The organism is Enterobacter sp. CPE_E1241 (assembly GCF_045618265.1).
In the GTDB taxonomy this organism is placed as follows: Bacteria; Pseudomonadota; Gammaproteobacteria; order Enterobacterales; family Enterobacteriaceae; genus Enterobacter; species Enterobacter adelaidei.
Window position 1 is genome coordinate 627,178 of sequence record NZ_JBIWYV010000001.1, and the last position, 456,976, is coordinate 1,084,153.

Annotated in this window: 421 protein-coding genes, 9 tRNA genes, 3 rRNA genes, 8 pseudogenes, 1 riboswitch and 1 other annotated feature (2 of these 443 running past the window's edge); of the genes and pseudogenes, 254 read left to right on the top strand and 187 right to left on the bottom strand. The window is 53.6% G+C overall.

What is annotated here, in order from left to right; all coding sequences use genetic code 11:
- The 3 genes in view from argF (ACJ9Y9_RS02995) to arcA (ACJ9Y9_RS03005) are tightly spaced (at most 25 nt apart) and all read right to left on the bottom strand, a layout consistent with a single transcriptional unit that may run on beyond the window.
- Positions 1-804 carry the 5' portion of an ornithine carbamoyltransferase gene (argF, locus tag ACJ9Y9_RS02995; protein WP_028016505.1) on the bottom strand. The gene continues 201 nt to the left of window position 1, outside the view, so only the first 804 of its 1,005 coding nucleotides appear in the window; its start codon is at positions 802-804; its stop codon lies off the left edge, out of view.
- Positions 805-829: 25 nt separating this feature from the next.
- Complete coding sequence (gene arcC, locus ACJ9Y9_RS03000; RefSeq protein ID WP_028016506.1) at positions 830-1,741, bottom strand: carbamate kinase; 912 nt, start codon at positions 1,739-1,741, stop codon at positions 830-832.
- A 10-nt stretch (positions 1,742-1,751) separates the two neighbouring features.
- On the bottom strand, positions 1,752-2,972 hold the full coding sequence (arcA, locus tag ACJ9Y9_RS03005; RefSeq protein WP_008501384.1) for an arginine deiminase: 1,221 nt from the start codon (positions 2,970-2,972) through the stop codon (positions 1,752-1,754).
- A gap of 675 nt (positions 2,973-3,647) precedes the next feature.
- Here arcA (ACJ9Y9_RS03005) and ACJ9Y9_RS03010 point away from each other — a divergent pair.
- Positions 3,648-4,100 carry a YhcH/YjgK/YiaL family protein gene (locus ACJ9Y9_RS03010; RefSeq protein WP_407226056.1) on the top strand — a complete coding sequence of 151 codons (453 nt, stop codon included), beginning with the start codon at positions 3,648-3,650 and terminating at the stop codon, positions 4,098-4,100.
- A gap of 95 nt (positions 4,101-4,195) precedes the next feature.
- Here the strand turns inward: ACJ9Y9_RS03010 and ACJ9Y9_RS03015 are convergent, their stop codons facing one another.
- From ACJ9Y9_RS03015 to argL, 4 genes are all read right to left on the bottom strand, one after another.
- Entirely contained in the window at positions 4,196-4,648 is a 453-nt protein-coding gene (locus tag ACJ9Y9_RS03015; protein ID WP_028016508.1) for a DUF3828 domain-containing protein, read from the bottom strand.
- Between the two features lies 1 nt (position 4,649).
- The gene (locus tag ACJ9Y9_RS03020) at positions 4,650-5,012 is read right to left on the bottom strand and encodes a hypothetical protein (RefSeq protein WP_028016509.1); all 363 of its coding nucleotides are present in this window, start codon (positions 5,010-5,012) and stop codon (positions 4,650-4,652) included.
- Between the two features lie 260 nt (positions 5,013-5,272).
- On the bottom strand, positions 5,273-6,277 hold the full coding sequence (argF, locus tag ACJ9Y9_RS03025; RefSeq protein WP_028016510.1) for an ornithine carbamoyltransferase: 1,005 nt from the start codon (positions 6,275-6,277) through the stop codon (positions 5,273-5,275).
- The gene (argL, locus tag ACJ9Y9_RS03030) at positions 6,247-6,342 is read right to left on the bottom strand and encodes a putative translational regulatory protein ArgL (protein ID WP_214598919.1); all 96 of its coding nucleotides are present in this window, start codon (positions 6,340-6,342) and stop codon (positions 6,247-6,249) included. Before argL ends, argF (ACJ9Y9_RS03025) begins: the two co-directional genes overlap by 31 nt.
- A 99-nt stretch (positions 6,343-6,441) precedes the next feature.
- Between argL and rraB the strand changes: the two genes are divergently transcribed.
- The 5 genes from rraB to ACJ9Y9_RS03055 all read left to right on the top strand — a co-directional run bounded on the left by rraB (position 6,442) and on the right by ACJ9Y9_RS03055 (position 10,624).
- On the top strand, positions 6,442-6,867 hold the full coding sequence (rraB, locus tag ACJ9Y9_RS03035; protein WP_025759886.1) for a ribonuclease E inhibitor RraB: 426 nt from the start codon (positions 6,442-6,444) through the stop codon (positions 6,865-6,867).
- 45 nt (positions 6,868-6,912) lie between these two features.
- The gene (gene miaE, locus ACJ9Y9_RS03040) at positions 6,913-7,671 is read left to right on the top strand and encodes a tRNA isopentenyl-2-thiomethyl-A-37 hydroxylase MiaE (RefSeq protein ID WP_028016511.1); all 759 of its coding nucleotides are present in this window, start codon (positions 6,913-6,915) and stop codon (positions 7,669-7,671) included.
- Positions 7,672-7,701: 30 nt separating this feature from the next.
- Positions 7,702-8,433, top strand: a complete 732-nt coding sequence (locus ACJ9Y9_RS03045; RefSeq protein WP_028016512.1) for a hypothetical protein — start codon at positions 7,702-7,704, stop codon at positions 8,431-8,433.
- 106 nt (positions 8,434-8,539) lie between these two features.
- Positions 8,540-8,624 (top strand) — tRNA-Leu (locus ACJ9Y9_RS03050).
- 89 nt (positions 8,625-8,713) lie between these two features.
- Positions 8,714-10,624 carry a tyrosine-type recombinase/integrase gene (locus ACJ9Y9_RS03055; RefSeq protein ID WP_407226057.1) on the top strand — a complete coding sequence of 637 codons (1,911 nt, stop codon included), beginning with the start codon at positions 8,714-8,716 and terminating at the stop codon, positions 10,622-10,624.
- Between the two features lie 134 nt (positions 10,625-10,758).
- Here the strand turns inward: ACJ9Y9_RS03055 and ACJ9Y9_RS03060 are convergent, their stop codons facing one another.
- The 4 genes from ACJ9Y9_RS03060 to ACJ9Y9_RS03075 form a co-directional block, all read right to left on the bottom strand.
- The gene (locus ACJ9Y9_RS03060) at positions 10,759-11,091 is read right to left on the bottom strand and encodes an NIPSNAP family protein (RefSeq protein ID WP_063625295.1); all 333 of its coding nucleotides are present in this window, start codon (positions 11,089-11,091) and stop codon (positions 10,759-10,761) included.
- Between the two features lie 527 nt (positions 11,092-11,618).
- On the bottom strand, positions 11,619-12,545 hold the full coding sequence (locus ACJ9Y9_RS03065) for a hypothetical protein (protein WP_407226058.1): 927 nt from the start codon (positions 12,543-12,545) through the stop codon (positions 11,619-11,621).
- A 350-nt stretch (positions 12,546-12,895) separates the two neighbouring features.
- Positions 12,896-13,378, bottom strand: coding sequence for a ribbon-helix-helix domain-containing protein (locus ACJ9Y9_RS03070; protein ID WP_335254908.1), 483 nt, complete (start codon positions 13,376-13,378; stop codon positions 12,896-12,898).
- A gap of 220 nt (positions 13,379-13,598) precedes the next feature.
- The gene (locus tag ACJ9Y9_RS03075; protein WP_407226059.1) at positions 13,599-14,141 is read right to left on the bottom strand and encodes a recombinase family protein; all 543 of its coding nucleotides are present in this window, start codon (positions 14,139-14,141) and stop codon (positions 13,599-13,601) included.
- Positions 14,142-14,462: 321 nt separating this feature from the next.
- Here ACJ9Y9_RS03075 and ACJ9Y9_RS03080 point away from each other — a divergent pair, with 321 nt between their 5' ends.
- Both ACJ9Y9_RS03080 and ACJ9Y9_RS03085 read left to right on the top strand, forming a co-directional pair.
- On the top strand, positions 14,463-14,639 hold the full coding sequence (locus ACJ9Y9_RS03080) for a hypothetical protein (RefSeq protein ID WP_407226060.1): 177 nt from the start codon (positions 14,463-14,465) through the stop codon (positions 14,637-14,639).
- Between the two features lie 213 nt (positions 14,640-14,852).
- A pseudogene (locus tag ACJ9Y9_RS03085) lies at positions 14,853-14,986 on the top strand (hypothetical protein); the annotation flags it as partial.
- 14 nt (positions 14,987-15,000) lie between these two features.
- Here the strand turns inward: ACJ9Y9_RS03085 and ACJ9Y9_RS03090 are convergent.
- Positions 15,001-15,630: a hypothetical protein gene (locus ACJ9Y9_RS03090; RefSeq protein WP_407226061.1), complete on the bottom strand. Its 630-nt coding sequence runs from the start codon at positions 15,628-15,630 to the stop codon at positions 15,001-15,003.
- A gap of 34 nt (positions 15,631-15,664) precedes the next feature.
- A complete protein-coding gene (locus tag ACJ9Y9_RS03095; RefSeq protein ID WP_407226062.1) occupies positions 15,665-16,162 on the bottom strand; it encodes a hypothetical protein in 498 nt (165 codons plus the stop codon).
- A 240-nt stretch (positions 16,163-16,402) separates the two neighbouring features.
- Here ACJ9Y9_RS03095 and ACJ9Y9_RS03100 point away from each other — a divergent pair, with 240 nt between their 5' ends.
- Together ACJ9Y9_RS03100 and ACJ9Y9_RS03105 are read left to right on the top strand one after the other, a co-directional pair.
- Positions 16,403-16,867 (top strand): helix-turn-helix domain-containing protein, encoded by a 465-nt coding sequence (locus ACJ9Y9_RS03100; RefSeq protein WP_407226063.1) that lies wholly within the window; start codon positions 16,403-16,405, stop codon positions 16,865-16,867.
- 168 nt (positions 16,868-17,035) lie between these two features.
- On the top strand, positions 17,036-17,797 hold the full coding sequence (locus tag ACJ9Y9_RS03105; protein ID WP_407226064.1) for a hypothetical protein: 762 nt from the start codon (positions 17,036-17,038) through the stop codon (positions 17,795-17,797).
- A gap of 371 nt (positions 17,798-18,168) precedes the next feature.
- Here ACJ9Y9_RS03105 and ACJ9Y9_RS03110 read toward each other — a convergent pair whose 3' ends face one another.
- From ACJ9Y9_RS03110 to ACJ9Y9_RS03120, 3 genes are all read right to left on the bottom strand, one after another.
- Positions 18,169-19,050 carry a DNA adenine methylase gene (locus tag ACJ9Y9_RS03110; protein ID WP_028016513.1) on the bottom strand — a complete coding sequence of 294 codons (882 nt, stop codon included), beginning with the start codon at positions 19,048-19,050 and terminating at the stop codon, positions 18,169-18,171.
- On the bottom strand, positions 19,050-20,561 hold the full coding sequence (locus ACJ9Y9_RS03115; protein ID WP_032666758.1) for a ParB/Srx family N-terminal domain-containing protein: 1,512 nt from the start codon (positions 20,559-20,561) through the stop codon (positions 19,050-19,052). The genes ACJ9Y9_RS03110 and ACJ9Y9_RS03115 overlap by 1 nt, the downstream gene beginning before the upstream one ends.
- An 88-nt stretch (positions 20,562-20,649) precedes the next feature.
- Positions 20,650-21,528 (bottom strand): phosphorothioated DNA-binding restriction endonuclease, encoded by an 879-nt coding sequence (locus ACJ9Y9_RS03120; protein ID WP_028016515.1) that lies wholly within the window; start codon positions 21,526-21,528, stop codon positions 20,650-20,652.
- A 300-nt stretch (positions 21,529-21,828) separates the two neighbouring features.
- On the opposite strand from ACJ9Y9_RS03120, the gene ACJ9Y9_RS03125 reads away from it, so the two are divergent.
- Entirely contained in the window at positions 21,829-22,302 is a 474-nt protein-coding gene (locus ACJ9Y9_RS03125; protein WP_080282756.1) for a SymE family type I addiction module toxin, read from the top strand.
- 73 nt (positions 22,303-22,375) lie between these two features.
- Here ACJ9Y9_RS03125 and ACJ9Y9_RS03130 read toward each other — a convergent pair whose 3' ends face one another.
- From ACJ9Y9_RS03130 to trpS, 10 genes are all read right to left on the bottom strand, one after another.
- Positions 22,376-22,636: a hypothetical protein gene (locus tag ACJ9Y9_RS03130; RefSeq protein ID WP_229255527.1), complete on the bottom strand. Its 261-nt coding sequence runs from the start codon at positions 22,634-22,636 to the stop codon at positions 22,376-22,378.
- A complete protein-coding gene (locus tag ACJ9Y9_RS03135) occupies positions 22,582-22,839 on the bottom strand; it encodes a DUF6392 family protein (protein WP_229255524.1) in 258 nt (85 codons plus the stop codon). Before ACJ9Y9_RS03135 ends, ACJ9Y9_RS03130 begins: the two co-directional genes overlap by 55 nt.
- A gap of 155 nt (positions 22,840-22,994) precedes the next feature.
- A complete protein-coding gene (locus tag ACJ9Y9_RS03140) occupies positions 22,995-23,246 on the bottom strand; it encodes a hypothetical protein (protein WP_028016517.1) in 252 nt (83 codons plus the stop codon).
- Between the two features lie 18 nt (positions 23,247-23,264).
- Positions 23,265-23,516 (bottom strand): bacteriocin immunity protein, encoded by a 252-nt coding sequence (locus ACJ9Y9_RS03145; RefSeq protein ID WP_072032682.1) that lies wholly within the window; start codon positions 23,514-23,516, stop codon positions 23,265-23,267.
- Positions 23,517-23,571: 55 nt separating this feature from the next.
- Positions 23,572-23,820, bottom strand: a complete 249-nt coding sequence (locus ACJ9Y9_RS03150; RefSeq protein WP_028016519.1) for a bacteriocin immunity protein — start codon at positions 23,818-23,820, stop codon at positions 23,572-23,574.
- Position 23,821: 1 nt separating this feature from the next.
- A complete protein-coding gene (locus ACJ9Y9_RS03155; RefSeq protein WP_323686928.1) occupies positions 23,822-24,100 on the bottom strand; it encodes an HNH endonuclease in 279 nt (92 codons plus the stop codon).
- Positions 24,060-24,317, bottom strand: coding sequence for a colicin E3-like toxin immunity protein (locus ACJ9Y9_RS03160; protein WP_028016520.1), 258 nt, complete (start codon positions 24,315-24,317; stop codon positions 24,060-24,062). The genes ACJ9Y9_RS03155 and ACJ9Y9_RS03160 overlap by 41 nt, the downstream gene beginning before the upstream one ends.
- An 8-nt stretch (positions 24,318-24,325) precedes the next feature.
- Positions 24,326-25,900 (bottom strand): S-type pyocin domain-containing protein, encoded by a 1,575-nt coding sequence (locus ACJ9Y9_RS03165; RefSeq protein ID WP_028016521.1) that lies wholly within the window; start codon positions 25,898-25,900, stop codon positions 24,326-24,328.
- A 3-nt stretch (positions 25,901-25,903) separates the two neighbouring features.
- A complete protein-coding gene (locus ACJ9Y9_RS03170) occupies positions 25,904-26,386 on the bottom strand; it encodes a hypothetical protein (protein ID WP_028016522.1) in 483 nt (160 codons plus the stop codon).
- Between the two features lie 251 nt (positions 26,387-26,637).
- A complete protein-coding gene (gene trpS / locus ACJ9Y9_RS03175; RefSeq protein ID WP_028016523.1) occupies positions 26,638-27,639 on the bottom strand; it encodes a tryptophan--tRNA ligase in 1,002 nt (333 codons plus the stop codon).
- A gap of 199 nt (positions 27,640-27,838) precedes the next feature.
- Between trpS and fosA the strand changes: the two are divergent.
- Positions 27,839-28,263: pseudogene (fosA, locus tag ACJ9Y9_RS03180) on the top strand (FosA/FosA2 family fosfomycin resistance glutathione transferase).
- Here fosA and ACJ9Y9_RS03185 read toward each other — a convergent pair.
- A complete protein-coding gene (locus tag ACJ9Y9_RS03185; RefSeq protein ID WP_028016525.1) occupies positions 28,249-29,256 on the bottom strand; it encodes a LacI family DNA-binding transcriptional regulator in 1,008 nt (335 codons plus the stop codon). The pseudogene fosA and the gene ACJ9Y9_RS03185 overlap by 15 nt on opposite strands.
- Before the next feature lie 185 nt (positions 29,257-29,441).
- Between ACJ9Y9_RS03185 and ACJ9Y9_RS03190 the strand changes: the two genes are divergently transcribed.
- From ACJ9Y9_RS03190 to ACJ9Y9_RS03205, 4 genes are all read left to right on the top strand, one after another.
- Entirely contained in the window at positions 29,442-30,530 is a 1,089-nt protein-coding gene (locus ACJ9Y9_RS03190; RefSeq protein WP_407226065.1) for a cellulase family glycosylhydrolase, read from the top strand.
- 44 nt (positions 30,531-30,574) lie between these two features.
- Complete coding sequence (locus ACJ9Y9_RS03195) at positions 30,575-31,969, top strand: MFS transporter (protein WP_028016527.1); 1,395 nt, start codon at positions 30,575-30,577, stop codon at positions 31,967-31,969.
- Positions 31,970-32,159: 190 nt separating this feature from the next.
- Positions 32,160-32,762, top strand: coding sequence for an ATP-dependent Clp protease proteolytic subunit (locus ACJ9Y9_RS03200; RefSeq protein WP_028016528.1), 603 nt, complete (start codon positions 32,160-32,162; stop codon positions 32,760-32,762).
- A gap of 135 nt (positions 32,763-32,897) precedes the next feature.
- The gene (locus ACJ9Y9_RS03205) at positions 32,898-34,019 is read left to right on the top strand and encodes a cupin domain-containing protein (RefSeq protein WP_028016529.1); all 1,122 of its coding nucleotides are present in this window, start codon (positions 32,898-32,900) and stop codon (positions 34,017-34,019) included.
- 61 nt (positions 34,020-34,080) lie between these two features.
- Here ACJ9Y9_RS03205 and ACJ9Y9_RS03210 read toward each other — a convergent pair whose 3' ends face one another.
- Complete coding sequence (locus ACJ9Y9_RS03210; protein ID WP_028016530.1) at positions 34,081-35,499, bottom strand: PLP-dependent aminotransferase family protein; 1,419 nt, start codon at positions 35,497-35,499, stop codon at positions 34,081-34,083.
- Positions 35,500-35,675: 176 nt separating this feature from the next.
- Between ACJ9Y9_RS03210 and ACJ9Y9_RS03215 the strand changes: the two genes are divergently transcribed.
- Entirely contained in the window at positions 35,676-35,837 is a 162-nt protein-coding gene (locus ACJ9Y9_RS03215) for a DUF1127 domain-containing protein (RefSeq protein WP_032666760.1), read from the top strand.
- Positions 35,838-35,923: 86 nt separating this feature from the next.
- On the opposite strand, the gene ACJ9Y9_RS03220 is transcribed toward ACJ9Y9_RS03215, so the two are convergent.
- Positions 35,924-37,312: a PLP-dependent aminotransferase family protein gene (locus tag ACJ9Y9_RS03220; RefSeq protein ID WP_028016531.1), complete on the bottom strand. Its 1,389-nt coding sequence runs from the start codon at positions 37,310-37,312 to the stop codon at positions 35,924-35,926.
- Between the two features lie 101 nt (positions 37,313-37,413).
- Here ACJ9Y9_RS03220 and ACJ9Y9_RS03225 point away from each other — a divergent pair, with 101 nt between their 5' ends.
- Entirely contained in the window at positions 37,414-37,893 is a 480-nt protein-coding gene (locus ACJ9Y9_RS03225) for a carboxymuconolactone decarboxylase family protein (protein WP_008501331.1), read from the top strand.
- On the opposite strand, the gene ACJ9Y9_RS03230 is transcribed toward ACJ9Y9_RS03225, so the two are convergent.
- Positions 37,880-38,782 (bottom strand): LysR family transcriptional regulator, encoded by a 903-nt coding sequence (locus ACJ9Y9_RS03230; protein WP_028016532.1) that lies wholly within the window; start codon positions 38,780-38,782, stop codon positions 37,880-37,882. The genes ACJ9Y9_RS03225 and ACJ9Y9_RS03230 overlap by 14 nt on opposite strands.
- A 100-nt stretch (positions 38,783-38,882) precedes the next feature.
- Here ACJ9Y9_RS03230 and ACJ9Y9_RS03235 point away from each other — a divergent pair, with 100 nt between their 5' ends.
- The 7 genes from ACJ9Y9_RS03235 (at position 38,883) to ACJ9Y9_RS03265 (ending at position 44,846) form a co-directional block, all read left to right on the top strand.
- Entirely contained in the window at positions 38,883-40,298 is a 1,416-nt protein-coding gene (locus ACJ9Y9_RS03235) for an aldehyde dehydrogenase family protein (protein ID WP_028016533.1), read from the top strand.
- A 75-nt stretch (positions 40,299-40,373) separates the two neighbouring features.
- On the top strand, positions 40,374-40,697 hold the full coding sequence (locus tag ACJ9Y9_RS03240; RefSeq protein ID WP_028016534.1) for an antibiotic biosynthesis monooxygenase: 324 nt from the start codon (positions 40,374-40,376) through the stop codon (positions 40,695-40,697).
- Positions 40,690-41,088 carry a hypothetical protein gene (locus ACJ9Y9_RS03245; protein WP_028016535.1) on the top strand — a complete coding sequence of 133 codons (399 nt, stop codon included), beginning with the start codon at positions 40,690-40,692 and terminating at the stop codon, positions 41,086-41,088. Before ACJ9Y9_RS03240 ends, ACJ9Y9_RS03245 begins: the two co-directional genes overlap by 8 nt.
- The gene (locus ACJ9Y9_RS03250) at positions 41,060-41,755 is read left to right on the top strand and encodes a helix-turn-helix transcriptional regulator (protein WP_028016536.1); all 696 of its coding nucleotides are present in this window, start codon (positions 41,060-41,062) and stop codon (positions 41,753-41,755) included. Before ACJ9Y9_RS03245 ends, ACJ9Y9_RS03250 begins: the two co-directional genes overlap by 29 nt.
- A 490-nt stretch (positions 41,756-42,245) precedes the next feature.
- Positions 42,246-42,716: a MarR family winged helix-turn-helix transcriptional regulator gene (locus ACJ9Y9_RS03255; protein ID WP_028016537.1), complete on the top strand. Its 471-nt coding sequence runs from the start codon at positions 42,246-42,248 to the stop codon at positions 42,714-42,716.
- Positions 42,713-43,780, top strand: a complete 1,068-nt coding sequence (locus tag ACJ9Y9_RS03260; RefSeq protein ID WP_028016538.1) for an HlyD family secretion protein — start codon at positions 42,713-42,715, stop codon at positions 43,778-43,780. The genes ACJ9Y9_RS03255 and ACJ9Y9_RS03260 overlap by 4 nt, the downstream gene beginning before the upstream one ends.
- Positions 43,770-44,846, top strand: a complete 1,077-nt coding sequence (locus ACJ9Y9_RS03265) for a DUF2955 domain-containing protein (RefSeq protein ID WP_028016539.1) — start codon at positions 43,770-43,772, stop codon at positions 44,844-44,846. Before ACJ9Y9_RS03260 ends, ACJ9Y9_RS03265 begins: the two co-directional genes overlap by 11 nt.
- Here ACJ9Y9_RS03265 and ACJ9Y9_RS03270 read toward each other — a convergent pair.
- Positions 44,843-46,114 (bottom strand): DUF445 domain-containing protein, encoded by a 1,272-nt coding sequence (locus tag ACJ9Y9_RS03270; RefSeq protein WP_028016540.1) that lies wholly within the window; start codon positions 46,112-46,114, stop codon positions 44,843-44,845. The genes ACJ9Y9_RS03265 and ACJ9Y9_RS03270 overlap by 4 nt on opposite strands.
- Positions 46,115-46,351: 237 nt before the next feature.
- Between ACJ9Y9_RS03270 and ACJ9Y9_RS03275 the strand changes: the two genes are divergently transcribed.
- From ACJ9Y9_RS03275 to tssD, 3 genes are read left to right on the top strand one after another with little or no spacing between them, the layout of a single operon-like run.
- On the top strand, positions 46,352-46,714 hold the full coding sequence (locus ACJ9Y9_RS03275) for a tlde1 domain-containing protein (protein WP_028016541.1): 363 nt from the start codon (positions 46,352-46,354) through the stop codon (positions 46,712-46,714).
- Positions 46,711-47,226: a hypothetical protein gene (locus ACJ9Y9_RS03280; RefSeq protein WP_229255525.1), complete on the top strand. Its 516-nt coding sequence runs from the start codon at positions 46,711-46,713 to the stop codon at positions 47,224-47,226. Before ACJ9Y9_RS03275 ends, ACJ9Y9_RS03280 begins: the two co-directional genes overlap by 4 nt.
- Complete coding sequence (gene tssD / locus ACJ9Y9_RS03285) at positions 47,227-47,718, top strand: type VI secretion system tube protein TssD (RefSeq protein ID WP_028016543.1); 492 nt, start codon at positions 47,227-47,229, stop codon at positions 47,716-47,718.
- Positions 47,719-47,739: 21 nt separating this feature from the next.
- Here the strand turns inward: tssD and ACJ9Y9_RS03290 are convergent, their stop codons facing one another.
- Positions 47,740-48,366: a LysE family translocator gene (locus ACJ9Y9_RS03290; RefSeq protein WP_028016544.1), complete on the bottom strand. Its 627-nt coding sequence runs from the start codon at positions 48,364-48,366 to the stop codon at positions 47,740-47,742.
- 48 nt (positions 48,367-48,414) lie between these two features.
- Positions 48,415-49,158 carry an AraC family transcriptional regulator gene (locus ACJ9Y9_RS03295; protein WP_028016545.1) on the bottom strand — a complete coding sequence of 248 codons (744 nt, stop codon included), beginning with the start codon at positions 49,156-49,158 and terminating at the stop codon, positions 48,415-48,417.
- Positions 49,159-49,309: 151 nt separating this feature from the next.
- Here ACJ9Y9_RS03295 and ACJ9Y9_RS03300 point away from each other — a divergent pair, with 151 nt between their 5' ends.
- Entirely contained in the window at positions 49,310-50,680 is a 1,371-nt protein-coding gene (locus ACJ9Y9_RS03300) for an NAD-dependent succinate-semialdehyde dehydrogenase (protein WP_028016546.1), read from the top strand.
- A 50-nt stretch (positions 50,681-50,730) separates the two neighbouring features.
- Here the strand turns inward: ACJ9Y9_RS03300 and ACJ9Y9_RS03305 are convergent, their stop codons facing one another.
- On the bottom strand, positions 50,731-51,276 hold the full coding sequence (locus ACJ9Y9_RS03305; protein WP_028016547.1) for a YfaZ family outer membrane protein: 546 nt from the start codon (positions 51,274-51,276) through the stop codon (positions 50,731-50,733).
- Positions 51,277-51,686: 410 nt separating this feature from the next.
- On the opposite strand from ACJ9Y9_RS03305, the gene ACJ9Y9_RS03310 reads away from it, so the two are divergent.
- Positions 51,687-53,045 carry an esterase-like activity of phytase family protein gene (locus tag ACJ9Y9_RS03310; protein ID WP_028016548.1) on the top strand — a complete coding sequence of 453 codons (1,359 nt, stop codon included), beginning with the start codon at positions 51,687-51,689 and terminating at the stop codon, positions 53,043-53,045.
- A gap of 435 nt (positions 53,046-53,480) precedes the next feature.
- On the opposite strand, the gene yjiA is transcribed toward ACJ9Y9_RS03310, so the two are convergent.
- The 14 genes from yjiA to hpaG all read right to left on the bottom strand — a co-directional run bounded on the left by yjiA (position 53,481) and on the right by hpaG (position 68,382).
- Positions 53,481-54,434 carry a GTPase gene (gene yjiA / locus ACJ9Y9_RS03315; RefSeq protein ID WP_028016549.1) on the bottom strand — a complete coding sequence of 318 codons (954 nt, stop codon included), beginning with the start codon at positions 54,432-54,434 and terminating at the stop codon, positions 53,481-53,483.
- 10 nt (positions 54,435-54,444) lie between these two features.
- Positions 54,445-54,648 carry a YbdD/YjiX family protein gene (locus ACJ9Y9_RS03320; protein WP_028016550.1) on the bottom strand — a complete coding sequence of 68 codons (204 nt, stop codon included), beginning with the start codon at positions 54,646-54,648 and terminating at the stop codon, positions 54,445-54,447.
- Between the two features lie 54 nt (positions 54,649-54,702).
- Positions 54,703-56,856 carry a carbon starvation CstA family protein gene (locus tag ACJ9Y9_RS03325; RefSeq protein WP_028016551.1) on the bottom strand — a complete coding sequence of 718 codons (2,154 nt, stop codon included), beginning with the start codon at positions 56,854-56,856 and terminating at the stop codon, positions 54,703-54,705.
- Positions 56,857-57,046: 190 nt separating this feature from the next.
- Positions 57,047-57,964: a YafY family protein gene (locus tag ACJ9Y9_RS03330; protein ID WP_028016552.1), complete on the bottom strand. Its 918-nt coding sequence runs from the start codon at positions 57,962-57,964 to the stop codon at positions 57,047-57,049.
- 179 nt (positions 57,965-58,143) lie between these two features.
- Positions 58,144-58,653, bottom strand: coding sequence for a 4-hydroxyphenylacetate 3-monooxygenase reductase subunit (locus ACJ9Y9_RS03335; RefSeq protein ID WP_028016553.1), 510 nt, complete (start codon positions 58,651-58,653; stop codon positions 58,144-58,146).
- A 17-nt stretch (positions 58,654-58,670) separates the two neighbouring features.
- On the bottom strand, positions 58,671-60,233 hold the full coding sequence (gene hpaB, locus ACJ9Y9_RS03340; RefSeq protein WP_028015397.1) for a 4-hydroxyphenylacetate 3-monooxygenase, oxygenase component: 1,563 nt from the start codon (positions 60,231-60,233) through the stop codon (positions 58,671-58,673).
- 177 nt (positions 60,234-60,410) lie between these two features.
- Complete coding sequence (gene hpaA / locus ACJ9Y9_RS03345; RefSeq protein ID WP_028016554.1) at positions 60,411-61,343, bottom strand: 4-hydroxyphenylacetate catabolism regulatory protein HpaA; 933 nt, start codon at positions 61,341-61,343, stop codon at positions 60,411-60,413.
- Complete coding sequence (gene hpaX, locus ACJ9Y9_RS03350) at positions 61,315-62,661, bottom strand: 4-hydroxyphenylacetate permease (protein ID WP_231079132.1); 1,347 nt, start codon at positions 62,659-62,661, stop codon at positions 61,315-61,317. The genes hpaA and hpaX overlap by 29 nt, the downstream gene beginning before the upstream one ends.
- Positions 62,662-62,682: 21 nt before the next feature.
- Complete coding sequence (hpaI, locus tag ACJ9Y9_RS03355; RefSeq protein WP_028016556.1) at positions 62,683-63,480, bottom strand: 4-hydroxy-2-oxoheptanedioate aldolase; 798 nt, start codon at positions 63,478-63,480, stop codon at positions 62,683-62,685.
- Between the two features lie 9 nt (positions 63,481-63,489).
- The gene (gene hpaH, locus ACJ9Y9_RS03360; protein WP_028016557.1) at positions 63,490-64,293 is read right to left on the bottom strand and encodes a 2-oxo-hept-4-ene-1,7-dioate hydratase; all 804 of its coding nucleotides are present in this window, start codon (positions 64,291-64,293) and stop codon (positions 63,490-63,492) included.
- A gap of 105 nt (positions 64,294-64,398) precedes the next feature.
- Positions 64,399-64,779, bottom strand: coding sequence for a 5-carboxymethyl-2-hydroxymuconate Delta-isomerase (locus tag ACJ9Y9_RS03365; RefSeq protein ID WP_028016558.1), 381 nt, complete (start codon positions 64,777-64,779; stop codon positions 64,399-64,401).
- 9 nt (positions 64,780-64,788) lie between these two features.
- Positions 64,789-65,640: a 3,4-dihydroxyphenylacetate 2,3-dioxygenase gene (hpaD, locus tag ACJ9Y9_RS03370; RefSeq protein ID WP_028016559.1), complete on the bottom strand. Its 852-nt coding sequence runs from the start codon at positions 65,638-65,640 to the stop codon at positions 64,789-64,791.
- Between the two features lies 1 nt (position 65,641).
- Positions 65,642-67,108 (bottom strand): 5-carboxymethyl-2-hydroxymuconate semialdehyde dehydrogenase, encoded by a 1,467-nt coding sequence (gene hpaE / locus ACJ9Y9_RS03375; RefSeq protein WP_028016560.1) that lies wholly within the window; start codon positions 67,106-67,108, stop codon positions 65,642-65,644.
- Positions 67,105-68,382, bottom strand: a complete 1,278-nt coding sequence (hpaG, locus tag ACJ9Y9_RS03380) for a 4-hydroxyphenylacetate degradation bifunctional isomerase/decarboxylase (protein WP_231079130.1) — start codon at positions 68,380-68,382, stop codon at positions 67,105-67,107. Before hpaG ends, hpaE begins: the two co-directional genes overlap by 4 nt.
- A 270-nt stretch (positions 68,383-68,652) precedes the next feature.
- On the opposite strand from hpaG, the gene hpaR reads away from it, so the two are divergent.
- Positions 68,653-69,096, top strand: a complete 444-nt coding sequence (hpaR, locus tag ACJ9Y9_RS03385; protein WP_028016562.1) for a homoprotocatechuate degradation operon regulator HpaR — start codon at positions 68,653-68,655, stop codon at positions 69,094-69,096.
- A gap of 1 nt (position 69,097) precedes the next feature.
- Here the strand turns inward: hpaR and ACJ9Y9_RS03390 are convergent, their stop codons facing one another.
- From ACJ9Y9_RS03390 to ACJ9Y9_RS03405, 4 genes are read right to left on the bottom strand one after another with little or no spacing between them, the layout of a single operon-like run.
- Positions 69,098-70,354 carry an FAD/NAD(P)-binding oxidoreductase gene (locus ACJ9Y9_RS03390; RefSeq protein ID WP_028016563.1) on the bottom strand — a complete coding sequence of 419 codons (1,257 nt, stop codon included), beginning with the start codon at positions 70,352-70,354 and terminating at the stop codon, positions 69,098-69,100.
- Positions 70,341-70,595: a (2Fe-2S)-binding protein gene (locus tag ACJ9Y9_RS03395; RefSeq protein ID WP_028016564.1), complete on the bottom strand. Its 255-nt coding sequence runs from the start codon at positions 70,593-70,595 to the stop codon at positions 70,341-70,343. The genes ACJ9Y9_RS03390 and ACJ9Y9_RS03395 overlap by 14 nt, the downstream gene beginning before the upstream one ends.
- Positions 70,592-71,695 (bottom strand): FAD-binding oxidoreductase, encoded by a 1,104-nt coding sequence (locus ACJ9Y9_RS03400; RefSeq protein WP_028016565.1) that lies wholly within the window; start codon positions 71,693-71,695, stop codon positions 70,592-70,594. The genes ACJ9Y9_RS03395 and ACJ9Y9_RS03400 overlap by 4 nt, the downstream gene beginning before the upstream one ends.
- On the bottom strand, positions 71,692-72,633 hold the full coding sequence (locus ACJ9Y9_RS03405) for a 4-hydroxyproline epimerase (protein ID WP_028016566.1): 942 nt from the start codon (positions 72,631-72,633) through the stop codon (positions 71,692-71,694). The genes ACJ9Y9_RS03400 and ACJ9Y9_RS03405 overlap by 4 nt, the downstream gene beginning before the upstream one ends.
- Before the next feature lie 307 nt (positions 72,634-72,940).
- Between ACJ9Y9_RS03405 and ACJ9Y9_RS03410 the strand changes: the two genes are divergently transcribed.
- The 6 genes from ACJ9Y9_RS03410 (at position 72,941) to tsr (ending at position 80,854) form a co-directional block, all read left to right on the top strand.
- Entirely contained in the window at positions 72,941-73,756 is an 816-nt protein-coding gene (locus tag ACJ9Y9_RS03410) for an AraC family transcriptional regulator (protein ID WP_050482908.1), read from the top strand.
- Between the two features lie 138 nt (positions 73,757-73,894).
- A complete protein-coding gene (locus tag ACJ9Y9_RS03415; RefSeq protein WP_028016568.1) occupies positions 73,895-74,815 on the top strand; it encodes a dihydrodipicolinate synthase family protein in 921 nt (306 codons plus the stop codon).
- A gap of 14 nt (positions 74,816-74,829) precedes the next feature.
- Entirely contained in the window at positions 74,830-76,437 is a 1,608-nt protein-coding gene (locus tag ACJ9Y9_RS03420; protein WP_028016569.1) for an aldehyde dehydrogenase (NADP(+)), read from the top strand.
- An 11-nt stretch (positions 76,438-76,448) separates the two neighbouring features.
- Positions 76,449-78,050 (top strand): APC family permease, encoded by a 1,602-nt coding sequence (locus ACJ9Y9_RS03425; RefSeq protein WP_028016570.1) that lies wholly within the window; start codon positions 76,449-76,451, stop codon positions 78,048-78,050.
- Between the two features lie 11 nt (positions 78,051-78,061).
- Positions 78,062-79,081 (top strand): Ldh family oxidoreductase, encoded by a 1,020-nt coding sequence (locus ACJ9Y9_RS03430; RefSeq protein WP_028016571.1) that lies wholly within the window; start codon positions 78,062-78,064, stop codon positions 79,079-79,081.
- 108 nt (positions 79,082-79,189) lie between these two features.
- A complete protein-coding gene (gene tsr / locus ACJ9Y9_RS03435; RefSeq protein ID WP_028016572.1) occupies positions 79,190-80,854 on the top strand; it encodes a methyl-accepting chemotaxis protein in 1,665 nt (554 codons plus the stop codon).
- On the opposite strand, the gene ACJ9Y9_RS03440 is transcribed toward tsr, so the two are convergent.
- The 10 genes from ACJ9Y9_RS03440 to ACJ9Y9_RS03485 all read right to left on the bottom strand — a co-directional run bounded on the left by ACJ9Y9_RS03440 (position 80,851) and on the right by ACJ9Y9_RS03485 (position 88,883).
- Positions 80,851-81,372: a GNAT family N-acetyltransferase gene (locus tag ACJ9Y9_RS03440; protein ID WP_028016573.1), complete on the bottom strand. Its 522-nt coding sequence runs from the start codon at positions 81,370-81,372 to the stop codon at positions 80,851-80,853. The genes tsr and ACJ9Y9_RS03440 overlap by 4 nt on opposite strands.
- Positions 81,372-83,663 carry a phosphatidylglycerol--membrane-oligosaccharide glycerophosphotransferase gene (gene opgB, locus ACJ9Y9_RS03445; RefSeq protein WP_028016574.1) on the bottom strand — a complete coding sequence of 764 codons (2,292 nt, stop codon included), beginning with the start codon at positions 83,661-83,663 and terminating at the stop codon, positions 81,372-81,374. The genes ACJ9Y9_RS03440 and opgB overlap by 1 nt, the downstream gene beginning before the upstream one ends.
- Before the next feature lie 269 nt (positions 83,664-83,932).
- The gene (locus ACJ9Y9_RS03450; RefSeq protein ID WP_028016575.1) at positions 83,933-84,415 is read right to left on the bottom strand and encodes a DUF2501 domain-containing protein; all 483 of its coding nucleotides are present in this window, start codon (positions 84,413-84,415) and stop codon (positions 83,933-83,935) included.
- An 84-nt stretch (positions 84,416-84,499) separates the two neighbouring features.
- Entirely contained in the window at positions 84,500-85,237 is a 738-nt protein-coding gene (gene dnaC / locus ACJ9Y9_RS03455) for a DNA replication protein DnaC (RefSeq protein ID WP_023334409.1), read from the bottom strand.
- Positions 85,234-85,779: a primosomal protein DnaT gene (gene dnaT / locus ACJ9Y9_RS03460; protein WP_028016576.1), complete on the bottom strand. Its 546-nt coding sequence runs from the start codon at positions 85,777-85,779 to the stop codon at positions 85,234-85,236. The genes dnaC and dnaT overlap by 4 nt, the downstream gene beginning before the upstream one ends.
- A gap of 147 nt (positions 85,780-85,926) precedes the next feature.
- Entirely contained in the window at positions 85,927-86,355 is a 429-nt protein-coding gene (locus tag ACJ9Y9_RS03465; RefSeq protein ID WP_013095463.1) for an organic hydroperoxide resistance protein, read from the bottom strand.
- Positions 86,356-86,439: 84 nt separating this feature from the next.
- Positions 86,440-86,892 (bottom strand): MarR family winged helix-turn-helix transcriptional regulator, encoded by a 453-nt coding sequence (locus tag ACJ9Y9_RS03470; RefSeq protein ID WP_028016577.1) that lies wholly within the window; start codon positions 86,890-86,892, stop codon positions 86,440-86,442.
- A 41-nt stretch (positions 86,893-86,933) separates the two neighbouring features.
- Positions 86,934-87,575 carry a TetR family transcriptional regulator gene (locus ACJ9Y9_RS03475; RefSeq protein WP_028016578.1) on the bottom strand — a complete coding sequence of 214 codons (642 nt, stop codon included), beginning with the start codon at positions 87,573-87,575 and terminating at the stop codon, positions 86,934-86,936.
- 67 nt (positions 87,576-87,642) lie between these two features.
- Positions 87,643-88,116: a threonine/serine exporter gene (locus tag ACJ9Y9_RS03480; RefSeq protein WP_028016579.1), complete on the bottom strand. Its 474-nt coding sequence runs from the start codon at positions 88,114-88,116 to the stop codon at positions 87,643-87,645.
- Positions 88,107-88,883 carry a threonine/serine exporter ThrE family protein gene (locus tag ACJ9Y9_RS03485; RefSeq protein WP_028016580.1) on the bottom strand — a complete coding sequence of 259 codons (777 nt, stop codon included), beginning with the start codon at positions 88,881-88,883 and terminating at the stop codon, positions 88,107-88,109. Before ACJ9Y9_RS03485 ends, ACJ9Y9_RS03480 begins: the two co-directional genes overlap by 10 nt.
- A gap of 413 nt (positions 88,884-89,296) precedes the next feature.
- Between ACJ9Y9_RS03485 and ACJ9Y9_RS03490 the strand changes: the two genes are divergently transcribed.
- Together ACJ9Y9_RS03490 and bglJ are read left to right on the top strand one after the other, a co-directional pair.
- A complete protein-coding gene (locus tag ACJ9Y9_RS03490; RefSeq protein ID WP_028016581.1) occupies positions 89,297-90,028 on the top strand; it encodes a LuxR C-terminal-related transcriptional regulator in 732 nt (243 codons plus the stop codon).
- Entirely contained in the window at positions 90,025-90,660 is a 636-nt protein-coding gene (gene bglJ / locus ACJ9Y9_RS03495) for a DNA-binding transcriptional activator BglJ (protein WP_028016582.1), read from the top strand. Before ACJ9Y9_RS03490 ends, bglJ begins: the two co-directional genes overlap by 4 nt.
- A gap of 36 nt (positions 90,661-90,696) precedes the next feature.
- Here the strand turns inward: bglJ and ACJ9Y9_RS03500 are convergent, their stop codons facing one another.
- Positions 90,697-91,155, bottom strand: coding sequence for a YbaK/EbsC family protein (locus ACJ9Y9_RS03500; protein ID WP_008502085.1), 459 nt, complete (start codon positions 91,153-91,155; stop codon positions 90,697-90,699).
- 328 nt (positions 91,156-91,483) lie between these two features.
- Between ACJ9Y9_RS03500 and ACJ9Y9_RS03505 the strand changes: the two genes are divergently transcribed.
- Positions 91,484-92,830, top strand: a complete 1,347-nt coding sequence (locus tag ACJ9Y9_RS03505; RefSeq protein WP_028016583.1) for a PTS sugar transporter subunit IIC — start codon at positions 91,484-91,486, stop codon at positions 92,828-92,830.
- 96 nt (positions 92,831-92,926) lie between these two features.
- Here the strand turns inward: ACJ9Y9_RS03505 and fhuF are convergent, their stop codons facing one another.
- Together fhuF and ACJ9Y9_RS03515 are read right to left on the bottom strand one after the other, a co-directional pair.
- Positions 92,927-93,715, bottom strand: a complete 789-nt coding sequence (fhuF, locus tag ACJ9Y9_RS03510; RefSeq protein ID WP_028016584.1) for a siderophore-iron reductase FhuF — start codon at positions 93,713-93,715, stop codon at positions 92,927-92,929.
- A gap of 94 nt (positions 93,716-93,809) precedes the next feature.
- A complete protein-coding gene (locus ACJ9Y9_RS03515; RefSeq protein ID WP_028016585.1) occupies positions 93,810-94,874 on the bottom strand; it encodes a GGDEF domain-containing protein in 1,065 nt (354 codons plus the stop codon).
- A 215-nt stretch (positions 94,875-95,089) separates the two neighbouring features.
- Between ACJ9Y9_RS03515 and ACJ9Y9_RS03520 the strand changes: the two genes are divergently transcribed.
- Positions 95,090-95,359, top strand: a complete 270-nt coding sequence (locus tag ACJ9Y9_RS03520; protein WP_195757725.1) for a DUF1435 domain-containing protein — start codon at positions 95,090-95,092, stop codon at positions 95,357-95,359.
- Positions 95,360-95,398: 39 nt separating this feature from the next.
- Here ACJ9Y9_RS03520 and ACJ9Y9_RS03525 read toward each other — a convergent pair.
- The 4 genes from ACJ9Y9_RS03525 to rsmC form a co-directional block, all read right to left on the bottom strand.
- Positions 95,399-95,485, bottom strand: a tRNA-Leu gene (locus ACJ9Y9_RS03525).
- Positions 95,486-95,518: 33 nt separating this feature from the next.
- A tRNA-Leu gene (locus ACJ9Y9_RS03530) sits at positions 95,519-95,604 on the bottom strand.
- Positions 95,605-95,632: 28 nt separating this feature from the next.
- Positions 95,633-95,719: transfer RNA gene (locus ACJ9Y9_RS03535), tRNA-Leu, on the bottom strand.
- A gap of 172 nt (positions 95,720-95,891) precedes the next feature.
- Positions 95,892-96,920: a 16S rRNA (guanine(1207)-N(2))-methyltransferase RsmC gene (gene rsmC, locus ACJ9Y9_RS03540; RefSeq protein WP_028016587.1), complete on the bottom strand. Its 1,029-nt coding sequence runs from the start codon at positions 96,918-96,920 to the stop codon at positions 95,892-95,894.
- A 102-nt stretch (positions 96,921-97,022) separates the two neighbouring features.
- Here rsmC and ACJ9Y9_RS03545 point away from each other — a divergent pair, with 102 nt between their 5' ends.
- The 8 genes from ACJ9Y9_RS03545 (at position 97,023) to ACJ9Y9_RS03580 (ending at position 103,384) form a co-directional block, all read left to right on the top strand.
- Positions 97,023-97,436, top strand: a complete 414-nt coding sequence (locus ACJ9Y9_RS03545; RefSeq protein ID WP_028016588.1) for a DNA polymerase III subunit psi — start codon at positions 97,023-97,025, stop codon at positions 97,434-97,436.
- Positions 97,405-97,848 carry a ribosomal protein S18-alanine N-acetyltransferase gene (gene rimI / locus ACJ9Y9_RS03550; RefSeq protein WP_023334424.1) on the top strand — a complete coding sequence of 148 codons (444 nt, stop codon included), beginning with the start codon at positions 97,405-97,407 and terminating at the stop codon, positions 97,846-97,848. Before ACJ9Y9_RS03545 ends, rimI begins: the two co-directional genes overlap by 32 nt.
- Before the next feature lie 19 nt (positions 97,849-97,867).
- Positions 97,868-98,545 (top strand): pyrimidine 5'-nucleotidase, encoded by a 678-nt coding sequence (yjjG, locus tag ACJ9Y9_RS03555; RefSeq protein WP_028016589.1) that lies wholly within the window; start codon positions 97,868-97,870, stop codon positions 98,543-98,545.
- A 92-nt stretch (positions 98,546-98,637) separates the two neighbouring features.
- Positions 98,638-100,227, top strand: coding sequence for a peptide chain release factor 3 (prfC, locus tag ACJ9Y9_RS03560; RefSeq protein WP_028016590.1), 1,590 nt, complete (start codon positions 98,638-98,640; stop codon positions 100,225-100,227).
- 299 nt (positions 100,228-100,526) lie between these two features.
- Positions 100,527-101,144: a molecular chaperone OsmY gene (osmY, locus tag ACJ9Y9_RS03565; RefSeq protein WP_028016591.1), complete on the top strand. Its 618-nt coding sequence runs from the start codon at positions 100,527-100,529 to the stop codon at positions 101,142-101,144.
- 127 nt (positions 101,145-101,271) lie between these two features.
- Positions 101,272-101,433 carry a DUF1328 domain-containing protein gene (locus tag ACJ9Y9_RS03570; RefSeq protein ID WP_032666762.1) on the top strand — a complete coding sequence of 54 codons (162 nt, stop codon included), beginning with the start codon at positions 101,272-101,274 and terminating at the stop codon, positions 101,431-101,433.
- A gap of 119 nt (positions 101,434-101,552) precedes the next feature.
- Complete coding sequence (locus tag ACJ9Y9_RS03575) at positions 101,553-102,605, top strand: patatin family protein (protein ID WP_032666763.1); 1,053 nt, start codon at positions 101,553-101,555, stop codon at positions 102,603-102,605.
- Positions 102,602-103,384 (top strand): TatD family hydrolase, encoded by a 783-nt coding sequence (locus tag ACJ9Y9_RS03580; protein ID WP_028016593.1) that lies wholly within the window; start codon positions 102,602-102,604, stop codon positions 103,382-103,384. The genes ACJ9Y9_RS03575 and ACJ9Y9_RS03580 overlap by 4 nt, the downstream gene beginning before the upstream one ends.
- Here ACJ9Y9_RS03580 and ACJ9Y9_RS03585 read toward each other — a convergent pair.
- Positions 103,379-104,239: a YjjW family glycine radical enzyme activase gene (locus ACJ9Y9_RS03585; RefSeq protein WP_028016594.1), complete on the bottom strand. Its 861-nt coding sequence runs from the start codon at positions 104,237-104,239 to the stop codon at positions 103,379-103,381. The two genes, ACJ9Y9_RS03580 and ACJ9Y9_RS03585, sit on opposite strands and share 6 nt — an antisense overlap.
- A complete protein-coding gene (locus ACJ9Y9_RS03590) occupies positions 104,214-105,761 on the bottom strand; it encodes a YjjI family glycine radical enzyme (RefSeq protein WP_028016595.1) in 1,548 nt (515 codons plus the stop codon). The genes ACJ9Y9_RS03585 and ACJ9Y9_RS03590 overlap by 26 nt, the downstream gene beginning before the upstream one ends.
- Before the next feature lie 262 nt (positions 105,762-106,023).
- On the opposite strand from ACJ9Y9_RS03590, the gene deoC reads away from it, so the two are divergent.
- The 4 genes from deoC to deoD all read left to right on the top strand — a co-directional run bounded on the left by deoC (position 106,024) and on the right by deoD (position 110,267).
- Positions 106,024-106,803, top strand: coding sequence for a deoxyribose-phosphate aldolase (deoC, locus tag ACJ9Y9_RS03595; protein WP_032666764.1), 780 nt, complete (start codon positions 106,024-106,026; stop codon positions 106,801-106,803).
- A gap of 54 nt (positions 106,804-106,857) precedes the next feature.
- Positions 106,858-108,180 (top strand): thymidine phosphorylase, encoded by a 1,323-nt coding sequence (gene deoA, locus ACJ9Y9_RS03600; RefSeq protein ID WP_231079127.1) that lies wholly within the window; start codon positions 106,858-106,860, stop codon positions 108,178-108,180.
- 52 nt (positions 108,181-108,232) lie between these two features.
- Positions 108,233-109,456, top strand: a complete 1,224-nt coding sequence (gene deoB, locus ACJ9Y9_RS03605) for a phosphopentomutase (protein WP_028016598.1) — start codon at positions 108,233-108,235, stop codon at positions 109,454-109,456.
- Between the two features lie 88 nt (positions 109,457-109,544).
- The gene (gene deoD / locus ACJ9Y9_RS03610; protein ID WP_028016599.1) at positions 109,545-110,267 is read left to right on the top strand and encodes a purine-nucleoside phosphorylase; all 723 of its coding nucleotides are present in this window, start codon (positions 109,545-109,547) and stop codon (positions 110,265-110,267) included.
- Positions 110,268-110,316: 49 nt separating this feature from the next.
- On the opposite strand, the gene lplA is transcribed toward deoD, so the two are convergent.
- On the bottom strand, positions 110,317-111,333 hold the full coding sequence (lplA, locus tag ACJ9Y9_RS03615; protein ID WP_028016600.1) for a lipoate--protein ligase LplA: 1,017 nt from the start codon (positions 111,331-111,333) through the stop codon (positions 110,317-110,319).
- Positions 111,334-111,372: 39 nt separating this feature from the next.
- Entirely contained in the window at positions 111,373-112,017 is a 645-nt protein-coding gene (locus ACJ9Y9_RS03620) for a YtjB family periplasmic protein (RefSeq protein WP_028016601.1), read from the bottom strand.
- Between the two features lie 117 nt (positions 112,018-112,134).
- Between ACJ9Y9_RS03620 and serB the strand changes: the two genes are divergently transcribed.
- From serB to nadR, 3 genes are read left to right on the top strand one after another with little or no spacing between them, the layout of a single operon-like run.
- Entirely contained in the window at positions 112,135-113,103 is a 969-nt protein-coding gene (serB, locus tag ACJ9Y9_RS03625) for a phosphoserine phosphatase (protein ID WP_407226066.1), read from the top strand.
- 11 nt (positions 113,104-113,114) lie between these two features.
- Complete coding sequence (gene radA, locus ACJ9Y9_RS03630) at positions 113,115-114,500, top strand: DNA repair protein RadA (protein ID WP_014068810.1); 1,386 nt, start codon at positions 113,115-113,117, stop codon at positions 114,498-114,500.
- 35 nt (positions 114,501-114,535) lie between these two features.
- A complete protein-coding gene (nadR, locus tag ACJ9Y9_RS03635) occupies positions 114,536-115,768 on the top strand; it encodes a multifunctional transcriptional regulator/nicotinamide-nucleotide adenylyltransferase/ribosylnicotinamide kinase NadR (protein ID WP_028016603.1) in 1,233 nt (410 codons plus the stop codon).
- 54 nt (positions 115,769-115,822) lie between these two features.
- Here nadR and ACJ9Y9_RS03640 read toward each other — a convergent pair whose 3' ends face one another.
- Complete coding sequence (locus tag ACJ9Y9_RS03640; RefSeq protein ID WP_028016604.1) at positions 115,823-116,824, bottom strand: zinc-binding alcohol dehydrogenase family protein; 1,002 nt, start codon at positions 116,822-116,824, stop codon at positions 115,823-115,825.
- Between the two features lie 108 nt (positions 116,825-116,932).
- Here ACJ9Y9_RS03640 and ACJ9Y9_RS03645 point away from each other — a divergent pair, with 108 nt between their 5' ends.
- Positions 116,933-117,832 carry a LysR family transcriptional regulator gene (locus tag ACJ9Y9_RS03645; RefSeq protein ID WP_028016605.1) on the top strand — a complete coding sequence of 300 codons (900 nt, stop codon included), beginning with the start codon at positions 116,933-116,935 and terminating at the stop codon, positions 117,830-117,832.
- A gap of 42 nt (positions 117,833-117,874) precedes the next feature.
- Here ACJ9Y9_RS03645 and ettA read toward each other — a convergent pair whose 3' ends face one another.
- Entirely contained in the window at positions 117,875-119,542 is a 1,668-nt protein-coding gene (gene ettA, locus ACJ9Y9_RS03650; protein ID WP_028016606.1) for an energy-dependent translational throttle protein EttA, read from the bottom strand.
- A gap of 226 nt (positions 119,543-119,768) precedes the next feature.
- Here ettA and sltY point away from each other — a divergent pair, with 226 nt between their 5' ends.
- Complete coding sequence (sltY, locus tag ACJ9Y9_RS03655) at positions 119,769-121,706, top strand: murein transglycosylase (RefSeq protein WP_028016607.1); 1,938 nt, start codon at positions 119,769-119,771, stop codon at positions 121,704-121,706.
- 55 nt (positions 121,707-121,761) lie between these two features.
- Positions 121,762-122,091 (top strand): trp operon repressor, encoded by a 330-nt coding sequence (trpR, locus tag ACJ9Y9_RS03660; RefSeq protein ID WP_028016608.1) that lies wholly within the window; start codon positions 121,762-121,764, stop codon positions 122,089-122,091.
- Here trpR and yjjX read toward each other — a convergent pair.
- Positions 122,082-122,597 (bottom strand): inosine/xanthosine triphosphatase, encoded by a 516-nt coding sequence (yjjX, locus tag ACJ9Y9_RS03665; protein WP_028016609.1) that lies wholly within the window; start codon positions 122,595-122,597, stop codon positions 122,082-122,084. The two genes, trpR and yjjX, sit on opposite strands and share 10 nt — an antisense overlap.
- 50 nt (positions 122,598-122,647) lie before the next feature.
- Between yjjX and gpmB the strand changes: the two genes are divergently transcribed.
- Positions 122,648-123,295, top strand: coding sequence for a 2,3-diphosphoglycerate-dependent phosphoglycerate mutase GpmB (gene gpmB, locus ACJ9Y9_RS03670; protein WP_028016610.1), 648 nt, complete (start codon positions 122,648-122,650; stop codon positions 123,293-123,295).
- Here gpmB and robA read toward each other — a convergent pair.
- A complete protein-coding gene (robA, locus tag ACJ9Y9_RS03675; protein WP_028016611.1) occupies positions 123,292-124,161 on the bottom strand; it encodes an MDR efflux pump AcrAB transcriptional activator RobA in 870 nt (289 codons plus the stop codon). The genes gpmB and robA overlap by 4 nt on opposite strands.
- A 211-nt stretch (positions 124,162-124,372) precedes the next feature.
- Between robA and creA the strand changes: the two genes are divergently transcribed.
- From creA to creD, 4 genes are read left to right on the top strand one after another with little or no spacing between them, the layout of a single operon-like run.
- The gene (gene creA / locus ACJ9Y9_RS03680; protein WP_028016612.1) at positions 124,373-124,843 is read left to right on the top strand and encodes a protein CreA; all 471 of its coding nucleotides are present in this window, start codon (positions 124,373-124,375) and stop codon (positions 124,841-124,843) included.
- A gap of 14 nt (positions 124,844-124,857) precedes the next feature.
- Positions 124,858-125,547, top strand: coding sequence for a two-component system response regulator CreB (gene creB, locus ACJ9Y9_RS03685; protein WP_028016613.1), 690 nt, complete (start codon positions 124,858-124,860; stop codon positions 125,545-125,547).
- Positions 125,547-126,971: a two-component system sensor histidine kinase CreC gene (creC, locus tag ACJ9Y9_RS03690; protein ID WP_028016614.1), complete on the top strand. Its 1,425-nt coding sequence runs from the start codon at positions 125,547-125,549 to the stop codon at positions 126,969-126,971. Before creB ends, creC begins: the two co-directional genes overlap by 1 nt.
- Positions 126,972-127,027: 56 nt before the next feature.
- A complete protein-coding gene (gene creD, locus ACJ9Y9_RS03695; protein WP_028016615.1) occupies positions 127,028-128,380 on the top strand; it encodes a cell envelope integrity protein CreD in 1,353 nt (450 codons plus the stop codon).
- Positions 128,381-128,425: 45 nt separating this feature from the next.
- Here creD and arcA (ACJ9Y9_RS03700) read toward each other — a convergent pair whose 3' ends face one another.
- A complete protein-coding gene (gene arcA / locus ACJ9Y9_RS03700; protein WP_003856501.1) occupies positions 128,426-129,142 on the bottom strand; it encodes a two-component system response regulator ArcA in 717 nt (238 codons plus the stop codon).
- Between the two features lie 95 nt (positions 129,143-129,237).
- On the opposite strand from arcA (ACJ9Y9_RS03700), the gene yjjY reads away from it, so the two are divergent.
- The 7 genes from yjjY (at position 129,238) to ACJ9Y9_RS03735 (ending at position 136,094) form a co-directional block, all read left to right on the top strand.
- On the top strand, positions 129,238-129,378 hold the full coding sequence (gene yjjY / locus ACJ9Y9_RS03705) for a protein YjjY (RefSeq protein WP_085928893.1): 141 nt from the start codon (positions 129,238-129,240) through the stop codon (positions 129,376-129,378).
- A 399-nt stretch (positions 129,379-129,777) separates the two neighbouring features.
- Positions 129,778-130,464 carry a tRNA/rRNA methyltransferase gene (locus tag ACJ9Y9_RS03710; protein WP_028016616.1) on the top strand — a complete coding sequence of 229 codons (687 nt, stop codon included), beginning with the start codon at positions 129,778-129,780 and terminating at the stop codon, positions 130,462-130,464.
- A gap of 211 nt (positions 130,465-130,675) precedes the next feature.
- Positions 130,676-130,744, top strand: a complete 69-nt coding sequence (gene thrL / locus ACJ9Y9_RS03715) for a thr operon leader peptide (RefSeq protein ID WP_015572623.1) — start codon at positions 130,676-130,678, stop codon at positions 130,742-130,744.
- Positions 130,683-130,800: a sequence feature (Thr leader region), on the top strand. It overlaps the preceding gene by 62 nt.
- Before the next feature lie 24 nt (positions 130,801-130,824).
- Positions 130,825-133,287 (top strand): bifunctional aspartate kinase/homoserine dehydrogenase I, encoded by a 2,463-nt coding sequence (thrA, locus tag ACJ9Y9_RS03720; protein ID WP_028016617.1) that lies wholly within the window; start codon positions 130,825-130,827, stop codon positions 133,285-133,287.
- A gap of 1 nt (position 133,288) precedes the next feature.
- On the top strand, positions 133,289-134,218 hold the full coding sequence (gene thrB, locus ACJ9Y9_RS03725) for a homoserine kinase (RefSeq protein ID WP_028016618.1): 930 nt from the start codon (positions 133,289-133,291) through the stop codon (positions 134,216-134,218).
- A gap of 3 nt (positions 134,219-134,221) precedes the next feature.
- A complete protein-coding gene (gene thrC, locus ACJ9Y9_RS03730; RefSeq protein ID WP_028016619.1) occupies positions 134,222-135,508 on the top strand; it encodes a threonine synthase in 1,287 nt (428 codons plus the stop codon).
- Positions 135,509-135,800: 292 nt separating this feature from the next.
- On the top strand, positions 135,801-136,094 hold the full coding sequence (locus ACJ9Y9_RS03735) for a DUF2502 domain-containing protein (RefSeq protein WP_028016620.1): 294 nt from the start codon (positions 135,801-135,803) through the stop codon (positions 136,092-136,094).
- A 31-nt stretch (positions 136,095-136,125) separates the two neighbouring features.
- Here ACJ9Y9_RS03735 and yaaA read toward each other — a convergent pair whose 3' ends face one another.
- Both yaaA and ACJ9Y9_RS03745 read right to left on the bottom strand, forming a co-directional pair.
- Complete coding sequence (gene yaaA, locus ACJ9Y9_RS03740; protein WP_028016621.1) at positions 136,126-136,899, bottom strand: peroxide stress protein YaaA; 774 nt, start codon at positions 136,897-136,899, stop codon at positions 136,126-136,128.
- Between the two features lie 66 nt (positions 136,900-136,965).
- A complete protein-coding gene (locus ACJ9Y9_RS03745) occupies positions 136,966-138,396 on the bottom strand; it encodes an alanine/glycine:cation symporter family protein (RefSeq protein WP_407226067.1) in 1,431 nt (476 codons plus the stop codon).
- Positions 138,397-138,658: 262 nt separating this feature from the next.
- Here ACJ9Y9_RS03745 and tal point away from each other — a divergent pair, with 262 nt between their 5' ends.
- The 3 genes from tal (at position 138,659) to ACJ9Y9_RS03760 (ending at position 141,756) form a co-directional block, all read left to right on the top strand.
- Positions 138,659-139,612 (top strand): transaldolase, encoded by a 954-nt coding sequence (gene tal / locus ACJ9Y9_RS03750; RefSeq protein ID WP_028016623.1) that lies wholly within the window; start codon positions 138,659-138,661, stop codon positions 139,610-139,612.
- Between the two features lie 111 nt (positions 139,613-139,723).
- Positions 139,724-140,311, top strand: a complete 588-nt coding sequence (mog, locus tag ACJ9Y9_RS03755) for a molybdopterin adenylyltransferase (protein ID WP_028016624.1) — start codon at positions 139,724-139,726, stop codon at positions 140,309-140,311.
- 122 nt (positions 140,312-140,433) lie between these two features.
- Positions 140,434-141,756 carry an MFS transporter gene (locus ACJ9Y9_RS03760; protein WP_028016625.1) on the top strand — a complete coding sequence of 441 codons (1,323 nt, stop codon included), beginning with the start codon at positions 140,434-140,436 and terminating at the stop codon, positions 141,754-141,756.
- Here the strand turns inward: ACJ9Y9_RS03760 and satP are convergent.
- The gene (gene satP / locus ACJ9Y9_RS03765; protein ID WP_028016626.1) at positions 141,733-142,299 is read right to left on the bottom strand and encodes an acetate uptake transporter; all 567 of its coding nucleotides are present in this window, start codon (positions 142,297-142,299) and stop codon (positions 141,733-141,735) included. The two genes, ACJ9Y9_RS03760 and satP, sit on opposite strands and share 24 nt — an antisense overlap.
- A gap of 296 nt (positions 142,300-142,595) precedes the next feature.
- Between satP and dnaK the strand changes: the two genes are divergently transcribed.
- The 4 genes from dnaK to nhaR all read left to right on the top strand — a co-directional run bounded on the left by dnaK (position 142,596) and on the right by nhaR (position 148,045).
- A complete protein-coding gene (gene dnaK, locus ACJ9Y9_RS03770) occupies positions 142,596-144,506 on the top strand; it encodes a molecular chaperone DnaK (RefSeq protein WP_028016627.1) in 1,911 nt (636 codons plus the stop codon).
- Positions 144,507-144,593: 87 nt separating this feature from the next.
- On the top strand, positions 144,594-145,739 hold the full coding sequence (dnaJ, locus tag ACJ9Y9_RS03775; protein WP_028016628.1) for a molecular chaperone DnaJ: 1,146 nt from the start codon (positions 144,594-144,596) through the stop codon (positions 145,737-145,739).
- 172 nt (positions 145,740-145,911) lie between these two features.
- Positions 145,912-147,087, top strand: coding sequence for a Na+/H+ antiporter NhaA (nhaA, locus tag ACJ9Y9_RS03780; RefSeq protein WP_028016629.1), 1,176 nt, complete (start codon positions 145,912-145,914; stop codon positions 147,085-147,087).
- 58 nt (positions 147,088-147,145) lie between these two features.
- Positions 147,146-148,045, top strand: a complete 900-nt coding sequence (nhaR, locus tag ACJ9Y9_RS03785) for a transcriptional activator NhaR (RefSeq protein WP_028016630.1) — start codon at positions 147,146-147,148, stop codon at positions 148,043-148,045.
- A 57-nt stretch (positions 148,046-148,102) separates the two neighbouring features.
- On the opposite strand, the gene rpsT is transcribed toward nhaR, so the two are convergent.
- On the bottom strand, positions 148,103-148,366 hold the full coding sequence (rpsT, locus tag ACJ9Y9_RS03790) for a 30S ribosomal protein S20 (RefSeq protein WP_003856458.1): 264 nt from the start codon (positions 148,364-148,366) through the stop codon (positions 148,103-148,105).
- Between the two features lie 101 nt (positions 148,367-148,467).
- On the opposite strand from rpsT, the pseudogene ACJ9Y9_RS03795 reads away from it, so the two are divergent.
- The 8 genes and pseudogenes from ACJ9Y9_RS03795 to ACJ9Y9_RS03830 all read left to right on the top strand — a co-directional run bounded on the left by ACJ9Y9_RS03795 (position 148,468) and on the right by ACJ9Y9_RS03830 (position 155,910).
- Positions 148,468-148,686: pseudogene (locus tag ACJ9Y9_RS03795) on the top strand (DUF2575 domain-containing protein).
- Between the two features lie 7 nt (positions 148,687-148,693).
- Complete coding sequence (ribF, locus tag ACJ9Y9_RS03800) at positions 148,694-149,620, top strand: bifunctional riboflavin kinase/FAD synthetase (RefSeq protein WP_028016631.1); 927 nt, start codon at positions 148,694-148,696, stop codon at positions 149,618-149,620.
- A gap of 45 nt (positions 149,621-149,665) precedes the next feature.
- On the top strand, positions 149,666-152,482 hold the full coding sequence (gene ileS, locus ACJ9Y9_RS03805) for an isoleucine--tRNA ligase (RefSeq protein ID WP_028016632.1): 2,817 nt from the start codon (positions 149,666-149,668) through the stop codon (positions 152,480-152,482).
- On the top strand, positions 152,482-152,982 hold the full coding sequence (lspA, locus tag ACJ9Y9_RS03810) for a signal peptidase II (protein WP_028016633.1): 501 nt from the start codon (positions 152,482-152,484) through the stop codon (positions 152,980-152,982). The genes ileS and lspA overlap by 1 nt, the downstream gene beginning before the upstream one ends.
- A 52-nt stretch (positions 152,983-153,034) precedes the next feature.
- Positions 153,035-153,484 (top strand): FKBP-type peptidyl-prolyl cis-trans isomerase, encoded by a 450-nt coding sequence (gene fkpB / locus ACJ9Y9_RS03815; RefSeq protein ID WP_013095528.1) that lies wholly within the window; start codon positions 153,035-153,037, stop codon positions 153,482-153,484.
- A gap of 1 nt (position 153,485) precedes the next feature.
- On the top strand, positions 153,486-154,436 hold the full coding sequence (gene ispH / locus ACJ9Y9_RS03820; RefSeq protein WP_028016634.1) for a 4-hydroxy-3-methylbut-2-enyl diphosphate reductase: 951 nt from the start codon (positions 153,486-153,488) through the stop codon (positions 154,434-154,436).
- Between the two features lie 156 nt (positions 154,437-154,592).
- Positions 154,593-155,147, top strand: a complete 555-nt coding sequence (locus ACJ9Y9_RS03825) for a glucose-6-phosphate isomerase family protein (protein ID WP_028016635.1) — start codon at positions 154,593-154,595, stop codon at positions 155,145-155,147.
- The gene (locus ACJ9Y9_RS03830; protein ID WP_028016636.1) at positions 155,140-155,910 is read left to right on the top strand and encodes a glucose-6-phosphate isomerase family protein; all 771 of its coding nucleotides are present in this window, start codon (positions 155,140-155,142) and stop codon (positions 155,908-155,910) included. Before ACJ9Y9_RS03825 ends, ACJ9Y9_RS03830 begins: the two co-directional genes overlap by 8 nt.
- A gap of 28 nt (positions 155,911-155,938) precedes the next feature.
- Here ACJ9Y9_RS03830 and ACJ9Y9_RS03835 read toward each other — a convergent pair whose 3' ends face one another.
- The 5 genes from ACJ9Y9_RS03835 to ACJ9Y9_RS03855 are packed head-to-tail and all read right to left on the bottom strand — an operon-like array spanning position 155,939 to position 160,243.
- Positions 155,939-156,757 (bottom strand): PTS system mannose/fructose/sorbose family transporter subunit IID, encoded by an 819-nt coding sequence (locus ACJ9Y9_RS03835; RefSeq protein ID WP_028016637.1) that lies wholly within the window; start codon positions 156,755-156,757, stop codon positions 155,939-155,941.
- Positions 156,757-157,554, bottom strand: coding sequence for a PTS sugar transporter subunit IIC (locus tag ACJ9Y9_RS03840; protein ID WP_315959236.1), 798 nt, complete (start codon positions 157,552-157,554; stop codon positions 156,757-156,759). Before ACJ9Y9_RS03840 ends, ACJ9Y9_RS03835 begins: the two co-directional genes overlap by 1 nt.
- Positions 157,555-157,564: 10 nt before the next feature.
- Entirely contained in the window at positions 157,565-158,059 is a 495-nt protein-coding gene (locus tag ACJ9Y9_RS03845) for a PTS sugar transporter subunit IIB (protein WP_028016639.1), read from the bottom strand.
- 10 nt (positions 158,060-158,069) lie between these two features.
- Entirely contained in the window at positions 158,070-158,498 is a 429-nt protein-coding gene (locus ACJ9Y9_RS03850; protein ID WP_028016640.1) for a PTS sugar transporter subunit IIA, read from the bottom strand.
- Between the two features lie 2 nt (positions 158,499-158,500).
- Positions 158,501-160,243, bottom strand: coding sequence for a class I mannose-6-phosphate isomerase (locus tag ACJ9Y9_RS03855; protein ID WP_028016641.1), 1,743 nt, complete (start codon positions 160,241-160,243; stop codon positions 158,501-158,503).
- Positions 160,244-160,430: 187 nt separating this feature from the next.
- On the opposite strand from ACJ9Y9_RS03855, the gene ACJ9Y9_RS03860 reads away from it, so the two are divergent.
- The 8 genes from ACJ9Y9_RS03860 to folA all read left to right on the top strand — a co-directional run bounded on the left by ACJ9Y9_RS03860 (position 160,431) and on the right by folA (position 170,698).
- Positions 160,431-161,438, top strand: a complete 1,008-nt coding sequence (locus ACJ9Y9_RS03860) for a LacI family DNA-binding transcriptional regulator (protein ID WP_028016642.1) — start codon at positions 160,431-160,433, stop codon at positions 161,436-161,438.
- A gap of 133 nt (positions 161,439-161,571) precedes the next feature.
- Positions 161,572-162,393: a 4-hydroxy-tetrahydrodipicolinate reductase gene (gene dapB, locus ACJ9Y9_RS03865; protein ID WP_028016643.1), complete on the top strand. Its 822-nt coding sequence runs from the start codon at positions 161,572-161,574 to the stop codon at positions 162,391-162,393.
- Between the two features lie 454 nt (positions 162,394-162,847).
- Positions 162,848-163,996, top strand: coding sequence for a glutamine-hydrolyzing carbamoyl-phosphate synthase small subunit (carA, locus tag ACJ9Y9_RS03870; RefSeq protein ID WP_028016644.1), 1,149 nt, complete (start codon positions 162,848-162,850; stop codon positions 163,994-163,996).
- 18 nt (positions 163,997-164,014) lie between these two features.
- Positions 164,015-167,239 carry a carbamoyl-phosphate synthase large subunit gene (carB, locus tag ACJ9Y9_RS03875; RefSeq protein WP_028016645.1) on the top strand — a complete coding sequence of 1,075 codons (3,225 nt, stop codon included), beginning with the start codon at positions 164,015-164,017 and terminating at the stop codon, positions 167,237-167,239.
- A gap of 139 nt (positions 167,240-167,378) precedes the next feature.
- On the top strand, positions 167,379-167,612 hold the full coding sequence (locus ACJ9Y9_RS03880) for a YgdI/YgdR family lipoprotein (RefSeq protein WP_023310357.1): 234 nt from the start codon (positions 167,379-167,381) through the stop codon (positions 167,610-167,612).
- 103 nt (positions 167,613-167,715) lie between these two features.
- Positions 167,716-168,246, top strand: a complete 531-nt coding sequence (kefF, locus tag ACJ9Y9_RS03885) for a glutathione-regulated potassium-efflux system oxidoreductase KefF (protein WP_028016646.1) — start codon at positions 167,716-167,718, stop codon at positions 168,244-168,246.
- Positions 168,239-170,104, top strand: coding sequence for a glutathione-regulated potassium-efflux system protein KefC (kefC, locus tag ACJ9Y9_RS03890; protein ID WP_028016647.1), 1,866 nt, complete (start codon positions 168,239-168,241; stop codon positions 170,102-170,104). The genes kefF and kefC overlap by 8 nt, the downstream gene beginning before the upstream one ends.
- Before the next feature lie 114 nt (positions 170,105-170,218).
- The gene (gene folA / locus ACJ9Y9_RS03895; RefSeq protein WP_008502023.1) at positions 170,219-170,698 is read left to right on the top strand and encodes a type 3 dihydrofolate reductase; all 480 of its coding nucleotides are present in this window, start codon (positions 170,219-170,221) and stop codon (positions 170,696-170,698) included.
- A gap of 38 nt (positions 170,699-170,736) precedes the next feature.
- Here the strand turns inward: folA and apaH are convergent, their stop codons facing one another.
- Genes apaH through lptD form a run of 6 tightly spaced genes read right to left on the bottom strand, consistent with a single transcriptional unit; the run spans position 170,737 to position 177,466 of the window.
- Positions 170,737-171,585 carry a bis(5'-nucleosyl)-tetraphosphatase (symmetrical) ApaH gene (gene apaH / locus ACJ9Y9_RS03900; protein ID WP_028016648.1) on the bottom strand — a complete coding sequence of 283 codons (849 nt, stop codon included), beginning with the start codon at positions 171,583-171,585 and terminating at the stop codon, positions 170,737-170,739.
- Between the two features lie 4 nt (positions 171,586-171,589).
- Positions 171,590-171,967, bottom strand: coding sequence for a Co2+/Mg2+ efflux protein ApaG (gene apaG / locus ACJ9Y9_RS03905; RefSeq protein WP_028016649.1), 378 nt, complete (start codon positions 171,965-171,967; stop codon positions 171,590-171,592).
- Between the two features lie 3 nt (positions 171,968-171,970).
- Positions 171,971-172,792 carry a 16S rRNA (adenine(1518)-N(6)/adenine(1519)-N(6))-dimethyltransferase RsmA gene (rsmA, locus tag ACJ9Y9_RS03910; protein WP_013095540.1) on the bottom strand — a complete coding sequence of 274 codons (822 nt, stop codon included), beginning with the start codon at positions 172,790-172,792 and terminating at the stop codon, positions 171,971-171,973.
- On the bottom strand, positions 172,789-173,775 hold the full coding sequence (gene pdxA / locus ACJ9Y9_RS03915) for a 4-hydroxythreonine-4-phosphate dehydrogenase PdxA (protein ID WP_028016650.1): 987 nt from the start codon (positions 173,773-173,775) through the stop codon (positions 172,789-172,791). Before pdxA ends, rsmA begins: the two co-directional genes overlap by 4 nt.
- Entirely contained in the window at positions 173,775-175,061 is a 1,287-nt protein-coding gene (surA, locus tag ACJ9Y9_RS03920; RefSeq protein ID WP_028016651.1) for a peptidylprolyl isomerase SurA, read from the bottom strand. Before surA ends, pdxA begins: the two co-directional genes overlap by 1 nt.
- 53 nt (positions 175,062-175,114) lie before the next feature.
- On the bottom strand, positions 175,115-177,466 hold the full coding sequence (lptD, locus tag ACJ9Y9_RS03925; protein ID WP_028016652.1) for an LPS assembly protein LptD: 2,352 nt from the start codon (positions 177,464-177,466) through the stop codon (positions 175,115-175,117).
- Positions 177,467-177,704: 238 nt separating this feature from the next.
- Between lptD and djlA the strand changes: the two genes are divergently transcribed.
- Positions 177,705-178,520, top strand: coding sequence for a co-chaperone DjlA (gene djlA, locus ACJ9Y9_RS03930; RefSeq protein WP_028016653.1), 816 nt, complete (start codon positions 177,705-177,707; stop codon positions 178,518-178,520).
- 27 nt (positions 178,521-178,547) lie between these two features.
- Here djlA and rluA read toward each other — a convergent pair whose 3' ends face one another.
- The 6 genes from rluA to araB all read right to left on the bottom strand — a co-directional run bounded on the left by rluA (position 178,548) and on the right by araB (position 188,656).
- Complete coding sequence (gene rluA, locus ACJ9Y9_RS03935; protein WP_028016654.1) at positions 178,548-179,207, bottom strand: bifunctional tRNA pseudouridine(32) synthase/23S rRNA pseudouridine(746) synthase RluA; 660 nt, start codon at positions 179,205-179,207, stop codon at positions 178,548-178,550.
- Positions 179,208-179,219: 12 nt separating this feature from the next.
- Positions 179,220-182,126, bottom strand: a complete 2,907-nt coding sequence (gene rapA, locus ACJ9Y9_RS03940; protein ID WP_028016655.1) for an RNA polymerase-associated protein RapA — start codon at positions 182,124-182,126, stop codon at positions 179,220-179,222.
- Between the two features lie 127 nt (positions 182,127-182,253).
- Positions 182,254-184,641, bottom strand: a complete 2,388-nt coding sequence (gene polB, locus ACJ9Y9_RS03945) for a DNA polymerase II (RefSeq protein ID WP_050482909.1) — start codon at positions 184,639-184,641, stop codon at positions 182,254-182,256.
- A 44-nt stretch (positions 184,642-184,685) separates the two neighbouring features.
- Positions 184,686-185,381: an L-ribulose-5-phosphate 4-epimerase gene (araD, locus tag ACJ9Y9_RS03950; RefSeq protein WP_028016657.1), complete on the bottom strand. Its 696-nt coding sequence runs from the start codon at positions 185,379-185,381 to the stop codon at positions 184,686-184,688.
- 52 nt (positions 185,382-185,433) lie between these two features.
- Positions 185,434-186,936 (bottom strand): L-arabinose isomerase, encoded by a 1,503-nt coding sequence (gene araA / locus ACJ9Y9_RS03955; RefSeq protein ID WP_028016658.1) that lies wholly within the window; start codon positions 186,934-186,936, stop codon positions 185,434-185,436.
- 10 nt (positions 186,937-186,946) lie between these two features.
- A complete protein-coding gene (gene araB, locus ACJ9Y9_RS03960) occupies positions 186,947-188,656 on the bottom strand; it encodes a ribulokinase (protein ID WP_028016659.1) in 1,710 nt (569 codons plus the stop codon).
- Positions 188,657-188,993: 337 nt separating this feature from the next.
- Here araB and araC point away from each other — a divergent pair, with 337 nt between their 5' ends.
- Complete coding sequence (gene araC / locus ACJ9Y9_RS03965) at positions 188,994-189,839, top strand: arabinose operon transcriptional regulator AraC (RefSeq protein WP_028016660.1); 846 nt, start codon at positions 188,994-188,996, stop codon at positions 189,837-189,839.
- A 128-nt stretch (positions 189,840-189,967) separates the two neighbouring features.
- On the top strand, positions 189,968-190,735 hold the full coding sequence (locus ACJ9Y9_RS03970) for a DedA family protein (RefSeq protein ID WP_028016661.1): 768 nt from the start codon (positions 189,968-189,970) through the stop codon (positions 190,733-190,735).
- Here the strand turns inward: ACJ9Y9_RS03970 and thiQ are convergent.
- The 4 genes from thiQ to sgrR all read right to left on the bottom strand — a co-directional run bounded on the left by thiQ (position 190,732) and on the right by sgrR (position 195,804).
- Positions 190,732-191,427, bottom strand: a complete 696-nt coding sequence (thiQ, locus tag ACJ9Y9_RS03975) for a thiamine ABC transporter ATP-binding protein ThiQ (protein ID WP_028016662.1) — start codon at positions 191,425-191,427, stop codon at positions 190,732-190,734. The genes ACJ9Y9_RS03970 and thiQ overlap by 4 nt on opposite strands.
- Complete coding sequence (gene thiP / locus ACJ9Y9_RS03980; protein ID WP_028016663.1) at positions 191,411-193,021, bottom strand: thiamine/thiamine pyrophosphate ABC transporter permease ThiP; 1,611 nt, start codon at positions 193,019-193,021, stop codon at positions 191,411-191,413. The genes thiQ and thiP overlap by 17 nt, the downstream gene beginning before the upstream one ends.
- Positions 192,997-193,980, bottom strand: a complete 984-nt coding sequence (gene thiB / locus ACJ9Y9_RS03985; protein WP_028016664.1) for a thiamine ABC transporter substrate binding subunit — start codon at positions 193,978-193,980, stop codon at positions 192,997-192,999. Before thiB ends, thiP begins: the two co-directional genes overlap by 25 nt.
- Positions 193,981-194,011: 31 nt before the next feature.
- Positions 194,012-194,112: riboswitch (TPP riboswitch) on the bottom strand.
- A 36-nt stretch (positions 194,113-194,148) separates the two neighbouring features.
- Positions 194,149-195,804, bottom strand: coding sequence for an HTH-type transcriptional regulator SgrR (gene sgrR, locus ACJ9Y9_RS03990; RefSeq protein ID WP_028016665.1), 1,656 nt, complete (start codon positions 195,802-195,804; stop codon positions 194,149-194,151).
- Between the two features lie 88 nt (positions 195,805-195,892).
- On the opposite strand from sgrR, the gene sgrT reads away from it, so the two are divergent.
- Both sgrT and ACJ9Y9_RS04000 read left to right on the top strand, forming a co-directional pair.
- Entirely contained in the window at positions 195,893-196,045 is a 153-nt protein-coding gene (gene sgrT, locus ACJ9Y9_RS03995) for a glucose uptake inhibitor SgrT (RefSeq protein ID WP_032666766.1), read from the top strand.
- A gap of 120 nt (positions 196,046-196,165) precedes the next feature.
- Positions 196,166-197,344, top strand: coding sequence for a sugar efflux transporter (locus ACJ9Y9_RS04000; RefSeq protein ID WP_028016666.1), 1,179 nt, complete (start codon positions 196,166-196,168; stop codon positions 197,342-197,344).
- Between the two features lie 46 nt (positions 197,345-197,390).
- Here the strand turns inward: ACJ9Y9_RS04000 and ACJ9Y9_RS04005 are convergent, their stop codons facing one another.
- From ACJ9Y9_RS04005 to leuL, 7 genes are all read right to left on the bottom strand, one after another.
- The gene (locus ACJ9Y9_RS04005) at positions 197,391-197,972 is read right to left on the bottom strand and encodes a cytochrome b/b6 domain-containing protein (protein ID WP_028016667.1); all 582 of its coding nucleotides are present in this window, start codon (positions 197,970-197,972) and stop codon (positions 197,391-197,393) included.
- Positions 197,973-198,083: 111 nt separating this feature from the next.
- Complete coding sequence (locus ACJ9Y9_RS04010) at positions 198,084-198,974, bottom strand: cation diffusion facilitator family transporter (protein ID WP_028016668.1); 891 nt, start codon at positions 198,972-198,974, stop codon at positions 198,084-198,086.
- 164 nt (positions 198,975-199,138) lie between these two features.
- Positions 199,139-199,744 (bottom strand): 3-isopropylmalate dehydratase small subunit, encoded by a 606-nt coding sequence (leuD, locus tag ACJ9Y9_RS04015; protein ID WP_028016669.1) that lies wholly within the window; start codon positions 199,742-199,744, stop codon positions 199,139-199,141.
- A gap of 10 nt (positions 199,745-199,754) precedes the next feature.
- Positions 199,755-201,155, bottom strand: coding sequence for a 3-isopropylmalate dehydratase large subunit (gene leuC / locus ACJ9Y9_RS04020; RefSeq protein WP_028016670.1), 1,401 nt, complete (start codon positions 201,153-201,155; stop codon positions 199,755-199,757).
- Between the two features lie 2 nt (positions 201,156-201,157).
- Positions 201,158-202,249 (bottom strand): 3-isopropylmalate dehydrogenase, encoded by a 1,092-nt coding sequence (gene leuB, locus ACJ9Y9_RS04025; protein ID WP_028016671.1) that lies wholly within the window; start codon positions 202,247-202,249, stop codon positions 201,158-201,160.
- Entirely contained in the window at positions 202,249-203,820 is a 1,572-nt protein-coding gene (leuA, locus tag ACJ9Y9_RS04030; RefSeq protein ID WP_028016672.1) for a 2-isopropylmalate synthase, read from the bottom strand. Before leuA ends, leuB begins: the two co-directional genes overlap by 1 nt.
- Before the next feature lie 91 nt (positions 203,821-203,911).
- Complete coding sequence (leuL, locus tag ACJ9Y9_RS04035) at positions 203,912-203,998, bottom strand: leu operon leader peptide (RefSeq protein WP_071530973.1); 87 nt, start codon at positions 203,996-203,998, stop codon at positions 203,912-203,914.
- Between the two features lie 594 nt (positions 203,999-204,592).
- Between leuL and leuO the strand changes: the two genes are divergently transcribed.
- The 23 genes from leuO (at position 204,593) to mutT (ending at position 231,788) form a co-directional block, all read left to right on the top strand.
- A complete protein-coding gene (leuO, locus tag ACJ9Y9_RS04040) occupies positions 204,593-205,555 on the top strand; it encodes a transcriptional regulator LeuO (protein WP_276321488.1) in 963 nt (320 codons plus the stop codon).
- Positions 205,556-205,934: 379 nt separating this feature from the next.
- On the top strand, positions 205,935-207,659 hold the full coding sequence (gene ilvI / locus ACJ9Y9_RS04045) for an acetolactate synthase 3 large subunit (RefSeq protein WP_028016674.1): 1,725 nt from the start codon (positions 205,935-205,937) through the stop codon (positions 207,657-207,659).
- A 1-nt stretch (position 207,660) separates the two neighbouring features.
- Positions 207,661-208,152 carry an acetolactate synthase small subunit gene (ilvN, locus tag ACJ9Y9_RS04050; RefSeq protein WP_028016675.1) on the top strand — a complete coding sequence of 164 codons (492 nt, stop codon included), beginning with the start codon at positions 207,661-207,663 and terminating at the stop codon, positions 208,150-208,152.
- Positions 208,153-208,331: 179 nt separating this feature from the next.
- Positions 208,332-209,339: a catabolite repressor/activator gene (cra, locus tag ACJ9Y9_RS04055; protein ID WP_028016676.1), complete on the top strand. Its 1,008-nt coding sequence runs from the start codon at positions 208,332-208,334 to the stop codon at positions 209,337-209,339.
- A gap of 599 nt (positions 209,340-209,938) precedes the next feature.
- Positions 209,939-210,397 (top strand): division/cell wall cluster transcriptional repressor MraZ, encoded by a 459-nt coding sequence (mraZ, locus tag ACJ9Y9_RS04060; protein WP_021240528.1) that lies wholly within the window; start codon positions 209,939-209,941, stop codon positions 210,395-210,397.
- Between the two features lie 2 nt (positions 210,398-210,399).
- Entirely contained in the window at positions 210,400-211,341 is a 942-nt protein-coding gene (rsmH, locus tag ACJ9Y9_RS04065) for a 16S rRNA (cytosine(1402)-N(4))-methyltransferase RsmH (protein WP_028016677.1), read from the top strand.
- The gene (ftsL, locus tag ACJ9Y9_RS04070) at positions 211,338-211,703 is read left to right on the top strand and encodes a cell division protein FtsL (RefSeq protein ID WP_014830643.1); all 366 of its coding nucleotides are present in this window, start codon (positions 211,338-211,340) and stop codon (positions 211,701-211,703) included. Before rsmH ends, ftsL begins: the two co-directional genes overlap by 4 nt.
- Positions 211,704-211,718: 15 nt before the next feature.
- The gene (locus tag ACJ9Y9_RS04075) at positions 211,719-213,485 is read left to right on the top strand and encodes a peptidoglycan glycosyltransferase FtsI (protein WP_028016678.1); all 1,767 of its coding nucleotides are present in this window, start codon (positions 211,719-211,721) and stop codon (positions 213,483-213,485) included.
- A complete protein-coding gene (gene murE, locus ACJ9Y9_RS04080) occupies positions 213,472-214,959 on the top strand; it encodes a UDP-N-acetylmuramoyl-L-alanyl-D-glutamate--2,6-diaminopimelate ligase (RefSeq protein WP_028016679.1) in 1,488 nt (495 codons plus the stop codon). Before ACJ9Y9_RS04075 ends, murE begins: the two co-directional genes overlap by 14 nt.
- Positions 214,956-216,314 carry a UDP-N-acetylmuramoyl-tripeptide--D-alanyl-D-alanine ligase gene (murF, locus tag ACJ9Y9_RS04085; protein WP_407226068.1) on the top strand — a complete coding sequence of 453 codons (1,359 nt, stop codon included), beginning with the start codon at positions 214,956-214,958 and terminating at the stop codon, positions 216,312-216,314. The genes murE and murF overlap by 4 nt, the downstream gene beginning before the upstream one ends.
- Positions 216,308-217,390 (top strand): phospho-N-acetylmuramoyl-pentapeptide-transferase, encoded by a 1,083-nt coding sequence (gene mraY / locus ACJ9Y9_RS04090; protein WP_028016681.1) that lies wholly within the window; start codon positions 216,308-216,310, stop codon positions 217,388-217,390. The genes murF and mraY overlap by 7 nt, the downstream gene beginning before the upstream one ends.
- A 2-nt stretch (positions 217,391-217,392) precedes the next feature.
- Complete coding sequence (gene murD / locus ACJ9Y9_RS04095) at positions 217,393-218,709, top strand: UDP-N-acetylmuramoyl-L-alanine--D-glutamate ligase (RefSeq protein ID WP_028016682.1); 1,317 nt, start codon at positions 217,393-217,395, stop codon at positions 218,707-218,709.
- On the top strand, positions 218,709-219,953 hold the full coding sequence (ftsW, locus tag ACJ9Y9_RS04100) for a cell division protein FtsW (RefSeq protein WP_028016683.1): 1,245 nt from the start codon (positions 218,709-218,711) through the stop codon (positions 219,951-219,953). The genes murD and ftsW overlap by 1 nt, the downstream gene beginning before the upstream one ends.
- Positions 219,950-221,014, top strand: a complete 1,065-nt coding sequence (murG, locus tag ACJ9Y9_RS04105) for an undecaprenyldiphospho-muramoylpentapeptide beta-N-acetylglucosaminyltransferase (protein WP_028016684.1) — start codon at positions 219,950-219,952, stop codon at positions 221,012-221,014. Before ftsW ends, murG begins: the two co-directional genes overlap by 4 nt.
- Before the next feature lie 57 nt (positions 221,015-221,071).
- Entirely contained in the window at positions 221,072-222,547 is a 1,476-nt protein-coding gene (gene murC / locus ACJ9Y9_RS04110; RefSeq protein WP_028016685.1) for a UDP-N-acetylmuramate--L-alanine ligase, read from the top strand.
- Complete coding sequence (locus ACJ9Y9_RS04115) at positions 222,540-223,460, top strand: D-alanine--D-alanine ligase (protein ID WP_028016686.1); 921 nt, start codon at positions 222,540-222,542, stop codon at positions 223,458-223,460. The genes murC and ACJ9Y9_RS04115 overlap by 8 nt, the downstream gene beginning before the upstream one ends.
- Position 223,461: 1 nt before the next feature.
- Positions 223,462-224,304, top strand: a complete 843-nt coding sequence (gene ftsQ, locus ACJ9Y9_RS04120) for a cell division protein FtsQ (RefSeq protein ID WP_008501979.1) — start codon at positions 223,462-223,464, stop codon at positions 224,302-224,304.
- Entirely contained in the window at positions 224,301-225,557 is a 1,257-nt protein-coding gene (ftsA, locus tag ACJ9Y9_RS04125; protein WP_006173845.1) for a cell division protein FtsA, read from the top strand. Before ftsQ ends, ftsA begins: the two co-directional genes overlap by 4 nt.
- Before the next feature lie 63 nt (positions 225,558-225,620).
- Positions 225,621-226,772, top strand: a complete 1,152-nt coding sequence (gene ftsZ / locus ACJ9Y9_RS04130; protein WP_008501978.1) for a cell division protein FtsZ — start codon at positions 225,621-225,623, stop codon at positions 226,770-226,772.
- A gap of 101 nt (positions 226,773-226,873) precedes the next feature.
- Positions 226,874-227,791, top strand: coding sequence for a UDP-3-O-acyl-N-acetylglucosamine deacetylase (gene lpxC, locus ACJ9Y9_RS04135; protein ID WP_028016687.1), 918 nt, complete (start codon positions 226,874-226,876; stop codon positions 227,789-227,791).
- A gap of 279 nt (positions 227,792-228,070) precedes the next feature.
- Complete coding sequence (secM, locus tag ACJ9Y9_RS04140; protein WP_075204721.1) at positions 228,071-228,574, top strand: secA translation cis-regulator SecM; 504 nt, start codon at positions 228,071-228,073, stop codon at positions 228,572-228,574.
- A gap of 58 nt (positions 228,575-228,632) precedes the next feature.
- The gene (gene secA, locus ACJ9Y9_RS04145) at positions 228,633-231,338 is read left to right on the top strand and encodes a preprotein translocase subunit SecA (RefSeq protein ID WP_028016689.1); all 2,706 of its coding nucleotides are present in this window, start codon (positions 228,633-228,635) and stop codon (positions 231,336-231,338) included.
- Between the two features lie 57 nt (positions 231,339-231,395).
- Positions 231,396-231,788, top strand: a complete 393-nt coding sequence (gene mutT, locus ACJ9Y9_RS04150) for an 8-oxo-dGTP diphosphatase MutT (RefSeq protein ID WP_028016690.1) — start codon at positions 231,396-231,398, stop codon at positions 231,786-231,788.
- A gap of 34 nt (positions 231,789-231,822) precedes the next feature.
- On the opposite strand, the gene yacG is transcribed toward mutT, so the two are convergent.
- From yacG to coaE, 3 genes are read right to left on the bottom strand one after another with little or no spacing between them, the layout of a single operon-like run.
- Complete coding sequence (yacG, locus tag ACJ9Y9_RS04155; protein WP_028016691.1) at positions 231,823-232,017, bottom strand: DNA gyrase inhibitor YacG; 195 nt, start codon at positions 232,015-232,017, stop codon at positions 231,823-231,825.
- Positions 232,018-232,026: 9 nt separating this feature from the next.
- A complete protein-coding gene (gene zapD / locus ACJ9Y9_RS04160) occupies positions 232,027-232,770 on the bottom strand; it encodes a cell division protein ZapD (protein WP_028016692.1) in 744 nt (247 codons plus the stop codon).
- Positions 232,770-233,390 carry a dephospho-CoA kinase gene (coaE, locus tag ACJ9Y9_RS04165; protein WP_028016693.1) on the bottom strand — a complete coding sequence of 207 codons (621 nt, stop codon included), beginning with the start codon at positions 233,388-233,390 and terminating at the stop codon, positions 232,770-232,772. Before coaE ends, zapD begins: the two co-directional genes overlap by 1 nt.
- 228 nt (positions 233,391-233,618) lie before the next feature.
- On the opposite strand from coaE, the gene ACJ9Y9_RS04170 reads away from it, so the two are divergent.
- The gene (locus ACJ9Y9_RS04170) at positions 233,619-234,662 is read left to right on the top strand and encodes a GMP reductase (RefSeq protein WP_028016694.1); all 1,044 of its coding nucleotides are present in this window, start codon (positions 233,619-233,621) and stop codon (positions 234,660-234,662) included.
- Between the two features lie 33 nt (positions 234,663-234,695).
- Here ACJ9Y9_RS04170 and hofC read toward each other — a convergent pair whose 3' ends face one another.
- From hofC to nadC, 4 genes are all read right to left on the bottom strand, one after another.
- Complete coding sequence (hofC, locus tag ACJ9Y9_RS04175) at positions 234,696-235,880, bottom strand: protein transport protein HofC (RefSeq protein ID WP_028016695.1); 1,185 nt, start codon at positions 235,878-235,880, stop codon at positions 234,696-234,698.
- Positions 235,870-237,252 carry a type II secretion system protein GspE gene (gene gspE, locus ACJ9Y9_RS04180; RefSeq protein ID WP_028016696.1) on the bottom strand — a complete coding sequence of 461 codons (1,383 nt, stop codon included), beginning with the start codon at positions 237,250-237,252 and terminating at the stop codon, positions 235,870-235,872. The genes hofC and gspE overlap by 11 nt, the downstream gene beginning before the upstream one ends.
- 10 nt (positions 237,253-237,262) lie before the next feature.
- Positions 237,263-237,700 carry a prepilin peptidase-dependent pilin gene (gene ppdD / locus ACJ9Y9_RS04185; RefSeq protein WP_028016697.1) on the bottom strand — a complete coding sequence of 146 codons (438 nt, stop codon included), beginning with the start codon at positions 237,698-237,700 and terminating at the stop codon, positions 237,263-237,265.
- Positions 237,701-237,874: 174 nt separating this feature from the next.
- Positions 237,875-238,768: a carboxylating nicotinate-nucleotide diphosphorylase gene (nadC, locus tag ACJ9Y9_RS04190; RefSeq protein ID WP_407226069.1), complete on the bottom strand. Its 894-nt coding sequence runs from the start codon at positions 238,766-238,768 to the stop codon at positions 237,875-237,877.
- Between the two features lie 87 nt (positions 238,769-238,855).
- Between nadC and ampD the strand changes: the two genes are divergently transcribed.
- Together ampD and ampE are read left to right on the top strand one after the other, a co-directional pair.
- Positions 238,856-239,407, top strand: a complete 552-nt coding sequence (gene ampD, locus ACJ9Y9_RS04195; RefSeq protein ID WP_028016699.1) for a 1,6-anhydro-N-acetylmuramyl-L-alanine amidase AmpD — start codon at positions 238,856-238,858, stop codon at positions 239,405-239,407.
- Positions 239,408-239,416: 9 nt separating this feature from the next.
- Positions 239,417-240,271, top strand: a complete 855-nt coding sequence (gene ampE, locus ACJ9Y9_RS04200; protein ID WP_028016700.1) for a beta-lactamase regulator AmpE — start codon at positions 239,417-239,419, stop codon at positions 240,269-240,271.
- A gap of 18 nt (positions 240,272-240,289) precedes the next feature.
- Here the strand turns inward: ampE and ACJ9Y9_RS04205 are convergent, their stop codons facing one another.
- From ACJ9Y9_RS04205 to aroP, 3 genes are all read right to left on the bottom strand, one after another.
- Complete coding sequence (locus tag ACJ9Y9_RS04205) at positions 240,290-241,240, bottom strand: family 43 glycosylhydrolase (RefSeq protein WP_028016701.1); 951 nt, start codon at positions 241,238-241,240, stop codon at positions 240,290-240,292.
- Positions 241,241-241,250: 10 nt separating this feature from the next.
- The gene (locus ACJ9Y9_RS04210; RefSeq protein ID WP_028016702.1) at positions 241,251-242,648 is read right to left on the bottom strand and encodes a glycoside-pentoside-hexuronide (GPH):cation symporter; all 1,398 of its coding nucleotides are present in this window, start codon (positions 242,646-242,648) and stop codon (positions 241,251-241,253) included.
- Positions 242,649-242,815: 167 nt separating this feature from the next.
- On the bottom strand, positions 242,816-244,186 hold the full coding sequence (aroP, locus tag ACJ9Y9_RS04215) for an aromatic amino acid transporter AroP (RefSeq protein WP_028016703.1): 1,371 nt from the start codon (positions 244,184-244,186) through the stop codon (positions 242,816-242,818).
- 537 nt (positions 244,187-244,723) lie between these two features.
- On the opposite strand from aroP, the gene pdhR reads away from it, so the two are divergent.
- The 5 genes from pdhR (at position 244,724) to traT (ending at position 252,712) form a co-directional block, all read left to right on the top strand.
- On the top strand, positions 244,724-245,488 hold the full coding sequence (gene pdhR / locus ACJ9Y9_RS04220) for a pyruvate dehydrogenase complex transcriptional repressor PdhR (protein WP_008501960.1): 765 nt from the start codon (positions 244,724-244,726) through the stop codon (positions 245,486-245,488).
- 123 nt (positions 245,489-245,611) lie between these two features.
- The gene (aceE, locus tag ACJ9Y9_RS04225; RefSeq protein WP_028016704.1) at positions 245,612-248,275 is read left to right on the top strand and encodes a pyruvate dehydrogenase (acetyl-transferring), homodimeric type; all 2,664 of its coding nucleotides are present in this window, start codon (positions 245,612-245,614) and stop codon (positions 248,273-248,275) included.
- 14 nt (positions 248,276-248,289) lie between these two features.
- Complete coding sequence (gene aceF, locus ACJ9Y9_RS04230; RefSeq protein WP_028016705.1) at positions 248,290-250,185, top strand: pyruvate dehydrogenase complex dihydrolipoyllysine-residue acetyltransferase; 1,896 nt, start codon at positions 248,290-248,292, stop codon at positions 250,183-250,185.
- 175 nt (positions 250,186-250,360) lie between these two features.
- Positions 250,361-251,785, top strand: a complete 1,425-nt coding sequence (gene lpdA / locus ACJ9Y9_RS04235; RefSeq protein ID WP_023332094.1) for a dihydrolipoyl dehydrogenase — start codon at positions 250,361-250,363, stop codon at positions 251,783-251,785.
- Between the two features lie 195 nt (positions 251,786-251,980).
- The gene (gene traT / locus ACJ9Y9_RS04240) at positions 251,981-252,712 is read left to right on the top strand and encodes a conjugal transfer complement resistance protein TraT (RefSeq protein WP_028016706.1); all 732 of its coding nucleotides are present in this window, start codon (positions 251,981-251,983) and stop codon (positions 252,710-252,712) included.
- A 70-nt stretch (positions 252,713-252,782) separates the two neighbouring features.
- On the opposite strand, the gene ACJ9Y9_RS04245 is transcribed toward traT, so the two are convergent.
- Both ACJ9Y9_RS04245 and ACJ9Y9_RS04250 read right to left on the bottom strand, forming a co-directional pair.
- Entirely contained in the window at positions 252,783-253,574 is a 792-nt protein-coding gene (locus ACJ9Y9_RS04245; protein ID WP_028016707.1) for a DUF2950 family protein, read from the bottom strand.
- A 10-nt stretch (positions 253,575-253,584) separates the two neighbouring features.
- Positions 253,585-255,144 (bottom strand): DUF3300 domain-containing protein, encoded by a 1,560-nt coding sequence (locus ACJ9Y9_RS04250; RefSeq protein ID WP_028016708.1) that lies wholly within the window; start codon positions 255,142-255,144, stop codon positions 253,585-253,587.
- 603 nt (positions 255,145-255,747) lie between these two features.
- Here ACJ9Y9_RS04250 and acnB point away from each other — a divergent pair.
- The gene (gene acnB / locus ACJ9Y9_RS04255) at positions 255,748-258,345 is read left to right on the top strand and encodes a bifunctional aconitate hydratase 2/2-methylisocitrate dehydratase (RefSeq protein ID WP_032666768.1); all 2,598 of its coding nucleotides are present in this window, start codon (positions 255,748-255,750) and stop codon (positions 258,343-258,345) included.
- 190 nt (positions 258,346-258,535) lie between these two features.
- Entirely contained in the window at positions 258,536-258,898 is a 363-nt protein-coding gene (yacL, locus tag ACJ9Y9_RS04260; RefSeq protein ID WP_028016710.1) for a protein YacL, read from the top strand.
- Between the two features lie 31 nt (positions 258,899-258,929).
- On the opposite strand, the gene speD is transcribed toward yacL, so the two are convergent.
- The 3 genes from speD to ACJ9Y9_RS04275 form a co-directional block, all read right to left on the bottom strand.
- Positions 258,930-259,724 (bottom strand): adenosylmethionine decarboxylase, encoded by a 795-nt coding sequence (speD, locus tag ACJ9Y9_RS04265; protein ID WP_028016711.1) that lies wholly within the window; start codon positions 259,722-259,724, stop codon positions 258,930-258,932.
- Positions 259,725-260,594, bottom strand: a complete 870-nt coding sequence (gene speE, locus ACJ9Y9_RS04270; RefSeq protein ID WP_028016712.1) for a polyamine aminopropyltransferase — start codon at positions 260,592-260,594, stop codon at positions 259,725-259,727.
- A gap of 115 nt (positions 260,595-260,709) precedes the next feature.
- Positions 260,710-261,057 (bottom strand): YacC family pilotin-like protein, encoded by a 348-nt coding sequence (locus ACJ9Y9_RS04275; RefSeq protein ID WP_028016713.1) that lies wholly within the window; start codon positions 261,055-261,057, stop codon positions 260,710-260,712.
- Positions 261,058-261,202: 145 nt separating this feature from the next.
- Between ACJ9Y9_RS04275 and cueO the strand changes: the two genes are divergently transcribed.
- Positions 261,203-262,771 (top strand): multicopper oxidase CueO, encoded by a 1,569-nt coding sequence (cueO, locus tag ACJ9Y9_RS04280; RefSeq protein WP_028016714.1) that lies wholly within the window; start codon positions 261,203-261,205, stop codon positions 262,769-262,771.
- A 135-nt stretch (positions 262,772-262,906) separates the two neighbouring features.
- Here the strand turns inward: cueO and ACJ9Y9_RS04285 are convergent, their stop codons facing one another.
- The gene (locus ACJ9Y9_RS04285; protein ID WP_028016715.1) at positions 262,907-265,297 is read right to left on the bottom strand and encodes a glucose/quinate/shikimate family membrane-bound PQQ-dependent dehydrogenase; all 2,391 of its coding nucleotides are present in this window, start codon (positions 265,295-265,297) and stop codon (positions 262,907-262,909) included.
- 206 nt (positions 265,298-265,503) lie between these two features.
- Here ACJ9Y9_RS04285 and hpt point away from each other — a divergent pair, with 206 nt between their 5' ends.
- A complete protein-coding gene (hpt, locus tag ACJ9Y9_RS04290) occupies positions 265,504-266,040 on the top strand; it encodes a hypoxanthine phosphoribosyltransferase (protein ID WP_008501948.1) in 537 nt (178 codons plus the stop codon).
- A gap of 61 nt (positions 266,041-266,101) precedes the next feature.
- Here the strand turns inward: hpt and can are convergent, their stop codons facing one another.
- Entirely contained in the window at positions 266,102-266,764 is a 663-nt protein-coding gene (can, locus tag ACJ9Y9_RS04295; RefSeq protein WP_028016716.1) for a carbonate dehydratase, read from the bottom strand.
- A gap of 107 nt (positions 266,765-266,871) precedes the next feature.
- Here can and ACJ9Y9_RS04300 point away from each other — a divergent pair, with 107 nt between their 5' ends.
- The 4 genes from ACJ9Y9_RS04300 to ACJ9Y9_RS04315 all read left to right on the top strand — a co-directional run bounded on the left by ACJ9Y9_RS04300 (position 266,872) and on the right by ACJ9Y9_RS04315 (position 270,422).
- Positions 266,872-267,798, top strand: a complete 927-nt coding sequence (locus ACJ9Y9_RS04300; RefSeq protein WP_028016717.1) for an ABC transporter ATP-binding protein — start codon at positions 266,872-266,874, stop codon at positions 267,796-267,798.
- The gene (locus tag ACJ9Y9_RS04305) at positions 267,795-268,565 is read left to right on the top strand and encodes an ABC transporter permease (RefSeq protein ID WP_028016718.1); all 771 of its coding nucleotides are present in this window, start codon (positions 267,795-267,797) and stop codon (positions 268,563-268,565) included. Before ACJ9Y9_RS04300 ends, ACJ9Y9_RS04305 begins: the two co-directional genes overlap by 4 nt.
- Before the next feature lie 104 nt (positions 268,566-268,669).
- Positions 268,670-269,110 carry a PTS sugar transporter subunit IIA gene (locus tag ACJ9Y9_RS04310; protein ID WP_028016719.1) on the top strand — a complete coding sequence of 147 codons (441 nt, stop codon included), beginning with the start codon at positions 268,670-268,672 and terminating at the stop codon, positions 269,108-269,110.
- A gap of 64 nt (positions 269,111-269,174) precedes the next feature.
- Positions 269,175-270,422: a polysaccharide deacetylase family protein gene (locus ACJ9Y9_RS04315; RefSeq protein ID WP_028016720.1), complete on the top strand. Its 1,248-nt coding sequence runs from the start codon at positions 269,175-269,177 to the stop codon at positions 270,420-270,422.
- 5 nt (positions 270,423-270,427) lie between these two features.
- Here ACJ9Y9_RS04315 and ACJ9Y9_RS04320 read toward each other — a convergent pair whose 3' ends face one another.
- From ACJ9Y9_RS04320 to thpR, 16 genes are all read right to left on the bottom strand, one after another.
- Positions 270,428-271,510 (bottom strand): fimbrial protein, encoded by a 1,083-nt coding sequence (locus ACJ9Y9_RS04320; RefSeq protein ID WP_050482910.1) that lies wholly within the window; start codon positions 271,508-271,510, stop codon positions 270,428-270,430.
- Between the two features lie 16 nt (positions 271,511-271,526).
- The gene (locus ACJ9Y9_RS04325) at positions 271,527-272,144 is read right to left on the bottom strand and encodes a fimbrial-like protein (protein ID WP_315959238.1); all 618 of its coding nucleotides are present in this window, start codon (positions 272,142-272,144) and stop codon (positions 271,527-271,529) included.
- A 28-nt stretch (positions 272,145-272,172) separates the two neighbouring features.
- The gene (locus tag ACJ9Y9_RS04330; protein WP_028018328.1) at positions 272,173-272,724 is read right to left on the bottom strand and encodes a fimbrial protein; all 552 of its coding nucleotides are present in this window, start codon (positions 272,722-272,724) and stop codon (positions 272,173-272,175) included.
- A 25-nt stretch (positions 272,725-272,749) separates the two neighbouring features.
- Positions 272,750-273,328, bottom strand: coding sequence for a fimbrial protein (locus ACJ9Y9_RS04335; protein WP_028018327.1), 579 nt, complete (start codon positions 273,326-273,328; stop codon positions 272,750-272,752).
- 27 nt (positions 273,329-273,355) lie between these two features.
- The gene (locus ACJ9Y9_RS04340; RefSeq protein WP_028018326.1) at positions 273,356-275,944 is read right to left on the bottom strand and encodes an outer membrane usher protein; all 2,589 of its coding nucleotides are present in this window, start codon (positions 275,942-275,944) and stop codon (positions 273,356-273,358) included.
- 62 nt (positions 275,945-276,006) lie between these two features.
- A complete protein-coding gene (locus tag ACJ9Y9_RS04345; protein ID WP_080282792.1) occupies positions 276,007-276,750 on the bottom strand; it encodes a fimbrial chaperone in 744 nt (247 codons plus the stop codon).
- A gap of 74 nt (positions 276,751-276,824) precedes the next feature.
- On the bottom strand, positions 276,825-277,415 hold the full coding sequence (locus tag ACJ9Y9_RS04350; RefSeq protein WP_050482924.1) for a fimbrial protein: 591 nt from the start codon (positions 277,413-277,415) through the stop codon (positions 276,825-276,827).
- 289 nt (positions 277,416-277,704) lie between these two features.
- Positions 277,705-278,085: an aspartate 1-decarboxylase gene (gene panD / locus ACJ9Y9_RS04355; RefSeq protein ID WP_006810068.1), complete on the bottom strand. Its 381-nt coding sequence runs from the start codon at positions 278,083-278,085 to the stop codon at positions 277,705-277,707.
- A 33-nt stretch (positions 278,086-278,118) separates the two neighbouring features.
- On the bottom strand, positions 278,119-278,970 hold the full coding sequence (panC, locus tag ACJ9Y9_RS04360; RefSeq protein WP_028018323.1) for a pantoate--beta-alanine ligase: 852 nt from the start codon (positions 278,968-278,970) through the stop codon (positions 278,119-278,121).
- 11 nt (positions 278,971-278,981) lie between these two features.
- Positions 278,982-279,773, bottom strand: a complete 792-nt coding sequence (gene panB / locus ACJ9Y9_RS04365; RefSeq protein ID WP_028018322.1) for a 3-methyl-2-oxobutanoate hydroxymethyltransferase — start codon at positions 279,771-279,773, stop codon at positions 278,982-278,984.
- Positions 279,774-279,895: 122 nt separating this feature from the next.
- Positions 279,896-280,375 carry a 2-amino-4-hydroxy-6-hydroxymethyldihydropteridine diphosphokinase gene (gene folK / locus ACJ9Y9_RS04370; RefSeq protein WP_028021378.1) on the bottom strand — a complete coding sequence of 160 codons (480 nt, stop codon included), beginning with the start codon at positions 280,373-280,375 and terminating at the stop codon, positions 279,896-279,898.
- The gene (gene pcnB / locus ACJ9Y9_RS04375) at positions 280,372-281,769 is read right to left on the bottom strand and encodes a polynucleotide adenylyltransferase PcnB (RefSeq protein WP_028018320.1); all 1,398 of its coding nucleotides are present in this window, start codon (positions 281,767-281,769) and stop codon (positions 280,372-280,374) included. Before pcnB ends, folK begins: the two co-directional genes overlap by 4 nt.
- A 42-nt stretch (positions 281,770-281,811) precedes the next feature.
- Positions 281,812-282,702, bottom strand: coding sequence for a tRNA glutamyl-Q(34) synthetase GluQRS (gluQRS, locus tag ACJ9Y9_RS04380; protein ID WP_028018319.1), 891 nt, complete (start codon positions 282,700-282,702; stop codon positions 281,812-281,814).
- Positions 282,703-282,761: 59 nt separating this feature from the next.
- The gene (gene dksA, locus ACJ9Y9_RS04385) at positions 282,762-283,217 is read right to left on the bottom strand and encodes an RNA polymerase-binding protein DksA (RefSeq protein WP_001155232.1); all 456 of its coding nucleotides are present in this window, start codon (positions 283,215-283,217) and stop codon (positions 282,762-282,764) included.
- Positions 283,218-283,393: 176 nt separating this feature from the next.
- Positions 283,394-284,098, bottom strand: coding sequence for a DNA/RNA nuclease SfsA (sfsA, locus tag ACJ9Y9_RS04390; RefSeq protein WP_028018318.1), 705 nt, complete (start codon positions 284,096-284,098; stop codon positions 283,394-283,396).
- A complete protein-coding gene (thpR, locus tag ACJ9Y9_RS04395) occupies positions 284,098-284,643 on the bottom strand; it encodes an RNA 2',3'-cyclic phosphodiesterase (protein WP_028018317.1) in 546 nt (181 codons plus the stop codon). The genes sfsA and thpR overlap by 1 nt, the downstream gene beginning before the upstream one ends.
- A 73-nt stretch (positions 284,644-284,716) precedes the next feature.
- On the opposite strand from thpR, the gene hrpB reads away from it, so the two are divergent.
- The 6 genes from hrpB (at position 284,717) to fhuB (ending at position 295,953) form a co-directional block, all read left to right on the top strand.
- Complete coding sequence (gene hrpB / locus ACJ9Y9_RS04400; RefSeq protein WP_028018316.1) at positions 284,717-287,146, top strand: ATP-dependent helicase HrpB; 2,430 nt, start codon at positions 284,717-284,719, stop codon at positions 287,144-287,146.
- Between the two features lie 79 nt (positions 287,147-287,225).
- Positions 287,226-289,751, top strand: a complete 2,526-nt coding sequence (gene mrcB, locus ACJ9Y9_RS04405) for a bifunctional glycosyl transferase/transpeptidase (RefSeq protein ID WP_028018315.1) — start codon at positions 287,226-287,228, stop codon at positions 289,749-289,751.
- Positions 289,752-289,986: 235 nt separating this feature from the next.
- The gene (gene fhuA / locus ACJ9Y9_RS04410; RefSeq protein WP_028018314.1) at positions 289,987-292,236 is read left to right on the top strand and encodes a ferrichrome porin FhuA; all 2,250 of its coding nucleotides are present in this window, start codon (positions 289,987-289,989) and stop codon (positions 292,234-292,236) included.
- 50 nt (positions 292,237-292,286) lie between these two features.
- The gene (fhuC, locus tag ACJ9Y9_RS04415; protein WP_028018313.1) at positions 292,287-293,084 is read left to right on the top strand and encodes a Fe3+-hydroxamate ABC transporter ATP-binding protein FhuC; all 798 of its coding nucleotides are present in this window, start codon (positions 292,287-292,289) and stop codon (positions 293,082-293,084) included.
- On the top strand, positions 293,084-293,974 hold the full coding sequence (gene fhuD, locus ACJ9Y9_RS04420) for a Fe(3+)-hydroxamate ABC transporter substrate-binding protein FhuD (RefSeq protein WP_028018312.1): 891 nt from the start codon (positions 293,084-293,086) through the stop codon (positions 293,972-293,974). The genes fhuC and fhuD overlap by 1 nt, the downstream gene beginning before the upstream one ends.
- Positions 293,971-295,953: a Fe(3+)-hydroxamate ABC transporter permease FhuB gene (gene fhuB, locus ACJ9Y9_RS04425; RefSeq protein ID WP_028018311.1), complete on the top strand. Its 1,983-nt coding sequence runs from the start codon at positions 293,971-293,973 to the stop codon at positions 295,951-295,953. Before fhuD ends, fhuB begins: the two co-directional genes overlap by 4 nt.
- 34 nt (positions 295,954-295,987) lie before the next feature.
- On the opposite strand, the gene hemL is transcribed toward fhuB, so the two are convergent.
- Positions 295,988-297,268, bottom strand: a complete 1,281-nt coding sequence (hemL, locus tag ACJ9Y9_RS04430; protein WP_028018310.1) for a glutamate-1-semialdehyde 2,1-aminomutase — start codon at positions 297,266-297,268, stop codon at positions 295,988-295,990.
- 176 nt (positions 297,269-297,444) lie between these two features.
- Between hemL and clcA the strand changes: the two genes are divergently transcribed.
- Together clcA and erpA are read left to right on the top strand one after the other, a co-directional pair.
- The gene (clcA, locus tag ACJ9Y9_RS04435; protein WP_028018309.1) at positions 297,445-298,845 is read left to right on the top strand and encodes a H(+)/Cl(-) exchange transporter ClcA; all 1,401 of its coding nucleotides are present in this window, start codon (positions 297,445-297,447) and stop codon (positions 298,843-298,845) included.
- A 79-nt stretch (positions 298,846-298,924) separates the two neighbouring features.
- A complete protein-coding gene (gene erpA / locus ACJ9Y9_RS04440) occupies positions 298,925-299,269 on the top strand; it encodes an iron-sulfur cluster insertion protein ErpA (protein WP_013095643.1) in 345 nt (114 codons plus the stop codon).
- Positions 299,270-299,307: 38 nt separating this feature from the next.
- On the opposite strand, the gene ACJ9Y9_RS04445 is transcribed toward erpA, so the two are convergent.
- The 3 genes from ACJ9Y9_RS04445 to mtnN are packed head-to-tail and all read right to left on the bottom strand — an operon-like array spanning position 299,308 to position 301,450.
- Positions 299,308-299,931, bottom strand: a complete 624-nt coding sequence (locus ACJ9Y9_RS04445; protein WP_028018308.1) for a TRIC cation channel family protein — start codon at positions 299,929-299,931, stop codon at positions 299,308-299,310.
- A 27-nt stretch (positions 299,932-299,958) separates the two neighbouring features.
- Positions 299,959-300,759: a vitamin B12 ABC transporter substrate-binding protein BtuF gene (gene btuF / locus ACJ9Y9_RS04450; protein WP_028018307.1), complete on the bottom strand. Its 801-nt coding sequence runs from the start codon at positions 300,757-300,759 to the stop codon at positions 299,959-299,961.
- Positions 300,752-301,450: a 5'-methylthioadenosine/S-adenosylhomocysteine nucleosidase gene (gene mtnN / locus ACJ9Y9_RS04455; protein WP_028018306.1), complete on the bottom strand. Its 699-nt coding sequence runs from the start codon at positions 301,448-301,450 to the stop codon at positions 300,752-300,754. The genes btuF and mtnN overlap by 8 nt, the downstream gene beginning before the upstream one ends.
- 83 nt (positions 301,451-301,533) lie before the next feature.
- Here mtnN and dgt point away from each other — a divergent pair, with 83 nt between their 5' ends.
- From dgt to ACJ9Y9_RS04470, 3 genes are all read left to right on the top strand, one after another.
- Positions 301,534-303,048: a dGTPase gene (gene dgt / locus ACJ9Y9_RS04460; protein WP_028018305.1), complete on the top strand. Its 1,515-nt coding sequence runs from the start codon at positions 301,534-301,536 to the stop codon at positions 303,046-303,048.
- Positions 303,049-303,179: 131 nt separating this feature from the next.
- The gene (gene degP / locus ACJ9Y9_RS04465) at positions 303,180-304,616 is read left to right on the top strand and encodes a serine endoprotease DegP (RefSeq protein ID WP_032666893.1); all 1,437 of its coding nucleotides are present in this window, start codon (positions 303,180-303,182) and stop codon (positions 304,614-304,616) included.
- A 146-nt stretch (positions 304,617-304,762) separates the two neighbouring features.
- The gene (locus ACJ9Y9_RS04470; protein ID WP_028018303.1) at positions 304,763-305,920 is read left to right on the top strand and encodes a CdaR family transcriptional regulator; all 1,158 of its coding nucleotides are present in this window, start codon (positions 304,763-304,765) and stop codon (positions 305,918-305,920) included.
- A 46-nt stretch (positions 305,921-305,966) separates the two neighbouring features.
- On the opposite strand, the gene ACJ9Y9_RS04475 is transcribed toward ACJ9Y9_RS04470, so the two are convergent.
- The 4 genes from ACJ9Y9_RS04475 to map all read right to left on the bottom strand — a co-directional run bounded on the left by ACJ9Y9_RS04475 (position 305,967) and on the right by map (position 310,858).
- The gene (locus tag ACJ9Y9_RS04475; RefSeq protein ID WP_008501916.1) at positions 305,967-306,356 is read right to left on the bottom strand and encodes a DUF3461 family protein; all 390 of its coding nucleotides are present in this window, start codon (positions 306,354-306,356) and stop codon (positions 305,967-305,969) included.
- A 111-nt stretch (positions 306,357-306,467) separates the two neighbouring features.
- Positions 306,468-307,292: a 2,3,4,5-tetrahydropyridine-2,6-dicarboxylate N-succinyltransferase gene (gene dapD, locus ACJ9Y9_RS04480; RefSeq protein WP_008501915.1), complete on the bottom strand. Its 825-nt coding sequence runs from the start codon at positions 307,290-307,292 to the stop codon at positions 306,468-306,470.
- A gap of 32 nt (positions 307,293-307,324) precedes the next feature.
- Positions 307,325-310,000: a bifunctional uridylyltransferase/uridylyl-removing protein GlnD gene (glnD, locus tag ACJ9Y9_RS04485; protein WP_032666892.1), complete on the bottom strand. Its 2,676-nt coding sequence runs from the start codon at positions 309,998-310,000 to the stop codon at positions 307,325-307,327.
- A 63-nt stretch (positions 310,001-310,063) separates the two neighbouring features.
- Positions 310,064-310,858, bottom strand: a complete 795-nt coding sequence (gene map / locus ACJ9Y9_RS04490; protein ID WP_028018301.1) for a type I methionyl aminopeptidase — start codon at positions 310,856-310,858, stop codon at positions 310,064-310,066.
- A gap of 321 nt (positions 310,859-311,179) precedes the next feature.
- Between map and rpsB the strand changes: the two genes are divergently transcribed.
- The 20 genes from rpsB (at position 311,180) to tilS (ending at position 334,663) form a co-directional block, all read left to right on the top strand.
- Entirely contained in the window at positions 311,180-311,905 is a 726-nt protein-coding gene (rpsB, locus tag ACJ9Y9_RS04495; protein ID WP_003856207.1) for a 30S ribosomal protein S2, read from the top strand.
- A 117-nt stretch (positions 311,906-312,022) separates the two neighbouring features.
- Complete coding sequence (tsf, locus tag ACJ9Y9_RS04500) at positions 312,023-312,874, top strand: translation elongation factor Ts (protein ID WP_014830708.1); 852 nt, start codon at positions 312,023-312,025, stop codon at positions 312,872-312,874.
- Positions 312,875-313,024: 150 nt separating this feature from the next.
- Positions 313,025-313,750, top strand: coding sequence for a UMP kinase (gene pyrH / locus ACJ9Y9_RS04505; RefSeq protein ID WP_008501910.1), 726 nt, complete (start codon positions 313,025-313,027; stop codon positions 313,748-313,750).
- 167 nt (positions 313,751-313,917) lie between these two features.
- Positions 313,918-314,475: a ribosome recycling factor gene (gene frr / locus ACJ9Y9_RS04510; protein ID WP_028018300.1), complete on the top strand. Its 558-nt coding sequence runs from the start codon at positions 313,918-313,920 to the stop codon at positions 314,473-314,475.
- A 95-nt stretch (positions 314,476-314,570) separates the two neighbouring features.
- On the top strand, positions 314,571-315,770 hold the full coding sequence (gene ispC / locus ACJ9Y9_RS04515; RefSeq protein WP_028018299.1) for a 1-deoxy-D-xylulose-5-phosphate reductoisomerase: 1,200 nt from the start codon (positions 314,571-314,573) through the stop codon (positions 315,768-315,770).
- Between the two features lie 186 nt (positions 315,771-315,956).
- On the top strand, positions 315,957-316,715 hold the full coding sequence (ispU, locus tag ACJ9Y9_RS04520) for a (2E,6E)-farnesyl-diphosphate-specific ditrans,polycis-undecaprenyl-diphosphate synthase (protein ID WP_028018298.1): 759 nt from the start codon (positions 315,957-315,959) through the stop codon (positions 316,713-316,715).
- 12 nt (positions 316,716-316,727) lie between these two features.
- A complete protein-coding gene (cdsA, locus tag ACJ9Y9_RS04525; RefSeq protein WP_028018297.1) occupies positions 316,728-317,585 on the top strand; it encodes a phosphatidate cytidylyltransferase in 858 nt (285 codons plus the stop codon).
- A gap of 11 nt (positions 317,586-317,596) precedes the next feature.
- A complete protein-coding gene (rseP, locus tag ACJ9Y9_RS04530; protein ID WP_028018296.1) occupies positions 317,597-318,949 on the top strand; it encodes a sigma E protease regulator RseP in 1,353 nt (450 codons plus the stop codon).
- A 29-nt stretch (positions 318,950-318,978) separates the two neighbouring features.
- A complete protein-coding gene (gene bamA, locus ACJ9Y9_RS04535) occupies positions 318,979-321,396 on the top strand; it encodes an outer membrane protein assembly factor BamA (protein ID WP_028018295.1) in 2,418 nt (805 codons plus the stop codon).
- A 122-nt stretch (positions 321,397-321,518) separates the two neighbouring features.
- Positions 321,519-322,013, top strand: a complete 495-nt coding sequence (skp, locus tag ACJ9Y9_RS04540; protein WP_008501902.1) for a molecular chaperone Skp — start codon at positions 321,519-321,521, stop codon at positions 322,011-322,013.
- A 3-nt stretch (positions 322,014-322,016) separates the two neighbouring features.
- Positions 322,017-323,042 (top strand): UDP-3-O-(3-hydroxymyristoyl)glucosamine N-acyltransferase, encoded by a 1,026-nt coding sequence (gene lpxD / locus ACJ9Y9_RS04545; RefSeq protein WP_028018294.1) that lies wholly within the window; start codon positions 322,017-322,019, stop codon positions 323,040-323,042.
- A 103-nt stretch (positions 323,043-323,145) separates the two neighbouring features.
- Positions 323,146-323,601, top strand: coding sequence for a 3-hydroxyacyl-ACP dehydratase FabZ (gene fabZ / locus ACJ9Y9_RS04550; RefSeq protein WP_010426706.1), 456 nt, complete (start codon positions 323,146-323,148; stop codon positions 323,599-323,601).
- A 3-nt stretch (positions 323,602-323,604) separates the two neighbouring features.
- Entirely contained in the window at positions 323,605-324,393 is a 789-nt protein-coding gene (lpxA, locus tag ACJ9Y9_RS04555) for an acyl-ACP--UDP-N-acetylglucosamine O-acyltransferase (protein ID WP_028018293.1), read from the top strand.
- Positions 324,393-325,541, top strand: a complete 1,149-nt coding sequence (lpxB, locus tag ACJ9Y9_RS04560; protein ID WP_028018292.1) for a lipid-A-disaccharide synthase — start codon at positions 324,393-324,395, stop codon at positions 325,539-325,541. The genes lpxA and lpxB overlap by 1 nt, the downstream gene beginning before the upstream one ends.
- Positions 325,538-326,134: a ribonuclease HII gene (gene rnhB / locus ACJ9Y9_RS04565; protein WP_028018291.1), complete on the top strand. Its 597-nt coding sequence runs from the start codon at positions 325,538-325,540 to the stop codon at positions 326,132-326,134. The genes lpxB and rnhB overlap by 4 nt, the downstream gene beginning before the upstream one ends.
- A gap of 38 nt (positions 326,135-326,172) precedes the next feature.
- On the top strand, positions 326,173-329,655 hold the full coding sequence (gene dnaE / locus ACJ9Y9_RS04570; RefSeq protein WP_028018290.1) for a DNA polymerase III subunit alpha: 3,483 nt from the start codon (positions 326,173-326,175) through the stop codon (positions 329,653-329,655).
- A 12-nt stretch (positions 329,656-329,667) separates the two neighbouring features.
- Entirely contained in the window at positions 329,668-330,627 is a 960-nt protein-coding gene (accA, locus tag ACJ9Y9_RS04575; RefSeq protein ID WP_006810033.1) for an acetyl-CoA carboxylase carboxyl transferase subunit alpha, read from the top strand.
- Positions 330,628-330,727: 100 nt separating this feature from the next.
- Positions 330,728-332,860 (top strand): lysine decarboxylase LdcC, encoded by a 2,133-nt coding sequence (locus ACJ9Y9_RS04580; protein WP_028018289.1) that lies wholly within the window; start codon positions 330,728-330,730, stop codon positions 332,858-332,860.
- A gap of 65 nt (positions 332,861-332,925) precedes the next feature.
- A complete protein-coding gene (locus ACJ9Y9_RS04585) occupies positions 332,926-333,315 on the top strand; it encodes a VOC family protein (protein ID WP_028018288.1) in 390 nt (129 codons plus the stop codon).
- A gap of 58 nt (positions 333,316-333,373) precedes the next feature.
- Positions 333,374-334,663, top strand: coding sequence for a tRNA lysidine(34) synthetase TilS (gene tilS / locus ACJ9Y9_RS04590; protein ID WP_028018287.1), 1,290 nt, complete (start codon positions 333,374-333,376; stop codon positions 334,661-334,663).
- 28 nt (positions 334,664-334,691) lie between these two features.
- On the opposite strand, the gene rof is transcribed toward tilS, so the two are convergent.
- A complete protein-coding gene (gene rof / locus ACJ9Y9_RS04595) occupies positions 334,692-334,952 on the bottom strand; it encodes a Rho-binding antiterminator (RefSeq protein ID WP_014830722.1) in 261 nt (86 codons plus the stop codon).
- Positions 334,939-335,139: a YaeP family protein gene (locus ACJ9Y9_RS04600; protein ID WP_008501889.1), complete on the bottom strand. Its 201-nt coding sequence runs from the start codon at positions 335,137-335,139 to the stop codon at positions 334,939-334,941. The genes rof and ACJ9Y9_RS04600 overlap by 14 nt, the downstream gene beginning before the upstream one ends.
- 196 nt (positions 335,140-335,335) lie before the next feature.
- On the opposite strand from ACJ9Y9_RS04600, the gene ACJ9Y9_RS04605 reads away from it, so the two are divergent.
- The 3 genes from ACJ9Y9_RS04605 to nlpE are packed head-to-tail and all read left to right on the top strand — an operon-like array spanning position 335,336 to position 337,033.
- Positions 335,336-335,881: a YaeQ family protein gene (locus ACJ9Y9_RS04605; protein WP_028018286.1), complete on the top strand. Its 546-nt coding sequence runs from the start codon at positions 335,336-335,338 to the stop codon at positions 335,879-335,881.
- Entirely contained in the window at positions 335,878-336,300 is a 423-nt protein-coding gene (gene arfB, locus ACJ9Y9_RS04610) for an alternative ribosome rescue aminoacyl-tRNA hydrolase ArfB (RefSeq protein WP_028018285.1), read from the top strand. The genes ACJ9Y9_RS04605 and arfB overlap by 4 nt, the downstream gene beginning before the upstream one ends.
- 34 nt (positions 336,301-336,334) lie before the next feature.
- Positions 336,335-337,033, top strand: coding sequence for an envelope stress response activation lipoprotein NlpE (nlpE, locus tag ACJ9Y9_RS04615; protein WP_028018284.1), 699 nt, complete (start codon positions 336,335-336,337; stop codon positions 337,031-337,033).
- 49 nt (positions 337,034-337,082) lie between these two features.
- Here the strand turns inward: nlpE and proS are convergent, their stop codons facing one another.
- The 6 genes from proS to metN form a co-directional block, all read right to left on the bottom strand.
- Entirely contained in the window at positions 337,083-338,801 is a 1,719-nt protein-coding gene (gene proS / locus ACJ9Y9_RS04620; protein ID WP_028018283.1) for a proline--tRNA ligase, read from the bottom strand.
- Positions 338,802-338,912: 111 nt separating this feature from the next.
- Positions 338,913-339,620, bottom strand: a complete 708-nt coding sequence (gene tsaA, locus ACJ9Y9_RS04625) for a tRNA (N6-threonylcarbamoyladenosine(37)-N6)-methyltransferase TrmO (RefSeq protein WP_028018282.1) — start codon at positions 339,618-339,620, stop codon at positions 338,913-338,915.
- Positions 339,617-340,021 (bottom strand): Rcs stress response system protein RcsF, encoded by a 405-nt coding sequence (rcsF, locus tag ACJ9Y9_RS04630; RefSeq protein ID WP_008501883.1) that lies wholly within the window; start codon positions 340,019-340,021, stop codon positions 339,617-339,619. Before rcsF ends, tsaA begins: the two co-directional genes overlap by 4 nt.
- Before the next feature lie 106 nt (positions 340,022-340,127).
- Positions 340,128-340,943 carry a methionine ABC transporter substrate-binding lipoprotein MetQ gene (gene metQ, locus ACJ9Y9_RS04635; RefSeq protein WP_014168729.1) on the bottom strand — a complete coding sequence of 272 codons (816 nt, stop codon included), beginning with the start codon at positions 340,941-340,943 and terminating at the stop codon, positions 340,128-340,130.
- 40 nt (positions 340,944-340,983) lie between these two features.
- Entirely contained in the window at positions 340,984-341,637 is a 654-nt protein-coding gene (locus tag ACJ9Y9_RS04640) for a methionine ABC transporter permease MetI (RefSeq protein WP_028018281.1), read from the bottom strand.
- Positions 341,630-342,661: a methionine ABC transporter ATP-binding protein MetN gene (metN, locus tag ACJ9Y9_RS04645; RefSeq protein ID WP_028018280.1), complete on the bottom strand. Its 1,032-nt coding sequence runs from the start codon at positions 342,659-342,661 to the stop codon at positions 341,630-341,632. Before metN ends, ACJ9Y9_RS04640 begins: the two co-directional genes overlap by 8 nt.
- Before the next feature lie 188 nt (positions 342,662-342,849).
- Here metN and gmhB point away from each other — a divergent pair, with 188 nt between their 5' ends.
- From gmhB to dkgB, 8 genes are all read left to right on the top strand, one after another.
- Positions 342,850-343,416 carry a D-glycero-beta-D-manno-heptose 1,7-bisphosphate 7-phosphatase gene (gmhB, locus tag ACJ9Y9_RS04650; RefSeq protein ID WP_028018279.1) on the top strand — a complete coding sequence of 189 codons (567 nt, stop codon included), beginning with the start codon at positions 342,850-342,852 and terminating at the stop codon, positions 343,414-343,416.
- Positions 343,417-343,788: 372 nt separating this feature from the next.
- Positions 343,789-345,331 (top strand): 16S ribosomal RNA (locus ACJ9Y9_RS04655).
- Between the two features lie 69 nt (positions 345,332-345,400).
- Positions 345,401-345,477 (top strand) — tRNA-Ile (locus ACJ9Y9_RS04660).
- A 42-nt stretch (positions 345,478-345,519) separates the two neighbouring features.
- A tRNA-Ala gene (locus tag ACJ9Y9_RS04665) sits at positions 345,520-345,595 on the top strand.
- Positions 345,596-345,775: 180 nt separating this feature from the next.
- Positions 345,776-348,675: ribosomal RNA gene (locus ACJ9Y9_RS04670) — 23S ribosomal RNA — on the top strand.
- Between the two features lie 73 nt (positions 348,676-348,748).
- Positions 348,749-348,864, top strand: a 5S ribosomal RNA gene (gene rrf, locus ACJ9Y9_RS04675).
- Together the 16S, 23S and 5S rRNA genes with 3 tRNA genes alongside form the textbook arrangement of a ribosomal RNA operon.
- A gap of 55 nt (positions 348,865-348,919) precedes the next feature.
- A tRNA-Asp gene (locus ACJ9Y9_RS04680) sits at positions 348,920-348,996 on the top strand.
- Positions 348,997-349,159: 163 nt separating this feature from the next.
- Complete coding sequence (gene dkgB, locus ACJ9Y9_RS04685; RefSeq protein ID WP_028017747.1) at positions 349,160-349,963, top strand: 2,5-didehydrogluconate reductase DkgB; 804 nt, start codon at positions 349,160-349,162, stop codon at positions 349,961-349,963.
- Between the two features lie 31 nt (positions 349,964-349,994).
- Here the strand turns inward: dkgB and yafC are convergent, their stop codons facing one another.
- Positions 349,995-350,900: a DNA-binding transcriptional regulator YafC gene (gene yafC, locus ACJ9Y9_RS04690; protein WP_028017746.1), complete on the bottom strand. Its 906-nt coding sequence runs from the start codon at positions 350,898-350,900 to the stop codon at positions 349,995-349,997.
- Between the two features lie 104 nt (positions 350,901-351,004).
- On the opposite strand from yafC, the gene ACJ9Y9_RS04695 reads away from it, so the two are divergent.
- The 3 genes from ACJ9Y9_RS04695 (at position 351,005) to ACJ9Y9_RS04705 (ending at position 353,966) form a co-directional block, all read left to right on the top strand.
- Positions 351,005-352,180 carry an MFS transporter gene (locus ACJ9Y9_RS04695; RefSeq protein WP_028017745.1) on the top strand — a complete coding sequence of 392 codons (1,176 nt, stop codon included), beginning with the start codon at positions 351,005-351,007 and terminating at the stop codon, positions 352,178-352,180.
- A gap of 136 nt (positions 352,181-352,316) precedes the next feature.
- Complete coding sequence (locus tag ACJ9Y9_RS04700; protein ID WP_028017744.1) at positions 352,317-353,117, top strand: endonuclease/exonuclease/phosphatase family protein; 801 nt, start codon at positions 352,317-352,319, stop codon at positions 353,115-353,117.
- 75 nt (positions 353,118-353,192) lie between these two features.
- Positions 353,193-353,966 carry a class I SAM-dependent methyltransferase gene (locus tag ACJ9Y9_RS04705; protein WP_028017743.1) on the top strand — a complete coding sequence of 258 codons (774 nt, stop codon included), beginning with the start codon at positions 353,193-353,195 and terminating at the stop codon, positions 353,964-353,966.
- Positions 353,967-354,018: 52 nt separating this feature from the next.
- On the opposite strand, the gene mltD is transcribed toward ACJ9Y9_RS04705, so the two are convergent.
- Positions 354,019-355,383 (bottom strand): murein transglycosylase D, encoded by a 1,365-nt coding sequence (gene mltD, locus ACJ9Y9_RS04710; RefSeq protein WP_028017742.1) that lies wholly within the window; start codon positions 355,381-355,383, stop codon positions 354,019-354,021.
- A gap of 68 nt (positions 355,384-355,451) precedes the next feature.
- Positions 355,452-356,210 (bottom strand): hydroxyacylglutathione hydrolase, encoded by a 759-nt coding sequence (gene gloB, locus ACJ9Y9_RS04715; RefSeq protein WP_028017741.1) that lies wholly within the window; start codon positions 356,208-356,210, stop codon positions 355,452-355,454.
- A 32-nt stretch (positions 356,211-356,242) separates the two neighbouring features.
- On the opposite strand from gloB, the gene ACJ9Y9_RS04720 reads away from it, so the two are divergent.
- Positions 356,243-356,962 carry a class I SAM-dependent methyltransferase gene (locus tag ACJ9Y9_RS04720; RefSeq protein ID WP_028017740.1) on the top strand — a complete coding sequence of 240 codons (720 nt, stop codon included), beginning with the start codon at positions 356,243-356,245 and terminating at the stop codon, positions 356,960-356,962.
- Here the strand turns inward: ACJ9Y9_RS04720 and rnhA are convergent.
- A complete protein-coding gene (gene rnhA / locus ACJ9Y9_RS04725) occupies positions 356,959-357,426 on the bottom strand; it encodes a ribonuclease HI (protein WP_028017739.1) in 468 nt (155 codons plus the stop codon). The two genes, ACJ9Y9_RS04720 and rnhA, sit on opposite strands and share 4 nt — an antisense overlap.
- A 64-nt stretch (positions 357,427-357,490) precedes the next feature.
- Here rnhA and dnaQ point away from each other — a divergent pair, with 64 nt between their 5' ends.
- The 9 genes from dnaQ to ACJ9Y9_RS04770 all read left to right on the top strand — a co-directional run bounded on the left by dnaQ (position 357,491) and on the right by ACJ9Y9_RS04770 (position 366,581).
- Positions 357,491-358,222, top strand: coding sequence for a DNA polymerase III subunit epsilon (gene dnaQ / locus ACJ9Y9_RS04730; RefSeq protein ID WP_075204687.1), 732 nt, complete (start codon positions 357,491-357,493; stop codon positions 358,220-358,222).
- Between the two features lie 131 nt (positions 358,223-358,353).
- Positions 358,354-358,430, top strand: a tRNA-Asp gene (locus ACJ9Y9_RS04735).
- A gap of 376 nt (positions 358,431-358,806) precedes the next feature.
- Positions 358,807-359,526 carry a FadR/GntR family transcriptional regulator gene (locus tag ACJ9Y9_RS04740; protein WP_028017737.1) on the top strand — a complete coding sequence of 240 codons (720 nt, stop codon included), beginning with the start codon at positions 358,807-358,809 and terminating at the stop codon, positions 359,524-359,526.
- On the top strand, positions 359,523-360,536 hold the full coding sequence (locus ACJ9Y9_RS04745; protein WP_028017736.1) for an ABC transporter ATP-binding protein: 1,014 nt from the start codon (positions 359,523-359,525) through the stop codon (positions 360,534-360,536). The genes ACJ9Y9_RS04740 and ACJ9Y9_RS04745 overlap by 4 nt, the downstream gene beginning before the upstream one ends.
- A complete protein-coding gene (locus ACJ9Y9_RS04750; RefSeq protein WP_028017735.1) occupies positions 360,533-361,615 on the top strand; it encodes an ABC transporter ATP-binding protein in 1,083 nt (360 codons plus the stop codon). The genes ACJ9Y9_RS04745 and ACJ9Y9_RS04750 overlap by 4 nt, the downstream gene beginning before the upstream one ends.
- A 2-nt stretch (positions 361,616-361,617) precedes the next feature.
- A complete protein-coding gene (locus ACJ9Y9_RS04755; RefSeq protein ID WP_028017734.1) occupies positions 361,618-363,132 on the top strand; it encodes an ABC transporter substrate-binding protein in 1,515 nt (504 codons plus the stop codon).
- Between the two features lie 18 nt (positions 363,133-363,150).
- Positions 363,151-364,092 carry an ABC transporter permease gene (locus tag ACJ9Y9_RS04760; protein WP_028017733.1) on the top strand — a complete coding sequence of 314 codons (942 nt, stop codon included), beginning with the start codon at positions 363,151-363,153 and terminating at the stop codon, positions 364,090-364,092.
- A 2-nt stretch (positions 364,093-364,094) separates the two neighbouring features.
- On the top strand, positions 364,095-364,970 hold the full coding sequence (locus ACJ9Y9_RS04765) for an ABC transporter permease (protein WP_028017732.1): 876 nt from the start codon (positions 364,095-364,097) through the stop codon (positions 364,968-364,970).
- A gap of 9 nt (positions 364,971-364,979) precedes the next feature.
- The gene (locus ACJ9Y9_RS04770) at positions 364,980-366,581 is read left to right on the top strand and encodes a gamma-glutamyltransferase family protein (protein ID WP_028017731.1); all 1,602 of its coding nucleotides are present in this window, start codon (positions 364,980-364,982) and stop codon (positions 366,579-366,581) included.
- Between the two features lie 51 nt (positions 366,582-366,632).
- Here the strand turns inward: ACJ9Y9_RS04770 and ACJ9Y9_RS04775 are convergent, their stop codons facing one another.
- Positions 366,633-367,403: an amidohydrolase gene (locus ACJ9Y9_RS04775; RefSeq protein ID WP_028017730.1), complete on the bottom strand. Its 771-nt coding sequence runs from the start codon at positions 367,401-367,403 to the stop codon at positions 366,633-366,635.
- 108 nt (positions 367,404-367,511) lie between these two features.
- Positions 367,512-369,956, bottom strand: coding sequence for an acyl-CoA dehydrogenase FadE (gene fadE / locus ACJ9Y9_RS04780; RefSeq protein ID WP_028017729.1), 2,445 nt, complete (start codon positions 369,954-369,956; stop codon positions 367,512-367,514).
- A gap of 239 nt (positions 369,957-370,195) precedes the next feature.
- On the opposite strand from fadE, the gene lpcA reads away from it, so the two are divergent.
- Entirely contained in the window at positions 370,196-370,774 is a 579-nt protein-coding gene (lpcA, locus tag ACJ9Y9_RS04785) for a D-sedoheptulose 7-phosphate isomerase (RefSeq protein ID WP_028017728.1), read from the top strand.
- A 46-nt stretch (positions 370,775-370,820) separates the two neighbouring features.
- Positions 370,821-371,588, top strand: a complete 768-nt coding sequence (locus ACJ9Y9_RS04790) for a class II glutamine amidotransferase (RefSeq protein ID WP_028017727.1) — start codon at positions 370,821-370,823, stop codon at positions 371,586-371,588.
- Here the strand turns inward: ACJ9Y9_RS04790 and dpaA are convergent.
- Entirely contained in the window at positions 371,559-372,299 is a 741-nt protein-coding gene (gene dpaA / locus ACJ9Y9_RS04795) for a peptidoglycan meso-diaminopimelic acid protein amidase (protein ID WP_028017726.1), read from the bottom strand. The genes ACJ9Y9_RS04790 and dpaA overlap by 30 nt on opposite strands.
- A gap of 298 nt (positions 372,300-372,597) precedes the next feature.
- Here dpaA and ACJ9Y9_RS04800 point away from each other — a divergent pair, with 298 nt between their 5' ends.
- The 8 genes from ACJ9Y9_RS04800 (at position 372,598) to dinB (ending at position 379,804) form a co-directional block, all read left to right on the top strand.
- On the top strand, positions 372,598-373,941 hold the full coding sequence (locus ACJ9Y9_RS04800) for a Na(+)-translocating NADH-quinone reductase subunit A (protein WP_028017725.1): 1,344 nt from the start codon (positions 372,598-372,600) through the stop codon (positions 373,939-373,941).
- 3 nt (positions 373,942-373,944) lie between these two features.
- A complete protein-coding gene (locus tag ACJ9Y9_RS04805) occupies positions 373,945-375,180 on the top strand; it encodes an NADH:ubiquinone reductase (Na(+)-transporting) subunit B (protein ID WP_028017724.1) in 1,236 nt (411 codons plus the stop codon).
- Positions 375,173-375,967 carry a Na(+)-translocating NADH-quinone reductase subunit C gene (locus ACJ9Y9_RS04810; protein ID WP_028017723.1) on the top strand — a complete coding sequence of 265 codons (795 nt, stop codon included), beginning with the start codon at positions 375,173-375,175 and terminating at the stop codon, positions 375,965-375,967. The genes ACJ9Y9_RS04805 and ACJ9Y9_RS04810 overlap by 8 nt, the downstream gene beginning before the upstream one ends.
- Entirely contained in the window at positions 375,960-376,598 is a 639-nt protein-coding gene (locus ACJ9Y9_RS04815; RefSeq protein WP_008500256.1) for an NADH:ubiquinone reductase (Na(+)-transporting) subunit D, read from the top strand. The genes ACJ9Y9_RS04810 and ACJ9Y9_RS04815 overlap by 8 nt, the downstream gene beginning before the upstream one ends.
- 6 nt (positions 376,599-376,604) lie before the next feature.
- The gene (nqrE, locus tag ACJ9Y9_RS04820) at positions 376,605-377,201 is read left to right on the top strand and encodes an NADH:ubiquinone reductase (Na(+)-transporting) subunit E (protein ID WP_023334613.1); all 597 of its coding nucleotides are present in this window, start codon (positions 376,605-376,607) and stop codon (positions 377,199-377,201) included.
- 10 nt (positions 377,202-377,211) lie between these two features.
- Complete coding sequence (gene nqrF, locus ACJ9Y9_RS04825) at positions 377,212-378,435, top strand: NADH:ubiquinone reductase (Na(+)-transporting) subunit F (RefSeq protein ID WP_028017722.1); 1,224 nt, start codon at positions 377,212-377,214, stop codon at positions 378,433-378,435.
- A complete protein-coding gene (gene nqrM, locus ACJ9Y9_RS04830) occupies positions 378,435-378,638 on the top strand; it encodes a (Na+)-NQR maturation NqrM (protein WP_028017721.1) in 204 nt (67 codons plus the stop codon). Before nqrF ends, nqrM begins: the two co-directional genes overlap by 1 nt.
- Positions 378,639-378,745: 107 nt before the next feature.
- Positions 378,746-379,804, top strand: a complete 1,059-nt coding sequence (gene dinB, locus ACJ9Y9_RS04835) for a DNA polymerase IV (RefSeq protein ID WP_028017720.1) — start codon at positions 378,746-378,748, stop codon at positions 379,802-379,804.
- A gap of 76 nt (positions 379,805-379,880) precedes the next feature.
- Here dinB and pepD read toward each other — a convergent pair whose 3' ends face one another.
- Positions 379,881-381,338 (bottom strand): cytosol nonspecific dipeptidase, encoded by a 1,458-nt coding sequence (pepD, locus tag ACJ9Y9_RS04840; protein WP_028017719.1) that lies wholly within the window; start codon positions 381,336-381,338, stop codon positions 379,881-379,883.
- Positions 381,339-381,598: 260 nt separating this feature from the next.
- Here pepD and gpt point away from each other — a divergent pair.
- The 3 genes and pseudogenes from gpt to crl all read left to right on the top strand — a co-directional run bounded on the left by gpt (position 381,599) and on the right by crl (position 383,864).
- Positions 381,599-382,055: pseudogene (gene gpt, locus ACJ9Y9_RS04845) on the top strand (xanthine phosphoribosyltransferase).
- 105 nt (positions 382,056-382,160) lie between these two features.
- Positions 382,161-383,405 carry an esterase FrsA gene (gene frsA / locus ACJ9Y9_RS04850; RefSeq protein ID WP_028017718.1) on the top strand — a complete coding sequence of 415 codons (1,245 nt, stop codon included), beginning with the start codon at positions 382,161-382,163 and terminating at the stop codon, positions 383,403-383,405.
- Positions 383,406-383,462: 57 nt separating this feature from the next.
- Positions 383,463-383,864 (top strand): sigma factor-binding protein Crl, encoded by a 402-nt coding sequence (gene crl / locus ACJ9Y9_RS04855; protein ID WP_028017717.1) that lies wholly within the window; start codon positions 383,463-383,465, stop codon positions 383,862-383,864.
- A gap of 95 nt (positions 383,865-383,959) precedes the next feature.
- Here crl and phoE read toward each other — a convergent pair whose 3' ends face one another.
- The gene (gene phoE / locus ACJ9Y9_RS04860) at positions 383,960-385,012 is read right to left on the bottom strand and encodes a phosphoporin PhoE (RefSeq protein ID WP_028017716.1); all 1,053 of its coding nucleotides are present in this window, start codon (positions 385,010-385,012) and stop codon (positions 383,960-383,962) included.
- Between the two features lie 304 nt (positions 385,013-385,316).
- On the opposite strand from phoE, the gene proB reads away from it, so the two are divergent.
- The 6 genes and pseudogenes from proB (at position 385,317) to herA (ending at position 392,244) form a co-directional block, all read left to right on the top strand.
- Entirely contained in the window at positions 385,317-386,420 is a 1,104-nt protein-coding gene (gene proB, locus ACJ9Y9_RS04865; RefSeq protein ID WP_028017715.1) for a glutamate 5-kinase, read from the top strand.
- Positions 386,421-386,431: 11 nt separating this feature from the next.
- Positions 386,432-387,685 (top strand): glutamate-5-semialdehyde dehydrogenase, encoded by a 1,254-nt coding sequence (gene proA / locus ACJ9Y9_RS04870; protein WP_028017714.1) that lies wholly within the window; start codon positions 386,432-386,434, stop codon positions 387,683-387,685.
- 111 nt (positions 387,686-387,796) lie between these two features.
- Positions 387,797-387,872 (top strand) — tRNA-Thr (locus ACJ9Y9_RS04875).
- Between the two features lie 163 nt (positions 387,873-388,035).
- Positions 388,036-389,208 (top strand): annotated as a pseudogene (locus ACJ9Y9_RS04880) (tyrosine-type recombinase/integrase).
- Positions 389,209-389,210: 2 nt separating this feature from the next.
- Entirely contained in the window at positions 389,211-390,464 is a 1,254-nt protein-coding gene (locus tag ACJ9Y9_RS04885; RefSeq protein ID WP_028017713.1) for a DUF4297 family anti-phage-associated protein, read from the top strand.
- A complete protein-coding gene (herA, locus tag ACJ9Y9_RS04890) occupies positions 390,454-392,244 on the top strand; it encodes an anti-phage-associated helicase HerA (RefSeq protein ID WP_028017712.1) in 1,791 nt (596 codons plus the stop codon). The genes ACJ9Y9_RS04885 and herA overlap by 11 nt, the downstream gene beginning before the upstream one ends.
- 397 nt (positions 392,245-392,641) lie before the next feature.
- Here the strand turns inward: herA and ACJ9Y9_RS04895 are convergent.
- Positions 392,642-392,707: pseudogene (locus ACJ9Y9_RS04895) on the bottom strand (phage polarity suppression protein); the annotation flags it as partial.
- 8 nt (positions 392,708-392,715) lie between these two features.
- Here ACJ9Y9_RS04895 and ACJ9Y9_RS04900 point away from each other — a divergent pair.
- Positions 392,716-392,967 (top strand): annotated as a pseudogene (locus ACJ9Y9_RS04900) (transposase); the annotation flags it as partial.
- 503 nt (positions 392,968-393,470) lie between these two features.
- Here ACJ9Y9_RS04900 and ACJ9Y9_RS04905 read toward each other — a convergent pair.
- Positions 393,471-394,247 carry a TetR/AcrR family transcriptional regulator gene (locus ACJ9Y9_RS04905; RefSeq protein WP_028017711.1) on the bottom strand — a complete coding sequence of 259 codons (777 nt, stop codon included), beginning with the start codon at positions 394,245-394,247 and terminating at the stop codon, positions 393,471-393,473.
- Between ACJ9Y9_RS04905 and ACJ9Y9_RS04910 the strand changes: the two genes are divergently transcribed.
- The 6 genes from ACJ9Y9_RS04910 to ACJ9Y9_RS04935 all read left to right on the top strand — a co-directional run bounded on the left by ACJ9Y9_RS04910 (position 394,236) and on the right by ACJ9Y9_RS04935 (position 400,426).
- A complete protein-coding gene (locus tag ACJ9Y9_RS04910) occupies positions 394,236-394,523 on the top strand; it encodes a YtcA family lipoprotein (protein ID WP_072001243.1) in 288 nt (95 codons plus the stop codon). The genes ACJ9Y9_RS04905 and ACJ9Y9_RS04910 overlap by 12 nt on opposite strands.
- Positions 394,524-394,532: 9 nt before the next feature.
- Positions 394,533-395,552 (top strand): multidrug transporter subunit MdtN, encoded by a 1,020-nt coding sequence (gene mdtN / locus ACJ9Y9_RS04915; protein WP_028017710.1) that lies wholly within the window; start codon positions 394,533-394,535, stop codon positions 395,550-395,552.
- Positions 395,553-395,564: 12 nt separating this feature from the next.
- A complete protein-coding gene (locus tag ACJ9Y9_RS04920; protein ID WP_050482920.1) occupies positions 395,565-397,544 on the top strand; it encodes an FUSC family protein in 1,980 nt (659 codons plus the stop codon).
- A 293-nt stretch (positions 397,545-397,837) separates the two neighbouring features.
- Complete coding sequence (locus ACJ9Y9_RS04925) at positions 397,838-399,418, top strand: AMP-binding protein (protein WP_072032698.1); 1,581 nt, start codon at positions 397,838-397,840, stop codon at positions 399,416-399,418.
- Positions 399,415-399,867 (top strand): MarR family winged helix-turn-helix transcriptional regulator, encoded by a 453-nt coding sequence (locus tag ACJ9Y9_RS04930; protein WP_028017709.1) that lies wholly within the window; start codon positions 399,415-399,417, stop codon positions 399,865-399,867. Before ACJ9Y9_RS04925 ends, ACJ9Y9_RS04930 begins: the two co-directional genes overlap by 4 nt.
- 22 nt (positions 399,868-399,889) lie before the next feature.
- Positions 399,890-400,426, top strand: a complete 537-nt coding sequence (locus ACJ9Y9_RS04935; protein WP_028017708.1) for a hypothetical protein — start codon at positions 399,890-399,892, stop codon at positions 400,424-400,426.
- A gap of 122 nt (positions 400,427-400,548) precedes the next feature.
- Here ACJ9Y9_RS04935 and ACJ9Y9_RS04940 read toward each other — a convergent pair whose 3' ends face one another.
- Positions 400,549-401,217, bottom strand: coding sequence for a hypothetical protein (locus ACJ9Y9_RS04940; protein WP_028017707.1), 669 nt, complete (start codon positions 401,215-401,217; stop codon positions 400,549-400,551).
- Positions 401,218-401,667: 450 nt separating this feature from the next.
- Between ACJ9Y9_RS04940 and ACJ9Y9_RS04945 the strand changes: the two are divergent.
- Positions 401,668-401,814 (top strand): annotated as a pseudogene (locus ACJ9Y9_RS04945) (YggW family oxidoreductase); the annotation flags it as partial.
- Between the two features lie 105 nt (positions 401,815-401,919).
- On the opposite strand, the gene ansB reads toward ACJ9Y9_RS04945, so the two are convergent.
- The 5 genes from ansB to ACJ9Y9_RS04970 form a co-directional block, all read right to left on the bottom strand.
- Positions 401,920-402,966, bottom strand: a complete 1,047-nt coding sequence (gene ansB, locus ACJ9Y9_RS04950) for an L-asparaginase 2 (RefSeq protein ID WP_028017706.1) — start codon at positions 402,964-402,966, stop codon at positions 401,920-401,922.
- A gap of 551 nt (positions 402,967-403,517) precedes the next feature.
- The gene (locus tag ACJ9Y9_RS04955; protein WP_028017705.1) at positions 403,518-405,449 is read right to left on the bottom strand and encodes a bifunctional diguanylate cyclase/phosphodiesterase; all 1,932 of its coding nucleotides are present in this window, start codon (positions 405,447-405,449) and stop codon (positions 403,518-403,520) included.
- A 17-nt stretch (positions 405,450-405,466) separates the two neighbouring features.
- The gene (locus ACJ9Y9_RS04960) at positions 405,467-405,961 is read right to left on the bottom strand and encodes a molybdopterin-dependent oxidoreductase (RefSeq protein ID WP_028017704.1); all 495 of its coding nucleotides are present in this window, start codon (positions 405,959-405,961) and stop codon (positions 405,467-405,469) included.
- A 397-nt stretch (positions 405,962-406,358) separates the two neighbouring features.
- Positions 406,359-408,143, bottom strand: coding sequence for a diguanylate cyclase (locus tag ACJ9Y9_RS04965; protein ID WP_028017703.1), 1,785 nt, complete (start codon positions 408,141-408,143; stop codon positions 406,359-406,361).
- Between the two features lie 120 nt (positions 408,144-408,263).
- The gene (locus ACJ9Y9_RS04970; RefSeq protein WP_028017702.1) at positions 408,264-409,373 is read right to left on the bottom strand and encodes an AI-2E family transporter; all 1,110 of its coding nucleotides are present in this window, start codon (positions 409,371-409,373) and stop codon (positions 408,264-408,266) included.
- A 341-nt stretch (positions 409,374-409,714) separates the two neighbouring features.
- Here ACJ9Y9_RS04970 and mmuP point away from each other — a divergent pair, with 341 nt between their 5' ends.
- From mmuP to tauD, 6 genes are all read left to right on the top strand, one after another.
- Positions 409,715-411,115 carry an S-methylmethionine permease gene (mmuP, locus tag ACJ9Y9_RS04975; protein ID WP_028017701.1) on the top strand — a complete coding sequence of 467 codons (1,401 nt, stop codon included), beginning with the start codon at positions 409,715-409,717 and terminating at the stop codon, positions 411,113-411,115.
- Positions 411,102-412,034: a homocysteine S-methyltransferase gene (gene mmuM / locus ACJ9Y9_RS04980; protein WP_028017700.1), complete on the top strand. Its 933-nt coding sequence runs from the start codon at positions 411,102-411,104 to the stop codon at positions 412,032-412,034. The genes mmuP and mmuM overlap by 14 nt, the downstream gene beginning before the upstream one ends.
- Before the next feature lie 172 nt (positions 412,035-412,206).
- Positions 412,207-413,169 carry a taurine ABC transporter substrate-binding protein gene (gene tauA, locus ACJ9Y9_RS04985; protein ID WP_023293188.1) on the top strand — a complete coding sequence of 321 codons (963 nt, stop codon included), beginning with the start codon at positions 412,207-412,209 and terminating at the stop codon, positions 413,167-413,169.
- 10 nt (positions 413,170-413,179) lie between these two features.
- Positions 413,180-413,947, top strand: a complete 768-nt coding sequence (gene tauB, locus ACJ9Y9_RS04990) for a taurine ABC transporter ATP-binding subunit (RefSeq protein ID WP_028017699.1) — start codon at positions 413,180-413,182, stop codon at positions 413,945-413,947.
- Entirely contained in the window at positions 413,944-414,771 is an 828-nt protein-coding gene (gene tauC, locus ACJ9Y9_RS04995) for a taurine ABC transporter permease TauC (protein ID WP_028017698.1), read from the top strand. The genes tauB and tauC overlap by 4 nt, the downstream gene beginning before the upstream one ends.
- Positions 414,768-415,616: a taurine dioxygenase gene (gene tauD / locus ACJ9Y9_RS05000; protein WP_028017697.1), complete on the top strand. Its 849-nt coding sequence runs from the start codon at positions 414,768-414,770 to the stop codon at positions 415,614-415,616. Before tauC ends, tauD begins: the two co-directional genes overlap by 4 nt.
- Positions 415,617-415,721: 105 nt before the next feature.
- Here tauD and ACJ9Y9_RS05005 read toward each other — a convergent pair whose 3' ends face one another.
- The 3 genes from ACJ9Y9_RS05005 to ampH form a co-directional block, all read right to left on the bottom strand.
- Positions 415,722-417,422: a lysophospholipid acyltransferase family protein gene (locus tag ACJ9Y9_RS05005; RefSeq protein ID WP_028017696.1), complete on the bottom strand. Its 1,701-nt coding sequence runs from the start codon at positions 417,420-417,422 to the stop codon at positions 415,722-415,724.
- Between the two features lie 72 nt (positions 417,423-417,494).
- Complete coding sequence (gene hemB, locus ACJ9Y9_RS05010) at positions 417,495-418,469, bottom strand: porphobilinogen synthase (RefSeq protein WP_028017695.1); 975 nt, start codon at positions 418,467-418,469, stop codon at positions 417,495-417,497.
- A gap of 163 nt (positions 418,470-418,632) precedes the next feature.
- Positions 418,633-419,793, bottom strand: a complete 1,161-nt coding sequence (gene ampH / locus ACJ9Y9_RS05015; protein WP_028017694.1) for a D-alanyl-D-alanine-carboxypeptidase/endopeptidase AmpH — start codon at positions 419,791-419,793, stop codon at positions 418,633-418,635.
- 204 nt (positions 419,794-419,997) lie between these two features.
- Here ampH and ACJ9Y9_RS05020 point away from each other — a divergent pair, with 204 nt between their 5' ends.
- The 3 genes from ACJ9Y9_RS05020 (at position 419,998) to ACJ9Y9_RS05030 (ending at position 422,979) form a co-directional block, all read left to right on the top strand.
- Positions 419,998-420,531 carry an isochorismatase family protein gene (locus tag ACJ9Y9_RS05020; RefSeq protein WP_028017693.1) on the top strand — a complete coding sequence of 178 codons (534 nt, stop codon included), beginning with the start codon at positions 419,998-420,000 and terminating at the stop codon, positions 420,529-420,531.
- A 115-nt stretch (positions 420,532-420,646) separates the two neighbouring features.
- Positions 420,647-421,867 (top strand): peptide antibiotic transporter SbmA, encoded by a 1,221-nt coding sequence (gene sbmA / locus ACJ9Y9_RS05025; RefSeq protein WP_028017692.1) that lies wholly within the window; start codon positions 420,647-420,649, stop codon positions 421,865-421,867.
- 14 nt (positions 421,868-421,881) lie between these two features.
- Positions 421,882-422,979: a DUF1615 domain-containing protein gene (locus ACJ9Y9_RS05030; protein WP_028017691.1), complete on the top strand. Its 1,098-nt coding sequence runs from the start codon at positions 421,882-421,884 to the stop codon at positions 422,977-422,979.
- Here the strand turns inward: ACJ9Y9_RS05030 and ACJ9Y9_RS05035 are convergent.
- A complete protein-coding gene (locus ACJ9Y9_RS05035) occupies positions 422,976-423,275 on the bottom strand; it encodes a DUF2755 family protein (RefSeq protein WP_028017690.1) in 300 nt (99 codons plus the stop codon). The genes ACJ9Y9_RS05030 and ACJ9Y9_RS05035 overlap by 4 nt on opposite strands.
- 248 nt (positions 423,276-423,523) lie before the next feature.
- On the opposite strand from ACJ9Y9_RS05035, the gene ACJ9Y9_RS05040 reads away from it, so the two are divergent.
- Positions 423,524-423,760, top strand: a complete 237-nt coding sequence (locus tag ACJ9Y9_RS05040) for a DUF2754 family protein (RefSeq protein WP_028017689.1) — start codon at positions 423,524-423,526, stop codon at positions 423,758-423,760.
- Here the strand turns inward: ACJ9Y9_RS05040 and ddlA are convergent.
- Positions 423,757-424,857: a D-alanine--D-alanine ligase gene (gene ddlA, locus ACJ9Y9_RS05045; protein ID WP_028017688.1), complete on the bottom strand. Its 1,101-nt coding sequence runs from the start codon at positions 424,855-424,857 to the stop codon at positions 423,757-423,759. The two genes, ACJ9Y9_RS05040 and ddlA, sit on opposite strands and share 4 nt — an antisense overlap.
- 293 nt (positions 424,858-425,150) lie before the next feature.
- On the opposite strand from ddlA, the gene ACJ9Y9_RS05050 reads away from it, so the two are divergent.
- From ACJ9Y9_RS05050 to adrA, 5 genes are all read left to right on the top strand, one after another.
- The gene (locus tag ACJ9Y9_RS05050) at positions 425,151-426,365 is read left to right on the top strand and encodes a multidrug efflux MFS transporter (protein WP_028017687.1); all 1,215 of its coding nucleotides are present in this window, start codon (positions 425,151-425,153) and stop codon (positions 426,363-426,365) included.
- A gap of 211 nt (positions 426,366-426,576) precedes the next feature.
- A complete protein-coding gene (iraP, locus tag ACJ9Y9_RS05055; RefSeq protein ID WP_028017686.1) occupies positions 426,577-426,837 on the top strand; it encodes an anti-adapter protein IraP in 261 nt (86 codons plus the stop codon).
- A gap of 99 nt (positions 426,838-426,936) precedes the next feature.
- Complete coding sequence (gene phoA, locus ACJ9Y9_RS05060) at positions 426,937-428,352, top strand: alkaline phosphatase (protein ID WP_407226070.1); 1,416 nt, start codon at positions 426,937-426,939, stop codon at positions 428,350-428,352.
- Positions 428,353-428,441: 89 nt separating this feature from the next.
- A complete protein-coding gene (gene psiF / locus ACJ9Y9_RS05065) occupies positions 428,442-428,762 on the top strand; it encodes a phosphate starvation-inducible protein PsiF (protein ID WP_028017684.1) in 321 nt (106 codons plus the stop codon).
- Positions 428,763-428,864: 102 nt separating this feature from the next.
- Complete coding sequence (adrA, locus tag ACJ9Y9_RS05070) at positions 428,865-429,968, top strand: diguanylate cyclase AdrA (protein ID WP_032666843.1); 1,104 nt, start codon at positions 428,865-428,867, stop codon at positions 429,966-429,968.
- 16 nt (positions 429,969-429,984) lie between these two features.
- Here adrA and proC read toward each other — a convergent pair whose 3' ends face one another.
- Complete coding sequence (gene proC, locus ACJ9Y9_RS05075) at positions 429,985-430,794, bottom strand: pyrroline-5-carboxylate reductase (protein ID WP_028017682.1); 810 nt, start codon at positions 430,792-430,794, stop codon at positions 429,985-429,987.
- 97 nt (positions 430,795-430,891) lie between these two features.
- On the opposite strand from proC, the gene ACJ9Y9_RS05080 reads away from it, so the two are divergent.
- The 5 genes from ACJ9Y9_RS05080 (at position 430,892) to ppnP (ending at position 433,530) form a co-directional block, all read left to right on the top strand.
- The gene (locus ACJ9Y9_RS05080; RefSeq protein ID WP_014830847.1) at positions 430,892-431,350 is read left to right on the top strand and encodes a YaiI/YqxD family protein; all 459 of its coding nucleotides are present in this window, start codon (positions 430,892-430,894) and stop codon (positions 431,348-431,350) included.
- A 144-nt stretch (positions 431,351-431,494) separates the two neighbouring features.
- Entirely contained in the window at positions 431,495-432,019 is a 525-nt protein-coding gene (aroL, locus tag ACJ9Y9_RS05085; protein WP_028017681.1) for a shikimate kinase AroL, read from the top strand.
- Between the two features lie 45 nt (positions 432,020-432,064).
- Positions 432,065-432,256, top strand: a complete 192-nt coding sequence (gene yaiA, locus ACJ9Y9_RS05090) for a protein YaiA (RefSeq protein ID WP_028017680.1) — start codon at positions 432,065-432,067, stop codon at positions 432,254-432,256.
- A gap of 237 nt (positions 432,257-432,493) precedes the next feature.
- A complete protein-coding gene (locus ACJ9Y9_RS05095; RefSeq protein WP_028017679.1) occupies positions 432,494-433,171 on the top strand; it encodes an AroM family protein in 678 nt (225 codons plus the stop codon).
- A 71-nt stretch (positions 433,172-433,242) separates the two neighbouring features.
- Positions 433,243-433,530, top strand: a complete 288-nt coding sequence (ppnP, locus tag ACJ9Y9_RS05100; protein ID WP_008503270.1) for a pyrimidine/purine nucleoside phosphorylase — start codon at positions 433,243-433,245, stop codon at positions 433,528-433,530.
- A gap of 48 nt (positions 433,531-433,578) precedes the next feature.
- On the opposite strand, the gene rdgC is transcribed toward ppnP, so the two are convergent.
- On the bottom strand, positions 433,579-434,493 hold the full coding sequence (gene rdgC, locus ACJ9Y9_RS05105; RefSeq protein ID WP_028017678.1) for a recombination-associated protein RdgC: 915 nt from the start codon (positions 434,491-434,493) through the stop codon (positions 433,579-433,581).
- 123 nt (positions 434,494-434,616) lie between these two features.
- Between rdgC and mak the strand changes: the two genes are divergently transcribed.
- Complete coding sequence (gene mak / locus ACJ9Y9_RS05110) at positions 434,617-435,522, top strand: fructokinase (protein WP_032666842.1); 906 nt, start codon at positions 434,617-434,619, stop codon at positions 435,520-435,522.
- A gap of 74 nt (positions 435,523-435,596) precedes the next feature.
- Here the strand turns inward: mak and sbcC are convergent, their stop codons facing one another.
- Complete coding sequence (gene sbcC / locus ACJ9Y9_RS05115; RefSeq protein ID WP_028017676.1) at positions 435,597-438,728, bottom strand: exonuclease subunit SbcC; 3,132 nt, start codon at positions 438,726-438,728, stop codon at positions 435,597-435,599.
- Positions 438,725-439,930 carry an exonuclease subunit SbcD gene (gene sbcD, locus ACJ9Y9_RS05120; protein WP_028017675.1) on the bottom strand — a complete coding sequence of 402 codons (1,206 nt, stop codon included), beginning with the start codon at positions 439,928-439,930 and terminating at the stop codon, positions 438,725-438,727. Before sbcD ends, sbcC begins: the two co-directional genes overlap by 4 nt.
- 186 nt (positions 439,931-440,116) lie before the next feature.
- Between sbcD and phoB the strand changes: the two genes are divergently transcribed.
- The 8 genes from phoB (at position 440,117) to ACJ9Y9_RS05160 (ending at position 450,597) form a co-directional block, all read left to right on the top strand.
- Positions 440,117-440,806 carry a phosphate response regulator transcription factor PhoB gene (phoB, locus tag ACJ9Y9_RS05125; RefSeq protein WP_003859122.1) on the top strand — a complete coding sequence of 230 codons (690 nt, stop codon included), beginning with the start codon at positions 440,117-440,119 and terminating at the stop codon, positions 440,804-440,806.
- Positions 440,807-440,827: 21 nt separating this feature from the next.
- The gene (gene phoR / locus ACJ9Y9_RS05130) at positions 440,828-442,123 is read left to right on the top strand and encodes a phosphate regulon sensor histidine kinase PhoR (RefSeq protein ID WP_028017674.1); all 1,296 of its coding nucleotides are present in this window, start codon (positions 440,828-440,830) and stop codon (positions 442,121-442,123) included.
- A 409-nt stretch (positions 442,124-442,532) separates the two neighbouring features.
- Positions 442,533-443,852, top strand: coding sequence for a branched-chain amino acid transporter carrier protein BrnQ (gene brnQ, locus ACJ9Y9_RS05135; protein WP_008503262.1), 1,320 nt, complete (start codon positions 442,533-442,535; stop codon positions 443,850-443,852).
- Positions 443,853-443,933: 81 nt separating this feature from the next.
- Entirely contained in the window at positions 443,934-445,307 is a 1,374-nt protein-coding gene (gene proY, locus ACJ9Y9_RS05140; protein ID WP_028017673.1) for a proline-specific permease ProY, read from the top strand.
- Between the two features lie 146 nt (positions 445,308-445,453).
- Positions 445,454-447,271: a maltodextrin glucosidase gene (malZ, locus tag ACJ9Y9_RS05145; RefSeq protein ID WP_028017672.1), complete on the top strand. Its 1,818-nt coding sequence runs from the start codon at positions 445,454-445,456 to the stop codon at positions 447,269-447,271.
- A gap of 200 nt (positions 447,272-447,471) precedes the next feature.
- Positions 447,472-448,113 (top strand): hydrolase, encoded by a 642-nt coding sequence (locus tag ACJ9Y9_RS05150; protein ID WP_014069092.1) that lies wholly within the window; start codon positions 447,472-447,474, stop codon positions 448,111-448,113.
- 48 nt (positions 448,114-448,161) lie between these two features.
- A complete protein-coding gene (locus tag ACJ9Y9_RS05155; protein ID WP_028017671.1) occupies positions 448,162-448,707 on the top strand; it encodes an antibiotic biosynthesis monooxygenase in 546 nt (181 codons plus the stop codon).
- Positions 448,708-448,728: 21 nt separating this feature from the next.
- Positions 448,729-450,597, top strand: coding sequence for an amidohydrolase (locus tag ACJ9Y9_RS05160; RefSeq protein WP_028017670.1), 1,869 nt, complete (start codon positions 448,729-448,731; stop codon positions 450,595-450,597).
- A gap of 45 nt (positions 450,598-450,642) precedes the next feature.
- Here the strand turns inward: ACJ9Y9_RS05160 and ACJ9Y9_RS05165 are convergent, their stop codons facing one another.
- Both ACJ9Y9_RS05165 and acpH read right to left on the bottom strand, forming a co-directional pair.
- Entirely contained in the window at positions 450,643-451,245 is a 603-nt protein-coding gene (locus ACJ9Y9_RS05165; RefSeq protein ID WP_008503347.1) for a peroxiredoxin, read from the bottom strand.
- Between the two features lie 127 nt (positions 451,246-451,372).
- On the bottom strand, positions 451,373-451,954 hold the full coding sequence (gene acpH / locus ACJ9Y9_RS05170) for an ACP phosphodiesterase (protein ID WP_028017669.1): 582 nt from the start codon (positions 451,952-451,954) through the stop codon (positions 451,373-451,375).
- Between the two features lie 92 nt (positions 451,955-452,046).
- Between acpH and queA the strand changes: the two genes are divergently transcribed.
- The 5 genes in view from queA to secF are tightly spaced (at most 53 nt apart) and all read left to right on the top strand, a layout consistent with a single transcriptional unit that may run on beyond the window.
- Complete coding sequence (queA, locus tag ACJ9Y9_RS05175) at positions 452,047-453,117, top strand: tRNA preQ1(34) S-adenosylmethionine ribosyltransferase-isomerase QueA (protein ID WP_028017668.1); 1,071 nt, start codon at positions 452,047-452,049, stop codon at positions 453,115-453,117.
- 53 nt (positions 453,118-453,170) lie between these two features.
- Positions 453,171-454,298 (top strand): tRNA guanosine(34) transglycosylase Tgt, encoded by a 1,128-nt coding sequence (tgt, locus tag ACJ9Y9_RS05180; protein ID WP_028017667.1) that lies wholly within the window; start codon positions 453,171-453,173, stop codon positions 454,296-454,298.
- A 22-nt stretch (positions 454,299-454,320) separates the two neighbouring features.
- Complete coding sequence (yajC, locus tag ACJ9Y9_RS05185) at positions 454,321-454,653, top strand: preprotein translocase subunit YajC (RefSeq protein WP_000007630.1); 333 nt, start codon at positions 454,321-454,323, stop codon at positions 454,651-454,653.
- Between the two features lie 27 nt (positions 454,654-454,680).
- Positions 454,681-456,528: a protein translocase subunit SecD gene (gene secD / locus ACJ9Y9_RS05190; RefSeq protein WP_072032696.1), complete on the top strand. Its 1,848-nt coding sequence runs from the start codon at positions 454,681-454,683 to the stop codon at positions 456,526-456,528.
- Between the two features lie 10 nt (positions 456,529-456,538).
- Positions 456,539-456,976: the beginning of a protein translocase subunit SecF gene (gene secF, locus ACJ9Y9_RS05195; RefSeq protein ID WP_028017665.1), read on the top strand. Its footprint extends 534 nt past the window's final position; 438 of the gene's 972 nt are visible here — the first part of the coding sequence; the start codon lies at positions 456,539-456,541; its stop codon lies beyond the right edge, outside the window.

Here is a 456,976-nt window from a genome sequence, read left to right on the forward strand (position 1 = left end):
CGGGTTGCCAGTGGCTTTCATCACCTGAGCATTAATCTGGTAAGGCTTCATCAGGCTGACGCGCTCGGCCCATGCCTCTTTCGGTTCACCCATGGAGACCCACACGTCGGTGTAGAGGAAATCGGTCCCCTGAACGCCTTCTTCCACGTCGTCGGTGAGGGTGATGCGCGCGCCAGTCTCTTTGGCGATGGCGCGGCACTGCTCAACCAGCCCCGCCTCCGGCCAGAAAGATTTCGGTGCCACGAGGCGGATATCCATCCCCATCTTGGCCGCGCCAACCATCAGAGAGTTGCCCATGTTGTTCCGCGCGTCACCCAGATAGGCAAAGCTCAGCTCCGGCAGGGTTTTCCCTGGCGCATGCTCCAGCATGGTCATCAGGTCAGCGAGGATTTGGGTCGGGTGAAACTCGTCGGTCAGACCGTTCCACACCGGTACGCCAGCGTACTCGCCCAGCTCCTCGACAATCGCCTGGCCGTAGCCGCGATACTCAATGCCGTCGTACATGCGGCCCAGCACGCGGGCGGTGTCTTTCATCGACTCTTTATGGCCGATCTGCGATCCGCTTGGGCCGAGATAAGTGACCTGTGCGCCCTGGTCAAACGCGCCGACTTCAAAGGCACAGCGGGTGCGGGTGGAGGTTTTTTCAAAGATCAGGGCGATGTTTTTCCCGACCAGGGTTTGCTTTTCACGTCCGGCTTTTTTGGCGGCCTTGAGTTCGATGGCAAGGTCGATCAGGAACTGGATTTCTGCCGGGGTATAGTCCAGCAGTTTCAGGAAGTTGCGGTTTTTCAGGTTGATGGTCATGGGTAAATCCTTTTTGAAATTTGAATTAGTTGCGAATCAACGTGCCTTTCTCGCCCGCGAGGATCTCCGCGCCGTCAGCCAGCGCGCCGATCCCGGCAATCCCGTTGCAGGTTTCAACAAACTCGCGGCAGGCGGCCACTTTTGGTCCCATCGATCCGGCGTCGAACTGCATGCCTCTGAGCAGTTCCGGTGTTACCTGTGCCAGCGGACGCTGGGTCGGTTTGCCCCAGTCGAGATACACCGCGTCGGCATCGGTCAGGATCAGCAGGGCATCGGCTTCGATCTGGCGCGCCAGCAGCGCGGCAGAGAGGTCTTTGTCGATCACCGCCTCAATGCCGTGATAGCCGTTGGCGTTTTCCACCACCGGAACCCCGCCGCCGCCGTTGCAGATCACCAGGTGATCGCGCTGGATAAGCGCCGTAATCGCGTCGCTCTCGACGATGCGTTTGGGTTGCGGGGAGGGAACGACGCGGCGGAAGTAGCTGCCGTCGGCCTTAAACACCCAGCCTTTTTCCGCGGCCAGCGTTTTCGCCTGAGCTTCGCTGTAAACCGGGCCGATATATTTGGTCGGGTTGCGGAACGCTGGGTCGGCGGCATCCACCTCTACCTGGGTGAGCAGCACGCTCACTTCGCGCTGAGGAAGATTGTTTTTCAGCGCCTGCTGGAGCATGTAGCCGATCATCCCCTGACTTTCGGCGCCGAGAACGTCCAGCGGGTAGGGCGTGACTTTGTCATAGGCGCTGTTCTGCAGCGCCAGTAGCCCGACCTGCGGGCCGTTGCCGTGAACCAGTACCACGCGCCACTGCGCCGTCAGCCCGGCGATGGTGCGGGCGGCCTGCTCAATGTTCTGGCGCTGTATCTCCGCTTCCAGCGGTTCGCCGCGTTTCAGTAACGCGTTACCGCCAAGCGCCACAACCAGAGTGGGTTTTCGTTCCATGATGACTCCTTTAAATTCCGTCACGTTCCAGTGGGCAACTCATGCAGCGCGCGCCGCCGCGACCGCGTCCGAGTTCGTCACCTGGGATCGGCAGCACGGTGATGCCCGCTTTGTCGTATTTCTCGTTGGTCCAGACGTTGCGCTCGTAGCCAATCACCACGCCCGGGCGGATGGTCAGAACGTTATTGGCGTCGTTCCACTGTTCACGTTCGGCCTCAAAGGCATCGCCGCCGGTGGTGATCAGGCGCACCTGGTTAATGCCGAGGGCTTTTTCGATGGCGTGGAGCAGGTCGGTTTCCTGAGTACGCAGCAGACCGCCGCGTCCGTCCGGGGTGAGCGTCCAGCACTGGGCATCTTTGCGCACCACTTCCGGGTAGACGGAGAAGGTGTCCACGTCGATGTGGGTCATCACGGTGTCGAGGTGCATGCAGGAGCGGTGTTTTGGCAATTCAACGGCGATCACGCGCTCGGCCTGGCGGTGTTTGAACAGGCTATTAGCAAGGAATTCCACACCCTGTGGCGTTGTGCGCTCTGACATGCCGATTAATACCGCGCCGCGTCCAATCACTAATACGTCACCACCTTCTAATGTCGCGTGATCGTAATTAATATTCTCGTCGCCGAAATATTTAATAAAATCACCGTCGGCAAACGCAGGATGCCAGCGATAAATGGCTCGCAGGTTATTGGTTTCACGCTGGCGAGCCGGTTTAGCCATTGGGTTAATGGACACGCCGTTATAAATCCAGCAGGAAGTATCGCGGGTAAATAAATGGTTAGGCAGCGGCTTCATAATAAAATCATTCGCCGTGTGGGTATCCACCACCATATTTTTAATGGCTGCCGGAATTTCACCGTAGGTTAATCCGCCGCTTAACCGGCGCGCCAGTTCACGGTGCGGCATATCCGCCAGCCAGCCGCGCACATCACCTGCAAAGGTTGGCCCGAGGCGGTAGTCAGAGATTTGGGTTTCGAGAAGCCAGGCTTTTGCTTCTGCAATATCAAGCGTTTGAGTGAGAAGGTCGGTCAACAGCAGGACTTCCACACCCTGCTCGCGCAGTGTGTTTGCGAAAATATCATGCTCTTCACCCGCCCGTTCAACCGAGAGCACATCATCGAAGAGTAATTCCTGACAGTTCGACGGCGTTAAACGTTTCAGACTTAAATTTGGACGGTGCAGCATAACGCTACGCAATTGACCAATTTCAGAACCGACATAATGCTTTTCCATAATTATTCCTTTAACTGTTTTTCAGAATAAAAAGGGCATGCGCCATGTGATGTAATTATTTCCATGGCGGCTAAGCTCAATTGATTTCGAGGTTCATACTAGGCGGTTAAATAATCCGTATTGTGATATTGCTCACGTGAAACCGGATATTAAGCGGTTTGTTTCCATTTGCATGATTCGCATCAGATAATGATTAATTGGATATAATTGCCGGGTGAATAGCTAAGCAGGATACGCTGGGGTTATTTGGATTTGTTATTATTTTGTGGAGTTTAATCATTTGAAATAATTTGTTATCTTGTTGATTTTAAATGAATAAAAATAATTAATGGAATGGCTATGCAGTATTAGCAATTAACTATTTTCAACTTAAGGAAAATCAATAAATAATTATGGGATTTAATAGCAAATTATCAAAATGATAAAGTGTGAGCCCGGAGAGAGTTTTGTTGTTAACGCCATACGATCAGTGAGTTAGCGATAGGGCGAGACCACGAAGATCTGAGGTTATGCATAACGACTGCATAAATGCCTGTGAGGGCTTAACAGCAAATTAACACATTTCCCGATAAACATGCGCTGGCGCAAAACCTGTCGTGAAAGCGGTGGTATGGCAGTGAGAATTCTCGTATAAAAGATGAAAGTGAAACGATGTTTTATATTGAGGGTTTGTTTATGATTATCGGCAACATCCGCCGTCTGCAATCCTGGCTCCCTGACGAATTGCGCCAGGCCATTGAGCACGTTAAAGCCCACGTCAACGACGCCACTCCGCTGGGCAAGCACGATATCGACGGCAACAACCTGTTTTATCTGGTCTCGGAAGACATGACCCAGCCGTTCGCCGAGCGCCGCGCCGAGTACCACGCACGCTATCTGGACATCCAGATCATTATGAAGGGGCAAGAAGGGATGACCTTCAGCACTCTGCCGCACGGCACACCGGACACAGACTGGCTGGCGGATAAAGACATCGCGTTTCTGCTGGAAGGTGAGCAGGAGAAAACGGTGGTGCTGAGCGAAGGGGATTTTGTGGTGTTCTGGCCGGGCGAAGTGCATAAACCGCTGTGCGCGGTGGGGGCACCTGCTAAGGTGCGTAAAGTCGTTGTGAAGATTCTGGTGGAGTAAGACCCTCACCCAGGGTTTTGTACGCCGGGTAAGCGCAGCGCCACCCGGCAAGAAGATCGTACCGAATCAGTATTATTGTCAGTACGTCGTTTGGCTCATTTCGTGGTAGCCAGATTTCTTGAAAAATCCGCATTTGAAACCGACTGTACCTTCCATAAGTTGTTTTCTTTAACCATGCAGTCTATGACTACGTGGTCCTGCTTTTTACCGAATGCAATGTATACGTTGACACAGACTGGATCGGTATCCCCAGCTATGGCTGTTACATTCTGCGGCCAGTCATCGCCGACGTATTGCGCTTTTAAAAATATATCTGCCTCGTAAAACTCTTCGTCTGCATAGCGAGGATCCTGCGCGTGACGGAGTTTTTTCATTGTTGATGCTGTGACATATTTATCTATTTCGTTTCCATCAGTGATCGGAAATGCATCTTTGTTGATTTGATTAACGTACCAGCTGTTAAATTTAACCGCACGCTCAATCGGATCAGAATGACCAGCCATCGCAGAGAAAGAAAATATGAAGAGAAGCGGTAAGATATTTTTCATATCAGTAGTGCCTGTAAAGGGTGATTTTTGGCTGTATCTTCCGATATGTCGGACCGGGATAAAGGCTGTTCTGTTTAAAGTCTGAATACCAGGTACCCGATCCGTCGTAGATACATGCATGCCCGTTCTGATGCGCACCAGGTAATGCGTCAATGACTGCAACATCACCTTCAATAGGGGTGCCGTACACCTTACTGAATCCTGCCTTCTCAAGTGATCGCCAGAAGTTTTTTGCATCAGCGCCATCAATCTTCAATCCTCCGGCACGGATAGCAGCAGCAACGGCGCGAGCGCAGTAACCGGTACTTTTATGATGTGAGTGGCTGCGGGCATATGACACAGCTTCGTGCTTATTCCATGACATAAATAATCCTTATTAACGAAATGCAGCAATAAGGAAATATTACACCGTTAATATACACTGTTTTGTAATTGATAATGAGTTAATATTAACCATTATCTATACAATAAATAATAGCTAATAAAATCATAAATACATATTATGGTTGATGTGTATCTGTGGGAAGTGTCAGGAAAATAAATTTTTATGCCAATAGGCTGGAAATGATTATCTGCTGAAAAATAATTCAGCAGATAATCACCACTTCAATGTGGGAGAGAGGATCACTCCCCAAGCGTTGCCACCATCACCGCCTTAATCGTATGCATCCGGTTTTCTGCCTGGTCGAACACGATGCTCGCCGACGACTCAAACACCTCGTCCGTTACTTCCATCCCGCCGTGCAGATCGAACTCTTTCGCCATCTGTTTGCCGAGCGTAGTCTGGTCGTCATGGAATGCCGGCAGACAGTGCAGGAACTTCACGTTCGGGTTGCCGGTCAGCGCCATCATCTGGCTGTTCACCTGATAGCTCCTCAGCAACGCAATACGCTCCGCCCACTTCTCTTTGGCTTCGCCCATCGACACCCATACGTCGGTGTAGATGAAGTCCGCGCCTTTTACGCCTGCCGCCACATCTTCCGTCAGGGTTATTTTCCCACCGTTCTTCGCGGCCAGCGCACTGCACTCTGCCACCAGGCTCTCTTCCGGCCAGCAGGCTTTTGGGGCCACCAGACGCAGATCCAACCCGGTCAGCGCCGCGGCTTCGAGCATCGAGTTGCCCATGTTGTTGCGCGCATCGCCTGCATAAACCAGCGTCATCTCGTTAAATGCTTTGCCCGGCAGGTGCTCCTGCATGGTCAGCAGGTCCGCCAGCAGCTGCGTCGGGTGGAACTCGTTGGTCAGCCCGTTCCACACCGGCACGCCCGCATACTGTGCCAGGGTTTCAACCACTTCCTGGCCGTGACCGCGATACTGAATGCCATCGTACATGCGGCCAAGCACGCGTGCGGTATCTTTAATTGATTCTTTATGCCCAATCTGGCTGCCGCTCGGCCCTAAATACGTGACGCGCGCGCCCTGGTCAAATGCGGCAACTTCGAAAGAGCATCGTGTACGGGTTGAGTCTTTTTCGAAGATGAGCGCGATGTTTTTACCGGTAAGCTTTTGTACTTCCTTGCCATTTTTTTTATCGGCTTTGAGTTGTGCGGCAAGAGTCAGCAGAGAAGTGAACTGTGCAGGGGTAAAGTCGAGCAATTTCAGAAAGTGTTTCTTGTACAAATCAGACATTTTATCCTCACATGGCGAACGCCACTTGTTGAATTAAAATTCACTTTATATGTGTAATTATTCATTTGCAACCCCGTTTAACAAATCTTTCTCACAAAGGTGGAGGCAAACACGTCCGTGTGTGAAAATAGAAGTATCTGCCGCACTTTAAAGAGGATTGAGCCATGGCAAACCCGGAACACCTGGAAGAGCAACGCGAAGAGACGCGTCTGATTATTGAAGAGCTGCTGGAAGACGGTAGCGATCCGGACGCGCTGTACACCATCGAGCACCATTTCTCTGCGGATGATTTCGACGCGCTGGAAAAAATGGCGGTGGAAGCCTTCAAACTGGGTTACGAAGTGACCGAGCCGGAAGAGCTGGAAGTGGAAGAGGGCGACACCGTCATCTGCTGCGACATCCTGAGCGAAGGCGCGCTGAAGGCGGAGCTTATCGACGCGCAGGTAGAACAGCTGATGAACCTGGCCGAGAAGTTCGACGTGGAATACGACGGCTGGGGAACCTACTTCGAAGATCCGAACGGTGAAGACGGCGAAGAAGGCGACGACGAAGATTACATCGACGAAGACGACGACGGCGTGCGTCACTAATAGCGTTCAAGCGGCAGTGCATGCTGCCGCTTTCAAGGTTTAAACATGGATTACCCGCAGATACTCGCCCCCGTACTCAACTTCCTCCAGTGCCCGACCCCGCAAGCATGGATTGATAAAGCCCGCGACCCGGCGAACCTGCCGCTGCTGCTCACCGACCACATGGTGTGCGAGCTCAAGGCCGCCCAGACCGCGCTGCTGCTGGTGCGCAAGTACGTCGCCGACGAAAGCGGTGCCGACGCGCTGCTCGACTGGCTCAAACCCTACGAACAATTCACCTTCCGCGACGGCCCGGAGCCGGACTTCATCGCTCTGCACAAGCAGATTGGCAAAAGTGTGATGCCCAAAACCGACGACCCGTGGGGCCAGGCGCTTATCGACAGCATGGTGCTGTTGATTAAAGAAGAGCTGCACCACTTCTGGCAGGTGCGCGAGGCGATGCTGGCACGTGATATTCCGTACGTCAAAATTACCGCCAGCCGCTACGCCAAAGGAATGCTGAAAGAAGTACGCACTCACGAACCGCTGACGCTGATCGACAAGCTCATCTGCGGCGCGTACATCGAAGCCCGCTCCTGCGAGCGCTTCGCCGCGCTGGCCCCGTTCCTCGACGATGATTTGCAGAAGTTCTATCTCTCGCTGCTGCGCTCGGAAGCGCGCCATTATCAGGACTACCTGACGCTGGCCCAGCAGGTGAGCGATAACGATATCTCACCGCGTATAAAGCTTTTTGGCGAAATTGAAGCCACACTTATCTCGACACCGGACAACGAGTTTCGCTTCCACAGCGGCGTGCCGGTGTAAACCGGCAAAGCTAAAGGATAAGGATGCGAGATGAATAAAACGTGGACCCGTATTGTCATTGTCGTCATCGCGGCCGCCGCCGTGGCGTTCTGGGTGTACTTCGACAAACAGCGTATGCAGCGCACCCCCGAACAGCAGCTTGATACCACCCTCAACACGATGCCCGCCTGGCAGGTGATTAAAGAGCAGGAACCCGCGTTCCAGAAACGCATCCGCGAGCAGATCCTCACCATGCAGAAAGCGGGCGAGTCTGAACAGCACATTATCGACGTCATCCAGCCGCAGATTTTGACCCTGCAGATGTCACGCCTGCAGCATGCCCCGGACGCCAACGTGGTGGAATATATGAAGGTCAACATGGAGCAGACTGCCGCCATCCAGAAGGTGAGTGACGACGCCTGTTTCCGCTTCATGTACCCGGCGGTGAAAGGCGGCGTCAACCCGATGCGCGTGCTGGATCAACAGATGATGGCCCGCCGTATGCAGGCCGACGCCGACATGATGCGCGCAGCCTACGGCAAAAACAGCCACACCGTGACCCCGGCCGAACGCGAGGCGGCAGTCGAGGATGTGCGGCCTATTATGAAGGAACTTGCCGATAAGTATGGCGAGGACATCCAACTGCTGGAGATGCCGGATAAGGCGGTGGGCAAAGAGAAGCTCTCCTGCGATATGGTGCAGGAGATGTGGGCCAAGGTGCTGGCGCTGCCGGAGCAGAAGGCGGCGAGAGTGATTCGGCTGGCGGTTTCGGAGCTGGATTGATGAAGGGCGCTGGTTTTTTGGGCACTTAGCGCGGGTTTAGCGCGTCGCCGCTTGCATGGCGGCGCGCGACAGGTATAATCCACAACGTTTCCGCATCCCCTTCAGTGCCGAAGTGGCGAAATCGGTAGACGCAGTTGATTCAAAATCAACCGTAGAAATACGTGCCGGTTCGAGTCCGGCCTTCGGCACCAAGACTCAATTAAATCCTTCTTTTGTAAGGATTTTTTTGTTTCTAGACCTCAATATCGCGTTGCCCTATTACAAAAGGGTATACGAGGCGATGTCTCATCGATATAAACTCTATCGTCGAACCAGCGGCATTTATGTTGTCCGCATTAGCGTTCCCCAACGTTTTCGTCGATACGCAGGACAGTGTGAGATTCACACTTCAACAGGCACTCACGATCTTCATGAAGCAAAGCAGAAGTCCGCGCTCCTGTTGGCGGTCTGGTATCAGACCTTACAAGAGTATGAACAATTGGATTATCGAACGTTAAGTGACAGCGCTCCGCTGCTTGCTGGTGAGGGCATGATCTCGCTTTCCAACTTTGCTCAGTCAGTTGAGTTGCCTGTTGCGCAATTAATACAGGCGGTGATGAACCGCAATCTGCCCGTATTCTGGCTTGCGACGGGGCAGGCTGGTTTTTATGTTGCAGCGCTCTCTGAGGCTGAGCTGGACCCGCTTGATGGCAGTTACGTTCTTAATTATGGCGAAGAGCAGGGTATCGAGGGGGTTGCTAAAGGCTATCTGCAACTCACTGCGCAACCAGCGCATTTACGTAACATTATTAGCGACGGTTATTCAGAAGCTTCGGTGTTCAAAACTGCTGGAAGCGACGTTAAAGGCGGTTGGTTTTTCACCTCCGGTTGCCCGGTTATTAAACCCGATACGCTGTTGATCAATAAAGTCCATGCAGAAAGCCTAAGGCTTGATTGGCTGGCTAAGACTACGCCTCCAGCCGCTAGCGTTCATCCTACCGTGCCTCTTGCCGCACCGGTCTCTACTATCGATAACGAGTATGTTAATCGAAAGTATTACACCAAGAGCCTGTCGTGGTTATGTTCTGAATATCTAAAGCATCGGCGCAAGGGCAAGATATCGGAGTCGGCTATAAGTGATATCCGTAACTACTTCGGCTTTATGATCGAAGCGATGGGTGACATTCAGTTGGAGGATTTTGATCGCGATTTCCTCCGGGCTTATGAGAGCAAACTGCGCACGATCCCGGCAAACCGTAATTTAGTCAAAGCTAAATATGGAGTGAAAACGCTGGATGATTTAATCACCAAATCGGCAGAATGCGGCGATAAATTGATGACTGAGGAATCCGTCAGGAAGTATATCAACGGCATTTATGGTGCAATGAAGTGGGCTGTTGCTGACGGTAAGCTACTGAAATCGCCATGCGAAAACTTTTTCCCGCGCGATGATAAAGACGAGCGAGACCAGGATCATACTGACGTGTTTGAACCGCATGAAATTGAGGCGATTTTTTCACTTCCGTGGTTCGTGGCTGGAACCGGTGAACGTAACGTGCAAGGGCGATTTCATCAATATTGCCCGTTTCACTTTTGGACACCTTTACTGGGGGTGCTGACGGGGGCGCGAGTTAATGAAATTGCGCAATTGCTGCTGGATGATGTTCTGGCAGAAGACGGTGTTTACTACTTGAACCTTGAAAGCGATAGTGAAAACGGCAAGAAACTAAAAAACGCTAATGCTCGTCGCAAAATTCCGATTCACTCCACGCTTATTGATCTCGGTTTTATAGACTACGTGAACGCCTTAAAAGATGCCGGGTATGTCCGCCTGTTCCCCGAACTCAAGCCGCATAAAACTAAAGGCTATGGTAGACCGGTTTCCGCATGGTTCAATGAATCGCTGTTGGCACGTCGATTGAAACTCGAGAGGAACAGAACCAAGTCTTTTCACTCGTTTCGCCACACTGTCTCAACCTTACTTAAAGAGAAGGGCGTCAGCCCGGAACTACGTGCGCAGTTAGTCGGACATGTGCGAGGTGAAACTGAAACAGAAGTGCGGTATAGCAAAGACCTCAAACCGGTTCATATGATTGAAGTTGTCGAGAAAATTGATTTTTCGTTACCTGTTATAGCGAAATTCAACATTTTTGACGGGTTGGATGCTGTCAGAGATGCACTGCGAAGAAAAAGAAGCAAACAAACAGACTAATCCGGGGTTAGTATTCAGTTGAGTGATGCTTGAATGCGCTGGGAAGCTCCCTGGCGCATTTTTCATTGAGGGTGGTGGATTGCATAGTGCTGAATTTGGCGGTGCTCAAAACGCGTCAGGTGAAGCCCGTTAACCTACGATTGCACCCGTAGCCCTTCCACGCTTTCCGGCGGCAGGTTCATCACTGTTTTAATGCTGGTCTCTATACTGCCAACGATGTCTTCGCGCGGGCCGCTGCGCCAGTCAGCGCTTGCGTAAAAAGCATTGAGAACCGCAGCCATGCTTTCAGCGCTGTCAAAGGCGCGAATCAGGTAATAGCAATCCGTGTCATGCAGTGAGTTACCAAACGATACTACATCGATCCCGTGGCGTTGGTGTAGGGGCACGCTGATGTCCTGCATTATGGTGTGAAAAGCAGTTCCGGTGCCTTTGTGCAAGGTGTATTGCAGTATCTCGACGGTTCTCAAAGCATTATCTCCGTGTCGCCTCTGGACGGCTCCCTTGTTGTTAGCAATATAAAGTAAACCGGACTGGACCATGAAGCTACTACTAATCAGACAGCTATTCGTAAGCAGAAGCCGCGATATGTGGTTCAAACGCGCTGTAAGGCTCTCTGGCGAGTTTTTTTATCAGGATGGCATATTTCACGGTAAAAAAGCCGTGGTGCTATAGTGATGCGTCTGGCTGAGAATAATTGCCAGTAATCCAAGTATAAGGTTTTGTTTTTCAAACTCCGAAGTTTTTAACTTCTTCGCCAAGAAGGGAGATGGTAAAACCTAAGACTCTTCACTTTTCAGCGGTCATATCCCTGACAGCTTGTTGGTGAAGTTCGCGGCTCCGCTTCTCACTTCCTGTTTTCCCTGTTACCTGTTGTTGTGTGTAAACGTAGTTGGTTAGCGGCTGTATGTATTTAAGTTATTAGGTCACTGCACGTCAGCCCAGTCAGCAAGCGGATCACCGCTCCAAAATCCGCACACTTTTTTGGAATGGATATTCACGGGCGTAGGTTTCGCAATGCTGCTCTAATCCTGTTACTCAGTTCTTTGTCTGCTGTCAGGTGACTACTCTCTGTCCGCGTTCTGCCTTTCTTGTCGCGTTGTCCTACAGTGCTGAACGAGTGAATGCCTCGTTCCGTCGTTGCATCCCTGTATGAGCGTATCCAGTTGATTGAAACGAGCCGAAACAGATCCCCTTTTGCCATCTGTGCCGCAGCTATCGGACGGCGGAATGTGAAAAGACTGGCGAGTGTTTCAAACGGGAAGTGTTGCAGCCCGGAGAGAAGACCGAAGCCGTATTGCTGTAGCGCGTCACCCTGCAATGTCACCTCTATGCGAGCACGTTGCTCATGAAGCGGCAGCGGCTGCTTCTTGTCGGTCCGTTTGTGATAGCACTGCCATGAAATGGCGTCATCTTCGTTGCCAATCCGCAGGTTATACATCGGGTTGATACGATTGCCGGGCTTATCAAGAAATTGGTTACTGTTGTTGTCGCCGTTGTATTGGCGATGATTGGTGCTCGGAGCGAACAGGCTTGTTTGCATCCGATATGTAAAGGCGCGTGTTGCTTCAACTGACTGTTGTTTATGCCAAAAGTCACAACTGATCTCTATCCCGGCAATAGTCGGTTCGGTTGCAAACGTGAACCGTCTGGCTAACGCATGGAGCGCAGCACGGAGCTGCTGATAGTTGTTCGCCAGCTTGTCATGAAAGCGAATGCGGAATGTGTCAGTAACATCACCTGGCTGCATGTCGATTGCCTCAACCCACCAGCGATTAACGCTCGTTATCTCTCTCAGCGCTCTGCGGATGTGTTGGTGCTGTGTTGGGCGTTCGGTGCGAATCTCAACGTCGAGCCAGTCGATGACGGCGGTAGCCCTGAATTGCTTCAAGGCTGAATCCGCTGTTTGTTGATAGTTGTTCATTGCCAGCCTTTCAGCTCGTCGCTATTGGAGGGCGAACGCTCCAATGCCGCTTATCGGTGAGGTCAATGTCAACCTCAAGCATAGACAGCATGTGCGGCTTGGCGGGGGGAGGGCAAAGGCGTGAGACTTTTTCGACGAACTCACATACTTCACTAAATAGATAAACTGGGCGAGGGTGGCGAGTGGCGGAATACCTTCCGACAGGAAGTAAGAACTCACCGTGATAGCTAGCCCTCCCGCGCCGCATATCCGCTAATAAATCATCCCATGCCCTGACGTCGCCTAGCTTGGCTCTCAAAAAGTAAGCCGTCTCACTTGCTGAAAGAGTTTTAACTTTCATTGTTTCCTCCTTAATCAACGTCTGGAGCGATCATGAGATGTAGCTGACCGCGTAGCTCGTTCTGGATGATCACGAATGGTGATCCGCCGTAGCTTTTGTCTCTGTAACCAGTCAGTAAGGTAAACGCCGCAAATGAGTTATCACGTGTGACGATGGTTGCGCCGTCTAGCTCGCTCTGGAGTTGCTCGTCATTAATCCGCCAGTAGCCGTTGCCGATAATCTCATGATGGGTGTCTGCTTCAACTGATCCAGCTTCCGTTAGGGGAACAATCCGCTCAGCCATTAACTCATCAGCCAGTGCTGCACGTATCAGAGCTGTCCTGTTTGGCGCATCAGGCTGTGTCGCCAACACTTCACTCGCCCAATCCTGCCAACGAATACCGCGCTTTGCCGCCAGCATATCGAGCGCTGTCCAAGTGGTGTCTTCTAACCGGAATGATGTGCGCCCAATCCCGGCAAGCTCTGCATTGCGCGTTTTTAAGATCTTTTTCATGTTTCACCTCGAAATAATCACTAATGAAACTATATACCTGAAACATATAAAAGCAAATATATATATTCACTAATATAAGTTTTAGCTCGGGTGGAATGTTGAAACTTGCATGGTTTTGCTGTCATGGAGCGTTCTGACTATATCGGTGGTGCGTTATATAATCAGGATGCAAAAACGCCACCATAGCAATATGGTGGCGTTCTGTGAGGCGTGGTGGCTTTTATTCTGACTTGATGGTCATGACCGTTTTTGTGCTTATCCCGTGTTTCTCGGCGGCCTTGCGGATGGATAGACCAGCGGTTAAATCAGCCTTGACCGCTTCCCGATCGATTGTGGCACTTTTACCTCGTCCGGCAATACGCCCTGCTGCTTTTGCTGCTTCATAGCCCTCTTTCTGGCGCTGTAACATCGTTTCGCGTTCCATCTGTGCCACGGCAGCCAATACGGTTAACATCATGTTGCCTACAGGGTTATTGTCGCCAGTTTTAAAACCCTCCTTATGAAACTGCACCACAACGCCGCGCTGTGCCAGCTTTTCGACGGTTGCCAGTAGGTCAGCAGTATTACGGCAAAGGCGGTCAATGCTATGAACGTGCAACACATCGTCCTCCCGCAAATAGTCCATCATTGCGGCAAATTGTGCTCGGTCGGTGTTTTTGCCGCTGCTTTTTTCTTCAAAGATTTTATCGAGCACAACGCCGTTTAACTGGCGCTCTGTGTTCTGCTGAACACTTGATACACGAACATAACCGATATTAGCCATAGCTTACCCTTGTTGTGGTAATTTGCCTTTCAAGCTTTAATATACAACACTGTGTTACTTAATTGAAGGCAAATTACTACACTTTGGGTCGATTTTATGTGTAGTGATCTAGCGTGCTATTTTACAACGCTGGCAAATCTAGGGAATCCTCTTTTCACGTTCAACTTATCCGGCTGTTCGGCCTGAGACATCGCTATAGACGATTTGTTGAACCTCATCACGACTTCATTTTGGGTATGATGCAGTGAGTTAAATTAAAGATCCTCGCGCAGAAGCCGATAAATCTGAAACGCCTTGGTTTAATTTTAAGAGGAAATAAAAATGACTTTACTACCTATAGATGAGCGAGCGCTTCCGATTCTTCAAGAGGAACGCAAGCGGTTACAAAGCACATATGATGAATGCTCGAAAATTATTCCTGGCTCGCCAGCATTAGATAAAATTACGGAAGCTATAGATGCCATTGATGCAGAAATAAGTAAACGCTCGGGGTTATAAATCGTAAAGCGTAGCCAAAAAAAGACCGTTTTCTGGCATCTTCCAGTCGCACGCTTTCACACTGTTGGAAAACTAGCCTTGGCTTTTTTGGCAGGCCATCCTATTTTCATCACCGTTTTCTGGCAGGGTCGGATGAGGAGATGACTATGGCAGTTTTTGGCTACGGACATGTTTCGACATCGTAGCAGGATACTGAGAATCAACAGCTGGAGCTTGGGCAGGCCGTCGAAGATCGGCTCTGAAGCTCGTAAGGCGATTCTGGACAAGAAAGCGGCAGGAGTGTCAGCTCATTGGCGCGTGAATATGGCGTTTCCAGAGCGACGATTGTCGCAGTGCTGAATGGGTGAAGGGGAAAGATGGACTAATTAATTTCCTTAAACCAATCTTCTAAATCAAGTTTTACACTGATGAGATTTTGTTTTTCCACTAGCGTTTTGAAGTCTGCGGCTCTTCCCCACCAATCATTGATCATCAGAACTTCTCCTGCGAAAGTGAGGTGGTATCCATCTGGAACCTGCAGCCCGCTGTTGAGTGGGCAAAGAACAGCAATGCCGAGTAACCCGAAAATAGTTCTGTCAGAAAGGCGAATCTTACCCGCGCTTGCAATGATACTCGTAGTGCTTGCCTTATTACTGGCGTCAGAAATGAGTTCAAAACCTTCTGGCAACTCATCTCCATGACCATGAGTGCACCTGTGTATGCCGTATACTAAGTCAGCGATATCTGGTCTATCAGTAGTTTTTTGCTGATCGTTTACCTTGGCGGGCCAGAACGTCGTTTCTAAATTTATATTAGGCAGAGCCATTGGCCCAAAAATGTAGTAGTGCTCTCTGAGTGTTTGGGTGAATCTGCGTTGGTGTTTTCGCATTTCTGGATGCAGTTTTCTGGATGTTCCATCAAATGCATTACATGCATGCATCATTGCGCCGTCAAGGTCGCCTAATTCAAAATCGTCGATTGATTTTCTAATAGAATATCCGATGCCTGCCATGCCCATGCTTACCTTATATATATGATGATGGATTCTATTCGAACGATGCCGCTATAACCTTACCCGTATCTGCGTTGAAAACACAAAAATATTGAAGCGGTGTTAGCATTCCCAGACTGTTAATGGCGTTAGCCTGATTTCCAAATACTTGAATCGTTTTCTTTTTCTCATCATGCCACAAGTAAGTTCCGAAAACTGGCAGTGCTTCACTTTTCTGCCAAATATGGCGAAACGTCGCTTTCTTGTCCATTACCTGCTTGCACTCCCTGACCGGGTTATGGTGCGTTTTCGCATAGCATTCCGGGCTGTTACCTGAACATGAGGCATTTTGTTTTGTTAGCGGTTGTTCTGCACCTACAGCGGAAAAGGCGCATACGCCCAGCACCAATGAGAGAGTGCCCATAGCCCCCCATACAATTGCGCGTAGCGTGCTGATCTGCCGTTTTGATACAACATGAGCAACCACACTATAGCTGGCCCAGCTAAGCGCAGCTCCCGCTGACATCGGTAATAACAAGTCTGTTCCCGCCATGATTCCCTCACTTTCCAAAACACATCGCGCCTGATAGCGAACGCTGGTGACGCCCAACCGATGACGATCATCATACTTGTTGGGTTTTAAATGTCACTATTGGTGTTTTTTTTGAATCAATGAGGATTGTCATTATACAGGCGATGAATGCGAGTGACTAAGCTCACTGACGCGAGAATAGATTCAAAATGTCTCATATGGAGCGTGGCCTTACAGTGGTCAAAATTGCACATTCAGTGCATGAAAAAATCCCTGAGAATACAGTTTGGCGAGCGGGTAAAAGAACTGCGCATTGCCACCGGAATGAGCCAGGAAGCGTTTGCTGATCGGTGTGGGTTCGCACGTAGCTATATGAGCCGTATTGAACGCGGTGGTTCTAATGCATCTCTGGATGCGATTGAGGTGCTGGCTAACGCTCTCAGTGTTGAGCCGTGGCAGTTGTTAGCGCCTGAATCATCTGAAAATAATGACCTAGATCTGTTGGTTCCATACGCGGCCGATGGCTCGTGCTTTCATCCCGGACTGGCGAGCACCCGCGATGGTTCGTTTGGCGTAGGTGATAAAGCGGCTCAGAAGCGTTTTGGCACGTTTTCCGAGGCTCTTGAGTATCTCCGTAGTATGCAGACCGCAAAATGGCGTAGACCCAATCCTAGCGGCAATTGGGGGATCGTATCTGCGGTTCGTTGGGACAAACTGAGAAAGTGACGTTAATGTAAGTTAATAAATTCTGGATGCTGTATTAATGAACAGTATTCTTTTGCAGGGGATTACCCACCTTCGAATCAGGCTCATCCTTTTGTAAGAGCCATTTAAACATCAAAATACAGGTGCATTACATAGGCGTTACGTATCACTTGAAGATTAAGAGTCCTCATGACACAGCCAACTTTTAGAAGAGTCCAAAAGAGAAACCCTCATCAGTTAACCGTTGATCAGCATATCCATGCGGCACATTGCATAAGAAAGTTTACAGATGAAAAGGGGACAGTCTCTGTTTTTGATAAAACTCTTTCTCGATGGGTGCAGCGTAAACCAGACGCCGCAATGTTTTGTGCTAAACGAGCATGGGATGAACGGTCTGAAAAAGGCTATATGCTCAGTGTCGAAACTGCTTTTTTTAATGCGATAGACAACATCGATACTCCTTTTGGTGATAGAAGGCATGACGACATTAGCCGCTATTATCACTTGTGGCGCTTGCGAGGGCTTGCAAGAGATAAGGCGAGGCATGATGTGCATTTCAGCAAGGAACTCGGCCATCATTTATCTATTGATAAACAAGAGGTTCTGGAAAAAAATGGATATAGCTTCATATTAGAAAATGATGGGCTGTTGCACCATCTTGCGTCAGGCATTGAGATTCAAGTAATGCTGGCTAAGATCTACCATGAAATAGGGAGTATTAAGTGGGGGTTATTAACAGCGAAAAGAGGGGAGTTCTTAGTCGCCGATTATTACCCGGGGGATGGCTTTGGCTTAGAGCCTTTTATTCCAGTTTCTCCTAAACATGCTTTCTTTGCTAATACATTAGACAGTAGAATTGATGTCCACCAAGTGCGGGAGTTGAACCGTGTTTCGATTTCCTCTTCTAGAAACTACTTTTTTTGCAGAACCCTAGAGAAGTGCCCATTGTGAGCCATGACTTCTACATTGCTTCCTCCTGCGATGACAGGTCAGGGAAAATGCTTAGACACCTAGCTTCTTGTTGCTGATGTAACAAGGCCGAGGAAGGGTAAACGCTTCATGTGGTTCTTCTAACAAAAAGATCCTACAATTACTGCCTGTTTAATCCATAGGCACGCGAGAACAGCAGGTTACGGAGAGTTAGGTTCGAGTCCGGCCTTCGGCACCAAAAGATAGCAAATCCTTTCAAAAAAATTCATCTCTTTTTTTGAAATAATTTTAAGTATTTGTAGATTGCTTGAATATATATTTTCATGTTTATTTTTATATAATTATATTCGTAATAAAAATACATATACTTATAATTAATTATACAAATATGTTCAGAGCAAACCATTTCTCTTTAATTTTTTAATTTCACTAAAAGTAATATCAGGCTTCAAGCCAGTCTTTAATAAATTTTTGGAATGAATTATTAGCTCGGAACCCTTATATTTATTTTGAGCTGTGTAGGTTAATCCGAATGATTCAGGAATAAAATCAGAATAGATCTCACAGATTTCAGGGGTATCATCATAAGTGACAATCCAGTGTTGTTTAATTTTAACTACACTTTCAAATAATTTATAATGGTCATCATGTTCAAAGAAATTCTGATAAAGACCTTTCCCCTTTATATAATAAGGTGGATCAATATTAATAAATGCTGGGCCATCAATGTCGGGTATGAATTTTTCAATGTAATCAACAGCATCCATATTGCTTAGACGTATGGAATCTCTTTTGGCTGCTATAGCTAATATTTGTTCAACAAGTCTGTCTTTATTATATCTACAATGTAATTTATAGTTTCCATCTTGCTTTAATCCACCTATAACTCCTCCTTTAATAATGCCAGAACGGTTCGTTCGGTTAAGAAAGAACGTAGCGAATCCTAATTTTAAAAAATCACTATTTTTTTCTTTATATATTGCACGTTGCTTATGCCATTCATCTATGGTCACTGGAGTGCTCTTAATCAATGAACATAGCTCATCTGTGCGATATAACACGCAATGCCAAAACGCATGTATAGCCGGATCTAAATCATTTATATATACTTTCTGTACATGGTTATTTAGCAATAAATGCCAAGCAATCGCACATCCGCCAGCAAACGGTTCGACATATGACTCCCCCTCAAGATTGTTTAACTTGATTGTTTCCAGTACATATGCTGCTAACTTGGACTTTCCACCTGGGTATCTTAAGGGAGAGTAAAACATTAAATTTCCTTCAAACTTATCAGTACTGCCAAAAGCGGTGTCAACATATCCCAGAAGCGATTCAAAAACTGAGGTTCAACTTTGTGAACTTTGCTTCCATGTATGTATTCGTTCAATGTGTTCAAACTGTAATCATTGCTTACATGTAGTAACTGATCAATAACTTTGTTAGCCTCTTTTACGTCTATATATTCGCCGCGCAGAGTACTTAGCTTTTGCTGCAGTGTAAGGTCATTGTAGCCTTTCTTTTCATACTTGGACAGCCTATCCTTCAGATCATTTGAATGAATGTATTCATCCACAGCGAGCTCAAGGAAAATACGTAATGACGCTGCTGTCACATTAGGATAGATAAATACTGGTAGTTTTTGAAACTCTTTGAAAAGTGATTTTAGTTTGTAGCTAGTTGTTGATATTTCATGATAGCAATCAGTTAACTGACGCCGCCTAGGATCACCTTTTAACTTTGGCTTATCTTCGGGTTTAGGATCCTGAACTTTTGTTGGGTCTGCATGGATTGGGTCAGGGGTGTCTGAAGGGGCTGGGGTAGGATTAACCTCAATACCGGCATGGGGAATATCATCTTTATTTGCTTCTTCTAGACTTTTTACTTTAGGTAGAAAATCAAATATTTTTTGGAAGCTAGAATCAATGGTACGAGTATTGACCAAGAACCCTAACTCATTGTTTTTATTTAGCATTAACTTAAGGAATTTGGCATAAGCAAAACAAAAAGTTGACATTTCAGCCTTAATTACAACACCCTCCTCATTAAAGTCGATATGCCAAGCATCGCGAACTTGGCTATTCCCGAACCATCGTTCTAATACAGTCATATTAATTTTATGGCTATAGACTTGCTCTTTTTCTTCATGCGTAAGATATTGTGTCACTTCTTGTCTTGTCGCGATATCACGTATTTTTACATACCGTAAAGCCTCGATTATTGCTGCACGTTTAAAACCAGTGTATTCGATGGTTTTGTCAATATCTTGCCCTTCTGCGTCATAGACATCGATTATAAATCGTTGCTGTTGTAATCGTTGCCATCTGACAAGGTTACTTGCTGAAGAATGACGTTGTAAAATATACCACCTAGCATCATCGTAAGAAGGCGCTACACATACCCTAATTTTCTCCAGCTCGTCTCTGTCAATCATTCTTGATAGGTTGACAACAATTTTACGAATAGACATTGGGGCTTTATCAGGCGAACGTAACAGTTTCAGGGCCATTACCCTTCGATTGCCTTCTGCAACAACGAAATCTTTATCTTTATTTTGCCAAACTACAACAGGGTCGAATGATTGAAAACCTCGTGTCGCAATAGATCTCATTAAAGTTAAAAAGTTTTGTTCATCATTGTCATCAGATATTAACTCCTCAACAAAATCGCGAACTGTAACGAGCTTACTTGAGGGATCTAAACGTGGATTATTAGACCATAACTTAAGGTTATCCACGGAACGTAGCACTCTTTTTTCCCACCATTTATTGTGTTCTTGAATCATATAATAAATATTCCATATGGTTATTAATTGTAGTATTAGATAAAGGGTTATACTGTTGCAATAATGATAAATAAGAAATGATCGAGTATCAGTAGGAGTTCATTTTATACACCTCCCTACGATGCCATTCTACAAAACCCTCTCCAGGATAGTTGCCTTTTATGATTGGCAGAGCAATCTGCTTCCCAGCAAAATCCCAGAACAGTCTTCCAACTATCCCACTCCCATTCACCGCCTCGGACACGAGCAAACGCATATTCTCATCCAGCCCAATCGATCCTTTATCAAACGCCTTATGATGAATTGCACACAGCGCCAGCCCGTTGGGGATCTCACACGGTCCGCCAAACTGCTTCCACTTGATATGCGCGGCTTCAAGTCCAACAGAGGCGTCATCATGCCGCATGTTAAATCCGCAAATAGCACACTCGTAGTTATAAGCACGCAGCACCTGCTGACGGAACAGCGGATCGCGAACCTTACGGATTTGCTGGATATCAAAACCCATCTCATCCGCGATCTCTTCCTGAATACTTTCAGGAAAATGCGCTTCAAGGATCTGCTGCGCCAGCGAGCCGATCAGGTTTTTGTTCTTACTCAGCAACGCAAAGTGTTCTTCATCAAACCCGCCTGCAACGTTATGTTCCACAAGTTCTTTAACAGGCGGTTGCTTACTGCCAGTGGTCGAACAGAACTGAGTATTCTTCAGATCCCAAAATCCATCCCCTTTGAGCCGCCAGAAAGGCATATTCGGGTAATGCGCCTTCCTCTGTGGGCCAAAGCGTTCTAACAGGCCAAGCAGCTGCTCGTGGACCTCGGTTCCATAATCAAACAGTCGCGCATGCCCATGCTGATAGTTCGCAAGCACGTACAGAAGCAATAAAGGTTTATGCGGCGCACGCTGTTCGCCTTTGCGCCAGATGGTGATGTCGGCAATTGCCTGTTCGAGAGTTTTGCTGGAAGCCATCGCGTTACGGAAGAAGGTAAATAATTGCGATGATGCTCGCAAAATCCAGACCAATCAACCCGTAATCAACAAAAACATGACCTTACCGCACCCAACCCTATTTCCTGAATCCCCCACGCAAATTCAAAATTTACCCCACACCAAACCGCTGTATTTATATTCAGCCCTGTATAATGGGCACCAGAAATTACGCCGAACGGCAAAGGAAGTATCAAAGAGAATTTAATCGAGAATTCGCGATATGAAGGTGCTGCAACACCCCCATACCGCTAACCACAAACAACTATGAAGGAGTTGAAAATGGCTGCGACGAATTTTAAGCCAGAGTTTACGGTTTGCAAAACAGAATCAGACGCTTTCACCGGCATGATTGAAAACCGCGAGCTGGTACGCAAAAACAGCGCCCGTCGCCTACACGGCAACCCGCCTAACGCGGCGCCCGTCCACCCGCGCGCGGAAACGCCGCAGGACAGTGCTGCCTGCTGCGAACTGTATGCGCGCATAGACATGAAATACCTTCTTCTGGGCGGCGACTGGTTAACCCGTGCAGGCTTTATCAACGGCATGCCCGTGAAAATCCGCGCCATGAAAGACTGCATTGTGATTACGCCGCAGCATACAAGAGAATTATGGGGATGCCTGGAAGGTATGAGCGTGGTGAATATAAATAAACAGAAAGTCGCACAGTGGCTGAAGACCTTTCCAGGGGCGCTGAATGATACCGGTGATATACCGGCTGTTAAGCGTGGAACAGGGAAGGCGATGTCGGAGTAACCGTGCTTCCCATCTAATGTAACCCTTAAGTAATAAAACGGGCATGTCATCCCATGCCCGTTGTAAGTAAAAATCACTCGTGCTTTACCTGCTCTTTCACAGCTTTAACCAGCACAGCATGAAGTTCGCCAACGGTTAAATCGCGTATAACAGGTTCGGGTATGCCACGTACCCAGCGGATAAACCGACAGATGCCAAAAAAGTCTATACCTTCACCCGTAAACAGATACTCGTTCTCAGCAAGAGCGAACGTTTTCATATAGCCATCTTCTTCCGTGGCTAACTGAACGCCAAAAGCTTCTTCGCAGTCTTCCAGTAGGTCTTCGCCGGCCATACCACAAATATGTAAATCGGCCTCAATTTAAGGTTTATCACAACAAGGGCTTGAGCTTCTCTCAAAAAACTTAAATTGATGCCTTCTTTTGCCATTTCCAGGTGTTGGTTCATAGAGCCTGAATGTCCCTTTGGATATGTTTTCCATGAAATAAATCCTGCATCTACCAATTCGTTATGACTTTTCCCTGGATAAACAATCATTGCCTCATGTTTGTAATCATCTGTATAAGTCCGCCCTATAGTTTAAACGTAAGCTTTTTTTCTCGTTTCAGGGTTTTGAGCTATAAAGTACCGTCCAGATGTAAATTCTTAGGTTTTCGAAATGAGAAATGGGGCATTAGATATTTAATCTTCATTTAAAGCTCTCCTCCTGAAAGCTGAAAAATTAAATCGTCCGAGTAGAATATTTTACCTATGAGTTTTTCTAAAAGATGTGCCTGTTTTTTGTTTATATTATAAACACCGATGCCATACGAGAAGTCGGCTTCATCTTCATCTGAAATGCCCATAATGTCATACAGCGCAGCTACATTTCGCTGAGAGATTATGATTTCATAAAGTAAAAGTTCATCTGTTTTACTGTATACATCTATAGAGTAAACGATCATTGTTTTAATCCTAAAAAATCACTCAGACTTGAAGCAAGGTTTTCCATGAGGCTGACGCCACTCTTTTACTTCCTGGACAACGCCTTCTGGGCTATCAACTTTTCCATTTTCGGGATAAAAAATAAGATCTGCACCAGAGGTATGCTCTGCAAGCCGTTCGAACTCTCTAACCTGAAAATTATCATCTTCCTCTGTTTCACAATCGGCAGAGAATATTTTTTGTACTAAATATAAAAATTCACTTTCAGTGTAATTGCTTAATTTTTTCATACTTTTATCTAATTAAATTTTTTGCATACAATCCGCGCCCGAAAGCGCGGCATTGTTATTCCTTAAATCCGGATTTTCCATTTTCTCTGCGCCATTCCTTCACTTCTCTAACAATACCTTCTGGACTGTAATCTTTACCTTTCTCTGGATAAAAAATAACATCAGATCCATTAGGATGTTCAGAAAGACGTTCAAACTCTAAAACCAATAAACTTCCTTCTTCTTCTGTATCACTTGCGGCAGTACATATTTTTCTTACTAAGTCTAAAAATTCTTTTTCAGTATAATCGCTGATGGTTTTCATCCTAATTTCCTCGGTATATATCAATATGATGTTTAGGTGTTGTTATGCTCATATTATCTAGATCATATACAGCGCCGCCCTGATTTATAGGATTAATGCGATGTGTCTCATACCGTTTTTTTACCGACTCTATATATTGTAGGGATAAGGGAAGAGGCTCACCTCTGAATTTTTGATTGATCTTTTTCATCTTGACGGAGATTTTTAGCATGCCCGATACGATTATCGGGCAATGCCTCTCACCATTTATCCCTATAGTCAAAAGAAACCTGATAGTCATAAATGGCGGGGGTTATTTTATGTAAGAAGTGGGGTTGGAGAATGGGTATCCATTCGGGTTCAACATCAAAAAAACCATTATTAACGTTCCCCTTAGTTGGTAGGCCAAGATCTTTTGTCATGATCTGAGCATCATCGCCAAAATCTAAAGAAAATTCATTTCCTTCACCTAACTCAGTTTCTTTATCATACCACTGTAATCTTAATCTTAATCCCATAATAAGCCTCATAAATAAGATTTAATATTTCTACCTTTTACGGCAGGTTTCAAAATTTCACCAGTTTTATAATCAATAGAGCCGAGATGCTCGCCGTCACTAGCTCTGTATTCTTCGAGTTCGCCATGCTGAGAATCCCATTCATATATTCTTCGTCCTTTCGAATCAACCCATCTTGCCCTTTTACCACTACCACCCTGTTTGGGCGTTTTCGCTTTCACCTCTCTTAAACCACTTAATCCTGTAATTTCGCTGGTTTTTGGTGCTTGATGATAATCATGTCCATCTTCAGGTAATCCACTGCGGCGTTTCCCGCTGAGATAGACATAAATCGGCGGCACCCCGCCCACCGGCAGAATCAGAATATAATCCGCAAACGTCTTCTCTTCCGGTGTCGGGCTGGTCGTCGCACCAATCCCCGTATCCTCCGGCAGCGGATCAACCACAACCGGGTTCGGTATCCGTACCGGGTTGTGATTGCCCGTATCCCACGGCTTATTCTCTCCGGTGCGGTCCGGTGTCCAGATGAGGGTGATACCGGGGGCTTCTTCGGTAGTAAAGGTATATGCCTTGCGTTGGCTATCCCACTCCACCCTGCGAACGCGCACGCTGTCTTTGCCCGGCGGCGTATGCCAGCCGCGCGGCGTCAGGCTACCGCTGGCATCGTTCTCCCAGGTGAAGCGAACGCGGGTAGGGGCTTCCCGCATCTGTTCGGCGCGCATCCTGTCGATAAAATCCTGCTCGCCGTCGTTCAGCTTGCCGGGATACATCCCTATCAGCAGCCCTGCGACAGGTGCACCAAAGCCTCCCGTGGCTATTTCGCCAAGTGCAGCGCCGCGCACGGCCCAGGTGCCAGGAGTGATTGTGCGCCCGCCAACCAGTACGAGTTCGCTGGCATCGGCTATCGCGGTCCGCGCGCTCCAGGCCCTCTCTTCGGCCGCAACGGCAGCCTGATAGTCCATCTCCTCGTGATGCCCATTCCACCAGAGATAAAGCGCGCTGCGTTGCTTGGGTTTTGGGAGCACCTTACGCTTTGCCGCCTGGGCGTGTTGTGGGGCACTGTTGGGTATGGCCTGGTAAAACGCCATCTCGGCGAAGTTGGTGTGCGGCTCACTTCCGGTGCCTGCATCGTTACAGCCTTCACCGCGCAGGCAGGATTTCGCAAAGACCCGGTTGCGATCGCGTTCTTCTGCTTGTCGCTGCGCTTCGGCCTCTTGCTCTTTTCGGCGTGCTGCGAGCATGGCCTGATGCTTTTCCTGTGCGATCTGTTCAGGAGAGGGGCCGGAGCCGAGCCACTCTCCCGATGGGGCGATCACGCGGTTGGTTCCGTGCGGGCAGCCACAAATGACGACAGAACCATCGACGGCTGAGGTTTGTCCCATCCAGTTAACGCGAGGTTCGCCGTCTGCAACAACGCCCTGTTTGCCGCATTTAGGGCATGCTGTAGTTTTATCGCCAACGCGGATAACGCCGCGACCGTGCTCGGTGCAGTTGGGCAGGGTGCTACAACATATTGCGCCGGAGGTCGTTCTGTCGCCGTGCAGCGCCTGACCGCGGCCGTAGTTCGTGGAACGGTAGCCCATGGCCTATTCTCCGGGCCAGGTTAAGAAATCCTCCTGAGGTGGAATACCTTCGCGGGTGACAAGATAAGTACTGCCGAGCGGCGTGCTGATAATTTCGTCATCGTTATCAAGCAGGCTACCTACCAGGGCAACGCCTTGCCTTTTCCATGAAAAGGCAGTTCCTGCTGACGTCATGATCATGGCGAGTCTTCCATCCGGATAGCCTACAAAATCCCCTTCAACAATCACGCTGGTGTAACTCCCATCGTCCATGAGCATTGTGGCTTCACGATCGACGGGAAGTACCACGCCGCCCATTCGGGTCTGGCTGCCAGCCGTGGCAATCCGCCAGATGGCGGTGACGGGATGTTGTCGATGAAACGCTTCCTGTTCGGCAATAATGGCGCGCGCGTCCTCAGGCATGGCGGCCAGTTGTTCATCGGAAAAAGGCGAACAATCTATTTCCGCTTTTAATTCATCTGTGAATTCATTGGTATAAAGCTGCATGACAATTCCTTGTAGGGGCAGAAGAGTAAATGCAGCAATGCTAGGTTTTAGCCTGTAAGGCGAATATACATAAAGTGGTTAATAAGTCGGGCTAAAATCCGAAATAAATATCCAGATTGATATTGGTTATCTTTTAAAGAAGGGATAGTAATGGTTCCTGTTAATTATAAATGTAATATTCGTTGAATTGCCGATAAATAATATTATGCAGCGCATGTATTATTTGAATACATACGCTGCATGACGTTATTTTAAAACACCGGCACCCCCAGCCCAACCTTCACCTCCCTCAGCGTCCCCTGCGTCACCCCCTGCGCCCGTTCGGTCCCGCGCTTCAGCATCGCCATCAGCTCGCCCTTATCCTGCATGTACATCGCCCTCCGCTCCCGCATCGGCGCAATTAGCTCCTGCAAACACGCCTCCAGCTCGTTCTTGCAAACCCGGTCACCCAGCCCGCCTGCCTGGTAGTGCGCTTTCATCGCCGCCACTTTCTCCTTGTCCGGATGAAACGCGTCGAGGTACGTAAACACCACGTTCCCCTCAATTTGCCCCGGGTCGCTCATCTTCAGGTGGTTCGGGTCGGTGTACATGGCGCTGACTGCACGGTGAATCGTCTCTTCGCTGGCCGAAAGATGCAGCGTGTTGCCCAGCGATTTCGACATCTTGGCGCTGCCGTCGATGCCGGGCAGGCGGCTGGTGTCGCTCAGCATCGCCTTACAGTGGCGGAGCACCGGGGCGGGCAGCAGGCTGTTCATCTTGTGCACAATCTCGTTGGTCTGCTCAATCATCGGCAGCTGGTCGTCGCCGACGGGCACGCACTCGGCCTTGAACGCGGTGATGTCCGCCGCCTGGCTGATGGGGTAGGCCATAAACCCGACCGGCAGCGAGCGGGCAAAGCCTTTCTGCGCAATCTCGTTTTTTACCGTCGGATTACGCTCCACGCGGGCAACGGTGACGATATTCATATACAGCATCGTCAGCTCGGCGAGGGCGGGCAGGGCGGACTGCAGGCAGATCGTGGTCAGGTTCGGGTCAATGCCGGCGGCGAGGTAGTCGGCCAGCACTTCGGGGATGTTGTCTCGAATTTTCTGCGGGTTGCTGCCGTTGTCGGTCAGCCCCTGCAGGTCGGCAATCAGCACAAACTGGTTGTGTGTCTGCTGCAGCGCCACGCGCTGGCGCAGCGATCCAACGTAGTGACCAAGGTGCAGCGGGCCGGTTGGGCGGTCGCCGGTGAGGATGGTTGGCGTGTTCATAAAGACTCCTTAATGTGCAATTGCCGAAAGGGGTCTTAGAAATGTGAAAGCCGCCTTTCGGCGGCTATCTGAAAATGGGAAAAACTACTCCGTGCCGCCTTTAGGAAGGCAGCCACCAGCGGTTTACGGTGAGCACGGCGTGGTTTATGTTCATCTCTTTACCGTACCACGTCCGGCGCGAAAAACAAAAGGGCACGTCATGCTGCAATCACTCAACCACCTGACCCTCGCGGTCAGCGACCTGCAAAAAAGCGTCAGCTTCTGGCACGAGCTGCTGGGGCTTGCGCTGCACGCCCGCTGGAATACCGGGGCTTATCTCACCTGCGGCGATCTGTGGGTCTGCCTGTCGTACGACGAGGCGCGCCAGTACGTGCCGCCGCAGGAGAGCGACTATACCCATTATGCGTTTACCGTGGCGGAGGAGGATTATGAAGTGTTCTCGCAAAGGCTTGAGCAGGCGGGCGTTACCGTCTGGAAACAGAACAAAAGCGAGGGGCGTCGTTCTATTTTCTCGACCCGGACGGGCACAAGCTGGAGCTGCACGTGGGCAGCCTCGCCGCGCGGCTGGCGGCGTGTCGCGAGAAGCCCTATGCAGGTATGGTGTTTACCTCAGACGAGGCTTGAGGCGCGCACCTTCAGCCTGCCCGCCAGCGTCACGTGCGTGGCGGCATCTTCCTGATTGCACAGGTACTCCACCGCCAGCCGTCCCAGCTCGCTGTAGGGCAGCTGGATACTGGTCAGCGGCGGGGTGAGCTGCTCGGAGATCTTCTGGTCGTCGTAGCCCGCCAGCAGCATGTCCTGCGGGATGCGCACGCCGTTCACCGCCAGCGCCTGATAGCAGCCAATCGCCAGCCAGTCGCTGGCGCAGAAGATGGCGTCCGGGCGCTCGGCCAGTTCCAGTAGGGACGCTGTCGCGGTAAAGGACTCGCTGAACTGCCAGTTGGTCTGGCGCACCAGGTTGTCATCACACGCGAGTCCGGCCTGCTGTAGTGCCGCCTGGTACCCCGCCAGACGCTGGCGGGAGGCTTCCATCCAGCTCTCCCCGGTGATGTGGGCGATGCGCGTGGCTCCGCAGGCGATGAGGTGTTTCGTCACCTGGAAAGCGTTGGCGTAGTCGTCCGGGATAAACGACGGCAGCAGCGGCGAGCCGGGGTCGCGCTGGTTGAGCAGCACCAGCGGGATGCGGGTGCAGTCCTGGAACGCCGTCATGTCCACCAGCGTGGTGACCGGGGAAGCAAGAATAATCCCGATGCAGTTGCGCTTCTCCAGCTGGCGAATGATGTTCAGCGCCAGCTCGATGTCGTCGCCGTAGTCGTAGACGGTGAGCAGGGTCTCGTTGCGCCACGCCGCTTCCCGCGCCTGGCTGATGGCGTCAATAAACGGGTCGAAGCTCTGCATGGAGCTGACCAGCAGGGCGATCTCTTCCTGGTTGCGCGGGGCGTGTACGGCGGGGAGGCGGTCGTAGCCGAGCTCGGTGGCCACATTAATGACCCGCTGGCGTGTGTCGTCGCTAAGCTTGATGTTGCGGGACTGGTTAAGCACCAGCGATACCGTCGCCTGCGACACCCCTGCCGCCCGCGCAATATCGTTCATCGTCACTTTCGTTTTTCGCTTCATCCGTCCTCTCCCTTTCGCGACTTCGCATCATACCCTAACCGCACGCTTTAGCGCCGTCGATCACGTTTCTCATTCATCGAAGCGCGAACTTTGTGAGGGGCATCGCTTTTCTTCGTGCGAGAAATTGCGCATTTATCCCGCGGCTAATATTTATTAGCTAAATATTATCAGTAAGAGGACGCGTAATGAAAGAGCAGTGGAGCAGGGAGCAGGCACAGGCGTGGTATGAACAAAAAGGCTGGCTGTGCGGGTTTAACTACCTGCCGTCGACGGCGGCGAACTGGACTGATATCTGGCAGGAAGAGACTTTCGATGCCGAAACCATCGACCGCGAGCTGGGTTGGGCGGCGGACGCGGGTTACAACACCCTGCGCATCAACCTGCCGTTTATCGTCTGGGAGCACGATCGCGACGGACTGATGGCGCGCATCGACCGGTTTTTGACGATTGCCGACGGTCACGGGTTCAGCACCATGCTGACCCTGATGGACGATTGCGGCTTCTCCGGCGACGAGCCGTATCTCGGCCCGCAAAAGCCACCGGTGCCGGGCAAGCACAACAGCCAGGCAGCGGCGAGTCCGGGGCGAGACAAAGTGTGCGATCTCGACTGCTGGCCGCAGATTGAGCGCTATATCCGCGACGTTGTTCGCCAGTTTCGTGAAGACGGGCGCGTGCTGCTGTGGGATCTCTATAACGAGCCGGGCAACCGTGGCATTTTCGCGACGGGTACGCAGGAGGTGCAGTACGACGCGAAGCTGGAGACCTGTGCCCACGAGCTCATGAAGCTGGCGTTCCAGTGGGTGCGTGAAGAAGACCCAACCCAGCCGCTCACGGTCTGCGCGTGGCGAGTCCCGCCGGAAGAGGAGGGTGAGACGTTCTTCCAGCATCCGCTGGACCAGACCGCGCTGGCGCTCTCGGACGTGGTGAGCTTCCACGCCTACACCAACACCGGGCGGATGACGGCGATTATTCAGCAGCTACAGGCGCTCGGGCGCCCGCTGTTCTGCACCGAATGGCTGGCGCGCCACGTGGGCAGCACCATCGAAGAGCAACTTCCGCTGATGTACATGGCGAAAGTCGCGCCGTATCAGTGGGGGCTGGTGCGCGGTAAAACCCAGACGTGGCTGCCGTGGCCGGTGGTGATGAAGGAGTCCACGGACTACTGCCGCCTCTGGTTCCACGACGTGTTCGAGGAAAACGGTATTCCGTTCTCGCGCCGTGAAATCGCGCTGATGCAGAAGTTTCGTCAGATCGCCCCGAAAGCGCAGGGCTAATCATATTGCCCCGGTGCCTGTCGCCGGGTAATCAGGTACGCACTATGGCAACGATAATGAAAATACCGTCTCGCGAGTTGTGGTCTTATTTTGGTTATGGTTTAGGTCAGTGTTTTAGCTTTGGTTTAGTGGGTTCGTTTATTAACTATTTTTACACCGACGTGCTGGGGATCTCGGCGCTGGCGGCGAGTACCATCTTCCTGATTGCCCGCGCGTGGGACGCGGTTCACGATCCGCTGTTTGCCAGCATTATGGACACCATTAACAGCCGGTTCGGCAAGTTTCGCCACTTTTTACTGATTGCTCCGTTGCTGATCACCGGCGTCACGCTGCTGTCGTTCTATAAAATCGAAGCGGACATGACCACCAAAATCCTCTACGCCGGGGTGACCTACATCCTGTGGGGGACGCTGTACGCTATCTCCGATATCCCGTTCTGGTCGATGTCGTCGGTGATGACCAACGACTCCGCCCAGCGCACCCGCGCGGTAACGGCGGCGATGCTCGGGGTAAACGCCGGGATTGCCTGCGCCAACATCTTCTTCCCGAAACTGGCGGCATTTTTTGCTCAGCACAGCAACGATAAAGGCTACTTTATGGCGGCGCTGGTGATGATGCTGGTGGGCCTGCCGCTGATGCTCAACGGCTTTATGCAGATCAAAGAGCGCGTGCCGCCAAGCCCGGAAAAGGTGACGATGCGTGATACCTTCCACAACCTGCGCCAGAACAAGCCGCTGTTTATCGTCCTGCTGTCGTTCTTCTTCTGCGTGTTCCATAACGTGGCGGGCGGTCTGTATATCTACTTCTTTATCAACAACCTGGGCGACGGCAGCCTGCAAATGGCGATTGGCGTGATGGGGATAGTGGCGGCGGTGCTGTGCCTGGTCGCCCCGATGCTGACGCGCCGGATGCAGAAGCGGAAGCTGTTTATGATCCTCTGCGGGCTGGACGTGGCGGTGCGCGTGGTGATGTGGTTTGTCGGCTATCAGCAGGTGACGATGCTGTTCATTCTGCTCGGCCTGAGCACCCTGTTCGTGATGATGACCAACATCCTCACCTCGTCGATGATTGCCGACACCATCGAGTACGCGGAGTACCACACTAACAAGCGCTGCGCGGCGATCACCTTCTCGGGGCAGACCTTTACCGGCAAGATGTCGGTGGCGGTGGGCGGCGGGTTAATCGGCGTGTTCTTGACGATGATTGGCTACGTGCCGCAGGCGCAAATCCAGAGCGAGAGCGTGCTGTCGGGGCTGTTCTTCGGGATTTGCCTGCTGCCGGCGATAGGGTCGCTGATCCGAATGGGCTTTATGTCGCGCTTTACCTTTACCGAGGAGAAGCATGCGGAGATTTGTCGACTGCTGGCGGAGCGCAACGCGTCTGTGAAAGCGCCGGGTGACGGCTACGCCTTACCCGGACTACAAAACCAACCCTTGTAGGTCAGATAAGCGAAGCCCAAAAGGCTTCGCTTTTAATCGTTTGCTCCGACCAGCTCAATCTGTGTTACCGTTCGGAACCCGGTGCGGCAGCTGCAATCTTATAAACTCCCTCGCTGTCTGTCTCAGAGGACTTTGACCGGTAAAACAGGCTACACTCTGGTTTTGAGCGCGATAAGCTGAGGAAATAACAATGCACTACACACTGAAAGAAAGTGACAAGGATAAGGCCGAAGGGGCAAACGGCGCAGGCGCGCTGCAGCAAAAACTGCTGGAATCCCGTTCGATTGTCATCTCTGGTGAGATCAACCAGGAACTGGCGCAGAAAGTTATCACCCAGATGATCCTGCTGCAAAGCGTAAGTAACGATCCGATCAAACTGTACATCAACAGCCAGGGCGGCCACGTGGAAGCGGGTGATACCATCCACGACTTCATTAAATTCATCCGTCCGGACGTGCACGTCATTGGCACCGGCTGGGTCGCGAGCGCCGGGATCACCATCTTCCTGGCGGCGAAAAAAGAACACCGCTACTCGCTGCCAAATACCCGTTTCATGATCCACCAGCCGCTGGGCGGCGTACGTGGTCAGGCGACGGACATCGAAATCGAAGCGCGTGAGATCATCCGTATGCTGGATCGCGTGAACAAGCTGATTGCTGACGCCACCGGCCAGCCGCTGGAAAAAGTGAAAAAAGACACCGACCGTAACTTCTGGATGTCTCCGGCTGAAGCGCTGGATTACGGTATCGTGGGTAAACTGATTACCCATTATGACGAGTTGAAGCTCGATTAAGCGCTAATATCGTGTATGTGTCGGGTAGTGGCTTCGCCTTACCCGACCTACGCAAGCTCGTTTGACCCATGACAAGTTCCCCCTCCACCGTCTCCCCTATAATCGCGCCTGTTTCCCCTCTCACTGGTGCTACCCATGGCGTATCAACTGAACCTGAACTGGCCGGAATTTCTCGAAAAATACTGGCAGAAAAAACCCGTTGTGCTGAAAAATGCCTTCCCGAATTTTGTTGACCCGATTACCCCGGACGAGCTGGCTGGCCTGGCGATGGAGCCTGAAGTCGATAGCCGTCTGGTGAGTCATTTCAACGGTAAATGGCAGGCCAGCAATGGTCCGTTCGAGCACTTTGATGGTCTGGGTGAAACCGGCTGGTCGCTGTTGGCACAGGCGGTGAACCACTGGCATATGCCTGCGGCGGAGCTGGTGCGTCCGTTCCGCGTATTGCCAGACTGGCGTCTGGACGACCTGATGATCTCCTTCTCTGTTCCGGGTGGTGGCGTAGGCCCGCATATCGATCAGTACGATGTGTTTATCATTCAGGGGATGGGTAGCCGCCGCTGGCGCGTGGGGGACAAGCTGCCAATGCGTCAGTTCTGCCCGCATCCGGCGCTGCTGCATGTCGATCCATTCGAGCCGATCATCGACGAAGATCTGGCTCCGGGAGATATCCTCTATATTCCACCAGGATTCCCGCACGACGGCTTTACCCATGAAACCGCGCTGAACTACTCGGTCGGTTTCCGTGGGCCAAATGGCCGCGATCTGATCAGCAGTTTTGCCGATTACGCGCTGGAAAACGATCTGGGGGGAGAGCATTACAGCGATCCGGATCTGACCTGCCGCGAACACCCCGGCCGCGTGGAGCAGTATGAACTCGATCGTATTCGCCAGATGATGATCGATATGATCAGCAAACCTGACGATTTCACGAAGTGGTTCGGCAGCTTTGTTTCTACGCCGCGTCACGAGCTGGATATTGCTGCTGCGGAACCGCCGTACTCAACAGAAGAGGTGCTCGATGCGCTGCAGGGCGGCGAAAGGTTATCTCGCCTGAGCGGGCTGCGCGTGCTGAACATTAACGGCAGCTTCTTTATCAACAGTGAACTGCTGGAAACGGTGGATGCGAAGGCCGCAGATGCGCTGTGCCGCTACACCGAACTCGGTCAGGCCGAGCTGGGCGATGCGCTGAAAAACCCGGCGTTTGTCGATGAGCTCACCGGGCTGATTAACCAGGGATACTGGTACTTCGACGAGTAGTGCTGCACGGTTTTCTCCCTCTCCCTGTGGGAGAGGGCCGGGGTGAGGGCATCAGGCCGCACTAGCCCTCCTCCATCGCAATCACAATCGCCTCACCCATCTTCTTCAGTGCATCACGATTTTTGTCCGTCGGGGGCAGCGCCACGTTGATCCGCAGGCAGTTGCGATACTTCCCGGAGGCGGAAAACAGCGACCCGGCCGCCGCCTGGATCTTCAGCCGACACAGTTGTTTGCTGACGCACACCATATCCACTTTCTCTGGCAGCTCAACCCACAGCAGGAAACTTCCCTGCGGTCGCGTCACGCAAATCCCTGCCGGAAAATACTGCCGTACCCAGCAGGTGTAGGTTTCCATATTCTGCTGATAAATCTGACGCATACGGCGCACGTGGCGATGATAATGGCCGTCGCGAATAAACGCCGCCACCGCCATCTGGGTGCCGGGCACGTTAAAGCCACCTGCGGCGTATTTCATGTGCATCACCCGGTCATAATAGCGTCCCGGGACAATCCAGCCGACGCGCAGACCTGGCGCAACGGTTTTGGTAAATGAGCTACAGAGGATCACGCGACCATCAATATCCATCGAATGGATGGTGCGCGGACGCGGGTACTCCGCCGCCAGCTCGCCGTAGATATCATCTTCCACGATCACGATGTCGTGCCGCTGGGCCAGAGCCAGCACCTGCTTTTTACGCGCTTCCGGCATGATGAATCCCAGCGGGTTATTGCAGTTTGGCACCAGGATCACCGCTTTAATCGGCCACTGTTCCAGCGCCAGTTCTAACGCCTCAATGCTGATCCCGGTTTCAGGATCGGTGGGAATTTCAATCGCCTTGATGTCAAAGCCGCGCAGCATCTGCATGGTGCCGTGAAACGACGGCGACTCGACCGCCACGATATCACCCGGCTTGCAGACCGAGAGCAGGGCAATCGACAGCGCGCCGTGGCAGCCGTTGGTGATCACAATCTCATTCGCCGCTACGGTCGAGCCGCCATCCAGCATCAGGCGGGCGATCTGCTCGCGCAGCTCAAGACGGCCGTCAAGCACGTCATAGCTCAGCATCTCGCTCGGGTTATGCTGCGCAATACGGCTCATCTCGCGCCACAGAGGCTTCAGGCTCGGCTGGTTAATATCCGGCGAACCGCCACCGAAGGAGATCATCTCTTTGTCGGCGCGGGCATCAAGCAGCATCATCACCTCATCCCATTGTGTCACGTCCACGGGCCGCTGCACCGGTCGCGTCATGGCGGGAACGGGGGGCTGGGCTTTACGTTGTGAGACAAAATAGCCGGAACGCGGCTGGGGGGTGATCAGCTGGAGATTTTCGAGGATCTGATACGCCTGCTGTATGGTGCTGATACTCACGCCGTGCTCCTGGCTCAGCGCACGTACCGACGGTAAACGTTCTCCGCTGCGATACAGCCCTTGTTCAATGCGTTCTGCCAGAAGGTTGGCAAGATGTTGGTAGCGCGTCATGCTGTATCCTTTGTTTTCACCATACAGATTGTAAAACCAGTACAGATTGCCGCAAAAAACGGCATGCAGATACTGTTTTAGCGGATCTGTATGTTAAACAAAAGCTGTTTTTGAATCTGTATTGTGCATGCCGTTTTCCCTGATGATATCCCCACTGGCACAGCGAGGAGAGCATCATGGAATTCTATGAGAATCGTTCAAAACGTCCGTTTATTGCGTTTGTCTGGATCGCGAAAACGCTACGCAACTGGTACCGCATCAACCGTACCCGCCGCATTCTGAGTCAGATGAGCGACGAGCAGCTCAGGGATGTTGGGTTGTCGCGATATGATGTGTGATCCACGTCGCCGCCGGGTGGCGGCTGCGCCTTACCCGGCCTACTCGATCCCGTAGGCCCGGTAAGCGTAGCGCCACCGGGCGATTTTCAGCTCAACAGCGCAAGCGTCTGCCGTTTCGGTCTTTCCAGCAGCTCAATCGCCTCCTGATATGTCCGCACGTTGTTATACCCCATCACCAGCCCATAGCGTTTACCCGACCCGCGATACCATTCCGAAAGCGCATTCACCTGCAACTGTTGTTCCTGCCAGCAACGGGCGATTTCTCTGTCGCAACTGCCTTTCGTCAGAAAGGCCACGATATGCATCCCGCCATCGTTTTGCTCGGTGAAAAACAGATCGCCATACACCTCGCGCAGGGCGGCAATCATCCAGTCGCGGCGGGTCTGGTATAGCGCGCGCATCTTTTTCAGGTGACGGAAAAAATGGCCTTCGTTGAGAAACGCGGTGAGGATCTTTTGCGTCAGCACCGGCTGGCCGCTGGTGGTGATGTCAGCACAGTCGGTAAACGCCCCGACGGTGCTGGCGGGCATCACCACGTAACCCATGCGCAGTGACGGCATAATGGTTTTACTGAAGGTGCCCATAAAAATCACCCGGTCGTGCGGATCGAGGCTTTTCAGCGACGGCAGCACCTTACGGGTGTAGTGAAACTCCCCGTCGTAATCGTCTTCGATAATCCAAGCCGCGTTCTGGCTTGCCCAGTCGAGCAGCTGCTGCTTGCGCGGCAGGGAGAGCGTCACCGCCAGTGGGCTCTGGTGCGACGGGGTGACAATGACAAAACGCGCATCGCGATGGTGACGAAGTAGATAATCTGTATCGAGGCCGCAGCGATCGACCGGCACCGTGTGCAGGCGCGGGACGATCCGCTTGAGCAACTGCTGGCCCATAAAGTAGCCCGGATCTTCAAATACCACCTTATCGCTGCGGCTGGCGAGGGTGTCGAGGATCAGGCGCAGGCTGCCGCTGTAGCCGCTGGTAATCAGCACCTGTTCGGCGCTGCAGGAGAGCCCGCGCGAGATGTTGAGGTAGCTGGCGATGGCCTGGCGCAGCGGATACCAGCCCGGAACAGGCGGGTTGAGCATCTCCTCCTGGCGCATGGCGCGCGTTGCCTGGCCTGCCAGCAGCAGCCATTTTTTATACGGGAAGCTGTCGAGCGCGGGGATGCCGGGTCGCAGAAAACCGGCCCGTTCGCGCTGGCTGATAAGCGATGCCGGAAGCGTGCCGGTGGGCTGTTCCGCAGGGGCATTTTTATCCGGTAACAGTAAATCCGGGTTGACCCGCGTGCCGCGCGCACCCTGGCTCACCAGATACCCTTCGCCCGTCAGGATGGCATAGGCCGTTTCGACGGTTTTGCGCGCCACCTTCAGCTCTTCCGCCAGCACGCGGATGGCAGGCACCTTATCGCCCGGCTTCAGCACGCCGCGGATGATGTTGTCGCGATAGCGGGAATAAATTTCGTGATAGCCCGGCTTCATGTCCTACCTCATTTCACGCTTTTTGTATCTTTTTACTATGTCATGAACGGCGTAGATTTGCCGCATCGCATGACACATGCCGCACATAAAGAGGAAAGACAATGAGCACTCGCGTTAACCACCATAAAGCCACCCCCGCCCTCGCCAACGCGCTGTCTGCCCTGAGTATGGAGGTGGCGAAAACCTCCATCGACCCGGCGCTGAAACACCTGATCGACATTCGCGTGTCGCAGCTGAACGGCTGTACCTTCTGCCTGGATATGCACTCGAAAGAGGCCAAAATTGCCGGCGAGCGCGAGCTGCGCCTGTATCATCTGGCGGCGTGGCGCGAGTCCCCGCTGTTCAGCGCTCGCGAAAAAGCCGCGCTGGCCTTCACCGAAGCGCTGACCCAGATTGGCGTGCATGGCGTGAGCGATGCGCTCTACCGCAGCGTGGCGGAGCATTTCTCGGACGTCGAGATTTCAGAGCTGAACTTCGCCATCGTGGCCATCAACGCCTGGAACCGCCTGGGGATCACGTCCCGCATGGCACCTGGCTCGCTGGACGCGGCTTACGGGCTGAATAAGGCTAACCTGGAATAATCCCGCGCTCGCGGATCATCGCCACCAGCGCCCGTAGTCCTGGCGGGACGTGGCGGTGTCCGGGGTAATACAGACGCAGCCCGGCAAACGGCTGCGCCCAGTCGTTCAGGACGCTCACCAGTTCTCCACTCTCAAGCTCTTCCCGAATATACAGTTCCGGCAAAAATCCAACGCCTAATCCCGCTTTCACGGCGCGAATCGAAGCAAAAAGGTCGGAGGTCGCAAAGCGCGGTGGCACGGCAAGCGCGTACGTTTCCCCCCGACGCGCCAGCTCCCAACGGTAGATCCCGCCGTGGGCCATACGCATACCGATCCCCTGGTGTTGCAGCAGATCGTCCGGCGTCTCGGGTATGCCGTGCTGGGCGAAATAGCCCGGCGTAGCGGTGACAAGCTGGCGGATCTCTCCGGTCAGCGGCACGGCGATCATGTCCTGAGGCACGGACTCTTCAAGGCGGATCCCCGCGTCATAGCCTTCAGCAACGATGTCGATCATCTTTGCTTCGCTTACTGTTTCCACGCGCATTTTCGGGTAGCGGATCATAAAGTCGATCAGCAACTGATCCATGAATAGCGTGCCGATATTGTTTGGCACGTTCAGGCGCAGCGTTCCGGCGGGTTCCCCGGTATCGCTGTGGATCTCCTCGCTGGCGAGACGAATCTCCTGCAGGGCTGGGCCAATACGTGCCGCGTAGCGCTGTCCGGCGTCGGTGAGCGCTACGCTGCGGGTGGTGCGGTTAAAAAGGCGGATATCAAGGCGACTCTCCAGCCCGGCGATGGCATTGCTCACCGCCGTGGCGGACATCCCCAGCTCCTGCGCCGCGCCGCGAAAGCTACCGCGCCGCACGACGGCCATTACCACTTCCAGCTCTGTCAGACCTGAACGATGCATAGATTATCCTGAAAATCGAAACAACCCTTGCAGCATAGCGTGGATTATCGCAACGGAGAAGCCGTGCCAGACTGTCCTCACACAGCCTCAGGAGGGTTATATGCACACTATCGAACAGATCTTTATTAACGGCGAATTTGTTACCCCGCACGGCACCGAACGGTTTGATTTGTACAACCCGGCGACGGCGCAGGTCATAGGGCAGGTCCGCCTGGCGGATGAGGTTGACGCCGGGCGCGCCATCGCGGCGGCGAAAGCGGCATTTCCGGCATGGTCGCAAACCTCAAAGCAGGAGCGCATCGCAGCGCTGAAGCGTATGCACGCGGCTGTGGTGGCCCGTCATGACGATTTGCTGGAAGCCGTCATCGAAGAGTACGGCGCGCCGGCCTCGCGCTCGGCGTGGATGGCCAGCTATCCGGCAGATGTTATTGCTCAGGCGATAGAGGCGCTGGAGGCGTTTGAATTCGTTACCCCCGCAGGCGCAGCAACGGTGCAGATGAGCCCGCTGGGTGTAGCCGGGCTGATTACGCCGTGGAACAGCGACGCGGGCTTTATCTGCGGCAAGCTGGCAGCCGCGTTGGCAGCGGGCTGTACGGCAGTTATCAAGCCGAGCGAAATGAGCGCTCTGCAAACCCAGATTGTCACCGAAGCGCTGCGTGATGCCGCGCTGCCGCCGGGCGTGTTTAATATCGTCACCGGGCGCGGCGAGACGGTGGGTGACACCATCAGCCGCCATCCGGACGTGGCAAAAATTTCGTTCACCGGTTCGACGAATACCGGTAAGGCTATCCTGCGCAACGCGGCGGAAAGCTTTAAGCGCGTGACCCTGGAGTTAGGCGGTAAATCGCCGACGGTCCTGCTGGATGATGTGGATCTGGTTCAGGCGATCCCGCTTGTGATTCAGGCCGGGTTTATGAACAGCGGGCAGGCGTGTGTGGCCGGAACGCGCATTCTGGTGCCGCAGTCGCGTAAGTTGGAGATCGAAACCACGCTGGCGCAGGCAGTGGCGGCGGTGAAATCCGGTGACCCGCGCGATAGCGAAACGGATGTCGGCCCGATGGTCAGCGAAAAGCAGTGGCAGCGGGTGCAGGGCTATATCCGCAAGGGCACAGAAGAGGGAGCACGCCTGCTGGCAGGCGGTGAAGGGCGACCGGAAGGCACGCAGGACGGCTGGTTTGTGCGCCCGACGCTGTTTGCGGACGTGAATAACCAGATGACGATTGCCCGCGACGAGATTTTTGGCCCGGTGCTGTGCGTGATCCCCTATCAGGACGAGGCGGAGGCTGTCGCCATTGCCAACGACACCGAGTATGGCCTGAGTGCGGTGGTACTGGGCGGTGATGTTGAGCGTGCGCGTCGCGTGGCGCAGCAGATTGTCTCCGGTCGCGTGCTGATAAACACGCTTGCTCATGAACCGAAAGCACCGTTCGGCGGGTTTAAGCACTCTGGCGTGGGGCGTGAGATGGGCGAGTGGGGGATTCGGGCGTTTATGGAGCCGAGGTCAATTCTGGGCTAAAACTTCGCTATTTACCGAAGCATTGTGCTTATCCATCCCGCATGCTCTCCTCAACATCACCACGGAGAGACCCTCATGATCGCAGTTATTTTCGAAGCCAAAGCCGCGCCAGCCCATCAGGCGCGCTATCTTAAGCTTGCCGCAGAGCTTAAGCCTTTGCTGGCCGACATCGACGGCTTTATTGATATCGAACGTTTTCAGAGCCTGACCACCGACGGCAAAATTCTGTCCCTTTCCTGGTGGCGTGACGAAGAGGCTATCCGTCACTGGAAGCAGAACGTTTTTCACCAGGCGGCGCAGGCTGAAGGACGGGCGTCAATTTTTGCGTACTACCGCATTCGGGTGGCGCAGATGGTGCGGGAGTATAGTTCCGAAACCGGAGGGCATGCCGATGTATGACCTTCACGTGATTTTCAGCGACGGGCCCGACGAACTGGCGCGCTTTGGGCAGCTGTTAGGCCGCAACGGCGTGGGGCTGGAGGGCGGTGGCGTATTTGGTACCGATGCCCATTTTCTCGTTGAGGATGGAGAAAAAGCGCAACGTGTTCTGATGGCGGCAGGATTTACCGTGCAGGCGGTGCGCAAGCCGATTATCAGGAAACTCAGGCAGGAGCGGCCCGGCGAGTTAGGCGACATCGCGGCGGCGCTGGCGGCACGCGGTGTGTCTATTCTTACTCAGTATAGCGACCACGCAAATCACCTTATTCTGCTGACGGATGATGATAAGCTGGCCGCTGAGATCACCGAACCCTGGGCGACCCATGTTAAAAACGAGCTTACCGCCAGATAACAGTGCGGTGCTGGAACAGGCCATTGCAGCGGTGGCGGCGGCAATGGCCGATCCGTCGCGCGTGAAAATGCTCTGCGCGCTGATGGACGGGCGCGCGTGGACGGCTACCGAACTGAGCACCGCGGCAGATGTTGCACCGTCGACTGCCAGCGGGCATCTCGCCCGGCTGCTTGAAGGGCAACTGATTACCTGCCTGTCGCAAGGGAGGCATCGCTATTATCGCCTTGCCGGGCACGACGTGGCGGCGCTGGTGGAGCAGATGATGGGGCTTTCGTGGAGCCGCATTACTCCACCGGAAACCACCGCGCCGAAAGCCATGCGGGAAGCCCGGACCTGCTACGACCATCTGGCGGGTACGGTGGCGGTGCAGATCTACGATTTCATGCAGGCTGAAGGCTGGCTGGAGGCAGACGGTTCAGCGCTGACCCTGTATGGCCGGGAGCAGTTCCTGACGCTCGGCATTTCGTTAAGCGCTCATCCGCGCCGGAAGGCCTGCTGCGCCTGCCTCGACTGGAGCGAGCGGCGGTTTCATCTTGGCGGAGAGGCGGGCGCGGCGCTGCTTACTCATTTGGAAAGTAAAGGCTGGATCCAGCGGGTGGCGGGGTATCGGGAGGTGGTGGTGACGGCTTCGGGGAAGAGCGCTGTAAAGAGGCTTTTTAGCCGCTAAACTCCGCTGCGGGCTGAGGAATCCCAGTAATTTTTTACCTGAAGCGATTAACGTTTCTTCGGCAAAATTAACGGCTTACAGCAACTCCCTGGTCCGGCTGTAAATCGCCGAAGCGTTTCCGTAAGGCCGGGGCGCAGGGATGCGCCGAGAGGGCGTGGCCTGCAGGGATGCAGGCTCATGCCCGACCCGATAGCCTGAAGGAATAAGCTGAGGGTACCGCGAAGCGGCGATTTACCGCCGGGAGCCCGGGTCGCCAGGGCGGCGGCGATTGAGCCGCCCTGGCACGTTCACAGGTCATGCTGTTACAGAGTAGCAAGGAACATAAAGTGAACGGAATAACCTCCACAGCCGTATGTTCCCCCTCACCCCAGCCCTCTCCCATAGGGAGAGGGAGAATATCGTTTTCGCAATTCCTGCGCTTTTACCTCTCGTTTCTTGATACTTACCCTGATAACTATTATCGTGACCGCGTGTGATGAGAGGTTTCCCCATGAGTGAAGAAGATCTGTTTAGCCGCAGGCCGATGGGCATGCGGATGGCAATGATCGTGCGTCAGTGGCGTGCCGTCATTGACGATGCCATTCTCGATACCGGGTTAACCCAGTCGAGCTGGACAGTAATGATGCAGCTTCATCAGCTTGGGGATAACGTCTCGGTGAGTGAACTGGCGGAGATGCAGGGGATTGAACTGCCGCCGCTGATGCGCACTCTGACACAGCTGGAAAAGCAGGGATACCTGCTGCGCTCCGTATCGCCTTATGACAAGCGCATCCGGCTTCTGACGCTGACGCCTGAGGGAAAAACCATATTAAAAAGGCTTACTCAGGTGATTGAGACATATCAGACGCGTGTATCGCAAAACATCGCGCCGGAACATATTGACATTTTCAGCGCTACCCTGAATCAATTCGCCTGCAATTTGCGGACAATCCGCGAAGAAGATAACAAGATCGAAAAATAATGACGCCTGAACAAAAGTTTGCCCGCTGGGTAAGGGTGAGTATTGCCTCTTTCCTGCTGATGTTTGTCTACTTTATCGTCGCGGATATCTGGATCCCGCTGACGCCAGATTCCACCGTGATGCGTGTGGTGACGCCGGTTTCTCCGCGCGTCTCCGGCTACGTGGCGGCAGTTCACGTGCATAACAACAGCCAGGTGAAGAAAGGCGATCTGCTCTTTGAACTGGATGACACGCCGTTTCGCAATAAAGTGGAAGCGGCGCAAATTGCGCTGGAGCAGGCACGTCTTTCCAACGAACAGCTGGATGCGCAAATCGCCGCCGCGCAGGCCAACCTGAAAACCGCCGTGCTGACCGCGCGTAACGACAAAGTCACGTTTGATCGTTATCAGAAGCTGAGCACCCTGCAGAACGTTTCGCAGGCGGATCTGGATAAAGTCCGCACCACCTGGCAGAGCAGCGAACAGTCTGTCAGTTCGATTCAGGCCAATATCCAGAACCTTCGCATCCAGCGCGGCGAGCGGGACGAGCACCGCAACGTGACGCTGCAAAAATACCGTAACGCGCTGGATGACGCAGAGCTTAATCTAGGCTGGACGAAGGTCTACGCGCAGGCGGACGGTACGGTGAGTAACCTGCAGTTAAGCCCCGGTTTCTATGCCTCGTCAGGCTCAGCCGCGCTGGCGCTGGTGAACAACCAGACCGATATCGTGGCCGACTTCCGTGAAAAAAGCCTGCGTCATACCCATCAGGGCACCGACGCGGCCGTGGTGTTTGACGCCTTTCCGGGGCACGTCTTTCGCGCCCACGTGACCAGCAGCGATGCGGGGATCCTTGCGGGCCAGGAGGCCGTTAACGGCCAACTGTCAGAGCCGGAAACCTCTAACCGCTGGGTACGTGATGCCCAGCGGATGCGCATTCACGTGACGCTGGATGAAACGCTGCCGAAGCATCTGCCAACCGGGGCACGCGCGACCGTGCAGCTCTACAACAGTGAAGGCCCGTTTGCGCGCTTCTTCTCCGGGATGCAGATCCACCTGGTAAGCCTGCTGCACTATGTCTATTAATACGCTGGCGCGGGTATTTACCCCGCACGGTAATATCGTCTACACGGCAAACGATTTTCGTCAGACCCTGCGAATCGTGTTTGCCGGGATGATTGCCCTGAGCATCTCGAGTTTCTACAACACCAGCTACGGCGTGTTTTATGTGGTCTACCCGATCATGCTTCTGTCGCTGGTCCCGGTGTTTAACCGCCACGTGGCGAAGCAGTTTATCTTCAGCGCATCGCTAAACTGCGTTGAAATGGTGATTATCATCGGCTATCTGTCGCAATGGCCGCTTATTATGACGCTGGTGGTGTTTGCCCTGTACGTGATGCGTTTTCGCTTTATGAGCAAGGGGCCATTGTTCCTGTTCGGTTCGATGGGGGTGGTGTGTCAGAGCGTGATGCTCAACTTTATGAGTTACCCCACCACCAACTGGCACACGCTTTTGTTTTCCAACATCGAAGCGAGCATCATGGCGGTATGCCTGAGCGCGCTGATGAACTATCTCCTGCCGGATGTGGAGCCACGCAAGCCGCCACCGCTGATTGAGAAAGACGACGCCCGGGTGCGACACGAGTCGCTGCTCTCCGGCATCGTCGCGACGCTGATATTCGTGGTGTTTCAGATTAGCGATTTAAGCGATTCGCTCTCGGCGCTGATGGCGGGGATATTGATTCTGTTCCCGATGCACTATCGCGGCGCGGTGATGAGCTCCATCTGGCGCGTGGTCGGCGTAGTGCTGGGCTGTCTCTATATTCTTGTCGTCCAGCTTATCCTCTACGATCACAGCAGCCATATGCTGCTGATGATGCCACTTATTGGCCTCGGCCTGGCGTTTGGTGCGCGTCTGCATGTGATGGAGAAAGTGGGGGCCGGGGTGGGGTTTTCCAGCATCACCACCATCGGCATTATGTTCGGGCAGAACATGCACCCGGACACTGACCTGGTGTTCAGCGATCTCTATCGCATCACCTCCGTCACCTTTTCGCTTGTGGCGACGCTGACGATGATCTTTCTGGTACACCTGATCCTCAATCGCTTCGAGGCGACGCGCTACGTTATCGCGCCGCCCAATGAAGATTAGAAACTCAGTACGACGGGGAGTTGCGAGAGTAAAAACAGGATCAGGCCAATCGTCCCGCCCACCAGCGTGCCGTTGACGCGGATGAACTGCAGATCCTTGCCAATATTCAGTTCAATCTGGCGGGACATATCTTTGGCATCCCAGCTTTTCACCGTGTCGCTGATGTGCCGGGTCAGGAACGCGGCGAAATCCGGCGCCAGGCGATGCGCGGCCTGCTCCAGATGCTCGTTCAGCGACGCCCGCAGGCTGGCGTCGTTTGACAGCGTTTCGCCAAACCACAGCCCGGCGTTGGCGATGCGCTGCTTCACGCGCGAATCCTCACTTTGCATATCCGCTTTCAGCCACTGGCGCAGGTCGGCCCACATTTCCCCCAGATAGCGGTTAAACGCCTCATCGTTCTTCAGATAGTGCTTGATGTTGTCGGCTTTCGCCGCCATCTCCGGGTCATTTTTCAGGTTGTCGATAAGCTTCAACGTGGCGCGGTCGAACGCCTGGCGGATCTGGTGCGTGCGGTCGTGGCTGATATCGTCCAGCAGCGTATTTACCGCGTTCGATACCATCTCCGCACTCTGGTCACCTAGCCACTCGGTGGGAAGCACCATCGCCTTGCGCGGATGCTCGGTCTTCAGCCAGTGGACAATCTGGTCGGCAATAAAGTCCCGCGTGCTTTCCCGCTGAATCAGGGTAATCAGGCGGTTGATGATGGCGTCCAGCAGCACCTGGTGGCGGTTATTTCTGGTCATGCTTTCGAGGATCACGGCGCTGGTTTCGGTGAAGTCGACCTTGTCGATGGCTTTATGCACCGCGCGCTTGAGCAGACGCTGGATACGTCCGTCGTCGGTGAGTTCGAGAAAACCGCTCATCACCTGCATCAGATGCAGCCCGACGCGCTGGGCGTTGTCTGGTTTACTGAACCAGGCACCGATCATCTGTGCGGGTTCATAGCGGCGGATCAACGCCACCAGCGACTGGGTATCAAGAAATTTTTCCTGCACGAACTGGCCGAGATTGTCGCCGATCCTGTCCTTATTGCGCGGGATAATTGCCGTATGGCGCGAGATGAAGGGAATGGGCACTCTGCGGAACAGCGCAACCACGGCAAACCAGTCTGCCAGCGCGCCGACCATCGCCGCCTCGGCAATGGCCTTCACGCCGCGCACCCAGAAGGTCTGCGGCAGGAACAGGGTGGTGATAAACGCCGCAGAGGCCAGCAGTAGCAGCGACAGCGCCAACAGCTTGGCGCGCTTGAGTTCAGTAATTTTTTCCATGGGGTAAGGATAGAGGGAATTGAACGAAAAATGCAAAGCTGGTGTATGGGGAGGTGTCTTAAAATGAACAGACATTTATTATCCGATAAATATATACATTACAATTATTCATTATTAATTTTTCTATATTTTTTGTGCTTAACTCTTCTCGAATGTAAGGTTTTGTGATTGATGTGGTAATTTTTGCTCTTTATTAATATTAAGGTGGGTTAATTTTAATGACAGGGAGCAAGGTTAATGACATGGGAATATGAGATTTCTACAGGGATATTAAGTCACAATGGTGAGTTTATTGCCCGCTGCTATAGCGGTGCCGGTGAATCGAAAGACAAACCTGAGTGTGAACGGCAACGAAACAAAGGCCCTATTCCACGTGGTATTTATTTTATTGCCGGATGGAATAATCACAAAAGTGCTGAGGCGATTATTCTTGAACCTATAGCGGGGACCAATACTTTTGGTAGGAGTTATTTTCAAATTCATGGTGATAAGAAAGGGCAACCGCCAGGTTCTGCGTCAGCAGGTTGCATTATTATGAATGGACAGGATAAGCGTCATCTGATTTATAATTCGGGTGACACAATACTGGTGGTGAGATGATGAAATATTTCATTGTTTTTTTCTTCTCGTGTTTTTCAGTAGTGTTATTGGCAAAAGATCACTCTCCTGAGCAGATTATGCAGATGATAAATAACAAAGGCGCCAGGAGTGTTGTGGATAATCTGTATTCAAATGATAGTGAAGGGTCGGAATGGTGGAACCATGTAATTCCGGAGATAAGTAAAGGAGCCCATGCATGGTTAGTCGTAGCGAGTGCCATCGAACCCGGGGTGGACGCCGGTACCGCTGAAGATTTAAAGGCGGCGCTTTCAGAAGCCATCCCACATAACCCTGAGGGAGTCTTAGCAATCTTAAAAGACGATAAACCGTTGCTCACTATTGAACAAATCTGCTCTTTTGCTAATTTTCCGGAGACAGAAGCAGAGAGTAATAAGCTTTATGTAGATTCAATCAGGGAAATTTTTAAGGTTAACAACCCTAAGGGTAAAAGATGTCTCGCTGTTATGATCGCTACTGTTGAAAACTCAGTTCCATTCGAAAAGGATAATTAAATGGCCATCCCAGGATATATGTCCTTAACGGACGATGCGGGTAATATCATAAAAGGTAGCGTAAAGGTTAAAGACCGTGAAAACCAGATTGAAGTCTTAGGACTCTATCATAACGTAAGTTATAACTCTGATCTTCATAATGGCAGAGTGTTGAGTAAATGCCAGCATCGCCCATTTCTTATTGAAAAGGAAATTGATGCTTCCAGTGTTCTGCTATACAAAGCACTGAGTACGGGAGGCACACTCAGGAAAGTGGCTATCGACCTTTATCGAATCAACGATGCCGGTCAGGAAGAAATCTATTTCACGATAACGCTGGAAGCGGTAAATATCGTCACATTGTTTTCATTGATGCATGACGTGAAAGATACTTATCATGAAAAACAGGGGCATCTTGAGCTTGTTTTGCTTCGTTATGAAAAGATTACCTGGCATTACCGTGACGGCAACGTTATTCATACGGATGACTGGGATTATCGGTTAGGGGTTTAAGAAGGGCCTGTGAAAATCCTTTCATAGCAACCGCCACAACACCCACCCACCAAACCCCATCAGCACTACTCCTGCCGCGCGCTCAATCAACCACAGCGAACGGCTGAGCTTCTGTTGCACCGCCGATAGCCCCATCAGCGACACCAGCGCCAGATCCCACACCAGAACCACCATCACCATCCAGACGCCGCAGGTCGCCTGCTGAAGCAGCGTGACGTCCGGTCCCAGTAGCGCCGTCATCAGCGCCAGATAGAACAACGCATTCTTCGGATTAAGCAGCGCGGAACCGAGCCCCAAAAGAATCTGCTTACGCAGTGAAGGGAAGCGCTGGTGAGTTTCATTCAGCGCCAGTGCCTGCGGTCGGCTGCGCACCAGATGCGAGCCGATCCATAGCAGGTACAGCGCCCCGCAAAGCTCGATAAGCGTAAATAGCCACGTAAACTGGCGCAGCGCGCTCCAGCCGATAATGACCAGTAAGATATACAACCCGTTGCCCGTAGCGATGCCGACGCACAGCCCGGCGCTGCCGCGTAACCGATAGCGCGCCGAGTAGCCCACAAGCAGGAAGAAATCCGGCCCCGGGCTTAACAGGGCAACAAAATGCGCCAGCGCCAGGGCGAGAAAAGCGGAAGGGAAGAACAGTTCCATAGCGACCTCAGAATGCAAAACCGGGTACAGACTACGGAAACGCAGAACCTATTTATTGTCTGATATTGATCGGCCCGTGGCGTACTGGCGCGGCGTGGCGGCGGTATAGCTCACGAAGGTCTTGTGAAAATGGCTCTGGTCGGCAAACCCGCTCTGGTAGCCGACGTCGGCGATATTATCCCCGGCGCGCAGCCGCGCTTTGGCATACTCTACTCGGGAGATATTGAGGAAGCTCCCCGGCGTCAGGCCGGTATCCTGTCTGAAAGTGCGGATCAGCGTCTCCTTGCGCAGCGAGAATCGTTGGGCAAGTTCGTCTAGGGAAGGCGGGCTGGCGAGATCGGAAAGAAATGCCTCCTGAACCTGCTGGCTGGTTGAGCGAAGCGCTTCTGCATTATCCGCACAGCGGGGAAGGGCAGAAAGCAGCCTGTCGACGGATGCCGGAGACATCGTCTCCGCAATATCAAGATAGTACTTAAAGAGCACAGGGTTGCGAATCACCTGAAGCGCCAGAGGAAGCCCGGTGTCGATATAGAGCATGTGGTAGCTGCGCGGCTTTCCGGCGACGGGGTTGCAGCTGTGCGGCATATAAGCTGGGATCACAATCAGGTCCCCGGGCTGGAGGATGTACTCTCTGTCATGGCACATGCAGCAGGTCTGGCCTTCTACTATCGCGCCAATGGAGATCTGAGGATGACAGTGACGTTTGTACGCCTGCATACTCTGCCACGTGCTGCGCAGCTCAAGTCCTGAGGCGCGGTGAAACGTCTGGCGGATATGTCGGGTATTGGTCATGGGAACTCCTTCTGGAGGTTTTTTATACCACGTCAAACAACCGTCTGGCAGCGCTTCATTAAGAACCTTCCGGATATACCCAACTTTACGTCCATAGCCAGTCACGTTGACTACCCTTAATACCCTAAGCGGTAAAACAAGGAGATTCGACATGGCTTATCAGACAGTAAATCCTGCCACTAACCAGCTCATCAAAGAATACCCCTCTCATACCGACGCGGATATCGAAGCGGCACTGAAGGCGGCCGATGCGCTCTACCATTCAGAATGGGCGAAAGGCGACATCAGCCAGCGCCTGCCGGTACTGCATAAGCTTGCCGACCTGATCGACCAGCGCACCGAGGAGCTGGCTAAAATCGCCAGCCAGGAGATGGGTAAGCTCATCGAACAGAGCCGCGGTGAGGTGAAGCTGTGTGCGAAAATCGCCCGCTATTATGCTGATAACGCGAAACAATTCCTGGCCCCGGTGAAGTATGAGTCTGAACTCGGGGAAGCGTGGGTGGAGTATCACCCCATCGGCGTGCTGATGGCCGTCGAGCCGTGGAACTTCCCGTATTACCAGCTGATGCGCGTTCTGGCACCGAACCTGGCGGCGGGTAACCCCGTGCTGGCAAAACATGCCAGCATCGTGCCGCACTGCGCCGAGGCGTTTGCCCATCTGGTGCGCGAAGCGGGGGCACCGGAAGGGGCGTGGACTAACCTGTTTATCTCGTCCGATCAGGTGGCGAACATCATCGCCGACGATCGCGTGCAGGGGGCCGCGCTGACCGGTTCCGAAAAAGCCGGTAGCGTCGTGGCTGCGCAGGCGGCGAAGCACATTAAGAAATCGACCCTTGAGCTAGGTGGTAACGACGTCTTCGTGGTGCTTGATGATGCGGACCTGGACAAAGCCGTGAAGATTGGCGTGAATGCGCGACTCAACAACGCCGGGCAGGTCTGCACCGCGGCGAAGCGCTTTATCCTGCACGAGAAAATTGCAGATGCCTTCCTCAGCAAATTCACCGAGGCGTTTAAGCAGGTGAAGATTGGCGATCCGCTGGACGAAAGCACCACTCTGGGGCCGCTGTCGTCTAAAGATGCCCTGGAAACGCTGACCAGACAGGTTAACGAAGCGGTGAAAAACGGTGCGACGCTGCACTATGGCGGCAAACCGGTGCCGCGAGACGGGAGTTTCTTCGAGCCGACGATCCTGACGACTATCTCGCGCGACAATCCGGCGTATTTCGAAGAGTTCTTCGGCCCGGTGGCGCAGATGTTCGTGGTGAAAAACGATGACGAGGCGGTTGCGTTGGCCAACGACTCCCACTACGGCCTGGGCGGGGCGGTATTCAGTCAGAATATCGAGCGCGCGAAGAAAATGGCGTCGCGGATTGAAACAGGGATGGTGTATATCAACTGGCTCACCGATACCGCGCCAGAGCTGCCGTTCGGCGGCGTGAAGCGCTCCGGCTACGGACGCGAGCTGTCGGATCTGGGGATCAAAGAGTTTGTGAACCAGAAGCTGGTGGTGGTGCGTAAGTAAGAGGTAATAAAAAACCTGCCAGACGGCAGGTTTTTTATCTGTGCGTAGCCTTAGAAGCTCACGCCGCCGCCCACATAGGCGCCGTCAATCAGCGTATGGCCAGGACGGCCGTCTTTGCCATCTACGCTCACGTGACGGTAACCCACTTTCAGGGTCACTGGCGTAATTGGCGTCCAGCTTACGCCGCCATTGGCTTCAACGTAGTTTTTCACGCTGTTGTTCAGACCTTCTGGAGCGACATAACCTTCACCAAATACGTGAATGCTGTCGGTCAGGGCAACGTTAACGCCGCCACCAATCGGGAACGCCACGCCGTTATCGCCTTTTTTCGGGCCAAGGTAGATCGCCTTCGCGCCCGCATTCAGCATGACCGGGCCGACTTCCAGGTTGTAACCTGCACCCACGCCGCCGGTCTGGGTGCCGTCATCGGTGTTTTTAAGCCAGTTGCTTTCGGCATACAGGCCAGACGAGGATTTACCCATTTCCAGATTGAGGTTGGTAAAGTTTTTACCCTGCTCAATGCTGCCACCCATCGCCAGTGCGGAACCCGAGATAGCGGTCAGAGCAGAAAGAAGAAGGATATTCAGTTTTTTCATGTTTTATGCCTCGTCATCAAATTAATCTTACGGCACCTTAACAAGCGATGTTTATGACTGCAAATGTGGTTAGGATCAACTTTTTATACTGTAAATGTTAATTTTCTTGCTCAAATTGTTATGAGGGCGTTTTGTTTTAGGGGTGTCAACGCGTGATTTTCTGCTGTTTAAGAACAGTTTAATTTTTTGACTAAACATAAACTGAACGAGGCGGGGATAATCATTCGGAATGCATTAATGGCATTTCTAATAATTTCCAGAAATGTTTCAGGTGTCATACAAAACCACAAAAAATTACATTTCTGGCACTGATTATACGTTCAACTGCTCGGCCCTGTTTCCTCGCAATGTCATTTTTCTGACACGTTGATTCTTTACGGTGTTGGCTTCACTCTATGGATGCTAACAATATGAAAAGAAAAATTATTCCTGTACTTATCGGTTGTGCGCTCTCTTTCTCTGGCCTGGCGGCGCAGCCCACGGCTGAACACTATGTCGTTAGCTTTCCCGAAGGCTCCCACGTGAGCTACAGCGGGGCGTTTGCGGATGCTTTCCCGCATGGACTTCCTGTCGGAATCGGTTCTGGCCTGTTGTTCACCGGCAAGCAGGGCGATGCGCTGACCTTCGTGACGGTTACCGATCGCGGTCCGAATGCGGACGCGCCAAAAATGGGTAAAAACGAAGCCAAAATTTTTGTTACGCCGGATTTCGCGCCGCTGCTGATGACCATCCGTGTACAAGACGGTAAAGCCGAGGCCATTGATGCCCGCCCTCTGCACGACGATAAAGGCGAGATTAACGGGCTACCGCTGCAAAGCGGCGTGATTGGCTCCACCAATGAAGTGGCATTCAGCGACACGTTAAAGACGCTGAAGGGTGACAACCGCGGGCTGGACACGGAAGGCATCACGCCGGACGGCAAAGGCGGATACTGGCTGTGCGACGAGTATGGTCCGTTCCTGATAAACGTCGACAGTAGTGGGAAAATCCTGGCTATTCATGGGCCGCAGGCGGCGGAAGGGGAAAAATCCATCGCGGGCGGTCTGCCAAACATTATCAAATGGCGTCAACCGAACCGGGGCTTTGAAGGCCTGACCCGCATGCCTGACGGACGCATTATTGCCGCTGTGCAAAGCACGCTGGATATCGACGGTAAAAGTAAAAAACAGGCGCTGTTTACGCGTCTCGTCAGCTTCGACCCGGCGACCGGGAAAACCGCGATGTACGGCTATCCCATCGATAGCTCCGCCTACAGTAAAAACAGTGATGCCAAAATTGGCGACATTGTGGCGCTCGATGACCAGCACATCCTGCTGATTGAGCAGGGAAGCGATAAAAACGACGGGATGCGTAACCTGATCTACAAGGTGGATCTCAGCAAGGCGAGCGACCTTTCCGCCTTTGACAAGCCGGGCGAGTACCCGGAGTTTGATGATGAGAAGACCCTGGCGCAGCGCGGCATAACCCTTGCGGTGAAAACGCAGGTCGTTGATTTACGCTCCCTCGGCTGGCAGCAGGAGAAGGCCGAAGGGCTGGCGCTGATCGACAGCAAAACGCTGGCGGTGGCGAACGATAACGACTTTGGCGTAAAGGTGGCGATGCAAAACCCGGTCGAGGGCAAGAAGCTCAAGGATTATCGGGTGAACGCACAGGGACAGCTGACGCTGGATGACAAGCCGGTTGCAACCACGCTCAGCGTGAAGCCGCTGAAGAAGCCGGAGTCGGACAGTGAACTGTGGATTGTGACGCTGCCGGAGGCGGTGAAATAAGTATCCCCACAAAATAATGCCTGCACAGACGGCCCCCTCTCCCTTGAGGGAGAGGGCTGGGGTGAGGGGGAACATACGGCTGTGGAGGTTATTCCGTTCACTTTATGTTCCTTGCTACTCTGTAACGGCATGACCTGTGAACGTGCCAGGGTGGCTCACTCGCCACCACCCTGGCGACCCGGGCTCCCGGCGGTAAATCGCCGCTTCGCGGTGCCCTCAGCTTATTCCTTCAGGCTATCGGGTCGGGCATGAGCCTGCATCCCTGCAGGCCACGCCCTCTCGGCGCATCCCTGCGCCTCGCCTCGCCCCGGCCTTACGGAAACGCCTCGGCGATTTACAGCCGGACCAGGACATCGCTGTAATTTATTCATTTTCCTGATACAAAGCTCATCGCTTCAGGTTAATAAATTACTGGGCAGAGGGGATGCATAGCGTTTATTTCTGTAGTCCCGCAAATGCCGCCCGAATTTCCTCTTCCGGCAGCTGGATGCCAATAAACACCATCACGCTGCGTGGCGTTTCCTCACCCCACGGCCTGTCCCAGTCGGCGCTATATAAACGCTGTACACCCTGGAACAGCAGGCGGTTTGGTTCACCGTGTATCCACAGCATCCCTTTGTAGCGCAGCAGCTTGTCGGCAAACGACAGCAGCAGGTTCTCCATCACTCGCGAAACCTCGCCGATGTCCACCGGATAATCCAGCTCCACCACAATCGACGCCACGTCGTTTTGCTTATCTCCCATAAAGTGGAAGCGCGGCTTCGAGGTGACGTTCTCTTCCAGCATAAAGCCGTTGGTGTTGAACAGCTGAGACAGGTCGATATCACCGTGCGTCACCGTGTAAATCGGGGCGCGGGAGTTGATGCGCGTCAGGCGCTCGCGCAGTTTTTCGCTCTCGCCCGCCACGTCGGTTTTGGTCAGCAGAATGCGGTCGGCATAACCCACCTGAGACTGAGCAATGGTGAACTGGTTCATCTGCTCGTCGGCGTGGACGGCATCGACAAGCGCAATCACGCCGTCCAGCAGGTAGCGCTGGCAGAGGATCTCATGGGAGAAAAAGGTCTGAATAATTGGGCCGGGGTCAGCCATGCCGGTGCATTCAATCACCAGACGGTCGAAATTGATGTCACCACGATCGCGGCTGTCGAGCAGGTCCAGCAGAGCGTCTTCCAGTTCGTTAGAGCGGGTGCAGCAGATGCAGCCGTTGGTCAGGGTTTTGATCTGCGTGGCGCGATCGCCGATCAGCTGATCGTCTACCGAAACTTCGCCAAACTCGTTTTCGATAACGGCGATTTTGAAGCCGTGCTGCTCGTTCAGAATATGGCGCAGCAGGGTGGTTTTACCTGCGCCGAGGAAACCGGTCAGCAGGGTGACGGTAATCGGGGTCATGGTGTCTCCTTTAGCAGCAGCGGACGCCGCCTTCTCCACTTCCGCCGTAGCGCGCTTCCTGACGCTCGCGGAAGAATTCGGTGTAGGTCATGTACGGCTTATCCGGATGGTTGGCCTTCATATGCTCAACGTAGTTGTCATAGTCCGGAATGCCAATCAGCATTTTCGCCGCCTGACCGAGGTATTTTTTTGCTTCGCCTAAGTTACCAAACATAACGTGTCCTGATAAGAACAAAGCCCCGCCGAAGCGGGGCTGGATATGACGTCATTAATGGTGTGAAGAGGTCTTCACGCCGCCTTCCGGTACTGGCACATACGGGGTTTCTTTATCCGTACGACCCTCGGCGTTACGCACTTTCAGCCAGGTTTTGATGCCGTAGAAGATGATGCTGTACACCACCACCAGGAACAGAATGCTCAGACCCGCGTTGGTGTAGTTGTTCACCACGATATGGTTCATGTTGGCAATCTGCTGCGCAGTCAGGTCTGCGCCGCCTGCGGCAATCTTCTCTTTGTACTGGTTAGCCATAAAGAAGAAGCCTTCCAGCTGCGGGTTGGCACTGAACAGTTTCAGGCCAAGTGCCCAGGTGGTGCAGAGCAGCAGCCACAGCGCAGGGACCACGGTGACCCAGATGTATTTGGTGCGTTTCATCTTCACGAGGACAACGGTGCCGAGCACCAGAGCAACGGCTGCGAGCATCTGGTTAGAGATACCGAACAGCGGCCACAGGCTCTTCACGCCGCCCAGTGGGTCGACAACGCCCTGATACAGCAGGTAACCCCACAGGCCAACACAACCCGCCGTGCCCAGTACGCCCGCAACCAGAGAGTCGGTTTTCTTCAGGAATGGCACGAAGTTACCCAGCAGATCCTGCAGCATGAAGCGGCCAGCACGGGTACCGGCGTCCAGCGCGGTCAGGATGAACAGGGCTTCAAACAGAATACCGAAGTGGTACCAGAAGCCCATGTCCGCCCACGGCAGCACTTTGTGGAACACGTGCGCGATACCGACAGCCAGCGTTGGAGCACCACCTGCACGGTTCAGCACGGACGGTTCGCCGATGTCTTTCGCGGTCTGCATGATCTGCTCAGGCGAAATCACGAAGCCCCAGGAGCTGACGGTCGCTGCAGCATGTGCGCTTGCGTCTTTCAACTGCGCCATAATCAGCGCCGCGTTGTCACCACCCATCTCATGCAGGTTTGGCATGGTAATGCCGAGACCCGCCGGAGGCGTGTTCATCGCGAAGTAGAGACCCGGTTCGATAATGGACGCAGCAACCAGCGCCATGATCGCCACGAAGGATTCCATCAGCATGGCACCGTAACCGATCAGACGTGCGTCTTTCTCGTTCGCCAGCAGCTTAGGTGTGGTACCTGAAGAGATCAGCGCGTGGAAGCCTGAAACTGCACCACACGCGATGGTGATGAACAGGAACGGGAACAGCGCGCCTTTCCACAGTGGGCCAGTACCGTCGATGTACTGCGTCACTGCTGGCATTTTCAGATCCGGGTTAATCACCAGGATACCGATCGCCAGACCGACGATCACGCCGATTTTCAGGAAGGTCGCCAGGTAGTCACGCGGAGCCAGAATCAGCCATACCGGCAGCAGAGCGGAGATAAACGCATAACCGATCAGCGCGAAGGTGATGGTGGTGTCCTTGAAGGTCAGCGCCGGGCCCCAGTACGGGTCGTGAGCAATCACGCCACCGAAGTAGATGGAGGCCACCAGCAGCACGATACCAATCACCGATACTTCACCCACGCGTCCTGGGCGCAGGAAGCGCATGTAGATACCCATGAACAGCGCAATCGGCACGGTAGAGCAGACGGTGAAGACACCCCACGGACTCTCAGCCAGGGCTTTCACCACGATCAGAGCAAGCACCGCGAGGATGATGATCATAATCAGGAAGCAGCCGAACAGGGCGATAGTCCCCGGCACGCGGCCCATCTCTTCTTTGACCATCTCACCCAGAGAGGCACCGTTACGACGAGAAGAGATAAACAGCACCATAAAGTCCTGCACCGCACCCGCCAGCACGACACCGGCGAGCAGCCACAGGGTACCCGGCAGGTAACCCATCTGCGCGGCCAGTACCGGGCCGACCAGGGGGCCTGCGCCAGCGATAGCGGCAAAGTGGTGACCAAACAGCACGTAGCGGTTGGTTGGCACATAGTTCAGGCCGTCATTGTTTATGACCGCCGGAGTGGCACGCGTCGGGTCGAGCTTCATGACCTTCTGCGCGATGTACAAGCTGTAGTAGCGATAAGCAACAAGATAGACGGAAACCGACGCGACCACGATCCACAGGGCGCTTACGTGCTCGCCCCGGCGTAATGCGACAACCGCCAGACAAAAAGCGCCGAGGATCCCGAGTAAGGCCCAGGGCACGTGCTTCAGTAGTTTTTTAGTATCCATAATAGACCTGGTTTTTTATGTAAAGAAAAAAGGGTCAGGGTTCGTTGTGAGGAGGTGTTGATTAATGCTGGTGGGATCTTGCCAGAACGTCGCGTGTGTAAAGGAGGGTAAATGGATGAGTGGTTGAAAGTGCCAGGTAAGCGGTCAAAGGTGGCGGCGAGTGGTTCCGGTTCGCCGCCAGCGGTCGGAATTATGTGATTGAGATCACTTGGTTATGCGCGCTGCTCTCCATTGCCAGGTAGCTTTCCAGTGTTCGGATGAGTTTCTCCTTAAGCCAGCTCGGCTCCAGGATCTGAATGTCTGGCAGCCAGTAGAAAAGCAGCGGCAAGATCTGATTTTCGTGTGCCGCCTGACAGCGCAGCGTGACGCCGCCGTGTTGCTCCTCCAGCAACTCTTGCTCCGGCAGGAGATCGCGGCGCAGGAAGTAATGTGAAATATTATTTTTAATAAATATTTTCACTGCGAAAGTATCTTCCGACACCCAGGGGTCGAGGCTTTTTTCCAGCAGCTCGCGGGCATTCTCTTCAGGAGTGAAGGTGGTCGTATGAATATCAAGCCAGCTAATCTGACTCAATGAGAAGGATTTCAGTCTGCCATTCTCGGTGGCTTGTAAATACCATATATTTTTTTTGTTAATCAGTTTATAGGGATTAATCAGACGGGTTTTACTCTTATAAACGATCTGGCAAACATTATGGTTCTTAATCGATTTCTCGATTTTCGCTAAATGACGACGAATATCGCGTTGTACCGTGTGTTCTGCTTCATTCCCAAGGATAAGAATATGGTTTTCGTCAACGCGTGTTTCAAGTTTCTGCCAGAATTCCGTATTTCTTTCAGGGAAAAAGCTATCAGCATTCAGGAAGTTAGCCAGTGAGTGATGTAATCCTTGTCCGCCGGGAGATTGTGAAGAATGGATCAGTCGATATAGCCCATTACCGGTATGTTCAACAATCGGAGAGAGTGCATTTAAATCCCGGTAGACGGTACGCTCGGTAATTTTAAATTTTTCCATTAGCGCACTGCGGTTTACCACACCGTTTAAATGTAGTTCAACCAGAATATCGACCAGACGTTCAGCCGAGCGGCTCCGCGTCGTTTTAGCCATAAGGTCATCCTGTATATTTGTGTATGCGCTGAATGATGCGGATGGCACTGACAACAGATGTCAGTATTCAGGCACAGAAAATTTCTCTTATGGTTATATAACGGCGTGATTTAGTGGAAACCTTAGGAATTTTTGTGGAAAGCGGCGCTGGCCGGAAAAAAAGGCCAGCGCGAGAGGGGTTATACTGCGGCTTCCGTCTCCATCATGACCGGGTGAAAACGGCGTTTGAAGTAGATCAGGCCATGTTCCGCGTCACTCAGAATGATATTTTTAATTTCAACGAGATAGACAAGATGCGTACCGATGGTTTGCACCTGGCTTATCTCGCCCTCAAGGCTGGCCAGCGCGCCTTTCAGCACCGGTTGTGCCAGCGCACCGTTCTGCCAGCAGGAGAGCGCAAAGCGCTCCTCCATGGCCATACCGGTCATTCCGGCGAAGTGGCGAGCCATGATCTCCTGCTCGTGGTTCAGCACGTTAACGCACAGCCTGCCGTTGCCCTGAAATACCGGGTTCATGGCGCTATTGGCGTTGATGCACACCATCAGCGATGGTGGCGTGTCCGTTACCGAGCAGACGGCGGTGGCGGTGATCCCGCATCGACCAGCTTCACCCTCGGTGGTGATAACATTCACTGCGGCCGACAGACTGGCCATAGCATCGCGAAAACGCAGACGTTGTTCTGATTGCATTGTCATCTCCCGCTGCGTTATTTCAGCAGCTTATCCAGCATGTTGATATCGCTGTTGTTGTGCAGGTGCGGCACCGTCCAGCCGTGTTGGTCGTACTCGGACATGCAGCGGTCGACCATTGCCATCATCTTGTCCATGTTGCCGGAGCTCTGCGCCTGACGCAGACACTGCAGGCGGATCTCATCCTGGCTACCGGAGTAGTTGATTTCGTACAGCTCGTGACGGCCGCCAAATTCGCTGCCGATGGCGTCCCACATCAGTTTTAAAATCTTGATGCGTTCGACGTGATCCATACCGTTGGAGCCGCGCACGTATTTCGCCAGATACTGGTCAATCTGCGGGTTGTTCAGATCCCGGGCACTGGACGGCAGGTAGATCAGACCGGACGTCACGTTACGTTCGATGATGTTCTTGATCTTCGCGTAGGCCATCGGTGCCATTACGCGGTAGGTTTGCAGCGCGGCGTGATCCGGCAGATACGCACCGTTGACCCACGGCGTGGCTTCAGAGCACATGGAGTCGCTCAGCGCCCAGAACATGTTGCGCCAGGCCACCACTTCGCCGAGATCTGCCTGCACGCCGCGGAACTCCAGGGTACCGGTACACTCCAGGGATTTCTTCAGCAGGGCAGTGATGAAGTCGAGCTTCACCGCCAGACGTACGCAGGCCTGCAGCGGGTACATACGGGCAAAGCCACCTTCCATTGTCCAGCGACGGCAACGGTCGAAATCGCGGTAGATCAGCACGTTTTCCCACGGGATCAGCACATTGTCCATCACCAGGATCGCGTCGTTCTCGTCGAAGCGGCTGGAGAGCGGGTAGTCGTACGGGGAGCCTGTTGCGCCTGCCACCATCTCGTAAGAGGCGCGGGAGATCAGCTTCACGCCTTCGGCATCCATCGGGGCGACGAACATCAGCGCGAAATCCGGGTTTTCGCCCATCACCTGCGCGGAGCCGAAGCCAATCATGTTGTAGTGAGTCAGCGCCGAGTTGGTTGCCACCACTTTCGCACCGCTGACAATAATTCCCGCGTCGGTCTCTTTCTCCAGCTTGATGTAGACATCTTTCACTTCATCGGCGGGTTTATGGCGATCGATCGGGGGGTTAACGATCGCGTGGTTGAAGTACAGGCCGGTTTCCTGAATGCGGGTGTACCAGTTGCGGGCGTTCTGCTCGAACTGACCGTAGAAGGCCGGGTTAGCGCCGAGCGCGCAGCCAAATGCCGCTTTGTAATCCGGCGTGCGCCCCATCCAGCCGTAACTCAGGCGCGACCACTCGGCGATGGCATCACGCTGCTGGCGCAGGTCGTCGGCGCTTTTCGCCACGCGGAAGAACTTATGGGTATAGCCGCCGCTGCCCGTATCGGTACCCCAACACAGCGTGTCCTGCATGTCCGGCTTGTGCAGGGCATCGTACATCTGCGCGATGGAGGCCGCCGCATTACGAAATGCCGGGTGGGTGGTGACGTCTTTGACGCGCTCGCCGTAGATATAAATCTCACGACCGTCCTGCAGGCTTTTTAAATACTCTTCGCCGGTTAACGGGCGTTTGGCATCAGCGCGGAAATCTTCTGGCTTCATAGGGACCTCGTATCGGAATAGGGTTGTTAAATTTATGTTTTGTTTTTGTTGTTTAATTGAAGCGTGAGAGCGGCGCGACGTGAAGGGACGATTGGGACAACGGCGGGTACTTTTCGCGAGAGATCGCAGAGTGTGATTTCCCTCACCCTAACCCTCTCCCAGAGGGAGAGGGGACGGTTACTCCCTCTCCCTTTGGGAGAGGGCAGGGGTGAGGGGAACAGGTGACACCGGTACTTTCTGCGCCCGATAGCTGCTCGGCGAGCACCCCACTAAACGGTTAAAAAAGCGGGCAAAATAGGCCGGATCTTTAAACCCGAGCTGCCAGGCAATCTCACTGACCGCGCTGTCGGAGAAGAGCAGCAACCGCCTGGCTTCGCGCAGCTGGCGGTCGAAGATCAGCCGCTTCGGCGGACGGTTGGCAAAGCGGCGGCAGATATCGGTCAGACGGGATTCGGTGAGATGAAGTTCGCTGGCATATTCCGGCACCGTCCAGTGCTGGTGGTAGTGCGCATCAATCAGTTGCGTAAAGCGCTGGAAAAGTTTGAGCTCGCCGCGCATCCCGCCTGAAGCATGGTCGTCGAGGTTCGCGTTGCGCAGCAGCAGGGTGAACACCGCCTGTGCCAAAAGTGCCAGCGTATGTTCACGTCCGGGCAGCTGTTCCGTGGATTCTCGTTCGATCAGCCGCCAGTAGTGTTTCAGCGCCGCCAGTTCATCCGGTTTATCGGCCAGGGACAAGCAGATCCCCGGCAGGCCGAACGTTTCACGCGTGCCGGGGTAGAGCACTTCCAGCAGCGGCCAGATCAGACCCTCACGTACCGTCAGGACATGCCCGTCGCTGTCGGATTCGGTGATAAACGCGTGCGGCACCGACGGTGGCGTAAGGACGAAAAGCGGTGCCTGCACCGAATAGCGGTGATCGTCGAGCTGAAGCTCAATCTGCCCGGTATCAAGAAAGTGCATCTGAAAATACTGGTCGTGACGATGCGCCTGCATGTCGCGGCCAAAAAAGGCCGCCATGCGCGCGAACGACTGGTAGTGCACATCGTCGGTGCCCAGACTTTCGTCGTACTCCTTGCTGATATCAATGTTGGCGATGGGGCTCTGGCACATGGCCGCTCCTCTGCTGATCCCGGTGCGTCATCGGGATGCGTGTTAATACCAGCGCACCGACCACCAGCAGCCCGGCGACAAACCACAGTCCTGAACTGAAGCTTCCTGTCGCATCACGCAGAATGCCGATCAGCAGCGGGCTGACGGCAGATCCCACGTTGCCGATGGCATTGATCACCGCCAGTGCCACCGCGCGGGATTGCAGGCTAATAACCTGATCCGGCGTGGTCCAGAATATCGCCATGGCGGTAAACGATCCGGTTGAGGCCATGATGATGCCAAGTAGTTGGATCAGACTGTGATCCGTCGCCGAGGCCAGCATCCATCCCGCCGCTGCGAAGAGATACGGCAGGATGGTGTGCTTTTTTCGCTCTTTCAGCCTGTCGGAGCGGCGGCTCCACCAGATCATCCCGAGGATGGTACAAAACTGCGGGATCGCCGCCAGCAGGCCGATCACGATATTGCTGCTGTGGCTGTTAAAGCTTTGCAGGATCTGCGGCGTCCAGATGTTGATTGCACTCAGCGTGTTGGTCAGACAGAAGTAGGCCAGGGTGTAGAGCAGCACCGCAGGGGTCAATACTTCACGCAGCGTCGAGCGCGGTGTGACGGAATGCGCAATGGTAAGCTCTTGCTCGCGGGCGATCATGGTTTTGAGCGCCTGCTTTTCGTCATCATCCAGCCAGGTGGCCTGATCCGGCGTGTCGTTAAGGAAGAACCAGGTCACTACGCCAAGCACCACGGACGGCAGGCCTTCCAGCAGGAACAGCCACTGCCAGCCTTTCAGGTTCCATAGCCCGTCCATCGCCAGAATGTACCCGGAGAGGATCGAACCAAGCATCATCGTCACCGGCATGGCAATCATAAACAGCGCGTTGGCGCGGGCACGGTGATACGCCGGGAACCACCAGGTGAGATACACCAGGATCCCCGGCAGAAAACCGGCTTCGGCAATACCCACCAGCATACGCAGGACGTAGAGCGTCTGCGGGCTGGTGGCGAACATGGTGCAGGTCGAGGCAATGCCCCACACCACCATGATCCCGGCGATCCAGCGGCGTGCGCCGATCTTTGCCAGCATGATGTTGCTCGGGATCCCACACAGCACGTAAGTGACGTAAAACAGCGTTGCCGCCAGGCCAAACATGGTGGAGGTCAGGCCCAGATCTTTGCCCATCGTCAGCCCGGCAAAGCCAATGTTAATGCGGTCGAGAAACGAAAAGACAAACAGGATAAAGAGAAACACGATCAAGCGACGGAACAGTTTGTTAATGACGCGATGTTCAACAGCTTTATTATTTTGCAGGGTAGAGGTCGTCATGGTGCGCTCCAGATCTTACGTTTAGTAGACGGATTTATTGTTATTAACTGACGTAACCGGTTTTTTGATAAATCTTGCAGCCAGGGCTTCGGCGCTGCGGGCGAGCAGGGTGGTATCAACGCCGACGGCGACAAACAATGCGCCGAGTTCGAGATAGCGTTTTGCCAGCGCTTCATTCGCCATCAGGATGCCGGGCGCTTTACCTGCGTTGCGTATCTGGGCAATGGCCTGTTCGATAGCGGCCTGTACGTCCGGATGCTGCGGATTACCCGCAAAACCCATGTCGGCGCTGAGATCCGCCGGGCCGATAAACACCCCGTCGACCCCTTCCACGTCCAGGATCTGCGGCAGATTTTTTAGCGCCTCGCGGGTTTCGATTTGCACCAGTACGCACATGGCATCGTTCGCCTGTTGCAGGTAATCCGGGATACGGTTCCAGCGCGACGCACGGGCCAGCGCACTGCCCACACCGCGAATACCCGCAGGGGGATAACGGGTAGCGCTTACCGCCAGCCGGGCTTCATCGGCGTTTTGCACCATCGGTACCAGCAGGGTTTGTGCGCCCACGTCGAGCAGCTGTTTGATCTGCACGGGATCGTTCCACGACGGGCGCACGACCGGCTGGCTGGCGTAAGGCGCAATTGCCTGTAGCTGCGTTAAGACGGTTTGCACATTGTTTGGTGCGTGTTCACCGTCGATCAGCAGCCAGTCGAAGCCCGCGCCTGCCAGCAGTTCGGCGCTGTAGCTGCTGGTCAGCCCCAGCCATAACCCAATTTGCGGCGTTCCGGCTTTCAGCGCCGCTTTGAATGCGTTTTGCATGGTTGTCTCCTAGACGAAGCGGCAACTGATGGAGCCCATGTTGCCGTAGTCGACATGGAAGGTATCGCCCTTGCTGGCGGGTACCGGGCGGGTAAACGAACCGCCGAGGATGATTTGCCCCGGTTCAAGCTGCACGTCGTACGGTGCCAGTTTGTTCGCCAGCCACGCCACGCCGTTCGCCGGATGGTTCAGCACGCCTGCTGCGACGCCGGTCTCTTCGATCACGCCGTTGCGATAGAGCAGGGCGGAGATCCAGCGCAGATCCAGCTCGTCGGGTTTAATCGGGCGCCCACCGAGGATCACCCCAGCGTTGGCGGCGTTGTCGGAGATGGTGTCGAACACTTTGCGCGGGCGTTGGGTGTCGGGATCGATGTTGTGGCAGCGGGCGTCGATCAGTTCCAGCGCCGGGATCACGTAATCCGTAGCGTTGTAGACGTCGAAGATCGTGCAGTTCGGGCCGCGCAGCGGTTTGGCCAGCACGAAGGCCAGCTCCACTTCGATGCGCGGCACGATAAAGCGATCGACAGGGATGTCGCTGCCGTCGTGGAAGAACATGTCGTCCAGCAGCGCGCCGTAATCCGGTTCGCTGATCTGCGAGCTGGCCTGCATCGCTTTGGAGGTCAGGCCGATCTTGTGGCCTTTCAGCACGCGGCCTTCGGCGATTTTCAGGCTGACCCATTCGCGCTGCACGGCGTAGGCGTCGTCGATGGTGATCGTCGGGTAGTCCAGCGAGATCTGGCGGATCTGCTCGCGGGATTGCTCCGCCTGGTGCAGACGATGGGCGATCAGGGTATGGGTGTGTTTATCGAGCATGGCGTATCCTTTGTGCGGCTGTTGCCGGGTGGCGCTTCGCTTACCCGGCCTACGTTCGAGCCGTTGTAGGCCCGGTAAGCGAAGCGCCACCGGGCGAAAAGATGTCTACTTAAACAACGCGTGCACGTTGTTTTGTTTGTAATTGAGCGTCGGGTGAAGCTCGTCGAGCTCAAACGACAGCGCCAGATAGCGAGCCGCCATCAGATCCGCGAAATGCGTTTTGATAAGCGCAAACAGCATCTCACCCACGGCCTCACGGCTCTCCAGGCTTCGCCCGGCACCGATTTTCAAGGTCATGTGTACAAAGGCGTAATCATGTTTGCCGTCGGCCATCTGCCAGGTATCCAGCCAGTGCGCGCGGCTGCGGATGCCCCCGAGCGGGAAAATGCCCGTGGCGGCCAGCGCCTCGTTCACTTTGGCGAACAGTCCCGGCAGGTCGGCCTGCTCGCGGATATTGTCAGTACATTCAGCGATAAAATGCGGCATGGTGGCTCCTTAAGCGGGCAGTGGGAAAACAGCGTTGACCTGGCCGGTGCCGGAGCTGGCAAACAGCTCGGTGAGAAACTCCACCTTGCCGTCGTAGTTGTCCCAGCCGAGCATCCCCAGCAGCATCACCGTGTCGTGCATATTGCCCTCGCCGTAGCAGTAGTCGGCGTACTCCGGCAGCATGCTGCAAAACTCTTTGAACTGGCCTTCGCGCCACAGCTTCACCACGCGCTCGTCCATCTGGCGGTCGAACTCGCGGGTGTAGCTGTTCATCCCTTCTTCCGCGCGCTGGTCATCAATAAAGCGGTGCGACAGCGACCCGCTCGCCAGTACCGCGACCGTGCCGTCGTATTTCTCAATCGCGCTGACGATGGCTTCGCCGAGCCTGCGGCTGTCGGCGAAGTCGTGAACGGTGCAGAACGCTGAAATGGAGATCACTTTGAAGTGCTTGTCGCTGTTCATGTAGCGCATCGGTACCAGCGTGCCGTACTCCAGCTTCAGGCTCGGGATGTTGTGCGCTTTGGCGCGCACGCCAAGCTTCACCGCTTCGTCGGCGATAAGCTGGCCGAGCTCAGGGTTACCGTCGTAGTCGTAGGTCATGTCGCGGATAAAGTGCGGCAGTTCGTTGCTGGTGTAGATGCCGGAAAAATGGTCCGCACAGTTAATGTGGTACGCGCTGTTCACCAGCCAGTGGGTGTCGAAAACAATAATGGTATCGACGCCCAGCTCGCGGCAGCGCTTGCTGATCTCTTTGTGTCCGTCGATGGCCGACTGACGGCAGCCGTGGTTTTTCCCCGGCAGCTCAGAAAGGTACATCGACGGAACGTGGGTAATTTTTGCCGCTAACGCTAACGTGCCCATATCAGACTCCCCATTTTGGAATCGGATGGTCGCCCATAGAGATGCAGACGTTCTTCATCTCCGCAAACACTTCGAAGCTGTACTCGCCGCCCTCGCGGCCGGTGCCGGAGGCCTTCACGCCGCCAAACGGCTGACGCAGATCGCGCACGTTCTGAGTGTTCACAAACACCATGCCGGCTTCGATATTGCGCGCCAGGCGCAGCACTTTGCTGACGTCCTGGGTCCAGATGTACGACGCCAGACCGTACTCCACGTCGTTGGCCAGACGCAGGCCTTCCGCTTCGTCTTTAAACGGCAGCAGGCACGCCACCGGCCCGAAGATCTCCTCCTGTGCCACGCGCATACGGTTATCGACGTCCGCGAGCACGGTTGGGCGCAGGAAGTTGCCGCCTCTCAGGTGCGCAGGCAGATCGGTCGGTTTATCCGGCCCGCCCGCCAGCAGGGTCGCGCCTTCTTCAATACCGAGACGGATATAGCCGGAGACTTTCTCCCAGTGCTGCTGGCTGATCAGCGCGCCGACCTGCGTGTTCGGATCGGTCGGGTCGCCCACGCGCAGGCGGTTGGCGCGTTCCGCGAAGCGTTTGACGAATTCCGGGTAGATGCTCTGCTGAATGAAGATGCGCGAGCCCGCGGTACAACGCTCGCCGTTGATAGAGAAAATGGTGAACAGGGCGGCATCCAGGGCGCGCTCGATATCGGCATCTTCAAAAATCAGCACCGGGGATTTGCCGCCCAATTCCATGGAGTATTTCTTCAGCCCGGCGTTTTTCATGATGTTGCGCCCGGTAGCCGTACCGCCGGTGAATGACACGGCGCGCACGTCGTGATGACGTACCAGCGCATCGCCCGCCGTTGCACCGTAGCCCTGCACCACGTTCAGCACGCCCGCCGGAATGCCCGCCTCCAGCGCCAGCTCGCCCAGACGGTCGGCGGTCAGCGGCGAGAGTTCAGACATCTTCAGCACTGCGGTATTGCCCAGCGCCAGGCACGGCGCAACCTTCCAGGTGGCGGTCATAAACGGCACGTTCCACGGCGACACCAGCGCGCAGACGCCCACCGGCTGCACCAGGGTGTAGTTGAGCATCTTGTCGTCGACCGGGTAGGTTTTGCCGTTCATCTGCTGGCACACTTCGGCGAAAAACTCGAAGTTGTGCGAGGCGCGCGGGATCAGCACGTTTTTGGTCTGGTGGATCGGCAGGCCGGTGTCGGCGGTCTCCATGGCGGCGATCTCAGGGACGTTCTGGTCGATCAGATCGCCCAGACGACGCATCAGGCGCGCGCGCTCTTTCATCGGCAGGTTAGCCCATTTCGGGAATGCCTCTTTTGCCGCCGCTACGGCCTGGTTCACTTCGGCTTCGCCGCCGGAAGCGACTTCTGCCAGTACCTCGCCGGAGGCCGGGTTGGTAGTGTGGAAGTACTCACTTCCTGCCACGTTTTTACCGTTGATCCAATGGTTTATCTTTTTCATTTTGTCGTCTCCTCACTGACAATTCGGTTCACCAGGCGGCCTACGCCTTCTACTTCCACCACCACTTCGTCACCCGGCACCACGTCGGAAAGCCCTTTCGGCGTGCCGGTCGCAATCATGTCGCCCGGCTGCAGGGTCATAAATTCGCTCAGGTACGCAATCAGGAACGGGATGCTGAAGATCAGGTCTGCCGTGGTGCCTTCCTGGCGTAATTCGCCGTTAACAAAGGTGCGAAGGGCCAGGTTGTGCGGGTCGGGAATGGCCGCTTTCGGCACGATGTTGGGGGAAATCGGGGTCAGCCCGTCGCGGCTTTTGACGCGCAGATTCGGGCGATAGTAGTTTTCGAGGTAGTCGCGGATGGCGTAGTCGTTGCACACCGTATAGCCCGCCACGTAGTCCATCGCGTCGGCTTCACTCACCTTGCGGGCGGTTTTGCCGATGACCACCACCAGCTCCGCCTCGTAGTGCATGTACTCAACGTTGTCCGGGCGTACCGACGTCTGGTTATCACCGTTGAAGGTGTTCGGGGCTTTGATAAACACCAGCGGCTCGGTGGGCGGTTTGAAGTCCAGTTCGCTGGCGTGATCGGCGTAGTTCAGCCCCAGGGCAAACAGCGTGGCATGCGGGTGCGGGCCGTGTGCGATGGCTACGTCGTGTTCATCCACCACCGGGTTTTCCAGCGGGGGAAAACCTTTCGCCAGAATGCGCACGCGATCGCCGGGCTGTAGGGAGACGCGGGAATGCGGAGTACCGAGCAGAATGGCATCACCGGGATTGAGGGTGGCGAATTCGCTCAGGGCGCTGAGCAGTTCGGCGGCGTTGCGCTGCAAATCGGCCGTGTTCCAGTGGTCAGCTTCGCGGCCGTTGATTTCGGTGATGATGGTCAGGTCATCGACGTTATCAACGGCGACAAGCTCACCCAGCGGACAAAAACCGTCACGGCATTTGGCCTTAATCGCCGGGCGGTAGAAGCTCTCTTCCGGCAGGCTCACTTCATTGGCTAACGCATATCCCGCGATGTATGCCGCCGCGTCTTCCACGCGCACCTTGCTGGCGGTTTTACCCACGACCAGTGCCACCGTCGCACCGCTTAACACCGTTTCCCCTTGTGGGAACGGAATGGGCTCGCCTGCGCGGATCACGGTGTTATGCGGTTTGATAAACCACACCGCCGTTTTTGGCGGCGTGGTGTAGGGGGCCTTTTCAAACGCGTCGCGCCAGGCATCACGCTGGCTTTGATGGTTCAATGCGACGGCAAAAACAGTACCTTTCATTGACTACTCCTCACCCTGAAAGTCCGGGTTGTGATTTCGTTAATATATTAATGATCTGGTTTTATGCTTTTGCTGTTCGTTTCGCAATCAGAAGTGAAAAATTTGTGATATGAATAACAATAAATTTACATATAGATAATTAAACATTTATTTATCATGTGGTTAATAAAATTGTGTTGTTTCTGTTAGACTTTTTGACGTAAAACGAGTTGTTTATAAAAACATCTTTTGTGTAATTGTTTACTTGTTAATGACTGGTGGGGAGAGGCTATGCATGATTCATTAACCATCGCGCTGTTGCAGGCGCGGGAAGCGGCGATGTCTTACTTCCGCCCGATTGTGAAGCGGCATAACCTGACCGAACAGCAGTGGCGGATTGTGCGCGTGTTGGCTGAACATCCGTCGATGGATTTTCACGACCTCGCGTTTCGGACCTGTATTTTGCGCCCGAGCCTGACGGGTATTCTGACGCGGATGGAGCGCGACGGGCTGGTGCTGCGCTTAAAGCCGGTGAACGACCAGCGCAAGCTGTACGTGTCGCTGACTAAAGAGGGTAACGCGCTGTACGAACACGCCCAGGCGCAGGTGGAAGAGGCCTATCAGCAGATTGAAGCGGAATACACGCCGGAGAAAATGAAACAGCTAACGGCGCTACTGGAAGAGTTCATCGCGCTCGGCAATCGCCATATTGCCGAACGCGGGGAAGAGGAGTAACTCAGCCCTCCGGCTTTGCCAGGTGGATCAGCGTGTCGATACGCGCGGGAGAAAGCGGCTCGCGCGGTTGCGGCAGCGGCCAACCGTACAGCCAGCGGGCGCTGGTGGCGCAGGTTTTCCCCTGACACGCGCCCATTCCGCAGCGCGAGGCGAGCTTCGCCGCCTGCCAGCTTTCGGCATTTTGCACATCGCCGCAGCGCACATCTTCGCAGCGGCAGAGCAGGGTGTCGGCAGTGATGACGTCTTTTAATGATTCCGGTAAGGCGAAGGTGGTATGAAGCGCCCGGGCAAAACGCTGCCAGCGCGCGCGGGTTGCGATGGCCTTTTCTGCTTTCCCGGGGTTATCCGCCGCGCTATAACCCGCAATTTCCCCTTCTGCCAGCGCCAGTTCGCTGCCGCCAAAACCGGTGCACTCCCCCGCAGCATAGATATCCTGCACGCTGGTGCGTTGAGAAGCATCGACCCGGATAGCCTGATTTTCGGTTGTGCAGTCGAAGAGCAGGCCTGGCTCAATATTGGGCACCAGCCCATAGCCGATAGCCAGCCTGTCGCACGCTATCTCACGGGTTTTTCCCCCGTGACGCACGGTGACAGACTGAAGGTGTCTCTCCCCCCGGGCGTGGATGACCTGGCTTGCCGGGTGATAGTGGGCCGGAAAAAGCTCGCCGAGCTGGAGCAGTTTTTCTGGCCAGCGCCAGAGCCCAGCCGCGAACCGGGCCAGCGCGCTCACCGGCGCCTGTTCGATGATGGCGACGATATTTCCGCCTGCGCGTTTCACCGTACCGGCGACCGCCAGCAGCAGTGGCCCGCTGCCAGCAATGACGACCCGCTCGCCGTTGAGCGGCAGGCCATGTTTAATCTGTGCCTGTAGCCCACCGGCTCCCGTTACGCCGGGAAGCGTCCAGCCAGGAAACGGCAGGGAGAGTTCCCGTGCGCCGCAGCATAAAATTAACCGCTGCCAGCGGATCTCGCCGCAACTGTCTGCGGTTTCAAAAACAACGCAATGCGATTCAGGGCGGGCAATCAACCGGGCGCCGTTCAGTAGCGTAATGCCCGGCTGTTCCGCCACTGCCTGCCGCAGGCGTAAGGCGCGCGGAGGCAGCGAAACCTGTGGACCATCACGCCAGATTTGCCCCCCAGGGCGCGGGTTGTCGTCAAGCACCATCACCGACCTTCCACAGCGTGCAGCGGCCAGTGCCGCCGACAGCCCGGCTGGCCCGGCACCGAGGACAAGGATCTCGCACTCAAACGTTCGCATGTTGGCTCCTTTCAATCACCATGTCGGGCTGGCATTCCGTCTGGCAGGCCAGCACCCGTCGTCCATTCACCGTGACGCGACACTCCTGGCAAACGCCCATGCCGCAGAAGGGGGCGCGCAGCTCACCGCTGACTGAACTTCGCGTCACGCCACTACCCGTAAGTGCCAGCGCCGCTGCGATGCTGATGCCAGCAGGAACGTCGCAGGGTTTACCTTCAATAATCAGGTTCAGGGTCGTCATGCAATGGCCTCCTGTTTTTGCAGCCGCGCGGGGAGCCAGGCATCCGGTGAAACGGGTGAGCGTTCGCCGAGGATTTGCGCGCAGAGCAGTTCGGCGGTTGCGGGGGCGGTGGTGACACCCAGCCCTTCGTGCCCCAGTGCCAGCCATATACCCGGCCGCGCAGGATGCGGGCCGATGAGCGGGTTGCCGTCTGCCGACGCGGCGCGAAAGCCGCTCCAGCAGCGAATGATATTGAGGTTATCCAGAGAGGGGAGAAAATGGCGCGCGCGTGTCAGCATGGTGGCCAGAAGCGGTAAATCCAGCTCGCGGTCGGTATTGTCGAACTGGCGGGAAGAGCCAATCAGCAGTTGTCCGGTGGGACGCGGCTGGACGTTAAACGCCACCGAGGTGCCGCCCGCATGGGCGCTGGCACCGTATCCCAGCTCTACCAGCTGGTGGCTGAGCAACGGGGCGTAGCGATCGGTGATCGCCAGTTGGCCTTTTTTCGGCCGTAGCCAGTTTTCACCAAGCAGCGCGTTGGCCCCCAGACCGCAGGCGATGACGATGGCGCGCGAGCGCAGGCGTTTGCCGCTGTGCAGGGTGACGTAGGGGGCATCGACTGCGAGGGCGCGGTCACGAAGATGCGTGACATCGGCATCATCAATTAACCAGCGAGCGACGTTCGGCGCGTAGACAATCCCGTCTCCGGGCACCCACAGCCCCCCGCTGAGCCGGGAGGTGAGCAGGGGTTCACGTGCGGCAAGCTGGTCGCGGGTCTGCATGTCGCTGGCGACCTGGTGTTGCGCCATCCGCCGTTGTTTTTCTTCTGCCAGTTCAAGCTCCTGCGGCGTTTCCGCCAGCCACAGCGTGCCGCATCCGCGCCAGGCGCAGCTTTCCGGCATCCGGGGCGTCAGTTCCCGCCAGCGTGCCAGAGACCAGGCTGAAAGGGTAAGCTCGGCTGGGTCGTCATCCATGCACACCAGATGTCCCATCCCTGCCGCCGTTGCGCCCGCGTTACCGTCGTCGATCAGCGTGACCCGCTGCCCGCGCTTTGCCAGTTGCCAGGCACAGGCGGCACCGACGATCCCGGCACCAATGACAATGACGTCGGTGTCGGTCACAACGTAATCCCCCAGCGGAACGGATCGCCAGGATTGAGGATCAACCGGTTATCGCCGCAGACCCATGCCTCACCACGGATCGTCGGGATGATCTTGTTGCCATGCGGCACGAAATGGGCGGTAAATTCGCTGCCGATAATGCTCGCCTGCCGCCAGGTTTCTCCCGGCCTGAGTTTGCCGTCTTCTGCCAGACAGGCCAGCTTGGCGCTGGTGCCGGTGCCGCAGGGTGAGCGATCCCAGGCTTTTCCCGGACAGAGCACAAAGCTGCGGCTGTCCGCGCGGTCATCCTCCGCGAAGAGTTCAATATGGTCGATGATACCGTCATGTTCACCGCGAATACCGGCACGTTCTAACCCTTCCCGGATCGCCCAGGCATACTCCGTTAACTGGGGGATCTTGTCCGGCGTCACTGCAAAAGGATGATCGTTGACGAGGAAGAACCAGTTTCCGCCCCAGGCGATATCGCCCGTGACCGTACCGTGAGCGGTTTCAACCTGCACCTGTTTGCGCCAGCGATACGCCGGGACGTTTTCTACCGAAACGCTGCCATCGTCGTGCAGCGTGGCGGTCACATCACCCACCGGGGTTTCAATCAGATGTTTGCCAGGCTGAATGCGGCCAAGCCAGGCCAGCGAGGCGACAAGCCCGATCGTCCCGTGACCGCACATGTTCAGAAAACCGCTGTTGTTGAAGAAGATGACCCCCGCCGTGGCCTTCGGCGACACCGGTTCACAGAGCAGAGCCCCGACCAGGACATCGTTACCGCGCGGCTCAAGAATGATGGCTTTGCGCCAGTCGTCGTAGTCGCGGGCAAAGCGGTCCCGGCGCTCGGCCATGTTTCCAGCGCCCAGATCCGGAAAACCGTCGATGACCAGGCGGGTCGGTTCGCCGCCGGTGTGGGAGTCAATTACTCTCAGTTCGCTGTGCTGCGCTGTCATGGGATCTCCGGAAAGTTAATACCTTGTTGCTAAATGCTGGCGTAAGGCCGGGATTCCTGCTTGATCGCTTTCGTCACCAGAAATGACGAAATCAGCACAGTGACCGGTTTTATTCTTAAGTTAAATTCATATTTATTTATTATTAATCATTCTGTTGTTGGTGTGGTAAACCAAAAAAGGTGACTGCGCCAGTGGATGAAAAGGGTAAATCATAAACCTGTGGCAGGATCGCAAAACGCGGTAAGGGCGCTTGATGAGTTAACGAAAAGTTAATAAAGATCCAGCTCACCGATCGGGAGGAAGCGTTATGTCCTGTGTGATTGATAATGCGCTGGCGCCCTCGCCAGCACTGGAAGTGACTGAACTGAGCCAGATTTGTGAAGGGCTGGCGCGCCAGCGTCCGGATAATATTCAGACGTTGCTTCATGCAATGGCGTTGATTGCGCCGCTGCTGAATGCCATTCCAAATGTGGTGTTTTTTGTCAAAGACGTGCAGGCGCGCTATCTGATGGTCAATATGACCCTGGCACGTCGCTGTGGGTTTAAGACGGTGGTTTCTCTGCTGGGGAAAACGTCTGCCGATGTTTTCCCTTCCGCGCTGGGGCAGGGCTATACCGAGCAGGATATGCGGGTGTTGCGCGAAGGGGTGACGTTGCGCGACCAGCTGGAGATGCATCTCTACAACGGCCGCGAGCGCGGCTGGTGTCTGACCCAGAAACTGGCGCTGCGGGATGCGCAGGGCCAGGTGATCGGCATGGCGGGCATTTCACATGACCTACAGGAAGCGCAGGCGCGTCATCCGGCGTGGCAGCGGCTGGCGATCGTCGACGATCATATCCGCAAGCATTATCACCGGCCGATCGCCATGGAGGAACTGACCGCGCTGAGCGGCATGTCGGTGGCGCAAATCGAACGCTACTGTAAGCGCATTTTCCATCTCACCCCGCGTCAGATGATCCATAAAGTCCGGCTGGAAAAAGCGACCGAATTGCTGGCGGGCGATACGCCGATTACCGATATTGCCCTGCAATGTGGCTATACCGATCACAGCGCCTTTAGCCGCCAGTTCAAGGCCATGACCGGCTCTACGCCGCGTGATTTTCGCGTCACGCTGGCCGGGTAAGACAAACGCACTGTGCCAATTTCGTCATCAAAGGGGAGGAAAACCACCAAGCCGTCGGCCGCCTGAAACGTCAATCTGTCAGTGAATATTCACCATTCATTCACTTTGATTTAACAAATTGACGACAAGGAACCGAACATGAGCAAGAAAGCCATTCACTGGAGCGGTGTATTCCCGGCAGTCAGCACCCAGTTTCGCAGCGATTACTCTCTCGACCTGGATGCCACCCATACGGTGATGAAAAACCTGGTCAAGGATGGTGTTTCCGGCCTGGTGGTGTGCGGCAGCGTGGGCGAGAACACCTCTCTGACCACGCAGGAAAAGCTGCAAATTATCGAAGTGGCGAAAGACGCGGCGGGTGGCCAGATCCCGGTTATCGCCGGTGTCGCAGAATTTACCACCGCCTTTGCGCAGAAGATGGCGAAAGAGGCCGAGCGTGTGGGCGTTGACGGTATTATGGTGATGCCTGCGCTGGTGTACTCTTCAAAACCGCATGAAACAGCGGCCCACTTCCGCAGCGTGGCAACCGCCACTGACCTGCCAATCATGGTGTATAACAACCCGCCAATCTACAAAAACGACGTGACGCCGGATATCCTGGCGACGCTCGCTGACTGCGACAACATCGTCTGCTTTAAAGACTCTTCCGGCGATACCCGCCGCTTTATCGACCTGCGTAATTCCGTTGGCGACCGCTTTGTGCTGTTTGCCGGGCTGGATGACGTGGTGGTCGAGAGCATCGCCGTGGGGGCGGAAGGCTGGATCTCGGGGATGTCGAACGCGTTCCCACGTGAAGGGGAGACGCTGTTCCGCCTGGCAAAACAGCAGCGCTATGAAGAAGCGATGGCGCTTTACCGTTGGTTTATGCCGCTGCTGCATCTGGATGCGCGTCCGGATCTGGTGCAGTGCATCAAGCTTTGCGAAGAGCTGTTGGGCCGCGGCAGCGCGATTACCCGTCCGCCGCGCCTGGCGCTGGAAGGGGAAACCCGTGCGAAGGTGGTAGCGATTGTCGAGAAGGCGCTGGCGACTCGCCCACAGCTGCCTGACGTCGGCCTTTAAGCACAGGAGTGACGATGACTTTATCTCTCTCTGTAAAAGGCCAGCAGTTTATCGCCGGACGCCGCGTGGCAAGCGGTGAGGCGACGCTGCCGGGCCTGCGTGCCGCTGACGGTGAACCCACCGGATACCGCTTTTACCCGGCCTCCCGCGAGGAGGCCGCCGCCGCGGCGCTGGCGGCTGAACAGGCATTCCCGATCTACTCACAGACGTCACCCGAGGTACGCGCCCGCTTTCTCGAAACTCTCGCCGACGAGCTGGATTTACTCGGCGAGGAATTTTTCGCGATAGCCCATCAGGAGACGGCGCTGCCGCTGCCGCGCTTGCAGGGAGAGCGTGCCCGGACCAGCAATCAGCTGCGTATGTTCGCTGGCGTGCTGCGTCGGGGTGATGCTTTCGGCGTGCGCATTGATACCGCACTCCCTGCGCGCCAGCCGTTGCCGCGCCCGGATCTGCGCCAGTATCTGATGGCGCTGGGCCCGGTGGCAGTATTCGGTGCCAGCAATTTTCCGCTGGCTTTCTCCACCGCAGGGGGCGATACCGCCTCTGCGCTGGCGGCGGGCTGCCCGGTGGTGGTGAAGGCTCATCCGGGGCATATGGCAACGGCAGAACTCACCGCTCAGGCTATTGTGCGTGCGGTGGAGAAAGTCGCCCTTCCTGCGGGCGTTTTTAACATGATTTTCGGCACCGACATTGGCGCAGAGCTGGTGCGTCACCCGGCGATCCAGGCGGTCGGGTTTACCGGTTCTTTACGCGGCGGTAAGGCGCTCTGGCAGCTTGCGCAGCAGCGTCCGCAGCCGATCCCGGTCTTTGCGGAGATGTCAGCCATTAACCCGCTGATTATCCTGCCACAGGCGTTAGCCACCCGGGCAGAGGGGCTGGCGAAGGAACTGGTGGCCTCTTTTACCCTCGGCAGCGGGCAGTTTTGTACCAAGCCCGGGCTGATCCTGGCCTTGCGTGGCGAAGGCATGACCCGCTTCACGCAGGCGCTGAAGGAGGCGGTGGATCAGGCTCCGGCACAGACCATGCTCAATGCCCCGACCCTTGCCCACTACGAAGAAGGCGTCAGTGCGTTTGAGGCGCATCCCGCGATTCAGCGGCTGGCAGGCTCTGATGATTCTGTTAGCGGACGCGCGCAGGCTCGCCTGTATCAGGCCCCGGTTTCGCTGCTGCTGGCGCAGGAGCCTCTGTTGCAGCATGAGGTGTTTGGCCCGCTGGCGGTGCTGGTTGAGGTGGCTGACGAGGCTGAAATGCAGGCTGTTCTGCGTGCCATCCAGGGGCAGTTGACGGCAACGGTGCACGCCGAATCCGATGACGGCCCGCTGGCACAACGCCTGCTGCCAGCCCTGAGCGAAAAGGCCGGGCGCGTGCTGTTTAACGGATATCCGACCGGCGTGGAAGTGTGCGATGCGATGGTGCACGGCGGCCCGTGGCCTGCCACCACCGATTCACGCGGGACCTCCGTCGGAACCCGCTCCATCGAACGTTTTATGCGTCCGGTGTGCCTGCAGAATGTGCCCGCCGCACTGCTGCCGCCTGCTGTCCAGGATGCTAACCCTCTGAACCTGCTGCGCCTGATTAACGGGCAGTGGACCCGGGAAGCCATTTCCCCCTCTGTTGACTGAAGGGCATGACCATGACGATTCACTCTACGCATCAAACATCGTCCCGCGTTGTTGAGTCAGGGAAATTTAAAAAGCAGCTCACGTTAACCGACCTGACGTTTATTGGTCTTGGGGCTATCTTCGGTTCCGGCTGGCTGTTTGCCGCAAGCCATGTGGCCTCGATTGCCGGGCCTGCGGGCATTGCCTCGTGGGTTATCGGCGGGATTGCCGTGCTGCTGCTGGGGATTGTCTATTGTGAACTGGGGGCGGCGCTGCCGCGCGCCGGGGGGATCATCCGCTATCCGGTGTTTTCCCACGGCGAGCTGATGGGGTATCTGCTGGGCTTTATTACGCTGATTGCGTTCTCAAGCCTGATCTCCATTGAGATTGTTGCCGCGCGCCAGTACGCGGCCGCCTGGTTCCCGATGCTAACGCAACCAGGCTCAAGCGATCCGACGCTGCTGGGCTGGGTGGTGCAGTTTTTACTGCTCTGTTTCTTCTTTGGCCTGAACTACTACAGCGTAAAAACGTTCGCCCGCTCCAACAACATCATCAGTATTCTGAAGTTTCTGGTGCCGCTGGCGGTTGTCGTCACCCTGTTTACCTTTTTCAAACCTGAAAACCTGCACGTTCAGGGGATTGCGCCGTTTGGCATGACAGGCGTTGAGGCAGCGATCAGCGCCGGGGGGATTATTTTTGCCTACCTGGGGCTGACACCGATTATCTCTGTGGCGAGCGAAGTACAAAATCCGCAGCGGACCATCCCGGTTGCGCTGATTTTATCTGTGGTGCTGTCGACCATTATCTACGTGCTGTTGCAACTGGCATTTCTTGGCAGTATTCCAACCGAAATGCTCGGCAGCGGCTGGGCGGAGATCAGCAAACAGTTCTCGCTGCCTTATCGCGATATCGCCATTACGCTCGGTATGGGCTGGCTGGCATTTATGGTGGTGTGCGATGCGATTGTCTCCCCAAGCGGCACCGGCAATATCTATATGAACGCGACGCCGCGCGTGATTTACGGCTGGGCGAAAGCGGGGACGTTCTTTAAGGCGTTTACCCACATTGATAAAGAGTCCGGCATTCCGCGCCCGGCGCTGTGGCTGACCTTCGCCATGTCTATCTTCTGGACGCTACCGTTCCCGTCCTGGGAGCAGTTGATTAGCGTGGTGTCGGCGGCGCTGGTGTTGAGCTATGCCATTGCCCCTGTCACGGCGGCGGGGCTGCGCCGTAATGCGCCCGATCTGCCGCGCCCGTTCCGAGTGCGTGCCTTCGGGATTATCGGCCCGGTGTCGTTTGTGATTTCAGCCCTGATTGTCTTCTGGTCTGGCTGGGGGACGCTGTCATGGCTGCTGGGGTTGCAGATTGTGATGTTCGTGGTCTACGTGCTGTGCAAATCAAAAGTGCCTGTCCACACCGTGAGTCTGGCACAGCAGGTGAAATCGTCCCTGTGGCTCATCGCTTTCTACGCGCTGATTATGCTGTTCTCGTGGCTGGGCAGTTTTGGCGGCACAGGGGTGATTGGTCATCCGTGGGATACGGTGGTGGTGGCGCTGATGTCGCTGGGCATTTACTACTGGGGCGAGCGAACCTGTCTGCCACAGGCTAACTTTACCGGAGACGAAGAAGAGTAGAGGAGTGGGTCATGGAGATGGTAAACCTCTCGTTAACAGAGGCTTATGCGCTGGCATTTAACGTGCTGCGCGGGAACGGATTCAGCGAGGCGCACGCCGCCGCGGTGGCGAAAAACGTCACCCACGGCGAGCGCGACGGCTGCGCCTCGCACGGTTTGTGGCGGTTGCTGGGTATTGTCGAAACGCTGCGTAAAGGGAAGGTGTCACCAGACGCAGAACCGGCGATCGCCGATACCGCACCCGCCATCGTGAAAGCGGACGCTGGTGGGGCATTTTCCCTGCTGGCGTTCGAACGTGCGCTGCCGCTGCTGATAGAAAAGGCGCGACACGGTGGTATCGCCGCGCTGGCGATTAACCGCTGCGTGCACTTTTCTGCCCTGTTTGCGGACGTTGAACCGCTGACGGAGGCCGGCCTGGTGGCGCTGGCGACCACGCCGAGCCATGCGTGGGTCGCCCCTGCGGGCGGCACGCAACCGCTGTTTGGCACGAACCCGATTGCTTTTGGCTGGCCACGCGGCGATAAGCCGCCGTTTATTTTTGATATGGCCACCAGTGCGGCGGCGCGGGGTGAAATCCAGCTGCATCAGCGCGCGGGTAAACCCGTGCCGGAAGGATGGGGGATCGATGCTCAGGGCAAACCGACGACCGATGCACAGGCTATTCTCGACGGCGCGATGTTGACCTTCGGTGGACATAAAGGATCGGTGCTGGCGGCGATGGTGGAGCTGCTTGCCGGGCCGCTGATCGGTGATATGACCAGTGCGGAATCGCTGGCGTGGGATGAGGGCGCAGGCGGCCTGCCTTACGGCGGTGAACTGATTCTGGCGCTCGACCCGACGCGTTTTTTGGGGAATGACGCCGCGGCCCATCTGGCCCGCGCCGAGACACTCTTCAGCGGGATGACGCAGCAGGGGGCCCGATTGCCGGGAGAGCGCCGTTATCATTCTCGTGAGCGTGCGAACCGCAATGGTCTGGAGATAACCCTCACACTTTTCAATGACATATCTGAGCTGCTGAAATCATCATCGTGATCGTCAACACAAGAGGAGGGAAATAGTCCCTCTTCTCAGTACGTTTTTCGTAAAGTTTTCCCTTTCCAGGCCGAAAATTCTGTTATCTGTCTGAAGGAAAGAGAAAACATGTTAAACCGTATCAAGATTGTCACCAGCCTAATGCTGGTTTTAGCGATATTTGGCCTTTTACAACTCACATCCGGTGGTCTTTTCTTTAACGCTCTGAAGAATGACAAAGAGAACTTCACCGTCCTGCAAACCATTCGCCAGCAACAATCCACGCTGAACGGCAGCTGGGTGGCGTTGCTGCAAACCCGTAATACCCTGAACCGTGCGGGCATCCGCTATATGATGGATCAGAGCAATATCGGCAGCGGCGCGACCGTTAACGATTTGATGCAAATCGCGTCTGCGTCTCTGAAACAGGCGGAAAAAAACTGGGCTGACTATGAAGCCCTGCCGCGCGACTCGCGTCAAAGTGATGCAGACGCGATGGAAATCAAACGTAACTACGATATCTATCACGGTGCGCTGGCGGAGCTGATTCAGCTGCTGGGCGCAGGTAAAATCAACGCCTTCTTCGACCAGCCGACTCAGAGCTATCAGGACGGTTTTGAGAAGCAGTACGTAAACTACCTGCAGCAGAACGACAAGCTGTACAAGACCGCCGTTGAGGACAGCAACAGCTCTTACTCTCAGGCCATCTGGGTGCTGATTAGCGTATTGGTTGCCGTTCTGGTGGTGATTGTCGCCGTCTGGCTGGGTATCAAACAGGCGCTGATCTCTCCGTTGAACCGTCTCATCGACAGCATTCGCCATATCGCCAGCGGCGACCTGGTGAAGCGCATTGATGTGGAAGGCTCCAACGAGATGGGCGAACTGGCCGATTCACTGCGTCATATGCAGGGTGAGCTGGTGCGTACCGTTGGCGACGTGCGTAATGGCGCGAACGCCATTTACAGCGGTGCGAGCGAAATCGCGATGGGCAACAACGATCTCTCCTCCCGTACCGAGCAGCAGGCGGCTTCTCTGGAAGAGACCGCTGCCAGTATGGAACAGCTGACGGCAACCGTTAAGCAGAACGCCGAAAACGCCCGTCAGGCAAGCCATCTGGCGCTAAGTGCGTCTGAAACGGCGCAGAAAGGCGGTAAAGTGGTGGATAACGTGGTGCAAACCATGCGTGACATCGCCGGAAGTTCGCAGAAAATTGCCGACATTATCAGCGTAATTGACGGCATTGCTTTCCAGACCAACATTCTGGCACTGAACGCGGCGGTAGAAGCGGCGCGTGCGGGCGAGCAGGGCCGTGGCTTTGCGGTGGTGGCAGGTGAAGTTCGTAACCTGGCGCAGCGCAGCGCCCAGGCGGCACGTGAAATTAAGAGCCTGATTGAAGACTCTGTTGGCCGTGTGGAAGTGGGCTCTACCCTGGTAGAAAGCGCCGGTGAAACCATGGGCGAGATCGTTAATGCAGTCACTCGCGTTACCGACATTATGGGTGAAATCGCCTCTGCGTCAGACGAGCAGAGCCGCGGTATTGACCAGGTGGGTCTGGCAGTCGCAGAGATGGATCGTGTGACCCAGCAGAACGCCTCGCTGGTGGAAGAGTCTGCTGCGGCCGCGGCCGCGCTGGAAGAGCAGGCGAGCCGTCTGACTCAGGCTGTGGCGGTGTTCCGCATTCAGCAGGAGCAGATGAAAGCGCGCGAGTTCGCTGCGGCTAAAGCGGTTTCCACGCCGGTGATGGCGCGTAAAACCGCGACTGCCGATTCAGGCGATAACTGGGAAACGTTCTAATTAAGTGACAGGCGCATGGCACAGCGGGATTCATACGCTAAGCCATGCGCCGCTTCATCATCTCTTTTCTGACGCAGTTCTGGCGTTAGCTCAGCAATTTGTTCAAATCCCAACCGCGCATAGAACGGCGCATTCCACGGGACGTCCCGGAACGTCGTTAACGTCAGCGACGTCAGCCCTAGCTGACGAGCATGGTCAGCCACACAGGCGATGAGCTGCCGGCCAATCCCTTTTCCCTGCCAGTCCAGATCAACCGAAAGCTCCACGATAAACAGCGATGAAGAGTGTGCTTCGGTGAGGATAAACCCCACGGGGCGGTCATTCGCCAGCGCCAGCCAGCTTTGCCCGCGTTCGGCATACTCAAGATGCTGCTCAGCGGAAATGACCTCACCCTCGGCAAGCCAGGCGAGCTCCGGATAGCGTCGAAAACGTTCCCCCGCCGCGCGTTCAATGGCGGGCAGGGCGTAAACGTCGTCACAGCGAGTTGGCCGAACGGTTATGTTAAGGGGGACGGTCATTAGCCTGCATTACTCACAATTTTAATTTCGACCATACCTACCCCCAGCTGACGCGGTGAATGGCCGAGGATATTCCCGTCATTCGTGGACTGCGGGTCTGGCGGCACAATCACCAGGGTATTGCTGCGGGATGGATTCTCAAAATGAAGCGTGTGAGTGGTCACTTCGTTTCCAAGCGTTAGCATCTGCTCTTGATCGCCCACGCGCACGGGCACGGGCTTATTTGCATTGGAGCCATACGCCCTGGCCGTGATCACCAGGTCAAATTGTTCTGGCAGGGGATGGGTGTACTCAATTTTCACCTCGTTGCCCAACTGCGCATTTGACCAGCGTCCCCAGGACTCCGGACGTGAGATGCCGCTAAACTGTTTCACCTCTTCCGGCGCGCCGGCCACGTTAAAGATAAAGCTGTCCGCCTTGTAGCGAATATCGTTATCGACGATTTTCAGCATGTCGACGTTGTGCTTATAGCGTGCGGTATCAATCACCGTGTCTTTAAACGCGGTTTTGCCTTTCCATTGGGCTTTATCCACATGCTGCACGGATTGCTCTCCGCCAAGCTGGCCCTGAGAAACACACCAGTCGGTAGAAAGCGCCAACGGCTGTGACCAGAGTTGGCCCATTTTGTAACATTTGTCGACCCAGACGAAGTTATCGCGAGGGGCAAAGTCAGCCAGCTGGAAACGCAGTGGGGCGGAATACTCACTTTCCGGCAGCGGTTCGACGCGATTGTCCGACACGCGCACCAGCAGCGGCAGGCGGAAGCTGCTGCCCGAGAAGGCAATCGTGTTTTTATTTTGATCGATGGTGAAATCTTTCATCTCTTTCGGGAAGTTCCACAGGCGGATGATGTCTGGCTTCCACGCGAGGATTTTTTCCTTCATGTTGAGGAAGACTTCAGAGAGAGATTGCCCCGACAACGTGCTGCGGCCCAGACCAATAAAGTTGTCTCCGCCCAGAATGTCTAGCACGGTCGCGCCGTTATCCATTGAGTTACGTTTGGTGGCAATCACTTCCTGTTGCGGCTGGTCGCCGCGAAGCACGAAGAACAGATTGCTGCGATCCTGCTTGTTGAGTTGATCCCATGCGCTGTTTTTCATCGCCAGATGGTCAGACGAAACGACGATGACGGTATTTTTAAAATACGGTGAAGCTTTGATTTTCTCGACCAGTGCGGCGATATGCTCCTGGCTACAGGTGACGGCGCTGAAAGATTTGTTGTTTTTGCCGCCGACATCATAGCTTCTGCGTTTACAGGTACGTGAGACGAACCCGTCCGGGTGGTGCGTATCCACGGTCAGAGCAAAGAGGGAGAAGCGCTTACCCGAGCGGGAAAGTTCTTCGAATTTCTTCCAGGTTTCGTCCAGCACCGTATCGTCGTAGAAGCCCCAGTCGTTACGGTAGTTTGGATCGGCAACTGTCGTTTTTAACTCCTCTGAGCCATACAGGTGGTCAAAACCGTGGGACTTCAGGAACACATCTTTTCCGGCAAAGCGCAGGTTCGCCCCCTGGACAAAATAGTTTTCATAGCCGGAGTTTTTCAGAATATCGCCCAGGCAAACATTCTGCGGGAAGAATGTCGACATCGAGGCTGAGGCGTTCCCTTCAAAAGGTGCAAACAGCGGGATACCACACTGGGAGGCAACCATTCCGGCGATAGTGTAATCCGTGCCGGGCAGCTGCATGGTGTGGCTGAAATCAAGACCTTCGTTTTTCAACGCGCCCAGCTCTGGTGTCAGGTTCGGGAACGCGTCGTTATCAAAGTACGTGCGCTCCAGACTTTCGCCGTAGACATAGACCAGATTGAGTTTCGGGCTGGCGATCTTTTTCGACGGCTCTTTGTAGTAGGCCACGAAATCCGGATCGCCGTCGCGCGACTGGGACTTTACCAGCTCGGCGATCTGATGGAATGCGGGACTGGCGTCGACTGAGGCCAGTGCCAGGAAAAGCGCCAGCAGGCTGTAACCATGATGGTGCGGATGATGGCGACGTCGCCGCAGTACCCAGGCCAGTGCGCCAAAAACGACCACCAGCGCCACAACCAGGCCCAGCCCAGGAAGAATATATTTACCTACGCCCGCGCCCGTCAGGCTGTTCGTCAGGGTGTAGAGCACCGCATCGTTAATCCCGTCACCGGTAAAGTAATCGCTGGCGTATAAGGTAATGTTTAAAATAATAAAAATGCCGAGCACCACCAGCGTGGCGATAAACCACCAGGTGTGACGGCCAGCTTTCCAGGCGTAAACGCCGACAGAAGCCAGAAAAAGGATAAGAGACATGAATTCAGACAACAGCATATCCTCATGACGCCAGATGCTTCGCTGGCTAACTGTTTATTTTTAGGTACTACAATGTAATTGCGATGTCGTTTAGCTGCAATTCTAGTGTCATGAAAGTGTGCTGTTATTAGGATTTGGTTTAGAAAACCGTTTTTTTGAAGGTGCTCGCATCCTGACAAACGGACGCTGAGACGGTGGCAGGCAGGGAAAACGCTCATTTAGCGCCGCGTTGCAAGACTATCGCATTAAACGCGGCGTGTTGTGGCAGAAAATGGGATGGATCAGGAGATGAAATTAACGCCTTGTTTCAGCACCAGATCGCAGGCTTTGGTTTTCACCTGTTTGGCCAGAGAAGAGTTGCCGATGGTGCTCAGGTTAAGCTGCTGGCCGTTTTTCGCGTTAAGCAGACCCTGAATACCGTCCATGTAGTTGGTATCCGCTTTCTGCTCCTGGGTATCCAGACCCAGCTTGCCCAGCACCTGGTTTTTGACATTTTGCGCGTCGGTCACGGAGGCCAGCTTTTGCTTCGCGCAATATTCCAGAATGCCCGCCGCGTTGTTCATTGTACCCGCATTCAGGCTCTGGGAGCTGTTACCCAGCAGGCTGGTGAGAGAAGATGCGGACAGCCCGCCCTGAGTGCTGCTGCTCTCTTTGGTCAGTTCGTTTGCTGCGCTTGACAGAGAATCCTGCCAGGACGCCGCTTGCACTGCGCCGGTAACCAACAGGGTGCCTAACAGCGTGCTGATAATAATCTGTTTTTTCATCGTAAATTTCTCAAAAAGGTCCGTTTTGGGCCGGAAGTGATTCCAGTATATACCGCCTTCTCACCATAGATTCCTGGAACTATCTTAATACTCTTTTCCGGTGACGCGGCTACGGTAACTTTCCCAGTCGAAGATGACATACAGGCTGTTACCCAGCTTCATGCGATCCATAACGCGCTCACCCAGTAAGCGGGTCATCTCGTCGATATTGTGGTTTGTCAGCATACCGGTAGGTCGTTTGGACGAGGAACGGCGGTCGACAATCTGGTTAATGATCACCTTTTCATAACGGGATTCCGTCTGCACGCCAATCTCGTCGATGACCAGTAAATCGACGTTACTCAGGTCGTTCAGGAGTTGTTCTTCGCTGGTTTCGCGGTTGCTGAAGGTGTCTTTCATCGCGGACATGATATCGGCCACGGTGATGATGAGCACCGATTTTCCGCGCAGGAGCAGTTCGTTGCAGATAGCGGCGGCGAGGTGATTTTTTCCGGTGCCAGGTTTGCCGCTAAAGATGAAGCTGGCAATATTACCATCGAATTCATCCACATACTGACGGGCGGCGGCAAGCGCGTTCATCTGCCCGTTGGTCTCAACTTTATAATTATCAAATGAGCAGTTCTGATGCAGGGGACGAATACCTGAACGGTTAAAGGTGCGCTGCATTTTCATCGCCCGATTTTCACGGGCGAGCGCGGCGGCGCGGATCTCTCCTTGCTCTTTTTGCCACGCCAGCAGTTCTTCACCCGTGGTGAAAGCGGGCTTCACGTTGGCAGGCATCATTTTTTGCAGACGTTTCATCAGGTCGCCGACGTTCTTCATTTCGCACCTCGGAATCCGTTAGGGATCTGTTTATCCGGTTCTGAAAACGCGTTGATATCGCGTTTTGGCTGGCCATTATTGCTGGCGCGGGTGATTTGAAGATGGCGCGCGAGCTTTTGCTGCCACTGAATATGGGTGAAGACTTTACCTTCTGCCTGCCACCAGGCCGTAAACGCGGCCAGTTCTTCAGCGGTGGCGGGTTGTGTTAACGCAATACCCCACAGCGCGGCCTGCCGCTGAAAATCGGCATCAGGTTGCCAGCCCGCATAGAGAGCAAATTTTCCCATCGGAACGCTCATCGGGGCGTTAACCGGCTCATCAAAGAACTGGTTATCCAGCATGATATCGCTCGCCGGGCGTGATAATTGCGCTTCGATCTCCAGGAGCTGTGCCAGACGTTCCGGTGTGATGGCGTAAAATGCCGGTGCATTGTCGGCAAAAACCGCAACCATGCCGCCTTCGGCGTGGGTCAACACACCGCGTGGGTCGCGCATAAAGGCATCAATGCCAGCAATGCTGGTGGTCAGAATTCTGGAGGACATAACGCTTACTCTACTGATGACTACGGGCGTGATATGAGCTTATGGTAGCACAGAGAGGATGAGGGGATGGAGGGGATTTCCCCGGTGGCGATGCGCTTATAGGGCTACAGCAGTAGACCTGATAAGCGCAGCGCCATCAGGTATTTATCACGCGATGATATTCAGGGTCACGTCAATGTTGCCGCGGGTCGCGTTAGAGTACGGGCAAACGATGTGCGCCGCATCGACCAGCTTTTTGGCTTCCGCAGGATCCATGCCTTCAACATGGATGTTCAGTTTTGCTTCGATACCAAAACCGGTTGGTAGCGGGCCAATACCCACTTCGCCTTCAATAAAGGCCTCTTTTGGCAGGGTAAATTTGTCGCGTGCGGCGACAAACTTCATCGCGCCCAGGAAGCAGGCAGAGTAGCCGGCAGCAAACAGCTGCTCAGGGTTCGTCACTTCTCCCCCCATGCCACCCATCTCTTTTGGCACGCCCAGTTTGACGTCCAGGACACCATCGGAAGAGGTGGCACGGCCGTCACGGCCTCCGGTTGCTTTTGCTTTGGCGGTATAAACGACTTTTTCTAAAGACATTGCAGGTTCCTCATCTTACATTTATGTGTGCTATTAAATAGCGTGCGATATATATGGGTAAATAAATACGCGTAAAGTATAGCCTTACGCGTGGTGTAACTGGTGTCGCAAAAGTTCAAGCTGCTGCTTAAGCGCCAGCATCGTGTCAGTATCACACTGCGCTGCGCAACCCACCGCATGGGGGATCCCTAATGCCTGCTGTTGCAGTTCACGTCCCTCGTCGCTCAGCGTGACGGCCACCTGACGTTCGTCTTTACGCGAGCGCTGGCGTTTTATCAGCCCGGCGCTTTCCAGACGTTTTAACAGCGGTGTCAGGGTGGCAGAGTCAAGGAACAGCCGCTCACCAATGTCCGACACCGTCATGTCGTCCTGCTCCCAGAGCACCAGCATCACCAGGTATTGCGGGTAAGTCAGGTTCAGCGGCGCCAGCAGTTGCCGGTACAGCTTGTTAAGCGCCAGATTTGCCGAGTAGAGAGCAAAGCAGAGCTGGTTATCCAGCAGGAGCGCAGCGGTGGTGTCGTTCGTTTTCGTGTTCATGGAATGAATATAGATAGTGTGCGATTTAATTGCAAGCAATTTTATGGGCAGGTATAGCGGAGTGCCACCTGAACGGCCATTTTGCGGTAGTGCTGGCGCTGAGCCTGTTCATCCGCCCCATCTTCAAACAGCAATGTGAAGGTGTAGCTGTTGGCGACGTAGTGAAAGCTGAAACTGCTTATCAGACGGTGGAGATCGCGGGCGTCAACTGTCTGGTTGAATAGCTGCTTTTCTTTACCCCGGTCCAGGATCGCTTCCAGCAGATCGAGCGCGCTACGGTTGACCTGGCGCAGATAGCTCGACTGCTGCATAAAGCGACCACGCTGCATGTTTTCCATGCAGATAATGCGGATGTAATCCGGGTGATCGGCATGATAGTCAAAGGTAGCTTCAACCAGGTTGACCAGCGCTTCTACCGGTGGCATTCCCGCCAGGCTCAGCGCTTTCTCACTGGCGCGGATTTGGGTGTAAACATGCTCCAGGACGAGAAGGTAGAGATTTTCTTTGTTCTTGAAATGGTAAACCACCATGCGCTTGGTCGTGCCTGCTTTCTCCGCAATTTGCTCCATGCGGGCACCGTTCAAACCATATTCGGCGAAAAGCGCGATCGCGCTCTGAAAAATTTTCTCTTTCAGGCTGGATTCTTCATTGTGTGCGGGGTGTTCGCTGCCTGGGTTAGCCACAATCTTTCCTTATTTTCACCAAACGGACCTGGACGATTATCCCCATGGCAGCGAAATAACACAAATATCAAACGCGTGGGCGTTTGCGGTACAGCCACAGTCCCGGGATCGACAGCCCGATAGAGAGTGCTCCGACAATGGAAGAGGCCTTAAGGAAGTTGCTCAGAAGGAGGATCATCTGTGGCTCGGTGTAGCCAAAATGGCTGATTTTTACTGCGGAAATCATCGCCGTGTAGGCAGATATGCCCGGGAACATCGGGATAACGGCGGCAACGGTGAACACTTTGGGATGCGCCAGATACCAGCGCGACCACTGAATGCCTATGCTACCGACCAGCATAGACGCCATAAATGTCGACCATTCGATGTTAAAACCTGCCGTCATCATGACCATCCGTGACCCATGACCAATCGCACCCAGCAGGGCACACCACGGGAGAGCACGTTGCGGAACATTAAAGACCATCGCAAAGCCAACGGCAGGAATGGCGGACAGAAGCATGTCCTGTGCCAGTGCCAGCAGAAAATCTATCACGCCCATCCGCGTAACCCCCAGAGAGTCATGGCCATGACGACGCCAATACAGGTCGCCAGCGTCAGCAGGCTGGCGATAGCCCAACGTGCCAGACCGGTATTGATGTGCCCTTTAAACATATCGGCGACAGCGTTAATCAACGGGAACCCCGGGACCAGCAGAAGCACACTGGCGGCCATGGCAACAGTGGGGGTGTTAACAAACTGCGGCAGGCGCAGCAGTAAACCAGACACCGTGGTGGCGACAAAAGCGGTAATACAGAAATTGATTTGTGGGTGCATTTGCCGGTGTGTCAGTAACTGGCGGACATACATCGCGATGCTGCTGGCGAAAAATGTAATGATTGCGCCGTCCCAGCCGCCTTTATTGAGCTTACAAAAACAGGCACACGACAGCCCAACCATGAGCACAACGAGCCAGCGTGGGTAACGCAATGGCTTTATTTGGTTGAATTTTTTTTCAATCTCATTGTGGTCGAGCAGCTTATGCTCAGCAAGAATGACGATATGTTGCACTTCGGTGACGACGTGCATGTTAATACCACGGTCGTGGTTTTTGCGGGTGGAGGTCAGGCATTGACCATCTTTGATCGTAGTCAGCACAATGGCGTTTGAAGAGATCGCGCTTTCAACGCTATCCATACCTAACGCCAGCCCCAGCCGTGTTGAGAGTTCCTCAACCAGCGCGCTTTCCGCACCGTGCTGGAGCAGAAAAAGACCGCACTGAATACATAGCCGCGTGATAGCACGCTGCGTTGACCGATCTGCCTGCATGTATTGTCCTGAAGAGAAAATGGATGTTAGCGGTTTGGCCCGTGATGCTTACTTTTAACACAAAGTGCGGTACCCCTTGCTGTGGGTCAGATCAAGATTTATGCAAACAGTTGCAACCTGTATTGTGAAAGGGTTTTCGCTTTAATTCATAACAATGGTGAATCATTAATGCGGTAACATAAAATATTTGTATTTAGTTATTCTAAATTTATATTGTCGATATTTTAATGAGTCCGTAATTAAATTTTCTTGCACTTTATGAGATATTATCTCTGTTTTAGGCATTTCTTAAATCAGAAACATATCTCATCTTCTGCTTGTATTAATCTGTTTTACACTCAGGGACGAAAATACTTATTACGTTGATGCGTATTAACGTTACTCATCAAATGAAAAATGGACACGGAGGGTCTATGTTGTCATTACATGGTAAACATTGCGTAGTCATAAGCCGGATACCCGTGATGCAAAAAGGGTTTGCAGGCGTTATGGCACGTCACTTCCCCGATTTTGAATTGACCTTTTGCCGCTCACTGCAGGAGCTAACGCTGCTTCAGTTACGCAGTGCAGATGTAATTATTGCCGATATTTCAGGTGAATACAGAAACCCCCGGGGCTCGCTCGAAGAGTACTACAGCTTATTGAACCAATACCGTGAAATACACTGGATCTTCTTAGTCTCCCGACCGCTGTACCCGATAGCGGTTGAGTTGCTTATGCGACCAGAAAGCACGCTGCTTTCCGATATGGAACCCATCGACGGCGTGATTAATGCCATCCGGGCCGGGAGTGAGCGTGCTGAACGGATAAGCCAGACGTTATTAATACCAGAACCTCAGAGTGTTGAAGATGAACACGTTATTGCGCTCACGCACTCTGAACGCAAAGTATTACGTTTGTTAGGTAAGGGATGGGGGATTAATCAAATTGCCACCTTGCTCAAGAAGAGCAATAAAACGATAAGTGCGCAGAAAAACAGTGCGATGCGACGGCTGTCGTTGCGGTCTAACGCCGATATGTATGCCTGGATCAGTAGTACACAGGGAATGAGAGAGCTGAGTTTAATCTCAGCCTATGGAGAGTTCGAGGAATGGAAAAAACCGATTCAACAAGACACATCGCCATTATCGAAAATTGTTCAATGAGTGCTGTTGGGCTACAGCATCTTTTTGCTATGCCCACCCTTAACCATTATCAGTTGCACTTATTTAGTGGATTTGAGGGCTTTAAGAAGGCACTTCATCAGACCAATTTTTTCTCGCTGATCTATTCACTTTCCGATGCGCGAGAAGAGCGTCGTAATTGCCTGGCGCACGTGCGGGATCTCGCATTTACCCATAGCCATATTCAACGCATTATTCTGGCGTCTGATGAGATGGAAGCACGGTTAATTAGCCATCTATCACCTTCACGTCTTCACGGAGTGGTCAGTAAATCCTTAACACTTGAGCACTTGCAGAAGGAGCTCGTGGTGTTGTTGGGTGAAACGCTGCGCATCAATGACAATATGCTGAACCACTGGTATCGGAGTCAAAACAGGATGTTAAGCCCCACGGAGCGGGCCATTTTGCGTTATATGTCTTGCGGGTATTCCATTCCCGAAATCGCCGCACAGCTTGAACGCAATATTAAAACTATCCGGGCACATAAGTTTAATGCGATGGTGAAGTTGGGAGTGAGTTCTGACGTAGGGCTGCTTGATGCAGCGGATATTCTTACGCATCTCCCGGCACGAGAACCGCTTAATCATGCACTCAGCAAACCCACATTTTTATAACCTGCCTTGTGCGCCAGATACTCTCTGGCGCATCAATCAGATGCATACATCAACCCATTTTGCAGATGTTAGCTCTGCCATCCTGTCAGGTGAAATACGTACGGCACTGTGGATCGCGCCAGCGGCAGGGAGTACTTCAGCGTACTGCTTTAAGGAAATATCGCAGTAAACCGCAAGCGGGTTTTCCAGCCCGAACGGACAAACACCACCAACAGGATGACCTGTTATGGTCACTACTTCATCACTGCTGAGCATGCGTGCTTTTGCACCAAAGGTGTCTTTTAGCTTTTTGTTATCCAGGCGCGCATCGCCTTTCGCTACCACCAGAATCACCTCGTTTTTCACCTTCAATGACAGGGTTTTAGCAATTTGTCCCGGCTCAACGCGATGGGCGGCTGCAGCGAGTGCAACGGTAGCGGTACTCTGACTCAATTCAATAACGTCTATATCCGGAGCGTTGTCGGCAAAAAACTGCTGTACAGACTGCAAACTCATTGTTTCCTCCTGACAAATATCCTGCGTAATCTGTCATAAGAATTTATGCTCTGTAAATATCTCTTAAGTAACAAATACCCCATATAGCTGATTTCTGGATCATCTTCACAATCACAGAAACCGGTTACAGTAACCGGTTGCAGAGCGTGGTGCGTAGATTAATACTGAGTACGTAACGTTCCCTGTATCCAATAATAAGAGCAAATTATGAAACCATTTAGTCTGAGCAGTACCGCTGGTACACAAGCCAGCAAGGTTGTGAAGCTGATTTATGGAACAACGTGTGGCACGAATGTGCCCGTAACAAACGTCTGACAGGAGATCTGCCATGTCTGCCAACCATGCTGCGTTTAACCTGATATTCCGTTTTGTTGAAAATTACGTTAGCCCAATTGCCGGGCGCATCTCTTCCCAGCGTCATGTCATGGCTATCCGTGATGGATTCATCTCCGCGATGCCATTTATGATTGTGGGCTCATTTTTGTTAGTGTTCGCTTACCCACCGTTTTCGCCTGATACCACCTGGGGTTTTGCGCGCGCCTGGTTGGATATGGCGAAGCAATTTGAAGGCCAGATCCTGACGCCGTTTGATATGACAATGGGTATTATGTCCATTTATATCTGTGCGGCCATTGCCTATAACCTTGGCAAACACTATGTCAAATCGCATCAGTTAGACCCATTTATGTGCGCCATGCTGTCGCTGATGGCGTTTCTCCTGGTCGCAGCACCTAAAACCAAAGGCACACTTCCTGTGGACAGCCTGGGAGGGACGGGCATCTTTACCGCGATTCTGGTGGCTATTTACTGCGTTGAGATGATGCGTTTCCTTAAAGCGCATAACATTGGTATTCGCCTGCCAGACCAGGTTCCCCCGATGATCAAAAACTCTTTCGACCTGCTGATCCCGGTGCTGGTTGTGGTGTTGACGCTCTATCCGCTGAGCCTGATTATTCAGTCTCAGTTTGACATGCTGATCCCGCAGGCGATTATGTCAGTCTTTAAGCCTTTGGTTTCTGCTGCGGACTCGCTGCCTGCGATTCTGTTAGCTGTGTTGATTGGTCATTTGCTCTGGTTCGCCGGGATCCACGGAGCCGCCATTGTCTCCGGGATGTTACAGATGTTCTGGTTGACTAACCTGGGGGCTAACCAGACTGCGCTGGCTGCCAGTCAGCCTCTGCCGCATATTTTTATGGAAGCATTCTGGACGTTCTTTATCGTGATTGGTGGGTCAGGAGCCACAATGGGGCTGGTGATTTGCTATCTGCGCAGTCGTTCAGCACATTTACGCTCTATTGGGCGTTTGAGCGTGGTACCAAGCTTCTTTAACATTAACGAACCTGTCATTTTCGGTACGCCGATTGTGATGAACCCAGTGTTCTTTATTCCGTTCCTGTTGGCACCCATGGTGAATGCCGTGCTGGCCTGGGCGGCGATGTCATTTGATCTGATTGGCCGTGTCATTTCAGTCGTGCCCTGGACGGCACCCGCTCCGATTGGCGCCGCATGGGCCCTTGGCTGGGATTTCCGCGCAGCCATTCTGGTCGTTGTTCTGGCCTGCGTATCAGCAATAATTTACTTCCCATTCTTCAAAGTTTACGAGAAGCAGCTGCTGGAGCAGGAAGCCGAGGAAGCGCAGCGTAACGCGGAAGAGGAAAATCAGCAGGTGGCTTAAAAGCGTTGTGCCGGGTGGCGGCTACGCCTTACCCGGCCTACGGGTTGAGGTTTTTGTAGGCCCGGTAAGCGAAGCGCCACCGGGCAATTCAGTGCACTATTTCAGCGTGCAATCCCCGCACTGCTTAACGTCCGGCAGGCGATAGCGCTGGCAGCAGGTGCGACGAACCAGAAGTCCGTCACGGAGAACTACGGAACGGAATAACGGGTTTTCACTGCCATCAGAAAGTTGTTTTGCAAAGAAACAGGACTGACGCAGGCCATCAACGATCTCATCACCAAGCAGAGGCTTCATTTCCGTTAAATACCAGTGGATTAAATACCCGGTATTATTCCAGATAAGTTTCCCGTTAATCTCACCCGTCTCTTCAAGGGCATTAACCACCGGAATCAGAGCCTGAGTGATAAGCTGCTCCATACGCGCCTGAGCAGAAAGTGGCTCTGCGGCCTGGTCTTCGTGGAGATCAATCCAGAAACAGGCTGCACGCCCGGTTTCGTGAAACTCGACATGGAAATTATCCGGCGAGAGCCCCAGCATGCTCTTTTGCGTTAACAGCGCCAGCATGAGGGGGGGCACCATCAGCCCGATATACCACTGCGCCCAGAGAGAGAGCAGGGGTTTATTTTCCCGCTTAAGGGTGGGTTGATGACGATAGATATGGTCGGAATAGGTGGCCAGCAATGATTGCAGTTGGGCTGGTTGCCGCCACTCAGCAAGCGTCATGGCGTGCTGCGGGTGCGCTTCATCAAGCCGGATAAAGTCCAGCAGATGAGCACGAGTTTTCGCAATCTTATCCCGTATGGCATCCGCAAGCGAAGCATTCCCGCTGGCGAGGGGGGCTCGCCAGAGGAGTGGTTCAGCAATGTGTGCGGTCTGAGTGGCCATAGTATGGATAGAAATCTAAATGATAATGATTGCCAATCCTAACTATTGCTCAAACCAATGGCAAGACTTTTGTCCTGGTTAAACGACCTCGTGCTTAAGCCGACTGAAGGCCTTCACTAAGCAGAATATTATTGCGTCCCATATGCTTGGCTTCGTAGAGAGCTTTGTCCGCTTTTTCCAGCGCGCCTTCCACGTCTTCATCCTCGAAAATAGCAATACCAATGCTGATGGTGACATTTGTCGCAACGCTTTCGTTGAACAGATGCGGGATTTTCAAATCGTAGACTTTCTGACGGATCCGCTCTGCCGTCTGGCGGGCATGTTCAAGTGAAATATTGGTCAGCAGCACCATAAACTCCTCCCCGCCAAAACGCGCCACAATATCGCGAGAACGCACGGCGTCGCGAATTGCTGCAGAGACGCGTTTCAATGCCTGATCGCCCATCATATGGCCGTAGTGGTCGTTATAGGCCTTGAAGTGGTCGATATCCATCAGCAGGACAAAGTGTTCGCCGTTTTCAACCGCTGGCAAGTTCTCCAGACGGCTTTGCAGGCCGCGACGATTATAGAGTCCGGTAAGGGGATCCATCATGCTGAGATCGGTGAGGGTTTCCCGTTCTTCCAGTAAGCGAGAGAGCAGCTCCTGAGCAAAGCGATCGTTACGTCTTTGCAAAATGTTATGAATAGCAATTGCCACCACAGGAAGTGCGAAAGAATAGGCTATTCTCAGCCATATATCGTGGTTACCTAACCACAGGCAGACAATAAAGGTGGGTAATGAGTGCAGTATGAATGCCACAATATTACTGGCAAATGCCAGCGTACCGATAAAAAGCACCGTTAATAGCGCTATTATCAAATACGTCATATGGTCGTGAGTAATTAGTGAAAATTTTGAGACAATTTGCCAGGCCCACAAAATACCGAAAATCCCTGAAATAACAGGAATATTGATCTTCCGTGTCCTCTTCTTCCAGTGCCAGGCGAGCAGGCCAGTGCTGATGGAGAAAATAGCAATCAGAGGGAAAGAGAACACGCGCACAGAATTAAGTGGATTTGTTACCGAGAACACGGCTGATGTTGCGTTCAGGAATAAAAATAAACGTAACGATAATTGATATTTTCTGTGAACCAAAGACCGCCAGGATTGTGATGTCATAGTAGTACGTTTTTATTAAAATTTAATTAAAACAAATAAATAGGTGTGGTGTCGCAATTAAAAAAGTAAAAAACTCAAAGAATAATTATCAGAAAATCTTTAGGTGTAGTTAACAGGTGTGCAATTTATCACCTTAGGCAATTCCTGTCATTATGGGAAAGGTAAAGGTCGATGGTTTTTGATTCGCTATGCTGACAAATGATAATTTATTTCATATGATACTGGTTATCATTATCGCTTTGAGAGGGCGAGTCATGTTGAACAGGGCGCTGGGAAGTGGTTGGGGTGTATTACTGCCGGGAGTGATTCTCGGCGGTTTGATGTTTGCCGATCTCTCCATCAATGTCTGGAAAGCCATCATTGTGTCAGGATTATTAGTCACGTCAGGAATGATATGGCATAAGCAGTTACGCCACTTTGTTCTACTGCCATCGTGCGTTGCACTGGTTAGTGGAATTCTGGTGATACTGATGAGTTTGAAATAACAGAAAAAAAGAAGAACTTCAGAAGGGCTGTAAGATAATTGGTGCGAGGGGGGGGACTCGAACCCCCACATCCGTAAGGACACTAACACCTGAAGCTAGCGCGTCTACCAATTCCGCCACCTTCGCACAGTCATCTTACTATTTTTGATATCGCCTCGTTGGTGCGAGGGGGGGGACTCGAACCCCCACATCCTAAGGACACTAACACCTGAAGCTAGCGCGTCTACCAATTCCGCCACCTTCGCCCAGTGCGAGCAATATCAACGTGATTTATGGTGCGAGGGGGGGGACTCGAACCCCCACATCCGTAAGGACACTAACACCTGAAGCTAGCGCGTCTACCAATTCCGCCACCTTCGCATACCATCGATACTGTAAAAGTATCGTAACCACGGAGGCGCATTCTAGATGTTTTCAGCTTTACGTCAACAGAAAAGTGCGCGCGACACCTTGATTGCTGGAAAAATGGCCGATGGTGATGCCATGTGGAGCCGGATAGCGCTTGCGCTTCTCCGGCCTACAGGATTAGAGATTATTTTTTGGCCTGACGCGTCATCACGGTGCGGTAAACCTTAAAGCGACCGGTCTGAGCGATCACTTCATGGAAGCCGAAGGTTTCGTCCAGCACTTTCGGGTACGCCAGGAAGGCGTTAGCCACGATGCGCAGCTCTCCACCGCTGTTAAGGTGACGAACTGCGCCACGGATCAGCGTTTGCGCGGCTTCAAGGCTGGTCTCCATGCCATCATGGAACGGCGGGTTGGAGATAATCATGTCGAAACGACCCGTAATGTCGGAGAAGACGTTACTGGCAATCACTTCGCCTTCGATTCCGTTTGCGGCAAGCGTTGCGCGACTGGCTTCTACCGCTGGCGCGCTCACATCACACAGGGTTAAACGCACTTTTGGCGAATGGCTGGCAAGAACTGTTGAAAGTACCCCCGCGCCACAGCCCACGTCCAGCACTTTGCCTTTGGTGTGCGGCGTCAGGGTGGAGAGCAGCAGTTTGCTACCCGTATCCAGCGCGTCACGGCTGAACACGCCCGGCAGGGTTTTGATGGTCAGACCGTCAAGCTGGTACTCGTCCCAGTAAGCTTGTGCATCAAACGAAGTCTGTTTTTCCAGACGGCCATGGTACAGACCACAGCGGCGAGCGCTGTCGACTTTATTCAGCGGCGCGTAGCCTTCCAACATCTGTTCAGCGCTACGCACGCCGCTGCGGTTCTCACCCACCACAAAAATATCGCAGCCGACCGGCAGCAGGGAGAGCAGGTTCATCAGCTGGAACTGGGCTTCCGGTTTATTCTTCGGCCAGTAGTAAATCAGCGTATCGCAGTCGGCGATATCGCTCTGCTCCGCCACCAGGCTAAAGCGCGCGCGCTCGCCCATCTGGCGGCTCAGGACCTGCCAGTGGTGATAATATTGGGTGTGGGCACGGCTTTCAGCACATTCGAAACGTGCGGGCAGGTCATCCTGCATATCTCCGGCAAACAGAATACGGCTTTCTTCGAAATCATCACTGTGACGCAGCAAGACTTCACTTGCCGGGGTAAATGCAGACATGAATTGTTCCTCAATAAACTCAGGCGGGGATTATAGTAGGTAGATGGCGCACTTTCGACACATTTGCTATATTTGCGCGCCTGAGAGACAGGAGTTTTCCCTATGACATCCCGACGAGACTGGCAGTTGCAGCAACTGGGCATCACCCAGTGGGCTTTGCGTCGCCCGACGGCGTTGCAGGGCGAAATCGCCATCTCCATCCCGGCGCACGTTCGCCTGGTGATGGTGGCGGAAGAACTGCCTGCCCTGAACGAACCCCTGATCGGTGATGTCCTTCGCAGCCTGAAGCTGACGGCCGACCAGGTTTTACAGCTGACGCCAGAACGGGTCGCGATGCTTCCTCCTGATAGCCGCTGTAACAGCTGGCGTATCGGAGAGACAAACGAAATCCCCCTACAGGGGAGCCAGATCTGCACGCCAGCGCTGGACGAACTGAAAGCCAACCCAAAAGCGCGCAGCGCGCTATGGCAACAAATCTGCGAATATGAACACGATTTCTTCCCTCACGACGCCTGACCTGACCACAGCGTTTGCGATTGAAACACGCGCCCACGCGTTTCCGTGGAGCGAAAAAACCTTCGCCAGCAATCAGGGCGAGCGGTATCTGAATTACCGCCTGGACGTTGACGGCACCATGGCCGCCTTCGCGATTACGCAGGTTGTTCTTGATGAAGCGACGCTGTTTAATATCGCGGTTGATCCTGCGTTTCAGCGTCGTGGGCTGGGAAGAGAACTGCTTGAGCACCTCATCCGTGAGCTCGAAACCCGTGACGTTTTCACCCTGTGGCTGGAAGTGCGCGCATCGAACGTCGCCGCCATCGCGCTCTATGAAAGCTTAGGCTTTAATGAGGCGACAATCCGCCGTAACTACTACCCCACCGCAGAGGGACGTGAAGACGCCATCATAATGGCTCTGCCGATTGGATAACGAAAATAAGGTTGTAACGATGAAATGGGACTGGATTTTCTTTGATGCCGACGAAACGCTGTTTACGTTCGACGCGTTCGGTGGTCTACAGCGGATGTTTCTCGACTATAGCGTAACCTTCACCGCTGAGGATTTTCAGGACTATCAGGCGGTGAATAAACCGCTGTGGGTGGATTACCAGAACGGTGCCATCACCGCGTTACAACTTCAGCATCAGCGTTTTGACGTCTGGGCGGAACGTTTAAAGGTGAGTCCGGGGACGCTGAACGATGCCTTCCTGAATGCGATGGCCGATATCTGCGCGCCGCTGCCGGGTGCGGTTTCCCTGCTTGATTCTCTGAAAGGCAAGGCGAAACTGGGCATCATTACCAACGGGTTTACCGCATTACAGCAAATCCGTCTTGAACGTACCGGCCTGCGCGATCATTTCGATGCGCTGGTGATTTCAGAAGAAGTGGGCGTACCAAAACCCGATCCGCGTATTTTTGATTACGCGCTGGCGCAGGCAGGCAATCCTGACCGCGAACGGGTACTGATGGTAGGTGACACCGCTGAGTCGGATATTCTGGGTGGCATGAACTCGGGCTTGTCGACCGTCTGGCTGAATGCGCACGGTCGCGTGAAGCCTGAAGGCATCGAGCCGACCTGGACCGTGACGTCGTTGAACGAACTGGAGCAACTCCTGTGTAAACAATGATTGCCTGCCCCCCATTGATGGGTAAAATAGCCGCATTTTTCGTATTCCATGATGCGCGGCGTGCTGCCGCGCTTATATAAGAAGATTTGATTATGACGTTGTCTCCTTATCTGCAAGAGGTGGCCAAGCGCCGCACTTTTGCCATTATCTCGCACCCGGATGCCGGTAAAACGACCATCACCGAAAAGGTGCTGCTATTCGGACAGGCGATTCAGACTGCCGGTACGGTTAAAGGCCGTGGTTCCAGCCAGCATGCGAAATCCGACTGGATGGAGATGGAAAAGCAGCGTGGTATTTCGATTACCACCTCCGTGATGCAGTTCCCGTATCACAACTGCCTGGTGAACCTGCTGGACACCCCGGGGCACGAAGACTTCTCCGAAGATACCTACCGTACGCTGACGGCGGTTGACTGCTGTCTGATGGTGATCGACGCCGCAAAAGGTGTAGAAGACAGGACCCGTAAGCTGATGGAAGTGACCCGTCTGCGCGATACGCCGATCCTCACCTTCATGAACAAACTCGACCGTGACATCCGTGATCCGATGGAGCTGATGGATGAAGTGGAAAACGAGCTGAAAATCGCCTGTGCACCAATCACCTGGCCAATCGGCTGTGGCAAGTTGTTCAAAGGTGTTTACCACCTTTATAAAGACGAAACTTACCTGTATCAGACCGGTAAAGGCCACACTATCCAGGAAGTGCGCATCGTGAAAGGTCTGGATAACCCGGATCTGGATACGGCGGTAGGTGAAGAGTTGGCCGCACAGCTGCGCGACGAGCTGGAGCTGGTGAAAGGTGCGTCTCACGAGTTCGACAAAGAGCTGTTCCTGAGCGGTGAAATCACGCCGGTATTCTTTGGTACCGCGCTGGGTAACTTCGGCGTTGACCACATGCTTGACGGTCTGGTGGAGTGGGCGCCGCAGCCGATGCCACGTAAAACCGACACCCGTGAAGTGGAAGCGCAGGAAGAGAAGTTCACCGGTTTCGTATTTAAAATTCAGGCCAACATGGACCCGAAACACCGCGACCGCGTGGCCTTTATGCGCGTAGTGTCCGGTAAATATGAAAAGGGCATGAAGCTGCGCCAGGTGCGTATCGGTAAAGACGTGGTGATCTCCGATGCGCTGACCTTTATGGCGGGCGACCGTTCGCACGTTGAAGAGGCGTACCCGGGCGACATCATCGGTCTCCACAACCATGGCACCATCCAGATCGGTGATACCTTCACCCAGGGCGAAATGATGAAGTTCACCGGTATCCCGAACTTCGCACCGGAGCTGTTCCGCCGTATTCGTCTGCGCGATCCGCTGAAACAGAAACAGCTGCTGAAAGGCCTGGTACAGCTTTCCGAAGAGGGCGCGGTACAGGTGTTCCGCCCAATCGCAAACAACGATCTGATCGTTGGCGCGGTGGGGGTGTTGCAGTTTGACGTGGTGGTGGCTCGTCTTAAGAGCGAATACAACGTGGAAGCGATTTACGAATCGGTGAACGTGGCGACCGCGCGCTGGGTTGAGTGTTCTGACGTGAAGAAATTCGAAGAATTTAAGCGTAAGAACGAAATTCAGCTGGCGCTCGATGGTGGCGATAACCTGACGTACATCGCCCCAACCATGGTTAACCTGAACCTGACTCAGGAACGCTATCCTGATGTTCAGTTCCGCAAAACCCGCGAACACTAATCCCCTCTCAGAGCACGGCTGCCGCCGTGCTCTTCTTTAATTCCTGTCTTATTAATCCCTTGCGGAATGTTCTTAATTCAACGCAATTTCTCGCTATTCGCGCGTTTTTTACCCAATTCTGAAAGCGGCTCTGTGAGAGTGATCTATATTTAACTCAGTGTTTAACGCCGGGCTTGGATAAATTAACTGTTCAATGCATGACTTTAGGTTATCCATTTTGCCCGTGCGTTTATTCGCAATATATAAAACTACTAAGGAAGTATGTAGCCCGAATAACGGGTAAACACAGGAATAGATCGATGAATATGACAAGACTGAAGATTTCGAAAACTCTTCTGGCTGTAACCCTGGGTAGCGTTCTGGTGAGCGGTTCCGCTCTGGCGGAAAGCAGCACCATGGATAAAGCACAGTCCACGGCCGATACCGCAGGGCAAAAAATCGATAGCTCTATGAATAAAGTCGGCAATTTCATGGATGACAGCTCAATCACAGCAAAAGTGAAAGCCGCACTGGTGGATGATGAAGCCATTAAGAGCACCGATATATCCGTTAAGACCGACAAGAAAGTGGTCACGCTGAGTGGCTTTGTTGAAAGCCAGGCTCAGGCCGAACAGGCGGTGAAAGTGGCGAAAGGCGTCGAAGGCGTTGCGTCCGTCAGCGATAAGCTGCACGTACGTGACAGCAAAAACGCGTCGGTGAAAGGTTATGCCGGTGATGCAGCCACCACTAGCGAAATCAAAGCTAAACTTTTAGCAGATGACATTGTGCCGTCCCGTAAGGTGAAAGTGGAAACCACCGATGGTGTGGTTCAGCTCTCCGGTACGGTAGATTCGCAGGCACAAAGTGAACGTGCCGAGTCCATCGCGAAAGCGATTGATGGCGTGAAAAGCGTTAAAAACGATCTGAAAACGAAGTAAATCTGGACCATTCGCCCGTCTGGCTAAAACCAGCGGGCGAAAATAAGAACGACTCTGGAAAACGCCGGTGAGTGACCTGAGCGCTCACGTTTAGCGGCCGACATTAACTATGGTAAAGGAGAGGCTTATGTTTCGTTGGGGCATTATATTTCTGGTTATCGCGTTAATTGCCGCCGCATTGGGCTTTGGTGGACTGGCGGGTACTGCGGCATGGGCAGCAAAAGTTGTCTTTGTCGTCGGTATTATTCTGTTCCTGGTCAGCCTGTTTACCGGACGTCGACGTCCGTAGCAAACGCAATATTCCTTCAACAAAAAAAGCCAGTCACTGCGACTGGCTTTTTCTTATTTGCGTTGCAGGTCGTGTGCGTTACTGTGTTGTTACAGAATAACCAGAACAGGAAGGCAGAGGTGGGGCAACGAATTCCCGTTACGCTCGGCAATATCGCGCCGCTAACGTTAAAGCCGTTTCGTGCAGGCCAGCTCGCGCTGGTCTGTGAGGGGGGTGGGCAGCGTGGCATTTTCACTGCGGGCGTGCTGGATGAATTTATGCGCGCGCAGTTCAACCCGTTTGACCTTTACTTCGGCACCTCAGCCGGGGCACAGAACCTGTCTGCCTATGTCTGTAACCAGCCTGGTTATGCGCGAAAAGTGATTATGCGCTATACCACGGCGAAAGAATTTTTTAATCCGGTACGCTTTGTGCGTGGCGGCAATCTGATCGATCTCGACTGGTTGCTGGAATCCACCTCCAGCCAGATGCCGCTGGCTATGGACACTGCAGCGCGCCTGTTTGATGGCGGGAAAGAATTCTGGATGTGTGCCAGCCGGGGAGATGATTATTCACCGGGGTATTTCTCTCCGCAGAAGGAGAACTGGCTGGATATCATTCGTGCCTCGAGTGCCATTCCCGGTTTTTATCGTACCGGTGCGCAGCTGGATGGCATCAGTTATCTGGATGGGGGGATCAGTGACGCAGTGCCAGTACAGGAAGCTGCCCGGCGCGGAGCGAAAACTATTGTGGTGATCCGTACCGTACCGTCGCAAATGTACTACACCCCGCAGTGGTTTAAACGCATGGAGCGCTGGTTAGGCGACAGCAGCCTGCAACCGCTGGTGAACATCGCTAAACAGCATGAAACCACCTACGGCGCGATGCAGCGTTTCATTGAAAAACCGCCGGGAAAACTGCGTATTTTTGAAATCTATCCACCTAAGCCGCTGGTCAGTATGGCGCTGGGCAGCCGCGTCCCGGCGTTGCGTGCAGATTATAAAACGGGCCGGCTGTGCGGCCGTTACTTCCTGGCGACAGTGGGGAAAATGCTGGCGGAGCAACCACCGCTACATCGGCATAAACGTATTATTATGCCGCCTGCGATTGTCGCTAACGATGCTCTGACGATGCCGCTGGTGGATATTCCGCAGGCGAATGACGCTCTATTGGATAACGAGGATCTGGCGTGACGCACTGCTTTGTCGATACCCACTGCCACTTTGATTTTCCACCGTTTACGGGGGATGAAGAGCAAAGTATTGCGAAAGCTGCCGAAGCAGGCGTTCAGGCCATCATTGTGCCGTCAGTCGAAGCTGCTTACTTTTCCCGTGTGTTGGAGCTTGCCACACGACATCCCGCGCTCTATGCCGCGCTCGGCCTCCATCCGATTGTCATTGAGCGACATCTTGATGAGCATATTGAGAGGCTTGATGAGGTACTGCAGACCGCAGGAGACAAACTTGTCGCCATCGGTGAGATCGGCCTCGATCTTTACCGTGAAGATCCGCAGTTTGAGCGCCAGCAGACGATCCTTGATGCGCAGCTCAGGCTGGCCAAGCGTTACGATCTGCCCGTGATCCTCCACTCAAGACGCACGCACGATAAGCTGGCGATGCACCTGAAACGCATCGACCTACCACGGAGAGGTGTCGTACACGGTTTCTCCGGCAGCCTGCAGCAGGCGCAGCGTTTTACCGAACTGGGCTATAAAATTGGCGTGGGTGGCACCATCACTTATCCGCGTGCCAGTAAAACCCGGGACGTAATGGCACAGCTGCCGCTGTCGGCGCTTCTGCTGGAAACCGACGCGCCGGATATGCCGCTGAATGGTTTTCAGGGCCAGCCGAATCGCCCGGAACAAGCGGCGCGCGTGTTTACCACCCTGTGTGAACTGCGAAAGGAGCCTGAAGAGGTGATTGCCGATGCGCTGCTTGAGAATACCCGTTCGGTATTTGGCATTACGCTATAGGTAAAGCGCCGGACGGATCACGGTTATCTTCTGTTTTTCCAGCGCGAGCGCCAGCGGCTCAACGTCTTCCGGTGTAGCGCTGCGCCATGACGCCGCTTCGCCATAAACCCCCTGCGCATGAAACGCGTTGATTCGCACCGGGACGTTTCCAAGCCCGTGGATAAATGTCGTCAGCGGTTTGATCTGTTCCAGATAATCGCACCGATCCGGGATGACCAGTAAGCGCAGCTCCGTCAAACGGTGACGATCCGCCAGCCAGCGAATGCTTTGTTTAATCTGTGGGTTTTCGCGTCCGGTCAGGAAACGGTGATGCTCATTTCCCCATGCTTTTAGATCCAGCATCGCGCCATCCAGCACCGGCAGGAGTTTCTGCCAGCCGGTTTCACTTAACAGGCCATTGCTGTCCACCAGGCAGCTTAGATGACCCAGTGTGGGATCCGTTTTGATCGCCGTGAAAAGCGCGATCAGAAAAGGAAGTTGCGTGGTAGCCTCACCGCCACTCACCGTAATACCCTCAATAAATGGCGCAGCTCTGCGGATTTGCGCGAGGATCTCCTCCACGCTAAAGCGATGCGCCATGGGCGTTGCCTGCTGCTGGCACTGGCGGAGGCAGGTGTCGCACTGCTGGCAGTCACTCTCCTGCCACCAGACGCGCCCGGCATGAATGGTCAGCGCGTCGTGCGGACAGTGGGGCACGCAGTCACCGCAGTCGTTGCAGCGGCCGATCGTCCACGGGTTGTGGCAGGTTTTACAACGCAGGTTACATCCCTGCAGGAAAAGAGCCAGGCGGCTGCCCGGCCCGTCCACGCAGGAGAAAGGGATAACCTGACTAACTAAAGCGCATCTGCTGTTCATGGCTAATCACGCGCGGCTGACGTTCGAGGATGCGGGTGTTACGCGCGGCTTCTTCTCCAAGCCACGTGGTATTAGTACGCGATCCGGCTTCACGGTATTTTTCAAGATCTGACAAGCGCACCATATACCCGGTCACGCGTACCAGATCGTTACCGGCTACGTTCGCGGTGAATTCACGCATACCGGCTCTGAACGCACCAAGACATAGCTGAACCACCGCTTGCGGGTTGCGTTTTACCGTCTCATCCAGGGTCAAAATATCGCTGATCCCTGAGTGGTAGTATTTATGATGCGGCGCTACGGCCAGCAGATGGTTGATCGGATCCGGTTCATCCCCATAGGGCAGGCGCGCCCCCGGCGTGGTGCCCGAATCGGAGCTGATCCCCGACTGCGCGTGGAGCATCGCGCGGTGCTTCCAGCCGTGTTTCACCGGCGTGTTTTCCACAAATGCCGCAAGCTGCCCGCTGATGCGGTAGCCCAGCGCGTTGGCCTGCTCGTCTTTACCGTAGCGCCCCGCAATACTTTCCTTTTCGCAAAGTATGTTCACCGCTTCTGCCAGACCGTACATCCCAAACATCGGCACAAACCGATCGGCATCAATCAGTCCCTCTTTTACCAGGAAGCTATTCTCAAAGAAGCCAGATTGCTCGTACAGGAAATCGCAGCGTGAATCGATGATAGCAATTTGCTGCCGGCAGTAATGCGGGAGCGTGCGGGTGAAGAAGTCTTCAATGGAAGTGCTGCGTTCAGCAATGGCTTTGAGGTTAAGGCGTACCAGGGTGCTGCCACCGCCCGCAAGCGGCAGGGAGTTGTAACAACTCACCACGCCGTAACGGCCTTTTGTGAAAATTTTATCATTTTCCGGGCCGTTAGAAATATGTGGTTTGCTGCACTCACAGATGTTTTTTGCCACCTCAAGCAGCAAATCGTCCGGGGTAATATCTGGATCGTAGATAAAGGTGAGGTTCGGTGCGACCTGCTTCAGCTCTGCATCGGTACGTAGAATGGCACGGGTGATGGGGCCGTCAGCAGGCCCGATGTTAGCGTGCATAAATGCATCCGGCAGCGTTCGGTCGAGATAGCGCCAGAAACGTTTTATTCGGCTATCAACCTCTTCTTGTGTTAGAATTCTAACATACGGTTGCAGTAACACATCGAGATGGCCCAGATAGACAGGCATGGATGTTACGGATGGCACATGGTGGTAAAGAATGGTGAGTAGTGAAAGAGCGTCATCCAGGTCTTTCGCGCCTTCCAGCTCCAGCCATTCTGAGCCGTTGGACAAAAATTTTGCGTAATCCGGCAGAACATAGCGGGGTTTGTAAGGCGCATGGCCTTCGAACATGTCGCAGATAAACCCCTCGTCCAGCGCGGCGCTCGCTGCCTGAGGGAGTTCCGGATAAGGCAGGTTGTTTTCCGCTTCCAGCGCCAGGAAATGACGTTTTTGTTCCGGGGTTAACACCGGGCTTGTCACAATGTGCTGGCAACGTTGTTGCAGGGCGTCGGGGCTGGAGTGGGACATGTTCGCTTCCTTGTTTATTCTGCGGATGATAAACGGATTGTAGGAAGCCAGCCTGTTATGGCTTTTGATCCGACAGGGGGTATTGCTGCTTTCGTCAGCAATTAGCACGATAAAGTTTGAAGAAGATCTCATTACAGCAATGCAAATTTGTACGTAGTTTTCATTAACTGTGATGAATGTCGAAGTGTGGATGCGGGTGAATGTTAGAATACTCACAGACCCGCAAGGTAAAATTTATACGGCACTGCCGTTGGAGAATGTTATGACCGATTTAACTGCAAGCAGCCTGCGCGCGTTGAAACTGATGGACCTGACTACCCTGAACGATGACGACACCAATGAAAAAGTCATCGCCCTGTGCCATCAGGCGAAAACGCCCGTCGGTAACACCGCTGCTATCTGTATCTACCCGCGCTTTATCCCGATTGCCCGTAAAACGCTGAAAGAGCAGGGCACGCCGGACGTGCGTATTGCAACCGTGACTAACTTCCCGCACGGCAACGACGATATCGAGATCGCGCTGGCAGAAACCCGCGCAGCTATTGCTTACGGTGCAGATGAAGTTGACGTGGTATTCCCATACCGTGCGTTGATTGCGGGCAACGAGCAGGTCGGTTTTGACCTGGTGAAAGCCTGTAAAGATGCGTGTGCTGCGGCAAACGTACTGCTGAAAGTGATCATCGAAACCGGTGAGCTGAAAGAAGAAGCCCTGATTCGTAAAGCATCTGAAATCTCCATCAAAGCGGGTGCTGATTTCATCAAAACCTCTACGGGTAAAGTGCCGGTTAACGCCACCCCGGAAAGCGCACGCATCATGATGGAAGTGATCCGCGATATGGGCGTGTCCAAAACGGTTGGTTTTAAACCTGCGGGCGGCGTACGTACCGCGGAAGATGCGCAACAGTTCCTGGCCATCGCGGATGAACTGTTCGGCGCTGAATGGGCAGATTCCCGTCACTATCGCTTTGGCGCATCCAGCCTGCTGGCCAGCCTGCTGAAAGCGCTGGGTCACGGCGATGGTAAGAGCGCAAGCAGCTACTAAGGTTTGAATTGCCGGGTGACGCGAAGCGATCCCGGCTTATTTCGGGAGGTTACCGTGTTTCTCGCACAAGAAATTATTCGTAAAAAACGTGATGGTCATGCATTAAGCGACGAAGAGATCCGCTTCTTTATCAACGGCATTCGTGATAACACCGTCTCTGAAGGGCAGATCGCTGCGCTGGCGATGACCATTTTCTTCCACGATATGTCGATGCCTGAGCGGGTCTCGCTGACGATGGCGATGCGAGATTCAGGAACCGTTCTGGACTGGAAGAGCCTGAACCTTAACGGCCCGATTGTGGACAAGCACTCCACAGGTGGCGTAGGTGATGTGACTTCCCTGATGCTCGGCCCAATGGTGGCGGCCTGTGGGGGTTACATCCCGATGATCTCCGGGCGCGGCCTCGGCCATACCGGTGGTACGCTCGACAAACTGGAAGCCATTCCGGGCTTCGATATCTTCCCGGATGACAACCGCTTCCGCGACATTATTAAAGACGTTGGTGTGGCGATTATCGGCCAGACCAGCTCTCTTGCTCCAGCAGATAAGCGTTTCTATGCCACCCGCGATATCACCGCGACCGTTGACTCCATCCCGCTGATCACCGCCTCTATTCTGGCGAAGAAACTGGCCGAAGGGCTGGACGCGCTGGTGATGGATGTAAAAGTAGGTAGCGGCGCGTTTATGCCAACCTATGAACTTTCTGCCCAGCTTGCCGAAGCGATCGTTGGCGTCTCCAACGGTGCCGGCGTGCGCACCACTGCACTGCTCACCGACATGAACCAGGTTCTGGCCTCCAGTGCAGGTAATGCGGTTGAAGTGCGTGAAGCCGTACAATTCCTGACCGGTGAATACCGCAACCCGCGTCTGTTCGACGTCACCATGGCACTGTGCGTTGAGATGTTAATCTCCGGCAAGCTTGCCAAAGATGATGCAGACGCGCGCGCGAAACTGCAGGCGGTGCTGGATAACGGCAAAGCGGCGGAGATCTTTGGTCGCATGGTGGCGGCGCAGAAAGGTCCAACCGATTTCGTGGAAAACTACGCGAAATACCTGCCAACGGCGACGCTCAGTAAAGCGGTTTATGCCGATAGCGAAGGCTTTGTCTCAGCCATGGATACCCGTGCACTCGGCATGGCGGTTGTCTCAATGGGCGGCGGTCGTCGCCAGGCATCGGACATGATTGATTACAGCGTCGGCTTTACCGATATGGCCCGACTGGGCGACAGCGTCGACGGACAACGTCCGCTGGCGGTGATCCACGCCAAAGATGAAGCCAGCTGGCAGGAAGCGGCGAAAGCGGTTAAAGCGGCCATTACACTCGACGATAAAACACCGGAAAGCACACCAACGGTCTATCGTCGTATCACTGAATAGCGGTATACTGATCTGATCAATCATTTTTAAGCACTACGTACGGAGAACAATTATGAAACGTGCATTTATTATGGTGCTGGACTCATTCGGCATCGGCGCAACCGAAGATGCAGAACGTTTTGGTGACGTGGGTTCCGATACCATGGGTCACATCGCGGAAGCCTGTGCCAAAGGCGAAGCGGATAAAGGTCGTAAAGGCCCTCTGACTCTACCCAACCTGACCCGCCTGGGTCTGGTGAAAGCGCATGAAGGTTCTACCGGTAAAATTGCAGCAGGTATGGACGGCAACGCGGAAGTGGTGGGTGCCTACGCATGGGCTCACGAGCTTTCTTCCGGTAAAGACACCCCGTCTGGACACTGGGAAATCGCCGGTGTGCCGGTTCTGTTCGACTGGGGCTACTTCTCCGATCATCAGAACAGCTTCCCGCAGGAACTGCTGGACAAGCTGGTTAAGCGCGCAAACCTGCCGGGCTACCTCGGTAACTGCCACTCTTCCGGTACCGTGATCCTGGATGAGCTCGGTGAAGAGCACATGAAAACCGGCAAACCGATTTTCTATACCTCTGCTGACTCCGTGTTCCAGATTGCCTGTCACGAAGAAACCTACGGCCTGGATAAACTTTACGAGCTGTGCGAAATCGCCCGTGAAGAGCTGACCGAAGGTGGATACAACATTGGTCGCGTTATCGCACGTCCGTTTATCGGAGACAAAGCGGGTAACTTCCAGCGTACCGGTAACCGTCACGATCTGGCCGTTGAGCCACCGGCACCAACCGTGCTGCAGAAGTTGGTTGAAGAGAAAGACGGTCACGTGGTGTCCGTGGGTAAAATTGCGGATATCTACGCCAACTGCGGCATCACCAAGAAAGTGAAAGCCACCGGCCTGGACGCGCTGTTTGATGCCACCATCAAAGAGATGAAAGAGGCGGGTGACAAGACCATTGTTTTCACCAACTTCGTCGACTTCGACTCTTCCTGGGGCCACCGTCGTGATGTTGCCGGTTATGCAGCGGGCCTGGAGTTGTTCGACCGCCGCCTGCCGGAGCTGATGGAGCTGGTGGGTGAAGATGACATTCTGATCCTGACTGCGGACCACGGCTGTGACCCAACCTGGACCGGTACCGATCACACCCGTGAGCACATTCCTGTGCTGGTGTACGGCCCGAAAGTGAAACCAGGCTCCCTTGGTCACCGTGAAAGCTTCGCGGATATCGGCCAGACCCTGGCGAAATACTTTGGTACGTCCGACATGGAATATGGCAAGGCCATGTTCTGAATCATGTTGGGTGCGGTCTGATGCCCTCACCCAACCCTCTCCCACAGGGAGAGGGTGAAAAGAATAAACAATTTAAAAGGAACTGAAGATGGCAACTCCTCACATTAACGCAGAAATGGGTGATTTCGCTGACGTCGTATTGATGCCGGGTGACCCGCTGCGCGCGAAGCACATTGCAGAAACTTTCCTCGAAGACGTGCGTGAAGTGAACAACGTTCGCGGCATGCTGGGCTTCACCGGGACTTACAAAGGCCGCAAAATCTCCGTTATGGGCCACGGTATGGGTATCCCATCCTGCTCCATCTACACCAAAGAGCTGATCACCGATTTCGGCGTGAAGAAAATCATCCGTGTGGGCTCCTGCGGCGCTGTGCGCATGGACGTTCAACTGCGTGATGTGGTCATTGGTATGGGTGCCTGCACCGATTCCAAAGTCAACCGCATGCGTTTCAAAGATCATGACTTTGCTGCGATTGCAGACTTTGGCATGGTGCGTAACGCCGTTGACGCAGCAAAAGCGCTGGGCGTTGACGCTCGCGTAGGTAACCTCTTCTCTGCTGACCTGTTCTATGCGCCAGACGGCGGCGAGATGTTCGACGTGATGGAAAAATACGGCATCCTGGGTGTGGAAATGGAAGCTGCGGGCATCTACGGTGTGGCGGCTGAGTTTGGTGCGAAAGCGCTGACCATCTGCACCGTGTCTGACCACATCCGTACCCACGAGCAGACCACCGCTGCCGAGCGTCAGACCACCTTCAACGACATGATCAAAATCGCGCTGGAATCCGTTCTGCTGGGCGATAAAGAGTAATTCTGTCTCTTCCGACCCTCTCCCGTTAGGAGAGGGTACCAGACCGCATCTAGCGCACGGCCTGTGCAATCCACGCTGAGAGCTCCCGCAGCTCATTTTCCTGCTCCGGGAAATCCTCGATCAACACCTCGCATTCCTGTTGCAGCATATCCGCCCGATACAAACAGCCCTGTAAACGTGCCGCAAGTGCTTCCAGAGGTGCCGGATTCAGGCTATCGGTAAACACCTGCGTGCGGGTGATATGGCCTTTCTCCACGTCAAAATGCAGCTCCACGCCGCCCCAGGTAAAACGCTCATCCAGCAGGTGAGAAAATGCAGGAGCCTGACCGAAGTTCCACTCCCAGCTGCTCTGACGGGCAAACGTCTCGGCAAAGTTGGGCAGATCCGGGGTTTTGTCAGGGGAGATCACTTCTGCTTCCACGCGCTCGCCGTAATGTTCAAAGAAAGCGTCACGGATCGCATCGCAAATCTGCTCGTGAGTAATCCCCGGCAGCAGTTCCACCAGATTTGCCACGCGTCCGCGAACGGAGGTAATCCCTTTGGCCTGCAGCTTTTTCTTGTCCGGGTTCAGGTAGTTCGCCAGGCGGCTGAGATCGGCATTCAGAAGAAGGGTGCCGTGGTGGAACCCGCGATCCATCGTTTCGCGGTAAGCCGAACCCGAGACTTTCCGGTCGCCTTCAGTGGTTTTCACCACCAGGTCGTTACGCCCGGAAGCCTCTGCCGTCACGCCGAGCGCATTGAGGGCGTTCAGGACGATGGATGTTGAGATGGTTTTGTCGTACTCCGGTTTGCCCGCCATAAAGGTAAAGCAGGTATTGCCCAGATCGTGAAACACCGCGCCGCCGCCGCTGCTTCTGCGCGCCAGGCGGACGTTGTCCTCTTCCATACGCCGCGTATTGCACTCTTTCCACGGGTTTTGCGCACGACCGATGACCACCGTATCCGCGTTGCGCCAGAGAAACAGTACACGTTGGGAGGCGGGCATCTGGCGGAAGATGCACTCTTCTACCGCGAGATTAAACCAGGGATCGTAAGAGTCAGAGATAAGCAGGCGTAACGTCGTCATGGCAGAGTTCCTTTTCCGGGTCGTCCGCCTACTTTATCATTAATCTTTCTTCTCGCTCTCTTCCTCTTCGGGGATAGACTTGCTTGCGGTCAGCAGGAACGGCGACTGTTGCCAGCGGGTGCGTTTGCCCTGAAGCAGCGTGCGCGCCAGCACGACGCCAATTGCCAGAGAGAGCAGCAGCATCAGGCGGAGAATATTGGTGGTGTTATCCACCTGTTTAGCTTCGGTTGGCAGGGTGTGGGTGTCGAGCGTCATACGCAGATACCCCAGTGGGCCATTTTTGCCCTGGACAGGTTCGACAATCTGCTGGTTGAAATAGCCTCCGGCTTTTTTGCCGTCCAGAGCCAGCCTGTCGCGCACGTCGACATGTTCGCCTGCGCGGGCAATCAGGTCACCTTGCTCGTCATAAACGCCCGCATCCAGAATACGACTGTTTTCAGTGAGCTGACGTAAGACCTGACCGATTCGTTTATCGTCCGGCGTCTCGGTACGCATATAGGGTGCGACGTTGAGTGTCACCTGACGCGCCAGCGTGCGGGCCAGCTCTTCAAACTGTGGGTTACGTTGCCGTTGATGATTCTGGCTAAACCACGACGCCCCCTGCATCAGCACCACGAGGAGTGCGAGACAGAAAAGGACAATCACGGCGCGATGAAGCCGGAATTTCAGTTTTGCGCGAGCCATATTCCACCTGCTGAAAATTTAGGGCTTAATGTTGCCAGAAGTGATGGCTACAAGGTAGCCTCATGCGTTATTTTCCCTCTGGAACCTTCCGGCGCGAACGAAATTACAGGAGCTTTAATGCCGAACATTACCTGGTGTGACCTGCCAACGGATGTCTCTTTATGGCCAGGATTGCCGCTCTCTCTTAGTGGCGATGAGGTGATGCCTCTGGATTACCACGCTGGCCGTAGCGGCTGGCTGCTGTACGGACGCGGCCTGGATAAGCAACGCCTTACCCAATATCAAACCAAACTGGGTGCCGCGATGGTCATTGTCGCCGCCTGGTGTGTCGAGGATTATCAGGTCATTCGTCTGGCAGGCTCCCTGACGCAACGTGCGACACGCCTGGCGCATGACGCCGGGCTGGATGTTGCCCCGCTGGGTAAAATTCCTCACCTGAAAACGCCGGGCCTGCTGGTGATGGATATGGACTCTACCGCCATTCAGATCGAGTGTATTGACGAGATTGCGAAACTGGCAGGCAGCGGCGATCTGGTGGCGGAAGTCACCGAGCGTGCGATGCGCGGAGAACTGGACTTCACCGCCAGCCTGAGACAGCGCGTGGCGACCCTGAAAGGGGCCGATGCCAACATTCTGCGTCAGGTACGCGACGTGCTGCCGCTGATGCCAGGGCTGACGCAGCTGGTACTGAAGCTGCAGTCGTTAGGCTGGAAAGTCGCGATCGCCTCCGGTGGCTTCACCTTCTTCGCGGATTATTTGCGGGAAAAACTGCATCTGACCACCGTTGTGGCCAACGAGCTGGAGATCGTGGATGGCAAGCTGACCGGCCAGGTGATCGGCGATATCGTGGATGCTCAGTACAAAGCCAACACCCTGACCCGTCTGGCGGAAAAATATGAAATTCCGCACGTCCAGACTGTCGCCATCGGCGATGGCGCGAACGATCTGCCGATGATCAAAGCCGCCGGGCTTGGCATTGCCTATCATGCTAAGCCGAAAGTGAACGAAAAGACGGAAGTGACTATCCGTCATGCTGACCTGATGGGAGTGTTCTGCATTCTCTCTGGCAGCCTTAATCAGAAATAACGAGGTAAACCGTGGCGAAAGCTCCAAAACGCGCATTTGTCTGTAATGAATGTGGTGCGGATTATCCGCGCTGGCAGGGGCAATGCAGCGCCTGTCATGCCTGGAACACCATCACCGAAGTGCGTGGTGTGGCGGCTTCGCCGAGCGTGGCGCGCAACGAGCGCCTGAGCGGTTACGCCGGTAACGCGGGCGTGGCGAAGGTGCAAAAGCTCTCGGATATCAGCCTCGAAGAGCTGCCGCGCTTCTCCACCGGGTTCAAAGAGTTTGACCGCGTGCTCGGCGGCGGCGTGGTGCCGGGCAGCGCCATCCTGATCGGCGGTAACCCGGGCGCGGGTAAGTCGACCCTGCTGCTGCAAACGCTCTGTAAGCTCGCCGAGCAGATGAAAACCCTGTACGTCACGGGGGAAGAGTCCCTGCAGCAGGTAGCAATGCGTGCGCACCGTCTGGGCCTGCCGACCGGCAACCTGAACATGCTCTCCGAAACCAGCATCGAGCAGATCTGCATGATCGCCGAAGAAGAGCAGCCGAAGCTGATGGTGATCGACTCCATTCAGGTGATGCACATGGCGGACATTCAGTCCTCGCCGGGTAGCGTGGCGCAGGTGCGCGAAACCGCGGCCTATCTGACGCGCTTTGCTAAAACGCGCGGCGTGGCGATTGTGATGGTCGGCCACGTCACCAAAGACGGCTCGCTGGCGGGGCCGAAGGTGCTCGAACACTGTATCGACTGCTCCGTGATGCTCGACGGCGACGCAGATTCCCGCTTCCGTACCCTGCGCAGCCATAAAAACCGCTTCGGGGCGGTGAACGAACTGGGCGTATTTGCCATGACCGAGCAGGGGCTGCGCGAAGTCAGCAACCCGTCGGCCATCTTCCTGAGTCGCGGCGATGAAATAACCTCCGGCAGCTCGGTGATGGTGCTGTGGGAAGGGACGCGCCCGCTGCTCGTTGAAATTCAGGCGCTGGTGGACGTGTCGATGATGGGCAACCCACGGCGCGTGGCGGTCGGTCTGGAACAGAACCGCCTGGCGATCCTGCTGGCGGTGCTGCACCGTCACGGTGGGCTGCAGATGGCGGATCAGGACGTCTTCGTTAACGTGGTCGGCGGCGTTAAAGTCACTGAGACCAGTGCAGACCTGGCGCTGCTGCTGGCGATGGTCTCCAGCCTGCGAGACAGGCCGCTGCCGCAGGATCTGGTGGTATTTGGTGAGGTTGGTCTGGCTGGAGAGATCCGTCCGGTGCCAAGCGGCCAGGAGCGTATCTCCGAGGCGGCAAAACACGGCTTCCGCCGGGCGATTGTACCCGCCGCTAACGTGCCGAAAAAAATCCCGGAAGGGATGCAGGTTTTTGGCGTTAAGAAACTCGCAGATGCGTTAAATGTCTTTGACGACTTATAATTACGTATTCGATTTTGCAGGAGGCACCGTAATTTATGTCATCATTTGACTACATTAAGACCGCAATCCGCCAGAAGGGCTGCACGTTACAGCAGGTGGCGGACGCCAGCGGAATGACCAAAGGCTACCTTAGCCAACTGCTGAACGCCAAAATCAAAAGTCCCAGCGCGCAAAAGCTGGAGGCGTTACATCGCTTTCTGGGGCTTGAATTCCCGCGTATGCAAAAGAATATCGGCGTGGTATTCGGCAAATTTTACCCGCTGCATACCGGGCACATCTATCTGATTCAGCGCGCCTGTAGCCAGGTGGATGAGCTGCACATCATCATGGGGTATGACGAAACCCGCGATCGCCAGCTGTTTGAAGACAGCGCCATGTCGCAGCAGCCGACCGTGCCGGACCGTCTGCGCTGGCTACTTCAGACCTTCAAATATCAGAAAAATATCCGCATCCATGCCTTTAATGAAGAGGGCATGGAGCCGTATCCGCACGGCTGGGACGTGTGGAGCAACGGCGTTAAAGCGTTCATGGAAGAGAAGGGCATCACCCCGAACTGGATCTACACCTCTGAAGAGTCAGACGCGCCGCAGTTCCGCGAGCATCTGGGTATTGAAACGGTGCTGATTGATCCGAAACGGACGTTTATGAATATCAGCGGGGCGCAAATCCGCGAAAACCCGTTCCGCTACTGGGATTACATCCCAACTGAAGTGAAACCGTTCTTTGTCCGCACCGTCGCCATTCTGGGCGGTGAGTCGAGCGGGAAATCAACGCTGGTTAACAAACTGGCGAATATCTTCAACACCACCAGCGCGTGGGAATATGGCCGCGATTATGTCTTCTCGCACCTCGGCGGCGACGAGATGGCGCTGCAGTATTCCGACTACGACAAAATCGCGCTCGGTCATGCCCAGTACATTGATTTCGCGGTGAAATATGCGAATAAAGTGGCATTCATTGATACTGATTTCGTCACCACTCAGGCATTTTGTAAAAAATATGAAGGGCGTGAGCACCCGTTCGTGCAGGCGCTGATTGATGAATACCGCTTTGACCTGGTGATCCTGCTGGAAAACAACACCCCGTGGGTGGCTGACGGGATGCGCAGCCTCGGCAGTTCCGTGGACAGGCGGGAATTCCAGACCATGCTGGTGGATATGCTCAATGAGAACAACGTTGAGTTTGTGCATGTTGAAGAGTCAGACTACGACTCCCGTTTCCTGCGCTGCGTCGAGCTGGTGAAGGAGATGATGGGGGAGCAGGGGTAAGCGTTAACCGCCCTCTCCCAAAGGGAGAGGGTCGGTGTGAGGGAATCAGATCACTCAGAACTCAACCACCACTTTTCCGCGCATATGCCCGTCCAGCACTTTACGGTGCGCCTCGGTAATGCTTTCCACGCTCAGCCCGTACAGTGTGTCACTCAGTGAACTCTCTACCACACCGTTATCTACCAGTTTCGCCACCTCATTGAGGATCTCCCCCTGACGTGCCATATCGGCAGTCTGGTACATGCTGCGGGTGTACATAAATTCCCAATGCAGGGCGGCAGATTTTGATTTCAGCTTATCCTGATTCAGCGGATGCGCGTTCTCAACGATGGAGCAGATATGCCCCTGTGGTGCAATCAGCTCACTGACCGCATCCCAGTGGCCATCGGTGTCGTTGAGAATGAAAATGTAATCCACAAAGGTGATCCCCTGTTTTGCCAGTTCACCTTTCAGGTCGCGATAGTTCACCACCACATCAGCACCGCGATCGCGGCACCACTGGGCGGAATCCTCTCTTGACGCCGTCGCGATGATCTTCACCTTGCTATTGTGCTTCGCAAACGGGATCGCCAGCGATCCTACGCCACCCGCACCGCCGATAATCAACAGCGTTTTATCCGCGTCGGCATTCTGAATGTTCAGCCGCTCGAATAATCCTTCCCAGGCTGTCAGGGCGGTCAGTGGCAATGCGGCTGCGGCGGCCCAACCGAGGTTGGCTGGTTTGTGCCCGACGATACGCGCATCGATCAACTGGTGGGTAGTGTTGCTGCCAGGGCGGGTGATATCCCCTGCATACCACACCGCATCGCCCGGTTTAAATCCGCTAACGCCAGCGCCAACGGATTTAACGATACCGCTGGCATCCCAGCCGAGAATACGCGGCTCCTGCAGACCGTTTCTGGCAATACTGGCATGCACTTTGGTATCGACCGGGTTGATGGAAACGGCCTTCACCTCGACCAGCAGGTCGTGCTCGCCGGGTTGCGGCATCGGTTGAGCAATCTCAATAAAGGCTGAAGGGTTCGATGGGTTAACGGCAATGGCTTTAACGGACATGGTGTGCTCCTCAATGGAATGCGTTTTGTTGAGGCTAGTCTATTAAGTGGTCAGCTGCATGATAAGATGGACAATCGAGAACTCAGCGTTCGTACAGGGTGAACAATCATGTTTAAACAGCTGCAGGATATGGCGCTGTTTGCGCTGGTGGCAGAGATGGGAAGTTTTACCGCTGCGGCGCAGAAGGCCGAACTGCCGAAATCCAGCGTCAGCCAGCGCATTAGCCAGCTTGAGCAGCAGGTGGGGATCCGTCTGCTTAACCGTACTACGCGCAGGCTGAACCTGACGTTTGCGGGCGAGCACTATCTGGTGCACTGCCGCGAGATGCTGGCAGCCAGCGAGCGTGCGGAGTACGCCATCCAGCGGCTGCGCGAAAACCCGAGTGGGCGGCTAAGGATCACCTGCCCGGCAGGGATTGGCGCGACGCTGCTGGCGCATATGAACGCCGAGTTCCAGTTGAGCTTTCCTGACGTGTCGCTGGATGTGTCGATCTCTGACGACGTGGTGGATCTGGTCGAGGCCGGATTTGACGTGGCGCTGCGTACCGGCAAGCCGCAGGACTCATCCCTGATTGGCCGGATGATCGGGCACTGTCCGCGCTTTATGCTGGCCTCGCCCGAATATCTCGCGCGTCGGGAGCCGCTGACGCATCCCCGCCAGCTGGTGGAGCACCGCTGTATTACCCACAAAGCCTGGTCTGAATGGCTGCTGCGAAGCGAGAGTGAGGATTACCGCTATCTGCCGGATAACGCCCATATGACGGATAACCTGGTGTACGCGCGTGAGTGCGCGATTGCTGGCGCCGGCATTACGCTGCTGCCTGCTTTTCTGCTGGAAGATAAGGTGGAGAAGGGTGCGTTGGTAAAAGTGCTGCCTGAGTGGAATGTCGAGGGGAATGATCTGTGGCTGGCCTATCCGAGCCGCAAGCTGAATTCGCCTGCGCTGATGAGCTATATCGAGTTTGCGATGCAGTTCGATGAGGTGAAGCGGTATTACGTGGGCAAATAAACAAGCCGGGTAAGCGTGAGCACCACCCGGCTTTTTAGACACTTACTTAGCAATACGCTTGTACTTAATACGCTTCGGCTCCAGCGCGTCTGCGCCCAGCGTGCGTTTCTTGTACTCTTCGTATTCGGTGAAGTTACCTTCGAAGAACTCCACCTTACCTTCGTCCTGGTAGTCCAGGATGTGGGTCGCGATACGGTCCAGGAACCAACGGTCGTGCGAGATTACCATCGCGCAGCCCGGGAACTCCAGCAGGGCGTTTTCCAGCGCGCGCAGGGTTTCGATGTCCAGGTCGTTGGTTGGTTCATCGAGCAGCAGAACGTTACCGCCCACCTGCAGCAGTTTCGCCAGGTGCAGACGACCGCGCTCACCACCGGACAGCTCGCCTACGCGTTTGCCCTGGTCGGTGCCTTTGAAATTAAAGCGGCCAACATAGGCGCGGCTTGGCATCTCGGTGTTGCCGATACGCATGATATCCAGACCGCCGGACACTTCTTCCCACACGGTTTTGCTGTTATCCATCGCGTCACGGAACTGGTCAACGGACGCCAGCTTCACGGTTTCACCCAGGGTGATAGAGCCGCTGTCAGGTTGTTCCTGACCGGACATCATGCGGAACAGGGTGGATTTACCCGCGCCGTTCGGACCGATGATCCCGACAATCGCGCCCTTCGGCACAGAGAAGCTCAGATCGTCGATCAGCAGGCGGTCGCCGTAAGACTTACGCAGATTGCTGACTTCAACCACTTTATCCCCCAGACGTGCTCCAGGTGGAATAAACAGTTCGTTGGTTTCGTTACGTTTCTGGTATTCGGTGTTGTTCAGCTCTTCGAAGCGTGCCAGACGGGCTTTGCCCTTAGACTGACGGCCTTTCGCGCCCTGACGAACCCACTCCAGCTCTTTCTCAATAGACTTGCGACGCGCCGCTTCCTGAGAGGCTTCCTGCGCCAGACGCTGATCTTTCTGCTCCAGCCAGGAGGAGTAGTTACCTTCCCATGGAATACCTTCACCACGGTCCAGCTCCAGGATCCAGCCTGCGACGTTGTCGAGGAAGTAACGGTCGTGGGTAATCGCCACAACGGTGCCTTCGAAGTCGTGCAGGAAGCGCTCCAGCCACGCCACGGATTCTGCATCCAGGTGGTTGGTTGGTTCGTCGAGCAGCAGCATGTCTGGTTTTTCCAGCAGCAGGCGGCACAGCGCTACACGGCGGCGTTCACCACCGGACAGATTAGCGATTTTTGCATCCCAGTCCGGCAGACGCAGGGCGTCAGCGGCGCGCTCCAGCTGCACGTTCAGGTTATGACCGTCGTGCGCCTGGATAATTTCTTCAAACTTGCCTTGCTGAGCAGCCAGTTTATCGAAGTCAGCATCCGGCTCGGCATACTTGGCATACACTTCATCCAGACCTTTCAGGGCGTTAACCACTTCGGACACCGCTTCTTCAACGGATTCGCGGACGGTGTGTTCCGGGTTCAGCTGAGGTTCCTGCGGCAGGTAACCAATCTTGATGCCAGGCTGCGGACGGGCTTCACCTTCGATGTCTGTATCGATGCCGGCCATGATGCGCAGCAGGGTGGACTTACCGGCACCGTTGAGACCCAGAACACCGATTTTTGCGCCCGGGAAGAAGCTCAGCGAGATATTTTTAAGAATATGACGTTTCGGCGGGACAACTTTGCCGACACGATGCATGGTATAAACGAATTGAGCCACGTTGGACTTCGCCTCTTTTATCGTAATGAGAAGGAATTTCAGCCTCGAAGTGTAGCCTTTTTCACGACCTAATCCCAGCCAGGAACGTCGGGAGTGTTAAAACGCGCAAGAAAGGTAAAAAAGTGTCCATGACGTGGCGCGTTGCAGGATGCCTGGTTAGCATAAGTTGATTAGACTTTGACGTGGCAAGACGCTGCAATTGACGAAAAACAAAGAGGAAGAGCTTGTGGAAAAAGCCAAACAGGTGGTCTGGCGTCTGCTCGCTGCCAGCGTATGCGTAATGGCGGTAAGCCAGGCGGTGCATGCCGATTCACTGGATGAACAACGTAATCGCTACGCCCAGATCAAACAGGCGTGGGACAACAAGCAGATGGATACCGTGCAGGCGCTGATGCCGACACTGAAGGATTACCCTCTGTATCCGTATCTGGAGTATCGCCAGCTAACTGACGATCTCATGAATCAACCGACCGTCGCGGTGAATAATTTCATTCAGGCTAACCCAACCCTGCCTCCCGCGCGGACTCTTCAGTCTCGTTTTGTGAATGAACTGGCTCGTCGTGAAGACTGGCGCGGGCTGTTAGCTTTCAGCCCTGAAAAGCCGACCACCACGGAAGCGCAGTGTAACTATTACTACGCAAAATGGGCCACGGGGCAGCAGGAAGAGGCATGGAACGGTGCCAAAGATCTGTGGTTGACCGGTAAAAATCAGCCCAATGCCTGCGACTCTCTCTTTGGTGCCTGGCGCGCCTCTGGCAAGCAAGATCCACTGGCGTATCTGGAGCGTATTCGCCTGGCGATGAAAGCCGGAAACACGCGTCTGGTCACCGCGCTGGCGGGGCAGATGCCATCGGATTATCAAACCATTTCCACTGCGGTGATTGGGCTGGCCAACGATCCTAACTCGGTGCTGACCTTTGCCCGTAGCACAGGCGCGACCGATTTTACCCGCCAGATGGCGGCGGTAGCCTTTGCCAGCGTGGCGCGTGACGATGTGGAAAACGCGCGGCTGATGATCCCGCAGCTGGTGCAGGCGCAGCAACTTAACGAAGAGCAAACCCAGGAGCTGCGCGATATTGTGGCGTGGCGACTGATGGGCACGGATGTGACTGACGAACAGGCGCGCTGGCGAGACGATGCCATTATGCGTTCGAACTCCATGTCGCTGGTGGAACGTCGCGTGCGAATGGCGCTGGGCTCAGGCGATCGTCGTGGGCTCAATACCTGGCTTGCGCGCCTGCCGATGGAAGCGAAAGAGAAAGACGAATGGCGTTACTGGCAGGCCGATCTGCTGATGGAGAGAGGACGTGATGAGGAAGCGAAAGAGATCCTCCATACGCTGATGCAGCAGCGCGGATTCTACCCGATGGCGGCCGCGCAACGCCTGGGAGAAGAGTACACCTTCCGCATTGATAAAGCGCCAGCCAATGCGAACCCTGCATTGACGCAGGGGCCTGAAATGGCGCGCGTTCGCGAGCTAATGTACTGGAATATGGATAACACCGCGCGCAGCGAGTGGGCGAATTTGGTCACCAGCCGTAGTACTGACGAGAAAGCTCAGCTTGCCCGCTATGCGTTTGATAACCACTGGTGGGATCTGAGCGTGCAGGCCACGATCGCCGGTAAGCTGTGGGATCATCTCGAAGAGCGTTTCCCACTGGCTTACAAAGATCTGTTCGATCGCTATACCAGCGGTAAAGATATCCCGCAAAGCTATGCGATGGCGATTGCCCGTCAGGAGAGTGCCTGGAACCCGAAAGTTCGTTCCCCGGTGGGTGCCAGCGGTCTGATGCAGATCATGCCGGGCACGGCAACGCACACGGTGAAGATGTTTAATATCCCGGGGTACAGCAGCCCGTCACAGCTTCTCGATCCGGATACCAACATCAATATCGGTACCAGCTACCTGCAGTATGTTTATCAGCAGTTCGGTAACAACCGTATCTTCTCGTCTGCGGCGTATAACGCGGGCCCTGGTCGCGTGCGCACCTGGCTTGGCAACAGCGCCGGACGTATCGATGCCGTGGCGTTTGTCGAGAGTATTCCGTTTTCGGAAACGCGTGGCTACGTGAAGAACGTTCTGGCGTATGACGCATACTATCGCTACTTCATGGGGCAGAAAGATACCCTGATGAGCGATGCCGAGTGGCAGAGACGTTACTGATCGGCGCGGGTTGTGTTATGCTGTACTCGCTAATGAGTACAAGAGGCAGCATAACATGACCCAGCATTCCCCGTATTCCTCGGCAATGGCCGAACAACGTCATCAGGAGTGGCTTCGTTTTGTGGAGTTGCTCCGCCAGTCTTACGCTCAGGATTTGCATTTGCCCCTTATGCAGCTGATGCTCACGCCAGATGAGCGTGAAGCGCTGGGCACGCGCGTGCGGATTATTGAAGAGCTGTTGCGCGGCGAAATGAGCCAGCGTGAACTCAAAAATGAGCTCGGTGCGGGTATCGCAACGATTACCCGCGGATCGAACAGCCTGAAATCGGCACCGGTTGAGCTGCGTCAGTGGCTTGAGTCTGTGCTGTTGGGCGATCAGCGATAAATCGCGTTATGGAACGGGCTTAAGGCCAGGATCACCGCCTGGTGGTAAACGCCTGAACGCGTCAGTGCGCCTGCAGTAAAGACGCCAATAGCCCCTTCTTTACGGCCAATCTCATCAATGCCGGTGTACTGTGACATCACCGGCCCCAGCGCTTCACCCGCACGGACTTTTTCCAGAATGATCTCTGGCAGAGGGAGGGTCGCCGAGCGCGCTTCACCACGTTGCTCGCTGCTTTCGATCACCACCCAGCTAAAGGTTGCACCTTCGTCGATACCCGCTTCAATCGCCACCCAGAAGTCAGCCTTAGGCACCGCAACTTTGGCATTTGCCACGCGATTTCGTGCGCCAGCCCGCGTTTCCTCGCTGCCAAACGGCTGTTCAGGAACACCACTCTCGACGCCGATGGCATCAATATGGCAGGATCCTTCGCCGAAGATCTCTTCAAATGCCCTTAGAATTGCCTGAATTTTGGCAGGATTAGTGGTAGCAGAGACAACATGGTGCATAATTAAGCTCGATTCGAAAAAAACTCATCGCAGTATAACGGAAAAAAAGCATGTTACAGGTATACCTTGTTCGCCACGGTGAAACGCAGTGGAACGCCGAGCGACGTATTCAAGGCCAGTCAGACAGTCCCCTCACTGAAAAGGGGGTACAGCAAGCGTGGCAGGTGGCGGAACGCGCCCGAACGTTGGGCATCACCCACGTTATCACCAGCGATCTCGGTCGCACACAGCAGACGGCGAGCATCATCGCGGACGCCTGCGGCTGTGACGTCATGCTTGAGCCGCGCCTGCGCGAGCTGGATATGGGCGTACTGGAAAAACGCCATATTGATACGCTGACGGAGAAGGAGGAGGGCTGGCGTCGTACGCTGGTTAACGGTACCGAAGATGGCCGTATCCCTGAAGGCGAATCCATGCAAGAGCTGAGCGTTCGTATGCATGCCGCACTGGCGGAATGCCTGAAGCTTCCGGCGGGAAGCCGTCCGCTGCTGGTGAGTCACGGGATTGCGTTGGGTTGCCTGGTGAGCACCATTCTGGGGTTACCGGCTTACGCTGAACGCCGTTTGCGTCTGCGCAACTGCTCCATTTCCCGGATTGATTACCAGGAAAGCGCATGGCTGGCGTCGGGGTGGGTGGTGGAGATGGCAGGGGACATTTCGCATCTCGATGCCCCTGCACTTGACGAACTGCAGCGTTAACGACGAATCGGAATTAAGAATTCCATACGCAGATTGATTGGGCCTTCTTCCGGTTTGGCATCCTGCGCCGGGTAGTAGCGCTCAATGTCCTGACCTTTACGGCGATTCAGATTCAGCATAGGCATGCAGGTTCCGTAAACGGTCAGGATAAACTCCTGAACGCCCGTTCCCAGCCCTTCATAGGCGAACATCACGTATTCGCCGCCTTCGAGCACGACAGGCTTCGAACCCTGAATATAGCCATTGGCCATCTCTGGGGTCAGCGCGGTGGTGTAGAACACCTCCTGCTCGTCGTCTTTTTCCTGACTTGGATGCGTTTCGTTGAGGCCATACAGAATCGGCGGGATCGCCGGGGCGTGGCTCAGGAAGTCGCGCCAGAACTGAACGCGCATCTGATGACGGAACTCAGAAATCTGCTCCAGAGAACAGGAGTAGCTCTGCGTCGTACCGATCAGATGGGTTTCAGGCAACGTGACAATTTCGTATTTTGGCATCGCGAACTCGCCCAGACGCAGCGGTGGACGCATACCAAACGAGCTCCAGTCAGGCGAGCGACGATAAAGCGCTGGCGTTAACGAGAACTGTTTTTTAAAGGCCCGGGTGAAGGTTTGCTGCGAATCGAAACGATATTGCAGGGCAATATCCAGAATCGGCCGTGCCGTAAGGCGCAATGCCACAGCAGACTTAGACAGACGACGCGCGCGAATATAGGCCCCGATAGCATGACCGGTGACATCCTTGAACATCCTTTGCAGATGCCACTTGGAATAGCCTGCTTTAGCCGCCACATTATCCAGTGACAAAGGCTGGTCGAGATGACCTTCCAGCCAGGTGAGCAGGTCGCGAATAATTCCAGCCTGATCCATATACTATCCTCATCCTTAAAACAGCAGGTGCCTGATAACAGGTTAGCGGATAATAGCATTTTTTGATGTTTTAGCATTCAGTGTTTTTTTTGCGCATTCATGCTTTTTGGAGCACATTGTGGGCAAATATATTCTAATCCTGTGATCTTGCTACATTTTTGTCTAAAGTGTTGAATAATCGCCCAGTGTAATTTTAAAGAATGGTAACAATATGAAATACAAGACTTTGATCTTCACCGCGTTGATGCTGATGGTCGGGCGCGTGGCGCAGGCAGAACAGATTGGTTCCGTCGATACCGTGTTCAAAATGTTTGGCCCGGACCACAAAATTGTGGTCGAGGCGTTTGACGATCCAGACGTGAAGAACGTCACCTGCTATGTCAGCCGGGCGAAAACCGGCGGTATCAAAGGTGGCCTGGGACTGGCGGAAGATACCTCCGATGCGGCAATCTCTTGCCAGCAGGTGGGTCCGGTTGAGTTAAGCGATAAAATTAAGAACGGTAAAGCGCAGGGCGACGTGGTGTTCCAGAAACGCACCTCGCTGGTGTTTAAAAAGCTGCAGGTAGTACGTTTCTATGATGCGAAACGCAACACCCTGGCTTACCTGGCCTATTCCGACAAAGTGGTGGAAGGTTCACCGAAAAATGCGATTAGCGCGGTGCCAATCATGCCGTGGCGTTAATTCAGGGACGAACCATGCAACTACCTGTGGTCTGGCTGGTTGAAGACGAAATCAGCATCGCTGACACACTTATCTACATGCTTCAGCAGGAAGGATTCGCGGTGAAGGCGTTTGAACGCGGTCTGCCCGTGCTGGAAGAGGCGAGGCGGCAGGTACCCGCGCTGGCAATTCTTGATGTCGGGTTGCCGGATATCAGCGGCTTTGAGCTGTGCCGTCAACTGCTGGCGCTGCATCCGGCGTTGCCGGTGCTGTTTCTGACGGCGCGAAGCGACGAGGTGGATAAACTGCTCGGTCTGGAGATGGGGGCTGATGACTACGTCGCTAAACCTTTCTCACCGCGCGAAGTGTGTGCCCGGGTGCGGACAATTTTACGGCGGATGCAAAAATCAGCCGCGCCTTCGGATGTTGTGCGTATCGGCCAGTTTGAACTGAACGAACCTGCGGCACGAATCAGCTGGTGCGGTGAAGTGTTACCCCTCACGCGCTACGAGTTTTTGTTACTTAAAACATTGTTACAGGCTCCCGGACGTGTGTACTCCCGCCAGCAGCTAATGGACAAGGTGTGGGGCGAAGACGGGGACAGTTTCGATCGTACCGTGGACACCCATATCAAAACCCTGCGCGCCAAGCTGCGGGCGGTGAACGAGGAGCTTTCACCCATCAGCACCCATCGTGGTATGGGCTACAGCCTGGGGCTTTATTAATGCGCATTGGGATGCGGCTGCTGCTGGGGTACTTCCTGATCGTGGGTATCGCCGCGTGGTTTGTGCTGTCGATCTTTGTTCAGGAAGTGAAACCCGGTGTGCGCAGGGCAACTGAAGGGACGTTGATCGATACCGCGACCTTGCTCGCCGAAGTCGGGCGCGAGGATCTCCTTTCGGGCAATGCGCAGCAGGGCAAACTGGCGCAGGCCTTTTCACAACTTCATCAGCGGCCTTTCCGCGCCAATATCGGCGGCATTCATAAAGTGCGCAACGAATACCACGTCTACATGACCGATGCGCAGGGCAGAGTGGTGTTTGATTCCGCGAGTCTGGCTGTGGGGAAAGATTACTCCCGCTGGAACGATGTTTGGCTGACCCTTCGTGGCGAATACGGCGCGCGGAGCACCCAGAGCAATCCTGACGATCCAGAGAGCACGGTGATGTATGTTGCGGCTCCGGTTGTGGACAACGGTAAGATTATTGGCGTGCTGTCGGTCGGGAAACCCAACAGCGCGATGGCCCCTGTTATCCATCGCAGCGAGCGACGGATCCTGTGGGCGGGTGGTGCATTGCTTGGTATTGCTTTGCTGATTGGTCTTGTTGTGGCGTGGTGGATCAATCGTTCTATCGGTACGTTGTCGCGCTACGCTGACGCGGTTACCACCGATTCCCCTCTGCCATTGCCGAATCCCGGCAGCAGTGAACTGCGCAAGCTGGCGCAGGCGCTGGAGAATATGCGTATTCGCCTGGAAGGGAAAAATTACATCGAACACTATGTCCACTCGCTCACCCACGAGCTGAAAAGTCCGCTGGCCGCGATCCGGGGCGCGGCGGAAATTCTCGCTGAGCAGCCCTCACCGCAGGTCGCCAGGCGATTTATCGACAACATCCTGGTGCAAAACGCGCGTATGCAATCGTTGGTCGAAAAGTTGCTTGCCCAGGCCCGGCTTGAAAATCGGGTGGAGATTGTCCCCACAAGCGTCGATGTCGATGCGCTGTTTACGCGGCTGGCTGACGCCCGCTCGACGCTACTGACCGCTAAAAATATCACCCTGACCTGTAAAAGCACCGCGCTGTGTGTGGAAGGTGATGCGGAGCTGCTTGAACAGGCATTGGGTAATTTACTGGATAACGCCATCGACTTCACGCCGGAGGGCGGGGCTGTTCAGCTTGCAGCCCATGAAGGGGACAAGCAGATACACTTTACCGTCACCGACAGCGGCAGCGGGATCCCGGATTATGCCCTGACGCGAATTTTCGAACGTTTTTACTCTCTTCCTCGTGACAATGGATTGAAAAGCAGCGGCCTTGGGCTGGCCTTTGTACAGGAGGTGGCGCGTCTGCACCAGGGGGAGGTCACATTGCGTAATCGTGATGAAGGTGGCGTGATGGCCACGCTGATACTTCACCGTCCCTTCACATAACTTCAAACTGGCCCCACATAGCCCGGTTACGCTCTCCTCATCACAAAGGAGACGTAATGATGAAATCCCCCCTGTTCTGGAAAGTAAGCACTCTGCTGGGGTGCATCCTGCTGTTGTTAGTCCCGCTTTTTATGGTCAGTAACCTGATTTCAGAGCGTGAAAACTACCGTAATGATGTCGAAAACACGCTGCGCCAGAGCACCAGCGGACCGCAAAAACTGGTCGGCCCGCTGATTGCTATTCCGATTACGGAGATCTTTTACAAGATAGAGGACGAGAAGAAGGTCGAATACAAGAAAAGCTATATGCATTTCATTCTGCCGGAATCTCTGGTTGTGGAAGGTAACCAGCGCGTGGAGTCCCGAAATATTGGCATCTACGACGGGCAAATCTGGAACGCTGACCTGAAGATAAAAGCACAGTTTAATACCGAAGAGCTAAAACAACTGAGAGGGGAAACGATAACAACAGGGCAACCGTTTATCGTAACGGGCGTTGGCGACGCGCGGGGCATTGGCACGGTCAGTATCTCTAAAATCAACGGTGAGACGCTAAGCGTGGAACCCGGTTCAGGCGTCTACGGGGCGCTTGCTGGGATCCACATCCCGCTGACCGACAAAGCGCTGGAAGCCAAAACGTTTGCGCTTGAGATGTCCCTCAGCCTGGCGGGAACGGGCAGTTTTGCGGTGGTACCGGTAGGGCGTAATAGCGAAATGACGCTCACCAGCAACTGGCCGCATCCGGGTTTTATGGGCGATTATCTCCCCGTTAAGCATCAGATAGGCGAGTCCGGTTTCCAGGCGAACTGGCAGAGCAGCTGGTTTGCAAATAACCTTGAGAGCTGGTTCTACGGCAAGGAGTCGCCGGAGTGGGAGGCGCTCCCGGCCTTCAGCGTCACGGTAGCGACGCCAGCCGACCAGTATCAGCTGACTGACCGTGCGATCAAGTACGCTATTTTGCTGATTGCACTGACGTTTATGGCCTTCTTTGTCTTCGAAACCTTAACCGGATTACGCCTTCACCCGATGCAGTATCTGCTGGTGGGGCTGTCGCTGGTCCTGTTCTATCTGGTGCTGCTGGCGCTGTCTGAACACGTCGGGTTTACGCCCGCCTGGGTTGTTGCAAGTCTGGTTGGCGCAGCGATGAACGGAATGTACCTGCAGGCCGTGCTGAAAAGCTGGAAGCGCAGCGGGCTGTTTGTGCTGGCGCTACTCGGGCTGGACGTGGTGATGTGGTTCCTGCTGCGTTCGGAGGACAGCGCGCTGCTGTTGGGGTCAGCGGTTCTCGCGCTGGCGCTGTTTGCGGTGATGTACCTGACCCGGCATTTCGACTGGTACTCGCTCTCTCAGCCGAAGCGACCTGAGCCACCTGCAGCACCGGATGACGATACGATGCGGATTTGGAAATAAAAAAACGGCGCAAATGCGCCGTTTTTTAATGCGTTAACTGCGGGATTACTCCTGCAGATCGCCGCAGAAACGGTACCCTTCGCCGTGGATCGTGGCGATGATTTCCGGGGTATCCGGCGTAGATTCGAAATGTTTACGAATACGACGGATCGTTACGTCTACGGTACGGTCGTGTGGTTTCAGCTCACGTCCGGTCATTTTCTTCAGCAGCTCTGCACGGGACTGAATTTTGCCCGGGTTTTCGCAGAAGTGCAGCATCGCGCGGAATTCACTGCGCGGCAGTTTATACTGCTCACCGTTCGGGCTAATCAGTGAACGGCTATTGATATCAAGTTCCCAGCCGTTGAATTTGTAGCTATCGACGCTACGACGCTCTTCGCTGACCGTACCCAGGTTCATGGTTCGGGAAAGCAGGTTGCGTGCACGAATGGTTAACTCGCGAGGGTTGAACGGCTTGGTGATGTAGTCATCCGCACCGATTTCCAGGCCAAGAATTTTATCAACTTCGTTGTCACGGCCTGTCAGGAACATCAACGCGACGTTCGCCTGTTCACGCAGTTCGCGCGCCAGAAGAAGACCGTTTTTGCCCGGAAGGTTAATATCCATGATCACCAGGTTGATATCATTTTCAGAAAGGATCTGATGCATCTCTGCGCCATCGGTCGCTTCAAAGACATCGTAGCCTTCTGCTTCGAAAATGCTCTTTAACGTGTTGCGTGTTACCAACTCGTCTTCAACGATAAGAATGTGCGGGGTCTGCATGTTTGCTACCTAAATTGCCAACTAAATCGAAACAGGAAGTACAAAAGTCCCTGACCTGCCTGATACATGTCGCAAATTAACATGACCGGCCTAACGTGACTAAAGTACGTAATTGCGTTCTTGATGCACTTTCCATCAACGTCAACAACATCATTAGCTTGGTCTTGGGTACTTTCCCTTTGGACCCGACAGTGTCAAAAACGGCTGTCATCCTAACCATTTTAACAGCAACATAACAGGCTAAGTGACACCAGACACCCAATAAAACTACGCTTCGTTGACATATATCAAGTTCAATTGTAGCACGTTAACAGTTTGATGAAATCATCGTAGCTGAATGCTAGCCTTTATCACAATTTTTCAATAAACCAACTAGTTGCGGACCTTGATTTATAAACGAAGTGAATCCAATCAGAATAGGGTATTCATGTCGCTATTATCATTATAAAACATAAGGATAATAGTCTTCTGTTAACATTCTAACTGATTGTTCAGACACAAAATAGTTTAGCGTTTTTAATTTGTTATGAAACGCTATTTCGGTGATTTGTGTTGCAATTTTGTAAATTCGCGCTGCGTAATATGTTGATGTGCATCACATTTTTACCCGCTAACTGATTAAAAAGAGAGCATAAATGCATCTGTCGATTGTACTGGTTGCCCCAGCCAGAGCCGAAAATATAGGCGCAGCGGCGCGTGCCATGAAGACCATGGGTTTTACCGATTTACGTATTGTGGACAGCGCGGCCCATCTGGAGCCTGCCGCCCGGTGGGTGGCGCACGGGTCGGGAGATATTCTCGATAATATAACTACTTACGACACACTAGCCGCCGCGTTGCACGACATTTCGTTTACCGTTGCGACCACCGCGCGCAGCCGTGCGAAATTCCACTACTACGCCACCCCTGCTGAACTGGTGCCCATGCTGAAAGAGAAAAGCCAGTGGCTGGAGAAAGCCGCGCTGGTGTTTGGCCGTGAAGATTCCGGGTTAACAAACGAAGAGCTGGAACTCGCTGACGTGCTCACGGGGGCACCGATGGTGGCCGATTATCCGTCCCTGAATTTAGGCCAGGCGGTCATGGTCTACTGCTATCAATTAGCTTCCCTAATGCAAATCTCTCAGCCACAGGCTGAGGGGGCAAACGAAAACCAGCTGGCCGCACTGCGCGCTCGTGTTGAGCAACTGTTATCTCAATTGGGGGTAGCGGACGATCAAAAAATGGCTGACTGGCTGCAGCAGCGTTTGGGGCGTCTTGAGCAGCGGGACACCGCCATGCTGCACCGTTTGCTGCACGATATTGAAAAAAAATTGGCCGAGTAAAATACTGCCATAAGTTTTTACTATGGCGAATAAGTCTGTCTGGATGGGTTGCACTTGGGGGAATCGGATGAAAATAAATCTGCACGCAGCGGGACGTGAGAGTCTCCCGAAATGTGATCAAATTAAAAATCCATTGACTTAAGGTGCCCGATCCTTTAACCCTAAAAGAATACAGCACAGACAGATAATAATGACAGAGTACACAACATCCATGAAACGCATCAGCATCACCACCATTACCACAACCATCATCATTACCACAGGTAACGATGCGGGCTGACGCGTACAGGAAAAACAAAAAAAAGCCCGCACCTGAACAGTGCGGGCTTTTTTTTCGGCTAAAGGAAACGAGGTAGAACCATGCGAGTGTTGAAGTTCGGCGGTACATCAGTGGCAAATGCAGAACGTTTTCTGCGCGTTGCCGATATCCTGGAAAGCAACGCCAGGCAGGGGCAGGTTGCGACCGTGCTCTCTGCCCCGGCAAAAATCACGAACCATCTGGTGGCGATGATTGAAAAAACCATCGGTGGTCAGGATGCACTCCCGAACATCAGCGACGCAGAGCGCATCTTCGCTGACTTACTGCAAGGGCTGGCAGAGGCGCAGCCAGGCTTTCCGCACGCTCAACTGAAGTCCTTCGTTGAGCAGGAATTCGCGCAAATTAAACATGTTCTGCACGGCATCAGCCTTCTCGGCCAGTGCCCGGACAGCATCAACGCGGCACTGATCTGTCGAGGCGAAAAACTCTCTATCGCCATCATGGCGGGCGTGCTGGAAGCGCGTGGTCATCACGTGACTGTGATCGATCCGGTTGAAAAACTGCTGGCGGTGGGCCACTACCTCGAATCCACTGTTGATATTGCCGAATCAACCCGCCGCATCGCTGCAAGCAAAATTCCGTCTGACCACATGATCCTGATGGCAGGCTTCACCGCCGGTAACGAGAAGGGTGAGCTGGTGGTGCTGGGCCGTAACGGCTCCGACTATTCCGCCGCCGTGCTGGCCGCCTGTTTACGCGCGGACTGTTGTGAGATCTGGACTGACGTCGATGGTGTTTATACCTGCGACCCGCGCCAGGTACCGGACGCCAGGCTGTTGAAGTCGATGTCGTATCAGGAAGCGATGGAGCTTTCCTACTTCGGCGCTAAAGTCCTTCACCCGCGTACCATCTCTCCGATTGCCCAGTTCCAGATCCCTTGCCTGATTAAAAACACCGGTAACCCGCAGGCACCCGGTACGCTGATTGGCGCGAGTAACGATGAAGACGGCCTGCCGGTGAAAGGGATCTCTAATCTCAACAACATGGCGATGTTCAGCGTCTCAGGTCCGGGGATGAAAGGGATGGTCGGTATGGCGGCGCGCGTGTTTGCAGCCATGTCCCGCAACGGTATCTCCGTGGTGCTGATCACCCAGTCTTCTTCGGAATACAGCATCAGCTTCTGCGTGCCGCAGGCCGACTGCCTGCGCGCCCGCCGCGCGCTGGAGGAAGAGTTCTATCTTGAGCTGAAAGAAGAACTGCTTGAGCCGCTGTACATTCAGGAGCGTCTGGCGATCATCTCGGTGGTGGGCGATGGCATGCGCACGCTACGCGGTATCTCCGCCAAGTTCTTCGCTGCGCTGGCACGCGCCAATATCAATATCGTGGCGATTGCCCAGGGCTCGTCAGAGCGTTCAATCTCTGTTGTTGTGGACAACGATGACGCCACCACTGGCGTTCGCGTGGTTCACCAGATGCTGTTCAACACCGATCAGGTCATCGAACTGTTCCTGATTGGCGTGGGCGGCGTTGGCGGCGCGCTGCTGGAGCAGGTGAAGCGCCAGCAGGCGTGGCTGAAGAAGAAACATATTGATCTGCGCGTCTGCGGGATAGCCAACTCAAAAGCGTTGCTGACCAACGTGCATGGCCTGAATCTGGAAAACTGGCAGGCGGAAATAAACGAGGCGAAAGAGCCGTTTAATCTGGGCCGCCTGATCCGTCTGGTGAAAGAGTATCACCTGCTCAACCCGGTGATTGTCGACTGTACGTCGAACCAGGCGGTCGCCGATCAGTACGCTGACTTCCTGCGTGAAGGCTTCCACGTGGTGACGCCGAACAAAAAGGCCAACACCTCGTCGATGAACTACTACCACCAGTTGCGCCTGGCGGCGAGCAAATCGCGTCGCAAATTCCTGTATGACACCAACGTGGGTGCTGGTTTGCCGGTTATCGAGAACCTGCAAAACCTGCTGAACGCGGGGGATGAACTGCAGCGTTTCTCCGGTATCCTCTCCGGATCGCTGTCGTTTATTTTCGGCAAACTGGATGAAGGCATGAGCCTCTCAGAAGCGACCCGCGCTGCGCGTGAACTGGGTTATACCGAGCCGGATCCGCGTGACGATCTCTCCGGGATGGATGTGGCGCGTAAGCTGCTGATCCTGGCGCGTGAAACAGGTCGTGAGCTGGAGCTTTCCGATATCGTGATTGAACCGGTCCTGCCAGCAGAATTTGATAGCTCCGGTGATGTCGGTGCCTTTATGGCTAATTTGCCGCAGCTTGACGATGCGTTTGCCGCACGCGTTGCGAAAGCCCGTGATGAAGGTAAGGTATTGCGCTATGTTGGCAATATTGAAGAAGATGGTGTGTGCCGGGTGAAGATTGCCGAAGTGGATGGCAACGACCCGCTGTACAAAGTCAAAAACGGCGAAAACGCCCTTGCGTTTTACAGCCACTATTATCAGCCATTGCCGCTGGTGCTTCGCGGTTATGGCGCAGGGAACGATGTTACAGCGGCGGGTGTGTTTGCCGATCTGCTGCGTACCCTGTCATGGAAGTTAGGAGTTTAACATGGTCAAAGTTTATGCCCCGGCTTCCAGCGCCAATATGAGCGTCGGATTTGATGTGCTGGGTGCGGCGGTCACGCCGGTTGATGGTTCTCTGCTGGGCGATACGGTCACGGTTGAAGCGGCAAATAGCTTCAGCCTGAATAACGTGGGCCGCTTTGCCAGCAAACTGCCGTCGGACCCGCGCGAGAATATCGTCTATCAGTGCTGGGAGCGCTTCTGTCAGGAGATTGGCAAAAATGTGCCGGTCACCATGACGCTGGAAAAAAGTATGCCGATTGGCTCAGGGCTGGGCTCCAGCGCCTGCTCGGTGGTCGCTGCGCTGGTGGCCATGAATGAACACTGCGGCAAACCGCTCAACAATAACCGCCTGCTGGGGTTAATGGGCGAGCTGGAAGGACGGATCTCTGGCAGCATTCACTATGACAACGTTGCGCCGTGCTTCCTTGGCGGCATGCAGCTGATGATCGAAGAAAATGGCATCATCAGCCAGCAGGTGCCAGGGTTTGATGAGTGGCTGTGGGTGCTGGCCTATCCGGGTATTAAGGTTTCCACCGCTGAAGCGCGTGCGATCCTGCCTGCGCAGTATCGTCGCCAGGACTGTATCGCCCACGGACGTCATCTGGCCGGCTTTATTCACGCCTGCTATACCCGTCAGCCGCAGCTGGCGGCGAAATTGATGAAAGATGTTATTGCCGAGCCATACCGCACCAAACTGCTGCCTGGTTTTAACGAGGCGCGACAGGCATCTTTGGATATTGGCGCGCAGGCATGCGGCATCTCCGGCTCCGGCCCGACGCTGTTCGCCTTATGCGATAAACCAGACACTGCACAACGCGTAGCGGACTGGCTCTCTAAACACTACCTGCAAAATCAGGAAGGCTTTGTTCATATTTGCCGTCTGGACACGGCTGGCGCACGAGTACTGGGATAACGAATGAAACTCTACAATCTTAAAGATCATAACGAGCAGGTCAGCTTCGCGCAGGCGGTGACTCAGGGACTGGGCAAAAATCAGGGGTTATTCTTCCCCCATGACCTGCCGGAATTTCAGCTGACCGAGATTGATGAACTGCTGAAGCTGGATTTTGTCACCCGCAGTACCAAAATTCTGTCTGCGTTTATCGGCGACGAAATCCCGCAGGATCTGCTGGAAGAACGCGTGCGGTCGGCGTTCGCTTTCCCGGCTCCGGTTCAGCAGGTGGAGCCTGACGTTGGCTGTCTGGAACTGTTTCACGGCCCGACCCTGGCGTTCAAAGATTTCGGTGGCCGCTTTATGGCTCAGATGCTGACCCACATCAGCGGCGACAAACCGGTAACCATTCTGACGGCTACCTCCGGTGATACCGGTGCGGCGGTTGCGCATGCGTTCTACGGCCTGAAAAACGTTCGTGTGGTGATCCTCTACCCGAAAGGCAAAATCAGCCCTCTGCAGGAAAAACTGTTCTGTACCCTCGGCGGCAACATTGAGACCGTGGCTATCGACGGTGATTTCGACGCCTGCCAGGCACTGGTCAAACAGGCCTTCGATGATGAAGAGCTGAAGGCGGCGCTGGGTCTGAACTCCGCGAACTCGATCAACATCAGCCGTCTGCTGGCGCAGATTTGCTACTATTTCGAAGCGGTTGCACAGCTCCCGCAGGAAGCGCGTAATCAGCTTGTTGTCTCTGTGCCAAGCGGTAACTTTGGTGACCTGACGGCTGGCCTGCTGGCAAAATCCCTGGGTCTGCCGGTGAAACGCTTTATCGCTGCCACCAACGCTAACGACACCGTGCCGCGTTTCCTGAAAGACGGCAAATGGGCGCCGAACGCGACGAAGGCAACGCTCTCCAATGCGATGGATGTGTCGCAGCCGAATAACTGGCCGCGAGTGGAAGAACTGTTCCGCCGCAAAATCTGGCGTCTGGGCGATCTGGGTTACGCAGCGGTGACGGATGAAACCACCAAAGAGACCATGCGTGAGCTGAAAGCGGTGGGGTACACCTCCGAACCGCACGCCGCAATTGCTTATCGTGCTTTGCGCGATCAGCTTAATCCAGGTGAATATGGCCTGTTCCTGGGGACGGCGCATCCGGCAAAATTCAAAGAGAGCGTGGAAGAGATTCTGGGTGAAACGCTGCCGCTGCCGAAAGAGCTGGCCGAACGTGCCGACCTGCCGCTGCTGTCTCATGAACTACCTGCGGATTTTGCCGCGCTGCGTAAGCTGATGATGGCTCGAGCGTGATTTTTGTCGGGTGACGGCTACGCCTTACCCGACCTACAACGGCTCAGAACGTTGGCCGGGTAAGCGCAGCGTCACCCGGCAACAGCAGCACTGTACCGAGGCCGGGTAAGGCGTAGCCGATACCCGGCTTTTTTATGGAGAAATTAAGGAGAAAAAAAGAAGGGAAAATGCAGAAATTCCCAATAAATGCGGTCACTTAGAGATTAGGATTGCAGAGAATAACAACCCCGGTTCCCCTCACGTAACCTCCTTACATCGGCCCACGTTGGGCAAGAAGAATAAGGAGTCACCTATGTCTACGTTGAAACCTGTCCTCATCGCACTTTCACTGATGCTGGTCGCTCCTATGGCGGTACAGGCATCTGAAATCACACTCGTGCCTGCGGTAAAACTGCAGATTGGTGACCAGGATAACCACGGACACTACTGGGATGGCGGTAGCTGGCGTGACCATGACTGGTGGAAGGCCCATTATGACTGGCGCGATAATCACTGGCGTCCTCATGACGAACATCACGATCGTGACGACCATCCAGACCACCGTCACGACGATCATCGTCCAGGTCCGGACTGGAAGCACCATTAATGCAAACCCCGCCAGCTGGCGGGGTTATGTTTTACTGCTCGTGGCGCTTAAACACCAGTTCACCTTTCCCTGACGACGCTTCGTCAAAGAAATACCCTTCGCTGTTAAATCCGGTCAACTGCTCCGGCTTCGTCAGTCGGTTCTGAATGATGTAGCGGCTCATCAGACCACGCGCTTTTTTGGCGTAGAAACTGATCACTTTGAACTTACCGTTCTTCTCGTCGAGGAATACCGGCTTGATGATTTCGGCATCCAGCTTTTTCGGCTTCACCGACTTGTAGTATTCATCGGAGGCCAGGTTAATCACCACGTTATCGCCCTGGGCATGTAGCGCTGCGTTTAGCTTGTCGGTGATGATGTCACCCCAGAAATGGTACAGATCTTTGCCTTTTGCATTCTCTAATCGGATACCCATCTCCAGGCGATATGGCTGCATCAAATCCAGCGGACGCAGTACGCCGTACAGGCCTGAGAGCATGCGCAGGTGCTGCTGGGCAAAATCGAAATCGGCTTCGCTGAACTCTTCCGCCTGCAGGCCGGTATACACATCACCTTTAAACGCCAGCAGCGCCTGGCGAGCGTTGGCTGGCGTGAAATCCGGGTGCCACTCGTGGAAGCGGGTGGCGTTAAGATCTGCGAGCTTATCGCTGATGCTCATCAGCGAGGCGATTTGTGGTGCAGAGAGTTTACGCGCTTCGCGGATCAGCTGTTGTGAATAGTCCAGCAGTTCAGGTTGCGTATAGCGCTCGGTGGCGAGCGGGCTCTGGTAGTCGAGCGTTTTTGCAGGTGAAATAAGAATCAGCATATCCAGTCCTTGCAGGAAATTTAGAGCGACTTTAGCAAAAAATCGCCCTGAATTGATCGATAGCTGTTATCGCCGGGGCAAATCATCCCATGTGCCGGGGGGCAGTTGCGCGTTAACTTCAGGATAGCGTGTGGGATCAAATACCGGTGGAACACCCAGTTTGCGTTGACGAAGATAGTCCCGGGCAATCAGGCTAACAATGGGGGAGAGCAGCAGGATCGCCGTAAGGTTGGTGATGGCCATCAGTGCCATGATGACGTCAGCCAGTTGCCAGACCAACGGCATGCTGAGTAGGGATCCTGCAATGACCATCAGTATCACTCCCAGGCGCAACGCACTGATTGCGGCACGGGAGTCGAGTTTCAGGAAGATAAGGTTATTTTCGGCGTAAAGGTAATTCACCACAATTGAGCTGAAGGCGAACAATATCAGTATGATCGCGACAAAACCGGCCCCCCAGCTGCCAGTAAGGTTCACCAGAGCCTGCTGAAGAAGCTGTATCCCGGCGTTTCCCGACGAATGCGGTACGGGGCCTGCCAGTAGCAAAATCATGGCGCTGGCGGAGCAGATAATAATGGTATCGGTAAAGACGCCAATCATTTGCACAATGCCTTGTGCGGCAGGGTGTGGCGGCCAGGAAGAGGCGGCTGCCGCCGCGTTGGGGGTTGACCCCATCCCCGCTTCATTGGAAAACATTCCTCGCTGAAAACCCGCCATCAGCGCCTGGCTGAAGGTGTAGCCCAGCGCACCTGATGCCGCCTCACGCCAGCCAAAAGCGCTTTTGAAGATAGTGGTAATGATTCCTGGAACCTGATCGGCATGCAGTGCGGCGACAAACAGGCTCGCGCCAACCCAGAGCAGCGCCATCACGGGAACCATCCACTGCATCAGGCGGGCGATGCCTTTGAGACCAGCAGAAATGGTGAACAGAACGAAGAGGGATAAAACGATGCCTGTGATCCACTCCGGGCAGGCGAAGGCATAGCGCAGAGCATTGGCGACAGAATTAGCCTGAACCGTATTAAAAATAAGGCCATAAGCGAGCAGTAAAAAAAGCGAGAACAGAACGCCCATCCAGCGCATCCCTAACCCACGCGCCATATACCAGGCAGGACCGCCGCGAAACTGACCGTGTTTGTCCTTCTCTTTGTACAGCTGTGCGAGAGAGCATTCGGCAAACGAGGTGGCCATGCCAACGATCGCGGTGACCCACATCCAGAAGACGGCGCCAGGACCACCGGCGCTGATGACCAAGGCCACCCCCGCCAGGTTACCGCTACCGACACGTGCGGCGAGACTGGTACAAAGCGCCTGAAACGAGGTGAGTCCGCCTGGCTGCGGCGTAATGCTGTTTTTCAGACTTCTGCCAAACTTGCGTATATATCTAAACTGGATAAAACCACTGCGCAGTGTGAACCATATACCTGCCCCTAATAGCAGATATATCATTATCGAACCCCAGAGGATTTCGTTGATAAAGAAAAGGAAATCAGGCATTAACGTCCCTCTTGTTGATGCCAATATGAATATGTAAGCGCTACCACTGATTGAGCATGCTGTTACTTAGCAGCCTGTTAATATTCTGAGTTTATCATACTCTGTCTAAGCGCACTGTCTGCGGTTGCGCTACCTCTCACTCGTGTTATCATCTGGGCAGACCGGTTACATCCCCCTAACAAGTAAACCTGTCATTTTTCCGCTGCAGGCATGCTGTCGGTAGCGTGAATTATCCAGGGCACGTTAAAAGAGAAACACTATCATGACGGATAAATTGACCTCCCTTCGTCAGTTCACCACTGTCGTAGCTGACACCGGAGATATCGCGGCAATGAAGTTGTACCAGCCGCAGGATGCCACAACTAACCCTTCTCTGATCCTGAACGCTGCACAGATCCCTGAGTATCGCAAACTGATTGACGACGCTGTGACCTGGGCGAAAGCGCAGAGCAATGACCGCGCGCAGCAAATTGTTGATGCCACTGACAAACTGGCAGTGAACATCGGTCTGGAAATCCTGAAACTGGTTCCTGGCCGCATCTCTACCGAAGTGGATGCACGCCTCTCCTACGACACCGAAGCGTCAATCGCCAAAGCAAAACGTCTGATCAAAATGTACAACGATGCGGGTATCAGCAACGACCGTATCCTGATCAAACTGGCCTCTACCTGGCAGGGCATTCGCGCGGCTGAGCAGCTGGAAAAAGACGGCATCAACTGTAACCTGACTCTGCTGTTCTCCTTCGCGCAGGCGCGTGCATGTGCAGAAGCCGGTGTCTACCTGATTTCTCCGTTCGTAGGCCGTATTCTGGACTGGTACAAAGCCAACACCGATAAGAAAGAGTACGCACCTGCTGAAGATCCAGGCGTGGTTTCCGTTACTGAAATCTACGAATACTACAAACAGCACGGTTATGAGACTGTTGTTATGGGCGCAAGCTTCCGTAACGTCGGTGAAATCATCGAGCTGGCTGGCTGTGACCGCCTGACCATCGCCCCTGCACTGCTGAAAGAGCTGGCAGAAAGCGAAGGCGCGATCGAGCGTAAGCTGTCTTACACCGGTGAAGTGAAAGCGCGCCCAGAGCGCATCACTGAGTCCGAGTTCCTGTGGCAGCACAACCAGGATCCAATGGCAGTAGACAAACTGGCGGACGGTATCCGTAAGTTTGCTGTTGACCAGGGCAAACTGGAAAAAATGATCGGCGACCTGCTGTAATCATTTCTGCGTGACCGGGTTCCCGGTCACGCGACTTCTTTCGTACCCTGTCTGAATTTCCTCTCTGCGTGTATCATTCCCTTTAATCAGTACTTTTTAGATGGAATGGCTATGAATACCTTACGCATCGGCTTAGTGTCGATTTCTGACCGCGCCTCCAGCGGTGTTTACCAGGATAAAGGCATCCCGGCTCTGCAAGAGTGGCTGGGCAGCGCGCTGACTACCCCTTTTGAAATCCAGACCCGCCTGATCCCAGACGAACAGCCGATCATTGAGCAGACGCTGTGCGAGCTGGTGGATGAGATGAGCTGCCATCTGGTGTTGACCACGGGTGGAACCGGGCCTGCACGTCGCGATGTCACGCCAGATGCGACGCTGGCAGTCGCCGACCGTGAAATGCCGGGCTTCGGTGAGCAAATGCGTCAGATCAGCCTACACTTTGTTCCAACCGCCATCCTCTCTCGCCAGGTGGGCGTGATCCGCAAACAGGCGTTGATCCTGAACCTGCCGGGCCAGCCGAAGTCGATCAAAGAGACGCTGGAAGGGCTTAAAGCCGACGATGGCAGCGTGATTGTACACGGGATCTTTGCAAGTGTACCGTATTGTATACAGTTGCTGGACGGTCCGTATGTGGAAACCGATGAGAAAGTCGTAGCAGCTTTTCGGCCTAAAAGCGCGCGCCGCGAGACAATATCCTGAAAATAATGATTATGTGACATTAGCTGAAGCGGCGATGGCGTGGTAAAGGTTTTACGGTATAGTAATTTTTTCTTTACGTTTGCTGTAAAAATAAATCCACAACACACGCATAATGGTTCGCTATGTCACATAACACCCGACCTCTGAATCGACAGGACTACAAAACCCTCACGCTCGCCGCTCTGGGGGGCGCGCTGGAGTTTTACGACTTCATCATCTTCGTCTTCTTCGCCGCCGTGGTGGGGGAGCTCTTCTTCCCGGCAGATATCCCGGAATGGCTGCGCCAGGTACAAACCTTCGGCATTTTTGCCGCCGGGTATCTGGCTCGTCCGTTGGGTGGCATTGTTATGGCGCACTTTGGCGATCTGGTTGGGCGTAAGAAGATGTTTACCCTCAGTATATTGCTGATGGCTGTACCTACGCTTGCCATAGGCCTGCTGCCTACCTATGCCTCAATGGGCCTTGTTGCCCCGCTATTGCTGTTGCTTATGCGCGTTCTTCAGGGGGCTGCAATTGGCGGTGAAGTGCCAGGCGCGTGGGTGTTTGTGGCGGAGCATGTTCCGGCGCGTCGCATTGGTATCGCCTGTGGAACCTTAACAGCGGGCCTGACCATCGGCATTCTGCTGGGCTCGGTCGTTGCAACTCTCGTGAATACCCATATGACGCAACAGGCCGTGCACGACTGGGGCTGGCGTCTTCCGTTTCTGCTGGGTGGGGCCTTTGGTCTGGTGGCGATGTACTTGCGCCGCTGGCTACAGGAGACGCCGATCTTCCTTGAGATGCAGCAGCGCAAGGCACTGGCGCAGGAGTTACCGGTTAAGGCGGTGGTGGTCCGTCACAGAAGTGCGGTGGTGGTGTCGATGCTGCTGACCTGGCTGCTGTCGGCGGGTATTGTCGTCGTGATCCTGATGTCGCCGGTCTGGCTGCAAAAGCAATACGGTTTCGCGCCGGCGGTTACCCTGCAGGCGAACAGTATTGCGACCATTATGCTCTGTTTTGGCTGTCTGGCGGCTGGCCTTGCTGTTGACCGTTTTGGCGCGAGCCGGACCTTTATCGTCGGCAGTCTGCTGCTGGCAGCATCAAGCTGGGCGTTCTACCATCTGGCGGGTAGCCACCCGGAGCAACTGTTCCTGCTGTACGGCGTAGTCGGGCTGTGCGTCGGTGTTGTGGGGGCGGTGCCGTATGTGATGGTGCGTGCGTTCCCGCCAGAGGTTCGTTTCACCGGTATCTCTTTTTCTTACAACGTGTCGTATGCCATTTTTGGTGGGCTAACACCGATTGCCGTCACCATGCTGATGGGGATATCGCCGATGGCTCCAGCCTGGTATGTTCTCGCGCTCTCGCTGATGGGGCTGGTGTTAGGGGTCTGGCTTCGCAAAGGGTGGGAGTGTCGTGCCCGCGAGGCAGGCACGACAGAGGGATCAGTGTTTTTCACCAATCGGTAGAATGGTGCGGTCAAACTGCTCGTTCAGCACTTCGCCCATTGCCAGGTAGATAGCGCTCGCGCCACATACCAGGCCAATCCAGCCGGCAACGTGAACGATGCCTTCGTTATCCACCAGGTGACCGATCGCCAGCAGAGCGAACAGTACGGTCAGGCTCAGGAAGACGAACTGCAGCGCGCGGTTACCTTTCAGGGTACCGAAGAACATGAACAGGGTGAAGACACCCCACAGACCCAGGTAAACGCCCAGGAAGTGGGCGTTTGCCGCATCTGCCAGACCCATTTTAGGCATCAGCAGAATGGCAACCAGGGTCAGCCAGAAAGAGCCGTAAGAGGTGAAGGCGGTTAAGCCGAAGGTATTACCTTTCTTATATTCCAGCAGGCCCGCGAAAATTTGCGCGATGCCGCCGTAAAAAATGCCCATCGCCAGGATGATGCCATCCATCGGGAACATCCCGATATTGTGAAGGTTCAGCAGGATAGTGGTCATGCCAAAACCCATCAGGCCCAGCGGAGCCGGATTAGCCAACTTAGTGTTGCCCATAAGTCCTCAAAAAAATCATCATTAATATGGTGAAATGGTGAATCCCGCGTCAATACTCCCTGACGGGGCGCGGCATCATAATGGGCGCAATCGATGGCGTCTATGATCTCATCAGGGTGAAATTAAAATTTTTTTTATCCTTCCCCCTTGATGGATGCTGTGGCGACCCCATCTTGTAGTCAACCGCAGTGTGTGGACCTGAAAAAAATCAAATCTGGGCAGTTGAAAAAGCACGTTCTGCCCTTATTACAGGTACACAACCACATGTTGACTGAATTTTTAGTGGAGACGTTTAGATGGGTAAAATTATTGGTATCGACCTGGGTACTACCAACTCTTGTGTAGCGATTATGGATGGCACTACTGCACGCGTGCTGGAGAACGCCGAGGGCGATCGCACCACGCCTTCTATCATTGCTTATACCCAGGATGGTGAAACTCTGGTTGGTCAGCCGGCTAAACGTCAGGCAGTGACAAACCCGCAAAACACCCTGTTTGCGATTAAACGCCTGATTGGCCGCCGCTTCCAGGACGAAGAAGTTCAGCGTGACGTTTCTATCATGCCTTACAAAATCATCGCAGCAGATAACGGCGATGCATGGCTTGATGTGAAAGGCACCAAAACGGCACCGCCGCAGATCTCTGCTGAAGTGCTGAAAAAAATGAAGAAAACCGCGGAAGATTACCTGGGTGAGCCGGTAACTGAAGCTGTTATCACCGTTCCTGCATACTTCAACGATGCTCAGCGTCAGGCAACCAAAGATGCTGGCCGTATCGCAGGTCTGGAAGTAAAACGTATCATCAACGAACCAACCGCGGCTGCACTGGCTTACGGTCTGGATAAAGAAGTTGGCAACCGCACTATCGCGGTTTACGACCTGGGTGGTGGTACCTTCGATATCTCTATTATCGAAATCGACGAAGTTGACGGCGAAAAAACCTTCGAAGTTCTGGCAACCAACGGTGATACCCACCTGGGTGGTGAAGACTTCGATACCCGTCTGATCAACTACCTCGTTGACGAGTTCAAGAAAGATCAGGGCATTGACCTGCGTAACGACCCGCTGGCCATGCAGCGCCTGAAAGAAGCCGCTGAGAAAGCGAAGATTGAACTGTCTTCCGCTCAGCAGACCGACGTGAACCTGCCGTACATCACTGCAGACGCGACCGGTCCTAAACACATGAACATCAAAGTGACCCGTGCGAAACTGGAAAGCCTGGTAGAAGACCTGGTGAACCGTTCCATTGAGCCACTGAAAGTTGCTCTGCAGGACGCTGGCCTGTCTGTATCTGACATCCAGGACGTTATCCTGGTGGGTGGTCAGACACGTATGCCAATGGTTCAGAAGAAAGTGGCTGAGTTCTTTGGTAAAGAGCCACGTAAAGACGTGAACCCGGACGAAGCTGTTGCTATCGGTGCAGCGGTTCAGGGTGGTGTACTGACTGGTGAAGTGAAAGACGTACTGCTGCTGGACGTTACCCCGCTGTCTCTGGGTATCGAAACCATGGGCGGTGTGATGACTGCGCTCATCAACAAAAACACCACCATCCCGACGAAACACAGCCAGGTGTTCTCTACCGCTGAAGACAACCAGTCTGCGGTAACCATCCATGTGATTCAGGGTGAGCGTAAACGTGCGGCGGATAACAAGTCTCTGGGTCAGTTCAACCTGGATGGTATCAACCCGGCACCACGTGGCATGCCACAGATCGAAGTCACCTTCGATATTGATGCTGACGGTATCCTGCACGTGTCTGCGAAAGACAAAAACAGCGGTAAAGAGCAGAAGATCACCATCAAGGCATCTTCTGGCCTGAACGAAGCGGAAATCGAAAAAATGGTTCGCGATGCAGAAGCTAACGCTGAGTCCGACCGTAAGTTCGAAGAGCTGGTTCAGACCCGTAACCAGGGTGACCATCTGCTGCACAGCACCCGTAAGCAGGTTGAAGAAGCAGGCGATAAACTGCCAGCGGAAGACAAGACTGCTATCGAAGCTGCACTGAGCGCGCTGGAATCCTCACTGAAAGGTGAAGATAAAGCGGACATCGAAGCGAAGATGCAGGAACTGGCGCAGGCTTCTCAAAAGCTGATGGAAATCGCTCAGCAGCAGCACGCTCAACAGCAGGCGGGCGCTGACGCTTCGGCGAACAACGCGAAAGACGACGTTGTCGACGCTGAGTTCGAAGAAGTTAAAGATAAAAAATAATCGCCCTGATGCAGGGTAATTAATCGGCACGGGCGTAGGAGAACTCTCCACGCCCGTGCTCGCATGTTAAGGGGCTTAAAAAAACCAATGGCAAAGCAAGACTATTACGAGATTTTAGGCGTTCCGAAAACTGCGGAAGAGCGTGAAATCAAAAAGGCGTATAAGCGCCTGGCCATGAAATTCCACCCGGACCGTAACCAGGGTGACAAAGAGGCTGAAGCCAAATTTAAAGAGATCAAAGAAGCCTACGAAGTCCTGACCGATGCACAAAAACGTGCAGCCTATGACCAGTATGGTCACGCAGCCTTTGAACAGGGCGGCATGGGCGGCGGTGGATTCGGTGGCGGCGGCTTTGGCGGCGGTGCTGACTTCAGCGATATCTTTGGTGATGTATTCGGCGACATCTTCGGCGGTGGCCGTGGTCGTCAGCGCGCAACGCGCGGCGCGGACCTGCGCTACAACATGGAACTGACGCTGGAAGAGGCCGTTCGCGGTGTCACCAAAGAGATCCGTATCCCGACGCTGGAAGAGTGTGACGTTTGCCACGGCAGTGGCGCAAAAGCGGGGACCCAACCGCAGACCTGTCCAACCTGTCACGGTTCAGGCCAGGTACAGATGCGACAGGGTTTCTTCGCAGTACAGCAGGCCTGTCCTCACTGTCACGGTCGCGGTACGCTGATTAAAGATCCGTGCACCAAATGCCACGGCCACGGTCGCGTTGAGAAAACCAAGACCCTGTCCGTTAAAATTCCGGCTGGCGTCGATACGGGCGACCGCATCCGTCTGGCGGGTGAAGGTGAAGCTGGGGAACACGGCGCACCGGCAGGCGATCTGTATGTTCAGGTGCAGGTTAAACAGCACGCCATCTTCGAGCGTGAAGGTAACAACCTGTATTGCGAAGTGCCGATCAACTTCGCGATGGCGGCACTCGGTGGTGAAATCGAAGTCCCGACGCTGGATGGTCGCGTCAATCTGAAGATCCCAGGTGAAACCCAGACCGGTAAGCTGTTCCGCATGCGCGGGAAAGGCGTTAAATCCGTTCGGGGTGGTGCTCAGGGCGACCTGCTGTGCCGCGTCGTCGTGGAAACGCCGGTTGGCCTGAACGACAAGCAGAAGCAGCTGCTGAAAGAGCTTCAGGAGAGCTTTGGCGGCCCGACGGGTGAGAAGAACAGCCCGCGTTCCAAAAGCTTCTTTGATGGCGTCAAAAAATTCTTCGATGATTTGACTCGCTAATTCGTTAGCTGGCCTTCATCTGCAAAAGCCTGGAAGCAATTCCGGGCTTTTTCTTTTTGTAAGGATAGTTCGGTAAAACTGAATCTATACTCAATATTAATCTGTTTTTGCCGAGCTATGTGGCTTGGTATTATGGTTTTATCGAGGTATTGTTGTAAAAGAGAGAGTTAAAGTGAAATTACTACACCGTTTCTTTAGCAGTGAAGCGTCCGGTGGCGTGATCCTGATTATTGCCGCTGCGGCTGCGATGGTGCTGGCTAACCTGGGGGTTACCCGCGATCTATACCACGCATTTCTGGAAACGCCCGTCGAGCTGAAGGTCGGGGCGCTGGAAATTAACAAGAACATGTTGCTGTGGATCAACGATGCACTGATGGCTGTGTTCTTCCTCCTGGTGGGGCTTGAAGTTAAACGCGAGCTGGTGCTGGGTTCACTTGCCAGCCGCCAGCGTGCAGCGTTTCCGGTAATTGCCGCCATCGGTGGGATGGTGGTTCCGGCGTTGCTCTTCCTGGCATTTACCTGGCAGGACCCCCTTGCGCGTCATGGCTGGGCGATCCCGGCGGCAACGGATATCGCGTTTGCGCTCGGGGTGCTGGCCTTGTTGGGAAGTCGTGTGCCGGTGGCACTGAAGATCTTCCTGATGGCGCTGGCAATTATTGATGATTTGGGCGCTATTGTGATTATCGCGCTGTTCTATACCAGCGAGCTGTCGATCCTGTCGCTGAGCGTGGCGGCTGGGGCAATTGCAGTGCTGGCGCTGCTGAACATTTTCAATGTGCGTCGCATCGGCATCTACATCCTCGTGGGGATGGTGCTGTGGACGGCAGTGCTGAAATCGGGCGTGCACGCCACGCTGGCAGGTGTGATCGTCGGCTTCTTCGTGCCGCTTAAGCCGCAGGACGGCAAGTCGCCAGCCAAACAGCTGGAACATGTGCTGCACCCGTGGGTAGCCTTTATGATCCTGCCACTGTTCGCATTTGCCAACGCGGGTGTTTCCCTGGGCGGTGTGACGCTTGACGGGCTGACGTCCGTGCTGCCTCTGGGCATTATTGCCGGGCTGTTTATCGGTAAGCCGCTGGGGATTAGCCTCTTCTGCTGGCTGGCGCTGAAGCTGAAGATGGCATCATTGCCACACGGCACCACGTTTAAGCAGATAATGGCCGTAGGTGTGCTGTGCGGAATCGGGTTTACGATGTCGATTTTTATCTCGACGCTGGCATTTGGTACGCATGCGCCGGAGCTTATCGTCTGGGCTAAACTGGGCATTCTTATCGGGTCATTGCTGGCCGCAGTGATCGGTTATACCTTGTTGAAGGTGAAGTTGTCCGGACAGGCCGTCCAGGCATAACGGAAAACCGGGAGGAGGGGAGCCTTCTCCCGACACACTATCAGGGAGCGAAAACGCAATGTCTCATTTGAATTACAACCATCTTTACTACTTCTGGCACGTCTACAAGCAGGGCTCGGTCGTGGGGGCCGCAGAGGCGCTCTACCTGACACCACAAACTATCACCGGGCAAATCAAGGCGCTGGAAGAACGACTGCAGGGCAAGCTGTTCAAGCGTAAGGGCCGTGGGATTGAGCCCAGCGAACTGGGCGAGCTGGTGTTCCGTTACGCAGACAAAATGTTTACCCTGAGCCAGGAGATGCTGGATATCGTTAACTACCGCAAAGAGTCTAACCTGCTCTTTGATGTCGGTGTGGCCGATGCGCTGTCAAAACGGCTGGTGAGCGGCGTGCTGGATGCGGCTGTGGTTGAAGATGAGCAAATCCACCTGCGCTGCTTTGAATCTACTCACGAGATGCTGCTGGAGCAGTTAAGCCAGCATAAGCTGGACATGATTATCTCGGATTGCCCAATCGACTCCACGCAGCAGGAAGGGCTGTTCTCAGTGAAAATTGGCGAATGCGGCGTCAGCTTCTGGTGCATTAACCCGCCGCCGGAAAAACCGTTCCCCGCGTGCCTTGAAGAGCGCCGCCTGCTGGTGCCGGGAAGGCGCTCAATGCTCGGGCGCAAGCTGCTGAACTGGTTTAACTCGCAGGGGCTAAAGGTAGAAATCCTCGGTGAGTTCGATGATGCGGCTCTGATGAAAGCCTTTGGCGAAGCCCACAATGCGATCTTCGTTGCACCAACGCTGTACGCGCACGATCTCTATTCGGACGACAAGATTACGGAGATAGGCAGAGTGGATAACGTGATGGAGGAGTATCACGCCATATTTGCCGAAAGGATGATTCAGCACCCGGCGGTACAGCGAATCTGTAACCGCGACTACTCTGCGCTGTTTACATCACCGGCAATCTGAAGGCATAAAAAAACCCGCGTTAAGCGGGTTCTTTAAACAAGCAACAACAAGTAGCGATTAAGCCAGTTTGTTGATCTGCGCGGTCAGGTTTGCTTTATGACGCGCTGCTTTGTTTTTGTGGATCAGACCTTTAGCAGCCTGACGATCCACGATTGGTTGCATTTCGTTAAATGCGTTCTGCGCTGCAGCTTTGTCGCCTGCTTCGATTGCTGCGTATACTTTCTTGATGAAAGTACGCATCATAGAGCGACGGCTTGCGTTGTGCTTACGAGCCTTTTCAGACTGAACGGCACGTTTCTTAGCTGATTTGATATTAGCCAAGTCCAACTCCCAAATATGATCTATGTGGACAATTCAAAGGCCGAGGAATATGCCCTCTTTGCCTTCTTTTGTCAATGGATTTGTGCAAATAAGCGCCGTTAATTAGCGACGCTACGTTACGTAGTGATGGCGCAGGATTCTACCAGCTTGTGTTCCCTGAATACAGCCTTTCGGCATAAAAATCGCAGTTCACGAGCAGATTTTTTCGCTGCGAAAGGTCAGCCTGATGAAATCATTACGGCTTTCTGTTTTGCGCGAACAATCGCCGGTTAACCTTAACCGCCGTACAAGGTATACTTTGGCGATTTTCACTGTTTTGAGCCAGACATGAAGCTGATACGCGGCATACATAATCTCAGCAGAGCACCGCACGGGTGCGTGCTGACCATTGGTAATTTCGACGGCGTGCATCGTGGTCATCAGGCGCTGTTGCAGGGATTGCGTAAAGAAGGGGAGGCCCGTGGCCTACCTGTCGTAGTGATGATTTTCGAACCGCAGCCGCTGGAGCTGTTTGCGGGCGATAAATCTCCCGCCCGTCTCACTCGCCTGCGCGAGAAGTTGCGCTACCTGGCAGAGTCCGGTGTGGACTACGTATTGTGTGTACGTTTCGATCGTCGCTTTGCCGCACTGACAGCACAAAGTTTCGTCAGTGACCTGCTGGTTGAGCGTCTTGGCGTGCAGTTTCTTGCTGTGGGGGATGATTTCCGCTTTGGCGCTGGTCGTCAGGGCGATTTCTTGCTATTACAGAAGGCTGGTCTGGAGTACGGTTTTGACGTCACGAGCGCGATGACCTTCTGTGAAGGTGGCATTCGCGTCAGCAGCACGGCGGTACGCCAGGCACTGGCAGATGATGAACTGGATACGGCAGAAACCCTGCTGGGACATCCGTTCACCATCTCAGGTCGTGTCGTTCATGGCGATGCGCTCGGCCGCACTATTGGTTTCCCGACGGCGAATATACCGCTGCGTCGTCAGGTTTCCCCGGTTAAAGGGGTCTATGCGGTGGAAGTGGCTGGACTGGGCGATAAGCCGTTTTACGGCGTCGCTAACATTGGCACGCGTCCAACTGTCGCGGGTGTGCGTCAACAGTTAGAAGTGCACCTGCTGGATGTTGTAATGGACCTTTATGGTCGCCATATAGATGTGATACTGCGTAAAAAAATACGCAACGAGCAGCGATTTGCTTCGCTGGATGAACTAAAAGCGCAGATTGCGCGAGATGAATTGACGGCCCGCGAGTTTTTTGGGCTTTGAACCCGGCTTAAATGCCTACGTGATAAATACGGAACCGAGAATCTGATGAGTGACTATAAATCAACCCTGAATTTGCCGGAAACAGGGTTCCCGATGCGCGGCGATCTCGCCAAGCGTGAACCGGGAATGCTGGCGCGTTGGACTGATGATGACCTGTACGGCATCATTCGTGCAGCCAAAAAAGGCAAAAAAACCTTCATTCTGCATGATGGCCCTCCATATGCGAATGGCAGCATTCATATTGGTCACTCTGTAAACAAGATTCTGAAAGACATTATCGTGAAGTCCAAAGGACTCGCGGGATATGACTCGCCTTACGTTCCGGGCTGGGACTGCCACGGTCTGCCAATCGAGCTGAAAGTTGAGCAAGAGTTTGGCAAGCCAGGTGAGAAGTTCACCGCTGCAGAGTTCCGCGCGAAATGCCGCGAATATGCAGCCACTCAGGTTGACGGTCAGCGTGCTGACTTTATCCGTCTGGGCGTGCTGGGCGACTGGTCACACCCGTACCTGACCATGGACTTCAAAACTGAAGCCAACATCATCCGTGCGCTGGGCAAAATCATCGGTAACGGCCACCTGCACAAAGGCGCGAAGCCGGTGCACTGGTGCGTGGACTGCCGTTCTGCACTGGCAGAAGCGGAAGTTGAGTATTACGACAAAACCTCTCCGTCTATCGACGTGGCGTTCCACGCGGTAGATCAGGATGCGGTGAAAGCTAAATTTGGCGTGTCGTCCGTTAACGGTCCGGTCTCTCTGGTTATCTGGACCACCACGCCGTGGACGCTGCCTGCCAACCGCGCGATCTCCCTGTCAGGTGAGTTCGAATACGCACTGGTGCAGATTGACGGTCAGGCGGTTATCCTGGCGAAAGACCTGGTTGAAAGCGTGCTGAAACGCGCGAATATCGCCAACTATACCGTGCTGGGCACCGTGAAAGGCGACGCGCTGGAGCTGATGCGCTTCAAACACCCGTTCCTGGACTTCGATGTTCCGGCGATCCTGGGCGACCACGTCACGCTGGACGCGGGTACCGGTGCGGTGCATACCGCCGGTGGTCACGGTCCTGACGACTACAACATCAGCCTGAAATACGGCCTGGAAATCGCCAACCCGGTTGGTCCGGACGGCTCATACCTGCCTGGCACCTACCCGGCGCTGGACGGTATCAACGTCTTTAAGGCGAACGACATCATCGTCGATATGCTGCGCACCAGCGGCGCGCTGCTGCACGTTGAAAAAATGCAGCACAGCTATCCGTGCTGCTGGCGTCACAAGTCGCCGATCATCTTCCGTGCGACCCCGCAGTGGTTCGTGAGCATGGATCAGAAAGGCCTGCGCGCGCAGTCTCTGAAAGAGATCAAAGGCGTGCAGTGGATCCCGGACTGGGGCCAGGCGCGTATCGAATCCATGGTGGCGAACCGTCCTGACTGGTGTATCTCCCGTCAGCGTACCTGGGGCGTGCCAATGTCTCTGTTCGTGCATAAAGAGACGCAAGAGCTGCACCCGAACACCCTGGAACTGATGGAAGAAGTGGCGAAGCGCGTCGAAGTTGACGGTATTCAGGCGTGGTGGGATCTCGATTCCCGCGACATCCTGGGCGCTGACGCAGACAACTACGAGAAAGTGCCGGATACCCTGGACGTGTGGTTCGACTCCGGGTCTACCCACTCCTCAGTCGTTGACGTACGCCCGGAATTTGCCGGTCACGCTGCCGACATGTATCTGGAAGGTTCTGACCAACACCGTGGCTGGTTCATGTCATCTCTGATGATCTCTACCGCTATGAAAGGCAAAGCCCCTTACCGCCAGGTACTGACCCACGGTTTCACCGTGGATGGTCAGGGCCGTAAGATGTCCAAGTCTATCGGTAACACCGTTTCTCCGCAGGACGTGATGAATAAGCTGGGCGCAGACATTCTGCGTCTGTGGGTGGCTTCCACCGACTACACCGGCGAAATGGCGGTGTCTGACGAGATCCTGAAACGTGCTGCCGACAGCTATCGTCGTATCCGTAACACCGCGCGCTTCCTGCTGGCGAACCTGAACGGTTTTGACCCAGTGAAAGACATGGTGAAACCGGAAGAGATGGTCGTTCTGGATCGCTGGGCGGTAGGCTGTGCGAAAGCGGCACAGGAAGATATCCTGAAAGCCTATGAGTCTTACGACTTCCACGAAGTGGTGCAGCGCCTGATGCGTTTCTGCTCCATCGAGATGGGCTCGTTCTACCTCGACATCATCAAAGACCGCCAGTACACCGCGAAGGCGGACAGCGTGGCGCGTCGTAGCTGCCAGACCGCGCTGTTCCACATCGCAGAAGCGCTGGTGCGCTGGATGGCGCCGATCATGTCCTTCACCGCGGATGAAATCTGGGGCTACCTGCCAGGCAACCGTGAGAAGTATGTCTTCACGGGCGAGTGGTACGAAGGTCTGTTCGATCTCTCCAGCACCGAAGCGATGAATGACGCTTTCTGGGACGAGCTGCTGAAAGTGCGTGGCGAAGTGAACAAGGTTATCGAGCAGGCACGTGCGGATAAGAAAGTCGGTGGCTCTCTGGAAGCGACAGTGACTCTGTACGCAGAACCTGAGCTGGCGGCAAAACTGACGGCGCTGGGCGATGAATTGCGATTTGTCCTGTTGACCTCCGGTGCGAAAGTTGCAGATTATGCCGACGCTTCTGCTGATGCTCAGCAGAGCGAGCTGCTCAAAGGACTGAAAGTCGCGCTGAGCAAAGCCGAAGGTGAGAAATGCCCGCGCTGCTGGCATTACACCACTGATGTCGGCAAGGTGGCGGAACACGCAGATATCTGCGGACGCTGTGTAAGCAACGTCGCCGGAGACGGCGAAAAACGTAAGTTTGCCTGATGAGTAAAACTCTCTGTTCAACAGGACTGCGCTGGCTGTGGCTGGTTGTGGTGGTGCTGATTATTGATCTGGGCAGCAAGTTCCTGATCCTCCAGAATTTTGCTCTGGGGGAGACGGTTTCACTGTTCCCGTCGCTTAACCTGCACTATGCACGCAACTACGGTGCGGCGTTTAGTTTCCTTGCTGACAGCGGTGGCTGGCAGCGCTGGTTCTTTGCAGGTATCGCGATCGGTATCTGCGTGGTGCTGGCGGTGCTGATGTACCGTTCGAAGGCAACGCAAAAGCTGAATAACATTGCCTACGCACTGATCATTGGCGGCGCACTGGGCAACCTGTTTGACCGCCTGTGGCACGGCTTTGTGGTCGATATGATCGACTTCTACGTCGGCGACTGGCACTTCGCGACCTTTAACCTCGCCGATAGCGCAATTTGCATCGGTGCGGCGTTAATCGTGCTGGAAGGCTTCTTGCCTAACTCGGCCGCGAAAGAGCAGGCGTAACACACTCGCCCGGTGGTGTAGTGCCACCGGGCAAAACAAGCGAGCAATTTGCATGTCTAAATCCGTACAGAGCAACAGCGCGGTTCTCGTTCACTTCACGCTGAAACTGGATGATGGCTCTACCGCTGAATCCACCCGCAATAACGGCAAACCAGCCCTGTTTCGTCTTGGCGATACCTCCCTGTCTGAAGGTCTTGAACAACAGCTTCTTGGTCTGAAAGAGGGTGAGAAAAAGGCGTTTTCACTGGAGCCGGATGCCGCGTTTGGCGTGCCAAGCCCGGATCTGATCCAGTATTTCTCGCGCCGCGAGTTTATGGATGCGGGCGAGCCGGAAATCGGGGCGATTATGCTCTTTACCGCTATGGATGGCAGCGAAATGCCTGGCGTGATCCGCGAAATCAACGGCGACTCCATCACCGTTGACTTCAACCATCCACTTGCCGGGCGCACCGTCCATTTTGATATTGAAGTGCTGGAGATTGACCCAGTACTGGAGGCCTGAAATGCAGATCCTGTTGGCTAACCCGCGCGGCTTCTGCGCCGGTGTAGACCGCGCTATCAGCATTGTTGAAAACGCGCTGGAGATCTACGGCGCGCCGATTTATGTGCGTCACGAAGTAGTGCATAACCGCTATGTGGTCGACAGCCTGCGCGAGCGCGGTGCCATCTTTATCGAGCAGATTAGCGAAGTGCCGGATGGTGCGATCCTGATTTTCTCCGCGCATGGCGTTTCTCAGGCAGTGCGTAACGAAGCGAAAAGCCGCGATTTGACGGTGTTTGATGCCACCTGTCCTTTAGTGACAAAGGTGCATATGGAAGTGGCGCGTGCCAGCCGTCGTGGTGAAGAGTCGATTCTGATTGGCCACGCGGGTCATCCGGAAGTTGAAGGCACCATGGGCCAGTACAGCAACCCGGAAGGGGGCATGTATCTGGTTGAGTCACCGGAAGATGTCCTGACGCTGAATGTGAAAAACGAAGCCCGTCTGTCGTTTATGACCCAGACGACGCTCTCCGTGGACGATACCTCTGACGTGATTGATGCCCTGCGTCAGCGTTTCCCGAAAATCGTCGGGCCGCGTAAAGATGACATCTGCTACGCGACCACTAATCGTCAGGAAGCTGTGCGTGCACTGGCTGAACAGGCGGATGTGGTGCTGGTTGTTGGCTCGAAGAACTCTTCTAACTCCAACCGCCTGGCCGAGCTTGCGCAGCGTATGGGGAAAGCGGCATTCCTGATTGACGATGCAACGGACATTCAGGAAGCGTGGGTGAAAAATGCGGCCTGCGTCGGCGTTACCGCAGGCGCTTCCGCGCCGGATATTCTGGTGCAGAACGTGATTGTCCGTCTGCAGGAGTTGGGCGGTAGCGAAGCAGTTCCACTGGAAGGACGCGAAGAGAATATCGTCTTCGAAGTCCCGAAAGAACTGCGTATCGACGCCCGCGAAGTGGAATAGTTTACTCTCTGTCTGGAAAATGCCGGTGGCGAAAGCTACCGGCATTTTTGTTTCTGGTTAACTGTGATTCACCATCAACATTGGTGCCTTCATCGGCAGGTTAATCGTTTAATCTGATAGGCTGATGTTGCTGTTCTCCTTGGGCCGGAGATGACTATGGAACCAGAAATTATTCTGCCACCTCAGGTGGCATGGGCGACTGGCGCGCTAGCCAGAGGCCCGCTTGTTCGCAAGACAACCCGCCTTGCCGATCTTCCCTGCATCTTCGCTAACCGCGAGGAGTGGAGGTGTCGCGATCCCCAACAAAGCGTATACGACGTTGAGGTACTGGAATCCCCCATGGCTGAGGGGGCGCTCTACGTTGGCGTCACTCACCTTCATGCAGGTAAAGTTGGTGATGAGTTCTTTATGACGCGTGGTCATTTTCATGAGCGCCGTGAACAGGGTGAAGTCTATTTTGGCCTGCGTGGCAGCGGCTTACTGTTGTTGCAAACGGAGGCGGGCGATGCACGTGTTGAGCAGGTAGCGGCAGGGTCGGTACACATCATTCCTCCTTTTACGGCGCACCGTTTGATCAACACCGGTAATGAGACGCTCTCCTCGCTGGCCATCTGGCCAAGCGTCGCGGGGCACGACTACGCGGCGCTGGCAGAGGGCTTCGCTCTGCGAGTCTTTGCCGCCGGGCAAGGTGTCGAGGTGCGTCATGTCTGACTATGGCCTTGATATGACCATTACCCATCAGCCGCTGGGTTTTAGCTATGGTGATGATGTCACCGGGCCGATGCCGGAAATCCGTAGTCTGGATCAGATTCGCCCGTCACTGCGCGATCCTGACTGTCAGGGAACGGATCAGGTGTATGCCATCGCCATGGATGTCGCGCGACTGATGGACAGACCGGAGCTGGAAAAACGGATGTTGCTCTTTGGTGTGGTTACCTACGCTGCAGGTACGCTCGGCGATGAGCCAATTCGCAGCCAGGGGCATGTCCACCGCATCAGCCAGCATAGCGGATGGTCACCGCCGGAGCTTTATGAGATCTGGCAAGGTAAAGCGATTATTTACATGCAGGAGTACGTCGAGGACGATCCCGGACGCTGTTTTGCCGTTTTAGCGGGGCCAGGAGAAAAGGTGCTGGTGCCACCGGGTTGGGGTCATGCGACCATTTCGGCCTCACCTGATACACCGCTGACTTTTGGTGCCTGGTGCGATCGTGAGTACGGATTTGAATATGACGCGGTTCGCGCGCGCAAGGGGCTGGCCTGGTATCCACTGGTTCAGGGAAAAAACATTATATGGCAGCATAATAACCACTATATGGCAGGGCGGTTACAGATGATCACACCGCGTCGTTACAGTGAGTTTGGTATTACGGACGCGCCTATTTATCAGCAGTTTATTGACGATCCGGCCCGGTTTCAGTTTATCTCGCGCCCGGACAGAACGGCAGAGCTGTGGCACCATTTCCATCCATAAAAAAAGCCGGGGCAGAGCCCCGGCTTTTTTATCCTGCAAACACCCCGGTTGCCACGCCAAGCGCTGCGAGTACCAGCAGTAGAACCATGGCTTTGACTGGCGACACGCCGCGTTTTGCCATCAGGTACCAGGTACCCAGCACCACCACCAGCGGAAGCAGTTGCGGGAAAATACCGTCCAGCATCTGCTGCACGTGAATGTTAACGCCGTCGCGGGTGATGAACTCCAGCCCGGTACCGAGCTTCACATAGCTGGCCGCCACGCCGCCCATGACGAATACGCCCAGCAGGGAGAGCGCTTCCCGTAGGCGGGTGGATTTGCTGCTGACCAGCATCTCCACAGAGCCTGATCCCATCTGGTAGCCTTTAAGAAACAGGAACCATGAGCCCGGGATAATAATGGCCAGCCAGGCAACGGTATAAAACAGCGGGCCAAGTATGTTCCCTCCTGCCGCCAGCGCCATCCCGATGCTGAGGAGGATGGGGATTAGCATTCCGGGGATCATCGAATCGCCGATCCCTGCTATCGGCCCCATCAGGCCCACCTTCAGAGTGTTGATGGTTTCACCATCAATCGGCTCGCCGTTGGCTTTCTTCTCTTCCAGACCCAGCGCCATACCGTTAACAATCGCGCCAATTTGCGGCTCTGTGTTGTAGAACGACGCGTGACGACGCAGCATCTCGGTGCGTTGTGCTGCATCGGGATAGAGTTTTTTTGCCACCGGCAGCATGCTCAGGCAGAAGCCGAAGGATTCCAGCCGTTCAAAGCTCATTGAAGAGAGGTTGTGCATCATCCACGCCCGCCAGCAGCGGCGCAGATCTTTGCGGGTCAGTTTACGTTCTTCCATCAGAATTCATCCTCGTCGTCAGGGACTGGTGCAGAGGCCACGGCCTGCGGCGTGTCAGGTTTGTAGTTGTAATGAATCAGCGCCAGCAGGGCGCCCACGATCACCAGCGCAACCATATTGAGTTTCAGGAAAACGATGCAGACGAAGCCCACCAGGAAATAGATGAGCATGGTGTAGCTTTTGATGATCTGCTTAAGCAGGATGGCAATACCGACGGCGGGCAAAATACCGCCCAGCACGTTCATGGTCGAGAGTACGATCTGCGGCAGGCTGTCCATAAAGCCGCTAATGTATTGCGCGCCAAAAAAGACGGCGATAAACGTGGGGACAAAGCGCAGCACAAAATTCATCACCTGTGGCCATATGGCGCTGTTGAGGTAGATTCCTCGCTCATCGCCATTTTCCAGCGCGACATCCGCCCGATGATTCCAGAATGAATTGAGCACCATCATCGCATTGAAGAGAATGGTTCCGGCGATACCGATAGTTGCTGCCAGTGCGACGGCAACCTCAGGTCCTTTGCCGGAAAGGATCCCCAGCGCAATGGCTGGATAAGCCACAAAGTTTAAATCTGCTGGCATCGAGCCGCCGGGGGTCACCATCGCGATATACACCGCCTGCACCGCTACGCCAATCATAATTCCGGTTTTGATATCGCCCAGGATCAGGCCAACCAGCATCCCGGAAATAAGCGGTCGGGAGATGAGATACCAACCGCCAGTCAACCCTAAAAGCCACGGACTGCTGAGTGCACCCAGATAACACAGCAGGCCAATTAAAGACGCTTCGATAAACATGATCCGCTCCTTATTTCAGCTTTTGTCTGGCGTCCTGCCAGGTATAAAAACTGGCATCGGGAACCAGGCGGAATTCAATCGCGTGTCCCTGGACGGTGAGCCACTCGAACGCCGCCGCTTCATCTTTCGTGACCGATTGATTCGGGCCGATGGTGATCGTGTTAGCGCGAGCGCTCATCGGCCCCACGTTGATTTTCCCGTTGCTGTTTTTCAGGCTAATGCCTGCCTGTTCAATGCGCTGCAGCGTAAGCGGCGATTTGCCTATAACAAAATACCGCTTCTCGCTGGCAATCACTTTGGGCAGTTTTTCAATCGCTGTTGCGGTATCGAACAGCCACACTTTGGTGTCAGAGACGGCACCTTTCATGACCGACGACAGCAGAGGATCGGCCGCAACGGCATCATCAATGGCAACGATGCCGTCACAGGGCAGCTCTTTGGCCCAGCGTGTGATGAGCTGCCCATGGATCACGCGATCGTCGATGCGAACAAAAGAAATACTCATATGCAGCTCCTTAAAAATCGTCTGTCGGTTCAGAATCTATCTGTTTCGCCTGTACCAGCGTCGGCAGAGAGAGTTGGATTATTTGCGCGGCAGCATGATGAACATCGCGTGCCATCATCACCTCGTCGGTTTGCAACAGCATCGGGAAGTTGACCCCCGCGACCACGGCGACAGGTGGATGTGTATGCTGGTTAAACGCGACCTCGCAAGCCACATTCCAGGGCGTGCCGCTTTGCATATCACACAGCACCAGCACGCCATCAGCATTTATGCTTGCTGCTTCCAGCGTGGCGCAAAAGTCACGGCGGAAGCCCTCTATCCCTGCCTGTTCGGTCAGACAAACGGCGTGCACGCCGGGCAGATCGCCATAAACCATCCGGCCGCTCTCCAGCAGAGCGCTGGCAAGCGGACCGTGGGTGGCGACAATAAAATGAATCATCGTTAACTCCTTACCCAGGCTTTGATAGTCGCCAGTGGTTGGCTGGAGGAATTGGCGGGCGGTGAAATGCGATATTCACCGACGCTTGCCGGAATGATGAAGGTTTCGGCGTAATGGACGGTGAAAGGCGCAAACGCACCGGTTGGGCTATCGACAATGGCTTCGTCTCCCTCCACCAGATTCAGCACATTCACACCGCCACCGGTATGATGCAACACGGGTTCGCTAAACCAGTGACGACGGGTTTCGATAAATTCTCGCTCGTGCAGCCCCGTTCGTTCTTCGCGCCAGTAATTTCCTTCTGCGATAGGTTCAAACTGATTCACCAGATGCTGATGCACCCACTGCGTGTCGCGCTGCCAGTCGATCACCTTTTCACCGTGGTCCAGGTGTACCGGGCGCGGCAGACCGTCCAGCCCAAGGCGGCCCCAGTCCCATAGTTTGAAGGTGAAGATATACGGCGTAGCGCTGATCTCCAGTACCATGGTCCCCGCGCCGGAACAGTGCACTGTGCCTGCAGGGATCAGGAAATGGTCGTGTTTTTTGGCCGGGATTTGATTAACGAAACGTGCATCATCAAACGGTTTTTCACCGCGCCCCGCACGCCTGAGATCGTCCATCATGTCCTTAGGATCTATACCGGTTTTGGTGCCCAGATAAACAACGGCATCTGGCCTGGCGTCCAGGATGTAATAGCTCTCATCCTGGGTGTAATGCATCCCGAACTGTTGCTGGATGTACTCGGTAACGGGGTGGACCTGGAAGCTTAGGTTTTGGCCGCCAATGGTATCGAGAAAGTCAAAGCGAATCGGGAACTCCGCGCCGAAACGTGCGTGAACTTTCTCACCCAGCAGAGCGCGAGGCTCAAGCAGAACCAGATCCTGAGAGGGGATCTCGATCCGCACTGCGCCAAAACGCAGTAACAGGCTGTTTTCCTCGGGCACACAGTCAAAACACCATGCGTAATTGGGTGCAGAGGGATCGAGATCGAATTGTTGTTTCATCCACTGGCCGCCCCAGATTCCGGGGTCGAAAAAGGGGACTACGCGGAAAGGCTGCGAGGTCGTTTGTTCAAGCCCGGCACGCAGGGCCTCGCCGCTGACCATCGCGGGCTGGTTTGCCCGGGTTGTATCCAGTAAAAAATCGGCGCGTCTGAGAAGCGGCGTTTTGTGGCGATCGAAGACTCGCCATTCGATAAAAAAGGCGCGTTTGTAGCGACGAAGGATATCTTCATGCTGATTCTCTACGCCCCAGTTCCCCATCTCACCGCTGCGCATACGCTGCTGGATCTCCCATCGCGGAAGATCGGCATACACCAGCACATCACCCGGATGGACGAGCGCCGCACCGGGGCCGTAAATCACAATCAGCCCTTCAGAGCATTGGCTCACCTGAGCCTGCAATGTTTCCAGACGAGTGGGATCGAAAAACTCACCGAGCTGGTGGCAGGAGAGTACGCCAAAGACGCGATCGTCGGTGAGGTTGCGTGCCAGCATTTCATGAATGGTGCGCTCATCCTGTCGCGCTTGTTCGACATTGATTGTGAGTGTCGGACGCAATTGCGGCAGCAAAGCGTTCTCAAGTTCGGTCATGCGCACGCCTGGATAGCAATCAATCACCAGTACGGTGCGGCTGCACTGTCGGGTTTTTGCATCAAGGCTGCTGATAATCGCCTCCCAACCTTGCCAGGCGCTGTCGTCATAACCCTGAATCGTCACCGTGGGGAATTTGTCGTAAGTTGTCATCTTATCCTCCGTAATCGTTATTTAAGGTTATTCGATTAACCGCATTTGAGAAGAGTGGTTAACGCGATTAACCCGCCATAAATACGAATGGGATCCTGATTGGTAGCCGTAATGTGAAGAGACTCACAGGGAAAAATGCAAAAAATAGGTTATTCGATTAATCTGTAGTGAAGACTAAGGAGACAACATGACAGGAATCACGCTGGCAGATGTTGCGAAGTACGCAGGGGTATCTACGGCAACGGTATCAATGGTGCTGTGCAATAAAGGGCGCATTTCGCAGAGTACACGCGAAAGGGTACTGAAGGCGCTGGATGAATCGGGCTATGTCTATAACCAGACGGCGGCTAACCTGCGAAACCGCAGCAGTAACCAGGTGGGGTTGCTTTTGCATGACATCACCAACCCTTTCTACGGCGAGATGACCGCCGGCTTAAGCCATGAGATGGAGCGCCATGAGCTGATGCTGTTTCTGGCAAATAGCGAAGAATCCGCCGAGCGACAGCAAAAGTTTGTTGATTCGCTGATGCGTAACAACGTGGGTGGCATGGTGCTCTGTGCCGCCCGCGAAACGCCACAATCTTTTTTTGATAGCCTGAAGCGACGCAATATTCCGGCGATTATGGTCGTACGCCCGCTTAGCGATCCTGGGTTCGATTTTGTTGGAACAGATAACTTTCTTGGCACCCAAATGGCGACCGAACATCTTTTAAAAATGGGACACCGGCAGATCGCATTTATCGGCGGTAGCCAGAATTCGGGGTCACGGGCGCAGCGTATTGGCGGATTTACCAGTAAACTTCTGGAATACGGTATTACGCCGAATCCGGCCTGGATTGTGACTTCACAGGCCAGCCAAAGCGATGGTGCACGGGTGGCAGAGAGTTTGCTGACCGATAATCCGGAAATCACCGCCGCGATTTGTTATCAGGATATTGTGGCCCTCGGGGTTATGCAGTGTTTACGCAAATTGAACCGGGAACCCGGACGTGATTTTGCCCTGGTGGGATTCGATGACATCACCGAAGCGGCGCTGGTTCAGCCTGCACTCACGACGGTATCTGTCGCCGCGAAAGAGATTGGGCGCAAGGCAGGAGAGTTGCTGTATAGCCGCATGCAAGGAAATGATGAACCGGCAAAACGGATTATCCTTCCCCCCGCCCTCGTGGTGCGGGAATCCTGCGGTTTTCGCTGATCGTTATGCTTTTTACTGATATTTCTTCCTGTTTATCATTAAATTCTAATTATTGGTGTTTTCAGTTGGCAGCCTCCGTGAAGGCTGGTTAATCTGAAAACGGTTTACATCATTTTAACGTAAGAGAATAACTATGCATGATGCACAGATCCGTGTCGCGATTGCGGGCGCGGGTGGACGTATGGGCCGCCAACTGATTCAGGCGGCACTACAGATGGATGGCGTGGCGCTGGGTGCGACCCTGGAGCGTGAAGGTTCCTCACTTCTTGGTACCGACGCAGGTGAGCTGGCGGGTGCAGGAAAGACGGGCGTTACCGTCCAGAGCAGCCTTGACGCGGTGAAAGATGACTTCGATGTATTCATCGACTTTACCCGCCCGGAAGGAACGCTGACGCATCTGGCGTTTTGCCGCCAGCACGGCAAAGGAATGGTCATCGGTACTACCGGTTTTGACGACGCAGGTAAGCAGGCTATTCAGGACGCATCAAAAGAAATTGCGATTGTCTTTGCTGCGAACTTTAGTGTGGGCGTAAACGTCATGCTCAAGCTGCTGGAGAAAGCGGCGAAGGTGATGGGTAACTATACCGACATTGAGATTGTTGAAGCGCACCACCGTTACAAAGTTGATGCACCATCAGGTACGGCGCTGGCAATGGGCGAAGCGATTGCTCATGCACTTGATAAAGATTTAAAAGATTGCGCGGTCTATACCCGCGAGGGTTACACCGGCGAACGCGTGCCGGGCACCATTGGCTTCGCAACCGTGCGAGCGGGTGACATCGTCGGCGAACATACCGCGATGTTCGCCGATATTGGCGAGCGTGTTGAAATTACGCATAAAGCCTCCAGCCGTATGACATTTGCAAACGGTGCCGTACGTTCTGCTTTGTGGTTAAAAGACAAAGGAAATGGTCTTTTTGATATGCGAGATGTGCTGGATCTTAACAATTTGTAAGGTTTATTACCCATCGTGATGTGGTTATTGCAGTCGTAATTACTTGATTGCATAGGGCAATAATTTATTGCCCTTTTATTTTTCTTATTTCGACCTTTATTTGCGATATTGCTTTCAAAAGTAAGCCTTTCATCCTATTTTTTCGTTGCTGAAATGTAAGTTTTGACCATCTGGTCTACTTTTTATTGCTCTCTTGCCATATTTATCATTAAACTTGTCGCGCAAGCGTTTTCCGTGGTGATTTACCTGATCTTTTTGTCGGTTAAGCGGCATTCGGTACGCCAGGCTTGCAAAAGAACAAACAAAATATCCGTTTTAAGTTGACTTTTACCCACCAAATCTCCAGAATGCCGCCGTTTGCCAAAAATCCGCTGGCAACACATTTGCATTGATTCATGACATGGTTATGAATTAATATGCAAATAAAGTGAGTGAATATTCTCTGGAGGGTGTTTTGATTAAGTCAGCGCTATTGGTTCTGGAAGACGGAACCCAGTTTATCGGTCGGGCCATAGGGGCAACAGGTTCGGCGGTTGGGGAAGTCGTTTTCAATACTTCAATGACCGGTTATCAAGAAATCCTCACTGATCCTTCCTATTCTCGCCAAATCGTTACTCTTACTTATCCTCATATTGGCAATGTCGGCACCAATGCGGCTGACGAAGAATCCTCTCAGGTACATGCGCAAGGTCTGGTCATTCGCGACCTGCCGCTGATTGCCAGCAACTTCCGCAACACCGAAGACCTCTCTTCTTACCTGAAGCGCCATAACATTGTGGCGATTGCCGATATTGATACGCGTAAGTTAACGCGTCTGCTGCGCGAGAAAGGTGCACAAAACGGCTGCATCATTGCAGGTGATAACCTGGATGCGGCCCTGGCGCTGGAAAAAGCGAAAGCCTTCCCGGGCCTGAACGGCATGGACCTGGCGAAAGAGGTGACTACCGCTGAAGCCTACAACTGGACGCAGGGCAGCTGGACGCTGGAAGGCGACCTGCCAGAAGCGAAAAAAGAGAGCGAGCTGCCATTCCACGTGGTGGCCTACGATTTCGGTGCCAAGCGCAATATCCTGCGCATGCTGGTTGACCGCGGTTGCCGTCTGACCGTTGTGCCTGCACAAACCTCTGCGGAAGAAGTCCTGAAGATGAACCCGGACGGTATCTTCCTCTCTAACGGCCCGGGTGACCCGGCTCCGTGCGATTACGCTATCAACGCCATTAAATCTTTCCTGGAAACCGATATCCCGGTCTTTGGCATCTGTCTCGGCCATCAGCTGCTGGCGCTGGCGAGCGGTGCGAACACCGTTAAGATGAAATTCGGTCACCACGGTGGTAACCACCCGGTGAAAGATATCGACAACAACACGGTGATGATCACCGCGCAGAACCACGGTTTTGCTGTCGATGAAGCCTCAATGCCGGCTAACCTGCGCGTGACGCATAAATCACTGTTCGATGGCACCCTGCAGGGTATCCACCGTACCGACAAGCCAGCGTTCAGCTTCCAGGGTCACCCTGAAGCCAGCCCGGGCCCGCACGATGCCGCACCGCTGTTCGATCACTTCATCGAACTTATCGAGCAATACCGTAAGACCGCTAAATAATCAGGAGCTGAGAAGACAATGCCAAAACGTACAGACATAAAAAGCATCCTGATCCTTGGCGCTGGCCCGATTGTTATCGGCCAGGCCTGTGAATTTGACTACTCCGGTGCGCAGGCGTGTAAAGCTCTGCGTGAAGAGGGCTACCGCGTCATTCTGGTGAACTCTAACCCGGCAACCATCATGACCGACCCGGAAATGGCTGATGCAACCTACATCGAGCCAATTCACTGGGAAGTAGTGCGCAAAATCATCGAAAAAGAGCGCCCGGATGCGGTACTGCCAACGATGGGCGGCCAGACGGCGCTGAACTGTGCGCTGGAGCTGGAGCGTCAGGGCGTGCTTGCCGAATTCGGCGTAACCATGATTGGTGCGACCGCCGACGCGATTGATAAAGCAGAAGACCGTCGTCGCTTCGACGTGGCGATGAAAAAAATCGGCCTCGACACCGCGCGTTCCGGTATTGCACACAACATGGAAGAAGCGCTGGCCGTCGCGGCTGACGTGGGTTATCCATGTATCATCCGTCCTTCCTTCACCATGGGCGGCACCGGTGGCGGTATCGCTTACAACCGCGAAGAGTTCGAAGAGATTTGCGAACGCGGTCTGGATCTCTCCCCAACCAAAGAGCTGCTGATTGATGAATCGCTGATTGGCTGGAAAGAGTACGAGATGGAAGTGGTGCGTGATAAAAACGACAACTGCATCATCGTCTGTTCCATCGAAAACTTCGATGCGATGGGGATCCACACCGGTGACTCCATCACCGTGGCGCCTGCCCAGACCCTGACCGACAAAGAGTATCAAATCATGCGTAACGCCTCGATGGCGGTACTGCGTGAAATCGGCGTGGAAACCGGCGGTTCTAACGTGCAGTTCTCGGTGAACCCGAAAACCGGACGCCTGATTGTTATCGAAATGAACCCGCGTGTATCCCGTTCCTCGGCGCTGGCCTCTAAAGCCACCGGCTTCCCGATTGCCAAAGTAGCAGCGAAACTGGCGGTGGGTTACACCCTCGACGAGCTGATGAACGACATCACCGGCGGCCGCACCCCTGCGTCCTTCGAACCGTCTATCGACTACGTTGTGACGAAAATACCTCGCTTCAACTTCGAGAAATTCGCTGGCGCGAACGACCGTCTGACTACCCAGATGAAATCTGTCGGCGAAGTGATGGCAATTGGCCGCACCCAGCAGGAATCCCTGCAGAAAGCGCTGCGTGGCCTGGAAGTAGGCGCGACCGGTTTTGACCCGAAAGTGAGCCTGGACGACCCGGAAGCACTGACAAAAATTCGCCGCGAGCTGAAAGACGCGGGCGCAGAGCGTATCTGGTATATCGCCGATGCCTTCCGCGCAGGCCTGTCTGTGGACGGCGTCTTCAACCTGACCAACATTGACCGCTGGTTCCTGGTGCAGATTGAAGAGCTGGTGCGTCTGGAAGAGAAAGTGGCGGATCTGGGCATCAACGGTCTGGACGCTGACTTCCTGCGCGTGCTGAAGCGTAAAGGCTTCGCCGATGCGCGTCTGGCTAAGCTGGCAGGCGTGCGCGAAGCGGAAATCCGCAAGCTGCGTGACCAGTTCAACCTGCACCCTGTCTACAAGCGTGTGGACACCTGTGCGGCAGAATTCTCGACCGATACCGCGTACATGTACTCCACGTATGAAGATGAGTGCGAAGCGAACCCGTCAGTCGACCGCGACAAAATTATGGTACTGGGCGGTGGTCCAAACCGTATCGGCCAGGGCATTGAGTTCGATTACTGCTGCGTTCACGCCTCTCTGGCGCTGCGTGAAGACGGTTACGAAACCATTATGGTTAACTGTAACCCGGAAACCGTATCCACTGACTACGACACCTCTGACCGTCTGTACTTTGAGCCGGTAACACTGGAAGACGTGCTGGAAATCGTGCGTATCGAGAAGCCAAAAGGCGTTATCGTGCAGTACGGCGGCCAGACCCCGTTGAAGTTGGCGCGTGCGCTGGAAGCGGCTGGCGTACCGGTTATCGGTACCAGCCCGGATGCGATTGACCGTGCAGAAGACCGTGAGCGTTTCCAGCAGGCGGTTGACCGTCTGAAACTGAAACAGCCGGCAAACGCCACCGTAACTGCGATTGAACAGGCCGTTGAGAAGGCGAAAGAGATTGGCTACCCACTGGTGGTGCGTCCTTCTTACGTACTGGGCGGCCGGGCGATGGAAATCGTTTATGACGAAGCAGACCTGCGTCGCTACTTCCAGACCGCGGTAAGCGTCTCTAACGATGCGCCAGTGCTGCTCGACCGCTTCCTGGACGATGCAGTAGAAGTGGACGTTGACGCTATCTGTGACGGCGAAATGGTGCTGATTGGCGGCATCATGGAGCACATCGAGCAGGCGGGCGTTCACTCCGGTGACAGCGCCTGTTCTCTGCCAGCGTACACCCTGAGCCAGGAAATTCAGGACGTAATGCGCCAGCAGGTGCAGAAGCTGGCCTTCGAGCTGCAGGTTCGCGGTCTGATGAACGTCCAGTTCGCCGTTAAAGACAACGAAGTGTACCTGATTGAAGTGAACCCGCGTGCGGCACGTACCGTACCGTTCGTCTCCAAAGCGACCGGTGTTCCACTGGCGAAAGTGGCGGCGCGCGTGATGGCAGGCCAGACGCTGGCTCAGCAGGGCGTAACTAAAGAGATCATCCCACCGTACTACTCGGTGAAGGAAGTGGTACTGCCGTTCAACAAATTCCCGGGCGTTGACCCACTGTTAGGGCCAGAAATGCGCTCTACCGGGGAAGTAATGGGCGTAGGCCGCACCTTCGCAGAAGCCTTTGCGAAGGCGCAGCTGGGCAGCAGCTCCACCATGAGAAAATCAGGCCGTGCGCTGCTCTCTGTTCGCGAAGGCGATAAAGAGCGCGTGGTTGACCTGGCTGCCAAGCTGCTGAAACAGGGCTTCGAGCTGGATGCGACCCACGGTACGGCGATTGTGCTGGGTGAAGCAGGTATCAATCCACGTCTGGTGAACAAGGTGCATGAAGGCCGTCCGCACATTCAGGACCGTATCAAGAATGGCGAATACACCTACATCATCAACACCACGGCGGGCCGTCAGGCGATTGAAGACTCCAAGCTGATTCGCCGCAGCGCGCTGCAGTACAAAGTGCACTACGACACCACCCTGAACGGCGGTTTCGCAACAGCCATGGCGCTGAACGCGGATGCCACCGAGAAGGTGATTTCGGTGCAGGAAATGCACGCGCAGATTAACAAGTAAGTAAAAATGCCCGGCAGCACTCTGTTGCCGGGCATTATCCCCACCTTCAGAACCTTCTGGTTTTCCATCCACATTCAGTCAGTTAGCCTAAAATGGTTAGGTCGATAACGAAATCCAACTGAATGCAGGGGAAAACACCATGCAAAATAAATTACTGATCGCTTCCGTTCTGGCTGCCACGACAATGTTTACCGTTGCGGGCTGTTCGTCTAATCAGGCCGTAAAAACCACTGATGGCAAAACCATTGTCACCGACGGCAAACCGCAGGTGGATGACGATACCGGTCTGGTGTCGTATAAAAACGCCGAAACCGGTCAAACCGAGCAGATTAACCGTGACCAGGTAAAATCCATGGGCGAGCTGGATAACTAATTCAGAATTCTGCCGTTAGCCCGTCAATAATATTCACTATTAGCCTGCTGAATTACTGACTACACTCTTTTGTTAAAAGAAAGCAGTAACAACAGGCTAATCAATGATTCTGATAATTTATGCACATCCCTATCCGCACCACTCGCATGCGAATAAGCGGATGCTTGAGCAGGTAAGGACGCTTGATAACGTAGAGATACGTTCCCTCTATCAACTTTATCCCGATTTTAATATCGACATCGCCGCTGAGCAGGAAGCGGTTTCGCGCGCTGATCTGATCATCTGGCAGCACCCTATGCAGTGGTACAGCACCCCTCCGCTTCTGAAACTGTGGATTGATAAAGTCTTCTCCCATGGCTGGGCATATGGCCATAACGGCCATGCACTGAAGGGCAAAAACCTGATGTGGGCGGTCACGACCGGCGGTGGGGAAAGCCACTTTGATATTGGTTCCTTCCCGGGTTTTGACGTCCTGGCACAGCCGCTGCAGGCCACCGCGCTCTATTGCGGGATGAACTGGCTTCCGCCTTTTGCGATGCACTGTACTTTTGTATGCGACGATGAAACGTTGCAGGCGCAGGCTCGTCATTATAAACAACGCTTACTTGAGTGGCAGGAGGCGCACCATGGATAGCCATACGCTGATACAGGCGCTGATTTACCTCGGCGCGGCGGCGCTGATTGTGCCCGTGGCAGTACGTCTGGGGCTGGGGTCTGTCCTCGGCTACCTGATTGCGGGTTGCGTCATTGGGCCGTGGGGCTTTCGTCTGGTCACGGATGCAGAGGCGATTCTCCATTTCGCTGAAATTGGCGTCGTGCTGATGTTATTTGTGATTGGCCTGGAGCTCGACCCGCAGCGTTTGTGGAAACTTCGTGCCTCGGTCTTTGGCGGTGGCGCGCTGCAAATGGTGGCCTGCGGCCTGCTGCTGGCTGGGTTCTGCATTCTGTTGGGAATGGACTGGAAAGTGGCTGAGCTTATCGGCATGACGCTGGCGCTCTCCTCGACGGCCATTGCTATGCAGGCCATGAACGAGCGAAATCTGACGGTCTCTCAGATGGGGCGCAGTGCGTTTTCGGTGCTGTTGTTCCAGGATATTGCTGCTATTCCGCTGGTGGCAATGATCCCGCTGCTGGCGGCAAGTGGTTCCTCTACGACGCTTGGCGCTTTCGCGCTGTCGGCATTGAAGGTGGTAGGGGCGCTGGCGCTGGTGGTCCTGCTTGGCCGCTACGTGACTCGTCCGCTGCTGCGGTTTGTTGCCCGCTCAGGACTGCGTGAAGTCTTCAGTGCGGTGGCACTGTTCCTGGTGTTCGGTTTTGGTCTGCTGCTGGAAGAGGCCGGTCTGTCGATGGCGATGGGAGCGTTCCTCGCAGGCGTTCTGCTGGCGAGTTCTGAATATCGTCACGCGCTGGAAAGCGATATTGAGCCGTTCAAAGGGCTACTGCTGGGACTGTTTTTCATCGGTGTGGGGATGTCAGTCGACTTCGGCACGCTGGTGACACATCCGCTGCGGATCATCCTGCTGCTGGTCGGTTTCCTGGTCATTAAAATGGCGATGTTGTGGTTGATTGCCCGTCCGCTGAAGGTGCCGGGCAAACAGCGTCGCTGGTTTGCCGTGCTGCTGGGGCAGGGAAGCGAATTTGCGTTCGTGGTCTTTGGCGCGGCGCAGATGGCAAACGTACTCGAGCCTGAGTGGGCGAAAGCGCTGACGCTTGCCGTGGCGCTGTCGATGGCGGCGACGCCAGTTCTGCTGGTGGTGCTAACGCGTCTGGAAAAATCGGGCAGTGAGCAGGAGCGGGAGGCTGATGAAATTGACGAAGAACAGCCGCGGGTGATCATCGCCGGATTCGGTCGCTATGGGCAGATCGTAGGTCGTTTACTGCTGTCGAGCGGGGTTAAAATGGTCATCCTCGATCACGATCCTGACCATGTCGATACCCTGCGTAAATTTGATATGAAAGTCTTTTACGGGGATGCGACCCGTGTTGATCTGCTGGAGTCTGCCGGGGCGGCAAAAGCCGAGGTGCTGATTAACGCCATCGACGATCCAGAGACCAGCATGCAGATGGTGGAACTGGTAAAAGAACATTTCCCGGAGCTGACCATTATCTCCCGTGCACGCGATGTGGATCATTATATCCGCTTGCGACAGGCGGGCGTCGACGCACCTGAGCGTGAGACGTTTGAAGGTGCGCTGAAATCTGGTCGTATGGCGCTGGAAAATCTGGGGCTTGGCGCGTATGAAGCGCGAGAGCGTGCAGACCTGTTCCGCCGCTTCAATACCGATATGGTAGAAGAGATGGCGGCGATGGCGGGTAGTACGGCCACTGAGCGTGCTGCAGTGTTTAAACGTACCAGTGCGATGCTGACAGAGATCATCAATGAAGATCGTAATCATCTGTCGCTGATCCAGCGTCATGGCTGGCAGGGCACGGAAGAGGGCAAGCACACGGGTAACCCGGAAGACGAACCAGAGAGTAAACCCTCAGTGTGAAGAGGTGTTGCCAGCAATAATAAAAAATTTCTGTTTCTTTACCCTGCCGCCAGTCGACGAAAGATTAAGCTTTCCGTATAGTGGCGGCAATTTTTTGCATCCGGGAAATTTTCAATGATCAGTCTGATTGCAGCGCTGGCGGTGGACCGTGTTATCGGTATGGAAAATGCCATGCCGTGGAACCTGCCTGCCGATCTCGCATGGTTTAAACGTACGACGTTAAACAAGCCGGTAGTGATGGGCCGCCTGACCTGGGAGTCGATTGGTCGTCCATTACCGGGCCGTAAGAATATCGTTATCAGTAGCCAGCCTGGCACTGACGATCGCGTTGAATGGGTGAAATCCGTGGACGAGGCGATTGCCGCATGCGGTAACGCCGAAGAGATCATGGTGATTGGTGGCGGGCGTGTGTACGAGCAGTTCCTGCCAAAAGCGCAGAAGCTTTATCTGACGCACATTGATGCAGAAGTGGAAGGGGATACCCATTTCCCGGATTACGATCCGGATGAGTGGGAGTCTGTCTTCAGTGAGTTTCACGATGCGGATGCACAGAACTCCCACAGCTACTGCTTCGAGATTCTGGAACGTCGTTAAGTGATTTTCCCTCTCCCGCCCGGGAGAGGGAATAAACCTCAGGAGGCAACGGCCTCGTCTTCACCTAAGTCCAGCTGTCGGTTGGATGGCTGGACAAAGTAAGCTTTATCTTCCCAGCGCAAGCAGGTTAACTCTCCACCCCAGCAGCATCCGGTATCAAGACCGTAGATCCCTTCAGGCGTGCCTTTACCTTCCAGCGCAGCCCAGTGACCGAACACCACGCTGTATTCGTTTGTCACAGGCCCCGGAATGGCAAACCACGGTTTGAGCGGGGCGGGCGCACTTTCCGGTGTCTCTTTTGAATACATGTCCAGCTGCCCGTTCGGGAAACAAAAACGCATTCGGGTAAAAGCGTTGGTGATAAAGCGCAGGCGGGCCAGACCGCTGAGATCTTCGCTCCAGTGGTTCGGCATATCGCCGTACATGGCATCGAGGAAGAAAGGATATGAGTCGCTTGCCAGAACCGCTTCAACATCACGCGCGCAGGTTTTAGCCGTTTCAAGATCCCATTGCGGCGTGATCCCAGCATGGGCCATGACCAGCTTTTTCTCTTCGTCGACCTGCAGCAAGGGCTGCCGGCGTAGCCAGTTGATCAGATCGTCCGCGTCAGGCGCATCCAGTAATGGCGTGAGCCGGTCTTTGGGTTTGTTGCGACTGATCCCGGCGAAGACAGCCAGTAAATGCAGATCGTGATTGCCCAGCACCATGCGCACGTTGTCTCCCAGCGATTTGACGAAACGTAAAACATCAAGAGAGCCGGGGCCACGCGCAACTAAATCTCCCGTCAGCCAGAGTGTGTCCTGTCCGGGCGTAAAGTCGACCTGTTTTAATAATGCGATCAGTTCATCGTAGCAACCGTGAACGTCGCCAATCAGATATGTAGACATTAGATTAATGAATGAGTGTTGTAACGGCGAGACGGAACACAGGAATAGCAACGCGGAACACATTGCCATCAACGTCGACCATTTCGTAATGGCCTTGCATGGTACCCAGCGGCGTTTCAATCACCGCGCCGCTGGTGTACTGATACTCTTCGCCAGGATCGATATGTGGTTGTTCACCGACCACACCTTCACCCTGAACTTCGATTTCACGGCCATTACCGTTGGTGATAAGCCAGTAGCGCCCGCGCAGTTGCACAGGCATCCGCCCCAGATTGCGAATGGTCACGGTGTAAGCGAAGACATAGCGTTCTTCATCCGGTGAGGATTGAGATTCAACATAGACGCTTTGTACATGGACACAGACGCGGGGCGAATCAATCATGGCTTAACTCTCCTTCGGAGGCGCATTTTCACTGATGTAATTAGCCAGCTTGCAGTACTGCTCTACGGAGATGTTCTCTGCACGCATTGCCGGGTCGATACCCAACTCAGCCAGCACGTCAACCGTAAACAGATTACCCAGGCTATTACGGATTGTTTTACGGCGCTGGTTAAAGGCTTCCGTAGTGATACGGCTCAGTACGCGCAGATCCTTGACCGGGTACGGCATCGTTTTATGCGGCACCAGGCGCACAACCGCAGAGTCTACTTTCGGTGGCGGCGTAAAGGCAGATGGCGGAACTTCGAGGACCGGGATCACGTTGCAGAAATATTGCGCCATCACGCTTAAACGACCATACGCTTTACTGTTCGGCCCTGCAACCAGTCGGTTAACAACCTCTTTTTGCAACATGAAGTGCATGTCAGCAATGGCATCAGTATAGCTAAAGAGATGGAACATTAGCGGTGTGGAGATGTTATACGGCAGGTTGCCGAATACGCGCAGAGGCTGTCCCATTTTTTCTGACAGTTCGCCAAAGTTCATGGTCATGGCATCCTGCTGATAGATGGTCAGCTTTGGCCCCAGGAACGGGTGCGTTTGCAGGCGTGCGGCCAGATCGCGGTCCAGTTCGATAACGGTCAGTTCGTCGAGGCGTTCACCTACTGGCTCGGTCAGTGCGGCAAGACCTGGGCCGATTTCGACCATAGCCTGACCTTTCTGCGGATTAATGGCAGAGACGATGCTGTCGATCACGAACTGATCGTTGAGGAAGTTTTGCCCGAAGCGTTTTCGGGCTAAGTGGCCCTGATGGACTCGATTAGTCATTGAGTATTAACAATCATTTTGATGGCGAGATTAAGCGCCGTAATAAAACTGCCGACATCCGCTTTCCCCTGGCCTGCCAGATCCAGCGCAGTACCGTGGTCAACGGACGTTCGAATAAAAGGTAAACCGAGGGTGATATTCACCCCGCGGCCAAAGCCCTGGTATTTTAGCACGGGCAGGCCCTGATCGTGGTACATCGCAAGTACGGCGTCGGCATTATCCAGGTATTTCGGCTGGAAAAGGGTATCAGCAGGCAGTGGCCCGCTTAAATTCATCCCTTTTGCACGCATTTCTTCAAGTACCGGAATAATGGTGTCGATCTCTTCGGTGCCCATGTGCCCACCTTCACCAGCGTGTGGATTCAGGCCGCAGACCAGAACGTGTGGCTGTTTGATGCCGAATTTGGTTTGCAGGTCATGATGCAGGATCCCGATGATCTCCCGCAGCAGTTCCGGAGTGATGGCATCAGGGATGGCCTTAATGGGCAGGTGGGTTGTCACCAGAGCAACGCGCATCTCCTCCGTCGCCAGCATCATCACCACTTTCGGACTGTGCGAGCGTTCTTCAAAGAACTCGGTATGGCCGGTAAACGGGATACCCGCTTCGTTGATGACGCCTTTGTGCACGGGGCCGGTGATAAGCGCGGCAAATTCACCTTTCAGACAACCGTCGCAGGCGCGTGCAAGGGTTTCAACGACATAGTGGCCGTTTTCCGTGCTGAGCTGGCCTGGGACAACAGGCGTACGAAGGGGAACAGAAAGCAGCGTGAGCGTACCGGCTTGTTGCGGTGCTGGCTGTTGACCTTCAACGTAAGGGATAAGCGTTAAAGGCAGACCGAGCAGTGTTGCCCGGTCTTGTAACAGTGTTGCATCAGCGCAGACAACCAGTTCTACCGGCCAGCTGCGCTGGGCGAGCTGGACAACGAGGTCAGGCCCAATCCCGGCGGGTTCGCCGGGAGTGATAACAACACGATGCTGTTTCATTAGTTACTCAGAATTTTCACGTAAGCACTGGCGCGTTGTTCCTGCATCCAGGTTGCCGCTTCTTCAGAGAACTTACGGTTAAACAGCATACGGTAGGCTCTGTCTTTCTGCGCCGCGTCAGTTTTATCAACGTTACGGGTATCCATCAGCTCGATCAGATGCCAGCCAAACGAAGAGTGAACCGGAGCACTGATCTGGTCTTTGTTCAGCTTCATCAGTGCATCGCGGAATGCAGGATCATAAATATCCGCAGCCGCCCAGCCCAGATCGCCGCCCTGGTTAGCAGAGCCTGGATCCTGAGAGAACTCTTTTGCAGCATTTGCGAAGGATGTTTTACCGCTCTTAATGTCAGCAGCAATTTGTTCCAGTTTCGCACGTGCCTGATCATCATTCATGATCGGAGAGACTTTCAGCAGGATATGACGAGCATGGACTTCCGTAACGGAAATATTCTGGCTCTGCCCACGGAGATCGTTCACTTTCAGAATGTGGAAACCCACACCTGAACGGATTGGTCCGACGATATCGCCTTTCTTCGCTGTGCTCAGTGCCTGGGCAAAGATGGATGGCAGCTCCTGAATACGTCCCCAACCCATCTGGCCGCCTTTAAGCGCCTGTTGGTCTGCGGAGTAGGTGATCGCCAGCTTGCCAAAGTCACCGCCATTACGCGCTTGTTCGACAATAGAACGTGCCTGGCTTTCTGCTTCAGCAGCCTGATCGGAGGTTGGATTCTCTGGCAGTGGGATCAGAATGTGGCTCAGATTCAGCTCAGTGCTGGCATCATTCTGGTTACCGACCTGTTTTGCCAGCGCGTCCACTTCCTGAGGCAGGATCGTGACACGGCGACGCACTTCATTGTTACGCACTTCCGAAATCAGCATCTCTTTACGGATCTGGTTGCGGTAGGTGGCGTAGCTGATGCCGTCGTAGGCCAGACGGCTGCGCATCTGATCCATGGACATATTGTTCTGTTTCGCGATGTTAGCAATCGCCTGATCGAGCTGCTCGTCAGTGACCTTCACACCCATTTTTTGACCCATCTGCAGAACGATCTGATCCATGATCAGACGCTCCAGGATCTGGTGGCGCAACGTTGCATCATCCGGAAGTTGCTGGCCTGCTTCGCCCGAATTGAGCTTCACAGATTTCATCAGACCGTCAACGTCACTTTCAAGCACGACGCCGTTGTTAACCACAGCAGCGACCTTATCAACAACCTGGGGGGCCGCGAAGCTGGTATTCGCAACCATAGCGACACCGAGCAGCAGCGTTTTCCAGTTCTTCATACTTTTTCCATTTCAATTAACCGCAAAGCGGATTACGTTGCAAATCAAGCACATTACAAGGAGCTACGGTACGGCAGAATGTTCGAACGAAGCATTTTCTGCGTACCCAGACCGTAATTGGAACTCAAACCGCGTAACTCGAAGTTAAAGCCAATCACGTTATCGTATTCGCTTTGATTGTTTTTAGTATCCCAGCCGTTAAGTTTGCGTTCGTAACCGACGCGCAGCGCGTAACAGCAAGAGTTATATTGCAGACCCACCATCTGGTCAGCTGATTTACTGGTGTTGGTGTCAAAGTAGTAAGCCCCTACGATTGACCAACGATCGGCGATTGGCCAACTTGCTGCGCCACCCACCTGCGAGATGCCGTCTTTATACTGTGCCCCAGTACCATAGTTTGGCAATGTGGCCTGAATATATTCCGGACTGGCGTAACGATAGGTCAACTGCACCATACGGTCTTCATCACGGCGATATTCAATGGCCGCAGTACTGTTGGCGATATTGTCCAGGCGAGTGTCATATTGCACTCCGCCACGCAGGCCCCAGCGCTCAGTCATACGCCAGTAAGTATCACCAGCCCAAACCAGTGAACCCGTTTTGTTGTCTTTCTCCCAGTTAATGTTGTCATCACCGGTTCGTGACTCGGTGAAATAGTAGATTTGACCAACAGAAACGTTAAAACGTTCAACGGCAGCATCATCATAAACACGCGATGTGACGCCGGTCGTTAACTGGTTCGCAGATGCAATGCGGTCTAGGCCACCGTAGGTACGGTCGCGGAACAGGCCGCTATAGTCAGATTGCAGTAAAGAGGAGTCGTAGTTATTGATGTTGCTCTGGTCGCGATAAGGCACGTACAGGTACTGCATACGTGGCTCAAGCGTCTGGGTATAGCCATCCGCCAGCAGGCCCATATTGCGTTCGAAGATTAGCTTACCGTCCATTTTGAACTGAGGAAGCGTACGGTTTACCGATTCCTCAAGATGGGCATTGTTGGTGGTATTGTAATCATCAATATTTTTCTGCTGATAGTGGGTCGCCATCAGCTTGGCTTCTGTGTTCAGACTTGCCCAGTCGTTCGACCATGGCAGGTTGATGGTCGGCTCCAGGTGAACACGCGTGGCTTCCGGCATATTGGCGTTTGTGTTTACAAAATGCACCGCCTGACCATAAATACGGGTATCGAATGGACCTACGTCATTCTGGTACCAGTTGACGTCCAGCTGTGGCTCAGCACCATAGGTACTTGCCGTTTGGCTGGAGAAGACCTGGAACTGCTTGCTTGTGACCGTTGCATCAAAGTTCTGCACCGCATAGCCAACGCTAAAGATCTGTGTGGCATAGCCATCGGTACTTGAACCGTATTTTGACGAGAAATCGTTGAAGTAGTTCGGGTCACTGACCTTGGTGTAGTTGACGTTGAAACGCCAGACCTGATCCATCACCCCGGAATGCTGCCAGAAATACATCCAGCGGTGCTTGTTACCTTCCGTTGGATGCTCGTCCTGGAAGACTTTATCCGACGGCAGATAATCCAGCTCCATCAGACCCGCACCGGCGTGAGTCAGATAACGGAACTCGTTTTCCCACATGATGTTGCCGCGCTTATGGATATAGTGCGGTGTGATCGTGGCGTCCATGTTGGGCGCAATGTTCCAGTAATACGGCAGGTAGAACTCAAAGTAGTTCGTGGTGCTGTATTTGGCATTAGGGATCAGGAAGCCGGAGCGACGTTTGTCACCCACGGGAAGTTGCAGGTAAGGGCTGTAGAACACTGGAACCGGACCCAGCTTGAAGCGGGCGTTCCAGATCTCGGCAACCTGTTCTTCACGGTCATGGATGACTTCGCTCCCGACCACGCTCCAGGTATTCGAACCTGGCAGACAGGAGGTAAAGGTACCATTTTCCAGAATGGTATAGCGGTTTTCACCGCGCTGTTTCATCAGGTCAGCGTCACCGCGCCCCTGGCGACCCACCATCTGGTAATCACCTTTCCAGACGTTAGTATCTTTAGTATTCAGGTTTGACCAGGCTTTCGGACCTTTCAGGATGACCTGATTGTCGTCATAGTGCACATTACCCAGCGCATCCACCGTTCGTACCGGCTCGGCCGCACCTTCCGGCTGCTTCTGGTGCAACTGCACTTCATCTGCCTGCAGGCGGCTGTTACCCTGGTTAATATCCACATTGCCCGTAAACGTGGCGTTGTCAGGATAGGTACCTTTGGAACTGTCGGCAGTAATGGTTACCGGTAAGTTATTTGTATCGCCACTCACCAGAGGACGATTATAACTTGGGACGCCAAGCATACACTGCGAGGCGAGATCGGCCGCCAGCCCCTGTTGACTGTACAGGGCTGTGCCAATCATTGTGGCCAGGAGGGTGGGGATACGTTTTTTCATACGTTGTATTTTATTGTTCCGTCATCAGTGGCTACGGCTTACAAACGCTCAGAGACTATCTTACTCATCAGCGCAGTACCAGCGTTAATCCTGCCGTTTGCGTGCCAGAGTGTTAGGCTCGCTATCGAATGACGAGTATGATAAAGCAAATTATAGGCGATGTCCTTCAATTGACCGTGGCTTGAACACTGTGATGATGGCGTTGCGTCGTCCAGGAATATGACTATCCGGGGAGTATATGCAGTATTGGGGTAAAATAATCGGCGTTGCGTTCGCCATCATCATGGGTGCCGGGTTCTGGGGAATTGTGCTTGGGCTTATTATCGGCCATATGTTTGATAAGGCGCGCAGCCGCAAAATGGCCTGGTTTGCCAACCAGCGCGAGCGCCAGTCCCTCTTTTTCTCAACCACCTTTGAGGTCATGGGGCACTTAACCAAATCCAAAGGACGCGTGACAGAAGCCGATATTCAGATTGCCAGCGTCTTTATGGATCGTATGAATCTGCATGGTGACTCCCGTCTGGAGGCGCAAAATGCGTTCCGCATCGGTAAATCGGATAACTATCCACTGCGCGACAAAATGCGTCAGTTCCGCAGCGTCTGCTTCGGACGTTTCGATTTAATTCGGATGTTTCTGGAGATTCAAATTCAGGCGGCATTCGCCGACGGCTCGCTTCATCCTAATGAACGTGATGTGTTATACGTCATTGCGGAGGAACTGGGGATTTCCCGTATGCAGTTCGACCAGTTCCTGCGGATGATGCAGGGCGGTGCGCAATTTGGCGGCGGCTATCACCAGCAGTCGTCTGGCGGTGCCTGGCAGCAGGCGCAGCGTGGCCCGACGCTGGAGGACGCCTGCAATGTGCTTGGTGTGAAGCCCTCTGACGATCAGACCACGATTAAACGTGCCTATCGTAAGCTCATGAGCGAGCATCATCCGGACAAACTGGTCGCGAAAGGCCTGCCACCAGAAATGATGGAGATGGCGAAGCAAAAAGCGCAGGAAATCCAGAAGGCGTACGAGCTCATTAAAGAGAAGAAAGGTTTCAAATAAACAAAGCCCGACGGTGTCGGGCTTTTTTTAGAAGTCCACCGGGGCTTTAAACGTCATCGCGTTACCGAAGGCCGGGTGAGTGATGGTGAGCGTCTGCGCGTGCAACTGCAGACGTGGCGCTAAGGCCAGCGCTTCAGGCGGTGCGTAGAAGCGGTCGCCCAGAATCGGATGCCCCATAGCGAGCATATGTACGCGCAGCTGGTGAGAGCGTCCGGTAATTGGCTTTAACAATACGCGCGCGGTGTTATCCGGCGAGTACTCCAGCACTTCATACTCGGTTTGCGCCGCCTTGCCGGTTTCATAACACACTTTCTGCTTTGGCCGGTTCGGCCAGTCGCAAATCAGCGGTAAATCCACCAGCCCTTCCTCCTGCGCCGGGTGACCCCATACGCGCGCCACGTACTGTTTTTTCGGCTCGCGCTCGCGGAACTGGCGTTTAAGCTCCCGCTCCGCCGCTTTATTCAGAGCCACTACAATCACGCCGCTGGTTGCCATGTCCAGACGATGGACGGACTCAGCCTGCGGATAATCACGCTGAATACGCGTCATCACGCTGTCTTTGTGTTCATCCAGACGTCCCGGCACGGACAACAAGCCGCTTGGCTTGTTGACGACCATAATGTGCTCATCCTGATACAGAATGACCAGCCAGGGATCCGTCGGTGGATTGTAGGGCTCCATTACCATTTCGCGCTCCGTTTACTGATGCGTCACAACGATGAGACGCAGGGCATCCAGACGCCAGCTCGCCTGGTCCAGGCTTTCCAGCACCTGCTGGCGGTTGCTTTCAATCGCCGCCAGCTCGTCGTCACGGATGTTCGGGTTCACCGCTTTCAGCGCTTCCAGACGGGAAAGTTCAGCAGATAACTTCTCGTCCGCTTCACTGCGCGCGGCATCAATCAGCACCCTGGCCGCTTTTTCAACCTGGGTTTCACCCAGTTGCAGAATGGCATGCACGTCCTGCTGAACTGCGTTGACCAGCTTGCTGCCCGTATGACGGTTTACCGCGCTTAGCTGACGGTTGAAGCTCTCGAACTCGACCTGTGCGGCCAGGTTGGTGCCGTTTTTGTCCAGCAGCAGACGCACTGGCGTCGGCGGCAGGAAGCGGGTGAGCTGCAGCTGTTTCGGCGCCTGGGCTTCCACAACGTAGATCAGCTCGACCAGCAGGGTACCGACCGGCAGCGCCTTGTTTTTCAACAGGGAGATGGTGCTGCTGCCGGTATCACCAGAGAGGATCAGATCCAGACCGTTGCGGATCAGCGGGTGCTCCCAGGTAATGAACTGGGCATCTTCGCGAGAGAGGGCCACATCGCGCTCGAAGGTGATGGTGCAGCCATCTTCCGGCAGGCCCGGGAAATCAGGGACCAGCATGTGATCGGACGGGGTCAGAACGATCATATTCTCACCGCGATCGTCCTGGTTGATCCCGACGATGTCGAACAGGTTCATGGAGAAGCTGATCAGGCTGGTGTCGTCATCCTGCTCTTCAATGCTTTCGGCCAGCGCCTGTGCCTTTTCACCACCGTTGGAGTGGATCTCCAGCAGACGGTCACGTCCTTGCTCCAGCTGAGTTTTCAGCGCGTCGTGCTTCTCGCGGCAGGATTTGATCAGCTCATCAAAACCGTCAGTTGTTTCTGGTGCTGCGAGGTAACCGATCAGGTCGCTATGAACCTGATCGTAAATGGTACGGCCTGTTGGGCAGGTATGCTCGAATGCATCCAGACCTTCATGGAACCAGCGCACCAGAACGGACTGAGCGGTTTTTTCCAGATACGGAACGTGGATCTGAATATCGTGCGCCTGACCGATACGATCCAGACGACCGATACGCTGCTCCAGCAGATCCGGGTTAAACGGCAGATCGAACATCACGAGATTGCTGGCGAACTGGAAGTTACGACCTTCAGAGCCGATCTCAGAACACAGCAGAACTTGTGCGCCGCTGTCTTCTTCACCAAACCAGGCTGCCGCACGGTCACGTTCAACAATAGACATGCCTTCGTGGAACACGGCTGCACGAATACCTTCACGCTCACGCAGAACCTGCTCCAGCTGCAGTGCAGTGGCGGCTTTGGCGCAGATCACCAGCACTTTCTGAGAACGGTGTGCGGTCAGGTAGCCCATCAGCCACTCTACGCGTGGGTCAAAGTTCCACCAGGTGCCGGTATCACCTTCGAATTCCTGGTAAATTTGCTCCGGGTAGAGCATGTCACGCGCACGTTCTTCGGCGGTTTTACGCGCCCCCATGATGCCGGACACTTTAATCGCCGTCTGGTACTGCGTTGGCAGTGGCAGTTTGATGGTGTGCAGTTCGCGTTTCGGGAAACCTTTCACGCCGTTACGGGTGTTACGGAACAGAACACGGCTGGTGCCGTGACGGTCCATCAGCATATCGATCAGTTCTTTACGTGCTGATTCCGCGTTGTCACCTTCGCTGTTGGCTGCCTGCAGCAGCGGTTCAATATCCTGCTCGCCAATCAGATCGCTCAGGGTATTGAGTTCGTCATTGGACAGACGCTTGCCCGCCAGTAAAAGGGCGACAGCGTCGGCAACCGGGCGGTAGTTTTTCTGCTCTTCAACAAACTGCTCAAAATCATGGAAACGGTTTGGATCGAGCAGGCGAAGACGTGCAAAGTGGCTTTCCAGCCCCAGCTGTTCCGGCGTTGCGGTCAGCAGCAGGACGCCAGGTACACGTTCGGCAAGCTGTTCGATCGCCATATATTCGCGGCTCGGCGCATCTTCGCTCCAGACCAGATGATGCGCTTCATCGACGACCATCAGATCCCATTCGGCATCGCACAGGTGTTCAAGACGCTGCTTGCTGCGGCGCACGAAGTCCAGTGAGCAAATCACCAGCTGTTCGGTTTCAAACGGGTTGTCCGCATCGTGCTGGGCTTCTGCGTAGCGTTCGTCGTCAAACAGCGAGAAACGCAGGTTAAAGCGGCGCAGCATTTCGACCAGCCACTGATGCTGCAGGGTTTCAGGAACCACAATCAGCACGCGCTCGGCTGCGCCAGAAAGCAGCTGTTGATGCAGGATCATACCGGCTTCAATAGTCTTACCCAGACCCACTTCGTCTGCCAGCAGTACGCGAGGTGCATGACGACGGCCGACGTCATGGGCGATATTCAACTGGTGAGGGATCAGGCTGGTGCGTTGACCACGCAGGCCGCTCCACGGCATGCGGTACTGTTCACTCTGGAACTTACGGGCGCGATAGCGCAGAGAGAAACGATCCATGCGGTCGATTTGCCCGGCAAACAGGCGGTCCTGCGGCTTACTGAAAACCAGTTTGCTGTCGAGCAGCACTTCACGCAGGATGACATTGGTCTCGTCAGTGTCCAGGCGAGTGCCAATGTAGGCGAGCAGTCCATTCTCTTCTTTTACGTCTTCAACCTTGAGCTGCCAGCCGTCATGGCTGGTCACGGTGTCACCCGGATTAAACATCACGCGGGTCACAGGGGAGTCATTGCGAGCGTACAGGCGGTTTTCACCAGTGGCAGGGAAGAGGAGGGTAACCATGCGCGCATCGACGGCAACGACAGTTCCTAATCCGAGTTCGCTTTCTGTATCGCTGATCCAGCGTTGACCAAGTGTAAAAGGCATAGTTGTTCGGCTCTAATCTTTAATTGCAGGCAATAGTTCGACCCCGTCAAAAAAGACGGTCATCGAAAAATGGGTCCGGGAATGGAAAGGGCGCTATGGTACTGGATGGCAGCCATTTCGTCACGCGTCAAAATAGGCCAAGTTGCCCTGTCACTAGTGTAGCAAAATCATCGTCGATGAAGGGTAAAATTCCCTCTGCAACGGGCTGGAGCTGGCGCGTCAGGTAGTGATCGTAATCGAGTGGCGACTGTTGATAATCAACAGGTTCCGGGCCGCTGGTGGTCCAGACATATTTGATTGTCCCCCGGTTTTGATACTGCGGCGAGCGACCCCGTCGCACATTCTCTTCATCCGCCAGACGGGCGGCGCGCACGTGTGGCGGTACGTTGCGCTGGTATTCAGCCAGCGGGCGGCGCAGGCGTTTGCGATATACCAGTTGATCGTCCAGCTCACCGGCCATCAGGCTGGCAATGGTTTCGCGCACGTAATCCTGATAAGGCTCATTGCGAAAGACTCGCAGATAGAGCGTTTGCTGGAACTGTTGCGCCAGAGGAGTCCAGTCGGTGCGTACCGTCTCCAGCCCTTTAAAGACCATCCTCTGCGCGTCGCCTTCCTGAATCAGCCCGGCGTAGCGCTTCTTGCTGCCCTGATCGGTACCGCGAATGGTGGGCATTAAAAAGCGGGCAAAATGGGTTTCATATTCCAGTTCTAACGCGCTGGTTAACCGCTCTTTTTGCAAATGCACCCGCCACCAGTCGTTTACGTAGGCAACCAGCGCTTTGCCGATTTGCGCGGCATCGTCTTCCGAATGTGCACCCTTAAGCCACACAAAGGTGGAGTCCGTGTCGCCGTAGATGACGTCATAGCCCCTGGATTCAATCAGCGCTTTGGTCTGTCGCATGATCTCGTGACCGCGCATGGTGATCGAGGAGGCCAGCCGTGGGTCGAAGAAACGGCAGGCGCTGGTACCCAGCACGCCATAAAAGGCATTCATGATGATTTTTAGCGCCTGCGAGAGCGGCTTATTGCCGTGGCGCTTGGCTTCGTCGCGACCGTGCCAGATGCTTCCGACGATCTCCGGCAGACAGTGTTTTTCGCGTGAGAAGCGAGCCCCGAGAAAGCCTTCGGTGCTGTGCTCATCATCCGGTTGGGCCATGCCCTCAACCAGCCCGACGGGATCGATCAGGAAGGTGCGGATTATCGACGGGTAGAGGCTTTTGTAGTCCAGCACCAGCACGGAGTCATACAACCCTGGCCGGGAATCCATGACATAACCGCCGGGGCTGGCCTGCGGTGGTACCTCTCCGAGATTCGGGGCGACATACCCCGCACGGTGCATACGGGGGAAGTAGAGATGACTAAAGGCCGCCACGGAGCCGCCGTGTCGATCGGCTGCGAGACCGTTTACCGTCGCACGCTCCAGCAGGAACGGCATAATCTCGGTTTTGTGGAAAATCTGCGTGACCAGCTCGCAGTCTTTCAGGTTATAGGTGGCAAGCGCCGGTTTATCTTCGTTAAAGCGGCGGTCTATTTCATCCATTCTGTCCCATGGGTTGTCGATAGATTTGCCTTCGCCAAGCAACTCCTGCGCGACGGCTTCCAGAGAGAACGAAGAGAAGTTCCAGAAGGCGGATTTCAGTGCCTCAATGCCGTCGATAATCAGGCGGCCGTTAGCCTGGGCGAAGAATACGCCGTTTTTAAAACCATGTTCGCGCCATTCTATTTCCGTGTTGCCACGTCCCAGCATCAGCGGAATTCGGTACCGCTCGGCGTGTTTTTGCAACACCCGCAGGTCAAACTGCACCACGTTCCAGCCAATCAGCACATCGGGGTCGTACTCGGCAAACCACTGATTCAGTTTTTCCAGCAGATGAGGACGGCTGTTGACATACTCCAGCCGGAAATCCAGCGCGGAGGCATCGCCATTCGGCGGTCCGAGCATATAGACAACCCGATCGCCGCAGCCTTCCAGACCAATGCAGTACAGTTCCCCGTGGCGGGTGGTTTCGATATCCAGCGACACCCATTTCAGCGGCGGGCGATAGTGCGGGTTGGGCTTCAGGCGTGCATCGACAATTCGGCCGTTTTGCTCGGTGCCATCGACCCAAACCGGTGCGGTAATAAACCGCTCCATCAGAAAACGCTCCGGCGGACGGATATCCGCTTCATAAAGCGTGACACCTGCTTCACGCAGCAGTTTTTCATAGCGCATTAATTGCCGGTGGGCGCGACAGTAAAGTCCGTAAACCGGCTGACGGTGAAAATCCTTCAGTTCAAGCGGCGTGATGCGCCAGTTATTTTCGCCGCGCAGCAACTGCTTCGCTTTTTCGACGTGTGCTTCAGGAATAAAGGCCACGGATTCCTGTGGCGGCAGCGTAACATTCAGCGGGCCGTTGTCCGTTGCCAGCCAGAATGCAACCTCAGTACCTTGAGGGGTATCCCGCCAGTGTCGGGTCAGTAAAAAGCCTTCTTGCGCCTGCGCCACGCCGTTATCCCATAAAACAAAACCAGGCATGATTATAGCCTGGTTGAATAGTTTATGCTGGGTATATATACAGTTTATTGCCCGTAATAGGCTTTCGCACCGTGCTTGCGCAGATAATGTTTATCCAGCAGGGTTTGCTGCATATCCGGTAACTGCGGCGCCAGCTGGCGACAGAAGATCCCCATATAGGCAATTTCTTCGAGCACTATCGCGTTATGCACCGCATCTTCCGCGTTTTTCCCCCAGGCAAACGGGCCGTGGGAGTGCACCAGAACCCCCGGCATCTGAGCCGCGTCGATTCCCTGCTTTTCAAAGGTTTCGACAATCACGTTGCCGGTTTCCCACTCATATTCACCGTTGATCTCTGCATCGGTCATTAAACGGGTGCAGGGAATGGTGCCGTAAAAGTAGTCCGCGTGCGTGGTGCCAGTGGCCGGGATGGACTGGCCAGCCTGCGCCCAGATGGTCGCATGGCGTGAATGGGTGTGGACAATGCCGCCGACCGTCGGGAATGACTGGTACAGCAGACGGTGAGTTGGCGTGTCAGAGGAGGGCTTTTTCGTTCCTTCCACTACTTCGCCCGTGGCGATACTGACCACGACCATATCTTCCGCCGTCATTACGCTGTAATCGACGCCGGAAGGCTTGATCACAAACACGCCTTTTTCCCGATCAACGGCGCTAACGTTACCCCAGGTCAGGGTGACGAGATTGTGTTTCGGCAGCGCCAGGTTGGCTTCGAGTACCTGACGTTTGAGTTCTTCTAGCATGCAATCCTCCAGGAAAAGAGGCCCGCCCTGCGGCAGGCCAAAGATTCCCCTGTTAACGTTTTGAACCGTAATAGACTTCGTTCCAGCGCAGCGCGTCTTTGAAGGCTGGCAGGCGGGTATCGTTATCAATCACGGTCAGCTCGATATCGTGCAGTTCGGCGAACTGACGCATGTCGTTGAGATCCAGTGCGTGGCTGAAGACCGTGTGGTGCGCCCCGCCGGCCAGGATCCAGGCCTCTGACGCGGTTGGCAGGTCAGGCTGTGCTTTCCACAGGGCGTTGGCGACCGGCAGTTTCGGCAGGGAGTGCGGCGTTTCAACCGCGTCGACGCAGTTGACCAGCAGGCGGAAACGATCGCCCAGATCGATCAGGCTGGCGTTGATAGCCGGGCCAGTACGGGTGTTGAAGATCAGACGCGCCGGATCGGCTTTGCCGCCGATACCGAGGTATTGCACGTCGAGGATCGGTTTCTCTTCGACGGCGATAGAAGGGCACACTTCCAGCATGTGCGAGCCGAGTACCAGGTCGTTGCCGTTCTCGAAGTGGTAGGTGTAATCCTCCATAAAGGAGGTGCCGCCCTGCAGACCGGTTGACATCACTTTCATGATGCGAAGCAGAGCGGCAGTTTTCCAGTCGCCTTCGCCCGCAAAGCCGTAGCCCTGCTGCATCAGACGTTGTACTGCCAGGCCTGGCAGTTGTTTCAGACCGTGGAGATCTTCAAACGTGGTGGTGAAAGCGTGGAAGCCGCCCTGTTCCAGGAAACGCTTCATGCCCAGCTCAATACGCGCCGCGTCCAGCACGTTCTGGCGCTTGTCGCCGTGGATCTGCGCGGCGGCGGTCAGGCGGTAGCTGCTTTCGTACTCATCCACCAGCGCGCTCACGTCGCCATCGCTGATTTCATTCACTACCTGTACCAGGTCGCCCACGGCCCAGGTATTCACGGAGAAACCGAACTTGATCTGCGCGGCCACTTTGTCGCCGTCGGTCACAGCGACTTCACGCATGTTGTCGCCAAAACGCACCACTTTCAGGTGGCGGGTATCCTGTTTCGATACTGCCTGACGCATCCAGGAGCCAATACGGCTTTGCGCGTGCTGATCCTGCCAGTGGCCAGTCACGACGGCGTGCTGCTGACGCATACGCGCGCCGATGAAACCAAACTCACGGCCGCCGTGCGCGGTCTGGTTCAGGTTCATAAAGTCCATGTCGATGCTGTCCCACGGCAGGGAAGCATTAAACTGGGTATGGAACTGCAGCAGCGGTTTATTGAGGATCGTCAGGCCATTGATCCACATTTTGGCGGGCGAGAAGGTATGCAGCCACACCACCATCCCGGCGCATTTATCGTCGTAGTTGGCGTCGCGGCAGATGTGGGTAATTTCGTCCGGCGTGGTGCCCAGCGGTTTCAGCACCAGTTTGCACGGCAGTTTAGCTTCTGCATTCAGCGCGTTAACGACGTGCTCCGCGTGTTTCGTCACCTGTTTCAGTGCTTCCGGCCCGTACAGATGCTGGCTGCCAATCACAAACCACACTTCATAATTATTAAAAATGGTCATCGTCGTGTCCTTAATGGGTCAGGGTTGCCGTAGTGTCCGCGGTGCTTTTGGCCGGGGCGGCGACAGGGAGATAGTGGAGTTCGGCGCTTTTTGCCCATTGCTGGTAGCGCTGATAAAGCTGTTCAAAGCGCTGCGCCTGCGAGGCGCGCGGCTGCAGGGTGTTTTCGACGGCGCTCGCCATATGCTGCTGAGCCGTCGGGATATCCGCGTGAACACCTGCTGCGACGGCGGCGAAAATTGCCGCGCCCAGCGCGCAGCACTGATCGGAGGCCACAATCTGCAGCGGACGGTTCAGCACGTCGCAGCAGGCTTGCATGATCACCGGGTTTTTACGGGCGATACCGCCCAGCGCCATCACGTTGTTCACGTCGATGCCCTGTTCGGTGAAGCACTCCATAATGGCGCGTGCACCAAACGCGGTGGCGGCAATCAAACCGCCAAACAGCGCAGGTGCATCGGTTGCCAGGTTGAGATCGGTAATCACCCCTTTCAGGCGCTGGTTAGCAAACGGCGTACGGCGGCCGTTGAACCAGTCCAGCACCACCGGGAGATGATCGAGAGACGGATTTTTTGCCCAGGCGTCAGTGAGCTGTGGCAGGAGCTGTTTTTTGCTCTCGGCTATCTGGGTTTTCAGTTCAGGATGTGCCGCCGCCAGCTGATCCAGCGGCCAGCCCAGCACGCGGCCAAACCAGGCGTAGATATCACCAAACGCAGACTGACCGGCTTCAAGGCCGATAAAGTCCGGCACCACGCTACCGTCAACCTGGCCGCAGATACCTTTTACCGCGCGGTTGCCAACGGTGGATTTATCGGCCGTCAGAATGTCGCAGGTCGAGGTGCCGATCACTTTCACCAGCGTATTGGGTTGTGCACCTGCGCCGACTGCGCCCATATGGCAGTCAAACGCGCCGCCGGAGATGGCCACATTCTGCGGAAGCCCAAGACGCTTCGCCCACTCTTCGCAGAGCGTGCCGACAGGGATATCAGCGGTGAAGGTGTCGGTAAACAGCGGATATGTCAGGCTCTTGTTGATGATCGGGTCGAGTTCATCGAAGAACGCAGCCGGAGGCAGGCCGCCCCAGCTTTCGTGCCACAGGGATTTATGCCCGGCGCTGCAGCGACCACGACGGATATCCTGCGGGCGGGTGGTGCCGGAGAGCAGAGCGGGAACCCAGTCGCACAGTTCAATCCAGGAGACGGCCGCCTGGGCAACCGATGCGTCTGCACGGGTAACGTGCAGGATCTTGGCCCAGAACCATTCGCTGGAGTAAATGCCGCCGATGTAGCGCGAGTAGTCTGTTTTACCCGTTTGATGGCACAGGCGGGTGATGGCTTCGGCCTCTTCCACGGCGGTATGGTCTTTCCACAGCACGAACATGGCGTTCGGGTTGTCGGCAAACTCAGGGCGCAGCGCCAGCACGCGGCCTTCCGCATCCACAGGGGCTGGTGTAGAACCGGTACTGTCGACGCCAATCCCGACAATCTCTGCCCGCTGAGCGTCAGTCAGTTCAGCAAGGACGGTTTTGATTGCCGCTTCCATTGACTCGATGTAGTCACGCGGGTGGTGACGGAACTGGTTATTTGGCGCATCGCAGTAGCGCCCCTCTTGCCAGCGCGGGTACCACTCAACGCTGGTTGCTATCTCCTGGCCGGACGTACAGTCCACTGCCAGCGCGCGAACCGAGTCGCTGCCAAAATCGAGGCCAATCGCAATTGCCATGGTGTTGCTCCATCAAAAAAACAGGTATGGAAGAACATTAGAGACTGGGGGCGAAAATCGTCAGGCAGGATTCGCTAATCTTATGGACTAAATTGCTGTTGCGATGGAAAGTGTGACGCCGTGCAAATATTCAATGTGGACATTTCTGCCGCACTTATAGACACTTTTGTTACTGCTTATTTGCCTGACCTGGCGGATAAATTAGTGGGAAAGGCTGAAACATGGCGGACGTAAAAGAGGCGTGATGCTTTTTGGATCTTTTCGCGGGCCATTTTTAACCTGCTTTTTACGATATGGACAATTGGTTTCCTTCAGGACCCTTGGGAGAACTGAATCTATGGCCGAAACGCAAAACGATCCTTTGCTGCCGGGATACTCGTTTAACGCGCACCTTGTGGCGGGACTGACCCCTATCGAGGCTGAGGGATACCTCGACTTTTATGTTGACCGCCCGCTCGGGATGAAAGGGTATATCCTCAACCTGACCGTGCGCGGGGAGGGGATCATCAAGAACGGTGACCAGCAGTTTGTCTGCCGCCCCGGCGATATCCTGTTGTTCCCGCCGGGGGAGATCCACCACTACGGGCGTCACCCGGATGCAAAAGAGTGGTATCACCAGTGGGTCTACTTCCGTCCGCGCGCCTACTGGCAGGAGTGGCTTTCGTGGCCTGCGATTTTTGCGCATACCGGTTTTTATCGACCGGATGATCTCCATCTTGCTCAGTTTCGCGAGCTTTTTGCGCAGATCATTGAGGCGGGGCAGGCGGGAGGACGTTATGCCGAACTGCTGGCGATTAACCTGCTTGAACAACTGCTGCTGCGGCGTATGGAGGCCATTAACGAATCGCTTAATCCTCCACTGGATAACCGCGTGCGCGACGCCTGCCAGTACATCAGTGACCATCTGGCAGATAGTCAGTTTGATATCGCCAGCGTCGCTCAGCACGTCTGTCTGTCTCCGTCGCGGCTGTCGCATCTCTTTCGCCAGCAGCTTGGCGTCAGCGTGCTAAGCTGGCGTGAGGACCAGCGTATCAGTCAGGCAAAGCTGTTGCTCAGCACCACCCGGATGCCGATTGCCACCGTGGGGCGTAACGTGGGCTTTGAAGATCAACTTTATTTCTCTCGTGTTTTCAAAAAATGCACGGGTGCCAGCCCCAGTGAATTCCGCGCGGGTTGTGAATAAACGGTAAAAAAAGATAAACAAACAGGTGAACTGTGGAAGCAACCTGTAAACTATTCAGACAATTGATGCCTTGACGCGGTGCGGGGCGCTAAGCAGAATCGCTGATTCGTTTTCTGACCGGAATAGTTATGCAGGCTTTGCTGGAACACTTTATTACCCAGTCCGTTATGTACTCGCTCATCGCCGTTGCGCTGGTGGCGTTTCTGGAATCGCTGGCGCTGGTCGGGTTAATTCTGCCCGGCACCGTGATGATGGCCGGGCTTGGCGCGCTGATTGGCAGCGGCGAGGTCAACTTCTGGCAGGCGTGGCTGGCCGGGATTATCGGCTGCCTGCTGGGTGACTGGATCTCCTTCTGGCTGGGCTGGCGCTTTAAGAAGCCGTTGCACCGCTGGTCGTTTATGAAAAAGAACAAAGCCCTGCTGGATAAAACCGAACATGCGCTGCACCAGCACAGCATGTTCACCATCCTGGTCGGCCGCTTTGTCGGGCCGACGCGTCCGCTGGTGCCCATGGTCGCCGGGATGCTGGATCTTCCGGTCACAAAATTTGTTGTGCCGAATATTATCGGCTGTGTCTTCTGGCCGCCGTTTTACTTCCTGCCGGGGATCCTCGCGGGGGCGGCTATTGATATTCCTGATGGTATGCAAAGCGGTGAGTTTAAGTGGCTATTGCTGGCGACCGCTCTGCTGCTGTGGATCGCCGCATGGCTGTGCTGGCGGCTGTGGCGCAGCGCGAAAGCGAATATTGATCGTCTGACGCGCTACCTGCCTCGCTCGCGCCTTTTGTGGCTTGCGCCGTTGACGCTCGGCATAGCCGTAGTGGCGCTGGTGGCGTTGATCCGCCACCCGCTGATGCCGGTGTATGGCGAGATTTTATTGAAGGTCGTCAGCCGTTAACCAATACCCAGAAGCTGTGATGCGCTCGCTTTCCCACTTACCAGTGCTTCCGTTTCGCCATCCCATAAAATGCGACCCTCCGCGATCACCACCGATCGCGGAGCAATCCTCGCGGCATCCTCAATGCTGTGCGATACCATCAACATGGTGAGCTTCTGACGCTGGCAGACCTCCTGTACCAGAGCCAGCATCTCCTGGCGCAGCGCCGGGTCGAGTGCAGAGAAGGGCTCGTCCAGCAACAGAACAGGCTGCTCGCGTACCAGACAACGCGCCAGCGCGACACGCTGGCGCTGACCGCCGGAAAGCTCCCCTGGCAGACGGTCGATAAACCCGGTGATCCCCATCTGCCCGGCAATAAGCTCCAGCTTCTGGCGCTGGGTATCGTTCAGTTTTAACCCCGGATCCATCCCCAGGGCGATGTTCTGCCGTACGGTAAGATGGGTGAAAAGATTATTTTCCTGAAACAGCATCGACACCGGACGCCGGGCGGGTGGCGTGCGGGTATGATCGTGGTTTTCAATCATTATTGACCCGCTTGCCGGTTGCAGAAACCCGGCTATCAGATTGAGCAACGTGCTTTTTCCTGTTCCACTTGGGCCCAGAACCGCAATCATCTCTCCCTGGCGGGCAGAAAGCGTGAAGCGCATTGGCAGGTGCTGGTAGAGCCAGGTTACATCAATCAGTTTTAACATCACGCCCCGGAAGTTTTTCGATAACGGTAAATAAGGCAAAGCAGAGTAGCAGCAGCAAGAGTGCCGTGACGGCGCCATCCTGGCTACGGTAGGAGCCGATCTGCTGGTACAGCCAATATGGCAGCGTGCGGAAATCTTCATTGCCGAAGAGCGCGACCACGCCAAAATCACCGATTGAGAGCACGCAGGCGAAAGCCAGCGCCTGTGCCAGCGGGCGTTTTAGTGCCCGCAGTTCGACCACTCTCAGCCGTTGCCAGCCCTGAATGCCAAGTGACTGACACAGCAGAGCGTAGCGGCTATTAACGTCGCGCATCGGGTTTTCCAGTACCTTCAGAGCATAAGGGATCGCCATCAGGGCATTGGTAAATATCACAATGCCGTCGGCACTTTCCGGCAGACCCACGGTACTGTTGAAAAGTAAAAAGAATCCCGTCGCCAGTACAATGCCTGGCATGGCCAGGATCAGCATACCCGTTAGCTCCAGCGCCTGTCCGGCTTTACGGGCATGGCAGGCATAAAGCTCGCGACTGCTCCACAGCAGCATCATGGTCAGTATGACGCACAGCAACCCGGCGGCCAGCGCAATGCGCAGTGAAGTCCAGGTCGCTTGCCAGAGCACGGACTGCTGCAACACGGACAGGAGATTGAGGTTCAGGCCATCGACGATAACGGCCATCAGCGGCGGCAGCATCAGCAGCAGCGCCAGCGTAATAAGCGAAATATCGGTGATACGGCTACGCAGGCTATCCTGGGGATCGCGCCAGCCTGTTATCTGGTTACTGCCCGGCGGAATGGCTTTACTCAGACGCTGGCTCAGCAGCACCAGTACAAGACAGCACACCATCTGAACTATCGCCAGCAGCGCAGCCCGACCAGGATCGTAGTCGTAACTCAGCGCCTGATAGATTGCCAGCTCAATGGTTGTTGCCTGCGGTCCACCACCCAGTGAAAGCACGGTAGCAAAGCTGGCAAAGCAGAGCATGAAGATCAGCGCGGCAACTGGCGGGATTTGGCGGCGCAGCCACGGCCATTCAACAAAGCGGAAGAAAGACCAGCCGCGCATGCCCAGCTGTGCCGCAAGCTGGCGCTGCTCGCCGGGGATATTTTCCAGCGCCTGTAAAAAGAGCCGTGTCGCCATCGGCATGTTGAAAAAGACGTGCGCCAGCAGGATGCCCTGAAGCCCGTATGGCGAGAAATGCCACTCCAGACCGAGCAGGCCGAACAGTGAAGCCAGCCAGCCCTGACGACCATAAACGCTCAGAATGCCAAACACGGCTACCAGCACGGGCAGGATCAGCGTCATGGCGCACAGGCGCAGCAGCGCCTGCCTGCCGGGGAAACGCCTGCGATAAAGCGCACGAGCAAGGAAAATGGCGGGGATCACCGACAGCAGGGCAGAGAGAAACGCCTGCCAGAAAGAAAAGCGGATAACGTGCCAGAGATAGCTGTCGTGCCAGAGGGAGAGCAGGTCACTCTCTGGCGCGTTCAACCACAATGCAAGAAAAGCGCCCAGGCTGACCGCCACCATCAGCATGGCGGCGAGCAGCCCAGGAATTAACCAGCCGGGAATTAGCGGCTGACGGCGCGTTGCCATTCACTTACCCATGCTGCACGCTGCGAAGCGACCTGTTGCGGCGTAAACTCCAGAGACGTTTGCGGTTTGGTCAGCTGCTCGAAACCTGCTGGCAGCGCTACGTTGGTCACGGGATACATCCAGTTACCCGCCGGAATGGCATTCTGGAATGCCGGTGAAACCATAAATTTCAGGAACTTCTCGGCAAGTTCTGGCTGTTTGCTGGCCGCGGTACGCGCAGCCACTTCCACCTGCAGGTAATGACCTTCAGCGAAATTGGCCGCGGCATAGTTGTCTTTTTTCTCAGCGATAATGTGGTAGGCCGGGGAGGTGGTGTAACTCAGTACCAGGTCGCTTTCACCTTTCAGGAACAAGCCATAGGCTTCACTCCAGCCTTTAGTCACGGTGACGGTTTTGGTGGCCAGTTTCTGCCATGCTTCCGGCGCTTTATCCCCATAGACTTTCTGCATCCACAGCAGCAGACCCAGACCAGGAGTGCTGGTGCGAGGGTCTTCATAAATGACGCGCCATTTCTGATCGCCTTCCACCAGCTCTTTCAGGCTTTTCGGCGGGTTCTTCAGCTTGTTTTTGTCGTAAACAAAGGCAAAGTAGCCGTAGTCGAACGGAACGAAAGTGTCATTTTTCCAGCCGCCCGGAACGTTGACGGCATCTGCAGCTACGCCACTTTTGGCAAACAGTTTGGTCTGCGAGGCGGCCTCCAGCAGGTTGTTATCCAGCCCCAGCACCACATCGGCTTTACTGTTTTTCCCTTCCATACGCAGGCGGTTGAGCAGTGAGACGCCATCTTCCAGCGCCACGAATTTCAATTCACAGTTACAGTCAGCTTCAAAGGCTTTTTTCACCACCGGGCCTGGGCCCCAGTCAGCAGAGAAGGAATCGTAGGTGTAGACCGTCAGAACGGGCTTCGCAATAGCAGGCAGCGCGAACAGCGCCAGCAGGGGAAGAACTTTTTTTAACACTTTGCACCTCAGGGTTGAGTGGCAAAGGATTTTGAGCAACAGCCTCAAATCCCTTCGCCGGCGTTATCCGGATCAGGTTCGACGGGTATTATCTCAGCGCACATCAGTGATGCAGCACCCCGTTGAGAACGGCGCTATTGTAATGATTTGGTGAATATTGCGAAAGCGTTATGGCTCCGGCGGGGCAAACCAGGCGGATTTAAAATCAAACCAGCCTAAGGTGTTCATCCGCAGGCCGCGCATACTGCGCTGACCCTGAATCATCAGCCAGTGATGGATCAGCGGCACAATCGCCTGCTGCGCGAGCAGTTGCTGACACCACGAGGCCAGGTTCATCTCACCTGCTCGCCACCGGGCGGCATCCTGCTGCCAGTCGCGTTCGATGCAGTGCTGGATCAGCGGTACTTCATACAGGTGAGAGAACAGCGAGAAATCGAGCGGTAGGGTGAAGTTGGCGCTGTTCAGCCAGATATCACTGACGATATCTCCGCGGTGCCATTCATCATAATCGACCTCCTGAATGTCGAGATGAACGCCTTCAGCAGCCAGCAGTTTGCTCATGATCCGGGCGATAAAGCGGTGTTCCACATGATCACGGTAATAGGTCAACGTGATCGACTCCAGCCCGGCAGGCTTTTCACCGTGAACCGGTCGGGCGTGATGCCAGCGAGGGAGCAGGCCGTAGGCCGGGAACCAGTATGTCTGGTATTGCTCTTCTGCCTGATAGATAAGGTTAGCCGGAGAGAGAACGTGGCTAACCCACCTGCGGACCTCGCGACTGGCGCCACGATGGCTGCGAGCGTCAAACAGCAGGTAATAGCAGCCTTCTTCAAGACGGCTTTCAACCGCTTTTTCCCCCTCGGTTGGCCCTTCCAGCGTTAAGCCGCAGCTCAGCTCTTCGCTGATGTCAGGCAGAACCCAGACGTTGACTTCATCGATCAGCGCGCGATAGCCAAAGTAGTCGTCAAAGGCGCGAATTTTAAGCTGGTTGCTGGTATTGCGCGTCACTGCGTAAGGGCCTGTCCCTACGGGCTGGCTGGCAAAATGAGGCAGAGATGCCCATTCGCGCGGCAGGATCATCGACGGAACATAGCCCATTAGCCACGGCAACCACTGGTCTGGCTCGGACAGTTCGATGTCAACGGTCCATGCTGTCGGGGAATGGATCCGCGAGACATGGGCATACAGAGGAAGTGCGCGCGCGCGCTGAAGAGAGTCAATGACGTCGCTCATCTCCAGCTCGCGGCCGTGGTGAAAGTGAATGCCAGGGCGTAAAAAAAAGCGCCAGTGAAGCGGGGAAAGTTGCTGCCAGTGGTGCGCAATATCTGCTTCCAGTTCCCCATTTTCCTCATTTATGCGCGTCAGGCCGCTGAATATTTGTCGGGCCATATGGGTTTCAGAGCGACGCAACGCCGTGCCGGGTAACAGATTTTTCATTGGCCGATAGTAGAGCACCCGCAGGATGTGTCGGCCCTGACGAAAACTGCGCCCGAGATGTGAAACCAGCATCTGGCGTACGGCCGCTTTGTCGCCGACCAGCTGCACCAGCTGATCGATGCGATCCTGCTCCAGCAAATCTTCTGCACGCTGCTGCTGTAGCGCTAACCCGGTATAGAGAAAGGTCAGACGCGAGCGTTTGCCGCGACCCGCCTCTGCTTCCCAGCTCAACCAGCCTTGCTGTTGCATGGTGTTAAGCAGGGTACGCATATGACGGCGAGAACAGCTGAGCAGGTCAGCCAGCTCGTTCAGCGTGGTCTCCTTCGATTGCCCCTCACAGCACTGCCAGAGGCGGATAAATTGTTGTTGCAGTCGACCGGAAGGCATAAAAGAGGAACTCCTGACAAATAATCAGCAATTTATTAATCCCTATATTAAGCCAATAATAGTTCCCGATGAAGTGAGGAGGTAAATTATGAAGAGGTCTACCGCACGTCAGTTTTATCAGCACTATTTTTCAGCGACAAAAGGAACGTCCTGGCTGGCCCGCCAGTGTGCAGAGCAACGGCTGAAAATTCTGGAAGACCTGATGCAGTGGGACGTTACGAAAGCGACCTCTTCTCGCTGACTCGCCTCGATCATGTGTGACTGAGTATTGGTGCTTATCACCCGCCAGCAAAATGTTTTTGCTGGCTTTTTTCGTTTATTCTTTCACCCAATTTCGATTCGCTTTCACAAGGATTTGCGCATGCTCTGGTTGATGACAATGGGGCGACGCCTGAATGGCGTCTACGCCGCTTTTATGCTGGTGTCCTTTATGATGGGCGTTGCGGGGGCGCTACAGGCGCCGACGCTGAGTCTGTTTCTCAGCCGGGAGGTAGGGGCGCAGCCGTTCTGGGTTGGCCTGTTTTATACCGTCAACGCCATTGCCGGGATTCTGGTCAGCCTGGGGCTGGCGAAACGATCGGATAGCCAGGGCGATCGCCGTAAACTGATCCTCTTTTGCTGTGCGATGGCCGTTGGCAATGCGTTACTCTTTGCCTTTAATCGTCATTATCTGACGCTCATCACCTGCGGCGTGCTGCTGGCGTCACTGGCCAATACCGCCATGCCGCAGCTGTTCGCACTGGCGCGTGAGTATGCTGACAATTCCGCGCGGGAAGTGGTGATGTTCAGTTCGGTGATGCGTGCTCAGCTTTCCCTGGCATGGGTTATTGGCCCGCCTCTGGCCTTCATGCTGGCATTGAATTACGGCTTTACCGCCATGTTCTCCATTGCGGCAGGCATTTTTGCGATAAGCCTGGTGTTGATTGCTTTCGCGCTGCCGTCTGTGGCGCGCGTCGAGCAGACAACGGACAAACCCATTACTCAGGTGAGCGGCTGGCAGGACAAAAATGTCCGCATGCTATTTATCGCCTCCACGCTGATGTGGACCTGCAACACGATGTATATCATCGACATGCCGCTGTGGATCAGCAGCTCCCTGGGGCTGCCGGATAAGCTCGCGGGGATCTTAATGGGAACCGCGGCCGGGCTGGAAATTCCGGCGATGATTCTGGCCGGGTATTACGTGAAGCGTTTTGGTAAACGCAGGATGATGGTCATTGCGGTGGCTGCCGGGGTGATGTTCTACGTGGGGCTGATCTTCTTCCACTCGCGGGAGGCACTGCTGGCGCTGCAGCTATTTAACGCTGTGTTTATTGGAATTATCGCCGGAATAGGCATGCTCTGGTTCCAGGATTTAATGCCTGGCCGTGCGGGCTCGGCGACCACGCTTTTTACCAACAGTATTTCCACCGGGGTGATTCTGGCGGGGGTGATTCAGGGGGCGCTGTCGCAAAGCTATGGACATGCGTCGGTCTACTGGATGATTGCGGCGATTTCGTTGGTTACGCTTGGGCTGACCTGCCGCGTAAAAGACGTGTGATCGGATGAATGAGCGGAGCCCGGGTCTCCGGGCTCTGCAAACCTTTCTATTCCGAATACTGATATTTACGCTGTGCGCGTAAAGTCAGGTACATATGCACGAGACCCATAAATCCGTGTGCCCAGAAGTAGGTCTCAATAAAGACCGTCAGGAATTTATGCAAATCTAAGACGGATTCCGTGACGGATGAAACCGGTCCGAGCGTGGCGTTCAGCACGAACCATACCGCTCCGCAGAGTGCAACGCCGAGCAGAGCCAGTACACCTAAGCCTTGCACCGTTGCCGCCATACCGCCAGCGTGAGCATCAGGAAGCTGACGTTGCATGAGAGTGCGGATATCATCAACGATTCCGCTGAAGTCCAGTGCCAGCCACGCGAAGTAATACTTAAATCCGCGCTGGGTTAACATCCATGCCATCATGGCAATACCGCAAAAAATTAAACCAAAGCCTGAAATAACATGAACCCAGGTGACAATCGCGTTCAGACCCGATTCACCAAGTGCTTCGCTTTCAGTAAAGTTGGAATTAATAATCTGGGCCAGCACCAGTACTGCAACAAGAATGTGCAGTATGCGAAGAAAAGGGGTTTCTTTATGGGGAAGCGTATCGCGTATTGTTGGATTCATCGCTTTTTACCTCAATGATGAGAGAGCTGATGCGATGGAGTGTGACGCAGATTAATTAACGAAACCTTAACGATAAATAAAATGCATCACACCGAAATCATCCACACTATTTTAGTGTGCCGGATCAATATGCGTCATAACATTAAGCACATTAAATTTTTGCATCACGTTGTTTCTGGCCTTCACGGCAATTTCATGTCCTTCTTTTACGCTTAATTCTCCGTCGACTTCAAGATGAACATCGACAAGGGCTAAGTCGCCCATCTTGCGGGTTTTTAAGTCATGGATCCCGGCGACACCTTCGGTTTCGAGCAAACACGTTTTGATGTCGTGCTCAAGGTCAGGTTCAAGCGAACGATCCATCAGGTCGTGCAGGGCGTCAGCAGAGAATTTGTATCCCATATGAGCGATGAACATCCCGACAATCAGGGCGGCAACCAGGTCCATAGAGTGAAAGCCCATTAAATTCCCGGCTATACCAATGGCGACAACCACGGATGAAGCCGCGTCAGAACGGGCATGCCAGGCATTAGCTATCAGTAGTGAGGACTGGATGCGTTTTCCCGTTGCAAGCATGTATCTGAACAGACTTTCCTTAACCACTAAAGCCAGTATCGCTACCCATAGCGCGGCTCCTTTCACTGTCTGATGCGTCTCAGGGTTGAGCAGTTTATTGCCCGCCGACCAGAGCATTCCAATGCCCACAAGCAGCAAAATAGCACCAATAATGAGCTTTGCTCCGTTTTCGAAGCGAAGGTGACCGTAATGATGATCGATATCTGAGGCTTTCTGGCTTTTCTTGTTCGCAATCAGAACGACAAAATCAGAAGATAAATCGGAAAGAGAATGAATCCCATCAGCAATTAACCCTTGCGAGCCGGAAAATAGTCCTGCAACGATTTGAAAACCAGTGAGTAATATATTTATTACCACGCTAACCAATGTGCATTTATGTATTTCTTGAGAACGGAGGTGAGACTCATTGCTATTTTGCTTTTCCATTTAGATTTCCGCTGTAAGCCAACTTTTAGAGTATCTTGCGCAGGCATTATTAAATTGACATTAAATATAATGTCATTAGCGGATATTTTTTCGAGAACGGCGTGTCAGGAGTGGTGGGTAAGGGAATAAAGCGAGGCCTGCAGAATAAACTGCAGGCCAGAGGTTTACTTCATAAACGCAGGCTGTTTGTGTTCGTAAGTTGCAATTGCCGCTTCGTGCTGGAGTGTTAAACCAATGCTGTCGAGACCGTTCAGCATGCAGTGACGACGGAACGCATCAATGCTGAAGCTGTAGGTCTTATCACCGGCTTTCACGACTTCTGCTTCCAGATCCACCTCAAACGAAATACCTGGATTTGCCTGAACCAGAGCGAATAACTCGTCGACCTGCTCGTCCTTCAGTGTGACCGGCAAAAGCTGGTTGTTGAAACTGTTGCCGTAAAAGATATCCGCGAAACTTGGGGCGATAACCACTTTAAACCCGTAGTCGGTCAGAGCCCACGGAGCGTGCTCACGTGATGATCCGCAGCCAAAGTTTTCCCGCGCCAGCAGGATCGATGCGCCTTTATATTCCGGGAAGTTCAGAACGAATTCCGGGTTAGGGACTTCGCCTTTGTCATCCAGGAAACGCCAGTCGTTAAACAGATGGGCGCCAAATCCAGTGCGGGTGACCTTCTGCAAAAACTGCTTAGGAATGATCGCGTCGGTATCGACGTTAGCGGCGTCCAGAGGGACAACCAGGCCCGTATGTTGGGTAAATTTCTCTGCCATGATTGTCTCCTTATTTCAGGCTGCGAATGTCGGCGAAATGGCCGGTGACTGCCGCAGCGGCGGCCATTGCCGGGCTGACCAGATGGGTACGCCCACCGCGGCCCTGACGGCCTTCAAAGTTACGGTTGCTGGTGGAGGCACAGCGCTCGCCTGGATTCAGGCGGTCATTGTTCATGGCCAGACACATGGAGCAACCCGGCAGGCGCCACTCGAAACCTGCTTCGATAAAGATCTTATCCAGACCTTCGGCTTCGGCCTGGGCTTTTACCGGGCCGGAACCCGGAACTACCAGTGCCTGTACGCCTGGTGCCACTTTACGACCTTTGGCAATCTCGGCGGCAGCGCGCAAGTCTTCGATACGGGAGTTGGTGCAGGAGCCAATAAATACTTTATCAATGGTTACGTCGGTCAATGGAACGCCAGGTTTCAGCCCCATGTAAGCCAGCGCTTTTTCCGCACTGGCGCGCTCGACCGGATCTGCGAAAGAGGCCGGATCGGGAATGGCGTCGTTGACAGAAATCACCTGGCCCGGGTTGGTTCCCCAGGTCACCTGAGGCGCAATCTCCTCTGCCTGCAGCGTGACAACTGTATCAAAGGTTGCCCCATCGTCAGTTTTCAGGGTTTTCCAGTACGCGACGGCTTCGTCAAAATTATCTCCTTTCGGGGCATGCAGACGACCCTTCACATAGCTGAAGGTGGTTTCGTCTGGCGCAACCAGACCGGCTTTGGCACCCATCTCAATGGCCATGTTGCACAGGGTCATACGGCCTTCCATACTCAACGCCTGGATGGCCTCGCCGCAGAATTCCACTACGTGACCGGTGCCGCCTGCACTGCCGGTTTTGCCAATAATCGCCAGCACGATGTCTTTTGCCGTGATACCCGGAGCGGCTTTACCCTTCACTTCAATCTTCATGGTTTTGGCACGACCCTGCTTCAGGGTCTGCGTGGCCAGCACGTGTTCAACTTCAGAGGTACCAATACCGAAGGCCAGTGCGCCGAACGCGCCGTGGGTCGCGGTATGGGAGTCACCGCAGACGATGGTCATCCCCGGCAGGGTAATCCCTTGCTCAGGGCCCATTACGTGGACGATGCCCTGGTACGGGTGGTTCAAATCGTACAGTTCAACGCCAAACTCGTTGCAGTTCTTAATCAATTCCTGCATCTGGATACGTGCCATCTCACCTGACGCGTTGATGTCTTTGGTCTGGGTGGAGACGTTGTGATCCATGGTCGCGAAGGTTTTACCCGGCTGACGCACCGGACGCTTGTGCGCGCGCAGTCCGTCGAATGCCTGAGGAGAGGTCACTTCGTGCACCAGATGACGGTCGATGTACAGCAGCGGGGTTTCGTTTGGTGCTTCGTAAACAACGTGCGCATCAAACAACTTTTCATATAAGGTCTTTGCCATGATTACACCCCTTCAGCGACATAGCGGGCAATGATGTCGCCCATTTCATCGGTACTGACTGCCGCCGTGCCGCGTGCTAAATCACCGGTACGGACGCCTTCTTCTAACGCCCGGTTAATGGCGTTTTCAATTGCGGTTGCTGCATCGCCTGCATCCAGGCTGTAACGCAGCAGCAGAGCCAGGGAGAGGATCTGCGCAATCGGGTTAGCAATGTTTTTGCCTGCAATATCCGGTGCGGAACCGCCCGCCGGTTCGTACAGACCAAAACCTTCTTCATTCAGGCTTGCGGATGGCAGCATGCCCATGGAGCCGGTGATCATTGCGCATTCGTCAGAGAGGATATCGCCGAACAGGTTGGAGCACAGCAGCACGTCAAACTGGGACGGATCTTTAATGAGCTGCATGGTCGCGTTGTCGATGTACATATGAGACAGCGCGACGTCCGGGTACTGCTTAGCGACTTCGCCGACGATCTCACGCCACAGAATGGATGACTGCAGCACGTTCGCTTTATCAATGGAGGTCACTTTATGGCGGCGTTTGCGCGCAGACTCAAAAGCGATGTGGGCGATACGTTCGATTTCAAAACGGTGATACACCTCGGTATCAAACGCTTTTTCATGCTGGCCACTGCCTTCGCGGCCTTTTGGCTGACCAAAATAGATGCCGCCGGTCAGTTCACGCACGCACAGAATGTCGAAACCGTTAGCTGCGATATCGGCACGAAGCGGGCAGAACTCTTCCAGACCCTGATACAGCTTCGCCGGACGCAGGTTGCTGAACAGCTTGAAATGCTTACGCAGCGGCAGCAGTGCGCCACGTTCTGGCTGTTCTGCCGGTGGCAGGTGTTCCCATTTTGGACCACCGACTGAACCAAACAGCACGGCATCGGCATTTTCGCAGCCTTCGACGGTCGCTTTTGGCAACGGCGTCCCGTGATTATCAATCGCAATGCCGCCTACATCGTAGTGGCTGGTGGTGATTTTCATCGCAAAACGCGAACGAACGGCTTCCAGTACTTTCAGCGCCTGTGCCATCACTTCCGGGCCAATACCGTCACCCGGCAACACAGCAATATGGTAATTCTTCGACATTACACGGTTTCCTTTTTGTTCTCTTTATTCTGAGCTTTGCGTTGCAACTCTTTTTCGACTTCAGCGGCGCGCCAGATGTTGTTCAGAACATGCACCATCGCTTTCGCGGAGGATTCAACAATATCGGTTGCCAGACCTACACCATGGAAACGGCGGCCATTGTGAGTGACAACAATGTCGACCTGGCCCAGCGCATCTTTGCCATGACCTTTTGCCGTCAGGTCATATTTCACCAGCTCAACGTCGTATTCGGTAACGCGATTGATCGCCTGATAGATGGCATCGACAGGACCATTGCCGTTCGCGGCTTCCGCTTTAATTTCATCACCACAGGCCAGTTTGACCGAGGCGGTTGCGATATCGCTGGAGCCTGACTGCACGTTGAAGTAATCCAGACGGAAGTGCTCTGGTTCTTCCTGCTGCTTGTTAATAAAGGCCAGCGCTTCCAGGTCATAGTCGAACACCTGACCTTTTTTGTCGGCCAGTTTCAGGAATGCGTCGTACAACTGATCCATGTTGTAATCGCTGTCCTGATAACCCATCTCTTCCATACGGTGTTTTACTGCGGCACGACCGGAACGCGAAGTCAGGTTCAACTGCACCTGGTTCAGACCGATCGATTCCGGAGTCATGATTTCGTAGTTTTCACGGTTCTTCAGGACGCCATCCTGGTGAATACCGGAGGAGTGCGCGAAGGCGCCAGTACCAACAATCGCTTTGTTGGCCGGAATAGGCATGTTGCAAATCTGGCTGACGGTCTGGCTGGTGCGCCAGATTTCGTTGTGATTGATGCGGGTGTGCACGTTCATAATGTCTTTGCGCACTTTAATCGCCATAATCACTTCTTCCAGCGAACAGTTGCCCGCACGTTCACCGATACCGTTCATCGCGCCTTCAACCTGACGCGCGCCGGCGTGTACCGCGGCTATAGCATTGCCAACGGCCAGACCCAAATCATCATGGGTATGAACAGAGATAATAGCTTTATCAATATTCGGTACGCGCTCATACAGGCCAGTGATGATGTTGGAGAACTCAAAAGGCATGGTGTAACCGACGGTGTCCGGGATGTTGATGGTTTTGGCACCGGCGTTGATTGCGGCTTCAACCACACGCGCCAGGTCTTCAATCGGCGTACGGCCTGCATCCTCACAGGAGAATTCAACGTCATCGGTGTAGTTGCGTGCGCGCTTCACCATGTACACCGCGCGTTCAATCACTTCATCCAGGGTGCTGCGCAATTTGGTTGCGATATGCATCGGTGAAGTAGCAATAAAGGTATGAATGCGGAAGGCTTCGGCAACTTTCAGTGACTCAGCCGCGACGTCGATATCTTTCTCTACGCAGCGCGCCAGACCACATACGCGGCTGTTTTTAATGGTACGCGCAATGGTCTGGACGGATTCGAAATCACCCGGAGACGAGACAGGGAAACCCACCTCCATCACGTCGACGCCCATACGTTCGAGAGCCAACGCGATCTGCAGTTTCTCTTTTACACTCAGGCTTGCCTGCAACGCCTGTTCACCGTCACGTAATGTGGTATCGAAAATAATGACTTGCTGGCTCATGGGTTAGGTCCTTGTCAGTCTTAGGGCGCCTTGCTACGAGCATAAAAAAACCCGCGCAGTGGCGCGGGTTTTTAGTCTTACTGGTGACGATTCAACGCTGAATTTCGCCCGCCAGTCTACCGCGCACAGTGGATGCGTTTAGTAGTAGTAGACCGGTGAAACGAATGGTGCGAATCATGAATCGTGCTCCGTTAAATTCAATATGCTTTTAGTGGTACTGGATACGGCCTTTCATGTCAACCCCTGACGATAAAAACGGACCTGAAGGGCGTAACAGGCAAGATGCCTGCATTAGCTAATTGTGCTGGATTTTACTTTCATGACCCGACTAATTGTCTAATTTTGGACTTGAAAAACAGATTGCAGAAACAAATAAATATAATTGGTATAAATTGAGTAAAACACGTCGCAGTGAATGCATTATGCTTAAATTATTTTAATATCATTAAGTTATGGGTTTGGTGAATGTTTTTGATGCCGTTGAAATGCCAATGGAGATAACAGGTTGTTAACCAACTGTAGATGAATGGCGTTAACAGTTTAATAATACTTAAGTCATCATTAACTTTATGGTGATTGTATATTGGTTTGGTTTATGGTTTCATTCCTGGCATAAAGTTAAGTGTATCATTTTTGCGATCTTTTGTTTTTTTAGTCTTTGCATCATCTTTATATATTCCGAATTTTAAATAATTCTCTTTTGCTAATCGTATTTGCATGATAAATCATATTTTCCGGGATTATTATCGTACCTTGGCAAAGGGAGTGTAGCGTGACAGTGGAGTCTGAAGTGCCAGAAAATAATATTAAACAACCTCAAACTTCTGATGGGATTAAACCGCAATTACGCACGGTGGATCTTAATCTTCTGACGGTGTTTGATGCTGTCATGCAGGAACAGAATATTACCCGCGCGGCACAAGCGCTGGGGATGTCACAACCTGCCGTGAGTAATGCCGTTGCCAGACTTAAGGTCATGTTTAACGACGAATTATTTGTTCGTTATGGGCGCGGGATCCAACCCACGGCGCGCGCATTCCAGTTATTCGGTTCTATCCGGCAGGCATTACAGCTGGTTCAAAATGAGCTGCCGGGGTCCGGCTTTGAACCCTTAAGCAGTGAGCGAGTATTCCATCTTTGTGTCTGTAGCCCATTAGATAATTATTTAACCTCGATTATTTATAATAAGGTTGAAGAAATTGCGCCGAATATCAACCTTGTTTTTAAGTCATCCTTAAATCAAAACACAGAACATCAGTTACGCTATCAGGAGACGGAATTTGTTCTGGGATATGAAGAATTCCGTCGACCTGAATTCTCCTGCGTGCCGCTGTTTAAGGATGAAATGGTTTTAGTTGCCAGTAAAAAACACCCACGGCTGAATTCTCCTCTACGAGAAAGTGATGTTTATAGTGAACAGCACGCCGTTGTAACACTCGACAGATATGCTTCCTTTAGTCTGCCGTGGTATGACTCCGTTGATAAACAGGCCAGCGTGGCTTATCAGGGGATGGCAATGGTTAGCGTATTAAACGTTGTCTCACAGACTCAGCTGGTCGCTATTGCGCCGCGTTGGCTGGCAGAAGAGTTTTCCGACCCGTTAAATCTGCAAATATTGCCACTGCCGCTCAAGCTGAATAGCCGTACCTGTTATCTTTCCTGGCATGAAGCTGCGGGGCGTGACAAAGGACATCAGTGGATGGAAGAGTTGCTTATTAGCATTTGCCGCCGGTAAACGCATCAGGGTAAATTGCATCGATATATGTGATTTATCCTGACTTCATTTTGATTATTGATATTTTATTCTGTTGTGATTTTTTTTGGCTGCTATCAGGCTCGCAAAAATAGATGAATTACTAAATCATCGCGCTTTTTAGCGATGATTTATCATCGCATCCTCTAATGCCAGATGAATTGACCACATCGCCTCCCAATGTCTGTTTTTTCTGCTTTAAGTACCTCTTCTCTCTGCCGGTTTGCTAATTGCCTGCCTCATAACGAGCGGTTAAGGTAAGGATCACTCTGCAAAATATAAGATTGGTTCATCCCAATAGTAAGACGGTGCGGAAATGAATTCGGCAGTCCGTCTATAACAAAATGCCTGGAGGCAAAGCATGGAGATGTTGTCTGGCGCGGAAATGGTCGTGCGATCGCTTATCGATCAGGGCGTGAAGCAAGTGTTCGGCTACCCTGGCGGCGCAGTCCTTGATATTTATGATGCGCTGCATACGGTAGGTGGCATTGACCATGTTCTGGTACGCCACGAGCAGGCGGCAGTACACATGGCTGACGGCCTGGCACGTGCGACGGGTGAAGTGGGCGTGGTCTTAGTCACGTCAGGTCCTGGTGCAACTAACGCCATCACCGGTATTGCAACGGCGTATATGGACTCTATCCCGCTGGTGATCCTCTCCGGGCAGGTGGCGACCTCACTGATCGGCTACGATGCGTTTCAGGAGTGCGACATGGTGGGGATTTCGCGTCCCGTTGTGAAGCACAGCTTCCTGGTAAAGCAAACCGAAGACATTCCTGGCATCCTGAAAAAGGCCTTCTGGCTAGCGGCAAGCGGGCGTCCGGGACCGGTGGTGGTCGATCTGCCTAAAGATATTCTGAACCCTGCAAACAAGCTGCCTTATGTCTGGCCAGAATCGGTCAGCATGCGCTCTTATAACCCAACAACGCAGGGGCATAAAGGTCAGATCAAGCGAGCGTTGCAAACGCTTCTGGCGGCCAAAAAACCGGTGGTTTATGTCGGCGGAGGGGCGATCAATTCTGCCTGCGAAGTACAGCTTCGTGAACTGATTGAAAAGCTTAACCTTCCTGTTGCGTCGTCGCTGATGGGGCTCGGGGCATTCCCGGCCACCCACCCTCAGGCGCTGGGAATGCTGGGTATGCACGGTACCTATGAAGCCAACATGACTATGCATCATTCTGACGTGATCTTTGCGGTCGGGGTGCGCTTTGACGATCGTACTACCAACAATCTGGCGAAGTATTGTCCGAACGCTACCGTGCTGCATATTGATATCGATCCGACGTCAATTTCAAAAACGGTGTCGGCGGATGTGCCGATCGTCGGTGATGCTCGTCAGGTTCTGGAGCAAATGCTGGATCTGCTGGCCCAGGAGAACGCTACCCAGCCGCTGGATGAGATCCGTGACTGGTGGCAGCAGATTGATCGGTGGCGTGCGCGCCAGTGTCTGAAATATGACACGCAAAGCGAAAACATTAAGCCGCAGGCGGTTATCGAAGCGGTGTGGCGACTGACGAAAGGTGAGGCTTACGTGACCTCAGACGTGGGGCAGCACCAGATGTTTGCCGCCCTGTATTACCCGTTTGATAAACCGCGACACTGGATCAACTCGGGCGGCTTAGGAACGATGGGCTTTGGTCTACCTGCGGCGCTGGGCGTGAAGCTGGCACTGCCGAATGAAACCGTCGTCTGCGTAACCGGGGACGGCAGTATCCAGATGAACATTCAGGAGTTGTCTACCGCGCTGCAGTATGAACTGCCGGTTCTCGTGCTGAACCTGAATAACGGCTACCTGGGTATGGTGAAGCAGTGGCAGGATATGATCTACTCTGGTCGCCACTCTCAGTCGTACATGAAGTCACTGCCGGATTTTGTTCGTCTTGCTGAAGCTTACGGTCACGTTGGCATGCGGGTGACAGATCCAGCTGAGCTGGAAACGAAGCTCGCTGAAGCGCTTGAACACGTTAAAAACAACCGCCTCGTCTTTATGGATGTGATTGTTGATGGGACCGAGCACGTTTATCCAATGCATATTCGCGGTGGTGGTATGGATGAAATGTGGTTAAGCAAAACGGAGAGAACCTGATATGCGCCGGATATTATCTGTGTTACTGGAAAACGAGTCTGGCGCACTGTCGCGCGTCATTGGGCTATTTGCGCAGCGCGGCTATAACATTGAAAGCCTGACCGTTGCACCGACGGACGATCCGACGCTGTCGCGGATGACCATTCAAACCGTCGGCGATGCCAAAGTGCTTGAGCAAATTGAGAAGCAACTGCATAAGCTGGTTGATGTACTGCGAGTGAGCGAGCTGGGGCAGGGGGCCTATGTTGAGCGTGAGGTCATGCTGGTGAAAATCCAGGCCACCGGCTACGGACGTGAGGAGGTCAAACGCAGTGCGGATATCTTCCGTGGGCAGATTATAGACGTCACGCCTTCCCTCTATACGGTTCAACTGGTCGGTACAAGTGACAAGCTGGATGCTTTCCTGGCGTCCGTGCGGGATGTAGCAAAAATTGTTGAGGTCGCGAGATCGGGCGTTGTTGGCCTGTCACGCGGCGAGAAAATCATGCGTTAGTTGTCAAAAAGGTTCGCCTCTTTCTGCCCGGTCACCAAAGCCGGGCTTTTTTTTGCGTAATCAGCCGACAACGCAGATAAAAGCGGTTGCCGCGAAGGCTTTTCTGCGTTTAGATGTTAAAAGATTTAACCATAACCTTGACAGGGCCATGGACTCTTTTCTTTTTTTAAGGGGCAATTGTGAAACTGGATGAAATCGCCCGGCTAGCCGGCGTGTCACGAACAACGGCCAGCTATGTGATTAACGGTAAAGCAAAGCAGTACCGTGTCAGCGATAAGACCGTTGAAAAAGTTATGGCGGTGGTTCGTGAACATAACTACCATCCGAATGCTGTCGCAGCCGGTTTGCGTGCCGGGCGCACCCGCTCTATTGGTCTGGTGATCCCGGATCTGGAAAACACCAGCTACACCCGTATCGCTAACTATCTTGAACGTCAGGCTCGCCAGCGTGGCTATCAATTGCTGATTGCCTGCTCGGAAGACCAGCCCGACAACGAGATGCGCTGCATTGAGCACCTGCTCCAGCGTCAGGTGGATGCCATCATCGTTTCGACCTCTTTGCCGCCAGAGCATCCGTTTTATCAGCGCTGGGCTAACGATTCGTTCCCGATTGTTGCGCTGGATCGCGCCCTGGATCGCGAACACTTCACCAGTGTTGTGGGAGCCGATCAGGATGATGCGGAAATGCTGGCTGCAGAGCTAAGAACCTTTCCGGCTGAAACCGTGCTTTATCTTGGCGCGCTGCCGGAGCTGTCTGTGAGCTTCCTCCGTGAACAGGGATTCAGGACCGCCTGGAAAGACGATCCGCGTGAGGTTCACTATCTCTATGCTAACAGCTATGAACGTGAAGCAGCCGCGCAGCTGTTCGAGAAATGGCTGGAGACGCACCCGATGCCTCAGGCATTGTTCACCACCTCGTTTGCTCTTCTGCAAGGTGTAATGGATGTGACCTTACGTCGGGAAGGTAAGCTGCCATCAGACCTGGCCATTGCCACTTTCGGTGATAACGAACTGCTCGATTTCCTCCAGTGCCCGGTGCTGGCGGTGGCGCAACGTCATCGTGATGTGGCTGAACGTGTACTGGAGATTGTGCTGGCGAGCCTGGATGAGCCGCGGAAACCGAAGCCGGGCCTGACTCGTATCAAACGTAATCTCTACCATCGCGGAATTTTAAGCCGCAACAAATGAAATGACTGGGGCGGCGAAATCTGCCCCATTTTGTTGTAATAATTCGCAGAGATAATTCCCTGACAGAAATTAGGATAATTCCTTAGGAATCATAATCGGCTATTTCTCTTAATTCATTTTGACTTTTAAAATGAGCGTCAAAGAACTTTTAAGCGGGTTTAAGCACCTATTTTTGTATTGTTTTGTTACAAAGCCTATTCGGTCGATGAATATTCAGACGTTTTTCCTTCTCCTGTGTCCGCTTGCATGCCAGCCGCCGTGCTTATCGAGCGCGGTGATGAATCTGGCGCTGTTATCCCCTGAGAATCTGTCATAAAATGCTGCCCGCGTCGCAAACTGACACTTTATATTTATCTGCGATGATATTGAGTGAGTCTTAACGCTCGTGTGCATATTCGGTTTTTTTCTTACAAATATTCATAACGTTAATTTTGCCTCGCCAGTTGTGCAGTTATTAACCAGGACTGTTTAACTCTGTAAATAGAGGGCATTTGAGTCCTTACAGGGAGAGTCCTGGCTTGACAAGCTTTTCCCTCGCTCCGTAAACTCCTTTAGGTGGGAATTTGTGGGTTAAAGTGGTGAGGAGGGGTGAGACTGGCATGTTCCGTGGAGCTACGTTAGTCAATCTCGACAGCAAAGGGCGTTTATCGGTACCAACCCGATACCGCGACCAGCTGATTGAGAACGCTGCGGGTCAAATGGTTTGCACCATTGACATTAACTCCCCCTGCCTGCTGCTTTACCCCTTGCCTGAATGGGAAATTATTGAGCAAAAGCTGTCGCGACTGTCGAGCATGAACCCGCAGGAACGCCGCGTGCAGCGGTTGTTATTGGGACATGCGAGTGAGTGTCAGATGGATAACGCAGGGCGATTACTGATTGCACCTGTGTTGCGGCAACATGCCGGTCTGACCAAAGAAGTGATGCTGGTCGGGCAGTTCAACAAGTTTGAACTGTGGGACGAAACGACCTGGTATCAACAGGTCAAGGAAGATATCGACGCTGAGCAGTCTGATTCTGCAACATTATCGGAACGGCTGCAGGACTTGTCTCTATAAATATGATGGAAAATTATAAACATACAACGGTGTTACTGGACGAGGCCGTTAACGGCCTGAATATTCGTCCGGATGGCATCTACATTGATGGCACTTTTGGTCGCGGTGGCCATTCGCGTTTGATCCTCTCCCAACTTGGAGCGGAAGGACGTCTGCTGGCAATCGATCGCGATCCGCAGGCGATTGCCGTGGCGCAAACCATCGATGACCCACGCTTTTCCATCGTGCATGGACCTTTCTCTGCGCTCGCGGAATATGTTGCTGAGCGCGGCCTGACGGGCAAGATCGACGGGATTCTTCTCGATCTTGGCGTCTCTTCACCACAGCTTGATGACGCTGAACGTGGCTTTTCCTTTATGCGTGATGGTCCGCTGGACATGCGTATGGACCCGACTCGTGGCCAATCTGCCGCTGAGTGGTTACAGACTGCTGACGAAGCCGATATTGCATGGGTAATCAAAACCTTCGGCGAGGAGCGTTTTGGCAAACGTATTGCGCGCGCCATTGTTGAACGCAACCGCATTGAGCCAATGACCCGCACTAAAGAGCTGGCCGAGGTGATCGCGGCGGCGACACCGGTGAAGGATAAACACAAACATCCCGCGACCCGTACCTTCCAGGCGGTTCGCATCTGGGTAAACAGTGAACTGGAGGAAATAGAGCTGGCGCTAAAAAGCTCGCTCGACGTGCTGGCCCCGGGTGGGCGGTTATCCATCATCAGCTTCCATTCGCTGGAAGACCGTATTGTGAAACGCTTTATGCGTGAACAAAGCCGCGGTCCACAAGTCCCAGCGGGGCTGCCGATGACGGAAGAACAACTCAGGAAGCTGGGTGGCCGTCAGTTGCGAGCATTAGGCAAGTTGATGCCGGGCGAAGAAGAGGTGGCAGAGAATCCACGTGCCCGTAGTTCAGTGCTGCGTGTTGCAGAGAGGACGAACGCATGATCAGCAGAGTGACAGAGACCCTAAGCAAAGTTAAGGATTCGTTAGGAAGCAACGAGCGCCATGCCTTGCCTGGCGTGATCGGCGACGATCTTTTGCGGTTTGGGAAGCTGCCACTCTGCTTGTTCATTTGCATCATTGTGACGGCAGTAACGGTGGTCACCACAGCCCACCACACTCGTTTATTAACTGCGCAGCGCGAGCAGATGGTACTGGAACGCGATGCGCTGGATATTGAATGGCGAAATCTGATCCTTGAAGAAAACGCGCTCGGCGATCACAGCCGGGTTGAACGGATCGCAACGGAAAAGCTGCAACTGCAGCATGTTGATCCTTCCCAGGAAAATATCGTAGTACAAAAATAAGGGAAAACGCGACGCATGAAAGCAGCGGCAAAAACGCTAAAACCAAAACGTCAGGAAGAACAGGCCAACTTTGTCAGTTGGCGTTTTGCGTTGCTTTGCGGCTGCATTTTACTGGCACTGGGTTTCCTGCTGGGACGCGTGGCATGGTTACAAATCGTCGCGCCTGACATGCTGGTACGTCAGGGCGATATGCGCTCTCTGCGTGTCCAGGAGGTCTCGACGTCCCGCGGGATGATCACTGACCGCTCAGGCCGTCCGTTGGCGGTGAGTGTGCCGGTCAAAGCGATCTGGGCTGACCCGAAAGAGCTGCACGATGCCGGGGGGATCACCCTCGATAACCGCTGGAAAGCGCTCTCCGATGCTCTGAAAATGCCGCTGGACCAGCTTGCCTCCCGCGTCAACGCTAACCCGAAAGGGCGTTTTATCTATCTGGCGCGTCAGGTGAACCCTGACATGGCTGACTACATTCGCAAACTGAAACTGCCGGGCATTCATCTTCGTGAGGAATCCCGCCGTTATTACCCTTCCGGCGAAGTAACTGCTCACCTCATTGGCTTCACTAACGTCGATAGCCAGGGGATTGAGGGCGTTGAAAAAAGTTTCGATAAGTGGCTCACCGGCCAGCCGGGCGAGCGAATTGTGCGTAAAGACCGCTATGGTCGCGTGATCGAAGATATCTCGTCCACGGACAGCCAGGCGGCACACAACCTGGCGCTGAGTATTGATGAGCGCTTGCAGGCGCTGGTCTACCGCGAGCTGAACAATGCTGTGGCTTTCAACAAAGCGGAGTCAGGTAGCGCCGTGCTGGTGGATGTCAGCACGGGCGAAGTGCTGGCGATGGCCAACAGTCCATCCTACAACCCGAACAACTTTACCGGCACCGCTAAAGACGCGATGCGTAACCGGGCGATCACCGACGTGTTCGAGCCGGGCTCGACGGTGAAACCGATGGTGGTGATGACGGCGCTGCAGCGCGGCATCGTCAATGAAAACACGGTTCTGAACACGATCCCTTACCGTATTAACGGCCACGAGATTAAAGACGTGGCACGCTACAGCGAATTAACCCTGACCGGGGTGTTACAGAAGTCGAGTAACGTCGGTGTTTCAAAGCTGGCGTTAGCGATGCCGTCCTCAGCGTTAGTAGAGACTTACTCACGTTTTGGACTGGGAAAGGCGACCAATTTGGGGTTGGTCGGAGAACGCAGTGGCTTATATCCTCAAAAACAACGGTGGTCTGACATAGAGAGGGCCACCTTCTCTTTCGGCTACGGGCTAATGGTAACCCCGTTACAGTTAGCGCGAGTCTACGCAACGATTGGCAGCTACGGCGTTTATCGTCCGCTGTCGATTACCAAAGTTGATCCACCGGTTCCTGGAGAGAGAATCTTCCCGGAATCTATCGTTCGTACCGTTGTGCATATGATGGAAAGCGTGGCACTGCCTGGTGGCGGTGGCGTAAAAGCGGCGATCAAAGGCTATCGTATCGCCATAAAAACCGGTACGGCGAAAAAAGTGGGGCCAGACGGCCGCTATATCAACAAATACATTGCCTACACCGCAGGCGTTGCGCCTGCAAGCAATCCGCGTTTTGCGCTGGTGGTCGTCATTAACGATCCACAGGCGGGTAAATACTACGGCGGCGCCGTCTCCGCGCCTGTGTTCGGGGCTATTATGGGCGGCGTATTGCGCACCATGAATATCGAACCGGATGCGCTGGCGACGGGCGAAAAAAGTGAATTTGTAATTAATCAAGGCGAGGGTACAGGTGGCAGATCGTAATTTGCGCGACCTTCTCGCTCCGTGGGTGCCAAATGCACCGGAGCGAGCACTGCGAGAAATGGTACTGGACAGCCGCGTGGCTGCATCTGGCGATCTTTTTGTGGCGGTGGTCGGTCATCAGGCGGACGGGCGTCGTTATATCCCGCAGGCGATTGCGCAAGGTGTTGCTGCCATTATTGCTGAGGCCAAAGATGAGGCAACCGACGGTGAGATCCGTGAGATGCACGGGGTGCCGGTTATCTATCTCAGCCAGTTAAATGAGCGTCTTTCCGCGCTGGCGGGGCGTTTCTACCACGAACCTTCCGACCAATTACGTCTGGTTGGCGTGACGGGAACAAACGGAAAAACCACCACCACACAACTCATGGCGCAATGGGCGCAACTGTTGGGTGAAACCGGTGCGGTGATGGGGACCGTAGGCAATGGCCTGATGGGCAAAGTGAGCCCGACGGAAAATACCACCGGATCAGCGGTTGATGTACAGCATGTCCTTGCTGGTCTGGCAGAGCAGGGGGCAACCTTTGCTGCAATGGAAGTTTCTTCGCATGGACTGGTACAGCACCGTGTGGCGGCGTTGAAATTTGCAGCCTCTGTGTTCACTAACCTGAGCCGCGATCACCTCGATTATCATGGTGATATGGAGCATTACGAAGCCGCAAAATGGCTGCTCTACTCCACGCATCATTGTGGTCAAGCCATCATCAACGCCGACGACGAAGTAGGTCGTCGCTGGCTGGCGAAGCTGCCGGATGCGGTTGCGGTGTCAATGGAAGATCATATTAACCCCAACTGCCATGGTCGCTGGTTGAAGGCCGTTAAGGTGAACTACCACGATAGCGGTGCCACCATCCGCTTTACCTCTTCCTGGGGTGAAGGGGAAATTGAAAGCCGCCTGATGGGGGCGTTTAACGTCAGCAACCTGCTGCTGGCCCTGGCAACATTACTGGCGCTGGGCTATCCGATGGCTGAACTGCTGAAAACTGCCGAACGTCTGCAGCCGGTTTGTGGCCGCATGGAAGTGTTTAGCGCGCCAGGTAAACCGACCGTGGTCGTTGATTATGCCCACACGCCGGATGCGCTGGAAAAAGCGCTGGAAGCGGCGCGCCTGCACTGTGCCGGTAAACTCTGGTGCGTGTTTGGCTGCGGCGGCGATCGCGACAAAGGCAAACGTCCGTTGATGGGTGCCATTGCTGAGCAATTCGCGGATATTCCTGTCGTAACTGATGACAACCCGCGTACCGAAGAGCCGCGCGCCATTATCAACGATATTCTGGCAGGTATGCTGGACGCAGGTCGTGCGCGTGTTGTTGAAGGCCGTGCAGAAGCGGTAACGAACACCATCATGCAGGCGCAGGAAAATGACGTGGTGCTGCTGGCCGGTAAAGGCCATGAAGATTATCAGATTGTCGGCAATCGTCGTCTGGACTACTCGGACCGCGTAACGGCAGCACGTCTGCTGGGAGTGGTGGCATGATTAGCATCACGTTAAGTCAGGCTGCTGCGGTACTGTACGGCGAATTGCTGGGTCAGGATCTGACCATTGACGCCGTGACGACCGACACCCGCAAAGTCACTGCAGGTTGTCTGTTTGTGGCGCTAAAAGGTGAGCGTTTTGACGCGCATGATTTTGCACAGCAGGCCAAAGAAAATGGCGCTGGTGCGCTGCTGGTTAGCCGTAAACTGGCTGTCGATCTGCCGCAGATTGTGGTGAAGGATACGCGTCTCGCTTTTGGCGAGCTGGCGGCATGGGTTCGTCAGCAAGTCCCCACTCGCGTCGTGGCCCTGACCGGGTCCTCTGGCAAAACGTCCGTGAAAGAAATGACCGCAGCCATTCTAAGTCAGTGCGGAAATACGCTTTATACCGCAGGCAACCTCAATAATGACGTCGGCGTGCCGATGACATTACTTCGCCTGACCAAAGAGCACGAATTTGCTGTTATCGAGCTGGGGGCAAACCACCAGGGTGAAATTGCCTGGACCGTGAGTTTGACTCGCCCGGAAGCGGCGCTGGTGAATAACCTGGCGGCTGCGCATCTGGAAGGCTTTGGCTCGCTGGAAGGTGTGGCGAAAGCGAAAGGTGAGATTTATACCGGACTGCCTGTTGACGGCATTGCCATTATGAATGCCGACAACAATGACTGGCTGAACTGGCAGAGCATTATTGGCTCGCGTAAAACCTGGCGCTTCTCGCCGAATGCGGCCAACAGTGATTTTACCGCAACCAATATTCATGTGACGTCGCATGGCACGGAATTCACGCTCACTACCCCAACCGGGGGCATCGATGTTCTGCTGCCACTGCCGGGTCGCCATAATATCGCCAATGCACTTGCGGCGGCGGCATTGTCGACAGCGGTAGGTGCTTCGCATGAAGCGATTAAAACCGGGCTGGCACATTTAAAAGCCGTACCGGGACGCTTGTTCCCTATCCAGTTTGCTGACAACAAACTGTTGCTGGATGACTCCTACAACGCGAACGTCGGTTCGATGACGGCGGCGGTGCAGGTGCTGTCTGAGATGCCGGGTTACCGCATCATGGTAGTGGGTGATATGGCTGAGCTGGGCGACGAAAGCGAAGCCTGCCACACCCAGGTCGGTGACGCGGCGAAAGCGGCGGGACTGGACTGCGTATTGAGCGCAGGAAAACTGAGCCAGGCGATTAGCCAGGCCAGCGGCGTTGGTGAGCATTTTGCCGATAAAGCTGCGTTGATTAAACGCCTCAACGCGTTGATTGCAGAAAAACAAATTGTGACAGTACTTGTGAAAGGTTCACGTAGTGCCGCCATGGAAGAGGTTGTGCACGCATTACAGGAGAACGGGACATGTTAGTTTGGCTGGCCGAGCATTTGGTCAAATATTACTCAGGCTTTAACGTCTTTTCCTATCTGACGTTTCGCGCCATTGTCAGCCTGCTGACTGCGCTGTTCATCTCATTGTGGATGGGCCCGCGCATGATTGCCCGTCTGCAAAAACTCTCTTTTGGCCAGGTCGTGCGTAACGATGGTCCGGAGTCGCACTTCAGCAAACGTGGTACCCCTACCATGGGTGGGATCATGATCCTGACTGCCATTGTGGTATCAGTATTGCTGTGGGCGTACCCGTCAAACCCGTACGTCTGGTGTGTGCTGACCGTCCTGATTGGCTACGGCATTATCGGCTTTGTTGATGACTACCGCAAAGTGGTGCGTAAAGACACTAAGGGCCTGATCGCCCGCTGGAAGTACTTCTGGATGTCGGTGATTGCGCTGGGCGTGGCCTTCGCGCTGTACCTGGCTGGAAAAGACACACCGGCCACCGAGCTGGTCGTGCCGTTCTTTAAAGACGTGATGCCGCAACTTGGGTTGTTCTACATCCTGCTGGCGTATTTCGTCATTGTTGGTACCGGTAACGCCGTCAACCTGACCGATGGACTGGATGGTCTGGCGATTATGCCAACCGTCTTCGTGGCCGCGGGTTTTGCCCTGGTAGCGTGGGCAACCGGTAACATGAACTTTGCCAACTATTTGCACATTCCTTATCTGCGACACGCGGGTGAGCTGGTGATCGTCTGTACGGCGATCGTCGGTGCGGGACTGGGCTTCCTGTGGTTCAACACCTACCCGGCGCAGGTCTTTATGGGGGATGTCGGTTCCCTGGCTTTGGGCGGTGCGCTCGGCATCATTGCCGTTCTGCTGCGTCAGGAGTTCCTGCTGGTGATCATGGGGGGGGTGTTTGTGGTTGAAACCCTGTCGGTGATTTTGCAGGTCGGTTCCTTCAAGCTGCGCGGTCAGCGCATCTTCCGTATGGCACCGATCCACCACCACTATGAACTGAAAGGCTGGCCAGAACCGCGTGTCATTGTGCGCTTCTGGATTATTTCGCTGATGCTGGTGCTGATTGGCCTGGCAACGCTGAAGGTACGTTAATCATGGCAGATTACCAGGGCAAAAAAGTCGTTATCATCGGGTTGGGCCTTACTGGCCTTTCCTGCGTGGACTTTTTCCTCGCGCGCGGCGTGACGCCACGGGTGATGGATACGCGTGTCTCCCCGCCGGGTCTGGACAAGCTGCCGGAACAGGTTGAACGCCACCTTGGTGGTCTGAATGATGACTGGTTGCTGGCAGCCGATCTGATTGTCGCCAGCCCGGGTATGGCCCTGGCGCATCCGTCACTGAGCGCTGCTGCTGATGCTGGCGTTGAGATTGTCGGCGATATCGAACTGTTCTGCCGCGAAGCACAGGCACCGGTTATTGCTATTACCGGTTCTAACGGCAAAAGCACCGTAACCACGCTGGTGGGTGAGATGGCGAAAGCTGCAGGCATGAACGTAGGGGTAGGCGGTAATATCGGCCTGCCAGCGCTGATGCTGCTGGACAAAGGCTGCGAACTATATGTCCTCGAGCTTTCCAGCTTCCAGCTGGAAACGATCTCCAGCCTGCACGCTGCCGCTGCGACGATCCTTAACGTGACCGAAGATCATATGGACAGATATCCATTTGGTCTGCAGCAGTACCGTGCTGCCAAGCTGCGCGTGTATGAAAATGCCAAAGTTTGTGTGGTCAATGCGGATGACGCGCTGACCATGCCAGTGCGTGGGGCGGATGAACGCTGCATTAGCTTCGGTATTACCATGGGTGATTACCACCTGAACCGTCAGCAAGGGGAAACCTGGCTGCGGGTAAAAGGTGAGAAAGTGCTGAACGTCAAAGAGATGAAACTCTCCGGTCAGCATAACTATACCAATGCCCTGGCAGCACTGGCGCTGGCGGATGCAGTGGGTTTACCGCGCTCTTCCAGCCTGAAAGCGTTGACCACGTTTTCCGGTCTGGCGCATCGTTTCCAGCTGGCGCTGGAGCATAACGGCGTTCGCTGGATTAACGACTCCAAAGCTACCAATGTGGGCAGCACTGAGGCTGCGCTGAACGGCCTGCACGTTGACGGCACGCTGCATCTGCTGTTGGGCGGCGACGGTAAGTCAGCCGATTTCTCCTCCCTGAAGCAGTATCTTACTGGCGATAACATTCGTCTCTACTGCTTTGGTCGTGACGGCAGTGAACTGGCTGAACTGCGCCCTGAGGTCGCCGAGCAAACCGAAACCATGGAACAGGCTATGCGTCTGATTGCCCCACGTGTGAAGCCTGGCGATATGGTACTGCTCTCTCCGGCGTGCGCCAGTCTTGACCAATTCAAGAATTTCGAACAGCGTGGTGATGTCTTTACCCGCCTGGCGAAGGAGTTAGGCTGATGCGTTTATCTCTCCCTCGCCTGAGAATGCCGCGCCTGCCAGGATTTGGGATCCTGGTGTGGTTGTTTGCGGCACTGAAAGGCTGGGTGATGGGCTCTCGTCAAAAAGATAACGACAGCCTGATCATGTACGATCGCACGCTGTTCTGGCTCACGCTGGGGCTGGCAGCGGTCGGTTTTATTATGGTGACATCGGCCTCAATGCCTGTTGGACAGCGTCTGGCGAACGATCCTTTCCTGTTTGCCAAGCGTGATGGTCTGTACATCATCCTGGCATTCTGCCTGGCGTTGGTGACTTTACGTCTGCCGATGGAGTTCTGGCAGCGGCACAGTACGGCAATGCTGATTGCTTCAATCATCATGCTGCTGATCGTTCTGGTGGTGGGGAGCTCCGTAAACGGGGCATCGCGCTGGATTGCCTTTGGCCCGCTGCGTATTCAGCCTGCGGAATTTACCAAGCTCTCCCTGTTCTGCTACCTGGCTAACTACCTGGTGCGTAAGGTAGATGAAGTGCGTAACAACCTGCGCGGCTTCTTAAAACCGATGGGCGTGATTCTGGTGCTGGCGGTATTACTGCTGGCGCAGCCTGACCTCGGTACCGTTGTCGTGCTGTTCGTTACCACCCTGGCGATGCTGTTCCTGGCGGGCGCGAAGCTGTGGCAGTTCATCGCTATCATCGGGATGGGGATTTCGGCGGTTGTGCTGCTGATCCTCGCCGAGCCTTATCGTATCCGCCGTGTGACATCCTTCTGGAATCCGTGGGAAGACCCGTTCGGCAGCGGTTATCAGCTGACTCAGTCGTTGATGGCCTTTGGACGTGGTGAGGTCTGGGGGCAAGGCCTGGGCAATTCCGTTCAAAAGCTGGAGTATTTACCGGAAGCGCATACTGACTTCATCTTCTCCATTATTGCGGAAGAACTGGGTTATATCGGTGTGGTATTAGCGCTATTAATGGTATTCTTCGTCGCTTTCCGCGCCATGTCTATTGGCCGAAAAGCGCTGGAAATCGATCACCGTTTCTCAGGTTTCTTAGCCTGCTCAATTGGTATCTGGTTTAGTTTCCAGGCATTGGTTAACGTCGGGGCCGCAGCAGGTATGCTGCCGACCAAAGGCCTGACGTTGCCGTTGATCAGTTATGGTGGTTCGAGTCTGTTGATCATGTCGACAGCCATCATGTTTTTGTTACGCATAGATTATGAGACGCGTCTGGAGAAAGCCCAGGCGTTTACACGAGGTTCACGATGAATCAACCGAAGCGGTTAATGGTGATGGCAGGCGGTACCGGGGGGCATGTGTTCCCGGGGCTGGCGGTTGCGCACCATTTAATGGATCAGGGCTGGCAGGTTCGCTGGCTTGGAACCGCAGATCGCATGGAAGCCGATCTGGTGCCGAAGCACGGGATCGAGATCGACTTTATTCGTATTTCTGGCCTGCGTGGCAAAGGTATCAAGGCGCTACTCCTTGCGCCGGTGCGAATTTTTAACGCCTGGCGTCAGGCGCGCACCATCATGAAGCGCTTTAAGCCGGATGTGGTACTGGGCATGGGCGGTTATGTGTCTGGTCCTGGCGGGCTGGCTGCATGGTCATTAGGTATCCCTGTCGTATTGCATGAGCAGAACGGAATTGCCGGCCTGACTAACAAATGGCTGGCGAAAATTGCCACCAAAGTCATGCAGGCGTTTCCCGGCGCGTTCCCGAAAGCGGACGTCGTGGGTAACCCGGTTCGTGTGGATGTGCTGGCACTGCCGCTGCCGGATGCTCGCCTGACGGGCCGTGAAGGGCCGGTTCGTGTGCTGGTCGTCGGCGGTTCTCAGGGCGCGCGCATCTTAAACCAGACGATGCCGCAGGTTGCTGCAAAGCTGGGGGATGCCCTTACCATCTGGCACCAGAGCGGCAAAGGTGCTCAGCAGACCGTTGAGCAGGCTTACGCCGAGGCGGGGCAGTCGCAGCATAACGTTACAGAGTTTATTGATGACATGGCAGCAGCATACGCCTGGGCCGACGTCGTCGTTTGTCGCTCAGGCGCGCTGACGGTGAGCGAGATCGCCGCCGCCGGTTTACCCGCGCTGTTTGTGCCATTCCAGCACAAAGACAGACAGCAGTACTGGAATGCGCTGCCGCTTGAGAAAGCGGGTGCCGCAAAAATATTTGAGCAGCCACAATTTACCGCCGATGCGGTCGCCACCACCCTGGCGGGCTGGAACAGAGACGTATTACTGGAGATGGCAGAACGCGCGCGCGCGACCGCCATCCCTGATGCGACGGAACGGGTGGCAAAAGAAGTGAGCCTGGCTGCCCAGGCTTAACCCTCGCAGCGCGTGTTGCGCTGCACGAATTTTTAAGTAGTCGATGGCGTTTAGAGAATGAATACACAACAACTGGCAAAACTGCGTTCAATCGTGCCCGAGATGCGTCGCGTCCGGCACATTCACTTTGTTGGCATCGGTGGTGCTGGCATGGGCGGTATTGCCGAAGTGTTAGCTAACGAAGGTTATCAGATCAGCGGGTCTGACCTCGCGCCAAACCCTGTTACGCAGCAACTGGCGTCGCTTGGGGCGACTATCTATTTCAACCATCGCCCGGAAAACGTGCGCGATGCGAGCGTGGTGGTGGTATCGAGCGCCATCTCCTCTGACAACCCGGAAATTGTTGCCGCCCATGAAGCGCGAATTCCGGTGATCCGCCGTGCAGAAATGCTGGCGGAATTGATGCGTTTCCGCCACGGTATCGCCATTGCCGGTACCCACGGTAAAACCACGACCACGGCGATGGTCTCCAGTATTTATGCGGAAGCGGGTCTCGACCCGACGTTCGTCAATGGTGGTCTGGTCAAAGCCGCAGGCGTACATGCGCGTCTGGGACACAGTCGTTATTTGATTGCGGAAGCAGATGAGAGCGACGCGTCGTTCCTGCACCTGCAGCCGATGGTGGCGATTGTCACTAACATCGAAGCTGACCATATGGATACCTACCAGGGTGACTTCGAGAACTTAAAACAGACTTTCATCAACTTCCTGCATAACCTGCCGTTCTATGGACGCGCGGTGATGTGCGTGGACGATCCCGTGATCCGCGAGCTGCTGCCGCGTGTCGGGCGTCAAATCACCACTTATGGTTTCAGCGAAGATGCTGATGTCCGTGTGGAAGAATACAAACAGATTGGTGCGCAGGGGCATTTCACCCTCGCGCGTCAGGACAAAGAACTGCTGCACGTGACGCTGAATGCGCCAGGCCGTCATAACGCCCTGAATGCGGCAGCGGCCGTTGCTGTTGCAACGGAAGAAGGTATTGATGATGAGGCGATTCTGAGGGCGCTGGAGAGCTTCCAGGGGACTGGCCGTCGTTTCGACTTCCTCGGTGAATTCCCGCTGGACGCCGTGAATGGTAAAGCCGGTACCGCGATGCTGGTGGACGACTACGGCCACCATCCGACCGAAGTGGACGCGACTATCAAAGCCGCGCGCGCTGGCTGGCCTGACAAGAATCTGGTCATGATCTTCCAGCCGCACCGCTTCACGCGTACCCGCGATCTGTATGACGACTTCGCCAGCGTGCTTTCACAGGTCGATACCCTGTTAATGCTGGATGTTTATTCTGCAGGCGAAACCGCGATTCCAGGTGCTGACAGCCGTTCATTATGTCGCACCATTCGTGGCCGCGGGAAAGTGGACCCTATTCTGGTTTCTGACCCGGCGCAGGTGGCAGAAATTCTGGCACCGGTACTGACAGGTAACGATTTAATTCTGATTCAGGGTGCCGGAAATATCGGCAAAATCGCCCGTACCTTAGCCGAAATCAAACTGAAGCCGCAAACCCAGGAGGATGAGCATCATGGCTGATAAGATTGCTGTCCTGTCTGGTGGTACCTCCGCAGAGCGCGAGGTTTCCCTGAATTCCGGTGCGGCGGTGCTGGCGGGTCTGCGTGAAGGGGGCGTCAATGCCCATCCGGTCGATCCGAAAGAGACGGATGTGACGCAACTGAAAGCGATGGGTTTCGATAAGGTCTTTATCGCGCTGCACGGTCGTGGTGGCGAAGACGGTACCCTGCAAGGGTTGCTGGATTTAATCGGCATGCCGTACACCGGCAGCGGCGTGATGGCTTCCGCGATCTCTATGGATAAACTGCGCAGCAAATTGCTGTGGCAGGGGGCAGGCTTGCCTGTCGCGCCATGGGTTGCACTGACGCGTCGCGAATTTAAATTGGGCCTGTCGGATAGCGTTAATACACGCATTGCTGAACTGGGCTTACCGGTTATTGTTAAGCCGAGTCGGGAAGGTTCAAGTGTTGGGATGTCCAAAGTTGATAAAGCTGAAGATTTATCAGCCGCTTTAGAACTGGCATTTCAACATGATGAAGAAGTTCTGATTGAGAAATGGCTCAGCGGACCGGAATTTACCGTTGCGATGCTTGGCGAAGAAATTTTACCGTCAATTCGTATCCAACCCGCTGGAGTCTTCTATGATTATGAGGCGAAGTATCTCTCTGATGAGACGCAATATTTCTGCCCAAGTGGTCTTGAAGCAGAACGTGAAGCAGATTTACAGTCCCTGGTGCTTAAAGCCTGGAATGTTCTAGGATGCCGCGGCTGGGGACGCATTGATGTCATGCTCGACAGTGATGGCCAATTTTACCTGCTGGAAGCCAATACTTCGCCAGGCATGACCAGCCACAGCCTTGTGCCGATGGCTGCGCGTCAGGCGGGAATGAGTTTCTCGCAGTTAGTCGTACGTATTCTGGACCAGGCGGGCTGATATGTCTCAGGCTGCATTGAACACACGCAACCGCGATGACGAAGAAGAATACACTTCTTCACGCCGGAGTAATGGAACGCGTCTTGCAGGGATTATTTTCCTGCTCGGGGTGCTGTGCACCGTGTTTATCAGCGGCTGGATGGTCCTGGGCTGGATGGAAGACGCACAACGGTTACCGCTTTCTAAGCTGGTGGTCACCGGTGAACGTCACTACACGCGAAACGATGATATTCGCCAGTCAATTCTGGCGCTGGGATCGCCTGGCACCTTTATGACTCAGGACGTCAATATTATCCAGAGCCAGATTGAACGTCTGCCGTGGATAAAACAGGCGAGTGTAAGAAAGCAATGGCCTGATGAATTGAAGATTCATCTGGTTGAATATGTGCCCATTGCGCGTTGGAATGATCAGCACATGGTTGACGTAGACGGAAATTCCTTCAGCGTCCCGACCGATCGTGTTAACAAGCAAAATCTACCGATGTTGTATGGCCCTGAAGGTAGCGAAAATGAAGTGTTACAGGGTTTTCGCGAAATGGGACAGGTGCTGGCGAAAGACAGGTTCACGTTAAAAGATGCTGCCATGACGGCACGCCGCTCCTGGCAGTTGACGTTAACGAACGGCATAAAGCTTAACCTGGGGCGCGGCGACACAATGAAGCGTCTGGCGCGTTTTGTAGAACTTTACCCGGTTTTACAGCAGCAGGCACAGACTGACGGCAAACGGATAAGCTACGTTGATTTGCGCTATGACTCAGGCGCAGCAGTCGGTTGGGTACCGGCTCCGGTCGAGGAACCTAATCAGCAACAGAATCAGGCACAGGTACAGGCAGAACAACAATGATCAAGGCGACGGACAGAAAACTGGTAGTTGGACTGGAGATTGGCACCGCGAAGGTTGCCGCTTTAGTAGGGGAAGTTCTGCCCGACGGTATGGTCAATATCATTGGCGTGGGCAGTTGCCCGTCCCGTGGTATGGATAAAGGTGGGGTAAACGATCTTGAATCGGTGGTGAAATGCGTACAGCGCGCCATCGATCAGGCTGAATTGATGGCAGATTGCCAGATTTCTTCTGTCTATCTGGCCCTTTCTGGTAAGCATATTAGCTGCCAGAACGAAATCGGTATGGTTCCGATTTCTGAAGAAGAAGTAACACAGGAAGACGTTGAAAACGTTGTGCATACGGCGAAATCCGTGCGTGTCCGCGATGAGCATCGTGTACTGCATGTGATCCCGCAGGAATATGCCATCGACTACCAGGAGGGTATCAAGAACCCGGTAGGTCTTTCTGGCGTGCGTATGCAGGCAAAAGTGCACCTGATCACATGTCACAACGATATGGCGAAGAACATTGTAAAAGCTGTTGAACGTTGTGGCCTGAAAGTTGACCAACTTATTTTCGCCGGTCTGGCGGCAAGTTATTCCGTGCTGACCGAAGATGAACGTGAACTGGGCGTCTGTGTGGTCGATATTGGTGGTGGTACAATGGACATGGCCGTATATACCGGCGGTGCTCTGCGCCACACCAAAGTGATCCCTTACGCAGGGAATGTTGTGACCAGCGATATTGCTTACGCTTTTGGTACGCCACCGAGCGATGCAGAAGCGATTAAAGTGCGCCATGGTTGTGCGCTGGGGTCTATCGTTGGGAAAGATGAGAGCGTTGAAGTGCCAAGCGTAGGTGGTCGTCCACCGCGCAGTCTGCAACGCCAGACGCTGGCAGAGGTGATCGAGCCGCGCTATACCGAGCTGCTCAATCTCGTCAACGAAGAGATTTTACAGTTACAGGAACAGCTTCGTCAGCAGGGTGTTAAGCATCATCTCGCGGCGGGGATTGTATTAACCGGCGGTGCAGCGCAAATTGAAGGTCTTGCAGCCTGTGCTCAGCGCGTGTTCCATACGCAGGTGCGTATTGGTGCGCCACTGAATATCACCGGTTTAACGGATTATGCTCAGGAGCCTTATTATTCAACGGCTGTGGGCCTGCTTCACTACGGGAAAGAATCTCATCTCAGTGGCGAAGCAGAAGTGGAAAAACGCGTCTCAGTGGGGTCGTGGGTCAAACGACTGAACAACTGGTTGCGAAAAGAGTTTTAATTTTTTTAAGAGACCGGAGAGAATTAGCGGTCTCGGGCGACAGGCACAACGGAGAGAGAAATTATGTTTGAACCTATGGAACTGACCAACGACGCGGTGATTAAAGTCATCGGCGTCGGTGGCGGCGGCGGTAACGCCGTAGAGCATATGGTGCGCGAGCGCATTGAAGGCGTTGAATTCTTTGCGGTTAACACCGATGCGCAGGCACTGCGTAAAACGGCTGTTGGCCAGACTATCCAGATCGGCGGTGGTATCACCAAAGGGCTGGGCGCTGGGGCTAACCCGGAAGTCGGTCGCAATGCGGCTGAAGAAGATCGTGAAGCCCTGCGTGCTGCACTGGAAGGTGCGGACATGGTCTTCATCGCAGCAGGCATGGGCGGTGGTACCGGTACTGGTGCAGCTCCTGTTGTGGCTGAAGTTGCGAAAGATTTAGGTATCCTGACCGTTGCTGTTGTGACCAAGCCTTTCAACTTTGAAGGCAAGAAGCGCATGGCCTTTGCGGAGCAGGGTATCACCGAGCTGTCCAAACATGTGGACTCTCTGATCACCATCCCGAACGACAAGCTGTTGAAAGTTCTGGGTCGCGGTATCTCCCTGCTGGACGCCTTTGGCGCAGCAAACGACGTGCTGAAAGGCGCGGTTCAGGGTATCGCCGAACTGATCACCCGTCCTGGCCTGATGAACGTTGACTTTGCAGACGTTCGCACCGTGATGTCCGAAATGGGCTACGCGATGATGGGCTCTGGCGTGGCGAGCGGTGAAGACCGTGCAGAAGAAGCGGCTGAAATGGCTATCTCTTCTCCACTGCTGGAAGATATCGACCTGTCTGGTGCGCGCGGCGTGCTGGTCAACATTACCGCTGGCTTTGACCTGCGTCTGGATGAGTTCGAAACCGTGGGTAACACCATTCGTGCGTTCGCCTCTGACAATGCGACCGTGGTAATCGGTACTTCCCTTGATCCGGAAATGAACGACGAACTCCGCGTGACTGTGGTTGCCACCGGTATCGGTATGGACAAGCGTCCTGAAATCACGCTGGTGACTAACAAACAGACTCAGCAACCGGTAATGGACCGTTACCAGCAGCACGGTATGTCTCCTCTGACTCAGGAGCAGAAGCCGGCCGCGAAAGTGGTTAATGACCCAACACCGCAAACCGCGAAAGAGCCAGATTATCTGGATATCCCGGCATTCCTGCGTAAGCAAGCTGACTAAGAATTGGCTGGAATTTGGGGATTTGCGCTCTTTGTGCTAAACTGGCCCACCGTTAGTGATATACACTCTCGGTTGGATAGTTAATTTGGCGAGATTATACGATGATCAAACAAAGGACACTTAAACGTATCGTTCAGGCGACTGGCGTCGGTTTACATACCGGCAAAAAAGTCACACTGACGTTACGCCCTGCGCCGGCCAATACCGGGGTCATCTATCGTCGCACCGACTTGAATCCACCGGTAGATTTTCCGGCCGATGCCAAATCTGTGCGTGATACTATGCTCTGTACTTGTCTGGTGAACGAGCATGACGTGCGGATTTCTACCGTAGAGCACCTGAACGCCGCCCTGGCGGGTCTGGGTATCGACAACATTATTGTTGAAGTCGATGCGCCAGAAATCCCGATTATGGATGGTAGTGCTGCTCCGTTCGTTTATCTGTTGCTGGATGCTGGCATCGAAGAACTGAACTGCGCGAAGAAATTTGTTCGCATCAAAGAGACCGTTCGTGTCGAAGATGGCGACAAGTGGGCTGAATTCAAACCGTACAATGGTTTCTCGTTGGACTTTACCATCGACTTTAACCATCCGGCGATTGATTCCAGCACCCAACGCTATGCGATGAACTTCTCTGCTGATGCATTCATGCGCCAGATCAGCCGTGCCCGTACATTTGGCTTCATGCGTGATATCGAATATCTGCAGTCCCGCGGCCTGTGCCTGGGCGGCAGCTTCGATTGTGCCATCGTTGTTGACGATTATCGCGTACTGAACGAAGACGGCCTGCGTTTCGAAGATGAATTCGTTCGTCACAAAATGCTGGACGCTATTGGCGACCTGTTCATGTGTGGTCACAACATCATTGGTGCATTTACCGCGTTCAAATCCGGTCATGCGCTGAACAACAAACTGTTGCAGGCCGTCCTGGCAAAACAGGAAGCCTGGGAATATGTGACCTTCGAAGACGAAGCAGAGCTGCCTCTGGCGTTCAAAGCACCAAGCACGGTTCTGGCGTAACGGTACAAGCCGTTTCGTAAAAAATCGACTGGTTAACCTGGTACTCTCTCCGACCAGGGGAACCAGTCGTTTTTATTTATACCTATCTTCATTTTTGCCCTCAGTCCCTCAACCCGTTGCCATACGTTGAAAATCTGTGCGTTAGCTGTATTCTTGACCGTTTTTCCCCGCAGTAGCATGTCATTCCTGCTGCTGTGTATTGGCTTTAGTGGTAATATCTGGGCGCTTAAAAGAATAACTGACTTCAGCTTGTAAAGGCTGACTTATGTGGTGGAGCAAGTGAGCGGAATACTGACGCGCTGGCGACAATTTGGCAGACGTTACTTCTGGCCGCATCTCTTATTAGGGATGGTCGCGGCGAGTCTCGGCTTGCCTGCGCTCAGTAACAGTGCTGAAGCAGCGACACCGCCGAAAACCTCCACAACCAAACACGATCTCAATACGCGGGTTAATTTTACGAACCTCGCGTGGCTTGAAGCCAGTCGCCGCCCTAATTTCTCAGTAGATTACTGGCACCAGCACGCCATTCGCACGGTTATCCGCCATTTGTCATTTGCGATGGCACCGCAGGCAATGCCTGTTGCTGAAACGGCGCGGCCGGAGCAGGCTCAGCATCTTGCCCTGCTCGATACGCTTAATGCGCTGCTCACTCAGGATAGCCAGCCACCGGTCATGGTGCGTCAGACGGCGCGATTCGCGTTCGTTCCTCCTGCCTCATTCTCCGTTTCAACATGGATTAGCCAGGTTCACGGTATTCGCGCCGGGCCTCAACGCCTCAGTTAAATTAACTTTTTCAATACCTTAATTTATCTGCCCACGATGGGGCGTTTGAGAATTTATTATGCTAATCAAATTATTAACCAAAGTTTTCGGTAGTCGTAACGATCGTACCCTGCGCCGTATGCGCAAAGCCGTCGCAGTCATCAATGGCATGGAACCGGCGATGGAGAAGCTCTCTGATGACGAGCTGAAAGCCAAAACGGCGGAATTCCGTGCGCGTCTGGAAAAAGGTGAAACCTTAGAAAGCCTGATCCCGGAAGCTTTCGCCGTGGTCCGTGAAGCGAGCAAGCGTGTGTTCGGCATGCGTCACTTCGATGTTCAGCTGCTGGGTGGTATGGTGCTCAACGAACGCTGCATCGCGGAAATGCGTACCGGTGAAGGTAAAACCCTGACCGCAACGCTGCCGGCATACCTGAACGCGCTGACCGGTAAAGGCGTTCACGTCGTCACCGTCAACGACTATCTGGCACAGCGTGACGCCGAAAACAACCGTCCACTGTTCGAATTCCTCGGTATGACTGTCGGCATCAACATGTCTGGTCTGCCTGCGCCAGCCAAGCGTGAAGCGTATAACGCGGATATTACCTACGGTACGAACAACGAATACGGTTTCGACTACCTGCGTGACAACATGGCGTTCAGCCCGGAAGAGCGCGTACAGCGTAAGCTGCACTATGCTCTGGTGGATGAGGTGGACTCCATCCTGATCGATGAAGCGCGTACTCCGCTGATTATCTCCGGCCCGGCTGAAGACAGCTCTGAGATGTACCGTAAAGTCGACAAAATCATTCCACACCTGCTGCGTCAGGAGAAAGAAGACTCCGATACCTTCCAGGGTGAAGGCCACTTCTCCGTTGATGAAAAAGCGCGCCAGGTGAACCTGACCGAGCGTGGTCTGGTGAAAATTGAAGAACTGCTGGTCGCTGAAGGCATCATGGAAGAGGGAGAGTCTCTGTACTCTCCGAGCAACATCATGCTGATGCACCACGTGACCGCAGCCCTGCGTGCCCATGCCTTGTTTACCCGCGACGTCGACTACATCGTAAAAGACGGCGAAGTGATCATCGTCGATGAACACACCGGCCGTACCATGCAGGGGCGTCGCTGGTCTGATGGCCTGCACCAGGCTGTGGAAGCCAAAGAAGGTGTGGATATTCAGAATGAAAACCAGACGCTGGCGTCTATCACCTTCCAGAACTACTTCCGTCTGTACGAGAAGCTGGCGGGCATGACCGGTACTGCCGATACCGAAGCGTTTGAATTCAGCTCCATCTATAAGCTGGATACCGTGGTGGTGCCAACCAACCGTCCAATGATCCGTAAGGATATGCCGGACCTGGTGTACATGACTGAAGCGGAAAAAATTCAGGCGATCATCGAAGATATTCGCGATCGTACTGCGAATGGTCAGCCGGTTCTGGTAGGGACCATCTCCATCGAGAAATCCGAAGTGGTTTCTCACGAGCTGACTAAAGCGGGTATCAAACACAACGTTCTGAACGCTAAATTCCACGCCAAAGAAGCAGATATCGTTGCGCAGGCGGGTTATCCGGCTGCCGTGACCATTGCCACCAACATGGCGGGCCGTGGTACCGATATTATGCTGGGCGGTAGCTGGCAGGCTGAAGTGGCTGAACTGGAAAACCCAACGCCAGAACAGATTGCGCAGATCAAAGCCGACTGGCAGGTTCGTCATGACGCGGTTCTGGCATCCGGTGGTTTGCACATTATCGGTACCGAGCGTCACGAATCTCGTCGTATTGATAACCAGCTGCGTGGTCGTGCGGGTCGTCAGGGTGATGCCGGTTCTTCCCGCTTCTACCTGTCTATGGAAGATGCGCTGATGCGTATTTTCGCCTCTGACCGTGTATCCGGCATGATGCGTAAGCTGGGCATGAAACCAGGCGAAGCCATCGAGCACCCGTGGGTCACTAAAGCGATTGCAAACGCGCAGCGTAAAGTGGAAAGCCGCAACTTTGATATTCGTAAGCAGCTGCTGGAATATGATGATGTGGCTAACGATCAGCGTCGTGCGATCTACACCCAGCGTAACGAACTGCTGGACGTGTCTGACGTGAGCGAAACCATTAACAGCATTCGCGAAGACGTATTCAAAGCGACTATCGACGCGCATATTCCACCGCAGTCTCTGGAAGAGATGTGGGATATCGAAGGTCTCCAGGAACGTCTGAAAAACGACTTTGACCTCGATCTGCCAATCAAAGAGTGGCTGGACAAAGAGCCTGAGCTGCATGAAGAGACGCTGCGCGAACGTATTTACGAAACTGCGCTGGATGTCTACAAGCGTAAGGAAGAAGTCGTTGGTGCTGAGATGATGCGTCACTTCGAAAAAGGTGTGATGCTGCAGACCCTGGACTCACTGTGGAAAGAGCACCTGGCGGCGATGGACTACCTGCGTCAGGGTATCCACCTGCGTGGCTATGCGCAGAAAGATCCGAAGCAGGAATATAAGCGTGAATCCTTCTCGATGTTTGCGTCGATGCTGGAGTCACTGAAATATGAAGTGATCAGCACCCTGAGCAAGGTTCAGGTGCGTATGCCGGAAGAAGTGGAAGCGATGGAGCAGCAGCGTCGCGAAGAAGCTGAGCGTCTGGCACAGATGCAACAGCTGAGCCACCAGACTGATGACAGTGAAGCCGCAGCGGCGATCGCAGCGCAGACAGGCGATCGTAAAGTGGGCCGTAACGATCCGTGCCCATGTGGTTCCGGTAAAAAATACAAGGCGTGCCACGGCCGTCTGAACTAAGTTCATGAAAAAGCAAAAAGGCGCAGACATCTGCGCCTTTTTTATGGAAGTGACACTATGAAAATACTGCAAATTGCCGTCGGGATTATTCGCAACCCGCAAAACCAAATCTTCATTACCCAGCGCGCGGCTGACGCCCATATGGCGAACAAATGGGAGTTTCCGGGGGGGAAAATCGAATCAGGTGAAACGCCGGAAGAGGCGCTGGTTCGCGAACTGCAGGAAGAGGTGGGGATTACTCCACTTGGCGCAACGCTGTTTGATAAGCTCGAATACCAGTTTCCGGACAGGCACATCACGCTGTGGTTCTGGCTGGTAGAAAGCTGGGAAGGTGAACCCTGGGGGAAAGAGGGACAACCGGGTAATTGGGTTGAACTTCAGGTAAGTGATGCCGAAAAATTCCCACCGGCTAATGAGCCTGTGATCCGCCGATTAGTGGCAAACAGGTAGGCCTGCTAAGCGAAGCGCCAGCAGGCTTTATACGTTACTGCTGGTTCTCGCTCCAGTCATCGCTATCCGTGAGATCGCCTTCACTCGGAATGCGTTTCTCCTCCGCTGCCCATTCTCCCAGATCAATCAACTGACAGCGTTTACAGCAGAATGGGCGGAATGGGCTCATTTCGCCCCAGACAACGGTTTTGCCACAGGTCGGGCAGTTTACGGTGGTTACGTCAGACATCGGTACTCCTCAACAACAGGCCAGTTCAAAATCGAGACGTTCTGGCACGGTGCCATTTTCACTGTCGAGTGGCATAAAGCGAATGGCGAAACGACTTTTATGTCCGGAAATTTGTGGGTAAAGCTGTTCGCCAAGCGATAAGTTCAGGCGCAGAAGATCGGCATCATCACCGTTATCCTGGTAGAAACCGTTCAGGCTGGTTTGCTTACGGAATGGGGCTGAGTTACGGATCAGATCGAGGATAAGCGACAGCGTCTGATGCATCGGCTCCAGACTCGCCAGCCAGCTATTCACCTGTGCATCACGTTGAGCTTGCGGCATATGCAGCCACATATGAAGCGTCGGGAGATCGAAACTACAGCAACCTCCTGGGATGCTCAGACGCTGGCGTACCAGGCCAATCAGGCGGTCTTCACGCAAAAATTGTCCAACACGTGGCGCGGCCATCAGAAGGGTGCTGCTGGCTTTCAACTGCTGGCGGAGATCGTCGATACGGCTTTGGTCGACACCGGGGACCTCAGTCCAGGCCTGCAATTTACGTTGCTGGCGCTCCAGCTCTTTGAGCAATTCTGTGCGGACATCTCCGCGTTCAATCACATCCAGTAGATCGCCCACGTTACGGAAGAAGTGTAACGCCGTGGCATGATCGTTGACAGGTAGATGTTGTGAAAGCTGTTGAATGAGAAATTCGATGCGTAACCAGGTACGCATTTTTTCGTTGAGCGGATGCTCAAAAAGGATGTGAGTCGACATTATGGTTTTTCCTGTGCAACGGTCTGCGCGGCAAACGTCAGATACTGCGCGTGCAGACGGGCAACATCCGATGCAATGGCATCTGGTGCGCCGTTATTATCAATAACATCATCCGCCACGGCAAGGCGCTGATCGCGCGTGGCCTGAGCGGCAAGAATTTGTTCAGCATGTTCACGCGAGACGCGGTCGCGCATCATGGTGCGCTGGATTTGCGTTTCGGGAGAGACATCAATCACCAGCACCCGGTCGGCTTTTTTCTGCAACTGATTTTCCACCAGTAACGGAACTACCCACAATACATAGGGTGAGCTGGCTGCGGCAATCTGACGCTGGGTTTCCTGGTGGATAATGGGGTGGAGCAAGGCATTAAGCCAGACTTTTTCCGCAGAATCAGAAAAAATGCATTCGCGAAGCTGACGGCGATTCAGAGTGCCATCGGCATTGATGATTGCCTGACCAAAATGTTCTGCGATGGCCTTTAGCGCGGGTGTATTAGGCTCTACCACCTGGCGGGCAATGATATCGGCATCAATAATCGTGATACCCAGACGAGAGAAAGCGTCCGCAACGGTACTTTTGCCACTACCGATGCCGCCGGTTAATGCAACGATATACCCCATTAAATCAAATCCTGGGAATTATTCATTATTAAAATCAGTTGATTAAAACTCTTAGGTGCCCCAGCAACTGTTTAGCCCCGTTTACCGGCTTTTTACCAGGTAAATTTATAGGATTGTAGCGTAAAAAAAGAGAATTTCGCAGTCTTGCGGAGCAGGTATTAGTGCGTATGATAACGTCACTGGAGTTGTGCTTTTAACATATTTGCCTCTAACCCCAGGAATCCGCACATGCGTATTGAAGAAGATCTGAAGTTAGGTTTCAAAGACGTTCTTATCCGCCCTAAACGCTCTACACTGAAAAGTCGCTCAGACGTTGAACTTGAACGTCAATTCACCTTTAAACATTCCGGTCAGACCTGGTCTGGTGTGCCAATCATTGCTGCCAACATGGACACTGTGGGCACATTTGAAATGGCAACGGCGCTGGCAAAATTTGATGTCCTCACCGCTGTGCATAAGCACTACACTCCTGAAGAGTGGAATGCATTTGTTGCGTCAGCTTCTGACGATGTGGTTAAGCATGTCATGGTTTCTACCGGTACATCCGATGCGGATTTTGAGAAGACCAAACAGATCCTGAATGCGAATCCAGCACTAAACTTCGTCTGTATTGATGTGGCGAACGGTTATTCCGAGCACTTCGTGCAGTTTGTCAGCAAGGCTCGCGAAGCCTGGCCGACCAAAACCATCATCGCGGGTAACGTGGTGACCGGCGAAATGTGTGAAGAGCTGCTCCTTTCCGGTGCCGACATTGTGAAAGTAGGCATTGGCCCGGGTTCCGTATGCACCACGCGCGTTAAAACCGGTGTCGGTTATCCGCAGCTTTCCGCCGTGATTGAGTGCGCTGATGCTGCGCATGGTCTGGGCGGCCAAATCATCAGCGATGGTGGTTGCACCATGCCGGGTGATGTTGCGAAGGCCTTTGGCGGCGGCGCAGACTTCGTGATGCTCGGCGGTATGCTGGCAGGCCACGAAGAGAGTGGTGGCACAGTGGTTGAAGAGAATGGCGAGAAATTTATGCTGTTCTACGGGATGAGCTCTGAATCTGCTATGACCCGTCACGTCGGTGGCGTAGCAAAATACCGCGCGGCTGAAGGCAAAACCGTGAAGCTGCCACTGCGTGGCCCGGTCGAAAACACTGCGCGCGATATCCTTGGCGGCTTACGCTCAGCCTGCACCTATGTTGGGGCATCCCGTCTGAAAGAGCTGACGAAACGTACTACGTTTATCCGCGTTCAGGAGCAGGAAAACCGCGTGTTCAACAGTCTGTAATAGCTTCAGCTGGCGCATGCCCGTGCGCCAGCATTATCCTGCACTCATCGCATCCCCCAGATGGAAAATAGGCAAGTACATTGCCACCACCAGTGTGCCGATGATGACTCCCGTCACAATCAGAAGCAAAGGCTCCAGAAGTGCCGCCAGGTTATCTGCCTGCTGGAAAGTTTGCTCCGTGTGATGGTGGGCAAGGTTCTTCAGCATGACGTCCAACGCACCTGACATTTCACCGGTTCGTAAAAGCTGAATACACAGCGGGGTAAAGATTGCCGTCTTCTGGAAGGATGACCAGATGGGGAGACCTTTTTCAATGTCCTCCCGAACGCAGCGGAGTATCCCCCGCCAGTAACAACTTTCAACGGTCTCCTCTGCGCTCTCCAGGCCCTGTAAAAAGGGGATGCCTGCCTGTTGTGTAAGCGACAGCACGGTAAAGATCTGTCCCAGTTTTTGGCCTTTTGCCAGTGCGCCCATGACGGGAGTATGCAGCAAGATGCATTGCCAGCGAGGGTCATTTCGCAGAATCCAGGCGGCAGCCACAGGTACAAGCAGTCCCGAGAACAGTGCGAGGAAATATGACTGCATAAAGGCGGCCATCCCCATGACAATCTGTGTCAGTTTCGGGAGCGGGGTATTAAACGTCCTGTAGATAGCGGCAAATTCAGGTAAGACCAGAGTGACCATCGCCAGCACGACGATTACAGCCAGCATCAGGATTATCACCGGATAGCGCAGTGCCTTTTTCACTTTTGCACTGAGCTGCTGCTGAGACTTTTGTTGCTGTGCTAGCCGGCGGCAGCACTCCTCCAGTTTTCCTGTTAGTTCACCGGTTTTCACCATCGAGACATGCAATGGGCTAAAGACCGCAGGCCATCGCTTTAGTGCCTCAGAAAAAGGACATCCTTCACCAAGTTCATCGGCAATGCTTTGCAGGAGTGCCTGCCAGGGCTTTAATGGATGCTGGTCCGCCAGCATTTGCAGACTATGGGACAATGTCAGCCCAGCCTGCAGAAGAGTCGCGAGCTGGCGAAACATCTCGTAGCAGTGATGTGGCCGCCAGCGGTATTTCTGTGAGCATCGGGTCACTGACAGCGGATGCAACTCGTTACGCATCAGTCTGGTGAAAGCCGCATTACGGTCTGTCGCCCAGAGTGTTCCACTCCGGGGCTCTCCTTCAATGGAAAGCGCTCGCCAGCGCCAGAGTTGATTAGCAACCATCGGGCATTCCCAGAACGCGCAGCAACTCTTCGAGCGTGGTCAGCCCCTGTTCAACCGCGATACAGCCGTGTTCGAACAGGGAAAGCATTCCTGCCTGTCGGGCACTTGCTTCTATCACTTCGGTTCCTGCGCCGCTGGCAATGGCCTGCCGCAGGAAACTATCGATCGCAAGAACTTCAAAAATGGCCACGCGGCCATAGAAACCGTGATAGCAACGATCGCAACCTGTGGGTTGCCAGCGTGGAAGCGGTCTGCACCAGACTGAGCGAGGTAATTCAGCGTGCTCGCTGGCTTCCCGGCGACAATGTGGGCACAGACGACGAACCAGGCGCTGAGCAATCACCATCGAGAGTGCGGAAGATATCATCCAGCGCGCCACGCCCATCTGCTCCAGGCGAGTCAGGGCTTCTGTTGTTGAGTTAGTGTGCAGCGTCGATAACACCAGATGCCCGGTCTGGGCGGCATTAATGGCAATCTCAGCCGTTTCACCATCACGAATTTCGCCGACCATAATGATGTCAGGATCCTGACGTAGCAGCGCTCTCAGCACGCTCTGAAATGTTAAGCCCGCGCGGGGATTAATCTGCGTCTGGTTTAATCCCGCAAGGGGGATCTCAATGGGATCCTCCACGCTACAGATGTTAACATCCGGCGTGTTGCGCGCTTGCAACGCACTGTAAAGCGTCACCGTTTTGCCGCTGCCTGTGGGACCCGTGACCAGAATCAGCCCCTGTGGCTGATGAAGAGCGTCGTTAAAGCAGGTCAGTTGTTCAGTACTCATACCAAGTGCTTTCGGCTCAAGAGCCTGCTGAACCTGATGCAACAGGCGCAGCACAATTTTCTCGCCACCGCTGCAGGGAAGCGTGGCGATTCGAAATGAGATCGGCTCATTTGCCAGCTCAATCGTAAACTGACCGTCCTGCGGTAAACGGCGCTCGGCAATATCCAGGTTACTTAACACTTTTAAACGCGCGCTGAACTGGGTTGCCAGTGCTGCAGAAAGCGGAGGTTGCGGGCACAGTACGCCGTCAATACGTAAGCGGATCTGACATGCGTGCTCCATCGGTTCAATATGAATGTCTGATGCGCGTTGGTTTATCGCCTGTTGCAGCGTGTGGTTGAGGATATCCACTGCTGAATGTGATGGAGAAACGACAGGCAGATGCGATTGTGACGTTAACTGCCGGTGTTTTTCCATACGCTCAGTGCTCCAGCATTCGATATCAATCCGTTTTTGGGTCGCGAAACGCAGGGCTTCCATTAACTCATTGCCAGGGTTTCCCACGACGGCGATGCTAATCATGTCACTATCGCTGGTTAGCAGCAGAGCGTGATGGCGCAGACAGAGTGCCACGAGTTGATCCGTATTCATTCTCTGCTCCTCAGTTAGTGTCGAAGCGGAAAACATCTTCACAAGCTTGTTTAAGCGTACTGTCAGCACTGATGTTGCAGTCACGCATCCAGCCCGTCATGCCGTTGCCGTCGTTCCACTGTGGCGTCATGACCACCTCCAGCCCGTTGAGACTCTCTTGTCCCGTTAAGATCACAATCCCTTTCGCCACGCTCATTCCTGAGACGTAACGCGTTGTGGTAGGGGAAGGGATACCGTTACTGCCCGCGTCACAACGTTCCAACCCACCATGATCCAGTGCGCAAAGCTCAATGGCGGTGCGGTAGGGAACGAAGGTTTGCAGCATATCGGTCAGCGCGGCTTTTCGCAGGTAATTCTGGTATGCGGGTACGCCGATGGCGCTCAGAATGGCAATAATGCCAATGACCACCATCAGCTCAATGAGTGTAAATCCCTGTTGTCTGTCCATGTCTGCTCCTTATGTTGAATGGCGCTACTCTGGCAGCGCAAAAGGGCAGGTACGAGGCACAAAAAAGGGAACGGGAAGGGGGCTTCAGAGAATTCATTTGATGTTGCAGGGAGGGACAACGGATTTGCGAGCGGAGCTGAAATTCCCCTCTCCAGGCGGAGAGGGGAGAAGACACTATTTAAAGCGCATCGAGAGGTCGAGGGCACGCACGTGTTTAGTCAGCGCCCCGACGGAGATGTAATCAACACCGGTCTCGGCGAATTCGCGGATAGTATCGAACGTCACGTTGCCGGATACCTCAAGCTGAGCCTGTCCGTTAGTCAGTTTTACTGCCTCACGCATCTGCTCGGTTTCGAAGTTATCGAGCATGATGATATCGGCTCCGGCTTTTATCGCCTGCACAAGTTCTTCCAGGTTTTCGACTTCCACTTCGACAGGGACATCCGGGTGCAGCCAGAAGGCTTTTTCAACCGCCTGACGCACCGAACCCGAGGCAATAATATGGTTCTCTTTAATCAGGAACGCGTCTGACAACCCCAGCCGATGGTTTGCGCCGCCGCCACAGAGCACCGCGTATTTCAGCGCTGTACGCAGGCCCGGCAGTGTTTTGCGGGTATCCAGTAACTGCGTACGGGTGCAGACAAGCAGGTCAACGTAGCGGCGTACTTCACTTGCCACCCCGGATAAGGTCTGGACGAAGTTAAGCGCGGTTCGTTCACCGGTGAGCAAAACGCGTGAAGGACCATTCAGCTCAAACAGCGGCTGGTTTGCCGTAATCGCATCGCCGTCTTCAACATGCCAGGTGATCTGCACATCATCCCCCGCCAGTTGGGTAAAGACCTCTTCAACCCAGCGCTTGCCGCAAAAAACGCCATCTTCACGAGTGATAATGACCGCGTGCGAACGTGCTTCTTTTGGCAATAATTGGGCAGTAATATCCTTTTCGGCATTGATGTCACCGCCCAGATCTTCTTTCAAAGCATGGGCAACGCTTGCCGGAATATCCATATTAATACGTTCCAGAAGCGCTTCACGTCGGTGGTCGGGGTTGTAGCGGCGAGGCGGCATGATAAAACTCCAAATTGGTAACGAATCATAATATTGAAACATGCTACTCTGAACCGAGTAACAGCACCATACATAAGGAGTTCCAGCATGTTGTTAGAAAACGGATGGCTGGTGGATGCGCGGCATGTGCCCTCGCCGCACCACGACTGCCGCCCGGAGGATGAAAAGCCCACACTGCTGGTTGTTCATAATATTAGTCTCCCGCCGGGTGAGTTTGGCGGCCCGTGGATCGATGCGTTATTCACAGGAACGATAGATCCTGATGCCCATCCTTTCTTTGCTGAGATTGCACATCTGCGCGTGTCGGCTCATTGTCTGATTCGTCGCGATGGTGAAGTCGTTCAGTATGTTCCCTTTGATAAACGCGCCTGGCATGCCGGGGTGTCGATGTACCAGGGGCGCGAACGATGCAACGATTTTTCTATAGGAATCGAACTGGAAGGCACTGATACTGTGCCCTATACCGATTCACAGTATCAACAGCTCGTGGCTGTAACCAAAACGCTTATTGGACTCTACCCGGCCATCGCCGAAAATATCACGGGACACAGTGATATCGCTCCGGCGAGAAAAACCGATCCCGGCCCGGCCTTTGACTGGTCCCGGTTTCGCGCCATGCTTACTGCGCCGTCAGAATAAGGAGATAACATGACGTTGTTTACCATGCTGCTGGTCATCATCGCCGAACGCCTGTTCAAACTCGGCGAGCACTGGCATCTGGATCACCGGCTGGAGGTGCTTTTCCGCCGGATTAAGCACTTTTCCATGCTGCGCACGCTGCTGATGCTGGCAGGTGTGATGGTGATTACGTTTCTGCTGCTGCGCTCGCTGCACGGACTCTTTTTCAACGTGCCGCTACTTGTTGTGTGGATCCTGCTGGGTGTGTTGTGCATTGGTGCGGGCAAGGTGCGTTTGCATTATCACGCTTATCTTAAAGCGGCATCTCGTGATGATGCCCATGCACGTAGTGCGATGGCGAGCGAACTGACCATGATCCATGGGGTGCCACCGGATTGCGATGAACGTGAGTTTTTACGTGAGCTGCAAAACGCGCTTCTGTGGATTAACTTTCGTTACTACCTGGCACCGCTGTTCTGGTTTGTGGTGGGGGGCCCGTGGGGACCGGTATTGCTGATGGGTTATGCTTTTCTTCGTGCCTGGCAGACCTGGCTTGCCCGCTATCTGACGCCGCATGAGCGCTTGCAGTCTGGGATTGATGCCATTTTGCATGTGCTTGACTGGCTCCCGGTGCGGTTCGTGGGTGTGGTGTATGCGTTGATTGGTCACGGTGAAAAAGCGTTGCCTGCGTGGTTCGCTTCTCTTGCCGATCGCCATACGTCGCAGTACCAGGTGTTAACGCGTCTGGCTCAGTTCTCTCTGGCGCGCGAGCCGCATACCGATAAGATTGAAACGCCAAAAGCCGCAGTGTCGATGGCGAAGAAAACGTCATTTGTGGTGGTGGTGGTCGTGGCGCTGCTGACCATTTACGGCACGCTGGTGTAGGCCAGCGCGCCATAAACACTAAAGCGTATCCGCAGGCGGGATGCCGAAATCAGGCATCCCGTTTTCTTTCCAGCGGACAAGCTTCAGGCGGGTATGACGGTTCGGATCGTAAAGCGGATCGCCTTCAATTTCGGTGTAGTTACGTGCGTGATACACCAGCACATCTTCCCCATCCGGCGTCTGCGTAAAGCTGTTGTGCCCTGGGCCATACTGGCGATTTTCATCGCTGGTGGTGAATACCGGGCGATGAGATTTCTGCCAGTTCGCCGGGTTTTGCGGATCGGCGATCATATCGATCCACAATAGACCCATGCAGTAGTTCTCATCGGTCGCGCTGGCGGAATAGCTGATGAAGAGTTTGTCGCCGTGAAACAGTACTGCCGGGCCTTCGTTAACCCAAAATCCACGGCACTCCCAGTCATACTCCGGCTTGCTGAGCATCACCGCCTCGGCTTTTAGCGTCCACGGATTTTCCATTTCACACAGATAGAGGTTGGAGTTACCGGAGATATCCGGGGCTTTTTGCGCCCACAGATACCAGCGTTTCCCCTGGTGCACAAAAGTGGTGGCATCCAGCGCAAAGGTGTCAAATGGCGTGATGACCTGACCTTTCTCCTCCCACGTGCCCGCGAGCGGATCGCGGTCAGTACATTCCAGCACAAACATGCGGTGCTGGAACATGCCGAGCCTGTCGAGCGCCTGAGTGTGTGCCGCTGCAAAGTAGATGTACCACTTACCGTCAATATGATGCAGCTCCGGCGCCCATATTAACTCGCTCATAGGGCCGGTGTCGGGTTTACGCCACACCACTACTTCGTCGGCGCTGCGCAGCCCTTCCAGCGAATCTGCGCGGCGGATTGCCAGCCTGTCATACTGCGGCACGGAGGCAATAAAATAGTATTGCCCCGCGTGGTACAAAATGTACGGATCGGCGCGTTGCTCAATAAACGGGTTTGGCCAGGTTTGCATTCGGCGTTCCTTATTTTGTCTCAGCGGCTTTGAGTTCCGGATAATCGTTCAGCTCGCGATAGTTGTTACGACGCTTTTGCAGATCGGACTGGATCTGCTTCATGGTTTCACGGTCCACTTTCAGCAGACGCACCACTCCCGCGGTAATCAGATATCCAACGCCCGGAATCACCGTGAACAGCAGCACAATACCGTTGATGGCGTCCGCGCTCTGCGCTTTCGCACCGGCATCGTAACCGTACCAGGAGAGCAGGAAGCCCACCATTGCACCGGCAACCGCCAGCCCCAGCTTGAGGAAGAAGATGTTGCCGGAGAAACTGATACCCGTGATGCGTTTTCCGGTTTTCCACTCGCCATAGTCATCGACATCAGCCATCAGCGACCAGTGCAGCGGCGACGGGATTTGATGCAGGATATTCAGCAGGAAGTAGAGCACAACGATGGTGACGGTGGCTTTCGGGTCGAAGAAATAGAATGCACAGGAGAAAATTGCCAGCGCGATGTTGGTCCAGAAGAACACCTTCAGCTTACACCAGCGGTCAGTTAATACTTTCGCCAGCATACTGCCGAGCATCATGCCGACCACCCCGAGGCTGATAAACAGCGTGGCGAAGTGGGTGCTCTGGCCCATAACCCAGGTGACGTAATACATGGTCGCCGCCATGCGGATAAAACCCGGACAGACGTTGCACAGGGTTAACAGCAGAATGCGCACCCATTGATCGTTCTTCCACACGTCTTTCAGATCGTTTTTCAATTCGTCATGCGTCTGTACCGCCGGGCGCACACGCTCGCGGACGGTGGCGAAGCAGAACAGGAACATACAGGTACCAATCAGCGCCAGTACGGTCATCGCCATCTGGTAACCTTTGGCTTTGTTATCCCCACCAAACCAGTCGGCCATCGGCAGCAAGGTGAGTGACAGCAGCAGCGTCGCAATACCGACCATCACGAAGCGATAAGACTGACAGGCGACGCGCTCTTTAGGGTCGTTAGTAATCACGCCACCCAGCGAGCAGTACGGAATGTTGATGGCGGTGTAGGTCAGCGACAGCAGGAAGTAGGTGACAAAGGCATAGATAACTTTGCTGTTATAGCTCCACTCTGGCGTGGTGAACATCAGGATACTGAACAGTGCATAGGGGACGGCGATCCACAGCAGCCATGGACGAAACCGCCCATATTTACTGCGGGTACGGTCAGCGATAGCACCCATAATAGGATCTGTTACGGCATCAATGACACGAACAGACAACAGCAATACGCCGACCAGCGCAGGTGCCAGACCAAAAATATCCGTATAGAAATAGTTAACAAACAACATGATGGCGCCGAAGATGATGTTGCATCCTGCGTCTCCCATCCCATAGCCGATCTTTTCTTTTACTGACAGTTTGCTGTTATCCATTAACTGCTCTCCAGATTGCGGTATGGAGAGAATTATTTGCTGGCAAAGGAATTTTTGCGTTGCAGTATCGCGTCGGTGATATGGATAAAATTGCTGTTGGCGGGAATTTGTGAGGAAGGTAACAACACTCTGCACACCGGAAAAGGCGTGCAGAGTGGAAGGGCAGATTAGTGTGCTTTCACCGCGTTGCCGTTTTTCTGTTTAACCAGATAACCCACGCCGAGGATCGCTATCCAGACCGGGATCAGGTACACGGAAATCGCCATTCCCGGGGTGATCAGCATGATGACCAGCACTGCGGCCATGAACAGCAGACACACCCAGTTACCCAACGGATAAAGCAGAGCCGGGAAACGCGTAGTCACACCTTGCTGCTGTTTGGCGCGGCGGAACTTGATGTGCGCCAGGCTGATCATCGCCCAGTTGATAACCAGAGCCGAAACCACCAGTGCCATCAGCAGTCCGAAGGCGGATTCCGGGGCCAGATAGTTAATCAGTACACACAGCGCCGTCACAATGGCTGATACGATAATGGTGTTTACCGGCACACCACGTTTGTCGACGTTGAGCAGGGCTTTCGGGGCGTTACCTTGCTGAGCCAGACCAAACAGCATACGGCTGTTGCAGTATACGCAGCTGTTGTAAACGGACAGCGCTGCAGTCAGCACCACGATGTTCAGGGCGTTTGCCACGAAGGTATCGCCCAGCTCGTGGAAGATCAGCACAAACGGGCTGGTATCCGCGGTCACGCGCGTCCACGGCAGCAGGGAGAGCAGCACAGCCAGTGAACCCACATAGAAGATCAGAATACGGTAGATAACCTGGTTAGTGGCTTTCGGGATGCTCTGCTCCGGGTTGTCGGCTTCAGCGGCAGTGATGCCCACCAGCTCCAGCCCTCCGAAGGAGAACATGATGATTGCCATCATCATTACCAGGCCGCTCATGCCGTGTGGCAGGAATCCGCCCTGTTCCCACAGGTTACGTACGGTCGCCTGCGGGCCACCGTTACCGCTGAACAGCAGCCAGCCACCGAAGATGATCATGGCCACAACGGCGATAACTTTGATGATGGCAAACCAGAACTCCATCTCACCGAACACTTTGACGTTGGTCAGGTTGATGGCGTTAATGATGACGAAGAAGGCTGCAGCAGAGGCCCAGGTTGGGATCTCCGGGTACCAGAACTGAATGTACTTACCGACAGCGGTAAGTTCAGCCATGGCAACGAGTACGTACAGCACCCAGTAATTCCAGCCAGAGGCGAAGCCCGCGAAGCTCCCCCAGTACTTATAGGCAAAGTGACTGAAAGAACCGGCAACGGGTTCTTCAACGACCATTTCACCTAACTGACGCATGATCAGAAAAGCAATAAAACCTGCGATAGCGTAACCCAAAATAATGCCAGGGCCGGCAGACTGGATAACGGATGCGCTTCCCAGAAACAGGCCGGTACCGATAGCACCACCCAATGCGATGAGCTGAATGTGGCGGTTTTTCAGACCGCGCTTTAGCTGATCGCCGTGCTGTTGAGCTTCCATTTGAAACCTCGTGTGTGGTTGTTATGTTCACGCTGGGCGTGTGTAATTATGAATGTCCGTTTTCTGTATTTATTTCTTTACGGTTAATGATACCGAAAAAATCGTAGATGACTTCCGTAAGCGCCAGAATAGTGGTAAGTGCCTGCGAATGCACCTGCTTTATGAAGGGCTGATGACGAGTTGAATAAAAAGAAAGCATTTGTAAATCACTCCGCGAACCTTTCTTACCCCAACCTATAGAATAGAAATGCGCCATAAGTGGGCTAATTTTCATTATTTGCTTTGTTGAATCGCTTCAGATTGCAAAAACCCTCGTTTCAATATGGTTAAAACTCCCTCTTTGTGAGTAATCAACTCATTTGTGCAAAGTTACATTTCTGAAACGTTATTTCTGTAAGGTTGTTAAAATGTGCAGCGTTTACTGATTTCAATCAAAACCAATATGGACAGAAGGTGAATACTTTGTTACTTTAGCGATACGAAATAGAAATTGGTAAGACCAATTGACTCCGGGCAAAAAGGCGTAAGACAGGGAATATGGCCTACAGCAAAATTCGCCAACCAAAACTATCTGATGTGATTGAGCAGCAGCTGGAGTTTTTAATCCTCGAAGGGACTCTGCGCCCGGGTGAGAAACTTCCGCCAGAACGCGAGCTGGCAAAACAGTTCGACGTTTCACGTCCTTCTCTGCGTGAGGCGATTCAACGTCTCGAAGCAAAGGGCTTGCTGCTTCGTCGCCAGGGCGGCGGAACCTTTGTGCAAAACAGCCTGTGGCAGAGCTTCAGCGATCCGCTGGTAGAACTTCTCTCTGACCACCCAGAATCCCAGTTTGACCTGCTTGAGACCCGTCACGCGCTTGAAGGTATTGCGGCCTATTACGCCGCTCTTCGCAGCACTGATGAAGATCGCGTGCGTATCCGCGAACTGCATCAGGCCATTGAACGGGCACAGCAGTCCGGCGATTTAGACGCCGAGTCCAGCGCCGTCGTCCAGTATCAAATTGCCGTCACCGAAGCGGCCCACAATGTGGTGCTCCTCCATCTGCTACGCTGCATGGAGCCCATGCTGGCCCAGAACGTTCGTCAGAATTTTGAATTGTTGTATGCCCGTCGGGACATGCTCCCACTGGTAAGCAACCATCGCACCCGAGTATTCGAGGCGATAATGGCCGGGGAACCGGAGCAGGCGCGCGAAGCGTCGCACCGACATCTGGCTTTCATTGAGGAAATCTTGCTGGACCGCAGCCGTGAACAATCGCGTCGCGAACGTTCATTACGCCGCATACAGCAACGAAAGGATTAAGCGCCAGGTACTTTTAGAGCGCGGCAACTAAACGCAGAACCTGTCTTATTGTGTTCTTGCCCAAGAGCACAATGGGACAGGTTCCAGACAAATCAACGTATTAGATAGATAAGGAATACCCCCATGTCAGAACGTCTCCAAAATGACGTGGATCCGATCGAAACTCGCGACTGGCTACAGGCGATCGAATCGGTCATCCGTGAAGAAGGTGTTGAGCGCGCTCAGTATCTGATTGATCAGCTGCTTTCTGAAGCCCGCAAAGGCGGTGTGAAGGTTGCTTCAGGTGCAGGGGCTAGCAACTACGTAAACACGATTGCCGTCGAAGACGAACCGGAATACCCGGGCAATCTGGATCTGGAACGTCGTATCCGTTCTGCAATCCGCTGGAACGCCATCATGACCGTTCTGCGCGCATCCAAGAAAGACCTGGAACTGGGTGGCCACATGGCGTCCTTCCAGTCTTCTGCAACCGTTTACGAAGTGTGCTTCAACCACTTCTTCCGTGCAGCGAACGAGAAAGACGGCGGCGATCTGGTTTACTTCCAGGGCCACATCTCTCCGGGCATCTATGCACGTGCATTCCTGGAAGGTCGTCTGACTGAAGAGCAGATGAACAACTTCCGTCAGGAAGTTCACGGTAAAGGTCTGTCTTCTTATCCGCACCCTAAACTGATGCCAACCTTCTGGCAGTTCCCGACCGTTTCTATGGGTCTGGGCCCAATCGGTGCGATCTACCAGGCTAAGTTCCTGAAATATCTGGAACACCGTGGTCTGAAAGACACCTCTGAGCAGACCGTATACGCCTTCCTGGGCGACGGTGAAATGGATGAGCCAGAATCTAAAGGTGCGATCACCATCGCGACCCGTGAGAAGCTGGACAACCTGTGCTTCATCATCAACTGTAACCTGCAGCGTCTGGATGGTCCGGTCACCGGTAACGGTAAGATCATCAACGAACTGGAAGGCATCTTCGCCGGTGCTGGCTGGAACGTGATTAAAGTCATGTGGGGCGGTCGTTGGGATGAGCTGCTGCGTAAAGACACCAGCGGTAAACTGATCCAGCTGATGAACGAAACCGTTGACGGTGACTACCAGACCTTCAAATCCAAAGACGGTGCCTACGTTCGTGAGCACTTCTTCGGTAAATATCCTGAAACCGCAGCCCTGGTTGCAGACTGGACTGACGAGCAGATCTGGGCCCTGAACCGTGGTGGTCACGATCCGAAGAAAGTCTACGCTGCACTGAAAAAAGCGCAGGAAACCAAAGGTAAAGCGACTGTAATCCTGGCCCACACCATCAAAGGTTACGGCATGGGTGATACCGCAGAAGGTAAAAACATCGCTCACCAGGTTAAGAAAATGAACATGGACGGCGTGCGTTATATCCGCGACCGTTTCAACGTTCCAGTGACTGATGAGCAGGTAGAAAACCTGTCTTACATCACCTTCCCGGAAGGCTCTGAAGAGCACAAGTACCTGCACGAACGTCGTCAGGCGCTGAAAGGCTACCTGCCAGCTCGTCAGCCTAACTTCACCGAGAAACTGGAACTGCCAGCGCTGGAAGACTTCTCTCAGCTGCTGGAAGAGCAGAACAAAGAAATCTCTACCACCATCGCTTTCGTTCGTGCCCTGAACGTGATGCTGAAGAACAAATCGATCAAAGATCGTCTGGTTCCAATCATCGCCGACGAAGCGCGTACTTTCGGTATGGAAGGTCTGTTCCGTCAGATCGGTATCTACAGCCCGAACGGCCAGCAGTACACCCCGCAGGACCGTGAGCAGGTTGCATACTACAAAGAAGACGAGAAAGGTCAGATCCTGCAGGAAGGTATCAACGAACTGGGTGCTGGCGCATCCTGGCTGGCTGCTGCGACCTCTTACAGCACCAACAACCTGCCAATGATCCCGTTCTACATCTACTACTCCATGTTCGGGTTCCAGCGTATCGGTGACCTGTGCTGGCAGGCTGGCGACCAACAGGCTCGCGGCTTCCTGGTAGGCGGTACTTCCGGTCGTACGACCCTGAACGGTGAAGGTCTGCAGCACGAAGATGGTCACAGCCACATTCAGTCTCTGACTATCCCTAACTGTATCTCTTACGACCCGTCTTACGCGTACGAAGTGGCAGTCATCATGCATGACGGTCTGCAGCGCATGTACGGTGAAGCACAAGAGAACGTTTACTACTACATCACCACCCTGAACGAAAACTACCACATGCCGGCAATGCCAGCAGGTGCCGAGGAAGGTATCCGTAAAGGTATCTACAAACTCGAAACCCTCGAAGGTAGCAAAGGTAAAGTTCAGCTGCTGGGCTCCGGTTCTATCCTGCGTCACGTACGTGAAGCAGCACAGATCCTGGCGAAAGACTACGGTGTCGGTTCCGATGTGTACTCTGTGACCTCCTTCACTGAACTGGCGCGTGATGGCCAGGATTGTGAGCGCTGGAACATGCTGCACCCAATGGAAACCCCGCGCGTTCCGTACATCGCTCAGGTGATGAACGACGCGCCAGCGGTGGCGTCTACTGACTATATGAAACTGTTCGCTGAGCAGGTTCGTACTTACGTACCAGCTGATGATTATCGCGTACTGGGTACTGACGGCTTCGGTCGTTCTGACAGCCGCGAAAACCTGCGTCACCACTTCGAAGTTGATGCTTCTTACGTGGTTGTAGCAGCACTGGGCGAACTGGCTAAACGTGGCGAAATCGATAAGAAAGTGGTTGCTGAAGCAATTACCAAATTCAACATCGATGCAGAAAAAGTTAACCCGCGTCTGGCGTAAGAGGTAAAAGAATAATGGCTATCGAAATCAATGTACCGGACATCGGGGCTGATGAAGTTGAAATCACCGAGATCCTGGTCAAAGTAGGCGACAAAGTTGAAGCTGAACAGTCGCTGATCACCGTAGAAGGCGACAAAGCCTCTATGGAAGTCCCGTCTCCTCAGGCTGGCATCGTTAAAGAGATCAAAGTCTCTGTTGGCGATAAAACCGAGACTGGCAAACTGATCATGATTTTCGATTCCGCCGACGGTGCAGCAGCTGCTGCACCTGCGCAGGAAGAGAAGAAAGCCGCTCCGGCCGCCGCTGCTCCAGCAGCTGCCGCGAGCGCGAAAGAAGTTAACGTGCCTGACATCGGCGGTGACGAAGTTGAAGTCACTGAAATCCTGGTGAAAGTAGGCGATACCGTTGCGGCTGAGCAGTCACTGATCACCGTAGAAGGCGACAAAGCCTCTATGGAAGTGCCAGCGCCGTTCGCGGGTACCGTTAAAGAGATCAAGATCAACACCGGTGACAAAGTGTCTACTGGCTCTCTGATCATGATCTTCGAAGTGGCGGGTGCTGCACCTGCTGCTGCGCCTGCACAGGCAGCTGCTCCGGCGGCCGCGGCTCCAGCGGTTGCTGGTGGCGCGAAAGACGTTAATGTACCAGACATCGGCGGTGACGAAGTTGAAGTGACCGAAGTGATGGTGAAAGTGGGCGACAAAGTTGCCGCTGAACAGTCACTGATCACCGTAGAAGGCGACAAGGCTTCCATGGAAGTCCCTGCGCCATTCGCGGGTACCGTTAAAGAGATCAAAATCAGCACTGGCGACAAAGTGTCTACCGGCTCTCTGATCATGGTCTTCGAAGTAGAAGGCGCTGCGCCTGCTGCTGCTCCGGCGGCCGCGGCTGCTCCAGCACCAACTGCTGCACCGGCTCAGGCTGCTAAACCAGCTGCTGCCCCTGCTGCAAAAGCGGAAGGCAAATCTGAGTTCGCTGAAAACGACGCTTACGTCCACGCGACTCCGCTGATTCGTCGCCTGGCGCGCGAATTCGGTGTTAACCTGGCGAAAGTGAAAGGGACTGGCCGTAAAGGTCGTATCCTGCGCGAAGACGTTCAGACTTACGTGAAAGACGCGGTGAAACGCGCTGAAGCTGCACCAGCTGCAGCGGCAGGCGGCGGTATCCCGGGCATGCTGCCATGGCCGAAAGTGGACTTCAGCAAGTTTGGCGAAATCGAAGAAGTGGAACTGGGTCGCATCCAGAAAATCTCTGGTGCGAACCTGAGCCGTAACTGGGTGATGATCCCGCACGTTACGCACTTCGACAAAACCGATATCACCGATCTGGAAGCGTTCCGTAAACAGCAGAACGCCGAAGCTGAGAAGCGTAAACTGGACGTGAAATTCACCCCAGTGGTCTTCATCATGAAAGCCGTTGCCGCCGCTCTTGAGCAGATGCCACGCTTCAACAGCTCCCTGTCCGAAGATGGCCAGAAGCTGACGCTGAAGAAATACATCAACATCGGTGTTGCGGTTGATACGCCAAATGGTCTGGTTGTTCCGGTCTTCAAAGACGTGAACAAGAAGAGCATCACTGAGCTGTCCCGTGAACTGACCGTGATCTCCAAAAAAGCGCGTGATGGTAAGCTGACTGCTGGCGAAATGCAGGGCGGTTGCTTCACTATCTCCAGCATCGGTGGCCTGGGTACAACCCACTTCGCACCGATTGTGAACGCGCCTGAAGTTGCGATCCTTGGTGTGTCCAAGTCCGCGATGGAGCCGGTGTGGAATGGCAAAGAGTTCGTACCACGTCTGATGATGCCAATCTCTCTGTCCTTCGACCACCGCGTGATCGACGGTGCTGATGGTGCGCGTTTCATCACCATCATCAACAACACCCTGAGCGACATTCGCCGCCTGGTGATGTAATCGAAAAGCCGGCCTGACGGCCGGCTTTTTTCTGGTAATCTCATGGTGTTTGTGAGGTTATTGGCGAAAGCGACAATTCGTGAGCCGTTTGTTGTTTCAAAATTGTTAACAATTTTGTAAACTGCGGGCGGATAGAACGACCCGGTGGACGACGGGTATAAATTAAGAGGTCATGATGAGCACAGAAATCAAAACTCAGGTCGTAGTACTTGGGGCAGGCCCGGCAGGTTACTCCGCAGCATTCCGCGCCGCGGATTTAGGTCTGGAAACCGTCATCGTAGAACGTTACAGCACCCTCGGTGGTGTTTGTCTGAACGTCGGCTGTATCCCTTCTAAAGCGCTGCTGCACGTAGCCAAAGTTATCGAAGAAGCCAAAGCGCTGGCTGAACACGGTATCGTCTTCGGCGAGCCGAAAACCGATATCGACAAAATTCGTACCTGGAAAGAGAAAGTTATCACTCAGCTGACCGGCGGTCTGGCAGGTATGGCCAAAGGCCGTAAAGTGAAAGTGGTAAACGGTCTGGGTAAATTCACCGGTGCGAACACCCTGGAAGTGGAAGGCGAAAACGGTAAAACCGTGATTAACTTCGACAACGCGATCATCGCGGCAGGCTCTCGCCCAATCGAACTGCCATTCATTCCACACGAAGATCCTCGTGTTTGGGATTCCACCGATGCGCTGGAACTGAAAACCGTTCCAAAACGCCTGCTGGTTATGGGTGGCGGTATCATCGGTCTGGAAATGGGTACCGTGTACCATGCGCTGGGTTCAGATATTGACGTGGTTGAAATGTTCGACCAGGTTATCCCGGCTGCTGACAAAGACATCGTTAAAGTCTTCACCAAACGCATCAGCAAGAAATTCAACCTGATGCTGGAAACCAAAGTCACTGCCGTTGAAGCGAAAGAAGACGGTATTTACGTTTCCATGGAAGGCAAAAAAGCCCCATCCGAACCACAGCGTTACGACGCGGTGCTGGTGGCTATCGGCCGTGTGCCGAACGGTAAAAACCTCGACGCGGGCAAAGCTGGCGTGGAAGTGGACGACCGTGGCTTCATCCGCGTTGACAAACAGCTGCGCACCAACGTGCCGCACATCTTTGCTATCGGCGATATCGTCGGTCAGCCAATGCTGGCACACAAAGGTGTTCATGAAGGTCACGTTGCCGCTGAAGTTATCGCCGGCATGAAACACTACTTCGATCCGAAAGTGATCCCATCCATCGCGTACACCGAGCCAGAAGTTGCATGGGTTGGTCTGACTGAGAAAGAAGCGAAAGAGAAAGGCATCAGCTACGAAACCGCCACCTTCCCGTGGGCTGCTTCTGGCCGTGCTATCGCTTCCGACTGCGCAGACGGTATGACCAAACTGATCTTCGACAAAGAGACTCACCGCGTTATCGGTGGTGCGATTGTCGGTACCAACGGCGGTGAGCTGCTGGGTGAAATCGGTCTGGCTATCGAAATGGGTTGTGACGCTGAAGACATCGCGTTGACTATCCACGCTCACCCAACTCTGCACGAGTCTGTGGGCCTTGCGGCAGAAGTGTTTGAAGGCAGCATCACCGACCTGCCAAACGCGAAAGCGAAGAAGAAATAAGTTTCTTCACGATTGCTAAACGCCTCTTCGGAGGCGTTTTTTTTGTCTAAAGCCTACCCATTATGGTAGGTATCTTATTGATATTTCCGCTAAAAAATTTCTCTCATCTGCCGATACCTTTTTCACCATTGTGTAGCTACTGGCCGCACGGTTTAGGGGTTCTGGACTTTTGATTACACGAAAAAAGGAAATAACATGTCTTTGAAGAAAGTTGCGGTGATTGGCTTAGTGGCAGCAGCGATGACGCTGACCGGGTGTGGTGCGATGACCACTGCGGTGAAAAAACGTAATCTGGAAGTGAAAACTCAGATGAGCGAAACCATCTGGCTGGAGCCATCTAACGAAAAAACAGTCTACATTCAGGTTAAAAACACCTCTGATAAAGACATGAGCAACCTGCAGACGCTACTGGCAAACGATCTGAGTGCCAAGGGATACAAGGTCACCAGCTCTCCTGACAGCGCATACTATTGGGTGCAGGCTAACGTTCTGAAAGCAGACAAAATGGACCTGCGAGAATCTCAGGGCTATCTGAAGACTGGCTATGAAGGTGCCGCTGTTGGTGCTGCGCTGGGTGCCGGTATTACGGCCTACAACAGCAACTCTTCTGGTGCGGCGTTGGGTGTGGGTCTGGCGGCAGGTCTGATCGGTATGGCGGCGGATGCGATGGTAGAAGATGTGAACTATACCATGGTGACCGACCTGCAGATCTCTGAGCGTAGCAAAGCAAAAGTCACCACCGATAACATCGCGGCACTGCGTCAGGGTACATCGGGCGTGAAACTGCAGACCAGCTCCGAGCAGGGCGATCGCGCTAAGTATCAGACACGTGTCGTGTCTAATGCTAATAAAGTGAACCTGAAATTCGAAGAAGCGAAACCGGTTCTGGAAGCGCAACTGGCAAAATCGGTCGCAAATATTCTGTAAGTTAAAAAGCCGGGCGGCGACTTTGCCTTACCCGGCCTACAGGCCTCGCTGGAGAAGAGCTACCGCACATTCAGGGCTCGACGGGCTGCCAGGTTTTATCAGGAGCATATGAGGCCAGCGCCCGCGCCTTATGCTCCGAATCGCTGCCGAGATCCGACTGGAACACCTTGTCGTCCTGATTTATCAAAAAGCTCATTACGCCCGTCTGGCCGTAGCTGACCGGCCAGGCAACCATTGCGAAACCGTGGTTATCCGGCAAAATTCTGAAGCGATAGCCGTGATAGCCAGTACCCGGTTCTTTTGGACTGAAGGCCGGGCCGAGCGGGCTGGGCGTTTCACCGGGTGATGCAGGCCAGTACAAACCGTCCTTTTTCCCTGTGGTGCTGACGATCTTCTGGGCATACTTCTGGTTCATCGCATAATAGCTCTGCTGTGCATCCACGTAAGCATGTAAGGCTTCAATCGCTGCGAGCTCGTTACGCCCAATTTCGCGGGTCAGGATCTCCTCAGCACCTTCTTTGATATCAAATTGCCAGCCGGAATTGGTCTTGATGACCGGAATAGGGAGCTGCCAGTCGGTCTCTCCGACAACAAGATGCGCCGTGTCACCTTCAACAACGGTGTTATGACGGACTTTCCAGTCGCGCAGGAAGCGATCGACGGCATCAGGGTCGACGCCTTCAGGGGGCAGGAAATCGCGCCAGTTCTCTCCAAGCAGGTTATTCATTGCACTTTCATTCTGATCACGAATGGCATTTGCCAGTGCGTCGGTCGCCTGGTCAGGCGTGCTAAAAGATTGTTGCGCCATAGCCGAGGCCGAAAGCATGAACAACACCATTCCACTGAGTAGTTTACTTTTCATGTCGGCTCCCTTAACGATGTCGAATTTCACGGCGTTCAGCGCGTCCGCCAGCTGCCTGGTGCGGTTGTTGTTGACGAGCGATCTGTCGGCTTTGCGCCCCTCGCTGCTGCTGTGCCTGCCAGTTGGCGGAGCGGCTGTCGTTGCCACTCAGAGCATTAGCCCGGGGCTGACTGATCCGCTGCTGGGTTGTGCGTTGCTGCGCAGGTTGCGAAACCCGTTTTTCATTTCTTTGCGCTGTGGTCTGACGATTATCACGCTGCTGTGTAGTAATCCGCTTTGTCGTCTGCGGTTTGGTGTCATAGCCACGGTAGTTGTTGCGCTGGGAAATCTGCTTCAGCTGCTCATTTGAGGCCTTGCGCTGGACATCTTTGGTTCCCGGACGTGCCGTTTGAGGGAAGGTTTTACCCGTTGATTTCTCCATCTGGCTGAGGGCGGCCTGACGCTGGCTATCGCGATTAACCGGTTTTTGCTGCGTTGAACTTAACCCTGCGGCCGTGTTGGTGGAGTGGAAGCGGTTGTTGAGCTGGCTCGTCGGATAGGGTACGCCTTCCCGATAAGCCGGGTTGTGCTGCCAGGTGCGGTTGGCATCCGTCAGGCGCTGCCCGCTGATTTTATTGAAGTTCTCAACGTTGATATTGATGTTGTTATCACCGTTGCGGTTATAGCCGCCGTGATTATCCCAGTCGTCATGGTGATGATCCCAGTCATCGTCATCATCCCAGTCGATGCTGCTGAAGATGGCATAGGTTGTCGCGACGCCCAGGCTGAAGCCTAAACCGTTAACGAAGCTGTTGCCAAACTGCTCCCCGGGTGAAGGCGGGAGATAGGTGGGGGGATAAGCGGTGTTTGGCCAGGTTCCGTAAACCGTATTAGGGTTGTAGGTGGGAACGTACACGACTTGTGGATCGGCAGATTCAATTTTGATCACCGTTGGAGCCGGTGCGGACGTTGTGTTTGTCGTGGTTGACTCGCTGGTGCTTGTTTTAGACGGCGCCGCTTTTGTCACCGTGGTGACCGTTTGTTGAGGTGTCGACTGTAACGCTCCGGTCTTCTGCGCCAGCACGCGCAGGCGTTGAACGGAATCCATCACATCTTTGGGTTGTGCGAGAAACGCATCGCCCAGATTTTGTACCCACGGTGGGTTCTCTCCCATCAGTGACATCAACTGAGGAAAGGCGACCAGCGATTTTACGCTGGGATCCCAGGGTTGGCTGGCAACGGCCTGAATAGCGGCATCACCTTCCATTTTAGGGTTGTCTTTCGACCACTGTGCAGCCTGGATGACGTTGGCCGGGTAGGTTGATGCCATCAAAATTTGCGACAGCAACGCGTCCGGGTAGAGCGCGATAGGGGCAACCCACTGATCGATTTGCGCGGCAGAGTATGTTGGTGTCGCGGCAGGAGCCGATTGGGGAGCAGGGGTTGCTACCGGTGCAACGGGTTGCTGTACGACGGGAGCCGGGGCTACAGGCTCCGTTGCACGGCTTTTGACGAACATGACGCCAGAGGCAGCAAGCAGCCCGGTACTGCAAAGAAGAACAAGCAGATGTGGCTTAAAAGACAACTTCATAAAATGACTCCAACGAGACAAGCGCTGTGCCGTGAGGCGTTACGGTTGGCGTGAGTATTATTCACCCGTCTTTTACTGTTTTGACTTTTCTTGGGAAACCATCCGGGGTATCCGGATAAAGAGTGTGAGCATTTATTACACAATTATATGTGATGCTGGAAAAATCGCTGGGATTTCAGAAGGCCGCTCTTGTGAGCGGCCAGCAGTAAACCAATCACAACGATCAGCGCAGTGATTCGCATCTCCATTGTGTGCGTTCCTGTAAAGGCTACGCGGGTTCATTCTCCACCGGGAAAGGCAGAACCAGGCAAGTTGGGATTGCCGCAAATCTTCCTGCCCGGTGTGCTACCATCGCAAGGCAACAAAAAAACCGCTGTGAGGCGGTTTTTTTGTACCTTCAAATCATCTCCTCTCCCTGCTACACCATGCTTAACGATTCAGCAAATTTTTTAATGTTGCTTTTTTGTAAACGGATTAACACTGTGCAGAAATCCTGCTATGCTGCCCGACGCGGTATCGGGCATTTACCCTACAAACTGCTGTCTCACAGGAGCGTGAAGAGAACGCCCGCCGCATATGACAATGAGAGCGAGGAGAACCGTCGTGCTAGAAGAATACCGTAAGCACGTAGCAGAACGTGCCGCCGAGGGAATTGTACCCAAACCTTTAGATGCAACCCAAATGGCCGCGCTCGTCGAGCTGCTGAAGAACCCGCCTAAGGGCGAAGAAGAATTCCTGTTAGATCTGCTGATCAACCGCGTACCGCCTGGCGTAGATGAAGCTGCCTACGTAAAAGCCGGATTCCTTGCTGCTATCGCCAAAGGCGAAGCCACCTCCCCACTGGTTACTCCTGAAAAAGCCATTGAACTGCTCGGCACCATGCAGGGTGGTTACAACATTCATCCGCTGATTGACGCGCTGGATAACGACAAGCTGGCTCCGATTGCCGCTAAAGCGCTCTCCTCAACGCTGCTGATGTTCGATAACTTCTACGATGTGGAAGAAAAAGCGAAAGCGGGCAATGTCTATGCGAAGCAGGTGATGCAATCCTGGGCTGATGCCGAATGGTTCCTGAACCGTCCTGCTCTGGCTGAAAAAATTACCGTTACCGTCTTTAAAGTGACGGGCGAAACCAACACCGATGACCTCTCTCCGGCACCGGACGCGTGGTCTCGCCCGGATATCCCTCTGCACGCCCTGGCGATGCTGAAAAACGCCCGTGAAGGCATTGAGCCGGATCAGCCGGGCAGCGTCGGCCCGATCAAACAGATCGAAGCTCTGCAGAAAAAAGGTTTCCCGCTGGCTTATGTGGGTGACGTTGTGGGTACCGGTTCTTCCCGTAAGTCTGCAACCAACTCCGTGCTGTGGTTCATGGGCGACGACATTCCACACGTGCCGAATAAGCGCGGTGGCGGTCTGTGCCTCGGCGGAAAAATTGCTCCAATCTTCTTCAACACCATGGAAGATGCGGGCGCACTGCCGATCGAAGTGGATGTTTCTAACCTGAACATGGGCGACGTGATTGACGTTTATCCGTTCAAAGGCGAAGTACGTAACCACGAAACCAACGAACTGCTGGCAAGCTTCGAGCTGAAAACCGACGTGCTGATCGACGAAGTGCGTGCAGGTGGCCGTATTCCTCTGATTATTGGCCGTGGCCTGACAACCAAAGCGCGTGAAGCGCTGGGTCTGCCACACAGCGATGTATTCCGTCACGCGAAAGACGTTGCGGAAAGCAATCGCGGTTACTCACTGGCGCAGAAAATGGTTGGTCGTGCATGCGGCGTCGCCGGTATCCGTCCTGGTGCATACTGCGAGCCGAAGATGACCTCTGTGGGCTCCCAGGATACCACTGGCCCAATGACCCGTGACGAACTGAAAGACCTGGCGTGCCTGGGCTTCTCTTCCGATCTGGTGATGCAGTCCTTCTGCCACACTGCGGCGTATCCGAAGCCGGTTGATGTGACGACACACCACACGCTGCCTGACTTCATCATGAACCGTGGCGGGGTTTCCCTGCGTCCGGGTGATGGTGTTATCCACTCCTGGCTGAACCGTATGCTGCTGCCAGATACCGTGGGTACCGGTGGTGACTCCCATACCCGTTTCCCGATTGGTATCTCCTTCCCGGCGGGTTCTGGTCTGGTGGCGTTTGCTGCGGCAACTGGCGTGATGCCGCTGGATATGCCGGAATCTGTTCTGGTGCGCTTCAAAGGCAAAATGCAGCCGGGTATCACCCTGCGTGACCTGGTTCACGCGATCCCGCTGTATGCGATTAAACAGGGCCTGCTGACCGTTGAGAAGAAAGGTAAGAAAAACATCTTCTCTGGCCGTATCCTGGAAATTGAAGGTCTGCCAGATCTGAAAGTTGAGCAGGCGTTCGAACTGACCGATGCCTCCGCTGAACGTTCTGCTGCGGGCTGTACCATCAAGCTGAACAAAGAGCCGATTATTGAGTATCTGAACTCTAACATCGTGCTGTTGAAGTGGATGATTGCAGAAGGCTACGGCGACCGTCGTACGCTGGAGCGTCGTATCCAGGGCATGGAAAAATGGCTGGCCGATCCGCAGCTGCTGGAAGCTGATGCTGACGCAGAATACGCGGCAGTGATCGACATCGATCTGGCGGATATCAAAGAGCCAATTCTGTGTGCACCGAACGATCCGGACGATGCGCGTCTGCTCTCTGATGTTCAGGGCGAGAAGATCGATGAAGTGTTCATCGGTTCTTGTATGACCAACATTGGTCACTTCCGCGCGGCAGGTAAATTGCTGGATACCCATAAAGGCCAGTTGCCAACCCGTCTGTGGGTGGCGCCGCCAACCCGTATGGACGCGGCTCAGCTGACCGAAGAGGGCTACTACAGCGTGTTTGGTAAGAGTGGGGCGCGTATCGAAATTCCTGGCTGTTCCCTGTGTATGGGTAACCAGGCGCGCGTAGCTGACGGTGCGACGGTGGTGTCCACCTCTACCCGTAACTTCCCGAACCGTTTAGGTACCGGTGCGAACGTCTTCCTGGCTTCTGCGGAGCTGGCGGCGGTTGCGGCGCTGATTGGCAAACTGCCAACGCCGGAAGAGTACCAGACCTTTGTGGCTCAGGTTGATAAGACGGCGGTGGATACCTATCGCTATCTGAACTTCGACCAGCTCTCTCAGTACACCGAGAAGGCTGACGGGGTTATCTTCCAGACGGCAGTATAAACAGCAAAACCGTCTCCACGAGACGGTTTTTAGTGTTTGCACCCTCTCCCGTGGGAGAGGGACGGGGTGAGGGCATCAGGCCGCAGGGTCTCGCTCTCACCTTTTTATTTTCATTCCTCCTACCTCCCACGCTTTTTTTCTGCCTCTCTGCTGCGATAATTACCCTAATGGCTTTGCAGAGGAAAACACTATGGATTACGAATTTCTGCGCGACATCACCGGAGTGGTGAAAGTGCGTATGTCGATGGGCCACGAAGCCGTTGGACACTGGTTTAACGAAGAGGTGAAAGAAAATCTCGCACTTCTTGATGAAGTTGAACAGGCGGCGAATACGGTGAAAGGCAGTGAACGCTCCTGGCAACGTGCCGGACACGAATACACGCTGTGGATGGACGGTGAAGAGGTGATGGTGCGAGCCAACCAGCTTGAATTCTCGGGTGACGAGATGGAAGAGGGGATGAGCTACTACGATGAAGAGAGTCTGTCGCTGTGCGGCGTTGAAGACTTCCTGAAGGTGGTGAATGCATACCGCGAGTTTATGAAACAGAGATAATTTCCCGAAGCATCCTTGCTCCGGGCAACACTTACACGGCCGGAATATTGCGGCCGTAGTAGATTTCGCGCATCTCTTTCCAGAGCAGGTCAGTGATGGCCTTACGCTCTTCTTCGCTCAGATCTTCCGGCTTCGTGTGGAACATGTAGTGCTTAAGGTCGAATTCCTTCAGTAACATCTTGGTATGGAAGATGTTCTCCTGATATACGTTCACGTCCATCATGTCGTACAGCGCCTTCATATCCTCAGACATAAAGTTCTGAATCGAGTTGATCTCGTGGTCAATGAAGTGCTTCATGCCGTTGATATCACGGGTGAAACCGCGCACGCGGTAATCAATGGTGACAATATCGGATTCCAACTGGTGGATTAAATAGTTCAGCGCGTTCAGCGGGGAGATCACGCCGCAGGTCGACACTTCTATATCGGCGCGGAACGTACACAGCCCACCTTCCGGATGGCTCTCCGGATAGGTATGAACGCAGATATGGCTTTTATCAAGGTGAGCAACAACCACTTCCGGCAGCGGGCCCGGATGTTCGGTTTTGTCGATAAGCTTAGGATCGACGGGTTCTTCGCTCACCAGAATGGTTACGCTGGCACCCTGAGGTTCATAATCCTGTCTGGCGATATTCAGGATGTTTGCCCCGATAATCGAGCAGGTTTCTGACAGGATCTCGGTCAGACGGTTGGCGTTGTAGAGTTCATCGATATAGGCGATGTAACCATCGCGTTCTTCCGCTGTTTTGGCATAGCAGATATCGTAAATACAAAAACTCAGGCTTTTGGTCAGGTTGTTAAAGCCATGTAGTTTAAGCTTTTTCAATTAGCTCACCCCCTTAGTGGATAAGGCGTCCTGAAGATACTGCGGCAGCGCAAACGCTGCGGTATGAACAGCAGGATTGTAGTATCGGCACTGAAGACCTGCCTGATGGAAACGGGCCTGGATAATTTCGGTGGAGAGATGGCGCAGCACGTCGTTATCCGTCGCCCAGGCAAAGGTCATGATCCCGCCGTAGTAGGTCGGAATGGCGGCCTGGTAGAAGCTGACGTCGCCAAAGTAGGTGCTCAGTTTGCGATGGCTATCGAGAGCTTCATCCTGCTGCAGGAAGCAGACGCCATTTTGCGCGACAAAGATCCCTCCAGGATTCAGGCAGCGCTTGCAGCCTTCGTAGAAGGAGGAAGTAAACAGCGACGCGCCTGGGCCGATGGGGTCGGTACAGTCCGAGATAATGACATCAAAGGTCTGCGTGGTCTGATTAACGAAGTTAACCCCGTCGTCAATCACCAGATTAAAACGCGGATCGTCATAGCTACCAGCATTGTGGTTGGGCAGGTACTGACGGCAGAAAGAGACCACGCCCGCATCGATCTCCACCATGGTGATGGTTTCAATAGAGCGATGGCGGGAAACTTCACGCAGCATAGCCCCGTCGCCACCGCCGATAATCAGGACATGCTTCGCATGCCCGTGCGCCAGCAGCGGGACGTGGGTCATCATTTCATGATAGATAAACTCATCTCGCTCGGTCGTTTGCACGACGCCGTCCAGCGCCATGACGCGGCCAAAGGCGGCATTCTCGAAGATGATCAGATCCTGGTGATCGGTTTTCTCATGATAGAGCACGTTATCAACGGCAAAGTACTGACCAAACTGGTCATGCAGTGTTTCATGCCACAACGTGTGGTCGGCCATACGCAGACTCCTCCTTTGTTAACATCCGTTACATTCACAAAAAGTGAGCGAAACATGATAGCTAACTCTCACCGTGGTTGCACGGCTACAGGCTCAACAAGGAGCGTCGGGAAGCTTATTTCACGTAGGCGAGCAGGCTGAGTGAATCGCGAGCCAGCGCTTTGCATTTTTTGGCAGTAGGGATACCAATACCGCTCAGGTCACGGTAGCTGTCTTCACCAAGAGATTTCATGTCGAAGCTGTCGTAATTGCTGAGGTCCCATTGGTTCTGCTGAGCAAAAAAGACCAGCGCGCGGCGAATTTGCCCGTTGGGTAAATTCTGGTAGCCACAATCATTTTTCAGGAATACAAAAACCGCCGTCAGATCGGCCATATCTTCCGCTTCATTTTCACTTAGCGCATAGCTGTTCGCACACATTGCCATCAGGCTGGTGAACAAAATTGTCCTGAAAAACGTCTTCATTGCTTCTACCACTGCTTCACGGAAAAATAACGTTAGCATACTTGGTGCCAGTGCGACGATCTTTATTATTACCGCTTTACTTGACCTTCCGGTAAGGGGAGGGTTTATGCTCAAAAGATCGCCGGCTGGAAATAAGGAAATGAACATGCAACGTCGTGATTTTTTAAAATATTCCGTTGCGCTGGGGGTTGCCAGCGCATTACCACTGTGGAGCCGCACGGTTTTCGCGGCTGACAGACCTGCCTTACCCATCCCGGACTTACTGACTGCTGACGCCCGTAGTCGTATCCAGCTTGTTGTTCAGTCCGGTAAAACGGCCTTCGGTGGACACAACGCTACAACGTGGGGTTATAACGGCAATCTGCTTGGTCCGGCGCTTCAGCTACGTAAAGGGAAAGCCGTCACCGTTGATATTCACAACACGCTGGCAGAAGAGACGACGCTGCACTGGCACGGGCTGGAGGTGCCGGGCGAGGTCGACGGCGGTCCGCAAGGGATTATTAAAGCGGGCGGTACGCGCAGCGTTACCTTTACGCCTGACCAGCGCGCCGCGACCTGCTGGTTCCACCCCCATCAGCACGGCAAAACGGGCCATCAGGTAGCGATGGGGTTGGCGGGCCTGGTGCTGATTGAAGATGACGAAAGCCGCCTGCTGCGTCTGCCTAAACAGTGGGGGATCGACGATGTACCGGTGATTGTCCAGGACAAAAAATTCACCGCAGACGGTCAGATTGATTATCAACTGGATGTGATGACCGCGGCGGTAGGCTGGTTTGGTGATACTCTGCTGACCAACGGCGCCATTTATCCGCAGCACTCCGCGCCGAAGGGCTGGCTGCGTTTACGTCTGCTTAACGGGTGCAATGCACGCTCCCTGAACTTTGCTACCAGTGATAATCGTCCTCTGTACGTGGTCGCCAGCGACGGCGGATTGCTACCTGAACCGGTGAAAGTGAGCGAGCTCCCAATGCTGATGGGGGAACGCTTTGAAGTGCTGGTGGATATCAGCGACGGCAAAGTGTTTGACCTGGTCACGTTGCCGGTCAGCCAGATGGGTATGGCGGTTGCGCCCTTTGACAAGCCGCACCCGGTGTTGCGGATCCAGCCACTGCAGGTTACAGCATCGGGCACGCTGCAGGATACGCTGACGTCGCTCCCGGCGTTACCTTCCCTTGAAGGTTTAACCCAACGTAAGCTGCAGCTTTCCATGAACCCGATGCTTGATATGATGGGTATGCAGGCGCTGATGGCGAAATATGGCGATCGGGCGATGGCGGGGATGCAACACGGGCAGATGATGGGGCATATGAATATGGACCACGGCAAAATGGGCGGTATGGGTAACATGAATCATGGTGACCATGGCTTTGACTTCCACAACGCCAACATGATCAACGGCCAGGCGTTCGACATGAACACGCCAATGTTTGCTGCCACAAAAGGGCAGTTTGAGCGTTGGGTGATTTCTGGCGAAGGCGACATGATGCTGCATCCGTTCCATATCCACGGTACCCAGTTCCGCATTCTTTCAGAGAACGGCAAAGCGCCTGATGTGCATCGCGCGGGCTGGAAAGATACCGTCAGGGTTGAAGGAGGGGTCAGCGAGGTGCTGGTGAAATTTGACCATGCCGCGCCGAAAGAGTTTGCCTATATGGCGCACTGTCATCTGCTGGAGCATGAAGATACGGGGATGATGTTGGGGTTCACCGTTTAGATTAGTGCGGCCTGATGCCCTCACCCTGACCCTCTCCCACAGGGAGAGGGAATAAACACAAAAACGGCAACCGAAGTTGCCGTTTTGCATATTACCGTAGGCCGGGTAAGGCGTAGCCGCCACCGGGCTTTTCAGTTACTTACTTTCATCAGGCAGTGCATACGCGACAATATAGTCGCCCATCTTCGTGCCAAACGAACCGTGACCACCCGCAGAGATGACAACGTACTGCTTGCCATTCACTTCATAGGTCATCGGCGTTGCCTGCCCACCGGCTGGCAGACGGCCTTGCCACAGTTTCTCACCGTTGGTCATGTTGTACGCGCGCAGGTAGTTATCTGCGGTCGCCGCGATGAACAGGACGTTACCGGCGGTGGAGATTGGGCCACCCAGCATCGGCATACCCATATTGAACGGCACCGGAACTGGCATCGGGAACGGCATGCTGTCCTGTGGCGTACCAATACGTTTTTTCCACACAATCTGGTTAGTTTTCAGGTCCAGACCGGAGATATAACCCCAGGCAGGCTGTTTACACGGCAGACCAAACGGAGACAGGAACGGGTTCAGCGTCACGCCAAACGGCACGCCATACTGCGGCTGAATGCCGGATTCGGTTCCTGTGCCTTTCGCGTCTTTCGGTGGCTCCATTGGGTTACCTGGGCCACGTGGGATCAGACGGGAAACGAACGGCAGCGCCATCGGGTTGGCAATCGCTACCTGACGGTTCGGGTCAACGGAGATCCCGCCCCATTCGAACATCCCCAGGTTACCCGGGAAGACCAGCGTGCCCTGCTCAGAAGGCGGGGTGAAGATACCTTCGTAGCGCAACTGGTGGAACATCACGCGGCACACCAGCTGGTCAAACATTGTGGCACCCCACATGTCTGCACCGCTCAGATCTTTCTTCGGACGGAAGCTCAGGTCAGAGAATGGCTGCGTCTTACTGACGTAATCGCCTTTTGCCGCACCCTGTGGCACTGGTTTTTCTGGCGCAGGCACAACCAGTTTACCGTTGCTGCGATCCAGTACGAAGATGTTGCCGGTTTTCGCCGGAGCGTAAATCACCGGAACGGTTTTGCCGTTAACGGTAATGTCCGCCAGTGTCGGCTGGGATGGCATGTCCATATCCCACAGATCGTGGTGAACGGTCTGGTAGCTCCAGGCCAGCTTACCGGTGGTCGCATTCAGCGCCACGATAGCGCTCGCGTAGCGTTCCTGCTCCGGCGTGCGGTAACCACCCCAGATATCGGGTGTGGTTACACCCATTGGCAGGTAGACCAGGTCCAGCTTCGCGTCATACGCCGCTGGCGCCCAGGAGTTTGGCGAGTTAAAGGTAAAGGTGTGTTCATCTGACGGGATCGCATTGGGATCTTTCGCGCCCGGGTCGAAGGCCCACAGCAGTTTACCGGTGTTCACGTCGAAACCACGGATGACGCCGGAGGTTTCACGCGTGGAGAAGTTATCCGTTACCGAACCAGCAATCACGATGGTTTTATCGGTGATGATCGGTGGAGAGGTTGGCTCATACAGACCCGGCGTGGTGTCCGGCATATTGGTCTGCAGATTAAGGATACCTTTGTTGGCAAAGGTTTCGCACAGCTTGCCCGTTTCGGCGTTGATGGCGAACAGGCGGCCATCGTTCACCGGCAGCATAATGCGGCGAGGACAGTCGGCAATGACTTCCGGGCTGGCATTATCGGCACGCGCTTCGTGGTAAGAGACGCCACGGCAGGTGACATGCTGGAACGACGGGTTGGAATTGAGCTGTGGGTCGAAGTGCCATTTCTCTTTACCCGTGGCCGCATCAAGCGCGAACAGACGCTGGTGCGCCGTACACAGATAAAGCATATCGCCCACTTTAATTGGCGTCACTTCGTTGGTCAGTTCGCCCGGATCGTTTGGCATCTTCAGATCGCCAGTACGGAATACCCAGGCTTCTTTCAGGTTTTTAACGTTATCCGCGTTGATCTGCTTCAGCGGGGAGTAGCGTTGACCTTCCTGATTACGACCATACGCAGGCCAGTCACCGTCCGCAACCTGCGAGATAGCCGCAGCAGGCGTGGATTCCGTGTTCAGCGTGCCTTTGATTTCCTGCGGGTCGTTAAAACCGGCCCAGGTCAGGATGCCACCGCTGATTAACAGGGCTACCACCAGCGCTGCAACGGCACCACTGGAAGGTACAATCAGGCGACGCCAGACGAAGGGCAGGATCAGCCAGATACCAAAGAACACGAGGATGTCGCTACGTGGCGTCAGTGCCCAGAAGTCGAACCCGACTTCCCAGACGCCCCAGATCATGGTGGCGAGGAGTAATGCAGCATACAGCCACAGCGCGGATTGTTTTCTACGCAATAGCAGGATGGTTACACCAACCATAACCAAACCTGCAATTGGGTAGTACCAGGAGCCGCCAAGCGCGACCAGCCAGACGCCACCGATTAACAAATACAGCGCGCAGAAAGCTGCGAAGGCCGCTGTTAATGTCACCAGTAGACGCGGCTGTTGAGTTTTTGTTTCAGCCATAGAAAAGTACTCGTCAGTTTTGTTAATTATTTGCTAGCAATTAATTATAGGCATTAACAAATGTGATCGGAATCACAATATTTGCTTTTTACAACTCATACGCCAGGGTTATCCATTTGCTGATATAATGGCTGGCTTGCGTATCGATGCCGGAGATTAATTCATCCGCATTGAGAGATTTTCATTAAAATCATATGGTTAGTAATATGAAACATACTGTTGAAGTGATGATCCCGGAAGCCGAGATCAAAGCGCGTATCGCCGAACTGGGTCGTCAAATCACCGAACATTACAAGGACAGCGGCAGCGAAATGGTGCTGGTCGGTCTGTTGCGTGGCTCTTTCATGTTCATGGCAGACCTGTGCCGTGAAGTGCATGTGCCACATGAGGTCGATTTTATGACCGCCTCCAGCTACGGCAGCGGCATGTCCACAACCCGTGATGTGAAAATCCTGAAAGACCTGGATGAAGATATTCGTGGCAAAGATGTGTTGATCGTTGAGGACATCATCGACTCCGGCAACACGCTGTCTAAAGTGCGCGAGATCCTGAGCCTGCGTGAACCGAAATCCCTGGCGATTTGTACGCTACTGGATAAACCTGACCGCCGTGAAGTGCAGGTGCCGGTAGAGTTCGTGGGTTTCTCGATTCCTGACGAATTCGTCGTCGGTTACGGCATTGACTACGCGCAGCGCTATCGTCATCTGCCGTATGTGGGGAAAGTGGTATTGTTGGACGAGTAATGGTGGGCTGATGCCCTCACCCCGGCCCTCTCCCTGTGGGAGAGGGAGAAAATTCCCTGCTTTATTTATGGTTTACATGCTTAAGCTGAAGGTTGGCAATTCCCGAACGGTAACGCTGTTCCAGCGTTTCGCGGTTTGTTGCAGTCACTTCCAGATTGCGCAGCAGGCCATCGTGAATACCGTACGCCCAGCCGTGGACAGAGACCTTCTGCCCGCGCTTCCACGCCGATTGCATAATCGTTGAGTGGCCCAGGTTATAGACCTGCTCCATCACGTTGAGTTCGCAAAGGGTGTCCATGCGACGCTCTTGCGGCATTTCGCCGAGCAGTGAGCTATGTTTGAACCAGATATCGCGGATGTGCAGCAGCCAGTTATCAATGAGCCCCAGTTCCGTATTTTCAACCGCCGCCTGCACGCCGCCGCAGCCATAGTGACCGCAAATAATGATGTGCTCGACTTCCAGAACGTCAACGGCATACTGAACCACAGAAAGACAGTTGAGGTCGGTATGGATCACCAGGTTGGCGACATTACGGTGAACAAACAGTTCGCCGGGCTCGAGGCCGGTCAGGCGTTCGGCCGGGACGCGGCTGTCGGAACACCCAATCCACAGAAAGCGTGGGTTCTGGGCTTGCGCCAGTTTTCCAAAAAATCCGGGGTCTTCCTCCACTAGCATTTTTGACCATAGTGCATTGTTGCTGATGAGTGTATCTATGTTGTTCATGGAGGTTAGCGACCTGTAACCGAGTTATTGCGTTGCGCTACTATAGGGTAACCCGACTTTTAATGAAACCACACAACGTGTGTAAGAACTGAAGGTAAGTTAAATTCATGGCTATTGCACTGGAGCTTGAGCAGCTTAAAAAAACCTATCCAGGTGGCGTTCAGGCGCTACGCGGGATAGATCTAAAAGTAGAGGCCGGTGATTTTTACGCGCTTCTGGGACCGAACGGCGCGGGGAAATCCACCACGATCGGTATTATCAGCTCGCTGGTTAATAAAACGTCCGGTCGGGTCAGCGTCTTTGGTTATGACCTGCAAAAAGACGTGGTGAACGCCAAGCGCCAGCTGGGGCTGGTTCCGCAGGAGTTCAACTTTAACCCCTTTGAAACCGTACAACAGATTGTAGTGAACCAGGCAGGTTACTACGGCGTTGAGCGCAAAGAGGCGCTTGAGCGCAGCGAAAAGTATCTAAAACAGCTCGATTTGTGGGAAAAGCGTAACGAACGTGCGCGGATGTTATCCGGTGGGATGAAGCGCCGTTTGATGATTGCGCGTGCGCTGATGCATGAACCAAAACTGTTGATCCTCGATGAGCCCACCGCTGGTGTGGACATCGAACTTCGTCGCTCAATGTGGGGGTTCCTGAAAGATCTTAACGACAAAGGCACCACCATTATTCTGACAACCCATTACCTCGAAGAAGCCGAAATGCTCTGCCGCAACATCGGCATCATTCAGAATGGCGAGCTAGTGGAAAACACCTCGATGAAAGACCTGCTCTCCAAGCTGAAATCAGAAACCTTTATCCTCGACCTGGCGGCGAAAAGCCCGCTGCCAAAACTGGAAGGGTATCAGTATCGTCTGGTGGATACCTCGACGCTGGAAGTGGAAGTGCTGCGTGAGCAGGGGATTAACAGCGTGTTCTCTCAGCTAAGCGCACAGGGTGTTCAGGTCTTAAGTATGCGTAACAAAGCGAACCGACTGGAAGAGCTGTTTGTCTCTCTGGTGCAGGATAAACAAGGAGACAAGGCATGACGCATCTTTACTGGGTCGCGCTGAAAAGTATCTGGGCGAAAGAGATTAACCGCTTTATGCGCATCTGGGTGCAAACCCTGGTGCCGCCGGTGATCACCATGACGCTCTATTTCATCATCTTCGGCAACCTGATTGGCTCCCGGATTGGTGAGATGCACGGTTTTACCTATATGCAGTTTATCGTGCCGGGTCTGATCATGATGGCGGTGATCACTAACGCCTATGCCAACGTGGCGTCGTCATTCTTTAGCGCCAAGTTCCAGCGTAATATTGAAGAGCTGCTGGTCGCGCCTGTGCCAACGCACGTCATTATCGCCGGTTATGTCGGTGGCGGCGTGGCGCGTGGCCTCTGCGTGGGGATTCTGGTCACGGCGATCTCGCTGTTCTTTGTTCCGTTCCAGGTGCATTCCTGGCTGTTTGTCGCGCTGACGTTATTGCTGACGGCAATCTTGTTCTCGCTGGCTGGCCTGCTGAATGCAGTCTTCGCCAAAACATTCGACGACATCAGCCTGATCCCGACCTTTGTGCTGACGCCACTGACTTATCTGGGTGGGGTATTCTACTCCCTCACGCTGCTGCCTCCGTTCTGGCAGGCACTGTCGCACCTGAACCCGATTGTGTACATGATCAGCGGCTTCCGCTTTGGCTTCCTTGGCATTACCGATGTGCCGCTGTTTACTACGGTGGCGGTGCTAGTGGTGTTTATCCTCTTCTTCTATCTGCTGTGCTGGTATTTGATCCAGCGCGGGCGCGGTCTTCGCAGCTAACCTTCTGCCCGGCGGCATTCTGTTTGCCGGGCACTTTCTTTGACAGTTATCACCCAAAGCGAACCTTCACTCCGCTAAACTACTTGCCTGCTAAGGAGAGAGTTATGTTGGGATGGGTGATTACCTGCCACGATGAACGGGCGCAGGACATGCTGGATAAGCTTGAAGCCAAATTTGGCCCGCTGGCGCAATGCCGGGCGGTAAATTACTGGCGTGGATTGAGCACCAACATGCTCAGCCGCATGATGTGCGATGCCCTGCATGAAACCGACACCGGTGATGGCGTGATTTTTTTGACCGATAAATCGGGCGCGGCGCCTTACCGCGCAGCCGCATTGCTGAGCCATAAGCATGATTGCTGTGAGGTGATCTCGGGCATCAGCCTTCCATTACTGAAAATGATGTATCCGCAGCGTGAAACGTTAACCAGTGCCGGATTCCGTGACGCTATTGTTGTGCAGGGCGCACCGGAAGTCAGCAGCTTGTGGCATCAGCAGCAAAAAAATCCTCCTTTCGTCCTGCTTCATGACCTGTATAAGAATTAAACGTTGGTATTGATGTCGCTTTTGCTACAATGGCATAAGTATTTCCGCTTCGAATAAGACCCTCATGTTCACGCGTATTGTTTTCCTGTTATTGATGTTCGTGTCTGGCATTTCTTCTGCCAGTTTACTCAGTCAGCAAAGCCTGCCTGCTCAATATATGCAAACCACCGAAGATGCGGCGATCTGGGCGCAGGTGGGGAACAGCGTCATTAATGTTGGCAATGTGCGCGCGGGGCAAATCCTGGCCGTCGTACCTGCGGCGGCGGATTACTACGAATTTCGCTTCGGTTTTGGCACGGGTTTTATCGACAAGGGACACCTTGAGCCGGTTCAGGGGAAACAGCGTGTTGAAGACAGCCTTGGCGATCTGAATAAACCGCTGAGCAATCAGAACCTCATTACCTGGAAAGACACGCCGATCTATAACGCGCCCTCCAGCGGCAGCGCACCGTTCGGGACGTTAAGCGCCAATCTTCGCTACCCTATACTGAACAAGCTTAAAGACCGTCTGAACCAGACCTGGTTCCAGATCCGCATCGGCAACCGTCTGGCATGGGTCAGCAGCCTGGATGCACAGGAAGACAACGGTATTCCTGTTATTACCTACCACCATATTTTGCGTGATGAAGAGAACACTCGTTTCCGTCATACCTCCACAACCACCAGCGTGCGGGCCTTTAACAACCAGATGACCTGGCTTCGCGACCAGGGCTACACCACCCTGACCATGTACCAGCTGGAAGGGTACGTGCGGAATAAGATGAACCTGCCTGCGAAGGCGGTAGCGATCACCTTCGATGACGGACTGAAGTCCGTGAATCGTTACGCTTACCCAATTCTGAAAGAGTATGGTTTTAAGGCGACGGCGTTTATTATTTCCTCGCGCATCAAGCGGCATCCGCAAAAATGGGCACCAAAATTCCTGCAGTTTATGAGCGTGTCGGAGCTGGAGCAGATGCATGACGTGTTCGACTATCAGTCTCACACGCATTTTCTGCACCGCGTTGACGTCAACCATCAGCCCATTTTACTGAGCCGCAGCTACCACAATATTTTGTTTGATTTTAAGCGCTCACGACGGGACCTGGCGCAGTTTAACCCGCACGTGCTTTACCTCTCATATCCGTTTGGGGGCTACGACGAGAAGGCGATAAAAGCGGCGAACGATGCAGGGTTCCACCTGGCAGTGACGACGGTAAGGGGAAAGGTGAAACCGGGAGATAATCCGTTCTTACTGAAACGCCTGTACATCTTAAGAACGGATTCGCTGGAGACGATGTCGCGGCTGATCAGTAATCAGCCGCAGGGATAATGCACTTATTCGTAAGTAATACTGAAGGTGGCCGCCGTCTGGAAATCGCCCGAGTTTACCGCACTACCATCCGGTACAACTTGCGCCGAATAGTTGTAGCTGGTGTTAGCCCCCCAACTATCACGAATATCGCTAACGCTGACTGAACCATCAGGCATCATCTGAACGTTATGATCGGTATTCATGATCTTCACGGCGACGCCTGATGCACTCCCGCCGCTTTTAGCGAGCAGACCCGTAACCGAAGACGGATATCCGCTCACCATTTTGACCGTCAGTCTTGACGCGTAACAATTCTGCGTACTAAAGCTAAAAGGCACTTCTTGTGTACTGTTTTTCTTAATATCACTGACAAAATAGTCGCCCAGGTTGACGTTGTTCGAACCATTCTGCAACTGTATTGAGCAGGTCAAGTCGGGAATGCGAAAGTTCAGCGTGCTGTCCGTCATCGCAAAAGTAATGACGGGTTGTCCTGAAGGTCCAATCCTGAACTGACCAATGGTTCCTGCTAAAGAGTGACCCGTTGAAATGCCTTTTTCAGGTTTAAAATCAGGGGTCCTGAAATATTCTATACGTAATGTCCAGTTAGAATCAGCTCCTTCCCAGGTAAATCCCCCCTGGGAAGGAAATACATTTTCGTTACCCCCTCCGGCAGGATAGTCTAGCTCCAGGGTATCGTGGTTCGAACCACAGTTATCCGCCGAGCTACACCATAAAGTCGCGCTATAGACAATCCCTGGTATGCTTGTTTTAAAAAGTGCCTGCCCACTAGGTCCTGTATATTTTGTATCAAGCAGACTGCTGTCAGTGATCACATGAACGGAGTTATCCCAGGGGGATGCACTTTTACATCCAATAGGATTACTACCGCGAAAAATAATATTATAATCGTACGTCCCGTTGGCTTCTTCTACGAAGTCAATATAACCATCAATGATCCCCATATTCAGATCCACTGTAACAGGATCGTTTGGAACGGTATAAATACCGGCAGAGCCGGAGTTGATATAACAGCTCTGATCCGCCAGAGCTGGCTTTATTATAATCAGCGATAGTAACCCTACTAGCGAGAATATTATTTTCTTCATTACATTTCCTTGTAATTTATTCATACATGACGTTAACCAGAACATTGCTGGTAATTCTTCCCGCGGTAATTGGCCCCGTGTTCTGATAACGAGTATAGAAATCGTAATCCGTCAGATAAGCAAAGTTTTTTTGCTGCGAGGTGACATCGTAAACCACATCAGAACTGCCATCTGGTTTTAAAACGTTCTGATGAAAGGTGTCTGAAAAAATGACAAGACCGACATTTTTGGCTCCGTCACCTTCCAGCTCTTTATCGTTAGCAAATACCTGCTTATTGCCCACTGCCAGAGATCCCGATTGTGGTGTAAAGCTAAAATGTAATTTGCTTGCCGCACCACTAGCTATATCATCACAATCAGTCACTTGTACAGAAAACCGCGTTCCGCCTGCATCCTGGGCTGCATTGTATTTATTACTGCCATCGGTATTGAAAAACCAGCTGCGGGCAACCACCGGCAACTGAACCTGGCCGCCGTTCGAGACGTTAATTTTACAGGTATTGGCAACAATATTGGCCCTGATATTAACGTCCATCCATGCCCCATCCGCATGGGATGAGGCTGGGATCAGCAAACCTGAAATAACGGCCAGCAGCAGCCTGTATTTTTTTATAAATAACGGTGTATTTCGCATCGTCAAGCTACCGCCTGTTCTTTATGACTTATTGATAGGTGACCAGAAACGTAACAGGTGAAGTAACCGACCCTGTAGTGACATCAGCAACGGTCTTACCGTCAGCAACCACAACGCGTGAACTCAAATTATACGTTGCTGTACCTGACGAAATAGTCACGGTTTCGGTTTGTGGTGATTTACAGCTCAGTTGGGTACCTGTCGCTGAATCCCCATTCCACAGTTCAAATGCCGTATTGTTATTTGCACCAAAATTCAGGCTGGAGGCGGAGGAACAACTGCCACCTGCACCAGTGGTTGCTCTGATGGCTGCTGAAGACACACCAGCACAACCGGTGAAGGCAATTTTGAATGCCTCTTCACGGGTTTTATTGGCCAGATCGGATTTGAAGACATCACCGAAATTGATCTGGGATGTTGGTGCGCCAGAGGCATTCTGCACCTGAGCGCTACAGGTCCCCGCTTCAATGGTGGTGTTGAAGGTTGCTGAAACACTGCTCGTCCCGGTAATGGTCGCAGACGCGGTTGCGGATACTAATCCCAGAACAGAGAGGGCAAAGATCGTAGGTTTAAATTCCATTATAGTTTCTCCGTTTTCTGTCTGGTTATTCGTAATAGAAGTTAAAAGTGGCGACGGCGCTAAACGTACCTGTCGTTGCACTGCCTGCCTGGGTTTCTACCAGTTTGGCGGTTAAAGGTACTTCTTGTGCTGAGATTTCACCCGGGGACCAGACAATACGTTTACTGTCATCTGTCGAGTTGATCTCGAAAGGCGCTGTTGGCAATGAACTACGTGCGATCGACACCCCAACATAGCTGGCGCCGCCAGAAGCCGCGGTAATGCCGTTCGCAATAGCTGTTTTAACCGTTGATGCTGAACCGCTTACGGTTGTTTTCAGTGAAGAGAGACTGGATGGACACTCTGTCAGCACCAGTTTGAAATCGGTTGTCGCTGTACCTGCCGCAATCGTGTCAATACGGGTTTTCCCGCTGGTTCCAAGCGTAATAGTGTTGTTTTTACCATCGCCTGTTCCACCACTGATGGCCATATCACAGGTGGTTTCCCGGATGTTGGCCGTGAAGGTAACGTCGAGATTATCCGAAGCCTGGGCATAACCGCTGGTGACGGACAAAAGCGTTGCTGCATAAATGCAGCGAACGAAATGATTCAAAGTGAACTTCATGAGTAAAAACTCCCTGTTATAAATGAATTACATCCGGCACAGTTGATGGGTTAGAAGAGTGGTCAAACCCGCCTTCTGTGCATTGGGTTGAATCTGATATTGAACGTTACAGGCGCTTTGTTGCCCGTTACCCCAGACAACCCTGAGTGTGCCTTTATCTTCAATACCGCGAACATAGGCTTGCCCGGCCTGACCCACACTGCCAACGATCTCGCCCTTTTCGTTCAGCACGTCGGCACCGAGAGGAATAAAGCCTTTGTCAGAACGCTGGAGCTCAAGTACTGCCGAACGACCTTCGTTGGTTTCGAAATTCACCAGCACCACCGCACCGCTACGCGGTACGGCAACCGTGCTGGTATTTTTCACTTCAACGTCGGCACTCATGGTGCTGGTGTCGAGGCCGATACGGTTTTCGCGGTAGGCGGAAAGATAAGGCATGATGGCGTAGCCGGAATTGCCGATCTCACCGTCACCGTTATTCAGACGTGCCCCTTTTGCTCCACTGGCTTTAATCAGTGCCAGCGAGTCGGTATCACTGATGCTGCCTGGTGCCAGCGTGATCCCACCGGAATGCAGCAGCATCCCGCCGCTATAACTGGCAGAATATTGTTGCTGGTTGTCATCGCTCGCTGAGGCAGAAAGGCTTAGCGGACCATAAGGGCTGTTATAGCTGCCATAGCCGCTGATCTGATTGAGCGTATTATCATCCGTTCGGTTATTACTGGTCGTCACACTGTAGTTGAAACGATTGTCCTCGGTATTGCCGTTCGCAGTGGTATTGAGGCTCGTGCTTCCGTTGAAATCAGAGTTCAGACCCACGTTAACGCTGTTGAAACCAGCAGGGTGTTTACCCGTACCAAACAACGCATCGAACGGCAGGCTGACGTTGAGGTAAACGCTGTCTTCCTGTTCACCAAATTCATCATAAGTACGCTGCAAGGAGACGCTGTAACTGCCATAGGTAAAGGCGTTGCTATAACCCACGGTATAGTTAGAGCTTGAACGGCTGCCATCCCAGTAATCCTGCCAGCTACCGTTGACGTACATCGAACCATAATCCACTTTGCCAGTGCGTAGCGGCTGGCTGATGTTGACCTGAATTTGGTTTTTCATACGCTGGAAGGTGCTATACACATCCTCGCTGTTACTGCCGGGTTTCAGCTCCTGATCGCGATACTTCACGCGATCGGCCAGTGAGGCCGCATCGTGCAAGCTGAGGTAATCTTCCGTGGAGAAGCGGTAGGCTGCCACGTTTAATGACGTATCCGTTGCCGAGAGCATCTTACTGAAGGAGAGTCGATAACTCTGGCCTGTCAGCGTACGAAGCCCGTCGATATCTGCGCTGGAATGGGTAACATCCAGTGCAAATGCACCGATCTCAGTGTTCATGGCAAGACCTGCGAGGCCCGCGTAAAAACCGGTGTCCATATATTGCAGGCCGGTATACCCGGTGAAGGTATTGTTCAGCCCGTAATAGAGGGTGGCATAAGCCACTTTTGGTGAGTCATGCAATGAATCGTCATGCAATTCGCCGGCACCAACATCCCAACGTGCGAAGCCCGGACGTAACATTTGAGTCACGGATGAATACGGGACCGAGAAAGAGCGCTTGCTGCCATCGGCTTCCTCGATAGTCACCAGCAGGTCGTTGCCGTAGCCCGTGGTGCTGAGATCGGAAATCTCAAATGCACCCGGTGGCACGGTTGTTTCATAAATCTTGTTCCCGCTTTGTGTTACAGAGACACGGGCGTTGCTGTTAGCAACACCGCGGATGACAGGCGCATAGCTGGAAAGCCCGTTCGGCAGCATACGATCGTCATTATAAAGACGTAAACCGCGCAGGCCGATCGAGTCAAATGCGTCACCACGCGTGTAAGAGTCGCCAATCAACATCTGAGCTTTAAGCGGCGTGATATCTCTCTGCAGATAAATATCCTGGTTTGAGTAATCGCTGCCGTTTTTTTCATTCCAGTTCAGACTCCCGCGTGAACGGAAACGCCACGGGCCTAAATTGGCACCGTAACGTAAGCCTGCATAGGCGCTGTCACTGTTGCTGCCCGTACCTTCACTGTGCCAGGCGTTGAGGTCGTAGGACGCCATTGCGACAGGAATACCTTCTTCCCAGAGTGAAGGGTCGACATATCCCTGAGGAAGTTTAAGCACGTACAGCTGGGGAACGGTCAGATCCAGTTCTTGAGTTGACGAGTTAAAGTTGACCGTCGCACCAGGGAACGCTTTCGTGATATCAAAACACGTTGCCGCATCGCTAGAATCTGTTTTTTCGAGCGATTCAGTATTAATACCGACCTGTCTCAGCGTTGTTAACGTCATACACGGCGTAGCACGCGGTGTGCCGTTATCTTTAAACTCGACTTCGGTAGTTATTTTTGCTTTGCCATTAACATTTATTTTGGTCTGATATTTCCCCGGTAAAATAGGGTTACCTTGCGAAAAACGACCCACGTCGATTTTATTACCCGTGTTAAATAAAAACTGGTCGTTAAACTCGACATCATCCGCTGCGGTATTGACAGTGGATTTAATATCATCCGCGATAGCATTCAGAGGTATTGCCGCACTAATAGAAAGGCACAGAAATGAACGTCGAAAAAACATTATTATCCCGATCCGTGTGTTGCCGATAACGTGTTCGGCATAGCCATGTAATATGATTATTATTAGTTAAGCGCTGCTTCTTGTTCTTGCATTCCACCAAAGTCATTAATAGATGCATAATTAACTTTGCCGTTGCTAATGCCAGTCAGCCCTTTCACTTTCATTGTTTCGCTGGAGAACGGTTTCACAGAACTACTCTCCACTTCATATTTTTTGCCATTAACAGTCAGAGAAGCAGAGGCAATGGAAACGTTGTATGCAGAATCATTCTTCGCAACCAGCACAACATCGTTAGCAACTTTTTTCTGCGACCAGATCAGGTGTTTTGCAGATTCATCGGGTGAACCTTTGAGTCCTGTTGGGCGGAAAAAGAGTTTGATACGCGTGCGGAAAGCCAGTTGCAGCATATTCTGATCGCCATTGTTTTTGGCTTTGGGTGGTACTTCCAGCACGTTAAACCAGAACAGTGATTCACGGTCTTTGGGTAATGACTGGCCGAGTGAGGTAATGCGGATAGACTGGCCTTTTTGCGCTTCTACGCGAGTTACCGGCGGTGTAATGACAAACGGTAATTTAAGCTCCTGAGGGTCGGTCGTGTCGCGGCCATCATCCAGCCATGACTGAACGAGTAAAGGGTGTGAGCCTCTGTTTTCCAGATTCACCACAACATCTTTTGCTTTTTCAGGATAAATAATACGGGTTCCGGAGATAACAATATCAGCGTGGGCATGACATGCCATTATGCTGGTCAGCACAAAAGAGAGTGCTTTCATTCCTTTGATCATTTTTGCATTAAGCTGTCGCATATCCACTCCAGGATAATTGAGATAAACAAGCGCCCACGGCTAAGCGGGCGCATTATTAAATAAATAATCGACGATTATTCGTAGCTCATGGTGAAGTAAGCGTTAGCAGAGACTTTACCCGCAGTGACTGGGTTAGTGTCTTTCACCCATGCAGAACCTGGAACGTAAGCCACACGGTAGTACAGTTTGCCGGAGCCATTGGTCACTGGTGCAACCTGCGTGTTATTGTCAGGCTGACCAACCATAATACGATCGGTATTGCTGGTGGAGTTGTTATACATCGCCAGGCTTACGTTGGTTGCTGAACCTGCAACGTTAGAGTCTGGATCAACGGTACCGTTAGCCACGGAACCCATGTTTTTAGACATGAAGTTTGCGGAAGCTTTAGATACAGTTCCTGGGCAGTTTGTCAGCAGCAGTTCGAAGTTTTTCGCGCCAACACCTTTATCGATAGTGGTGCTTTCAACGTCGGATTTTTTAACGACTGGCAGTGCGATAGTGATGTTGTTAGTACCTTCACCATTGTTGGTGGTAATAGTACAGGTGGTATCGGTAACTGCGCCGTCAAATGTGATCAGGCCAAGATCGGTAGCAGCGAAAGATGAAGAGGAACCCAGTGCCAGAACTACGGTAGCAGCTGCCATGCTAATTTTTTTCAGTGACATAACAATATCCATGTAAAAGATTAAAAAGCCAAACATTGTTTTTGGCGGACGGATAATAGAGTGCACACTAAAAAAAGTAATTTTAAATTTACTTAAAATGGGCTTTAGCTATTCTGTTTTTTCAAATAAACCAGTTGGTTAATAGTGGTATTGTGAAAAGATTAAATAAAATCTTAAAAAAATGGAAAGGACTGGCGGAATATTTATTTTTGAAGAATAATATTTCTTGGTGATAATTATATCTGCCGGCCCGAATTATTTATCTGGCGATATAATTCGGGCCTTTTTATCAGGCAACCTGAACAGGAATTGCCTTTGCGGTGCGTTTCATGTCGTTGTCGCCTTCGAAGTAGGCCACTTTCGGCTGCCAGCGGCGCGCTTCTTCGTCGGACATCATGACGAAGCTGGCGATGATTACGATGTCACCCACGTCAGCGCAGTGTGCTGCCGCGCCGTTGACGGAGATAATTTTTGAGCCGCGCTCGGCGGCAATCGCGTAGGTAGAGAAGCGTTTGCCGTTGTTCACGTTCCAGATATCAATCGCTTCATTTTCAAGGATGCCAGCCGCGTCCAGAAAATCCTGGTCGATTGCGCAGGAGCCTTCATAGTGCAGGTCGGCCTGGGTGACTTTCACACGGTGAAGCTTACCTTGCAGCATTTTGCGAATCATTACGTTTACCTTTAATCGTCCGGGTAGAGAAAACTACGCCAGCTCAACCACTTTATTGTCAATAAGGCGGGCCTGGCCGAGCCATGCCGCCACCAGGATCACCGCACGTTTGCTGGTCTCTGCAAGCTCCAGCAGCGTATCGGCATCGCGAATTTGAACGTCGTCAGCGCGGAAACCTTTTTCGTTCAGCGCTTGTTCGGCCAGGGCGATAATCTCTTCTGCACTTAATTCTTTAGCCAGAAGTTGCTCAGCCATGGTATTCATGACCTTGCTTAAGCCCGGCGCGATTTTGCGCTGATCGGCCGTCAGATAGCCGTTACGGGAGCTGAGCGCCAGACCGTCTTTGGCACGCACAATCGGCACGCCGACGATCTCGATATCGTAACCCATATCGGCAACCATCTTGCGGATCAATGCCAGTTGCTGGAAATCCTTCTCGCCGAAGCAAGCAACGTCTGGCTGCACCAGATTGAACAGTTTGCTGACGATGGTGGACACACCGCGGAAATGACCCGGACGGCTCGCGCCTTCCAGCATGGTGGAAATGCCCGGAACGTCAACGTAAGTTGCTTCGTCGGTACCCTGAGGGTAGACATCGGCGGGAGCTGGGGAGAAGACAATATCCGCATGGCGTTTTTTGAGCTTCTCGCAATCTTCCTGCAGGGTGCGCGGGTAGCGTGCCAGGTCGTCGGCGCGGTCAAACTGCATTGGGTTAACGAAGATACTGACCACCACGATGTCTGCCCGGGCTCTCGCCTCATCGACCAGCTTCATATGGCCGTCATGCAGGTTGCCCATGGTCGGGACCAGTGCGATGCGTTTACCTTCCTGACGTGCACGACGGATGTGCTGGCGCAGCAGCGGCAGGGTTTCAATGATTAGCACAACGAGACTCCTTAATGGAAACTGTGTTCTTCGCCCGGGTAAACGCCGGACTCAACCTCGGCAATATACTGCCTGACCGCAGCGCGCATGTCGCCCGCTTCCGTGAGGAAATTTTTGGCAAATTTCGGGATATGTCCGCCAGTAATGCCAAAAGCGTCGTGCATCACCAGGATCTGGCCATCCGTCACGTTACCTGCGCCAATACCAATCACCGGAATCGACAGCGCGTCGGTGATGCGTTTTGCCAGCTCAACCGGAACGCACTCCAGCACCAGCAGTTGTGCGCCTGCGGCTTCCAGGGCGAGGGCATCATCGAACAGCGTTTGTGCGGCATCGCCACGGCCCTGCACTTTATAACCGCCAAAGATGTTCACGGATTGCGGCGTCAGGCCCAAATGACCGCACACCGGCACGGCGCGCTCGGTGAGCATTTTCACCGTATCAACGAGCCAGGTGCCACCTTCGATTTTGACCATGTTGGCCCCGGCACGCATCACGACTGCTGCATTTTTAAAGGCTTGCTCTGGCGTGGCGTAGGCCATAAACGGCAGGTCGGAAAGTAGCAGGCAGGCTGGCGCACCACGGCGCACGGCACGGGTATGGTAAGCAATATCCTCAACCGTAACCGGCAGGGTGGAATCATGTCCTTGTACCGTCATCCCTAACGAATCTCCGACCAACATGACGTTGATACCCTCTTCGGCAAAGAGTTTGGCGAAGCTGTAGTCATACGCGGTGATGGTGGCGAAGCGTTTTTTTTCCTGTTTGCATTTCTGCAGTAAGGAGATGGTGGTTGGTTTCATACTGTTTCCTGATAGCCCAAAAGCGAATCTTTGCGCATTTTAACAGTAACATTCGGGGGAACAATGATTTTAGCTAACCGATTAACGGCAAATATTTCAGGGTTAATCGGTAAGATGCAGGATTACCAGCGAGCGGGTCTTTCCGCCTTGAGAGTGTCCAGAATGGCTTTCAGCGAGATACCATCCGGAAAGGTGAGGTCGGGTGCAACTTCGAACAGCGGCCAGAGCATAAAACCCCGGTTTTTCATGTCGTAGTGTGGCACGGTGAGGCGGTCGGTGTTTATGATCTCATGACCAAACAACATAATATCGAGATCGAGAGTGCGCGGCCCCCAGCGTTCGGCTTTGCGTACGCGACCCTGCTGCAGTTCGATGCGCTGAGTATTATCCAGCAGCGTTTCGGCATCCAGAGTGGTCTCCAGCACAACGGCGGCATTGAGATAATCTGGCTGATCCTGCGGGCCCAACGGTGGGGTACGGTAAAACGAAGAGACGGCCACGATCCGGCTTTGCGGAATTTCGCCCAACGCCTGTACGGCAGCGTTAACCTGCTCCAGTGGAGAGGCTAAATTGCTGCCGATGGCGATATACGCGAGGGTCATGAAGCACCTTCACGACGCGGCGCGCGTTTGCGCGGACGACGATGACGGCGACGTGGTTCCGGCTCTTCATCCAGCCCGGTGAGCATATCTTTCTGTTCAGGCGGGGCGGAAACCTGGAACTCGGCCCACCATTGCGCCAGACGCTGTAGCTCCTGATTCCTTTCAATTTCAGCCCGCAGTGACAGCAGATCGAATGCCGCGCGGAACTTAGGATGCTCCATCAACTTCCAGGCACGTTTGCCCTGACGACGGGACATACGCAACTGAAGCTGCCAGATATCACGCACCAGCGTGGTAATACGTTTCGGGATCGCCAGCGTACGGCACCCTTCGTCCAGCACGTCGTTCGCAGCCAGTGCGAAGGCATCGTAATAGGCGAGACCGCTCTCCTGAGTGATTCTTTGAGCCGTTTCCAGCAGTGGATACCAGAACATCGCCGCAAACAGAAACGCCGGATTCACGCGCATATCGTTGCGAATACGGGTATCGGTATTTTTCAGCACCTGCGCAATCATGCGCTCCATCGGGCTGTCACCGCTTTCGGTGAAGTAGCGGGTAATGGTCGGGAACAGCGGCTGGAACAGGTTGTATTCGCGCAGCAGATTATAAGTTTCAAAGCCGTGGCCGGCCTGCAGCAGTTTCAGGGCTTCCTCAAACAGACGGGCAGGGGGCACGTCGTTGATCAGCGTCGCCAGACGGGGAATAGGCTCTGCCGTTTCCGGGCTGATGCGCATATTCAGCTTGGCGGCGAAACGCACGGCGCGCAGCATACGCACGGGATCTTCACGATAGCGCGTTTCCGGCGTGCCAATCAGACGAATCAGACCTTCTTTCAGGTCCTGCATACCGCCGACGTAATCACGCACGGTGAAATCCGCCACGCTGTAGTAAAGGCTATTGATCGTGAAGTCACGACGCTGGGCATCCTCCTCGATAGAACCGAAGATATTATCGCGCAGCAGCATACCGTTCTGGCCGCGCTGCGACGTGGTGCGATCCGATGCGCCCGCTTCATGGTGGCCGCGGAAGGTCGCCACTTCGATGATCTCCGGTCCAAACATCACGTGAGCCAGACGGAAACGGCGGCCAACAAGACGGCAGTTACGGAATAATTTACGCACCTGCTCAGGCGTGGCGCTGGTCGTCACGTCGAAATCTTTTGGCTTTTTGCCCAGCAGTAAATCACGCACTCCACCGCCCACGAGATAGGCCTCGTAGCCCGCTTTATTCAGACGATAGAGCACCTTGAGGGCATTTTCACTGATATCTTTGCGGGAAATATTGTGCTGCTCACGCGGAATAACCGACATGTGTGGCTGTGCAATAGCATCATTCGCCATGCTCTCTTCGCGGCTTAGCACTTTACGGCAAAAATTAGCGACTCGGGTAAAAATGGTACACCTCGTAGTGTGTTTTGTTATGAAAAAAGCGGCTAATCATAGCTCAGCGCAACGCATTTGAGAATGCTGGATTTTTTGCACCGCCGTGAGCGTCCAGTGGGCGATCGCCATTTTCAGCAGTTCGTCAATACGCAGATCCTGCCATTCGTTGGTTACATTCTGGTTGAGAAATCGCAGCGCGTCGATCAAAACCGGGCGTGGATCGCCGTGTGGCAGGGCTGGCGCATGGTTTTGCTTCGACAGCTTACAGCCATGTTCATTGACTGCCAGCGGCAGATGAATGTAATCCGGCGCTTTCCAGCCAAACTGGTGATAGAGCGATATTTGCCGCACGGTAGGTTCAACAAGATCTGCGCCACGAACGATTTCCGTGACGCCCTGGAAATGGTCATCCACGACAACGGCCAGGTTGTAGGCGAACAGACCGTCACGGCGGTGGATAATAAAATCTTCACATGCCAGACGTTCATCGGCATGGATCTTGCCGGAGAGTAAATCGTTAAAGTGTGTCACCGGGGAGCGCTGCTTGATGCGCACGGCGGCATTTTCCGGGGGAAGATTAAGCGTACGACAATGACCGTCATAAACCCCTCCCACGCTCTGGATGCGTGCGCGGGTACAGGTGCAGTTATAGGAAAGCCCCTGAGCGCGAAGCCAGGCCAGCCGTTCCCGATAAGCGTCGTGACGTTTTGACTGCCAGAGAACGTCGTCGTCCCAGTGAAGACCGTAATGTTCCAGCTGACGCAGAATGGTGTCTGCTGCACCGGGAACTTCACGCGGAGGGTCAATATCTTCAATGCGAACAAGCCATTTGCCCTGGCTGGCACGAGCCTGCAGGTAGCTGCCGAGCGCGGCAATTAATGAGCCGAAGTGTAATTCACCGGAAGGAGATGGCGCGAAGCGCCCAATATAGTGTGATTCAGACATATCAACAGTAACAAGGCGGGAGTGACTCCCGCCTTTGGAGTGTGTAAACAGCGCTGGTATTAACCGGCCATCTGTTTTTCGCGGATTTCAGCCAGTGTTTTACAGTCGATGCACAGGTCGGCGGTTGGACGCGCTTCCAGGCGACGAATACCGATTTCAACACCACAGGATTCGCAGTAGCCAAAATCTTCGTCTTCGACTTTTTTCAGCGTTTTCTCGATCTTTTTGATCAGTTTGCGTTCGCGGTCACGGTTACGCAGTTCGAGGCTGAACTCTTCTTCCTGAGCGGCACGGTCGACCGGATCCGGGAAGTTAGCAGCTTCATCCTGCATATGAGTAACGGTGCGATCGACTTCATCCCTGAGTTGATTACGCCATGCTTCAAGAATACGCTTGAAGTGCGACAGCTGGGCTTCGTTCATATACTCTTCGCCCGGTTTCTCTTGATACGGCTCCACCCCAGCGATGGCGAGAATACTCAGGGACGATGTTTTACGGTTTTGCCCTTCTTGCATGTTGCTTCTCCTTAACACGCACTATCGATCCCCGTGTCGGGGGAAAAATCAGGTCGCTATAAATAGCAGATGCTTTTCCGGATGGCAATTATCTAAACGTAACACTTGACAAGCCTGTGAGGAAAAGCGTATTTGCGCACGCGGCCAGAACACTTAATCATCAATCGTCTAATCCCTTATAAGACAATGGGAAGAGAGGATCTCAGAGTCATATTATCGGCAGAAAGTTCCGCTTTATAAGCCAAAACCTCTACCCCCTGCTTTTGTGCCTCATTCAACAATTGCGCGTATTTAGGATCAATATGGCGGGCAGGAGAGAATCGTTCAATGGCTGAATGCAACACCGCAAACAGCAATACGGCGCGTTTGCCCGCCGCCGCAACACACATTAGCTCTCGCAGATGCTTCTGCCCGCGTAGCGTTACCGCATCCGGGAAGTAGCCATTTTCCTGTTCCGCTAACGTCACTGATTTTACTTCAATATAGCACTCAGGCCTGTCTTGCGCCTGTAACATGAAGTCAATTCTGCTGCCTTCATCGCCATATTTCACTTCACTTTTATGCGTGTCATAGCCCACCAGTTCAGGAAGGGCATTATTCATTAGCGCTTCTTTAACCAGTTGATTGGCACGCAGGGTGTTAACACAAATAAATGCCCCGTTTTGTGTTTCGGTCATTTCCCAGGTATGGGCATATTTGCGCTTCGTGTTTTCTGATGTGGAATACCAGACCCGGTCACCCGGTGTCGCACATCCCGTCATGGCTCCGGTATTGGGGCAGTGCAGGGTGAGCTGTATTCCTTCAGGCGTAACTACATCTGCGAGGAAGCGTTTGTAGCGTTGAATCAGCGTGGCGTGCTGCAGGGGAGGGCTAAACTTCATCAGGCGTCCTTAACGGTGTTGCCCAGCGTCCAGCGCTGTAGCGGCGTGTAGCGGGTGCGTCCTTGTGCAAAGACGGATTCATAAAGTGCGAATTCATTAACCGGAAAGGCCCAGTGAAAACCTGGTGGTGGGATGACAACGGCCTGACCTGCATCGCGCAGCAACGTGATATGCGGATGAAACGGTTGCGGGCTCTGGTAACAGCCGCTGCGTGCCGCCTGGGCGCGCAGCATATTTGCAAGCTGTAATATCCCACGAGGCGGCTGGCGCGTACCCAGCCAGACCACCCGCGAGCGCAACCACTGCCCGGCATCATCAAGGTGTAGCGTAAATCCCGGTTGAGAGATCCGTCCGGCCATTGATGCCAGGGCCCGCTGTTTATCGGCGCTCACATCACCCAGAAAGGCCAGCGTCAGGTGCAGGTTAGCCGCGGCAACAGGGCGACCCGCTTCCGGCGGGAAGTGCTCAGCGCGCCAGCGAACAATTTGCCGCTGTATTGGGGCGGGTAATTCAATAGCAAAAAACAGCCGTTTCGACTCAGACATACGGGGGACTCGGTAATGATATGCGCCGATGCTACAATGTACGCCGACTAATGTTAACCCTCTGGAGCTGTTAGTGTCCTCATTGCCGGTCGCCGTCGTCCTTCCCGAGCTTCTCGCTGCCTTACAACATGCCCCGCAGGTTTTACTGAACGCCCCGACAGGGGCCGGTAAATCCACCTGGCTGCCACTGCAGATCCTGAAAGACGGGAATATCAGCGGGAAAATTATCCTGCTGGAGCCGCGGAGGCTGGCCGCGCGCAACGTGGCACAACGCCTGGCGGAATTGCTTAACGAAAAACCGGGCGAGACGGTGGGTTACCGTATGCGCGCTGAAACCTGTATCGGCCCAACCACGCGGCTTGAAGTGGTGACCGAGGGAATTCTCACCCGCATGCTGCAAAACGATCCTGAACTGACCGGCGTCGGGCTGGTGATTCTGGATGAATTCCACGAACGCAGCCTGCAGGCGGATCTGGCTCTCGCGCTATTGCTGGATGTTCAACAGGGGCTGCGTGACGACCTTCGGCTGCTCATCATGTCGGCGACGCTGGATAACGAACGGCTGCAGCAGACGCTGCCTGATGCACCGGTGATAGCCTCGCAAGGGCGAGCGTTTCCCGTAGAGCGCCGTTATCAACCGCTGCCTGCCCATCAGCGTTTTGATGAAGCGGTCGCCATCGCCACCGCAGAACTGTTGCGTCAGGAACCCGGTTCGCTGCTGCTTTTTTTACCCGGTGTGGGCGAAATCCAGCGTGTGCAGGAGCACCTGGCCTCCCGTGTCAGCAGCGATGTACTGTTGTGTCCGCTCTACGGCGCGCTGTCGCTGGCCGACCAGCGTAAAGCGATTCTCCCCGCGCCTGCGGGGCAGCGCAAAGTGGTGCTGGCAACCAATATTGCGGAAACCAGTTTGACCATCGAAGGTATTCGCCTGGTGGTGGATAGCGCGCAGGAGAGAGTGGCAAGCTTTGACCCGCGTACCGGGCTGACGAAACTCCTGACGCAACGTATAAGCCAGGCGTCGATGGTACAGCGCGCAGGCCGTGCAGGACGTCTTGAGGCGGGTATCTGCCTGCATTTGACCAGCGCAGAGCAGGCTGAACGCGCGGCACAACAAAGTCCCCCGGAAATTTTACAAAGTGATTTATCAGGTCTGGTGATGGATCTGCTGCAATGGGGCTGTCCGGATCCGGGACAACTGACCTGGCTTAATCCGCCTCCTGTCGTAAACCTCACCGCAGCACGTACACTGCTGGCCCAGCTTGGCGCGCTTGAAGGCGAGCGTCTGACGACGCGCGGCCAGAAAATGGCTGCGCTGGGCAACGATCCGCGTCTGGCCGCAATGCTGGTTGCCGCGCAAGGGGAAGATGAAATTGCCACGGCTGCGAAACTGGCCGCTATTCTTGAGGAGCCGCCGCGTGGTGGCAGCAGCGATCTGGCGCAGGCATTTTCACGCAATCAGGGGAACTGGCAGCAACGGGCACAGCAGCTCAGCAAACGGCTAAACAGCCGTGGCGGCTCGCCAGACACTGAAATTATCGCGCTGTTACTGGCACAAGCATTTCCGGACCGAATTGCGCGCCGACGTGGGCTGGACGGTCGCTATCAGTTGGCAAATGGCATGGGCGCGATGCTGGACAGCGATGATGCCATGACGCGCCATGAGTGGCTGATCGCGCCGCTCCTGCTGCAGGGCAGCCAGTCGCCGGATGCTCGGATATTACAGGCGATAGCTGTCGATATTGAGGCCCTGACACGTGCATGTCCGCAACTGCTTCAGCAATCTGATATCGTCGAATGGGATGACACCCAGGGCACCCTGAAGGCGTTTCGGCGTAGCCAGATTGGCAAACTGACCCTCGGCACGAAGCCACTGGCGAAGCCGTCAGAAGAAGAGTTGCATCAGGCGATGCTGAACGGCATTCGGGAAAAAGGGTTGAACGTACTGAACTGGACGCCAGAGGCGGAGCAATACCGTATTCGTCTGCACTGTGCCGCGCGCTGGCTGCCAGAATATGCCTGGCCTGCGGTGGATGATGAGACGCTGCTTGCCTCGCTGGAGAGCTGGCTGCTGCCGCAAATGCGCAGTGTACACTCGCTGCGGGCACTAAAAGCCCTGGATGTTAAGGTCGCGTTACAGAATTTACTGGACTGGTCATTACGTCAACGTCTGGATAGTGAACTGCCAGGGCATTACACTGTGCCGACCGGAAGCCGGATTGCCATTCGTTATCACGAGGATAATCCTCCGGCGCTGGCGGTACGCATGCAGGAGATGTTTGGTGAGGCGACCACGCCATCCATCGCTGAAGGGCGCGTGCCGGTGGTGCTTGAACTGTTGTCGCCTGCTCATCGTCCGCTACAAATCACCCGCGATCTGGGGGCGTTCTGGGCGGGCAGCTACCGGGAAGTGCAAAAAGAGATGAAGGGTCGATATCCCAAACACGTTTGGCCGGACGATCCGGCGAATACCGCGCCGACACGGCGTACGAAGAAATATTCTTAATTGAGAGATTTCTTCTTTCACGGTGATGTGGAAGAAAAGAGAATCGGGCCTTTGCGCCTGAAAGTTGCGGAGAAAAAGCATGGCGGGGAATGACCGCGAGCCAATAGGACGTAAGGGAAAACCAACGCGTCCGGCGAAAGAAAAGGTAAGCCGTCGTCGCCTCAGAGATGAGGACTATGACGATGACTATGAAGATGATTATGAGGATGAAGAACCGATGCCGCGTAAAGGGAAAGGCAAAGGGCGTAAGCCTCGGGGTAAACGCGGCTGGTTCTGGCTGCTGCTGAAGCTGTTCATTATTTTTGTTGTGCTGATGGCGATTTACGGCGTCTATCTGGATCAGAAGATCCGCAGCCGTATCGACGGTAAAGTCTGGCAATTGCCTGCGGCAGTATATGGCCGCATGGTGAACCTTGAGCCAGATATGTCCATCAGTAAGAACGAGATGGTGAAACTGCTGGAAGCCACCCAGTATCGTCAGGTGTCGAAGATGACGCGCCCGGGTGAATTCACCGTGCAGGCGAAGAGCATCGAGATGATCCGCCGTCCGTTTGATTTCCCGGACAGCAAAGAGGGACAGGTGCGGGCGCGTCTGACCTTTGACGGCGATCGTCTGGACACCATCGAGAACATGGATAACAACCGCCAGTTCGGTTTCTTCCGTCTTGATCCTCGCCTGATCACCATGCTTTCGTCAGCAAACGGTGAACAGCGTCTGTTTGTGGCCCGTAACGGTTTCCCGGATCTGCTGGTGGATACGCTGCTGGCAACCGAAGACCGTCACTTCTACGAGCACGATGGCATCAGCCTTTACTCCATAGGGCGTGCGGTGCTGGCGAACCTGACCGCAGGGCGCACGGTGCAGGGGGCGAGTACGCTCACCCAGCAGCTGGTGAAGAACCTGTTCCTCTCCAGCGAACGCTCTTACTGGCGTAAGGCCAACGAAGCGTACATGGCCGTGCTGATGGACGCGCGTTACAGCAAGGATCGTATCCTTGAGCTGTACATGAACGAAGTGTACCTCGGCCAAAGCGGTGATAACGAAATCCGTGGTTTCCCGCTGGCGAGTCTGTACTACTTTGGTCGCCCGGTTGAAGAGCTGAGCCTTGACCAGCAGGCGCTGCTGGTCGGCATGGTGAAAGGGGCGTCAATTTATAACCCGTGGCGTAACCCAAAACTGGCGCTTGAGCGTCGTAACCTGGTGCTGCGTTTGCTGCAGCAACAGCAGGTGATCGATCAGGAGTTGTACGAGATGCTGAGCGCTCGTCCACTCGGCGTTCAGCCGCGCGGTGGCGTGATCTCGCCTCAACCTGCGTTTATGCAGCTGGTGCGTCAGGAGCTGCAAAGTAAGCTCGGTGATAAGGTTAAAGATCTCTCCGGCGTGAAGATCTTCACTACCTTTGACTCCGTAGCGCAGGATGCCGCGGAAAAAGCGGCGGTGGAAGGCATTCCGGCGCTGAAGAAACAGCGCAAGCTCTCCGATCTTGAAACCGCGATGGTGGTGGTTGACCGTAACACCGGTGAAGTGCGCGCGATGGTGGGCGGGGCTGAACCACAGTTTGCAGGTTACAACCGCGCCATGCAGGCGCGTCGTTCGATCGGCTCTCTGGCAAAACCAGCGACCTATCTCACTGCGCTGAGTCAGCCAAACCAGTACCGCCTGAATACCTGGATTGCGGATGCGCCAATTTCCCTGCGTCAGCCTAACGGCCAGGTATGGTCACCGCAGAACGATGATAAACAGTTCAGCGGCCAGGTGATGCTGGTGGATGCGTTAACCCGCTCCATGAACGTACCGACGGTTAATCTGGGCATGTCACTGGGCCTGCCAGCGATTGTTGATACCTGGCAGAAACTGGGTATTTCGAGAGATCAGCTGAATCCGGTACCGGCGATGATTCTGGGTGCGCTTAACCTGACGCCAATCGAAGTTGCACAGGCGTTCCAGACCATTGCCAGCGGGGGGAACCGCGCACAGCTGTCTGCGCTGCGTTCAGTAATAGCTGAAGATGGTTCCGTGCTGTATCAGAGCTTCCCGCAGGCTGAACGTGCGGTGCCCGCTCAGGCCGCCTATATGACGCTGTGGACGATGCAACAGGTTGTGCAGCGTGGTACCGGGCGTCAACTGGGAGCGAAGTATCCGGGTCTGCATCTGGCGGGTAAAACCGGGACCACCAACAACAATGTCGATACCTGGTTTGCCGGTATTGATGGCCGTGAAGTGGTGATCACCTGGGTCGGTCGCGATAACAACCAGCCGACCAAACTGTACGGCGCAAGCGGCGCGATGTCGATTTACCAGCGTTATCTGGCGAATCAGTCCCCGGTGCCGCTGAATCTGGTCGCGCCGGAAGACATTGTTGATATGGGCGTGGATGGTTCCGGTAACTTTGTCTGCGGCGGCGGGATGCGTACCTTGCCGGTCTGGACGACCAACCCGGACGCGCTGTGTCAGCAAAGTCAGCCAGAACAACCATCGGGCAATCCGTTTGATTCGTCTTCTCAGCCACAGCAGCCGCAGCAGCAACAGCCGCAGCAGCAGAATGAGAAGAAAGACAGCGACGGTGTCGCCGGCTGGATTAAAGATATGTTCGGCGGTAACTAGCCTTTTAAAGCCCTCTTCCCTGGAAGGGGGCTTTTTTTACCCGTAGACCTCATTTCGTTAACCCTCGCTTTAACTCTGATTAACCCTTCGTTTTCTCTTGATGATTTCTTAAACCCTTAATTCTCATAGGGCTGCTTACTGCTTGCTATGCAACCAGCGTTTCGCATATTATTTTGGCGCTCATAATAATAATTCTCGTTTACGTTATCATTCACTTTCACATCAGAGATTCAACATGGCGCTTTCCAATACTGCTCAGCCAATGAACACGTCGCTGCGTAAACTCGCGGTCGTCGTCGCCACAGCGGTTGCCGGCATGTCGACTTATGCACATGCTGCCGAAACCCCGAAAAAAGAAGAAACCATTACGGTAACCGCAGCGCCTGCGGCACAGGAAAGTGCCTGGGGACCCGCTGCGACTATCGCTGCACGGCAATCCGCGACCGGAACGAAAACGGACACCCCGATTCAAAAGGTCCCACAGTCCATTTCGGTCGTGACTGCTGAAGAGATGGCATTGCATCAGCCACGCTCTGTTAAAGAAGCGCTGAGTTATACCCCAGGTGTTGCGGTCGGCACGCGTGGTGCGTCCAATACCTATGACTACCTGCTCATTCGCGGTTTCGCGGCCGATGGTCAGAGCCAGAATAACTACCTCGACGGTATGAAGATGCAGGGCAACTTCTATAACGACGCGGTGATTGACCCCTATATGCTGGAGCGCGCTGAAATCATGCGTGGTCCGGTTTCTGTTCTGTACGGAAAAAGCAGCCCTGGTGGCTTGCTGAATATGGTGAGTAAGCGCCCAACCACTGAGCCGCTGAAAGAGATCCAGTTCAAAGTGGGTACTGACAGCCTATTCCAGACTGGCTTTGACTTTAGCGATGCGATCGACGACGACGGCGTTTACTCCTACCGTTTAACCGGCGTGGCGCGTTCTAACAATGCCCAGCAGGAGCGTGCGGAAGAACAGCGTTATGCTATCGCGCCATCGTTCTCCTGGCGTCCGGATGATAAAACCACCTTCACGTTCCTCTCCTATTTCCAGAACGAGCCTGAAACGGGCTACTACGGCTGGCTGCCAAAAGAGGGAACGGTTGATCCGCTGCCAAACGGCGATCGTCTGCCGACTGACTTCAACGAAGGCGCGAAGAACAACACCTATTCCCGTAACCAGAAAATGGTGGGGTATAGCTTCGATCACGCATTCAACGATACCTTTACCGTGCGTCAGAACCTGCGTTTTGCCGAGAATAAAACTTCGCAAAACAGCGTTTACGGCTATGGCGTCTGTACCGATCCTGCAAATAGCGGCAACAAACAGTGTGCAGCGTTAGCCCCGGCAGACAAAGGCCATTACCTGGCGCGTAAATACGTTGTCGATCATGAAAAACTGCAGAACTTCACCGTTGATACTCAACTGCAGAGCAAATTCTCTACCGGTGAGGTGGACCACATTCTGCTGACCGGCGTTGACTTTATGCGTATGCGTAATGACATCAACTCCTGGTTTGGTTATGACGATTCTGTACCGCTGCTGGATCTCTACCATCCGGTGAACAGCGATTTTGATTTCGGCTCAAAAGATCCTGCAACTTCCGGCCCTTATCAAATTCTCAACCGCCAGAAACAGACAGGTCTGTACGTTCAGGATCAGGCGCAGTGGGATAAAGTGCTGGTAACCCTTGGTGGCCGTTATGACTGGGCCGATCAAGAGTCTTATAACCGTGTAACGAACACAACAGCCAAACGTGATGACACGCAGTTCACCTGGCGCGGTGGTGTTAACTATCTGTTCGACAATGGCGTAACACCTTACTTCAGCTATAGCGAATCCTTTGAACCGGCTTCCCAGACTGGTGCGAGTGGCAACATCTTTGCTCCGTCTAAAGGTAAGCAATACGAAGCGGGTGTGAAATACGTGCCGAACGATCGTCCGATCGTGATTACCGGTGCGGTATACCAGTTGACGAAAACCAACAACCTGATGGCTGATCCAGCGGGCTCATTCTTCTCCGTTGAAGGCGGTGAGATCCGCTCCCGTGGCGTAGAGCTGGAAGCGAAAGCGGCATTGTCTGCGAGCGTTAACGTTGTCGGTTCTTACACCTATACCGATGCGGAATACACCACGGACACCAACTACAAAGGCAACACGCCAGCGCAGGTGCCGAAACACATGGCCTCCGTATGGGGGGATTACACCATGTTTGATGGCCCGCTGTCTGGCCTGACGTTGGGTACTGGCGTTCGTTATACCGGTTCCAGTTTCGGCGATCCGGCGAACTCCTTCAAAGTGGGCAGCTATACCGTGGTTGATGCACTTGTCAGATACGATCTGGCGCGTGTAGGGATGGCCGGCTCAAACGTCGCGCTTCACGTGAACAACCTGTTCGATCGTGAATATGTTGCCAGCTGCTTCAACACCTACGGTTGCTTCTGGGGTGCTGAACGTCAGGTTGTAGCCACTGCGACCTTCCGCTTCTAATCTCTCTTTGGGCACGGTTCGCCGTGCCCTTTTTATTTAAGTTGGCTGACATGCAGGATAATAAAACGCAATCCGACACCACTTTTACGCTCAACAATCTCTCCTTTCGCGTACCCGGGCGCACCTTGCTGCATCCGCTCTCTTTGACATTCCCTGCCGGTAAAGTCACTGGCCTGATTGGTCACAACGGTTCCGGTAAATCGACTTTGCTTAAGATGCTGGGCCGCCATCAGCCGCCTTCGGAAGGCGATATTCTGCTGGATGACCAACCGCTGGAGAGCTGGAGCAGTAAAGCCTTTGCCCGCAAAGTCGCGTATTTGCCGCAGCAGCTGCCGCAGGCGGAGGGGATGACGGTGCGTGAACTGGTAGCGATTGGGCGTTATCCGTGGCACGGGGCGCTTGGGCGTTTCGGTGTCGCCGACAGAGAAAAAGTGGAAGAGGCGATTTCGCTGGTGGGATTAAAACCGCTGGCACACCGTCTGGTGGATAGCCTGTCCGGGGGCGAACGTCAGCGCGCGTGGATTGCGATGCTGGTGGCTCAGGACAGCCGTTGCCTGCTGCTGGATGAACCCACTTCTGCGCTGGATATTGCCCATCAGGTTGACGTTCTGGCGCTGGTGCATCGCTTAAGCCAGCAGCGTGGGTTGACGGTGATTGCGGTCCTGCACGATATCAACATGGCCGCGCGTTATTGTGACTACCTCGTCGCGCTGCGTGGCGGGGAAATGATTGCGCAGGGCACACCACCCGAACTGATGCGCAGCGAAACGCTGGAACACATTTACGGAATTCCAATGGGTATTCTGCCTCACCCGGCCGGGGCAGCACCGGTGAGCTTTGTATACTGATGCTGGATTCAATGCAAATGAGCCGCCGTCGCCTGCTGACGGCAATGGCGCTATCACCGTTGTTATTAAAAATGAATACGGCGAATGCCGCCGCCGTCGATCCGCACCGTATAGTGGCTCTGGAGTGGTTGCCAGTCGAGCTGATGATGGCGCTCGGCGTCACGCCTTATGGCGTAGCGGACATTCCCAACTATAACCTCTGGGTGAACGAGCCGAAGCTGCCGGACTCGGTGATCGACGTCGGCCTGCGGACTGAGCCAAACCTTGAACTGCTCACTCAGATGAAGCCGTCATTTCTGTTCTGGTCTGCGGGGTACGGTCCGTCAGAAGAGACAATGGCGCGTATTGCGCCCGGTCGAGGTTTCTCCTTCAGTGACGGTAAAAAACCGCTGACCATGGCGAGACACTCTATTAACGAGATGGCGCATATCCTCAACCGTGAGGCGGAGGCTAAAAAGCATCTCGACGAATTCGACGCCCTGATTGATTCCCTGAAGCCGCGCTTTGCCCATCGGGGCGATCGCCCGCTGTTGATGATGACGTTACTGGATGCCCGCCATATGCTGGTCTTTGGCAAAAACTGTCTGTTCCAGGACGTGCTCGACAGTGTTGGTATTCGCAATGCCTGGGAAGGTGAAATGAACTTCTGGGGCAGTACGACCGTAGGTATTGACCGCCTGGCGGCATTTCGTGATGTCGACGTGCTGTGTTTCGACCACGGCAACGAACGTGGCATGCAAACGCTGATGGCCACTCCGCTCTGGCAGGCGATGCCGTTCGTGCGTGAGCAGCGTTTCCAGCGCGTGCCAGCGGTATGGTTCTACGGCGCGACGCTGTCGGCCATGCATTTTGCCCGCGTGCTGGATAATGCGCTGGGAGGTAAAGCATGAGTACGCGTATTGCACGCTTCCCGGCATTGCTGTTGTCCTTACTCTTCCTTGTTGCGCTGGTCTTAACCTGGTTCAACCTGTCGACGGCATTGCCGCGCGGGGAGTGGGGCACCGCGCTGACAGCCCCGGATATCAACAACATTCAGCAGATGGTGTTCCACTACAGCCTGCTACCGCGTCTGGCGATCTCGCTGCTGGTCGGGGCCGGGTTAGGCCTGGTGGGCGTTTTGTTCCAGCAGGTACTGCGTAATCCTCTGGCAGAGCCGACGACGCTGGGTGTTGCAACAGGTGCGCAGCTAGGGATCACCATTACCACGCTGTGGGCGCTGCCCGGCGCGTTAACCACGCAGTTTGCGGCTCTCGCGGGGGCATGTGTGGTGGGGGCGCTGGTCTTTGGCGTGGCCTGGGGTAAACGCCTGTCCCCCGTGACGCTAATCCTGGCCGGGCTGGTGGTCAGTCTCTATTGTGGCGCGATTAATCAACTGCTGGTGCTGTTCCATCACGATCAGCTGCAAAGCATGTTCCTGTGGAGTACCGGAACCCTTACCCAGACTGACTGGAGTGGTGTTGAGCGTCTGTGGCCGCAGCTAATTGGCGGTGTACTGCTGACCCTGCTGCTCCTGCGTCCGTTAACGTTAATGGGGCTGGATGATGGTGTGGCGCGTAACCTGGGGCTGGCGCTGTCGCTGGCTCGTCTGGCGGCGCTGACGCTGGCAATTGTATTGAGCGCTTTGCTGGTAAACGCCGTTGGCATCATCGGGTTTATTGGCCTCTTTGCACCACTGCTGGCAAAAATGCTCGGCGCACGGCGTCTTCTGGCGCGCCTGATGCTTGCCCCACTGATTGGCGCGCTGATCCTCTGGCTTTCCGATCAGATCATTCTCTGGCTGGCGCAAGTCTGGAGGGAAGTGTCGACGGGATCGGTGACCGCGCTCATTGGTGCGCCGCTGCTGCTTTGGCTGCTCCCGCGTCTGCGCAGTATTAGCGCACCGGCGATGGATGTCGGCGATAAGGTTCATGCTGAACGTCAGTCAGTACTGTGGTTTAGCCTTACCGGTCTGGCGGTGCTGATTATTGCCTCGTTTGCCGCATTGGCTTTTGGGCGTGATGCGGTGGGCTGGCACTGGGCGATGGGCGATTTATTCCATGAACTGCTGCAGTGGCGCTGGCCGCGGGTGCTTTCCGCGTTAATTGCCGGGGTCATGTTGGCCGTCGCGGGCTGTATTATCCAGCGCCTGACCGGCAATCCGATGGCCAGCCCGGAAGTGCTGGGGATTAGCTCTGGCGCGGCGTTCGGCGTGGTGCTGATGTTGTTCCTCGTGCCGGGAAATGCATTCGGCTGGTTGATGCCTGCGGGGAGTATTGGTGCGGCGGTGACGCTGTTAATCATCCTGATTGCTTCTGGTCGCGGTGGTTTTTCCCCGCACCGAATGCTGCTGGCCGGGATGGCGCTCAGTACGGCATTTACCATGTTGCTGATGCTGCTTCAGGCGAGTGGCGATCCGCGTATGGCGAAGATACTGACCTGGATTTCCGGCTCAACGTACAGTGCTACCGGCAGCCAGGTTGTTCATACCGGGATCGTGATGATCGTGTTACTGGCGGTAGTGCCGCTGTGTCGTCGCTGGATGACCATCCTGCCGCTGGGTGGCGAAACCGCACGTGCGGTCGGGTTAGCGCTAACGCCAACGCGCGTGGCGCTACTTCTGCTGGCTGCGTGTCTGACAGCGACGGCCACCATGACGATAGGACCGCTAAGCTTTGTGGGGTTGATGGCTCCGCATATCGCCAGAATGATGGGTTTTCGCCGGACCATGCCGCATATTGTGATGTCGGCGCTAACGGGCGGGATAATGCTGGTGTTTGCGGACTGGTGCGGAAGAATGGTGCTGTTTCCCTATCAGGTCCCGGCAGGTCTGCTGTCGACCTTTATTGGCGCGCCGTACTTTATTTATCTGTTGAGAAAGCAGAGCAGGTAGGCCGGGTAAGCGTTAGCGCCACCCGGCAATGCCCTTAGAGCTTCGCGAACACCTTACGCGCCGCGTCGATGGTGTTATTGATATCGTCTTCGCTGTGCGCCACGGACATAAAGCCCGCTTCGAACGCTGACGGAGCCAGGTACACCCCTTCTTCCAGCATCAGGTGGAAGAAACGCTTGAAGCGTTCGACGTCACATTTCACCACATCCTGATAGCAGGTGACGGTTTTCGCATCGGTGAAGAAAATTCCGAACATCCCACCTACGTGGTTCACCACCAGAGGGATCCCCGCTTCTGCAGCGGCTTCCAGCAGACCGTTTGCCAGCTGAGTGGTGAGGTCAGTCAGGGTCTCATGAATACTTGGCTGAGCCACCTCGGTCAGGCAGGCGAAGCCCGCAGCCATCGCGATCGGGTTACCGGAGAGCGTTCCCGCCTGGTAAACCGGGCCTGTTGGTGCCAGGGCTTCCATCACATCCTTACGGCCACCGAATGCACCGACTGGCATACCGCCGCCGATAATTTTGCCGAGGCAGGTCAGATCAGGCTCAACGCCATAATAGGACTGGGCACCCGCCAGCGCTACGCGGAAGCCGGTCATCACTTCGTCAATGATCAGCAGCGCGCCGAATTCATCACACAGTGCGCGCAGGCCCGGCAGGAAATCAGGCTGCGGTGGGATGCAGTTCATGTTGCCCGCAACGGGCTCAACGATAATGCAGGCGATCTCCTGTGGATATTGCTCGAACGCAGCGCGAACGGTATCCAGATCGTTATAGGTACAGGTTAGCGTGTGCTTTGCGAAATCAGCCGGTACACCCGGAGAGTTTGGCTGGCCGAGGGTCAGCGCGCCGGAGCCCGCTTTCACCAGCAGGCAGTCCGCGTGGCCGTGGTAGCAGCCTTCAAACTTGATGATTTTGTCGCGGCCAGTAAAACCACGCGCCAGACGGATGGCGCTCATGGTGGCTTCGGTACCGGAGTTCACCATGCGCACCATGTCCATGGTGGGCACCAGTTCAGTCACCAGCTCCGCCATTTTCACTTCCATCTCGGTTGGCGCGCCGAAGCTCAGGCCACGCTGAGCCGCTTCAATCACCGCGTTACGAATAGCAGGGTGGTTATGCCCCAGTACCATCGGTCCCCAGGAACCGACATAATCAATGTAGGCTTTGCCATCGACATCATACAGATACGCGCCGTCAGCACGTTCGATAAACAGCGGCGTGCCGCCAACGCCGGTAAAGGCGCGTACAGGTGAGTTCACGCCACCCGGAATAAGCTCGCGGGCTGCACTGTAGAGGTTTTCAGACTTGCTCATGGCGTCGTTCCTGGTTCGTATAAAATGATTAAGCACACTATTCTAAGTGATCCGCGGAAGGTAATGAAATTTTTGCCTCTTTCATTCCTAAACAATTGTTAAGTATTTTTCACGGGATGACATGGCGCACTCTGGTAGAATCCCTGGGGCTATTTGTATGACGATAAGAAACGGTAATGAAAGCAGACATCCCCACTTTTGAAGAACAACAGTTCAGACGCATACAGCACCGTATTAGCATTCGGCGTTTGCTCAATCGCGATAAAACCCCGCTGGCTATTCTGCTGGCTGCTGCCGTGGTCGGTACAGTCGCCGGGCTGGTGGGTGTACTATTTGAAAAAGCGGTCAATGCGGTACTGAACTGGCGAGTTGGCACCGTAGCCGGTTTCGCCGATAGTCGGTGGCTGGTTTGGGTATGGGCGTTCGGACTGTCGGCGCTGTTTGCCATGGTGGGTTACTTTCTGGTGCGCAAATTTGCTCCTGAAGCTGGCGGCTCAGGGATCCCGGAAATTGAAGGTGCGCTGGAAGAGTTACGCCCGGTGCGCTGGTGGCGCGTCATCCCGGTAAAATTTATCGGGGGTATGGGAACGCTCGGGGCGGGCATGGTTCTGGGGCGAGAAGGGCCAACCGTACAACTGGGCGGGAACGTCGGCCGCATGGTGGGCGATCTGTTTCGGATGCGTAGTGCCGAAGCGCGCCATACGCTGCTGGCAACCGGCGCGGCGGCGGGGCTTTCGGCAGCGTTTAACGCGCCGCTGGCGGGGATCCTGTTTATCATCGAAGAGATGCGCGCGCAGTTTCGCTACAACCTGATTTCGATTAAAGCGGTGTTTACTGGCGTCATTATGTCGAGCATCGTTTTTCGCATCTTCAATGGCGAGGGCGCGGTCATTGAGGTAGGTAAACTGACCAACGCGCCGGTTAATACCCTGTGGCTTTACCTGATCCTCGGCATGATTTTCGGCGTGGTGGGACCGCTGTTTAACACCTTTATTTTGCGTGCTCAGGATATGTTTCAGCGCATTCACGGCGGAAATACCACCAAATGGGTGCTGATGGGCGGCCTGCTGGGTGGAATGTGTGGCGTACTCGGGTTTATTGAACCCAATGCCGCCGGCGGCGGCTTCGGGCTGATTCCCATCGCGGCGGCAGGGAATTTCAGCGTGGGTCTGCTGCTGTTTATGTTTATTTCTAGAGTCATCACGACGGTGCTGTGCTTCTCGTCCGGCGCACCCGGCGGGATTTTCGCGCCAATGCTGGCACTGGGCACGCTGCTGGGGACCGCGTTTGGAATGGCGGCTGAAGTGGGTTTCCCGGCTTATCATCTGGATGCCGGGACGTTTGCGGTGGCCGGAATGGGTGCGCTGCTGGCCGCATCCCTGCGCGCGCCGTTGACCGGCATCGTGCTGGTGCTGGAAATGACGGATAATTACCAGCTCATTTTGCCAATGATCATTACCTGCCTCGGCGCGACACTATTAGCCCAATTCCTGGGTGGAAAACCGCTATACTCCACCATCCTGGCGCGAACCCTGGCAAAACAAGAGGCTGAACGGGCGGCCACGCAGAATACTTGAATGAAATACCAGGGTATTAGATAATGACATAAAGAATTGGGTGAATTTTGCCCAATAGCAGTATTCATGGGAGCATAAGATGAGTGATGACGTAGCGCTGCCGCTGGAATTTACCGAAGCAGCAGCCAACAAAGTGAAAACCCTGATTGCCGATGAAGACAATCCGGATCTGAAACTGCGTGTCTATATTACCGGTGGCGGCTGCAGCGGCTTCCAGTATGGTTTTACCTTTGACGACCAGGTTAACGATGGCGATATGACTATCGAGAAGCAGGGCGTTGCGCTGGTGGTTGACCCGATGAGCCTGCAATATCTGGTAGGCGGTTCGGTGGATTACACTGAAGGTCTGGAAGGTTCACGCTTTGTTGTGACCAACCCGAATGCAACCAGCACCTGCGGATGTGGTTCGTCGTTCAGCATCTGATGACCAAAAACGGTAACCTGACGGTTACCGTTTTGCTTTTATCTTCCATTATCATCCAGCGCAAACGTCGGCAGCTTCAGATGCCAGCGTATCGCCGCTAAACGTATTCCCAACGTCACCACCATGCCCAGCATGGCAGCGTTTTCCAGCGGAACAGCAAAGGTGTAGTACGCCGTGGCGTGAACAATCCCGCCAATAATGCAGGCCGTAGCATAGATTTCGGTACGCAGAATCATCGGCACTTCACGCGCCAGAATATCGCGAATGATCCCGCCGCCGACGCCGGTTAAGACCCCCATGCAGATTGCCACCATCGGGCCTGTTCCCGCATTGAAGGCTTTATTGACCCCAATACCCACAAACACGGCCAGGCCGACGGCGTCCAGCACCGGAAGTATCCATTTTGGTAATCTGCGGGGCTGACGCACCAGGACGATGGTTAACAGGCAGGTAACCATCGCCACCACCAGGTCGGTGGGATCTTTTACCCAAAACACGGGGCCATTCGCCAGCGCCATATCGCGGATAGTCCCGCCGCCAACGGCGGTCACAACGCCCAGTACCAGCACGCCAAACGGATCCATGCGTAGTTTCCCGGCCAGCAGGACACCGGAGATAGCAAAAACGGCTGTGCCAAGAATATCCAGCCAATAGACGAGCATCGTTAAATCCTCGAACAGGGTCTTATGTTAGTGACTCTCTGCCAGCGCGGCACAGAGCTGTTTTGCGGCGAGGATAATACGCGGGCTGGCGCGTTCAAACCAGTCACTGTTGAGTGGGATCACCGGAATTTTTAGCTGGTTTCGCCAGAATTGTTCAATTTTAGGAATCTCGCTCGCATTTCCGACCACGACAATGGCCTGTGGCTGGCGTGCCAGTACCTGTTCTCGGCTGACCTGAGGCCACGGTACCCGGCTGGCAGCAAAGATATTTTCACCGCCGCAAACTTCCAGCACCTGATTCTGAATTGAGCCTTTACCGGTGGTGAACAGCGGCTGGCTACCAAACTGCAGGAAGATGCGCTTTTTAACTGGAGTGTCGTATCGCGATTTTAGCGCGGCATAGTCGCTGAGCATCTGTTTCGCCGCGCTCTCGGCTTTTTTGGGCGTCGGGCTATAAGGGGCGAGAGAGCGTAGCGCCTGAGCGACTTGTTCAATGCTCACGGCATCAATCCACATGACGTTGATCCCAAGCGAGGTAAGCTGGTTGACCTGCCGCTCGGCATTACCGCCACGCCACGCCAGCACCAGATCCGGTTTAAGTGCGACGATGCGCTCAAGGTTCATTCCCTGCCAGGTCGCAATCTGTTCAATACCTGCCGCTTGCGGGGGGTAATCTGAAAAGCTACTTACGCCAACGGGCGTGATCCCGGCGGCAAATGCCAGTTCGGTGTTGGCGGGAGAGAGTGTAATCACGCGCGGCACAGCATAGAGCCATACCGGCGTAAGCAGAAGCAGGGCGGCCAGCGCCCTGACGGTATGTTTAGCCACGTGCCAGTTTCTGCACCAGGCGTTCCACCATCACGGTGGACTGTTTTGCCGCAACGGTCAGGAACTCGTCGAAGCTGATGTGAGACTGCTGATCTGCCACGTCAGAGATGGCACGAACCACCACAAACGGTACGTTGAAGTTATGGCAGACGTGAGCGATCGCGGTCGCTTCCATCTCAACGGCAACGGCCTGCGGGAAATTATGACGGATTTTTGCCAGGCCAACAGAACCATTGATGAAGGCATCACCGCTCACAATCAGACCACGCACAGCGTTGAGGTTCAGCTCGGCAATGCAGGTTTCTGCCGCCGCAATCAGTTTATCGTCAGCTTTAAACCCTGCCGGGCAACCCGGGAGCTGGCCGTACTCATAGCCGAATGCGGTGACGTCAGCATCGTGGTAACGTGCTTCGTCGGAGACGACGATATCACCTACTTTCAGCGACGGTGCCAGACCGCCCGCAGAGCCGGTGTTAACGATCACGTCTGGCTTGCAGCGCTCAAGCAACAGGGTTGCACCCAGTGCAGCAGCCACTTTACCGATGCCTGATTTCAGCAGAGCCACGTCAACACCGTTCAGTTGGCCGGTGTAGATCTCACAACCCCCCAGAGAGAGCGTCTGACGGTTCTCAATTTTGTCACGCAGCAGCGTAACTTCTTCTTCCATTGCACCAATAATGCCGATTTTCATAGATTTACTCGCGATGTGCCTTGTTAAGATGCATAGTCTATCATGGGCTTTAGTGGAAGCGCATTTCTCACGCGGGGGAGCACATGGCGCAGATCGATTTTCGCACCAAAATTAACTGGCACCGACGTTTCCGTTCGCCGCAGGGCGACAAGACCGAACATGAGATCCTGCGTATCTTCGAAAGCGATCGCGGGCGGATCATTAACTCGCCCGCCATCCGTCGTCTGCAGCAAAAGACTCAGGTATTTCCGCTTGAACGTAACGCTGCAGTGCGCACTCGCTTAACCCACTCAATGGAAGTGCAGCAGGTTGGCCGTTACATTGCCAAAGAGATTTTGAGCCGTCTCAAAGAGCAACGTTTGCTGGAAACCTATGGGCTGGACGAACTGACAGGCCCCTTTGAGAGCATCGTTGAGATGGCCTGCCTGATGCATGACATCGGCAACCCGCCGTTTGGTCACTTTGGTGAAGCGGCAATCAATGACTGGTTTAAACAACGACTTTACCCTTCGGATGCGGTAAGCCAGCCGCTTAGTGATGACCGCTGCATCGTACGCGATTTACGCCTGCGCGAAGGCGAAGAGGCGCTGAACGATCTGCGTCGCAAAGTGCGCCAGGATCTGTGTCACTTCGAAGGTAATGCGCAGGGGATCAGACTGGTCCATTCCCTGATGCGTATGAACCTGACCTGGGCACAGGTCGGCTGTATCCTGAAATATACGCGTCCTGCCTGGTGGATGGGAGAGACGCCCGCATCCCACAGCTATTTGATGAAAAAGCCGGGCTATTACCTTTCTGAAGAAGCCTATATTGAACGGCTACGTAAAGAACTCTCATTGACGCCAAACGGCCGTTTTCCATTAACCTGGATTATGGAAGCCGCAGACGATATTTCCTATTGTGTTGCCGACCTTGAAGATGCCGTTGAGAAAAGAATATTCAGCGTCGAGGAGCTTTATCAGCATCTTTATACTGCCTGGGGAAAGCATGAAAAAGGGTCGTTGTTTGCTCAGGTTGTCGAAAATGCCTGGGAGAAATCGCGATCAAATACATTAAGCCGCAGCACGGAAGATCAGTTCTTTATGTATTTGCGGGTTAATACACTAAATAAACTGGTGCCGTATGCCGCGTCGCGTTTTATTGATAATTTGCCGCTGATTTTCAGCGGGGAATTCAATCACGCGCTGCTGGAAGATGACAGCAGTTTTAGTCAACTCCTTGAGCTTTATAAGCATGTGGCAATGCGGCATGTATTCAGCCATCCGGATGTCGAACAGTTAGAGCTACAGGGATACCGGGTGATCAGTGGGTTACTGGAAATTTACTCTCCATTGCTTCAGTTATCGGTCGATGAGTTCAGTGAACTGGTGGAAAAAGAACGCGTGCGTGGAATACCCATCGAATCCCGCCTTTATCAGAAACTCTCAACCCGTCATCGGCTGGCGTATGTTGAAGCGGTCGGTAAGCTGGATCGCCATTCTCCCCAATGGCCAGTGATGGAATATTATTATCGCTGTCGTCTTATCCAGGACTATATCAGCGGTATGACAGATTTGTATGCCTGGGATGAATACCGCAAGCTCATGGCTGTGGAATAAACGCTGAGTTTTGTAAAGACGGCCAATAAATTTTTACCTTTTCCATAAACTTATCGCCGGAACTAAGCGGTATAAAACGAATCTGAGTTACACAGCAATTATGCGTTACCTGTAAATCGAGATTGAGAAACATGAAAAAAACCACATTAGCAATGAGTGCACTGGCTCTGAGTTTAGGTTTAGCGCTGTCTCCTCTGACGGCTACGGCAGCCGAGACCGCGTCGTCGTCAGCAACCGCGCAGCAGATGCCAAGCCTGGCACCGATGCTCGAAAAAGTGATGCCATCGGTGGTGAGTATTAACGTTGAGGGCAGCACGACCGTCAACACGCCGCGTATGCCGCGTAACTTCCAGCAGTTCTTTGGTGACAACTCACCATTCTGCCAGGACGGTTCGCCATTCCAGAGCTCTCCGTTCTGTCAGGGCGGTGGCGCTGGGGATGACAGCCAGGGCGGCGGCCAGCAGCAGAAATTCATGGCGCTTGGTTCTGGGGTGATTATTGATGCGGCGAAAGGCTACGTGGTGACGAACAACCACGTTGTTGATAACGCCAGCACCATTAAAGTTCAGCTGAGCGACGGCCGTAAATTCGATGCAAAAGTCGTGGGTAAAGATCCGCGCTCCGATATCGCGCTGATCCAGATTCAGGATCCGAAAAACCTGACGGCGATTAAAATTGCCGACTCCGACGCGCTGCGCGTGGGTGACTACACTGTGGCGATCGGTAACCCGTTCGGTCTGGGTGAAACCGTCACCTCGGGTATCGTCTCCGCTCTGGGGCGCAGCGGTCTGAATGCGGAAAACTACGAAAACTTCATCCAGACGGATGCGGCGATCAACCGCGGTAACTCCGGCGGTGCGCTGGTTAACCTGAACGGTGAACTGATCGGGATCAACACCGCGATCCTGGCGCCGGACGGTGGCAACATCGGTATCGGCTTTGCTATTCCAAGTAACATGGTGAAAAACCTGACCGCGCAGATGGTGCAGTACGGCCAGGTGAAACGCGGTGAGCTCGGTATCCTCGGTACGGAACTGAACTCCGAACTGGCTAAGGCAATGAAAGTTGACGCTCAGCGTGGGGCATTCGTCAGCCAGGTGATGCCGAACTCCTCTGCGGCAAAAGCGGGTATTAAAGCGGGGGATGTGATCACCTCTCTGAACGGTAAACCGATCAGCAGCTTTGCCGCCCTGCGTGCGGAAGTGGGCTCTATGCCGATTGGCAGCAAAGTGACCCTTGGCCTGCTGCGTGACGGTAAGCCGGTTAATGTGAGCCTGGAACTGCAGCAGAGCAGCCAGAATCAGGTGGATTCCAGCACCATCTTCAGCGGTATTGAAGGTGCCGAGATGAGCAATAAAGGTGCGGATAAAGGTGTGGTGGTGAACAACGTGAAAGCGAATTCACCGGCTGCACGTATCGGCCTGAAAAAAGGTGATGTCATCATGGGTGCTAACCAGCAGCCGGTGAAAAACATTGCTGAACTGCGCAAAATTCTCGACAGCAAGCCTTCCGTGCTGGCGCTGAATATCCAGCGTGGTGATACCTCTCTCTACCTGCTGATGCAGTAACCCTCTAAAGCCCCTGTACGCAGGGGCTTTCTCGTTTCTGTGACTCTTACCACAACTCCATATATCTTCCTCTCTCTTTGTGCATTTGCACAATGCAGCCGCTGCTGAACTTCCCTATGCTTGAGCTCTGCTCAGAGGAGGGTTACATGGCTGGCTGGCACCTTGATACCAAAATGGCGCAGGATATTGTGGCGCGCACCATGCGAATCATTGATACCAATATCAACGTAATGGATGCTCGTGGGCGCATTATTGGTAGCGGCGATCGTGAGCGTATTGGTGAATTGCACGAAGGTGCGTTGCTGGTGCTCTCCCAGGGGCGGGTCGTGGATATCGACGATGCGGTAGCAAAACACCTGCACGGCGTCCGTCAGGGCATTAATTTGCCGCTGCGCCTTGAAGGCGAGATTGTGGGGGTAATTGGCCTGACAGGCGAGCCGGAGTCCCTGCGTAAATACGGCGAGCTGGTCTGCATGACGGCAGAGATGATGCTGGAACAGTCGCGCCTGATGCACCTGCTCGCCCAGGACAGCCGCCTGCGTGAAGAGCTGGTGATGAATCTGATCCAGGCGGAAGAACACACGCCGGCACTGAGCGAATGGGCGCAGCGTCTGGGGATTGATCTGAACCAGCCGCGTGTGGTGGCGGTGATTGAGGTCGATAGCGGCCAGCTTGGGGTCGACAGTGCGATGGTTGAGCTGCAGCAGCTACAAAATGCGCTGGCGACGCCGGAGCGCGATAACCTGGTGGCAATCGTATCTCTGACGGAAATGGTGGTGCTCAAACCGGCGCTCAATGCATTCGGCCGCTGGGATGCGGACGATCATCGTCGTCGCGTGGAGCTGCTGATCTCCCGGATGAAGGAAAATGGTCAACTGCGTTTTCGCGTTGCGCTGGGCAATTACTTTACCGGACCGGGCAGCATTGCCCGCTCCTGGCGTACTGCACGCACCACCATGATGGTGGGCAAGCAGCGGATGCCGGAAAGCCGCAGTTATTTTTATCAGGATCTGATGCTGCCGGTGCTGCTCGACAGCCTGCGCGGGGGCTGGCAGGCTAATGAGCTGGCACGGCCATTAGCGCGCCTGAAGGCCATGGACAACAATGGCTTACTGCGCCGGACGCTACAGGCGTGGTTTCGTCATAACGTGCAGCCGCTGGCGACCTCGAAAGCGCTGTTTATTCACCGCAATACGCTGGAATACCGGCTTAACCGGATTTCGGAGCTGACGGGGCTGGATTTGGGGAGTTTTGACGACAGACTGCTGCTGTATGTGGCGCTGCAGCTGGACGAACAGCGATGATGTAATTTTGCCCGGCATGCGGAGCGCCACCGGGCAATAAAACGGCTTATTTATTCCGCGTTAATTTCTCAAGATCCGCTTCAATCTCGCTGATCTTATTCGTCACAACGCTTTCAAGGTGACGCAAATCGTCGAGGATCTTACGCTTGAGATCGACTTCAGTGCGGTCGCGCTGGCAGATCTGATCGAGTTCATCGATCACGTAGCGCAGGTTAGGGCTGATTTCCTGAACTTCTTTGTACCCTTGTCCTACACCGTCAGCGACGACGGTTTTACGCTGGCGTGGATATTTAAACTTCACGCTCTTGGCGAAAAACTCTCCTTTGTCCTTGTGAAAATAGATTTTCAGAATATCGTTATTGGCTTCCTGACGGAGGCTGTAACGATCAATTTCATCAGGATTGGTAATGCCCAGACTTTTCAGATTATCGTACATAGCGGTACCCTTGATCTCAACATAACCTTTGAATAATTAACGAAAAAATCTATTTTCGCCACCCTCAGATATAAAAAAAGCGGGGTTGCCCCCGCTTTTTGTTATACCCGATTAATCGATGGTGCGCAGCAGTTCGTTGATGCCAACTTTGCCACGAGTTTTCGCATCGACTTTCTTCACGATAACCGCACAGTACAGGCTGTATTTGCCATCTTTTGACGGCAGGTTGCCGGAAACCACCACGGAGCCCGCCGGAACGCGACCGTAATGCACTTCACCGGTTTCACGGTCGTAGATACGGGTGCTTTGGCCGATGTAAACGCCCATGGAGATCACAGAGCCTTCTTCCACGATCACACCTTCAACCACTTCTGAGCGTGCGCCGATGAAGCAGTTGTCTTCGATGATGGTTGGGTTAGCCTGCAGTGGCTCCAGGACGCCACCGATACCGACGCCACCGGACAGGTGAACGTTCTTACCGATCTGTGCGCAGGAACCAACGGTAGCCCAGGTATCCACCATGGTACCTTCGTCAACGTAGGCACCGATGTTCACGTAGGATGGCATCAGCACGGTGTTGCGCGCGATGAAAGCACCCTGACGAACTGCTGCTGGTGGAACCACGCGGAAACCTTCTTTCTGGAAACGCGCTTCGTCATAGTCAGCGAATTTCATTGGCACTTTATCGAAGTAGCGGCTTTCTGCTCCGTCGATAACCTGGTTATCGTTGATACGGAAAGAGAGCAGCACGGCTTTCTTCAGCCATTGATGAGTGACCCACTGACCGTCGATTTTTTCTGCCACACGCAATGCGCCGGAATCCAGCAGGGAAATAACCTGGTTTACCGCTTCACGGGTCACGGTATCCACATTGGCCGGGGTGATCTCGGCGCGACGCTCAAAAGCGGACTCAATAACGTTCTGTAACTGCTGCATTGTTTACTCTTTCCATTTCACTAAAAAACACGTCACCCTTTATCGTTTGGATTGAGGGCTGCTGTCAACCGTTGTTGCACTTCAAGTTGCAGGTCATTATTAAGGGCACGCCGGTCTGCAGTGGCGATTATAAATAAATCTTCTACTCGCTCGCCAATGGTTGTAATTCTGGCCCCGTGAAGCGAAATTCCCAGATCGGCAAAAACCTGGCCGACACGGGCGAGCAGCCCTGGCTGGTCGAGCGCGATCAGCTCCAGGAACGATTTACGGTCGGTGTGGGTCGGCAGGAAATTGACCTCGGTATCGACGGTAAAGTGGCGTAATTTTGCAGGCTGACGACGCGGCTGAGGAGGTTGCCAGCTGCGCTGGGTGATGGCCTGTTCCAGACCGAAGCGTATTCCTTCGTGCCTGTCCGACGACAGCGGGCTGCCGTCCGGTTCCAGCACAATGAAGGTATCCATCGCCATGCCGTCGCGGGTGGTAAAAATCTGCGCGTCGTGAACGCTCAGATTACGCCTGTCCAGTTCGGCGCAGACGGCGGCAAACAGATAAGGTCGGTCCGGGCTCCAGATGAAAATCTCCGTGCCACCGCGCGTGGCTTGCGGGCTGAGGAGGATCATCGGCTGCGACAAATCATGTTGCAGCAGATGCCGCGCATGCCAGGCAAGCTGATTTGGGCTGTGGCGAACAAAATAGTTAGCACGACAGCGCGCCCAGATCTGATGCAGTGCTTCTTCATCAATGTTATCCATCCGCAGCAGAGCCAGTGCCTGCAACTGGTGGTGGCGCACACGCTCGCGCATGTCCGGGGTATTTTGCATCCCGCGGCGCAGCTGTTTTTCGGTGGCAAAGTACAGCTCGCGAAGCAGGCTTTGCTTCCAGCTGTTCCACAACGTCTCGTTGGTGGCACAAATATCCGCCACCGTCAGGCAGACCAGATAACGCAGACGGTTTTCCGTTTGCACCTCTTCCGCGAACTGCTTGATCACTTCAGGATCCTGAATATCTCGACGCTGCGCGGTGACCGACATCAGCAGATGATGGCGTACCAGCCAGGCGACCAGCTGTGTTTCACGTGAGTTCAGACCGTGCAGTTCAGCAAATTTGAGCACGTCCTGGGCACCAAGCACCGAATGGTCACCGCCGCGACCTTTGGCAATATCGTGGAACAGGGCAGCAATCAGGATCAATTCCGGATGAGTGAGGCGCGGCCACAATTCCACGCACAGCGGATGGCGAGATCGCGTCTCTTCGCTGGCAAAGCTCTCCAGCTTGAGCATCACGCGGATCGTGTGTTCATCTACCGTGTAGGCGTGGAACAGATCGAACTGCATCTGCCCGACAATGTGTGACCACTGCGGCATATAGGCCCACAGCACGCTGTGGCGGTGCATCGGCAGCAAGCCGCGGCTGACGGCCCCCGGGTGGCGGAGCATGCTCAGGAACAGCGAACGCGCTTCCGGGATATAGCACAGCGGCTGCGTCAAATGGCGGCGCGCATGGCGCAGATGGCGCAGAGTGGTGGAGTAGATCCCGGTGATCGCGCTGTTACGCACCATGGTGTAAAACATGCGCAGGATCGCTTCCGGTTCGCGGATAAATAACGTTTCGTCGCGCAGATCGATAAGCGTGCCGCGCAGCTGGAACTCGTCGTCGATAGGGCGGGGCTTTTCATCCGCCGTCAGGGCCAGGATTGCCTCATCGAATAGCTGCAACAGCATCTGGTTCAGTTCGGTAACGCGGCGGGTGACGCGGAAGAAATCCTTCATCATGTGTTCAACCGGCTCGTTGCCTTCGCCCTGGTAATTCAGACGCTGAGCTACGCTGAGCTGACGGTCAAACAGCAAGCGGTTATCGTAGCGATTAAGCTCCAGATGCAGGGCAAAGCGAATGCGCCACAGCAGGTGCAGACACTCATTTAATTCGTTACGCTCGGCTTCGGTTAAAAAGCCAAAGCCCACCATCTCATCCAGCGAGGTCGCGCCGAAGTGGCGACGGGCCACCCACTGCAGGGTGTGGATGTCGCGCAGACCGCCGGGGCTGCTTTTGATATCAGGCTCCAGATTATAGCTGGTGCCGTGGTAGCGCTGGTGGCGCTGGTTTTGTTCCTCAACCTTCGCGGCGAAGAACTTTTCAGACGGCCAGAAACCGTCACTGAAAATATGTTTTTGTAGCTCCAGGAACAGCGCCACATCGCCTATCAGCAGGCGGGTTTCAATCAGGTTGGTGGCGACGGTCAGGTCAGATAACCCTTCCAGCAGACACTCTTCAAGAGTGCGTACGCTGTGGCCGACTTCCAGCTTCACATCCCAGAGCAGGGTCAGCAGTTCACCAATTTTTTGCGCCTGTTCATCCGGCAGTTTTTTGCGACTTAAGATCAGTAAATCAATGTCGGAAAGCGGATGCAGCTCACCGCGGCCATAGCCCCCAACGGCAACCAGTGCAACGTCGCTGATTTGCCCAAAACCGTAATCGATCCACAGGCGCTGCAGCAGCTGGTCGATAAATTCGGTGCGCGCTTCAATGAGCTGCTCGGCGGATACGCCTGCGTCGAACGCACTACCCAGCCAGCGATGGAAAACATCCATATGGGCTTTAATATGCGCGCAGGTCAGCTCGTGCGACGGCCATACGCCCGGGTTATCGGGCTGATCGGGGAGGGTGGGAAGTGCTGTGTTAGCATACTGTTCGGGTAAAAGATTACTCATCGTGCGCCACCCATAAGAAAAAGCTATAGCCATTAAAAAAGCCGGCATTTGCCGGCTTTTTTATCATTCATCGTGCGTCAGTATCGCCGGGATAGTGTCATCCTTGCGCAACGTCATAATTTCGCAGCCGTTGTCTGTTACCACAATAGTATGCTCGTACTGCGCAGACAAGCTTCTGTCTTTGGTTTTCACCGTCCAGCCATCTTTCATGGTGCGGATGCGGTAGTCACCGGCGTTGACCATCGGCTCGATGGTGAAGGTCATGCCTTTTTGCAGCACTACGCCGCCATCATCTGCATCATAGTGCAGAACCTGCGGTTCTTCGTGGAACACACGGCCAATGCCGTGACCGCAGTATTCGCGAACGACGGAGAACCCTTCCGCTTCCACGAACTTCTGAATCGCGGCACCAATGGTACGCAGGCGAATACCCGGTTTAACCATTTTCAGCGCCAGGTAGAGGCTCTCTTGCGTCACTTTACACAGACGCTCGCCCAGAATGGTTGGCTTGCCAACGATGAACATCTTAGAGGTGTCACCGTGGTAGTCATCTTTAATGACCGTCACGTCGATGTTGACGATGTCGCCATCTTTGAGCAGTTTTTCGTTGTCCGGAATACCGTGGCAAACCACTTCATTAATAGAAATGCAGACGGATTTCGGGAAACCGTGGTAGCCGAGGCACGCAGATACCGCGTGCTGCTCGTTCACAATATAGTCGTTACAGATGCGGTCCAGTTCACCGGTGCTGACGCCCGGCTTCACGAACGGCTCGATCATTTCCAGCACTTCCGCGGCCAGACGACCGGCGACGCGCATCTTTTCAATTTCTTCAGGTGTCTTAATAGAGATAGCCATGTAATCTGTCCATCGGTGTCGATTTTTTCGACAATACTAGTCTAAGTGTCGCCAATGGTATCAGTCAGGCACACCTCGTGCCAAATTGAGAATCATTAACAGCACACTCCGCCAACAACTGTTGGTTTCTGGTCGTGTTTTGTGGTATAAAGCGCGCCGGACTTCCGATCCATCTCAGATACACAAGCTGGACGGAAGCGACAAATCTCACTTTGTGTAACAACACACACGTATCGGCACATATTCCGGGGTGCCCTTCGGGGTCGGTAATATGGGATACGTGGAGGCATAACCCCAACTTTCAATATAGAGGTTTTAAACATGGCAACTGTTTCCATGCGCGACATGCTCAAGGCTGGTGTTCACTTTGGTCACCAGACCCGTTACTGGAACCCGAAAATGAAGCCTTTCATCTTCGGCGCACGTAACAAAGTTCACATCATCAACCTTGAGAAAACTGTACCAATGTTCAACGAAGCCCTGGCTGAGCTGAACAAGATCTCTTCCCGTAAAGGTAAGATTCTGTTCGTTGGTACTAAGCGCGCTGCAAGCGAAGCTGTGAAAGATGCTGCTAACAGCTGCGACCAGTTCTTCGTGAACCATCGCTGGTTGGGCGGCATGCTGACTAACTGGAAAACTGTTCGTCAGTCAATCAAACGCCTGAAAGATCTGGAAACCCAGTCTCAGGACGGTACTTTCGACAAGCTGACTAAGAAAGAAGCGCTGATGCGCACTCGTGAGCTGGACAAGCTGGAAAACAGCCTGGGCGGTATCAAAGATATGGGCGGCCTGCCAGACGCGCTGTTCGTAATCGATGCAGACCACGAGCACATCGCAATCAAAGAAGCTAACAACCTGGGTATCCCGGTATTCGCTATCGTTGATACCAACTCCGATCCGGACGGTGTTGACTTCGTTATCCCGGGTAACGACGACGCAATCCGTGCTGTTAGCCTGTACCTGAGCGCTGTAGCTGCTACCGTTCGTGAAGGCCGTTCCCAGGATCTGGCTTCTCAGGCGGAAGAAAGCTTCGTAGAAGCTGAATAATAAGGTTTCACCCCTTATTAGTACCGTGTATGAATAGGGGCCCATTATCGGCCCCTTTTTTCAATTTACACTGTTTGGCCGCAGGCCGGGCAGTTCACATCTCCCGAGGATTTAAGAATGGCTGAAATTACCGCATCCCTGGTAAAAGAGCTGCGCGAGCGTACTGGCGCAGGCATGATGGATTGCAAAAAAGCGCTGACTGAAGCGAACGGCGACATCGAGCTGGCAATCGAAAACATGCGTAAATCCGGTGCGATCAAAGCAGCTAAAAAAGCAGGCAACGTTGCTGCTGACGGCGTGATCATCACTAAAATCGACGGCACCTACGGCATCATTCTGGAAGTTAACTGCCAGACTGACTTCGTTGCTAAAGATGGTGGTTTCCAGGCATTTGCTAACAAAGTTCTGGACGCTGCAGTTGCTGGCAAAATCACTGACGTTGAAGTTCTGAAAGCACAGTTCGAAGAAGAACGTGTTGCGCTGGTTGCTAAAATCGGTGAGAACATCAACATCCGTCGTGTTGCTTCTCTGGAAGGTGACGTTCTGGGCTCTTACCAGCACGGTGCGCGTATCGGCGTTCTGGTTGCTGCTAAAGGTGCTGACGAAGAGCTGGTTAAACAGCTGGCTATGCACATCGCTGCAAGCAAACCAGAATTCGTTAAGCCAGAAGACGTGTCTGCTGAAGTGGTAGAGAAAGAGTACCAGGTTCAGCTGGACATCGCGATGCAGTCTGGTAAACCAAAAGAAATCGCAGAGAAAATGGTTGAAGGCCGCATGAAGAAATTCACCGGCGAAGTTTCTCTGACTGGCCAGCCATTCGTAATGGATCCAAGCAAGTCTGTTGCTCAGCTGCTGAAAGAGCACAACGCTGACGTAACTGGCTTCATCCGCTTCGAAGTGGGCGAAGGCATCGAGAAAGTTGAGACTGACTTCGCAGCAGAAGTTGCTGCAATGTCCAAGCAGTCTTAATGATTGAAAAGGAGCCGCCTGAGGGCGGCTTCTTTTTGTCACCCGTCACAGGAAATCAGACAGGCTCCAGTATCGCTGTGCTGATTTGCGGCATATCATGTCGCCAGAATTAACCCCCATCTTAATCGTTGACAGTCTCAGGAAAGAAACATGGCTACCAATGCAAAACCCGTGTACAAACGCATTCTGCTTAAGCTGAGTGGCGAAGCGCTGCAGGGATCGGAAGGCTTCGGTATTGACGCAAGCATCCTTGATCGCATGGCACAGGAAATCAAAGAACTGGTCGAACTGGGTATCCAGGTTGGCGTGGTCATTGGCGGTGGCAACCTTTTCCGTGGTGCTGGTCTGGCGAAAGCGGGGATGAACCGCGTTGTGGGCGACCACATGGGTATGCTGGCAACCGTCATGAATGGCCTGGCAATGCGTGATGCACTGCATCGCGCCTATGTGAATGCCCGCCTGATGTCTGCGATTCCACTGAATGGCGTATGCGATAATTACAGCTGGGCAGAAGCGATTAGCCTGCTGCGCAACAACCGCGTGGTGATCCTCTCCGCCGGTACGGGTAACCCGTTCTTTACAACCGATTCCGCTGCCTGCCTGCGCGGTATCGAGATCGAAGCCGATGTGGTACTGAAAGCGACCAAAGTAGACGGCGTGTTTACTGCCGACCCGGCAAAAGATCCTTCTGCCACCATGTACGATCAGCTGAGCTACAGCGAAGTGCTGGATAAAGAGCTGAAAGTGATGGATCTTGCCGCCTTCACGCTGGCTCGCGACCACAAACTGCCGATCCGTGTCTTCAACATGAACAAGCCAGGCGCACTGCGTCGCGTGGTCATGGGTGAAAAAGAAGGCACTTTGATCACGGAATAATTTCCGTTGACGCTAAATACAGGTAAGATTCCGCTTTATTTTGTAGTGGTATCTTACCCGGGCGCGCCTTTGGCGTTGTCATGAATTAAACGCGACTATACTTAGCACACCTGTAGCGCTGTGCTGGCGGATAGTCTGCCTGAGACAAGTTTTCAAGGATTCGTAACGTGATTAACGACATCAGAAAAGATGCTGAAGTACGCATGGAAAAATGCGTAGAAGCGTTCAAAACCCAAATCAGCAAAATCCGTACTGGCCGTGCTTCCCCAAGCCTGCTGGATGGCATCATCGTAGAATACTACGGTACGCCAACCCCTCTGCGTCAGCTGGCAAGCGTGACGGTTGAAGATACCCGTACGCTGAAAATCAACGTATTCGATCGTTCTATGGGCCCGGCCGTTGAGAAAGCGATCATGGCGTCTGACCTCGGTCTGAACCCAAGCTCTGCGGGCGCTGATATCCGCGTTCCACTTCCTCCGCTGACGGAAGAGCGTCGTAAAGACCTGATCAAAGTCGTTCGTGGCGAAGCTGAGCAGGGTCGCGTTTCCGTTCGTAACGTACGTCGCGACGCGAACGATAAAGTCAAAGCGCTGCTGAAAGAAAAAGAGATCAGTGAAGATGACGATCGTCGTTCACAGGACGATGTTCAGAAAATGACTGATGCTGCCATCAAGAAAATTGATGCGGCGCTGGCAGATAAAGAAGCGGAACTGATGCAGTTCTGATTTCTGTCGTACACTGATAAACGCCGTTCAGAGGGACTTCGGGTCTTGCTGGCGGCGTTTTGCTTTTATCTGGTCTAACTTTTTTCGGGCATCTCATGAAGCATTTAACACTCCTCGGCTCAACCGGCTCTATCGGTTGCAGTACTCTCGACGTCGTTCGCCATAATCCTGAACTTTATAGCGTGACAGCGCTGGTGGCCGGTAAGAATGTGCAGCGAATGGTCGAGCAGTGCCTGGAGTTTTCGCCCCGCTATGCGGTGATGGATGACGAAGAGAGTGCGCGTCTGCTGAAAGTGCAACTGCGTGAAAAGGGCTGTCGAACCGAGGTTCTGAGTGGACAACAGGCAGCTTGTGAGATGGCTGCGCTGGATGAGGTGGATCAGGTGATGGCGGCCATCGTCGGGGCGGCTGGGCTGTTGCCAACACTTGCCGCAATTGATGCCGGTAAGGATGTTCTGCTAGCCAATAAAGAGTCTCTGGTTACCTGTGGACGCCTGTTTATGGATGCGGTGAAGCAGCGCGGGGCGCGTCTTTTACCGGTCGATAGCGAGCACAACGCGATTTTTCAGAGTTTACCGCAACCTTTTCAACAGAACCTGGGGTACGCTGACCTTGAGCAGAATGGTGTGGTGTCTATTCTGCTTACCGGGTCTGGTGGCCCGTTCCGCGAAACGCCACTGTCTGAACTGAGCGCAATGACGCCGGATCAGGCGTGCCGTCATCCGAACTGGTCAATGGGGCGTAAAATCTCCGTTGATTCTGCCACCATGATGAATAAAGGTCTGGAATACATTGAAGCGCGCTGGCTGTTTAATGCGTCAGCGAAACAGATGGAAGTACTGATCCACCCGCAATCGGTGATTCACTCGATGGTGCGCTATCAGGATGGCAGTGTGCTGGCACAGTTGGGCGAGCCGGATATGCGTACGCCAATTGCCCATTCCATGGCGTGGCCAAATCGAGTGAAATCTGGCGTGAAGCCGCTTGATTTCTGCAAGTTAAGTTCTCTGACATTTAGCGAACCAGATTACGATCGCTATCCGTGTCTGAAGCTTGCGATGCATGCCTTTGACCAGGGGCAGGCGGCGACGACGGCACTGAATGCAGCTAATGAAATTACCGTTGAAGCATTTTTGAATCAGCAGATCCGTTTTACCGATATTGCAGCGTTGAATTTATCGGTACTGGAAATGATGGATTTGCGTGAACCACAAAGTGTGGAAGAGGTGCTGGCGGTAGATACAGCGGCTCGTGATATTGCGCGTAAACAAGTGACACGTCCCGCAAGCTGGTGATAAAGCAAGCACTAGTCGTCGTGCTATTTGTTAGCGTTGGGCTTCAGTGATATAGTCTGCGCCACCTGATCGCAGGTATTTGACTTAATGTGGTCAGGTAAGCCGTGGTTTGACACGGCTTTTTTATGTATAGGCTTCAGTATTCCTGAGTACCGTTAAATCCTTTTCAGGGACAAAAAACGCGTTATGTTGTCTGCGAATCAACCAATAAGCGAAAACTTGCCAGCTCATGGCTGTCGTCATGTAGCAATCATTATGGATGGCAACGGCCGCTGGGCGAAAAGACAAGGGAAGATACGAGCCTTTGGGCATAAAGCTGGGGCGAAATCTGTTCGCCGCGCCGTTTCTTTTGCCGCCAATAACGGCATTGATGCGTTAACGCTCTATGCTTTTAGCAGTGAAAACTGGAATCGACCTCCGCAGGAAGTGACCGCGTTGATGGAATTATTTGTGTGGGCGCTCGACAGCGAAGTAAAAAGCCTGCACCGCCACAACGTCCGCCTGCGTATCATTGGCGATACCAGTCGTTTTAACTCACGTTTGCAGGAACGGATTCGTAAAGCAGAAGCGCTGACTGAGAATAATACGGGTCTGACGCTCAATATTGCGGCGAATTACGGCGGACGCTGGGATATTATCCAGGGCGTTCGGCATCTGGCCGAACAGGTTCAGGAAGGGCTGTTGAGACCCGACCAAATTGATGAAGAGGCGCTGAACAAGCAAATCTGCATGAATGAACAGGCACCTGTGGATTTGGTAATTAGGACAGGGGGGGAACATCGCATAAGTAACTTTTTGATATGGCAAATTGCCTATGCCGAACTTTACTTTACGGATGTTCTTTGGCCCGATTTTGATGAACAAGACTTTGAAGGTGCGCTGCATGCCTTTGCCAATCGAGAGCGTCGTTTCGGCGGCACCGAGCCTGGTGGCGACAAAGCCTGATGGGGGTAGCTTTTGCTGAAGTATCGCCTGATTTCCGCTTTTGTATTAATACCCATTGTCATTGCGGCGCTGTTTTTACTGCCCCCAGTGGGATTCGCTATTGTTACGCTGGTGGTATGTATGCTCGCCGCGTGGGAATGGGGACAGTTTAGCGGCTTTACCTCACGCAGTCAGCGAGTATGGCTTGCGGTACTCTGTGGCTTTATCCTGGCCATAATGCTGTTTACGTTGCCTGAATATCATCATGATATTCATCAACCGCTGGTTGCTGGTTCCCTGTGGGTATCGCTGGCCTGGTGGGTTGCGGCTCTGCTGCTGGTGCTTTTCTACCCCGGCTCTGCGGCAATCTGGCGTAATTCAAAAGTGCTGCGGCTTATTTTTGGTTTGCTCACGATTGTTCCATTTTTCTGGGGTATGGTCGCACTACGTGCCTGGCACTATGACGAAAACCACTACAGCGGCGCGATCTGGCTGCTTTATGTGATGATTCTCGTCTGGGGGGCTGACTCCGGGGCCTATATGTTTGGTAAACTGTTTGGCAAACATAAACTGGCGCCGAAGGTTTCCCCAGGTAAAACCTGGCAAGGCTTCATCGGTGGCTTGTTTACGGCAGCGATTATCTCCTGGGGATACGGCGTCTGGGCGAATCTGGAAGTGGCACCGTCAATACTGCTGGTGTGCTCGATTTTTGCTGCGCTTGCCTCAGTGCTCGGTGATTTAACCGAGAGTATGTTTAAGCGTGAAGCAGGGATTAAGGACAGCGGACACCTGATTCCAGGGCATGGCGGTATACTGGATCGCATTGATAGCCTGACAGCGGCTGTTCCGGTATTTGCTTGCTTGCTTTTACTGGTATTTGGGACGATTTAACGGAAGGTTTTATGCTGAGCATTCTCTGGAATCTGGCGGCGTTCATTGTTGCACTGGGTGTACTGATTACCGTGCATGAATTTGGCCATTTCTGGGTTGCTCGCCGTTGTGGTGTGCGGGTAGAGCGATTTTCCATCGGTTTCGGTAAATCACTCTGGACGCGCACCGACCGTCACGGTACGGAATTTGTCATCGCCCTTATCCCGCTGGGCGGCTACGTTAAAATGCTCGACGAGCGCGTTGAGCCTGTCGCACCTGAATTACGACACAGCGCATTCAACAACAAAACGGTTGGACAACGCGCCGCCATCATCGCTGCCGGACCGGTAGCCAACTTCATCTTTGCTATTTTCGCATACTGGCTGGTGTTTATCATTGGCGTCCCCGGCGTGCGCCCTGTGGTAGGTGAAATTGCCCCCAATTCCATCGCGGCGAGTGCGCAAATTACGTCAGGGATGGAACTTAAAGCGATTGATGGCATCGAAACCCCTGATTGGGATGCCGTGCGACTGCAACTGGTAGCCAAAATTGGTGATCAGCAGACAACCATCAGCGTATCGCCGTTTGGTTCTGACACGCGTCAGGACAAAGTGCTCGATTTACGTCACTGGCGTTTCGAGCCAGACAAAGAAGATCCCGTCGCTGCACTGGGCATTCGTCCACGTGGCGCTCAGATTGAGCCGGTGTTAGCCGAAGTACAGGCAAATTCGGCGGCGAGCAAAGCAGGTTTGCAAGCGGGCGACAGGATCGTTAAAGTCGATGGTCAACCATTAACAGAGTGGATGACCTTTGTTACTCTGGTGCGCGATAATCCGGGAACGTCCCTCGCACTGGAAGTTGAGAGGAAAGGTAGTCCGCTTTCGCTGACGCTGATCCCGGATACGAAGTCGGTCGGCAAAAAAGCAGAAGGGTTTGCAGGCGTTGTGCCAAAAGTGATCCCGCTGCCAGATGAGTACAAGACAATACGCCAGTATGGGCCGTTCAGCGCCATCCTTGAAGCCACGGATAAAACATGGCAACTGATGAAGCTGACGGTCAACATGTTGGGGAAATTGATAACCGGTGATGTGAAACTGAACAACCTCAGTGGGCCAATTTCGATTGCTCAGGGGGCTGGGATGTCAGCGGAATTCGGGGTGATTTACTATCTCATGTTCCTCGCGCTGATTAGCGTGAACCTTGGGATAATCAACCTGTTCCCGCTTCCCGTTTTAGACGGGGGTCATCTGCTGTTTTTAGCGATTGAAAAGCTAAAAGGCGGACCGGTATCCGAGCGAGTTCAAGACTTTAGTTATCGCATTGGCTCGATTTTGCTGGTGCTGTTAATGGGGCTTGCACTTTTCAATGATTTCTCTCGGTTGTAAGAGAGTGTTAGGAAGAACGCATAATAACGATGGCGATGAAAAAGTTGCTCATAGCGTCGCTGCTGTTTAGCAGCGCCACCGTATACGGTGCTGACGGGTTCGTAGTGAAAGACATTCATTTCGAAGGCCTCCAGCGTGTCGCCGTTGGTGCGGCCCTCCTCAGTATGCCTGTACGCCCCGGCGATACGGTCAATGATGATGATATCAGTAACACCATCCGTGCTCTGTTTGCCACCGGCAACTTCGAGGATGTCCGCGTCCTGCGCGATGGTGATACGCTGCTGGTACAGGTAAAAGAACGTCCAACGATTGCCAGTATCACTTTCTCCGGTAACAAGTCGGTGAAAGATGACATGCTCAAGCAAAACCTTGAAGCATCGGGTGTTCGTGTGGGCGAGTCTCTGGACCGCACAACCCTTTCAGACATTGAGAAAGGTCTGGAAGACTTCTACTACAGCGTGGGTAAATACAGTGCCAGCGTGAAAGCAGTGGTAACACCTCTGCCACGTAACCGTGTTGACCTGAAGTTGGTCTTCCAGGAAGGTGTTTCTGCGAAGATCCAGCAGATCAACATTGTCGGCAACCACGCGTTTAGCACCGACGAACTGATCTCGACCTTCCAGCTGCGCGATGAAGTGCCATGGTGGAACGTGGTGGGCGATCGTAAATACCAGAAACAGAAACTGGCGGGCGACCTTGAGACCCTGCGCAGCTACTATCTGGATCGTGGTTATGCCCGTTTCAACATTGACTCAACCCAGGTCAGTCTGACGCCGGACAAGAAAGGGATCTACATTACGATTAACATCACTGAAGGCGATCAGTATAAGCTTTCTGGTGTTGAAGTAAGTGGCAACCTGGCGGGGCATTCTGCTGAGATCGAATCGCTGACCAAAATTCAGCCAGGCGATCTGTACAGTGGTTCTAAAGTGACCAAAATGGAAGACAGCATTAAGAAGCTGCTCGGCCGCTATGGTTATGCCTATCCTCGCGTACAAACACAGCCGGAAATTAACGACGCGGATAAAACCGTTAAGCTGCACGTGAATGTTGATGCGGGTAACCGTTTCTACGTGCGTAAGATCCGCTTCGTTGGTAACGACACCTCTAAAGATTCCGTACTGCGCCGCGAAATGCGTCAGATGGAAGGCGCATGGTTGGGTAGCGATCTCGTTGACCAGGGGAAAGAGCGTCTGAACCGTCTGGGTTATTTTGAAACCGTAGATACGGATACCCAGCGCGTACCAGGCAGTCCGGATCAGGTTGATGTCGTCTATAAAGTGAAAGAGCGTAACACCGGCAGCTTCAACTTCGGTGTGGGTTACGGTACTGAAAGCGGCGTGAGCTTCCAGGTCGGGGTACAGCAGGATAACTGGCTGGGTACGGGTTACTCTGTTGGTATCAATGGTACTAAAAACGACTACCAGACCTATTCTGAGTTCTCTGTCACTAACCCATACTTCACCGTAGACGGTGTGAGTCTGGGCGGTCGTATCTTCTATAACGACTTTAAAGCTGACGACGCGGACCTGTCCTCTTACACCAACAAGAGTTACGGTGTAGACGGTACGCTTGGTTTCCCGGTTAACGAATACAACACCCTGCGTGCGGGCTTAGGTTACGTGCATAACGACCTGTCCAACATGCAACCGCAGGTAGCGATGTGGCGCTACCTGGACTCTATCGGTCAGTCAACCAGTAAAAACGGTCATGACAACGGCTTTGCAGCAGATGACTTCACCTTTAACTACGGCTGGACCTATAACCGTCTTGACCGCGGTTACTTCCCGACGGAAGGTTCTCGTGTCAACCTGAACGGTAAAGTTACCGTACCGGGTTCCGATAACGAGTTCTATAAGGTCACGCTGGATACCGCGTCTTACTTCCCAATTGATGACGACCACAAGTGGGTGGTTCTGGGTCGTACCCGTTGGGGCTATGGTGATGGTCTGGGTGGCAAGGAACTGCCATTCTATGAAAACTTCTATGCCGGTGGTTCCAGCACCGTTCGTGGCTTCCAGTCCAACAACATTGGTCCGAAAGCGGTCTACTACGGCGGAAACGACAAAGATAACTGTGATAAGTCTTCGACTTCCGACGTTTGTAGCTCCAATGATGCTGTGGGCGGTAACGCCATGGCCGTTGCCAGCCTGGAGTTCATTACACCAACGCCGTTTATCAGTGATAAATATGCGAACTCAGTCCGTACGTCCTTCTTCTGGGATGCCGGTACTGTGTGGGATACCAACTGGCAGAATACTGCCCAGATGCGAGCGGAAGGTATTCCTGACTACAGCGATCCGAGCAATATTCGCATGTCTGCCGGTATCGCATTACAATGGATGTCACCGCTGGGGCCGTTGGTCTTCTCTTACGCCCAGCCGTTTAAGAAATATGATGGAGATAAGTCGGAGCAATTCCAGTTTAACATTGGTAAAACCTGGTAATAATCCGCTGCAAAGGAATGCGTTGGCAGTGTAGCGCTGACAACTGGCGATCGGTAACACGATCGCCTTGCCACGCAAAGAACGGTACCTTCTGGTGCCAATGGGATGGTAAGGAGTTAATTGTGAAAAAGTGGTTATTAGCTGCAGGTCTCGGTTTAGCGATGGCAACTTCTGCTCAGGCAGCAGACAAAATTGCAATCGTCAACATGGGTAATTTGTTCCAGCAGGTTGCACAGAAAACTGGCGTTTCTGCGACTCTGGAAAACGAATTCAAAGGCCGTGCAAGCGAACTGCAGGGTATGGAAAACGATCTTCAGTCCAAAATGCAGCGTCTGCAGCGTGATGGTTCTACCATGAAAGCAAGCGATCGCAGCAAGCTGGAAAAAGACGTAATGGCTCAGCGCCAGGCGTTCTCTCAGAAAGCGCAGGCTTTCGAGCAGGATCGTCAGCGTCGTTCTAACGAAGAACGTGGCAAGCTGGTGACTCGCATTCAGACTGCTGTTAAAGCAGTGGCTGCCGATCAGAGCATCGATCTGGTTGTTGATGCGAACGCCGTCGCTTTCAACAGCAAAGATGTTAAAGACATCACCGCTGATGTTCTGAAACAGGTTAAATAAGTAATGCCTTCAATTCGACTGGCTGATTTAGCTCAGCAGTTGGATGCAGAATTACACGGTGATGGCGATATCGTCATCACCGCTGTTGCGTCCATGCAATCTGCTAAAGCTGGCACGATTACCTTCATGGTAAGCCCTAAGTACCGTGAACAACTGGCTCAATGCCAGGCGTCAGCTGTTGTTCTGACGCAGGACGATCTTCCGTTTGCCACTAGCGCTGCACTGGTAGTGAAAAATCCCTACCTGACGTATGCACGCATGGCTCAAATTCTTGATACCACGCCGCAGCCGGCCCAGAACATTGCTGCCAGTGCAGCGATTGACCCGACGGCTCAGTTGGGTAGTAACGTAGCGGTTGGTGCGAATGCCGTTATCGAGTCTGGCGTAGTGTTGGGCGATAACGTCGTTATCGGACCGGGTTGCTTCGTTGGGAAAAATACGAAAATCGGCGCCGGGACCCGTTTATGGGCCAATGTGTCCATTTACCATGAAGTTGAAATTGGCGAAAATTGCCTCGTCCAGTCCAGTACAGTGATTGGATCGGATGGCTTTGGTTACGCTAACGATCGTGGTAATTGGGTTAAAATCCCACAGCTTGGTCGCGTGATCATTGGCGATCGTGTGGAGATCGGGGCCTGTACCACTATTGACCGTGGCGCGCTTGACGACACGATCATTGGCAATGGTGTTATCATTGATAACCAGTGCCAGATTGCGCATAACGTTGTGATTGGCGACAATACCGCGGTAGCGGGGGGCGTCATCATGGCTGGCAGCCTGAAAATTGGCCGTTACTGCATGATTGGCGGCGCGAGCGTGATTAATGGCCATATGGAAATATGCGACAAAGTCACAGTGACGGGAATGGGCATGGTAATGCGCCCTATCACTGAACCTGGCGTCTATTCCTCCGGCATCCCGCTGCAACCCAACAAGGTATGGCGTAAAACAGCAGCTCTGGTGATGAACATTGATGATATGAGCAAGCGTCTCAAGTCTCTTGAGCGCAAGATCGATCAACAAGACTAAACGTCATCCGTTTAACGCCTATTTTTCCCGGCCTGTCGGCTTTCTAATAAACCGGCAGGCCGTGTTATTATTGTTATCAGTACATTTTGACAGGAAGAGTATTTTGACTACTGACACTCATACTCTGCATATTGAAGAGATTTTAGAACTTCTGCCGCACCGCTACCCGTTTCTGCTGGTAGACCGTGTGCTGGATTTTGAAGAAGGTCGTTTTCTGCGCGCAGTGAAAAATGTTTCCGTGAACGAGCCGTTCTTCCAGGGGCACTTCCCTGGTAAGCCTATCTTCCCGGGTGTGTTGATTCTGGAAGCGATGGCTCAGGCTACCGGTATTCTGGCGTTTAAAAGCGTTGGCAAACTGGAGCCAGGTGAGCTGTATTACTTCGCGGGTATTGATGAAGCGCGCTTTAAGCGCCCTGTCGTGCCTGGTGATCAGATGATCATGGAAGTCACTTTTGAAAAAACGCGTCGTGGCCTGACTCGCTTCAAAGGCGTAGCGCTGGTTGACGGCAAAGTTGTTTGCGAAGCGACGATGATGTGTGCTCGTAGCCGGGAGTCCTGATACGTGATTGATAAATCCGCCTTTATTCATCCTACCGCGATTGTGGAAACCGGTGCCATCATTGGCGCTAACGTCCACATTGGCCCGTTTTGTATTGTTGGACCCCATGTCGAAATTGGTGAGGGTACAGTACTGAAATCTCACGTTGTCGTGAATGGTCACACGATCATTGGCTGCAATAACGAGATCTATCAGTTCGCCTCCATCGGCGAAGTTAACCAGGATCTTAAATATGCTGGTGAGTCGACCCGTCTGGAAATTGGCGATCGTAACCGTATTCGCGAAAGCGTCACCATTCATCGTGGAACAGTACAGGGTGGTGGGTTGACGAAGGTGGGCAGCGATAACCTGTTTATGGTTAATGCGCATATCGCGCACGACTGTACCGTGGGTGACCGCTGTATTCTTGCCAACAACGCAACGCTGGCAGGACACGTATCGGTTGATGACTTCGCAATTATTGGCGGCATGACCGCAGTCCATCAGTTCTGCATTATTGGTGCACACGTGATGGTCGGCGGATGCTCCGGTGTGGCGCAGGACGTCCCACCGTATGTGATTGCGCAGGGCAACCATGCCACGCCGTTTGGCGTGAACATCGAAGGCCTCAAGCGTCGTGGCTTTAGCCGCGAAGCGATTACTGCCATCCGCAACGCGTACAAACTGCTGTACCGTAGCGGCAAAACGCTGGAAGAGGCGAAGCCGGAAATTGCCGAGCTGGCGAATAAGTACCCGGAGGTGAACGCGTTCATGGAATTCTTTGACCGTTCAACAAGGGGTCTGATTCGTTAATGGTCGACAGTCGTCCGCTTACGATAGCCCTGGTCGCCGGAGAAACCTCCGGCGATATTCTTGGTGCAGGTCTTATCCGTGCGCTTAAGGCGCGTGTACCCAATGCACGATTTGTTGGCGTTGCTGGCCCGCTGATGCAGGCCGAAGGCTGTGAAGCCTGGTATGAAATGGAAGAGCTGGCTGTGATGGGCATCGTTGAGGTGCTGGGGCGGCTACGCCGTTTACTGCATATTCGTGCCGATCTTACTCGCCGCTTTACCGAACTGAAACCCGATGTGTTTGTCGGTATCGATGCACCTGATTTCAACATTACCCTCGAAGGGAATTTGAAAAAGCAGGGTATAAAAACCATTCATTACGTCAGTCCGTCCGTCTGGGCGTGGCGACAGAAACGCGTTTTCAAAATCGGACGGTCCACCAACCTGGTGCTGGCTTTCCTGCCTTTCGAAAAAGCGTTTTACGACAGATTTAATGTTCCGTGTCGTTTTATCGGTCATACCATGGCGGATGCGATGCCATTGGATCCGGATAAAAACGCGGCGCGCGACGTGCTCGGCATCCCGCACGATGCGCACTGTCTGGCATTGCTGCCAGGCAGCCGTGGCGCAGAAGTTGAGATGCTGAGCGCCGATTTCCTCAAAACAGCGCAAATTCTTCGTCAGACCTATCCCGACCTTGAAGTGGTTGTTCCGCTGGTGAATGCCAAACGCCGCGAGCAGTTTGAGCGCATCAAAGCGGAAGTCGCCCCGGATCTTTACGTTCGTCTTCTGGACGGGAAAGGGCGGGAAGCGATGTACGCGAGCGATGCCGCGCTGCTGGCCTCCGGCACGGCGGCGCTGGAATGTATGCTGGCGAAATGCCCGATGGTGGTCGGTTATCGCATGAAGCCGTTCACCTTCTGGCTGGCAAAACGTCTGGTGAAAACGGATTATGTCTCCCTGCCAAACCTGCTTGCCGGGCGCGAGCTGGTGAAAGAGCTTTTGCAGGATGAGTGCCAGCCGCAGGCGCTTGCCGATGCTCTGCTGCCGCTGCTTGCCGACGGCAAGACCAGCCACCAGATGCATGATACGTTCCGTGAACTGCATCAGCAGATCCGCTGTAATGCCGATGAGCAAGCGGCTGATGCGGTGCTGGAGTTAGCAAAATGATGGAATTTGTTTATCCTCACACCCACCTTGTGGCAGGTGTGGATGAAGTGGGGCGTGGCCCGTTAGTCGGGGCAGTAGTTACCGCTGCGGTGATCCTCGATCCGACCCGCCCGATTATTGGGCTGAACGACTCTAAAAAATTGTCCGAAAAGCGTCGACTGGCGCTGTTTGGTGAGATTCAGGAGAAGGCGCTGGCCTGGAGCCTGGGGCGCGCTGAACCGCATGAAATCGACGAGCTGAATATTTTGCATGCCACGATGCTGGCGATGCAGCGTGCGGTGGCGGGTCTGAAAATACCCCCGGAATACGTCCTGATTGACGGTAACCGCTGTCCGTCATTGCCTATGCCTTCGATGGCCGTGGTCAAAGGCGATAGCCGCGTCGCAGAAATCAGTGCCGCTTCTATTATTGCCAAAGTGACACGCGATGCCGAAATGGCCGCGCTGGATCTCACTTACCCTCAGTATGGTTTCGCCCAGCACAAGGGGTATCCAACAGCTTTCCATCTGGAAAAGCTGGCTGAACATGGCGCAACCGAACATCACCGGCGCAGCTTTGGCCCGGTGAAACGCGCGCTGGGACTGGTGTCCTGAATCAATACGCAAGCAATTAAGTAACGCGGAATCTGAAGATGGCTGAACCACGTTTCGTACACCTGCGGGTGCATAGTGACTACTCCATGATCGATGGGCTCGCGAAGACCGGACCGCTGGTTAAAAAGGCGGCCTCTCTTGGCATGCCTGCACTGGCGATCACCGATTTTACCAACCTGTGTGGCCTGGTGAAGTTCTACGGAACGGCGCATGGCGCGGGGATGAAGCCTATCGTCGGTGCAGATTTTCATGTGCAGAGCGATCTCATCGGCGATGAAATGACGCAAATCTCCGTGTTAGCGATGAACAACACGGGATATCAAAACCTCACACTGCTTATCTCAAAAGCCTATCAACGCGGCTATGGCGCGCTGGGGCCGTGGATCGACCGCGACTGGCTGGCTGAGCTAAATGAAGGGCTGCTGCTCATCTCTGGCGGCCGTATGGGTGATGTCGGTAAATGCCTGCTGCGTGGCAACAGCGCATTGGTGGAACAGTGCGTCTCGTTTTATGAAGAGTACTTTCCGGATCGCTATTATCTGGAGTTGATTCGTACTGGCCGCCCTGACGAAGAGAATTATCTGCACGCTGCTGTCGCGTTGGCTGAAGAGCGCGGCTTGCCCGTGGTGGCAACGAATGACGTGCGTTTCCTGGAGTCTGGTGATTTTGACGCGCACGAAATACGCGTCGCTATCCACGATGGCTTCACCCTCGACGATCCAAAGCGTCCGCGTAATTACTCCTCGCAGCAATATATGCGCAGCGAAGAGGAAATGTGCGAACTCTTCTCCGATATTCCGGAAGCGCTGGAAAACAGCGTCGAGATAGCAAAACGCTGCAACGTTACCGTGCGCCTCGGAGAATACTTCCTTCCGCAGTTCCCGACGGGAGATATGACCACGGAAGATTTCCTGGTCGTGAAATCCAAAGAGGGTCTGGAAGAGCGTCTGGAATTCCTGTTCCCGGATGAAGAAGAACGCAAAAAACGTCGTCCTGAATATGACGAACGCCTGGATATAGAACTCCAGGTGATTAACCAGATGGGCTTCCCGGGCTACTTCCTGATCGTTATGGAGTTTATCCAGTGGTCGAAGGACAACGGCGTGCCGGTAGGTCCGGGACGTGGTTCCGGTGCGGGTTCACTGGTTGCTTACGCACTCAAAATTACCGACCTCGATCCGCTGGAATTCGACCTGCTGTTCGAACGTTTCCTTAACCCGGAACGTGTCTCCATGCCCGACTTCGACGTCGACTTCTGCATGGAGAAACGTGACCAGGTTATCGAACACGTGGCGGATATGTACGGTCGTGATGCGGTATCGCAGATTATTACTTTCGGTACGATGGCGGCAAAAGCGGTTATCCGCGACGTAGGCCGCGTGCTGGGACATCCGTACGGTTTTGTTGATCGTATCTCGAAACTGGTCCCGCCCGATCCGGGCATGACGCTGGCGAAAGCGTTCGAAGCCGAGCCGCAACTGCCGGAAATTTACGAAGCTGACGAAGAAGTCAAAGCGCTGATCGACATGGCGCGTAAGCTGGAAGGGGTCACGCGTAACGCCGGGAAACATGCGGGTGGGGTGGTTATCGCTCCAACCAAAATTACCGATTTTGCGCCGCTTTACTGTGATGAAGCAGGTCAGCATCCGGTTACCCAGTTTGACAAGAACGATGTGGAATACGCCGGGCTGGTGAAGTTCGACTTCCTCGGTCTGCGTACTCTGACCATCATCAACTGGGCGCTGGAGATGATCAACGCCCGTCGTGAGAAGAACGGCGAGCCGCCGCTGGATATTGCCGCTATCCCGCTGGATGACAAGAAAAGTTTCGACATGCTGCAGCGCTCGGAGACCACCGCGGTCTTCCAGCTTGAATCCCGCGGCATGAAAGACCTGATTAAACGTCTGCAACCTGACTGTTTCGAAGATATGATCGCACTGGTGGCGCTGTTCCGTCCGGGGCCCCTTCAGTCAGGGATGGTAGATAACTTTATCGACCGTAAGCACGGGCGCGAAGAGATTTCCTACCCGGACGTTCAGTGGCAGCATGAAAGCCTGAAACCAGTACTGGAACCGACCTACGGCATCATTCTGTACCAGGAACAGGTTATGCAGATTGCCCAGGTGCTCTCTGGTTATACCCTTGGCGGTGCGGACATGCTGCGTCGTGCGATGGGTAAGAAAAAGCCGGAAGAGATGGCCAAGCAGCGTGGCACCTTCGAAGAAGGGGCGAAAAAGAACGGCGTTGACGGCGAACTGGCGATGAAAATTTTCGACCTGGTGGAGAAATTCGCCGGGTACGGATTTAACAAATCTCACTCTGCCGCCTATGCTTTGGTTTCGTATCAGACGCTGTGGCTGAAAGCGCACTATCCGGCTGAGTTTATGGCGGCGGTTATGACCGCCGATATGGACAACACCGAGAAGGTGGTTGGTCTGGTGGATGAGTGCTGGCGCATGGGTCTGAAGATCCTGCCGCCGGATATCAACTCAGGTCTTTACCATTTCCACGTCAACGAGCACGGGGAAATCGTTTACGGGATCGGTGCGATCAAAGGCGTAGGTGAGGGGCCGATCGAAGCGATCATCGAAGCCCGTAACAACGGTGGTTATTTCCGTGAGCTGTTCGATCTTTGCGCCCGTACGGATACCAAAAAACTGAACCGCCGCGTGCTGGAAAAACTGATCATGTCTGGCGCGTTCGACAGGCTCGGGCCGCACCGCGCCGCGCTGATGAACTCGCTCGGCGATGCGCTGAAAGCAGCCGATCAACATGCGAAAGCGGAAGCCATTGGCCAGGCGGATATGTTCGGTGTGCTGGCAGAAGAGCCAGAGCAGATCGAGCAGTCATACGCCAGCTGCCTGCCGTGGCCAGAACAGGTGGTACTGGATGGTGAGCGTGAAACGTTAGGTTTGTACCTGACGGGGCACCCGATCAACCAGTACATCAAAGAAATTGAGCGCTATGTCGGAGGCTACAGGCTGAAAGACATGCATCCGACAGAACGTGGTAAAATCACCACGGCTGCGGGGCTCGTGATTGCTGCAAGGGTAATGGTCACCAAGCGCGGCAATCGTATCGGCATCTGTACGCTGGATGACCGTTCCGGGCGTCTGGAGGTGATGTTGTTCACCGACGCGCTGGATAAATACCAGCAATTGCTGGAAAAAGACCGCATACTTATCGTCAGCGGACAGGTCAGCTTTGATGACTTCAGCGGGGGGCTTAAAATGACCGCCCGCGAAGTGATGGACATTGACGAAGCCCGGGAAAAATATGCTCGCGGGCTTGCTATCTCGCTGACGGACAGGCAAATTGATGACCAGCTTTTAAACCGACTCCGTCAGTCTCTGGAACCCCACCGCTCGGGGACAATTCCAGTACATCTCTACTATCAGAGGGCGGATGCACGTGCGCGGTTGCGCTTTGGTGCAACGTGGCGTGTCTCTCCGAGCGATCGTTTACTTAACGATCTCCGTGGCCTCATTGGTTCGGAGCAGGTGGAACTGGAGTTTGACTAATACAGGAATACTATGAGTCTGAATTTCCTTGATTTCGAACAGCCGATTGCTGAGCTGGAAGCGAAAATCGATTCTCTGACAGCGGTAAGCCGTCAGGATGAAAAACTGGATATTAACATCGACGAAGAAGTGCATCGTCTGCGCGAAAAAAGCGTAGAACTGACGCGCAAAATCTTTGCCGATCTCGGCGCATGGCAGATTGCCCAGCTGGCGCGTCACCCACAGCGTCCGTACACCCTGGATTATGTCCGCCTGGCGTTTGATGAATTTGACGAACTGGCCGGCGATCGCGCATACGCTGACGATAAAGCTATCGTCGGTGGTATTGCTCGTCTGGATGGACGCCCGGTGATGATCATTGGTCATCAGAAAGGTCGTGAAACCAAAGAGAAAATTCGTCGTAACTTTGGAATGCCTGCACCAGAAGGCTACCGTAAAGCTCTGCGTTTGATGGAGATGGCTGAGCGTTTCAACATGCCAATCATCACCTTTATCGACACGCCGGGTGCATACCCGGGTGTGGGCGCGGAAGAACGTGGCCAGTCTGAAGCTATCGCACGCAACCTGCGTGAGATGTCTCGCCTGAGCGTGCCGGTCATCTGTACCGTTATCGGTGAAGGTGGTTCCGGTGGTGCGCTGGCGATTGGCGTTGGCGATAAAGTTAATATGCTGCAATACAGCACCTATTCCGTTATCTCTCCGGAAGGCTGTGCGTCCATTCTGTGGAAAAGCGCCGACAAAGCGCCGCTGGCCGCAGAGGCGATGGGCATTATTGCCCCACGTCTGAAAGAGCTGAAGCTGATCGATACCGTTATCCCGGAACCTCTGGGTGGCGCGCATCGCAAGCCTGAAGTGATGGCGGCTTCCCTGAAAGCACAGCTGCTGGCAGACCTGGCAGACCTCGACGTGCTGAGCAAAGAAGATTTGCTGAACCGTCGTTATCAGCGTCTGATGACCTACGGTTACGCATAAGCTTCACAATTGTCTGAAAAGCCGCACAATGTTGCGGCTTTTTTTATACCTGCCGTTTACCTTAACTATGCTTAGCTAATATTTTTCAAGGAGGTAAACCGTGAACATTATTGCCATTATGGGGCCGCACGGCGTCTTTTATAAAGACGAGCCCATCAAGGAGCTGGAACAAACCCTGCAGTCGCGCGGGTACCAGCTGATCTGGCCACACAATAGCGCCGATCTGCTGAAATTTATTGAGCACAACCCGCGTATCTGCGGGGTAATCTTCGACTGGGATGAGTACGACCTCGAGCTGTGCAGCGATATCAACAAGCTGAACGAATATCTCCCGCTGTACGCGTTTATCAATACCCACTCAACTATGGATGTCAGCGCCCATGATATGCGTATGGCGCTGTGGTTCTTTGAATATTCGCTTGGCGTCGCGGACGATATTGCGACCCGTATTCAGCAGTACACACGTGAATATCTCGATAACATCACGCCACCGTTTACCCGTGCGTTGTTTACCTATGTGAAAGAAGGCAAATATACCTTCTGTACGCCCGGACATATGGCGGGAACGGCGTATCAAAAAAGTCCGGTGGGCTGTCTGTTCTATGATTTCTTTGGTGGCAATACGCTAAAAGCGGACGTGTCGATTTCGGTCACTGAGCTGGGATCTCTGCTCGACCATACAGGCCCGCATCTGGAAGCTGAAGAGTATATTGCCCGCACGTTCGGCGCTGAGCAAAGCTATATGGTGACCAATGGCACCTCGACCTCGAACAAAATTGTCGGGATGTACGCCGCCCCCGCTGGTAGCACCTTGCTGATTGACCGGAACTGTCATAAATCGCTGGCGCACTTGCTGATGATGAGCGACGTCGTACCGCTCTGGCTGTCACCCACGCGTAACGCGCTCGGTATCCTCGGCGGCATTCCGCGCCGGGAGTTTACGCATGAAGCCATTGAAAGCAAGGTCGCGGTAGTGCCCGGCGCAAGCTGGCCTGTCCATGCGGTGATCACCAACTCGACCTATGACGGTCTGCTGTACAACACTAACTGGATTAAAAAAACGCTGGACGTGCCGTCGATCCACTTCGATTCCGCGTGGGTGCCGTACACCAACTTCCACCCGATTTACGCGGGTAAAAGCGGCATGAGCGGTGAACGCGTGCCGGGTAAAGTGTTCTTCGAAACGCAGTCGACGCATAAGATGCTGGCTGCGTTTTCTCAGGCATCGCTAATTCACGTCAAAGGCGAGTACGACGAAGAGACGTTTAACGAAGCCTTTATGATGCATACCACGACCTCGCCGAGCTATCCGCTGGTTGCCTCCATTGAAACGGCAGCGGCAATGCTGCGCGGTAATCCTGGTAAGCGTTTGATTAACCGCTCGGTTGAACGAGCACTGCATTTTCGTAAAGAGGTTCAGCGACTTAAAGATGAAGCTGACGGCTGGTTCTTCGATATCTGGCAACCGGAAGAGATTGATGAAGCAGCATGCTGGCCCGTCTCACCCGGTGAAAACTGGCATGGTTTCCGCGAAGCTGATAGCGACCATATGTTCCTCGACCCGGTAAAAGTCACGATCCTGACGCCGGGCATGGATGAGCAGGGTAAGATGAGCGACGAAGGGATCCCCGCCGCGCTGGTGGCGAAATTTCTTGATGAACGGGGTGTGGTGGTTGAAAAAACGGGTCCTTATAACCTGCTGTTCCTCTTCAGTATTGGTATTGATAAAACCCGGGCGATGGGGCTATTGCGCGGCCTGATGGAGTTTAAGCGCGCTTATGATCTCAACTTGCGGGTGAAAAACATGCTGCCGGATCTCTATGCGGAGGATCCTGACTTCTATCGCAATATGCGTATTCAGGATCTCGCTCAGGGGATCCATCGGCTTATTCGGCAGCACGATCTGCCGCGCCTGATGCTGCAGGCGTTTGATGTGTTGCCAGAAATGAAGCTTACCCCACACAAAGCATGGCAGCGGCAGGTGAAAGGGGAGGTCGAAACCGTTGAGCTGGAAAATCTGGTCGGGCGCGTATCGGCCAACATGATCCTGCCTTACCCGCCGGGTGTACCGCTCCTGATGCCGGGAGAGATGATTACCGAGGAAAGCCGGGCCGTGCTCGATTTTCTGTTGATGCTTTGCTCGGTAGGGCGTCACTATCCAGGATTTGAGACGGATATCCACGGTGCGAAGCGCGATGAGAACGGCGTTTACTGGGTGCGAGTCCTAAAATAAAGATGGCCACTTGCCAGGTGCGGGTTTTCGGTTGTAACGTTCAGGGATCATAAAAAGGAGAAGCTATGCTGGGTTTAAAAGCTGTTCATCATATTGCGATCATTGCGACCGATTACGCGAAAAGTAAGGCCTTCTACTGCGATATCCTGGGCTTTACGCTGTTGAGCGAGGTCTATCGTGAGGAACGTGATTCCTGGAAGGGGGATCTCGCGTTAAACGGGCAATATGTGATTGAACTGTTCTCCTTTCCCTTCCCACCTGCACGCCCGTCACGCCCGGAAGCCTGTGGTCTGCGCCATCTTGCCTTTAGCGTTGATGACCTGGACAGCGCAGTAAAACATCTGGAAGCGCACGGTGTGGCGTGCGAAGCGATACGCGTCGATCCGTTCACCGACAAGCGTTTCACCTTTTTCAGCGACCCGGACGGCCTGCCGCTGGAGCTTTATCAGCAGTAATGATTTTCCTGTGTGATAATGCCCGCTCAGTTCGGGCATTTTTTATGTGTAATTTCCTATGACCTTACCCGCTATCGCCAAAGCCGTTTCACCGTACCGCCAGCTGCTGGTGGGGTTTAGCGGTGGCCTGGATTCTACCGTTCTGCTTCATCGTTTGAAGCTCTGGCGCGATCGGGAGCCTGATGTTCAGCTTCGGGCGATACATATCCACCACGGATTGAGTTCTCATGCCGATGCCTGGGTGGCGCACTGTGAGGCGCTGTGTGCCGCGTGGGCGATCCCGTTCATTGCTGAGCGCGTCACGCTTCAGGATGAAGGGCTGGGGATTGAGGCACAAGCACGTAAAGCGCGTTATGCCGCTTTTGCCAGCGTAATACAGCCAGGCGAAGCGCTGGTTACGGCGCAGCATCTGGATGACCAGTGCGAAACCTTTTTGTTGGCGCTAAAGCGGGGCAGCGGGCCGGCGGGGCTTTCTGCCATGCCCGAACGTGCTGAATTTGCCGGGACGACATTACTTCGTCCGCTGTTGGGTGAGACACGTGCGTCGCTGGAAGCCTGGGCACGGGAATATCAGCTGAGCTGGATTGAAGATGAGAGCAATCAGGATGACAGCTATGACCGTAATTTTCTGCGTCTGCGTGTCCTTCCGCTGTTTAGCGAGCGCTGGCCGCATTTTGCTGACGCGACAGCAAGAAGCGCCATGCTGTGCGCCGAACAGGAAGCATTGCTTGATGAGTTGTTGAGTGAAGAGCTGACTCAACTGATCTCTGAAGACGGATCGCTGGCGATCGCGCCGCTGGAAGCGATGAGCCCGGTGCGTCGGGCGGCACTGTTACGACGCTGGCTTGCCGCTCATCGCGCCGCAATGCCATCGCGGGCAATGCTGAGCCGTATCTGGGACGAAGTTGCTCGGTCGCGGGAGGATGCGTCCCCGTGCGTACATTTGAATGGTTATGACGTAAGGCGCTATAAAGGGAAGCTCTGGTGGATAAAATCTACCCCCTCTTTTAGCGATGTCGTACTCAACTGGTCGTCACCCGAATTACCGCTGATATTGCCCTGTGATGCAGGACGAGTCTCTCTGGTATCATCTGGCCATGTACGCCTACCGAATGGCGGTGAACAGGTTACCGTGCGCTTTAAGGCTGGCGGCATGCTGCATATCGTCGGGCGCAACGGGGGGCGGAAGCTGAAGAAAATATGGCAGGAGTGTAACGTGCCACCGTGGCTGCGCGATACAACGCCACTCCTTTTCTACGGCGAAACGCTGATTGCTGCTGCAGGGGTTTTCATCACGGAAGAGGGATGGGCAGAAGAGGGGGTCAGTTTTGCGTGGCAGAAAGCGTAACGGGCAGGTTGACTGCCCGTTAATATGATCAGGATTCACTCACCACAACGGTGCCGATTTGTGGGTGGCTGAAGCTGGCTATTTTGTCCAGACGCAACTCACGCGTCGCACCGGCATCTTCCACGATCAGATATTCCACATTCTTACGCGAAACCAGATCGCTGGCTTTCGCCTTCAACACTTCGCCATCTTTTAGCTCCAGCGTCAGTATTAAATGATGCTGGCAGGCGAGTTCGAGGTTGTCATAGTCATCACAATTGATGGGTTGATAAGTATCATTCATCGACATAATCGCTCACCAGTAAATTCGCCGCAGCATACGCTGCTTTCTCCCTGACCGACTCTGAAAGGCTCTCATCAGAGGCCACTTCATTAAGCACTTTCAATACACAGCCCAACGCGTCCGGGACATACCCCAGATCCCCGCTGGCGATTTCCGCATACCGTTTGCGAATTAACTCACAATAATTATTCACATCCCCTCCCGCCAGCGCACTGACTTACTGTGAGATATCATTAAGCCTACGAAGATAAACTCGGTTTAGCAAGGTGACTATACCATACTCATTTAAGCAATATCAGAGCCTTGATAGTGGTGTATTTATCACCCAGTAACAGCCTTTTGCCGCTGTTTTCGCTACAATGTTCGCCTGATTAGAATGGAGTTCTCTCATGGCGCTGAAAGCGACAATTTATAAAGCAGTGGTCAATGTGGCCGATCTTGATCGCAACCAGTTCCTGGATGCGTCGCTTACTCTGGCACGCCACCCCTCAGAAACTCAGGAACGCATGATGCTGCGCCTGCTGGCGTGGATTAAGTATGCTGACGAGCGGCTGCAATTTACCCGAGGCTTAAGCGCAGAGGACGAGCCAGAAGCCTGGCTGCGCAACGATCATCTGGGTATCGATCTGTGGATTGAACTTGGCCTGCCGGATGAACGTCGTATTAAAAAGGCCTGCACTCAGTCTGCTGAAGTCGCGTTATTTGCGTATAATCAGCGTGCTGCGGAGATCTGGTGGCAGCAAAATAAGAGCAAATGCAGGCAGTTTGCCAATCTTACCGTCTGGTATCTGGATGATGAGCAACTGGCGCAGTTGAGTGCCTTTGCCAGCCGGACCATGATCCTGCAGGCGACGATTCAGGATGGCGCAATCTGGCTCTCTGATTCTCAGAATAATCTGGAAATTCATTTGACGGTGTGGCAACCCGCCTCATGATCGTCTTATCCCGAAACGTCAGCATTCCTGACAATGAGCTGGAGATCACCGCCATTCGTGCTCAGGGGGCAGGGGGACAGCACGTCAATAAGGCTTCTACGGCTATCCACTTGCGTTTTGACATTCGGGCCTCAAGCCTGCCAGAGTATTATAAAGAAAGCCTGCTTGCTGCCAGCCATCACCTGATCACCAGCGATGGCGTGATGGTGATCAAAGCTCAGGAATACCGCAGCCAGGAGCTCAACCGGGAAGCGGCCATCGCCAGGCTAGTGGCGGTAATCAAAGAATTAACCGCGGTACAAAAGAGCCGCCGGGCAACGCGGCCTACTCGCGCATCGAAAGAGCGTCGGCTGTCGTCGAAGGCCCAAAAATCCACAGTGAAAGCACTACGCGGTAAAGTTCGTCGCCCGACAGAGTGACGAAAGGGAACACAATTTTCAGAAGGAATTCATTGTGAAAAAAGTATTATTATCAGCGCTGGCAGTGAGTACGCTGTTTGCGCTTTTCGGGTGTAACAACCGTTCTGAAACGCAGGTTTTGCAGCCCGCGCAGAATGAAGAGTTAAAGCCCATGCAGCAGAGCTGGCGCGGCGTATTGCCTTGTGCAGACTGTGAGGGCATTGAAACGTCTCTGTTCCTGCAAAAAGACGGTACCTGGGTGATGAATCAGCGGTATCAGGGCGCGAAAGAACCGTCTTCTTTTGCGACTTACGGGACATGGGCGCGTACGGCTGAGAAGTTGGTCCTGACGGATACCACAGGTGAGAAAACCTATTTCCGCGCTAAAGGCGAGGGGATGGAGATGCTCGACCGCGAAGGTAATCCGATTGAGTCCCAGTTCAACTACACGCTGGCACCGGTAAAGGCGGCCCTGCCTGCCACGCCGATGGCAATGCGGGGCATGTATTTCTATATGGCTGATGCGGCGATCTTTACCGACTGTGCAACCGGCAGGAAAGTCAGCGTGGCGAACAATGCACAGCTTGAGCGTGATTACGCTGTTGCGCGCGGAAATGATAGTAAGCCGGTATTGCTGACGGTCGACGGTCACTTTACGCTGGAGCCAAACCCGGATAGCGGAGAGATGGTGAAAACGCTGGTGGCAGATAAAGACGCGAAGTTTGTCGCGGGTAAAGACTGCAACAGCAAGTAAGCCGACATAGCCCCATTAAAAAACCCCGCCGGAGCGGGTTTTTTGTTTCTTAACCTTTAATGGCTTTCACCAGGTAATCAAGAATGTCGCCGGTCTTGATCATCTGTTTCTCGCCGTTACGACGGTATTTGTATTCAATTTCGTCGCTGTCGAGGTTACGGTCGCCGATGACGATGGTATGTGGGATACCAATCAGTTCCATATCAGCAAACATCACGCCTGGACGCTCTTTACGGTCATCCATCAGCACTTCGATACCCTGAGCGCGCAGCTCAGCGTAAAGCTTCTCAGCCAGTTCCTGCACGCGGTAAGACTTGTGCATGTTCATTGGCAGAATCGCGACCTGGAACGGTGCAATGTTGTCCGGCCAGACGATACCACGCTCGTCATAGTTCTGCTCAATCGCTGCGGCCACAACACGTGTTACCCCGATACCGTAGCAACCCATGGTCAGGATCTGGTTACGACCATCTTCGCCCTGAACGGCAGCGTTCATCGCACGAGAGTATTTATCACCCAACTGGAAGATGTGACCGACTTCGATACCGCGTTTGATCATCAGCGTACCCTGGCCGTCCGGGCTTGGGTCGCCAGCAACGACGTTACGGATGTCAGCCACTTCAGGTGTCGCCACATCGCGATCCCAGTTGATGCCGAAGTAATGTTTACCGTCGATGTTGGCACCTGCAGAGAAGTCGCTCATTGCCGCTACCGTACGGTCAATAACAACAGGCACAGGCATGTTTACCGGACCCAGAGAGCCAGGACCAGCATTGACCACAGCGCGGATTTCAGCTTCTGTAGCGAACATCAGCGGGCTGGCAACCTGCGGCAGCTTCTCTGCTTTCACTTCGTTAAGCTCATGATCGCCACGTACCAGCAGGGCAACCAGCGGATAAGCACTGCCTTCGGTGGATTTCACCAGCAGCGTTTTCACTGTTTTTTCGATTGGCAGATTGAACTGCTCAACCAGCTCGGCAATGGTTTTTGCGTTTGGCGTATCAACCAGCGTCATCTCTTGTGTTGCAGCAGCACGTGACTCTTTTGGTGCCAGCGCTTCTGCAAATTCGATGTTTGCCGCGTAATCTGAGGAGTCAGAGAAGATCACATCGTCTTCACCGCTCTGCGCCAGTACCTGGAACTCATGGGATGCGCTACCACCGATGGAGCCGGTATCAGCCTGCACAGCACGGAAATCCAGGCCCATACGGGAGAAGATTTTGCTGTAAGCCTCGTACATTTTGTCGTAGGTCTCTTGCAGAGATTCCTGAGAGGTATGGAAAGAGTAGGCATCTTTCATCAGGAATTCGCGAGAGCGCATGACGCCGAAACGTGGGCGAACTTCGTCACGGAATTTGGTCTGGATCTGGAAGAAGTTCAGCGGCAGCTGTTTGTAAGAGCTCAGCTCATTACGAATCAGGTCGGTAATGACTTCTTCATGCGTTGGGCCGAGGACAAACGGACGATCGCCTCGATCGGCAATACGCAGCAGTTCCGGACCGTACTGCTCCCAGCGACCACTCTCCTGCCACAGCTCAGAGGGCTGAACAACCGGCATTAACACCTCGATAGCACCGGCGTTGTTCATCTCTTCACGCACGATGTTTTCGACTTTTTTCAGGACGCGCACGCCGGTCGGCAGCCAGGTGTATAACCCGGAGGCCAGCTTGCGGATCATCCCGGCGCGCAGCATCAGCTGATGGCTGATCACTTCGGCGTCGGCAGGCGTCTCCTTCAGAGTGGAGAGCAGATATTGGCTAGTACGCATGTTGTTACGGTTCCGTTTCGACTAGTGAGACAGGTTGAAAGGTCAACCTGACACAAAAAAGTGGTTTAGTTTACCAGTGTGGCAAAGATGCCAAAAGAGAGGAGACTAAAATTACCTGGGTTCCAGGGCAAACACTTCAAAACCTGCCTGTGTGACGCGCCAGCGAACGTTAAAATCCAGCAGCCAGACAGCGTAGGTTTTCCCGGCTTCCTCTTCTTTGCGATAAGCGGGACGGGGGTCCTGCGCCAGAACTTCGGTGATGAAATTCTGCAAACGAGGATAGTGTTTCTCCAGTTGACTCAGCTGAGTTGCTATCTCAGGCGTAAAATATACAGGCATGTCCGCCTGGGGGGCATCCTGAGCATAACTTGCGCGCGCGTCCGGGAGAGCTTCGGCGAAAGGCAAATAGGGTTTGATGTCGATAACCGGTGTGCCATCCACAAGATCAAGACTGCCTAACTCGAGTATCACCTGATCCTTCTGGCAACGTATACCCTTCAGTTCGACCAGCGACATTCCAACCGGGTTTGGACGGAAGGTCGAACGCGTCGCAAACACCCCCATTCTCGCATTTCCACCAAGCCGGGGTGGGCGTACGGTTGGACGCCAGCCACCTTCCATCGTCTGGTGAAACACAAATACCACCCATAAATGGCTGAAAGCGTCGAGTCCGCGTACCGCATCGGCCTGATTGTAAGGTGCAATCAGGTGAAGTTCACCGCTTCCGCTGGTGACAAGACCGGGCTGGCGAGGTACGGCGAACTTCTCTTTATAGGGCGAGCGGATAACGCCTATTTGCTCGAACTGAAATGCACTCATTTCGCCGTAATATTCAGCGCAGAACCGATGCATACTGCCTGACGGTAGCAGCCCGGTGTACCGCTGGTCACTTCGCAGCTGTGCAGCAGAACAGCGTTAGCTTTCATTTTTGCGGCATTGATCTGCATGCGTTTACGCGCTGTCGGGATATTCGGTGGAGAGTCCTGGTTGGTCGCCTGGCAGGACTCACCGCTCACTTCACCCAGTTCACGGAACGGTTTACCGACGAGCTCATCAGCCTTAGTGATAATGCGAACCGGTGCAGGACGAACCACTTTCGGTTTCGCAGGCTCTGTTTTTGGCGGGGTTGCCGTGCTTTGAACAGGTTCAACGGGAGATCTGCTTAGCATAGAACAGCCGCTCAACATGAGTGCTAAAAGACAGATCGGTAAAGCACGCATAATAGTTCCTCAATGGATAATCAAAACGTCAGATATTGAATCAGTTGACTGCACAAATGACAAGACGGGCATAAGCCCGTCCTGATGATATTACACTGAGGTGAGATTACCAGCCTTTAACAGCGCCACCGTTAAACACTTTGTTCGCTTCCTGGTAAACTTCATCAGACTGATAGGCCTGAACGAACTTCTTCACGTTTTCCGCGTCTTTATTGTCTTCGCGAGTCACGATCAGGTTAACGTACGGGGAGTCTTTATCTTCAACGAAGATACCGTCTTTGGCTGGCGTCAGGCCAATCTGGCTGGCGTAAGTGGTGTTGATAACGGCCAGGGCAATCTGCGCATCGTCAAGAGAACGTGGCAGCTGTGGTGCTTCCAGCTCAACAATTTTCAGATTTTTCGGGTTTTCAGTGACATCCAGAACGGTTGGCAGCAGGCCAACACCGTCTTTCAGTTTGATCAGACCCACTTTCTGCAACAGCAGGAGAGAGCGTCCAAGGTTGGTTGGGTCGTTAGGCACGGCAACCTGAGAACCTGGCTGCAGTTCGTCCAAAGATTTAATTTTCTTGGAGTAACCCGCAATTGGGTAAACGAAGGTGTTACCCACACCAACCAGTTTATATCCACGATCTTTGATCTGCTGATCCAGGTACGGTTTATGCTGGAAGGCGTTAGCATCGATATCGCCTTTGCTCAGCGCTTCGTTCGGCAGAACGTAATCGTTGAAGGTCACCAGCTCAACGTCCAGACCATATTTCTCTTTTGCGACTTTCTGAGCGACTTCAGCAACCTGTTGTTCTGCACCCACGATAACGCCCACTTTAATGTGGTTTGGATCTTTTTCGTCCTGACCGCAACCCACCAGTGCCAGAGAGCCGATTAGCGCGCCTACTGCTGCAAAGGTCTTTAATTTAAACGCCATGTTTTATCCTTAACTCGTAGAGTTTGTGTTGTGTGTAACGTTATTTGTGCGTAACAGCCCGGACGATGCGATCGCCAGAGAACTGGATTAAGTAAACCAACACAACCAGCAATACCAGAACGGTATTCATCACGGTAGCGTTATATCCAATATAGCCGTACTGGTAACCAATTTGGCCTAAACCGCCAGCGCCAACTGCACCCCCCATCGCGGAATAACCCACCAGGGTGATAAGCGTAATGGTAGCCGCGTTGACCAGCCCTGGCAGTGCTTCCGGCAGCAGCACCTTGCGTACGATCTGCATCGGTGTGGCACCCATTGCGCGGGAGGCTTCAATCAAACCTGTCGGGATTTCCAGCAGGGCGTTTTCAACCATACGTGCGATAAACGGCGCAGCGCCGACAGTCAGGGGAACGATGGCAGCCTGCAGACCGATAGAGGTACCGACAATCACGCGGGTGAATGGAATCATCCATACCAGCAGAATAATGAACGGGATAGAACGGAAGATATTCACCAGCGCAGAGAGCGTGCGGTATAGTTTCGCGTTCTCAATGATTTGCCCCGGACGTGTCACATACAGCAGCACGCCGACCGGGAGACCAATCACAAACCCAAAGAAGCCAGATACAAAGGTCATTGCCAGCGTTTCCCAAATGCCGCGAACCAGCAGCCACATCATCGGCTCAGACATAACCCAGTACCTCTACTTTTACGTGGTGTTCTTGCAGCCAGGCAATCGCGGCCTGGGTTTCTTCTTGTGTGCCGTGCATTTCTGTCAGCATGATGCCGAACTTCACGCCACCGGCGTAATCCATCTGCGCGCTGATGATATTGTTGTTCACGTTAAAGCGACGCGCGGTTTCGGAAAGCAGGGGAGCATCGACAGATTGGCCCGTGAACTCCATGCGCAGCATCGGGACGCTGTCTGCAGTGGGTTCAGTTTTCAAACGCTCCAGATAATCTTCCGGGATATCCAAATGCAGCGTGGACTGAATGAACTGCTGTGCCAGCGGTGTCTTCGGATGAGAGAACACTTCACTTACCGTATCCTGCTCAATCAGTTCGCCGTTGCTGATCACTGCGACGCAGTCACAGATGCGTTTCACCACGTCCATTTCATGCGTAATAAGGAGAATTGTCAGGCCCAGACGACGGTTAATGTCTTTCAGCAGTTCCAGAATTGAACGTGTAGTGGCGGGATCCAATGCGCTGGTGGCTTCATCACACAGCAGTACTTTTGGATTACTGGCCAGCGCGCGGGCAATGGCCACACGCTGTTTTTGCCCACCGGACAGATTGGCCGGGTAGCTATCATGTTTGTCTCCCAGACCCACGAGGTCGAGCAGTTCGATGACGCGACGCTTCACTTCTTCTTTTGGCGTGTTATCCAGCTCAAGCGGCAGGGCGACGTTGCCGAAAACGGTGCGGGAGGCCAGCAGGTTAAAGTGCTGGAAGATCATTCCAATCTGACGACGCGCTTTGGTGAGTTCTTTCTCTGAGAGGGCGGTAAGTTCCTGGCCGCCAACTTCTACGCTGCCCTGGGTTGGGCGCTCAAGCAGGTTAACACAACGAATCAGCGTGCTTTTACCTGCACCCGATGCGCCAATGACGCCATAAATTTGACCAGCAGGGACATGCAGGCTGACGTTGTTCAGCGCCTGAATGGTTCGGTTCCCCTGCTGGAACACTTTGGTGATATTGGAAAGTTTAATCATTAGATTATTTTTATCGTATGTAAGTTAGCCGTGGCATTTTCTTCTGCCATATACGGGTGATGACCGTAAACAAAACGGATGTTAAGGCATCCAGACGTCTAAATCAATCCAACTCTGTACGATGAGCACTTTATTGCGCTGCGATTCATGAGATACTAGCCGGACATGCCTTTTTCAGGAGCAAACCGGTGGCAAAATCAGTACCCGCAATTTTTCTCGATCGTGATGGCACTATTAATGTGGATCACGGTTATGTCCATGAGATTGATGAGTTCGAGTTTATCGAAGGCGTAATAGATGCAATGCGTCAGCTGAAAGAGATGGGCTATGCATTGGTGGTTGTCACCAACCAGTCTGGTATTGCTCGCGGTAAATTTACCGAAGCGCAGTTCGAAACGCTGACAGAATGGATGGACTGGTCGCTGGCCGATCGCGGTGTTGATCTCGACGGTATCTATTATTGTCCGCATCATCCGCAAGGAACAGTCGAAGAGTATCGCCAGACCTGCGACTGCCGTAAGCCTCATCCAGGCATGTTTATCTCTGCGCAGGAATTTTTGCACATTGATATGGCTGCTTCTTATATGGTGGGCGATAAACTTGAAGACATGCAGGCGGCAACCGCAGCTGGCGTAGGCACCAAAATATTAGTACGCACCGGTAAGCCAGTGACGCCAGAAGCAGAGAATGCAGCGGATTGGGTGATTAATAGTCTGGCTGAACTGCCAAAAGAGATCAAAAAGCACCAAAAATAACCTTTTTGGTGAAAAGGTGAGCGGTTGAAATAAAAATGCATTTTTCCGCTTGTCATTCCTCGGCGGCCCCCTATAATGCGCCTCCATCGACACGGCGGATGTGAATCACTTCACAAACAACCCGGTCGGTTGAGGAGAAAAAATCCTGAAATAACGGGTTGACTCTGAAAGAGGAAAGCGTAATATACGCCACCTCGCAACGGTGAGCTGAAAGCCACGTTGCACTGCTCTTTAACAATTTATCAGACAATCTGTGTGGGCACTCAAAGTGACATGGATTCTTAACGTCCTCGGACGAAAAATGAATACCAAGTCTCAACGAGTGAACACGTAATTCATTACGAAGTTTAATTCATTGAGCATCAAACTTTTAAATTGAAGAGTTTGATCATGGCTCAGATTGAACGCTGGCGGCAGGCCTAACACATGCAAGTCGAGCGGTAGCACAGAGAGCTTGCTCTCGGGTGACGAGCGGCGGACGGGTGAGTAATGTCTGGGAAACTGCCTGATGGAGGGGGATAACTACTGGAAACGGTAGCTAATACCGCATAACGTCGCAAGACCAAAGAGGGGGACCTTCGGGCCTCTTGCCATCAGATGTGCCCAGATGGGATTAGCTAGTAGGTGGGGTAACGGCTCACCTAGGCGACGATCCCTAGCTGGTCTGAGAGGATGACCAGCCACACTGGAACTGAGACACGGTCCAGACTCCTACGGGAGGCAGCAGTGGGGAATATTGCACAATGGGCGCAAGCCTGATGCAGCCATGCCGCGTGTATGAAGAAGGCCTTCGGGTTGTAAAGTACTTTCAGCGGGGAGGAAGGTGCTGAGGTTAATAACCTCAGCAATTGACGTTACCCGCAGAAGAAGCACCGGCTAACTCCGTGCCAGCAGCCGCGGTAATACGGAGGGTGCAAGCGTTAATCGGAATTACTGGGCGTAAAGCGCACGCAGGCGGTCTGTCAAGTCGGATGTGAAATCCCCGGGCTCAACCTCGGGAACTGCATTCGAAACTGGCAGGCTAGAGTCTTGTAGAGGGGGGTAGAATTCCAGGTGTAGCGGTGAAATGCGTAGAGATCTGGAGGAATACCGGTGGCGAAGGCGGCCCCCTGGACAAAGACTGACGCTCAGGTGCGAAAGCGTGGGGAGCAAACAGGATTAGATACCCTGGTAGTCCACGCCGTAAACGATGTCGACTTGGAGGTTGTGCCCTTGAGGCGTGGCTTCCGGAGCTAACGCGTTAAGTCGACCGCCTGGGGAGTACGGCCGCAAGGTTAAAACTCAAATGAATTGACGGGGCCCGCACAAGCGGTGGAGCATGTGGTTTAATTCGATGCAACGCGAAGAACCTTACCTACTCTTGACATCCAGAGAACTTTCCAGAGATGGATTGGTGCCTTCGGGAACTCTGAGACAGGTGCTGCATGGCTGTCGTCAGCTCGTGTTGTGAAATGTTGGGTTAAGTCCCGCAACGAGCGCAACCCTTATCCTTTGTTGCCAGCGGTCCGGCCGGGAACTCAAAGGAGACTGCCAGTGATAAACTGGAGGAAGGTGGGGATGACGTCAAGTCATCATGGCCCTTACGAGTAGGGCTACACACGTGCTACAATGGCGCATACAAAGAGAAGCGACCTCGCGAGAGCAAGCGGACCTCATAAAGTGCGTCGTCGTAGTCCGGATTGGAGTCTGCAACTCGACTCCATGAAGTCGGAATCGCTAGTAATCGTAGATCAGAATGCTACGGTGAATACGTTCCCGGGCCTTGTACACACCGCCCGTCACACCATGGGAGTGGGTTGCAAAAGAAGTAGGTAGCTTAACCTTCGGGAGGGCGCTTACCACTTTGTGATTCATGACTGGGGTGAAGTCGTAACAAGGTAACCGTAGGGGAACCTGCGGTTGGATCACCTCCTTACCTTAAAGAACCTGCCTTTGCAGTGCTCACACAGATTGTCTGATGAAAAACAGCAGTAAAAATCTCTGCAGGCTTGTAGCTCAGGTGGTTAGAGCGCACCCCTGATAAGGGTGAGGTCGGTGGTTCAAGTCCACTCAGGCCTACCAAACTCCTTTTAAAGGATGAGCGGTACAGAGATTACAAACGATGGGGCTATAGCTCAGCTGGGAGAGCGCCTGCTTTGCACGCAGGAGGTCTGCGGTTCGATCCCGCATAGCTCCACCATCCTTTACTGCGAACCCAAGAAAACTTCAGAGTGAACCTGAAAAGGTGCACTGCGAAGTTTTGCTCTTTAAAAATCTGGATCAAGCTGAAAATTGAAACGACACACTTTAATGGTGTGTTCGAGTCTCTCAAATTTTCGCAAATCGATGATGAATCGAAAGAAACATCTTCGGGTTGTGAGGTTAAGCGACTAAGCGTACACGGTGGATGCCCTGGCAGTCAGAGGCGATGAAGGACGTGCTAATCTGCGAAAAGCGCCGGCGAGGTGATATGAACCTTTGACCCGGCGATGTCCGAATGGGGAAACCCAGTGCAATTTGTTGCACTATCGTTAACTGAATACATAGGTTAACGAGGCGAACCGGGGGAACTGAAACATCTAAGTACCCCGAGGAAAAGAAATCAACCGAGATTCCCCCAGTAGCGGCGAGCGAACGGGGAGCAGCCCAGAGTCTGAATCAGCTTGTGTGTTAGTGGAACGGTCTGGAAAGTCCGGCGATACAGGGTGACAGCCCCGTACACGAAAGCACACAGGTTGTGAACTCGAAGAGTAGGGCGGGACACGTGGTATCCTGTCTGAATATGGGGGGACCATCCTCCAAGGCTAAATACTCCTGACTGACCGATAGTGAACCAGTACCGTGAGGGAAAGGCGAAAAGAACCCCGGCGAGGGGAGTGAAAAAGAACCTGAAACCGTGTACGTACAAGCAGTGGGAGCACCTTCGTGGTGTGACTGCGTACCTTTTGTATAATGGGTCAGCGACTTATATTCTGTAGCAAGGTTAACCGTATAGGGGAGCCGAAGGGAAACCGAGTCTTAACTGGGCGTTAAGTTGCAGGGTATAGACCCGAAACCCGGTGATCTAGCCATGGGCAGGTTGAAGGTTGGGTAACACTAACTGGAGGACCGAACCGACTAATGTTGAAAAATTAGCGGATGACTTGTGGCTGGGGGTGAAAGGCCAATCAAACCGGGAGATAGCTGGTTCTCCCCGAAAGCTATTTAGGTAGCGCCTCGTGAACTCATCTTCGGGGGTAGAGCACTGTTTCGGCTAGGGGGCCATCCCGGCTTACCAACCCGATGCAAACTACGAATACCGAAGAATGTTATCACGGGAGACACACGGCGGGTGCTAACGTCCGTCGTGAAGAGGGAAACAACCCAGACCGCCAGCTAAGGTCCCAAAGTCATGGTTAAGTGGGAAACGATGTGGGAAGGCACAGACAGCCGGATGTTGGCTTAGAAGCAGCCATCATTTAAAGAAAGCGTAATAGCTCACTGGTCGAGTCGGCCTGCGCGGAAGATGTAACGGGGCTAAACCATGCACCGAAGCTGCGGCAGCGACACTATGTGTTGTTGGGTAGGGGAGCGTTCTGTAAGCCGTTGAAGGTGTCCTGTGAGGGGTGCTGGAGGTATCAGAAGTGCGAATGCTGACATAAGTAACGATAATGCGGGTGAAAAGCCCGCACGCCGGAAGACCAAGGGTTCCTGTCCAACGTTAATCGGGGCAGGGTGAGTCGACCCCTAAGGCGAGGCCGAAAGGCGTAGTCGATGGGAAACAGGTTAATATTCCTGTACTTGGTGTTACTGCGAAGGGGGGACGGAGAAGGCTATGTTAGCCGGGCGACGGTTGTCCCGGTTTAAGCATGTAGGCGGAAGTTTAGGTAAATCCGGACTTCTTTTAACGCTGAGGTGTGATGACGAGGCACTACGGTGCTGAAGTAACAAATGCCCTGCTTCCGAAAGCCTCTAAGCATCAGGTAACACGAAATCGTACCCCAAACCGACACAGGTGGTCAGGTAGAGAATACCAAGGCGCTTGAGAGAACTCGGGTGAAGGAACTAGGCAAAATGGTGCCGTAACTTCGGGAGAAGGCACGCTGATATGTAGGTGAAGCCCCTGCGGGTGGAGCTGAAATCAGTCGAAGATACCAGCTGGCTGCAACTGTTTATTAAAAACACAGCACTGTGCAAACACGAAAGTGGACGTATACGGTGTGACGCCTGCCCGGTGCCGGAAGGTTAATTGATGGGGTTAGCGGCAACGCGAAGCTCTTGATCGAAGCCCCGGTAAACGGCGGCCGTAACTATAACGGTCCTAAGGTAGCGAAATTCCTTGTCGGGTAAGTTCCGACCTGCACGAATGGCGTAATGATGGCCGTGCTGTCTCCACCCGAGACTCAGTGAAATTGAACTCGCTGTGAAGATGCAGTGTACCCGCGGCAAGACGGAAAGACCCCGTGAACCTTTACTATAGCTTGACACTGAACACTGGTCCTTGATGTGTAGGATAGGTGGGAGGCTTTGAAGCGTGGACGCCAGTCTGCGTGGAGCCGACCTTGAAATACCACCCTTTAATGGCTGGTGTTCTAACGTAGACCCGTAATCCGGGTTGCGGACAGTGTCTGGTGGGTAGTTTGACTGGGGCGGTCTCCTCCCAAAGAGTAACGGAGGAGCACGAAGGTTAGCTAATCCTGGTCGGACATCAGGAGGTTAGTGCAATGGCATAAGCTAGCTTGACTGCGAGAGTGACGGCTCGAGCAGGTGCGAAAGCAGGTCATAGTGATCCGGTGGTTCTGAATGGAAGGGCCATCGCTCAACGGATAAAAGGTACTCCGGGGATAACAGGCTGATACCGCCCAAGAGTTCATATCGACGGCGGTGTTTGGCACCTCGATGTCGGCTCATCACATCCTGGGGCTGAAGTAGGTCCCAAGGGTACGGCTGTTCGCCGTTTAAAGTGGTACGCGAGCTGGGTTTAGAACGTCGTGAGACAGTTCGGTCCCTATCTGCCGTGGGCGCTGGAGAATTGAGGGGGGCTGCTCCTAGTACGAGAGGACCGGAGTGGACGCATCACTGGTGTTCGGGTTGTCATGCCAATGGCATTGCCCGGTAGCTAAATGCGGAAAAGATAAGTGCTGAAAGCATCTAAGCACGAAACTTGCCCCGAGATGAGTTCTCCCTGACTCCTTGAGAGTCCTGAAGGAACGTTGAAGACTACGACGTTGATAGGTCGGGTGTGTAAGCGTAGCGATACGTTGAGCTAACCGATACTAATGAACCGTGAGGCTTAACCTTACAACGCCGAAGCTGTTTCGGCGAAGAGACAGACAATCAAATTTCAGCCTTGATACAGATTTAACAGAATTTGCCTGGCGGCTTTAGCGCGGTGGTCCCACCTGACCCCATGCCGAACTCAGAAGTGAAACGCCGTAGCGCCGATGGTAGTGTGGGGTCTCCCCATGTGAGAGTAGGGAACTGCCAGGCATCAAATTAAGTAGTAAGCCGGTGCATAAATCCGGTGGTTACAGCAGTCTTCGGTGGAGCGGTAGTTCAGTCGGTTAGAATACCTGCCTGTCACGCAGGGGGTCGCGGGTTCGAGTCCCGTCCGTTCCGCCACTTATTAAAAGCCCTGAGTCAACGCTCAGGGCTTTTTTATTATCTGTCGTATAATTATTGCTTAATTAGCAAAAATCCTCTGCTTTTTACGCTCTTTTTCTGAATAACGACAATAGCGATAATCTTCCTCAGTTAACGAAAACTATGATTAACGAGGAATTACATGACTATCCCTGCATTTGGTCTGGGCACTTTCCGCCTGAAAGACGACGTTGTTATCGCATCAGTTAAAACCGCACTCGAACTGGGCTATCGCACCGTCGATACGGCACAAATTTATGAAAATGAAGCTGCTGTTGGTCAGGCTATCGAAGAGAGTGGTGTACCGCGTAACGAACTGTTTATCACCACTAAAATCTGGATTGAGAATCTCAGCAAGGACAAACTGATCCCCAGCCTGAAAGAGAGTCTGAAAAAACTGCGTACTGATTACGTCGATCTGACGCTGATCCACTGGCCTTCACCGAATGATGCTGTTTCAGTGGAAGAATTCATGCAGGCATTGCTGGAAGCGAAAAAACAGGGTTTAACCCGTGAAATTGGTATTTCTAACTTCACTATTCCGCTGATGGAAAAAGCAATTGCGGCCGTTGGTGCAGAAAATATTGCGACTAACCAGATTGAACTGTCACCTTACCTGCAAAACCGCAAAGTGGCTGACTGGGCAAAACAGCATGGCATTCATATTACATCTTATATGACGCTGGCTTATGGCAAAGCATTGAAAGATGAAGTGATTGCACGCATCGCAGCAAAACATAATGTGACTGCAGCACAGGTCATCCTGGCGTGGGCAATGGGTGAAGGTTATGCCGTTATCCCTTCTTCAACCAAACGTGAAAACCTGGCCAGTAACCTGTTAGCACAGAATCTCCAGCTCGACGACGAAGACAAAAAAGCGATCGCCGCACTGGATTGCAACGATCGCCTGGTCAGCCCGGAAGGATTAGCCCCTCACTGGGATTAAGTTTGACCCCACCTTTTGTATCCTGAAACCCTCACACAGCTCCTTCGGGAGCTGTTTTTATATGCTCGCTCAGGAAGTCGATAAAGGCACGAATACGCGTACTCACCGCTCTGTCACTGTAATACACCGCACTAAACGGCATTTCGACCGGCAGACGTTTATCTGCCATCAGTTCCACCAGTTCGCCACGCGCAATCTCTTTATCAATCATGTAGTCAGACAGACAGGCGATCCCGTTACCTTCAAGGCACAATTGCTTCAGCGTCTCCCCGCTGTTAGACGACAACCCGCAGGTGATCTCATGTAACTGACCGTCAGGGCAGGCGACAGGCCAGGTGTTCAGCGACACAGGTTCCGTAAAGCCCAGGCACAGATGCTGCTTTAACTCTTCAACCGTCTCAGGTTTTCCATGCTCTGCAATATACTGCGGTGAGGCGATAATTTTGCGGTAGCTCGCAAACAGTGGACGGGCACGCAAGCTTGAATCTGTGAGGGTTCCTGCCCGGATAGCCACATCCACTTTCCGTTCGATAAGATTGATAAACGTCTCTGAGGAGACCAGAGAGAGCGTCATCTCCGGATAGCGTTCGCGGAAAGGTTTGATCAGCGGCATCAGAAAGTGAAGCACAACCGGCGTGGCCGCATCAATGCGCAGCAATCCACGTGGTGTGCTGCGGGTTTCCATAATCTCCGTCTCTGCAGCGGCCATTTCTTGCAGGATGGACTGCACGCGGCGAAAATAGCGCTCTCCTTCTTCCGTCAGGCTGAGCTGCCGTGTCGTACGGTTGAGCAGACTGACTCCAAGCTTCATCTCCAGCTTTTTCACCGAGCGACTGATGGCCGAGTTAGCCTGCCCTAACTGTTCAGCCGCACGGCTAAAACTGCCGCTTTCGACGACGGCGACAAAGATTGTCAGCTCTTCCGACGTTGCTTTCATTGTTGCACCACCTGCAAAATTCAATTGATATTTTGACCATTTTTGTTATTTAAGCACTGGCGCATACTGCCTGTCATCTTAATCCTGAAGAGACGGAGTATTTTATGCCACTGGCGCTACTTGCCCTCACGATCAGTGCCTTTGCAATTGGCACGACCGAATTTGTTATCGTAGGACTGGTTCCTACCATCGCCGACCAGCTTGCGATTTCGCTGCCATCTGCCGGGCTGCTGGTATCTATTTATGCACTGGGTGTTGCTGTCGGTGCGCCTGTATTGACGGCACTCACCGGTCGATTCCCTCGCAAGCAACTGTTGGTGGCGCTAATGGTGTTGTTCACAGCGGGTAACGTTCTGGCCTGGCAATCCCCGGATTACACCACACTGGTGATTGCCCGCCTGCTGACCGGCCTTGCTCATGGTGTCTTTTTCTCAATTGGTTCTACCATTGCCACAAGTCTGGTACCCAAAGAGAAAGCGGCATCAGCCATTGCGATTATGTTTGGTGGACTGACTGTCGCGCTTGTTACAGGCGTACCGCTGGGGACATTTATCGGCCAACACTTCGGCTGGCGTGAAACCTTCCTGGCGGTTTCTTTACTGGGTGTGATTGCTCTGGTAGCCAGTTTTCTGTTGGTGCCATCGAATATACCTGGTCGTGCGAGCGCCAGCCTGCGCGACCAGCTAAAGGTTCTGACGCATCCGCGCCTGTTGATCATTTATGCCGTGACCGCACTGGGCTATGGTGGTGTATTCACTGCTTTTACTTTCCTGGCGCCGATGATGCAGGATCTCGCAGGCTTCTCCCCGAATGCGGTGAGCTGGATTTTGCTGGGCTACGGCATCTCCGTCGCAATAGGTAATATCTGGGGCGGCAAACTGGCAGACAAACATGGTGCGGTTCCCGCTCTCAAATTCATCTTTGCAGCATTGGTTGTTTTGCTGCTGGTGTTCCAGTTCACTGCATCAATGCAATACGCCGCACTGGCCACTGTCCTGGTCATGGGGATCTTTGCCTTCGGTAACGTGCCGGGCCTTCAGGTTTATGTGGTACAGAAAGCAGAACTGTATACGCCCAACGCGGTGGATGTGGCATCCGGCCTGAACATTGCCGCTTTTAATATCGGCATTGCTATTGGCTCCATTGTGGGTGGGCAGACGGTTGAACATTTTGGACTGGCGCAAACGCCATGGATTGGTGCTGCGATCGTGCTTGTAGCCTTCCTGTTGATTGGCCTGAGTGGACGCCTTGATAGACCAACTCGGGTAGCACTGGGGTAACATCAGTAAGTGCTTGCTTACAAAACTGGAAAGCGGTTTCTCAGAAATTGCGTTGAAAGTGTAACCTAAAGTCCCTATAACATTAGAACCAGTCCGTTTTCAGGGCTGGTTCATGTTACAGAGGCTGTTTCCAAAAGTGCGAAAAAATACCTATGCCATGCGTTATGTTGCCGGAATGCCAGCGGAGAGGATCTTGCCTCCGGGGTCGTTTGCGAGCATAAGCCAGGCATTACCTGCCGGCACACCGTTAAGCAGCGATGAGAAAATCCGTGTACTGGTGTGGAATATCTTTAAGCAGCAGCGTGCGGAATGGTTATCGGTACTCAAGAATTTTGGAAAAGATGCCCATCTGGTTCTGCTCCAGGAGGCGCAAACCACCCCTGAGCTGGTGCGGTTTGCCACCACGAACTATCTTGCCGCCGATCAGGTTCCCGCGTTTGTCCTGCCGCAACATCCCTCAGGTGTGATGACACTCTCTTCAGCGCATCCGGTCTATTGCTGTCCACTGCGCGAACGTGAGCCCATCCTTCGTCTGGCGAAATCGGCGCTGGTGACGGTCTACCCGTTGCCGGACACCCGAATGTTGATGGTCGTGAATATCCATGCGGTAAACTTCAGCCTGGGCGTGGATGTATATAGTAAGCAGTTACTTCCAATTGGCGATCAGATTGCCCATCACAGCGGCCCCATCATTATGGCAGGCGATTTCAATGCCTGGAGCCGTCCGCGCATGAATGCCTTGTATCGCTTTGCGCGCGAGATGTCGTTGCGTGAAGTTCGTTTTAGCGATGACCAACGCAAGAAAGCCTTTGGTCGTCCTCTCGATTTTGTCTTCTATCGCGGTTTGAGCGTGCATGACGCCTCCGTTCTGGTGACGCGCGCCTCCGATCACAATCCTCTACTAGTGGAATTCAGTCCCGGCAAACCTGATAAATAATGGTGTGTCAGGTCTGCCGTTGGGCAGGCCTGTTCGGGTGCTGCCCTTTATTTTTTACCAACAAAGGACAGTACGATGACAACAACACACTCCCATCATGACAACGTAGAAAAACAGTTTGGCTCTCAGGCAAATGCGTATCTGAGCAGCGCCGTACATGCTTCCGGCCGCGATCTGGTGCGTCTCGGTGAACGTCTGGCTGCGTTCCCGCAGGCACACGTACTGGATTTAGGCTGCGGGGCAGGGCATGCCAGCTTTACGGCTGCACAACAGGTCGCGCACGTTACTGCGTATGACTTATCCAGCCAGATGCTGGCGGTGGTTGCCGAGGCGGCGAAAGCGAAGGGGCTGGAAAACATTGATACGCGCCAGGGCTATGCCGAATCTTTACCTTTTGAAGATGCTTCGTTTGAGGTGGTTATCAGCCGTTATTCCGCACATCACTGGCATGATGTTGGCCAGGCATTACGTGAAGTAAAACGTGTCCTGAAGCCGGGTGGTGTTCTTATCATTCTGGATGTGATGTCTCCGGGACACCCGGTGCGCAATATCTGGCTGCAGACGGTGGAAGCACTGCGCGATACCTCGCATGTGCAAAACTACTCCAGTGGAGAGTGGTTATCGCTCATTACCGAGGCGGGATTGATTTCGCGCTCATTAATAACCGATCGCTTACCGCTGGAATTCAGCTCATGGATCGCCCGTATGCGCACTCCGGAGGCATTAAGTCACGCTATTCGGCTGTATCAGCAGAGTGCGTCCGCAGAGGTGAAGGCTTACTTTGAATTACAGGAGGATGGTTCGTTTACCAGCGATACCATCATGACTGAAGCGCAAAAAGCGGGATAAACAAAAAAGGCACCGAGGGGAATCGGTGCCTTATTATCTTTCCATCGTGTTCTCAGGAGTCTGGCGTGGCGCTGTTCTTCACAAACAGCGTCAACTGGTCACCTGGTTTCAGATTGTCAGTATCATTATTCCAGCGCATCACATCTTTGATGTTCACGCCGTGGCGTTTTGCGATACTGGACAGGGAATCGCCTTTACGCACGCGATAGGTGATGCTATCGCTGTTGCTGGCGAGACGCTGTGCGCTGCTACCTGCACCCACCGTCAGAGTTTGACCCACTTTAAGGCCTGAACTGCGCAGGTTATTCCACTGCTGCAGATCGCTTGCTGTCACGCCAAGACGTGATGCAATACCCGAAAGCGTATCACCTGAACGAACCTTATAACTGCGGCTGTTGACTGATGAAGCGTCCGCGATCAGCGTTGACTGAACGGCGGCGATTTCACCAGAAGCTAAAGACTCACGTAGCTGTTCAGCATGTTTCTGCGGAACCATTACGTACTGCGGGCCACTTGCCCCCAGCGTTGAGCCTTTAACGCCAGCATTAAAGGTTTTCAATTTACTTACCGACATACCCGTCATATCTGCAACCTGTTGAATATCAACTGGATTGCTGAGGCGAACGCGCGCCAGTGCACGACTTTCGTCTGGTGTTGGCAGTTGTACACCGTAACGCTTGCTGTTCTTGAGAATATCGCTCAATGCCAGCATCTTCGGTACGTAAATCTTTGTTTCCTGTGGCAGTGAGAGCGACCAAAAATCGGTGGATTTACCCCGTGCTTTATTCGCTTTCATTGCCTTCAGTACACGACCTTCGCCGCTATTGTACGCTGCGACAGTTAACAGCCAGTCGCCATCAAACATCTTGTTCAGACGTTGCATCATGTCGAGAGCGGCTGTCGTTGAAGCGACAACATCACGACGCGCATCATAGCTGCGAGTCTGTTTCAGACCATAGTTTCGCCCGGTGCTCGGAATGATCTGCCAAATGCCTGCGGCATTGGCGCCAGACGTTGCGTGTGGGTCAAAAGCGCTCTCCACTATGGGTAGGAGTACCAGCTCCATAGGCATGTTACGTTTCTTAACTTGCCCGGCTATCCAGTACATATACGGCTCTGCCCGTAACGTTACATCGTGGAGATAGCTCTTATTTCTTAAGTACTTCTGTTTCTGTTCGCGAATCCGGCTGTTTTCCGGAATTCCCATCTTTAGCTCGTCGCCAATAGAGGTCCACAAGTCTTGATCCTGCGCGAATGATGTTCCATCGTCCATCCATCGCGCCGAACTTGCAAACTTCCCTGCTTCCCCTTGACCAGCTGCAGAAAGGCTCTGTGCGTGCTGTTGTACGTTGCTGCCGTTCTGCGACTGGCAACCTACAAGCAGGACAGAGGCGAGTAATATCGCTTTTGCCTTCATGTGTGTGTCAATAGTTGCTTAAAAGACGAGCGATGATAACGGCGAAATTTTGAAAAGGCAACCCGCAATTATCTGAAGTTATCTTTCTTTGACCTTAACCATGCAAAACGCTGCTCTGGTTGTTGCAAATTTGTTTCTTGGTTAATTTTGTTAATTAAATCAATATCATCTGTTCGTAAAAATAAATTAATCTTGCGCTCATTTTTCAGAATTACGGGGAGTGTGTTTTGGTTTTTTGCACGTAACTCCTTCACTTTGTGATAATAATCCTGGATCGCACGATCCTCGGGTAAGAGGCTAACGGAAAACTTCATATTTCCTAATGTATATTCATGTGCGCAACAAATAAGCGTCTCATCGGGTAGGGCATTAATTTTCTGTAAGGACTGATACATCTGGGTCGCTGTGCCTTCGAAAAGTCTTCCACAGCCTCCAGAGAACAGTGTGTCGCCACAAAAAAGATAAGGTTTGCTGTAGAAACACAGATGTCCCAAAGTGTGACCTGGTGTGGCAAATACGGAAAATTCCCACTGGTGTATGAGGATCTTTTCGCCTTCCTGGACTATCCGGGTTGTTCCCTTATCTTGTGTCTCCGCCGGTCCGTAAACCACAAGATGGGGAAAATGGGCCCGCAGCTCGGGAACGCCGCCAGTGTGATCGTGATGATGATGCGTCAAGAGAATGGCTTCTGGCTGCCAGTCATTCTCTTTTATTGCACGTAATACAGGGGCGGCTTCTCCGGGATCAACAATGACGCATCGACGATCATCGTCAACCAAAACCCAGATGTAATTGTCCTCAAAAGCAGGAATACTGATAAGATTCATACATTACCTCTAATAACGTGGCAGGTGTTTTGATGAAACCGGCAAGGATACCTCAGACTGTCGCAGCACCGCAGCGTTGGGCGGAATTGCCCTGGGGTGAATACTATCGCGAGGCCTTAGAGCAACAACTGAAGCCCTGGCTTGCGAAAATGTATGGCTTTCACCTGCTTAAGATTGGCAATCTCAGCGCGGAAATCAATACCGAAAGCTGCGCTATCTCACATCAGGTCAATGTCTCGCTCGGCGGATCGCCGGTTCAGGTGAAAGCAGACCCATTGCATCTGCCATTTGCGGAAAAGTCCGTCGATGCGTGTTTGCTTGCCCATACACTGCCCTGGTGTAGCGATCCCCATCACTTGCTGCGTGAAGCCGACCGTGTTCTGATTGATGATGGCTGGCTGGTACTCAGCGGGTTTAATCCTCTGAGTTTGATGGGCCTGCGCAAGCTGGTACCCGTGTTACGCAGAACTCCACCTTATAACAGCCGGATGTTCACGATGATGCGCCAGCTCGACTGGCTTTCACTGCTAAACTTTGAGGTGCTCTGCTACGGCGGTTTTCAGGTGCTCCCCTGGGCGCGGCAGGGAGGTGTACTGTTGAGCACGCATTTGCCCGCTTTAGGCTGCATGCAGTTCATCGTTGCACGTAAGCGCACTATCCCTCTTACGCTTAATCCAATGAAGCAGAGCAAAACGAAAACGCATATCCGTCAAACTGTTGGTGCAACGCGGCAATACAAAAAAACCGATTAAACGTCGGGCTGATAGCCCGCATCTTCATGTGCGGGATTGGATGCCGCAGCACGCGCCAGTTCGTCGCAGCGTTCGTTTTCCGGGTGACCGGCGTGGCCTTTAACCCATTCCCATTTAATCTCGTGCTGGCCCAGCGCCGCATCAAGACGTTTCCAGAGATCGACGTTCTTGACCGGCTTCTTATCAGCGGTCTTCCAGCCGCGTTTTTTCCAGTTATGGATCCACTGGGTTATCCCCTGACGTACGTACTGGCTATCGGTGCTTAACACCACGTCACAATGCTCTTTTAACGCCTCCAGTGCCACTATGGCCGCCATCAATTCCATTCGGTTGTTGGTGGTCAGAAAATAGCCTTCGCTAAAAGTTTTTTCGTGCTGGCGATAGCGCATAATCGCGCCATAGCCGCCAGGCCCTGGGTTGCCGAGACAAGATCCATCGGTGAAAATTTCTACCTGTTTACGCATCTCTGGTAGACTTCCTGTAATTGAAACGTTCAGTTAAACGATAAGTCTGACATAAATGACCGCTATGAGCACTGCAATTACTCGCCAGATTGTCCTCGATACCGAAACCACCGGTATGAACCAGATCGGCGCGCACTACGAAGGGCACAAGATTATCGAGATCGGTGCCGTTGAAGTGGTGAACCGTCGTCTTACGGGGAACAACTTCCACGTCTACCTCAAACCCGATCGGCTGGTAGATCCCGAAGCGTTCGGCGTTCACGGTATTGCCGATGAGTTCTTGCTGGATAAGCCGACTTTTGCGGATGTCGCTGACGAGTTCCTGGAATACATCAGGGGCGCAGAGCTTGTCATCCATAACGCCTCGTTCGATATCGGCTTTATGGATTATGAATTCAGCAAGCTTAATCGTGATATCCCGAAGACAAACACCTTCTGTAAGGTAACAGACAGCCTGGCGCTGGCGAGGAAAATGTTCCCCGGCAAGCGTAACAGCCTTGATGCGCTCTGTTCCCGCTACGAAATAGACAATACCAAGCGAACGCTGCACGGGGCATTACTCGATGCCCAGATCCTGGCCGATGTCTATCTGACGATGACCGGTGGGCAGACGTCAATGAAGTTCAGCATGGAAAATGAATCTCAGCAGACGCAGGGCGAGGCGGGAATTCAGCGTGTTGTCCGCCAGGCAAGTCGGTTGCGGGTTGTTTTAGCCAGTGATGAAGAGCTTCTTAATCACGAATCCCGACTCGATCTGGTGCTGAAGAAAGGTGGAAGTTGTATGTGGCGCGCCTGAAAAGCGCCGGAATGCTTGTAAAAACATCGTTTGGGCGATTTTTGCAGCAAACGATTCAAAACGTGAGAAAAAGCGTTGACGAGATCAGAGGCACACCGTAATATGCGCCTCGTTCCCCAAACGGGAACAGTGGAGCGGTAGTTCAGTCGGTTAGAATACCTGCCTGTCACGCAGGGGGTCGCGGGTTCGAGTCCCGTCCGTTCCGCCACTATTCAGAAGGCCTGAATCAGAAATGATTCAGGCCTTCGTCGTTTCCACTTTCCGAATTACCCTTCCTTCTGTTATTAACAAAAAGTTAATTTTAGTGGTGCAATTAATTAACATATGCACAACATTAGTGCGTTATTTGCACTGATACTGTGCATTTAACCTCCCGTCGTCTCTTCTGGCGTCTGTCGGAATGTGTCACTTTGTAAATATAAATCACGAAAAATCATCCTCTTATCACTCGCTTTCCAAAAAACACCTGAACCAATTGAATATTGGTTTGGTTATTGCTTAATCATTAGCACGATAAGCTTCATTTCATATCAATAACTTATCGTTAATAAAAATAAAGTAATGATGAAAGCGAGCGAACCAATATGGAAAAACCGTCACGGTTTCTGGCAAATTCCAGCACCGCGCTTGAACAACTGCGCGGGTTAATCAACCAGCACGAGTCAACACCAGGCACTCCGCTGCCCACAGAACGTGAGCTATCGGAAACTCTCGGCGTAGGACGACGTGAAGTTCGTCGTGCGCTGGATGTGCTGGAAGAAGAGGGGTGCATCTGGCGTAAACAGGGTAAAGGGACTTTTATCGGTCCAGCTGCCCCGGTTGAACCGCTGGCCCTTCAGGGATTGGTTCAGCAAACCAACCTTCTGGAAGTGATGGAAGCTCGTCTGCAGCTTGAACCCGGCTTAGCCCGGCTTGCGGCACTGCGTGCCACCAGGGAAAACCTCGCGCTGATGCAGCGCATGCTGGAACGCATTGATAAGGTCAGCCCGGATGACCGCGATCTCAACGAACTGTGGGACAGCGCCTTTCACCGGGCGATTGCGGAAGCTGCGGGTAATCGCCTGATGCTCGGCCTGTTTGATGCCATTGATGCCGTCAGACGTGAACCGGGCTGGCAGCATCTGCGCGAATTAGCCCGCACCCCCGAACGCGTCGATAGCTACAACGACCACCATCACAAGATCATGTCTGCGATTATCCATCGCCAGCCTAATGAGGCCGCGGCCGCCATGCGCGAACACCTGCTCAGCCTGCAAACCGCCCTGATCCACGCTATCCACCTTGAGGACGACTTCACGCTATGACGACGATCCCGTTTAAGGACACTGCGCCTGTACTGAACCTGCATAATCTCAACGTTAAATTCGCCGGCTCGTCTGTGAGCGTCCTTGATGGTATTTCACTGATAATTAAAGCGGGCGAAACGCTGGCGCTGGTGGGAGAGTCTGGATGCGGAAAAAGTATCACCTCACTGGCGCTAATGGGGTTACTGCCCGCCAGCGCGCAGATCGTCAGCGGTGAGATGCAGTTTCGCCGTCACAATCTCCGCAAGCTTTCGCCTCGGGAATACGCTGACCTGCGTGGCAGCGAACTGGCGATGATTTTCCAGGAGCCGATGACCTCGCTCAATCCGGCGTTTACGCTGGGGGACCAGCTTAGCGAAGCGGTCATGCGACACCAGAGTGTCTCGCGCGCAGAGGCGATGAATGTCGCGCTGCAGATCCTCGAGAAGGTACAGATCCCGGGGGCAGAGATGCGCCTGAAAGCATATCCCCACCAGCTTTCCGGCGGAATGCGCCAGCGCGTGATGATTGCGATGGCGCTGATTAACCACCCGAAACTGCTGATTGCCGATGAACCGACCACAGCCCTTGACGTGACGATCCAGGCGCAAATTCTCACCTTGCTGAACACCCTCAAAGAAGAGACCGGCACGGCGGTCCTGATGATCACTCACGATTTAGGTGTGGTGGCAGAAGTCGCCCAGCAGGTGGCGGTGATGTATGCCGGTCAGGTGGTAGAGCAGGGGAGCGTTGAGGCCATCTTTGCCGATCCGCAGCATCCGTACACTATCGGCCTGATGGGGTCGATTCCTTCTCTTGGGGCACGTAAGGGGCAGCTCTCCACCATTCCAGGCTCGGTGCCACTGCCAGAATTTATGCCGAAAGGCTGCCGTTTCGCTACCCGTTGCCCGTTTGCGCAGTCACGCTGCCATGATGAAAAACCTTCGCTCAATACGCTCGGCGCGGGTCATCAGGTTGCCTGCTTCCGCGTGCCGCTGGAGCAACACATTGCCCTGGGAGAAATTGCATGACTACGCCCATTCTTGAAGCCCGTGACCTGAGCAAGCTCTTCCCCGGCCCGAAAAAACTGTTTACCCCGGCGAAGTTTGTCACGGCAGTCGATCGCGTTTCACTTTCCGTTATGCCGGGGGAAACGCTGGCGATTGTGGGTGAGTCTGGTTCCGGTAAATCTACACTCGGTCGTCTGCTGCTGCGTTTGCTGGCCGCCAGTGAAGGGCGTGTGTTTTACCAGGGGGAGGAGATCACGCATGCCTCGGGTGCTCGTCTGAATCAGCTCCGGCGCGAGCTGCAGATTATCTTTCAGGATCCCTTCGCCTCGCTGAACCCGCGCATGACGGTGGAGCAGATCGTCGGTGAACCGCTGTGGCTGCACCATAACATGAAGAAAGCGGACCGTCAGTACCGCGTCGCGGAGCTTCTTAAAACCGTAGGTTTGCCTGCCGCCTGGGCCGGGCGCTATCCGCACGAGTTTTCCGGCGGGCAGCGCCAGCGTATCGGCATTGCGCGCGCGCTGGCCTCGGGACCGAAGCTGCTGCTGGGTGATGAGCCGGTATCCGCGCTGGATGTGTCCGTTCAGGCGCAGGTGGTGAACCTGCTCGAAAGCCTGAAGCACCAGCTGGGGCTGACGATGGTGATTGTCGCCCACGGCCTGGCCGTTATCCGCCACATGAGCGACCGCGTGGCGGTGATGTATCTTGGGCAAATCGTCGAGCTTGCGACTGTTGACGAAATTTTTGATGCGCCGCTGCACCCCTATACCCAGGCACTTATCGCCTCTGCGCCGCAGATGCAGCCAGGCGTTGAACGTGACGCGCCGCTGCTGCAGGGGGATTTGCCGAACCCGGCTAGCCCCCCGTCCGGCTGTCGTTTCCACACCCGCTGCCCGTACGTCACCGACGAATGCCGCCAGGTTGAACCGATAAATCAGGTACTGGACGGTGGACGTCAGGTGGCCTGCCATCGCTGGCAGGACATTAATCGCGATCGCAGCGTTATCCAGATTGCTCCGCCATCTGCTGCCTTTCTGCGCCGCCGCGCGCTGTTTGAACACGCGGCATCTCACTCCTCCCTTCCTTCAAGGAACTCATGATAATGACAATGCGTAATTCTCTTTTGACCGTACTGGGAAGTGTCATGTTGCTCGGCGCGGCGCTGCCCGCCCATTCTGAAAGCGTGCTGCGAATTGGTCTGGGCGCTGACCCGGACATGCTCGACCCGCATCTGGCGCGCACCTACTATGGCCGCTTCGTGTTTGCCTCCCTGTGCGACAGGCTGGTGGACGTGGATGAAAACCTGAAGGTTATCCCCGGTCTGGCGAAAGACTGGGCGTGGAGCGACGACGGTAAAACTCTAACCCTGAATTTGCGTGAGGGCGTCACCTTCCACGACGGTGAGAAATTCGATGCTGCCGCCGCAAAATACAACCTCGACCGTGCCCTGACCTTAAAAGGCTCCCTGCGTAAAAGCGAGATTTCCTCCGTGGAGTCCGTTGAAGTCACTGGCCCGATGCAGATTGCCCTGCACCTGAAAACGCCGGACGCCGCGCTGCTGATGCAACTCACCGACCGCGCGGGCGCGATGATGGCACCCGAAGCGGCAAAAAAACCGGATTTTGCCGCGCATCCCGTCTGTTCCGGTCCGTATAAATTCGACAGCCGCGTGTCGCAGGACCGCATCGTCCTGACGCGTTTCGACAACTACTGGAACAAAGACGCCTACCACTTCGACAAAATTATCTATCTGCCGATCCCGGATGCCTCCGTGCGCCTCGCGAACCTGCGCGCGGGCGATCTCGACTTGACTGAAGGCATCGCCGCCAGCGACGTGAAGACTGTGGAAGCTGACAGCAAGCTGGCGCTGGCGAAGGTCACCGGTCTGGGTTATCAGGGCATTACCTTCAACATTAATAACGGGAAGGTGCCAGCGAACGATCCGTTCAAGGACGCCCGCGTGCGTGAGGCGTTTTCTCAGGCAATTGACCGCGATGCGCTAAACCAGGTGGTCTTTGAAGGGCTGTATTCGCCAGCCAACCAGGCGTTTTCAACGGTGAGCCCGTATCACGTCAACCTGCCGGTACCACCGCGCGATGTCGACAAAGCCAAAGCGCTGCTGAAAGCGGCAGGCGTCACCACGCCGCTGACCGTCAACCTGCTGGTGCCGAACAACCCAACATCGCAGCAGGTCGGTCAGGTGCTGCAGGCGATGGTCGCTGAGGCGGGCTTTAACCTGAACCTGCAGATGACTGAATTCGCCACGCTGCTCGATCGCCAGCAGAACGGTGACTATCAGTTGAGCTTCTCCGGCTGGTCCGGTCGTCCCGATCCGGATGGCAGCATCTTTGGCTTCATTAACAGCAAAGGCACTTTAAACGACGGCCGTTACAGTAATGCTCAGGTAGATGAATGGTTGACTCAGGCGCGTCAGAGCACCGATCAGGCCGCACGCCAGCCGTTGTACGAGAAAGTGGTGAAGCAACTGCAAACCGATATGCCGATTGCCTACCTCTACTTCGAGCCGCGCATTTTTGGCCTGAACAAAAGCGTGCAGGGCTTTAAGCCGTACCCGGACGGCATCGTGCGTCTGGCCGGTTTGACGCTGGCGAAATAAACGTCCTGAGGAGAACCCATGCTGGAACTGATTTGCAAACGTCTGCTGCTGGCTATACCAACCCTGCTGCTGGTGAGCATGATGGTCTTCGGGCTACAAAAGCTGCTGCCCGGCGACCCGCTGATTGCCATGGCCGGCGAGGAGCGCGATCCGGCAGTCATCGCCCAGCTGCGTGCGGAGCTGAACCTCGATGCGCCAATCCCCGTGCAGTATTTTAACTGGCTGACGCGTGCGCTGCAGGGCGATCTGGGCGTCTCCTTACGCACGCACGAGCCGGTGACGCAGCTGATTGCCAGCAAGTTGCCGGTGACGCTGGAGTTGTCGCTACTGGCGATGATTATCGCGCTGGTGTTTGGCATCAGCATGGGGATCCTTGCGGCGGTGAACAAAAACAGCTGGGTCGATCATGGGGCGAACTTTGTGGCGATCTCGGGGATCTCAATACCGCACTTCTGGCTGGGGATCCTGCTGATTCTGGTCTTCTCGGTAAACCTGCAGTGGCTACCCGCGTCTGGCTACGTACCGTTCAGTGAAGATCCTCTCCAGAACCTGCGCACGCTTCTACTGCCCGCGTCCGTGCTCGGAACCGGCCTGGCGGCGACGCTGATGCGCCACACCCGCGCCTCGATGATTGCGGTCCTGAAAGCAGATTACATCCGTACCGCGCGGGCTAAGGGGCTGCTGCCTAAGGCGGTGATCCTGAAGCACGCGTTTCGCAACGCGCTGGTGCCGGTAATTACCCTCACCACGCTGCTGTTCGGCGAGCTGCTGGGCGGCGCGGTGCTGACCGAGCAGGTCTTCACTATTCCGGGCTTCGGCAAGATGATCGTCGACTCGGTATTTAACCGTGACTACGCGGTGGTGCAGGGTGTGGTGCTGATCGTGGCGATTGGCTTCCTGATGCTCAACCTGCTGGCCGACGTGCTCTACGTTCTTATCAACCCGAAAATGCGAGGTTAACCATGGCGGAACTGACGACTCAAACCGTTGTGCCTGCACTGCCGCGCGCGCAGAACCGGGTGCTGAAGAAATTCCTCGCCAATAAAAGCGCAGTAATTGGCGCGGTGGTGGTGGGCTTCTTTGTGTTGCTCGCGCTGCTGGCGCCGTGGATTGCGCCGTTTGATCCGGTCAAAGTCAACTTCCTGGCAGTGCGCAAAGCACCGTCGGCGATGTACTGGTTCGGCACCGACGAGCTGGGGCGCGACATTTTATCCCGCATTATCTGGGGAGCACGCACCTCGCTGATGGCAGGCTGTATGTCGGTGGTGATTGCCGTTGTCATCGGCGTTCCGCTGGGGCTGGTGGCGGGTTACTTCCAGAAGATGTGGGATGGGGTGATCTCGCGCGTTATCGAGGCGCTACTGGCCTGTCCGTTCCTGATCATGGCGATCGCGCTGGGGGCGTTTTTGGGCCCGAGCCTGACCAACGCCATGATCGCCATCGGTCTTTCGGCGATGCCGATCTTCGCCCGCCTGACGCGCGGGCAGGTGATCGCCATCCGCAACGAAGAGTACATCGACGGTGCGCGGGCGATTGGCCTGCCGGACCGCTGGATCATCATCAAATACATCCTGCCGAATGTAATGTCACCGATCCTGGTGCAGGCCACGCTGGCGATTGCCTCGGCGATTATCGCCGAAGCCAGCCTGTCGTTTTTGGGGCTGGGACAGCAGCCGCCAAATCCGTCCTGGGGCTCGATGCTCAATACCGCGAAAGGTTTCCTGGAGCAGGCTCCGTGGATGTCCGTTTTCCCCGGCGTGGCGATTTTCCTTGCCGTGCAGGGCTTTAATTTACTCGGCGACGGGCTGCGCGATGCGCTCGATCCGCGCCACGACTAAGGAGTCATGATGACCAAAGCGCTTGATTTCACATCCGGTTATGATTCACGACGCCCACCGATGATGGGGCATAATGCCGTTGCTACCTCGCAGCCGCTGGCGGCACAGGCGGGGATGCGCATGTTACAACTGGGCGGTAATGCCGTCGACGCGGCCGTTGCTACGGCGATGGCGCTGACGGTAGTCGAGCCCACAGGGAATGGTATTGGTAGCGATGCCTTTGCCATTGTCTGGGATGGGGAAAAGCTCCACGGTCTTAATGCATCGGGCCGCTCACCTGCCAGCTGGCATGCCGAACTGTTTGCTGGCAAAACCGCGGTGCCGGAAATTGGCTGGGACGCAGTGACCGTGCCGGGCGCGGTATCCGGCTGGGTCGCACTGGCGGAACGCTTTGGCACGCTGCCGCTGACCACCCTGGCACAGCCTGCGATTGATTACGCGCGCAACGGTTTTCCGGTCTCTCCGCTGATTGGTCATCTGTGGCAACGGGGCTACAACAAGCTGAAAGACCAGCCGGGCTTTAGTGCGTGTTTTGCCCCTGAGGGACGCGCCCCGCGCATTGGCGAAATATTCCGTAACCCGGCGCAGGCAAACTCGCTGGAGCTGATTGCCAAAACCAACGGCGAAGCGTTTTATCACGGCGAGCTGGCGCAGAAAATTGCCGCCTTTGCCAAAGAACATGGCGCACATCTTACCGCCGACGATCTGGCAAACCATCGTGTAGACTGGGTTGAACTGTTGTCACGTGATTTTGCGGGCGGTTCGGTGCAGGAGTTGCCGCCAAACGGGCAGGGGATCGCCACGCTGATTGCGCTCGGCATTCTGGAGCAGTGCGGTATCGAAAAACACCACCCGGATTCCGTTCAGGCGCTGCACTTGTCTATTGAAGCAATGAAACTGGCGCTGGCCGATCTTGATCGCTACGTGGCGGATGAAGAGCACATGGAGTTCGCTGCCAAAGCGCTGCTGAGCGATAGCTATCTCAAATCGCGTGCAGCGCTTATCGATCAGAATAACGCCTCTGATTTCGTCTATGGTTCGCCGACGCAAAGCGGGACGGTCTACATCAGCACAGCGGATGCCAACGGCATGATGGTTTCGTTTATTCAGTCTAACTATATGGGCTTTGGCTCTGGGATTGTGGTGCCGGACACGGGGATCAGCCTGCAAAATCGCGGCTGTGGTTTTTCGCTGGATCCGAATCACCCGAACGCGCTGGCGGGCGGCAAGCGTCCGTTCCACACCATCATTCCTGGCTTTGCGATGGACGGTAACGGCAAGCCGCTGATGTCATTCGGCGTGATGGGCGGGCCAATGCAGGCGCAGGGGCACATGCAGATGGCGCTGCGCATTATGCTGCACGGACAAAACCCGCAGGCAGCTATCGACGCGCCGCGCTGGCGCGTGGTGCAGGGGAGAGAGGTGATCGTTGAGTCGACGTTCGATCGCAACACGATTGCGGCGCTACGCGAACGCGGGCATCAGATCGTGGTAGAAGATCCGCTTCAGGATTACAACTTTGGCGGTGCGCAGGTGATTTACCGTCTGCCGGAAGGGCATTACGTTGCCGCGACGGAAAGCCGCAAAGACGGGCAGGCATTAGTGAGTTAATGTTTTATCCGCCCTCTCCCAATGGGAGAGGGCGGTGGTGAGAGGAAAATTTCACCCAATACTAAACGGATCCGCATCCTGCCACGCCGGAAACTTCTCCCGATACTCCTTCAGTGCCGTCAGCGACAGCTCGGCATCAATGCGCGTCGCCTGATGTGGCTCGGCGGTGGCAATGATCTCGCCCTGCGGGTTCACCACCCGGCTGTCGCCACGATAGTGATGCCCGTTGCCGTCAGTCCCCACGCGGTTACAGCCCACCACGTATGCCTGGTTCTCAATTGCGCGCGCCACCAGCAGGGACTGCCAGTGGAGGGAGCGTGGCGCAGGCCAGTTGGCGACATACAGTGCTACGTCGTAATCGTTGCGGTTGCGTGACCACACCGGGAAGCGCAGGTCATAGCAGACCAGCGGCAGAATACGCCAGCCGCGCCATTCGAACACCACGCGCTCATTTCCGGCTTCATAGTGATGATGTTCATCCGCCATACGGAACAGATGGCGTTTGTCGTAAAAATGCACTTTCCCTTCTGGTTCAACCAGCAGGAAGCGGTTCACCGGCCCGCGCTCGGTTTGCAGAGCGGCGCTGCCCGCGATCAGCGCGTTGGTCTGCTGCGCTTTGGCATGCATCCAGGCGACCACCTCTTCCTGCGGCATCGACTGTTTAGCCGCTTCCATCGCGAAGCCGGTGGTGAACATCTCCGGCAGGACAATCACATCACGCCCGGTAATACCTTCCAGTTGACGATCAAAGTGACGCAGGTTGGCGGGGCCATCCATCCACACTAACGGTTGCTGCAAAATCGAAATCTTCAGACCAGGCACAATTCAGACTCCTCAAACGACCACTTTTTGACACTGTAGCACGACATAACGAGAAAATGTGGCAATAAAAAACCCCGCGCATGGCGGGGTTTGTGCAAGCGAAACGCCTTATGCAGCTTCAGATTTGCGGTGTTTCTCCGGTAGCTTTACCGGCTGCGTCGCCAGCTCATCCGGTTCGAAATCATCCACGTTGATACTGCGCAGACGGCTCTCTTCAGCTTTCACCAGGATTGCAGCTTCATCCTTATCGATGATACCGCCCGCCAGGGCCTGTTTTGCCAGTTCGTCCAGACGGGTAAACGGCAGGTTTTTGCCCAGCTGTTTGCAGATCTTCTGATGAATCGGATCGGCAGCCATCACGTCCAGCAGCGCCTCTTCCAGCAGACCCACCGGGTTATGCGGGGTTGGAGCCAGATACTGACCACGACCGATACGTGAACGGGTTGCGCTCGGAACCTGTAGGATCTTCGCTACTTTGTGATCCAGCTTGTCGGATGGTGCCTGGTGATGACGACCGGTCGGGAAGATCACCACGCGCAGGGCTCCGGCCACAAAACGATTCGGGAAGTTCGCCAGCAGATCGTCAATGGCCTGTTCTGCCTGATACATCGCATCCTGTACGCCCCAGTGGACCAGCGGCAGATCCGCTTCCTGACGACCTTCATCGTCGTAGCGTTTCAGGACCGCAGAGGCCAGGAACACCTGACTCAGCACATCTCCCAGACGTGCAGAGATACGTTCGCGACGCTTCAGGCTACCGCCCAGCACTGCCATAGAAACGTCAGACAGCAGAGCCAGGTTGGCGCTCAGACGATTCAACTGTTGATAGTAACGTTTCGTCGCATCACCGGTTGGCGTAGCGCTGGTACGGCCATTCGTCAGACCGAGCCAGAAGCTGCGCATCTTATTGCTACCCACATGACCAATATGTTTGAACAGCAGCTTATCGAAGGCATCTACGTCGTTGTTCTGCGCAGCGGCCATCTCTTCCAGCACGTATGGATGGCAGCGAATGGCACCCTGACCGAAGATCATCATGCTGCGGGTCAGAATATTCGCCCCTTCAACGGTGATTGCGATAGGCGCGCCCTGATAACCACGGGCGAGGAAGTTACCTTCGCCGAGCATAATGCCTTTACCGCCCGCGATATCCATCGCGTCAATGATCGACTGCTGCGCACGGTGAGTACAGTGGTACTTCACGATTGCGGACAGTACAGCTGGTTTCTCGCCCAGCATAATGCCGTAGGTAATCAGGGAGGCGGCAGCATCCATCACATAGGCGTTACCCGCGATACGTGCCAGCGGTTCTTCAATACCTTCCATCTTGCCGATGGAGATTTTGAACTGACGGCGGATGTGAGCGTACGCACCAATCCCCATCGCCACAGATTTCAGACCACCAGTGGAGTTTGACGGCAGGGTAATACCGCGACCTACAGACAGACATTCCACCAGCATACGCCAGCCCTGACCGGCCATTTTCGGGCCACCGATGATGTAATCAATCGGTACAAAGATATCCTGGCCACGCGTTGGACCGTTCTGGAACGGTACGTTCAGCGGGAAGTGACGACGACCAATTTCAACGCCTGGGGTAGAAGTTGGGATCAGCGCACAGGTAATGCCCAGATCTTCTTCTCCACCCAGCAGTTTCTGCGGGTCAGAGAGTTTAAACGCCAGACCGAGCACGGTGGCGATAGGTGCCAGCGTGATGTAGCGCTTGTTCCAGGTCAGGCGCATCCCGAGCACCTGCTCACCCTGCCATTCACCCATGCAAACCACGCCGGTATCCGGGATCGCACCCGCATCGGAGCCCGCTTCCGGGCTGGTCAGCGCGAAGCAAGGGATTTCCAGACCGCGTGCCAGGCGCGGCAGGTAGTGATCTTTCTGCTCTTCCGTACCGTAATGTTGCAGCAGTTCGCCCGGGCCTAAGGAGTTAGGTACGCCGACAGTGATGGCCAGGATCCCAGAGACGCCAGCCAGTTTTTGCAGGACACGGGCCTGAGCGTAAGCGGAGAATTCCAGACCACCGTACTCTTTCTTGATGATCATCGCGAAGAAGCGATGTTCTTTCAGGTACGCCCACAGTTCTGGCGGCAGATCGGCCATTTCATGGGTGATGGCGAAATCATTTGCCATACGGCACGCTTCTTCCACAGGGCCGTCAATAAAGGCCTGTTCTTCAGCAGTCAGACGTGGCTGTGGGTAGTTATGCAGCTTTTTCCAGTCCGGGTTACCCTGGAACAGGTCGCCTTCCCACCAGGTGGTGCCCGCATCAATCGCTTCTTTTTCAGTACGCGACATTGGCGGCATCACTTTGCGGAAACCTTTGAACACCGGGGCAGAAATCATGGATTTACGCATCGGGGCAAAGTTAAACGGCAGAAGAATGATAGCGAGTGGGACTAAAAGCCAGATATTCCAGAGACCTGCGACGCCAAGCGCAGCCGTCCAGGCCAGAAGAATCAGGCTGCTCAGGAATAAACTTACACGGTGATAGAACAACACACCGAGCAGAACAACGGTTGCGAGAATGCTCAAAATCATCATAAAGAAAAGCTCCCTTGCTTGTAGGAGGTCTGACCACTTGTGATGATATGGTTGTAGTTGATGTGAATTCTTTTAGCAATGTGTTTACAAAATAATTACAACCTGGTTCACATTGTTCGTGTTTTAGCCGGCACAAAAAATCAAAACGCCGGGCGATTCGTATGGCTTTAGCTTCTCGCTTTTCCCGCTATCCGGTACACTCCACTGTGTTATTTCATCAATACTGAAGGATTATCCTCATGTACCAGGATCTTATTCGTAACGAACTGAACGAAGCGGCGGAAACGCTGGCTAACTTTCTGAAAGATGATGCCAATATTCACGCTATTCAGCGCGCGGCGGTCCTGCTGGCCGACAGTTTCAAAGCCGGGGGCAAAGTGCTCTCTTGCGGTAACGGCGGTTCCCACTGCGACGCCATGCACTTCGCAGAAGAGTTGACCGGGCGTTATCGCGAAAACCGTCCGGGTTACCCGGCGATTGCGATCTCTGATGTGAGCCATATCTCCTGCGTGAGCAACGATTTTGGTTACGACTACGTCTTCTCCCGCTATGTTGAAGCGGTCGGACGTGAAGGCGACGTGCTGCTGGGTATCTCTACCTCTGGTAACTCCGGTAACGTGATCAAAGCGATTGCTGCCGCGCGCGAAAAAGGGATGAAAGTCATCACCCTGACCGGTAAAGATGGCGGTAAAATGGCGGGTACGGCGGATATTGAAATTCGCGTTCCGCACTTCGGTTATGCTGACCGCATTCAGGAAATTCACATCAAAGTGATCCATATCCTGATCCAGCTGATCGAAAAAGAGATGGTTAAGTAAGACTTCGCTGGGGGCTGAATTGCCCCCGCTGTTGTGGAGGTGATGTATGTGCGAATTGCTCGGGATGAGCGCCAATGTGCCAACCGATATCTGCTTTAGTTTCACCGGGCTGGTTCAGCGTGGTGGAGGAACCGGGCCGCATAAAGACGGCTGGGGCATCACTTTCTACGAAGGCAAAGGGTGTCGCACGTTCAAAGATCCACAACCCAGCTTTAACTCACCGATCGCTAAACTGGTGCAGGACTATCCCATTAAATCCTGTTCGGTGATTGCCCACATCCGCCAGGCAAACCGTGGCGAAGTGGCGCTGGAAAATACCCATCCGTTTACCCGTGAACTGTGGGGCCGTAACTGGACCTATGCACACAATGGGCAACTCACGGGTTATAAATCACTGGAGACGGGCAATTTCCGCCCGGTTGGCGAAACCGACAGTGAAAAAGCCTTCTGCTGGTTACTGCACAAGCTGACGGAGCGCTATCCCCGCACGCCTGGTAACATGGCCGCCGTGTTTAAATACATCGCGACGCTGGCGTCGGAGCTACGCGAAAAAGGCGTGTTTAACATGCTGCTCTCTGACGGGCGCTATGTGATGGCGTTCTGCTCGACAAATCTGTTCTGGATCACCCGTCGTGCACCGTTTGGCGTTGCGACCTTGCTCGATCAGGATGTGGAGATTGATTTTCAGAAGGAGACCACACCGAACGATGTGGTCACTGTCATTGCAACGCAGCCGCTGACGGGCAACGAAACCTGGCAAAAGATTATGCCAGGCGAGTGGGTGCTATTTTGTCTCGGGGACCGTGTAATTTGACGCCAGCTGTGGATGGACGACTTCGTGGCTCAGCGGTTTGCTGACCACGTAACGGCCATCTACGATAGAGACCACAGGCGGCTTGTGGGTCTGCTCAAAGTAGTCGTAACCAGGTTTCAGCTGTTTCCAGAAATCCGCGTAGTAAGAGTACTTGTGGCGTGCCATGTTGGCATCGGTCATGCGGAACGGATAGATGCTGACCTGAACGTTAGGTTGCCCAAAGACCAGCGCGCCCGTCACGAACTGGAAAATCTCATCAATGCCGGAATCGGTCATCGCATAACAGCCGATAGACACGCAGGCACCGTGGATCATCAGGTATTTACCTTCATAACCGTGAGCACGGTCATAGGCATTCGGGAAGCCGATGTTAATGGCTTTATAGAAGCGGCTGTCAGGTTTGAGCTGGTTACGCTGAACGCTGTAAAACCCTTCCGGACTTTTGAAATCGCCCTGACGCTGTTTTGGCCCCAGCCCGCCGGAGTAGTTACAAATTTTGTAGCTATCAAGCAGCTGATAAGTCTCGCCCATTTTTACAAACAGATCGAGAGTGCGCTCTTCCTTGAAGATCTGAATATAAACCGGCGATCCCATTAACTGCTGTTTATATTCTTTGCTGATCGGCGTCGTTGAGCTATTACTGCTGAGCAGCCCGGCAAACGACATGCACGGAATCAGAAGCATCGCAATGAACAATGCGATTTTACGCATACTACTAGTTCCTTGATAAAACCATGACCAACTTGCCAGGACGGCAAAAGAGACCCGAAATCAGATTATTCTGTTAGGAGCGCTCACATTAGCACCGCCAGAGATTTTCGCAAGAGCCGGGCGGTGAGTTTACAAATTAGTTTTACTTTATAAACCATCACAATCGCGTTTGCGCCAGGAACTTTGCGCAATAGCTCGCAATTTGGCACCCCCGACGGCGGATTACCTGCCCGTCAGAAGGTGAAAATGGTACACTCCGCGTCCACTGGATTGTTGTTTATGGAAACCTGCTAACCACATGTTTAAAATAAAAAAAGGACTTAATTTGCCGATTGCAGGCGTGCCTGAGCAGCTCGTCTCGTCAGGCGCAAGTGTCCGTCATGTTGCCATTTTAGGTGATGATTATCTGGGAATGCGTCCTTCTATGCTGGTGCAGGAGGGCGATCGCGTGATTAAAGGGCAGGCGCTCTTTGAGGACAAAAAAAATCCCGGCGTCATGTTCACGGCACCCGCAAGCGGCACTGTTGTCGCGATCAACCGCGGCGAACGCCGCGTTCTGCAGTCGGTGGTTATCCGTATTGAAGGCGATGAGCAGTGTGAATTTGCGCATTATGACGCCGCAGACCTCGCATCGCTGAGCCGTGACGCGGTTCAGGCTCAGCTTCTGGCGTCTGGTTTATGGACCGCGCTTCGCACGCGTCCTTTTAGCAAATCACCTGTTCCGGGTACGGAACCGGCCGCTATTTTTGTTACGGCAATCGACACCAACCCGCTCAGCGCAGACCCGCAACCGGTTATTCTGTCTCAGCGAAAAGCCTTTGATGCCGGGCTGACTATTTTAACCCGCCTGACCTCAGGAAAGGTCCACGTCTGTCAGGCTGGCGGCGGTAAGCTCGGTGGGCACCCGCAGGGGCAGGTGACATTTAATGAGTTTGCAGGCCCTCATCCCGCAGGTCTGGTCGGGACGCATATTCACTTTCTTGAACCCGTGAGCCTGACGAAACAGGTCTGGCATCTGAATTATCAGGATGTTATTGCCATCGGTACGCTGTTTACCACGGGTGAACTCAGGGCTGAACGGGTAATCGCCATCGGCGGGCCGCAAGCGGCCAACCCGCGTCTGGTGAAAACGCTGCTGGGCGCTGACATTAATGAACTGCTGGTGGGTGAAATAAAAGAGGGCGAAAACCGCCTGATCTCCGGCTCGGTTCTCAGCGGACGCCATGCCGTGAATGCGCACGCTTATCTGGGACGTTTCCATTTGCAGGTCAGCATTGTGCAGGAAGGGCGCGAGAAAGAGCTGTTTGGCTGGGTTCTGCCCGGTGCGGAAAAATACTCCGTCACCCGGACCACGCTGGGCCATTTCCTGCGCCATAAACTCTTTAACTTCTCGACCAGCACACATGGCGGAGAGCGCGCGATGGTACCCATTGGCAACTACGAGCGCGTCATGCCACTGGATATTCTGCCGACCATGCTGCTGCGCGATCTGCTCGCCGGCGATACCGACAGCGCTCAGGCATTGGGTTGCCTGGAGCTGGACGAAGAAGATCTGGCGCTTTGTACCTATGTTTGTCCGGGAAAATACGAATACGGACCCGTATTGCGCGAGGTGTTAACCCGCATTGAGCAGGAAGGATAACCGATGGGCTTAAAACACCTCTTTGAAAAAATTGAGCCGCACTTTACCGAAGGGAAGCTCAAAAAGTATTACCCGCTGTATGAAGCGACGACCACCATTTTCTACACGCCAGGCCTGGTGACGAAAGGCGCGGCACACGTTCGCGATGCCATCGATCTGAAGCGAATGATGATTCTGGTGTGGTTTGCGGTCTTCCCGGCCATGTTCTGGGGCATGTACAACGTGGGGCTGCAGACCATTCCTGCACTGCATCATCTGTACGATGCTCAGCAGCTGGCGCAGGTGATCCAGTCTGACTGGCACTACCGTCTGGCGCAGTCATTGGGCGTGAGCTTTGCGTCAGACGCGGGCTGGGTCAGCATGATGACGCTGGGGGCGGTGTTCTTCCTGCCGATCTACATCACGGTATTTGTCGTGGGTGGCTTCTGGGAAGTGCTGTTTGCCATCATCCGTAAACATGAGATCAACGAAGGCTTCTTCGTTACTTCCATTCTTTTTGCCCTGATTGTTCCGCCAACATTACCGCTCTGGCAGGCTGCGCTGGGGATTAGCTTTGGTGTGGTGATTGCGAAAGAGATCTTCGGCGGTACCGGGCGTAACTTCCTCAACCCAGCGCTGGCGGGACGTGCGTTCCTGTTCTTTGCCTATCCTGCGCAAATCTCAGGCGATCTGGTATGGACAGCGGCGGATGGTTTCTCCGGTGCGACACCTCTTTCTCAGTGGGCGGCACACGGTGGCGAAACGCTGGTTAACAACGCGACAGGCCAGCCTGTTACCTGGTTTGATGCCTTTATTGGCAACATACCGGGCTCCATTGGGGAAGTCTCTACGCTGATGATTTTGCTGGGTGGTGCGATCATTCTTTTCGGTCGCGTGGCCTCCTGGCGGATTGTTGCCGGTGTGATGATCGGCATGGTGCTGACCACCACGATGTTCAATGTGATCGGTTCGACTACCAATCCGATGTTCTCCATGCCGTGGTACTGGCATCTGGTGTTGGGGGGCTTCGCATTCGGCATGATGTTTATGGCGACCGATCCCGTCTCTGCCTCGTTTACCGATAAAGGTAAATGGAGCTATGGCGTGCTCATTGGTGCGATGTGTGTCCTGATTCGTGTGGTCAACCCGGCGTATCCGGAAGGGATGATGTTGGCCATTCTGTTTGCCAACCTGTTTGCGCCACTTTTCGATTATCTGGTGGTGCGTGCCAATATTCAGCGGAGGAAGGCGCGTGGCTGAAGTTAAAAATAACGACAGCATCAGCAAAACGCTGCTGGTGGTGCTGGTGCTCTGCCTTGTCTGTTCCATTGTGGTAGCCGGTTCTGCTGTGGGGTTAAAGCCGCGACAGCAGGAGCAGCGCGCGCTGGATAAACAGCGCAATATCCTGGCTGTTGCCGGGCTGATGCAGGAAGGTATGAATGCTGACGACGTCTCTGCAGTCTTTGCTGAGCGCATTACCGCGCGTCTGGTGGATTTAAAAACCGGGCAACTGCTGGATAAAGATCCGGCGAAATACAACCAGTCGCTGGCATTAAAAGACCCGCAGATGAGCCTGACGCTGGACGCCTCACAGGATCCGGCTGGCATCAAGCGTCGCAGTAATCTTGCCGAAATCTATCTCGTGCGCGATGAACAAAAACGGGTGCAGGAAGTGGTAGTGCCTATCTACGGCAACGGTCTGTGGTCGATGATGTACGCCTTTGTGGCGCTTGATACGGATGGTCGCACTGTGAAAGGCATTACGTACTATGACCAGGGCGAAACGCCGGGGCTCGGCGGTGAAGTGGAGAACCCTAACTGGCGGGCACAGTTTGTCGGCAAGAAAGTGCTCGACGATAACGGTCTGCCTGCGCTGAAGGTAATGAAAGGGGCTGCTCGTCCCGGTGACGACTACGCCGTCGACGGGCTCTCCGGTGCCACGCTCACCTCAAAAGGTGTGCAGCACAGTTTTGATTTCTGGATGGGCGAGCTGGGCTTTGGTCCTTTCCTGAAAAACGTACGTGAAGGAGCGCTGAATAATGGCTGATACCGGTGAACTGAAAGAAGTCAAAAAGGTGCTCATTGGCCCGTTGCTCGCCAATAACCCAATCACGCTGCAGGTACTGGGTGTCTGTTCAGCTCTGGCGGTGACGACCAAGCTGGAAACAGCGGTAGTGATGACGTTGGCAGTAACGCTGGTTACCGCGTTTTCCAGCATGTTTATCTCCATGATCCGTCACCACATTCCCAACAGCGTGAGGATCATTGTGCAGATGGCGATCATCGCCTCGCTGGTGATCGTGGTCGATCAGCTATTGCGCGCCTTCGCCTATGAAACCTCCAAACAGCTGTCGGTGTTTGTCGGCCTGATTATCACCAACTGTATCGTGATGGGGCGTGCGGAAGCCTACGCTATGAAAATGCCGCCGCTGGCGAGCTTTATGGACGGTATAGGTAACGGCCTCGGCTACGGTGTGATCCTGCTGACCGTGGGGTTCCTGCGAGAGCTGATTGGCAGCGGTAAGCTGTTTGGCATCACGGTGCTGGACACGGTGCAGAACGGTGGCTGGTATCTGCCGAATGGACTGTTCCTGCTGGCCCCCAGCGCATTTTTCATTATCGGTTTGCTGATCTGGCTTATTCGTACTTTGAGACCAGAACAGCAGGAAAAGGAGTAACCGACAATGGCTCATTACCTGAGTTTATTTGTGCGTGCGGTGTTTGTTGAAAACATGGCGCTCGCGTTCTTCCTCGGCATGTGTACGTTCCTTGCCGTGTCCAAGAAGGTCTCGACGGCATTTGGCCTGGGCGTAGCTGTTACCGTGGTGCTCGGCTTATCGGTGCCGATCAACAACCTGGTATACAACTTTGTACTGCGGGACGGCGCGCTGGTGGAAGGCGTTGATCTCAGCTTCCTGAACTTCATCACCTTTATCGGTGTGATTGCGGCGCTGGTGCAAATCCTTGAGATGATCCTCGATAAGTATTTCCCGTCGCTATACAACGCGCTGGGGATCTTCCTGCCGTTGATCGCGGTGAACTGCGCCATCTTCGGCGGCGTCTCGTTTATGGTTCAGCGTGATTACAACTTCAGTGAATCCGTGGTGTACGGTTTCGGTTCTGGCATTGGCTGGATGCTGGCGATTGTCACCATGGCGGGGATCCGCGAAAAAATGAAATATGCCAACGTGCCTGCAGGCCTGCGTGGCTTAGGGATCACCTTTATCACCACCGGGCTGATGGCGCTGGGCTTTATGTCCTTCTCCGGTGTGCAGCTATAAGGGCTAACTGATGGAAATTATGCTTGGCGTGGCGATGTTCACGCTGATTGTACTGGTGTTGTCAGGGCTTATTCTGGTGGCACGTGCGAAGCTGGTGAATGCCGGCGACGTGGTGATTGATATTAACGACGAGCCGCAGAACCAGATCCGTACGCCCGCCGGAGATAAACTGTTGAATACGCTCTCCGGCAACGGGATCTTTGTCTCTTCGGCCTGTGGCGGCGGTGGCTCCTGCGGGCAGTGCCGCGTTACGGTGAAAGAGGGCGGAGGAGATATCCTGCCAACCGAACTGGCGCATATCACAAAGCGTGAGGCAAAAGAGGGCTGTCGTCTGGCCTGCCAGGTCGCCGTACGTCAGAACATGAAAATAGAGCTGCCGGAAGAGATCTTTGGCGTTAAAAAATGGGAATGTGAAGTTATCTCTAATGATAACAAAGCCACGTTTATCAAAGAGCTGAAGTTGCGGGTGCCGGAAGGGGAAGATGTTCCGTTCCGCGCCGGAGGATACATTCAGATTGAGTGCCCGGAACACGCTGTGGCGTATGCTGACTTCGACGTGCCGGATGAGTTCCGCGCCGATTGGGATAAATTCAATCTCTTCCGTTTTGTATCGGAGGTAAAAGAGCCAACGCTACGCGCCTACTCGATGGCTAACTACCCGGAAGAGAAGGGCATCATCATGCTCAATGTGCGTATCGCCACGCCGCCACCGAATGTGCCGGATGCACCGCCGGGTGTCATGTCTTCGTACATCTGGTCTCTCAAGCCTGGTGACAAAGTGACGATCTCCGGTCCGTTCGGTGAGTTCTTTGCCAAAGATACCGACGCGGAAATGGTGTTTATCGGCGGCGGTGCCGGCATGGCCCCGATGCGCTCGCACATCTTTGATCAGCTCAAACGACTGGGTAGCCAGCGTAAAATCAGCTTCTGGTACGGGGCCCGTTCGCTGCGTGAGATGTTCTACGACGATGAGTTCGAACAGCTGGCGCGTGAAAACCCGAACTTTACCTTCCACGTGGCGCTTTCCGATCCGCAGCCGGAAGATAACTGGACGGGCTATACGGGGTTCATCCACAACGTGCTGTATGAAAACTACCTCAAACAGCATCCTGCGCCGGAAGACTGCGAGTTTTATATGTGTGGCCCGCCAGTAATGAACGCCGCAGTCATTAAGATGCTGAAAGATCTTGGCGTGGAAGATGAGAACATCATGCTTGATGACTTTGGAGGCTGATGATGCTGACGTTTCTGGCAACCTTTGCGGTTTTTGTGCTTGTCATCTTCGGCATGTCGTTAGGCTGGATCGTTAAGCGGAAAAGCCTTCAGGGCAGCTGCGGCGGCATCTCTTCCATTGGGATGAAGAAGGTGTGCGACTGCCCGGAACCGTGCGATGCCCGTAAAAAACGCATGGCGCGCGAGCAGCAGCGCATCATTTAATCTGGTAGGTTGGGTAAGGCGAAACCGCCACCCGACAATTCTCACGCACACTTCTCAACCCTCATTTATTTACTGTATACTTATCCAGTAATGAGTGAGGGCTTACTATGCGCAAAATAATCCATGTTGATATGGACTGCTTTTTTGCCGCAGTGGAGATGCGTGACAACCCGGCGCTGCGGGATATTCCCATCGCCATTGGCGGCAGCCGCGTTCAGCGTGGTGTTATCAGCACCGCCAACTACCCTGCGCGTAAATTTGGCGTGCGCAGCGCCATGCCTACCGCAATGGCCCTGAAGCTTTGCCCTCATCTCACTCTTTTACCCGGTCGCTTTGACGCTTACAAAGAGGCCTCAATTCATATTCGGGAAATCTTCTCCCGCTACACCTCTCGGATAGAACCGCTGTCGCTGGACGAAGCCTATCTTGATGTGACCGAAAGCGTACACTGCCACGGCTCAGCAACCCTGATGGCACAGGAAATCCGCCAGACCATCCTCAAAGAGTTAAATCTGACCGCGTCGGCAGGAGTCGCTCCGGTGAAATTTCTGGCCAAGATCGCCTCCGATTTAAATAAGCCCAACGGTCAGTACGTCATCACGCCGGAAGAGGTGCCTGCGTTCTTAAAAACGCTGCCACTTGGCAAAATCCCTGGTGTGGGAAAAGTATCTGCTGCAAAGCTGGAAAGTATGGGATTACGGACCTGTGAAGATGTGCAGCGAAGCGATCTGGCAATGTTGCTTAAGCGTTTTGGAAAATTTGGGCGCGTACTGTGGGAACGCAGCCAGGGGATTGACGATCGTGATGTGAACAGCGAACGGCTACGGAAATCCGTTGGGGTTGAGCGAACGCTGATTGAAGACATTCATGACTGGTCTGAATGCGAAACCATCATTACGGAACAGCTCTATCCTGAGCTGGAGCGACGCTTGCTCAAGGTGAAACCGGATCTGCTCATTGCCCGTCAGGGTATCAAATTAAAATTCAACGATTTCCAGCAGACCACGCAGGAACACGTCTGGCCGCGTCTGAATAAAGAGGATCTCATTGCGACGGCGAAAAAGGCATGGGAAGAACGAAGAGGAGGGCGAGGGGTGAGGCTGGTGGGATTGCACGTCACGCTACTGGATCCGCAGTTAGAGCGACAGCTGGTATTAGGATTATAAAAAAGCCCGGTGCGCTACGCTTACCGGGCCTACGTTGTTCACCCTCTCCCTTTGGGAGAGGGCTGGGGTGAGGGAATTACTTAACAGGAATCGCTTTCAGCAGCTCAGTCAGCAGCGTCCAGTAATGACCCACGCTTTCGATATGAACCTGCTCATCCGGAGAGTGTGGCCCGGTAATAGTTGGCCCGATAGAGACCATGTCCATATTCGGATACGGTTTCTTGAACAGACCACATTCCAGACCCGCGTGGATCACCTGAATGTTCGGCGTGCTGTTGAACAGACGCTGATAGGTTTCACGGACCAGAGCCATCACCGGAGAACTTGCATCCGGCTGCCAGCCAGGGTAACTGCCTTTAGCAGATGTTTTCGCACCGGCCAGCGTGCCCAGAGATTCCAGCATGCTCACCACGTACTCTTTGCCTGTGTCGATAAGTGAACGGATCAGGCAGATGATCTCTGCGCTGTCGTCACTCATGGTCACCACGCCCACGTTCAGAGAGGTTTCAACCACGCCTTTGGCCACGTCAGAGTTGCGGATCACGCCGTTTGGCGTCGCGTTCAGCAACTGAACGAAGGTGTCGCGGGACTGCGCGGTCAGCGCGGCTTTATCCGTGGAGACGGGTTCCAGCACCACGGTCAGATTTTTCTCTTTCGCCGACAGTTCGTTTTTCAGGATATCCAGATACACGCTGGAGAGTTTTTTCAACTCGTCCGCTTTTGCCGCTGGTACGGCCACGGTGGTGAATGCTTCACGTGGGATCGCGTTACGCAGGGTACCGCCGTTGAAGTCTACCAGACGCAGATCCAGCTCAGCCGCATGGCCAGCCAGGAAGCGTGCCAGCAGTTTGTTGGCGTTGCCGAGACCCAGATGAATATCACCGCCGGAGTGACCGCCTTTCAGCCCTTTCAGCGTCAGCTTGAAGGTCTGGAAGCCAGCAGGAATCGCTTCGCGTGACAGCGGCAGGGTAGAGATGAAATCAATCCCGCCCGCGCAGCCCATGTAGATCTCGCCTTCTTCTTCTGAGTCGGTATTGATCAGAATATCTGCCTGCAGCCAGTTCGCCTGCAGACCGAATGCACCGTCCATACCCGCTTCTTCGGTCATGGTCAGCAGCACTTCCAGCGGACCATGTTCAACGCTGTCGTCCGCCAGCACGGCCAGCGCAGAGGCCATACCAATGCCGTTATCCGCGCCCAGCGTGGTGCCGCGTGCTTTCACCCAGTCGCCGTCGATGTACGGTTGAATCGGGTCTTTGGTGAAGTCGTGAACGGTGTCGTTGTTCTTCTGTGGCACCATGTCCAGGTGCGCCTGCAGTACAACCGGTTTGCGGTTTTCCATGCCAGCAGTTGCTGGTTTGCGGATCAGAATGTTACCAACCTGGTCACGTTCAGCATGCAGGCCTTTTTCCTTCGCCCAACCCATAATGTGTTCGGCAAGCTGTTCTTCATGGTAGGAAGGGTGTGGAATGGAACAGATTTTGGCAAAAATATCCCACAGTGGCTGCGGAGATAATTGAGACAGTTCAGACACGATAAGTCTCCTTGTCGATGCACTGCAAACAGGGTTGCAGGTCACAGGGTTAGCAGGTTAATAGTTACCACAAGTCAGACTTGCGAGATGAAACCGAGAATACCACTTTCTCCGCTGGCTGGTAGCATAAAGCATGTAAAAACTCGGGCTCAGGGCGCTAAACACTGGTTTTTAGTGCGTCAGATCTCTATAATCTCGCGCAACCTATTTCCCCCTCGAACACTTTTTAAGCCGTATAAAAACAGGCTGGGACACTTCACATGAGCGAAAAATACGTCGTCACCTCGACATGTTGCAGATTCACGCCCGCAAACTGGCTGCGCGTCTGATGCCTTCCGAACAGTGGAAAGGCATTATTGCCGTTAGCCGCGGCGGTCTGGTACCGGGGGCGCTGCTGGCTCGTGAGCTGGGTATTCGTCATGTCGATACCGTCTGCATCTCCAGCTATGACCATGACAACCAGCGTGAGCTGAAAGTGCTGAAACGCGCGGAAGGTGACGGTGAAGGTTTCATCGTTATTGATGACCTGTGGATACCGGTGGTACCGCTGTGGCCATTCGAGAAATGTATCCAAAAGCCCACTTCGTCACTATTTTCGCCAAGCCTGCAGGCCGCCCTCTGGTTGACGATTATGTGATTGATATTCCACAGGACACCCGGATTGAACAGCCGTGGGATATGGGCGTGGTCTTTGTACCACCTATCTCTGGTCGTTAATTCCGAACCGTCATTATTTTAACGCCCGGTGATACCGGGCGTTGTTTTTTTTAGTCTGGCGCGCGTTACAATAGTCTCTATATGACGATTCATGGAGGCAACGTAATGACGCAGGCGAATCTCACCGAGACTCTCTTCAAACCCCGTTTCAAACACCCCGAAACGTCGACGCTGGTGCGCCGCTTTAATCCGGGGACCATGCCTGCCATCCAGTCTGCATTAGACGGTAAAAACGTGCCCCACTGGTATCGCATGATTAACCGCCTGATGTGGATCTGGCGGGGTATAGACCCCCGTGAAATTCTCGACGTGCAGGCTCGGATCGTCATGAGTGACGCCGAGCGCACCGACAGCGAACTCTACGATACCGTCGTGGGATACCGCGGTGGTAACTGGATCTACGAGTGGTCTAAACAGGCGATGCTCTGGCAGCAAAAAGCCAGCCAGGAAGAGGACGCCACGATCAGCGGCAAGCACTGGCTGCATGCTGCAAACCTCTATGGCATTGCCGCGTATCCGCATTTAAAAGGGGATGAACTGGCTGAGCAGGCTCAGGCGCTGGCGAATCGTGCCTATGAAGAGGCTGCTCAACGCTTGCCGGGGCGGATGCGCGAACTGGAGTTTACCATTCCTGGCGGGGCGTCCGTTACCGGATTCCTGCATATGCCTGAAGGGGAAGGTCCGTTCCCAACCGTCCTCATGTGTGGCGGGCTGGATTCACTACAGATTGACTATTACAGCCTTTATGAGCGTTACTTCGCACCAAAAGGGATCGCGATGCTAACGCTTGATATGCCGTCAATTGGCTTCTCATCCAAGTGGAAACTGACTCAGGATTCCAGTTTACTGCACCAGCATGCGCTAAAAGCGCTGGAGAATATTCCCTGGGTAGATCACACCCGTGTTGCCGCATTTGGTTTCCGTTTCGGGGCGAACGTCGCGGTGCGTCTGGCTTACATTGAATCATCCCGCCTGAAAGCCGTCGCCTGTCTTGGCCCGGTCGTTCACGCGTTGCTAAGCGATCCCGCACGTCAGGGTAGTGTACCCGAAATGTATCTGGATGTGCTGGCCAGCCGTCTTGGCATGCATGATGCATCAGACGAAGCGCTACGCGTTGAACTCAATCGTTACTCGTTAAAAACGCAAGGTCTGCTGGGACGTCGGTGTCCAACACCGATGCTATCAGGTTTCTGGAAAAACGATCCGTTTAGTCCGGAAGAAGAGTCCCGCTTAATCACTTCGTCATCTGCGGATGGTAAATTGCTTGAGGTGCCGTTCAGCCCGGTTTATCAGAATTTTGACAAAGCCTTGAAAGAGATCACGCGCTGGATCGCTCAGAGATTGTGTTAATAGATTGCTAAATTTTGCTGGTTTGGTAAAACAGTGGCTTCACAAAAGGAGATCGCAATGACGTTACCGAGTGGACACCCGAAAAGTAGACTGATTAAGAAATTTATGGCTCTTGGCCCGTATATTCGAGAAGAGCAGTGTGAAGAGAATCGCTTTTTTTTCGACTGTCTGGCTGTATGCGTCAACGTGAAGCCTGCACCCGAAAAACGTGAATTCTGGGGCTGGTGGATGGAAATGGAAGCAGAGGAAAAACGCTTTACATATAGCTACCAGTTTGGCCTGTTTAATAAAGACGGCAAATGGCAGGCTACCTCCATTAAAGATCAGGAAGTCATTGACCGCCTGGAATATACCCTGAAAGAGTTCCAGGACAAGGCAAACGCACTGCTGGCTACTTTGGATCTCAAGTTCGAGCCAGCGGATGACTTCTCCAGCGAAGCGGTGAAGCTGACTGCCTGATGGTTTTCTCCCTCTTCCTGTGTGAGAGGGCATCAGACTGCATTAATCTCGACCAAAAAAAACCGGCATCAAGCCGGTTTTTTTATTTCTCATAATCAGAACTGGTAAGTCATCCCCAGGGCAACGATGTCATCGCTGCTCACGCCCAGTTTATTTTTGTCATCAATCTGGTTGATTTTATAATCAACAAACGCAGACATATTTTTGTTGAAGTAATAGGTTGCGCCAACATCAATGTATTTCACCAGATCTTCGTCACCAATACCCTCGATATCTTTGCCCTTAGACTGGACATAACCCAGGGACGGACGCAGACCAAAGTCGAACTGATATTGTGCGACAACTTCAAAGTTCTGAGCTTTATTCGCAAAACCACCAGAAATTGGCGTCATATTGCGAGTTTCTGAATACATTGCTGCCAGATAAATATCGTTAGCATCATATTTCAGACCGGTTGCCCACGCTTCTGCTTTGTCGCCCTGGCCGCGAGTCAGCAGGTTCTGAGCATTGGTACGGTCAGAGTTGGTGTAGGCGCCGCTGATGGCGAAATCGCTGCCACCGAAGTCATACGTCAGAGAAGTACCAAAGCCGTCACCGTTCTGCTTCTTGGCGTCACGGTTTTCGTTTTTACCCTGGTATTGCAGCGTCATATCCAGACCGTCAATCGCACCGAAGAAGTCGGTGTTACGGTACGTGGCAAGGCCGGTGGCACGCTTGGTCATGAAGTTGTCGGTCTGCGCGGAAGAGTCACCGCCGAACTCAGGGAACATATCGGTCCATGCTTCGACGTCGTACAGTGCACCCAGGTTACGACCATAATCCAGGGAACCGAAGTTTTTCAGTTTCAGACCGGCGAAGGCCAGACGTGTTTTCTGTGAGGAATCACTTTCTGCTTTGTTACCCGCAAATTCAGATTCCCAGCGGCCATAGCCTGTCAGCTGATCGTTGATCTGCGTTTCGCCTTTAAAACCGAAACGCACGTAAGTCTGGTCACCATCTTTGGTGGCATCATCACTGATGTAGTGCATGGCTTTAACTTTGCCGTACACGTCCAGTTTATTACCATCTTTATTATAAACTTCAGCTGCGTGAACAGATGCAGAAGCCACGACGCCCATAACCACTAATGCCAGAGTGCTCTTTTTCATTTTCGATCCTGTCTTATAAACGCGCTAAAAAATTCGCTGGACGATAAGCTCATGCTTAAGTCCCGTGAAAAAACAGGAAGGGTTTTATCGTTCTGGAGTGAAACTTTTATGACAAACTAAGAATAATTTTAAAAAACTGTGATTTATTATTTCAGTAATAAAATTGTCAAACTTTGCCGCTACGCTTCCTGATCCCGAGCAATAAAGTGTTTCGTGATGTGCTATGGCAGTTGGCAACGGGGCTGACTCCTGTTAAAACGTTCGTTTGACATTACTTTCCCTTATCGTTGAACGGCAGAGAATCATGAGTGACAGCCAGACGCTGGTGGTAAAACTCGGTACCAGTGTTTTAACAGGCGGATCGCGCCGCCTAAATCGCGCCCACATTGTTGAGCTTGTACGTCAGTGCGCTCAGTTACATGCCGCAGGGCATCGTATTGTGATTGTAACCTCCGGGGCGATTGCCGCCGGGCGTGAACACCTTGGCTACCCCGAACTCCCCGCGACGATCGCCTCCAAACAGCTGCTGGCCGCCGTGGGACAAAGCCGACTGATTCAACTCTGGGAACAGCTGTTCTCTATCTACGGTATCCACGTCGGGCAGATGCTGCTGACGCGTGCGGATATGGAAGATAGAGAGCGTTTCCTGAACGCCCGCGATACCCTGCGCGCGTTGCTGGACAATAATATTGTTCCCGTCATTAACGAAAACGATGCCGTTGCCACCGCTGAAATCAAAGTGGGTGATAACGACAACCTCTCAGCGCTGGCCGCGATTCTGGCCGGTGCCGATAAATTACTGCTCCTGACCGATCAGCAGGGTCTGTTTACTGCCGACCCGCGCTCTAACCCTGAAGCCGAACTGATTACCGATGTACACGGCATTGACGATGCGCTTCGCGCCATCGCGGGCGACAGCGTGTCTGGCCTGGGAACCGGCGGCATGGGTACCAAGCTGCAGGCCGCTGATGTAGCGTGCCGCGCCGGTATCGACACCATTATTGCGGCGGGCAGCCGTCCTGGCGTCATTGGCGACGTGATGGAAGGCCTCTCCGTCGGCACCCGTTTCCACGCGCAGGAATCCCCGCTGGAAAACCGTAAACGCTGGATATTTGGTGCGCCTCCTGCTGGCGAACTCGTCGTTGATGAAGGGGCGACTGCCGCGATTCTGGAACGAGGGAGTTCATTACTTCCTAAAGGAATTAAAAGCGTGACAGGCAACTTCTCCCGTGGTGAAGTGATCCGCATCCGTAACCTCGAAGGTCGCGATATTGCCCACGGCGTAAGCCGCTATAACAGCGATGCCTTACGCCGCATTGCGGGTCACCACTCGCAGCAGATCGACGCCATCCTCGGCTATGAATATGGCCCGGTTGCCGTGCATCGTGATGACATGATTATTCGTTAAGGAGCCAGAACATGCTGGAACAAATGGGCGCAGCTGCGAAAGCCGCCTCTTACAAACTGGCGCTCCTTTCCAGCCGCGAGAAAAATCGCGTGCTGGAAAAAATCGCTGATTATCTGGAATCGCAATCCGCTGAGATATTGCGAGCTAATGAACAGGATCTGGCTGAGGCACGTGTAAACGGTCTGAGCGAGGCCATGCTTGACCGCCTGGCGCTGACGCCGGCGCGTCTGAAAGGTATCGCTGATGATGTCCGTCAGGTTTGCAATCTCGCCGACCCGGTTGGGCAGGTGATTGACGGTGGCCTGCTCGACAGCGGTTTACGTCTTGAGCGTCGCCGTGTGCCGCTTGGCGTAATCGGCGTGATTTATGAAGCTCGCCCAAACGTCACCGTTGATGTCGCCTCCCTGTGTTTGAAAACCGGCAACGCCGCCATTCTGCGCGGCGGAAAGGAGACCTGGCGTACCAATGCGGCGACGGTAAAGGTTATTCAGCAGGCGCTGGAAGAGTGTGGTTTACCGGCGGGTGCCGTCCAGGCTATCGAGAGCCCGGACCGCGCGCTGGTGAACGAAATGCTGCGCATGGATAAATACATCGACATGCTGATCCCACGTGGGGGGGCGGGGCTGCACAAGCTCTGCCGAGAGCAGTCGACCATTCCGGTGATTACCGGCGGTATTGGCGTGTGCCATATCGTCGTTGACGACAGTGCTGAGATTGAGCCGGCGCTGAAGATTATCGTCAATGCGAAAACCCAGCGTCCAAGCACCTGTAACACCGTGGAAACGCTGCTGGTGCATCAGGGCATTGCGAGCACTTTCCTGCCAGCACTAAGCAAACAGATGGCGCAAAGCGGCGTGACGCTGCACGCTGATGCCAGTGCTCTGGCGCTGTTGAAGGATGGCCCGGCGACTGCGGTTCCAGTAAAAGCGGAGCGGTATGACGATGAATTCCTGTCTCTGGATCTGAATGTGAAGATTGTTGCCGATCTCGACGACGCGATTGCGCACATTCGTGAACACGGTACGCAGCACTCTGACGCGATCCTGACACGCACCCTGCGCAATGCCGATCGCTTCGTGAACGAAGTGGATTCCTCTGCGGTATATGTTAATGCCTCGACGCGCTTCACCGATGGCGGTCAGTTCGGGCTGGGCGCCGAAGTGGCTGTCAGCACGCAGAAATTGCACGCGCGCGGCCCGATGGGCCTTGAAGCACTGACCACTTACAAGTGGATCGGCTTTGGTGACGATACGATTCGTGCGTAAATAATCACGGGTGATGCAAAAATAGCCGTTTGATTCAAAAGGGCATTGACGCATCACCCGGATAGATCTAACCTTTTGCCCCGTGGTTACACTCGTAACCGGCCTCTCAGGGCCGATATAGCTCAGTTGGTAGAGCAGCGCATTCGTAATGCGAAGGTCGTAGGTTCGACTCCTATTATCGGCACCATCTCAACTCCCCTAAACGTCCTTATTCATCCATAACTAACCTGATTTATAACGATTTTATCGATTTTTAGTCCGTTGTTGTCCGTGACCATCCAGCAGAATCCGATACAGAATATGTATAGGATTGTGTATATGTTCCTGTTCGGTCCTGGATTCCTATACATATGCCTTTAAACGATATGCAGATTCGCCGCGCTAAGCCTGAAGATAAACCCTATACGCTTGGGGATGGGCAAGGCTTGTCATTGCTTATAGAACCTAATGGAAGCAAGAGCTGGCGGTTCCGCTATCGTTATGCTGGTAAACCCAAGTTGATCTCGCTTGGCGTTTACCCAACGATCACCCTTGCCGATGCTCGTTCCCGTCGTGATGAAGCTCGAAAACTTGTGGTAGAAGGAAAGAACCCTAGTGAGGTTCGAAAAGGGCAAAAGCTGGCTCTGCAAACAGAGTCAGAGAACGCCTTCGAAAAGATAGCCAGAGAGTGGCATCAACTTAAATCTGCTAAATGGTCGGCGGGATATGCAACAGACATCATGGAAGCGTTTAAGAACGATATTTTTCCTTAAGTCGGAACAAGGCCAGTGGGAGAGATTAAACCGCTAGAGCTGTTGAACGTACTGCGTAAAATTGAGAAACGTGGTGTGTTGGAGAAAATGCGCAAAGTGCGGCAGCGTTGCTCCGAAGTGTTTCGCTACGCAATTGCAACGGGTAGGTCGGAGTACAATCCTGCGGCTGATCTCTCCAGCGCTCTCGAAGTACACCAATCCAATCATTTCCCATTCCTAAAAGCTGATGAGATACCTGATTTTCTAGGTGCCTTAGAGGGTTACTCCGGGAGTAAGCTTGTCCAGATAGCCACGAAATTACTAATGATTACGGGGGTGAGAACCATCGAATTACGCGCGGCATTATGGCAAGAATTTGATCTGGATAACGCTATTTGGGAAATTCCCGCCGAAAGGATGAAAATGCGCAGATCACATCTTGTGCCATTGTCTGTTCAGGCGTTAGATTTACTCAATGAACTCAAGCTCATGACAGGGAACTATCGTTATGTTTTTCCGGGGCGGAACGACCCGAGTAAGCCTATGAGTGAGGCAAGTATTAATCAGGTTATCAAGCGTATTGGTTATGGCGGAAAAGTCACCGGGCATGGATTTAGGCATTCTCTGTCTACAATTCTTCATGAAAACGGATTTGATTCTGCATGGATTGAAATGCAACTCGCCCATGTTGACAAAAATAGTATTCGAGGAACGTATAATCATGCTCATTATTTTGAAAAACGTCAAAGTATGATGCAGTGGTATTCAGATAAAATATTAAAAGAAGGATGAGTATGGACAGCCCACGTAGTGCAATACATGCAATTAAAGGTTATTTCTATCAGTTCGATAAAACCATTGTGGAGTTATTACGCGCCAAAGATGATGATGTGATCTATGTTGAAGGTGTTGAGGATATAGATCTAAAAAATGCAGATGAAATCACTGCAATTCAATGTAAGTATTATGAAAATACTGAGTATAATCATTCTGTCATTGCACATCCTATACAATTAATGCTAACGGATTATGCCAAAAGATTAGCTGCGAAAGTGGAGATTTATAATTATACATTGTATGGTTATTATCCTTCAGGGCATGAGAAGTTAGCACTCCCACTAACCATTGAATACCTTAAAGAAAATTTTTTGATATATAATGAGTTTCCCATAATTAATAATGTCAAGACAAAGAAAACCATTCGTGTCCACGAAAATTTAAATATTGATGACCAACAGCTAACGGATTTTATAAACCTTTTAAAAGTTGATATTCATGCTTCTTCATATGATGTTCAATTAAAAAATATATTCACTCTTTTATCTGATAAGTTTTCTTGCACTGAGTTTGAAGCTGAGTGTTATTATTATAATAATGCCATATCTAAAATTAAGGAAATAGCGACAAAAAAAGGTGTCGATAATAGGAAAATCATACCTAGTGAATTTTTTAGTACAATTGATAATAAAAATATTTTATTTGACCTATGGTTTGAGGTTTTCAGAACTGAGAAAGAGTATTGCAATAAATTAAAGGATGAGCTTTTCCCACCAGTAATGAATGCAAGTAACTACGATCGTTTTTTCTTATTTGAAGACAATAATTTTAATATTCAAGATTATATTGAAATAGTCGCTGTTATTGTTAAAAGATGGTCAAAGTTAGGTGTTGTGAGACTATCAAAAGAGAATCGTTTTAGTCCATATATATATATTGAAGGAATGTCTCTCGAACGATTGAAAAATTTAAAACGAGAGTTAGCTAGTGCTGGTTTTCCCCCAATGGATGGATTTGATTTTTTGGGTGATGATTTTAGTACTGATTCAATAATGAAGGATGTAAATGATTTATCGTACTATAAGGTGAGATTTATTAATGATATTCGATATTTAGATGAAATCTTAGCTTGTTCTGTTAAAAGAAAAGAGATCTATCAATTTTATTTGAATAAGCCTATTTATGAGTGTGAGCTAACGCGCGGAAAGTCAATGAAAATCCAAGTGAAGTCATTAGATATGTGCAAAAGGATACTTAAAAATGGTAGATGATGATATTAATGAAGTAAATGCTGAAGTGATTTCAGTTTATCCAAATAGCATTAAAATTATCGTTGGTAATCTCGATGAATTTAAAGATGGACAAAATCTAAAAGTAGGCTCTTACATTAAAGTTCCATCGGACGATGAATCAATGATGCTAATAGGGATAATAGAAAATTTCTCTATTGAGGCAAAGGATAATGGGGAAAGAAAGTATCTCATACAGGCTAATCCATTAGGTATAATAAAAAATGGTAGATTTGAAAGAGGGGGGGACTCAATAGCATTACCTCCTAAACAAGCTGCTCCAGCCACGTTTGAGGATATTGATAATATCTACAGAAACTCAGTTGATAAAAATAAACACTTCGAGTTTTGTTCATTGTCATACAATGATGATATTCGAATCCCTTTAGATGGTAATAAATTTTTCAATAAACACATTGCTATAGTTGGATCTACTGGTTCAGGAAAATCTCATACGGTTTCAAAAGTAATACAAACTGCGGTTTCTGGGAAAAATGGCGACTTTAATTTAAATAATTCTCATGTCATTATTTTCGATATTCATTCTGAATATCACTCGGCATTTCCTGACGCTAATTTTCTTGATGTTAATAATTTATCTTTACCGTATTGGTTGTTAAACAGTGAAGAATTAGAAGAGATTCTTTTAGATACTGGAGAAAGAGATAATTACAACCAATCCTCAGTATTCCGTATGTTAGTTACGGCTAATAAAAGAAAGCATAATCCTTCAATGTCAAAAGTTTTTTATGATAGTCCAGTCTTTTTTGACATAAATGAAGTTGAAACGGCTTTGAAAAATCTGAGGGATGAAACTAGAAACTCAAAGGCAAGTGATAGATACATGATTGTTGGGGAGTCGGGAGCTGCTGATGAGAAGAAAGATAGTTCAACTACTTCAGAATGTGGATGTAAACTGAGTGATAGTGAACGTATTGAGAAATACTTTAATTGTAAGTTTGAATTCTACAATTCAAAAGCGTCAAATATTTCAAAAGGTTTTTACGCGGATGGCACGTTGGATAAGTTTATATCACGCTTCTCAGAAAAGATTAATCAAGATAGACTGTCATTTCTTTTTTCAGATGAATCAAGGAATCAAAAATTCGAAAATGTCATTAAAAGCTTGCTAGGGGCTTCAGAGGCACCAGAAAGTAATAAAAATGTAACAATAATAGATCTGAGTGGCATACCTTTTGAAGTGCTGAGTATAACCGTTTCATTGATATCTAGGCTTGTTTTTGAATATGGATACATTTATAAGAAACTCATGGAATCTCAAGATAAAGATACTGATTTCCCTGTTCTCTTGGTCTACGAAGAGGCACATAAGTACGTTCCAAATAGTGACTTGGTAAAGTATAGATCCTCTAAAAAATCAATTGAACGTATTGCAAAGGAGGGGCGTAAATACGGAGTTACTCTTCTTTTGGCAAGTCAGAGACCATCAGAAATATCTGAAACTATTTTTTCTCAATGTAATAATTTTATTGCAATGAGATTGACAAACCCAATAGACCAAAATTATGTGAAAAGATTACTACCAGATACACTTGGTGCTATTATCGATACACTCCCATCACTTAAAGCTGGTGAAGCATTAGTAATAGGTGAATCAATTGTTTTACCATCAATAGTTTCAATTGATGAATGTCCAAAAGATCGTCAACCTTCCTCAAATGATATTAAATATTGGGAAGTTTGGAAAGAACAGTGGCACAGTGTGAATTTTTCTGATGTCAAAGACCATTGGCTTAAATAAATAATTTAAAAAATAATTAATTTCTGGTTCTCTAAATACCTTTTGTTTACTGCCGCTTTCGAGCGGCTTTTTCTTTCCCTTAGTCTGACCGCCTTTGAAGCCTCTAATCCTCGCAAATAGCTGCCCCCGGCACTTCCGCAAACCAGCAAGGCGTAGCGACGCGCTCAGGTCGCAAAATTAATAAATACTTTACCGTTGGCGCGCAATGCTCTCCCCGCCCCGCCTGCCCGCTTAAGGGGGCGCTTTTAATGCTGGTGCATGACCGGCCTCAGGGCGCGACAGTGCTGGCGCTGGCGGGGAATTGAGTGTTGGTAAAACGCATGCAAAACCATACACCTTATGCATGCATGGCTTTTATACGTAAAAATGGCGGGATTTTCGGGGATTTTTGAAAGGACTACTGCGCAGCCAGTTCTGCGCGGCGGCGGGTATAATTCAGGTTCTGTGCAGGTGTGAATTTTTCACGACTAACGGCTTATCCAGCCAGGTAAGCCAACGCAGAACGGATTTATTGAGAGTTTTAACGGACGCTTTCGCGATGAGTGTCTGAATGAACACTGGTTCAGCGATATTCTTCATGCCCGGAAAACGATTAATGACTGGCGGCAGGATTATAACGAGTGCCGTCCCCATTCATCGCAGGATTACCAGACACCAGCTGAATTCGCAACGGACTGGCGAAACAGGAAATATGAAGAAAAACCAACCGACATTACTAACTGAAGGTTGTATCTAATCCTGGTGGCAGGTCAAAAGACCTATTTTGACACGGTAAAAAGCGAGGGAAACGTGCCTTTTTATATAAAGGTTTCATGGCGAAAATAAATAGAAGAATGTAATCACTATCAGTGAAATTAGAAAGCAATTTGGCAATAAATGCTCTCAATATAATAATAGGTTGATTGATTTTAATTGGTTTTTTAAGATGGTTTGTCCACGATTTCTTGATATACTTAAGCGCGAAGTATTCTTCTGAATTTGGCCTGCTTAATTGCAGGCTTTTTTTTAATTATAGAAAATTCAGTATCAAGAACATCGGTTTGCTAACCACATTTACTCACTGGTTGTGGCGTTCTTTCGCGGATGTAGCCAGCATGCAATTCAACCACCTCTTGATGCTATGAGAGGTAGTGCATGGAGCGGGGGGGGTTAACAACCATGCACTTCAGGACATATACTCAGACATATATCAGCAATAAATACCTATGATATCAAAGGTATTTTTACTAATCTGATTTAACCAACTGTACTTCCGTTGATTCAAGGTAGAGTGCTAGAGAATGCAGTATTTTGGGAATGAACTCGTAAGGAAGTTTATTATCTCGCTGGAAAGCCTGCTGCAGAGTACCTATAGCGAGGGAATGAAGGAAGTTCGCTTCTCGTATAATTTCTGATTTTGTAACGTTACGGTTCCTGCGCTCTAATATATGGATCAGGAAAGCAAGAAACTTCGACTGAGTAAAATCCGGATTTATTCTCAGAAGAAGTGGTAAATAGGCCTTGTTCTCAATAAGGAAGTTGGCATAGGGCTGAAAAATAGCATTAATAAGATCGCCTGCAGGCAAAGAGCACCAGTCCTGCTCCACATATTGGTTTTTTTTCGCATCCAACATCTCGGAAAGTTTGTTATCAAAACTGAGCTTCAGTGATTCCTTAACGGACTCAATATCGGGGAAAAAATGATAAAGCGAACCCGGCGCTGTACCTGAACGCTTTGCAAGTTCCTGAATAGTGAGCTTTTCAATGGAGATGTCACTGATAATCTCAGCGGCTGCATCCAGGATTTTTTGAACCCTGAGGTGCCCCCTTCGTTGCATGGGGGGTCGTAAGCGGTTGGTATCTGAAATTGCCATCATGTGTCCTGGAAGAAGGTGACCTGTTGGTTGTCTATTTTGCACGATCTTGAGATTTGGTGCTGTATAAGATAAGCTAAATTTGAATAAAGATTCAAGTTTGTCTACTTTAACATTAAATTTCATGAACATACGAAAATGTACAAACATCCAGGCAAGCCATCATCATTCCATCTTCTGACGGTGCTGTTTATTGCCGTGAGCTCCCTGACTGGGTGTTCTCCCGCACCTTCTGTTGTTTTATTCGGCGCATCCTTCCCTGACTGGCTTCTGTGTACGGGCATCGGTGTCACAGGAATGACGCTCTTACACATACTTTCCAGTAACTTGCACAAAACGGGCTGGTTATCCCCGGCAGTCGTTGTGTATCCCTGCGTTACAGCATTGATTTCTATGCTGACATGGCTGATTTTCTTCCCGTCTTAAGGTGCCGAAATGACCGTAAAAAGAAAAATTTATGCGCTCAGTTTATTTCTGGTGACGCTGATGGTTTTGGTGCTTGTCTTGTTCAGAATTGATGCCGCACCGCGTACTGATGATGCTTATGTCTATGCTGACACCATCAACGTCGTTCCTGAGGTGAGTGGCAGAATTATTGAATTGCCAGTCAAAGATAACCAGCTCGTGAAAAAAGGGGAGCTGCTTTACCGCATTGATCCGCGTCCATTCCAGAATTCACTGGATGCCAGTCAGGCCCGTCTGATCACCCTGAATGAGCAGATCAAGTTATCAGAACGCTCCGTCAGTGCGCAGCAGTACAACGCCGATGCCGTCGCTGCCCAGGTAGAGAGTGCCCGTAGCCAGTATCAGCAGGCGCAGGATACATATAACCGTAAGCTGGCGCTGATGGGTAAAAACTATGTGTCTAAAGAAGAGCTGGAGCAGGCCAGAACAGCGAGAAACAGTGCTGAAGCTAATTATAACTCGACCAGACTTCAGGCTCGACAGGCCAGTGCCGCTGTCAGCGGTGTGGATGCGCTTGTGGCGCAGCGGGATGAAGTAAGGGCACAAATTGCCGAAGCTAAGCTGAATCTTGAATACAGTGAAGTTCGTGCCCCATTCGATGGACGAGTCACAGCACTGAAGACCACTGCGGGTCAATATGCATCCCCGGCACAACCTGTCATGACGCTCATTGATACAGGGCAGTGGTATGTCATCGCCAACTTCAGGGAAACCGATCTGAAAGGTATTACTGAAGGAACAACGGCAACGGTATTTATCATGGCGGATACCGGCAAAGCTTTTTCTGGCACCCTAGACTCAATGAGCTATGGCGTTGCACCGGGTGACAGTGCCACCGTCGGAGGACTGCAGTTAGTCGAAAAGACCATTAACTGGGTTCATGTTTCCCAGCGTTTCCCGGTAAAAATAAAAATGTCTGAAACCGATAAAGGACTCTTCCGTATTGGTGCTTCAGCTGTTGTAACGTTGCACCGCGGCAACAAGTTTTAACGGGGTCAGACTATGGGTACCACGTCTCCTGCTATGAGTGATTTGTGGATTTCTATGCGTCCATATCCCGGGCGTCTGAACCATGTCTTACGTGCTATGGTGGCTTGTACGATTGTGGTGATCATGTCGCAAAGCCTGCAGGTACCGCTGCTGGCTTTGTCATTAATTACCGTTTTTTTTGTCACCCAGACGAACATTGTTGTGACCAGACTGACGGGGATATTGTTTATCGTCGGGTCCACTTTCTCTATTGTTCTGTCATTAATTGTTCTGAAAGTGACATGGAATACCCCATTTTTGCGGATCCTAATCTCCTTCACGCTTTTTTTTGTCAGTGCGTTTTTGATGCGGACGACAAAAATCGGCGTGGTATTTTTTGTGGTTGCTATTGTCGCAATATACACGCAAAGCCTTGTGGATATTTCACCTGATGCAGATACTCTGGTCAGAGGGATCCTTTGGGTATGGGTGGCCGTTAACTATCCCATTGCCGTGACATTAATTGTCAATTCTCTCCTGATGCCATTGGAGCCGGAGATTCAGCTAAAACGGACCATTGGGAAGCAACTGTCGGATATGGCTTCTCTGCTTTCAGCTGATGCCGCGTTACTGCGAAGACAAAACACCTTAAGCCAGGCAGGACGCGATATTCAGACGCTGTACCGGCTTTTGCGTTACAAAACGATGCGGGACAAACATGCTGCACAAAAAGGGGGGCATTATCTTACTGCGATCGCAATTGTTTCTGAACTGCGTACAGCATCTTGCCATCTTCCCGCTAGCTTTGAAGGGGAGGATGTATTAAAGGATGCAGAAACACTCCGTAATGCAATAAAGCAGTTAGAATTAATGCTAATTAATGGGGAGCCTGACTGGCAAACGAAACCTCCGGTATTGCATTCCGCAGAACCAGCCTTTATCGCGATAGCGGACATTATCAGCTCTTATAACAAACAAGTGGCGGCAGCGGAAAATAAGGTAAATACCCAGGTACTATCGCCAGGTACACACGCGGGTGTTCTGGTAAAGGATGCCTTCAGCAACGAAAACTATGTGTTTTTTTCACTTAAAACACTGCTGAGTGCGGCAGTTTGTTATTTGTTCTATACCGCAACGGACTGGTCAGGTATTCATACCATTATGCTCAGTTGTCTCATTGTTGCGCAGCCGGGTCTGGGGAATACGCATCGGAAAATCATCCTTCGTCTGGTCGGTGCTGCAGTTGGCAGTGTGTTTGCGCTGGTGGCTATTGTCTATCTTACTCCACGGATCGATACGCTGTTTGGCCTGCTCTGTATTGTGCTTCCAGTCATCGCATTGTCTTCGTGGATCTCTGCTGGCCCGGAGAATATAAGTTATGCAGGGGTGCAAATCATGTTCACCTTTGCTCTTGCGACGCTTGAGACGTTTGGTCCGGTCACAGGGTTGACAGAAGTAAGGGACAGGATCGTCGGTATTATCCTGGGGATTATCGTTGCCGGTCTTATCCATACCCTGATAAGACCGGAACGAGAGGGCGGTGTAATGTTGCAGAATCTTGGTGCATTATTTGATGAAGCCCGGAACTGGCTTCACAGTGCAACTCGCCATAATGAAACACGTCAGAAGGTCGCGACCGGGCTCGTGGAATGTGAAGATATCGCGGCCAGAGTTGCCATTGAACCCACCTGGTTTAGCGCTGAAGGATCGCATGATCAGTTGCATCAACACTCTCTGTCGATTTTGAACGCCATAAAAAATGTGCTTTTCTATATCGATCGCGTTTCGTTTGAAAAAGAACATCTGAAAAACCAGGAACCCGCCAATGAATTTATTTTGGGGATTCAGGGTAATATGGACAAGATTTCCAGTGTGTTAAATGGCAGGACTGTAAGCGATAGCGATGTTTATTATCCTGTTCCCGATAGCGTATTACCGGACTCGTTCAGGGATGCCGCTAAGGGGTTAGAGGAGAGCCAGCGACACTTCTTTAACCTCACCTCAACGTTATAATTTATCTTGTACTTAAGCCTATGGTAGAGCATAACTCGATGTTCTTGTTTTTTGTAATTTTGTTAAAAAAATAAAAGTTATTTTTCAAATTTATTTGGAGTGTTGGAGTATTGTGTTTTTGAGTTATTTGATCATGGGGTTGTGACTATGAAATATAGTGGAAGCATGAAGTAATGCCGTGAAATAAAAATAAGTGAGGGAGCTCTCACTTATAAAAAAATACTACTCCAACTCTTGATTAAATATCTCTAATGTTAAAAATTAGTTAAAGACAATGACCGGGGGGCAATGCGGTGAATCAGAACCAGACTAAAGAACATCATACTTTGACCGAAATGTTTGAATCATCTTGCATAACTTATGAGTGCTATCCTGCCATTATATGCAACGATGCGATAGTCAGTTATGCAAAAATGGGCGAGCTCAGCAGAAATATTGCTGCATGGTTACAAAATGAAGCTTTTTTTACGCGTGGTGATTGTATCGCTATCATGCTTCCAAATTCATTACAGTATGCAATTTCAGTCATGGGGGTGTTACGGTCAGGGATGGTCGTTGTTAACATAAACCCAAATTCGACACGCTATGAAATTGAAAAATATATGATGGACTGTCGTCCTAAGGCCATCATTACGTTACCAGAACTGAAAGAAAAATGTCCGGAAGGTGATAATCTTTATATTATTGAAGCTGGTATGGATGATTTTCCGGACACGCCTGATGAATGTCTATCTGACTCATATGAAAAGGGAAATATCACCACTCTCGAAAAAATCATATTTTTGGGACAGTGTTTTTCATTTACCGCTCCCGAGGTAAAACAGAATACCCTGGCCTTTCTTCAGTATACCGGTGGCACGAGTGGAATTCCAAAGGCGGCAATGTTGACTCATGGCAATATCGCGGCAAACCTCAATCAATTACATCGTGTTTGCGGTGAATATCTGACAAAGGGTAAAGAGCGAATTGTAACTGCATTGCCCTTATATCATATCTTTTCACTAACGGTGAATTTTCTTTATTTCTTTTCGATTGGTGCAGTGAATATTTTTATCAGCAATGCCAGAAAAATTGATGACGTCATCAGTGCTATGATGAAGTATAAATTTACGGCCATTACAGGGGTTAACACGCTTTATAACGCATTGTTGAACCACCCTAAATTTGCAGAACTGGATTTCTCAGCAGTTAATTTTTGCGTTAGCGGTGGTACGGAGCTGGTTCGCCCTGTGGCTGAGAAATGGTTCGGCATTACAGGAAAGCCGATTCTTGCTGGTTATGGCATGACGGAGTGTTCTCCTCTGGTTTCCGTTCAGTCTTTTGCAACCACGCAATGCCTGAGTAACGTGGGTTGTGCCGTCGCAGAGACGCAGATAAAACTGGTTGATGCCGATGGGAATACTGTTTCACCCGGTGAAAAAGGTGAAGTCGCAGTCAAAGGGCCTCAGGTTATGTCCGGGTACTGGAAAAGAGATGAAGAAACTCATGAAGCCTTAAGGGATGGATGGTATTTCACAGGCGATCTCGCCGTGCAGGATCGGCAAGGCGTCATTACTATTCAGGGCAGAAAGAAAGATATCATTATAGTTTCCGGGTTTAATGTTTACCCTGCTGAAATTGAAGCTGTGGTTCTGCAACACCCATTAGTCAAAGAGGCGGTGGCAATAGGCGTGCAGGATGATGTTACTGGCGAGGCGATAAAACTATTTATCGTACCATCAGATATAATGCCAATGGAAAGTGATATTCGGGAATACTGCCGGAAATTCTTGACATCATATAAAGTACCTAAACATATTGAATATATTGATGCATTACCTAAATCTGGTGTGGGTAAGGTTCTCAGATATAAACTTAAAGGTATTTCTGAATGAGCGAAAAGCCGCTATCGCACGATCTTATTCGTGTGATTGAAAAACTTAATGTCCTTTATCACGAGATGAGGAATGAAGTTAATAAAACTTTATTGCCAATGGCGTTAAGCTTATCAAAATTGCGTGTGTTGAAGGTTATACAAGATACGCCACAATGCTATGCTTCAAGCATCATGGATTGTCTGAACTTCACCTCCCGAAGTGTCACGGAAGCTCTGGATTATCTCTTATTAGCCGGATTCATTACACGTGAAAAAGAATCTGGTAATCGTAAAGTGAAAATTGTCCGGCTCACCACGGCGGGAGAAATTATCCTTGCCAAAGCTATGAGCGAGCGGGACAGGAAACTGAATGAATTACTGTCTTGCATGAATAATAGTGATTTGGAAATGTTCCAGGACGTTATTAACAGAATGTTTATTTCGTACAAGAGCATGAAAGGCTCGTAATGGGGTTATTGAGGTAAGCAACATGATTGTTGAAGGTCTGCATAAACTGAGTGTTTTTATGATGTGTGATCTTTTTGACCATTTTGATTTACGAAATGGCTACGACACAGAGCTTATACGTACTGCTATTTCGACAAACCATTTATGGGCGCTGGAAGTGGCGTATCCCGGTCTTCTGAATGAGTTTGAAGTTCCGGAAGAAACTGTTTTTATTAATGAAATAGCTTGCCTATTTAAGAAACTGCAGAGAACCTATCACATGTTTTCGGATAGTGAAAAGGATAAGCTTTTTACTGCTATTCCAAATTTTTCGCTTACGCACGACCTCACATTTCAGGGTTTTGATTCGATCAGCGAACGTAATATGTTAGATGTGTCAAAAATATTAAAGTTACTGGGTTATCATTCGGACATGGATCTCACTAAAGAAACATACAGCGCCACGACTCAGAGATACACCCGGATGCTTGACCTTGCCATTCCTCCTGGCCAGGAGAATGATCCTTCTGGTGTGTTTTCTCTGGATGTTTTCTGTAAAATCATTCTTGCGGGACGTTAATCTGTTAATTTTTTCTTATCATGACGACTATGTAATAATGGATTCTTAATCGACTCGATGAAGGACTCATCGAGTCGAATTAAAAACAAAGTGAGAACACTGAGTCGGCTCAGTAGCGGGTATTACTGTTTTAGCAAGCGTGGAAGCTGATTATTCAGTTCAAGCAGGCAACTATTCATATATTTTTCAGTTTCGCTGACAACTTTCTTATAATTGTTTGCATTCCAGTCGCTCAATGGGGCCTCGACAGGTGTAGGGGTACATTCTGCTACTGTAAATGCAGAGAACATATTCCCGCTTTCCGGACGTTTATAAAGCAGAACTTTATATTTTAGCTGATAAAGCGGCGTTGCAGCATTCGCATCTTTATAGATTAATGCCCAGGTCGCCTTACCAATATACAGTGGTTGTTTATAGAGGTGGCCATTCCCTTTTTCATTCATCCACTGAGTAATATTTTGTTTGGCTTTTGGAATAAACCAGTTGTTTGTTGGGTTCTCCAGGGTTTCGACTGTTGTTCCTTTATAGTTCTCTTTATCAAAATCACTACTGTTGATACTTCCGAGTAATGCACCGACCACCGCGATCCCCATACCAGCCGCTGCATGAGTCGGAGTCACTTCGCGTAAGTGACTATCGGCCACTCGATTGTTATTCAGCTCTGGAATGGCGGACACGCTGTAAATTTCAATTGAGCTACCATTTGCTGCCTTTACGGTGTCTGGTTTTACCGAACCTGCGCAGCCAGCAAGAATTAAAGATGTGGATATTGCTAAAAGACGTACTTTCATTTTATCTCCATATAATAATTTAACTTAAGTTGCTGTGTCGATTATCTGTGCCAGATATATCAGCTGAATTAACAAAAGGCTCTTTTCAACCAGGTAAGGTGTGCTGACGTATTTTCATATTGAGTATCGACTTGCCCATTAACTTCTTGAGCCATGTAGTCATATTTCTTTGACGGGCATCAAATTTGCTGGTGATATTAGTAACCACCGCTGTGTCTCAGCAATCCGCCCTGGTACCACCAGTAGAAAGCCTTTGGCAAGAGAAGCCAACGGTTGCGGGCTAACGATTACCCCGTCTCCAGCATCGTGAAGCTCACAATCCTCGCTTTTCCCAGCTCTTTTGCCTGGTACAGGGCCACATCCGCCGCGCGCAGTATATTACAGGCTGTTAGCACGCTACTAAGCTGATCTTCACCTGTGCTCTTCTGCCCGTTATTATCCAGGCTAACTACGGGGTTGTCGGAGACGGTGATTCGTCAGCCGCTTGATGAGGCCATTGCTCAGGGGGATCTGACCGAGAGTGAGACGCACTGGCAGATCACCCAGCACGGAAAACTGTTTTTAAACTCGCTGCCTGAACTGTTTCTCACCGAATAAGATCCCAAGTGCATTTACCGGATAAAGCCATCCGGCAAACTGCCTGATGGCGCTGCGCTTATCACTTTGACTTTCAAGTCTGATAAGCGCAGCCGCCTTCAGCGATTAAAACTGATTAAACATCGTCTGGATCTGTTTCGGATCTTTAGTCTGCGTCAGCGCCAGTTGCAGCAGTACGCGTGCCTTCTGTGGGTTCAGGGAACCAGAGGCAACGAAACCGTATTTCGCATCATCGATTTCAGCATCCTGCGTGGTTGAACCCGTCGGTACGCGGGAAGAACGCACCACAACAGTCCCTTTATGCGCTGCGGTTGCCAGCGTATCGAAGACTGTTTTGTACAGGTTGCCGTTACCCACACCCGCGCTCACAATCCCATCATAACCGGCATCCACCAGCGCTTTTGCCGGCAGATCTGAAGCATTCGCGTAGTTATAGACGATACCGACCTTCGGCAGCTCATTCAGCTTAGAAACGTCGAACGGCGTGGAGGTGGTATGCTTACGCGCAGGCGTTCGCTGGTAGTCGATTTTACCGTTATGAATGTACCCCAGCGGTCCGTAGTTTACGGATTTGAAGGTCGCCACATCGGTGGTGTTGGTTTTGGTCACGTCGCGCCCGTCAAGCACGGTGTCATTCATCACCACCAGCACGCCACGGCTGGCAGAGGCTTTATCCGCCGCGGTCACCACCGCGTTATAGAGGTTGAACGGACCGTCTGCGCTCATCCCGGTAGACGGACGCATTGCGCCAACCAGCACCACTGGCTTATTGCACTTCACGGTTAGATCGAGGAAGTAAGCGGTCTCTTCCATGGTGTCTGTACCGTGGGTAATCACGAAGCCGTCGGTGCTGTCACACTCGTTATTGATCTTTTTCGCCAGGATTAACCAGACGTCGTCGTTCATATCCTGCGAACCGATATTGACGACCTGCTCACCCTTAACGTTAGCGATATCCTTAAGTTGAGGAACGGCTTTGACCAGATTCTCTACGCCAACTTTGCCCGCCGTATAGTTAGATTTAGTTGCGGAGTCACCGCCACCGGCAATCGTCCCGCCGGTCGCTAAAATGGTGATGTTCGGTAAGGCGAGCGCTGCACCGCTGAAACCCATAACCAGTGCTGCCAGTGCCGTTTTCCTGAAAAACTCCATGTTATTTCTCCAGTTACGTGAATTTATCGTATTATCCCAACCTCATAGTTGAATAATGTGATTTCATCCAGTTAACCAGACAAATGTATTTTTTAGATTGTTAAATTTAGAGGTGGATGTCGCTTCCACCCGAACCACCAGCAAAATCGCCGTTGCTACGTTTCTGAAAAACCTGCCACAACCACTCTGAAAGGGTTTCCATCTTCCCAGCAGCACTTTCAGCAATACCCGTTTATTCCTCAACTCATCAATCAATACGACGTTCATCAAACCAGGCCACACTGAATTTGGCCACCTGAGCAGAGGTGATGGACTGACTCCGCATCGGTATTACCCATTTTGGTAGCTGATGGCACTCTCCTGCTGTGAGATAATGCGTACGCAAACGGTTTCGTACCGTTTTCGACACATATATCTTGATGGAATTGATGCCTGGTTTTTTCATTCTGGACGCCACCGTTCCCTGACGAGGCGTCTTTTTTTCCGTTACTAAAGCGTTAACGGATAATGAAAAAGTGCTGTGTAAAGCAGGAGAAAATGCTAAATGTGATTTAGCCGTTTTTGATTTTTAGGTCGACTTGAGATTGAGGTTTTCCGAATAGATATCCCTGCACGAGATCGCAGCCAAGTGCCTGAAGACGTTCAAGCTGCGCTTCGGTTTCAACACCTTCTGCGATGACACTCATATTGAGGCTCTTCGCCATACCGGTTATCAATTTGACGATATTAAGCGCATCATCCTGTGTGGAAATAGGATTCACAAAGGATTTGTCTATTTTAATTTTATCAAAATTCAATTCACTCAGTCTTGAGAGCGACGAATATCCCGTTCCGAAATCATCGATGGAAATTTTTACACCCAGAGATCTGAGCTTTTTGAGGATAGTGATTGGCATGTTGCTGTCACTGAAAAGAGAAGATTCCGTCACCTCCAACTCGAGTCGGTTAGCCGGTAGTCCTGTCTCTTTAAGGATGGATTGCACCATCGTCGTAAATGATTTATTACCCAATTGAATAGGTGAGACGTTTACGGAGATCCTTGCCGGAATCGCCCATAACACAGCTTCCCGGCAGGCAAGCTCAAGCACAATTTTCCCGATCTGATTGATCATCCCGGTTTTTTCAGCGACAGAAATAAAGTAATCAGGTGACAGTATCCCCTTCACCGGGTGTATCCAGCGAATAAGCGCTTCATATCCGTAAATTTGATTGCTGAATGAATCGACAATAGGTTGGTAATATACAACGAACTCATGGTTATCCAGTGCTAGTGCCATGTCATGCTCAAGGGTTCTGCTTTCCTGTAATCTTTGCATCATCCACTGACGGAAGACTTTTATCTGCTGTGAACCTTCTTTTTTGGCTTCATAGAGCGCCAGATCGGCAAATTTATAGAGATAATCAGAGCGTCGTTCATTGTCTGATAAAACGATACCCACACAGGTGGCAATTTTTATCAGTTGATTGTTAATAGTATAGGGCTGGCTAATCTCATCGCTGATTTCTTTGGCTCGTGAGAGTGCCGCTGTTTCGGTTAAACCACTGGACAGAAGCGCAAATTCATCTCCTCCCAGGCGGTAAAATGTCTCTGAATCGCAACTCATTGAAGTCAGACGGCGGGATACCTGACGTAACAGTAAATCGCCGGTATCATGGCCATAGGTATCGTTGACCTCTTTGAACCGGTCTAAATCAAATAACATTACCGTTACAGGGATATGGTTTTTATCTGCCTGAAGATTAATTTTGTTGAGATCGTCCCAGAAGTAAAGTCGGTTTTTCATCCCGGTGAGGGAGTCATGATAGACATCATATTCCAGCTTCGCATTCTGAATTTGCAGTGTTTCTTTTGATAACTGGAGCTCTTCAGCAAGGCTTTTAACCTGCATATGTGCTTTGAGAATATTTTTGTTCTGATAGATCATTAAAAATCCCAGGATAAAGCTTAATATCACCAGGAGCAATGAAAGAGCAGAGTAAATATAATAAAGTATCTGTACTTTCTTGTTGGATTCATTAACCGTGTTAATGTCTTTCGTTAATGCTGTTGCAGAAAGTTGACTCAGTGGCGCATCGAGCATATGCATATTTTTCAGGTATGCCTGTAACTCAGAATGGCTCATTTTCTCAAGATGACCATCCAGATAGTTCAGTATTTGCTCTACGCGTGAAGCGAGCTCCTGGTGCGTTTTATCGCTGTCAATATAGTGACCTAAATCTCCCCCTTTCATTAAATCGCCCTGACTCAGCATAATTTCAAGGCGCATGCGGACCTGGTCTATCGTAACGTCATCGGTATCAGTTGCGTATAGACCAAGCCATGATTCAAAACGGTAATACTCAGATACCAGTTGGGCCACCGACCAGGACTCAGTGTATTGAGTCAGTTTTTGCAACTCTTGCTGTCGATCATAAACAAGGTATGCAATATATCCTGTCGTGATAAAAAGAGAAAAAATGATACCAACCAGTATCCTGTTCATTATGTTCTCCTGAACGACTACTCAATCTTCATTTTGCTAACCTGCCATGCTGATCGTGAGTAATAAATCTGATTATTCAACTCAGGAAGACTGTCATAGGGGTATACAATGAATGATGGGCCTTTATCGCGGATGCGCATATATTCGCCATTGACCTTTAAGGCAAGTATGGCGTTGTATTTTTTGAAGTCACTGAGAGGGATGACGGTAGAGTAATCATTGAGCGCGATAACATTAATGTTTGATCCCTTCGCACCCACATAATCCATGAGTTTGCTCATTGGAACACCCTCAAACTTAGTGCGGCCATTATACCAGGGGGATGTTGTCTCAAAACTCACCATACCCAGTTTTTCAAGGCTGGCGAGATCAAACACTGCTTTCCCATTATCATTGGTATTTTCTATATTACCGTAAATCGTTAAAATGGGTTTACCGACTGGTTTTGGCAGTTCGCCAGCCCAGGTCAAACTCGGTGCCAGACAGCATAACAGCAGTAGGATTAATCGCATTTTGGCCTCCACTTTTTTACCAGAAGTATAAGAATTATAATTTAGTTATCATACTAGTTTATATATTTTGTTGAGACGCTACTGTTTTTATACATTTTTTGCGTGTAAATCAAGTGAAATCAACGAGTTGTGTTTGTGGGGTGAAAGGGTGTTTTCTGCATAAAAAACGGTTAAGTTGTTGAGATAAACCAATGTTACTTGAATAAACTCCCCCGCGTTTAAAAAATGATCGCTTTAATTGATTGATATTTTCTCACACTACTGATTTTACCCGGCCCGGTAACGTAGAAAAACACAACATAATGGGTGGCGAAGCCGTACGTTTATCCAGCTGGGCGAGAACGTGTAAGCCACGTTGTTGCAGGCGGGAAAAATTCATACCGGAAAACCTGTTTAATCAGCCCGCCTCCAGCATCCCAAAACTCACAATCCGTGACCGACCCAACTCTTTCGCCCGGTATAGGGCCACATCCGCGGCGCGCAGCAGGTTGTCACTCTGGGCATGCTGGGGATAGCTGGCAATACCAATCGAGACATCCACCGGCCCAATTTCTGTAAGCCCGTAGCGAAGCGACAGCTCATGCACGCCGTTGTAAATCTTCTGTGCGCAGGTGTGAGCCTCTTCTTCACCAGCACCGGAGAGCAGAACCAGAAACTCTTCACCCCCATAGCGGAACGCCAGTCCGTTGTCATGTGCCGCCCGCTGAACAATCGACGCCACGCTTTTGATCACCTGATCGCCCGCTTCATGGCCGAAGCGGTCATTGATGCTCTTGAAGTGATCGATGTCGATCATCATGCAGCTTAACGGTTCACTGTTACGCATCGCCTGCGTCATTTGGGTTTGCAGGGTATCTTCCAGATGATGACGATTACGCAAACCGGTAAGCGGGTCAAACAGGGCTTTTTCCAGCAATGCGTCGCGTAGTCGCTGGTTGGCGAGCGCCAGACCGAGTGCTTCGGCCATCAGTTCCAGATACGCGCGGGAAGGGGCATTATCCGCAGTGATATTCTGGAAGGAGAGCAAACCAATCGCCTCGCCCTGGGCGATAAGCGGCACGCACAGTGAACTATTCGACTGTGACTCCGGCAGGTGGTAGCAGGCGATATCTGGCTCACCATTTACCGGCGGGTGGCTCTGCCCGCGACGCACGGCCCAGCACTCATCCGGATGGAACGTCGTCTTTTCCCCGATCGGTGAAAGCCATTGTGCGACACAGCGCATCTGCCACGGATCGCGGTCAAGCACGTAGAGTTGGCCCGCTATCCCCGGTGCGATATTCGGTGCAAACAGCTCCGCCACGTTAATCACATCGTTAAAGTTCTCGCACCCTTGCAGTCGCTGGGTCATGCGCGCGAGCAGCTCGCGGATGGCCCAGTCGGCATCGCGCTCTTTTTCCAGACGTTGTCGCGCCAGGCCGTTTTCACGGAAGATGCGGATGGCTTGTGCCATATCACCGATCTCATCAATCTGGTTGAAATTGGGCGTTTCAACCGCGTAATCCTGTGATGCCAGGCGGTGTACCACATCACTCAGACGCACCACGGGGCGCAGCACGCGACGTTTTAATATAAAGCCGAGCACAAACAAGAACAGCAGGGCGGTCAGAGCGACCATCAGCTCAGAAGCCGTACGCAGCGCTTTCGATTTTTTGGTTGCATCCTGAACGGAGGCGATGACGCGTTTGTCGAGTATCTGGTGAAAGTGATCGATCTGCTTCTGCGCACGCTCCAGCTCCTTCTCATAGGGCTCACCATAGAGCAGAGCAATGGCCTGAGCGTCTTCTCCTTGCTCAAGGCTGGCTAGCGCGGTTTGCTGTTCGTCCTGAAGTTCATCGATGATTTTTATGCCTTCACGCAGCAGGGACAGTTCATCATCCGATGCACCGTTGTCCCGTAATTTTTCCAGCCGCAATTCAATGTTCTTCAGATAGCCCTCTGACTGTTGGTATTCCCTGAACGTTTGCGGATCTTTTTTAATGACGTACAGGCGTGCCAAATCAGACTGCGCCCACGCGTCGGTCTCCACATCTTCAGTAAGCCCATCAAAACGCTGGCGTTGTTCCACCGCCTGACGTTCTGCGGTGTCGGCATTGGAGGCCATCAGCATGATGATGCCGGAGGCGATGGTCAGGCAGACAGTGGCACCATAGGCCCAGTTTGTTATCGTCGCGATTCGCACCTGATGATCCTTTTACGACATGAGTAGGATGGCGTTCTTTCAAATTATAGAAAACGTTTGATTTAAGGCGAAAAAAAAGGCGGTACAGTGCCGCCTGGTATGGTTTTTATCGTCACATCCTCACAAATCCGGAGGATTCTTTCCTTCTTCGATGAAATCTGCGTCCAGTTCTTCGGCGTTACCTTCGTGATCGCGCCCGGAGAAGAGGTTCCAGCAGGCAATAAACAGCGCGGCGATCAGCGGGCCAATCACAAAGCCATTAATGCCGTACAGCTCCATGCCGCCAAGAGTGGAGATCAAAATCAGATAGTCCGGCATTTTGGTGTCTTTTCCCACCAGCAGCGGGCGCAAGATATTGTCTACCAGCCCAACGATGATCACGAAGAAGCCTACAATAAACAGCCCCTGCCAGATCTGATGCGTGGCGAACAGGAAGATGGCGGCTGGCACCCAGACAATCGCCGAGCCGATGGCGGGCACCAGCGAGAGGAACGCCATCAGCGCGCCCCAGAGCACGCTGCCGTCAATACCCGCGATAGCAAACGCAATCCCGCCGAGGATGCCCTGAACCACCGCCACCGCTGCTGTTCCTTTTACCGTGGCACGCGACACGCCGACGAATTTGGCGAACAGGTGCTGCTTGGCGAAATCCGAGAGGGGGAGGGAGTCGAGGATCTGGCGCACCAGATACGGGCCGTCTTTCAGCAGGAAGAACAGCAGATAAAGCATGATGCCGAAGCTAATCGCAAAACCAAATGTTCCTTTGCCAATCAGAAACGCGCTGCCGGCCAGATACTGTCCACCCTGCAGGGCGACATCCGAGAGTTTTTTCTGAATCTGTGCCGCGTTGTTCAGGTTGTGATCCGCCAGGAAACCGCTGGCCCAGTCTGGCAGGTGGTTGAAGATGCTTGCCACTACTTCCGGGAATTGCGTGTTGTTCTCCTGTAGCTTGGTGTAAACCACGTTCAACTCAATGGCGAGTGAGGAGAGGATCACCATCAACGGGATGAACACAATCAGGCAGATGATGCCGATGGTCAGCAGCGAGGCCAACCCGTTGCGATCCCCTAGCGCGGCGCGCAATCTGTTTTTTACCGGGTTAAAAATGACCGTCAGGATCGCGGCCCACAGTATCGCGGAGAAGTAGGGCGACAGCACGTCGAAGAAGGCCCAGGTGACAAGGGCAAGAATAAAAATAAAGAAACCTTTGGTCAGTCCGTTAAAGCGCATCAGTCAGTCCTGGTTACTAAGAAACAGTGTCGACTATAGAACTGATTGTGAGAATTACCAACCTTACGCCGGGTGGCGGGCAGTGTTACGGTATGAATCCGCTCTTCACGGATACCACTTTCGACTGACCGAAGATCGCCTCTTCCCGCACCATGCTGTAAGTATCTGCTTGCGGAGGTGCTTATGGCCTGGCGTCCGATTCTTTATGTGATCCTCACCACCCACCCCAGACTCAGCTCGCGGCGCGCCCGTTTGCGTCTGGTCATCTAGCTTTTTATTAACAATCGCGGTATAACACACCTTCTTTGGATGTTTAGATGTCCATACGTATAGAAGGTAATATGCAAACACAACAAGAAAATGGGCAGCTTAAGCGCACCATGAAAACACGCCACCTGATAATGCTCTCGCTGGGTGGCGTGATTGGGACAGGGTTATTCTTCAATACTGGCTACATCATTTCCACGACCGGGGCGGCGGGCACGCTGCTGGCGTACCTGATAGGCGCGCTGGTGGTCTGGCTGGTGATGCAGTGTCTGGGCGAGCTCTCCGTGGCGATGCCGGAAACCGGCGCGTTTCACGTCTACGCCGCACGCTATCTGGGGCCGGCGACGGGTTATACCGTGGCATGGCTCTACTGGCTGACCTGGACGGTGGCGCTCGGGTCGAGCTTTACTGCCGCTGGGTTCTGCATGCAGTACTGGTTCCCGCAGGTGCCCGTCTGGGCCTGGTGTGTCGTGTTCTGCGCGGTGATTTTTGGTCTGAACGTGATCTCCACGCGCTTCTTCGCCGAGGGCGAGTTCTGGTTCTCGCTGGTCAAAGTGATCACCATCATCGCCTTTATTATTCTTGGCTGTGCGGCAATCTTTGGTTTTATCCCGATGCAGGACGGTTCGCCTGCGCCAGGCTTAACCAATATTACGGCTGAAGGCTGGTTCCCGCACGGTGGCCTGCCGATCCTGATGACCATGGTGGCGGTGAACTTTGCTTTCTCCGGCACAGAGCTTATCGGTATTGCAGCCGGAGAGACGGAAAATCCGCACAAGGTGATTCCGGTCGCTATCCGTACCACTATCGCGCGCCTGATTATCTTCTTTATCGGTACCGTATTTGTACTGGCGGCGCTGATCCCGATGCAGCAGGCGGGAGTGGAAAAGAGTCCGTTCGTGCTGGTGTTTGAAAAGGTCGGCATTCCTTATGCGGCAGATATCTTTAACTTTGTGATTTTGACGGCGATCCTCTCGGCGGCCAACTCCGGGCTGTATGCTTCGGGCCGCATGCTGTGGTCGCTTTCGAACGAGAAAACGCTGCCGCGCTGTTTTGCTCGCGTTAATAAGAACGGCGTACCGCTGACGGCGCTATCCGTTTCTATGCTTGGCGGCGTGCTGGCGCTGTTCTCAAGCGTGGTGGCACCGGACACGGTGTTTGTGGCGCTGTCGGCGATTTCTGGCTTTGCGGTGGTGGCGGTGTGGATCAGCATCTGTGCGTCGCACTTTGTTTTCCGTCGTCGTCATTTACAGTCCGGCCAGCCTCTCTCGGCTTTGCAGTACCGCGCGCCATGGTATCCGCTGGTTCCCGTGCTCGGATTTATCCTCTGTGTGGTGGCCTGTGTTGGGCTGTGGTTTGACCCAAGCCAGCGCATTGCCCTTTATTGCGGGCTTCCGTTTGTTGCCCTGTGTTATGGTGCCTACTACCTGACCCGAAATATGACATCGCAGGAGCCTGAACATGTCGCAGAATAATCCGCTTACCGCCATCCTCGAAAAACAGCCATTTGTGGTGCTGGATGGCGCGATGGCAACAGAGCTGGAAGCTCGTGGTTGTAATCTTGCAGACAGCCTCTGGTCTGCCAAAGTGCTGGTCGAAAACCCGGATCTTATCCGTGAAGTTCACCTCGACTACTACCGGGCAGGCGCGCAGGTGGCGATCACCGCCAGCTATCAGGCCACGCCTGCGGGCTTTGCAGCGCGCGGTCTGGACGAGGCGCAATCTCGGGCGTTAATTGGCAAAAGCGTGGAACTGGCGCGTAAGGCGCGTGAAGCGTATCTGGCTGAAAACCCACATGCGGGTACGCTGCTGGTGGCCGGTTCCGTTGGGCCGTATGGTGCGTATCTGGCGGACGGCTCTGAGTATCGTGGCGACTATGTACGCAGCGAAGAAGAGTTCACCACCTTCCACCGTCCACGCGTAGAAGCGCTACTGGATGCGGGAGCGGATCTGCTGGCCTGCGAAACGCTGCCGTCTTTTGGGGAAATCAAAGCGCTGGCGGCACTCCTGGCCGAGTATCCCCGCGCACGGGCGTGGTTCTCCTTTACCCTGCGGGACAGCGAACACCTGAGCGACGGTACGCCGCTGCGGGAAGTGATTGCGGAGCTGGGGCATTATCCGCAGATTGTCGCGCTGGGCATCAACTGCATCGCGCTGGAAAACACCACTGCGGCGCTGAAACACCTGCAGAGTCTGACCTCGCTGCCTCTGGTGGTTTACCCGAACTCGGGCGAGCATTATGACGCGGTAACCAAAACCTGGCACCACCACGGTGAAGCGTGCGAGACGCTGGCAGGGTATTTGCCACAGTGGCTGGACGCAGGGGCCAAATTAATCGGTGGATGCTGTCGGACCACGCCTAAAGATATTGCTGAGCTGAACGCGCAGCGCTGATGCCCTCTCCCTCTCCCACAGGGAGAGGGAAAAAACAACACCGCACAAAATCAACTATCCTTTCCCGCTTTTTATCTAAAAACGAATCGTTATGAGCGATTCATTTTTATTCCTTTATCAAAATTCCCGCGCCGGAAATACTGCCCTCATAACAACAAGGGGAGCAGGCACTATGGCAATTTCATCGCGAATCACACTTCTCGGCGCACTGGCGCTGTGGGCATTTCAGGCGCAGGCGGTAGACGTCACCGTCGCGTATCAAACCTCTGCGGAACCGGCGAAAGTCGCGCAGGCGGACAACACCTTTGCCAAAGAGAGCGGCGCGAAGGTTGACTGGCGCAAGTTCGACAGCGGGGCGTCCGTCGTGCGTGCGTTAGCCTCCGGCGATGTGCAGATCGGCAATATCGGATCCAGCCCGTTGGCGGTAGCCGCCAGCCAGCAGGTGCCGATTGAGGTTTTCCTGCTCGCCTCGCAGCTCGGTAACTCTGAAGCGCTGGTGGTGAAGAAGAACATCACCAAACCGGAAGATCTGATCGGCAAACGCATCGCCGTGCCGTTTATCTCCACCACCCACTACAGCCTGCTGGCGGCGCTGAAACACTGGGGCATCAAACCGGGCCAGGTGCAAATCATCAACCTGCAGCCGCCGGCAATTATCGCGGCCTGGCAGCGCGGCGATATTGACGGCGCGTACGTCTGGGCACCGGCTGTCAACGAACTGGAAAAAGACGGTACCGTGCTGACCGACTCTGAAAAAGTGGGCCAATGGGGCGCACCAACCCTCGACGTGTGGGTCGTGCGTAAAGACTTCGCCGAGAAACACCCTGAGGTGGTGAAAGCCTTTGCCAAAAGCGCGATTGACGCCCAGCAGCCCTATATCAGCAACCCGGATGAATGGCTGAAGCAGCCCGCCAACCTGGAGAAACTCTCCCGCCTGAGCGGCGTGCCGGAAGCGGACGTACCGGGGCTGGTGAAAGGCAATACCTATCTCACCCCCGCGCAGCAGGTGCAGCAGCTGACCGGGCCGGTGAACAAAGCGATTGTTGATACCGCCACCTTCCTGAAAGAGCAGGGCAAAGTGCCTGCGGTGGCCGCTGATTACAGCCAGTACGTGACCGATCGTTTTGTGAAATAAGGAGTCCGCCATGCTGAATATTACGAACCTGTACGCCGATTACGGCGGTAAACCCGCGCTGGAGGATATCAACCTGACGCTGGACAGCGGTGAACTGCTGGTGGTGCTGGGCCCGTCCGGGTGCGGAAAAACCACGCTGCTGAATCTGATCGCCGGGTTTGTCCCTTATCAGCATGGCACCATTCAACTGGAAGGCAAAAAGGTTGAAGGCCCGGGCGCCGAGCGCGGCGTGGTCTTCCAGAACGAAGGATTACTTCCCTGGCGCAATGTGCAGGAAAACGTGGCGTTTGGGCTACAGCTTGCGGGCATCAATCGCGAACAGCGGCTGGAAACGGCACGGACGATGCTGAAAAAAGTGGGGCTGGAAGGGGCGGAAAAACGCTTTATCTGGCAGCTTTCCGGCGGTCAGCGGCAGCGCGTCGGTATTGCCCGCGCGCTGGCCGCGAATCCGCAGCTGTTGCTGCTGGACGAGCCGTTCGGGGCGCTGGATGCCTTCACCCGCGAGCAGATGCAAACCCTGCTGCTGCGCCTGTGGCATGAAACCGGCAAACAGGTGCTGCTGATCACGCATGATATTGAAGAGGCGGTATTTATGGCCACCGAACTGGTGTTGTTATCGCCAGGGCCTGGGCGCGTACTGGAACGCCTGCCGCTGGATTTTGCCCGCCGCTACGTCACAGGAGAACCCGTGCGCAGCATCAAATCCGATCCGCTGTTTATTGAACAGCGTGAATACGTCTTAAGCCGCGTGTTTGAACAACGGGAGGCGTTCTCATGAGCATCGTCTTCAGTGAAAAAACGCGCCGCACGCGTATGGTGCTGCGCTGGCCTTTCTCGCACCAAATCACACTGAGCGTCGGCACGCTGCTGGTATTACTGGCGGTGTGGTGGCTGGTGGCTGCCCAGCAGTGGATTAGCCCACTGTTTCTGCCACCGCCGGGACAGGTGCTGGCCAAACTTATTTCCATCGCCGGGCCGCAGGGCTTTATGGATGCCACGCTGTGGCAGCACTTAGGCGCAAGCCTGGCCCGTATTCTGGTGGCGCTGCTGGCGGCGGTCATCATTGGTATTCCGGTGGGAATTGCGATGGGGTTGAGCCCGACTGTTCGCGGCATTCTCGACCCGCTGATTGAGCTTTACCGCCCGGTCCCGCCGCTGGCGTACCTGCCGCTGATGGTTATCTGGTTTGGTATTGGTGAAACGTCAAAAATTCTGCTGATTTATCTGGCGATTTTCGCCCCGGTCGCCATGTCGGCGCTGGCGGGGGTGAAGAGCGCCCAGCAGGTGCGGATCCGCGCGGCGCAGTCGCTGGGAGCAAGCCGCACGCAGGTGCTGTTGTTCGTGATTTTACCCGGCGCGCTGCCGGAGATTTTAACCGGACTGCGCATCGGCCTCGGCGTGGGCTGGTCCACGCTGGTGGCGGCGGAGCTGATTGCAGCCACGCGCGGCCTTGGGTTTATGGTGCAGTCTGCCGGAGAGTTTCTGGCGACTGACGTGGTACTGGCAGGAATTGCGGTGATCGCCGTGATTGCCTTTGGATTAGAACTGGGGCTGCGCGCGTTACAGCGCCGCCTGACGCCCTGGCATGGAGAAATACAATGAGTGAACGTCTGACCATTACCCCGCTGGGGCCGTACATTGGCGCGCAGGTGTCGGGGCTGGATGTGACCCGTCCGCTGAGCGATAACCAGTTCGAGCAGTTGTACCACGCAGTACTGCGCCATCAGGTGGTGTTCCTGCGCGAACAGGCGATAACCCCGCAGCAGCAGCGCGCTCTGGCGCTGCGTTTTGGTGACCTGCATATCCACCCCGTCTATCCGCATGCGGAAGGCGTGGAGGAGATTATCGTTCTGGATACCCACAACGATAATCCACCGGATAACGACAACTGGCACACTGATGTGACCTTTATTGAGACGCCGCCTGCCGGGGCGATTCTGGCGGCGAAGCTGTTACCGGAAACCGGCGGCGATACGCTGTGGGCTAGCGGCATAGCGGCCTTTGAAGCGTTGTCCGCGCCGTTCCGGACGCTGCTGAGCGGCTTGCGGGCGGAGCATGACTTCAAAAAATCGTTCCAGGAGTACAAGTACCGTAAGAGCGAAGAAGAACATCAGCGCTGGCAGGAAGCGGTTGCAAAGCATCCACCGTTGCTACATCCGGTCGTGCGTACTCACCCGGTAACGGGCAAGCAGGCGCTGTTCGTCAACGAAGGGTTCACCACGCGCATTGTGGACGTGACGGAAAAAGAGAGCGAGGCGTTGTTGAGTTTCCTGTTTACGCATATCACTAAACCGGAATTTCAGGTGCGCTGGCGCTGGCAGGAGAACGATCTGGCGATCTGGGATAACCGCGTGACGCAGCATTACGCCAATGCGGATTACCTGCCGCAGCGCCGGATTATGCAGCGGGCAACGATTTTGGGCGATAAGCCGTTTTACCGTCCTTAACCCGTCGCTCCCGTAGGCCGGGTAAGCGCAGCGCCACCCGGCGAAAACGGTGCACAATTGCCGGGTGGCGGCTACGCCTTACCCGGCCTACAAAATACCGCACATTTAAAGGTGCGCCTCAATATACCGCTGATAGCGGTTCGCCTTCAGGTAACACAAATCCACCAGCACCAGTCCGTCGACGCAGTCGTTAAATGTCGGGTCGCTGCCAAAATCAATAAACTGCACGCCGCCGGGTTCGCAAAGCTCGGAATACTGTTTGTAGAGCGGGGGAATGCCGCAACCGAGGTTTCCGAGCAGCGATTTAAGCTTCGTCAGGTCATCCACATAATCCACGCCGCTAAACTGTGCCAGAACATCCGGCAGCGATGCCGGATACGGCTGACGTGAGGCGGCTAATGGATGTGTCGCCGGGAACCAGAGACGGTAAAATGCCACCAGCAAATCCCGTGCGGCAGGCGGTAAGCCACCGGAAATGGAGACCGGGCCAAACAGGTAGCGATAGTGCGGATAACGCGCCAGATACGCTCCAATGCCGGACCACAAATAATCCAGACCACGACGTCCCCAGTAGCGTGGCTGAATGAAGCTGCGCCCCAGTTCAATACCGTGCTCCAGCACATCCTGCATTTTGTCGTCGTAGTGGAACAAGCTATAGCTGTACAACCCTTCCAGACCGCGACGCTCAACCTGTCTGGCGGTAGGCATAAAGCGGTACGCGCCGACGATCTCCAGATCCTCATCATCCCACAGGATCAGGTGCAGATAATCATCATCATAACGGTCGGTGTCCCGGCGTTTGCCGCTCCCTTCTTCCACCGCGCGAAAGGCAATTTCGCGCAGGCGGCCCAGCTCGCGCAACAGCGGGGCATCTTCCTGACCGTTACGTTGCCAAAGATAGATGGTTTTACCGTCGCTGGTATTGCCCAGACATTCGGCCTGCGCCAGCGCGCGCTTCAGGGTGGCCCGGTCTTCCGGGCGGGCGATAGCGCACTGGGTTTTAAAGACGCCAGGCACTCCCTTGCCAAGACGCATCACGTGCTGACGACACTGCTCGGCCATCTCACGTGACGAAAGGGTGGCGCTATGCCAGTGATGCCAGGCGATCTGCTGGCCGATTTTAATCGGCAGCTGGCTATGGCGGCGGCGGAACATCTGCTGCATCAGCAACAGCATCGACAGCGTCGGGGAGACCAGCGTGCTGGCATAAAAGAGCAGGCTGTTATGCGCCTGAATATGCACTGGCAGCAGCGGGGCGCGCAGCTTGCTGGCGAGTTTGATGAAGCCAGAGTGCCATTTTTTATCGCGAATACCCTTACGTGTGGGCCGCGAAACTTCTCCCGCCGGGAAGAAAATCAACACGCCTGCGTTTTGCAGATGCTGTTCCATCTGGACCAGGGACGTTTTCGCCGTCCTGCCACCCATATTGTCCACTGGAATAAACAGCGAACTGAGGGGCTCAAGGTGAGTCAGCATCCGGTTGGTCACGACTTTGACATCGCGTCGTACCCTGGAGACGGCGTACAACAGCGCCAGCCCGTCAAGCGTACCCGTCGGGTGGTTGGCAATAATGACCAGCGGGCCATGTTCGGGGATTTGTTCGAGATCGCGGGCGGAAACGGCGCAGAGAATATCAAGGTGCTCCAGAACTTGCTCCACCATATCCAGACCTTTCAGGTGGCGGTGTGCTGCGGCAAATTGCTGGAATTCGTCTTCGTAAAACAGTCTTTTTAACAGACTTTTTTGCCAGGGTGCTGGCCTCGCCTGAGGCCAAAGATCGTCGAGAACGCTATCGAGGCTAAACATGATTACTCCTCCTGCCGTCTTGCGAAGACAGTAGAAGGAGCAGATGTCGGTTGTATTGCAGTTTGGTGAAGATTAGCGGAGGATTTTTTTCTCGGCCAGATCCAGCGCGAAGTAGCTGAAGATCAGATCCGCGCCTGCGCGTTTGATCGCGCCGAGGCTTTCGAGAACCACTTTCTCTTCATCAATCGCACCTGCCAGGGCGGCGAATTTGATCATCGCGTACTCACCGCTTACCTGATAAGCGCCCAGTGGCAGCTCGGTACGCTCGCGAATGTCGCGCAGGATATCGAGATAAGCACCGGCCGGTTTCACCATCAGGCAATCTGCGCCCTGGGCTTCATCAAGCAGGGATTCACGAATCGCTTCCCGGCGGTTAAGCGGGTTCATCTGATAGGTTTTACGGTCGCCTTTCAGTGCCGTACCCGCCGCTTCACGGAACGGGCCGTAGAACGAGGAGGCAAATTTGGTGGAGTAGGACATGATGGCAGTGTCAGTAAAACCTGCAGCATCCAGGGCCTGACGAATCGCCTGAACCTGCCCGTCCATCGCGGCGGATGGCGCGATGAAATCCGCACCGGCAGCGGCAGCGACGACCGCTTGTTTGCCGAGATTCAGCAGAGTGGCATCGTTGTCCACGCCGTGATCGCACAGCACACCGCAGTGGCCATGAGAGGTGTATTCGCAGAAACACGTGTCAGACATCACCACCATTTCCGGCACTGTCTCTTTGCAGATGCGGGACATGCGTGCGACGAGGCCATCTTCTTTCCACGCGTCGCTGCCGGTGGCATCGGTATGGTGAGAGATGCCAAAGGTCATTACCGAGCGGATCCCGGCGTTGGCGATGCGTTCGATCTCACGCGCCAGATATTTTTCCGGAATGCGCATCACGCCAGGCATGGCTTCGATGGCCTTATAGTCATCAATCTCTTCTTCGACAAAAATCGGCAACACCAGATCGTTTAAGGTCAGTGTTGTCTCTTCAAACATAGCGCGCAGTGCAGGTGACTTGCGCAGGCGGCGGGGACGTGCAATTAAATCGGTCATGGTATGCCTGATGTTTGTGGAACAAAGAGGGCTAGTGTACCCGAAAGCGTCGTGAGGTGTTTATTAAAGTGGGCGGTTTACCGTCAGGTCATGCAAGACGGCGGGAGGGGAGCGTTCGGGGCAAACGGTTTAACATCAACCGCTTGCCCACGGAATATTAATATCAGTTGGACGCGGTAAGCACCTGAGCTTTATTGGCGCTCAGTTCAGCCACTAAATTATTAAGGCCGTCACTCATATTGACGAAACGCGTATGCGGAGAGCGGGTAACCACCACAAATGCGCCTACGTTTGACTGCGGGATCATCGCCATATACGTAATAAATCCACCGCCGCCGCCGGTTTTCTGAATAATACCCGGACGGCCATTTTTCGGTGCCAGATAGACCCAGCCCAGGCCGAGCGCATCGGCTTTACCCGGCACGTCCATCCCAATAACGCGGTGCAGTTGGGTACGCTGATAAATCAGGGTCTGCATACGATCGGCCTGGCTGCTGCGCGAGTAGAAATCCGATGAAAGGAACTGCTGCATCCAGCGCATCATATCGCCAGGCGTGGAGTAAACCCCGCCGCTGCCCACGGCCGCCAGCGTGTTATTACAGGGGCTAGCGCCTTTCTCTGCCACCATCAGGCGACGGCACTGGTCCGGGGACGGGGTAAAGGTGGTGTCTTTCATGCCCAGCGGGCGGGTTATCTGTTCTTCAAACAGCTGCGTGTAGGGTTTACCAGACGCCGTAGAAAGGGCGTCCGCCAGCAGGTCAAACGCCAGGTTTGAATAAGAGGCCTGCGAACCCGGAGCCGCCTTCAGCGTGGCAGTGCTCAGATAGTTCCAGCGCTGGTCGCGCGTTGGCCAGACAAATACGTCACGATGCGCTGCTCCACCAGGCTGCTCACGCGGCAGGGCGCTGGTATGGGTGGCAAGGTTCACAAGCCGGATTGGCGTGCCCTGGTAGGTCGGAACGCGCGCGCCAGGCGGCGCGTATTTGCTGAGCGGGTCGTCGAGCTTAACCACGCCCTGGTCGAGCAGTTTCACCAGCATTTCACTCGTCATCAGCTTGGTTAAGGATGCGATGCGGATAACGGAATCCAGCTGCGGGTGAACGTTATTTCCTGGGCGCGTCTCGCCAAAGCTGCGGAACACGCGCTGGTTGCCGTCGATCACGACCATCGCCATCCCGGTCGCGCCGCTGCCGTAATAGATAAGGTTCGCGTAGCGATCGGCAATATCTGAAGCCAGAACGGGCGCCGTCAGCGGTTGGGCTGCCTGGGCGGTAGAAAAGCTCACCGCACACAGCGCGGCAAAAGAGAGCAGACAACGTTTCAACGAAAAGCATCCATGAAGTGAATGAGGAAAGTAATGGGTATTTATACTACTAATCGGAACCGTGCAATGCCCCGAATTGCATAACGATAGCGAGAAAAACGTAACCATGGGTAAATATGAACAATTTACTTGCAAGCCATCTCCCATTTTGTGACATCGGGCTTATGATAGGCACCTGTGTCACTCAATCTTACGGAGAACGGTATGTCTGAAAAGCGTGTGGTTATGGTTGTCGATATGCAGAACGGCGTATTTGAAACGCCTCGTCATCAGCGTGAAAAGTGTGTCTCTCTGATCAACCAGCTTACGCAGGCAGCCGACAAGGTGATTTTTATCCAGCATACCGAGGCCGGAGGGCTGGAAGAGGGAAGTGATGGGTTTGCATTGCTGCCTGAACTGCACCAGCCTGCTGATGCGCTCTATGTTACCAAGACGGCCTGCGATGCGTTTTATAACACGCCGCTTGAGGCGCTATTACGCGAGCAGGGTATTCAAGAGTTTGTCATCTGTGGTTGTGCCACGGATTACTGTGTCGATGCGACGATAAAGAACGGTGTGAGCCGGGGTTATCACATCACCGTGGCGGAAGATGCCCACACTACCGCCAATCGCCCGGCGGCAGATGCGCAGATCCTGATTAACCACCACAACGACGTCTGGCGTAACTTCATCGCGCCGGCGAATCCTCTCGCGGTGAAACGCACCGAAACAATTCTCGAAAACTGGAAAGCGAACTAATAATTAACCCTCGGGTCTGACCTTTTTGCCTGAGCCTTGAGACGGGCTCAGGCATGATTTTCGTGTGGTGATGTGTTGAACACAGCAAAAGCCATAACAACAAGAAGGAAGCATTATGTTTAAGTCTTTTTTCCCAAAGCCGGGGCCTTTTTTCCTGTCGGCATTTATTTGGGCACTGATCGCCGTTATTTTCTGGCAGGCGGGCGGCGGTACCTGGCTGACGCGCATCACGGGTGCGACGGGCGATGTACCGATTAGCGCGGCGCGCTTCTGGTCGCTGAGCTATCTGCTGTTTTATGCCTATTACATGCTGTGCGTGGGGATGTTTGCGCTGTTCTGGTTTGTGTACTCTCCGCACCGCTGGCAATACTGGTCAATCCTCGGCACATCACTGATTATTTTTGTGACCTGGTTCCTTGTGGAAGTGGGTGTGGCGGTCAACGCCTGGTATGCTCCGTTCTATGATCTGATCCAGACAGCGCTGAGTTCACCGCATAAAGTGACCATTAATCAGTTCTACCACGAGGTAGGCATTTTCCTTGGCATCGCTCTTATTGCTGTAGTCATCGGTGTGATGAACAACTTCTTCGTCAGCCACTATGTTTTCCGCTGGCGTACCGCGATGAACGAACACTATATGGCGCACTGGCAACACCTGCGCCATATCGAAGGTGCGGCGCAGCGTGTGCAGGAAGATACCATGCGTTTTGCCTCCACCCTTGAAGACATGGGTGTAAGCTTTATCAATGCCATTATGACGCTTATTGCCTTCCTGCCCGTGTTGGTTACACTCTCGGCGCATGTGCCGGATCTGCCTATTGTCGGCCATCTACCGTACGGTCTGGTGATTGCAGCAATCGTCTGGTCTCTGATGGGGACGGGGCTGCTGGCGGTGGTTGGGATTAAACTGCCAGGGCTGCAGTTTAAAAATCAGCGTGTCGAAGCGGCTTATCGTAAAGAGCTGGTATACGGTGAAGATGATGCAAACCGTGCATCGCCACCGACCGTACGTGAGCTGTTCAGCGCTGTGCGTCGTAACTATTTCCGTCTCTACTTCCACTATATGTATTTCAACATTGCGCGCATTTTGTATCTGCAGGTGGATAACGTTTTCGGTTTGTTCTTGCTGTTCCCGTCCATTGTTGCGGGTACGATTACGCTCGGTCTGATGACGCAGATCACTAACGTTTTCGGTCAGGTCCGTGGGGCGTTCCAGTACTTAATCAACTCCTGGACCACGCTGGTGGAGCTGATGTCTATTTACAAACGTCTGCGCAGCTTTGAACGTGAGCTGGACGATCGTGACCTGCAGGAAGTGACCAATACTTTTAGCTAATACAGGGAGTTGCTATGTCTTTTGCCGTACCGCGTGCGTTACCGTTGTCCTTACTGACTGCTCTCGTCCTGGTCGGATGCGCCGAAAAAGGGGCTGCTCCGCTCAAGAAGGGCGAAAAGCCGGTTGATGTGGCAAGCGTTGTGCGGCAGAAAATGCCCGCCAGCGTGAAGGATCGCAATGCGTGGGCAGACGCGCTGGCAAAAACCTTTGAAAGCCAAAAGATCGCGCCGACCGAGGAGAATATTTGCTCGGTGCTGGCGGTGGCGCAGCAGGAATCAATGTACCAGTCAGACCCGGTGGTGCCGGGTCTGAACAACATTGCCTGGAAAGAGATCGACCGCCGCGCGGAATCCATGCATATCCCGGTCTTTCTTGTTCATACCGCACTTAAAATCACCTCGCCAAACGGAAAAAGCTACAGCGAACGGCTGGATACGGTGAAAACTGAAAAACAGCTCAGCGCCATCTTTGATGATTTCATCAGTATGGTCCCGATGGGGCAGAAGCTGTTTGGCTCACTGAACCCGGTACACACCGGTGGCCCGATGCAGGTGAGCATCGCGTTCGCGGAGAAGCATACCGACGGCTACCCGTGGAAAATCGACGGTACGGTACGCCAGGAGGTCTTCTCCCTGCGCGGTGGGCTGTGGTTCGGCACGTATCATCTGCTGAACTATCCGGCGAACTACAATGAGCCGCTGTACCGTTTTGCCGATTTTAACGCGGGCTGGTATGCCAGCCGTAATGCGGCGTTCCAGAGTGCGGTCAGCCGCGCAAGCGGCGTCAAGCTGGCGCTGGACGGCGATCTCATCGCTTACGGCAGCAGCGAGGCGGGCAGCACCGAGCTGGCGGTACGGAAATTATCGACAGCGCTTGGCCTGAGCAACAGCGATATTCGCCGTCAGCTTGAGAAAGGTGACAGCCTGGCCTTTGAGAAAACGGATCTGTACAAGAAAGTCTTTGCTCTTGCCGAGCAGAAGAGCGGGAAAACGTTACCGAGAGCTATTCTGCCGGGTATTCAACTGGAAAGCCCGAAGATCACGCGTAACCTGACAACCGCATGGTTCGCAAAGCGGGTGGACGATCGTCGGGCGCGTTGTATGGGGCTTTAACGGCGGCGGCGAACACGCAAAACTAACGCCACGACGCCTAAAATCATACAACCGGCGAGGAAGGGAACAAGGCCAAACAGGGTACTGACACCAAACCCAATCTCAACTCGCGGGCGTCCGTTATCCTGTACCTGCATCAGGTGTTCATATACCCCTGGCGCATGAACCAGCATATTGAGCAGCTGGGAACCGGCCCAGAAGCAGAACAGAACAAACAGGGCATAAGCAATATTACCTGCCGTGGAGGTTTTTGGTTTGCCGCCAAAAATCGGTTTCGACAATGTAAAATCAGCCATGATGACCTCCCGAAATATCACTCTGTTCAATACGCTTCTTACAGGGGGAGTTTGACAGGTCATCGCATTTGTCAATATCAGAATCGTGGTAATTTACCCTCAGGAATTCTCCTGGATTGTCGATTTCTGCAGCACATCACAATTTCATCCCTTAAGTGAAATTGCGTCGCGTTTCAGAATTTCCGTATCCGCCACAGACCTGGCCGTAAAACTGTGAGAGGATGTCTTTTTTTCCTGCCGGAGTTGTTATGAAACTCACGTCCAAACTACGCCGTGACTGGCACTACTACGCCTTTGCTATCGGGCTGATCTTTATTCTTAACGGCGTCGTGGGGCTGCTGGGATTTGAAGCAAAAGGATGGCAAACCTATGCCGTCGGGCTGGTGACCTGGGTGATCAGCTTCTGGCTGGCTGGATTGATTATCCGCCGTCGTCCTGAAGAGACGACAGCGGATGAGACGGAGACGGCGAAGAGCGCCGATTAACCGTTTACGGAGCTTTTAAGGGCGCTGTCGGCGGCATGACGCTCCAGCGCCAGCTCGATCAGGCGAGTGATAAGCTCAGAGTAGCTCAGTCCGCTCGCCTGCCACAGTTTCGGATACATGCTGATATTTGTGAAACCCGGCAGCGTGTTGATTTCATTGATGACTACCTCGTTTTCCGACGTCAGGAATACATCCACACGCGCCATACCGCTGCAGCCGAGTGTCTGATAGGCGTTAATGGCGATCGCCCGGATCTTATCGTTGATTGCGGGATCGATATTGGCAGGCACGACAACCTGAGCACCTTTGTCATCAATGTATTTGGTGTCGTAGGAGTAGAAGTCGCTGTTTAAGACCACTTCACCGCAGGTGCTCGCCTGTGGAATATCATTGCCCAGCACGGCGCACTCAATTTCACGGCCTTTAATGCCCTGCTCAACCACCACTTTATGGTCGAATTCAAACGCCAGACGGACAGCCTGTGTGAACTCTTCTTCGCTGGTGACTTTGCTGACGCCTACGGAGGAGCCCTGATTTGCCGGTTTCACAAACAGCGGCAGACCCAGCTCTCCGCTAATTTGCGCGAAGCTGTGTTTGTCGCGATTGGCGCGAGTGAGCGTCACGAAAGGCGCTATATTCAGCCCGGCATCACGCAGCAGGCGTTTGGTGACGTCTTTGTCCATGCACGCGGCAGAGCCGAGGACGTCCGAGCCGACGAACGGCAGGTTGGCCATGCGCAACATTCCCTGCAGGGAACCATCTTCACCCAGAGTACCGTGAACGATGGGGAACACGACATCAATCTGAGCGAGAGACTGTGCATTGCCAGCGTCGATGAGTTGCCCCTTCACGACGCCGGGCACAGTGGCGACGCTAATTTCCGAAGGATTAAGGGCGATATGTGCTGGATCGTTGGCATTAAGCAGATACTGGCTAGCATCGTTAACATGCCACTGGCCCTGTTTATCAATGCCCAGCAGCACCACGTCGAAACGGCTTTTATCAATTGCATCAACGATATTCTTGGCTGATTGCAATGAAACCTCGTGCTCTGCTGATTTTCCCCCAAAGACAATACCTACGCGCTGCTTTGCCATCTCACTCTCTTCCAGTATGACGAAAAGCCAATAACATACCACGATGCCCTGCGGGTTTCGCGGCCTTCCGCCATAATGTTTTGGGGAATGTTGATGGGGAAGTGGGAGAGGGAAAACTCTTCTGAAGCATAAAATCTCGCCTGGTAATGGATGATTTGTGACTTATTTCACAAATATGATGACTGGGAAGATAAAACACCAAAGTCATCAAGGCCGCATCTCTGGTGCGACGTCACTATGCGTAACTTGCTAATCTGTAGGCGAATTCGCCTAAAAATGAAGACTGTTTCTTTATGGAATCATGGAAAGTTAATCTTATCTCGGTCTGGTTCGGTTGCTTCTTTACCGGGCTCGCCATCAGCCAGATCCTGCCGTTCCTGCCGCTGTATGTGTCGCAGTTGGGTGTGACCTCGCACGAGGCGCTCTCCATGTGGTCTGGTCTGACGTTCAGCGTCACGTTTCTGGTCTCCGCGATTGTGTCACCAATGTGGGGCAGCCTGGCGGATCGGAAAGGCCGAAAGCTGATGCTGCTGCGCGCCTCGCTCGGGATGGCGATTGCCATTCTGCTGCAGGCCTTCGCCACCAACGTCTGGCAACTGTTTTTCCTGCGGGCGGTGATGGGGCTGACTTCCGGGTATATTCCGAATGCCATGGCGCTGGTCGCCTCGCAGGTGCCGCGAGAACGTAGCGGCTGGGCGCTGAGTACGCTTTCCACCGCACAGATTAGCGGCGTAATTGGCGGCCCGCTGCTGGGGGGCTTTCTGGCGGACCACGTAGGGCTGCGCGCCGTATTTATCATTACCGCGATCCTGCTGGTGGTCAGTTTTCTGGTCACGCTTTTTCTTATCAAAGAGGGCGGTCGTCCCGTTATCAGCAAATCTGAACGTCTGAGTGGCAAGGCTGTCTTCGCCTCTCTGCCTTACCCTGGGCTCATGATCAGCCTGTTTGTTACTACTATGGTGATCCAGCTCTGTAACGGTTCGGTCGGGCCGATTCTGGCGTTGTTTATTAAGTCGATGGAGCCAGACAGCAATAATATCGCCTTTCTCAGCGGCATGATCGCCGCCGTGCCAGGCGTATCGGCACTGATTTCTGCACCACGGTTGGGAAAACTGGGGGATAGGATCGGTACGGCGCGAATTCTGATGGCTACGCTGATTTTTGCCGTGGTGCTCTTTTTCGCGATGTCGTTTGTGACCTCTCCGCTTCAGCTTGGCGTGCTGCGATTTTTGCTCGGCTTTGCCGATGGCGCAATGCTGCCTGCGGTACAGACCTTGCTGGTCAAATATTCCAGCGACCAGGTGACAGGGCGTATTTTTGGATATAACCAGTCGTTTATGTATTTGGGTAATGTTGCCGGTCCGCTTATTGGCGCCTCTGTTTCCGCGATGGCCGGTTTTCGTTGGGTATTTGCCGCGACGGCGATTGTTGTTTTGATCAACATTATCCAGCTGGCTATTGCTCTGCGGCGCCGCAGGCATATGGCGGAGGTAAAATCGGCAAGATAATGCTTCTGTCGATGTATTGTATATTCTTATGATTGCCGCATTTTTCTATCACCCAATGCGGCATTTTTTATAGAAAAACGTTTCGCTGATAATTCCGGAACCCTATTTTTTTTCGATGTCGTCACTTTTGCATAAGATAATACCTTTCTCCGCTTTGCATATTTCCCTCTTGATGTTAGTTTCAGGGGAAATCACATAAGGAAATAACACGATGAAAAATCTCATTGCTGAGTTGCTGGTCAAGCTTGCACAAAAGGAAGAGGAGTCAAAAGAACTGGTCGCCCAGGTCGAAGCTCTGGAAATTGTTGTCACCGCACTATTACGACAGATGGTTAAATCTGACCAACAGGCATTAATAGAGAGCGTCGAAGGTGCGCTGGATAAGGCAAAACCCGATACTCAGGTTCCGGTTGAGGATGCAGAGTTGCTCCAGCAATACGTAAAGAAGCTCTTGAGGCATCCTCGCAGCTAAACCGTCGCCGGACATAACGACGTGTCATAGAATTGTCATGCAGGATGCCTATAGTCGCTCTGTTTTTATTTTTATGTATTTGTACATGGAGAAAATAAATTGAAACAGAGCGCACTTTTCATCGCATTACTTCCCCTGTTTATTACCCCTGCTATTTATGCTGATACGTCCAATACTCACGTGCTGGATAATCGCGCAGCAAAAGGGGATATCACTCAGCCAGGCGGCGCACGCCGTTTATCTGAAGATCAAACAGCCGCTATTCGCGCTTCGCTGAATGAGAAACCGGCGAAAAATATCATTCTGCTTATTGGCGATGGAATGGGTGATTCCGAAATAACAGCGGCGCGAAATTATGCCGAGGGGGCAGGCGGATTTTTTAAAGGTATCGACGCATTGCCGCTGACCGGACAATATACCCATTACTCACTGGATAAAAAAACCGGTAAACCGGATTACGTAACGGATTCGGCTGTCTCTGCTACGGCGTGGTCTACGGGGGTAAAAACCTATAATGGCGCGCTGGGTGTCGATATTCACGAAAAAGATCATCAAACCATTCTGGAAATGGCAAAAGCCGCGGGGCTGGCCACCGGTAACGTTTCTACCGCTGAACTTCAGGACGCGACGCCGGCGGCGCTGGTATCGCATGTGACTTCACGTAAGTGCTACGGCCCGTCGGTGACCAGTGAAAAATGTCCAACCAACGCCCTGGAAAAAGGGGGCAAAGGCTCGATTACTGAACAACTGCTAAATGCACGCGCTGACGTCACGCTGGGCGGTGGGGCGAAAACCTTTGCAGAAACTGCGACGGCGGGCGAATGGCAGGGTAAAACGCTGCGTGAGCAGGCACAGGCTCGTGGCTATCAACTGGTGAGCGATGCAAGCGCTCTGGCAGCAATCACTGAGGCGAATCAAGACAAACCGCTGCTGGGACTGTTCTCTGATGGCAATATGCCTGTGCGCTGGGAAGGTCCAAAAGCCTCTTATCACGGCAATATTGATAAGCCTGCCGTGACCTGTACTCCTAACCCGAAACGCACTGACAGCGTGCCTACGCTGGCGGCAATGACCGATAAAGCGATCTCTCTGCTGAGCAAGAGCGAAAAAGGGTTCTTCCTGCAGGTGGAAGGCGCGTCGATCGACAAGCAAGATCATGCGGCGAATCCGTGTGGCCAGATTGGCGAAACCGTCGACCTGGACGAAGCGGTGCAGAAGGCACTCGAATTCGCGAAGAAAGACGGAAACACTCTTGTGGTGGTCACCGCGGACCATGCGCACGCCAGCCAGATCATCCCGGCAGATACCAAAGCGCCAGGCCTGACGCAGGCGCTGAACACGAAAGATGGTGCTGTAATGGTGCTGAGCTATGGCAACTCTGAAGAAGAGTCCATGGAGCACACGGGCACTCAGCTGCGTATTGCCGCCTACGGACCGCATGCGGCAAATGTGGTAGGACTGACCGATCAAACCGATCTGTTCTACACCATGAAAGCGGCACTAGGCCTTAAATGATAAAAGCCCGGCGGAATTTGTCTCTGCCGGGTGACTTTTTTCCTGTCACGGACCAGACTTACAGGGAATGTTTACAAAAGGATGGTGCAATGAAAACAACATTACTGGTTACTCTGCTCTCTGGCCTGTTCCTGATTTCATCGGCGAACGCGGAAGAGAAAACATTAACGCCTCAACAACAACGCATGACCACCTGTAACCAACAGGCCACGTCCCAGAGTCTGAAGGGGGATGCCCGTAAGACCTATATGAGCGATTGCCTTAAAAATGGCGCGTCTAAACCTGCTGAAAAAAGCCTGACGCCACAGCAGCAGAAAATGCGCGACTGTAATGCGAAGGCCACTGAGCAGTCTCTGAAAGGTGACGATCGCAGTAAATTTATGAGCACCTGCCTGAAGAAAAAAGCGTAGTTCTAACGGGTGAGTGGCTCTGGCGACTCACCCGAAATTTCATACTTTCCTCGCACCCCCCCTCTCTATAATTTGGGAAAATGTTTCAGAATATTCCCAAAAATGATGAATGATGAATCTTATTACAACAAAAAATGCATTCGCGAAGAGTGGGATTTAACCCTTTCTCTGGATGCCCCTCACCGTGCTGGCATTCAGTTTGCCCGGCGAGTTCGGCTGGCGCGCGTTGTTGGGCTCGCGGCGATGTTTTTCCCTGTCGCGGGGATACTGGTCACCCATTTTTTACCCGGTGGCTGGTGGCTTTTACTGGTGGGATGGGCGTTCATCTGGCCTCATCTCGCCTGGCAGTTATCTTGTCGTGCTTCATCACCTCATCAGCAGGAAATTTTCAATCTCAAAATGGATGCCATTATCGCCGGGCTCTGGATTGGCGTGATGGGGATAAATGCGTTACCCACAACCGCGCTGGTGATGATGGTGGGCATGAATATGATGGGCTCCGGCGGCTGTCGACTCTTCATTCCGGGGATCATATTGACCCTGCTTTCCGCACTGTTGACGCTGCCCCCGGTCGGGAGAGTGGTGGTCTTTAATCCTGATCCGGTGGAGTGGGGCTTAACGCTTCCTGTGTTTGTGCTTTATCCCATGCTGTTTGCCTGGCTAAGCCATCGCACTGCCGTCAGGCTGGCTGAACATAAGCGGCGGCTGGAAATGATGAGTACACGCGATGGAATGACAGGAGTCTTTAATCGTCGACACTGGGAAATGCTGTTGCGAAACGAATTTGAGCAGTGCCGACGTCATAATGGTACGGCAACAATATTGCTGATTGATATCGACCACTTTAAAAACATCAACGACACCTGGGGGCATGATGTGGGTGATGAGGCGATCATTGCGATTACGCGTCAGTTGCAGATTTCGGTACGTTCAGGCGATGCAATAGGCCGTTTTGGTGGAGATGAATTTGCGGTGATTATGTCGCGGACAGCCGCTGACAGCGCAATCGCCGTTATGTCCCGGGTTCATGAACGGCTGGAAAAACTGTCGTTACCTTGCGCACCTGAAGAAACCCTGCGCATAAGCGTAGGTATCGCCACCTGGGGGCCGCAGTTTGGGCACTACCGGGAGTGGCTCAAGGCGGCTGATGTGGCGCTGTACAAGGCAAAAAATGCCGGGCGTGGCCGCACAGAAGTGGCTGCCTGACACCCGGCTGAGACGATCAGGATTTACTCAGTTTCTCTGATTTTTCCATGCATTTTGCCATCGCTTCGATGACGGCAGCACGGAATCCGCGTTCTTCCAGTACCCGCACCGCTTCGATGGTGGTACCACCAGGGGAGCAAACCATATCTTTCAGCTCACCAGGATGTTTACCGGTTTCCAGCACCATTTTGGCAGAACCCATAACTGCCTGTGCTGCGAATTTATACGCCTGCGCACGCGGCATACCGCCCAGTACTGCGGCGTCGGCCATCGCTTCTAAGAACATGAAGACATACGCAGGGGCTGAACCGCTCACGCCGACAACCGGATGGATCATGGATTCGGCAATCACTTCCGCTTCACCGAAGCAGCGGAAAATGTTCAGGACATCAGCCACGTCTTCCGTGGTCACCAGTGCGTTTGGCGTGACGGAAGTCATGCCAGCGTTAACCAGTGAGGGGGTATTAGGCATCGCCCGGACGATTTTACGGTCATGACCCAGCGCGCGCGCCAGTTGATCCAGCGTGACGCCCGCAGCAATGGAGACGACCAGCGTCTCTTTATTCAGGCTGGAGGTGATGTCGCTCAGCACTTTGATCATGATGTTCGGCTTGACGGCGCCAAAGACGATATCGGCGACCTGGGCGACTTCCTGAGCGCTTTCGGCGGCGTTGATCCCGTATTGATCGCGCAACGCGGCGACTTTATCAGGTGACGGGGTATAAACCCAAATCTGACCCGGCAGAACCTGCCCGCTGGCGATCAGGCCGCCCAGGATGGCTTTGCCCATGTTACCGCAGCCGATAAACCCGATTTTCTTATCCATCACGACTCTCCGTCATTATGCGTTGTTTTCTCTGATTGATAGCTTAACAACGAAATGCAGGCGACAATAGTCGGCAGAGTCATTAAGGGGAGACAATATGGCGATTTGGGTTGATGCGGACGCGTGTCCGAATGTGATTAAAGAAATTTTGTTCCGTGCCGCCGAGCGTGTTCAGATGCCGCTAACGCTGGTGGCGAACCAGAATATTCGCGTCCCTCCTTCCAGATTCATTCGCGCGTTGCGGGTTCCGGCCGGGTTTGACGTGGCGGATAACGAAATTGTCCGTCTGTGTAGCGCGGAAGATCTGGTGATCACTGCGGATATCCCTCTGGCTGCCGAAGTGCTGGAGAAAGGGGCTGCAGCGCTTAACCCTCGGGGTGAGCGTTATTCACCTGCGACCATTCGGGAAAAACTCACTATGCGTGATTTTATGGATACGCTCCGCGCCAGCGGTGTGCAGACGGGTGGGCCAGACAGCTTATCCCAGCGCGATCGTCAGCAGTTTGCCGCAGAGCTGGATAAATGGTTGCTGGAAGTGAAGCGTCGCACCGCGTAATGATAACCATTGTCAATTTGTGGTACAGTATGGCCTCCTCAGGGTTGTCATCCCGTACCGCTTTGCAGTAAAGTAATCGAAACATCTTCTGCAATTATTTCTTTACACTCTTCGGCCATCCGGCATCAAGGGGAACACCTGGTTATGACCCAACCCATCTTTTTAGTTGGCCCCCGCGGCTGTGGGAAAACCACCGTTGGCCTGGAACTGGCACGCGCGTGCGATCGTCAGTTTGTGGATACTGACCACTGGTTGCAAACAGAGGCCGGAAGAACGATCGCGGACATTGTCGAACAGGAAGGATGGGACAGCTTCCGCGCACGTGAAACGGCAGCGCTGAAAGCGGTAACCACACCTTCTGCGGTTATCGCGACAGGAGGGGGCATTGTTCTGGCTGAATGTAATCGCCACTTTATGCGCGAAAAAGGGATTGTGATCTATCTCAGTGCACCTGTTTCGGCTCTGGTAGGGCGTCTGGAAGCCTTTCCGGAAGAGGGGCAACGTCCTGCACTGACCTCCAGACCGCTTAGCGAAGAGGTGAGAGAAGTGCTGGCTGAACGTGATGCGCTATACCGTGAAGCAGCACACCACGTGGTGGATGCTTCTGCGGCTCCTGAAGATGTGGTTACCCAGATTATTACTGCTCTACGTTTGGCTTGTGCCAGCTAACCGGCGTCTATACTTATAGCTCAGACATATAAAAAAGGATGAGCTATGCCGACCAGACCTCCCTATCCGCGTGAAGCGCGCATTATTACCGTTGAAAAAGGCCATACGGGTCATACTGTTACCTGGTATCAACTGCGTGCCGATCACCCTAAACCAGACTCGCTGATCAGTGAACACGAGACTGAACAGGAAGCGCTGGATGCGAAACGGCGCTACGAAGATCCTGATATAACCTGACCGTTTTCCTAAACGCTCCAGGATCGTGCCTGAATCACACTTTTTACTCATCGAGAAAGTTAAGCAGGAGTTAATATTTAGTTATTACAAGTAACTCCGATATTGACGGTCGATCTTTACATTTCGATGTGAAGATCACCTGCTACGCTTGGTGCTGTTTTGTTGAAAAAATGAACTGTGCAGCGTAGTGAGCCTGTACCTGTGTGCACGATGTTGTAGTAATGGAAGGCGATAAAGATGAAGGCGACGTTGGCGATCCTCACCATTGGTGTGGTCCCTGTAAGCGAAGTGTTACCGCTCTTAACCGAGCATGTCTCTGAACAACAGATAACGCATCTTAGCCTGCTGGGGAAGATGAGTCGGGAAGAGGTCATGGAGGACTACGCTGTCGAGGCGGGGGAGGATCCCCTGGCGACGTTATTAAGTGACGGTAAACTGGCGCATGTTTCGCGTCAGAAAATCGAGCGCTCGCTGCAAGGGGTGATAGAAGTGCTCGATAATCAAGGTTATGACGTTATTTTGCTGATGAGTACCGCACCCATTAAAGGTCTCACGGCGCGTAATGCGATTCTGCTGGAGCCGATGCGCATCATCCCGCCGCTGGTGGCCTCAATTGTTGATGGTCATCAGGTGGGGGTCATCGTCCCGATTGAAGAGTTGATGGACAACCAGGAGGCAAAGTGGCACGTGCTTGAAAAAGTGCCCTTATATGCGCTGGCAAATCCTTTCTGGGATAGCGATGCCGCACTGATTGAGGCCGGACGTGAGTTGCTGGAGAGAGGGGCGGATGTGTTGATCCTGGACTGTCTTGGCTTCCACCAGCATCATCGCGATTTACTGCAGAAGGCGCTGGATGTGCCGGTGCTGTTATCCAATGTTCTGATGGCTCGCCTGGCTTCAGAGCTTCTGACGTAATGATTTTGCGTGACAGGTGATGAGCATGGCCCCTATAGTGAATTTTTATCTAAAAATATAAGGGCCAGTTCATGCTTCAAAGTAACGAATACTTTTCCGGTAAAGTGAAATCCATTGGTTTTACCAGCAGCAGCACTGGCCGCGCCAGTGTCGGTGTCATGGCCGAAGGGGAATACACTTTTGGTACGGCCGAAGCGGAAGAGATGACGGTCGTTAGCGGTGCGCTCAACGTCCTACTGCCGGGTGAAACGGAATGGAAAGTTTACGCAGCCGGACAGGTTTTCAACGTTCCTGGCCACAGCGAGTTCCATCTGCAGGTTGCTGAACCGACCTCTTATCTGTGCCGCTATCTGAAATAAAAAATAAGCCGGGTGGCGCTAACGCTTACCCGGCCTACGCTTTGCCTGTTATCTTTGCGCTTCGCCGCCGAGACCTTCCACCAGATTCTGAATCAACGCGGCCAGTTCCCCGGTCATCAGGATGAAGTCCGCGTCAAAGCGCTGGGCGTAATCTTCCCGGTCGATGTCTTCATTCTGATCGCGCAGTTCATCGCAGAACTTCAGACGTTTCACGGAACCGTCATCGCACATCATAAACTGAATCCGCTGCTGCCAGTCGAGCGCCAGTTTGGTCACCACTTTGCCCGCTTCGATGTGTACGGCAATCTCGTCGCTCACCAGATCCTGTTTCTTCGCGCGGATCACGCCGCCATCTTCCAGCAGGGCTTTCAGCTCGGCCTCATCGAGGATCTGGAAACCTTGCGCGGCAGCACCGCTGCGTACCCACTCGGTCAGGGTCAGCTCGATTGGCGTTTCCAGCGCCAACGGTACGACCGGCAGAGAGCCGATGCTTTTGCGCAGCAGAGCCAGCGTATCTTCTGCTTTTTTGGCGCTGGCGCAGTCCACCATAATCAGCCCGTTAACGGTATCGATCCACATCATGGTCTGGCTGAAGCGGCTAAAGGCGCGCGGCAGCAGAGAGTGCAGAACTTCGTCTTTCAGCGAATCTTTTTCGGTTTTCTTCAGCTTGCGACCCTGCTCGGCTTCCAGCTTGAAGATCTTCGCTTCGAGCGCCTGTTTAACCACCGGTGTTGGCAGAATTTTCTCTTCTTTACGGGCGCAGACGATGATTTGACCCGTGCTGCTGGCGTGGGTCAGTGCATCGCTTTGTGAACCCATTGGCGGAACCCAACCGGTTTTTGCCATATCCTGGCTACCGCAAGGGGAAAAGGTGTAAGCGGCTAACTGTTTTTCCATCTCTTCTGCACGCAGCGAAACGTCGCGGCTGAGACGGTAAACCATCAAATTTTTGAACCACAGCATGATAATTTCCACGGCCTTGTCGTTAAATCAGCGGGCATGATAACGAATTGTCGCATCGCTTGCATTGCTAATCGGGAAGCGTGCTTCTACTCTGTTGATAATCAAAATAATGAGGAGAGTCTTGTGCGTATTGGGATTGATTTGGGCGGCACCAAAACAGAAGTCATCGCACTGAGCGAGCAGGGGGAACAGCTGTTCCGCCACCGTCTGCCTACGCCGCGCGATGATTATCACCAGACTATCGAGACGATCGCGAGACTGGTTGAAATGGCAGAGCAGGCGACAGGACAAACCGGCTCCGTCGGAATGGGGATCCCTGGGTCGATCTCGCCTTATACCGGGGTGGTTAAAAATGCCAACTCGACGTGGCTAAACGGTCAGCCTTTTGATAAAGATTTGAGCGCGCGTCTGAAGCGCGAAGTGCGTCTGGCCAACGACGCCAACTGTCTGGCGGTTTCAGAAGCGATTGACGGCGCGGCTGCCGGTGCCCATACCGTTTTTGCCGTCATCATCGGTACCGGCTGCGGAGCAGGCGTGGCCTTAGTCGGGCGTGCCCATATCGGGGGTAACGGTACGGCGGGCGAGTGGGGACACAACCCACTGCCGTGGATGGATGAAGATGAGCTTAAATACCGCGCTGAAGTACCGTGCTATTGCGGCAAGCAAGGTTGTATTGAGACGTTTATCTCCGGTACCGGTTTTGCGACCGATTACCACCGTCTGAGTGGTCAGCCGCTCAAAGGGAGCGAGATCATGCGTCTGGTCGAAGAACAGGATTCGGTAGCTGAACTGGCGCTCCGCCGCTACGAAATGCGCCTGGCGAAATCGCTGGCGCACGTGGTGAATATTCTCGACCCGGACGTGATTGTGCTCGGCGGCGGCATGAGCAACGTCGACCGCCTGTACAGCACGGTCCCGAATCTGGTGAAACAGTGGGTGTTTGGCGGCGAGTGTGAGACCCCGATCCGCAAAGCGCTGCACGGTGATTCCAGCGGCGTGCGCGGTGCGGCATGGTTGTGGCCGGAATAAAAGCAAAGAGTGTTTATTCCCTCTCCCACAGGGAGAGGGCCAGGGTGAGGGCACCAGACTGCACCGCCCCCCATTCACTCCACCGCATACTCTTTATCCAGCCTGCTGTATCCCAGCCCGTTGATCTTTTTTACTTTAATCTGCACCGGAATACGCTCTTTCATCGCCTCGACGTGGCTGATCACACCGATCGTTTTCCCGGTGGCGTTCAGCGCGTCGAGGGCATCCAGCGCGGTATCCAGCGTTTCGCTGTCGAGCGTGCCGAACCCTTCATCCAGGAACAGCGAGTCGATCCGCGTTTTGTGACTCACCAGATCGGAAAGTGCCAGCGCCAGCGCCAGGCTGACCAGGAAACTTTCGCCACCAGAGAGCGTACGGGTGTCGCGCACGGCATCCGCCTGCCAGGTATCGACCACTTCCAGCTCCAGAGCATCGCTGGCTTTGCGCTGGAGCAGATAACGCCCGTGCAGGCGGTTAAGTTGCTGGTTAGCAAGCCAGACAAGATTATCCAGCGTCAGCCCCTGGGCGAACTTGCGGAACTTGTCGCCGGTACTGGAGCCGATAAGCGCATTCAGGTACCCCCAGTCGTCTGCCAGACGGCTGGCCTCTTCAATTTGCTGCATTAAAGCCAGTTGGTGCAGGCGGTTATCGCTATCCTGCTTAAGCTGCTGGCGGATCTCTCCCTGCCGCGTGGTGTTCTCACGAAGCTGCTGCGTCAGTTGCTGGAGCTGGATCTGCAGGCCTGGTGCATCGGCGTCGAGCCCTTCTGGCCGCTGTGCCTGGTGCGCCTGCAACTGTTGGTTTGCCTGTCCGGACAAGGCGGCTGCCTGCTGTATCTGGTTTTCCAGCGATTGCTTCAGATGATTGAGGTGTTGGAGCATGTTCTCATCCAGCAGAGCGGCAAGGAACGCATCTTGATCGGCAAAACAGCTGGCTGACAGGGCCTGGGTGAATTGCACCTGCGATTGCTGCAGGCGCTCACGCTCCAGCGTTTCCTGCTGCCGGTGTGCCGCCAGTTGGCTCTGCAGAGACACGCATTCGTCGTGGATTGCGCGCCAGTTGTCAGGAATGGCGGGTTCGGTCTCTTCACTGTTGGTGACCGGAAGTGCGTCAAGCAGTGGCTTCAGGGCGTTTATACGTTCCTGAATCGCACCCTGCTGTGTCTGTTTTTCCTGCCACTGTGCGAACTCCGTTTCACGGGTGTTCAGCCAGGCGGCCTCTGTACCTTCTTCAGGTACGCTGAGTGAAAGTGCGGCCAGGGCGCTTTCCAGCCCCTGACGCGTTGTCGCCAGTTGCTGCTGGTACTGGCGTTCCTGCTCTTCCATTTCGTTGAGCTGGTTTTGCAGCGTCAGACGCTGGCTGAGCTGATAAAGCTGGCGTTCATAGTGCTCCTGTTCGCTCATCCAGATGGCAATATCTTCCTGAATATTCAGCGAAATATTTAATGCCGCGCAAACCTCCTGCCACTCTTTAGTGAGCGCTTGCTCTTCCTGAGAGAGTGTCTGCGCTTCGCCTGTCTCGCGCTGGATCTGTTGAGTCAGGGCATTAACCTGGCCCAGAACCAGCAGCCCTTCCTCTTTTAGCGAGGCGACCTCTTTTTCCAGGGCATCACGGCGGCGCTGATTATCAGTCAGTTCAAGTGCTTGATATTTCTCCACGGCGGGATGTTCGCTGGAGCCGCACAGTGGACAGGGTTTACCTGCCTCAAGCTGAGAACGATAGCTTTCCAGATCTTTAATCGTCGCTTCGCGTTCACACAGGGACTTCAGGTCCAGGTAGTGCTGGTTTTTCTCTTTGTATTGCTGGCGACGTAGCGTCAGTGTTTCATTGAGTTTTACCTGCTCAGCCAGGGCCTTCTGCACGCTTTCACCGTTCTGGTGCAGGCGTTTTTGTAGCGGCTGATAGCGGGCATGGAGCGAGGTCAGACGTTGACGCATCGTTCGTGACTGCGCCTGTTGTTCCATCGCTACTGCAACCTCATCCGCCGTCAGCGTCAGGGTTGTTTCCGGCAGGGCGGCCCGTTTATGGCGTAATTCAGTGAGGCGGACGGTCAGGGCAGTAAGCTGATTTTTATCACGGCCAAGCTGAGCGAAGTGCGCTCGCCAGCCTGCCATTTCCTGTCCCCATAAGCGGAATCGATCATGTTCTGCCTGCCACTGCGTCAGAACCGTTAATTCGGTCTGAAGCTGCTCATGGGTACGAATGGCGGTATTACGGATACGCGAGCGCAGCGCGGTTTTATCTTGTAAGCGAGTATTTACTTCGATAATTCGCTGCTGGGTTTGAGCCAGACGCGAGGCTTGCTCTTGCTGGTGCTCCCAAAGCGGTCGAAGCTGAGCGGCGGGTTGAGCAAGCTGGAGCTTTGCCAGGTCAGGCGCGGCGTCGGTCAGCGCCTGCTGTGCCTGCTGTTGTAACACGCTTACGCGCTGTTGCTCGCGAAGAAGCTCATCATGGCGCGTAAGCCACTGATAATCTTTCTGCTGGCGCTGTTGCTGTGCCAGCAGTGTTTTCTCTTCGTCAGTAAGTGCCTGCAAACTTTGCTGTAACTGCTGCTGTTGCTCTTCGCTCAACAGCACCACACCCGCTGCCTGTGCCTCGCGCATTTCAAGTACGTTTCGGGCGGCTTTGTGTTTCTCAAATATCCTGGCGGAAATCTGGCCATAGATCTCGGTTCCGGTCAGTTCTTCCAGCAGCTCTGCGCGATCGCTCGGTTTGGCATTGAGGAAAGCGGCAAACTGCCCCTGAGAAAGCAGCATTGAACGGGTAAATCGGCCATAGTCCAGCCCGGTGAGCGCGGCGGTTTGCTCCAGTTTATCTGTCACTTTGTCGGCGAGAATCTTGCCATCTTCGCAGCGAGCCAGTTCCACACGCGGTGCCTGCAGGTTCCCGTCTGGCTGATTACGCGCCCGGTTCTGGCTCCAGAAGGCGCGGTAGGCGGTACCTTTTACTTCAAACTCAACCTCGGCCAGACACTCGGCGGTATCACGCGTCATCAGATCGTTTTGCGCCTGAGACACTTTTTGCAGACGCGGCGTTTCGTGATAGAGCGCCAGACAGATGGCGTCGAGCAGGGTGGTCTTGCCTGCACCGGTCGCACCGGTAATGGCAAACAGCCCGTTGCTGGCAAAGGGCTCAGCGGTAAAGTCAATTTTCCACTCGCCCTTGAGTGAGTTGAGGTTTTTCAGACGCAGGCTCAGGATTTTCATGCGTTCTCTTCCTCGTTATTCAGCGCGTGGAGCGTATGGGCGAACAGCTCGTTCAGCCGGGCGCGTTTTGCATCGTCCATCTCTTCCTGGGCCAGTCGGCGTTCAAAAACCTCTTCGACTTTAAGTTCACTCAGCGTTTCGCGCTGAGCACTCAGCAGGATTTTTTCGCGCTGCTCGCGACTACGGCGTACCAGTAAAACCTCGACAGGAAGATCTTCCGTCAGCGCCTGAATTTTTCGATGCATATCATGCAGATAGTCGTCTGTCGTGATTTCGATATCCAGCCAGACGGGGGGGGTAAACGCAATGCCACGCCACTGTTCAAGCTGGGAGGTGATGGCATCAAGGTCACCCTTCAGCACCGCCAGCGGCTGGGTAACAGGGACTTCCAGCGTTTCGACGGCGCTGAGTTTACCTCCGTTAAAACTCACCAGATGCACAGATTTGGCTTTACCTGTCTCATCAAAACTCAGCGAAATGGGCGAGCCACAATAGCGAATGTGTTCGCAGCCACCGATGATCTGCGCGCGGTGGATATGCCCTAGCGCAATGTAGTCGGCAGGCGGGAAATTTTGCGCCGGGAACGCATCCAGCGTACCAATATAGATGTCACGTACGGCGTCACTTTTACTGGCTCCGACGGTGGTGAGATGCCCGGTTGCAATCACCGGAATAAGCTGTTCGCCGCGCAAGGTACAGGCATCGGTATATTGTTGGTGATAATAGTCAGTGATGCTCTGCAACAGATGCTGCTGTTTTTCTCCGCCGGACATCCCGGCCTGGCTCTGCACGATATCGCGTGGGCGCAGGAAGGGAACCGGGCACAGCACCGCCCCCGGTGTACCGTCACGTTTTTTCAGGATCTGCGGCGCATGCCCGGCACTGGCCACCACGGTAGTGTTCAGGAAGGCCAGGATGTCGCGGGATTCATTCAGCGTGGCGACGGAGTCGTGATTACCGGCGACAATCACCAGATGGCAGCCTGTTTGCTGCAGATTTACCACGAAGCGGTTGTACAGCTCACGCGCATAGCTTGGCGGCGAGCCGGTGTCGAAAATGTCACCCGCGACAATAATCGCATCCACTTCGCGCGATCGAGCCGTATCCAGCAGCCAGTTCAGGAACGCTTCATGCTCAGCTGCCCTGCTTTTGCTGTAAAAGTTTTGACCCAGATGCCAGTCCGAAGTGTGAAGTATGCGCATAGGAGATCCGTGGCGAAAAAAGATGTTGGCGATTATAAACATTCAGGGGCGGAAAATAACCGCTGTAATAAAACAACAGTTTGCCATTTATAGTGGTAAGGTTTTTCATAAATCTGTCATAAATCTGACGCATAATGACGCCGCATTACAAACTTGTAACTTAAATAAGATAAGACAGGGCAAAGTATGGCGAGACGTATTCTGGTCGTAGAAGATGAAGCTCCAATTCGTGAAATGGTGTGCTTCGTGCTCGAACAAAATGGCTTCCAGCCGGTTGAAGCGGAAGATTATGACAGCGCGGTGAACCAGTTGAATGAGCCCTGGCCCGATCTGATTCTGCTCGACTGGATGTTGCCCGGCGGCTCTGGACTGCAGTTTATCAAACACATTAAACGTGAAGCGATGACTCGCGATATCCCCGTTGTCATGCTGACGGCGCGTGGTGAAGAAGAAGATCGCGTACGTGGGCTTGAAACGGGTGCCGATGATTACATTACTAAGCCGTTTTCCCCGAAAGAGCTGGTTGCTCGCATCAAAGCCGTAATGCGCCGCATTTCACCGATGGCAGTGGAAGAGGTGATTGAGATGCAGGGGCTGAGCCTTGACCCGACCTCACACCGCGTCATGACGGGCGAAAACCCACTCGACATGGGGCCTACCGAATTTAAACTTCTGCACTTCTTTATGACTCACCCGGAACGCGTTTACAGCCGCGAACAGTTGCTGAATAACGTCTGGGGAACTAACGTGTATGTCGAAGACCGGACGGTTGACGTCCATATCCGCCGCCTGCGAAAAGCGCTGGAACTGAGCGGCCACGATCGCATGGTGCAGACGGTCCGCGGCACGGGTTATCGTTTTTCTACCCGTTTCTGAACAATGACAGGAGTGTGACGCGTGCTGGAACGTCTGTCATGGAAAAGGCTCGTCTTTGAACTGATCTTATGTTGTATTCCGGCCTTCATTCTGGGGGCCTTTCTTGGACATCTGCCGTGGTTTCTGCTGGCCTCGGTCACCGGGCTGCTGATCTGGCATTTCTGGAACCTGTTGCGCCTCTCCTGGTGGCTATGGGTTGACCGAAGTATGACGCCTCCACCGGGAAGCGGCAGTTGGGAACCGCTGCTTTACGGTTTGCATCAGATGCAGATGCGTAATAAAAAGCGCCGCCGCGAACTGGGAAGCCTGATCAAGCGTTTTCGCAGCGGGGCGGAGTCGCTGCCGGATGCGGTCATTCTGACGACCGAAGAAGGGACAATCTTCTGGTGTAATGGTCTTGCGCAACAGTTGCTGGGGTTGCGCTGGCCGGATGATAATGGCCAGAATATCCTCAACCTTCTGCGTTATCCTGAGTTTGCGCAGTATCTAAAAAAGCGTGATTTTACCGGTCCGCATAATCTGAAACTCAATAATGGTCGCCATCTGGAAATCCGCGTGATGCCCTACAGCGATCGGCAGTGGCTGATGGTGGCACGCGATGTCACCCAGATGCACCAGCTGGAAGGCGCGCGACGCAACTTCTTCGCGAACGTGAGCCACGAATTACGCACCCCGTTGACCGTACTGCAGGGTTACCTGGAGATGATGCAGGAGCAAACGCTTGAAGGTGCGCCACGTGAAAAAGCGCTGCACACCATGCGCGAGCAAACGCACCGTATGGAAGGTCTGGTGAAACAGCTGTTGACGCTCTCAAAGATTGAAGCGGCGCCAACGCTTGCGCTGAATGACACCATTGATGTCCCCATGATGCTGCGGGTGGTGGAACGTGAAGCACAGACGTTAAGCCATAAGAAGCACCACCTGACTTTTGAGGTCGACAATACGCTGAAGGTTTTGGGCAGTGAAGATGAGTTGCGCAGCGCCATTTCCAACCTGGTGTATAACGCGGTGAATCATACGCCGGAAGGGACGGAGATCGTGGTGCGATGGCAGCATACCCCTACGGGCGCTGAATTTAGCGTCGAGGATAATGGTCCGGGGATTGCTCCGGAGCACATCCCGCGTCTGACCGAACGCTTCTATCGCGTGGATAAGGCGCGATCGCGACAGACAGGGGGAAGCGGTCTGGGGCTGGCGATTGTAAAACATGCCGTCAATCACCATGAAAGCCGCCTCGATATTCAGAGTATTCTGGGTAAGGGAACCCGCTTTAGTTTCGTGATCCCGGAACGATTAATTGCCAAAAAGATCGCCTGATAACGGGTGTGTCATTTTACCTTTCCACGGGTCAGCGTTTGCTGGCCCGTTTGCTTTGCAGTCAAACGAAACGCGAATGAATTTTATACGGCTGACTGTTTTTTGTTCGCATGATTAGCCATGGGTTTTTCTGATAATTAGCGTATTGTGCTGGTATTTTTTTTCATTGTGGCATATTGTTCTGGTTTTGCGATCCCACCTTGCCTTTAAACGTTATAAGCGTTTAAATTGCGCCCCAGATACTGTCAGACCGACTGTATTTGCGTGGTAAATCGAAAAACTATTCTTCTCCACGCCAGGACGGGAGCATTTCCCGCTGAAATTGAGCAATTTTTCGGCTGTATCTTCCCACCAGGGAAATCGAAAAGCTCAATGTTTTCAACACCACATCCACAGGCAGTAAGGTTTTATGACCCATCACTTAAAATCGCGTGACATCATCGCGCTGGGCTTTATGACATTTGCGCTGTTCGTTGGCGCAGGCAACATCATTTTCCCTCCAATGGTTGGTTTACAGGCGGGTGAACACGTCTGGACTGCCGCATTTGGTTTCCTGATTACTGCTGTGGGTTTACCGGTACTGACCGTTATCGCCCTGGCGAAAGTGGGTGGCGGTGTTGATAGCCTCAGCACCCCGATCGGCAAAGTGGCGGGTGTTCTGCTGGCAACTGTCTGCTATCTGGCAGTGGGCCCACTGTTTGCGACCCCGCGCACGGCGACCGTTTCCTTCGAAGTGGGCATTGCTCCTCTGACCGGTGACGGCGCGATGCCGCTGTTTATCTACAGCCTGATCTACTTCGCGATTGTGATTCTGGTTTCTCTCTATCCGGGCAAGCTGCTGGATACCGTAGGTAACTTCCTGGCTCCGCTGAAAATTGTGGCGCTGATTGTGCTGGCGGTTGCGGCGATTGTCTGGCCGGCAGGTCCGATTAGTGACGCCATGGATGCCTACAAAAATGCCGCATTCTCCAACGGCTTTGTGAACGGCTACCTGACGATGGATACGCTGGGCGCAATGGTGTTTGGTATCGTCATCGTTAACGCCGCGCGTTCCCGTGGTGTGACCGAAGCACGTCTGCTGACCCGCTACACCATCTGGGCTGGCCTGATGGCCGGCGTGGGCCTGACGCTGCTCTATCTGGCGCTGTTCCGTCTGGGTTCCGATAGCGCCATGCTGGTTGATCAAAACGCGAATGGCGCGGCTATTCTGCATGCTTATGTTCAGCACACCTTCGGCGGTGCGGGCAGTATGCTGCTGGCAGCGCTCATCTTCCTGGCATGTCTGGTGACCGCCGTTGGCCTGACCTGCGCCTGTGCTGAGTTCTTTGCGCAGTATCTGCCGCTCTCTTACCGCACTCTGGTGTTTATTCTCGGCATTTTCTCCATGGCGGTGTCCAACCTCGGTCTGAGCCACCTGATTCAGGTCTCTATTCCGGTGCTGACGGCTATCTACCCGCCGTGTATCGTGCTGGTGGTACTGAGCTTTACTCGCCCGTGGTGGAATAACTCCTCACGAATTATTGCGCCAGCCATGTTTATCAGCCTGATTTTTGGTATCCTTGACGGGATTAAAGCATCAGCTTTCGCAGAAATTTTGCCAGCCTGGACACAGCGTCTGCCGCTGTCCGAACAAGGCCTGGCCTGGCTGATGCCTACCGTTGTTGCACTGGTTCTGGCGGTTATCTGGGATCGTGCTGCAGGGCGTCAGGTCGCATCGAACGCCCATTAATCAACGGCAACAAACTGTTTAACCACGGGGCTTAAGGCCCCGTGGTTTTTTGTTTTTTTCGTGTTGAATGGCAAGATTTTAATGGAAAGCACTAACAAACTTAAACGTGGACTGAGCACGCGCCACATCCGCTTTATGGCGCTGGGCTCCGCTATCGGTACCGGTCTTTTTTATGGCTCGGCAGATGCCATTAAAATGGCCGGTCCAAGCGTTCTGTTGGCCTACATCATCGGCGGTGTAGCGGCCTATATCATCATGCGTGCCCTCGGGGAGATGTCGGTTCACAATCCGTCAGCCAGTTCGTTCTCCCGTTACGCGCAGGAAAACTTAGGTCCGCTGGCCGGGTTTATTACCGGCTGGACCTATTGCTTTGAAATCCTGATTGTGGCGATTGCCGATGTGACCGCGTTTGGTATCTATATGGGGGTCTGGTTCCCGGCGGTACCGCACTGGATTTGGGTGCTGAGCGTGGTGCTGATCATCTGCGCAGTTAACCTGATGAGCGTGAAAGTCTTCGGTGAACTGGAGTTCTGGTTCTCTTTCTTTAAGGTCGCCACCATTATCATCATGATTGTCGCCGGTTTTGGGATCATCATCTGGGGGATTGGTAACGGCGGTCAGCCCACCGGTATCCATAACCTCTGGAGCAACGGCGGCTTCTTCAGTAATGGCTGGCTCGGCATGGTGATGTCGCTCCAGATGGTGATGTTTGCCTACGGCGGTATTGAGATTATCGGTATCACCGCCGGGGAAGCGAAAGACCCGGAGAAGTCGATTCCGCGCGCCATCAACTCGGTGCCGATGCGCATTCTGGTGTTCTATGTGGGTACGCTGTTCGTGATCATGTCCATCTACCCGTGGAACCAGGTGGGCACTAACGGTAGCCCGTTTGTACTGACTTTCCAGCATATGGGCATTGCGTTTGCTGCCAGTATTCTGAACTTTGTCGTGCTGACTGCGTCGCTTTCCGCGATCAACAGTGACGTCTTTGGCGTGGGGCGTATGCTGCACGGCATGGCGGAGCAGGGCAGTGCGCCAAAGGTATTTGCCAAAACTTCACGCCGCGGTACGCCGTGGGTCACCGTGGTGGTGATGACCGTGGCGCTGCTGTTCTCGGTTTACCTGAATTACATCATGCCGGAAAACGTCTTCCTGGTGATTGCATCGCTGGCGACCTTCGCGACGGTGTGGGTGTGGATTATGATCCTGCTGTCACAGATTGCATTCCGCCGTCGTCTGTCTCCGGATGAGGTGAAAGCGCTGAAGTTCAAAGTGCCGGGCGGTGTGGCAACGACCGTGGTTGGCCTGCTCTTCCTGGTCTTTATCATCGCCCTGATTGGCTACCACCCGGATACCCGTATTTCCTTATACGTCGGCTTCGCGTGGATCGTCCTGCTACTGGTTGGCTGGATGTTTAAATGCCGCCGTGACCGTCAGCTGGCGGAAGCACAGTAATGTTAATGCCCGACGATGTCGGGCATTTTTTCTCCTCCCCCCCATCCTCCTCCCCCATCCTCCTCCCCCAATAAACCGCATCATGATGAGCTAACCTTAACCACCCTGTGGCAAGGTGACGTCAATTTCATCAAAGGGGATTCGTGATGTTAAACGCCTGGCACCTTCCGGTTGCCCCATTTGTTAAGCAAAACAAAGACAACCTTGTGATTACGCTCTGGCTGACGGGGGAAAATCAGCCTGAACGCGTGACGCTACGCGCCGAAATTGATAACGAAGAGACCGCGCTGAAAATGCACAAACAGCGTAGCCAGCCGCAGCCGGGTATCACAGCCTGGCGGGCAAATATCGACTTGCGCAGCGGGCAGCCACGCCGGCGCTACAGTTTCAAACTGCTGTGGAACAACCGTCAGCTGTGGTTTACCCCGCAGGGGTTTAGCCGTTTCCCTCCGGCCCGTCTTGAGCAGTTTGCCGTTGATTACCCGGATAACGGACCGCAATGGGTTAACGATCAGGTCTTTTATCAGATTTTCCCGGATCGCTTTGCCCGCAGTGAAAAACGCACTGCTGACCAGGATAAGATCTATCACCACCATGCCGCAGGCCATGACATTATCCTGAAAGCGTGGGATGAACCACTGACCGCGCAGGCGGGCGGTTCGACGTTCTACGGCGGCGATCTCGACGGTATCAGCGAAAAGTTGCCGTACCTGAAAAAGCTCGGCGTGACGGCGCTGTATCTCAACCCGGTGTTTAAAGCTCCGAGCGTACACAAATACGATACCGAAGATTATCGCCACGTTGACGCGCAGTTTGGCGGCGATGAGGCGTTATTGCGCCTGCGGCAGAACACCAGAAATGAAGGCATGCGCCTGATTCTGGACGGTGTGTTTAACCACAGCGGAGATTCTCACGCGTGGTTTGACCGTCATAATCAGTCGATGAGCGGAGCATGCCATAACCCGGATTCACCGCAGAGAAGCTGGTATAGCTTTAATGAGGAGGGACGAGCGCTGGACTGGCTGGGTTATCCGAGCCTGCCAAAGCTGGATTTCCAGTCACCTTCTCTGATCGATGAAATCTACGGCGGTGAAGACAGCATTGTGCGCCACTGGCTGAAAGCACCGTGGAATATGGATGGCTGGCGCCTGGATGTGGTGCACATGCTGGGCGAAGCGGGCGGGGCGCGGAACAATATTCTACACGTCGCGGGTATTACCCGCTCTGCAAAAGCGGCTCAGCCAGAGGCGTTTGTGTTTGGCGAGCATTTTGGCGATGCGCGCCAGTGGCTGCAGGCCGATGCGGAAGATGCGGCGATGAACTATCGTGGCTTTACCTTCCCACTGTGGGGATTCCTCGCGAATACCGATATCTCCTACGATCCGAATCACATTGATGCCGAAACTTGTATGGCGTGGATGGATAACTACCGCGCCGGTCTGTCGCATCAGCAGCAACTGAGAATGTTTAATCAGCTGGATAGCCACGATACGGCGCGCTTTAAATCCCTGCTTGGCAAGGATGTGGCGCGTCTGCCGCTGGCGGTCACCTGGCTCTTCACATGGCCAGGCGTACCCTGTATTTACTACGGTGATGAAGTAGGGTTGGACGGTAACAATGATCCCTTCTGCCGCAAAACCTTCCCGTGGCAGCCAGCGAAACAGGACAAGGTGCTGTTCAGCCTTTATCAGCGGTTGGCGAAGTTACGTAAACAGCACCAGGCATTACGCTATGGCGGATGCCAGGTGGTGTACGCCCACGACAACGTGGTGGTGTTTGTCCGTGTTTATAACCAGCAGCGCGTGCTGGTGGCGATTAACCGGGGTGAGGCCTGTGAAGTGGTGCTGGATGACTCCCCATTGCTGCACGTGAAGGCGTGGCAATGTAAGGAGGGTAAAGGGACTCTTCAGGAAGGCATACTCTCATTACCTGCTATTTCTGCTTCCATCTGGTTCGGTAATTAATCTCTGTCTGCAACCGGTACGGTGTACGGGTTGCAGAATATTTCCCTGTGTTGTTCGGTTTTATTCAACAGAGGGGACAAATATCTTTACTATTCGCTCAGTCAATTCTCGCTATACTCAATTTGCTTTATCAGTCAGGGCCCTTTCTCATATAGCACACCGAATGTTTACTTTTAACCCATTGTTTAAAAGGTACTTTTATGTCTATTCGTGAACTGATTGACCCATCCAATTCCGCACTGATTTTTATCGATCACCAACCGCAAATGTCCTTTGGTGTCGCTAATATTGACCGTCAATTGCTGAAGAATAATACGGTAGCACTGGCGAAAGCCGGCAAAATTTTTGATGTTCCTGTTATCTACACGTCGGTCGAAACGAAAAGCTTCAGCGGCTATATCTGGCCAGAATTGCTGGCGGTTCATCCGGATGTCAAACCCATTGAACGTACCTCGATGAACTCCTGGGAAGACGATGCGTTTGTTGCGGCAGTTAAAGCAACGGGCCGTAAGAAACTTATCATCTCAGCCCTGTGGACCGAGGTTTGCCTGACTTTCCCGGCGCTGATGGCGCTCGACGAAGGCTTCGAAGTGTACGTGGTAACCGATACGTCCGGCGGTACATCCGTTGATGCGCACGAACGAGCGATTGACCGTATGGTTCAGGCCGGGGCCGTACCGGTGACCTGGCAGCAGGTGTTGCTTGAGTACCAGCGCGACTGGTCCCGCAAAGGCACTTACGACGCGGTAATGGACCTGGTTCGCGAGCACAGCGGGGCTTATGGCATGGGCGTTGATTATGCCTACACCCTCGTTCATGGCGCGCCAGAACGTAAAGCGTAAACCTTTCAGGGCGGGGTTCTCCCGCCCATCAATGACCAGGGAGCTTTTATGGCGCAAACATCACATGTGACGCTGGTGATTACTCACACGTTACTTCCAGGACAGGCTGAGCACTACGAACAGTGGCTTGGCAGGATCATGCCCATCGCGGCGGAATTTCCCGGCCATCTGGGCGCGAACGTGATCCGCCCGTCCGAAGGACAAAACCTGTGGACGGTGATCATCCGCTTCGACACCCTCGAACACCTCTATGAGTGGACTCAGTCTGATACCCGCAATGCGCTGGTGAAAGAGATTGAACCGCTGCTGGCGGAAGGCGACAAAACCGAAGTGCGTACGGAACCTGCGTTCTGGTTTACGCCACCGGAGACACACGTACGTAAGCCAAAACAGTGGAAACAGTTTCTGATCACGCTCCTGGTGATCTTTCCCAGCACCAATCTGGTACCACAAGTGACTGGCGCGCTGCTTCCTGGCCTGAAAGGCTCATTGCTGCTGCATTTGATTAACGATGCCTGTGTGGTCGCGCTGGTGGTCTGGCTGTGGATGCCCATCGTGACCCGTCTGTTTGCCGGATGGCTAAAAAAAGCCTGATTCGGCCGAAAGGAGTACGTTATGTCTCAAACTGCCACACTGATCTTAACTAAGGGTAAGATCCATACACTCGATCGTGAAAATCCGCTTACCGAGGCGGTAGCGATCGCCAACGGCAAGATCCTTGCTACGGGTAATCACGATCGCATCATGAGTTATGCGACGCAGGGAACGCAGATCGTCGATTTACAGGGAAGCACGGTAATCCCCGGCCTGAACGATTCTCACCTGCACCTTATTCGCGGCGGGCTCAATTACAACCTGGAGCTGCGCTGGGAAGGTGTTCCTTCACTGGCGGATGCGTTGCGCATGCTTAAAGTTCAGGCCGACCGCACGCCGTCACCACAGTGGGTGCGTGTTGTCGGCGGCTGGAGCGAGTTTCAGTTTGCTGAACGTCGAATGCCGACCATCGAAGAACTCAATGAGGCGGCGCCGGACACCCCGGTATTTGTGCTGCATCTCTACGATCGCGCGTTGCTCAACCGTGCAGCCTTGAAAGCTGTCGGGTATACCAAAGAGACCCCGAACCCGCCGGGCGGCGAGATTGTGCGCGACAACAACGGTAACCCGACCGGGATGCTGATCGCCAAACCCAATGCAATGATCCTCTACGCCACACTGGCGAAAGGGCCGAAACTGCCGATTGAGCACCAGGTGAACTCTACGCGCCAGTTTATGCGCGAGCTGAACCGCCTGGGATTGACCAGCGCAATTGATGCAGGGGGCGGTTTCCAGAACTACCCGGAAGATTACGAGGTAATTGCTGAGCTGCACGCCAAAGCGCAGATGACTGTGCGCATTGCTTACAACCTCTTTACCCAGCGCCCAAAACAGGAACTGGACGATTTTGAGCGCTGGACAGATATGCTCAAGCCGGGTCAGGGAACGGATTTCTATCGCGCGAACGGAGCCGGTGAGATGCTGGTCTTCTCGGCGGCGGATTTCGAGGATTTCCTTCAGCCGCGTCCGGATCTGCCGGAAGGAATGGAAGACGAACTGGAGCGTGTGGTGCGTCATCTGGTGGAAAACCGCTGGCCGTTCCGCTTGCACGCGACTTACGACGAATCCATCAGTCGGATGCTGGACGTGTTCGAGAAAGTGAACCGCGATATCCCGTTCAACGGGCTGCACTGGTTCTTCGACCATGCAGAAACCATTACCGAGCGCAATATTGAACGCGTTAAGGCGTTGGGCGGTGGGATTGCGGTCCAGCACCGCATGGCATTCCAGGGCGAGTACTTTGTCGACCGCTATGGCAAAGAGGCGGTGAAGCACACGCCACCAGTGGCGAAAATGCTGGAACTGGAGGTGCCGGTTGGGTTAGGTACGGACGCGACCCGCGTGGCGAGCTATAACCCGTGGACGGCGCTCTACTGGCTGGTATCCGGGCGTACCGTGGGTGGGCTTGCGATGTATGACGACAATAACCGTCTGCCGCGTGACGTAGCTCTTGAGTTGTGGACGGCAGGCAGTGCGTGGTTTTCCAGCGAGCAGGGTAAAAAAGGTCGCCTGGTAGAAGGGCAACTGGCGGACCTGGTGGTGCTGTCGAAAGACTACTTCAGCGTGCCGGAAGAGGAGATCAAAGGTATTGAATCGGTACTGACCGTGGTGGATGGCAAGGTGGTGTATGCCGCCGGACATTTCAGCCCACTGTCGCCACCGCCAATTCCGGTTGTGCCCGAGTGGTCGCCGGTGGTGAAGGTACCCGGACATTATCGCTCCGCACCGCCAGCCGCCAGTAAAGTGGGCGCGGTGGTACAGATGCACCAGTGCATCGGGAGTTGTGGCGTGCATGGGCATGCGCACGGTATCGCGCGCCAGTCGGATATTCCTGTTTCCGATGAACAGGCATTCTGGGGCGTGTTAGGGTGTTCGTGCTTCGCGTTCTAAAACAGAAGGCCCGCATAAGCGGGCCTTTTTCGTAAACCGTGCCGATTACAGGCTGGATACGTTCTCAGACAGGTATTTCGCTACGCCGTCTGGAGAGGCAGCCATACCTTCTTTACCTTTTTCCCACTGAGCCGGGCACACTTCACCGTGCTCTTCGTGGAACTGCAGCGCGTCAACCATACGCAGCATTTCGTCGATGTTACGACCCAGCGGCAGATCGTTCACAACCTGGTGACGCACGATGCCGTTTGCGTCGATCAGGAAAGAACCACGCAGTGCAACGCCAGCGTCCGGATGTTCGATACCGTAAGCCTGCTGGATTTCGCGTTTGATGTCCGCAACCATTGCGTATTTCACCGCACCGATGCCGCCTTTGTCGACAGGGGTGTTACGCCATGCGTTGTGTACAAATTCAGAGTCGAAGGAGACGCCAACAACTTCTACGCCACGCTTCTGGAATTCTTCATAACGTTTGTCGAACGCGATCAGCTCAGACGGGCAAACGAAAGTGAAGTCCATTGGCCAGAAGAACAGAACGGTCGCTTTACCGTTGGTGTGCTGTTTGAAGTTGAAGTTTTCAACGATTTCACCGTTGCCCAGAACTGCTGCAGCTGTAAAATCCGGAGCCGGACGAGTTACCAGAACCATATGATTCTCCTGTAGATACTAAGGTTATTTGGAACGCAACGCGAGCCAGTATAGAGAGTGTTCATGGATAAGACAAAGAGGTGGTGACAATCGTTCCGCCAGCTTTTACCTATCAATGCGAATTCTGTCAGAGCTGTTTGCTTTTCGCCTGCGCCATCATGCGCGGATAGAATTGCCAGAATCGGGTCTCCAGCGCATCGTAATGTTCATTCAGGTCATACCAGGAGTCGCGCAGCGCATCCAGGCGCGGTCGGCGACTGGCCATCCCATTTAACACATTCTGAATGAAATCCATCTCGCGATAGCGCTCCAGCCAGCGTTCTGACCACAGGTAGTTATTCAGATTCACAAAGCGCGGCGGCGAGTCGGGCAAAATGATTGACACCTGCTGGTGGGCATAGCGCACAAAATCCGGTAATGGCAACTCCGGCGAGAGTTGTGCCCAGTGGCGCGACAGGAAATGATCCCACATCACATCAAGCGTGATCGGCGCTACCCGGCGCGTTTCGGGGCGAAACCACGCTTTGGCTTCCGTCACTTCCGGCAAGTTATCTGTCAGCACGTCGATACGGCGATGCATAAAAATACCGTCAACGATCTCAGGGGAATAGTTCTCAGCGGGGTTACCGCGTACGAAATCGGCCAGCAAATTACCGGAAAGGGAGCTGTCAGCGAGGTGGGCGAGATGCAGGTGAGCGAGAAAATTCATGCGTTTTATTTGTCCGGGGGTGGCTAGTTGTTGCAGCAAAAGGGTGTGAGCACTAGACTATGCCGCCTGTTTTTAAGTCACGAGTATACGTCATGCGCGTCGCCGATTTCTCCTTTGAACTACCTGAATCCCTGATTGCTCACTATCCAATGCCTGAGCGCAGTAGCTGTCGTTTGCTGTCACTGGATGGGCCAACGGGCGATCTGACGCACGGTACTTTCACCGATTTGCTCGACAAGCTCAACCCTGGCGATCTGCTGGTCTTTAACAATACCCGCGTGATCCCAGCGCGCCTGTTCGGCCGTAAAGCCAGCGGCGGCAAGATTGAAGTGCTGGTCGAACGTATGCTCGATGATAAACGTATTCTGGCACATATTCGCGCCTCTAAAGCACCCAAGCCGGGTGCAGAACTGCTGCTCGGTGATGACGAGAGCATCAAAGCGACCATGACCGCGCGCCACGACGCGCTGTTCGAGGTGGAATTCGATGACGAGCGTACTGTGCTCGACATTCTGAATGCTATCGGCCACATGCCGTTGCCGCCGTACATTGAGCGTCCGGACGAAGAGGCCGACCGCGAGCTGTACCAGACTGTCTATAGCCAGAAACCTGGAGCAGTCGCCGCGCCGACCGCGGGTCTGCACTTTGATGAACCGCTGCTGGAAAAACTGCGTGCAAAAGGCGTTGAGATGGCGTTCGTGACGCTGCACGTTGGCGCGGGTACCTTCCAGCCGGTGCGCGTGGACAGCATCGAAGATCACATCATGCACTCCGAGTATGCCGAAGTACCGCAGGACGTGGTGGATGCTGTTCTGGCGGCGAAAGGTAGAGGGAGCCGCGTGATTGCCGTCGGCACTACCTCTGTGCGTTCGCTTGAGAGCGCCGCACAGGCCGCGAAGAACGATCTTATCGAACCGTTCTTTGGCGATACGCAGATCTTCATCTACCCAGGTTATCAGTACAAAGTCATTGATGCGCTGGTGACCAACTTCCATCTGCCTGAATCCACGCTGATTATGCTGGTGTCCGCGTTTGCGGGTTATCAGCATACGATGAATGCCTACAAGTCTGCGGTAGAACAAAAATATCGCTTTTTTAGCTACGGGGACGCGATGTTTATCACGTACAATCCGCAGGCTTTGAATGAGCGTGTCGGGGAATAAGTCCGCGGCACCGTTTTACAACGTTGGACTGTTTTTCTGACGTCGGAGAAAAAATGAAATTTGAACTCGATACCACCGATGGCCGCGCGCGTCGCGGTCGCCTGGTGTTTGATCGCGGTGTGGTGGAAACCCCCGCGTTTATGCCTGTGGGCACCTACGGCACCGTAAAAGGAATGACGCCGGAAGAAGTGGAAGCCACTGGCGCACAGATTATCCTCGGCAACACCTTCCACCTGTGGCTGCGTCCAGGTCAGGAGATCATGAAGCTCCATGGCGACCTGCACGACTTCATGCAGTGGAAAGGCCCAATCCTGACCGACTCCGGCGGTTTCCAGGTCTTCAGCCTGGGTGATATTCGCAAGATCACCGAGCAGGGCGTACACTTCCGTAACCCGATCAACGGCGATCCTATTTTCCTCGATCCAGAAAAATCGATGGAGATTCAGTACGATCTCGGTTCTGACATCGTCATGATCTTCGACGAATGTACACCGTATCCGGCCGACTGGGATTACGCTAAACGCTCTATGGAGATGTCTTTGCGTTGGGCGAAGCGTAGCCGCGACCGTTTTGACTCCCTGGAGAACAAAAATGCGCTGTTCGGCATTATTCAGGGCAGTGTTTACGAAGATTTACGTGATATCTCCGTTAAAGGTCTGGTAGAGATAGGTTTTGATGGCTACGCTGTCGGCGGTTTGGCTGTGGGTGAGCCGAAGGAAGACATGCATCGCATTCTGGAACATGTCTGCCCGCAAATCCCGGCAGATAAACCCCGTTACCTGATGGGTGTGGGTAAACCAGAGGATCTGGTTGAAGGTGTACGCCGCGGCATTGATATGTTCGACTGCGTGATGCCAACCCGTAACGCGCGTAATGGTCATCTGTTTGTTACCGATGGCGTGGTGAAAATCCGTAACGCGAAGCATAAGAGTGACACCAGTCCGCTCGATGCCGAGTGCGATTGCTATACCTGTCGCAATTATTCTCGCGCGTATCTGCATCATCTCGATCGTTGCAATGAGATTTTGGGTGCGCGTCTCAATACCATTCATAACCTTCGCTATTATCAGCGCTTAATGGCTGGTTTACGCAAGGCTATCGAAGAGGGTAAATTAGAGAGCTTCGTGACCGATTTCTACCAACGTCAGGGTCGAACCGTTCCACCTTTGAACGTTGATTAATTTTAATAATGAGGGAATTTGAATGAGCTTTTTTATTTCTGATGCGGTAGCGGCAACAGGTGCTCCGGCGCAGGGCAGCCCGATGTCTCTGATTCTGATGCTGGTTGTGTTCGGTCTGATCTTCTACTTCATGATCCTGCGCCCACAGCAAAAGCGTACCAAAGAGCACAAAAAGCTGATGGACTCCATCGCGAAAGGCGATGAAGTGCTGACCAACGGTGGTCTGGTTGGTCGCGTAACCAAAGTGGCTGAAAGCGGCTACATTGCTATCGCGCTGAACGACACCACTGAAGTGGTTATCAAACGTGACTTCGTAGCTGCCGTTCTGCCGAAAGGCACTATGAAGGCGCTGTAATCCCAACTTTTCCCAAAGGGAACTGCCGTGTTAAACCGTTATCCTTTGTGGAAGTACATCATGCTGGTCGTCGTGATTCTCGTCGGCCTGCTGTACGCGCTTCCCAACCTGTATGGTGAGGATCCGGCTGTTCAAATCACTGGCGCGCGCGGTGTCGCCGCCAGTGAGCAAACGCTGATCCAGGTCCAGAAAACGTTACAAGAAGAAAAAATTACCGCTAAGTCTGTGGCTCTGGAAGAGGGTGCAATTCTTGCTCGCTTCGACACCACCGACACGCAGCTCCGCGCCCGTGAAGCGCTGATGGGCGTGCTGGGTGATAAATATGTCGTGGCGCTTAACCTTGCTCCTGCAACCCCTCGTTGGCTGGCTGCACTGAACGCAGAGCCAATGAAACTCGGTCTTGACCTGCGTGGTGGCGTTCACTTCCTGATGGAAGTGGATATGGATACCGCGCTGGGCAAACTGCAGGAACAGAATATCGACAGCCTGCGTAGCGATCTGCGTGAAAAAGGCATCGCGTACACTACCGTACGTAAAGAAGATAACTACGGTATGAGCATCACGTTCCGCGACAGCGCGGCGCGCGATCAGGCTGTAACTTATCTGTCTCAGCGTCACCGCGATCTGGTGATCACCTCTTCAGGCAGCAACCAGCTGCGCGCGGTGATGACCGATGCGCGTCTGAGTGAAGCGCGTGAATACGCCGTTCAGCAGAACATCAACATTCTGCGTAACCGTGTAAACCAACTGGGTGTGGCTGAGCCTCTGGTACAGCGCCAGGGTGCTGACCGTATCGTGGTCGAACTGCCAGGTATCCAGGATACCGCACGTGCGAAAGAGATTCTGGGTGCGACCGCAACGCTGGAATTCCGTCTGGTTAACTCCAACGTTGATCAGTCCGCTGCCGCCGCAGGCCGTATTCCGGGTGACTCCGAAGTGAAACAGACCCGCGAAGGTCAGCCTGTTGTGCTGTACAAACGCGTGATCCTGACCGGTGACCACATCACTGACTCCACTTCCAGCCAGGACGAATACAACCAGCCGCAGGTTAACATCTCGCTGGATAGCGCGGGTGGTAACATCATGTCTAACTTCACCAAGGACAACATCGGTAAACCGATGGCGACCCTGTTCGTGGAGTACAAAGACAGCGGTAAGAAAGATGCCAATGGCCGTGCAGTGCTGGTGAAAGAGGAAGAGGTGATTAACATCGCCAATATCCAGTCTCGTCTGGGTAACAGCTTCCGTATTACCGGTATCAGCAACCCGAACGAAGCGCGTCAGCTCTCTCTGCTGCTGCGTGCCGGTGCGCTGATTGCACCAATTCAGATTGTTGAAGAACGTACCATTGGTCCTACTCTGGGTATGCAAAACATCCAGCAGGGTCTGGAAGCGTGTCTGGCCGGTCTGGTGGTCTCTATCCTGTTCATGATCTTCTTCTATAAGAAGTTTGGTCTTATTGCGACGTCCGCGCTGCTGGCTAACCTGGTGCTGATCATCGGCATCATGTCCCTGCTGCCGGGTGCGACGCTGACCATGCCGGGTATTGCGGGTATCGTTCTGACCCTTGCGGTGGCGGTCGACGCCAACGTACTGATCAACGAACGTATCAAAGAAGAGTTGAGCAACGGTCGCTCTGTGCAGCAGGCGATTGAAGAAGGCTATAAAGGCGCGTTCAGCTCCATCTTCGATGCGAACGTAACAACACTGATTAAGGTTCTTATCCTGTATGCAGTGGGTACTGGCGCGATCAAAGGCTTTGCGATTACTACCGGTATCGGTGTTGCAACGTCGATGTTTACCGCTATTGTCGGCACCCGTGCCATCGTGAACCTGCTGTACGGCGGCAAGCGCGTCAAAAAGCTGTCTATCTGAGGAGTGCGTTGTGGCACAGGAATATACTGTTGAACAATTAAACCACGGCCGTAAAGTCTGGGACTTTATGCGCTGGGACTACTGGGCCTTCGGCATTTCAGGTTTTCTGCTGATTCTGTCCATCGTTATTATGGGTGTGAAAGGCTTTAACTGGGGTCTCGATTTTACCGGCGGTACGGTAATTGAAATTTCCCTGGAAAAACCGATTGATATGGACCAGATGCGCGAATCGCTGCAGAAAGCGGGCTTTGAAGAGCCGCTGCTGCAAAACTTCGGCAGCAGCCGCGATATCATGGTGCGTATGCCGCCAGTGCATGATGCCAACGGCAGCCAGGAGCTGGGTAGCAAGGTTGTTAGCGTGATTAACGAAACAACCAGCCAGAATGCGACGGTTAAGCGTATTGAGTTTGTCGGCCCAAGCGTGGGTGCAGACCTGGCGCAGACCGGT

Excerpts from the sequence above, each read along its gene's own strand:
- gloB (WP_028017741.1), bottom strand. The coding sequence starts at position 356,210 with ATGAATCTTATCAGTATTCCTGCTTTTGAGGACAATTACATCTGGGTT.
- carB (WP_028016645.1), top strand. The coding sequence starts at position 164,015 with ATGCCAAAACGTACAGACATAAAAAGCATCCTGATCCTTGGCGCTGGC.
- nqrF (WP_028017722.1), top strand. The coding sequence starts at position 377,212 with ATGGAAATTATGCTTGGCGTGGCGATGTTCACGCTGATTGTACTGGTG.
- murF (WP_407226068.1), top strand. The coding sequence starts at position 214,956 with ATGATTAGCATCACGTTAAGTCAGGCTGCTGCGGTACTGTACGGCGAA.
- ACJ9Y9_RS04335 (WP_028018327.1), bottom strand. The coding sequence starts at position 273,328 with ATGAAGTTCACTTTGAATCATTTCGTTCGCTGCATTTATGCAGCAACG.
- ACJ9Y9_RS04340 (WP_028018326.1), bottom strand. The coding sequence starts at position 275,944 with ATGTTTTTTCGACGTTCATTTCTGTGCCTTTCTATTAGTGCGGCAATA.
- hofC (WP_028016695.1), bottom strand. The coding sequence starts at position 235,880 with ATGGTTGCTAATCAACTCTGGCGCTGGCGAGCGCTTTCCATTGAAGGA.
- rcsF (WP_008501883.1), bottom strand. The coding sequence starts at position 340,021 with ATGCGTGCTTTACCGATCTGTCTTTTAGCACTCATGTTGAGCGGCTGT.
- glnD (WP_032666892.1), bottom strand. The coding sequence starts at position 310,000 with ATGAGTAATCTTTTACCCGAACAGTATGCTAACACAGCACTTCCCACC.
- ACJ9Y9_RS03120 (WP_028016515.1), bottom strand. The coding sequence starts at position 21,528 with ATGGCTTCCAGCAAAACTCTCGAACAGGCAATTGCCGACATCACCATC.
- mmuP (WP_028017701.1), top strand. The coding sequence starts at position 409,715 with ATGCAAACACAACAAGAAAATGGGCAGCTTAAGCGCACCATGAAAACA.
- sgrT (WP_032666766.1), top strand. The coding sequence starts at position 195,893 with ATGAAGAGGTCTACCGCACGTCAGTTTTATCAGCACTATTTTTCAGCG.
- folA (WP_008502023.1), top strand. The coding sequence starts at position 170,219 with ATGATCAGTCTGATTGCAGCGCTGGCGGTGGACCGTGTTATCGGTATG.
- ACJ9Y9_RS04905 (WP_028017711.1), bottom strand. The coding sequence starts at position 394,247 with ATGTTTGTACATTTTCGTATGTTCATGAAATTTAATGTTAAAGTAGAC.
- proA (WP_028017714.1), top strand. The coding sequence starts at position 386,432 with ATGCTGGAACAAATGGGCGCAGCTGCGAAAGCCGCCTCTTACAAACTG.
- nhaR (WP_028016630.1), top strand. The coding sequence starts at position 147,146 with ATGTCTCATTTGAATTACAACCATCTTTACTACTTCTGGCACGTCTAC.
- ACJ9Y9_RS04960 (WP_028017704.1), bottom strand. The coding sequence starts at position 405,961 with ATGCGATTAATCCTACTGCTGTTATGCTGTCTGGCACCGAGTTTGACC.
- rseP (WP_028018296.1), top strand. The coding sequence starts at position 317,597 with ATGCTGAGCATTCTCTGGAATCTGGCGGCGTTCATTGTTGCACTGGGT.
- ACJ9Y9_RS04940 (WP_028017707.1), bottom strand. The coding sequence starts at position 401,217 with ATGAAAGTACGTCTTTTAGCAATATCCACATCTTTAATTCTTGCTGGC.
- ACJ9Y9_RS03850 (WP_028016640.1), bottom strand. The coding sequence starts at position 158,498 with ATGATTCATTTTATTGTCGCCACCCACGGTCCGCTTGCCAGCGCTCTG.
- ACJ9Y9_RS03830 (WP_028016636.1), top strand. The coding sequence starts at position 155,140 with ATGTCTGACTATGGCCTTGATATGACCATTACCCATCAGCCGCTGGGT.
- leuD (WP_028016669.1), bottom strand. The coding sequence starts at position 199,744 with ATGGCAGAGAAATTTACCCAACATACGGGCCTGGTTGTCCCTCTGGAC.
- ACJ9Y9_RS03255 (WP_028016537.1), top strand. The coding sequence starts at position 42,246 with ATGAGTGAAGAAGATCTGTTTAGCCGCAGGCCGATGGGCATGCGGATG.
- rapA (WP_028016655.1), bottom strand. The coding sequence starts at position 182,126 with ATGCCTTTTACACTTGGTCAACGCTGGATCAGCGATACAGAAAGCGAA.
- ACJ9Y9_RS03290 (WP_028016544.1), bottom strand. The coding sequence starts at position 48,366 with ATGGAACTGTTCTTCCCTTCCGCTTTTCTCGCCCTGGCGCTGGCGCAT.
- proB (WP_028017715.1), top strand. The coding sequence starts at position 385,317 with ATGAGTGACAGCCAGACGCTGGTGGTAAAACTCGGTACCAGTGTTTTA.
- tgt (WP_028017667.1), top strand. The coding sequence starts at position 453,171 with ATGAAATTTGAACTCGATACCACCGATGGCCGCGCGCGTCGCGGTCGC.
- lspA (WP_028016633.1), top strand. The coding sequence starts at position 152,482 with ATGAGTAAAACTCTCTGTTCAACAGGACTGCGCTGGCTGTGGCTGGTT.
- iraP (WP_028017686.1), top strand. The coding sequence starts at position 426,577 with ATGAAAAATCTCATTGCTGAGTTGCTGGTCAAGCTTGCACAAAAGGAA.
- ACJ9Y9_RS04010 (WP_028016668.1), bottom strand. The coding sequence starts at position 198,974 with ATGGAAAAGCAAAATAGCAATGAGTCTCACCTCCGTTCTCAAGAAATA.
- ACJ9Y9_RS04005 (WP_028016667.1), bottom strand. The coding sequence starts at position 197,972 with ATGAATCCAACAATACGCGATACGCTTCCCCATAAAGAAACCCCTTTT.
- thrC (WP_028016619.1), top strand. The coding sequence starts at position 134,222 with ATGAAACTCTACAATCTTAAAGATCATAACGAGCAGGTCAGCTTCGCG.
- djlA (WP_028016653.1), top strand. The coding sequence starts at position 177,705 with ATGCAGTATTGGGGTAAAATAATCGGCGTTGCGTTCGCCATCATCATG.
- ACJ9Y9_RS04745 (WP_028017736.1), top strand. The coding sequence starts at position 359,523 with ATGACGACGATCCCGTTTAAGGACACTGCGCCTGTACTGAACCTGCAT.
- ACJ9Y9_RS03880 (WP_023310357.1), top strand. The coding sequence starts at position 167,379 with ATGCAAAATAAATTACTGATCGCTTCCGTTCTGGCTGCCACGACAATG.
- ACJ9Y9_RS05050 (WP_028017687.1), top strand. The coding sequence starts at position 425,151 with ATGGAATCATGGAAAGTTAATCTTATCTCGGTCTGGTTCGGTTGCTTC.
- kefF (WP_028016646.1), top strand. The coding sequence starts at position 167,716 with ATGATTCTGATAATTTATGCACATCCCTATCCGCACCACTCGCATGCG.
- clcA (WP_028018309.1), top strand. The coding sequence starts at position 297,445 with ATGAAAGCAGACATCCCCACTTTTGAAGAACAACAGTTCAGACGCATA.
- rsmH (WP_028016677.1), top strand. The coding sequence starts at position 210,400 with ATGATGGAAAATTATAAACATACAACGGTGTTACTGGACGAGGCCGTT.
- yaiA (WP_028017680.1), top strand. The coding sequence starts at position 432,065 with ATGCCGACCAGACCTCCCTATCCGCGTGAAGCGCGCATTATTACCGTT.
- ACJ9Y9_RS03125 (WP_080282756.1), top strand. The coding sequence starts at position 21,829 with ATGGCTGCGACGAATTTTAAGCCAGAGTTTACGGTTTGCAAAACAGAA.
- mrcB (WP_028018315.1), top strand. The coding sequence starts at position 287,226 with ATGGCGGGGAATGACCGCGAGCCAATAGGACGTAAGGGAAAACCAACG.
- folK (WP_028021378.1), bottom strand. The coding sequence starts at position 280,375 with ATGACCCTCGCGTATATCGCCATCGGCAGCAATTTAGCCTCTCCACTG.
- ACJ9Y9_RS03735 (WP_028016620.1), top strand. The coding sequence starts at position 135,801 with ATGTCTACGTTGAAACCTGTCCTCATCGCACTTTCACTGATGCTGGTC.
- ACJ9Y9_RS03190 (WP_407226065.1), top strand. The coding sequence starts at position 29,442 with ATGAAAGAGCAGTGGAGCAGGGAGCAGGCACAGGCGTGGTATGAACAA.
- ACJ9Y9_RS03545 (WP_028016588.1), top strand. The coding sequence starts at position 97,023 with ATGACATCCCGACGAGACTGGCAGTTGCAGCAACTGGGCATCACCCAG.
- rpsB (WP_003856207.1), top strand. The coding sequence starts at position 311,180 with ATGGCAACTGTTTCCATGCGCGACATGCTCAAGGCTGGTGTTCACTTT.
- coaE (WP_028016693.1), bottom strand. The coding sequence starts at position 233,390 with ATGGGGTATATCGTTGCATTAACCGGCGGCATCGGTAGTGGCAAAAGT.
- ACJ9Y9_RS03490 (WP_028016581.1), top strand. The coding sequence starts at position 89,297 with ATGTTGTCATTACATGGTAAACATTGCGTAGTCATAAGCCGGATACCC.
- thrB (WP_028016618.1), top strand. The coding sequence starts at position 133,289 with ATGGTCAAAGTTTATGCCCCGGCTTCCAGCGCCAATATGAGCGTCGGA.
- rluA (WP_028016654.1), bottom strand. The coding sequence starts at position 179,207 with ATGGTAATGGAGCCCTACAATCCACCGACGGATCCCTGGCTGGTCATT.
- serB (WP_407226066.1), top strand. The coding sequence starts at position 112,135 with ATGCCGAACATTACCTGGTGTGACCTGCCAACGGATGTCTCTTTATGG.
- creB (WP_028016613.1), top strand. The coding sequence starts at position 124,858 with ATGCAACTACCTGTGGTCTGGCTGGTTGAAGACGAAATCAGCATCGCT.
- dksA (WP_001155232.1), bottom strand. The coding sequence starts at position 283,217 with ATGCAAGAAGGGCAAAACCGTAAAACATCGTCCCTGAGTATTCTCGCC.
- ACJ9Y9_RS04210 (WP_028016702.1), bottom strand. The coding sequence starts at position 242,648 with ATGGATAACAGCAAACTGTCAGTAAAAGAAAAGATCGGCTATGGGATG.
- gspE (WP_028016696.1), bottom strand. The coding sequence starts at position 237,252 with ATGAATACGGATCAACTCGTGGCACTCTGTCTGCGCCATCACGCTCTG.
- ACJ9Y9_RS03115 (WP_032666758.1), bottom strand. The coding sequence starts at position 20,561 with ATGATTCAAGAACACAATAAATGGTGGGAAAAAAGAGTGCTACGTTCC.
- yaaA (WP_028016621.1), bottom strand. The coding sequence starts at position 136,899 with ATGCTGATTCTTATTTCACCTGCAAAAACGCTCGACTACCAGAGCCCG.
- gpmB (WP_028016610.1), top strand. The coding sequence starts at position 122,648 with ATGTTACAGGTATACCTTGTTCGCCACGGTGAAACGCAGTGGAACGCC.
- ACJ9Y9_RS05165 (WP_008503347.1), bottom strand. The coding sequence starts at position 451,245 with ATGGTTCTGGTAACTCGTCCGGCTCCGGATTTTACAGCTGCAGCAGTT.
- ACJ9Y9_RS04000 (WP_028016666.1), top strand. The coding sequence starts at position 196,166 with ATGCTCTGGTTGATGACAATGGGGCGACGCCTGAATGGCGTCTACGCC.
- hemL (WP_028018310.1), bottom strand. The coding sequence starts at position 297,268 with ATGAGCAAGTCTGAAAACCTCTACAGTGCAGCCCGCGAGCTTATTCCG.
- creA (WP_028016612.1), top strand. The coding sequence starts at position 124,373 with ATGAAATACAAGACTTTGATCTTCACCGCGTTGATGCTGATGGTCGGG.
- ACJ9Y9_RS03240 (WP_028016534.1), top strand. The coding sequence starts at position 40,374 with ATGATCGCAGTTATTTTCGAAGCCAAAGCCGCGCCAGCCCATCAGGCG.
- ACJ9Y9_RS04605 (WP_028018286.1), top strand. The coding sequence starts at position 335,336 with ATGGCGCTGAAAGCGACAATTTATAAAGCAGTGGTCAATGTGGCCGAT.
- ACJ9Y9_RS03420 (WP_028016569.1), top strand. The coding sequence starts at position 74,830 with ATGACTTTATCTCTCTCTGTAAAAGGCCAGCAGTTTATCGCCGGACGC.
- lpxD (WP_028018294.1), top strand. The coding sequence starts at position 322,017 with ATGCCTTCAATTCGACTGGCTGATTTAGCTCAGCAGTTGGATGCAGAA.
- ACJ9Y9_RS04445 (WP_028018308.1), bottom strand. The coding sequence starts at position 299,931 with ATGCTCGTCTATTGGCTGGATATTCTTGGCACAGCCGTTTTTGCTATC.
- ftsQ (WP_008501979.1), top strand. The coding sequence starts at position 223,462 with ATGTCTCAGGCTGCATTGAACACACGCAACCGCGATGACGAAGAAGAA.
- ddlA (WP_028017688.1), bottom strand. The coding sequence starts at position 424,857 with ATGGCAAAGCAGCGCGTAGGTATTGTCTTTGGGGGAAAATCAGCAGAG.
- ACJ9Y9_RS03270 (WP_028016540.1), bottom strand. The coding sequence starts at position 46,114 with ATGGAAAAAATTACTGAACTCAAGCGCGCCAAGCTGTTGGCGCTGTCG.
- ACJ9Y9_RS05080 (WP_014830847.1), top strand. The coding sequence starts at position 430,892 with ATGGCGATTTGGGTTGATGCGGACGCGTGTCCGAATGTGATTAAAGAA.
- ACJ9Y9_RS03245 (WP_028016535.1), top strand. The coding sequence starts at position 40,690 with ATGTATGACCTTCACGTGATTTTCAGCGACGGGCCCGACGAACTGGCG.
- deoC (WP_032666764.1), top strand. The coding sequence starts at position 106,024 with ATGACCGATTTAACTGCAAGCAGCCTGCGCGCGTTGAAACTGATGGAC.
- yjjX (WP_028016609.1), bottom strand. The coding sequence starts at position 122,597 with ATGCACCATGTTGTCTCTGCTACCACTAATCCTGCCAAAATTCAGGCA.
- ACJ9Y9_RS03440 (WP_028016573.1), bottom strand. The coding sequence starts at position 81,372 with ATGACCGTCCCCCTTAACATAACCGTTCGGCCAACTCGCTGTGACGAC.
- araD (WP_028016657.1), bottom strand. The coding sequence starts at position 185,381 with ATGCTAGAAGAACTCAAACGTCAGGTACTCGAAGCCAACCTGGCGCTG.
- nadC (WP_407226069.1), bottom strand. The coding sequence starts at position 238,768 with ATGCCGCCTCGCCGCTACAACCCCGACCACCGACGTGAAGCGCTTCTG.
- ACJ9Y9_RS03070 (WP_335254908.1), bottom strand. The coding sequence starts at position 13,378 with ATGAAAAAGATCTTAAAAACGCGCAATGCAGAGCTTGCCGGGATTGGG.
- leuB (WP_028016671.1), bottom strand. The coding sequence starts at position 202,249 with ATGTCGAAGAATTACCATATTGCTGTGTTGCCGGGTGACGGTATTGGC.
- acpH (WP_028017669.1), bottom strand. The coding sequence starts at position 451,954 with ATGAATTTTCTCGCTCACCTGCATCTCGCCCACCTCGCTGACAGCTCC.
- apaG (WP_028016649.1), bottom strand. The coding sequence starts at position 171,967 with ATGATTGATTCGCCCCGCGTCTGTGTCCATGTACAAAGCGTCTATGTT.
- ACJ9Y9_RS03855 (WP_028016641.1), bottom strand. The coding sequence starts at position 160,243 with ATGACAACTTACGACAAATTCCCCACGGTGACGATTCAGGGTTATGAC.
- arcA (WP_003856501.1), bottom strand. The coding sequence starts at position 129,142 with ATGCAGACCCCGCACATTCTTATCGTTGAAGACGAGTTGGTAACACGC.
- ACJ9Y9_RS03275 (WP_028016541.1), top strand. The coding sequence starts at position 46,352 with ATGACATGGGAATATGAGATTTCTACAGGGATATTAAGTCACAATGGT.
- ACJ9Y9_RS03135 (WP_229255524.1), bottom strand. The coding sequence starts at position 22,839 with ATGATTGTTTATCCAGGGAAAAGTCATAACGAATTGGTAGATGCAGGA.
- ACJ9Y9_RS03760 (WP_028016625.1), top strand. The coding sequence starts at position 140,434 with ATGTCACATAACACCCGACCTCTGAATCGACAGGACTACAAAACCCTC.
- ACJ9Y9_RS03470 (WP_028016577.1), bottom strand. The coding sequence starts at position 86,892 with ATGAACACGAAAACGAACGACACCACCGCTGCGCTCCTGCTGGATAAC.
- ftsL (WP_014830643.1), top strand. The coding sequence starts at position 211,338 with ATGATCAGCAGAGTGACAGAGACCCTAAGCAAAGTTAAGGATTCGTTA.
- aceF (WP_028016705.1), top strand. The coding sequence starts at position 248,290 with ATGGCTATCGAAATCAATGTACCGGACATCGGGGCTGATGAAGTTGAA.
- deoB (WP_028016598.1), top strand. The coding sequence starts at position 108,233 with ATGAAACGTGCATTTATTATGGTGCTGGACTCATTCGGCATCGGCGCA.
- thiP (WP_028016663.1), bottom strand. The coding sequence starts at position 193,021 with ATGGCAACGCGCCGTCAGCCGCTAATTCCCGGCTGGTTAATTCCTGGG.
- ACJ9Y9_RS03195 (WP_028016527.1), top strand. The coding sequence starts at position 30,575 with ATGGCAACGATAATGAAAATACCGTCTCGCGAGTTGTGGTCTTATTTT.
- bamA (WP_028018295.1), top strand. The coding sequence starts at position 318,979 with ATGGCGATGAAAAAGTTGCTCATAGCGTCGCTGCTGTTTAGCAGCGCC.
- ACJ9Y9_RS04930 (WP_028017709.1), top strand. The coding sequence starts at position 399,415 with ATGAGCGAAAAGCCGCTATCGCACGATCTTATTCGTGTGATTGAAAAA.
- argL (WP_214598919.1), bottom strand. The coding sequence starts at position 6,342 with ATGAATAATTACACATATAAAGTGAATTTTAATTCAACAAGTGGCGTT.
- ACJ9Y9_RS05005 (WP_028017696.1), bottom strand. The coding sequence starts at position 417,422 with ATGTTTAGCCTCGATAGCGTTCTCGACGATCTTTGGCCTCAGGCGAGG.
- ACJ9Y9_RS03395 (WP_028016564.1), bottom strand. The coding sequence starts at position 70,595 with ATGACGACCCTGAACCTGATTATTGAAGGTAAACCCTGCGACGTTCCT.
- yafC (WP_028017746.1), bottom strand. The coding sequence starts at position 350,900 with ATGAAAGCAACGTCGGAAGAGCTGACAATCTTTGTCGCCGTCGTCGAA.
- ACJ9Y9_RS04815 (WP_008500256.1), top strand. The coding sequence starts at position 375,960 with ATGGCTGATACCGGTGAACTGAAAGAAGTCAAAAAGGTGCTCATTGGC.
- ACJ9Y9_RS05160 (WP_028017670.1), top strand. The coding sequence starts at position 448,729 with ATGTCTCAAACTGCCACACTGATCTTAACTAAGGGTAAGATCCATACA.
- ACJ9Y9_RS03515 (WP_028016585.1), bottom strand. The coding sequence starts at position 94,874 with ATGACATCACAATCCTGGCGGTCTTTGGTTCACAGAAAATATCAATTA.
- polB (WP_050482909.1), bottom strand. The coding sequence starts at position 184,641 with ATGCCTGGTTTTGTTTTATGGGATAACGGCGTGGCGCAGGCGCAAGAA.
- frsA (WP_028017718.1), top strand. The coding sequence starts at position 382,161 with ATGACGCAGGCGAATCTCACCGAGACTCTCTTCAAACCCCGTTTCAAA.
- degP (WP_032666893.1), top strand. The coding sequence starts at position 303,180 with ATGAAAAAAACCACATTAGCAATGAGTGCACTGGCTCTGAGTTTAGGT.
- nqrM (WP_028017721.1), top strand. The coding sequence starts at position 378,435 with ATGATGCTGACGTTTCTGGCAACCTTTGCGGTTTTTGTGCTTGTCATC.
- ACJ9Y9_RS04310 (WP_028016719.1), top strand. The coding sequence starts at position 268,670 with ATGTTGGGATGGGTGATTACCTGCCACGATGAACGGGCGCAGGACATG.
- leuC (WP_028016670.1), bottom strand. The coding sequence starts at position 201,155 with ATGGCAAAGACCTTATATGAAAAGTTGTTTGATGCGCACGTTGTTTAC.
- mog (WP_028016624.1), top strand. The coding sequence starts at position 139,724 with ATGAATACCTTACGCATCGGCTTAGTGTCGATTTCTGACCGCGCCTCC.
- erpA (WP_013095643.1), top strand. The coding sequence starts at position 298,925 with ATGAGTGATGACGTAGCGCTGCCGCTGGAATTTACCGAAGCAGCAGCC.
- pyrH (WP_008501910.1), top strand. The coding sequence starts at position 313,025 with ATGGCTACCAATGCAAAACCCGTGTACAAACGCATTCTGCTTAAGCTG.
- ACJ9Y9_RS03300 (WP_028016546.1), top strand. The coding sequence starts at position 49,310 with ATGGCTTATCAGACAGTAAATCCTGCCACTAACCAGCTCATCAAAGAA.
- ACJ9Y9_RS03165 (WP_028016521.1), bottom strand. The coding sequence starts at position 25,900 with ATGGGCTACCGTTCCACGAACTACGGCCGCGGTCAGGCGCTGCACGGC.
- ACJ9Y9_RS03325 (WP_028016551.1), bottom strand. The coding sequence starts at position 56,856 with ATGGATACTAAAAAACTACTGAAGCACGTGCCCTGGGCCTTACTCGGG.
- ACJ9Y9_RS03010 (WP_407226056.1), top strand. The coding sequence starts at position 3,648 with ATGATTATCGGCAACATCCGCCGTCTGCAATCCTGGCTCCCTGACGAA.
- ACJ9Y9_RS04955 (WP_028017705.1), bottom strand. The coding sequence starts at position 405,449 with ATGAACAGGATACTGGTTGGTATCATTTTTTCTCTTTTTATCACGACA.
- hpaB (WP_028015397.1), bottom strand. The coding sequence starts at position 60,233 with ATGAAGCCAGAAGATTTCCGCGCTGATGCCAAACGCCCGTTAACCGGC.
- sbcC (WP_028017676.1), bottom strand. The coding sequence starts at position 438,728 with ATGAAAATCCTGAGCCTGCGTCTGAAAAACCTCAACTCACTCAAGGGC.
- ACJ9Y9_RS04740 (WP_028017737.1), top strand. The coding sequence starts at position 358,807 with ATGGAAAAACCGTCACGGTTTCTGGCAAATTCCAGCACCGCGCTTGAA.
- lptD (WP_028016652.1), bottom strand. The coding sequence starts at position 177,466 with ATGAAAAAACGTATCCCCACCCTCCTGGCCACAATGATTGGCACAGCC.
- tauA (WP_023293188.1), top strand. The coding sequence starts at position 412,207 with ATGGCAATTTCATCGCGAATCACACTTCTCGGCGCACTGGCGCTGTGG.
- hpaI (WP_028016556.1), bottom strand. The coding sequence starts at position 63,480 with ATGCAAAACGCATTCAAAGCGGCGCTGAAAGCCGGAACGCCGCAAATT.
- nqrE (WP_023334613.1), top strand. The coding sequence starts at position 376,605 with ATGGCTCATTACCTGAGTTTATTTGTGCGTGCGGTGTTTGTTGAAAAC.
- yajC (WP_000007630.1), top strand. The coding sequence starts at position 454,321 with ATGAGCTTTTTTATTTCTGATGCGGTAGCGGCAACAGGTGCTCCGGCG.
- ACJ9Y9_RS03150 (WP_028016519.1), bottom strand. The coding sequence starts at position 23,820 with ATGAAAACCATCAGCGATTATACTGAAAAAGAATTTTTAGACTTAGTA.
- araC (WP_028016660.1), top strand. The coding sequence starts at position 188,994 with ATGGCCGAAACGCAAAACGATCCTTTGCTGCCGGGATACTCGTTTAAC.
- ACJ9Y9_RS04765 (WP_028017732.1), top strand. The coding sequence starts at position 364,095 with ATGGCGGAACTGACGACTCAAACCGTTGTGCCTGCACTGCCGCGCGCG.
- hemB (WP_028017695.1), bottom strand. The coding sequence starts at position 418,469 with ATGACCGATTTAATTGCACGTCCCCGCCGCCTGCGCAAGTCACCTGCA.
- rnhA (WP_028017739.1), bottom strand. The coding sequence starts at position 357,426 with ATGCGTAAACAGGTAGAAATTTTCACCGATGGATCTTGTCTCGGCAAC.
- araA (WP_028016658.1), bottom strand. The coding sequence starts at position 186,936 with ATGACCATTTTTAATAATTATGAAGTGTGGTTTGTGATTGGCAGCCAG.
- ACJ9Y9_RS03450 (WP_028016575.1), bottom strand. The coding sequence starts at position 84,415 with ATGAAAAAACAGATTATTATCAGCACGCTGTTAGGCACCCTGTTGGTT.
- ACJ9Y9_RS04315 (WP_028016720.1), top strand. The coding sequence starts at position 269,175 with ATGTTCACGCGTATTGTTTTCCTGTTATTGATGTTCGTGTCTGGCATT.
- ACJ9Y9_RS03100 (WP_407226063.1), top strand. The coding sequence starts at position 16,403 with ATGAAAAAATCCCTGAGAATACAGTTTGGCGAGCGGGTAAAAGAACTG.
- hpaA (WP_028016554.1), bottom strand. The coding sequence starts at position 61,343 with ATGTGCCAGAGCCCCATCGCCAACATTGATATCAGCAAGGAGTACGAC.
- malZ (WP_028017672.1), top strand. The coding sequence starts at position 445,454 with ATGTTAAACGCCTGGCACCTTCCGGTTGCCCCATTTGTTAAGCAAAAC.
- fhuC (WP_028018313.1), top strand. The coding sequence starts at position 292,287 with ATGCAGGATAATAAAACGCAATCCGACACCACTTTTACGCTCAACAAT.
- ACJ9Y9_RS05155 (WP_028017671.1), top strand. The coding sequence starts at position 448,162 with ATGGCGCAAACATCACATGTGACGCTGGTGATTACTCACACGTTACTT.
- psiF (WP_028017684.1), top strand. The coding sequence starts at position 428,442 with ATGAAAACAACATTACTGGTTACTCTGCTCTCTGGCCTGTTCCTGATT.
- hpaD (WP_028016559.1), bottom strand. The coding sequence starts at position 65,640 with ATGGGCACGTTAGCGTTAGCGGCAAAAATTACCCACGTTCCGTCGATG.
- rsmC (WP_028016587.1), bottom strand. The coding sequence starts at position 96,920 with ATGTCTGCATTTACCCCGGCAAGTGAAGTCTTGCTGCGTCACAGTGAT.
- ACJ9Y9_RS04760 (WP_028017733.1), top strand. The coding sequence starts at position 363,151 with ATGCTGGAACTGATTTGCAAACGTCTGCTGCTGGCTATACCAACCCTG.
- ACJ9Y9_RS04205 (WP_028016701.1), bottom strand. The coding sequence starts at position 241,240 with ATGCAAACCTGGCCAAACCCGTTTATTGAGCAACGCGCCGATCCGTAC.
- ACJ9Y9_RS03320 (WP_028016550.1), bottom strand. The coding sequence starts at position 54,648 with ATGTTTGGTAACTTAGGCGAAGCAAAAAAATACCTCGGTCAGGCGGCG.
- lpxB (WP_028018292.1), top strand. The coding sequence starts at position 324,393 with ATGGTCGACAGTCGTCCGCTTACGATAGCCCTGGTCGCCGGAGAAACC.
- trpS (WP_028016523.1), bottom strand. The coding sequence starts at position 27,639 with ATGAACACGCCAACCATCCTCACCGGCGACCGCCCAACCGGCCCGCTG.
- metN (WP_028018280.1), bottom strand. The coding sequence starts at position 342,661 with ATGATTAAACTTTCCAATATCACCAAAGTGTTCCAGCAGGGGAACCGA.
- ACJ9Y9_RS03110 (WP_028016513.1), bottom strand. The coding sequence starts at position 19,050 with ATGTTTTACTCTCCCTTAAGATACCCAGGTGGAAAGTCCAAGTTAGCA.
- ACJ9Y9_RS03825 (WP_028016635.1), top strand. The coding sequence starts at position 154,593 with ATGGAACCAGAAATTATTCTGCCACCTCAGGTGGCATGGGCGACTGGC.
- dnaE (WP_028018290.1), top strand. The coding sequence starts at position 326,173 with ATGGCTGAACCACGTTTCGTACACCTGCGGGTGCATAGTGACTACTCC.
- cueO (WP_028016714.1), top strand. The coding sequence starts at position 261,203 with ATGCAACGTCGTGATTTTTTAAAATATTCCGTTGCGCTGGGGGTTGCC.
- ACJ9Y9_RS04750 (WP_028017735.1), top strand. The coding sequence starts at position 360,533 with ATGACTACGCCCATTCTTGAAGCCCGTGACCTGAGCAAGCTCTTCCCC.
- trpR (WP_028016608.1), top strand. The coding sequence starts at position 121,762 with ATGACCCAGCATTCCCCGTATTCCTCGGCAATGGCCGAACAACGTCAT.
- ACJ9Y9_RS03500 (WP_008502085.1), bottom strand. The coding sequence starts at position 91,155 with ATGAGTTTGCAGTCTGTACAGCAGTTTTTTGCCGACAACGCTCCGGAT.
- ACJ9Y9_RS03310 (WP_028016548.1), top strand. The coding sequence starts at position 51,687 with ATGAAAAGAAAAATTATTCCTGTACTTATCGGTTGTGCGCTCTCTTTC.
- ACJ9Y9_RS04305 (WP_028016718.1), top strand. The coding sequence starts at position 267,795 with ATGACGCATCTTTACTGGGTCGCGCTGAAAAGTATCTGGGCGAAAGAG.
- ACJ9Y9_RS04320 (WP_050482910.1), bottom strand. The coding sequence starts at position 271,510 with ATGAAGAAAATAATATTCTCGCTAGTAGGGTTACTATCGCTGATTATA.
- ACJ9Y9_RS03585 (WP_028016594.1), bottom strand. The coding sequence starts at position 104,239 with ATGAACAGCAGATGCGCTTTAGTTAGTCAGGTTATCCCTTTCTCCTGC.
- thiQ (WP_028016662.1), bottom strand. The coding sequence starts at position 191,427 with ATGTTAAAACTGATTGATGTAACCTGGCTCTACCAGCACCTGCCAATG.
- bglJ (WP_028016582.1), top strand. The coding sequence starts at position 90,025 with ATGAGTGCTGTTGGGCTACAGCATCTTTTTGCTATGCCCACCCTTAAC.
- lplA (WP_028016600.1), bottom strand. The coding sequence starts at position 111,333 with ATGACGACGTTACGCCTGCTTATCTCTGACTCTTACGATCCCTGGTTT.
- ansB (WP_028017706.1), bottom strand. The coding sequence starts at position 402,966 with ATGGAGTTTTTCAGGAAAACGGCACTGGCAGCACTGGTTATGGGTTTC.
- mmuM (WP_028017700.1), top strand. The coding sequence starts at position 411,102 with ATGTCGCAGAATAATCCGCTTACCGCCATCCTCGAAAAACAGCCATTT.
- lpcA (WP_028017728.1), top strand. The coding sequence starts at position 370,196 with ATGTACCAGGATCTTATTCGTAACGAACTGAACGAAGCGGCGGAAACG.
- ACJ9Y9_RS03405 (WP_028016566.1), bottom strand. The coding sequence starts at position 72,633 with ATGACAGCGCAGCACAGCGAACTGAGAGTAATTGACTCCCACACCGGC.
- ACJ9Y9_RS04970 (WP_028017702.1), bottom strand. The coding sequence starts at position 409,373 with ATGCGCTTTAACGGACTGACCAAAGGTTTCTTTATTTTTATTCTTGCC.
- accA (WP_006810033.1), top strand. The coding sequence starts at position 329,668 with ATGAGTCTGAATTTCCTTGATTTCGAACAGCCGATTGCTGAGCTGGAA.
- rraB (WP_025759886.1), top strand. The coding sequence starts at position 6,442 with ATGGCAAACCCGGAACACCTGGAAGAGCAACGCGAAGAGACGCGTCTG.
- rimI (WP_023334424.1), top strand. The coding sequence starts at position 97,405 with ATGAACACGATTTCTTCCCTCACGACGCCTGACCTGACCACAGCGTTT.
- ACJ9Y9_RS03410 (WP_050482908.1), top strand. The coding sequence starts at position 72,941 with ATGTCCTGTGTGATTGATAATGCGCTGGCGCCCTCGCCAGCACTGGAA.
- surA (WP_028016651.1), bottom strand. The coding sequence starts at position 175,061 with ATGAAGAACTGGAAAACGCTGCTGCTCGGTGTCGCTATGGTTGCGAAT.
- ACJ9Y9_RS05020 (WP_028017693.1), top strand. The coding sequence starts at position 419,998 with ATGTCTGAAAAGCGTGTGGTTATGGTTGTCGATATGCAGAACGGCGTA.
- ACJ9Y9_RS04245 (WP_028016707.1), bottom strand. The coding sequence starts at position 253,574 with ATGAAAAGTAAACTACTCAGTGGAATGGTGTTGTTCATGCTTTCGGCC.
- ACJ9Y9_RS03520 (WP_195757725.1), top strand. The coding sequence starts at position 95,090 with ATGATACTGGTTATCATTATCGCTTTGAGAGGGCGAGTCATGTTGAAC.
- satP (WP_028016626.1), bottom strand. The coding sequence starts at position 142,299 with ATGGGCAACACTAAGTTGGCTAATCCGGCTCCGCTGGGCCTGATGGGT.
- ACJ9Y9_RS03235 (WP_028016533.1), top strand. The coding sequence starts at position 38,883 with ATGCACACTATCGAACAGATCTTTATTAACGGCGAATTTGTTACCCCG.
- ACJ9Y9_RS04300 (WP_028016717.1), top strand. The coding sequence starts at position 266,872 with ATGGCTATTGCACTGGAGCTTGAGCAGCTTAAAAAAACCTATCCAGGT.
- dkgB (WP_028017747.1), top strand. The coding sequence starts at position 349,160 with ATGACTATCCCTGCATTTGGTCTGGGCACTTTCCGCCTGAAAGACGAC.
- ACJ9Y9_RS05030 (WP_028017691.1), top strand. The coding sequence starts at position 421,882 with ATGTCTTTTGCCGTACCGCGTGCGTTACCGTTGTCCTTACTGACTGCT.
- yjiA (WP_028016549.1), bottom strand. The coding sequence starts at position 54,434 with ATGACCCCGATTACCGTCACCCTGCTGACCGGTTTCCTCGGCGCAGGT.
- mltD (WP_028017742.1), bottom strand. The coding sequence starts at position 355,383 with ATGAAGGCAAAAGCGATATTACTCGCCTCTGTCCTGCTTGTAGGTTGC.
- ACJ9Y9_RS03075 (WP_407226059.1), bottom strand. The coding sequence starts at position 14,141 with ATGGCTAATATCGGTTATGTTCGTGTATCAAGTGTTCAGCAGAACACA.
- ACJ9Y9_RS03430 (WP_028016571.1), top strand. The coding sequence starts at position 78,062 with ATGGAGATGGTAAACCTCTCGTTAACAGAGGCTTATGCGCTGGCATTT.
- creD (WP_028016615.1), top strand. The coding sequence starts at position 127,028 with ATGATGAAATCCCCCCTGTTCTGGAAAGTAAGCACTCTGCTGGGGTGC.
- ACJ9Y9_RS04790 (WP_028017727.1), top strand. The coding sequence starts at position 370,821 with ATGTGCGAATTGCTCGGGATGAGCGCCAATGTGCCAACCGATATCTGC.
- ACJ9Y9_RS03640 (WP_028016604.1), bottom strand. The coding sequence starts at position 116,824 with ATGTCCGTTAAAGCCATTGCCGTTAACCCATCGAACCCTTCAGCCTTT.
- ACJ9Y9_RS04250 (WP_028016708.1), bottom strand. The coding sequence starts at position 255,144 with ATGAAGTTGTCTTTTAAGCCACATCTGCTTGTTCTTCTTTGCAGTACC.
- ACJ9Y9_RS03480 (WP_028016579.1), bottom strand. The coding sequence starts at position 88,116 with ATGGGCGTGATAGATTTTCTGCTGGCACTGGCACAGGACATGCTTCTG.
- ACJ9Y9_RS04470 (WP_028018303.1), top strand. The coding sequence starts at position 304,763 with ATGGCTGGCTGGCACCTTGATACCAAAATGGCGCAGGATATTGTGGCG.
- hpt (WP_008501948.1), top strand. The coding sequence starts at position 265,504 with ATGAAACATACTGTTGAAGTGATGATCCCGGAAGCCGAGATCAAAGCG.
- ftsZ (WP_008501978.1), top strand. The coding sequence starts at position 225,621 with ATGTTTGAACCTATGGAACTGACCAACGACGCGGTGATTAAAGTCATC.
- ACJ9Y9_RS04935 (WP_028017708.1), top strand. The coding sequence starts at position 399,890 with ATGATTGTTGAAGGTCTGCATAAACTGAGTGTTTTTATGATGTGTGAT.
- aroP (WP_028016703.1), bottom strand. The coding sequence starts at position 244,186 with ATGGAAGCTCAACAGCACGGCGATCAGCTAAAGCGCGGTCTGAAAAAC.
- yacG (WP_028016691.1), bottom strand. The coding sequence starts at position 232,017 with ATGTCTGACGTAACCACCGTAAACTGCCCGACCTGTGGCAAAACCGTT.
- ampE (WP_028016700.1), top strand. The coding sequence starts at position 239,417 with ATGACGTTGTTTACCATGCTGCTGGTCATCATCGCCGAACGCCTGTTC.
- ACJ9Y9_RS03335 (WP_028016553.1), bottom strand. The coding sequence starts at position 58,653 with ATGCAATCAGAACAACGTCTGCGTTTTCGCGATGCTATGGCCAGTCTG.
- tsaA (WP_028018282.1), bottom strand. The coding sequence starts at position 339,620 with ATGAGTGCATTTCAGTTCGAGCAAATAGGCGTTATCCGCTCGCCCTAT.
- ACJ9Y9_RS03330 (WP_028016552.1), bottom strand. The coding sequence starts at position 57,964 with ATGGCTAAAACGACGCGGAGCCGCTCGGCTGAACGTCTGGTCGATATT.
- ACJ9Y9_RS03065 (WP_407226058.1), bottom strand. The coding sequence starts at position 12,545 with ATGAACAACTATCAACAAACAGCGGATTCAGCCTTGAAGCAATTCAGG.
- fhuD (WP_028018312.1), top strand. The coding sequence starts at position 293,084 with ATGCTGGATTCAATGCAAATGAGCCGCCGTCGCCTGCTGACGGCAATG.
- ACJ9Y9_RS03170 (WP_028016522.1), bottom strand. The coding sequence starts at position 26,386 with ATGCAGCTTTATACCAATGAATTCACAGATGAATTAAAAGCGGAAATA.
- ACJ9Y9_RS03140 (WP_028016517.1), bottom strand. The coding sequence starts at position 23,246 with ATGATCGTTTACTCTATAGATGTATACAGTAAAACAGATGAACTTTTA.
- osmY (WP_028016591.1), top strand. The coding sequence starts at position 100,527 with ATGAATATGACAAGACTGAAGATTTCGAAAACTCTTCTGGCTGTAACC.
- murD (WP_028016682.1), top strand. The coding sequence starts at position 217,393 with ATGGCAGATTACCAGGGCAAAAAAGTCGTTATCATCGGGTTGGGCCTT.
- ispU (WP_028018298.1), top strand. The coding sequence starts at position 315,957 with ATGTTGTCTGCGAATCAACCAATAAGCGAAAACTTGCCAGCTCATGGC.
- ilvN (WP_028016675.1), top strand. The coding sequence starts at position 207,661 with ATGCGCCGGATATTATCTGTGTTACTGGAAAACGAGTCTGGCGCACTG.
- zapD (WP_028016692.1), bottom strand. The coding sequence starts at position 232,770 with ATGTCGACTCACATCCTTTTTGAGCATCCGCTCAACGAAAAAATGCGT.
- phoE (WP_028017716.1), bottom strand. The coding sequence starts at position 385,012 with ATGAAAAAGAGCACTCTGGCATTAGTGGTTATGGGCGTCGTGGCTTCT.
- ACJ9Y9_RS03390 (WP_028016563.1), bottom strand. The coding sequence starts at position 70,354 with ATGCGAACGTTTGAGTGCGAGATCCTTGTCCTCGGTGCCGGGCCAGCC.
- ACJ9Y9_RS04475 (WP_008501916.1), bottom strand. The coding sequence starts at position 306,356 with ATGTACGATAATCTGAAAAGTCTGGGCATTACCAATCCTGATGAAATT.
- ftsW (WP_028016683.1), top strand. The coding sequence starts at position 218,709 with ATGCGTTTATCTCTCCCTCGCCTGAGAATGCCGCGCCTGCCAGGATTT.
- ACJ9Y9_RS04920 (WP_050482920.1), top strand. The coding sequence starts at position 395,565 with ATGGGTACCACGTCTCCTGCTATGAGTGATTTGTGGATTTCTATGCGT.
- ribF (WP_028016631.1), top strand. The coding sequence starts at position 148,694 with ATGAAGCTGATACGCGGCATACATAATCTCAGCAGAGCACCGCACGGG.
- ACJ9Y9_RS03485 (WP_028016580.1), bottom strand. The coding sequence starts at position 88,883 with ATGCAGGCAGATCGGTCAACGCAGCGTGCTATCACGCGGCTATGTATT.
- ACJ9Y9_RS03425 (WP_028016570.1), top strand. The coding sequence starts at position 76,449 with ATGACGATTCACTCTACGCATCAAACATCGTCCCGCGTTGTTGAGTCA.
- fhuA (WP_028018314.1), top strand. The coding sequence starts at position 289,987 with ATGGCGCTTTCCAATACTGCTCAGCCAATGAACACGTCGCTGCGTAAA.
- ACJ9Y9_RS03015 (WP_028016508.1), bottom strand. The coding sequence starts at position 4,648 with ATGAAAAATATCTTACCGCTTCTCTTCATATTTTCTTTCTCTGCGATG.
- panB (WP_028018322.1), bottom strand. The coding sequence starts at position 279,773 with ATGAAACCAACCACCATCTCCTTACTGCAGAAATGCAAACAGGAAAAA.
- tsr (WP_028016572.1), top strand. The coding sequence starts at position 79,190 with ATGTTAAACCGTATCAAGATTGTCACCAGCCTAATGCTGGTTTTAGCG.
- ACJ9Y9_RS03145 (WP_072032682.1), bottom strand. The coding sequence starts at position 23,516 with ATGAAAAAATTAAGCAATTACACTGAAAGTGAATTTTTATATTTAGTA.
- can (WP_028016716.1), bottom strand. The coding sequence starts at position 266,764 with ATGAACAACATAGATACACTCATCAGCAACAATGCACTATGGTCAAAA.
- dnaK (WP_028016627.1), top strand. The coding sequence starts at position 142,596 with ATGGGTAAAATTATTGGTATCGACCTGGGTACTACCAACTCTTGTGTA.
- leuL (WP_071530973.1), bottom strand. The coding sequence starts at position 203,998 with ATGATTCGCACCATTCGTTTCACCGGTCTACTACTACTAAACGCATCC.
- ACJ9Y9_RS04330 (WP_028018328.1), bottom strand. The coding sequence starts at position 272,724 with ATGGAATTTAAACCTACGATCTTTGCCCTCTCTGTTCTGGGATTAGTA.
- ACJ9Y9_RS03570 (WP_032666762.1), top strand. The coding sequence starts at position 101,272 with ATGTTTCGTTGGGGCATTATATTTCTGGTTATCGCGTTAATTGCCGCC.
- ACJ9Y9_RS04770 (WP_028017731.1), top strand. The coding sequence starts at position 364,980 with ATGACCAAAGCGCTTGATTTCACATCCGGTTATGATTCACGACGCCCA.
- ACJ9Y9_RS05150 (WP_014069092.1), top strand. The coding sequence starts at position 447,472 with ATGTCTATTCGTGAACTGATTGACCCATCCAATTCCGCACTGATTTTT.
- ACJ9Y9_RS04170 (WP_028016694.1), top strand. The coding sequence starts at position 233,619 with ATGCGTATTGAAGAAGATCTGAAGTTAGGTTTCAAAGACGTTCTTATC.
- lpdA (WP_023332094.1), top strand. The coding sequence starts at position 250,361 with ATGAGCACAGAAATCAAAACTCAGGTCGTAGTACTTGGGGCAGGCCCG.
- ACJ9Y9_RS03860 (WP_028016642.1), top strand. The coding sequence starts at position 160,431 with ATGACAGGAATCACGCTGGCAGATGTTGCGAAGTACGCAGGGGTATCT.
- mdtN (WP_028017710.1), top strand. The coding sequence starts at position 394,533 with ATGACCGTAAAAAGAAAAATTTATGCGCTCAGTTTATTTCTGGTGACG.
- ACJ9Y9_RS03295 (WP_028016545.1), bottom strand. The coding sequence starts at position 49,158 with ATGACCAATACCCGACATATCCGCCAGACGTTTCACCGCGCCTCAGGA.
- proS (WP_028018283.1), bottom strand. The coding sequence starts at position 338,801 with ATGCGTACTAGCCAATATCTGCTCTCCACTCTGAAGGAGACGCCTGCC.
- creC (WP_028016614.1), top strand. The coding sequence starts at position 125,547 with ATGCGCATTGGGATGCGGCTGCTGCTGGGGTACTTCCTGATCGTGGGT.
- ACJ9Y9_RS03280 (WP_229255525.1), top strand. The coding sequence starts at position 46,711 with ATGATGAAATATTTCATTGTTTTTTTCTTCTCGTGTTTTTCAGTAGTG.
- argF (WP_028016510.1), bottom strand. The coding sequence starts at position 6,277 with ATGTCTGATTTGTACAAGAAACACTTTCTGAAATTGCTCGACTTTACC.
- tauD (WP_028017697.1), top strand. The coding sequence starts at position 414,768 with ATGAGTGAACGTCTGACCATTACCCCGCTGGGGCCGTACATTGGCGCG.
- ACJ9Y9_RS03265 (WP_028016539.1), top strand. The coding sequence starts at position 43,770 with ATGTCTATTAATACGCTGGCGCGGGTATTTACCCCGCACGGTAATATC.
- dnaC (WP_023334409.1), bottom strand. The coding sequence starts at position 85,237 with ATGAAGAACGTCGGCGACCTGATGAAACGTCTGCAAAAAATGATGCCT.
- murG (WP_028016684.1), top strand. The coding sequence starts at position 219,950 with ATGAATCAACCGAAGCGGTTAATGGTGATGGCAGGCGGTACCGGGGGG.
- queA (WP_028017668.1), top strand. The coding sequence starts at position 452,047 with ATGCGCGTCGCCGATTTCTCCTTTGAACTACCTGAATCCCTGATTGCT.
- phoB (WP_003859122.1), top strand. The coding sequence starts at position 440,117 with ATGGCGAGACGTATTCTGGTCGTAGAAGATGAAGCTCCAATTCGTGAA.
- dnaT (WP_028016576.1), bottom strand. The coding sequence starts at position 85,779 with ATGTCCTCCAGAATTCTGACCACCAGCATTGCTGGCATTGATGCCTTT.
- ACJ9Y9_RS03155 (WP_323686928.1), bottom strand. The coding sequence starts at position 24,100 with ATGACTATCAGGTTTCTTTTGACTATAGGGATAAATGGTGAGAGGCAT.
- ACJ9Y9_RS03415 (WP_028016568.1), top strand. The coding sequence starts at position 73,895 with ATGAGCAAGAAAGCCATTCACTGGAGCGGTGTATTCCCGGCAGTCAGC.
- ACJ9Y9_RS04285 (WP_028016715.1), bottom strand. The coding sequence starts at position 265,297 with ATGGCTGAAACAAAAACTCAACAGCCGCGTCTACTGGTGACATTAACA.
- ACJ9Y9_RS03745 (WP_407226067.1), bottom strand. The coding sequence starts at position 138,396 with ATGCCTGATTTCCTTTTCTTTATCAACGAAATCCTCTGGGGTTCGATA.
- mraY (WP_028016681.1), top strand. The coding sequence starts at position 216,308 with ATGTTAGTTTGGCTGGCCGAGCATTTGGTCAAATATTACTCAGGCTTT.
- ileS (WP_028016632.1), top strand. The coding sequence starts at position 149,666 with ATGAGTGACTATAAATCAACCCTGAATTTGCCGGAAACAGGGTTCCCG.
- ACJ9Y9_RS03250 (WP_028016536.1), top strand. The coding sequence starts at position 41,060 with ATGTTAAAAACGAGCTTACCGCCAGATAACAGTGCGGTGCTGGAACAG.
- dinB (WP_028017720.1), top strand. The coding sequence starts at position 378,746 with ATGCGCAAAATAATCCATGTTGATATGGACTGCTTTTTTGCCGCAGTG.
- traT (WP_028016706.1), top strand. The coding sequence starts at position 251,981 with ATGTCTTTGAAGAAAGTTGCGGTGATTGGCTTAGTGGCAGCAGCGATG.
- ACJ9Y9_RS03160 (WP_028016520.1), bottom strand. The coding sequence starts at position 24,317 with ATGGGATTAAGATTAAGATTACAGTGGTATGATAAAGAAACTGAGTTA.
- adrA (WP_032666843.1), top strand. The coding sequence starts at position 428,865 with ATGATGAATGATGAATCTTATTACAACAAAAAATGCATTCGCGAAGAG.
- aceE (WP_028016704.1), top strand. The coding sequence starts at position 245,612 with ATGTCAGAACGTCTCCAAAATGACGTGGATCCGATCGAAACTCGCGAC.
- ispC (WP_028018299.1), top strand. The coding sequence starts at position 314,571 with ATGAAGCATTTAACACTCCTCGGCTCAACCGGCTCTATCGGTTGCAGT.
- ispH (WP_028016634.1), top strand. The coding sequence starts at position 153,486 with ATGCAGATCCTGTTGGCTAACCCGCGCGGCTTCTGCGCCGGTGTAGAC.
- ACJ9Y9_RS04720 (WP_028017740.1), top strand. The coding sequence starts at position 356,243 with ATGAAACCGGCAAGGATACCTCAGACTGTCGCAGCACCGCAGCGTTGG.
- arfB (WP_028018285.1), top strand. The coding sequence starts at position 335,878 with ATGATCGTCTTATCCCGAAACGTCAGCATTCCTGACAATGAGCTGGAG.
- ACJ9Y9_RS04695 (WP_028017745.1), top strand. The coding sequence starts at position 351,005 with ATGCCACTGGCGCTACTTGCCCTCACGATCAGTGCCTTTGCAATTGGC.
- ACJ9Y9_RS04275 (WP_028016713.1), bottom strand. The coding sequence starts at position 261,057 with ATGAAGACGTTTTTCAGGACAATTTTGTTCACCAGCCTGATGGCAATG.
- panD (WP_006810068.1), bottom strand. The coding sequence starts at position 278,085 with ATGATTCGCAAAATGCTGCAAGGTAAGCTTCACCGTGTGAAAGTCACC.
- nadR (WP_028016603.1), top strand. The coding sequence starts at position 114,536 with ATGTCATCATTTGACTACATTAAGACCGCAATCCGCCAGAAGGGCTGC.
- dnaJ (WP_028016628.1), top strand. The coding sequence starts at position 144,594 with ATGGCAAAGCAAGACTATTACGAGATTTTAGGCGTTCCGAAAACTGCG.
- map (WP_028018301.1), bottom strand. The coding sequence starts at position 310,858 with ATGGCTATCTCTATTAAGACACCTGAAGAAATTGAAAAGATGCGCGTC.
- ACJ9Y9_RS04325 (WP_315959238.1), bottom strand. The coding sequence starts at position 272,144 with ATGCGAAATACACCGTTATTTATAAAAAAATACAGGCTGCTGCTGGCC.
- ACJ9Y9_RS03620 (WP_028016601.1), bottom strand. The coding sequence starts at position 112,017 with ATGGCTCGCGCAAAACTGAAATTCCGGCTTCATCGCGCCGTGATTGTC.
- miaE (WP_028016511.1), top strand. The coding sequence starts at position 6,913 with ATGGATTACCCGCAGATACTCGCCCCCGTACTCAACTTCCTCCAGTGC.
- ACJ9Y9_RS04910 (WP_072001243.1), top strand. The coding sequence starts at position 394,236 with ATGTACAAACATCCAGGCAAGCCATCATCATTCCATCTTCTGACGGTG.
- proY (WP_028017673.1), top strand. The coding sequence starts at position 443,934 with ATGGAAAGCACTAACAAACTTAAACGTGGACTGAGCACGCGCCACATC.
- leuA (WP_028016672.1), bottom strand. The coding sequence starts at position 203,820 with ATGAGCCAGCAAGTCATTATTTTCGATACCACATTACGTGACGGTGAA.
- ACJ9Y9_RS04705 (WP_028017743.1), top strand. The coding sequence starts at position 353,193 with ATGACAACAACACACTCCCATCATGACAACGTAGAAAAACAGTTTGGC.
- dapD (WP_008501915.1), bottom strand. The coding sequence starts at position 307,292 with ATGCAGCAGTTACAGAACGTTATTGAGTCCGCTTTTGAGCGTCGCGCC.
- ACJ9Y9_RS03645 (WP_028016605.1), top strand. The coding sequence starts at position 116,933 with ATGTTTAAACAGCTGCAGGATATGGCGCTGTTTGCGCTGGTGGCAGAG.
- dnaQ (WP_075204687.1), top strand. The coding sequence starts at position 357,491 with ATGAGCACTGCAATTACTCGCCAGATTGTCCTCGATACCGAAACCACC.
- ACJ9Y9_RS03095 (WP_407226062.1), bottom strand. The coding sequence starts at position 16,162 with ATGGCGGGAACAGACTTGTTATTACCGATGTCAGCGGGAGCTGCGCTT.
- lpxC (WP_028016687.1), top strand. The coding sequence starts at position 226,874 with ATGATCAAACAAAGGACACTTAAACGTATCGTTCAGGCGACTGGCGTC.
- sbmA (WP_028017692.1), top strand. The coding sequence starts at position 420,647 with ATGTTTAAGTCTTTTTTCCCAAAGCCGGGGCCTTTTTTCCTGTCGGCA.
- arcA (WP_008501384.1), bottom strand. The coding sequence starts at position 2,972 with ATGGAAAAGCATTATGTCGGTTCTGAAATTGGTCAATTGCGTAGCGTT.
- ACJ9Y9_RS03230 (WP_028016532.1), bottom strand. The coding sequence starts at position 38,782 with ATGCATCGTTCAGGTCTGACAGAGCTGGAAGTGGTAATGGCCGTCGTG.
- thpR (WP_028018317.1), bottom strand. The coding sequence starts at position 284,643 with ATGTCTGAGTCGAAACGGCTGTTTTTTGCTATTGAATTACCCGCCCCA.
- ACJ9Y9_RS04640 (WP_028018281.1), bottom strand. The coding sequence starts at position 341,637 with ATGTCTGAGCCGATGATGTGGCTGCTGGTTCGCGGCATTTGGGAAACG.
- ACJ9Y9_RS03130 (WP_229255527.1), bottom strand. The coding sequence starts at position 22,636 with ATGGCCGGCGAAGACCTACTGGAAGACTGCGAAGAAGCTTTTGGCGTT.
- hpaR (WP_028016562.1), top strand. The coding sequence starts at position 68,653 with ATGCATGATTCATTAACCATCGCGCTGTTGCAGGCGCGGGAAGCGGCG.
- ACJ9Y9_RS04805 (WP_028017724.1), top strand. The coding sequence starts at position 373,945 with ATGGGCTTAAAACACCTCTTTGAAAAAATTGAGCCGCACTTTACCGAA.
- murC (WP_028016685.1), top strand. The coding sequence starts at position 221,072 with ATGAATACACAACAACTGGCAAAACTGCGTTCAATCGTGCCCGAGATG.
- rsmA (WP_013095540.1), bottom strand. The coding sequence starts at position 172,792 with ATGACTAATCGAGTCCATCAGGGCCACTTAGCCCGAAAACGCTTCGGG.
- fhuF (WP_028016584.1), bottom strand. The coding sequence starts at position 93,715 with ATGGCCACTCAGACCGCACACATTGCTGAACCACTCCTCTGGCGAGCC.
- pdxA (WP_028016650.1), bottom strand. The coding sequence starts at position 173,775 with ATGAAACAGCATCGTGTTGTTATCACTCCCGGCGAACCCGCCGGGATT.
- ACJ9Y9_RS03305 (WP_028016547.1), bottom strand. The coding sequence starts at position 51,276 with ATGAAAAAACTGAATATCCTTCTTCTTTCTGCTCTGACCGCTATCTCG.
- metQ (WP_014168729.1), bottom strand. The coding sequence starts at position 340,943 with ATGGCGTTTAAATTAAAGACCTTTGCAGCAGTAGGCGCGCTAATCGGC.
- tssD (WP_028016543.1), top strand. The coding sequence starts at position 47,227 with ATGGCCATCCCAGGATATATGTCCTTAACGGACGATGCGGGTAATATC.
- sfsA (WP_028018318.1), bottom strand. The coding sequence starts at position 284,098 with ATGAAGTTTAGCCCTCCCCTGCAGCACGCCACGCTGATTCAACGCTAC.
- ppdD (WP_028016697.1), bottom strand. The coding sequence starts at position 237,700 with ATGGACAGACAACAGGGATTTACACTCATTGAGCTGATGGTGGTCATT.
- ilvI (WP_028016674.1), top strand. The coding sequence starts at position 205,935 with ATGGAGATGTTGTCTGGCGCGGAAATGGTCGTGCGATCGCTTATCGAT.
- ACJ9Y9_RS03835 (WP_028016637.1), bottom strand. The coding sequence starts at position 156,757 with ATGGAAGAACGTAAACTGACCCGCAAAGATCTGCGCCGCTGCTGGCGG.
- ACJ9Y9_RS03220 (WP_028016531.1), bottom strand. The coding sequence starts at position 37,312 with ATGAAGCCGGGCTATCACGAAATTTATTCCCGCTATCGCGACAACATC.
- ACJ9Y9_RS04350 (WP_050482924.1), bottom strand. The coding sequence starts at position 277,415 with ATGTCACTGAAAAAAATTAGCATGGCAGCTGCTACCGTAGTTCTGGCA.
- ACJ9Y9_RS03210 (WP_028016530.1), bottom strand. The coding sequence starts at position 35,499 with ATGACGCGCTACCAACATCTTGCCAACCTTCTGGCAGAACGCATTGAA.
- hpaX (WP_231079132.1), bottom strand. The coding sequence starts at position 62,661 with ATGACGACCTCTACCCTGCAAAATAATAAAGCTGTTGAACATCGCGTC.
- mtnN (WP_028018306.1), bottom strand. The coding sequence starts at position 301,450 with ATGAAAATCGGCATTATTGGTGCAATGGAAGAAGAAGTTACGCTGCTG.
- ACJ9Y9_RS03845 (WP_028016639.1), bottom strand. The coding sequence starts at position 158,059 with ATGAGTATTTCTTTTGTTCGCATCGACGATCGCGTGATCCATGGGCAG.
- ACJ9Y9_RS03090 (WP_407226061.1), bottom strand. The coding sequence starts at position 15,630 with ATGGCAGGCATCGGATATTCTATTAGAAAATCAATCGACGATTTTGAA.
- ACJ9Y9_RS04800 (WP_028017725.1), top strand. The coding sequence starts at position 372,598 with ATGTTTAAAATAAAAAAAGGACTTAATTTGCCGATTGCAGGCGTGCCT.
- ACJ9Y9_RS04755 (WP_028017734.1), top strand. The coding sequence starts at position 361,618 with ATGACAATGCGTAATTCTCTTTTGACCGTACTGGGAAGTGTCATGTTG.
- fhuB (WP_028018311.1), top strand. The coding sequence starts at position 293,971 with ATGAGTACGCGTATTGCACGCTTCCCGGCATTGCTGTTGTCCTTACTC.
- robA (WP_028016611.1), bottom strand. The coding sequence starts at position 124,161 with ATGGATCAGGCTGGAATTATTCGCGACCTGCTCACCTGGCTGGAAGGT.
- sgrR (WP_028016665.1), bottom strand. The coding sequence starts at position 195,804 with ATGCCTTCCGGTCGACTGCAACAACAATTTATCCGCCTCTGGCAGTGC.
- ACJ9Y9_RS05095 (WP_028017679.1), top strand. The coding sequence starts at position 432,494 with ATGAAGGCGACGTTGGCGATCCTCACCATTGGTGTGGTCCCTGTAAGC.
- ACJ9Y9_RS03465 (WP_013095463.1), bottom strand. The coding sequence starts at position 86,355 with ATGTCTTTAGAAAAAGTCGTTTATACCGCCAAAGCAAAAGCAACCGGA.
- thrA (WP_028016617.1), top strand. The coding sequence starts at position 130,825 with ATGCGAGTGTTGAAGTTCGGCGGTACATCAGTGGCAAATGCAGAACGT.
- hpaG (WP_231079130.1), bottom strand. The coding sequence starts at position 68,382 with ATGAAAGGTACTGTTTTTGCCGTCGCATTGAACCATCAAAGCCAGCGT.
- dpaA (WP_028017726.1), bottom strand. The coding sequence starts at position 372,299 with ATGCGTAAAATCGCATTGTTCATTGCGATGCTTCTGATTCCGTGCATG.
- arcC (WP_028016506.1), bottom strand. The coding sequence starts at position 1,741 with ATGGAACGAAAACCCACTCTGGTTGTGGCGCTTGGCGGTAACGCGTTA.
- speE (WP_028016712.1), bottom strand. The coding sequence starts at position 260,594 with ATGGCCGACCACACGTTGTGGCATGAAACACTGCATGACCAGTTTGGT.
- sbcD (WP_028017675.1), bottom strand. The coding sequence starts at position 439,930 with ATGCGCATACTTCACACTTCGGACTGGCATCTGGGTCAAAACTTTTAC.
- deoD (WP_028016599.1), top strand. The coding sequence starts at position 109,545 with ATGGCAACTCCTCACATTAACGCAGAAATGGGTGATTTCGCTGACGTC.
- ACJ9Y9_RS03105 (WP_407226064.1), top strand. The coding sequence starts at position 17,036 with ATGACACAGCCAACTTTTAGAAGAGTCCAAAAGAGAAACCCTCATCAG.
- ACJ9Y9_RS03080 (WP_407226060.1), top strand. The coding sequence starts at position 14,463 with ATGACTTTACTACCTATAGATGAGCGAGCGCTTCCGATTCTTCAAGAG.
- crl (WP_028017717.1), top strand. The coding sequence starts at position 383,463 with ATGACGTTACCGAGTGGACACCCGAAAAGTAGACTGATTAAGAAATTT.
- ACJ9Y9_RS03020 (WP_028016509.1), bottom strand. The coding sequence starts at position 5,012 with ATGTCATGGAATAAGCACGAAGCTGTGTCATATGCCCGCAGCCACTCA.
- ACJ9Y9_RS03505 (WP_028016583.1), top strand. The coding sequence starts at position 91,484 with ATGTCTGCCAACCATGCTGCGTTTAACCTGATATTCCGTTTTGTTGAA.
- ACJ9Y9_RS03710 (WP_028016616.1), top strand. The coding sequence starts at position 129,778 with ATGCATCTGTCGATTGTACTGGTTGCCCCAGCCAGAGCCGAAAATATA.
- prfC (WP_028016590.1), top strand. The coding sequence starts at position 98,638 with ATGACGTTGTCTCCTTATCTGCAAGAGGTGGCCAAGCGCCGCACTTTT.
- mraZ (WP_021240528.1), top strand. The coding sequence starts at position 209,939 with ATGTTCCGTGGAGCTACGTTAGTCAATCTCGACAGCAAAGGGCGTTTA.
- ACJ9Y9_RS04345 (WP_080282792.1), bottom strand. The coding sequence starts at position 276,750 with ATGCGACAGCTTAATGCAAAAATGATCAAAGGAATGAAAGCACTCTCT.
- ACJ9Y9_RS05040 (WP_028017689.1), top strand. The coding sequence starts at position 423,524 with ATGAAACTCACGTCCAAACTACGCCGTGACTGGCACTACTACGCCTTT.
- ACJ9Y9_RS04585 (WP_028018288.1), top strand. The coding sequence starts at position 332,926 with ATGCTGGGTTTAAAAGCTGTTCATCATATTGCGATCATTGCGACCGAT.
- brnQ (WP_008503262.1), top strand. The coding sequence starts at position 442,533 with ATGACCCATCACTTAAAATCGCGTGACATCATCGCGCTGGGCTTTATG.
- ACJ9Y9_RS03840 (WP_315959236.1), bottom strand. The coding sequence starts at position 157,554 with ATGTTTATCGAAGCGTCTTTAATTGGCCTGCTGTGTTATCTGGGTGCA.
- kefC (WP_028016647.1), top strand. The coding sequence starts at position 168,239 with ATGGATAGCCATACGCTGATACAGGCGCTGATTTACCTCGGCGCGGCG.
- hpaH (WP_028016557.1), bottom strand. The coding sequence starts at position 64,293 with ATGCTCGATAAACACACCCATACCCTGATCGCCCATCGTCTGCACCAG.
- tauB (WP_028017699.1), top strand. The coding sequence starts at position 413,180 with ATGCTGAATATTACGAACCTGTACGCCGATTACGGCGGTAAACCCGCG.
- ppnP (WP_008503270.1), top strand. The coding sequence starts at position 433,243 with ATGCTTCAAAGTAACGAATACTTTTCCGGTAAAGTGAAATCCATTGGT.
- araB (WP_028016659.1), bottom strand. The coding sequence starts at position 188,656 with ATGGCAATTGCGATTGGCCTCGATTTTGGCAGCGACTCGGTTCGCGCG.
- ACJ9Y9_RS03365 (WP_028016558.1), bottom strand. The coding sequence starts at position 64,779 with ATGCCGCATTTTATCGCTGAATGTACTGACAATATCCGCGAGCAGGCC.
- fadE (WP_028017729.1), bottom strand. The coding sequence starts at position 369,956 with ATGATGATTTTGAGCATTCTCGCAACCGTTGTTCTGCTCGGTGTGTTG.
- yjjG (WP_028016589.1), top strand. The coding sequence starts at position 97,868 with ATGAAATGGGACTGGATTTTCTTTGATGCCGACGAAACGCTGTTTACG.
- ampD (WP_028016699.1), top strand. The coding sequence starts at position 238,856 with ATGTTGTTAGAAAACGGATGGCTGGTGGATGCGCGGCATGTGCCCTCG.
- dgt (WP_028018305.1), top strand. The coding sequence starts at position 301,534 with ATGGCGCAGATCGATTTTCGCACCAAAATTAACTGGCACCGACGTTTC.
- tal (WP_028016623.1), top strand. The coding sequence starts at position 138,659 with ATGACGGATAAATTGACCTCCCTTCGTCAGTTCACCACTGTCGTAGCT.
- ACJ9Y9_RS03225 (WP_008501331.1), top strand. The coding sequence starts at position 37,414 with ATGAGCACTCGCGTTAACCACCATAAAGCCACCCCCGCCCTCGCCAAC.
- ACJ9Y9_RS04885 (WP_028017713.1), top strand. The coding sequence starts at position 389,211 with ATGGACAGCCCACGTAGTGCAATACATGCAATTAAAGGTTATTTCTAT.
- ACJ9Y9_RS04115 (WP_028016686.1), top strand. The coding sequence starts at position 222,540 with ATGGCTGATAAGATTGCTGTCCTGTCTGGTGGTACCTCCGCAGAGCGC.
- hpaE (WP_028016560.1), bottom strand. The coding sequence starts at position 67,108 with ATGAAAAAGATAAACCATTGGATCAACGGTAAAAACGTGGCAGGAAGT.
- mutT (WP_028016690.1), top strand. The coding sequence starts at position 231,396 with ATGAAAATACTGCAAATTGCCGTCGGGATTATTCGCAACCCGCAAAAC.
- fkpB (WP_013095528.1), top strand. The coding sequence starts at position 153,035 with ATGTCTAAATCCGTACAGAGCAACAGCGCGGTTCTCGTTCACTTCACG.
- ACJ9Y9_RS04075 (WP_028016678.1), top strand. The coding sequence starts at position 211,719 with ATGAAAGCAGCGGCAAAAACGCTAAAACCAAAACGTCAGGAAGAACAG.
- rnhB (WP_028018291.1), top strand. The coding sequence starts at position 325,538 with ATGATGGAATTTGTTTATCCTCACACCCACCTTGTGGCAGGTGTGGAT.
- ACJ9Y9_RS03055 (WP_407226057.1), top strand. The coding sequence starts at position 8,714 with ATGTCTCATCGATATAAACTCTATCGTCGAACCAGCGGCATTTATGTT.
- tauC (WP_028017698.1), top strand. The coding sequence starts at position 413,944 with ATGAGCATCGTCTTCAGTGAAAAAACGCGCCGCACGCGTATGGTGCTG.
- aroL (WP_028017681.1), top strand. The coding sequence starts at position 431,495 with ATGACCCAACCCATCTTTTTAGTTGGCCCCCGCGGCTGTGGGAAAACC.
- ACJ9Y9_RS03215 (WP_032666760.1), top strand. The coding sequence starts at position 35,676 with ATGGAATTCTATGAGAATCGTTCAAAACGTCCGTTTATTGCGTTTGTC.
- ACJ9Y9_RS05035 (WP_028017690.1), bottom strand. The coding sequence starts at position 423,275 with ATGGCTGATTTTACATTGTCGAAACCGATTTTTGGCGGCAAACCAAAA.
- proC (WP_028017682.1), bottom strand. The coding sequence starts at position 430,794 with ATGGATAAGAAAATCGGGTTTATCGGCTGCGGTAACATGGGCAAAGCC.
- ftsA (WP_006173845.1), top strand. The coding sequence starts at position 224,301 with ATGATCAAGGCGACGGACAGAAAACTGGTAGTTGGACTGGAGATTGGC.
- tsf (WP_014830708.1), top strand. The coding sequence starts at position 312,023 with ATGGCTGAAATTACCGCATCCCTGGTAAAAGAGCTGCGCGAGCGTACT.
- ACJ9Y9_RS03200 (WP_028016528.1), top strand. The coding sequence starts at position 32,160 with ATGCACTACACACTGAAAGAAAGTGACAAGGATAAGGCCGAAGGGGCA.
- herA (WP_028017712.1), top strand. The coding sequence starts at position 390,454 with ATGGTAGATGATGATATTAATGAAGTAAATGCTGAAGTGATTTCAGTT.
- gluQRS (WP_028018319.1), bottom strand. The coding sequence starts at position 282,702 with ATGTCTGAATCACACTATATTGGGCGCTTCGCGCCATCTCCTTCCGGT.
- pdhR (WP_008501960.1), top strand. The coding sequence starts at position 244,724 with ATGGCCTACAGCAAAATTCGCCAACCAAAACTATCTGATGTGATTGAG.
- ACJ9Y9_RS03045 (WP_028016512.1), top strand. The coding sequence starts at position 7,702 with ATGAATAAAACGTGGACCCGTATTGTCATTGTCGTCATCGCGGCCGCC.
- ACJ9Y9_RS03205 (WP_028016529.1), top strand. The coding sequence starts at position 32,898 with ATGGCGTATCAACTGAACCTGAACTGGCCGGAATTTCTCGAAAAATAC.
- ACJ9Y9_RS03185 (WP_028016525.1), bottom strand. The coding sequence starts at position 29,256 with ATGAAGCGAAAAACGAAAGTGACGATGAACGATATTGCGCGGGCGGCA.
- yacL (WP_028016710.1), top strand. The coding sequence starts at position 258,536 with ATGGATTACGAATTTCTGCGCGACATCACCGGAGTGGTGAAAGTGCGT.
- tilS (WP_028018287.1), top strand. The coding sequence starts at position 333,374 with ATGACCTTACCCGCTATCGCCAAAGCCGTTTCACCGTACCGCCAGCTG.
- ACJ9Y9_RS03590 (WP_028016595.1), bottom strand. The coding sequence starts at position 105,761 with ATGTCCCACTCCAGCCCCGACGCCCTGCAACAACGTTGCCAGCACATT.
- dapB (WP_028016643.1), top strand. The coding sequence starts at position 161,572 with ATGCATGATGCACAGATCCGTGTCGCGATTGCGGGCGCGGGTGGACGT.
- apaH (WP_028016648.1), bottom strand. The coding sequence starts at position 171,585 with ATGTCTACATATCTGATTGGCGACGTTCACGGTTGCTACGATGAACTG.
- secA (WP_028016689.1), top strand. The coding sequence starts at position 228,633 with ATGCTAATCAAATTATTAACCAAAGTTTTCGGTAGTCGTAACGATCGT.
- rof (WP_014830722.1), bottom strand. The coding sequence starts at position 334,952 with ATGTCGATGAATGATACTTATCAACCCATCAATTGTGATGACTATGAC.
- rdgC (WP_028017678.1), bottom strand. The coding sequence starts at position 434,493 with ATGCTGTGGTTCAAAAATTTGATGGTTTACCGTCTCAGCCGCGACGTT.
- ACJ9Y9_RS03970 (WP_028016661.1), top strand. The coding sequence starts at position 189,968 with ATGCAGGCTTTGCTGGAACACTTTATTACCCAGTCCGTTATGTACTCG.